This window comes from Micromonospora sp. SCSIO 07396 (genome assembly GCF_053667945.1).
Genome location: NZ_CM132210.1, coordinates 5,599,043 through 6,050,917, shown reverse-complemented (window position 1 = coordinate 6,050,917; position 451,875 = coordinate 5,599,043). Strand labels below are relative to the sequence as shown.

General features: G+C 72.2%; 456 protein-coding genes, 2 tRNA genes, 6 pseudogenes and 1 riboswitch (1 of these 465 running past the window's edge). Of the genes and pseudogenes, 212 read left to right on the top strand and 252 right to left on the bottom strand.

Features of this window, described 5'->3' with window-relative positions; all coding sequences use genetic code 11:
* Positions 1-225: 225 nt before the first annotated feature.
* Positions 226-429 carry a hypothetical protein gene (locus tag ACWCHM_RS26500; RefSeq protein ID WP_454220264.1) on the top strand — a complete coding sequence of 68 codons (204 nt, stop codon included), beginning with the start codon at positions 226-228 and terminating at the stop codon, positions 427-429.
* 254 nt (positions 430-683) lie between these two features.
* Here ACWCHM_RS26500 and ACWCHM_RS26495 read toward each other — a convergent pair whose 3' ends face one another.
* The gene (locus tag ACWCHM_RS26495) at positions 684-2,810 is read right to left on the bottom strand and encodes a PhoX family protein (protein ID WP_204958677.1); all 2,127 of its coding nucleotides are present in this window, start codon (positions 2,808-2,810) and stop codon (positions 684-686) included.
* Between the two features lie 237 nt (positions 2,811-3,047).
* Here ACWCHM_RS26495 and ACWCHM_RS26490 point away from each other — a divergent pair, with 237 nt between their 5' ends.
* Together ACWCHM_RS26490 and ACWCHM_RS26485 are read left to right on the top strand one after the other, a co-directional pair.
* The gene (locus ACWCHM_RS26490; protein ID WP_239485433.1) at positions 3,048-3,542 is read left to right on the top strand and encodes a sigma-70 family RNA polymerase sigma factor; all 495 of its coding nucleotides are present in this window, start codon (positions 3,048-3,050) and stop codon (positions 3,540-3,542) included.
* Positions 3,539-4,240 carry an anti-sigma factor family protein gene (locus tag ACWCHM_RS26485; RefSeq protein WP_454220262.1) on the top strand — a complete coding sequence of 234 codons (702 nt, stop codon included), beginning with the start codon at positions 3,539-3,541 and terminating at the stop codon, positions 4,238-4,240. Before ACWCHM_RS26490 ends, ACWCHM_RS26485 begins: the two co-directional genes overlap by 4 nt.
* A 23-nt stretch (positions 4,241-4,263) precedes the next feature.
* Here the strand turns inward: ACWCHM_RS26485 and rarD are convergent, their stop codons facing one another.
* Genes rarD through eccE form a run of 4 tightly spaced genes read right to left on the bottom strand, consistent with a single transcriptional unit; the run spans position 4,264 to position 7,741 of the window.
* Positions 4,264-5,187: an EamA family transporter RarD gene (rarD, locus tag ACWCHM_RS26480; protein WP_454220260.1), complete on the bottom strand. Its 924-nt coding sequence runs from the start codon at positions 5,185-5,187 to the stop codon at positions 4,264-4,266.
* Positions 5,188-5,239: 52 nt separating this feature from the next.
* On the bottom strand, positions 5,240-5,470 hold the full coding sequence (locus ACWCHM_RS26475) for a GNAT family N-acetyltransferase (RefSeq protein WP_454220259.1): 231 nt from the start codon (positions 5,468-5,470) through the stop codon (positions 5,240-5,242).
* A gap of 44 nt (positions 5,471-5,514) precedes the next feature.
* A complete protein-coding gene (locus tag ACWCHM_RS26470; RefSeq protein ID WP_363650169.1) occupies positions 5,515-5,901 on the bottom strand; it encodes a phage holin family protein in 387 nt (128 codons plus the stop codon).
* Between the two features lie 55 nt (positions 5,902-5,956).
* Entirely contained in the window at positions 5,957-7,741 is a 1,785-nt protein-coding gene (gene eccE / locus ACWCHM_RS26465; protein WP_454220258.1) for a type VII secretion protein EccE, read from the bottom strand.
* Positions 7,742-8,061: 320 nt separating this feature from the next.
* Between eccE and ACWCHM_RS26460 the strand changes: the two genes are divergently transcribed.
* Together ACWCHM_RS26460 and ACWCHM_RS26455 are read left to right on the top strand one after the other, a co-directional pair.
* On the top strand, positions 8,062-8,379 hold the full coding sequence (locus ACWCHM_RS26460) for a WXG100 family type VII secretion target (RefSeq protein ID WP_204958683.1): 318 nt from the start codon (positions 8,062-8,064) through the stop codon (positions 8,377-8,379).
* A 31-nt stretch (positions 8,380-8,410) separates the two neighbouring features.
* Entirely contained in the window at positions 8,411-8,704 is a 294-nt protein-coding gene (locus ACWCHM_RS26455) for a WXG100 family type VII secretion target (protein WP_454220257.1), read from the top strand.
* A gap of 137 nt (positions 8,705-8,841) precedes the next feature.
* On the opposite strand, the gene mycP is transcribed toward ACWCHM_RS26455, so the two are convergent.
* On the bottom strand, positions 8,842-10,062 hold the full coding sequence (mycP, locus tag ACWCHM_RS26450) for a type VII secretion-associated serine protease mycosin (protein ID WP_454220255.1): 1,221 nt from the start codon (positions 10,060-10,062) through the stop codon (positions 8,842-8,844).
* A 149-nt stretch (positions 10,063-10,211) separates the two neighbouring features.
* Between mycP and ACWCHM_RS26445 the strand changes: the two genes are divergently transcribed.
* Positions 10,212-13,571 (top strand): SseB family protein, encoded by a 3,360-nt coding sequence (locus ACWCHM_RS26445; protein ID WP_454220254.1) that lies wholly within the window; start codon positions 10,212-10,214, stop codon positions 13,569-13,571.
* Complete coding sequence (locus tag ACWCHM_RS26440; protein WP_204958686.1) at positions 13,568-13,933, top strand: hypothetical protein; 366 nt, start codon at positions 13,568-13,570, stop codon at positions 13,931-13,933. The genes ACWCHM_RS26445 and ACWCHM_RS26440 overlap by 4 nt, the downstream gene beginning before the upstream one ends.
* Positions 13,934-13,994: 61 nt before the next feature.
* On the opposite strand, the gene ACWCHM_RS26435 is transcribed toward ACWCHM_RS26440, so the two are convergent.
* From ACWCHM_RS26435 to acs, 5 genes are all read right to left on the bottom strand, one after another.
* Complete coding sequence (locus ACWCHM_RS26435; protein WP_454220253.1) at positions 13,995-14,927, bottom strand: alpha/beta fold hydrolase; 933 nt, start codon at positions 14,925-14,927, stop codon at positions 13,995-13,997.
* 97 nt (positions 14,928-15,024) lie between these two features.
* A complete protein-coding gene (locus ACWCHM_RS26430) occupies positions 15,025-15,516 on the bottom strand; it encodes a hypothetical protein (protein WP_454220252.1) in 492 nt (163 codons plus the stop codon).
* Between the two features lie 158 nt (positions 15,517-15,674).
* Complete coding sequence (locus ACWCHM_RS26425) at positions 15,675-18,068, bottom strand: immune inhibitor A domain-containing protein (protein ID WP_454223186.1); 2,394 nt, start codon at positions 18,066-18,068, stop codon at positions 15,675-15,677.
* A gap of 372 nt (positions 18,069-18,440) precedes the next feature.
* The gene (locus tag ACWCHM_RS26420; protein ID WP_454220251.1) at positions 18,441-21,236 is read right to left on the bottom strand and encodes an immune inhibitor A domain-containing protein; all 2,796 of its coding nucleotides are present in this window, start codon (positions 21,234-21,236) and stop codon (positions 18,441-18,443) included.
* Between the two features lie 226 nt (positions 21,237-21,462).
* Positions 21,463-23,427, bottom strand: coding sequence for an acetate--CoA ligase (acs, locus tag ACWCHM_RS26415; RefSeq protein WP_281901159.1), 1,965 nt, complete (start codon positions 23,425-23,427; stop codon positions 21,463-21,465).
* 214 nt (positions 23,428-23,641) lie between these two features.
* Here acs and ACWCHM_RS26410 point away from each other — a divergent pair, with 214 nt between their 5' ends.
* Positions 23,642-24,388, top strand: coding sequence for a Fic family protein (locus ACWCHM_RS26410; RefSeq protein ID WP_281901157.1), 747 nt, complete (start codon positions 23,642-23,644; stop codon positions 24,386-24,388).
* A gap of 16 nt (positions 24,389-24,404) precedes the next feature.
* Here ACWCHM_RS26410 and ACWCHM_RS26405 read toward each other — a convergent pair whose 3' ends face one another.
* The 17 genes from ACWCHM_RS26405 to ACWCHM_RS26325 form a co-directional block, all read right to left on the bottom strand.
* Positions 24,405-25,037: a TetR/AcrR family transcriptional regulator gene (locus tag ACWCHM_RS26405; protein WP_421489612.1), complete on the bottom strand. Its 633-nt coding sequence runs from the start codon at positions 25,035-25,037 to the stop codon at positions 24,405-24,407.
* Entirely contained in the window at positions 24,932-26,296 is a 1,365-nt protein-coding gene (locus ACWCHM_RS26400; protein WP_454220248.1) for a methyltransferase, read from the bottom strand. Before ACWCHM_RS26400 ends, ACWCHM_RS26405 begins: the two co-directional genes overlap by 106 nt.
* The gene (locus tag ACWCHM_RS26395; protein ID WP_281901152.1) at positions 26,293-27,186 is read right to left on the bottom strand and encodes a hypothetical protein; all 894 of its coding nucleotides are present in this window, start codon (positions 27,184-27,186) and stop codon (positions 26,293-26,295) included. The genes ACWCHM_RS26400 and ACWCHM_RS26395 overlap by 4 nt, the downstream gene beginning before the upstream one ends.
* Positions 27,187-27,470: 284 nt before the next feature.
* A complete protein-coding gene (locus ACWCHM_RS26390) occupies positions 27,471-28,283 on the bottom strand; it encodes an HAD family hydrolase (protein ID WP_194823264.1) in 813 nt (270 codons plus the stop codon).
* Positions 28,284-28,627: 344 nt separating this feature from the next.
* Entirely contained in the window at positions 28,628-29,899 is a 1,272-nt protein-coding gene (locus ACWCHM_RS26385) for a tyrosine-type recombinase/integrase (protein WP_454220245.1), read from the bottom strand.
* Positions 29,899-30,174, bottom strand: coding sequence for a helix-turn-helix domain-containing protein (locus ACWCHM_RS26380; protein ID WP_454220243.1), 276 nt, complete (start codon positions 30,172-30,174; stop codon positions 29,899-29,901). Before ACWCHM_RS26380 ends, ACWCHM_RS26385 begins: the two co-directional genes overlap by 1 nt.
* Positions 30,171-31,994, bottom strand: coding sequence for a replication initiator (locus tag ACWCHM_RS26375; protein WP_454220241.1), 1,824 nt, complete (start codon positions 31,992-31,994; stop codon positions 30,171-30,173). Before ACWCHM_RS26375 ends, ACWCHM_RS26380 begins: the two co-directional genes overlap by 4 nt.
* Complete coding sequence (locus ACWCHM_RS26370; RefSeq protein WP_454220239.1) at positions 31,994-32,260, bottom strand: hypothetical protein; 267 nt, start codon at positions 32,258-32,260, stop codon at positions 31,994-31,996. Before ACWCHM_RS26370 ends, ACWCHM_RS26375 begins: the two co-directional genes overlap by 1 nt.
* Positions 32,257-33,015 carry a hypothetical protein gene (locus tag ACWCHM_RS26365; protein ID WP_454220237.1) on the bottom strand — a complete coding sequence of 253 codons (759 nt, stop codon included), beginning with the start codon at positions 33,013-33,015 and terminating at the stop codon, positions 32,257-32,259. The genes ACWCHM_RS26370 and ACWCHM_RS26365 overlap by 4 nt, the downstream gene beginning before the upstream one ends.
* The gene (locus ACWCHM_RS26360) at positions 33,015-33,359 is read right to left on the bottom strand and encodes an RRQRL motif-containing zinc-binding protein (RefSeq protein ID WP_454220235.1); all 345 of its coding nucleotides are present in this window, start codon (positions 33,357-33,359) and stop codon (positions 33,015-33,017) included. The genes ACWCHM_RS26365 and ACWCHM_RS26360 overlap by 1 nt, the downstream gene beginning before the upstream one ends.
* A complete protein-coding gene (locus ACWCHM_RS26355; RefSeq protein ID WP_454220234.1) occupies positions 33,356-33,655 on the bottom strand; it encodes a hypothetical protein in 300 nt (99 codons plus the stop codon). Before ACWCHM_RS26355 ends, ACWCHM_RS26360 begins: the two co-directional genes overlap by 4 nt.
* Positions 33,652-34,092 (bottom strand): DUF6197 family protein, encoded by a 441-nt coding sequence (locus tag ACWCHM_RS26350; RefSeq protein ID WP_454220233.1) that lies wholly within the window; start codon positions 34,090-34,092, stop codon positions 33,652-33,654. The genes ACWCHM_RS26355 and ACWCHM_RS26350 overlap by 4 nt, the downstream gene beginning before the upstream one ends.
* 86 nt (positions 34,093-34,178) lie before the next feature.
* Complete coding sequence (locus tag ACWCHM_RS26345) at positions 34,179-34,388, bottom strand: hypothetical protein (RefSeq protein ID WP_449859736.1); 210 nt, start codon at positions 34,386-34,388, stop codon at positions 34,179-34,181.
* A 20-nt stretch (positions 34,389-34,408) separates the two neighbouring features.
* Positions 34,409-35,251 carry an FtsK/SpoIIIE domain-containing protein gene (locus tag ACWCHM_RS26340; protein ID WP_454220232.1) on the bottom strand — a complete coding sequence of 281 codons (843 nt, stop codon included), beginning with the start codon at positions 35,249-35,251 and terminating at the stop codon, positions 34,409-34,411.
* Between the two features lie 88 nt (positions 35,252-35,339).
* Positions 35,340-36,269: a hypothetical protein gene (locus ACWCHM_RS26335; protein ID WP_454220231.1), complete on the bottom strand. Its 930-nt coding sequence runs from the start codon at positions 36,267-36,269 to the stop codon at positions 35,340-35,342.
* Between the two features lie 90 nt (positions 36,270-36,359).
* On the bottom strand, positions 36,360-36,539 hold the full coding sequence (locus tag ACWCHM_RS26330; RefSeq protein WP_454220230.1) for a hypothetical protein: 180 nt from the start codon (positions 36,537-36,539) through the stop codon (positions 36,360-36,362).
* Positions 36,540-36,760: 221 nt separating this feature from the next.
* Positions 36,761-37,081, bottom strand: a complete 321-nt coding sequence (locus tag ACWCHM_RS26325; RefSeq protein WP_088643449.1) for a hypothetical protein — start codon at positions 37,079-37,081, stop codon at positions 36,761-36,763.
* Positions 37,082-37,260: 179 nt separating this feature from the next.
* Here ACWCHM_RS26325 and ACWCHM_RS26320 point away from each other — a divergent pair, with 179 nt between their 5' ends.
* Positions 37,261-38,019, top strand: a complete 759-nt coding sequence (locus ACWCHM_RS26320; protein WP_454220229.1) for an XRE family transcriptional regulator — start codon at positions 37,261-37,263, stop codon at positions 38,017-38,019.
* Positions 38,020-38,023: 4 nt separating this feature from the next.
* Complete coding sequence (locus ACWCHM_RS26315) at positions 38,024-38,494, top strand: NUDIX domain-containing protein (protein ID WP_454220228.1); 471 nt, start codon at positions 38,024-38,026, stop codon at positions 38,492-38,494.
* Here ACWCHM_RS26315 and ACWCHM_RS26310 read toward each other — a convergent pair.
* Both ACWCHM_RS26310 and ACWCHM_RS26305 read right to left on the bottom strand, forming a co-directional pair.
* Positions 38,482-39,048: an HD domain-containing protein gene (locus ACWCHM_RS26310; protein WP_454220227.1), complete on the bottom strand. Its 567-nt coding sequence runs from the start codon at positions 39,046-39,048 to the stop codon at positions 38,482-38,484. The genes ACWCHM_RS26315 and ACWCHM_RS26310 overlap by 13 nt on opposite strands.
* Before the next feature lie 638 nt (positions 39,049-39,686).
* A complete protein-coding gene (locus tag ACWCHM_RS26305) occupies positions 39,687-40,805 on the bottom strand; it encodes a hypothetical protein (protein WP_454220225.1) in 1,119 nt (372 codons plus the stop codon).
* A gap of 474 nt (positions 40,806-41,279) precedes the next feature.
* Between ACWCHM_RS26305 and ACWCHM_RS26300 the strand changes: the two genes are divergently transcribed.
* Together ACWCHM_RS26300 and ACWCHM_RS26295 are read left to right on the top strand one after the other, a co-directional pair.
* A complete protein-coding gene (locus ACWCHM_RS26300) occupies positions 41,280-41,810 on the top strand; it encodes a hypothetical protein (protein ID WP_454220224.1) in 531 nt (176 codons plus the stop codon).
* Positions 41,811-41,825: 15 nt separating this feature from the next.
* Entirely contained in the window at positions 41,826-41,990 is a 165-nt protein-coding gene (locus tag ACWCHM_RS26295) for a hypothetical protein (RefSeq protein ID WP_454220222.1), read from the top strand.
* Positions 41,991-42,670: 680 nt separating this feature from the next.
* Here the strand turns inward: ACWCHM_RS26295 and ACWCHM_RS26290 are convergent.
* Positions 42,671-43,519: a VHL beta domain-containing protein gene (locus ACWCHM_RS26290; protein ID WP_281901107.1), complete on the bottom strand. Its 849-nt coding sequence runs from the start codon at positions 43,517-43,519 to the stop codon at positions 42,671-42,673.
* A gap of 429 nt (positions 43,520-43,948) precedes the next feature.
* Between ACWCHM_RS26290 and ssd the strand changes: the two genes are divergently transcribed.
* Both ssd and ACWCHM_RS26280 read left to right on the top strand, forming a co-directional pair.
* On the top strand, positions 43,949-45,052 hold the full coding sequence (gene ssd, locus ACWCHM_RS26285; protein WP_454220221.1) for a septum site-determining protein Ssd: 1,104 nt from the start codon (positions 43,949-43,951) through the stop codon (positions 45,050-45,052).
* A gap of 41 nt (positions 45,053-45,093) precedes the next feature.
* Positions 45,094-45,273 (top strand): annotated as a pseudogene (locus ACWCHM_RS26280) (TadA family conjugal transfer-associated ATPase); the annotation flags it as partial.
* A gap of 25 nt (positions 45,274-45,298) precedes the next feature.
* Here ACWCHM_RS26280 and ACWCHM_RS26275 read toward each other — a convergent pair.
* Together ACWCHM_RS26275 and ACWCHM_RS26270 are read right to left on the bottom strand one after the other, a co-directional pair.
* Entirely contained in the window at positions 45,299-45,613 is a 315-nt protein-coding gene (locus ACWCHM_RS26275; RefSeq protein ID WP_454220220.1) for a hypothetical protein, read from the bottom strand.
* Between the two features lie 389 nt (positions 45,614-46,002).
* A complete protein-coding gene (locus ACWCHM_RS26270) occupies positions 46,003-46,413 on the bottom strand; it encodes a winged helix-turn-helix domain-containing protein (RefSeq protein WP_454220218.1) in 411 nt (136 codons plus the stop codon).
* Between the two features lie 108 nt (positions 46,414-46,521).
* On the opposite strand from ACWCHM_RS26270, the gene ACWCHM_RS26265 reads away from it, so the two are divergent.
* Both ACWCHM_RS26265 and ACWCHM_RS26260 read left to right on the top strand, forming a co-directional pair.
* Positions 46,522-46,692, top strand: a complete 171-nt coding sequence (locus ACWCHM_RS26265; RefSeq protein WP_454220217.1) for a hypothetical protein — start codon at positions 46,522-46,524, stop codon at positions 46,690-46,692.
* A gap of 5 nt (positions 46,693-46,697) precedes the next feature.
* On the top strand, positions 46,698-46,850 hold the full coding sequence (locus ACWCHM_RS26260) for a hypothetical protein (protein WP_454220215.1): 153 nt from the start codon (positions 46,698-46,700) through the stop codon (positions 46,848-46,850).
* Positions 46,851-46,902: 52 nt separating this feature from the next.
* Here the strand turns inward: ACWCHM_RS26260 and ACWCHM_RS26255 are convergent, their stop codons facing one another.
* Positions 46,903-47,115, bottom strand: coding sequence for a hypothetical protein (locus ACWCHM_RS26255; RefSeq protein ID WP_454220213.1), 213 nt, complete (start codon positions 47,113-47,115; stop codon positions 46,903-46,905).
* Between the two features lie 133 nt (positions 47,116-47,248).
* On the opposite strand from ACWCHM_RS26255, the gene ACWCHM_RS26250 reads away from it, so the two are divergent.
* From ACWCHM_RS26250 to ACWCHM_RS26225, 6 genes are all read left to right on the top strand, one after another.
* On the top strand, positions 47,249-48,625 hold the full coding sequence (locus tag ACWCHM_RS26250) for a hypothetical protein (RefSeq protein WP_454220211.1): 1,377 nt from the start codon (positions 47,249-47,251) through the stop codon (positions 48,623-48,625).
* Between the two features lies 1 nt (position 48,626).
* Positions 48,627-48,836: a hypothetical protein gene (locus ACWCHM_RS26245; RefSeq protein ID WP_454220210.1), complete on the top strand. Its 210-nt coding sequence runs from the start codon at positions 48,627-48,629 to the stop codon at positions 48,834-48,836.
* A gap of 81 nt (positions 48,837-48,917) precedes the next feature.
* Positions 48,918-49,262 carry a hypothetical protein gene (locus ACWCHM_RS26240; protein WP_454220209.1) on the top strand — a complete coding sequence of 115 codons (345 nt, stop codon included), beginning with the start codon at positions 48,918-48,920 and terminating at the stop codon, positions 49,260-49,262.
* A complete protein-coding gene (locus ACWCHM_RS26235; protein WP_454220208.1) occupies positions 49,259-49,471 on the top strand; it encodes a hypothetical protein in 213 nt (70 codons plus the stop codon). The genes ACWCHM_RS26240 and ACWCHM_RS26235 overlap by 4 nt, the downstream gene beginning before the upstream one ends.
* 1 nt (position 49,472) lies before the next feature.
* Entirely contained in the window at positions 49,473-50,300 is an 828-nt protein-coding gene (locus tag ACWCHM_RS26230; RefSeq protein WP_454220207.1) for a hypothetical protein, read from the top strand.
* A 76-nt stretch (positions 50,301-50,376) separates the two neighbouring features.
* The gene (locus tag ACWCHM_RS26225; RefSeq protein WP_454220206.1) at positions 50,377-52,350 is read left to right on the top strand and encodes a hypothetical protein; all 1,974 of its coding nucleotides are present in this window, start codon (positions 50,377-50,379) and stop codon (positions 52,348-52,350) included.
* Between the two features lie 151 nt (positions 52,351-52,501).
* On the opposite strand, the gene ACWCHM_RS26220 is transcribed toward ACWCHM_RS26225, so the two are convergent.
* Positions 52,502-52,885: a helix-turn-helix transcriptional regulator gene (locus tag ACWCHM_RS26220; protein WP_454220205.1), complete on the bottom strand. Its 384-nt coding sequence runs from the start codon at positions 52,883-52,885 to the stop codon at positions 52,502-52,504.
* 97 nt (positions 52,886-52,982) lie between these two features.
* Here ACWCHM_RS26220 and ACWCHM_RS26215 point away from each other — a divergent pair, with 97 nt between their 5' ends.
* The 3 genes from ACWCHM_RS26215 (at position 52,983) to ACWCHM_RS26205 (ending at position 54,032) form a co-directional block, all read left to right on the top strand.
* Positions 52,983-53,156: a hypothetical protein gene (locus tag ACWCHM_RS26215; protein ID WP_454220204.1), complete on the top strand. Its 174-nt coding sequence runs from the start codon at positions 52,983-52,985 to the stop codon at positions 53,154-53,156.
* Positions 53,157-53,218: 62 nt separating this feature from the next.
* Positions 53,219-53,518, top strand: coding sequence for a hypothetical protein (locus ACWCHM_RS26210; protein WP_454220202.1), 300 nt, complete (start codon positions 53,219-53,221; stop codon positions 53,516-53,518).
* 106 nt (positions 53,519-53,624) lie between these two features.
* Entirely contained in the window at positions 53,625-54,032 is a 408-nt protein-coding gene (locus ACWCHM_RS26205; protein WP_454220200.1) for a hypothetical protein, read from the top strand.
* A gap of 105 nt (positions 54,033-54,137) precedes the next feature.
* Here the strand turns inward: ACWCHM_RS26205 and ACWCHM_RS26200 are convergent, their stop codons facing one another.
* The 52 genes from ACWCHM_RS26200 to ACWCHM_RS25945 form a co-directional block, all read right to left on the bottom strand.
* Positions 54,138-54,380 carry a hypothetical protein gene (locus ACWCHM_RS26200; protein ID WP_454220199.1) on the bottom strand — a complete coding sequence of 81 codons (243 nt, stop codon included), beginning with the start codon at positions 54,378-54,380 and terminating at the stop codon, positions 54,138-54,140.
* A gap of 70 nt (positions 54,381-54,450) precedes the next feature.
* Positions 54,451-54,693: a hypothetical protein gene (locus tag ACWCHM_RS26195; RefSeq protein ID WP_454220197.1), complete on the bottom strand. Its 243-nt coding sequence runs from the start codon at positions 54,691-54,693 to the stop codon at positions 54,451-54,453.
* Positions 54,690-54,896, bottom strand: coding sequence for a hypothetical protein (locus ACWCHM_RS26190; protein WP_454220196.1), 207 nt, complete (start codon positions 54,894-54,896; stop codon positions 54,690-54,692). The genes ACWCHM_RS26195 and ACWCHM_RS26190 overlap by 4 nt, the downstream gene beginning before the upstream one ends.
* A 65-nt stretch (positions 54,897-54,961) precedes the next feature.
* A complete protein-coding gene (locus ACWCHM_RS26185; protein WP_454220195.1) occupies positions 54,962-55,837 on the bottom strand; it encodes a hypothetical protein in 876 nt (291 codons plus the stop codon).
* Positions 55,834-56,019: a hypothetical protein gene (locus ACWCHM_RS26180; protein ID WP_454220194.1), complete on the bottom strand. Its 186-nt coding sequence runs from the start codon at positions 56,017-56,019 to the stop codon at positions 55,834-55,836. Before ACWCHM_RS26180 ends, ACWCHM_RS26185 begins: the two co-directional genes overlap by 4 nt.
* 5 nt (positions 56,020-56,024) lie before the next feature.
* On the bottom strand, positions 56,025-57,677 hold the full coding sequence (locus ACWCHM_RS26175; protein ID WP_454220192.1) for a hypothetical protein: 1,653 nt from the start codon (positions 57,675-57,677) through the stop codon (positions 56,025-56,027).
* A complete protein-coding gene (locus ACWCHM_RS26170; protein ID WP_454220191.1) occupies positions 57,677-59,542 on the bottom strand; it encodes a carbohydrate binding domain-containing protein in 1,866 nt (621 codons plus the stop codon). The genes ACWCHM_RS26175 and ACWCHM_RS26170 overlap by 1 nt, the downstream gene beginning before the upstream one ends.
* Positions 59,543-59,546: 4 nt before the next feature.
* Positions 59,547-61,706, bottom strand: a complete 2,160-nt coding sequence (locus tag ACWCHM_RS26165; RefSeq protein ID WP_454220189.1) for a hypothetical protein — start codon at positions 61,704-61,706, stop codon at positions 59,547-59,549.
* A gap of 3 nt (positions 61,707-61,709) precedes the next feature.
* On the bottom strand, positions 61,710-61,874 hold the full coding sequence (locus ACWCHM_RS26160) for a hypothetical protein (protein WP_454220188.1): 165 nt from the start codon (positions 61,872-61,874) through the stop codon (positions 61,710-61,712).
* On the bottom strand, positions 61,871-62,227 hold the full coding sequence (locus ACWCHM_RS26155) for a hypothetical protein (RefSeq protein WP_454220186.1): 357 nt from the start codon (positions 62,225-62,227) through the stop codon (positions 61,871-61,873). The genes ACWCHM_RS26160 and ACWCHM_RS26155 overlap by 4 nt, the downstream gene beginning before the upstream one ends.
* Positions 62,228-62,229: 2 nt before the next feature.
* Complete coding sequence (locus ACWCHM_RS26150) at positions 62,230-62,745, bottom strand: hypothetical protein (protein WP_454220185.1); 516 nt, start codon at positions 62,743-62,745, stop codon at positions 62,230-62,232.
* On the bottom strand, positions 62,742-63,731 hold the full coding sequence (locus ACWCHM_RS26145) for a phage tail tube protein (RefSeq protein WP_454220184.1): 990 nt from the start codon (positions 63,729-63,731) through the stop codon (positions 62,742-62,744). The genes ACWCHM_RS26150 and ACWCHM_RS26145 overlap by 4 nt, the downstream gene beginning before the upstream one ends.
* Positions 63,731-63,931: a hypothetical protein gene (locus ACWCHM_RS26140; RefSeq protein ID WP_454220183.1), complete on the bottom strand. Its 201-nt coding sequence runs from the start codon at positions 63,929-63,931 to the stop codon at positions 63,731-63,733. The genes ACWCHM_RS26145 and ACWCHM_RS26140 overlap by 1 nt, the downstream gene beginning before the upstream one ends.
* Before the next feature lie 17 nt (positions 63,932-63,948).
* Complete coding sequence (locus ACWCHM_RS26135) at positions 63,949-64,419, bottom strand: hypothetical protein (protein ID WP_454220182.1); 471 nt, start codon at positions 64,417-64,419, stop codon at positions 63,949-63,951.
* Between the two features lie 3 nt (positions 64,420-64,422).
* Complete coding sequence (locus ACWCHM_RS26130; RefSeq protein ID WP_454220181.1) at positions 64,423-65,238, bottom strand: head-tail connector protein; 816 nt, start codon at positions 65,236-65,238, stop codon at positions 64,423-64,425.
* Between the two features lie 9 nt (positions 65,239-65,247).
* Complete coding sequence (locus tag ACWCHM_RS26125) at positions 65,248-65,484, bottom strand: hypothetical protein (RefSeq protein WP_454220180.1); 237 nt, start codon at positions 65,482-65,484, stop codon at positions 65,248-65,250.
* Position 65,485: 1 nt separating this feature from the next.
* Positions 65,486-65,935: a hypothetical protein gene (locus tag ACWCHM_RS26120; protein ID WP_454220179.1), complete on the bottom strand. Its 450-nt coding sequence runs from the start codon at positions 65,933-65,935 to the stop codon at positions 65,486-65,488.
* Between the two features lie 33 nt (positions 65,936-65,968).
* Positions 65,969-66,382: a hypothetical protein gene (locus tag ACWCHM_RS26115; RefSeq protein WP_454220178.1), complete on the bottom strand. Its 414-nt coding sequence runs from the start codon at positions 66,380-66,382 to the stop codon at positions 65,969-65,971.
* The gene (locus ACWCHM_RS26110) at positions 66,382-68,004 is read right to left on the bottom strand and encodes a phage major capsid protein (RefSeq protein ID WP_454220177.1); all 1,623 of its coding nucleotides are present in this window, start codon (positions 68,002-68,004) and stop codon (positions 66,382-66,384) included. Before ACWCHM_RS26110 ends, ACWCHM_RS26115 begins: the two co-directional genes overlap by 1 nt.
* A gap of 3 nt (positions 68,005-68,007) precedes the next feature.
* Positions 68,008-68,886, bottom strand: coding sequence for an HK97 family phage prohead protease (locus ACWCHM_RS26105; RefSeq protein WP_454220175.1), 879 nt, complete (start codon positions 68,884-68,886; stop codon positions 68,008-68,010).
* A 37-nt stretch (positions 68,887-68,923) separates the two neighbouring features.
* Positions 68,924-70,312 carry a phage portal protein gene (locus tag ACWCHM_RS26100; protein ID WP_454220174.1) on the bottom strand — a complete coding sequence of 463 codons (1,389 nt, stop codon included), beginning with the start codon at positions 70,310-70,312 and terminating at the stop codon, positions 68,924-68,926.
* A complete protein-coding gene (locus ACWCHM_RS26095; protein ID WP_454220172.1) occupies positions 70,299-70,514 on the bottom strand; it encodes a hypothetical protein in 216 nt (71 codons plus the stop codon). Before ACWCHM_RS26095 ends, ACWCHM_RS26100 begins: the two co-directional genes overlap by 14 nt.
* Positions 70,515-70,528: 14 nt before the next feature.
* Positions 70,529-72,079, bottom strand: coding sequence for a hypothetical protein (locus ACWCHM_RS26090; RefSeq protein WP_454220171.1), 1,551 nt, complete (start codon positions 72,077-72,079; stop codon positions 70,529-70,531).
* A complete protein-coding gene (locus ACWCHM_RS26085; protein WP_454220170.1) occupies positions 72,024-72,581 on the bottom strand; it encodes a hypothetical protein in 558 nt (185 codons plus the stop codon). The genes ACWCHM_RS26090 and ACWCHM_RS26085 overlap by 56 nt, the downstream gene beginning before the upstream one ends.
* A gap of 597 nt (positions 72,582-73,178) precedes the next feature.
* Positions 73,179-73,445, bottom strand: coding sequence for a hypothetical protein (locus tag ACWCHM_RS26080; RefSeq protein WP_454223184.1), 267 nt, complete (start codon positions 73,443-73,445; stop codon positions 73,179-73,181).
* Positions 73,446-73,516: 71 nt separating this feature from the next.
* On the bottom strand, positions 73,517-73,891 hold the full coding sequence (locus ACWCHM_RS26075; RefSeq protein ID WP_454220169.1) for a DUF6221 family protein: 375 nt from the start codon (positions 73,889-73,891) through the stop codon (positions 73,517-73,519).
* A gap of 14 nt (positions 73,892-73,905) precedes the next feature.
* Positions 73,906-74,889, bottom strand: a complete 984-nt coding sequence (locus tag ACWCHM_RS26070) for a tyrosine-type recombinase/integrase (protein ID WP_454220168.1) — start codon at positions 74,887-74,889, stop codon at positions 73,906-73,908.
* Between the two features lie 122 nt (positions 74,890-75,011).
* Positions 75,012-75,311: a hypothetical protein gene (locus ACWCHM_RS26065; RefSeq protein ID WP_454220166.1), complete on the bottom strand. Its 300-nt coding sequence runs from the start codon at positions 75,309-75,311 to the stop codon at positions 75,012-75,014.
* 56 nt (positions 75,312-75,367) lie between these two features.
* Complete coding sequence (locus ACWCHM_RS26060; protein WP_454220165.1) at positions 75,368-75,646, bottom strand: hypothetical protein; 279 nt, start codon at positions 75,644-75,646, stop codon at positions 75,368-75,370.
* Positions 75,647-75,672: 26 nt separating this feature from the next.
* Positions 75,673-76,281: a hypothetical protein gene (locus ACWCHM_RS26055; protein WP_454220164.1), complete on the bottom strand. Its 609-nt coding sequence runs from the start codon at positions 76,279-76,281 to the stop codon at positions 75,673-75,675.
* Between the two features lie 9 nt (positions 76,282-76,290).
* Entirely contained in the window at positions 76,291-76,512 is a 222-nt protein-coding gene (locus ACWCHM_RS26050) for a helix-turn-helix domain-containing protein (protein ID WP_454220163.1), read from the bottom strand.
* Entirely contained in the window at positions 76,509-76,691 is a 183-nt protein-coding gene (locus ACWCHM_RS26045) for a hypothetical protein (protein WP_454220162.1), read from the bottom strand. Before ACWCHM_RS26045 ends, ACWCHM_RS26050 begins: the two co-directional genes overlap by 4 nt.
* The gene (locus ACWCHM_RS26040; protein WP_454220161.1) at positions 76,688-77,449 is read right to left on the bottom strand and encodes a DNA cytosine methyltransferase; all 762 of its coding nucleotides are present in this window, start codon (positions 77,447-77,449) and stop codon (positions 76,688-76,690) included. Before ACWCHM_RS26040 ends, ACWCHM_RS26045 begins: the two co-directional genes overlap by 4 nt.
* A 3-nt stretch (positions 77,450-77,452) precedes the next feature.
* The gene (locus tag ACWCHM_RS26035; RefSeq protein ID WP_454220160.1) at positions 77,453-77,743 is read right to left on the bottom strand and encodes a hypothetical protein; all 291 of its coding nucleotides are present in this window, start codon (positions 77,741-77,743) and stop codon (positions 77,453-77,455) included.
* A gap of 3 nt (positions 77,744-77,746) precedes the next feature.
* On the bottom strand, positions 77,747-79,180 hold the full coding sequence (locus ACWCHM_RS26030) for a hypothetical protein (RefSeq protein WP_454220159.1): 1,434 nt from the start codon (positions 79,178-79,180) through the stop codon (positions 77,747-77,749).
* Positions 79,181-79,191: 11 nt separating this feature from the next.
* On the bottom strand, positions 79,192-79,569 hold the full coding sequence (locus ACWCHM_RS26025; protein ID WP_454220158.1) for a hypothetical protein: 378 nt from the start codon (positions 79,567-79,569) through the stop codon (positions 79,192-79,194).
* 9 nt (positions 79,570-79,578) lie between these two features.
* Positions 79,579-80,100, bottom strand: coding sequence for a helix-turn-helix domain-containing protein (locus ACWCHM_RS26020; protein ID WP_454220157.1), 522 nt, complete (start codon positions 80,098-80,100; stop codon positions 79,579-79,581).
* Positions 80,097-80,330, bottom strand: a complete 234-nt coding sequence (locus ACWCHM_RS26015; protein ID WP_454220156.1) for a hypothetical protein — start codon at positions 80,328-80,330, stop codon at positions 80,097-80,099. Before ACWCHM_RS26015 ends, ACWCHM_RS26020 begins: the two co-directional genes overlap by 4 nt.
* A complete protein-coding gene (locus ACWCHM_RS26010) occupies positions 80,324-81,064 on the bottom strand; it encodes an ATP-binding protein (RefSeq protein WP_454220155.1) in 741 nt (246 codons plus the stop codon). Before ACWCHM_RS26010 ends, ACWCHM_RS26015 begins: the two co-directional genes overlap by 7 nt.
* Entirely contained in the window at positions 81,061-81,888 is an 828-nt protein-coding gene (locus tag ACWCHM_RS26005) for a hypothetical protein (RefSeq protein WP_454220154.1), read from the bottom strand. The genes ACWCHM_RS26010 and ACWCHM_RS26005 overlap by 4 nt, the downstream gene beginning before the upstream one ends.
* Before the next feature lie 83 nt (positions 81,889-81,971).
* Positions 81,972-82,328: a hypothetical protein gene (locus tag ACWCHM_RS26000; RefSeq protein ID WP_454220153.1), complete on the bottom strand. Its 357-nt coding sequence runs from the start codon at positions 82,326-82,328 to the stop codon at positions 81,972-81,974.
* A gap of 193 nt (positions 82,329-82,521) precedes the next feature.
* Positions 82,522-82,746: a hypothetical protein gene (locus ACWCHM_RS25995; protein WP_454220152.1), complete on the bottom strand. Its 225-nt coding sequence runs from the start codon at positions 82,744-82,746 to the stop codon at positions 82,522-82,524.
* Entirely contained in the window at positions 82,743-83,051 is a 309-nt protein-coding gene (locus ACWCHM_RS25990) for a hypothetical protein (RefSeq protein ID WP_454220151.1), read from the bottom strand. The genes ACWCHM_RS25995 and ACWCHM_RS25990 overlap by 4 nt, the downstream gene beginning before the upstream one ends.
* A 56-nt stretch (positions 83,052-83,107) precedes the next feature.
* Positions 83,108-83,374: a hypothetical protein gene (locus tag ACWCHM_RS25985; RefSeq protein ID WP_454220150.1), complete on the bottom strand. Its 267-nt coding sequence runs from the start codon at positions 83,372-83,374 to the stop codon at positions 83,108-83,110.
* Positions 83,371-83,793 (bottom strand): hypothetical protein, encoded by a 423-nt coding sequence (locus ACWCHM_RS25980; RefSeq protein WP_454220148.1) that lies wholly within the window; start codon positions 83,791-83,793, stop codon positions 83,371-83,373. The genes ACWCHM_RS25985 and ACWCHM_RS25980 overlap by 4 nt, the downstream gene beginning before the upstream one ends.
* Positions 83,790-84,443 (bottom strand): hypothetical protein, encoded by a 654-nt coding sequence (locus tag ACWCHM_RS25975; protein ID WP_454220147.1) that lies wholly within the window; start codon positions 84,441-84,443, stop codon positions 83,790-83,792. The genes ACWCHM_RS25980 and ACWCHM_RS25975 overlap by 4 nt, the downstream gene beginning before the upstream one ends.
* On the bottom strand, positions 84,440-84,772 hold the full coding sequence (locus ACWCHM_RS25970; RefSeq protein ID WP_454220146.1) for a hypothetical protein: 333 nt from the start codon (positions 84,770-84,772) through the stop codon (positions 84,440-84,442). Before ACWCHM_RS25970 ends, ACWCHM_RS25975 begins: the two co-directional genes overlap by 4 nt.
* Complete coding sequence (locus ACWCHM_RS25965; protein WP_454220144.1) at positions 84,772-85,377, bottom strand: ParB/RepB/Spo0J family partition protein; 606 nt, start codon at positions 85,375-85,377, stop codon at positions 84,772-84,774. Before ACWCHM_RS25965 ends, ACWCHM_RS25970 begins: the two co-directional genes overlap by 1 nt.
* Complete coding sequence (locus ACWCHM_RS25960; protein ID WP_454220143.1) at positions 85,378-85,764, bottom strand: hypothetical protein; 387 nt, start codon at positions 85,762-85,764, stop codon at positions 85,378-85,380.
* A complete protein-coding gene (locus ACWCHM_RS25955; protein WP_454220142.1) occupies positions 85,761-86,222 on the bottom strand; it encodes a hypothetical protein in 462 nt (153 codons plus the stop codon). Before ACWCHM_RS25955 ends, ACWCHM_RS25960 begins: the two co-directional genes overlap by 4 nt.
* A 168-nt stretch (positions 86,223-86,390) precedes the next feature.
* The gene (locus tag ACWCHM_RS25950) at positions 86,391-86,573 is read right to left on the bottom strand and encodes a hypothetical protein (protein WP_454220141.1); all 183 of its coding nucleotides are present in this window, start codon (positions 86,571-86,573) and stop codon (positions 86,391-86,393) included.
* Positions 86,570-86,839: a hypothetical protein gene (locus ACWCHM_RS25945; protein WP_454220140.1), complete on the bottom strand. Its 270-nt coding sequence runs from the start codon at positions 86,837-86,839 to the stop codon at positions 86,570-86,572. The genes ACWCHM_RS25950 and ACWCHM_RS25945 overlap by 4 nt, the downstream gene beginning before the upstream one ends.
* Positions 86,840-87,113: 274 nt before the next feature.
* Here ACWCHM_RS25945 and ACWCHM_RS25940 point away from each other — a divergent pair, with 274 nt between their 5' ends.
* Together ACWCHM_RS25940 and ACWCHM_RS25935 are read left to right on the top strand one after the other, a co-directional pair.
* Complete coding sequence (locus ACWCHM_RS25940) at positions 87,114-87,506, top strand: helix-turn-helix domain-containing protein (protein WP_454220139.1); 393 nt, start codon at positions 87,114-87,116, stop codon at positions 87,504-87,506.
* The gene (locus ACWCHM_RS25935) at positions 87,506-88,963 is read left to right on the top strand and encodes a recombinase family protein (protein ID WP_454220138.1); all 1,458 of its coding nucleotides are present in this window, start codon (positions 87,506-87,508) and stop codon (positions 88,961-88,963) included. Before ACWCHM_RS25940 ends, ACWCHM_RS25935 begins: the two co-directional genes overlap by 1 nt.
* A gap of 64 nt (positions 88,964-89,027) precedes the next feature.
* On the opposite strand, the gene ACWCHM_RS25930 is transcribed toward ACWCHM_RS25935, so the two are convergent.
* Positions 89,028-89,342 (bottom strand): hypothetical protein, encoded by a 315-nt coding sequence (locus ACWCHM_RS25930; protein ID WP_454220220.1) that lies wholly within the window; start codon positions 89,340-89,342, stop codon positions 89,028-89,030.
* Positions 89,343-89,731: 389 nt separating this feature from the next.
* Positions 89,732-90,142, bottom strand: a complete 411-nt coding sequence (locus ACWCHM_RS25925; protein ID WP_454220218.1) for a winged helix-turn-helix domain-containing protein — start codon at positions 90,140-90,142, stop codon at positions 89,732-89,734.
* Positions 90,143-90,250: 108 nt separating this feature from the next.
* Here ACWCHM_RS25925 and ACWCHM_RS25920 point away from each other — a divergent pair, with 108 nt between their 5' ends.
* Both ACWCHM_RS25920 and ACWCHM_RS25915 read left to right on the top strand, forming a co-directional pair.
* A complete protein-coding gene (locus ACWCHM_RS25920) occupies positions 90,251-90,421 on the top strand; it encodes a hypothetical protein (protein WP_454220217.1) in 171 nt (56 codons plus the stop codon).
* Between the two features lie 5 nt (positions 90,422-90,426).
* Positions 90,427-90,579: a hypothetical protein gene (locus ACWCHM_RS25915; protein ID WP_454220215.1), complete on the top strand. Its 153-nt coding sequence runs from the start codon at positions 90,427-90,429 to the stop codon at positions 90,577-90,579.
* Positions 90,580-90,631: 52 nt separating this feature from the next.
* Here the strand turns inward: ACWCHM_RS25915 and ACWCHM_RS25910 are convergent, their stop codons facing one another.
* The gene (locus ACWCHM_RS25910) at positions 90,632-90,844 is read right to left on the bottom strand and encodes a hypothetical protein (RefSeq protein WP_454220213.1); all 213 of its coding nucleotides are present in this window, start codon (positions 90,842-90,844) and stop codon (positions 90,632-90,634) included.
* A 133-nt stretch (positions 90,845-90,977) separates the two neighbouring features.
* Here ACWCHM_RS25910 and ACWCHM_RS25905 point away from each other — a divergent pair, with 133 nt between their 5' ends.
* The 6 genes from ACWCHM_RS25905 (at position 90,978) to ACWCHM_RS25880 (ending at position 96,079) form a co-directional block, all read left to right on the top strand.
* A complete protein-coding gene (locus ACWCHM_RS25905; RefSeq protein ID WP_454220211.1) occupies positions 90,978-92,354 on the top strand; it encodes a hypothetical protein in 1,377 nt (458 codons plus the stop codon).
* Between the two features lies 1 nt (position 92,355).
* Complete coding sequence (locus ACWCHM_RS25900) at positions 92,356-92,565, top strand: hypothetical protein (RefSeq protein WP_454220210.1); 210 nt, start codon at positions 92,356-92,358, stop codon at positions 92,563-92,565.
* Positions 92,566-92,646: 81 nt separating this feature from the next.
* Complete coding sequence (locus ACWCHM_RS25895) at positions 92,647-92,991, top strand: hypothetical protein (RefSeq protein WP_454220209.1); 345 nt, start codon at positions 92,647-92,649, stop codon at positions 92,989-92,991.
* On the top strand, positions 92,988-93,200 hold the full coding sequence (locus tag ACWCHM_RS25890) for a hypothetical protein (RefSeq protein ID WP_454220208.1): 213 nt from the start codon (positions 92,988-92,990) through the stop codon (positions 93,198-93,200). The genes ACWCHM_RS25895 and ACWCHM_RS25890 overlap by 4 nt, the downstream gene beginning before the upstream one ends.
* 1 nt (position 93,201) lies before the next feature.
* On the top strand, positions 93,202-94,029 hold the full coding sequence (locus tag ACWCHM_RS25885; RefSeq protein ID WP_454220207.1) for a hypothetical protein: 828 nt from the start codon (positions 93,202-93,204) through the stop codon (positions 94,027-94,029).
* A gap of 76 nt (positions 94,030-94,105) precedes the next feature.
* Positions 94,106-96,079 carry a hypothetical protein gene (locus ACWCHM_RS25880; RefSeq protein ID WP_454220206.1) on the top strand — a complete coding sequence of 658 codons (1,974 nt, stop codon included), beginning with the start codon at positions 94,106-94,108 and terminating at the stop codon, positions 96,077-96,079.
* A 151-nt stretch (positions 96,080-96,230) separates the two neighbouring features.
* Here ACWCHM_RS25880 and ACWCHM_RS25875 read toward each other — a convergent pair whose 3' ends face one another.
* Complete coding sequence (locus ACWCHM_RS25875; RefSeq protein WP_454220205.1) at positions 96,231-96,614, bottom strand: helix-turn-helix transcriptional regulator; 384 nt, start codon at positions 96,612-96,614, stop codon at positions 96,231-96,233.
* Between the two features lie 97 nt (positions 96,615-96,711).
* On the opposite strand from ACWCHM_RS25875, the gene ACWCHM_RS25870 reads away from it, so the two are divergent.
* The 3 genes from ACWCHM_RS25870 to ACWCHM_RS25860 all read left to right on the top strand — a co-directional run bounded on the left by ACWCHM_RS25870 (position 96,712) and on the right by ACWCHM_RS25860 (position 97,761).
* Positions 96,712-96,885: a hypothetical protein gene (locus ACWCHM_RS25870; protein ID WP_454220204.1), complete on the top strand. Its 174-nt coding sequence runs from the start codon at positions 96,712-96,714 to the stop codon at positions 96,883-96,885.
* A 62-nt stretch (positions 96,886-96,947) separates the two neighbouring features.
* Positions 96,948-97,247 carry a hypothetical protein gene (locus ACWCHM_RS25865; protein WP_454220202.1) on the top strand — a complete coding sequence of 100 codons (300 nt, stop codon included), beginning with the start codon at positions 96,948-96,950 and terminating at the stop codon, positions 97,245-97,247.
* 106 nt (positions 97,248-97,353) lie between these two features.
* Complete coding sequence (locus tag ACWCHM_RS25860) at positions 97,354-97,761, top strand: hypothetical protein (RefSeq protein WP_454220200.1); 408 nt, start codon at positions 97,354-97,356, stop codon at positions 97,759-97,761.
* A gap of 105 nt (positions 97,762-97,866) precedes the next feature.
* On the opposite strand, the gene ACWCHM_RS25855 is transcribed toward ACWCHM_RS25860, so the two are convergent.
* The 52 genes from ACWCHM_RS25855 to ACWCHM_RS25600 all read right to left on the bottom strand — a co-directional run bounded on the left by ACWCHM_RS25855 (position 97,867) and on the right by ACWCHM_RS25600 (position 130,568).
* On the bottom strand, positions 97,867-98,109 hold the full coding sequence (locus ACWCHM_RS25855) for a hypothetical protein (RefSeq protein ID WP_454220199.1): 243 nt from the start codon (positions 98,107-98,109) through the stop codon (positions 97,867-97,869).
* Positions 98,110-98,179: 70 nt separating this feature from the next.
* Entirely contained in the window at positions 98,180-98,422 is a 243-nt protein-coding gene (locus ACWCHM_RS25850; RefSeq protein ID WP_454220197.1) for a hypothetical protein, read from the bottom strand.
* Positions 98,419-98,625 (bottom strand): hypothetical protein, encoded by a 207-nt coding sequence (locus ACWCHM_RS25845; RefSeq protein ID WP_454220196.1) that lies wholly within the window; start codon positions 98,623-98,625, stop codon positions 98,419-98,421. Before ACWCHM_RS25845 ends, ACWCHM_RS25850 begins: the two co-directional genes overlap by 4 nt.
* A gap of 65 nt (positions 98,626-98,690) precedes the next feature.
* On the bottom strand, positions 98,691-99,566 hold the full coding sequence (locus ACWCHM_RS25840) for a hypothetical protein (protein ID WP_454220195.1): 876 nt from the start codon (positions 99,564-99,566) through the stop codon (positions 98,691-98,693).
* A complete protein-coding gene (locus tag ACWCHM_RS25835; RefSeq protein ID WP_454220194.1) occupies positions 99,563-99,748 on the bottom strand; it encodes a hypothetical protein in 186 nt (61 codons plus the stop codon). The genes ACWCHM_RS25840 and ACWCHM_RS25835 overlap by 4 nt, the downstream gene beginning before the upstream one ends.
* A 5-nt stretch (positions 99,749-99,753) precedes the next feature.
* Positions 99,754-101,406 (bottom strand): hypothetical protein, encoded by a 1,653-nt coding sequence (locus ACWCHM_RS25830; protein ID WP_454220192.1) that lies wholly within the window; start codon positions 101,404-101,406, stop codon positions 99,754-99,756.
* Complete coding sequence (locus tag ACWCHM_RS25825) at positions 101,406-103,271, bottom strand: carbohydrate binding domain-containing protein (protein WP_454220191.1); 1,866 nt, start codon at positions 103,269-103,271, stop codon at positions 101,406-101,408. Before ACWCHM_RS25825 ends, ACWCHM_RS25830 begins: the two co-directional genes overlap by 1 nt.
* A gap of 4 nt (positions 103,272-103,275) precedes the next feature.
* Positions 103,276-105,435: a hypothetical protein gene (locus ACWCHM_RS25820; protein ID WP_454220189.1), complete on the bottom strand. Its 2,160-nt coding sequence runs from the start codon at positions 105,433-105,435 to the stop codon at positions 103,276-103,278.
* A 3-nt stretch (positions 105,436-105,438) separates the two neighbouring features.
* Positions 105,439-105,603, bottom strand: a complete 165-nt coding sequence (locus ACWCHM_RS25815) for a hypothetical protein (RefSeq protein ID WP_454220188.1) — start codon at positions 105,601-105,603, stop codon at positions 105,439-105,441.
* Positions 105,600-105,956, bottom strand: a complete 357-nt coding sequence (locus tag ACWCHM_RS25810; protein ID WP_454220186.1) for a hypothetical protein — start codon at positions 105,954-105,956, stop codon at positions 105,600-105,602. Before ACWCHM_RS25810 ends, ACWCHM_RS25815 begins: the two co-directional genes overlap by 4 nt.
* A 2-nt stretch (positions 105,957-105,958) precedes the next feature.
* Complete coding sequence (locus tag ACWCHM_RS25805) at positions 105,959-106,474, bottom strand: hypothetical protein (protein WP_454220185.1); 516 nt, start codon at positions 106,472-106,474, stop codon at positions 105,959-105,961.
* Entirely contained in the window at positions 106,471-107,460 is a 990-nt protein-coding gene (locus tag ACWCHM_RS25800; RefSeq protein ID WP_454220184.1) for a phage tail tube protein, read from the bottom strand. Before ACWCHM_RS25800 ends, ACWCHM_RS25805 begins: the two co-directional genes overlap by 4 nt.
* Positions 107,460-107,660: a hypothetical protein gene (locus ACWCHM_RS25795; protein WP_454220183.1), complete on the bottom strand. Its 201-nt coding sequence runs from the start codon at positions 107,658-107,660 to the stop codon at positions 107,460-107,462. The genes ACWCHM_RS25800 and ACWCHM_RS25795 overlap by 1 nt, the downstream gene beginning before the upstream one ends.
* A 17-nt stretch (positions 107,661-107,677) precedes the next feature.
* Positions 107,678-108,148, bottom strand: coding sequence for a hypothetical protein (locus tag ACWCHM_RS25790; RefSeq protein WP_454220182.1), 471 nt, complete (start codon positions 108,146-108,148; stop codon positions 107,678-107,680).
* Between the two features lie 3 nt (positions 108,149-108,151).
* A complete protein-coding gene (locus tag ACWCHM_RS25785) occupies positions 108,152-108,967 on the bottom strand; it encodes a head-tail connector protein (RefSeq protein ID WP_454220181.1) in 816 nt (271 codons plus the stop codon).
* A 9-nt stretch (positions 108,968-108,976) separates the two neighbouring features.
* On the bottom strand, positions 108,977-109,213 hold the full coding sequence (locus tag ACWCHM_RS25780; RefSeq protein ID WP_454220180.1) for a hypothetical protein: 237 nt from the start codon (positions 109,211-109,213) through the stop codon (positions 108,977-108,979).
* Position 109,214: 1 nt separating this feature from the next.
* The gene (locus ACWCHM_RS25775; RefSeq protein ID WP_454220179.1) at positions 109,215-109,664 is read right to left on the bottom strand and encodes a hypothetical protein; all 450 of its coding nucleotides are present in this window, start codon (positions 109,662-109,664) and stop codon (positions 109,215-109,217) included.
* A 33-nt stretch (positions 109,665-109,697) separates the two neighbouring features.
* The gene (locus ACWCHM_RS25770) at positions 109,698-110,111 is read right to left on the bottom strand and encodes a hypothetical protein (protein ID WP_454220178.1); all 414 of its coding nucleotides are present in this window, start codon (positions 110,109-110,111) and stop codon (positions 109,698-109,700) included.
* Positions 110,111-111,733, bottom strand: a complete 1,623-nt coding sequence (locus ACWCHM_RS25765; RefSeq protein ID WP_454220177.1) for a phage major capsid protein — start codon at positions 111,731-111,733, stop codon at positions 110,111-110,113. The genes ACWCHM_RS25770 and ACWCHM_RS25765 overlap by 1 nt, the downstream gene beginning before the upstream one ends.
* A 3-nt stretch (positions 111,734-111,736) precedes the next feature.
* The gene (locus tag ACWCHM_RS25760; RefSeq protein WP_454220175.1) at positions 111,737-112,615 is read right to left on the bottom strand and encodes an HK97 family phage prohead protease; all 879 of its coding nucleotides are present in this window, start codon (positions 112,613-112,615) and stop codon (positions 111,737-111,739) included.
* Between the two features lie 37 nt (positions 112,616-112,652).
* Entirely contained in the window at positions 112,653-114,041 is a 1,389-nt protein-coding gene (locus ACWCHM_RS25755) for a phage portal protein (RefSeq protein WP_454220174.1), read from the bottom strand.
* A complete protein-coding gene (locus tag ACWCHM_RS25750) occupies positions 114,028-114,243 on the bottom strand; it encodes a hypothetical protein (RefSeq protein ID WP_454220172.1) in 216 nt (71 codons plus the stop codon). The genes ACWCHM_RS25755 and ACWCHM_RS25750 overlap by 14 nt, the downstream gene beginning before the upstream one ends.
* 14 nt (positions 114,244-114,257) lie before the next feature.
* Positions 114,258-115,808, bottom strand: coding sequence for a hypothetical protein (locus tag ACWCHM_RS25745; protein ID WP_454220171.1), 1,551 nt, complete (start codon positions 115,806-115,808; stop codon positions 114,258-114,260).
* Positions 115,753-116,310 (bottom strand): hypothetical protein, encoded by a 558-nt coding sequence (locus ACWCHM_RS25740; protein ID WP_454220170.1) that lies wholly within the window; start codon positions 116,308-116,310, stop codon positions 115,753-115,755. The genes ACWCHM_RS25745 and ACWCHM_RS25740 overlap by 56 nt, the downstream gene beginning before the upstream one ends.
* A gap of 597 nt (positions 116,311-116,907) precedes the next feature.
* A complete protein-coding gene (locus tag ACWCHM_RS25735; RefSeq protein WP_454223184.1) occupies positions 116,908-117,174 on the bottom strand; it encodes a hypothetical protein in 267 nt (88 codons plus the stop codon).
* 71 nt (positions 117,175-117,245) lie between these two features.
* Positions 117,246-117,620, bottom strand: coding sequence for a DUF6221 family protein (locus ACWCHM_RS25730; RefSeq protein ID WP_454220169.1), 375 nt, complete (start codon positions 117,618-117,620; stop codon positions 117,246-117,248).
* Positions 117,621-117,634: 14 nt separating this feature from the next.
* A complete protein-coding gene (locus ACWCHM_RS25725; protein WP_454220168.1) occupies positions 117,635-118,618 on the bottom strand; it encodes a tyrosine-type recombinase/integrase in 984 nt (327 codons plus the stop codon).
* A 122-nt stretch (positions 118,619-118,740) separates the two neighbouring features.
* Positions 118,741-119,040 (bottom strand): hypothetical protein, encoded by a 300-nt coding sequence (locus ACWCHM_RS25720; protein WP_454220166.1) that lies wholly within the window; start codon positions 119,038-119,040, stop codon positions 118,741-118,743.
* Between the two features lie 56 nt (positions 119,041-119,096).
* Complete coding sequence (locus tag ACWCHM_RS25715) at positions 119,097-119,375, bottom strand: hypothetical protein (protein WP_454220165.1); 279 nt, start codon at positions 119,373-119,375, stop codon at positions 119,097-119,099.
* A gap of 26 nt (positions 119,376-119,401) precedes the next feature.
* Positions 119,402-120,010 carry a hypothetical protein gene (locus ACWCHM_RS25710; RefSeq protein WP_454220164.1) on the bottom strand — a complete coding sequence of 203 codons (609 nt, stop codon included), beginning with the start codon at positions 120,008-120,010 and terminating at the stop codon, positions 119,402-119,404.
* A 9-nt stretch (positions 120,011-120,019) separates the two neighbouring features.
* Positions 120,020-120,241: a helix-turn-helix domain-containing protein gene (locus ACWCHM_RS25705; protein WP_454220163.1), complete on the bottom strand. Its 222-nt coding sequence runs from the start codon at positions 120,239-120,241 to the stop codon at positions 120,020-120,022.
* Positions 120,238-120,420 carry a hypothetical protein gene (locus ACWCHM_RS25700; RefSeq protein WP_454220162.1) on the bottom strand — a complete coding sequence of 61 codons (183 nt, stop codon included), beginning with the start codon at positions 120,418-120,420 and terminating at the stop codon, positions 120,238-120,240. Before ACWCHM_RS25700 ends, ACWCHM_RS25705 begins: the two co-directional genes overlap by 4 nt.
* Positions 120,417-121,178: a DNA cytosine methyltransferase gene (locus ACWCHM_RS25695; RefSeq protein WP_454220161.1), complete on the bottom strand. Its 762-nt coding sequence runs from the start codon at positions 121,176-121,178 to the stop codon at positions 120,417-120,419. The genes ACWCHM_RS25700 and ACWCHM_RS25695 overlap by 4 nt, the downstream gene beginning before the upstream one ends.
* Before the next feature lie 3 nt (positions 121,179-121,181).
* Positions 121,182-121,472 carry a hypothetical protein gene (locus ACWCHM_RS25690; protein WP_454220160.1) on the bottom strand — a complete coding sequence of 97 codons (291 nt, stop codon included), beginning with the start codon at positions 121,470-121,472 and terminating at the stop codon, positions 121,182-121,184.
* A gap of 3 nt (positions 121,473-121,475) precedes the next feature.
* Entirely contained in the window at positions 121,476-122,909 is a 1,434-nt protein-coding gene (locus ACWCHM_RS25685) for a hypothetical protein (protein ID WP_454220159.1), read from the bottom strand.
* An 11-nt stretch (positions 122,910-122,920) separates the two neighbouring features.
* Positions 122,921-123,298 carry a hypothetical protein gene (locus ACWCHM_RS25680; protein WP_454220158.1) on the bottom strand — a complete coding sequence of 126 codons (378 nt, stop codon included), beginning with the start codon at positions 123,296-123,298 and terminating at the stop codon, positions 122,921-122,923.
* Positions 123,299-123,307: 9 nt separating this feature from the next.
* Positions 123,308-123,829, bottom strand: a complete 522-nt coding sequence (locus ACWCHM_RS25675; RefSeq protein ID WP_454220157.1) for a helix-turn-helix domain-containing protein — start codon at positions 123,827-123,829, stop codon at positions 123,308-123,310.
* A complete protein-coding gene (locus ACWCHM_RS25670) occupies positions 123,826-124,059 on the bottom strand; it encodes a hypothetical protein (RefSeq protein WP_454220156.1) in 234 nt (77 codons plus the stop codon). Before ACWCHM_RS25670 ends, ACWCHM_RS25675 begins: the two co-directional genes overlap by 4 nt.
* A complete protein-coding gene (locus tag ACWCHM_RS25665; RefSeq protein ID WP_454220155.1) occupies positions 124,053-124,793 on the bottom strand; it encodes an ATP-binding protein in 741 nt (246 codons plus the stop codon). Before ACWCHM_RS25665 ends, ACWCHM_RS25670 begins: the two co-directional genes overlap by 7 nt.
* Positions 124,790-125,617, bottom strand: coding sequence for a hypothetical protein (locus ACWCHM_RS25660; RefSeq protein ID WP_454220154.1), 828 nt, complete (start codon positions 125,615-125,617; stop codon positions 124,790-124,792). Before ACWCHM_RS25660 ends, ACWCHM_RS25665 begins: the two co-directional genes overlap by 4 nt.
* Positions 125,618-125,700: 83 nt before the next feature.
* Positions 125,701-126,057, bottom strand: coding sequence for a hypothetical protein (locus ACWCHM_RS25655; protein WP_454220153.1), 357 nt, complete (start codon positions 126,055-126,057; stop codon positions 125,701-125,703).
* Between the two features lie 193 nt (positions 126,058-126,250).
* Complete coding sequence (locus tag ACWCHM_RS25650; RefSeq protein WP_454220152.1) at positions 126,251-126,475, bottom strand: hypothetical protein; 225 nt, start codon at positions 126,473-126,475, stop codon at positions 126,251-126,253.
* Entirely contained in the window at positions 126,472-126,780 is a 309-nt protein-coding gene (locus tag ACWCHM_RS25645) for a hypothetical protein (protein ID WP_454220151.1), read from the bottom strand. Before ACWCHM_RS25645 ends, ACWCHM_RS25650 begins: the two co-directional genes overlap by 4 nt.
* A gap of 56 nt (positions 126,781-126,836) precedes the next feature.
* Positions 126,837-127,103, bottom strand: coding sequence for a hypothetical protein (locus ACWCHM_RS25640; RefSeq protein WP_454220150.1), 267 nt, complete (start codon positions 127,101-127,103; stop codon positions 126,837-126,839).
* Positions 127,100-127,522, bottom strand: coding sequence for a hypothetical protein (locus ACWCHM_RS25635; protein ID WP_454220148.1), 423 nt, complete (start codon positions 127,520-127,522; stop codon positions 127,100-127,102). Before ACWCHM_RS25635 ends, ACWCHM_RS25640 begins: the two co-directional genes overlap by 4 nt.
* The gene (locus ACWCHM_RS25630; protein WP_454220147.1) at positions 127,519-128,172 is read right to left on the bottom strand and encodes a hypothetical protein; all 654 of its coding nucleotides are present in this window, start codon (positions 128,170-128,172) and stop codon (positions 127,519-127,521) included. Before ACWCHM_RS25630 ends, ACWCHM_RS25635 begins: the two co-directional genes overlap by 4 nt.
* Complete coding sequence (locus ACWCHM_RS25625; protein ID WP_454220146.1) at positions 128,169-128,501, bottom strand: hypothetical protein; 333 nt, start codon at positions 128,499-128,501, stop codon at positions 128,169-128,171. The genes ACWCHM_RS25630 and ACWCHM_RS25625 overlap by 4 nt, the downstream gene beginning before the upstream one ends.
* Entirely contained in the window at positions 128,501-129,106 is a 606-nt protein-coding gene (locus ACWCHM_RS25620) for a ParB/RepB/Spo0J family partition protein (protein WP_454220144.1), read from the bottom strand. Before ACWCHM_RS25620 ends, ACWCHM_RS25625 begins: the two co-directional genes overlap by 1 nt.
* Positions 129,107-129,493, bottom strand: a complete 387-nt coding sequence (locus tag ACWCHM_RS25615) for a hypothetical protein (protein ID WP_454220143.1) — start codon at positions 129,491-129,493, stop codon at positions 129,107-129,109.
* Complete coding sequence (locus ACWCHM_RS25610) at positions 129,490-129,951, bottom strand: hypothetical protein (RefSeq protein ID WP_454220142.1); 462 nt, start codon at positions 129,949-129,951, stop codon at positions 129,490-129,492. The genes ACWCHM_RS25615 and ACWCHM_RS25610 overlap by 4 nt, the downstream gene beginning before the upstream one ends.
* Positions 129,952-130,119: 168 nt before the next feature.
* Positions 130,120-130,302, bottom strand: coding sequence for a hypothetical protein (locus ACWCHM_RS25605; RefSeq protein ID WP_454220141.1), 183 nt, complete (start codon positions 130,300-130,302; stop codon positions 130,120-130,122).
* A complete protein-coding gene (locus ACWCHM_RS25600; protein WP_454220140.1) occupies positions 130,299-130,568 on the bottom strand; it encodes a hypothetical protein in 270 nt (89 codons plus the stop codon). Before ACWCHM_RS25600 ends, ACWCHM_RS25605 begins: the two co-directional genes overlap by 4 nt.
* Positions 130,569-130,842: 274 nt before the next feature.
* Between ACWCHM_RS25600 and ACWCHM_RS25595 the strand changes: the two genes are divergently transcribed.
* The 8 genes and pseudogenes from ACWCHM_RS25595 (at position 130,843) to ACWCHM_RS25560 (ending at position 136,410) form a co-directional block, all read left to right on the top strand.
* Positions 130,843-131,235, top strand: coding sequence for a helix-turn-helix domain-containing protein (locus ACWCHM_RS25595; protein ID WP_454220139.1), 393 nt, complete (start codon positions 130,843-130,845; stop codon positions 131,233-131,235).
* Positions 131,235-132,692 (top strand): recombinase family protein, encoded by a 1,458-nt coding sequence (locus ACWCHM_RS25590; protein WP_454220138.1) that lies wholly within the window; start codon positions 131,235-131,237, stop codon positions 132,690-132,692. The genes ACWCHM_RS25595 and ACWCHM_RS25590 overlap by 1 nt, the downstream gene beginning before the upstream one ends.
* A gap of 30 nt (positions 132,693-132,722) precedes the next feature.
* Positions 132,723-133,712 (top strand): annotated as a pseudogene (locus tag ACWCHM_RS25585) (TadA family conjugal transfer-associated ATPase); the annotation flags it as partial.
* A complete protein-coding gene (locus ACWCHM_RS25580) occupies positions 133,709-134,524 on the top strand; it encodes a hypothetical protein (protein WP_204958705.1) in 816 nt (271 codons plus the stop codon). The pseudogene ACWCHM_RS25585 and the gene ACWCHM_RS25580, both read left to right, overlap by 4 nt.
* Positions 134,524-135,249 (top strand): type II secretion system F family protein, encoded by a 726-nt coding sequence (locus tag ACWCHM_RS25575; RefSeq protein WP_454220137.1) that lies wholly within the window; start codon positions 134,524-134,526, stop codon positions 135,247-135,249. Before ACWCHM_RS25580 ends, ACWCHM_RS25575 begins: the two co-directional genes overlap by 1 nt.
* 26 nt (positions 135,250-135,275) lie before the next feature.
* On the top strand, positions 135,276-135,443 hold the full coding sequence (locus tag ACWCHM_RS25570) for a DUF4244 domain-containing protein (protein WP_013283643.1): 168 nt from the start codon (positions 135,276-135,278) through the stop codon (positions 135,441-135,443).
* Positions 135,440-135,784: pseudogene (locus ACWCHM_RS25565) on the top strand (TadE family type IV pilus minor pilin); the annotation flags it as partial. The gene ACWCHM_RS25570 and the pseudogene ACWCHM_RS25565, both read left to right, overlap by 4 nt.
* 242 nt (positions 135,785-136,026) lie before the next feature.
* The gene (locus tag ACWCHM_RS25560; RefSeq protein ID WP_454220136.1) at positions 136,027-136,410 is read left to right on the top strand and encodes an Rv3654c family TadE-like protein; all 384 of its coding nucleotides are present in this window, start codon (positions 136,027-136,029) and stop codon (positions 136,408-136,410) included.
* 308 nt (positions 136,411-136,718) lie between these two features.
* On the opposite strand, the gene ACWCHM_RS25555 is transcribed toward ACWCHM_RS25560, so the two are convergent.
* The 3 genes from ACWCHM_RS25555 to ACWCHM_RS25545 form a co-directional block, all read right to left on the bottom strand.
* Positions 136,719-137,297: an LURP-one-related/scramblase family protein gene (locus tag ACWCHM_RS25555; protein WP_204958708.1), complete on the bottom strand. Its 579-nt coding sequence runs from the start codon at positions 137,295-137,297 to the stop codon at positions 136,719-136,721.
* Positions 137,298-137,509: 212 nt separating this feature from the next.
* Positions 137,510-137,713 carry a hypothetical protein gene (locus ACWCHM_RS25550; protein ID WP_088643464.1) on the bottom strand — a complete coding sequence of 68 codons (204 nt, stop codon included), beginning with the start codon at positions 137,711-137,713 and terminating at the stop codon, positions 137,510-137,512.
* Positions 137,714-137,880: 167 nt separating this feature from the next.
* The gene (locus tag ACWCHM_RS25545; protein ID WP_281901098.1) at positions 137,881-140,271 is read right to left on the bottom strand and encodes a DEAD/DEAH box helicase; all 2,391 of its coding nucleotides are present in this window, start codon (positions 140,269-140,271) and stop codon (positions 137,881-137,883) included.
* A 132-nt stretch (positions 140,272-140,403) separates the two neighbouring features.
* Here ACWCHM_RS25545 and ACWCHM_RS25540 point away from each other — a divergent pair, with 132 nt between their 5' ends.
* The 11 genes from ACWCHM_RS25540 (at position 140,404) to ACWCHM_RS25490 (ending at position 155,589) form a co-directional block, all read left to right on the top strand.
* A complete protein-coding gene (locus tag ACWCHM_RS25540) occupies positions 140,404-140,760 on the top strand; it encodes an STAS domain-containing protein (RefSeq protein ID WP_145917498.1) in 357 nt (118 codons plus the stop codon).
* On the top strand, positions 140,760-141,194 hold the full coding sequence (locus tag ACWCHM_RS25535) for an ATP-binding protein (protein WP_204925977.1): 435 nt from the start codon (positions 140,760-140,762) through the stop codon (positions 141,192-141,194). The genes ACWCHM_RS25540 and ACWCHM_RS25535 overlap by 1 nt, the downstream gene beginning before the upstream one ends.
* Before the next feature lie 315 nt (positions 141,195-141,509).
* Entirely contained in the window at positions 141,510-143,870 is a 2,361-nt protein-coding gene (locus ACWCHM_RS25530; protein ID WP_204958710.1) for a sodium-translocating pyrophosphatase, read from the top strand.
* Between the two features lie 95 nt (positions 143,871-143,965).
* On the top strand, positions 143,966-144,508 hold the full coding sequence (locus ACWCHM_RS25525; protein WP_204958711.1) for a hypothetical protein: 543 nt from the start codon (positions 143,966-143,968) through the stop codon (positions 144,506-144,508).
* A complete protein-coding gene (locus tag ACWCHM_RS25520; RefSeq protein ID WP_372445975.1) occupies positions 144,499-145,101 on the top strand; it encodes a hypothetical protein in 603 nt (200 codons plus the stop codon). Before ACWCHM_RS25525 ends, ACWCHM_RS25520 begins: the two co-directional genes overlap by 10 nt.
* 462 nt (positions 145,102-145,563) lie before the next feature.
* Positions 145,564-148,455, top strand: a complete 2,892-nt coding sequence (gene topA, locus ACWCHM_RS25515; protein ID WP_454220135.1) for a type I DNA topoisomerase — start codon at positions 145,564-145,566, stop codon at positions 148,453-148,455.
* A 50-nt stretch (positions 148,456-148,505) separates the two neighbouring features.
* On the top strand, positions 148,506-149,798 hold the full coding sequence (locus ACWCHM_RS25510) for a CapA family protein (RefSeq protein WP_307821205.1): 1,293 nt from the start codon (positions 148,506-148,508) through the stop codon (positions 149,796-149,798).
* 144 nt (positions 149,799-149,942) lie between these two features.
* Positions 149,943-152,210, top strand: coding sequence for a cache domain-containing protein (locus ACWCHM_RS25505; protein WP_454220134.1), 2,268 nt, complete (start codon positions 149,943-149,945; stop codon positions 152,208-152,210).
* 1 nt (position 152,211) lies between these two features.
* On the top strand, positions 152,212-154,050 hold the full coding sequence (gene pgsB / locus ACWCHM_RS25500) for a poly-gamma-glutamate synthase PgsB (protein ID WP_454220133.1): 1,839 nt from the start codon (positions 152,212-152,214) through the stop codon (positions 154,048-154,050).
* The gene (locus tag ACWCHM_RS25495) at positions 154,047-154,529 is read left to right on the top strand and encodes a poly-gamma-glutamate biosynthesis protein PgsC/CapC (RefSeq protein WP_204958716.1); all 483 of its coding nucleotides are present in this window, start codon (positions 154,047-154,049) and stop codon (positions 154,527-154,529) included. The genes pgsB and ACWCHM_RS25495 overlap by 4 nt, the downstream gene beginning before the upstream one ends.
* Before the next feature lie 28 nt (positions 154,530-154,557).
* Positions 154,558-155,589: an NlpC/P60 family protein gene (locus ACWCHM_RS25490; protein WP_281901082.1), complete on the top strand. Its 1,032-nt coding sequence runs from the start codon at positions 154,558-154,560 to the stop codon at positions 155,587-155,589.
* Between the two features lie 63 nt (positions 155,590-155,652).
* Here the strand turns inward: ACWCHM_RS25490 and ACWCHM_RS25485 are convergent, their stop codons facing one another.
* Together ACWCHM_RS25485 and ACWCHM_RS25480 are read right to left on the bottom strand one after the other, a co-directional pair.
* Positions 155,653-156,576, bottom strand: coding sequence for a hypothetical protein (locus tag ACWCHM_RS25485; protein WP_454220132.1), 924 nt, complete (start codon positions 156,574-156,576; stop codon positions 155,653-155,655).
* Between the two features lie 56 nt (positions 156,577-156,632).
* Complete coding sequence (locus ACWCHM_RS25480; RefSeq protein WP_454220131.1) at positions 156,633-157,940, bottom strand: D-arabinono-1,4-lactone oxidase; 1,308 nt, start codon at positions 157,938-157,940, stop codon at positions 156,633-156,635.
* Between the two features lie 225 nt (positions 157,941-158,165).
* Here ACWCHM_RS25480 and ACWCHM_RS25475 point away from each other — a divergent pair, with 225 nt between their 5' ends.
* Positions 158,166-158,741, top strand: coding sequence for a TetR/AcrR family transcriptional regulator (locus tag ACWCHM_RS25475; protein WP_204958720.1), 576 nt, complete (start codon positions 158,166-158,168; stop codon positions 158,739-158,741).
* A 69-nt stretch (positions 158,742-158,810) separates the two neighbouring features.
* Here ACWCHM_RS25475 and ACWCHM_RS25470 read toward each other — a convergent pair whose 3' ends face one another.
* The gene (locus ACWCHM_RS25470) at positions 158,811-160,019 is read right to left on the bottom strand and encodes an amino acid deaminase/aldolase (RefSeq protein ID WP_421489597.1); all 1,209 of its coding nucleotides are present in this window, start codon (positions 160,017-160,019) and stop codon (positions 158,811-158,813) included.
* Between the two features lie 277 nt (positions 160,020-160,296).
* Here ACWCHM_RS25470 and tmk point away from each other — a divergent pair, with 277 nt between their 5' ends.
* The 6 genes from tmk (at position 160,297) to ACWCHM_RS25440 (ending at position 166,040) form a co-directional block, all read left to right on the top strand.
* Positions 160,297-162,408, top strand: a complete 2,112-nt coding sequence (tmk, locus tag ACWCHM_RS25465) for a dTMP kinase (protein ID WP_372445984.1) — start codon at positions 160,297-160,299, stop codon at positions 162,406-162,408.
* A complete protein-coding gene (locus ACWCHM_RS25460) occupies positions 162,408-163,703 on the top strand; it encodes a DNA polymerase III subunit delta' (RefSeq protein WP_421489596.1) in 1,296 nt (431 codons plus the stop codon). Before tmk ends, ACWCHM_RS25460 begins: the two co-directional genes overlap by 1 nt.
* Positions 163,704-163,811: 108 nt before the next feature.
* The gene (locus ACWCHM_RS25455) at positions 163,812-164,141 is read left to right on the top strand and encodes a YbaB/EbfC family nucleoid-associated protein (RefSeq protein ID WP_088643476.1); all 330 of its coding nucleotides are present in this window, start codon (positions 163,812-163,814) and stop codon (positions 164,139-164,141) included.
* Position 164,142: 1 nt separating this feature from the next.
* Positions 164,143-164,448, top strand: coding sequence for a hypothetical protein (locus ACWCHM_RS25450; protein WP_204958723.1), 306 nt, complete (start codon positions 164,143-164,145; stop codon positions 164,446-164,448).
* Positions 164,448-165,104, top strand: coding sequence for a hypothetical protein (locus ACWCHM_RS25445; protein ID WP_204958724.1), 657 nt, complete (start codon positions 164,448-164,450; stop codon positions 165,102-165,104). The genes ACWCHM_RS25450 and ACWCHM_RS25445 overlap by 1 nt, the downstream gene beginning before the upstream one ends.
* 75 nt (positions 165,105-165,179) lie before the next feature.
* Entirely contained in the window at positions 165,180-166,040 is an 861-nt protein-coding gene (locus ACWCHM_RS25440; RefSeq protein WP_204958725.1) for a PSP1 domain-containing protein, read from the top strand.
* 28 nt (positions 166,041-166,068) lie between these two features.
* Here the strand turns inward: ACWCHM_RS25440 and ACWCHM_RS25435 are convergent, their stop codons facing one another.
* Complete coding sequence (locus tag ACWCHM_RS25435) at positions 166,069-166,437, bottom strand: VOC family protein (RefSeq protein ID WP_204958726.1); 369 nt, start codon at positions 166,435-166,437, stop codon at positions 166,069-166,071.
* A 60-nt stretch (positions 166,438-166,497) separates the two neighbouring features.
* Here ACWCHM_RS25435 and ACWCHM_RS25430 point away from each other — a divergent pair, with 60 nt between their 5' ends.
* Positions 166,498-166,977, top strand: coding sequence for a MarR family winged helix-turn-helix transcriptional regulator (locus ACWCHM_RS25430; protein ID WP_204958727.1), 480 nt, complete (start codon positions 166,498-166,500; stop codon positions 166,975-166,977).
* Between the two features lie 128 nt (positions 166,978-167,105).
* Here ACWCHM_RS25430 and ACWCHM_RS25425 read toward each other — a convergent pair whose 3' ends face one another.
* Entirely contained in the window at positions 167,106-168,827 is a 1,722-nt protein-coding gene (locus tag ACWCHM_RS25425) for a metallophosphoesterase family protein (protein WP_204958966.1), read from the bottom strand.
* A gap of 170 nt (positions 168,828-168,997) precedes the next feature.
* Between ACWCHM_RS25425 and ACWCHM_RS25420 the strand changes: the two genes are divergently transcribed.
* Positions 168,998-169,071: transfer RNA gene (locus ACWCHM_RS25420), tRNA-Thr, on the top strand.
* A gap of 111 nt (positions 169,072-169,182) precedes the next feature.
* Here the strand turns inward: ACWCHM_RS25420 and ACWCHM_RS25415 are convergent.
* Together ACWCHM_RS25415 and ACWCHM_RS25410 are read right to left on the bottom strand one after the other, a co-directional pair.
* Positions 169,183-169,545 carry a hypothetical protein gene (locus tag ACWCHM_RS25415; protein ID WP_454220130.1) on the bottom strand — a complete coding sequence of 121 codons (363 nt, stop codon included), beginning with the start codon at positions 169,543-169,545 and terminating at the stop codon, positions 169,183-169,185.
* Positions 169,546-169,591: 46 nt separating this feature from the next.
* Positions 169,592-170,137 carry an SRPBCC family protein gene (locus ACWCHM_RS25410; RefSeq protein ID WP_204958773.1) on the bottom strand — a complete coding sequence of 182 codons (546 nt, stop codon included), beginning with the start codon at positions 170,135-170,137 and terminating at the stop codon, positions 169,592-169,594.
* 130 nt (positions 170,138-170,267) lie between these two features.
* On the opposite strand from ACWCHM_RS25410, the gene ACWCHM_RS25405 reads away from it, so the two are divergent.
* The 3 genes from ACWCHM_RS25405 to ACWCHM_RS25395 all read left to right on the top strand — a co-directional run bounded on the left by ACWCHM_RS25405 (position 170,268) and on the right by ACWCHM_RS25395 (position 171,874).
* On the top strand, positions 170,268-170,912 hold the full coding sequence (locus ACWCHM_RS25405; protein WP_204958774.1) for a TetR/AcrR family transcriptional regulator: 645 nt from the start codon (positions 170,268-170,270) through the stop codon (positions 170,910-170,912).
* Positions 170,913-171,061: 149 nt separating this feature from the next.
* Positions 171,062-171,214, top strand: coding sequence for a hypothetical protein (locus ACWCHM_RS25400; RefSeq protein ID WP_204958775.1), 153 nt, complete (start codon positions 171,062-171,064; stop codon positions 171,212-171,214).
* 72 nt (positions 171,215-171,286) lie between these two features.
* A complete protein-coding gene (locus tag ACWCHM_RS25395; protein WP_454220129.1) occupies positions 171,287-171,874 on the top strand; it encodes an HAD family hydrolase in 588 nt (195 codons plus the stop codon).
* Positions 171,875-171,932: 58 nt separating this feature from the next.
* On the opposite strand, the gene ACWCHM_RS25390 is transcribed toward ACWCHM_RS25395, so the two are convergent.
* Positions 171,933-172,553 carry a pyridoxamine 5'-phosphate oxidase family protein gene (locus ACWCHM_RS25390; protein WP_204958776.1) on the bottom strand — a complete coding sequence of 207 codons (621 nt, stop codon included), beginning with the start codon at positions 172,551-172,553 and terminating at the stop codon, positions 171,933-171,935.
* A 149-nt stretch (positions 172,554-172,702) separates the two neighbouring features.
* Here ACWCHM_RS25390 and ACWCHM_RS25385 point away from each other — a divergent pair, with 149 nt between their 5' ends.
* Genes ACWCHM_RS25385 through ACWCHM_RS25375 form a run of 3 tightly spaced genes read left to right on the top strand, consistent with a single transcriptional unit; the run spans position 172,703 to position 174,874 of the window.
* Positions 172,703-173,209 (top strand): DUF2231 domain-containing protein, encoded by a 507-nt coding sequence (locus tag ACWCHM_RS25385; RefSeq protein ID WP_454220128.1) that lies wholly within the window; start codon positions 172,703-172,705, stop codon positions 173,207-173,209.
* The gene (locus ACWCHM_RS25380) at positions 173,206-173,739 is read left to right on the top strand and encodes an Hsp20/alpha crystallin family protein (RefSeq protein WP_454220127.1); all 534 of its coding nucleotides are present in this window, start codon (positions 173,206-173,208) and stop codon (positions 173,737-173,739) included. The genes ACWCHM_RS25385 and ACWCHM_RS25380 overlap by 4 nt, the downstream gene beginning before the upstream one ends.
* Positions 173,740-173,746: 7 nt before the next feature.
* A complete protein-coding gene (locus ACWCHM_RS25375; protein ID WP_204958779.1) occupies positions 173,747-174,874 on the top strand; it encodes a glycosyltransferase family 9 protein in 1,128 nt (375 codons plus the stop codon).
* 186 nt (positions 174,875-175,060) lie between these two features.
* Here the strand turns inward: ACWCHM_RS25375 and ACWCHM_RS25370 are convergent, their stop codons facing one another.
* On the bottom strand, positions 175,061-175,933 hold the full coding sequence (locus tag ACWCHM_RS25370; RefSeq protein WP_454220126.1) for a glycosyltransferase family 2 protein: 873 nt from the start codon (positions 175,931-175,933) through the stop codon (positions 175,061-175,063).
* Positions 175,930-177,816 carry a D-glycero-beta-D-manno-heptose 1-phosphate adenylyltransferase gene (rfaE2, locus tag ACWCHM_RS25365; protein WP_454220125.1) on the bottom strand — a complete coding sequence of 629 codons (1,887 nt, stop codon included), beginning with the start codon at positions 177,814-177,816 and terminating at the stop codon, positions 175,930-175,932. Before rfaE2 ends, ACWCHM_RS25370 begins: the two co-directional genes overlap by 4 nt.
* 122 nt (positions 177,817-177,938) lie before the next feature.
* Between rfaE2 and ACWCHM_RS25360 the strand changes: the two genes are divergently transcribed.
* Positions 177,939-178,487, top strand: a complete 549-nt coding sequence (locus tag ACWCHM_RS25360) for a type 1 glutamine amidotransferase domain-containing protein (RefSeq protein ID WP_204958782.1) — start codon at positions 177,939-177,941, stop codon at positions 178,485-178,487.
* Positions 178,488-178,596: 109 nt separating this feature from the next.
* Positions 178,597-180,270 (top strand): MDR family MFS transporter, encoded by a 1,674-nt coding sequence (locus ACWCHM_RS25355; protein ID WP_454220123.1) that lies wholly within the window; start codon positions 178,597-178,599, stop codon positions 180,268-180,270.
* A 239-nt stretch (positions 180,271-180,509) separates the two neighbouring features.
* On the opposite strand, the gene ACWCHM_RS25350 is transcribed toward ACWCHM_RS25355, so the two are convergent.
* Positions 180,510-181,001, bottom strand: coding sequence for an NUDIX domain-containing protein (locus ACWCHM_RS25350; RefSeq protein WP_364312357.1), 492 nt, complete (start codon positions 180,999-181,001; stop codon positions 180,510-180,512).
* A gap of 84 nt (positions 181,002-181,085) precedes the next feature.
* Here ACWCHM_RS25350 and ACWCHM_RS25345 point away from each other — a divergent pair, with 84 nt between their 5' ends.
* On the top strand, positions 181,086-182,735 hold the full coding sequence (locus ACWCHM_RS25345) for a fatty acid--CoA ligase (protein WP_454220122.1): 1,650 nt from the start codon (positions 181,086-181,088) through the stop codon (positions 182,733-182,735).
* Positions 182,736-182,937: 202 nt separating this feature from the next.
* Here the strand turns inward: ACWCHM_RS25345 and ACWCHM_RS25340 are convergent, their stop codons facing one another.
* The 3 genes from ACWCHM_RS25340 to ACWCHM_RS25330 are packed head-to-tail and all read right to left on the bottom strand — an operon-like array spanning position 182,938 to position 185,797.
* Positions 182,938-183,951 carry an NADPH:quinone reductase gene (locus ACWCHM_RS25340; protein WP_454220120.1) on the bottom strand — a complete coding sequence of 338 codons (1,014 nt, stop codon included), beginning with the start codon at positions 183,949-183,951 and terminating at the stop codon, positions 182,938-182,940.
* 10 nt (positions 183,952-183,961) lie between these two features.
* Entirely contained in the window at positions 183,962-185,098 is a 1,137-nt protein-coding gene (locus ACWCHM_RS25335; protein ID WP_454220119.1) for a glutathione-independent formaldehyde dehydrogenase, read from the bottom strand.
* A 42-nt stretch (positions 185,099-185,140) separates the two neighbouring features.
* Positions 185,141-185,797, bottom strand: a complete 657-nt coding sequence (locus ACWCHM_RS25330) for an HAD family hydrolase (protein ID WP_454220118.1) — start codon at positions 185,795-185,797, stop codon at positions 185,141-185,143.
* 343 nt (positions 185,798-186,140) lie between these two features.
* Between ACWCHM_RS25330 and ACWCHM_RS25325 the strand changes: the two are divergent.
* Positions 186,141-186,402 (top strand): annotated as a pseudogene (locus ACWCHM_RS25325) (hypothetical protein); the annotation flags it as partial.
* A 15-nt stretch (positions 186,403-186,417) separates the two neighbouring features.
* Here the strand turns inward: ACWCHM_RS25325 and ACWCHM_RS25320 are convergent.
* The 7 genes from ACWCHM_RS25320 to ACWCHM_RS25290 all read right to left on the bottom strand — a co-directional run bounded on the left by ACWCHM_RS25320 (position 186,418) and on the right by ACWCHM_RS25290 (position 198,292).
* Positions 186,418-188,205: an ABC transporter ATP-binding protein gene (locus tag ACWCHM_RS25320; protein ID WP_454220117.1), complete on the bottom strand. Its 1,788-nt coding sequence runs from the start codon at positions 188,203-188,205 to the stop codon at positions 186,418-186,420.
* Between the two features lie 3 nt (positions 188,206-188,208).
* Complete coding sequence (locus tag ACWCHM_RS25315) at positions 188,209-190,134, bottom strand: ABC transporter ATP-binding protein (RefSeq protein WP_454220116.1); 1,926 nt, start codon at positions 190,132-190,134, stop codon at positions 188,209-188,211.
* A 5-nt stretch (positions 190,135-190,139) separates the two neighbouring features.
* Positions 190,140-191,114, bottom strand: coding sequence for a hypothetical protein (locus tag ACWCHM_RS25310; protein ID WP_281901037.1), 975 nt, complete (start codon positions 191,112-191,114; stop codon positions 190,140-190,142).
* Positions 191,111-194,593 carry an AMP-binding protein gene (locus tag ACWCHM_RS25305; RefSeq protein ID WP_454220114.1) on the bottom strand — a complete coding sequence of 1,161 codons (3,483 nt, stop codon included), beginning with the start codon at positions 194,591-194,593 and terminating at the stop codon, positions 191,111-191,113. The genes ACWCHM_RS25310 and ACWCHM_RS25305 overlap by 4 nt, the downstream gene beginning before the upstream one ends.
* Positions 194,590-196,365 carry a hypothetical protein gene (locus tag ACWCHM_RS25300; protein WP_454220113.1) on the bottom strand — a complete coding sequence of 592 codons (1,776 nt, stop codon included), beginning with the start codon at positions 196,363-196,365 and terminating at the stop codon, positions 194,590-194,592. Before ACWCHM_RS25300 ends, ACWCHM_RS25305 begins: the two co-directional genes overlap by 4 nt.
* Before the next feature lie 314 nt (positions 196,366-196,679).
* Positions 196,680-197,504, bottom strand: a complete 825-nt coding sequence (locus tag ACWCHM_RS25295) for an SCO6745 family protein (RefSeq protein ID WP_204958973.1) — start codon at positions 197,502-197,504, stop codon at positions 196,680-196,682.
* Positions 197,505-197,644: 140 nt separating this feature from the next.
* Positions 197,645-198,292 (bottom strand): FKBP-type peptidyl-prolyl cis-trans isomerase, encoded by a 648-nt coding sequence (locus ACWCHM_RS25290; RefSeq protein WP_421489582.1) that lies wholly within the window; start codon positions 198,290-198,292, stop codon positions 197,645-197,647.
* Between the two features lie 189 nt (positions 198,293-198,481).
* On the opposite strand from ACWCHM_RS25290, the gene ACWCHM_RS25285 reads away from it, so the two are divergent.
* A complete protein-coding gene (locus ACWCHM_RS25285; RefSeq protein WP_204958795.1) occupies positions 198,482-198,874 on the top strand; it encodes a PPOX class F420-dependent oxidoreductase in 393 nt (130 codons plus the stop codon).
* A 60-nt stretch (positions 198,875-198,934) separates the two neighbouring features.
* Here the strand turns inward: ACWCHM_RS25285 and ku are convergent, their stop codons facing one another.
* On the bottom strand, positions 198,935-199,936 hold the full coding sequence (ku, locus tag ACWCHM_RS25280; protein WP_204958796.1) for a non-homologous end joining protein Ku: 1,002 nt from the start codon (positions 199,934-199,936) through the stop codon (positions 198,935-198,937).
* Positions 199,937-200,022: 86 nt separating this feature from the next.
* On the opposite strand from ku, the gene ligD (ACWCHM_RS25275) reads away from it, so the two are divergent.
* A complete protein-coding gene (ligD, locus tag ACWCHM_RS25275) occupies positions 200,023-200,961 on the top strand; it encodes a non-homologous end-joining DNA ligase (protein ID WP_281901021.1) in 939 nt (312 codons plus the stop codon).
* On the top strand, positions 200,954-201,865 hold the full coding sequence (ligD, locus tag ACWCHM_RS25270; RefSeq protein WP_454220111.1) for a non-homologous end-joining DNA ligase: 912 nt from the start codon (positions 200,954-200,956) through the stop codon (positions 201,863-201,865). Before ligD (ACWCHM_RS25275) ends, ligD (ACWCHM_RS25270) begins: the two co-directional genes overlap by 8 nt.
* A gap of 40 nt (positions 201,866-201,905) precedes the next feature.
* Here ligD (ACWCHM_RS25270) and ACWCHM_RS25265 read toward each other — a convergent pair whose 3' ends face one another.
* Positions 201,906-202,187: an SCO0607 family lipoprotein gene (locus ACWCHM_RS25265; protein WP_454220109.1), complete on the bottom strand. Its 282-nt coding sequence runs from the start codon at positions 202,185-202,187 to the stop codon at positions 201,906-201,908.
* A gap of 100 nt (positions 202,188-202,287) precedes the next feature.
* Between ACWCHM_RS25265 and ACWCHM_RS25260 the strand changes: the two genes are divergently transcribed.
* Complete coding sequence (locus ACWCHM_RS25260; protein ID WP_454220108.1) at positions 202,288-203,043, top strand: TIGR03089 family protein; 756 nt, start codon at positions 202,288-202,290, stop codon at positions 203,041-203,043.
* Between the two features lie 151 nt (positions 203,044-203,194).
* Here the strand turns inward: ACWCHM_RS25260 and ACWCHM_RS25255 are convergent, their stop codons facing one another.
* The gene (locus tag ACWCHM_RS25255; RefSeq protein WP_204925850.1) at positions 203,195-203,491 is read right to left on the bottom strand and encodes a hypothetical protein; all 297 of its coding nucleotides are present in this window, start codon (positions 203,489-203,491) and stop codon (positions 203,195-203,197) included.
* A gap of 310 nt (positions 203,492-203,801) precedes the next feature.
* Positions 203,802-205,481, bottom strand: a complete 1,680-nt coding sequence (locus tag ACWCHM_RS25250; RefSeq protein WP_454220107.1) for a DNA repair helicase XPB — start codon at positions 205,479-205,481, stop codon at positions 203,802-203,804.
* A gap of 171 nt (positions 205,482-205,652) precedes the next feature.
* Between ACWCHM_RS25250 and ACWCHM_RS25245 the strand changes: the two genes are divergently transcribed.
* Complete coding sequence (locus ACWCHM_RS25245; RefSeq protein WP_204958803.1) at positions 205,653-206,540, top strand: L,D-transpeptidase family protein; 888 nt, start codon at positions 205,653-205,655, stop codon at positions 206,538-206,540.
* A gap of 153 nt (positions 206,541-206,693) precedes the next feature.
* Complete coding sequence (locus ACWCHM_RS25240; protein WP_204958804.1) at positions 206,694-206,945, top strand: fatty acid desaturase family protein; 252 nt, start codon at positions 206,694-206,696, stop codon at positions 206,943-206,945.
* 30 nt (positions 206,946-206,975) lie between these two features.
* Here ACWCHM_RS25240 and ACWCHM_RS25235 read toward each other — a convergent pair whose 3' ends face one another.
* Positions 206,976-209,441, bottom strand: coding sequence for a helicase-associated domain-containing protein (locus tag ACWCHM_RS25235; RefSeq protein ID WP_454220106.1), 2,466 nt, complete (start codon positions 209,439-209,441; stop codon positions 206,976-206,978).
* Positions 209,442-209,524: 83 nt separating this feature from the next.
* Between ACWCHM_RS25235 and ACWCHM_RS25230 the strand changes: the two genes are divergently transcribed.
* A complete protein-coding gene (locus tag ACWCHM_RS25230; protein ID WP_281901001.1) occupies positions 209,525-210,148 on the top strand; it encodes an HAD family hydrolase in 624 nt (207 codons plus the stop codon).
* Between the two features lie 29 nt (positions 210,149-210,177).
* Positions 210,178-210,564, top strand: a complete 387-nt coding sequence (locus ACWCHM_RS25225) for a cold-shock protein (protein WP_088643517.1) — start codon at positions 210,178-210,180, stop codon at positions 210,562-210,564.
* Here ACWCHM_RS25225 and ACWCHM_RS25220 read toward each other — a convergent pair.
* On the bottom strand, positions 210,525-211,361 hold the full coding sequence (locus tag ACWCHM_RS25220) for a 1,4-dihydroxy-6-naphthoate synthase (RefSeq protein WP_281900997.1): 837 nt from the start codon (positions 211,359-211,361) through the stop codon (positions 210,525-210,527). The genes ACWCHM_RS25225 and ACWCHM_RS25220 overlap by 40 nt on opposite strands.
* Before the next feature lie 749 nt (positions 211,362-212,110).
* Between ACWCHM_RS25220 and ACWCHM_RS25215 the strand changes: the two genes are divergently transcribed.
* Positions 212,111-213,121, top strand: coding sequence for a GNAT family N-acetyltransferase (locus ACWCHM_RS25215; protein ID WP_454220104.1), 1,011 nt, complete (start codon positions 212,111-212,113; stop codon positions 213,119-213,121).
* A gap of 65 nt (positions 213,122-213,186) precedes the next feature.
* On the opposite strand, the gene ACWCHM_RS25210 is transcribed toward ACWCHM_RS25215, so the two are convergent.
* Both ACWCHM_RS25210 and ACWCHM_RS25205 read right to left on the bottom strand, forming a co-directional pair.
* Entirely contained in the window at positions 213,187-213,837 is a 651-nt protein-coding gene (locus ACWCHM_RS25210) for a futalosine hydrolase (RefSeq protein WP_454220102.1), read from the bottom strand.
* On the bottom strand, positions 213,834-215,531 hold the full coding sequence (locus ACWCHM_RS25205) for an MFS transporter (RefSeq protein ID WP_454220100.1): 1,698 nt from the start codon (positions 215,529-215,531) through the stop codon (positions 213,834-213,836). The genes ACWCHM_RS25210 and ACWCHM_RS25205 overlap by 4 nt, the downstream gene beginning before the upstream one ends.
* Before the next feature lie 85 nt (positions 215,532-215,616).
* On the opposite strand from ACWCHM_RS25205, the gene ACWCHM_RS25200 reads away from it, so the two are divergent.
* Positions 215,617-216,453 carry a DUF3027 domain-containing protein gene (locus ACWCHM_RS25200; protein WP_454220099.1) on the top strand — a complete coding sequence of 279 codons (837 nt, stop codon included), beginning with the start codon at positions 215,617-215,619 and terminating at the stop codon, positions 216,451-216,453.
* A 4-nt stretch (positions 216,454-216,457) separates the two neighbouring features.
* Here ACWCHM_RS25200 and ACWCHM_RS25195 read toward each other — a convergent pair whose 3' ends face one another.
* Positions 216,458-216,721, bottom strand: coding sequence for a DUF2530 domain-containing protein (locus ACWCHM_RS25195; RefSeq protein ID WP_204958811.1), 264 nt, complete (start codon positions 216,719-216,721; stop codon positions 216,458-216,460).
* Positions 216,722-216,810: 89 nt separating this feature from the next.
* Here ACWCHM_RS25195 and ACWCHM_RS25190 point away from each other — a divergent pair, with 89 nt between their 5' ends.
* The 5 genes from ACWCHM_RS25190 to thpR all read left to right on the top strand — a co-directional run bounded on the left by ACWCHM_RS25190 (position 216,811) and on the right by thpR (position 221,410).
* Complete coding sequence (locus ACWCHM_RS25190) at positions 216,811-218,289, top strand: NCS2 family permease (RefSeq protein WP_454220097.1); 1,479 nt, start codon at positions 216,811-216,813, stop codon at positions 218,287-218,289.
* Between the two features lie 126 nt (positions 218,290-218,415).
* Positions 218,416-218,865: a MarR family winged helix-turn-helix transcriptional regulator gene (locus ACWCHM_RS25185; RefSeq protein ID WP_204958813.1), complete on the top strand. Its 450-nt coding sequence runs from the start codon at positions 218,416-218,418 to the stop codon at positions 218,863-218,865.
* 65 nt (positions 218,866-218,930) lie between these two features.
* Positions 218,931-220,235 (top strand): MFS transporter, encoded by a 1,305-nt coding sequence (locus ACWCHM_RS25180; protein WP_204958814.1) that lies wholly within the window; start codon positions 218,931-218,933, stop codon positions 220,233-220,235.
* Positions 220,236-220,325: 90 nt separating this feature from the next.
* A complete protein-coding gene (locus ACWCHM_RS25175; RefSeq protein ID WP_372445978.1) occupies positions 220,326-220,841 on the top strand; it encodes a hypothetical protein in 516 nt (171 codons plus the stop codon).
* A complete protein-coding gene (gene thpR / locus ACWCHM_RS25170; RefSeq protein ID WP_281900987.1) occupies positions 220,838-221,410 on the top strand; it encodes an RNA 2',3'-cyclic phosphodiesterase in 573 nt (190 codons plus the stop codon). The genes ACWCHM_RS25175 and thpR overlap by 4 nt, the downstream gene beginning before the upstream one ends.
* A gap of 120 nt (positions 221,411-221,530) precedes the next feature.
* Here the strand turns inward: thpR and ACWCHM_RS25165 are convergent, their stop codons facing one another.
* The 4 genes from ACWCHM_RS25165 to ACWCHM_RS25150 all read right to left on the bottom strand — a co-directional run bounded on the left by ACWCHM_RS25165 (position 221,531) and on the right by ACWCHM_RS25150 (position 226,347).
* Positions 221,531-222,517 carry an aldo/keto reductase gene (locus tag ACWCHM_RS25165; protein ID WP_204958816.1) on the bottom strand — a complete coding sequence of 329 codons (987 nt, stop codon included), beginning with the start codon at positions 222,515-222,517 and terminating at the stop codon, positions 221,531-221,533.
* Positions 222,518-222,577: 60 nt separating this feature from the next.
* Positions 222,578-223,660: a septation protein SepH gene (gene sepH, locus ACWCHM_RS25160; RefSeq protein WP_454220095.1), complete on the bottom strand. Its 1,083-nt coding sequence runs from the start codon at positions 223,658-223,660 to the stop codon at positions 222,578-222,580.
* Positions 223,661-223,848: 188 nt separating this feature from the next.
* On the bottom strand, positions 223,849-224,976 hold the full coding sequence (gene serC / locus ACWCHM_RS25155) for a phosphoserine transaminase (protein ID WP_204958818.1): 1,128 nt from the start codon (positions 224,974-224,976) through the stop codon (positions 223,849-223,851).
* A 264-nt stretch (positions 224,977-225,240) separates the two neighbouring features.
* Positions 225,241-226,347 (bottom strand): citrate synthase 2, encoded by a 1,107-nt coding sequence (locus ACWCHM_RS25150; RefSeq protein ID WP_145917623.1) that lies wholly within the window; start codon positions 226,345-226,347, stop codon positions 225,241-225,243.
* Between the two features lie 271 nt (positions 226,348-226,618).
* Here ACWCHM_RS25150 and pdxH point away from each other — a divergent pair, with 271 nt between their 5' ends.
* From pdxH to ACWCHM_RS25115, 7 genes are all read left to right on the top strand, one after another.
* The gene (gene pdxH, locus ACWCHM_RS25145; protein WP_204958976.1) at positions 226,619-227,248 is read left to right on the top strand and encodes a pyridoxamine 5'-phosphate oxidase; all 630 of its coding nucleotides are present in this window, start codon (positions 226,619-226,621) and stop codon (positions 227,246-227,248) included.
* Positions 227,245-228,537 carry an MFS transporter gene (locus ACWCHM_RS25140; protein ID WP_421489572.1) on the top strand — a complete coding sequence of 431 codons (1,293 nt, stop codon included), beginning with the start codon at positions 227,245-227,247 and terminating at the stop codon, positions 228,535-228,537. The genes pdxH and ACWCHM_RS25140 overlap by 4 nt, the downstream gene beginning before the upstream one ends.
* A 68-nt stretch (positions 228,538-228,605) precedes the next feature.
* Complete coding sequence (locus ACWCHM_RS25135) at positions 228,606-229,535, top strand: aldose 1-epimerase family protein (RefSeq protein WP_454220093.1); 930 nt, start codon at positions 228,606-228,608, stop codon at positions 229,533-229,535.
* Between the two features lie 2 nt (positions 229,536-229,537).
* Complete coding sequence (locus ACWCHM_RS25130; RefSeq protein ID WP_204958822.1) at positions 229,538-230,140, top strand: nitroreductase family protein; 603 nt, start codon at positions 229,538-229,540, stop codon at positions 230,138-230,140.
* Positions 230,141-230,319: 179 nt separating this feature from the next.
* The gene (locus ACWCHM_RS25125; protein ID WP_145917627.1) at positions 230,320-230,625 is read left to right on the top strand and encodes a type II toxin-antitoxin system VapB family antitoxin; all 306 of its coding nucleotides are present in this window, start codon (positions 230,320-230,322) and stop codon (positions 230,623-230,625) included.
* Positions 230,626-230,657: 32 nt separating this feature from the next.
* Complete coding sequence (locus ACWCHM_RS25120; protein ID WP_204958823.1) at positions 230,658-231,821, top strand: acyl-CoA dehydrogenase family protein; 1,164 nt, start codon at positions 230,658-230,660, stop codon at positions 231,819-231,821.
* A gap of 101 nt (positions 231,822-231,922) precedes the next feature.
* Complete coding sequence (locus tag ACWCHM_RS25115; RefSeq protein WP_204958824.1) at positions 231,923-232,690, top strand: DUF4230 domain-containing protein; 768 nt, start codon at positions 231,923-231,925, stop codon at positions 232,688-232,690.
* A 123-nt stretch (positions 232,691-232,813) separates the two neighbouring features.
* On the opposite strand, the gene ACWCHM_RS25110 is transcribed toward ACWCHM_RS25115, so the two are convergent.
* Positions 232,814-233,020 carry a PspC domain-containing protein gene (locus ACWCHM_RS25110; protein ID WP_204958825.1) on the bottom strand — a complete coding sequence of 69 codons (207 nt, stop codon included), beginning with the start codon at positions 233,018-233,020 and terminating at the stop codon, positions 232,814-232,816.
* Between the two features lie 310 nt (positions 233,021-233,330).
* Here ACWCHM_RS25110 and ACWCHM_RS25105 point away from each other — a divergent pair, with 310 nt between their 5' ends.
* From ACWCHM_RS25105 to ACWCHM_RS25065, 9 genes are all read left to right on the top strand, one after another.
* Entirely contained in the window at positions 233,331-234,701 is a 1,371-nt protein-coding gene (locus ACWCHM_RS25105; protein ID WP_454220092.1) for an L-serine ammonia-lyase, read from the top strand.
* Positions 234,702-234,760: 59 nt separating this feature from the next.
* Positions 234,761-235,588 carry an ABC transporter permease gene (locus tag ACWCHM_RS25100; protein ID WP_204958827.1) on the top strand — a complete coding sequence of 276 codons (828 nt, stop codon included), beginning with the start codon at positions 234,761-234,763 and terminating at the stop codon, positions 235,586-235,588.
* Complete coding sequence (locus ACWCHM_RS25095) at positions 235,589-236,329, top strand: ABC transporter ATP-binding protein (RefSeq protein WP_204958828.1); 741 nt, start codon at positions 235,589-235,591, stop codon at positions 236,327-236,329. It abuts the gene before it with no gap.
* Positions 236,326-238,290 (top strand): DUF5941 domain-containing protein, encoded by a 1,965-nt coding sequence (locus tag ACWCHM_RS25090; protein WP_454220091.1) that lies wholly within the window; start codon positions 236,326-236,328, stop codon positions 238,288-238,290. The genes ACWCHM_RS25095 and ACWCHM_RS25090 overlap by 4 nt, the downstream gene beginning before the upstream one ends.
* A gap of 17 nt (positions 238,291-238,307) precedes the next feature.
* Positions 238,308-240,482, top strand: a complete 2,175-nt coding sequence (locus tag ACWCHM_RS25085; protein WP_454220090.1) for a bifunctional glycosyltransferase/CDP-glycerol:glycerophosphate glycerophosphotransferase — start codon at positions 238,308-238,310, stop codon at positions 240,480-240,482.
* Between the two features lie 134 nt (positions 240,483-240,616).
* Positions 240,617-241,921 carry an ABC transporter ATP-binding protein gene (locus tag ACWCHM_RS25080; protein WP_204958831.1) on the top strand — a complete coding sequence of 435 codons (1,305 nt, stop codon included), beginning with the start codon at positions 240,617-240,619 and terminating at the stop codon, positions 241,919-241,921.
* Positions 241,922-242,062: 141 nt separating this feature from the next.
* A complete protein-coding gene (locus ACWCHM_RS25075; RefSeq protein ID WP_204958832.1) occupies positions 242,063-242,530 on the top strand; it encodes a DUF4442 domain-containing protein in 468 nt (155 codons plus the stop codon).
* 48 nt (positions 242,531-242,578) lie between these two features.
* A complete protein-coding gene (locus tag ACWCHM_RS25070; protein WP_454220089.1) occupies positions 242,579-243,328 on the top strand; it encodes a beta-phosphoglucomutase family hydrolase in 750 nt (249 codons plus the stop codon).
* Positions 243,325-245,697, top strand: a complete 2,373-nt coding sequence (locus ACWCHM_RS25065; RefSeq protein ID WP_204958834.1) for a glycoside hydrolase family 65 protein — start codon at positions 243,325-243,327, stop codon at positions 245,695-245,697. Before ACWCHM_RS25070 ends, ACWCHM_RS25065 begins: the two co-directional genes overlap by 4 nt.
* 56 nt (positions 245,698-245,753) lie before the next feature.
* Here ACWCHM_RS25065 and ACWCHM_RS25060 read toward each other — a convergent pair whose 3' ends face one another.
* The 3 genes from ACWCHM_RS25060 to ACWCHM_RS25050 form a co-directional block, all read right to left on the bottom strand.
* Positions 245,754-245,933: a hypothetical protein gene (locus ACWCHM_RS25060; RefSeq protein ID WP_204958835.1), complete on the bottom strand. Its 180-nt coding sequence runs from the start codon at positions 245,931-245,933 to the stop codon at positions 245,754-245,756.
* 96 nt (positions 245,934-246,029) lie between these two features.
* Positions 246,030-246,377: a thioredoxin family protein gene (locus ACWCHM_RS25055; RefSeq protein WP_281900958.1), complete on the bottom strand. Its 348-nt coding sequence runs from the start codon at positions 246,375-246,377 to the stop codon at positions 246,030-246,032.
* A complete protein-coding gene (locus tag ACWCHM_RS25050) occupies positions 246,347-246,739 on the bottom strand; it encodes a MerR family transcriptional regulator (RefSeq protein ID WP_204958836.1) in 393 nt (130 codons plus the stop codon). The genes ACWCHM_RS25055 and ACWCHM_RS25050 overlap by 31 nt, the downstream gene beginning before the upstream one ends.
* A gap of 125 nt (positions 246,740-246,864) precedes the next feature.
* On the opposite strand from ACWCHM_RS25050, the gene ACWCHM_RS25045 reads away from it, so the two are divergent.
* Positions 246,865-247,521 (top strand): dienelactone hydrolase family protein, encoded by a 657-nt coding sequence (locus ACWCHM_RS25045; protein WP_454220088.1) that lies wholly within the window; start codon positions 246,865-246,867, stop codon positions 247,519-247,521.
* A gap of 124 nt (positions 247,522-247,645) precedes the next feature.
* Here the strand turns inward: ACWCHM_RS25045 and ACWCHM_RS25040 are convergent, their stop codons facing one another.
* Positions 247,646-248,812: an AI-2E family transporter gene (locus ACWCHM_RS25040; protein WP_454220087.1), complete on the bottom strand. Its 1,167-nt coding sequence runs from the start codon at positions 248,810-248,812 to the stop codon at positions 247,646-247,648.
* Between the two features lie 329 nt (positions 248,813-249,141).
* On the opposite strand from ACWCHM_RS25040, the gene ACWCHM_RS25035 reads away from it, so the two are divergent.
* Positions 249,142-250,350 carry a cytochrome P450 gene (locus ACWCHM_RS25035; protein ID WP_454220086.1) on the top strand — a complete coding sequence of 403 codons (1,209 nt, stop codon included), beginning with the start codon at positions 249,142-249,144 and terminating at the stop codon, positions 250,348-250,350.
* Between the two features lie 21 nt (positions 250,351-250,371).
* Positions 250,372-250,602, top strand: coding sequence for a ferredoxin (locus tag ACWCHM_RS25030; RefSeq protein ID WP_204958839.1), 231 nt, complete (start codon positions 250,372-250,374; stop codon positions 250,600-250,602).
* Positions 250,603-250,646: 44 nt separating this feature from the next.
* Here ACWCHM_RS25030 and ACWCHM_RS25025 read toward each other — a convergent pair whose 3' ends face one another.
* The 5 genes and pseudogenes from ACWCHM_RS25025 to ACWCHM_RS25005 form a co-directional block, all read right to left on the bottom strand.
* The gene (locus ACWCHM_RS25025; protein WP_454220084.1) at positions 250,647-251,249 is read right to left on the bottom strand and encodes a hemerythrin domain-containing protein; all 603 of its coding nucleotides are present in this window, start codon (positions 251,247-251,249) and stop codon (positions 250,647-250,649) included.
* A gap of 231 nt (positions 251,250-251,480) precedes the next feature.
* Positions 251,481-251,888 (bottom strand): annotated as a pseudogene (locus ACWCHM_RS25020) (TIGR03618 family F420-dependent PPOX class oxidoreductase); the annotation flags it as partial.
* A gap of 46 nt (positions 251,889-251,934) precedes the next feature.
* Positions 251,935-252,285, bottom strand: a complete 351-nt coding sequence (locus ACWCHM_RS25015) for a YkvA family protein (RefSeq protein ID WP_204958842.1) — start codon at positions 252,283-252,285, stop codon at positions 251,935-251,937.
* 82 nt (positions 252,286-252,367) lie between these two features.
* Positions 252,368-253,165: a hypothetical protein gene (locus tag ACWCHM_RS25010; RefSeq protein WP_454220083.1), complete on the bottom strand. Its 798-nt coding sequence runs from the start codon at positions 253,163-253,165 to the stop codon at positions 252,368-252,370.
* Positions 253,166-253,396: 231 nt separating this feature from the next.
* Positions 253,397-253,768: a hypothetical protein gene (locus ACWCHM_RS25005; RefSeq protein WP_454220081.1), complete on the bottom strand. Its 372-nt coding sequence runs from the start codon at positions 253,766-253,768 to the stop codon at positions 253,397-253,399.
* Between the two features lie 239 nt (positions 253,769-254,007).
* Here ACWCHM_RS25005 and ACWCHM_RS25000 point away from each other — a divergent pair, with 239 nt between their 5' ends.
* On the top strand, positions 254,008-254,610 hold the full coding sequence (locus ACWCHM_RS25000) for a lipocalin family protein (RefSeq protein WP_204958845.1): 603 nt from the start codon (positions 254,008-254,010) through the stop codon (positions 254,608-254,610).
* A 78-nt stretch (positions 254,611-254,688) separates the two neighbouring features.
* On the opposite strand, the gene ACWCHM_RS24995 is transcribed toward ACWCHM_RS25000, so the two are convergent.
* Positions 254,689-255,015, bottom strand: a complete 327-nt coding sequence (locus ACWCHM_RS24995) for a helix-turn-helix transcriptional regulator (protein WP_372444599.1) — start codon at positions 255,013-255,015, stop codon at positions 254,689-254,691.
* Positions 255,016-255,273: 258 nt separating this feature from the next.
* On the opposite strand from ACWCHM_RS24995, the gene ACWCHM_RS24990 reads away from it, so the two are divergent.
* A complete protein-coding gene (locus ACWCHM_RS24990; protein WP_204958846.1) occupies positions 255,274-255,948 on the top strand; it encodes a carbonic anhydrase in 675 nt (224 codons plus the stop codon).
* A gap of 131 nt (positions 255,949-256,079) precedes the next feature.
* On the opposite strand, the gene ACWCHM_RS24985 is transcribed toward ACWCHM_RS24990, so the two are convergent.
* The gene (locus tag ACWCHM_RS24985) at positions 256,080-257,105 is read right to left on the bottom strand and encodes a coiled-coil domain-containing protein (RefSeq protein ID WP_204958847.1); all 1,026 of its coding nucleotides are present in this window, start codon (positions 257,103-257,105) and stop codon (positions 256,080-256,082) included.
* Positions 257,106-257,108: 3 nt separating this feature from the next.
* Positions 257,109-257,240, bottom strand: a riboswitch (cyclic di-AMP (ydaO/yuaA leader).
* 166 nt (positions 257,241-257,406) lie between these two features.
* Positions 257,407-258,750, bottom strand: a complete 1,344-nt coding sequence (locus ACWCHM_RS24980) for a YibE/F family protein (protein WP_454220080.1) — start codon at positions 258,748-258,750, stop codon at positions 257,407-257,409.
* A gap of 220 nt (positions 258,751-258,970) precedes the next feature.
* On the opposite strand from ACWCHM_RS24980, the gene ACWCHM_RS24975 reads away from it, so the two are divergent.
* Together ACWCHM_RS24975 and ACWCHM_RS24970 are read left to right on the top strand one after the other, a co-directional pair.
* Positions 258,971-259,255: a hypothetical protein gene (locus tag ACWCHM_RS24975; protein WP_454220079.1), complete on the top strand. Its 285-nt coding sequence runs from the start codon at positions 258,971-258,973 to the stop codon at positions 259,253-259,255.
* Between the two features lie 69 nt (positions 259,256-259,324).
* Positions 259,325-259,945: a DUF305 domain-containing protein gene (locus ACWCHM_RS24970; RefSeq protein WP_454220077.1), complete on the top strand. Its 621-nt coding sequence runs from the start codon at positions 259,325-259,327 to the stop codon at positions 259,943-259,945.
* A 111-nt stretch (positions 259,946-260,056) separates the two neighbouring features.
* Here ACWCHM_RS24970 and ACWCHM_RS24965 read toward each other — a convergent pair whose 3' ends face one another.
* Positions 260,057-260,356, bottom strand: a complete 300-nt coding sequence (locus ACWCHM_RS24965; RefSeq protein WP_091244878.1) for a metal-sensitive transcriptional regulator — start codon at positions 260,354-260,356, stop codon at positions 260,057-260,059.
* A 94-nt stretch (positions 260,357-260,450) separates the two neighbouring features.
* Between ACWCHM_RS24965 and ACWCHM_RS24960 the strand changes: the two genes are divergently transcribed.
* From ACWCHM_RS24960 to ACWCHM_RS24940, 5 genes are all read left to right on the top strand, one after another.
* On the top strand, positions 260,451-260,657 hold the full coding sequence (locus ACWCHM_RS24960; protein WP_204958852.1) for a heavy-metal-associated domain-containing protein: 207 nt from the start codon (positions 260,451-260,453) through the stop codon (positions 260,655-260,657).
* A 16-nt stretch (positions 260,658-260,673) separates the two neighbouring features.
* Positions 260,674-260,883 (top strand): hypothetical protein, encoded by a 210-nt coding sequence (locus ACWCHM_RS24955; RefSeq protein ID WP_204958998.1) that lies wholly within the window; start codon positions 260,674-260,676, stop codon positions 260,881-260,883.
* 14 nt (positions 260,884-260,897) lie between these two features.
* Complete coding sequence (locus ACWCHM_RS24950) at positions 260,898-263,186, top strand: heavy metal translocating P-type ATPase (RefSeq protein WP_454220076.1); 2,289 nt, start codon at positions 260,898-260,900, stop codon at positions 263,184-263,186.
* A gap of 144 nt (positions 263,187-263,330) precedes the next feature.
* The gene (locus ACWCHM_RS24945; RefSeq protein ID WP_088643694.1) at positions 263,331-263,504 is read left to right on the top strand and encodes a CsbD family protein; all 174 of its coding nucleotides are present in this window, start codon (positions 263,331-263,333) and stop codon (positions 263,502-263,504) included.
* A gap of 133 nt (positions 263,505-263,637) precedes the next feature.
* Positions 263,638-264,147, top strand: coding sequence for a hypothetical protein (locus ACWCHM_RS24940; RefSeq protein ID WP_421489561.1), 510 nt, complete (start codon positions 263,638-263,640; stop codon positions 264,145-264,147).
* 26 nt (positions 264,148-264,173) lie between these two features.
* Here the strand turns inward: ACWCHM_RS24940 and ACWCHM_RS24935 are convergent, their stop codons facing one another.
* Positions 264,174-265,451 carry a DUF2786 domain-containing protein gene (locus tag ACWCHM_RS24935; protein WP_454220075.1) on the bottom strand — a complete coding sequence of 426 codons (1,278 nt, stop codon included), beginning with the start codon at positions 265,449-265,451 and terminating at the stop codon, positions 264,174-264,176.
* Between the two features lie 166 nt (positions 265,452-265,617).
* Between ACWCHM_RS24935 and ACWCHM_RS24930 the strand changes: the two genes are divergently transcribed.
* Positions 265,618-266,505 carry a DUF3152 domain-containing protein gene (locus tag ACWCHM_RS24930; protein ID WP_454220074.1) on the top strand — a complete coding sequence of 296 codons (888 nt, stop codon included), beginning with the start codon at positions 265,618-265,620 and terminating at the stop codon, positions 266,503-266,505.
* 125 nt (positions 266,506-266,630) lie between these two features.
* On the opposite strand, the gene ACWCHM_RS24925 is transcribed toward ACWCHM_RS24930, so the two are convergent.
* Positions 266,631-267,059 (bottom strand): ATP-binding protein, encoded by a 429-nt coding sequence (locus tag ACWCHM_RS24925; RefSeq protein ID WP_204958856.1) that lies wholly within the window; start codon positions 267,057-267,059, stop codon positions 266,631-266,633.
* A 359-nt stretch (positions 267,060-267,418) separates the two neighbouring features.
* On the opposite strand from ACWCHM_RS24925, the gene ACWCHM_RS24920 reads away from it, so the two are divergent.
* The 3 genes from ACWCHM_RS24920 to ACWCHM_RS24910 all read left to right on the top strand — a co-directional run bounded on the left by ACWCHM_RS24920 (position 267,419) and on the right by ACWCHM_RS24910 (position 272,309).
* Positions 267,419-268,954 (top strand): glycosyltransferase, encoded by a 1,536-nt coding sequence (locus ACWCHM_RS24920; RefSeq protein ID WP_454220073.1) that lies wholly within the window; start codon positions 267,419-267,421, stop codon positions 268,952-268,954.
* Positions 268,955-269,088: 134 nt separating this feature from the next.
* Complete coding sequence (locus ACWCHM_RS24915; protein ID WP_454220072.1) at positions 269,089-271,629, top strand: DUF4118 domain-containing protein; 2,541 nt, start codon at positions 269,089-269,091, stop codon at positions 271,627-271,629.
* On the top strand, positions 271,626-272,309 hold the full coding sequence (locus tag ACWCHM_RS24910; RefSeq protein ID WP_204958859.1) for a response regulator: 684 nt from the start codon (positions 271,626-271,628) through the stop codon (positions 272,307-272,309). Before ACWCHM_RS24915 ends, ACWCHM_RS24910 begins: the two co-directional genes overlap by 4 nt.
* A gap of 47 nt (positions 272,310-272,356) precedes the next feature.
* Here the strand turns inward: ACWCHM_RS24910 and ACWCHM_RS24905 are convergent, their stop codons facing one another.
* Positions 272,357-272,788, bottom strand: coding sequence for a DUF1304 domain-containing protein (locus ACWCHM_RS24905; RefSeq protein ID WP_281900911.1), 432 nt, complete (start codon positions 272,786-272,788; stop codon positions 272,357-272,359).
* 93 nt (positions 272,789-272,881) lie between these two features.
* On the opposite strand from ACWCHM_RS24905, the gene ACWCHM_RS24900 reads away from it, so the two are divergent.
* Positions 272,882-274,096 carry a PP2C family protein-serine/threonine phosphatase gene (locus ACWCHM_RS24900; protein ID WP_239485291.1) on the top strand — a complete coding sequence of 405 codons (1,215 nt, stop codon included), beginning with the start codon at positions 272,882-272,884 and terminating at the stop codon, positions 274,094-274,096.
* 42 nt (positions 274,097-274,138) lie between these two features.
* On the opposite strand, the gene ACWCHM_RS24895 is transcribed toward ACWCHM_RS24900, so the two are convergent.
* Positions 274,139-275,278: a hypothetical protein gene (locus tag ACWCHM_RS24895; RefSeq protein ID WP_454220071.1), complete on the bottom strand. Its 1,140-nt coding sequence runs from the start codon at positions 275,276-275,278 to the stop codon at positions 274,139-274,141.
* A 251-nt stretch (positions 275,279-275,529) separates the two neighbouring features.
* Entirely contained in the window at positions 275,530-278,526 is a 2,997-nt protein-coding gene (locus ACWCHM_RS24890; RefSeq protein WP_454220070.1) for a family 16 glycoside hydrolase, read from the bottom strand.
* Positions 278,527-278,786: 260 nt separating this feature from the next.
* Between ACWCHM_RS24890 and ACWCHM_RS24885 the strand changes: the two genes are divergently transcribed.
* On the top strand, positions 278,787-279,458 hold the full coding sequence (locus ACWCHM_RS24885) for a DUF305 domain-containing protein (protein ID WP_421489556.1): 672 nt from the start codon (positions 278,787-278,789) through the stop codon (positions 279,456-279,458).
* A gap of 210 nt (positions 279,459-279,668) precedes the next feature.
* Here ACWCHM_RS24885 and ACWCHM_RS24880 read toward each other — a convergent pair whose 3' ends face one another.
* Entirely contained in the window at positions 279,669-282,218 is a 2,550-nt protein-coding gene (locus tag ACWCHM_RS24880; RefSeq protein ID WP_454220068.1) for an FIMAH domain-containing protein, read from the bottom strand.
* A gap of 339 nt (positions 282,219-282,557) precedes the next feature.
* On the opposite strand from ACWCHM_RS24880, the gene ACWCHM_RS24875 reads away from it, so the two are divergent.
* Positions 282,558-282,905 (top strand): STAS domain-containing protein, encoded by a 348-nt coding sequence (locus tag ACWCHM_RS24875; protein WP_454220067.1) that lies wholly within the window; start codon positions 282,558-282,560, stop codon positions 282,903-282,905.
* Between the two features lie 7 nt (positions 282,906-282,912).
* On the opposite strand, the gene ACWCHM_RS24870 is transcribed toward ACWCHM_RS24875, so the two are convergent.
* The 3 genes from ACWCHM_RS24870 to ACWCHM_RS24860 form a co-directional block, all read right to left on the bottom strand.
* The gene (locus ACWCHM_RS24870; protein WP_454220065.1) at positions 282,913-284,160 is read right to left on the bottom strand and encodes a PP2C family protein-serine/threonine phosphatase; all 1,248 of its coding nucleotides are present in this window, start codon (positions 284,158-284,160) and stop codon (positions 282,913-282,915) included.
* Positions 284,161-284,273: 113 nt separating this feature from the next.
* Entirely contained in the window at positions 284,274-284,825 is a 552-nt protein-coding gene (locus ACWCHM_RS24865; RefSeq protein WP_281900894.1) for a hypothetical protein, read from the bottom strand.
* Positions 284,826-284,910: 85 nt separating this feature from the next.
* A complete protein-coding gene (locus ACWCHM_RS24860; RefSeq protein ID WP_454220064.1) occupies positions 284,911-285,477 on the bottom strand; it encodes a hypothetical protein in 567 nt (188 codons plus the stop codon).
* An 89-nt stretch (positions 285,478-285,566) separates the two neighbouring features.
* On the opposite strand from ACWCHM_RS24860, the gene ACWCHM_RS24855 reads away from it, so the two are divergent.
* From ACWCHM_RS24855 to ACWCHM_RS24780, 16 genes are all read left to right on the top strand, one after another.
* The gene (locus ACWCHM_RS24855; RefSeq protein ID WP_454220063.1) at positions 285,567-286,811 is read left to right on the top strand and encodes an efflux RND transporter periplasmic adaptor subunit; all 1,245 of its coding nucleotides are present in this window, start codon (positions 285,567-285,569) and stop codon (positions 286,809-286,811) included.
* Between the two features lie 26 nt (positions 286,812-286,837).
* Complete coding sequence (locus ACWCHM_RS24850) at positions 286,838-287,494, top strand: ABC transporter ATP-binding protein (protein ID WP_088643779.1); 657 nt, start codon at positions 286,838-286,840, stop codon at positions 287,492-287,494.
* The gene (locus ACWCHM_RS24845; RefSeq protein WP_454220062.1) at positions 287,491-288,750 is read left to right on the top strand and encodes an ABC transporter permease; all 1,260 of its coding nucleotides are present in this window, start codon (positions 287,491-287,493) and stop codon (positions 288,748-288,750) included. Before ACWCHM_RS24850 ends, ACWCHM_RS24845 begins: the two co-directional genes overlap by 4 nt.
* 658 nt (positions 288,751-289,408) lie before the next feature.
* Positions 289,409-289,714 (top strand): helix-turn-helix domain-containing protein, encoded by a 306-nt coding sequence (locus ACWCHM_RS24840; protein WP_454220060.1) that lies wholly within the window; start codon positions 289,409-289,411, stop codon positions 289,712-289,714.
* 699 nt (positions 289,715-290,413) lie between these two features.
* Positions 290,414-291,733, top strand: coding sequence for a cellulose binding domain-containing protein (locus ACWCHM_RS24835; RefSeq protein ID WP_454220058.1), 1,320 nt, complete (start codon positions 290,414-290,416; stop codon positions 291,731-291,733).
* Positions 291,734-291,959: 226 nt separating this feature from the next.
* Entirely contained in the window at positions 291,960-292,574 is a 615-nt protein-coding gene (locus ACWCHM_RS24830) for a superoxide dismutase (RefSeq protein ID WP_454220056.1), read from the top strand.
* A 5-nt stretch (positions 292,575-292,579) separates the two neighbouring features.
* Positions 292,580-292,840, top strand: a complete 261-nt coding sequence (locus tag ACWCHM_RS24825) for a superoxide dismutase (RefSeq protein ID WP_204958870.1) — start codon at positions 292,580-292,582, stop codon at positions 292,838-292,840.
* A gap of 77 nt (positions 292,841-292,917) precedes the next feature.
* Entirely contained in the window at positions 292,918-294,513 is a 1,596-nt protein-coding gene (locus ACWCHM_RS24820) for an ABC transporter substrate-binding protein (protein ID WP_454220055.1), read from the top strand.
* On the top strand, positions 294,510-295,511 hold the full coding sequence (locus ACWCHM_RS24815) for an ABC transporter permease (protein ID WP_454220054.1): 1,002 nt from the start codon (positions 294,510-294,512) through the stop codon (positions 295,509-295,511). Before ACWCHM_RS24820 ends, ACWCHM_RS24815 begins: the two co-directional genes overlap by 4 nt.
* Entirely contained in the window at positions 295,504-296,403 is a 900-nt protein-coding gene (locus tag ACWCHM_RS24810) for an ABC transporter permease (protein ID WP_454220053.1), read from the top strand. Before ACWCHM_RS24815 ends, ACWCHM_RS24810 begins: the two co-directional genes overlap by 8 nt.
* Positions 296,400-297,407, top strand: coding sequence for an ABC transporter ATP-binding protein (locus tag ACWCHM_RS24805; protein ID WP_454220052.1), 1,008 nt, complete (start codon positions 296,400-296,402; stop codon positions 297,405-297,407). The genes ACWCHM_RS24810 and ACWCHM_RS24805 overlap by 4 nt, the downstream gene beginning before the upstream one ends.
* The gene (locus tag ACWCHM_RS24800) at positions 297,404-298,111 is read left to right on the top strand and encodes an ABC transporter ATP-binding protein (RefSeq protein WP_454220051.1); all 708 of its coding nucleotides are present in this window, start codon (positions 297,404-297,406) and stop codon (positions 298,109-298,111) included. Before ACWCHM_RS24805 ends, ACWCHM_RS24800 begins: the two co-directional genes overlap by 4 nt.
* A gap of 144 nt (positions 298,112-298,255) precedes the next feature.
* Positions 298,256-298,789: a SigE family RNA polymerase sigma factor gene (locus ACWCHM_RS24795; RefSeq protein WP_204958876.1), complete on the top strand. Its 534-nt coding sequence runs from the start codon at positions 298,256-298,258 to the stop codon at positions 298,787-298,789.
* Entirely contained in the window at positions 298,776-300,017 is a 1,242-nt protein-coding gene (locus ACWCHM_RS24790) for a hypothetical protein (RefSeq protein WP_454220049.1), read from the top strand. Before ACWCHM_RS24795 ends, ACWCHM_RS24790 begins: the two co-directional genes overlap by 14 nt.
* Positions 300,018-300,141: 124 nt before the next feature.
* Positions 300,142-300,438, top strand: a complete 297-nt coding sequence (locus tag ACWCHM_RS24785; protein WP_454220047.1) for a hypothetical protein — start codon at positions 300,142-300,144, stop codon at positions 300,436-300,438.
* Positions 300,439-300,641: 203 nt separating this feature from the next.
* Positions 300,642-302,021 carry a glycoside hydrolase family 6 protein gene (locus ACWCHM_RS24780; RefSeq protein ID WP_454220046.1) on the top strand — a complete coding sequence of 460 codons (1,380 nt, stop codon included), beginning with the start codon at positions 300,642-300,644 and terminating at the stop codon, positions 302,019-302,021.
* A 192-nt stretch (positions 302,022-302,213) separates the two neighbouring features.
* On the opposite strand, the gene ACWCHM_RS24775 is transcribed toward ACWCHM_RS24780, so the two are convergent.
* From ACWCHM_RS24775 to ACWCHM_RS24765, 3 genes are all read right to left on the bottom strand, one after another.
* Entirely contained in the window at positions 302,214-302,951 is a 738-nt protein-coding gene (locus ACWCHM_RS24775) for a phosphotransferase family protein (protein WP_454220044.1), read from the bottom strand.
* 67 nt (positions 302,952-303,018) lie between these two features.
* Positions 303,019-303,957 (bottom strand): NADP-dependent oxidoreductase, encoded by a 939-nt coding sequence (locus ACWCHM_RS24770; protein WP_454220043.1) that lies wholly within the window; start codon positions 303,955-303,957, stop codon positions 303,019-303,021.
* Between the two features lie 175 nt (positions 303,958-304,132).
* On the bottom strand, positions 304,133-304,987 hold the full coding sequence (locus ACWCHM_RS24765) for a helix-turn-helix domain-containing protein (protein WP_204958880.1): 855 nt from the start codon (positions 304,985-304,987) through the stop codon (positions 304,133-304,135).
* Positions 304,988-305,160: 173 nt separating this feature from the next.
* Here ACWCHM_RS24765 and ACWCHM_RS24760 point away from each other — a divergent pair, with 173 nt between their 5' ends.
* Positions 305,161-306,492: an alpha/beta hydrolase family protein gene (locus ACWCHM_RS24760; protein ID WP_454220041.1), complete on the top strand. Its 1,332-nt coding sequence runs from the start codon at positions 305,161-305,163 to the stop codon at positions 306,490-306,492.
* A gap of 106 nt (positions 306,493-306,598) precedes the next feature.
* Here the strand turns inward: ACWCHM_RS24760 and ACWCHM_RS24755 are convergent, their stop codons facing one another.
* From ACWCHM_RS24755 to ACWCHM_RS24740, 4 genes are read right to left on the bottom strand one after another with little or no spacing between them, the layout of a single operon-like run.
* Positions 306,599-307,243, bottom strand: coding sequence for a response regulator transcription factor (locus ACWCHM_RS24755; RefSeq protein ID WP_454220040.1), 645 nt, complete (start codon positions 307,241-307,243; stop codon positions 306,599-306,601).
* 15 nt (positions 307,244-307,258) lie between these two features.
* Positions 307,259-308,683 carry a sensor domain-containing protein gene (locus ACWCHM_RS24750; protein ID WP_454220039.1) on the bottom strand — a complete coding sequence of 475 codons (1,425 nt, stop codon included), beginning with the start codon at positions 308,681-308,683 and terminating at the stop codon, positions 307,259-307,261.
* Entirely contained in the window at positions 308,676-309,446 is a 771-nt protein-coding gene (locus ACWCHM_RS24745; protein ID WP_454220038.1) for an ABC transporter permease subunit, read from the bottom strand. Before ACWCHM_RS24745 ends, ACWCHM_RS24750 begins: the two co-directional genes overlap by 8 nt.
* Positions 309,443-310,168 (bottom strand): ABC transporter ATP-binding protein, encoded by a 726-nt coding sequence (locus ACWCHM_RS24740; protein ID WP_454220036.1) that lies wholly within the window; start codon positions 310,166-310,168, stop codon positions 309,443-309,445. Before ACWCHM_RS24740 ends, ACWCHM_RS24745 begins: the two co-directional genes overlap by 4 nt.
* A 169-nt stretch (positions 310,169-310,337) precedes the next feature.
* On the opposite strand from ACWCHM_RS24740, the gene ACWCHM_RS24735 reads away from it, so the two are divergent.
* The 10 genes from ACWCHM_RS24735 (at position 310,338) to ACWCHM_RS24690 (ending at position 324,741) form a co-directional block, all read left to right on the top strand.
* Entirely contained in the window at positions 310,338-311,513 is a 1,176-nt protein-coding gene (locus ACWCHM_RS24735) for a metallophosphoesterase (RefSeq protein WP_454220035.1), read from the top strand.
* Positions 311,514-313,175: 1,662 nt separating this feature from the next.
* A complete protein-coding gene (locus ACWCHM_RS24730) occupies positions 313,176-314,729 on the top strand; it encodes an amino acid adenylation domain-containing protein (protein ID WP_454220034.1) in 1,554 nt (517 codons plus the stop codon).
* Positions 314,730-314,733: 4 nt separating this feature from the next.
* On the top strand, positions 314,734-314,955 hold the full coding sequence (locus tag ACWCHM_RS24725; protein ID WP_204958886.1) for an acyl carrier protein: 222 nt from the start codon (positions 314,734-314,736) through the stop codon (positions 314,953-314,955).
* Positions 314,952-316,271: a flavin monoamine oxidase family protein gene (locus ACWCHM_RS24720; protein ID WP_204958887.1), complete on the top strand. Its 1,320-nt coding sequence runs from the start codon at positions 314,952-314,954 to the stop codon at positions 316,269-316,271. Before ACWCHM_RS24725 ends, ACWCHM_RS24720 begins: the two co-directional genes overlap by 4 nt.
* A gap of 34 nt (positions 316,272-316,305) precedes the next feature.
* Positions 316,306-318,033, top strand: a complete 1,728-nt coding sequence (locus tag ACWCHM_RS24715) for a class I adenylate-forming enzyme family protein (protein ID WP_204958888.1) — start codon at positions 316,306-316,308, stop codon at positions 318,031-318,033.
* Between the two features lie 134 nt (positions 318,034-318,167).
* Positions 318,168-320,117 (top strand): FAD/NAD(P)-binding protein, encoded by a 1,950-nt coding sequence (locus ACWCHM_RS24710; RefSeq protein WP_454220033.1) that lies wholly within the window; start codon positions 318,168-318,170, stop codon positions 320,115-320,117.
* A gap of 24 nt (positions 320,118-320,141) precedes the next feature.
* Positions 320,142-321,587, top strand: a complete 1,446-nt coding sequence (pcaB, locus tag ACWCHM_RS24705) for a 3-carboxy-cis,cis-muconate cycloisomerase (RefSeq protein ID WP_454220032.1) — start codon at positions 320,142-320,144, stop codon at positions 321,585-321,587.
* Complete coding sequence (locus tag ACWCHM_RS24700) at positions 321,584-322,993, top strand: KamA family radical SAM protein (RefSeq protein WP_204958889.1); 1,410 nt, start codon at positions 321,584-321,586, stop codon at positions 322,991-322,993. The genes pcaB and ACWCHM_RS24700 overlap by 4 nt, the downstream gene beginning before the upstream one ends.
* Positions 322,994-323,014: 21 nt before the next feature.
* Positions 323,015-323,632, top strand: coding sequence for a TIGR03086 family metal-binding protein (locus ACWCHM_RS24695; RefSeq protein ID WP_454220030.1), 618 nt, complete (start codon positions 323,015-323,017; stop codon positions 323,630-323,632).
* Positions 323,633-323,634: 2 nt separating this feature from the next.
* Positions 323,635-324,741: a nitronate monooxygenase gene (locus ACWCHM_RS24690; RefSeq protein WP_454220029.1), complete on the top strand. Its 1,107-nt coding sequence runs from the start codon at positions 323,635-323,637 to the stop codon at positions 324,739-324,741.
* Here the strand turns inward: ACWCHM_RS24690 and paaI are convergent.
* Positions 324,689-325,201, bottom strand: coding sequence for a hydroxyphenylacetyl-CoA thioesterase PaaI (gene paaI, locus ACWCHM_RS24685; protein WP_204958891.1), 513 nt, complete (start codon positions 325,199-325,201; stop codon positions 324,689-324,691). The two genes, ACWCHM_RS24690 and paaI, sit on opposite strands and share 53 nt — an antisense overlap.
* A gap of 68 nt (positions 325,202-325,269) precedes the next feature.
* Positions 325,270-326,838 (bottom strand): MFS transporter, encoded by a 1,569-nt coding sequence (locus ACWCHM_RS24680; protein ID WP_454220028.1) that lies wholly within the window; start codon positions 326,836-326,838, stop codon positions 325,270-325,272.
* Between the two features lie 689 nt (positions 326,839-327,527).
* On the opposite strand from ACWCHM_RS24680, the gene ACWCHM_RS24675 reads away from it, so the two are divergent.
* From ACWCHM_RS24675 to ACWCHM_RS24655, 5 genes are all read left to right on the top strand, one after another.
* The gene (locus ACWCHM_RS24675) at positions 327,528-327,971 is read left to right on the top strand and encodes an acyl carrier protein (protein ID WP_239485297.1); all 444 of its coding nucleotides are present in this window, start codon (positions 327,528-327,530) and stop codon (positions 327,969-327,971) included.
* Positions 327,972-328,057: 86 nt separating this feature from the next.
* Positions 328,058-334,483 carry an SDR family NAD(P)-dependent oxidoreductase gene (locus tag ACWCHM_RS24670; protein ID WP_454220027.1) on the top strand — a complete coding sequence of 2,142 codons (6,426 nt, stop codon included), beginning with the start codon at positions 328,058-328,060 and terminating at the stop codon, positions 334,481-334,483.
* Positions 334,484-334,524: 41 nt separating this feature from the next.
* On the top strand, positions 334,525-336,789 hold the full coding sequence (locus tag ACWCHM_RS24665; RefSeq protein ID WP_454220025.1) for a beta-ketoacyl synthase N-terminal-like domain-containing protein: 2,265 nt from the start codon (positions 334,525-334,527) through the stop codon (positions 336,787-336,789).
* Between the two features lie 14 nt (positions 336,790-336,803).
* Positions 336,804-338,384, top strand: coding sequence for a fatty acid--CoA ligase (locus ACWCHM_RS24660; protein ID WP_454220023.1), 1,581 nt, complete (start codon positions 336,804-336,806; stop codon positions 338,382-338,384).
* Between the two features lie 12 nt (positions 338,385-338,396).
* Entirely contained in the window at positions 338,397-339,248 is an 852-nt protein-coding gene (locus ACWCHM_RS24655) for an alpha/beta fold hydrolase (protein WP_454220022.1), read from the top strand.
* 519 nt (positions 339,249-339,767) lie between these two features.
* Here the strand turns inward: ACWCHM_RS24655 and ACWCHM_RS24650 are convergent.
* Positions 339,768-341,030, bottom strand: coding sequence for an ATP-binding protein (locus ACWCHM_RS24650; RefSeq protein WP_454220021.1), 1,263 nt, complete (start codon positions 341,028-341,030; stop codon positions 339,768-339,770).
* A 795-nt stretch (positions 341,031-341,825) separates the two neighbouring features.
* On the opposite strand from ACWCHM_RS24650, the gene ACWCHM_RS24645 reads away from it, so the two are divergent.
* Together ACWCHM_RS24645 and ACWCHM_RS24640 are read left to right on the top strand one after the other, a co-directional pair.
* Positions 341,826-342,377 (top strand): integrase core domain-containing protein, encoded by a 552-nt coding sequence (locus tag ACWCHM_RS24645; RefSeq protein WP_454220020.1) that lies wholly within the window; start codon positions 341,826-341,828, stop codon positions 342,375-342,377.
* A 32-nt stretch (positions 342,378-342,409) separates the two neighbouring features.
* Positions 342,410-343,255: an IS5 family transposase gene (locus ACWCHM_RS24640; RefSeq protein ID WP_454220019.1), complete on the top strand. Its 846-nt coding sequence runs from the start codon at positions 342,410-342,412 to the stop codon at positions 343,253-343,255.
* Here the strand turns inward: ACWCHM_RS24640 and ACWCHM_RS24635 are convergent.
* Positions 343,155-346,214 (bottom strand): hypothetical protein, encoded by a 3,060-nt coding sequence (locus ACWCHM_RS24635; protein WP_454220017.1) that lies wholly within the window; start codon positions 346,212-346,214, stop codon positions 343,155-343,157. The two genes, ACWCHM_RS24640 and ACWCHM_RS24635, sit on opposite strands and share 101 nt — an antisense overlap.
* A 170-nt stretch (positions 346,215-346,384) precedes the next feature.
* Positions 346,385-347,034: pseudogene (locus ACWCHM_RS24630) on the bottom strand (IS5 family transposase).
* A gap of 477 nt (positions 347,035-347,511) precedes the next feature.
* On the opposite strand from ACWCHM_RS24630, the gene ACWCHM_RS24625 reads away from it, so the two are divergent.
* The gene (locus ACWCHM_RS24625; protein ID WP_454220016.1) at positions 347,512-348,735 is read left to right on the top strand and encodes a TIR domain-containing protein; all 1,224 of its coding nucleotides are present in this window, start codon (positions 347,512-347,514) and stop codon (positions 348,733-348,735) included.
* 14 nt (positions 348,736-348,749) lie between these two features.
* Entirely contained in the window at positions 348,750-349,595 is an 846-nt protein-coding gene (locus ACWCHM_RS24620; RefSeq protein WP_454220015.1) for a hypothetical protein, read from the top strand.
* A 255-nt stretch (positions 349,596-349,850) separates the two neighbouring features.
* Here ACWCHM_RS24620 and ACWCHM_RS24615 read toward each other — a convergent pair whose 3' ends face one another.
* Together ACWCHM_RS24615 and ACWCHM_RS24610 are read right to left on the bottom strand one after the other, a co-directional pair.
* The gene (locus ACWCHM_RS24615) at positions 349,851-350,534 is read right to left on the bottom strand and encodes a hypothetical protein (RefSeq protein ID WP_454220014.1); all 684 of its coding nucleotides are present in this window, start codon (positions 350,532-350,534) and stop codon (positions 349,851-349,853) included.
* Between the two features lie 1,520 nt (positions 350,535-352,054).
* Positions 352,055-352,591, bottom strand: a complete 537-nt coding sequence (locus ACWCHM_RS24610; RefSeq protein ID WP_454220012.1) for an IS1096 element passenger TnpR family protein — start codon at positions 352,589-352,591, stop codon at positions 352,055-352,057.
* Between the two features lie 249 nt (positions 352,592-352,840).
* Between ACWCHM_RS24610 and ACWCHM_RS24605 the strand changes: the two genes are divergently transcribed.
* The 5 genes from ACWCHM_RS24605 (at position 352,841) to ACWCHM_RS24585 (ending at position 357,423) form a co-directional block, all read left to right on the top strand.
* A complete protein-coding gene (locus ACWCHM_RS24605; RefSeq protein WP_454220011.1) occupies positions 352,841-353,065 on the top strand; it encodes a helix-turn-helix domain-containing protein in 225 nt (74 codons plus the stop codon).
* Positions 353,066-353,240: 175 nt separating this feature from the next.
* On the top strand, positions 353,241-354,701 hold the full coding sequence (locus tag ACWCHM_RS24600) for a tyrosine-type recombinase/integrase (protein WP_454220010.1): 1,461 nt from the start codon (positions 353,241-353,243) through the stop codon (positions 354,699-354,701).
* Positions 354,702-354,754: 53 nt separating this feature from the next.
* The gene (locus tag ACWCHM_RS24595; RefSeq protein WP_454220009.1) at positions 354,755-355,450 is read left to right on the top strand and encodes a pentapeptide repeat-containing protein; all 696 of its coding nucleotides are present in this window, start codon (positions 354,755-354,757) and stop codon (positions 355,448-355,450) included.
* 156 nt (positions 355,451-355,606) lie between these two features.
* Positions 355,607-356,308 (top strand): hypothetical protein, encoded by a 702-nt coding sequence (locus ACWCHM_RS24590; RefSeq protein ID WP_454220007.1) that lies wholly within the window; start codon positions 355,607-355,609, stop codon positions 356,306-356,308.
* On the top strand, positions 356,305-357,423 hold the full coding sequence (locus ACWCHM_RS24585) for an XRE family transcriptional regulator (RefSeq protein ID WP_454220005.1): 1,119 nt from the start codon (positions 356,305-356,307) through the stop codon (positions 357,421-357,423). Before ACWCHM_RS24590 ends, ACWCHM_RS24585 begins: the two co-directional genes overlap by 4 nt.
* A gap of 50 nt (positions 357,424-357,473) precedes the next feature.
* Here ACWCHM_RS24585 and ACWCHM_RS24580 read toward each other — a convergent pair whose 3' ends face one another.
* The gene (locus ACWCHM_RS24580; RefSeq protein WP_454220003.1) at positions 357,474-358,304 is read right to left on the bottom strand and encodes a hypothetical protein; all 831 of its coding nucleotides are present in this window, start codon (positions 358,302-358,304) and stop codon (positions 357,474-357,476) included.
* Between the two features lie 853 nt (positions 358,305-359,157).
* Between ACWCHM_RS24580 and ACWCHM_RS24575 the strand changes: the two genes are divergently transcribed.
* The gene (locus ACWCHM_RS24575; protein ID WP_454220002.1) at positions 359,158-360,543 is read left to right on the top strand and encodes a UDP-N-acetylmuramoyl-tripeptide--D-alanyl-D-alanine ligase; all 1,386 of its coding nucleotides are present in this window, start codon (positions 359,158-359,160) and stop codon (positions 360,541-360,543) included.
* 519 nt (positions 360,544-361,062) lie between these two features.
* Here the strand turns inward: ACWCHM_RS24575 and ACWCHM_RS24570 are convergent.
* From ACWCHM_RS24570 to ACWCHM_RS24560, 3 genes are read right to left on the bottom strand one after another with little or no spacing between them, the layout of a single operon-like run.
* Positions 361,063-361,740, bottom strand: coding sequence for a GOLPH3/VPS74 family protein (locus ACWCHM_RS24570; RefSeq protein ID WP_454220001.1), 678 nt, complete (start codon positions 361,738-361,740; stop codon positions 361,063-361,065).
* Positions 361,737-362,753, bottom strand: a complete 1,017-nt coding sequence (locus tag ACWCHM_RS24565) for an acetamidase/formamidase family protein (RefSeq protein WP_454223181.1) — start codon at positions 362,751-362,753, stop codon at positions 361,737-361,739. Before ACWCHM_RS24565 ends, ACWCHM_RS24570 begins: the two co-directional genes overlap by 4 nt.
* Positions 362,754-362,758: 5 nt before the next feature.
* Positions 362,759-364,165, bottom strand: coding sequence for an APC family permease (locus ACWCHM_RS24560; RefSeq protein WP_454219999.1), 1,407 nt, complete (start codon positions 364,163-364,165; stop codon positions 362,759-362,761).
* A gap of 351 nt (positions 364,166-364,516) precedes the next feature.
* Here ACWCHM_RS24560 and ACWCHM_RS24555 point away from each other — a divergent pair, with 351 nt between their 5' ends.
* Positions 364,517-366,349 carry a S9 family peptidase gene (locus ACWCHM_RS24555; RefSeq protein WP_454219998.1) on the top strand — a complete coding sequence of 611 codons (1,833 nt, stop codon included), beginning with the start codon at positions 364,517-364,519 and terminating at the stop codon, positions 366,347-366,349.
* Here ACWCHM_RS24555 and ACWCHM_RS24550 read toward each other — a convergent pair.
* The gene (locus tag ACWCHM_RS24550; RefSeq protein ID WP_454219996.1) at positions 366,329-367,702 is read right to left on the bottom strand and encodes a helix-turn-helix domain-containing protein; all 1,374 of its coding nucleotides are present in this window, start codon (positions 367,700-367,702) and stop codon (positions 366,329-366,331) included. The two genes, ACWCHM_RS24555 and ACWCHM_RS24550, sit on opposite strands and share 21 nt — an antisense overlap.
* A 455-nt stretch (positions 367,703-368,157) precedes the next feature.
* On the opposite strand from ACWCHM_RS24550, the gene fxlM reads away from it, so the two are divergent.
* The 11 genes from fxlM to ACWCHM_RS24495 all read left to right on the top strand — a co-directional run bounded on the left by fxlM (position 368,158) and on the right by ACWCHM_RS24495 (position 381,040).
* Positions 368,158-369,399, top strand: a complete 1,242-nt coding sequence (fxlM, locus tag ACWCHM_RS24545; protein WP_454223179.1) for a methyltransferase, FxLD system — start codon at positions 368,158-368,160, stop codon at positions 369,397-369,399.
* Positions 369,400-369,411: 12 nt separating this feature from the next.
* On the top strand, positions 369,412-369,567 hold the full coding sequence (gene fxlA, locus ACWCHM_RS24540; protein WP_088643751.1) for an FxLD family lanthipeptide: 156 nt from the start codon (positions 369,412-369,414) through the stop codon (positions 369,565-369,567).
* Between the two features lie 67 nt (positions 369,568-369,634).
* Positions 369,635-372,385: a lantibiotic dehydratase gene (locus ACWCHM_RS24535; protein WP_454219995.1), complete on the top strand. Its 2,751-nt coding sequence runs from the start codon at positions 369,635-369,637 to the stop codon at positions 372,383-372,385.
* Positions 372,382-373,452, top strand: a complete 1,071-nt coding sequence (locus ACWCHM_RS24530; protein ID WP_454219993.1) for a lanthionine synthetase C family protein — start codon at positions 372,382-372,384, stop codon at positions 373,450-373,452. The genes ACWCHM_RS24535 and ACWCHM_RS24530 overlap by 4 nt, the downstream gene beginning before the upstream one ends.
* Before the next feature lie 13 nt (positions 373,453-373,465).
* On the top strand, positions 373,466-374,248 hold the full coding sequence (locus tag ACWCHM_RS24525) for a thiopeptide-type bacteriocin biosynthesis protein (protein WP_454219991.1): 783 nt from the start codon (positions 373,466-373,468) through the stop codon (positions 374,246-374,248).
* A gap of 30 nt (positions 374,249-374,278) precedes the next feature.
* A complete protein-coding gene (locus ACWCHM_RS24520; RefSeq protein WP_454219990.1) occupies positions 374,279-374,713 on the top strand; it encodes an NUDIX hydrolase in 435 nt (144 codons plus the stop codon).
* Positions 374,714-374,747: 34 nt separating this feature from the next.
* Entirely contained in the window at positions 374,748-375,317 is a 570-nt protein-coding gene (locus ACWCHM_RS24515) for a nucleotidyltransferase family protein (protein ID WP_454219989.1), read from the top strand.
* 310 nt (positions 375,318-375,627) lie between these two features.
* Positions 375,628-376,563 (top strand): tetratricopeptide repeat protein, encoded by a 936-nt coding sequence (locus ACWCHM_RS24510; RefSeq protein WP_454219988.1) that lies wholly within the window; start codon positions 375,628-375,630, stop codon positions 376,561-376,563.
* Positions 376,564-376,703: 140 nt separating this feature from the next.
* The gene (locus ACWCHM_RS24505; protein WP_454219987.1) at positions 376,704-378,740 is read left to right on the top strand and encodes an ATP-dependent nuclease; all 2,037 of its coding nucleotides are present in this window, start codon (positions 376,704-376,706) and stop codon (positions 378,738-378,740) included.
* On the top strand, positions 378,737-380,599 hold the full coding sequence (locus ACWCHM_RS24500) for an ATP-dependent helicase (protein WP_454219986.1): 1,863 nt from the start codon (positions 378,737-378,739) through the stop codon (positions 380,597-380,599). The genes ACWCHM_RS24505 and ACWCHM_RS24500 overlap by 4 nt, the downstream gene beginning before the upstream one ends.
* Positions 380,600-380,967: 368 nt before the next feature.
* Positions 380,968-381,040, top strand: a tRNA-Arg gene (locus tag ACWCHM_RS24495).
* 225 nt (positions 381,041-381,265) lie between these two features.
* Here the strand turns inward: ACWCHM_RS24495 and ACWCHM_RS24490 are convergent.
* From ACWCHM_RS24490 to ACWCHM_RS24445, 10 genes are all read right to left on the bottom strand, one after another.
* Complete coding sequence (locus ACWCHM_RS24490) at positions 381,266-382,645, bottom strand: tyrosine-type recombinase/integrase (RefSeq protein ID WP_454219985.1); 1,380 nt, start codon at positions 382,643-382,645, stop codon at positions 381,266-381,268.
* On the bottom strand, positions 382,642-382,827 hold the full coding sequence (locus ACWCHM_RS24485; protein ID WP_454219983.1) for a helix-turn-helix transcriptional regulator: 186 nt from the start codon (positions 382,825-382,827) through the stop codon (positions 382,642-382,644). The genes ACWCHM_RS24490 and ACWCHM_RS24485 overlap by 4 nt, the downstream gene beginning before the upstream one ends.
* Positions 382,828-382,850: 23 nt before the next feature.
* On the bottom strand, positions 382,851-384,647 hold the full coding sequence (locus ACWCHM_RS24480; protein WP_454219982.1) for a replication initiator: 1,797 nt from the start codon (positions 384,645-384,647) through the stop codon (positions 382,851-382,853).
* Positions 384,644-385,261: a DUF2637 domain-containing protein gene (locus ACWCHM_RS24475; protein ID WP_454219980.1), complete on the bottom strand. Its 618-nt coding sequence runs from the start codon at positions 385,259-385,261 to the stop codon at positions 384,644-384,646. The genes ACWCHM_RS24480 and ACWCHM_RS24475 overlap by 4 nt, the downstream gene beginning before the upstream one ends.
* Entirely contained in the window at positions 385,258-386,682 is a 1,425-nt protein-coding gene (locus tag ACWCHM_RS24470; protein ID WP_454219979.1) for an FtsK/SpoIIIE domain-containing protein, read from the bottom strand. Before ACWCHM_RS24470 ends, ACWCHM_RS24475 begins: the two co-directional genes overlap by 4 nt.
* Positions 386,673-386,966: a hypothetical protein gene (locus ACWCHM_RS24465; RefSeq protein ID WP_454219977.1), complete on the bottom strand. Its 294-nt coding sequence runs from the start codon at positions 386,964-386,966 to the stop codon at positions 386,673-386,675. Before ACWCHM_RS24465 ends, ACWCHM_RS24470 begins: the two co-directional genes overlap by 10 nt.
* Before the next feature lie 97 nt (positions 386,967-387,063).
* Positions 387,064-387,492, bottom strand: a complete 429-nt coding sequence (locus ACWCHM_RS24460; protein ID WP_194823255.1) for a hypothetical protein — start codon at positions 387,490-387,492, stop codon at positions 387,064-387,066.
* Between the two features lie 114 nt (positions 387,493-387,606).
* Positions 387,607-388,338, bottom strand: coding sequence for a GntR family transcriptional regulator (locus tag ACWCHM_RS24455; RefSeq protein WP_454219975.1), 732 nt, complete (start codon positions 388,336-388,338; stop codon positions 387,607-387,609).
* 76 nt (positions 388,339-388,414) lie between these two features.
* The gene (locus ACWCHM_RS24450) at positions 388,415-388,630 is read right to left on the bottom strand and encodes a DivIVA domain-containing protein (protein ID WP_363656759.1); all 216 of its coding nucleotides are present in this window, start codon (positions 388,628-388,630) and stop codon (positions 388,415-388,417) included.
* 72 nt (positions 388,631-388,702) lie between these two features.
* On the bottom strand, positions 388,703-388,990 hold the full coding sequence (locus tag ACWCHM_RS24445; protein WP_454219974.1) for a hypothetical protein: 288 nt from the start codon (positions 388,988-388,990) through the stop codon (positions 388,703-388,705).
* 688 nt (positions 388,991-389,678) lie between these two features.
* On the opposite strand from ACWCHM_RS24445, the gene ACWCHM_RS24440 reads away from it, so the two are divergent.
* From ACWCHM_RS24440 to ACWCHM_RS24425, 4 genes are all read left to right on the top strand, one after another.
* A complete protein-coding gene (locus tag ACWCHM_RS24440) occupies positions 389,679-390,959 on the top strand; it encodes a hypothetical protein (protein ID WP_422753549.1) in 1,281 nt (426 codons plus the stop codon).
* Between the two features lie 14 nt (positions 390,960-390,973).
* Positions 390,974-391,519, top strand: coding sequence for a GNAT family N-acetyltransferase (locus tag ACWCHM_RS24435; protein WP_454219973.1), 546 nt, complete (start codon positions 390,974-390,976; stop codon positions 391,517-391,519).
* 53 nt (positions 391,520-391,572) lie between these two features.
* Complete coding sequence (locus tag ACWCHM_RS24430) at positions 391,573-391,941, top strand: hypothetical protein (protein WP_454219972.1); 369 nt, start codon at positions 391,573-391,575, stop codon at positions 391,939-391,941.
* A 414-nt stretch (positions 391,942-392,355) separates the two neighbouring features.
* Complete coding sequence (locus ACWCHM_RS24425; protein ID WP_454219971.1) at positions 392,356-393,960, top strand: pentapeptide repeat-containing protein; 1,605 nt, start codon at positions 392,356-392,358, stop codon at positions 393,958-393,960.
* A 683-nt stretch (positions 393,961-394,643) separates the two neighbouring features.
* Here the strand turns inward: ACWCHM_RS24425 and ACWCHM_RS24420 are convergent.
* Positions 394,644-396,125 carry a hypothetical protein gene (locus tag ACWCHM_RS24420; protein ID WP_454219970.1) on the bottom strand — a complete coding sequence of 494 codons (1,482 nt, stop codon included), beginning with the start codon at positions 396,123-396,125 and terminating at the stop codon, positions 394,644-394,646.
* A 1,022-nt stretch (positions 396,126-397,147) separates the two neighbouring features.
* Positions 397,148-397,681 (bottom strand): hypothetical protein, encoded by a 534-nt coding sequence (locus ACWCHM_RS24415; RefSeq protein WP_204962079.1) that lies wholly within the window; start codon positions 397,679-397,681, stop codon positions 397,148-397,150.
* Between the two features lie 180 nt (positions 397,682-397,861).
* On the opposite strand from ACWCHM_RS24415, the gene ACWCHM_RS24410 reads away from it, so the two are divergent.
* From ACWCHM_RS24410 to ACWCHM_RS24400, 3 genes are all read left to right on the top strand, one after another.
* Positions 397,862-399,160 carry a hypothetical protein gene (locus ACWCHM_RS24410; RefSeq protein ID WP_454219968.1) on the top strand — a complete coding sequence of 433 codons (1,299 nt, stop codon included), beginning with the start codon at positions 397,862-397,864 and terminating at the stop codon, positions 399,158-399,160.
* A 154-nt stretch (positions 399,161-399,314) separates the two neighbouring features.
* Positions 399,315-400,550, top strand: coding sequence for a hypothetical protein (locus tag ACWCHM_RS24405; RefSeq protein WP_204962077.1), 1,236 nt, complete (start codon positions 399,315-399,317; stop codon positions 400,548-400,550).
* A 112-nt stretch (positions 400,551-400,662) separates the two neighbouring features.
* Entirely contained in the window at positions 400,663-402,354 is a 1,692-nt protein-coding gene (locus ACWCHM_RS24400; RefSeq protein WP_421489419.1) for a choice-of-anchor D domain-containing protein, read from the top strand.
* A gap of 156 nt (positions 402,355-402,510) precedes the next feature.
* Here ACWCHM_RS24400 and ACWCHM_RS24395 read toward each other — a convergent pair whose 3' ends face one another.
* From ACWCHM_RS24395 to ACWCHM_RS24380, 4 genes are all read right to left on the bottom strand, one after another.
* Entirely contained in the window at positions 402,511-402,903 is a 393-nt protein-coding gene (locus ACWCHM_RS24395) for a PAAR domain-containing protein (RefSeq protein WP_204962075.1), read from the bottom strand.
* A 33-nt stretch (positions 402,904-402,936) separates the two neighbouring features.
* On the bottom strand, positions 402,937-403,707 hold the full coding sequence (locus tag ACWCHM_RS24390) for a helix-turn-helix transcriptional regulator (RefSeq protein WP_454219965.1): 771 nt from the start codon (positions 403,705-403,707) through the stop codon (positions 402,937-402,939).
* Positions 403,704-405,056, bottom strand: coding sequence for a COG1470 family protein (locus ACWCHM_RS24385; RefSeq protein ID WP_454219964.1), 1,353 nt, complete (start codon positions 405,054-405,056; stop codon positions 403,704-403,706). The genes ACWCHM_RS24390 and ACWCHM_RS24385 overlap by 4 nt, the downstream gene beginning before the upstream one ends.
* A 112-nt stretch (positions 405,057-405,168) precedes the next feature.
* Positions 405,169-405,789 carry a Pvc16 family protein gene (locus ACWCHM_RS24380; protein WP_204962072.1) on the bottom strand — a complete coding sequence of 207 codons (621 nt, stop codon included), beginning with the start codon at positions 405,787-405,789 and terminating at the stop codon, positions 405,169-405,171.
* A 179-nt stretch (positions 405,790-405,968) separates the two neighbouring features.
* Between ACWCHM_RS24380 and ACWCHM_RS24375 the strand changes: the two genes are divergently transcribed.
* The 15 genes from ACWCHM_RS24375 (at position 405,969) to ACWCHM_RS24305 (ending at position 425,599) form a co-directional block, all read left to right on the top strand.
* The gene (locus ACWCHM_RS24375; protein WP_454219963.1) at positions 405,969-407,534 is read left to right on the top strand and encodes a phage tail sheath family protein; all 1,566 of its coding nucleotides are present in this window, start codon (positions 405,969-405,971) and stop codon (positions 407,532-407,534) included.
* 56 nt (positions 407,535-407,590) lie between these two features.
* Entirely contained in the window at positions 407,591-408,073 is a 483-nt protein-coding gene (locus ACWCHM_RS24370) for a phage tail protein (protein ID WP_088643766.1), read from the top strand.
* Positions 408,060-408,476 (top strand): hypothetical protein, encoded by a 417-nt coding sequence (locus tag ACWCHM_RS24365; RefSeq protein WP_204962070.1) that lies wholly within the window; start codon positions 408,060-408,062, stop codon positions 408,474-408,476. The genes ACWCHM_RS24370 and ACWCHM_RS24365 overlap by 14 nt, the downstream gene beginning before the upstream one ends.
* 930 nt (positions 408,477-409,406) lie before the next feature.
* The gene (locus ACWCHM_RS24360; RefSeq protein ID WP_454219961.1) at positions 409,407-411,908 is read left to right on the top strand and encodes an eCIS core domain-containing protein; all 2,502 of its coding nucleotides are present in this window, start codon (positions 409,407-409,409) and stop codon (positions 411,906-411,908) included.
* Between the two features lie 101 nt (positions 411,909-412,009).
* Complete coding sequence (locus ACWCHM_RS24355; RefSeq protein ID WP_088643770.1) at positions 412,010-412,495, top strand: phage tail protein; 486 nt, start codon at positions 412,010-412,012, stop codon at positions 412,493-412,495.
* Entirely contained in the window at positions 412,495-413,625 is a 1,131-nt protein-coding gene (locus ACWCHM_RS24350) for a phage tail protein (protein WP_204962068.1), read from the top strand. The genes ACWCHM_RS24355 and ACWCHM_RS24350 overlap by 1 nt, the downstream gene beginning before the upstream one ends.
* 13 nt (positions 413,626-413,638) lie before the next feature.
* A complete protein-coding gene (locus ACWCHM_RS24345; protein ID WP_454219959.1) occupies positions 413,639-415,564 on the top strand; it encodes a phage baseplate assembly protein V in 1,926 nt (641 codons plus the stop codon).
* 8 nt (positions 415,565-415,572) lie between these two features.
* On the top strand, positions 415,573-416,001 hold the full coding sequence (locus ACWCHM_RS24340; RefSeq protein WP_204962066.1) for a GPW/gp25 family protein: 429 nt from the start codon (positions 415,573-415,575) through the stop codon (positions 415,999-416,001).
* Entirely contained in the window at positions 416,001-417,941 is a 1,941-nt protein-coding gene (locus ACWCHM_RS24335; protein WP_281900780.1) for a putative baseplate assembly protein, read from the top strand. Before ACWCHM_RS24340 ends, ACWCHM_RS24335 begins: the two co-directional genes overlap by 1 nt.
* Positions 417,941-418,489: a phage tail protein gene (locus tag ACWCHM_RS24330; RefSeq protein WP_204962064.1), complete on the top strand. Its 549-nt coding sequence runs from the start codon at positions 417,941-417,943 to the stop codon at positions 418,487-418,489. The genes ACWCHM_RS24335 and ACWCHM_RS24330 overlap by 1 nt, the downstream gene beginning before the upstream one ends.
* A 610-nt stretch (positions 418,490-419,099) precedes the next feature.
* Complete coding sequence (locus ACWCHM_RS24325; protein ID WP_454219958.1) at positions 419,100-420,416, top strand: NADase-type glycan-binding domain-containing protein; 1,317 nt, start codon at positions 419,100-419,102, stop codon at positions 420,414-420,416.
* Positions 420,417-420,526: 110 nt separating this feature from the next.
* The gene (locus ACWCHM_RS24320; protein ID WP_454219957.1) at positions 420,527-421,948 is read left to right on the top strand and encodes a hypothetical protein; all 1,422 of its coding nucleotides are present in this window, start codon (positions 420,527-420,529) and stop codon (positions 421,946-421,948) included.
* Between the two features lie 14 nt (positions 421,949-421,962).
* The gene (locus ACWCHM_RS24315) at positions 421,963-422,715 is read left to right on the top strand and encodes a hypothetical protein (RefSeq protein WP_454219955.1); all 753 of its coding nucleotides are present in this window, start codon (positions 421,963-421,965) and stop codon (positions 422,713-422,715) included.
* 126 nt (positions 422,716-422,841) lie between these two features.
* A complete protein-coding gene (locus ACWCHM_RS24310; RefSeq protein ID WP_454219954.1) occupies positions 422,842-424,167 on the top strand; it encodes a hypothetical protein in 1,326 nt (441 codons plus the stop codon).
* 10 nt (positions 424,168-424,177) lie between these two features.
* Complete coding sequence (locus ACWCHM_RS24305; RefSeq protein ID WP_454219953.1) at positions 424,178-425,599, top strand: hypothetical protein; 1,422 nt, start codon at positions 424,178-424,180, stop codon at positions 425,597-425,599.
* Here ACWCHM_RS24305 and ACWCHM_RS24300 read toward each other — a convergent pair.
* Positions 425,589-429,122, bottom strand: coding sequence for a BTAD domain-containing putative transcriptional regulator (locus tag ACWCHM_RS24300; RefSeq protein ID WP_454219952.1), 3,534 nt, complete (start codon positions 429,120-429,122; stop codon positions 425,589-425,591). The two genes, ACWCHM_RS24305 and ACWCHM_RS24300, sit on opposite strands and share 11 nt — an antisense overlap.
* A gap of 480 nt (positions 429,123-429,602) precedes the next feature.
* Here ACWCHM_RS24300 and ACWCHM_RS24295 point away from each other — a divergent pair, with 480 nt between their 5' ends.
* Positions 429,603-430,229 carry a helix-turn-helix transcriptional regulator gene (locus ACWCHM_RS24295; protein ID WP_088647552.1) on the top strand — a complete coding sequence of 209 codons (627 nt, stop codon included), beginning with the start codon at positions 429,603-429,605 and terminating at the stop codon, positions 430,227-430,229.
* Between the two features lie 73 nt (positions 430,230-430,302).
* Here ACWCHM_RS24295 and ACWCHM_RS24290 read toward each other — a convergent pair whose 3' ends face one another.
* The 7 genes from ACWCHM_RS24290 to ACWCHM_RS24260 form a co-directional block, all read right to left on the bottom strand.
* Positions 430,303-431,490, bottom strand: a complete 1,188-nt coding sequence (locus ACWCHM_RS24290) for a cytochrome P450 (RefSeq protein ID WP_454219951.1) — start codon at positions 431,488-431,490, stop codon at positions 430,303-430,305.
* A 119-nt stretch (positions 431,491-431,609) separates the two neighbouring features.
* The gene (locus ACWCHM_RS24285) at positions 431,610-432,611 is read right to left on the bottom strand and encodes a MupA/Atu3671 family FMN-dependent luciferase-like monooxygenase (protein ID WP_204962056.1); all 1,002 of its coding nucleotides are present in this window, start codon (positions 432,609-432,611) and stop codon (positions 431,610-431,612) included.
* Positions 432,602-433,897: a condensation domain-containing protein gene (locus ACWCHM_RS24280; protein WP_454219950.1), complete on the bottom strand. Its 1,296-nt coding sequence runs from the start codon at positions 433,895-433,897 to the stop codon at positions 432,602-432,604. The genes ACWCHM_RS24285 and ACWCHM_RS24280 overlap by 10 nt, the downstream gene beginning before the upstream one ends.
* The gene (locus tag ACWCHM_RS24275) at positions 433,894-435,600 is read right to left on the bottom strand and encodes an AMP-binding protein (RefSeq protein ID WP_454219948.1); all 1,707 of its coding nucleotides are present in this window, start codon (positions 435,598-435,600) and stop codon (positions 433,894-433,896) included. The genes ACWCHM_RS24280 and ACWCHM_RS24275 overlap by 4 nt, the downstream gene beginning before the upstream one ends.
* Positions 435,597-437,312, bottom strand: coding sequence for a non-ribosomal peptide synthetase (locus ACWCHM_RS24270; RefSeq protein ID WP_454219947.1), 1,716 nt, complete (start codon positions 437,310-437,312; stop codon positions 435,597-435,599). The genes ACWCHM_RS24275 and ACWCHM_RS24270 overlap by 4 nt, the downstream gene beginning before the upstream one ends.
* A 158-nt stretch (positions 437,313-437,470) precedes the next feature.
* Positions 437,471-438,067: an ATP-dependent Clp protease proteolytic subunit gene (locus ACWCHM_RS24265; protein ID WP_204962052.1), complete on the bottom strand. Its 597-nt coding sequence runs from the start codon at positions 438,065-438,067 to the stop codon at positions 437,471-437,473.
* A 137-nt stretch (positions 438,068-438,204) separates the two neighbouring features.
* Positions 438,205-438,732 (bottom strand): helix-turn-helix domain-containing protein, encoded by a 528-nt coding sequence (locus ACWCHM_RS24260; RefSeq protein ID WP_454219946.1) that lies wholly within the window; start codon positions 438,730-438,732, stop codon positions 438,205-438,207.
* A 271-nt stretch (positions 438,733-439,003) separates the two neighbouring features.
* Between ACWCHM_RS24260 and ACWCHM_RS24255 the strand changes: the two genes are divergently transcribed.
* A complete protein-coding gene (locus ACWCHM_RS24255) occupies positions 439,004-440,020 on the top strand; it encodes a potassium channel family protein (RefSeq protein WP_204962050.1) in 1,017 nt (338 codons plus the stop codon).
* A gap of 137 nt (positions 440,021-440,157) precedes the next feature.
* Here ACWCHM_RS24255 and ACWCHM_RS24250 read toward each other — a convergent pair whose 3' ends face one another.
* From ACWCHM_RS24250 to ACWCHM_RS24240, 3 genes are all read right to left on the bottom strand, one after another.
* Positions 440,158-441,192, bottom strand: a complete 1,035-nt coding sequence (locus tag ACWCHM_RS24250; protein WP_454219945.1) for a 2-oxoacid:ferredoxin oxidoreductase subunit beta — start codon at positions 441,190-441,192, stop codon at positions 440,158-440,160.
* A complete protein-coding gene (locus ACWCHM_RS24245) occupies positions 441,185-443,032 on the bottom strand; it encodes a 2-oxoacid:acceptor oxidoreductase subunit alpha (protein WP_454219943.1) in 1,848 nt (615 codons plus the stop codon). The genes ACWCHM_RS24250 and ACWCHM_RS24245 overlap by 8 nt, the downstream gene beginning before the upstream one ends.
* 307 nt (positions 443,033-443,339) lie before the next feature.
* Positions 443,340-444,725: a hypothetical protein gene (locus ACWCHM_RS24240; RefSeq protein WP_454219942.1), complete on the bottom strand. Its 1,386-nt coding sequence runs from the start codon at positions 444,723-444,725 to the stop codon at positions 443,340-443,342.
* 142 nt (positions 444,726-444,867) lie between these two features.
* Here ACWCHM_RS24240 and ndhC point away from each other — a divergent pair, with 142 nt between their 5' ends.
* A complete protein-coding gene (ndhC, locus tag ACWCHM_RS24235) occupies positions 444,868-445,245 on the top strand; it encodes an NADH-quinone oxidoreductase subunit A (protein WP_204961893.1) in 378 nt (125 codons plus the stop codon).
* A gap of 84 nt (positions 445,246-445,329) precedes the next feature.
* On the opposite strand, the gene folP is transcribed toward ndhC, so the two are convergent.
* A complete protein-coding gene (folP, locus tag ACWCHM_RS24230) occupies positions 445,330-446,199 on the bottom strand; it encodes a dihydropteroate synthase (RefSeq protein WP_454219941.1) in 870 nt (289 codons plus the stop codon).
* 189 nt (positions 446,200-446,388) lie between these two features.
* Here folP and ACWCHM_RS24225 point away from each other — a divergent pair, with 189 nt between their 5' ends.
* The 5 genes from ACWCHM_RS24225 (at position 446,389) to ACWCHM_RS24205 (ending at position 449,641) form a co-directional block, all read left to right on the top strand.
* Positions 446,389-446,994, top strand: a complete 606-nt coding sequence (locus ACWCHM_RS24225; RefSeq protein ID WP_454219940.1) for a DivIVA domain-containing protein — start codon at positions 446,389-446,391, stop codon at positions 446,992-446,994.
* The gene (locus ACWCHM_RS24220) at positions 446,991-447,509 is read left to right on the top strand and encodes an SRPBCC family protein (protein ID WP_454219939.1); all 519 of its coding nucleotides are present in this window, start codon (positions 446,991-446,993) and stop codon (positions 447,507-447,509) included. Before ACWCHM_RS24225 ends, ACWCHM_RS24220 begins: the two co-directional genes overlap by 4 nt.
* A 137-nt stretch (positions 447,510-447,646) precedes the next feature.
* On the top strand, positions 447,647-448,243 hold the full coding sequence (locus ACWCHM_RS24215) for a DNA-3-methyladenine glycosylase I (RefSeq protein ID WP_454219938.1): 597 nt from the start codon (positions 447,647-447,649) through the stop codon (positions 448,241-448,243).
* A complete protein-coding gene (locus tag ACWCHM_RS24210) occupies positions 448,240-448,824 on the top strand; it encodes a hypothetical protein (protein WP_454219936.1) in 585 nt (194 codons plus the stop codon). Before ACWCHM_RS24215 ends, ACWCHM_RS24210 begins: the two co-directional genes overlap by 4 nt.
* A 64-nt stretch (positions 448,825-448,888) precedes the next feature.
* Positions 448,889-449,641, top strand: a complete 753-nt coding sequence (locus ACWCHM_RS24205) for an SDR family NAD(P)-dependent oxidoreductase (RefSeq protein WP_422753491.1) — start codon at positions 448,889-448,891, stop codon at positions 449,639-449,641.
* A 35-nt stretch (positions 449,642-449,676) separates the two neighbouring features.
* On the opposite strand, the gene ACWCHM_RS24200 is transcribed toward ACWCHM_RS24205, so the two are convergent.
* Together ACWCHM_RS24200 and ACWCHM_RS24195 are read right to left on the bottom strand one after the other, a co-directional pair.
* Positions 449,677-450,468 carry an enoyl-CoA hydratase/isomerase family protein gene (locus ACWCHM_RS24200; protein WP_454219935.1) on the bottom strand — a complete coding sequence of 264 codons (792 nt, stop codon included), beginning with the start codon at positions 450,466-450,468 and terminating at the stop codon, positions 449,677-449,679.
* Positions 450,469-450,472: 4 nt separating this feature from the next.
* Complete coding sequence (locus ACWCHM_RS24195; RefSeq protein ID WP_204961903.1) at positions 450,473-451,291, bottom strand: PaaX family transcriptional regulator; 819 nt, start codon at positions 451,289-451,291, stop codon at positions 450,473-450,475.
* Between the two features lie 191 nt (positions 451,292-451,482).
* On the opposite strand from ACWCHM_RS24195, the gene ACWCHM_RS24190 reads away from it, so the two are divergent.
* Both ACWCHM_RS24190 and ACWCHM_RS24185 read left to right on the top strand, forming a co-directional pair.
* On the top strand, positions 451,483-451,650 hold the full coding sequence (locus ACWCHM_RS24190) for a DUF3117 domain-containing protein (protein WP_007455245.1): 168 nt from the start codon (positions 451,483-451,485) through the stop codon (positions 451,648-451,650).
* Between the two features lie 143 nt (positions 451,651-451,793).
* Positions 451,794-451,875, top strand: partial view of a leucyl aminopeptidase family protein gene (locus ACWCHM_RS24185; protein WP_281900730.1) — the start only. Its footprint extends 1,388 nt past the window's final position; only the first 82 of its 1,470 coding nucleotides appear in the window; its start codon is at positions 451,794-451,796; its stop codon lies beyond the right edge, outside the window.

Sequence of the window (451,875 nt, the reverse complement as noted above, 5' to 3'; positions counted from 1 at the left end):
GGCGGAAGCCCCGAATGGCTACCGAGAGTAGGGAGCATACACGCGCCTAACCCCCGTGAGCCGGGCAGACTCTGCACGATCGGGGGTGACACAGAGATACACGTGTACAGCCTATTGACACGATCCACGGGCGAATGGCATCTTGCGAAGCAAGGCGAAGAGCCGAGGGCTGGACACCGACACAGGTCTAAAAGGACCGTTGTGTCTAGTGGAGGTTCGCCCTCGATGGTTAACACTGTCGCCAACCGGGTCATGTTGCTGCTGATCGCCGTCCTGGCAGCCAGCCTCACCGGAACTATCGCCGGCTGGATCACGTCGGAGATCGAGCAGAGCCTCGGCAAGGCCCTGCTCGCCGGGGGTACCGCGTTCGGCGGGACCCTCGCACTCCTAATCGTGGCGTTCAACTTCTTGACGCGCAGCGACGCCTGACGCCCCGACGTCCGGGCGACCCTGGCGGGGTCGGGGTCGCCCGGGGCCGATCGGGGCGACCCGACATGAGGTTCCCCCCATATCAAAAATAACACCGTCCGGCGGCGCGCAGGCGGAGGCCCCGGCCCACAGGGGGCACCGTCCGGCGTGCGCAGGCTGAGGCAACGCCCGACGCGCGGGCGAAGGCCCCCTCCCGGACCGCAGCGGGAGAGGGCCTTCGCGGCCGGCCCGGCGGGGCCGACCCGGGACGGGCGTCAGCTGCCGATCGGGCCGCCGTCGAGCCGCCAGGTGACCACCACGCCCGGCTTGGCGTAGTCGCCGTCCGGCCAGGTCGACGCCGGCTTCTCCACCGACGCGCCGGTGATCTCACCGGGGTGCTGCACGGCGACGAACACCGACCGGTTGTCGCCGGTGATGAACGGCCCGCAGGTCTCCGCACCCAGCGGCACGGTGAGGAACTGCTTCAGGTGCCCCCGCTCCGGCCCCTCGACGGCGGTGGCGAACAGGCCGTCGTTGCTGCCCAACGCGTTGCCGTCGGTCGAGATCCAGAGGTTGCCGGTGGCGTCGAAGGCGACGTTGTCCGGGCAGGAGATCGGCGAGACCTTCGTCTTGTCGTACCCGGCGAAGTAGGTCGACGGGTCGGCCGGGTCACCGGCGACGATCGGCAGCGACCAGGTGAAGGACTCCGCCGTGTTGTCGCCCCGGTCCTCGACCAGCTCCAGGATCTGCCCGTGCTTGTTGAGGTTGCGCGGGTTGATCTCGTCGGCTGCCGGCTTGCCCGCCTTGCCCCGGTCGGAGTTGTTGGTCAGCGCCACGTACACCTTGCCGGTGAGCAGGCTCGGCTCGACGTCCTCCGGCCGGTCCATCTTCGTCGCGCCGACCTTGTCCCCGGCGAGCCGGGTGAAGGTGAGCACGTCGGCGGCGGTCATCCCGTCGACGAAACTGCGGTTGCCGCTGACCAGCCTGATCCACCGGCCGGTGCCGTTGAACGCGCCGTCGGCGGGTAGCTTGCCCGAGCCGTCGATCTCGGCGGCGCTGGTCTGGTTGAACTGCGCCACGTACAGGGTGCCCGACTCCAGCAGGGTCAGGTTGTTCTTGCGGGCCACCCAGGAGTCCCCGGGCATGAACTTCTTGTCGGAGACGAACTTGTAGAGGTAGTCGAAGCGCTCGTCGTCGCCCATGTACGCGACCACCCGCTTGTCGCGGGCCACGATCACGTTGGCGCCCTCGTGCTTGAACCGGCCCAGCGCGGTGTGCTTGCGTGGGCGGCTCTCCGGGTCGAACGGGTCGATCTCCACGATCCACCCGAACCGGTGCGCCTCGTTGGGGTGCTTCGCCAGATCGAACCGCTCGTCGGCCCGCTCCCACTTGCGGCTGCCGCTCGGGTAGCGGGCGGTGGTGGTGATGCCGTACCTGTCGAACTTCGGCTTCAGCTCGGCGGGCGCGGCGTCGGCCCCGACGAAGTACTGGTTGAAGTTCTCCTCGCCGGAGAGCACCGTCCCCCACGGGGTGACCCCGCCGGCGCAGTTGTTCAGGGTGCCGACCACCGTGCGCCCCTTCGGGTCGGCGGCGGTCCGCAGCCACGCCGAGCCGGCGGCCGGGCCGGTCAGCTCGAACTTCGTGGCCAGCGCGGTGACCCGCCGGTTGTACGGCCGCCGGCCCTGGCCCACCGCCCGCCACTGCCCGGTGCCGTCCACCCGCTCCAGCTCCACCACCGACATGCCGTGCGCGGCCATCGCGGTGCGCAGCTGCTCGACGGTGAGGTTGTCCAGGCCGGTGAAGCCGGGGAACATCAGGTCCTCGTTGGTGTACTCGTGGTTGACCACGAGCAGCGCCCGCCTGCCCCGCCGGTCCAGCGGCAGCACCCCGACGAAGTCGTTGTTGTAGCCGAACTGCTTGGCCTGGGCGGCAGCGGTCTGCCCGTGCAGGTCGAACCGGGGCGCACCGGGCAGCACCGGGTCGCCCCAGCGGATGACCACGTGGTGGTCGTACCCGTTGGGGACGACCAGGGTGTCGAGCTGGTTCGGCGGGATCGGCTTGAAGGTCAGCGCGCCGCTGCCGACGCCGCGCTGCGGCGCGGTCGGATCGGCCACCTCCGGCACCACCGGGGTGGCCGGTGCGGCACCGGCCGGGGCGGCCCCGGCCAGCGCACCGGCGGCGGCACCGCCGAAGCCGAGCACCAGCGCGCCCACCGCACCCGCCCGGACCACACCCCGCCGGGTCACCTCCCCCTCGACCAGGTCGCCGAAGTAGGTGTTGTCGGAGGTGTTGGGTACCGGGTGGTCACAGGCGTTGCCGCAGCGGTACAGGCAGGTCATCGCATCGCGGCTGCCGTGCCGGGTGGTGCCGAGCAGCGGGAGCAGCCGGGGACGGTCGCTCATGGAAGGGAGCCTCCTGGAAGCAGGTCGGTGGCACGCCGTTTTCACCTGCGCGACGTGCGTACCGGGCGGACGCTGCCAGGACGGGGTGAGCGGCCACCGGACGCGGTGTGAACCGGATGTGAACAGCAGTCACCGCTGAACCGATCGGGGTCACGGCGCGTAATAACCGGCGGACACGTTCGCCGGACCTGTCGGGCGGGAAGCGAGGGGATCACCATCAGCGACCACGACGCCCAACTGCTGCGCGCCCTGCACGACGAGCACGCCGAGGCGCTCTACGCGCACGCGCTGCGGCTGGTCAACGGGGACCGCACCCGGGCTGAGGACCTGGTGCAGGAGACCCTGCTGCGGGCCTGGCGGCATCCCGAGGCGCTGGACCCACGTCGCGGCTCGGTCCGCGCGTGGCTTTTCACCACCGCCCGTAACCTGGCGATCGACGCCTGGCGCCGCCGGTCGACCCGGGTCGGCGAGGTGTTCACCGACGACCTGCCCGAACCACCCGAGACGGTCGACGAGGCGGAGCGCGCGGTCGAGGCCTGGACCATCGCCGAGGCGCTGAACCGGCTCAGCCCCACCCACCGGGAGGTGCTGGTCGAGTGCTTCTACCAGGGCCGTTCGGTGGCCGAGGCGGCGGCCCGGCTGGGGGTGCCACCGGGAACGGTCAAGTCCCGCACCCACTACGCGCTGCGTTCACTACGGTTGGCGCTGGCCGAGATGGGGGTGACCGGATGACCCGCTGCGAGTTCGCACACGACGACGGCGCGTACGTGCTGGGTGCGCTCGCCCCCGCCGACCGGGCCGCCTACGAGCGGCACCTGGCCGGGTGCGCGGCGTGCCGGGACGCGGTGGCCGAGATCGCCGTGCTGCCGGGCCTGCTGGGCCGGCTCGACCCGACCACGCTGGAGGAGTTCCTCCCGCCACCGCCCGAGGTCAGTCGGGTGCCCGACCTGATCGCCACCGCCCGGGACCGCCGCCGCCGCGAGCGGACCCGCAACCGCCGCCGGTACGCGGTGACCGCCCTCGTCGCCGCCGGGTTCGCCCTGGTGCTGGGCGTCGCCGGGGCGTCCGCCCTGCGGCCGGCCCCGACGCCCACGCCGACCACCCAGGCGGTACGGATGGTGTCGATGGCACCGGTCGCGGCCAAGACCCCGGCGGTGCACGCCGAGATCGGGCTGAGCGGCACCAAGTGGGGCACCGAGGTCACCATGCACTGCGGGTACGACGCGACGGCCGGCTACGGCAAGGCGTACACGTTCCGGCTGGTGGCCCGGGGGCCGGACGACGCGACCGAGCAGATCGCCTCCTGGCTGGCCGCCCCCGGCGACGACGTGAACCTGCGCGGGGCGACCCGGTTCACCGACGCCGAACTGGTCCGCCTCGAACTGCTGCGCGCCGACGGGACCCTGGTGCTCAGCTACGACGTCCGCTGATCCCAGGGCGTCGGCCGGGTGGCTCAGTGGGCGGTGGCGGGCAGCGGATCGGCGGCGCGGGCGGCGGCCCGGGTGCGTCGGCCGTTGCGCAGCGCGTCCAGGGTGAAGATCACCAGGGCCAGCCAGACCAGGGTGAAACCGGCGAGCCGGGCCGGCGGCATCGGCTCGTGGAAGATCAGCACGCCGCAGCCGAGCTGGAGGACCGGGGCCACGTACTGGAGCATGCCGAGCGCGGTCAGTGGCAGCCGGTTGGCCGCGCCCGCGAACATCAGCAGCGGGACGGCCGTCACCGCCCCGGCCGCCACCAGCAGCGCGGTGTGTCCGGCCGAGACCCCGCCGAACGTCGACCCGCCCCGGCTGGCCAACCAGCCCAGGTAGCCCAGGGCGGGCAGGGCCAGCACCGCCGACTCGACGAACAGCCCCTCCGCCGCCGGCAGCCCGAGCCGCTTCTTGGCCAACCCGTAGCCGGCGAAGCTGGCCGCCAGGATCAACGCCAGGTAGGGCAGCCGGCCGTAGTCGACGGTGAGCACCGCGACCGCCGCCGCGCCCACCCCGAGCGCCACCCACTGGGCCGGGCGCAGCCGCTCCCGCAGCACCAGCACCCCGAGCAGCACCGACACCAGCGGGTTGATGAAGTAGCCGAGGGCGGTCTCCACCACCCGGTCGGAGTTCACCCCGTAGATGTAGGTGCCCCAGTTCACCGCGATCAGCGCCGCCGCGACGACGATCCCGGCCAGCGTCCGGGGGCGGCGGGCCAGCGACCGCAGGAAGCCGACGTTGCGCAGGGCGACGAGCAGCAGCGCGACGAACACCACCGACCAGAGGATCCGGTGGGCGAGGATCTCCATCGGCCCGGCCGGCCGGAGCAGCTTCAGGTAGATCGGGATGAAACCCCAGAGCAGGTACGCACCGAAGCCGTAGAGGTAGCCGAGACGCAGCGGAGTCACGACCCCACCGTAAGGGGTACAGCCGGATCAGGCTCCTTTCCGGTGAGCGGGGTCACCGCTCGTTCACCCACTCCATCCACCCGTCCGGGGGCGCGGGGGTGAAGCCCAGCTTCGCGTACACCCCGTGGGCGTCGGCGGTCGACAGCGCGATCCGGCGTACGCCGTACCCGGCGAGGTGGTCGCGGATCGAGCCGGCCAGCCAGGTGCCCAGGCCGCGCCCCCCCGCCTGCGGGGCGACGTAGAGGTCGCAGAGCCAGCCGACGGTGGCCCGGTCGGTGACCACCCGGGCCGGCCACCGCCCCGCTGGAGCGGTGGCCGGCGACCGGGTCAGTCGCGGTCGAGGATCGCCCCGAGGATCCAGGTCACGATGCCGACCAGGAGCGCGCCCAGCACCGCCTCGGGCCAGAACCCGTCCACGTGGAACGGCAGGTCCGCCTGGCCGGCGATCCAGCTGGTGAGCAGGAACAGCAGCCCGTTGACGACCAGGGCGATCAGCCCGAGGGTGAGCAGGTAGAAGCCGCAGCCGACGGTTTTGATGATCGGCTGGAGCACCGCGTTCACCACACCGAAGATCACCGACACCAGCACCAGGGTGACGATCGCCTCGCCGGCCGAGCCGGTGTCGAGCGTGATACCGGGGATGAGCAGCGTCGCCAGCCAGAAGGCGACCACCGTGGAACCCAGCCGGATCAGAAGGCCCTTCAGAAAATCCATGGCCGGGATCGTGTCACGTGCGGTCCAGCCAGGGAAACCACCGTGGCTCCTGCGGTCAGCGCCGGCCGGGCCGACCGACCAGATGCGACTCGATCGGGGTGGGCGAGAGCAGCGCCCACCGCAGCGCCCGACGGTTGACCACCGCGACCATGTCGTCCCGGATGCGGGTCAACCACTCCGCCGCGCCACCCAACCCCAGCGCGGTGCCGGCCAGGGCGGCCTCCGACGGGTCGAGGGGTTGCAGCACCGCCAGGTCGGCCCGGCCGAGGGTGTCGACGTCCGCCGGGGTCAACCCGTCCCGGACCACCAGGGTGGAGACCCATCCCGCCCCGGGTGGCGGTTCGCCGGCCGCCGTACCCGCGTCGGCCACCACCAGCAGCGGACGCAGCGGGGAACCGGTGACGCCGACCGCCCGCCCGGTGGGGACCACCACCACCCCGCCCTGCTGCCCGCCGACCCCGCGGACGAACGGCTCCCAGGCCCGTGGCCGGCCGGTCTGCACCAGTACCCCGGCCCCGAGCGCCAACGCCCGCAGCACCAGCAACTGGGCCGCCGCCAGCCCGCCGACCAGCACCAGCCGGGTGCCCTCGGCGCGGAACAGCCGGACGGTCACCGCACCGCCGTGCCGGTTGGCCCCCACCATCAGCCCCGCCCCGCCGAGGGTCAGCTCCGGCGGCTCGACAGCCGGCGTGACCACCCCGGGCACCGCCAACGGCAACGTGGCGGCCAGGCCGGGCAACTGCGCGCCGTCGAGCCGGTGCAGCTCACCACCGGCGTCGGCGACGATCCGGCACAACCCCTCGGCAGCGTGTTGCAGTGCGGCCGGTGTGGCGGCGGCCAACCGTACCGTCAGGCACGTCGGTGGTGCGGTGTCGCCGGCCTGCGGACCGGCCCCGAGTGAGACGGTGGTGGCGGTCGCCGGCAGGGCCAACAACCGGGACACCAACCGGCGACCCGGATCGACCCGGGCGTCCGGCCAACGGACCAGCCGGAAGGTGGCCTGGTGCTGGTCGCCGGCGCACACCGTCGACCAGCTCTCGCGCACCGGCCGGCCGGGGTCGTGGTGGGCGAGTTCGGCAAGCACCCGCAGCGCTGCCGGCCCGCCCAGCGGACGGGCCGGCAGCGGCCCCACCCGGCGGACGATCCGACGCACCGTGCCGGCCAGCGCCCGGCGCAGGTCCGCGTCGGACCAGCCGGACGCCCGCATCACCCGGACGGCGAGCAGGGCCCGCTCCTGGCCCGGCAGCCGTCCCTCGGTCAACTGGCGGTATGACGTGCCGGCCGCGCCGCCGACCTCCGCCGCCGGGGCCGGCACGACGTGCAGCAACACCTGCACCCGTACCGGTGGTTGCTCCGGTCCGGTCGGGGGCAGCAGCGTGCCGGGTGCCGGCAGCGGGTGGGACCGGTCGCCGAGCAGGTCGCCCGGATCGCCCAGGTCGAGCAGGACGGTCAGCCCGGTGGCGTCGTCGACCACCCCCGCCGGCCCGTCGGTCAACTCCACCCCGGCCAGCACGGCATCGGGAAGCAGCAGGTCCAGCAGGGCCTCCGGGGCGGTGTCGGCGGCCAGGCCGTGCCGGCGGGTGAGGAACCCGGCGGTGGTGCCCCACCAGTCGAACAGCCACCGCCCGCGCCAGCGCCCCCAGCCGAGACCGGCCAGCACCACCGCACCGATCGCGGCGAGCACCGCCGGCACCGGCCCGCGACCGTAGGCGGCCACCGGTAGCGCCAGCGCGACCTGCGTGGCGACGACCTGACCGGGGTGTACGGCGGTGCCGGTGCGGGGTCGGGGCGGGCCCTCGGTGGTCCGCCGGAGCGGGCGGTCGGTCGTGCTCGCCGTCACCACATCTCCTCCGTGTGCCCGCCGGGTCGGTCGTCCCGGCTGCGCCCGGGCGTCCCGCCGCGAGTGCCCGGCCGGGACCGGAACGCGACGGGGGTGTGACCCATCGTAGTGTTCCCGTCCGTGCGGTGGGGGCCTGCCGTTCCGGCGTCGGGGCACGTTGTCCACAGGGGAGGCGGACGGGGTAGCACATCGGCGACGGTGCGACTACCGTCAGCGACTGATTCGCCGACCAGGTCCGTCCGGTCCCCTGCCGACGGGCGGTCCGTCCGCACAGGACGGCCAACGGTCGGCCCCGACCGGGGAGACGAGGTGACGTCCGGGTGTCCCAGACCCAGGCAGAAGCGGCGGTGATGCACCACACCGCCACCAGGTTCGAGCAGGTGGACCAGTCGTTGCAGGCCATGCTGACCGGCCTGATGGCCGAGCTGGAGGTGTTGCAGCAGGCCTGGCGGGGCGCCGGTGGGCGTTCCTTCGAGCAGGTCAAGCAGCAGTGGGGGCGGGACCAGGCCGCGCTGCAACGGGCCCTGCGGGAAACCGCCACGGCCCTGCGTACCGCCGGCCGCCAGTACGACGTCTCGGACACCGAGGCCGCCGGCCGGGTCGCCGGCACCAGTCGCGGCATCCAACTGCCGCTCTAGCCACATCCACATCCCGGGGAGGAACGATCCGATGGACCATGGCGTGCTGGTCGTCAGCTTCGCCGCGCTGCACCAGGCCGGCGCGGACATCCAGAAGGCACTGAACACCCTCGACGCGCAGCTCGGCCAGCTGGAACGGGACGCCGCCCCACTGGTCGCCGGCTGGGACGGCGAGGCCCGCCGGGCGTACGAGCAGCGGCAGTCGCGGTGGCGCTCCGCGTCGCAGGATCTCCAGGCGATGCTGCGGGACATCAAACTCGCCGTGGACGACTCCGCAGCCGACTACCTCGACACCGAGAAGCGCAACACCGGCCTGTTCCACTGACCCGGCCGCCCGGCGGTTCTGCGGCGGCTTCGACGGCGGGCCGCGAAGCCCGGTCCGCCGGGCGGGCTCCCCGATGGTGACGCGGCCGGTGGTGCTCCGACGGCGACGCCCGGCCGGTCGACGGTCGGGCGTCGCCGTCAGGCCGGGCCGGCCGGGTGCCAGCGGCGGCGGACGCCCCGGGGGAGCACCACGGCCAACAGCACCGTCACCACCACCGTCCCGCCGACGGACGAGGCGACCAGCAGCGCCCGCTGCCGGGCCGCCGCCCGCCGGTGCGTCTGCGCCAGCAGCGCCGGGTCCGCCTGCGGCGTCGGCAGGACCGTCGTCGGGCGGGCGGCCGGCCGGGGAGCACCACCGGTCTCCACCACCGCCCGGTACGGGTTGAGCACGCCGGCACCGTAGCCGCCCTCCCGGCCACCCGGTGCCGGATCGGTGGTGCCGACGATCCGGCGGGCCACCCCGACGGCGTCGAGGTCCGGCCGGTACTGCCGCAGCAGGGCGGCGGTGCCCGCCACGAACGGGGCGGCGTAACTGGTGCCCTCGGCCCGCTGGTGACCCTGCCCCGGCGCGGCCATCAGCACCTCGCCGCCCGGCGCGACCAGGTCGACGTACGGGCCGACCTGGGAGAACGGGGCGCGCACGCCGGTCGGGGTGACCGCGCCGACGCCGAGCACCCCGTCGTACGCCGCCGGATAGGGCAGCGGGTCCCCGCCGTCGTGCAGGTTGCCGGCAGCGGCCACCACGACCACGTCCCGCCGCAGCGCGTAGTCGACCGCGTCGCGAACGGCCGGGTTGTCGGCGTACAGGACGACGGAGAGGTTGAGCACGTCGGCGTCGTGGTCCACCGCCCACCGGACGGCCTGGGCGAAACCGGCGGCGCTGACCGTACGCCCCGACTCCCGACCCTCGACGACCTGCTGTTCGCTGACCCGTACCGGCAGGATGCGGGCACCGGGTGCGAGCCCCCGGAAGGCCACCCCGCTGGCCTCCCCGGCGGCGATGATGCTGGCCACCCCGGTGCCGTGGCCGGCGCAGTCCCGGGTGCCGTCGCCGCCCGGGTCGAGGAAGTCCGCCCCGTCGAGCACCCGCCCCCGCAGTTGGGGGTGCCGCCTGTCGACACCGGAGTCGACCACCGCCACGACGACGCCGGCACCGGTGGCCAGCGGGGCGAGCCGCTGCGGGGCGTACCGTCGCTGGGGCCACGGGGTGGCGGCGACCGGTCGGGCCGGCGCGGGCGACGTGACGCAGGAGGGGGCGGCGCTGGCCGGGGTGACCGACGCCACGACGGCCGTCGGGGGTGCGGCGAGCAGGGCCGCTGCCAGAGTGACCAACGCTCGTCGGCTGCCCGATCGGGTCATCGACCGCCTCCGTATCGTGTCGACTCCGCAACGGGATGTTAGCGCCCGGTCCGCTCCCAGGCCGGCCGCTGACCGACTTATCGTGATCTTGTTTTCACCTTGTAGGTTGTACGCGACGCCTGTGGCCTGATCCGGGAGGAGAGGTGGCCGTGACCGACTGGGAGCCGGCTACCGAGGCCGAGACGGCGATGCGGGACGCGCTGCACGCCGGTGACCAGGAGCTCTACTTCCGCATCCTGGCTGGTACGGAGCTTTTCCTCCCGGTCTCCGGCCAGGCCCTCGCCGGTGCGACACCGATGGGCTGGGGCACCTGGACGACCGGTGGCCGCACCCACGTGCTGGCCTTCACCTCGGCCGCCGCGATGCACGCCTGCCTCGGGTCCTCCGCCGGCCCCTACCGGCGCAGCCGCTACGCCGACCTGGCCGTCGAGTGGCCCAACCATGAGTGGTGGCTGGCGGTGAACCCCGGTCTGCCGGTCGAGGGTTACCTGCCCGCCTGGTTCGTCTCGCAGCTCTCCCGGGGGGACGTCCGGCTGCCCGGCCGCGCCCCGGTGGTGCGGTCCCAGCGGGAGTCCGACCAACCTCCGGTCCGTGGCGTGCCCGGCGGACCGGCCGATGTCGAGCCGACCGCCGACCTCTCCGCCGGCTGGTCCCAGCCCCGGCCGGCGTCGTCCGTCACCGCTCCACCCGCCGGGGGTGGTATCCGCCCGGCGACGGGCACATCGCTGACCGACGAGCGGGGGCGTCCGGTCGTCCCGCCCGGTGGTGGCCCGTCCGGTGGTGGCCCGCGCACCACCACCGCCGGCCCACCCGAACAGGGCCGCCCCGCCTTCCCCGAGCCCGGCACCGTGCCGGCGGCGACCAATGGCGGCTGGCCGGCGGTTCCCCGTCGCCGGCTGCTGGGCGAGGAGTCCGCCGGCCCGGCCAACGGGCGTACCTCGTTCTTCGAGCCGTCCAGTGCCCGGGGTGCCACCCGGTCGCCCCGGGACAATCCGCTGCGTTCGGGTGAGCGGGCGGCCCCACCGACCCGACCCGGGATGGGTGGTCAGCCCTTCCCCCGCCGCCGCCCGGCACCCAACCAGCCGGGCGAGGACGAGGCCACCCGCGCGTTTCGGATGACCGATCCGCCGGCCCGGTCCGGCCCCGGCAACGGGGCGTCACCGGCAGGCCGTTCCCCGGACCCGCTGGCCGAGGAACCGACCCGGGCCTTCCGGGTGGAGCCGCCGAGTGGGGAGCCGACCCGGGCCTTCCACGTCGGCCCGGTGGCGGACGAGGCGACCCGGGCCTTCCGTACGCCACCACCGGCGGCGGAGGCCACCCAGGCGTTGCCCCGCCGGCAGCCCACCGCGGACGGCTCGCCCGGGGCACGCCAACCCCGCCCGCCGACCGACCCGTTCGCCGTCCCACCTGCCGCTCCGGCCGACCCGTTCGCCGTTCCACCTGCCGCGCCGACCGCTCCGGCCGGCCCCGCCCGGGGCGAGGCGGAGGAGGTGCCGCCCTCCGTCGCCGAGCCGGTCTCCGCGCCGCCGGTGTCCCGCCGGGGGTTCATGCCCATCGTGATAGAGGGTGTGATCCTGGAGTCCCGGGACCTCCCGGTCGCTCCCGCGCCCGCCCCGTCCGCCGCCCAGGGCTCGCTGTTCGTCCCCCCGGCGGCGTCCGTGCCCCCGGTCGTCCCGCCGCCGCCCGCCGCGCCGTTCGTTCCCCCCGCCGCCCCCGTGCCACCGCCGATGCCGCCGCCGCCCGCCGCGCCCACGGCGACCCCGGTGCCGCCGGCCGGGGGGCCGGGTGCCGGGGACACGGTCAACGTGAACGGGACCGGTGGTCCGTTCGGCGCTCCCGCCCGCCCGCCCGCATCCGGGCCGGTCCACCCGCCGCCCGCCAGCCCGTCGCCTGCCAGCCCGTCGCCTGCCGCCCGGCCCCGTCCCGCCCCGGATGACCTGTGGACCCCGGCCGCCGAGCGGGCCGCCTCGAAGGCCCGGCCGGAGGTCGCGGCGGCCCCACCGGACGTGGCCCCCCCGCCGGCCAGCGCGCCGACCGTCCACCCGCCCGCGCCGGCAGCGGACGCGCCGGTCACCCGGCCGGCTGGGGGAGCGCAGGCGTGGACCGCTCCGCCGGGTGACGCCGTACCGGCGGACAGCGCGCCCGCCGCCCCGACCCCGACCGGGGACGCTGCCCCTACCCCCACGGCCGGTGGCCCGGTCCGGACCGCCGCCGGGACGGCCCCGACGGCCACCGCGCCGGGAGCGGACCGTGCCGACCCACGTTCCACCCCGGTCGACCTGTGGACCCCCGCCGCCGAGCGGGCCGCGCAGACCTCCCCGGCGGCACCCGCCACCGAGCTGCCGACCACTACCGTGCCGGCCGCCACTGCGGGGCCGAGCGCCCCTACCGGGCCTACCGCCACCGCCGTGCCGACAGCTTCTGCCGTGCCGACCTCCCCGGCGGCACCGGGCCCGGCCGGCGATCCGGCTCCGTTCGGCAGCGCGCCGCCCGGGAGCCCGTCGTCGACCGCCGGTGCGGATGTCGCGCCGCCGGTCGACGAGGCGTTCCTGCCGGCCAACGAGGTCGAGGAGAACCTGCTGGACGCGGTCGGCGTCGGCAGCACCGACGGTTTCCTGTCCACCCTGCTGCTGGCCCGGGTGCTGCTTCCGGTCAACCCCGACTCGGTGGCCGGCAGCCGCCCCGGCGAGCCCGGTTTCCAGTGGCGTACCGGGACGACCGACGGTGAGACGTACGTCGTGGTCTACACCTCACCGGAGCGGCTGGCCGAGCACGACGTGCTGCCGGTCGAGACGATCGAGGTGCGCTTCGTACAGTTGATCCGGCGGTGGCCGGACCCGAGCTGGGCGTTCGCCGTCAACCCGGGCACCCCGGTCGGGGCAAAGCTGCCCGGTGAGCAGATCGTGGCCCTGGCCAGCTGGGCGGCCGAGGTCGGGCTCGGTGACGAGGCGGACGTGGAGCCGGTGGCCGCTGCCGAGGCACCCGCCGAACGCACCCGGTACGCCCCGCCGGTCACCGACCCGTCCCGTCCGGTGGTGATGCAGAAGGCGGTCGCCCCGAGCCAACTCGCCTACTACCTGGAACGCGGCTACGACCGGGTCTCCGGTTTCGTGCACCGGGCCGGCGAACTGGCCCACCTGACCACCCCGGCGGAACTGCACGACGCCCTGGGGCTGGGCTACCCGGACTCGCCGTTCGCCCGCGACGCCGAGGCCACCTACGTGCTGCGCTGGCCCGCGTACCGGCCGAGTCTCTACCGCATTCCGTACGGCGGGCAGAACGAGGCGGCGATGCGGGCCATGGAGGGCTGGGTGATCGAACGAGCGCCGTTCCGGGGCAACGGGTTCGCCCCCGGGGAGAGCAGCGACGTGGTGGCCGAGTTCAAGGTGGACAGCGCCCGGTTGCCGCACGGTGCACAGCTCTGGCGGATCGGCACGGAGGGCACCGAACGGGTGATCGCCATCCTGGACACCGACGCGCTGGTCTGGCGACAGGTGGGGCAGGAGTGATGCGCGACGGTTACGTGGCCCGCTGGCAGGGGCGCGAGTACCAGGTCAGCCCGGACGGCGACCACGTACGCATCTACCAGCCGGAACCCGCCGACGGCTTCGAGGAGGTACGCCCCGGCCGGTACGTGCGGGTCGTGCCGGCCGGTGAGGTCGAGGACCTCGCATACGTGCGGACCACCTGCACCTGGCAGGGGCAGCCGTTCATCGTGCTCGGCGAGCACGACGGGTGGCTGCGGGTCGAGTACACGGGTGGTCGCTGGCCGGTGGCGCAGGCGATGGGGCTGGAGGTCTTCGACTTCGGCGTCTACCAGGGTTGGGCACCTGCCGCCGAGGTCGCCGACCTGCGCGAACAGCGGGTCTGACCGCCGGCCACGGCACGGACGGGACAGCCGACGGGGGACCGTCGAGGCGGGCACGGGACGGTCAGGACTTGGTCCAGCGCAGGATCTCGCCGAGCACCAGGTCGCCGGCCTCCAGGTGGGGGAAGTGGCCCACCCCGTCGAGCAGCCGCCACTCGTAGGGGGCGCTGACGTACCGGCCGGAGCCCTGCGCGGTGCGCGGCAGGGACGCGACGTCGACCGCCCCGTGCAGCTGGAGGGTGGGGGTGACCAGGGGCTTCTGCATCAGCCGGACGAACCGGTAGCCGTGCAGCCGCAGCACCGAGCGGAAGGCCCACCGGTAGCCCTCCAGCGCGCAGAAGGCGGCCTGCGGGATGAGCATCGCCTCCCGGCAGCGTTGCGCGTACCCGGCGAAGTCGGGGCTGGCGACCCAGCGCGGGCCGCCCCAACGGCTCAGCATCTGCTGCACCTCGGCGGCGTCGTTGCGGGTGAGCACGTGCTCGTACCGGGGGAACTGGAACTTCAGCGCCGGGGTGGAGGCGGCGAACTGGCCGCGCGGGTCGGCGAAGATGGCCGCGCGCAACCGCAGCGGGTGGGGCGCGCCGAGCACCACCAGCCGGCGGACCAGGGTGGGGTGGAACGAGGCGGCTGTCCAGCCGATCAGCCCACCGGAGCCGGCACCGACCACGGTGGCCGAGCGTTCCCCGAGGGCACGGATCAGGCCGGCGACGTCGGCGGCGAGGGTGTAGCCGTCGTACCCCCGGGGTGGTTTGTCGCTGGCGCCGTAGCCGCGCAGGTCCACCGCGACGGCCCGGAAGCCGGCGTCGGCGATGGCGGGGAGCATCGTGTGCCAGGCCCACCAGTGCTCGGGGAAGCCGTGCAGGAAGAGCACCATCGGCCCGGTGCCCGCCTCGACGACGTGGAACCGGCTGCCGTTCGCGCCGACGAACCGGTGCGTCCACGGCCCCTCGGTGAGGACGCAGGACTCGTCGGTGGGCCCGCCACGCTGCTCGGTCATGGGCACAGCCTAGGACCTCGGTGCCTGTCGATCGCCCAGCCGACCCGGACCGGGCTGCGGCCCGCGACCCGGTCCGGTCCCGGCGGGCTGAGTGGACTCAGCGGACGACGCTGATCCGGACGACTCCGACCGGGGTGCCGGGGCCGCAGGCGGCGGGGGGCGCGGCCGGGTCGACGGTGACCACGACGGTGCTGCCGGCAGCGACGGTGCCGAGGCCGGGGCCGTGCAGCGCGTACTCGTGGCCGTCGTCGGTGACCAGGCCGTAGCACGGGCCGTCGCCGCCCCGGGTGATCCTTCCGGCGAGCCGGTCCGGCCGGCGTCGGTCGGTGGGGTGTCGTGGGGGCGCGGTGGGCCGGCGCAGGGTGGGCGGCGGGTCGGCGGAGAGCGGTGCCGTCGGCCGGTCGGCGGGCGGGCCTGGCGTCGCCACGCGGTCGGCGGGCGTCGCCGCGCGGCCGGCCGGCGGTCGGGGGCCGGCGGGCGTCGCCGCGCGGTCGGCGGGCGGTCGGGGGCCGGCGGGCGGTGTCGGCAGGTCGGCCGGGGACCGGTGGTCGGCCGGCGGGTCGGTGGTCGGGGTCCGGTCGTCGGTCACGGTCGCCTCCGCTCCCGGCGCACCCGCCACGGGTACGCGCAGAGCCAGCCTGCCACGGCGGCGGCGCAGCGGCATCCGGCCGGCCCCGGACGGGCCGATGCCCGGGCAGGAGTCCTGCCCGGGCATCGGGTACAGCAGGTGGTGCGCTGATCAGCGGATCAGGAGAAGCGGACCTTCAGCGAGGTGCCGTTCTGCTCCACAACCTTGATCTTGGTGCCGGTGGCCGGGAGCTTGACGCCGTGGTTCGGCAGCTCCGGGTACCAGTACTGCTTGGTGTCGTCGAACAGCGGCTGCGCGGCCTGGCCGCGGACGTACTGCGGCACGCTGTTGATGTGCAGCGTGAACGAGTCCGCCTTCTTCAGGCTGAACGGCGCGTCGTACACCTGGACGCGGGCCCGCCACGGGGCACCGGTCAGGTTGTACAGCGGCTCCGGGTGCGCGTCGATGATCATGTTCCGACCCTCGCCCGGGTGGTCGAAGGTGTCGTTGTCGGCCCACCGGAGGTTCCAGTAGGAGATCAGCAGACCCTCCTGGTACGCGTAGTGGTCCACGTAGTCCGGGCGGCTGTTCGCGTAACCGAAGTAGTACGGGCCGGTCTTGAGGTACTGGTCGTACGACACGTACGACCGGTTGCCGGCGATGTAGTAGTTGTCGAACTTGCGGATGTAGGTCTCGGCCACGATGCTGAACCCGTTCAGGGTCCAACCGGCGGCACCGGCCTCCGCACCGTCGGTGAGCACGGTCTGCCCGTCGGCGGTGATGGTGATCGCGTCACCGTAGAAGCCGCCCTCAGAGACACCACCGTCGGTCTGGTAACGCAGCCGGAACTGCACCACCTTGCCGGCCGCGGCGTTCATCGGGATGTTGACGTCGACCCACTGGCCGTTGCTGGAGCCGTCCAGGGCGAAGCGCCCGGGGGAGATCTCCTTGAGGGCCTTGCCGTTGGCGGTACCCGGCAGGGTGGACCAGGTCTGGCCGCCGTCGGTGCTGGCCTCGAAGAAGAGGTAGTCGTAGTCCGCCTCGATCGAGTAACGACCCTTCATGGTGAGCGCGGCGCTGGTCTTCCCGGTGAGGTCGATCGTCCGCGTCATCGTGGTGTTCAGGTCGTCGTCGTTGCCGGAGAAGAACTGCTTCGTCCCCTCGAACGGCTTGCCGTTCTGGAAGCTGTACTCCCGCTGCGGCAGCACGACCACGGCACCCTGCGCCTTGTCGGAGTTGTACTCCTGCGGGCCCAGGTTGAGGGTCTTCTGCTGACCGGCCACCACGACCTCGTAGTCGAGCCAGCCGAGCTGGAGCTTGTTCCACGCGCCGAGGTCGCCGCCGCGCTCGCCGATGCCACCGTCGTTCTTGGCACCGAGCCGGCTCTGGGCCATCAGGGTCCAGTGCTCGTTGTTGTTGTCACCGCTGTTGATGACGTTGTAGTCGTCCGGCAGACCGAGGTCGTGACCGTACTCGTGGTAGAAGACGCTCCGGCCACCGTTCTCCGGCTGGATCGTGTAGTCGCCGATCCAGACGCCGGTGTTGCCGATCTGGGTGCCGCCGGCCGGGAAGTTCGCCGGGCCGGTGTTGCCCTGGTCGCTGGCGAAGGCGTACCACCGGTGGCTCCAGATGGCGTCCTCACCCTGGATCGGGTCACCGTCGGCCTGGTCGCCGCCGGAGTGGACGATCTGGAAGTGGTCGATGTAGCCGTCCGGCTCGTTGAAGTCGCCGTCACCGTCGAAGTCGTACCGGTCCCACTGGTCCATCGACTTGACGTCGGCGGCGATCTGGGCGTCGGTGCGGCCGGCCGCCTTCTGGTCGGCGACCCACTGGTTGGCGGCGTCCCGGACCAGGGCCCAGGTGTTGTTGCAGACGTTCGAGGCGCACGGGTAGCCGTTGGAGCGGCCGTACCGGGCCTCGTTGTACTTCACCTTGACCCAGTCGGTGACCTCGCCGTCGACGCTGTAGCGACCCGAGGACTGGGCCTCGTAGTACTGCTTCAGCGACTCGTCGCCCTGCCCGGTGCCGAAGTACAGCTTCCGGTAGTAGTCGGCGTTGTAGTCGGCCTGCCAGACGGTGGAGTTGTCCACCGCCCGGTTGGGGGCCGGGATCTCGTTGTGCAGCGGCCCGTCGAACCGGGTCGGGCCGGGGACGGCCGGGGCCGTGTCCTGGTCCGGGTAGCTCGGGTGCCGCTCGTTGCCGAACTCCGCGAGGATCACAAAGATCTTGTCGGTCTGCTCGCGGCCGAGCTCGACGTACTGGTCCTGCGTCTGGGCGACGCCCGAGGCCGTCGTCCGGGCGTTGCTCCGCCCCGCAGCCTGGGTCTTGCCCACCTTGACGACCGTGCTGCCGTTGATCTTCTGCGCCTTCGCCTTGCCGGAAAGGACCTCGCTGAGGCCCTCCTGGCGCAGTGCCCGCCGCTTGGTTTCGAGCGGGTTGGGCAGATCGTGGTCCGCGTTGGCGGGCTCAGCGATCGACGGGGCGGCCGTCGGGAGCTTCGGCGTCGGCGCAGCGCTGGCGGACGTACCCGTCACCAGACCTGTCGCCGTCAGCGAGAGCCCGAGCAGACCCACTGCGACTTTGCGCACGTGGTACCTCCGGTGTGAGGGAACCGGCCCAACGGGGGTACGGGCCGGCATGGGACGTCCCACTAGTGGGACCCATGGTGAACATAGACACTGCCGGGACGGGTGGGAAGACGTGCGCGTCGATTTGTTGCAAGATTTTGATGGGAACGCTTTTCACCGTCACACACCGGATGTTCACCAACGGTCATGAGCAGCGCGGACGGCCCCGTCGAGAATCGTAGTGACGTATTTCGATTCCGTTGCCGAGATGCAGGAAACGGTGGGCCGCCGGCATGTCCGCCGACGGCCCACCGTTCCCCGAATCAGTCAGTTACTGACCCTTACCACCGCATCGCCGGGCGTACCCGACGCGTGACTTCAGTACTTCGCCGGAGTGATCCGGACAACCGCGTAGGAGTTGTCCGGCGCGGCCGACTCGATCTTGATGTTGACGCCGTTGCGGACCTTCGAGTCCGAGGGGTTGCCGGTGCCGAGCACGATCGCCCCACCGCCCAGCGTCACGCCGTAGAACTCGGTGGCCGGCGTGCCGTCCGGGTTCACCACCCGGGTGGTGTACGGCTTGTTGCCCCGCGACGGGACGACCACCGAGGCGTCGTTGTCCCGGGCGTACGGCGAACCGTCGCGCATCTCGATGCCCGGGTACCAGCCCTTGGCGTCACTGAAGCCCGACACCGGGTGCTGCCGCGGGAACTTGGTGCAGTACGCGCTGTACGGCTCGTCTGCCGCCTCCAGGCACTCGGTGAACGGGTACGTCGGGTTCAGCGAGAACGCCGCGTTCGCCGACTGCGGCCGGCTCGGCAGGTTGTCCAGCACCGACGGGTCCTTCGCCGCCGCCTCACCGGTACGCCGCAGCGGGTCGTAGTGCGAGTCCACAATCAGCAACCCGCCCTTGGCCCCGTAGCTGGGCAGCGCGGTCATCTGCCCGGTGACGTGGTTGACGTCGCCCAGCATCGTGTCCCGGTACCAGACCAGCATGCCCGGCGCGTTGTACGAGATCCGGTCGACCTTCCACGCCTCGTGCGAGTAGATGGTGTCGTAGGCGTACTTCAGGCCCATGTCGAAGCCGTCGAAGTTGCGCCACTCCGCCAGGTAGTACTGCGCCTTGACCTGGGTGCCCGGGTCGATGTGCCAGCCCGCGCCGGTGGTGTCGGTGAAGGTGCCGACGGTCTGCGTCCAGCCGTTCGTGCCGCTCTCCACGTTGTCGCTGAACGTGGTGGCCCCGCCGCCGGTGACCGAGAGGTCGTCGACGAACCAGCCCCGCTCCTGGAACGCCTCGTCGGTGGCGTACCGCAGCCGCACCTGCACGGTCGTCCCGGCGTACGCCGACAGGTCGACCCAGTCGTGCCGCCAACCGGCGGTGCTGCCGGTCAGGCCGTACTTCTTGTTGCCGAAGTCGACCATGCGGCCGTTCGGGTCGGCGTAACCGTCGTTGGTGGAGACCAGTGCGCCGGCCTCGTCGTAGACCTTCTGCTCGGTCCAGGTGGCCCCGCCGTCGGTGGAGACCTCGACGAAGCCGTAGTCCCAGTCGTCCTCGATGACGTAGTTGTTCCACATCCAGAACTTCGCGTCGGCGGCGGCCGGGACGGCCACCTGCCGGCTGAGCTTGACGTCCGCCCACGCCTGGTCGGCGCCGCTGTACCACATCCCGGTGCCGCTGTGCGGCTGGGCGAGGGTGACCACCTTGTCCGGCAGGTCGATCTTGATGCCGTCCTGGGTGCCCACCGGGGTCCGCGAGGTCTGCCCGAGCGTCGCCGTCCGGTTCCGGGTGCCAGGGGCGATGGTCAGCGGATCGGCCCAGCCCAGCACCCACTTGTCCCAGATGCCCATGTGGGTGGGCAGAGCCTGGAAGATCTCACCGGTGTGCGAGCCGGACGCCATCAGGTCCCAGAAGTCGACGTCCGAGTCGGCGTTGCCCGAGGTGTCGTAGAGGTCCGGCAGGCCCAGGTCGTGACCGAACTCGTGGGCGAAGACCCCGACCCCGGCGTCCTCCGGCTGCACGATGTAGTTGGACACCTTCAGGTTGGTGCCGGGGATGGTGTAGCCGCCGGCGACCGTGGAGGAGTGCGCCCAGACCGCGTACACACCCTGGTCGCCGCCGCCGCGGGACTTGCCCTGACCGGCGTGCACCAGGACCAGGTGGTCGATCACGCCGTCCGGCTCGTTGACGTTGCCGTCGCCGTCCCGGTCACCCTGGTCCTCGATGTCGTAGTCGGCCCACGGGAAGTCGGGGTCGCTCGCGGCCAGCGCGTCGATCGCGTCGGTGGCGAGCCGCCCCGCGCCCTGCGGGTTGTCCGGGTGGCCGTTCATCGCCTGCTGCCGGCCGGCGACCCAGGCGCCGGTCTCGTCCTGGAAGCAGCGCGAGGCCGCGTACCAGCCCTCCGAGTGCGGCACGGTGATCCACGGGCTGGCCTGCCCGTCCACCGTGTACGCGCCCTTGGACATCTCCAGGTACATGTTGTGCATGGTGCGGCCGGACAGGTCGATGCCCTTCTTGCCGTCCGGTCCCTTGAGGTCCTTACGGACCCGCTCGGTGATGCCCTGCTTGGTGTAGAGCATCTTGTCGAAGTGGGCCGGCGAGAAGTCCGGCACCCACATCGAGTTGTTGTCCTCGTGCGGCAGGGTCGCCGGGTTGGGGATGTTGTTGTGCTTCGGTCCGTTCTGGACGGTGCCGGGCACGCAGGTGCGGTCCTCGAACACCGTCTTGGGGACCATCACCCCGGTGAAGTCGTCGTTGGCCTGGTCGTTGAACTCGACCAGCAGGGTGAGCAGCTTGGCCGTCTGGGTGCTCTTGGCCTTCTTGAACGCGCGCGGGCTCTGCCCGGTCCGGATCGCCCGCGCCTCGTTACGGGCCAGTTCCCGGGCGGCCAGCGGGTTGCCGCCGGCGAACTTGCGGTCGTACGCGCGGGCCTCGTCCGCCGCCGGGGTGCGGATCCCGTCGGCGCCCCGGACCTCCTTACCCGCGGTGTCCGGCTGCACCTCCGGCTCGGCGTAGTTGAGGTAGTGCTCGTCGGCCCCGATCCGGGTCGGTGTGGCCGGCCCGGCAGGTTGGGCCGCCGCACTGCCGGTCACGGTCAGTGACGAGGCGACGAGAGCGAGGGCGGGCAACGCGACGAGGATTCGTCGACGTGCCCTGGTGGACGGGAGAATGTTCATGCCACTCCGTTTCTCGGGCATGGGAAAGGGATCGCCGGTGAGACCTCTGTCGAGCCCAGTCGATATCGCTGAACCTAAATGAGAAGGGTTCTCACCCGGAAGGGGGCGACGGTGCCTCTGCCCGTTCAGCCCGAGTCGGCTCGGCCTACCGACCGATTCGCACCCCTAAAAAGACGGTGGGTGCCGGCCCTCGCGGACCGGCACCCACCGTCGGGTACGGCTGTCGTCAGTCCTCGTCGGACTTCCCGCCGCTGAGCCCGGAGGAGATCAGCTCCATCACCGAGGAGTCCTGGAGCGTGGTGACGTCACCCAGCGACCGGTTCTCCGCCACGTCCCGCAGCAACCGGCGCATGATCTTGCCGGAGCGGGTCTTCGGCAGCTCCGGCACCAGCATGATCTGCCGGGGCTTGGCGATCGGGCCGAGCGTCTTCGCCACGTGGTTGCGCAGCTCGGCGATGAGCTGCTCACCTGCCTCGCCCGAGGTGTCGGCGGTGCCGCGCGGGATGGCGAACGCGACGATCGCCTGCCCGGTGGTCGGGTCGGTCGCGCCGACCACCGCCGCCTCGGCCACCGCCGGGTGCGACACCAGCGCCGACTCCACCTCGGTGGTGGAGATGTTGTGTCCGGACACCAGCATCACGTCGTCGACCCGGCCGAGCAGCCAGATGTGCCCGTCGTCGTCCTTCTTCGCCCCGTCACCGGCGAAGTACATCCCCTCGAACCGGGACCAGTACGTCTCGATGAACCGGTTGTCGTCGCCCCAGATGGTGCGCAGCATCGACGGCCACGGCTCGCGCAGCACCAGGTAGCCGCCCCCGCCGTTGGGCACCGACTGGCCCTGGTCGTCCACCACGTCGGCGACGACGCCGGGCAGCGGGGTCATCGCCGAACCCGGCTTGGCCGCGGTCACCCCGGGCAGCGGGGAGATCATGATCGCGCCGGTCTCGGTCTGCCACCAGGTGTCCACGATCGGCAGTTCGTCGCGGCCGACGTGCTGCCGGTACCACATCCACGCCTCCGGGTTGATCGGCTCGCCGACGCTGCCCAGCAGGCGCAGCGACGACAGGTCGAAGCCCGCCGGGATGTCCTCGCCCCACTTCATCATGGTGCGGATCAGCGTCGGCGCGGTGTAGAGGATGCTGACCTTGTACTTGTCGACGATCTCCCAGAACCGGCCCTTGTGCGGGGTGTCCGGGGTGCCCTCGTACATCACCTGGGTCGCGCCGTTGGCCAGCGGCCCGTACACGATGTAGGAGTGCCCGGTGACCCAGCCGATGTCGGCGGTGCACCAGTAGACGTCGGTCGCAGGCTTCAGGTCGAACACCGCGTGCGCCGTCCACGCGGCCTGAGTGAGGTAGCCGCCGGTGGTGTGCAGGATGCCCTTCGGGCGGGCCGTGGTGCCGCTGGTGTAGAGGATGAACAGCGGGTGCTCGGCGTCGAACGGCTGCGCGACGTGTTCCGCCGACGCCGTCTCGACCGTCTCGTGCCACCAGTGGTCCTTCGCCGACCAGGCGACCTCCTCGCCGGTGCGCCTGACCACCAGCACGTGCTCGATCGACGGGCAGTTCGCCACCGCCTCGTCCACGGTCGGCTTCAGCGCCGACGGCTTGCCCCGCCGGTAGCCGCCGTCGGCGGTGATCACCACCTTGGCGCTCGCGTCCTGGATCCGGTTGCTCAGCGCGTCGGCGGAGAAGCCGCCGAAGACCACGCTGTGGGTCGCGCCGATCCGGGCGCAGGCCAGCATCGCCACCGCCGCCTCGGGGATCATCGGGAGGTAGATCGCCACCCGGTCACCGGCGACCACGCCCAGGTCGGTCAGCGCATTCGCCGCCTGGCAGGTCAGCCGGTGCAGGTCGGCGTAGGTGAGGGTGCGGGTGTCGCCCGGCTCGCCCTCCCAGTGGATCGCCACCCGGTCGCCGTTGCCGGCCTCCAGGTGCCGGTCCAGGCAGTTGTACGCCACGTTGAGCTGGCCGCCGACGAACCACTTCGCGAACGGCGGGTTCGACCAGTCGAGCACCTCGTCCCACGGCCGGGCCCAGGCCAGCCGGCCGGCCTGCCGCTCCCAGAAGGCGAGCCGGTCCGCGCCGGCCTCGTCGTACGCGCCGGCGGTGACGTTGGCCTGGGCGGCGAGTGCGGCCGGCGGCGGGAACTGGCGCGTCTCGTTCAGCAGGTTGGCCAAGGCCTCGCTCATGCGGTGACTCCTTCGTCGGGTGACCTGCGTCTCTACCCGGCCGAGGTTAGTCCGGGCAACTCGGGACCGCGACACCCCCGATGCCGGCCGGCGCGCTCAGCGGCCGTCCCGGCGCGCTCGACGGCCCGCCCCTCCACCCTGATCAGGATCGGACCCGAGGCCGGCCCGGCGGGTGGCATCCGCCCCGGAGTCACCCGGTCGCTAGCGTGGCGGGGTGACCACCGATCCGCTCGCCCCGCTGCTCGCGCTCGCCGACATCGCCCCCGCCGTCGAGCGGGCCCGCGAGCGGGTCGACCAGGCGATGCGGCACCGCGCGCTGCGCCGCCACGGTGGCCAGGTCGCGGCCGAGGTCGGCCTGCGCAGCGCGGTGGCCAGCGCCGCCCTGGAGGGGTACGACCACGAGCGCGAGGCCGTCCGCGCCGGCACCGTCACCGAACCGGTGCTCCAGGGGGCGCTACGGGTGGCCGGGGCACTGCCCGGGTTGACCGAGCTGTGGCCGAAGGCCCCCCGGCAGGCGCTGGCCCGGTTGCACGTGCTCGCCGCCCGGGACGTCGTCGCCGAGGCGGAGCTGGGGCGGCCGGTCGCCGACCCGGTGGTGGCCGCCCGGCTCGACGGGCTGGCCGGGCTGGTCGCCGGCGGGACGACGGTCTCCCCGCTACTCCTCGCCGCCGTGGTGCACGGCGAGCTGCTCAACCTGCGGCCCTTCGCCGGCCCGTCCGGGGTGGTGGCCCGCGCCGCCGCCCGGCTGGTGCTGATGTCCCGGGGGTTCGACCCGCGCGGCCTGGTCGCCGTCGACGTCGGTCACCGGGAACGGCAACCCGAGTACGTCGGCGCGGCCGGGGCCTTCGCCACCGGCACCCCCGACGGCCTGCGCTCCTGGCTGCGGCACTACCTGAGCGCCGTCGAGGTGGGCGCGGACCAGCTCACCGTCGTCGGCGACGAGATCATCGCCGCCGCCTGACCGGTGCCGGGCGCGGTCAGTCCCGGCGGGTGGCCCGGTTCACCCGGGAACGCAGCGCCCGCCTGGCGATCGGCCCGAGGTCGTCGACGATCTCGATGAGCACGGCGAGCTGGTCGAGCGCCGCCATCGCCCGCTGCACGCCCGCCCGGTCCACCCCGTCATAGAGTTCCAGCCCGACGAACGCGGCGCAGACGGCCCGGGCCAGGCCGGGAACGTCGGCGATCTCGGCGAACGGGGAACCGGCGAGCAGCCGTCGCAGCACCGACTCGATCTCGTCCACCCAGAGTTGGAGCGCGGCGGCGGTGGGCGCGGCGAGCCGCTCGTCGGTCTGCGCCCCGGCCAGCATCTGGGCCAGGAAGGAGACGTTGCCCAGCTCGCGTTCCTGCTCGTGCAGCTCCTGCCCGACGGCGAGCAGTTCCCGTAGCGAGCCCACCCCGGCCAGCCGGGCCGACCAGTGCGCGAGCCGGTCGGCGGTGCTGGCCCGGCAGGCCGCCGTCAGCAGCTCGTCGACCGTGCCGAAGTGGTAGAAGACCAGCGCCTGGTTCACCCCGGCGGCGGCGGCGATGGTGCGGGCGGACACGCCGGCGATGCCGTGCGTACGGATGGCGGTGATGGCGCCGTCCAGGAGGCGCTGCTTGGTGCCGGACATCGTCCTCCTCGTGGGCCCGCCGGATGCGGTGGTGCGATCATCGCATCGGTCACCAGCTGCGCCAGCCAGCCGACCCCGGGCAGCCGCAGGGTCCAGCCGACCACCGCCCAGCCGAGGTGCAGGTGCCCGAGGGCGCGGGCGACGGCGGCCACCCCCCGTTCCGCCGGGCCGTCGCCGTCGACGTACGCCGCCCGCCACAACACCCCCTCGGCGTCGGCGGCGGGCCGGACCAGCAGCCCCACCGGGCGGCGACGGGCGATGAACCGCCAGGTCGCCGCGCACGGACCGCAGGCGTCGTCGAGGAACAGGACCGCCGGCGGCCCCGCGTGGTAGGGCCGCCGACGCGGCCACCAGTCCCTGACCTGCCTCCGGTACGCGTGCCACGCCCCGCCGTGCCGGTCGGCCAGGTCGTGTTCCTCGTGCGGTCGGGCCACCGCCACGCTGAAGGCGACCGCCACCACTGCCGCCAGCACCAGCGCGGAACTGCGGGTGAGCGCGGCGGTGAGCAGCAGCAGGGCCACGGCGGCGGCCTGCATCGGGTTGGCCAGGTAGGCGTACGGCCCGGTGGTGACCAGCCGCACGGGCGGGTCCCACGGGTACGGCGTGCCCCCGCCGTGGGTGACGAACTCGCGGACCGCGGCCAGCGCCGGGGCGGCCAGCACCAGCGCCACCTGGGCGAGGAGCAGCAGGACGGGCCGGGGCAGCCCGGTGACCGCCGCCCACGACCCGTCGCCGACCTCGAAGGCCAGGCCGGGGACCAGCCACAGCAGCAGGGCGGTGAAGACCCCGACCTGGAGCAGCGCGCGTGCCGCCAGGTGCCGCCGGTCGGCACACCAGCGACCGAGCAGTTGCGCCGGCAGGGCCACCACGAGCAGGCCGACCAACTCGCCGACCAGCCAGTGCGGGCCGAGCCGGACCAGTGGGTGCAGCGCCGGCATGGCCACCGCGTCGACCCAGAGCAGCAGGCCCAGCGCCAGCGGCACCGGGAGGGCCCGGCGCAGCAGCACGGGCAGCGGACCCCAGAGCACGGCCCAGCCGATCCACAGGTCGACAGGCATCCCCCGGTAGCTCCCCCGGACCGGGGCGAACGTGTACCAACCGGTACGCCGGGCCAGCTCGTCGAGGGCGGCGATGCCGATGCCGGCGGCCAGGAAGGCCAGCAGCGCCGCGGCCCGACCGGCGCGGCTCCGGTCGACCCGGGCGGCGGCGAGCACGGCCAGCAGCGGCACCGCCAGGCTGAGGTAACGGGCGGCGATCATCGCAGCGCCATCATGTCCAGCAGGTGTCCCGTCCCCGCCCCGAGCAGGACCTGCTGGATCGGCCCGAAGTACCAGGAGGGGTCGAGCCCCCGGGTGTAGTCCACCCGGATGCGCACCTCGGTGTGCCGCTGGTCGACGGCCCGCCAGCTCAGCGTGGCGTGCCGCCACCGGAACCAGCGCGCGGTGATCGAGCTGTCCTCGACGAACCGGAATCCGACCCGCTGCGCCCCCACCGTCTCCACCTCGGCGAGCAGGTGACCGCCGGGGCCGTGCGCGCTGCCGTGGTAGCCGAACATCCACCTGTCGCCCGGGTCGAGCCCGTCTCCGCTGACCTGGCCTGGGGTGGGCACGCCGAGTAGCCGCAGCGGCACCGAGCGCACCGGTACGGGGCGGGGGCCGGCGGCGAGCCGGGCGGCCACCTGGTCGGCCGGCAGCTCCACCACCCGGACCACCTGGACGGACTGGTCGGGTGCGATCCGGGGTGCCGGTCCGCTGCCCTCCAGTCCCGGCAGGAGCAGCAACGGCACCGCGATGACGGCGTACGGGCGGGAAGCGTCGCGCAGCGCGCGGATCAGGGCGGTGGTTCCGTGGGATACCGCGTAGACAAGGGGGGCGGCGAGGATGACGCAGATCGCCCCCTCGTGCAGCGCGACCGCCGCCAGCAGCAGGGCGACCGTGGTGATCACGAAGACCCGACCGTGCGCGGTGCGGCCGGGCAGCAGGGCGAGCGCGGCGGCGAGGGCCGTCGGGAGCAGCACGAAGAGCAGGGCGCTGTCGGCCCGCCCGTCGCGCACGGTGGCGATGAAGACCAGCAGCCCGAAGACCGAGATCAGGCCGGCGAGCACCCAGTTCGCGGCGGTCCGTCGGGGCGGTCGGTCCTGCTCGTTCATCCATGCCTCCCAGTTTTGAGCATCTGCTCAAAATCGAGCATAGGCGTGTTTGAGCGATCGCTCAATCGGGGGTAGGCAGGGAAAGTGCTGCGTGGTGGGTGCCGGTCGTCACTTCGGGTGCGACTGCCGTGCAGATGTTCCGGCGGTCGACCCGGCGGGCGGTGTGGTCGGCGACGGCGGGTGTGGTCGGCGACGATGGGACCGGCTGGTGTGCCTCGACGGTGAGGTGGGCTGTCCGGCCGGGGTCAGGTGGGGCCGGTCAGGTCGTCCGGTGGCCGGGTTCGTCAGGCGGCCTGTACGGCGCGGGTACGGCGGTGCCGCCCGTACCAGGCGATACCGATCGCCACCCCGACACCGACGCCCAGCGCCGCCGCGGCCACCGGGACGGCCGGCCGTTCCCGCAGCCGCCGGCCCAGCGGGATCGGATGCCGGAATTCCAGCACCGGCCAGGCGTTCTCCACCGCGAGCCGGCGCAGCGCCCGGTCCGGATTGACCACACTGGGATGCCCCACGCACTCCAGCAACGGCCGGTCACTGTACGAGTCGGAATAGGCGTACGAGTCGGCCAGGTCGTAGCCCCGGGCGGCGGCCAGCTCGTTGACCGCCTCGACCTTGCTCGGACCGGCCGCGTAGAACTCCACCTCGCCGCTGTAGCGGCCGTCCTGCACGCTCATCCGGGTGGCGATCACGTCGGTCACCCCGAGCAGCGCGCCTATCGGCCGGACCATCTCCTCGCCGGAGGCGGAGACCAGCACGACGTCCCGGCCGGCCGCCTGGTGCTCCTCGATCAGCGCGGCGGCCTCGGCGTACACGTAGGGGTTGATCAGCTCGTGGAGCGTCTCCGCGACGATCTGACGGACCTGTTCCACCCGCCAACCCTTGCAGAGTGCGGCGAGATAATCCCTGGTCCTGGCCATGGTCTGCTCGTCGGTGCCGCCCAGCCGAAACATCAGCTGCGCGTACGCCGACTTCACGACGTCCCGTCGTGTGATCAGCCCGTCCCGGTAGAACGGCCGACCGAATGCCAAGGCGCTCGACTTGGCGATGACGGTCTTGTCCAGATCGAAGAAAGCGGCACTTCGGCCCACGGCGCGCAAGTCTAGTCCGATGCGGTGGGGTCGGCGGGCACCCTGGGTCCATACGCCACTCGACCTGCGCGAGCACTCCGACCACGAATGCTCAACGTGATCGCAGTCACACGCTCCGAACATAATTTCGCAATGAGTGGGGTCGACAACACTCGACGTGAACAGTCCGCTCGGGCAGACTTGTCCTCACGACAACGATTCATGTGCCGGAAAGCTGAGAGACCCTCGGCGGTCGCACCCCCCGTGACCGCCGGGCCGGTTCGGCTCAACCCCCCCGGAGCCGAACCATTCGACGACCCCCGTCTCCCCCCGACGGGGGTCGTCCCTTTCCCATGGAAGCGCTCCCGGCCAGGTCACAGGTCGTCATCTTCCTTGTCGAGGCGGTGTGCCGATGGCGTTTCCTCGGCCGGAGGCAGCAAAAAGGCAGCGGAGCCGTCGAACGCCTCCAGGACCCGGTCCGCATAGTTGTCCGGGGTGTGGGTGTACCGGTTGAGCGTCGTCGACGCCTGTTCGTGCCCCATGACCCGCTGCACCAGATTGATCGGGACGCCGTCGGTGACCAGCCAGGTGGCGTAGGCGTGCCGCAGGTCGTGGAACCGCATCCCGCCAGCGGCCTTTGCCGCCACGCAGGCGACGGCTTCCCGCTCGGTGGTGAACTCGGCCGACCACTCGACGCCTTCCTGATCGGTCCAGACCGCGCGGTACCGGTGCGGGCCGGTGGCGACGACCTGGCCGAGCAGTCCGGCGCGGACCAACGACGGCAGCCAGACCCGACGCCGGAAGTTCGACCGCCGCAGCGGACGTCCCACCCGGTCACGAAAGACCAACGTGCGCGGGTCCGGGTCGTCGGTGGCGGCGTGCAGCTCGCGGAGCACGGCCAGCAGGAAGCCCGGTAGCGGTACGGTCCGGACCCCGGCGCGACTCTTCGGGTACGGGCGCAGCACGATCCCGCCGTGGGTCTCCTCGGCCACCTGGACCACACGCAGCGATGCCCGGTCGAGGTCGACCGACGACCACGTCAGCCCGGCGCACTCACCCCAGCGCAGCCCGGCCCCGGCGGCGGTGGAGACGATCGCCCGGTGGCGGGGTGGCACGGCGGGCAGTAGCCGACCGAGGAAGTCTTCCCGGCTGATCGTGACCGGCTTGACGTCGCGGGACCGGTCGCGTGGCAGCTTCACGCCCTCGGCCGGGTTGGTGGCGATCAGTCGGGCCTGAACCGCCGTCCGGAGGATCATCGAGAGGAGTTGGTAGCACTTGGCCACGGTGGTGGGGGCGAGATCCCGACCGAGGCCGCTCACCCACTCCTGCACCGACATGAAGTCGACTTTGCCGAGTGGCCAGTCACCCCACTTCGGCAGGACGTGCGTGCGGAGCATGGACACGGTCCGCTCGGTGGTGCGCGCCTCGACGGTCCGGGTGGCGAGCCACTGTTGGGCGAAGTCGCCGAAGCGGAGGCGGCCGGCATGCGGGTTGACGTAGGTCCCCCGGTTGAGGCTTCCCTCGACCTCGGTGAGGTAGACGTTGGCCTCCCGCTTGGTGCGGAAGCTCTTGGACTTCTGCCCGCCGGCAGGGTCGCGCCAGCAGGCGCGGTAGGTGCCGGCCGGAGTCTTGCGGACGAAGCCCATCAGCGCCTCCGCCCGTGCTCGGTGCCGGTGGCGGCGGCCGGTTCCTCGGTGACGCCGTCGAGCCAGGTGTGGAAGCGGGCACGGGGAATCAGCCAACGACCACCCAGGCGGGTCGCCGGGATCGAGCCGTCTCGGACGAGGGCGTACGTACTGCCCAGCGAGATGCCCAGCAGCTTGGCGACCTCCCGGACGGTGTAGGTGACCGGCCCGACGACGGTGGCCCCGGAGCGTGGGACGAGCCGGACGACGGGACTCGGGCGGGCGGTGGTGCTCATGACGGATGACCTCCCCAGGTCTGTTCGGATCGGGCGGCAGCCGGCGCGATGCCGGCCGGGGCGGTGCCGAGTTCGTGAGCGAGTTCCTCGCGGCCGGTGGCTTGTCGCTCCCGGGCCATGGCGGCGGCGGTGTTGGCGAGGAGGGCGTCTCCCGTGGTGTGCCAGCCGACCCCGGCGAAGGTGAGGGTGCCGACGATCAGCGTGGTGTCGTCGGGCTCCTCGACGAGCTGGCCGCCGGTCAGGTGCGCGTGGTCCTGGTCTTCGTGCTGCCGGTAGTGGCGGCGGGTGTCGCGCAGGAGTTGGAAGGTGACGGAGTACCGCCGGGCCTTGGTGAGGAAGTGGCCGCCGAAACCGAGCATGTGCGCCCAGCGGCGCAGCCGGGCGTAGGGGTTGGTCGTCGGTCTGTTGGCCGGTTTGGTGTCAAGGGCGGCTTGACGGTGGGCGACGCAGACGGGGCAGGCGGCGTATCGGGTGTGGGTGCCGCAGTCGGGGCACTCCCAGCGGTCGACGAAGCCGGGCCGGGGCCGGTGGTCGCGGGGCCGCTGGGACAGCGGGACGGGGGTGCCGGTGGGTCGGCCGAGTCGCCAGCAGGCGTCGATGAGGCGGGCGGTGTGGTCGCCGTCGGGGTCGGCGTGGTCGCCGATGGTGTCGGCGGTGAGCCTGACGGAGCGGTGCCCGGTTACCTCGGTGCTCTTGGTGGCGTACTTGGCAAGGTAGCCGGCAACCATGCTGTCGGTGACCTCGCCGTGCCCGTTCAGCGTGATGGGTCGGATGTCGAGCTGTTCGCCCCAGGCGATCGGCCAGCCGTCGGGCCGGTCGGGGTGGGTGGGGGTGGTGAACGCGACCTGCGCGGCGGCGTGGCGGAGCGCGTCGACGAGGTCGGCGGTGTTGAAGGCGGCCGGTGGTGGGACGACGGCGGCGGGGTCGTCGGGGTCGACGCCGTCGAGGCGGACGAGGGCGTGGAAGTGGACCGCTCCGCGTGCCTGGAACTCGGCGGCCTTGCCGTGGGACAGCCGGACCGGTGGGACGGTGCGGGTGTTGCCGGCGGCGGTGACGACTTGGACGCGGGGGATGCCGCGCCGTCGGGCGAGTTTGGCGAGGTGCCGTTCCGCAGCCTGCTTGGTGCGGTGCCACAGCTCGCCCGAGAAGAGGTTCCAGACGGTCTGGTGGTCGTGGTCGTAGCAGTCCAAGCACAGTGGTTGACCGAGTGCGGTGTCACCGGGTTCGTGCCTGGCCCAGCAGACGGCGGGGCGGCCGTGTGGGCAGCGGCCGGCGGTGGGGTCGGTGGCGCGGCGGGCGTGGCAGGGGTCGGGGCGGCAGTCGCAGCGCTTGCGGTTCCGGCAGGTGTGCTTGCGGACGGCCCGGACGTGGACCGGTCCGAACGACGGTGCGGTGAAGGTGGGGAACACCGCCGGATGCTGGGTGACGGTGTCGGGTACGCCCTTGCCGCCGACGAGGCCGGCACGCAGGAGCTGGTAGGCGTCGCGTTGGTAGGTGTGGGCGCAGGAGGGGCAGACGGTGGCGCGTCGGTTGCCGCAGGCGGTGTAGATGACCGAGTCGGGCATGGCGTCGGTGTGCCGCTGGTCGAGGACCCGACCGGTGGTGGGGTCGACGGTGAGGAGTTGGCCGGCGAGGCGGATGGGGCGGGTGCAGCCGGCGGCGGCGCGGGCGTGCTCGATCCAGCCGAAGTAGTCGGGTCGGGTGGCGCGTTCGAAGGCGGAGCCGGCGGCGGTGTAGTCGTAGATGGGCGGGATGGTGTCGGCGTTCGAGCCCACCCCCCGGGCCGAAGCGCGGGGGGTGAGGTCCAGCGTCGAGCCCATCAAGCCGCAGTCCCGTCGGGGGTGCGGGTGGTGATGGTGCGTTCGGTGACGATGACCCGGCAGGCGCCGCACTGGCGCTTGGTCGGTTCGTGCCGGTGGCAGGGGATGAGTGCGGTCGTCTGGCCGCAGCGGACGGTGACCGGTGTCCGGCAGGGTCCGCCCGGGATGACGTCGACGACGGTGCGCCGAATGTCGTACGGATGCCCTTCCGGGTAGACGGGGCAGGTGTGGGTGACGTGTTCGATGTCGACGATGACGATGGTCATCGGGCACCACCGGTCAGGGTGGTGAGGAGTTGCCCGGCGACGGCCGGGGTGACGTCGAGCCGGTCGGCCAGTTCGCCCGGGGTGATGGGTGCCCCGGTGTTCTGCTCGTGCTGAACGGCGGCGAAGCGGGCCATGGGCAGCAGATGGGTAGGGACATCGACCGGCTCCGGTGCCGGCGGGTTGACGGGTTGTGGCGCGACAGCCGAAACGGTGACGGGCTCCGGAGTGTTGGCCGGGAGGGGTTCCGGGTCGGTGGTGATGGCGGCCGGCGGTGCCGACTCGGTGGTGACCTGCTCAGCCACCTGGACGTGAATCGGCTCGGACGGCTTGGCGGCCGACGGAATGGCGTCGGTGCTGGCGGGTGCCGGGGCGAGGACGAGTTTCACCAGGGCCATGAAGGCCAGGGCGGGTACGGCGGACAGGAGCCACCCGGAGATGCCCGGTTTGGCGACCGCGAGTTGTGCGGCGAGGGAAAGGCCGGCGGCGGCGATGAGCAGGAACAGCGGGTAGCCGATGGAAGCGCCGAGCCGGCGGCGTCGGCGGATGGTCAGTAGGCAGGCGATGGGGACGAGTTCGGAGATGACGGCGTTGGCCCAGCCGAACCATTCGCCGGTGCCGGTGGGGGAGTTGGCGAGGGTCCAGTCCTTGACGTGGGTGAACGAGGCCGCTCCGGCGAAGCCGGCGACGGCGATGAGGATGAGGACCAGGACGACACCCTCCACACGGGTGTCGGCAGTCAGGGTCTTCGCGGGCATCAGTGGCCTCCGTGGCAGTCGAGGCAGCAGCCGTAGCGGCGGGGGATGTAGTAGGGCTGCACCAGGCCGCAGACGGCGCAGGTGCGGCGGGCGCGGAGCGCTTTGGCGATGGCCTCCCGCTGGGCGGGCGTGGCGGTCCGCTTCGGCTTGGCGAGGTCAAGGCGGTAGAGGTAGGCGACCCGCTTACCGCGACGCCAGAGGACCTGGCAGACGGGTTCCTGCCCGGCGGGCCGGAGGCCGGCGGCGCGCAGTTGCCGCCGGGTAGCAAGGCCGTCGGGGGCCATCCGGTACGGATAGGTGGGCATGCCGTAGCGGCTGCCGGTCGGGTCGTAGAAGACGGTCATGAGCGGTCTGCCCAACGCTGTTGGGTGGCCTGGCGGGAGATGCCGAGGCGGGAGCCGATCTCGGCCCAGGAGTAGCCGAAGGCCCGTAGGCCGATGACGGCGTCACCGATGGCCCGGTCGAGGTGGTCGGAGAGGGCGACGAGGTCGCGGAGTGCTTCGACGTCGCCGGTGGCGACGCGGCGGCCATGGGCGCGGATGATGCGGCGGGTGAAGGCGGCGAACTGGTCGTTCTCGACGACCTCCCGACGCTTCTGAGCCGGGACGGATGGCGTCAAGGACGCCTTGACGGTGCTCACCTGTTCTCACCTCCGGCGGTGTGGAGGCGGTCCCACTCGGTGGCGGCGGCCTCAAGGGCGGTGACGACCTGCTCGGCGGTGCGGGTCGGGTCGTCGTTCCAGGAGTAGGGGGAGGTGTGTTCGTCGAGGAGGTAGCCGTCCTCGTCGATGAAGAACACGGGCGCGGTGGCGTCGAGGTGGTCGACGAGCACGTCGAGAGCGGTGACGTAGTCGGCGATGGTGTCGCCGTCGAGCTGGGCGAACTGCTCGACTGGGCGACCGGTGCAGGCGATGCGGATAGCCCCGGCGGCGCAGGCCGGCGGGGTGGGGATGTCGGTGGTGGGGGCGTAGTAGGTGCCCTGGTGCCAGCCGTGCCGGCGCAGGTAGAGGGCAGCCATCCGGAGCAGGTCAGCAGGGGTGACCGTTCCGGTGGTGGGTGGGTTCTGGGTAGCCTTCACGGCAGCCACGTCCTTTCAGAAGGGCTTGGTGGGAGGTCGGCGGAACCGGTCTGCTTTCCAGGGCTTGAGCCGGTTCCGTCGGCCGTTCAGTTGGTGCGTAGCCGCAGGTGGCGGCGGAATCGGGTGGGGTCGTCGGGCAGCGGCACGGGCGCGGAGGCGAAGGCGAGAATCCCGTGGTCGGCGGCCAGCTTCAGGAGCGTGGCGAGTTCGGCGGGCGTGCCGACGACGAAGCGGTTGACGTATCGGGTGGTCGGTCGCGGGGTGCGACGTGCGTGGATGCGCTGGAGCAGGCTCATGCGGCGGTCTCCCAGTCGACTCAGGTTCCGGTGGGTGCGGATAGGCGGGTGGGGCGACGGGTCCAGGTGGCGTAGTCGGCGATGCCGGCGATCTGGGCGTCATCGAGGTAGGCCACCTTGATGCGGCGAGGGGTGCCGCCTTCGGCGATGAGGTAGGCCGCGCCCTGGTTGGTGGGGGCGATGTCGGTGGCGGTGTAGCCCTGCTCGGCCCAGCCGTGACCGAGGACGATGTTCGAGCTGTTGGGGGTGGTGCAGCGGAACGCGGCGCGGTAGCCGAACAGGTCCCGCAGGCTGGTGGGGATGATGTCGAAGGACGGCCGCTGCGTCGCGGCGATGACGGGGATGCCGGCGGCACGTCCCCGGGCGACCAGGTCGCGGAGCAGGGCGACGAACTCTTCCTGCTCCTGCTTGCTGCCGATGGTGGCGGAGTAGAAGGCGATCTCGTCGACCAGCACCGTGATGACGGAGAGTCCGTCGAGGGCGGTGACCTTGCGACGCCCGTGGGCGCGTAGCCAGGCGTAGCGGTTGTTCATCACCGTTTGCAGGCGTCGTAGGACGTCGAGGGCGGCGGTGATGTCGGGGCCGATGAACGCGTCGGCGCAGTCCTCCCACTGACCCAGCTCGACGAGCTTGCCGTCCAGTAGTACAAGGCGGGAGTCGACGGAGAGCGCGGCGTGAGCGGCGATGGTGTTGAGGAGGCCGGACTTGCCTCCACCGGGTTCACCCCCGGCGAGGAGGTTTCGGTAGGCCAGGGTGATGTAGACGTGCTGGCCGAACTCGTCGATGCCGATGAAGATCGGGTCGAACATCGACAGGCCAGGCCCCACCGGAATGCCGGCGGTCGGGGCGGATGCCGTAGCCATGGGTGCCCTCCTTGGGCGTTGGTGGGCGCGGGAAGCCATACGAAGGAGCCCGTAGGGCTCCCCGCGTCCGGGTCGGGAAGGGGTGGGATCAGAGCCAGTCGGAGAGGTCGTCGGCGTCCGACGACGGCGCGGGGGCCGGCTTGCTGCCGTTGGCCGACGTGGCGGCCTGCTTCTTGGGCTGGACGGGCAGGGTGATGGTGGGGGCCTGGACGTCGGGCAGGTCCAGGGCGGTGGGGATGACCGGCGTCGGCCGGTCGGTGGCCGGGGCGTCGGGGTCGATGACGTCGGCCAGGGGAGACGTGACGGTGGCGGTGAGCACCTCGCGGCGCTTGATGTCGAACCGCAGGTACGCGGCGTTGCCGTCCGAGGCCCGTTCGACCAGGACGGATGAGGCGTGGCAGGTCACGGCGATCTTGTCGAGGCGGCCTTCCAGGTCCGCCAGGGACAGGCCGGGCCGCAGGTAGACCCAGACCCGCTCACCGACCGGGGTCGGCGTGGCCCAGAGGATCAGCGGGAGGGAACCCGACTGGTTGGCGATGATGAACTGCGCGAAGCACACCCGCAGCCGGTGGCGCACGATCAGGCACCACACCCAGGCGACGACCTGACGGCGCAGAGCAGGAACAGCAGCGGGAACGCCGAGGACGACGGCGACGACGGCCAGGGTGACCGGGGTCGGAGTGTGGGTGGCGAGCTGCACCCAGCCGGTGAGCAGTAGCACGGCCAGGACGATTTCCGGGGTCCACCACCACAGCAGCCGCAGTACCGGCCAGATGCGGACCAGGAGCCAGGCCAGCGCGCCACACGGGACGCTGACGGCCGCGCCGATGAACAGCGCGATGATCGGGTGTACGTAGGCAGCGGCCACCACGGCAGCGAGGACGCCGATGATGACCGCAGTGAGGATGAACGCCATACGGGCGTTCCGGGCTGACGACCGGTGAACCTTGGCCTCGATGACCGTCACGGTCCCGATTGACTTCCGCCCGAACGAGCGGCGAGGGCTAGACTTGGACATGACACGTCCTCCCAAGCGATTGGGCTGGATGGGTTGGAGAGCACGGGGTCGGCAGGTGTAGGAGCCAGTACCGGCCCCGCGCTCGAAATTTCAGAAGCCGCGCAGCGACTTGGTGACGACTCGACGGCCCGGCAGATCCCGCTGGATCTGCTGCTTGGCCCAGAAGACATCGGTACGGCACACCATGAAGCTGTAGGTGGTGCCTTCCGCCTTGACTTCCTGTTCCGCGTTGAAGGCGCAGGCGGGGTGCTGGCACATCATCTGCATCATGATCGATTCCCCTTTCCCGAGGAATACGGGCAGGCGGGGTCGGCAGGCATAAGACCAGTACCGACCCCGCGCCACGATTTGTTGACGGCAACAGAGGGTTGCCAGGGCCGGGAGAGTAGGAGCCAGAAACGCTCCCGGACCAGATGGGATCAGGTCAGCGGACCGAAGGCCGCTTCATGCGAAGACACCAGAGGCTCACACAGCACGGTGAGCGAAGAACCTCACTTGGCCGCCGAGGCACCAGCCTTCGGCTTCAGCGAGATGGCACGGAACGCGACGCCGTTACGCCCGTTGGTCGCCCACGGAATGGCCTCCAACTGCTCGACAGCGACGAGCTGTCCCACCGTCACGCCCGGCTTCTCTCCCGCCGTGGTGATGGTGATGATCTCGCCACCGGTCTCGTCGAGCACGAAGACCTGGGTGGACCACATGAGCCGGCCAGTGTTCTTCTCCGACCGCTGGTTGCCGTTCTGGTCGTTCTTCGGCTCCGGGTCCCTCGTCACCTGAACCTGCTTGCTCTGGGTGTCCACGTACAGCTTCACAACAAACCTCCTGTGTCTCGGGCCAGGTAGTGAGCTTGTCCCCGGTGGACTTTCTGCTCTTGGCCTCTGCGGTCAAGACTCCCGGAAAGCGGGGGACAGCCCATCCGATGGGCTGGACGACTATGGGACGTCTCAGCTACCTTGTAGTCGTCCTAAAGTCGTCCCTTGAGGAGTGTCCGATGCCGAACGACCGGCTACGCGATGCCATCCTGCGCAACGGCCTCACTCCCGTCGCCGTAGCGGAGCGGATCGGGGTCGACGCGAAGACCGTAGAACGGTGGATCACCCAGAATCGGACGCCCTACCCGCGTCATCGACACGCCATCGCGGCGATGGTGCGCGAAGACGTCCCGTATCTCTGGCCGGAGGCAGTGACACCGGAACGGGCGTCGAAGATCGGGCAGAGCGAAATGGTCCAGCTCTACTCCCGGCGGTCCTCGGTGCCGAACGACCTGTGGCGTCGACTGATCGAACGGGCCGAGCAGCGCATCGACGTACTGGCCTACGCGGGCCTATTCCTCGTGGAGCAGGACCCGATGCTTGTCGACGTCCTGCGTCAAAAGGGCCTTGACGGCGTAACGGTGAACATCCTGCTCGGCGATCCGACCAGCGCCGCGATCGAGCGAAGGAGTGTCGAGGAGGGTGCGCCCGGCGTGATGGCCGCGAAGATCCGGCAGGTTCAGGGGTACTACAAGCGGCTTGACGATGCGCCCGGGGTGAACGTGCTCTACCACGACACGACCCTGTACAACTCGATCTACCGCTTCGATGACGAGATGTTGGTCAACATGCACGTCCTCGGTTTCCCGGCGCCCCACGCGCCCGTCATGCACCTGCGCAAGCTCAACGGCGGCGACCTGTTCCGCACCTACTCCGACAGCTTTGACCGGATCTTGGGCGTCTCGAAGCGCCGGCCCGGCGACGAGGTGGCAGCCTAGAGGCATGGCGAGAACCGAGCACTACCACGACCCGAACGCGCCGAAGGCCAACAGCATCGTCGTAGCCGTTTCCGTCTTCGTCCGGGACGAGCAGGCCCGGGTGCTGCTCATCCGGCGCACCGACAACGGTCTGTGGTCCCTGCCCGGCGGTGGTCAGGAGATCGGCGAATCGGTCGCCGAGACGGCAGTCCGGGAGACCCGCGAGGAGACCGGCATCAGCGTCGAGGTGGTCGGCATGGTCGGCGTCTACTCCGACCCCGGTCACGTCATCGAGTACTCAGACGGCGAGGTACGGCAGCAGTTCTCGCTCTGCTTCCGCGCCGTGCCGGTCAGCGGCATCCCGACCCCGAGCGACGAGTCACACGAAGTCCGGTGGGTTGCCCGCGACGAGCTGGCCGCGCTCGACATCCACCCGTCGACCCTGCTTCGCATCACCCACGGCTACGAGGAACGCCCCGAGCCCTACATCGGCTGAGCGACGCTGCCCGCAAGCCGGCGCTGAGTCCTTTGCACGGCGGCGACCATCTCCGGTTCCGCCCGACCGATGAACCGGGTCACCAGGTGCTCCGGTCCGTACCGCGACCGGATCTCCGCGAGCCGTTCCAACACCTCGAAGTCCTGGCCGTCCGGCCCGGTCGTCATGTCCGAGAAGCAGAGTCCGTCGGTCACTGCGGTCTCCTCCCGAGGGAACTCGGCGGCCAGGACGTCACCGAGCCCACGTTCCTCCGCTTCCAGCCATGCGCAGGAGTGATGAGCCACCAAGGCGGCAATGCGCTCGTTGAATCGCTCACGCCGCAACCAGCGGCCACCGTCGAGGGAGTGAAAGCCGGTGTCGACGAGGTCGGGGCTGTAGCCCACATCATGCAGCCACGCCGACGCCACGAGCACCGCGCGATCCTCGGCCGGGACTGCCGTGCTGATCCGGTCCGCCTTGGCGGCCACCGCCTGGACGTGACTCCACCGACGAGGCAACGGCGTCTCCAACAGGTGTCGCGCAACTTCCCGAGCGGTATCGACGAGGTCGGCCATCCCGCCAGGGTACGGAGCGACCCGGTCCCCGCACCATCCCGTGTCCAGTCACCGACGGCCGGGGCGGCCGGCTGCCGGCGATGTGGTTCAAACTTTCTGTACGTCTTCAAGGCGGCCCTGAACGGGCCGCACGCGCCGCCGCCTGGGCGCGCGTCCGTCGCTCCGCTGGCGCTCCGACTCCGGCCACGCAACACGCCCGGCGGCTGGCGCGGAAGCGGAAAGCCCAGGGGGCCGCCGCAGAACGACAGGCCGTTTGACCGGGTGGTGGGGGGCCGGTAGCCGGCCGGGCCGCGCGGCCACGAGCCCGCGCGGCGCAGGGAAGGGCACGTCGGCCGCGTCGGCGAACTGGCGGCGGTCGCGGGGTTGCGGTTACTGCGCCTCCGGCGGGGGCGCTCGGGCTCCGAGATGGTTGCAACCCCGTCGGCCTCTTGCGGTCCGTGGGTGGTTGCACGAGCCATCCCGTCTGCCGACGACCCGGGCAAGCCGAGCAGACCACCGCCCGACCCGCCAGCGTCCGAACGAGCGTCAAGGCCGTCTTGACGTGGCGGGCCGGGCGGTAGCCCGCTCCCCTAGAGGGCGGGTCGACGGCAGACGGGATGGCTTCTTCGTGATGGAGAGGTGGCCGCGAGACTTGCGCTCTAATTTGGTGATCCAGACGAGGCTTGACCGATTTGGCCTGGAAGCGAAAGGTCCACCTTGCGAGACTGGCTGACTTCCGTTCCCAGTCCGCGCTTCCGGCTCATGTCCTGGCATCTGAGGATCATCTCTATCATCGGCCAGTTTAGGCGTCGTTCGAAATCGTCAATGTCACAATCCTCAATCAATTTGTCGAGGAAAGATTCAATCCATCCATGCCGCCTATCGCCATTTCGGCCCAGGAGGAGGCGCCACTTAACCTTGGTGCTAACCGCTATATCCACCTGATAGGCAGATACCTCATCCAATCTTTTACCTAAAGTGTAGCTAAAATACGACGAGGGGAAGTTTGTCATAAATCCTCGCGCGTCCACTTCGATGGATATTTTGATGCCTTGATTTTCAATAACGAGGGAGTTCTTGTGCCTCTCGACTCGGCTTCTGCGTGGCAGTGTCAAGCGGAGTTGATGGTAGTAGAACTTGCCAAAAATTGATACGACTTCACGGTTCTGGGGTGTGTCGTCAAACCCCGGGCGATCCGCGACGTCCCTTGACAGCATTTCGAGTACGCGATTGCTTAGCAGGATGGCGGGAAGCTCTTGTCTGGTGAAGGTAGTCACCTCGTCATCTTGCTTGTCGTCATTGAAGTAGCTAGAGAGGTGTAGCCCCAGCCGTGTGAGTACGAAGTATTCGCCAAACTCCTTCAGTAGCCGTGTTCCAGCGGATTCACGCCAACGTGCGGTGCCAGGTGCGAGGTCAAAATCCCACGACTTGCTCGGCGGGTCATTGAGCCACTGCTTTTCAAGGGCGGCATTCTCGCGGAATGTCGCGCCCGCTATTTGACTAACCTCTTCGCCGAACTCGTAGCCCGGCGTGTAGAGCACCGCTAGCGATTCCTTATCAATTACGACGCCCGCTTCTATGGTAACGGTTTGTTGTTTGGTTGACAGCCGCGTGTACGTGACGAAGGCCAAGGGTATGGTCAGCGCAAGGGTCGCCACTCCAGATGCAGCAAGTGGGCTGAGATAGTCGTAAATGACAGAGCTGAATAGGTTTACGGCGATGGCTAGTGTGGTGGCGAGGAGGACAAGCTCAACAAGTTGGGCGCGACGCAGCCGCATGCCTGATATTGGGTTGCGGTCCGTGGAGGTATTCATACTCGCCCCTGGGGTGGTAAGCGTGGGAGTCCTGATCGTAGCCGTCTCGGCCAAGCAAGTGGACGCCGCAGTCTAACCCGTGGCCCAGGTCTGACGACGACACTTCGATCGCCGATCAACTCGCCCGCCCAGTGGGCGGTATCAGATGGCCGATCACAATAGACGTTGTGCCGCCAACAGAGGTACACCCCGAGCAGCCCTGTCGCTGCCGACAGCAGCGGTGACAGCAACAGGGCCGGACAGTGAGAGCCGCAGCCGTCCGGCGGCGGATCAACGCCCGACGTCAGAGATGTGCACGGATGGGGCTGGACGGAGCGCCCAGAACTTACAAGCGACAGGTCGACCTGGGTCGTCTCCGGGCCGTCTGGGCTGTCGCGGGGTCGGCGGATCTGCTCGCTCGCGAGGAAGGGGGTGGCGGGCCGCTGCCATGATGGCGCGGTGAAGCTTGACCGAACCACACGGAAGCTCCTGGTCGGCTGCCTCGTTGCCGGAGCTGGCGCGGTGGTTCTCTCCGTTGCTGCAATCGTCCTGGCGAAGAGCGTGTCTACGCCGGACCTGAAAGCCTCCGACTTCATCGCCCTGTTCGCCTTGCTGGTCAGCGCCGCCGCGCTCGGTCGTCCTTGGTGGAACGAACGCCTGGCATCGATCGAGGTCCGCAGCGAAGAGTACCGCCGGGTTCGTGGGGACCGGGTGTCCAGTGAGTATCGATACGTGGTGAAGAACCATGGCCCCGCCCAAGCCCGCTCAGTCGAGGTAACGTTCTTTCATGTCAACAAGCCGGTGGAAATGCATGTTGTGGGCTTCAACCATCGGACCAGCACGCCGCTTCTGCATCCCGGTGAAGAGATGCACATGAACATGGTCGTGACCTACGGCCAAGAGTTGCCCGACAAGGTGGTTGTGACGTGGATTGACCGCCGGGTTGGCCACCAGTCGCAGGAGTTCTACCCGAGCCTTCGTGACGTGTAGGCCGGAGGAGGCGGGATGGAGTACCCGATTTGCCAGAAATGCGGCGCGGCCATTGGTGACAAGAGACTGCATGACCGATGGCACACGGATCTTGAGCGGGAACTGAAAAACAAAATCGCCGAGGTTATGAAGGAGATTGACCGTCAGGTTGCGCGAGCGCGGCTTGGTCGTCCGCGGTGACCTCAGCGCCCCTCTTGGTGCGGCGGTACTCCAGTGGACAGATTCGGAACATGCGCGAATGATCAAGCGCATCGCAGGCGAGCCACCGGACGAATGACCTGCAAGGAGCAGGGCTTCCCCAGTAGGCGCTATACCCTTCCTAAACCGTGTGCGGCAGCAGCACCGACAGCAGCGCTGACAGCAACCGGCCGGGACGAGGCAGCCGCCAGCCGCCGAGCGCGGACAGTCGCCCGAGGTCGCAGACATGGACGGACCCTGCCGGACGCCCCGCACAGAGCTTGTAAGCGAGATGTCGGGCAGCGGCGAGGCAGCAGGAAGGCAGCGCGAGCGTCGATGCGGGTCGACCCCGGACGTGAACCGACGGCGCCCGACGCCTGTGTATTGACACCGACCGCCAACGCCTGACAGGAACCGACAGGTTGGGTCCGCATCCCCCCGACGGGGGTCGTCCCTTTCCCATGGAAGCGCTCCCGTTGCACACGGTCGAGTCGAATGCGGCGTCCGGTTGCAGCCGGGTGCCGCTGTGCTGTGGCGGCGCTGCGCCGATCGACCGTCAAGCATCCCGCGTGTGGCGTCATAGCACAGGCCCGCGATTTGTCCGTCGGGTCGCTGACAGATAGTCCACTAAGAGTGCCCTGCTCAATGGCCGTCCGCAGAAGATACGGAAGCGGATGACCGGACTACCGCACGACCGCCCGCATCGTCGTACGGGCGGGTAGGAAGCAGGCCAGGGCCCGGCCGTGCCGGTCGGTGACCACCCACGGGTGCCCCACGTACGTCTGCTGGCGGTAGGACCGGCCGGCGTCGAGCACCTTGTACTGCCGGCGCTGCCCCTGGTAGTCGAGCCAGTAGACGACGACCCGTGAACTGCGGGCGTTGACGAACTCGACGTACGTCGAGGGGCCGTTCGAACTGGACCGCAGCGAGTGTTCCTGCCAGCCCGGCAGCGCGGTCAACTCGGCCGGTCCGGGCGGGTTCGTCGGCGGCTTCGGCGTGGGGCGGGGCGGAGTGGTCGTCGGCGCCGGCCGGGGCGGCGTGGTGGTCGCGGCGGGGCGGGACGTCGTACCCGTAGCGGGTCGGTGGGGCTGGCGGGGCGGTGCCGGGGGTGGCGCGACCGGGGTCGCGGCACGGGTGGCCATCGAAGCCGGGGCGGGCGAGTAGTCGGCGACCGGCGTGGGGCTCTCCACGGCCGCGAGATCCGGGCGATCGGCGATCCAGGAGGGTGTCGCCGGGAGGGCGGCACCGTCGCGCTTGGGTCCGGACCACAACGGTGACAGGGCCAGGACAAGGCTGGTCACCAGGCCGAACGCCACGGTGGCCAACAGCAGCGTCCGTCCGATGCCGGCGGGTTCGACGGCGTGCACGGGGGACGGCAGCGGGTCGCTCGGTGACCCGGACGCCGGGATGTCGATCAGGTGCCGGCCGGTCGGGGGGACGAGGTACGGCGGCAGCGTCTGGCGGTACCGGGGTGCCGGAAGCCAGCCACCGATGCGCAGGGTGGGGGGTGTGTCGTCGGGTGAGTCGGCCATGGCCCCGTTTCCGAGAGCGGCGGATGCCACCTTCGCGGTGGCGGTCACGATTATCTGCGTACGAGGCGGTATGCCGTCAATCACTCGGGCGGGGTGAACAGGACGTTTTTTCGCGTTCTTCATCGGGACGGCACCGCTGCGGCCGGCGTCGTTCGGTCGTCCCGGCCCTCCGTGCGGTGTGCCGGAGATGCCCCGCTGCTGGTCAGTGCCCCCTACCGGGTCGACGGAGGCGTCGAAGGGCCGACCGGGAAGACCTTGACGGCCAGCCCGGTCGTGATCCCACCACCGAAGCGGCATAACAGATCACCGGCCGTGGCGGGGGTTGTCCACAGGTCGTCCCGTTGTCCACAGGGGCGGCGGCGCGGACGGCACGGACCGGACACGACGGCGCAGGGTCTGTCCCAGCAACCCCGAGCGCTGGAGGCCGTGATGCCACCCCGTACCTCCCTTCCGCCGTACCGACGACTGCCGCTGCTGGTCACCTCCGACGGCGACCTCCTCGACGAGTTGCTGCGGCTCGCCGCAGCGGGCGGCACCGAGGTGGAGGTGGCCGCCGATCCGGCCGCCGCCCGGTCCCGCTGGCTTCCCGCGCCCCTGGTCCTCGTCGGCAGTGACCAGGCCCAAGCCTGCCTGCGGGCCCGGTTGCCCAGGCGGCCCCGGACGGTGCTGGTCGGACGGTCGGGGGAACTCGACCCGAGCTGGGAGATCGCCGAGTTGATCGGGGCCGAGCACGTCGCCACCCTGCCCGCTGCCGAACCATGGCTGGTCGACCGGTTCGCCGCGTGCGCGCCCGGCGGCGAACCGGCGGCACCGGCCCGGACGGTCGCCGTGCTCGGCGGTCGGGGAGGGGCCGGGGCGAGCGTCCTCGCGGGTGGCCTGGCCGTCACCGCCGCCCGCGCCCACCTGCGCACCCTGCTGGTCGACGCGGACCCGCTCGGCGGCGGGCTCGACCTGGTGCTCGGCTGGGAGGACCTGGACGGGCTGCGCTGGCCGTCGCTCACCGACGCCGACGGCCGGGTCGACGCGCCCGCCCTGGTCCGCGCCCTGCCGCACCGGGGCGACCTGGTCGTCCTCTCCTGGGACCGGGGCGAGCCGCTGGCCCTGCCCGCCCCGGCGATGGCCGCCACCCTCGACGCCGCCCGCCGGGGCCGGGACTTCGTCGTCGTCGACCTGCCGCGCCAGCTCGACGACGCGGCCGTACTCGCCCTCCAGGCCGCCGACCAGGCGTACGTGGTGGTGCCCGCCGAACTGCGGGCGACCGCTGCGGCGGCCCGGGTGGTCGCGGCGACGGCTCCGCACTGCGCCGCACTGGGGGTGATCGTCCGGGGGCCCGCCCCGGGCCGGCTGCGCGCGGCCGAGGTGGCCCGTGCCCTCGGACTGCCGCTCGCCGGCACGCTACGCCCCGAACCTGCCCTGAGCCGGGGGCTGGAACGCGGTGAGGCACCGGCCGCCGCCGGCCGGGGACCGCTCGCCGCGCTCTGCCGGCAACTGGTCACCGACCTGACCGGGCTGCCCGTGCCGGGTGCGGCGTGACCGGGCGACCCGAGGAGTTCGCTGCCCGGGTCCGGCAGCGGATGGCCGACACCACCACGCCGGTCACCCCGGCGGCGATCGTCTCCGCCGTACGCGCCGAACCGTCCGCCGCCGTCCTCGGTGACACCGCCGTGCTGCGGATCGCCGACCGGGTGCACGACGACCTGGTGGGTGCCGGGCCGCTCGCCCCGCTGCTCGCTGATCCCGAGGTGACCGACGTGCCATGCGCCGAACGTGACCCAGGATTCAGCGGTGCAGGCCGCTGGCCAGGCGGCGGCGGATCCGCGACACGGCGTCGGCGGTCTCCGGGTCCATGCCCCGGGTGGGCAGCGGGTAGACGTTGGGTCCGTACGTGCGGGGGTCGGCGGCCTCCCGCGTACCGCCGACCTCCCCGGCGCGGAGGAGGTGGCTGGCGGTCATCCAGAGGACCAGGTCGCCGAGGGCGAGCACGATCAGTTCGGCGAGGGCCGGCCGGAGGGCGGTGAAGGCGTAGACGGTGAGGGCGGCGAAGAGGAGCAGGGCGGCGGCGGCGATGGTGACGCCGAGGCGGTGCATGAGCATCTCCGATCGGTGGTACGGGGAGGGTGATCGGAGGTCGGGTGCGGTCCGGCCTCCTGGCAGGTGGGTGGCACCTCCTGGTGGTCCGATGGCCGGGACTGCGGGGACGGGGTTGTCGCAGGTCCGGCTGTAGGGATCGGACTACTGTACGAGATCTTTCGTTCGTATGTGAGATGCCTGTGACGGGTGTTTGCATCGACGCACCGTGCAACTTGCACACGCTGTGCAGGGATGCCTGCCGCCCGTAATAACGCATAGACGCGCGCCTCTGGCATGTCGGGTGGTATGGGGCATGTCGGGCCGGGTGTGTCGGGTGCGCGACGGCGGGATCTGTGGATCGTGACGCCGGGGACGGGTCGGACAGCCGTTGTCAAGATCGCCGATCTTGACGTTTACTTGGCCACCAACTCCACCTGGTCCGCCCGATACCTACCCCGCTCCCGGCCGCCGACCGTCACCACGATCACCGCCGTCATCGCCCCCGGCGCGATCCCCAGCTCAACCCTGTCCGCCTCCGTCGGCATCCGCACACGCACCCGGCCGCCCCGCGGCACCGACACCACCGTCGGCTGATCCTGCTCGACCACCCGGGCACCGTAGCCGCGCTCTACGACAATCAGGCCCTCGTCGCGCAGCACCCGCAGGGCTCGGCGGACCGTCTCCCGGCCGAGGCCGTGCTCCTGGCCGATGCGCAGGGTTGACGGCAGCAGCTCTCCCGGCGGCGGCTGGCCGGCCGCGATCTGCTCGCGTAGGACGTCGGCGAGCTGCCGGTAGACGGCCCTCTCTGCCGCCGAGTTGATCACTAGTGGACGGTATGCCGTGCGACCCGCCGGTGATCCTAGGGGCCCAGGGGGCCCAGGGACCCTCGTAGAGTGCTGGGAACGGCACCCTCTGCGACGGCAGGAGGCACCATGACCGACCCGCACCAGCACACCTGGCCCGGCGGACGCTGCCCGGACGGCCGCGAGGTCCCCCAACCCGCCACCGCCCGGCCGGCCCCGGCGCGCTGGCCTGGCTGGGTCATCGCCGCCGTGGTCCTGGTTCTCACGGTGGCCGGCATCGCCGGGTGGTGGCAGCGGTGACCGGGATGGCGGACGACATCGGCCAGGGCGGCGACCCGGCCGTCGCATCGGTCATCGTCCAGGTGCACCAGCGGTGCCCGGCCTGCGCGGCGGGCCGGTGTGAGACGGGGCGGTGGGCGGCCGAGCTGCTCGCCCGGGTGCGGGCGGAGCGGGCCTGAGCACACGACAGCCCCCGACCAGCGCGGTCGGGGGCTGCTCTGCGTCAGGGGGTCAGGTGTCGGGCTGGCCGGCCTTGCGCAGGACAGCCGACCGGCGAAGCTGGTAGATGCCGCGCCGGGACAGCGGTTTGTACCGCCACCCGGTGCCCTCGTCGCCCCACTCTTCGGCGCGCTGCTCCTCGTCGGCCAGGGACCGCTGCACGGTGCGGGTCGACACCTCCAGGGCCGCAGCCGCCTCGGTGACGCTCATCCACTCGCCGCTCAACGCGCGCTCCCCGCTCCGGTGGTATCTGCCCACGGATGATCGCACGACTGACACGCCCGTCATAACCACAGCGACACGCTAACCGTGTCGCGACAGTTGCGCCAGAGGCGACAGACGCGCCATGATGTGCGGCATGCAGATCCCTGAGTCGATCCGACCCACGGTCGACGCCGTCCTCACCTGGCTGACCGGCTACGGCCAGCCCCTGCTCTTCGGTGCCGGTGCGGTGGGCGCGCTGCTCGCCCTGGGCCTGATCTGGAAGTTCCTCCGCACCGGCCAGGTGCACGAGCGCCTCGGCCTGGTCGCGGTCACCTTGGCCACGCTCTTCGCGATGGAGGGCATGTACGAGGTCGCCCACGGCCCCCTCGGCCTCGGCGACGCCGGCAGCCTCATGTTCTGCGCCACGTTCGAGGTGGTGATGCTCCACCAGGGCAGCCTCGCCGCCCACAAGCTCGCCGCCGCCATCGACGGCCAGACCCCCGACATCAGCCGGCACATGCGGTTCGTGTGGATCGTCGCCGCCGCCTCCGGCGTCATCGCCTCCACCGCCTCCAGCTCGCTGACCGAGGTGGTGCTCCGGCTCGTCACCCCGCCGCTGGCCGCCGGCATCTGGTACATGAGCCTCTACGCCGACGTCGAGCCCGCCGAGCGGCAGCCGTCCCGGTGGATCTGGACGCCGCAGCGCATCGGCGTGCGCCTCGGTCTGCTCAAGCCGGGCACCGTCGACGATCTGACCGAGGTGTTCGCGCAGCGGCGCATCGTCGCCCTGGTCGACGCAGGCATGGAGCTGTACGTCCAGCAGCAGGCCCTCCGACTGCGCGGCGACCAGCCGGCAGAGCCGGCGCGGTGGTGGCGTCGCCGGCAGGCTGACCCGCTCGCGGCGGCGCTGCGCCGGCTCCAGCAGCTCACCAAGGCGGCCGACGCCGAAACCGTCGCCGCTGCCCGCGAGCAGCTGCGCCGGGTGCTGTCGATCGAGACGGAGCTGTTCCGCGACGACACCCAGCCGACCGAGCGCGAGCGGGAACTGATGGACGAGTTGCGGCTCGTCATGCGGCAAGCCACCGACCGGCTCAGCGCCGAGCACCACAGGGCGTTCGGGGCGGACCGCGGTGAGCCTCTGGTGGAGCTGGGCGGGATCAGGATGCCGGCTCACATCGCGACCCAGATCGGCCCGCCGCCGGCTCACGTCCCGGCTCAGACGACCCCCGCCCGTGAGCCCGCCGCCGAGCCGGTCAGTGAGCCGGTCGCCCCGGCCCGTCGTGAGCCGGACAGTGGCTCACCGGTGAGCCCCGCAGCGGCTCACGCCCCGGCTCAGCGGCGGGTCACCGAGCGGCTCACCCGACCGGCTCAGACCGACAACGCGAAGCGGCTCACCCAGGCTCACGCCCGGCTCACCAAACGGCTCACGCGGGAGCCCACCAACGCCGAGTTGGTGGAGTCCACGGGGCTCAGCCTCGCGACCGTCAAGCGCTGGAAGACCCGCACCAACCCGACCATGAAGGAGAACTGAGATGGCCGACCGCAACGTCACCCGCCGGCTGGCCCGCGACCTGGGCGTCAACCGCGACGGCCTGCCCCAGGCCCTGGAGCGCGAGGAACGCGCACGAGCCGACCGGCAGGAGCAGCTCGACCGAGCCCGCGCGATCACCACCGCCCACGATGAGGGCCGCCACTGCGGCGCCGACTGCGGCATCTGCCGGCAGGCCGGCCGAACCCTCTGACCCAGCACCCGGGGCGCGGCTCACCGACTGGACATCGCGCCGCGCCCCGAGCCCACTCACCCGAAGGAGAGCACCAACATCATGACGACCACCTACTACGTGCGCGGCCAGGTCCCCCAGGACTCGCCGCTGCAGGCCCTCGCCGGCCGCACGGTGACCCTGCCGGCGGCCGGCCCGATCGAGGCGGCCGTGCGCGCCGCCGAGCTGGCCACCGTGCACGCCGACCCGGTGATCGTGCCGGCCCGGTACGTGCCGTGGACGCCGATTGCGCTCGGGCTGACCGGCGCGATCGTCGCGGCCCTGGCCGCCACCCTTACCGCCGCCAGCACCGGCCACGACCTGGCGTTCTGGGTCGCGGCCGGCACCGTGGCCGCGCTGGCCGCCGCCCTGGTGACCGTCCTCGTGCACCTGGAGATGGACCGATGAGCGCTGCGTTCGGATTCCTGGTCATCGCGGTAGCCGCGCTGCTGGCGTGGATCGCCCAGCTGAAGCACAAGCGGGCCACGGCCATCGGCCTGGTCGTGCTGGTCGGCATCCTGGTCGGTAACGCGCCGGGCACCATCGGCGACTGGTCGGAGAGCGCCGCCGACTTCGTGTACGAGCTGCCCAAGACGATCAGCTCGATGGTGGGCTGACGTGCGCACCATCGAGGCCGCCCTGCTGGGGGCGTCGGGGGCGGTGATTGCCCTGCGGTCCCCGACGGTCCGGCAGGCGGCGGCGCGTGGGGTGGTGCGGGCCGGCCGGGCTGCGGGCCCGGTAGCGGCGCGGGCGGCCGGCCGGGCCGGCCAGTCGGCGTCGCGCCGATACAGCACCGTGCGGGCGAGCTGGGCGGACCGCCGCCCGGCCCGACCGGTGCGGTGCCTGGACCCGGACTGCGTGTGGACACAGGCGCGGCCGTCGTCGGCGGAGTTGCTGGAGCACCTGCGCACCGCCCACCGGCCCGCCGGCGACTCCACCCCGGCCCCCACCGGCACCGGGCCGGGGTCGGCCCCGGCCGGCCCCGCCCGGCCGGCGGTGCCGGTGGACGACCGGCCGGCGGAGCGCATCACCGAGGTCGCGCCGGGCGTCCGGATCGGCCACCAGATCACCGAGGTAATCGACAAGATTGGATTGCATATGGATGAGTTCCGGACTGTGAGCAGGGCGCTTGCCCAGGCGGGCGAGATCGAGCCGAAGAGCCTGCTCGGCCTGCTCGACGCCTGCACCGGTCTGCTGACCAGCATCGCCGGTTTGTCCGCTCTGATCACCGACGTCGCCGAGCACGCCGACACCACGATGTGGGTCGACCTGCGCGCCGTCGGCCCGCTGTACGAGGCGGCGGCCGGGGTGATGGCCGAGGGCGAGGCCATCCGGCGGGCGATGAAGCGGATCAACGACCTGTACGCCGAGGAGATCGCCGTCGAGCACAAGCAGGACGACGGCAAGGTTCGCTCGCTCAACCCGCAGGTCGTCAACGCGGCCTGACCCGAACCCCTGCCCCGGGCGGCACTTCCCCGCCGCCCGGGGCAGGGGCTTCCGCCCGTAGAGAGGAGGGCCACCGGTGGCCCGACGTAACCCGAATCCCCGCTACATCCGCTCGGAGCCGATCCCGGCCGCCGAGCCCGCCCGCCAGCAGCGGACCGGGCAGGCCCCGCCGACCCGGTCGGCGATGCGCCGGTGGCTGCGCCGGCACCGCTGGCAGCTGGTCCCCGCCGAGGTGGCCGGCGGCGCGTACCTGGTGGCCGGGCTGGCCGACGTCGCGCCCACCTACGGGTACGGGACGCTGGCCGTGGCCGGTGCCGCAGGCCTCGCCCTGGCCCAGCGGCTCAGCCCCGCCGAGCAGCTCTACGGCCGGCTCGTCGTCGGCGGGGCCGCCGGCTGGGTGGTCCTGGCCGACCTGGCCGGCCCGTGGTCGCTCGGCGCGGCCGCGCTCTGGGCGGCCGGACTGTGGGCCGGCGGCACGCCGTGGTGGCGGTCGCACCGGGTCCGCGGTCGCATCCGCGTCGACGAGCTGGTCGAGGCGTGGCCGGACTGGTCGCACCGGGCCGGCCTCGGTGGCGTGCGCGTGGTCAGCGGGACCGCCGGCCGGGTGTACGACCGGCTGCGCCTGGAGGTCGTCCGGGGCCAGCAGCGAGCCCGGCACGTGGTCGACCACCTCGAAGACCTCGCGTGCGTGCGCGGCGTCCCGGTGTGGCGGCTGCGGATCGACCCGCAGGGCGGCGGCGAGGACCCCGGCCAGCTCGACCTGCTCATCACCCACACCGACCCGTGGCGCGACGAGCGCGGACAGCCGGTCCCGCTGCCGCACCCGGCCACCGAGGACCTCGCCGCGTGGTGCCGGCCGACCAGCATGGTCGACCCGATCCCCTGGGGCGTCTCCGCCGACGGGCCGGCCGCGTCGCTGGCGGTGCGCAACGACCGCGGCGGCCGGGCGGTGGCCATCGCCAGTAAGAAGGGCGGCGGGAAGACGGTGCTGCTGCACAACCTGCTCGCGGGCCTGTGCCGCATGGTCGACGTCGACATCGCGGTGATCGACTGCAAGGAACACGGCAAGGCGTCCCAGCCCTGGGCGCCGCGGCTGATCCGTCGGGCCACCAACCCGGCCGACGCCATCGCGCTGCTGCGGTGGGCCGCCGACGAGAACGACCGACGCGGCGCGGCCGCCCCGGACTCCGTGCTCAAGCCGACCGCGCGCCGTCGCGCCCTGGTCGTCGTCATCGACGAGTACGGGGCCCTGGTCCTGGCCGACGAGAACGCGAAGGAGTGGACCGAAGCCCTGGCCCGCAAGATCCGCTCGGCGTCGGGGGCGCTGATCATCGCCGACCAGCGCCCGGATCACAGCACGTGGACCGGGGCACTGCGCGGCCAGCTCGACGAAGTCGTGGTCGGGCTGCTGGAGAACCGCCGCGACGTGAAGGCCATCCTCCCCTCGACCGAAGGGGTGGACCCGACCGAGTTCACCCTGCCGGGGCAGATGGTCCAGCAGGCCGGCAAGCGCGGTCGGCAGATCGAGTCGCGCACCTGGCACCTGGAAGACCCGGCCGACATCGCGGCCATCGTGCAGGCGTGCCGGGACCGGTGGCCCGACGAGCAGGTCACGGACGCATCGCCCAACACCTCAAGATCAACTAGCGAGATGGAGCAGACCATGGAACTCCCCCGAGGAGCCGGAGCTGAGCAGGTCCGCGCCCAGATCCGCGACGCCCTGGACGCCATCGCCGGCCAGGACCACACCGGCGTCCCGGACCTGTCCGTCGACGAACTGCGCCGACGCGCCCAGGCCACCCCGCCCCCTCCCCCAACCGCCGAGGAGAACACCCTCGACGAGCGGATCATGGGGGCGCTGCGGGCCGCGCCCGCCGAGGGGATCGCCATGGCCGACCTGGTCGAGCAGGTGGGAGCACCCCGCAGCACGGTGCAGGTGCGATGCTCGGCCCTGCGCAGGAAGGGGAGGGCCTACGCCCAGCCAGCGCGCGGCGCACACGCCCGCTGGCACGTCACGCAGAGTACGCAGCCGGCAATGTCCAACGCCTAATGCCTAACACCTCAGCCCAGCCCAGAACGGGGAGGCGCGTGCGCGCAGGCGCGCGAGACATTGGGCGATAGGCATTACCCAGAGCGACAGCAGCGCCCCCGTCGGCCAGATGCCGAGCGGGGGCGCTGCGTCGTGCGGGGAGGGGGGAGGGCTAAGGGAGGTCGTCGTCCTCGGCCGGCGGCTCCACGGTCAGCACCGCACCGCTGTCGCCGACCGCGTACCGGCCAGGGGCCAGCACCTGGCCGCCGACGGACAGCGCCTCGCCGTCGAAGTGGATGTCGCCGGGTGGAAGCGGTGGAAGCGGGAGCGGCTCGTCGACGGGCGCGGGCTCTGCGGGGTCGGTGCTGGTGCCGCGCCAGCCGTGGCCGGGACGGCTGGCCTGCCAGGCGTCGATCGTGGCGGGCCGCCAGGCGGGCGAGCGGCCGATCATCCGGTCGGGCTCGGGCAGGTCGCCGCGGCTGCGCATGCGGTGGACGCTGGCGGTCTGGATGCCGAGGCGGGCGGCGAGTTCGGCGCTGTCGAGGTAGTCGGTCACGGCATCAACCTACGTTGTCTAGTTGAGCTTGACAAGCCCAGTGCATCCCACTAACGTTGTCCATGTCAGCAGGACAACGTTAGGCAGGGAGACGGACATGCAGACCACCATCCAGGACAGCGCCACCGACACCGACGTCCAGGACATCCGCACCGCCCGCCACCTCGCCGAGCAGCTCAAGAACATGCAGCCGGGCAGCATGGGCTACCGGGCCACCGTCCGGCGGTACCGGGCGATCGTCGACCGGCTCGGCTACGACCCCATCAGCTGACCCGCCCCGGGGGCCGGCCACCCAGCCGGCCCCACCCCACCCCCCAGCAGAGGAGCCCGACCGTGCCGACCATCGCCGCTGTCCGCTACGCCCACGCCCTCGCCGAGGACATCGCCGACGCCCTCCGCGCCGCCCCCCACGCCGCCGGCCGCATCAGCGTCCGCGAGGACGTCGACGCCGGCACCTGGGCCGTCCGCGTCACTGCCGGCCGCACCTACTACGACCTGCTGATGCCGGGCCCCGGCGCGGTGTACTCGCTGTGGCGGCGCGGCCGGTGGCTCGGCGGGATCGGCCTGACCACCGACGCGACCCCGGTCGACGTGGCCCTGACGCTGCTACGGCGCATCGAGCAGACCCTCTGACCCGGGACGCACTGCGGCCCCGCCCCCACGCGGGGAGCGGGGCCGCTGCCGTCAGATCCCCGACGATCACCCGCCACCGTGGCCGGCCGCCGGTACGGTGCCCGGCATGACGATCGACCCTCAGGCCGGCATGCCGGCAGAGCCGGGCCCGCACGCGACCACCGAGCCGATCACCCCGCCGCGCCGGGCCCGCCGCTGGCCGTGGATCGTCGGAGCGGTGGTCGTCGTCGCGGCCCTCGCTGGTGGGCTGACCTGGTGGCTGGTGCCGACGACCGAGGATGAGGCGATCGACCGGTGCCACGACGCGATCCGCGACAAGCTCTACGCCCCGTCGACGGCCGCGTTCGCCGACGAGGTGGAGCGGGACATCGAGGTCGGGATCTACCGGCTGAACGGCGAGCTGGACGCGCAGAACAAGCTCGGCGGGACGATCCGGGGCGAGTATTTCTGCGTGCTGCGGCACGAGGAAGACGGGAGCTGGGTGACGATGGAGGCTCGGGTCATCTCACGCTGATCCTGCTGACGACGAAGCGACCCCGCCCTCCCAGAGGAGAGCGGGGTCGCTGACGTTTGGTCGGCACCTCCCGGGACGTCACCGGGGAGCACCGCGCCGCCGATCTTACCGGCGGGACTGCATGAGCCGGGCGACGGTCGCCGGGGACCACACCCGGGACCGGCCGACCGCCATCACGACCAGCGGCGCGACGACGGCCACCACGCCGAGGATCGCGGTCTGCTGTTCGTCGGACACCGGCAGGCCGAATGCGGTCAGCAGCGCCAGCACGGCGGTGACCGCCGCGGTGACCACGCCGACGGTGACCAGCGGCTCGGTGGCCGACTCCGGCGAGGGGATCTGGGTCATGGGTACCTCCAGGTACGACGGAGCCCGGACCCCGCTGGTCCGGGCTGAGGGGTTGCGCTTTCCTGCCGGGTCAGGCCGGGCAGTCGTACGTCCGACGCAGGTCCGCGATCTGCGCCGCGATCTCCCGCCCCGCCGGAGTCTGCGGCGGGGCGGACCGGTACGCCGAGTCGAGGGCCACGACCACCCCGCAGCTTCGCTGCTGGGCCACCTCCGCAGCCCGCAGCGCCCGAGCGGCCACCAGCACCGCTACCGCCAGAGCCACCACGGCGGTCAGCAGCACCACCATCAGCACCCGCCAGCCGCGCTCCGTCACGGGTCAACCGCCCCGGACGACGCTGCCGGCGACGATGACGGCGACGGCGACGACGAGGGCGACGACGGAGAGCCAGATCCGTCCGAGGTCTCCGCGTCGCGTCGGAGCCCCCGGGCCCCGACCACCGCCGGGCCGGTGAGCAGGGTCAGCGCGGCGAGGATGAGCGCCTCGGACGGGGTCGGCGCGACCCACGTCTGCTGCACGATGATGCTCAGGCCAGCCAGGACGCAGCCGATATCCCGTAGACCCCTGGTGAGTGGCTCCAGCCTCACTCACGTGCCTGCCCCAGGCGGGCGCTCAGCTCGTCGACGACCTGCGCGGCGACGGTCGGCGGGATCGCCGCCGCGATCCGGGCCGGGTCGAGGTGTGCCAGCAGCGCCGGGGCGAGGTCGGCGGCGAGCTGCGCCTCGTCGACCAGGTCCCGGCCGGCCAAGGCGGCGAGGTCGGTACGCAGGGCGGCGACCTGCGCGCCGATGCCGGCCACCGCCTCGAAGAGCCGATTCGGCTCGACGCGACGCTTCGGCTCGCCCTCGATCTGGTAGTCGGCGGCGGTGCCCGCGAGCAGGGCCGCCGCCCGGTTGGTCGTCGCCCACGCGATCTTGTCCTGTGCCACGGGTGCCTCCACGGGTTTCGGGGCCTGGATGAGGCCGATGCTGATGAGGTAGCGCCGGAACAGCGAGGTGAGATCCCGCCCGGCCTTGATCGCGTCGCGGAAGAAGCTGAAGTGGGTGTGCCACAGGTGCGAGTCGTCGCCGGAGCTGCGCTTGCCCAGCCGGTCCCACCGCCGGACGACCTTGCCGTCGGGCGAGTAGATGATCTCCCTGATGTCCCGGGTGTCCGGAGCGCCGGCCTGGCACTGGGCATCGCACCAGGTGGAGAACGTCCGCAGGTTGTGGGTGACACCACCGACGCGGACGCTGAACGTGCCGACGTCCAGTCCGGCGGCGTAGAGGGTGAGGCCGGTCCGGTCGCGGGACGACTCCACCACCGAGTAGTCGCCGGACACCACCCGGTCGGAGCCACAGTGGTAGCCGCCCCGGTGGGCCGGATCACCGACGATCCCCACCGCGGCGGGATCGAGTCCCTTGATCGTGTCGAGCAGGAGCCGGCGGACCGCCAGCAGGTTGGCCGGAGCCGTTGTCATGACGCCTCCTTGACGGGCATGGGTTTGACGGGTACGAGGTCGAACGTCGTGTCACAGCCCGCGCAGTACAGCCGGCACGGCGACCCGTCGACCGGGGTCAGCCGGTGCTGTGTCACCGCGCATTGCCGGCGGCGTAGCTCGGCCTCGGCCTCGGCCAGGGTGTAGAGCGGCTCTTCGTCCATGCTGGTCACCTCCGGATCTGGCGCAGCTTGGTCTGGGCGGTGGCGAGCATCCGGGACGTCGAGGGCGCGTACGAGTCCAGCTCCAACGTCGCGGCCCCGTCCGACACCCGGTACTCGCTGGCCACGATCCGGAAGATGGTCACCCCGTCCCGGGTGCTGGCGTTGAGCGCGTCAGGGCGGGGCAGCACCCCGCGCACCCGGATCAGACCCGGCCGGATCTCCCACGGCTGCACCATCCGGCCCGTCTCCAGGTCCAGGATCGGCCGGGCGATGCGGAGCCGCCCCCCGTTGGGTGCCCACTTCCGGTCGGCGAGCCACTGGTCACCGGCGCGCTGGGCGGCCGAGGTGGACCCGACGTCCCCGCCGAGGTCGATGCTGCCCTGCCTGATCAGCGGCGGGGTGGCGTTGTCGAGCGCGGGCACGCTGCTGGTGCGGGTGGTGGTGCGCGGCCTCCCCTTGGAGTCCTTCCAGCGCACGGTGATCCGGTTGTAGAGACCATCCGCTGACCCCTGCGACTCGTACCCGTCCGTGACGTCGGCCTCGTACCGGACGGTCGTCGGAAGCGCCACCCATTCGAATCGGTACCGGCCGGCGGCGTTGCGCTCCCACGCGCGCCAGGTGTAGCCGGCCTCCATGCTCAGCAGGTCATCGAGCACCCGCGCCGGGTCGACGCCGTCGGGATAGGCGAGCTGGTCGATCTGGTACGTGGTCGTGGCGATGCGGGCATTCGCGCCGTCGAACGAGGTGAGCAGCCTCCCGAGCAGGTCGGCGACGATCTCGTGCGCCAGGACGTACGAGTTGCCGTACGGGGCGGCTGTGAGCTGCTCCGAGCCGGCCGCCGTCCACCTGGTCGACAGCACGATCAGGTTGCCGAAGGTCCCCCAGTGCAGATCGTTGCCGATCTTGCCGCCGACCCCGGTGTAGATGATCCGCCACTCGATGGTGTTCCGGCCCGCCGTCCAGTGGGTGACGATCACGCGCGGGGAACTACCGCCGCCGCTGGTCGACCAGTTGTTCGACCGGGCCACCTCGCCCGACGCGAGGCTGCCGTCCGTACGGGCCACCGCCTCCACCTGGTAGGCGGAATCCGTCCGGCCGGCGTCCCAGGTGTAGTCGATCCGGGCCAACTTCTGGCTGGCCCGCTGGAGCCCCAGGTACCGCGTCACGACCCTGCTGTTCGGCACCACGGTGAGGCCCTCGGGGAACTGGAGGATCAGCACCTGCTCCTGGCTCGCCGTGTTCGCCGGTGTGCTGCCGACCGAGTCGTCGCCCTTCGGCGTCGCGTTGTCGACCCTGTCGAGGTTCGACAGCACCTGCTGGTCGACGTAGATCAGCGGGACGGTGCGGTCGCGGGTGTGCGCCTGGCCGCCGACCGCCGCCAGGTCCCACACCTGGCCCTGCGCCCCGGCCGACCGGCCCGGATCCTCTAGCCGTCCATCCCAGACGACACCGCCATGCCGGCCGTCGTGGACCAGCAGGTTGCCGTAGTAGGCGACCTCGTCCGGCTGGAGAGTCAGCGGACGGTCCAGTGCGATCTGGCAGGACGCGTACCCGCCTGGGTCGGTCCACCGCATCACTAGGTCGCGGGTCTCCCGGGTGACGTTCCGCTCGCCCTTGCTGGTGACGAGCTTGATGCTCAGCGGAATGGGCAGGCTCATCACACCCCCCGGATGTGCAAGTACCTGGGCCAGTAGTACGGGGTCACCCGCACGTACGCGGTCGCGTCGTCGCCGTCGCTGTACTCGCTGCCCACATCGCGCAGCAGGTGCACGCGGTTGGTGACGCCGGGCGACACCATCGGCGTCAGGCCCGCCATCTCCGCGATGGCGGCCCGCACCTCACCGGCCGGGCTGGTGGCGTATACCGCCGTCGCCGACGAGTCCACGACGTACGACGTCGGCGACCCGAACTCCGGCCACCTGATGGTGCAGAGCCGGTCGTCGGCCGGCACCAGCATGATCGTGTCCGTGTCCAGGTTGCCCGAGCCGGACACACGCGCCGCGCTCAGGAAGATGGACACCCCCCACACCGGCAGCGGCGCACCCGACAGCCCGTCCGTGCCCGGGTCGTAGCCCAGCGGAATCTGCACCAGGCCGGCGTCCACCCACCGCCAGGTCGTACCCGACGGAACCGTCACCGTGTCCCCGGCGACGCTCGACGAGTCCATGACGTAGGCCAGCCGAACTTGCATCACGTCCGCACTGACCGAGTGACGCACCCGCACGAACGCGCGGTACGTGCCCCTGACGTCGACCGACGCGGCGGCAGGGTGCAGTGCGATCGTCGCCCGACTGGTCATGCCGGGAGTGCCGACGAACGAGGTGCGGGCGAACTGCCCATGACTGCCGCTGACCGCCGCCTGGAGCGTTGTGTCGGTCGTCAGGGACATGGACTCCACCGGCAGCACCACCGGCGCGGCCGACGGCGTCCCCCGGCGGCGGACCGCGATCAGCGACGTACGCCGGCCCGAACCCGGGCTGAAGCCGGCTGGGTCGGTGGTGACGTCCCTGCCCTGGATCGCCAGGTAGAGCGGTGTCTCCACGTCGCCTTTCGGGCTGGCCACGTCGAAGGCCATGCCGCCTGGCGCGGTCGCCGACACCAGCCGGATGCGCGCCTCGTCCACGTGCGTGGTGTGCCCAACCGGCGGGGTCGACCCGAGCGACGCGGGCACCAGCCGCGCCTGCGCTGCCCCGACCGGCGCGGTGGCGGTGAAGTCGACCAGCTGCCACAGGCCGGCGGTGACCGCCGCGACGCCGGTCGACGTCGACATGTAGGTGCCCGCGCCGTTATGCCAGTTGATGTTGCACGAGATGGAGCGGGTGGCCGCGCATCGCAGCCACGCCGACGCCCGGTACGTCTGCCCGGCCGTCACCGGCACCAGGGCGACCGCGCGGGCCTCCGCCGTCGCCGTCACCCCGTCCGGGGTCAGCAGCAGCGATGCGACACCCTCGTGGGCCTGGGCCGTCGACCGGGCGACCGAGCCGCCCTGCCCCACCCAGCCGGACGCGTCGACCTCGAAGTACGGGTTGGTGTTCAACTCGCTGGTCTCGGTCGGGTCGTTGCCCACGGTAACGCTGGCCAGGGTCTCGCGCAGGCCAACCGCGAACGGCTCCGCCTTGACCTGCACCTCCAGCGTGCGCAGCGCAGTGGGACCACCGCCCGGGTAATCGCGTACCCGCGTATCCGACGACCGGATCGTCCGGAAGAACACCGGTGCCGATGCCCCATCCGGCTGGTAGCGGACCACGTTCGTCGTCCGGTCCAGCTCCCGCCACAGCGCTTGCAGCGCGGTCGCCGAAGCATCCTGGCCGGCGATCACCTCCAGCGACAGCGTCAACGTGCGGTTGGCGTACGCGGCGGCCGTCATCCGCTCACCGTCGACCAGCAGCGTCGACGAGTAGGCCGACTTCAGCTGTGGCGGCGACAGGTCCACCCCCGTGCAGCCCCACGGGGCCTCATTGTTGAGGTCGAGCCGCACCGTCGGCGATCCCGAGACGCTGTCGACGAACTGGACTACGTCCACTCACTCACGCTCCCCGCGCCATCAGAGTCGCCGTCCGACCGGTCCGGTCGTCCAGCACCAACGTCACCCCCGACGACAGGACCCCCGCCAACGCGGACGCGATCCGCGCCTCATCGAGCTGGCCGGCACCGTCGCCCGAGCCGCTGCGGCGAGCAGCCCCCCCGGCGGTCGGGCGGGCCGGGGCGTCGCCACGGACCATCGCCCGCATCCGCTCCATCGCCGCGTGCCCGCCGGCCGCGTCGACCTCTTCGTCGGTCCACACGTGCTCGCCCGGGGCGAGCTTGCGCCACAGCGAGTCGACGCCCTTTGCCCCTGGGCCGACGACCGGGCCGCCCTCGGACATGCCGGTCGAGTAGCCGAACCCGGTGTGCGCGCCGCCGCCGAATCCGCCGGACGGCTCCGCGTAGACGTTGATGCGGGCCTTCATGTTGTTGATCCGGGCGACCAGTCGGTTCGCCGCGGCCATCGCCGGGGCGGTGTTCGCGGTGACCGTGACCTTCCGGTCCTTGATCCGAATCAGCTGGTTCGCCAGGTCACGGGCGGCCGACTCCGACAACCCCATCTTCCGGGCCAGCTCGATCATTTTCGCCCGGCCCCGGTCCGCAGCCGCGTTGGCCAGGTCCTGCGACCCGGTCTGCGCCATGACCGCGTCGTACGCGCCGTTGGCCTCCGCCGCGATCCGGTCCAGGGCTGCCGCGTTGGCGCGGCCCTTCGCCGTGTTGATGTCCAGGGCGGCACCGTGCTGGATCGCGGTCTGCCCGTTGGTCCGGACCGCAGCGGAGGCGGCGTCGATGGCCTCCTCCAGGTCGCGTTGCGCCTGCCGGGCGTCGAGGTTGTTGCTGGTCATCTCGTCCAGCGCGGCCCGCCACTCCCGCATGGCCGCCGCGGCGTCTTCCACCTTGGCGGGGGTGGTACCAAGGGACCGGTTTACCTCGTCGAGCTGCTGCCGGTAGGTGCCAGAGGCGTCGGCGGCGGCGATCTGCGCATCCGACATCCCGGCGGCCTTGAGCGTGGCGAAGTCCTGGGCCTCGGCGTTGCCGAGAGTGGCCTTCCGGTACGCCTCGGCCTCCTTCGTGCCCTTGCCGAAACCATCGGCCGTCAAATCGAGCCAGTCCTTGTAGTGCTCCATGTCCTCCAGCCAGTACCGGCCGCGGTCGATGGCGATGTCCAGTTCGTCCGACCAGCTCTTCACCGCCGCTCCGCCGTGCACCACCGCGGTGGTGGTGTCGATGAGCCGACCCATCGCCAGCGTCAGATCGTCGATGGCCGACGCCCCCTCGTCGGCATCGTCGGCGAGAGTGGACAGCATCTGGCCTGCGCTGTCGCCGACCTGGTCGATGGTGCGGCCCAGCGCGTCCACGACCGGGTCGGCCTGCTCGATCGCGTCGGCCAGGCCAGCCGCCAGCTTCTGGCCGCCCGTGATGCCCGACGCGACCAACGGTTCGATGAACCGCTGCGACTGGAAGATCTTGTCCAGGTCGGGGCCGAGGCTCTGCCAGCCGGCCCGGATGTCGGAGATGCCGTCGAGGACTGCTGGCACGAAGTCCGCCGACCGGCGCTCCAGGTCACCGAGGATGAACTGGCCGAGGTCCGCGCCGGCCGCCTTCACCGCCGGGTCGCGGGCGGCCAGACGGACACCGCCGATGACGCCACCGATGCCCGCGCCACCGACGATGGCGCCGGACATCGCCGACGCGAGGGTTGCCGCCGCACCCACGCCGAGAGCAGCCCCGATCGCCGCGCCCGCTGGATGCACGGGGGCGCTGGCCATCAGCGGGCCGAGTCGGGCCACGAATCGGCCGACGAACCCCTCGGCGGCCTCGTCGGCATCGTCGTCGCCGGGCAGCAGATCCTGGACCCTGGTCAGTTTGCGGATCTCCCGCCGCTGCCGGTCCAGATCCTTGACGAGGTCCAGATTCCCCGTCTTGTTGATCTCGGCGGCGAGGGCAGCCGCCGCCGCCTGCGCCTCGGCGATGTCGTGGGCCAGACCGCGGTACTGCTTGCCGGCGGCCTCGGCTTCGTCGCCGGCCTTGTCGGCGGCCCGCCCGGTGTCGTGGATCTTGTCGGCGGCCTTGTCAGCGGCGTCGCCGACGTCCTTGAACGCCTTCGACCCGCCGGCATCCTTGCCGACGATGTCGAACTCGACCCGCTCACGTCCCGCCACCGCTCACCCCCGCGCCCACTCGAACTCGACCGGCCCCCGGTGGGCCTCGTACCACAGCAGGTGCTCACGGATCTGACGCACGCTGAGCTGCCGCAGCCGGTCCGGGGGTAGGCCCGCCTCGAACGTGAATAGCGGCTCGATCGCGGCGAGGTACACGCCGACCCTCACGCCCCGGAGGAACCCTCCGAGGGTCCAGCCGGGGGGTTGCTGGTGGCCTCCCGGCTGAACTCCGCCCGCAGGAGACGCGGCTCGAACTCGGCGTACGGGACGGTCCGGCCGGCGTTGCGTACCGCCAGCCACGCCGCGACCCGCCGCAGCTGCGACACGTTCAGGGTCCACGACTCCATCGCGTCGACGAACACGGCGATGGGCATCGTCAGGTCCCGGTCGAGGGCCTCCAGCTCGCTGGCCGGCAGGTCCAGCAGCTGCTCGACGTCGACGGTCAGCTCTTCGGGCAGCGGCTCGCCGCCGCCGTACTGCTCGCGGTCGGCCTCGCACAGCCGCACCCGGATGATCGTCATGCTCAGCCCTCCGTGAGTTTCGCGAGGACCCGGTCGACGGCGCCCTCGATTTCCTTACGCACTGCGCCGACCTCAGCCAGCATCGGCTTCGTCACGAAGCCAGGCCGGACAACCTGGGTGACCCACGGGTTGGCTCGGGACGTCGCCCGGTGCTTGGCGTGGCGCTTCAGAGGGCGGGTCCGGCCGAACACCGGGTGCTTCAGCCGGCCCGCCTCGGCCGTCGCCACCTGCCTGGGGTTGCCCTTGGCTCCCTGGGCTGTCACCGAGAGCCGCACAGTCACCTGGTCGCCGGTCGTGGACGTCGTGGTCGTCATCCGCAGAGCCGGAACCAGCACCCCCGCGTAGCGGTCCGGCAGGTACGACGGGGCCGCCGACCGGACGGCATCCTTCAGTGTCGGCGTCGCGGCGGTGATGCCCTTGCGCAGCTCCTTGACGAGGTCCTTCCGGTCGGCGGCCGTGCGGAGGCGACGCGCCACCACCCGGAACCGGTCGGCACCGCGTACCTCGACCCCGCTCACAGCGTCGTGTCGGTCGAGACGTACTCGATCGTGATCGGCGGGTTCGTGCCGTCGTGCTGCCCGACGATCGGGAAGTTGGTGTTCACCACCCCGGGCCCGTCCGCCGTCGGGGTGTCCCCGTTGACGAAGAACTGCGGCACCCGGAACCGGATCGTCTCGTAGAACGTGCTGGCGATCAGGGGGCCCGTGAACTCCCACACCAGCGACGCCGGGGTGTCGGCCGCGTACCGATCCGCCCAGTCCGCCTTGGTCAGGAAGTCCGCGCCGACCGTGCCGGACACCCCAGACCAGTCGTTCAGGACGCCCTGCGACCGGAGGCCGGCGTTGCCCATGTACGGGCCGCCGTCGTGCCGGGGCCGTTCGATTCGCAGCGACATCGACCTCACCCCGTCGACCTGCGCCTCAGCCCCGTACGTGCCGACCTTGAGCGCCGCCTGGGCGAAGTGGAACTCGTTGACGACCGGGTAGCTGGGCGCGGCGAGAGTTTGCCCCTCGGACACGTCCCGCGCCTCGACCGTCCACTGCACGGTTAGCCCGCCGCCGACCTCGCAGCTGAACTCCGCCGCCATGATCTGGCAGCCGAGGAACGTGTACGGCCGCACGGTGCCGCCGAGGTCGGGCACTCCCGACTGCATTGTGTAGAACTTGCCGTACGGGTCGGCCATCGCGTGGGTTTGCAGGTACGCGGCGGTCGCACCCTGCTGCACCGGGGCGACGGTCCCACCCAGCAGCCCGTTTAGCAGCAGGCCCAGCCCCTTGGAGTAGACGCCCATGCTGACGGTGCCGTTCGCGCCCTTCGTGGTCACGTACCGGCGCCCACCCGGCTGCACGTACCGGCCGGCGGCCAGGCCACCACCCTGGTAGGTCTGCTTCCGCTTCCGCAGCTGCGCCGTCCCCTCCAGGAACCGCGTCGGCGCGACGTACGTCCCGTAGGTCACCTCCGGCGCCATACCGAAGCTGGAGCCGAGGCCCGATCCGATCGCCATCAGGACTCCCCACCGGTGCTGGCCTTGTCGAGCTTCTCGACGGCCTTCTTGGTCTCCTTGTCCTGGGCGGCCGACCAGCCGGCCTCCAGGTAGCTGGGCAGGTCCACGTCCGGGACCTCCACGATCTCGCCCGGGTCGACCTCACGGCCGATCCACGGCACCCACCGCCGCTCGTCGTACGGCTGCTTCACCCTTGCCACGCTGGCCTCCCTCCTGCTCACGCGGCCGATCGCGACCGGCACAGCACGTCGAAACTGATCTCACACACGCGGCCCTCGCCGGCCTGCTCCGCGTCGTTGGTCTGCCGCACCACCACGTTCGCCGCGATGGCCGTCCCTGACTTCAGCGCCCCACCGAGGTCGCGGTGCGTGCGCATGTGTGTGTCCAGAGCGTTGAGCAGCACGAACGCGGCATCCCGGGCGGCCTTCATCGCGTTACCGCCGGCTCGCCGCGCCCAGATGATGCAGGGGACGGTGAACTCCTCCCACTGCGTCTGCGCGCCGAGCTGGCCGTGCGTGACGCCGTTCTCGGTTGCCGCATCCTCCGGCGTCACCCCGATCACCAGCGCCGTCTCCGCCCGACCCTCCGGCCAGCCGTCGAACACCCGCACCGGCGACGCGCACTCCGGGAACGCGGTGGCCGTAGCGACGAGGTAGTCGATCGCCGCCGGTATCGCCGAGGTGGCCATAGGTCACGCCCCGTACGGTGCGAGTTCGGCGGTTTGTAGCCGCTGCCGAACGGTGTTCGGAATGAAGAAGCCCAGCCGGACCTCGCCCGCCGGAGCTGCTCCAGCGCCTGGGGAACTGTCGAACGGCGAGTAGTTGCCGCCCTGCTGCGGACGCCAGTTGATCCGGATCAGCTCCTTGGTGCCGTCGAGCACCGCCCAGGGCACCGCTGTCCGGCCTGCCACGTAGCCGACGCTCACGTTGTTGAACCCGTCCGGCCAGCGACCACCGACGCGGAACAGCACCCCGGCATCCGACAGGGAGTACGCGCCGACGCCCAGAACCGTGCCGCCCTCGCTCACCTCCGTGATTTCCAGGGCAGGGCGCTCGCGCAGCATGATCGCGGTCCGGCCTCGGCCCGAGTGGACCTCGGTGACGGGCCGGCGGGACACTGACCCGACGATGTCCTCCACCACGGCCGAGGCGCTGAGGATCGCGGCCCGTAGCTCATCGTCCTGGCTGGTGTCCGTCAGCGCTATGTTCAGGTGGCTCTTCGCTTCGTCCAGGCCCACGAACGCTGGCCAGGACGAGTCGGCGGCGCTGAACACGTCGACATGCGCGACGTCCGGCGTGGTGGCGACGGCCCGGATGCGGTGCAGACCGTGCTGAGTGATCGGGAAATCGTAGGTGTACCGGCCGATCGACGGGTGCGCCGGCACAACCGGCGCACCCGTGACGCCATCCGGCTCGGTGACCGTGATCTCGACGTCGGCCGCGTCAAGCAGGACACCGCCGGACCGGACCTCGAAGACGACCGGATAGGTGTCGCCAACGTCGTACACGGTCGCCTCCTACCGCCTGTCGCTGGGCTTCGATCGAGAGCGACGCTCGCCCGGCGCGGCCGTGGCCGTCTCCACCGACGCGGGCGTCGTACCGGCCGCCCGCTGGGCCGCCTCCTGCGCCGGCTCCAGGAATCGCTCCCGTCCGACCACACGCGGGTCGTCGTCCTCCAGGAGGGTGCCGACCCGCATCGTGACCGGTACCCCGTCGAGGTCGAAGCTGTGGGCTTCCTTGACGCGCCAGACCATGTCAGCCTGCCGTCGGGGAGCCCTTGGCGGCTTCCGCCTCGGTCAGCCCCTCGGTGCCGAAGGTGGTGGGGCCGTCGCGCAGGGACTCGTCGGACAGTCCGTGCGGGCCGGGGCTGAACATGCCCTTGCGCTCGACGGTGTCCTTGTCGCGGTCGCGGTCGGCGAGGACCCGTCGGGTGTGCTCGACCTGGCCCATGACGTCGGGGCCGTCGACCTGCTGCGGCTTCGCCGGCCACGACTCTACCGGCGGCCGGTCGTCGCCGGTCCGGTTGTCGAGGCGGGCGTCGACGTTCGGGGCGCCGGGCACGGTGACGCGCCGCTCGTGGTCGGCCTGGAGTTCGGCGGCGAGACCGCCGGCCGGGTTCGAACGCTGGCTGCTGGTCGCCTGCCGGGGCGTGGATGCCTTCGGTGTGGTGGTGGTTGACGGGGTGTTGCTCTTCTCGGTCGCCACGATGGCGGTCCCTTCTGATTGTTGCTGGTCTGGTCAGCGCTGCACGGGGACCTGGCCCGCGCCGCCGAGGATGACCACCGCTCCGAACACGCCACCGGTGGTGGCGCCCGAGGTCGCGACGGTGATCCGCAGGTAGCGGCGGGGGCCGGTGTATCCGACTTCGAACAGCCGGTCGTCGTCGGTGGAGGTGATCGTCGGCGGGGAACCCTGCAGGTGCTCCGCCGGGGCCGTCGACCACGACGACCCGTCGTCGGACACCTGCACGGTGACCGCGTGTGACCCGTCGGTGATGGTGCCGGCCAGCACGACCAGCAGGGCGCTGGTGGTGCTGTCGGTGCCGCCCGCCGGGTCGGTCCGGTCGATGGTGGTGCCTGTCGCGGTGCCGGCCAGCCGGGCCGCGACAGGTAGCGCGACCCGGCTGATCAGCTCGTCGTAGATCCGGCGCATCAGGTGACGTTCAGCATCCGGAAGGCACCGTCGTTGACCGAGTCCGCGCCGGTGCGGTAGTAGGCGAACCAGCCGCGCTGGCCGGTCGGCCGGCCGAATCCGGAGCCGGCGGTCGTCTGCTGGAACAGGTGCGGGATGAACTCGACCGTCATGCCGATCCGGTCGGCGATCACGTAGTTGCTGAAGTCGCCGAACACGGACATGTAGTTCTCGGCCGCCGCGGTGATCGTGGCGTCCATGTCCTCGGACTCGTAGATCGGCTTGCCGAGCAACTGCGCGGGCCGGTCGTCGCCGAGCTGCGCCCACAGGCTGGAGCCGCCCGCGGTGTCGAACTGCCGGGCCCGGTTGTAGAAGGCGTTCGTGGCCAGCCACGACGCCCGGGAACGGTACCGGGCCGGGAGGGCACCCTGCAGCGCGTACAGGTCGCCGACGGCGAGCGTGTCGGAGCCTGCGGAGGTGATGATCGAGCTGGTGCCGGTCAGCGCGGTGACGATACCCGTCGGCTGGCCGGAGCCGGAGCCGATCGCGAACGCCGACGCCTCCAGGATCTCGCGACCCTCGGCGAGGAGCCGGGCCACCTCACCGGCACCGTTGCTCATGTCCTGCAGCGCCTCGATCGACACCGGCACGAAACCGCGGGCGGTGTAGACCGGGATGGTTGGCTGCGCGAACGTCGGCGCGTCGTCGGACACCTGGCTGGCCTCGGCGTCCCAGGACCAGGACACGGCACCGGCGGAGACGCCGTTCCAGACGTCGCCGGTCGCGACGACCTGCCGAGCGATGCGCCGGATCTCGTTCAGGGAGCCGTTGGCGGTGACGATGACCGTCGGGTCGAGCTGGAACGGCACCAGGAATCCGCCGGCGGAGTCGGTCAGGCTCATCGCCCGGACGGCCTGCAGCGCCTGCTGCTCGACGGTGTCCAGCTCGTGCAGACGGTTCGTCGCCGCCTTGCTGAACGCCCGGATGTACGCGGGGCTGCTCGCCGCCAGCGCCAGCCGGGCCAGGGTCGCGTTCTTGTCGTCGAACCGCTCGACGATGTTGGTCGCGGCCTCCCGCACCTTGTCGGACGCCGACGGCATCTTCTCGATCGCCGCCAGGGCGCGCGAGCGCAGTTCGGCGTTGACCGACTCCCGGGAGCGTCCGAACGTCCGGACCTCCGACAGGTCCCACGGGTCGCGGAACCGCTGGTCCTCGATGCTGTCCGGCTCCAGGATCGCGTCCCGCTGACCCTGGTCGGCGGTGTTACCGGGGGTTCCGCGCGCCACCCGGTAGCCGCCGACGCCGCTGGCCGCCGACCGGACCGCCGCCAGGTCGGCGTCGCGCTCCAGCTTCTTGCGGTGCTTGTCGACGGAGGTGAACTCGTCGCGGAGCTCCCCGAAGTACGTCTCATCCTCCGGGGTCAGCTCGTCGAGTTCGCCGAGCCGCTCCAGTTCGCTGGTGATCTCCTTGAGCCGGTTCACCGACTGGGAGTGGGTGAGGGTGGGGGCCGTACGGTTCGACGCGTCGCGGGGGTCGGCCCCGACGACCGGGTAGATCGGACGGCCGTCCTTGCGGTAGCCGATTGGGGTGAGCGGGACACCGGCCATGATGAGCCGGCGGAACCGTCCCTGCTTGTCCGCCATCGTTCAGGTCCTTTCGTTGATCGAGAGCAGGTAGCCGCGGGCGTGTTGCGCGAACTCCCGGGCGGGGTTCGGCCGGCTGGCCGGCGGCGTGGCGGACGGGTGCTCACCGGACGACGACCGGTCGGCGGGCGGCGCGGCCGGAGTGGCCGGGTGCTCGCTGGGCTGGTCCTGGTTGGTGGGCGGCGCGTCGGTGGCGCTTCGCTCGGCCGCGTCGGCGAGGTACACCGCGCGGGCGAGGGTGCGCCGGGTGGCTGGGTCGCGGAGGCGGCCCAGGTCGATGGTGACGGTGGAGCGGACGCCGACGGAGGTCGTGTCGTAGGCCGGCCACACGACCGGCCCCACCTCGGAGATCTTGACCTCTTTGAGGGTGCGGCGTAGCGGCGTCGTGATCTCGTAGTCCAGGCCGGCCGGGTACCACAACGCCTTGGACACGTCGTCGGCCTTGATCAGTTTCCCGGTCGCGTCGCGCCACTCCTCCCGCACCACGGAGAAGCGGAAGGACATGCCGTCGATGGACTCCTCAGCGAGAGCATCACGGATCGGTTCGATCAGCCAGTTGTCATGCAGCCGGGCCAGGACGTGCAGGCCCTGGTCGTCTTCCCCGATCTCGGTGATCTTGCCGATAGGGATAGAGCCGATGAGTGGGTGATAGCCGTGGTCGAACTGCAGCTTCGGAGTCCGCTCCCGCAAGCTCTTGCGGAATGCCCCTCGGGCGATGACCTCCTCGAACTCACCCTCCCAGGAAGAGATCGTGGTGACGGTGTCGAACACCGCCCCGTAGCCGTCGAGGGTCAGGCCGTCGCCCGCCTCATCGTCGGCGTCCCGGACCGCGAACGGCGACTGCCGGCACAGGTCGTCGCGGTAAACGGTCCTCTCAGGCATGGCAACCCCCAACGGGGAGCCGTCCCGGCTTGATCATCTACTCCCCCTCGGCTTGCGCCGGCAGGGCCGGCTGCGTGTTCGCTGGCTGCAGCTGGACGCTGAACAGGCCTGTGTGCACCAGCAGGCCATCGTCCTCGGCGGCGACCGCCGCGACCGCCGACTCCGGGGTGAATCCGGCGTCGACGTACGTGCGAATCGTCTGGGCCTTCGTCTGCTGGATCTCGGCAGCGTCCTTGCGGTCCTCCCGCAGGAACGGCACGTCCCGGGCGTCGTACCAGAGCCGTGTCGCAGGCCCCGGCGGCGCTACCAGCTGCTCCAGGCTCCCGGCGGCGTTCTGCCACAGCGGGTGCATCGTCCCGTCCGCGAAGCGGCGCCTGGCCTGGCCGTAGTTCCCGGCGTTCAGCGAGCTGCCCTGCAGGCCTTCGGACAGGCCAACGATGACCGGGTGAACGCCGGCCGCCGCAGCGATCCGCGTCTCACCCCGACCCTGGACCGTGGCGAACTCGATCTGCTTCAGGTCCGCGCCGACGACTTTCGCGTCGGCGCCCGCCGCCAGGTATAGCGTCCGGTAGGCGTTCGCGACCCCGGCGTGGTTCGCCTCCAGCATGTCGATGATCGCGTCGAACTCGGTCTGGTTCGCCGCAGTGATGCCGGTGACGACCATGTTGGGGGTGGCGCCGTTCTCGAAGAACCGGCGCTTGTGCTGCACCATCAGCCCGTCGGCCTGGATTTCCCGGACCACCGGTGTCAGCCACGACATGCCCCGGAACGTCGCCAGCGGGTCAGGGATCGGCGCGAAGTGCGCGACTTCGTCCGGCAGCAGGATCACAGGCTCGGCACCGGAGCCCGTGCCGCCCTCGGTGTAGCGGTAGCCCATCCGTGTCCACCCGAGCTGTCCGCCCCGCAGCCGGCGCGGTGCCAGCACGATCTCAACCCAGTCGGGGCGCATCCGCACCAGCTCGCCGTCGTGCTCCGTCCAGAACGAGTTCCCGGCCAGGTCGGCGTCCTGGATCATCTGCGTGAGCAGATCCTGCGTGGTGCCGCCGGCCCACGGGCGTTCCAGCAGCTCCAGTTCCCGGCCGCCGAACATCACCGACGGCCGGCCTCGGTTGAACGCCTGGAACTGGAACCGGACAGCGGAGAAGACCAGCATCCGTACCGCCATGCAGGCGAACACCACGCCGTTCGCCTGGTACGCGGCCGTCGCATACCCCTCCAGGCTGTTCGGGATCCGCTCCGCCCGCTCCCCGGCCAGGGTCTGCTGGACGCCACCGCCAAGGGGGTACGTGTTGCCCTGGAACACGAACTCGTTCAGGGCGCCCAGGTAGTCGTCGACCGTGCTGATCGACCGGGCCGGCCGGCGGACCGCCGAGATCCGCTCCAACAGACCCGGCGGCCGGCGGACCAGGGCGTCACCCGGCCGCATCGGACCACCCGAGCCGTACCGCCGCCGCACACCACGTCGCCACGAACCACACTGCGGTGACCACCGTCCTGGCCGACCAGCCAAGGCCGTACAGCACCGAACCCACCACGAGCACCAGAACGCGGGCCGCCGCGGCCAACCACCGCAGCACGTCAGACTGCCGAGTTGCGACCGCGATCCGGTCAAGGGGCACGCTGGTCACCGGTCACACCTCTCTCACCGCCAGGCTGCGAAGAACAGCCGAACCTGCCGCTGCACCCGCGGCGTTGAATGCCCAAACAGCGCCAGCGACACCGCCGCGACGGTGGTGGTGTCGACCGTCAGGTCCCGGCGTGCCCACGCCCACGACCCGCCGATGTCGCGCTTCACCGCGCCCTTCACGGCGTCGGTCAACTCCCGCTGGCCGATGTGCTTGACCGCCCGCTCCGGATCATCGGCGGCTTCCGGACTGACGCCGTCGTAGAGCAGCTGGCACCCGGTCACCACGTCGCCGAGGGTGGCCCGGTGGACCACGAGCCCGGCCTTCTCGGCCTCCTCGGCGAGCGCCTTGTCGTCGATGACGAGCACCGACGGCTGGTGCACCTCCAGGGCCTGCAACCGTGCGACCACCCACGCGGTGCCTGGCCGGTAGTCGAGCACCACGCCGTCACCGGCGACCTCGACATGCCGGCCGCCGCCGACCCGGGCACCCGCCAGGCCGATCGCCGTGTACGACCGGTCTGGAGGCACTACCACCCCGATCGCCGGCCGGCCGTCCAGTTGTGACCCCGGATCGTGGGCCGATGTCCACGCCGCCTCGGAGATGACCTGCCACTCCGGCGCTTCGTCGCCGCCTACGAAGCGGGGCCAGATTCCGAGCCGTTCCCGCGCGAAGTCCTCGTCCGGCATCGACCGGCGCTCCCGCTGCACGTGCTCGACGCTGATCCGGATACCCAACGACGGGTTCGCCACAGCCCAGAGTTGCAGGTCGTCCAGGTCGATGCCGTCGAGGAATTCCAAGCTGCCGCCCAGCCCCCAGTCGCGGTACCCCAGTGCCGGGTCCGGCTCCCATGGTGGCTCGTCCGCCCCGCGCGGGACCGTCGGATCGCCCCGGCGCCGCAGCAGGTACATCACCTCGCCGGTATCCCCCGTCAGCGGCGGCGAAGACGTGTACACGATCTGTGGGTTCGGCCGGGCGCTCATGGTCGGCATCAGCGCCGACTGCTGCACGAACGTGTACGCGAACGTCTCGTCGACCAGGTTCACGTCACCGGAGAAGCCTCGGCCGGAGCCCTTCGACCGGGCGACAAACTTGATCCGGGCACCGGTGTCGAGGCGCTCGATGGATTCCTCGCCGTTGGTGTTGATGACCTTGAGGTGTACGCCGTCGACGTCGTACAGGTTGTCGGAGAGCTTCACGCCCAGCCGACCCACCAGCCAGATCACGCGTCGGAACGACTCCATCGCCGTCTTGTACTCGTGCGCCGACCACATGATCAGCCGCTCACCGATCAGCAGCAGCCCCGTCAGGGCCCGCGCCTCCAGCAGGCAGCCCTTGCCGTTCTGCCGGGACACCCACTCGCAGTATTCGAAGCACGCCCAGCGGCCGTCGTCCTTCACCGCGAGCATGGCGGTGATGGAGTCCTCCTGCCAGGCGTCCATCGGCATGCCGGCCCGGCGCATCAACTCGACAGCCTCCGGGCCGTACGAGTCGGTCGACTCGGGCTGGTTGTCAACCCGTGGGCTGCGCCCGCCGAGCAATCCGAGCGGTGAGGTCCGTGATGCCACCGCCGCCGACACCACCACCTCCCGATCCCGCAGTCGGAGCCTTCCGCCCGCCCGCCGGCTGCTTCCCGCCAGCGGAACGGCTCTGCCGCAGCTCCGCCAGCAACGTCTTCAGGGCGATCTGCTGCTGCCTCGCCTCAGCCAGCGCCTGGTTGAGCACCACCTTGACGATCGACCCGTCGTCGTTCGCCGAGTGCAGCCGCATCCACGCGTCCTCGTCACCGCGCAGGATCCGGTCGATGACGTCCAGCCGGTCGGCCACCCGGCACGCTTCCTCCAGCAGCACCCGCTCGCTCGGCTTCAGCTCGCCCGGCTCGGCCGCGACCTGCTGCCACAGCCGCAGGCCGCGCGATCCCAGCTCGGGAGCGTCCGTTACGGCGTTACCCGTAACGGCGGGTGCTGCGGCCAGAGGAGGTGTCGAGCCGCCTTTCGCCTGGTCGGCGCGCTGCTGTTCCCGTTTCCGCTCCCGGTAACGGCGCTGCCGCTCAGCGTTCGACAGGCCCACCGGGCAGCCCTCCAGATCCAGCGTGCGGGGGGAGAAACGCCTGACTAAAGAGCGTGGGGTCAGGAGGGCTCACTCTGCGTCGTCAGGGTGCCCCCCTACCCGCACCCTCGGTCACCATCTGCGCGAGTTGACCACTTCGGGCTGTGCACGTTGACGTCGGCGCTCCATCGCGATGGCTTGACCAGCTCGACGGTTGCAGGAGGAGTGGGTGAGGCGGCGGGTGCCTCTGCCCTGCCCACCGCCCAGGGCGAGGGGTGGGTAGTGGTCGAAGTCCAAGGACATGGACTTGGTCATGGGCTGACCGCACCAGCCGAAGGGGCAGGGTGTGCCTGGGCGGAGGGCGCGTAGTGCTGCGGCCCTGGCCTGCTGGTGCTCCCATCCGTAGCCACGCTCGGTGGTGGTGGCTGGGCTGCTCGGCATGGTCGCCTCCCCGTCGGGTGTGCGGGCCGGCCACCACCGCCAGCAGCCGGCCCGCTCTCCCCGCGCCCCGCATCCCGTCCCCGGACACGCAACAGCCCGGCGGACCCTGCTGGGTCAACGTCCGGGCTGTGGGCACACCTCGCCTACGAGGTGGATGTGACAACGATGATCGCGCGGTCAGGCAACTGGCGTCAACTCGCCGCGCTTGAGGCCGGTCGGGCTGGTGCTGGTGAGCATCTCCACCTGGGCGGCGTCGGCGTACCGGTACCAGGTGGTGCCCCTGCCTCGGCCGGGCAGGTGGTGGCCGGGGAGTTGCCCGGACAGCCGACCACGGGGCTGGCGGGAGCGGTAGGCCCAGCGGCGGACGAGGGCAGCGTCGACGTCCACGCCGAGGCGGTGGGCGATCTGCGCGGCGGTGCCGTACTCGTCGCCGTCGCGCTGGATGAGCGGGGTGTCGCCGGGGCAGTGGCCGGTGGGGCCGAGGACGGAGCCGCAATGGCCGCAGAGGCGGGTGCTCACGGTCGCCACTCCTCGCGATAGCCGGGCCGGTCGGCGTACTGCGAGGCAACGTCGCGGAGGTCAGGGCAGGGCCACGGCTCGTGGCAGTGGTCGCAGCGGCCGGTCCATGAGTACGCTCCGGGCCCGTCTTCCGTGTCAGCCGGGAAGTCGTATGAGGCGTGGCGGTCGAGGATGCGCCGATTGGCCTCCACCTCCCGCATCACCCTCCACGGTCCGTGGCGTTCGATGTGCGCGGCCTGAGCCGGGGTCGGCGAGGACTGGGCATCGGTGACGACGACTCGCCAGGCCGGATGGCCCGTCGCGCCGGTCCCGATCGCGGCTTGCTCATCGTCGTCGAGCTGGGCGCGAAGCCAGGTCACCAGGTCGTCCATGGTCCGATCCTCCCTCACTGGTCGAGCGGCTGGCTGGTGCGGCGGACACGGGCGGCGGCGAGCACGCCCATGAGGGCGTAGGCGGGGTGCTGGTCGGGGTTGAGGTGGGATCGGTCGTAGCCCTCGGTGGTGCTGGGGGTGGCGTGGCCGACGGCGTACTGGACGACCCGCAGGTCCTTGCCGGCGGCGAGGTTGAGGGTGACGAACGTGGCCCGGAGGACGTGCGGCCCCATCTTGGCGATGAGCGACTCGGGGAGCTTGGCCTCGGTGGCGAGGCGGACGAGCTGCCGGCGCAGGTTGCGCGGGTCGATGCGCTGCCCGGTGTCGGTGACGAGCAGCGGCCGGCGGGGTCGGGCGCCGACGCTCACCGTGGGGAGCCGGTCGACGTCGGCGCGGGTGGCGAGGTAGGCGGTGATGCGCTGGTGGGCGGCGGGGATGAGCAGGGCGGCCCGGCGGCGACGCCCCTTGCCCATGACCTGCAGGACGGTGTGGCCCTGGTCCTGGGTGAGGTCTTCGATGTCGGCGGCGAGCAGTTCGGCGACGCGCAGGCCGGTGGTGGCGAGGGTCCACACGATGGCGGCGGTGCGGGGGGTGTCGGTGTCGGCGGCGTCGAGGAGGGCGACGACCTGCTCGGCGGACAGGGCGGGGGTGGGTACGGGGTTGGCCTTGGGGCGGCCGACCTTGAACTTCGCCGGGTTCTTGCGGAACGGGACGTCCTGCTCGTCGAGCCATTCGTAGAACGAGCGGACGGCGGACAGTCGGTTGGCGCGGGTGCCGTCGCTGTAGCCGGCGTCGCGCAGGGCGGTGGACCAGAGCTGGCCGTGGGCGGGTACGGCGTCGAGAGGGTCGACGCGGTGGAACTGGCACCAGTCGAGCCACGAGTGCAGGCCGTACCCGTAGCTCTTCGCGGTGTGCGGGCTGGCGAGGCTGCGGAGGAAGACGGCGACCTGGTCGTGGAGTCGGTCGCGGGTGGTGGTGACGGGTACGAGGTCGGTCATCTCCGGGCCCTGTTCGTGTAGTGGATCTATCCGGGTAGTGGGGTGGTGTCGTGGTGGTGGGGGTGCTGATGGGGCCCGAATCCGAAGTGGATCTAACCCCTTAATGACGGGTATCGGGTCCGTCAGCGGCGGGCCCACTCGGCGAGAACCTTGCCGTCGAGGACGGCGCGGTGGCCGTCCGGGTGGTCTTGGGGCTCGGTGCAGCGGTAGGCCATTCGACCAGTTCCGGGTTTGACGGGCTGGAAGGCTCCGCAGGCCCAATCAGCCGAGTCGAGGGTGGTGTCGACGATGACGGGCTGCCCGTCGGGCCACCGGTCGGGGCCGTCGCCGTACTGGTCGGGGTGGATGACGCGCAGGTGGTCGAGGATGTCGTGGTCGTCCACGGTGTTGTCGTCGGGTGGGCAGAGGTGGCAGGTGGCCATGGTCGTCTCCTCGGGTCGGGTGGCCCGGGGCGCGCGTGCACCCCGGGCCGGACGGGTCAGGCGGTGACGGGTTCCAGCGGCCCGAACAGGCCTCGCCGCCGATGGGTGGCCAGGTGCTTGAGGTCGGCGTGGTGGTCGCGGGACAGCGCGTCGTACGCCTGCTGGGCGGCTGCCATCACGTCGGCCGGCACCTGGTGCAGGTAGACGCCGACCCGGACGCCGTTGCGGGATGCGCTGACGATGGGTTCGATGCCGGGGTTGTTGGCGTCGGACTCGCCCCAGTGCCAGCGGACGACAGTGCCGTCCATGAGGGTGGGGGTGACGGTGACGATCACGGTGCTCCTTCGGTCGGTAGGTCGGGTCAGTTGGTCGTCCCCGGCACGGCCCCCGCGACCGCGCCGAGCACGGACGCCCTGGGCCAGATGCCGTTGCAGGCGGCGCACACCACGGCCCGGTCCGTCTCCGGCCCGACAGTGGTCACCTCCAGCCGTCGCTGGCGGCAGTCGGGGCAGGGGTGCGGCCCGCTGAGCGCCACTCTGGCGGCTCCGATCCGGAGCACCCGGCGTGCGGACTGGTCGAGGTGTGCGAGGGCGTCAGCGGTGCGCTGGGCGGCGTGGGCGGACATCGCCGGGATGGCCCGACGGATGCGGGTCACCGGGTCCATGCCGGGCGCACCCGGGAGCGTGCCGGCGACGGGGTCCAGGGCGCGGAGGAGGTCGCCGAGTGCGGCGGCGGCCGGGTCGGGTCGGCCGGGGGCCCATGCGCCGGTGGCGAGGTCTGCGGTGGGGTCGCCGTACCCGCCGAGGCTGGTGCGGCGCCCGAACTGCTGGCTGGGGATGCCGATGTCGTACGCGCCTCGGTCGCCGTCGACGGCGTCGGCGATGGCCGCGCGGGCGGCGGTCTCCAGCCGGGCGAGGGCGTCCGCGAGGGACCAGGCGGCGGCGGTGGCGTGGAGGTGGTGCGGGGTCAACGGGGCTCCTCAGGCGCGGTTGAGGGGGTTGCGGATGAAGCGGTGGAGACGGTCGGCGGCGTAGTGCGGGCCGACGATGGCGGCGAGGACCGGGGCGGTCGGGTAGTAGACGCGCTGGTGGCCGAGGACGCGGTGGCTGGCGATGCCGTGTCGTCGGCACCAGCCGCGGACGGTCTCGGGGCTGATGCCGACGATGGCGGCGACCTGGGCGGTGGTGAGGAGCTCGATCACCGGGTCCTCCGGCGGAGCAGGTGCGGGATGGTGGAGCCGAGCCAGGCGGCGGCGACCGCGACGAGGACGGCGGCGCCGTCGTGGGTCCAGGCGTCGGCGGCTGCGGCGAGTGCGAGGGTGGCGGCCACCCCCGCCACCAGTGCGGTGGCGAGGGCGGCCAGCAGACGGCGGCGGGTCACGCGGGCGCTCCGGAGCAGGCATGCGCGGCGATCATGCGGCCGATGAACTCCCCGACGGCGGGGACGACGGCGTTGCCGAGTCCCTTGACGCGGGCCGGCTCCAGTTCGTCGGGAAGCCCATCAGCCACTCGACCGCTTCGCCGCTCGGCCTCCATGAGCCCGTCGATCGGATGAAGCCACGCACCCGCTCGTACGTCTCGCGGCGGTACCGCTGGCGGCCACTGCCAAGTCCCCAGCCCCGGCGTCCCATCGAGGCGGTTGGCGTGGGCCAGAACGAACAGTCGTTCCCGTGTGTGTGGGGCGCCCACGGCGCACGCGGATAGCACCGTCCAGTCCGCATCGAACCCGTCCTCGGCCGGGTCACCGAGCATCCATCCGAAGGCGTCGGCGTCGTCAAGGAGAGCTGCGACGTTCTCCACGAGGACGTAGTCGGGTCGTACTGCGCGCACCACGTTGCGGAACCAGGGCCAGCCCCAGCGGGGATCACCCGTACCGCGGCGCAGACCGGCCGTGGAGAAGGGCTGGCAGGGGAAGCCGCCGGCGACCAGTCGAACAGGGGGTCTTGGTCGAGTGGTCCACCAGTCGACGGCAGTGCGGACGTCGTCATGCTTGGGCACCTCCGGCCAGTGGCGGGTGAGTACGGAACGGCAGAACGGGTCGAGTTCGACTTGGCCGGCGCAGTGCCAACCGGCGCGGTCGAGGCCGAGGTCGAGGCCGCCGATTCCGGAGAACAGCGACAGGTAGGTCAGCGGCTGCACCGCTCAGCCCTCCCGCGTGTTGGCGGGGCGGCCTGGTGCGGCGTGGAGGACGGCGAGCACTCGGGCGGCGAGGCACCGAGCGTGCCCCGGCTCGTCGCCGTCGTGGGTGCAGTCGGGGTCGTCGCACGGGGTGTGGGTGGTGCCGTCGGGGCCGGCGGCGAGGGGCCAGACGAGGGTGCGGATCTGCTCGTGGGTGGCCCAGGCGCGGGCCAGTTCGTCGGCGAAGAGCTGCCCATCTTCGGCGGTGTGTTGGCCGGCGTCGTGGCGTCGCCAGGCGGCGGTGAGGGCATCCACCGGTCAGTCCTCCCGCGTGGTGGCCGGGTAGGCGGGCGTCATCTCGTCCCGGACGGTCCCGGCGAGCACGGCGTCCTGGTGCTGGGCGGCGTCGCGTTCGATCTGCGCCAGGGTGGCGTCCCGGCCGGCGCGGATGCCGTCGAGGACCGCGGTCACGGTGGGCCGGTGGGCGTCGAGGTCGGCGGGGTCCGGCTCGTCGAGGCCGGTCTGGTCCTCGGTGCTGCACGTCCAGCAGCGGGCGTCCTCGCCCGGGGGCAGGGTGCGCGGGTAGGTGGAGCCGCAGTCGGGGCAACGTCCGCCGGGGCCGACGAGGCCGGCGTCGATGATGGCGCGGACGGCGATCGCGGCGGCGCGGACTGCGGGGTGGACGAACGGGGGGGCTTGCAGTGCTTCGCGGACGGCGTCGATGGCCCGCTGCTCCCAGTCGGCGGGGCGGATCGGCTCCGGCGCGGCGGCGTACCCGGCGTCACCGGCGGCGATCACCGCCCGGCGGATCTCGGTCATCAGCGGCCAGATGCCCACCGGCACGGGCACACCGAGCCGGTCGAGCCAGGCGCGGACGTCCCGGTCGATGACGGGGATGCCGGCGGCGGCGATCCATCCGGCGGCCTGGGCGACCCGATCCGGCGAACCCTGCACGCGGGCCGGGCCGGAACCGGGGGACGGCGCGGGCACCTCCGGCTGGCTGTCTCCCGCGTCGGGCCCGTAGGTGTCGATGAGGCATTGGCGGCATTCGTCGTCGAGGCTGACGTCGTGTTCGCATCGGCCGACCTCGTCGTCCTCGTCGTCCTGCCCGTCGAGCCAGATGAGCATGGCGGTCTGGGTGGGCCCGTACTGGCGGTCGAGGGTGTCGCGGGTGCGGCGGCCGAAGGGGTGCCGGTGGTAGGTGGCGCCGTCGGGGGCGGGTCGCCAGATGCGGTCGCGATTGTCGACGAGGACGCTCTCGGCGTGCTCCAGGGCATCGGCGAGGCGCTCGCAGTCGTCCCGCTCGGCCGCGCCGTCGTCGTCCTGGTCGTCGGCCGGGGCCGGCTCGCCGACCGTGTCGTGGGCGGCCCATGCCCGGTCGGCCTGCTCGGCGAGGTCCCGCAGCCGGGCCAGCAGGGTGCCGTTGGCGCGGAGCTGCTCGCGGAGTCGGTCGGCAACGCTCTGGGCGTGGTCGAGGTCGGCTGTCACGTTGTCGAGCTGCTCCCGGGCCTGGTTGCGCTCGTCGAGGGCGGCGTCACGGTCGCGGACCATGGCGCGGGCCTCGCCCTCGGCGCGGTCGAGCTGGATGCGGAGGTCGCGGATCGTCTCCCGCGCCTGGGCGAGCTGGCCGGCGGTGGACAGCTCGGTCCGGAGCGGGATGCGGTCGGCGGGGCTGGGCGGGGTGGTCATGGCGGGGGCCTCCGTGGCGGTGAGGGTGGCGTCGATGGCGGCGAGAGTCCGGTCAGTGGGCACGGCGGGTCTCCTCAGGCGGTGGCGGGCTGGAGGGTGGGGTGGAGGTCGGCTCCGTCGAGCCAGGCGTCCACGTCGCCGACGAGGGCGTCGACGTTGGTCACCCAGCAGGAGGCGGGGGCGTACCGGGCGGCGTAGGCCATCTCGGCGCGGGTGGCCTCGCCGGGGCCGTCGGGGACGATCGCGAGGACCAGGTGGCTGGCGTCGATCGCGGCCAGGTGGCGTTCGGTGAGCCGGTTGAGCTGCTCGGCGGTGGGGGCCGGCTCGCCAGGCAGGGGCGGGCAGGGGGCGTGAACGAGGTGCCCGGCGAGGGCGAGGGCGCGGTGGACGCGGGCGAGGTCGTGGGCGTGGCGGCGGGTGCTGCCGCAGAGGGTGATGGTCAGGCGTCGCATCGGGTCTCCTCAGGCGATGTCGTTGGCGGGGAGGTGGACGTCGACCACGTCGCGGTCGAGGGGCGGCTCGTCGCGGTGCGGCCGACCCGGGGTGGTGTCGGCGGTCGTGTCGGCGGGCTGGCAGGCGGCCAGGTCGTAGTCGGCGGGGTAGGTGTCGGCGTCGAGGTCCGAGTCGGCGGCGGTGAGCTTGCTGAGGGCGGACCGGAGCGTCGGGTCGTCGCCCAGGTCGAGCCACCCCTCGACGCAGTCGGCGACAGCGCGGATCTCGGCGGGGGTGAGGGCGAGCAGCGGCAGGTGGTGTTCGGCGACGACGGCCAGGTGCCGGCCGACGACGGCGGCGAGGTCGATGAGGCTGCTGGTGAGGACGTCGCGGCTGGCCAGCTCGATGTACGTCACGGAGCACTGGCTGATGCCGATCATGTCGGCGGCTTGGCGTTGGGTGATGCCGAGAGCGTTGCGGCGGTCGCGGATCTGCTGGCCGAGGTGTTGGCGGGTGGGGTGGCTGCGGGCGGAGTTGGCGCGGCGGCTCATCGGGGTCGCGTCTCCTCGGTCTCGTGGCGGGTGTGTCGGGCGGTGGCGATGTGCTGGTCGACGGCGGCGGTGGTGCAGGCCCAGCAGTGCAGGCAGTCGGCCCAGGCGGCGGCGGTGCGGTCGTCGTCGAGCCGGTCGGTGCGGACCTGGATGCGGGCGGCGGTGGTGGTTACGGCGGCGACGGCGGGCCGGCCGCAGCCGGGCGTCGCGCAGGCGGGAGGCGTCACCATTCCGCGGTCACCCGCCGCACCGGCGGCCCGTCGAGCACCAGCAGCCCGCCGCCGTCGAGGAGCCGCTCGACCACCGGGTGTCCGTACCGCGCGGACAGCTCGTCGTAGACGGCTGCGGCGTTGGCGCCGGTGTTGGTGGTGACGACCATGCGGCGTTCGTGCGCGCACCGGTGGTCGACGATGCGCTGGAGCTGCTCCAGCCACCAGTCGGTGACCCGCTCCCGGCCAAGGTCGTCGAGGATCAGGAGGCCGCAGGTGGTGGCGTAGTCGTAGGCGAGGGGCTCGGCGCTGTCGGGCTTGAGGGCGGCGGACAGGTCGGCGGCGGTCCACACCATCACCCACTGCTCGCGGCCGTGGACGTCGTTGCCGATGGCGTAGGCGGCGGTGGTCTTGCCGGTGCGGGTGGGGCCGGCGAGGACGAGGGTGCGGGGGCCGGCGTCCCACCAGCGGGCGATCTTGCCGCCGGGGTTCTGGTCGGGCCGGAGCCGGTCGTAGCTGGCGGTGGCGTAGCGGGAGGGCCGGCGGCGGGTGTAGACGACGGCCCGGTTGGCGGCCTGCCGGGAGCGGATGGCGTTCATCTCGGCGCGGTCGGCGTCGAGGCGGATCTGCTCCAGGGTGGGGCCGTCGGTGGTCGGGGCGTGGCGGGCGATGCGGTTCCGCCAGTCGCCGAGGGTGCGGCCCTGGTGGTCGCGGGCGGTGAGGTTGAGGGCGTCGCGGATCGGGGCGGTCGTCATCGGAGGCTCCCGGCGGTCTGGCTGGCGTAGGTGGCGATGGCTTCGCCGGTGCGGAACGGGTTGTTGTCGGGGCGGTCGTCGGTGTGCCGGTTCGCACCGGTGGCGACCCCAGCCCCGCCCGGCCGGCCCCGCCGGTCGTCGGCGGCGCGGAGCATCCAGTTGCGCCAGGTGGCCGGCCAGTCGACCTTGGTGGCGTCCTTGCCGGACTTCGCGGTCCAGTAGTTGCAGAACTTCTCGGTCTCGCGGCGCCCGTCGACGCCGGGGCAGTTGGCGGCGAACCAGGTCTTCATCGCCTCGGTGACGGCGAAGTCGTCGGGGAGGCGGGTGCCGCGCTTGCGCGGGCTCTCCTGCTCCCTGTTCCTTGCTCCCTGCTCCCTGCTCCCTGCTCCCTGCTCAGGGGCGAGGGTTTCGGGAGGGCTCGCGAGCGTCTCCGGAGGCTCTCCGGAGACGGCGGGACTGGGGATGTTCTCGCTGGTCAAGGGCTCCGGCGGTCGCGGGTAGCGAGCCTTACTGGGGTGGGAGACGCGCTGGTGCTCGTCCCACCCGACGATGAACAGGTAGTGGCGTTCGGCGACCTCGTACCGGGCGATCAGACCGGCCGTGGAGAGGCTCGCGAGGTCTCCGGAGGTTCTCGCGAGAGCCTCGCGAGGGTCATCCTCAAGGGGCCAGAGGGCGGCGGTGATGAGTTTCGGGTTGTCGACGGTGACGCCGTTGTCATCGACGTGCGTCCACAGGCCGATGAAGGTAAGCCTGGCCGAGATCGGCACCGAGGCGACCACCTCGGAGGTGAAGAACTCCGGCTTGATGGAGCGGATGCGCGCCACGTCGTGCCTTCCTGATCTATGTCGTCGTGCTCGTGTGGTTCGGGTGGCCGCCCGGCCCCGGGGAAGTGGGGCCGGGCGGCCGGTCAGGCAGCTGCCGGCTGGCGGTCGCGGGCGAGGATGCTGCGCACCGTCGAGTGCGGCGTCCCCGTCGTCGCCGCGATCTGCCGCAGCGACCAGTGCAGGCCGGCGAGCCGCAGCACCACGACGTCCCGGTCGGCCAGGTCGGTGGTGTCCACCGCCTCATCGGGCAGCGGCACAGCCGGCGCTTCGCACAGCAACCGATCGCCAGCGACCGTCCAGACCGGCTGGCCGGTGATGCGGGCACCGTCGGTGCGGGCCATGGCGTCGAGGCCGGCAGACGCCTCGGTGATGAGCTCCGACCGGGTGCGGTCCAGGTCGGTGATGGGCCAGACGGCCCGGTAGATGTAGGTCATGGTCATCAGTCCTGGTCCTCTCCGATACGTCGAAGCTGCTCGGCGTGCTTGGCGGCGGCCTTCTCGACCGCTTCCTGGTCGTGCGCGGCGTTGCCTCTGGCTCGGCCGCAGATGCAGGGCCGATCTCCTCTGTGGTCTGCCGGGATCACGCTCGACGGGGTGTAGGGGTGCGCCCGGATCGGCCGACGCCTACGGGTGCTCACCGCCATCTCCCGTACACCTGGCGGGCCGTCAGCCGGCCCTCCATCACCGCCGGGGGCAGGTGCCCGATGTGCCAGTGCCCATCGACGCTGGTGCAGCGGTACTCGCGCATCGCGGCACCTTTGTGGTGTCGGCGGATCTCCTGACGGGCCTGCTTGCGCCCGGAGAACAGCCGCTTGCCGTGGTCGGAGCAGACACCGATGTGCCCGCGCGGCTCGGTCATCGGCTGCCCCCGACGGTGAGCTGGTGGATGCGGTCGAGCAGTTGCGGCACGTCCTCGGCGAGCGCGGCCTCCAGCAGCCGCGCCTTGGTCTCGTCCTGGCGGTAGCGCGCCTCGAGGAGATCGGTCCACCGATCAGCGACTGCGTCCAGGTCCAGCAGGTGGGGCGGCGGCCCGGCCGGCGCCACGCCACCCCGGGGGAACGGGATCACGTTGCTGGCCTCGTACGCCCGGCACCCGGTCGCCGGGCACCCGCCGCGCTGCCCGGCCCGAACGATGGTGTGCAGCGGCTCCAGGGCACCGCACACGCACCGGCCCGGCTCCACGGCGGTCGTGCCCCGGGCACCCCCCGGATCCCGGCGGCTCACTGGGCACGCCCGACGCTGAGCAACGGCCGGACCTCGCACCCGGGGTGCCGGTCGAACTCCGGCGTCCCGTCGTGGCCGAGCTGGGCGGCGGGGTCGAGCAGGCCGCCGCACACCGGGCACAGGGCGTTCGGCGGCGGCTCCCCGGCGGGCCGGCACCCCTGGCAGGCGGCACCGGTGAGGTAGGGGTGGACCCCGGTGGTGGACCGGCACGGCTGGCCGGCCCGCCACTGGGTGCACTCCGTGGAGAGCAGCGGGGTCGTCACGCCCGCCCCGCTCCCGGGTCGTTGGGGCTGGTCAGCTCGGCCCGCAGGTCGGCGAGCACCTCGGCGGTGCCGGCCGGTCCGGGCCACTCCGGCGGGGCGGGCCGTGCGACGTTGGGGACGTTGAGCACCCCGGTGGCGTCGTCCGGTCCGCCGGGGATGAGTCCGGTGTCGCGGGTGACGGCCTGGACGGCGGCCGGGGTCAGCAGGTAGCTGCGGTCGACGCGCTGCACCGTTTCGGGGTGGTGGCGGCCGACGGGGGTGTCGTCGAGGTCGGCGATGGGCGACCACGTCTCGTCGGCGTCCCGGTGCTCGACCACCCCGGCGGCCGGCTGCTTGCCGGTGAGCCAGGCGGTGATGCGGGTGCGCAGCGTCGGCCGGGTGGGCCAGGCGGTGACGTGGCCCGGGTCGGTGGTCGTCACCGGGCCACCGCCTCGGTGCGGGCGACCAGGTCGATCGACACGGGCTGCTCGTCGCCGCGCAGGGACACCGGCATCAGCGCCCCGATGAACCAGTCGCCGATCTCGACGCGGACCGGCTTCCGAGGACCATCGAAGGTCCACCGAGGCGAGTTGAACGGGTCCAACTCGGTGGCCTTCAGCAGCGGCCGGATGGCTCGGTGGGTCAGGCCAATCGGCGCGTGCAGTCCTTCCGCGTCGCGGGTGGGCAGCGCGGAGAGGATCTTTCCCAGGTCGGGGTAGTTGTTGACCCCCTCGGGCTGCCGGGAGTGCATGGTGAGGCCCCCGAAGGTGACCGTGAGGAACTCGCCATCTTGGGTGATGGTGGCCTTGTCGGCGACGGTTTCCCGGTCCTCGATGTAGGCGTCCAGCTCGCGGCGCAGCCGCTTGGCGTCCCACCGCGCCAGGTACAGGGGTCCGGTGGGCTGGCCGGTGGCGGGCTGGCGGGCGTGGCCGATGACGTACCGGTCGGTGGCGCTGGCGGCGAGGATGCCGTCAGCGGCGCGGAGCTGCACGGAGTTGAGGGCGGGCAGGGTGACGTCGCGGCTGGCGAAGGGGGTGACGGCCCCGAGGATCTGGGCGAGGCTGCCGGTGGTGGTGACGATCTGACTCATCGGGGCATCTCCCGGTCGGTCGTGGGCAGGGCGTGGATGTCAGCGGCCGTGGACCACCACGAGGGGTCCAGGGCGTCGGGGGTGAGGGGGGCCTGCGCGGTGAGCTGCCGGCGCAGCACGGCCGCCTCGTGGCGGGCGGTGGCAAGTTCGGCGTGCAGCACCCGCACGGCGTGGCGGGCGGTGTGGGCGGCGGTGACGGCCTCGTCACGGCGGGCCTCGGCGGTGTCGGCGGCCAGCCGGTTCGCGCGGGCCACCAGGGCGAACGCGCCGGCCACGATCACCAGGACCACGACGAGCACGGCCAGGGCGGCGGCGAGTGCGGCGGCCATCACGCCACCTCGCAGGTGCAGGTCGAGCAGTGCCGGCGGGTCCTGGCCCGCACCGTCGGTGCCGGTGCGCCGTCGCGGTCCTGCCGGCGCTGCCGCACCACCGCCTGCGCCTCACCCAGCGGCATGCCGCCCCGGGCGACGGCTGCCTGCTCCTGCTCGGTGAGCTGCAGCAGGCCGATGCGGTCCCGCACCCAGGCGGGGCTCTTGCCGATGAGTCGGGCGATCTGCTCCCGGCCCAGATTCAGGTCCCACATCAGGTGATGCAGGGCCTGCGCTTCGGCGATCGGGTCGAAGCTGCGGGCCTGGGCGTGCATGGCCAACTGGCGGATGACCCGCTCGGCGGGGCCGGGGTTGCGGCGCAGCACGGCGTCGACGGTGGGCAGGTCGGCGAGCTTCGCGGCGGACAGCCGCCGGTGCCCGTCGATGACCTGGTACCGGTCGGGGCCGATCCGTTCGACGATCAGCGGCACCTGCTGGCCGATGGCGGAGATGGAAACGGCCAGCTCGGACACGTTGCCGACCTCGCCGCGGGCGTTGGGGCCGGGGTGGACGTGCCGGGTGGGGATGCGCAGCAGTGCGCCGTCGAGCACGGTGGCGTGGTCCATCTACGCCACCGCCCGCAGGTGCCGGGCCGGCTCGTACTGGGCCAGGTCGGCGAGCTGCTGCTCGGTCATGCCGGCGATCAGCTCGGCGATGCGGGCCTGCGCGACGGCGGACTGCGAGCGGAGGCTGAGCACCATCGCCACCAGGTCGGCGTCGAGGCCGAGGTCGGCCAGGGTGGGCGGGGTGTAGCCGTCCAACGCCGGGTCGACGGCGGTCGGGAACAGGTCGTCGGCGAGGGTGAACGGCTCCGGGGTGGGGGTGCTCGCCGCTGCGGAGGCCGGCCAGCGCGGCGCGACGTCCGGGCCGGGTCGACCCTCCGTGCCCGGGATCGGGCCCAGCGGCGGCACCGGCGGCAGGTCCGGGAGCGGGGTCGGGTCCGGGGCGGTCACCGGGTGCCCCGGGCGGTGATCTGCTCGCCGGTGACCGCCTCGTACGCGGCGACCATCGCCGAGTACGCCTCGCCCTGGAGGCGGTCGACGTCGGTTCCGGTGCCGTCGTACTCCAGGTGCCCGGCGGCGATCACCGCGCGGACGGCGGCGAGCAGGCGGCCGGTCGGCTGCGGGTCGGCGGTCGGGGCGAGACCGGCGGCGTCCACCGCCGTGACCGCCTGGTCAATGGACAGGCCGGTGATGGTCAGCTCGGCCACCTGGCCGTCGCGGTCGACCAACGCCACCACCCGCCGACCCGTGCCGTGGTGCACGGCGTACTCGGTGCTGCCGACACCCATGGGGGTGACGGAGTCACCCTCCCAGCCAGCGGCGTACAACCGGCGGAGCAGGGCGGTCGCGGCGGTCAGGTCCTGGGCCGGCTCGGCCGGGAGGGTGGTCGGGGTAGTCTGCTGGTGCATCTGGACTCCTCGTTTGTCCGTTGCGTGGGGCCCCTGCCGTGGCTGCGGTAGGGGCTCTGTCGTGTCAGGGGCGGGGCGGGCCGGGCTGGATCGGCGCGGGCACGTGCGGCCCCGGGTGCGGCGACGTGGGCTGGGTCATGACGGACTCCTCGGTGGGTTGGGTGGGGGTCAGGCCGCGAGCTGCGCGGCCTTGCGCCGCTCGATCTCGATCTCGATCTCGGCGAGCACCTGCGACAGGTCGTCGGCGACGCGACGCCCCTCAGGGCTGTCGGGGTCGAGCGGAGCGACCTGGGGGACTCGGGGACCGGATGGAGGCGGCGGCGTGTGCGGTCCGCCCGGCGGGTGCGTCACGACGCCACCTCCGGCACCCGCTCGAACAGGGCTTCGACCGTGGTGCCCATGTCACTGGCCATACGCATCGCCAGCGGCAGGCCGGGCAGGTGTCGCCCAGAACGGATGTCGAACATGTGCTGGCGGCCGATGCCGTGAAGTCGGGCCTGAGCCACAACCTTCCGGACGTTCCGCTGGGCTGCGAGCGCGTCGTACACCTCAAGGCGGAGACGAATTTTCGCGTCGCTTCGAGAGGTCAAAGCGTCGTCATTCTGCGTCGCTTGCATGTCAGCACCGTAGACCGTCGCGATAGTGCGACGCAAGGATTGGGCGCAAGAAGGTGACGTTCTCGCCCGTCCGGCGGAGGTCTAGTCATCCGGACGATGCCTGCCGTATCGTCGCGTTGACGCGACATATGGAGGAGTGGACGTCATGCCGCAATGGGAAGTAGTCGCCGGAGTGCGACGGGTCAGGAGACGCTCTGGCCTGCTGCTGAGCGCCGCAAAAAAGCGACGCCCGTCAACCAACCAGGACCCGTTCGCCACCGCCTACCGTGGGCACATGAGCGACGGTCAGGAGATCCGGGAGAGCTGGGCGGAGTACCTACGCCGGATGACGGACCGCCCCGGCTGGAGCGTCGCAAAGCTGGCACGTGAGTCGAACATCCATCGGGGCACGATCTTCAAGTGGATGTCCGGCAAGGGCGGGGCCAACATGGCCAGCGTCCAGGCCATCGCCACCGCGCTCGGCGACGAGGTGGGCACTGCCCTGCGCGCGGCCAGCAACTCCGGTGCCATGGAAGACGAGTTCGACGAAGACCTCCGGATCATCGTCCGGCGGCTGAAGTCACCCGACGCCAGCGAGGCCGAACGAGCAACCATCAGGGCCACCCTGAAGTACCTGGCTGACCTGGCGGACCGCACCGAGCGCGACGAGGGTCGCGCCGCAAGCTGATGGCCCGTCGTCCCCTCGCCGCAGTACCCGACCGACCCACCCGCGTCGTTCTCTACGTCCGGGTGTCGGCGCTGATGGGCCGCGGCGGCGAGGACTTCCACAGCCCCGACGTCCAGACCTCCGCGATGCGTCGCGCCACCACCGGCATGAGGGAGATCGGCGTGGTGAGCGACATCGACGTCACCGGACGCCACTTCGTCCGCGACGGCATCGACCGCATCCGTGACATGGCCCGCGCCGGGCAGATCGACGCCATCGCCGTGTACGACGTCAGCCGCTTCGGTCGCGACGTCCTGGAGAGCCTCCTCGTCCTACGCGAGCTGTCCGAGTCCGGCGTCACCATCATCTCGGCCTGCGAGCACATCGACACCAGCACGCCCGCCGGCGAGATGATGCTCATCAACCTCCTCAACCTCGCCCAGTACCGGGCGCGCGAGATCGGGCGTGCCTGGTCGGCGACCATCGCCCGCCGCGCCGAGCAGGGACGCCACCACGGCCGGCCACCCACCGGGTACCGGCGTGGACCGGACGGGCGCCTGGAACCGGACCCGCTGCTCGCGCCGGTGATCACCGCGACCTTCCGCGACTACGCCGCCGGGACCAACCCTCGGGAGTTGCGCCGCCGTATCCAAGCGGCCACCGGAACGCACATCGCGGCAACCAGCCTCAAGCTGCTCCTCGCGAACCGCACCTACCTGGGGGTCGTGCACAGCCGAGGGCAGGCGGGCGTCGTGGAGACGCCGGGCGCCCACCCGCCGCTCACGGACGAGGAGACCTTCGCCCGCGTCCAGGCGCGAATCGAGGCAGACCGGCGGGTGCACCCCCGCCTCCAGGAAGCCCGCTACAGCATGTCGGGCATCGGCCGATGCGGAGTCTGCGGCGGGCACACGAACATCCGGCCCCGGGCCAGGCGGAAGGACGGGCCCGGCATCTACTGCCGAGGGCAGTTCGAGATGGTCAGCGCCTGCCGAGGTTGCGGCCAGCCGAACCTGGCGACGGTGGAGAGCGCCGTGCTGGAGCAGGTTCGGCAGCGAATCGAACGGCTGCGCGGGGACGTGACGGCACGACGGGCGCACCTGGCTCGGGCGACACGGGCCGGCATCGATGCAGAGGTCACCCAGCGGGAGATTGAGGCGACGCGGCGGGCGATGGCCAGGGCGACGCAGCGGTGGGCGCGCGAGCAGCTGGACGACCGCACCTACGAGGACACGATGGCCGAGCTGCGTGCCGCCGAGGCACAGCTCACGCAGAACCTGGCCGAGTCCAGGTCTGTCGTCGAGACGGCGGCACCTGAGCTGGTGGTGTCCGTCGGGGAGAAGCTGCTCGCCCTGTGGCCGGAGATGAGCGGCGCGGAACGGAATCGGGCGCTGCGGCAGGTGCTCGTCACCGTGACGCTGCAACCCGCGACGCGGTACCGCCAGCCGGTGGGGGAGCGGATCGAAGTGCAGTGGCGCTGACGGGAGTCTCGGTCACGTTCGGCGCATAGCACCGACGTGCCATGCGCCGAACGTGACCCAGGATTCAGCGGTGCAGGCCGCTGGCCAGGCGGCGGCGGATCCGCGACACGGCGTCGGCGGTCTCCGGGTCCATGCCCCGGGTGGGCAGCGGGTAGACGTTGGGTCCGTACGTGCGGGGGTCGGCGGCCTCCCGCGTACCGCCGACCTCCCCGGCGCGGAGGAGGTGGCTGGCGGTCATCCAGAGGACCAGGTCGCCGAGGGCGAGCACGATCAGTTCGGCGAGGGCCGGCCGGAGGGCGGTGAAGGCGTAGACGGTGAGGGCGGCGAAGAGGAGCAGGGCGGCGGCGGCGATGGTGACGCCGAGGCGGTGCATGAGCATCTCCGATCGGTGGTACGGGGAGGGTGATCGGAGGTCGGGTGCGGTCCGGCCTCCTGGCAGGTGGGTGGCACCTCCTGGTGGTCCGATGGCCGGGACTGCGGGGACGGGGTTGTCGCAGGTCCGGCTGTAGGGATCGGACTACTGTACGAGATCTTTCGTTCGTATGTGAGATGCCTGTGACGGGTGTTTGCATCGACGCACCGTGCAACTTGCACACGCTGTGCAGGGATGCCTGCCGCCCGTAATAACGCATAGACGCGCGCCTCTGGCATGTCGGGTGGTATGGGGCATGTCGGGCCGGGTGTGTCGGGTGCGCGACGGCGGGATCTGTGGATCGTGACGCCGGGGACGGGTCGGACAGCCGTTGTCAAGATCGCCGATCTTGACGTTTACTTGGCCACCAACTCCACCTGGTCCGCCCGATACCTACCCCGCTCCCGGCCGCCGACCGTCACCACGATCACCGCCGTCATCGCCCCCGGCGCGATCCCCAGCTCAACCCTGTCCGCCTCCGTCGGCATCCGCACACGCACCCGGCCGCCCCGCGGCACCGACACCACCGTCGGCTGATCCTGCTCGACCACCCGGGCACCGTAGCCGCGCTCTACGACAATCAGGCCCTCGTCGCGCAGCACCCGCAGGGCTCGGCGGACCGTCTCCCGGCCGAGGCCGTGCTCCTGGCCGATGCGCAGGGTTGACGGCAGCAGCTCTCCCGGCGGCGGCTGGCCGGCCGCGATCTGCTCGCGTAGGACGTCGGCGAGCTGCCGGTAGACGGCCCTCTCTGCCGCCGAGTTGATCACTAGTGGACGGTATGCCGTGCGACCCGCCGGTGATCCTAGGGGCCCAGGGGGCCCAGGGACCCTCGTAGAGTGCTGGGAACGGCACCCTCTGCGACGGCAGGAGGCACCATGACCGACCCGCACCAGCACACCTGGCCCGGCGGACGCTGCCCGGACGGCCGCGAGGTCCCCCAACCCGCCACCGCCCGGCCGGCCCCGGCGCGCTGGCCTGGCTGGGTCATCGCCGCCGTGGTCCTGGTTCTCACGGTGGCCGGCATCGCCGGGTGGTGGCAGCGGTGACCGGGATGGCGGACGACATCGGCCAGGGCGGCGACCCGGCCGTCGCATCGGTCATCGTCCAGGTGCACCAGCGGTGCCCGGCCTGCGCGGCGGGCCGGTGTGAGACGGGGCGGTGGGCGGCCGAGCTGCTCGCCCGGGTGCGGGCGGAGCGGGCCTGAGCACACGACAGCCCCCGACCAGCGCGGTCGGGGGCTGCTCTGCGTCAGGGGGTCAGGTGTCGGGCTGGCCGGCCTTGCGCAGGACAGCCGACCGGCGAAGCTGGTAGATGCCGCGCCGGGACAGCGGTTTGTACCGCCACCCGGTGCCCTCGTCGCCCCACTCTTCGGCGCGCTGCTCCTCGTCGGCCAGGGACCGCTGCACGGTGCGGGTCGACACCTCCAGGGCCGCAGCCGCCTCGGTGACGCTCATCCACTCGCCGCTCAACGCGCGCTCCCCGCTCCGGTGGTATCTGCCCACGGATGATCGCACGACTGACACGCCCGTCATAACCACAGCGACACGCTAACCGTGTCGCGACAGTTGCGCCAGAGGCGACAGACGCGCCATGATGTGCGGCATGCAGATCCCTGAGTCGATCCGACCCACGGTCGACGCCGTCCTCACCTGGCTGACCGGCTACGGCCAGCCCCTGCTCTTCGGTGCCGGTGCGGTGGGCGCGCTGCTCGCCCTGGGCCTGATCTGGAAGTTCCTCCGCACCGGCCAGGTGCACGAGCGCCTCGGCCTGGTCGCGGTCACCTTGGCCACGCTCTTCGCGATGGAGGGCATGTACGAGGTCGCCCACGGCCCCCTCGGCCTCGGCGACGCCGGCAGCCTCATGTTCTGCGCCACGTTCGAGGTGGTGATGCTCCACCAGGGCAGCCTCGCCGCCCACAAGCTCGCCGCCGCCATCGACGGCCAGACCCCCGACATCAGCCGGCACATGCGGTTCGTGTGGATCGTCGCCGCCGCCTCCGGCGTCATCGCCTCCACCGCCTCCAGCTCGCTGACCGAGGTGGTGCTCCGGCTCGTCACCCCGCCGCTGGCCGCCGGCATCTGGTACATGAGCCTCTACGCCGACGTCGAGCCCGCCGAGCGGCAGCCGTCCCGGTGGATCTGGACGCCGCAGCGCATCGGCGTGCGCCTCGGTCTGCTCAAGCCGGGCACCGTCGACGATCTGACCGAGGTGTTCGCGCAGCGGCGCATCGTCGCCCTGGTCGACGCAGGCATGGAGCTGTACGTCCAGCAGCAGGCCCTCCGACTGCGCGGCGACCAGCCGGCAGAGCCGGCGCGGTGGTGGCGTCGCCGGCAGGCTGACCCGCTCGCGGCGGCGCTGCGCCGGCTCCAGCAGCTCACCAAGGCGGCCGACGCCGAAACCGTCGCCGCTGCCCGCGAGCAGCTGCGCCGGGTGCTGTCGATCGAGACGGAGCTGTTCCGCGACGACACCCAGCCGACCGAGCGCGAGCGGGAACTGATGGACGAGTTGCGGCTCGTCATGCGGCAAGCCACCGACCGGCTCAGCGCCGAGCACCACAGGGCGTTCGGGGCGGACCGCGGTGAGCCTCTGGTGGAGCTGGGCGGGATCAGGATGCCGGCTCACATCGCGACCCAGATCGGCCCGCCGCCGGCTCACGTCCCGGCTCAGACGACCCCCGCCCGTGAGCCCGCCGCCGAGCCGGTCAGTGAGCCGGTCGCCCCGGCCCGTCGTGAGCCGGACAGTGGCTCACCGGTGAGCCCCGCAGCGGCTCACGCCCCGGCTCAGCGGCGGGTCACCGAGCGGCTCACCCGACCGGCTCAGACCGACAACGCGAAGCGGCTCACCCAGGCTCACGCCCGGCTCACCAAACGGCTCACGCGGGAGCCCACCAACGCCGAGTTGGTGGAGTCCACGGGGCTCAGCCTCGCGACCGTCAAGCGCTGGAAGACCCGCACCAACCCGACCATGAAGGAGAACTGAGATGGCCGACCGCAACGTCACCCGCCGGCTGGCCCGCGACCTGGGCGTCAACCGCGACGGCCTGCCCCAGGCCCTGGAGCGCGAGGAACGCGCACGAGCCGACCGGCAGGAGCAGCTCGACCGAGCCCGCGCGATCACCACCGCCCACGATGAGGGCCGCCACTGCGGCGCCGACTGCGGCATCTGCCGGCAGGCCGGCCGAACCCTCTGACCCAGCACCCGGGGCGCGGCTCACCGACTGGACATCGCGCCGCGCCCCGAGCCCACTCACCCGAAGGAGAGCACCAACATCATGACGACCACCTACTACGTGCGCGGCCAGGTCCCCCAGGACTCGCCGCTGCAGGCCCTCGCCGGCCGCACGGTGACCCTGCCGGCGGCCGGCCCGATCGAGGCGGCCGTGCGCGCCGCCGAGCTGGCCACCGTGCACGCCGACCCGGTGATCGTGCCGGCCCGGTACGTGCCGTGGACGCCGATTGCGCTCGGGCTGACCGGCGCGATCGTCGCGGCCCTGGCCGCCACCCTTACCGCCGCCAGCACCGGCCACGACCTGGCGTTCTGGGTCGCGGCCGGCACCGTGGCCGCGCTGGCCGCCGCCCTGGTGACCGTCCTCGTGCACCTGGAGATGGACCGATGAGCGCTGCGTTCGGATTCCTGGTCATCGCGGTAGCCGCGCTGCTGGCGTGGATCGCCCAGCTGAAGCACAAGCGGGCCACGGCCATCGGCCTGGTCGTGCTGGTCGGCATCCTGGTCGGTAACGCGCCGGGCACCATCGGCGACTGGTCGGAGAGCGCCGCCGACTTCGTGTACGAGCTGCCCAAGACGATCAGCTCGATGGTGGGCTGACGTGCGCACCATCGAGGCCGCCCTGCTGGGGGCGTCGGGGGCGGTGATTGCCCTGCGGTCCCCGACGGTCCGGCAGGCGGCGGCGCGTGGGGTGGTGCGGGCCGGCCGGGCTGCGGGCCCGGTAGCGGCGCGGGCGGCCGGCCGGGCCGGCCAGTCGGCGTCGCGCCGATACAGCACCGTGCGGGCGAGCTGGGCGGACCGCCGCCCGGCCCGACCGGTGCGGTGCCTGGACCCGGACTGCGTGTGGACACAGGCGCGGCCGTCGTCGGCGGAGTTGCTGGAGCACCTGCGCACCGCCCACCGGCCCGCCGGCGACTCCACCCCGGCCCCCACCGGCACCGGGCCGGGGTCGGCCCCGGCCGGCCCCGCCCGGCCGGCGGTGCCGGTGGACGACCGGCCGGCGGAGCGCATCACCGAGGTCGCGCCGGGCGTCCGGATCGGCCACCAGATCACCGAGGTAATCGACAAGATTGGATTGCATATGGATGAGTTCCGGACTGTGAGCAGGGCGCTTGCCCAGGCGGGCGAGATCGAGCCGAAGAGCCTGCTCGGCCTGCTCGACGCCTGCACCGGTCTGCTGACCAGCATCGCCGGTTTGTCCGCTCTGATCACCGACGTCGCCGAGCACGCCGACACCACGATGTGGGTCGACCTGCGCGCCGTCGGCCCGCTGTACGAGGCGGCGGCCGGGGTGATGGCCGAGGGCGAGGCCATCCGGCGGGCGATGAAGCGGATCAACGACCTGTACGCCGAGGAGATCGCCGTCGAGCACAAGCAGGACGACGGCAAGGTTCGCTCGCTCAACCCGCAGGTCGTCAACGCGGCCTGACCCGAACCCCTGCCCCGGGCGGCACTTCCCCGCCGCCCGGGGCAGGGGCTTCCGCCCGTAGAGAGGAGGGCCACCGGTGGCCCGACGTAACCCGAATCCCCGCTACATCCGCTCGGAGCCGATCCCGGCCGCCGAGCCCGCCCGCCAGCAGCGGACCGGGCAGGCCCCGCCGACCCGGTCGGCGATGCGCCGGTGGCTGCGCCGGCACCGCTGGCAGCTGGTCCCCGCCGAGGTGGCCGGCGGCGCGTACCTGGTGGCCGGGCTGGCCGACGTCGCGCCCACCTACGGGTACGGGACGCTGGCCGTGGCCGGTGCCGCAGGCCTCGCCCTGGCCCAGCGGCTCAGCCCCGCCGAGCAGCTCTACGGCCGGCTCGTCGTCGGCGGGGCCGCCGGCTGGGTGGTCCTGGCCGACCTGGCCGGCCCGTGGTCGCTCGGCGCGGCCGCGCTCTGGGCGGCCGGACTGTGGGCCGGCGGCACGCCGTGGTGGCGGTCGCACCGGGTCCGCGGTCGCATCCGCGTCGACGAGCTGGTCGAGGCGTGGCCGGACTGGTCGCACCGGGCCGGCCTCGGTGGCGTGCGCGTGGTCAGCGGGACCGCCGGCCGGGTGTACGACCGGCTGCGCCTGGAGGTCGTCCGGGGCCAGCAGCGAGCCCGGCACGTGGTCGACCACCTCGAAGACCTCGCGTGCGTGCGCGGCGTCCCGGTGTGGCGGCTGCGGATCGACCCGCAGGGCGGCGGCGAGGACCCCGGCCAGCTCGACCTGCTCATCACCCACACCGACCCGTGGCGCGACGAGCGCGGACAGCCGGTCCCGCTGCCGCACCCGGCCACCGAGGACCTCGCCGCGTGGTGCCGGCCGACCAGCATGGTCGACCCGATCCCCTGGGGCGTCTCCGCCGACGGGCCGGCCGCGTCGCTGGCGGTGCGCAACGACCGCGGCGGCCGGGCGGTGGCCATCGCCAGTAAGAAGGGCGGCGGGAAGACGGTGCTGCTGCACAACCTGCTCGCGGGCCTGTGCCGCATGGTCGACGTCGACATCGCGGTGATCGACTGCAAGGAACACGGCAAGGCGTCCCAGCCCTGGGCGCCGCGGCTGATCCGTCGGGCCACCAACCCGGCCGACGCCATCGCGCTGCTGCGGTGGGCCGCCGACGAGAACGACCGACGCGGCGCGGCCGCCCCGGACTCCGTGCTCAAGCCGACCGCGCGCCGTCGCGCCCTGGTCGTCGTCATCGACGAGTACGGGGCCCTGGTCCTGGCCGACGAGAACGCGAAGGAGTGGACCGAAGCCCTGGCCCGCAAGATCCGCTCGGCGTCGGGGGCGCTGATCATCGCCGACCAGCGCCCGGATCACAGCACGTGGACCGGGGCACTGCGCGGCCAGCTCGACGAAGTCGTGGTCGGGCTGCTGGAGAACCGCCGCGACGTGAAGGCCATCCTCCCCTCGACCGAAGGGGTGGACCCGACCGAGTTCACCCTGCCGGGGCAGATGGTCCAGCAGGCCGGCAAGCGCGGTCGGCAGATCGAGTCGCGCACCTGGCACCTGGAAGACCCGGCCGACATCGCGGCCATCGTGCAGGCGTGCCGGGACCGGTGGCCCGACGAGCAGGTCACGGACGCATCGCCCAACACCTCAAGATCAACTAGCGAGATGGAGCAGACCATGGAACTCCCCCGAGGAGCCGGAGCTGAGCAGGTCCGCGCCCAGATCCGCGACGCCCTGGACGCCATCGCCGGCCAGGACCACACCGGCGTCCCGGACCTGTCCGTCGACGAACTGCGCCGACGCGCCCAGGCCACCCCGCCCCCTCCCCCAACCGCCGAGGAGAACACCCTCGACGAGCGGATCATGGGGGCGCTGCGGGCCGCGCCCGCCGAGGGGATCGCCATGGCCGACCTGGTCGAGCAGGTGGGAGCACCCCGCAGCACGGTGCAGGTGCGATGCTCGGCCCTGCGCAGGAAGGGGAGGGCCTACGCCCAGCCAGCGCGCGGCGCACACGCCCGCTGGCACGTCACGCAGAGTACGCAGCCGGCAATGTCCAACGCCTAATGCCTAACACCTCAGCCCAGCCCAGAACGGGGAGGCGCGTGCGCGCAGGCGCGCGAGACATTGGGCGATAGGCATTACCCAGAGCGACAGCAGCGCCCCCGTCGGCCAGATGCCGAGCGGGGGCGCTGCGTCGTGCGGGGAGGGGGGAGGGCTAAGGGAGGTCGTCGTCCTCGGCCGGCGGCTCCACGGTCAGCACCGCACCGCTGTCGCCGACCGCGTACCGGCCAGGGGCCAGCACCTGGCCGCCGACGGACAGCGCCTCGCCGTCGAAGTGGATGTCGCCGGGTGGAAGCGGTGGAAGCGGGAGCGGCTCGTCGACGGGCGCGGGCTCTGCGGGGTCGGTGCTGGTGCCGCGCCAGCCGTGGCCGGGACGGCTGGCCTGCCAGGCGTCGATCGTGGCGGGCCGCCAGGCGGGCGAGCGGCCGATCATCCGGTCGGGCTCGGGCAGGTCGCCGCGGCTGCGCATGCGGTGGACGCTGGCGGTCTGGATGCCGAGGCGGGCGGCGAGTTCGGCGCTGTCGAGGTAGTCGGTCACGGCATCAACCTACGTTGTCTAGTTGAGCTTGACAAGCCCAGTGCATCCCACTAACGTTGTCCATGTCAGCAGGACAACGTTAGGCAGGGAGACGGACATGCAGACCACCATCCAGGACAGCGCCACCGACACCGACGTCCAGGACATCCGCACCGCCCGCCACCTCGCCGAGCAGCTCAAGAACATGCAGCCGGGCAGCATGGGCTACCGGGCCACCGTCCGGCGGTACCGGGCGATCGTCGACCGGCTCGGCTACGACCCCATCAGCTGACCCGCCCCGGGGGCCGGCCACCCAGCCGGCCCCACCCCACCCCCCAGCAGAGGAGCCCGACCGTGCCGACCATCGCCGCTGTCCGCTACGCCCACGCCCTCGCCGAGGACATCGCCGACGCCCTCCGCGCCGCCCCCCACGCCGCCGGCCGCATCAGCGTCCGCGAGGACGTCGACGCCGGCACCTGGGCCGTCCGCGTCACTGCCGGCCGCACCTACTACGACCTGCTGATGCCGGGCCCCGGCGCGGTGTACTCGCTGTGGCGGCGCGGCCGGTGGCTCGGCGGGATCGGCCTGACCACCGACGCGACCCCGGTCGACGTGGCCCTGACGCTGCTACGGCGCATCGAGCAGACCCTCTGACCCGGGACGCACTGCGGCCCCGCCCCCACGCGGGGAGCGGGGCCGCTGCCGTCAGATCCCCGACGATCACCCGCCACCGTGGCCGGCCGCCGGTACGGTGCCCGGCATGACGATCGACCCTCAGGCCGGCATGCCGGCAGAGCCGGGCCCGCACGCGACCACCGAGCCGATCACCCCGCCGCGCCGGGCCCGCCGCTGGCCGTGGATCGTCGGAGCGGTGGTCGTCGTCGCGGCCCTCGCTGGTGGGCTGACCTGGTGGCTGGTGCCGACGACCGAGGATGAGGCGATCGACCGGTGCCACGACGCGATCCGCGACAAGCTCTACGCCCCGTCGACGGCCGCGTTCGCCGACGAGGTGGAGCGGGACATCGAGGTCGGGATCTACCGGCTGAACGGCGAGCTGGACGCGCAGAACAAGCTCGGCGGGACGATCCGGGGCGAGTATTTCTGCGTGCTGCGGCACGAGGAAGACGGGAGCTGGGTGACGATGGAGGCTCGGGTCATCTCACGCTGATCCTGCTGACGACGAAGCGACCCCGCCCTCCCAGAGGAGAGCGGGGTCGCTGACGTTTGGTCGGCACCTCCCGGGACGTCACCGGGGAGCACCGCGCCGCCGATCTTACCGGCGGGACTGCATGAGCCGGGCGACGGTCGCCGGGGACCACACCCGGGACCGGCCGACCGCCATCACGACCAGCGGCGCGACGACGGCCACCACGCCGAGGATCGCGGTCTGCTGTTCGTCGGACACCGGCAGGCCGAATGCGGTCAGCAGCGCCAGCACGGCGGTGACCGCCGCGGTGACCACGCCGACGGTGACCAGCGGCTCGGTGGCCGACTCCGGCGAGGGGATCTGGGTCATGGGTACCTCCAGGTACGACGGAGCCCGGACCCCGCTGGTCCGGGCTGAGGGGTTGCGCTTTCCTGCCGGGTCAGGCCGGGCAGTCGTACGTCCGACGCAGGTCCGCGATCTGCGCCGCGATCTCCCGCCCCGCCGGAGTCTGCGGCGGGGCGGACCGGTACGCCGAGTCGAGGGCCACGACCACCCCGCAGCTTCGCTGCTGGGCCACCTCCGCAGCCCGCAGCGCCCGAGCGGCCACCAGCACCGCTACCGCCAGAGCCACCACGGCGGTCAGCAGCACCACCATCAGCACCCGCCAGCCGCGCTCCGTCACGGGTCAACCGCCCCGGACGACGCTGCCGGCGACGATGACGGCGACGGCGACGACGAGGGCGACGACGGAGAGCCAGATCCGTCCGAGGTCTCCGCGTCGCGTCGGAGCCCCCGGGCCCCGACCACCGCCGGGCCGGTGAGCAGGGTCAGCGCGGCGAGGATGAGCGCCTCGGACGGGGTCGGCGCGACCCACGTCTGCTGCACGATGATGCTCAGGCCAGCCAGGACGCAGCCGATATCCCGTAGACCCCTGGTGAGTGGCTCCAGCCTCACTCACGTGCCTGCCCCAGGCGGGCGCTCAGCTCGTCGACGACCTGCGCGGCGACGGTCGGCGGGATCGCCGCCGCGATCCGGGCCGGGTCGAGGTGTGCCAGCAGCGCCGGGGCGAGGTCGGCGGCGAGCTGCGCCTCGTCGACCAGGTCCCGGCCGGCCAAGGCGGCGAGGTCGGTACGCAGGGCGGCGACCTGCGCGCCGATGCCGGCCACCGCCTCGAAGAGCCGATTCGGCTCGACGCGACGCTTCGGCTCGCCCTCGATCTGGTAGTCGGCGGCGGTGCCCGCGAGCAGGGCCGCCGCCCGGTTGGTCGTCGCCCACGCGATCTTGTCCTGTGCCACGGGTGCCTCCACGGGTTTCGGGGCCTGGATGAGGCCGATGCTGATGAGGTAGCGCCGGAACAGCGAGGTGAGATCCCGCCCGGCCTTGATCGCGTCGCGGAAGAAGCTGAAGTGGGTGTGCCACAGGTGCGAGTCGTCGCCGGAGCTGCGCTTGCCCAGCCGGTCCCACCGCCGGACGACCTTGCCGTCGGGCGAGTAGATGATCTCCCTGATGTCCCGGGTGTCCGGAGCGCCGGCCTGGCACTGGGCATCGCACCAGGTGGAGAACGTCCGCAGGTTGTGGGTGACACCACCGACGCGGACGCTGAACGTGCCGACGTCCAGTCCGGCGGCGTAGAGGGTGAGGCCGGTCCGGTCGCGGGACGACTCCACCACCGAGTAGTCGCCGGACACCACCCGGTCGGAGCCACAGTGGTAGCCGCCCCGGTGGGCCGGATCACCGACGATCCCCACCGCGGCGGGATCGAGTCCCTTGATCGTGTCGAGCAGGAGCCGGCGGACCGCCAGCAGGTTGGCCGGAGCCGTTGTCATGACGCCTCCTTGACGGGCATGGGTTTGACGGGTACGAGGTCGAACGTCGTGTCACAGCCCGCGCAGTACAGCCGGCACGGCGACCCGTCGACCGGGGTCAGCCGGTGCTGTGTCACCGCGCATTGCCGGCGGCGTAGCTCGGCCTCGGCCTCGGCCAGGGTGTAGAGCGGCTCTTCGTCCATGCTGGTCACCTCCGGATCTGGCGCAGCTTGGTCTGGGCGGTGGCGAGCATCCGGGACGTCGAGGGCGCGTACGAGTCCAGCTCCAACGTCGCGGCCCCGTCCGACACCCGGTACTCGCTGGCCACGATCCGGAAGATGGTCACCCCGTCCCGGGTGCTGGCGTTGAGCGCGTCAGGGCGGGGCAGCACCCCGCGCACCCGGATCAGACCCGGCCGGATCTCCCACGGCTGCACCATCCGGCCCGTCTCCAGGTCCAGGATCGGCCGGGCGATGCGGAGCCGCCCCCCGTTGGGTGCCCACTTCCGGTCGGCGAGCCACTGGTCACCGGCGCGCTGGGCGGCCGAGGTGGACCCGACGTCCCCGCCGAGGTCGATGCTGCCCTGCCTGATCAGCGGCGGGGTGGCGTTGTCGAGCGCGGGCACGCTGCTGGTGCGGGTGGTGGTGCGCGGCCTCCCCTTGGAGTCCTTCCAGCGCACGGTGATCCGGTTGTAGAGACCATCCGCTGACCCCTGCGACTCGTACCCGTCCGTGACGTCGGCCTCGTACCGGACGGTCGTCGGAAGCGCCACCCATTCGAATCGGTACCGGCCGGCGGCGTTGCGCTCCCACGCGCGCCAGGTGTAGCCGGCCTCCATGCTCAGCAGGTCATCGAGCACCCGCGCCGGGTCGACGCCGTCGGGATAGGCGAGCTGGTCGATCTGGTACGTGGTCGTGGCGATGCGGGCATTCGCGCCGTCGAACGAGGTGAGCAGCCTCCCGAGCAGGTCGGCGACGATCTCGTGCGCCAGGACGTACGAGTTGCCGTACGGGGCGGCTGTGAGCTGCTCCGAGCCGGCCGCCGTCCACCTGGTCGACAGCACGATCAGGTTGCCGAAGGTCCCCCAGTGCAGATCGTTGCCGATCTTGCCGCCGACCCCGGTGTAGATGATCCGCCACTCGATGGTGTTCCGGCCCGCCGTCCAGTGGGTGACGATCACGCGCGGGGAACTACCGCCGCCGCTGGTCGACCAGTTGTTCGACCGGGCCACCTCGCCCGACGCGAGGCTGCCGTCCGTACGGGCCACCGCCTCCACCTGGTAGGCGGAATCCGTCCGGCCGGCGTCCCAGGTGTAGTCGATCCGGGCCAACTTCTGGCTGGCCCGCTGGAGCCCCAGGTACCGCGTCACGACCCTGCTGTTCGGCACCACGGTGAGGCCCTCGGGGAACTGGAGGATCAGCACCTGCTCCTGGCTCGCCGTGTTCGCCGGTGTGCTGCCGACCGAGTCGTCGCCCTTCGGCGTCGCGTTGTCGACCCTGTCGAGGTTCGACAGCACCTGCTGGTCGACGTAGATCAGCGGGACGGTGCGGTCGCGGGTGTGCGCCTGGCCGCCGACCGCCGCCAGGTCCCACACCTGGCCCTGCGCCCCGGCCGACCGGCCCGGATCCTCTAGCCGTCCATCCCAGACGACACCGCCATGCCGGCCGTCGTGGACCAGCAGGTTGCCGTAGTAGGCGACCTCGTCCGGCTGGAGAGTCAGCGGACGGTCCAGTGCGATCTGGCAGGACGCGTACCCGCCTGGGTCGGTCCACCGCATCACTAGGTCGCGGGTCTCCCGGGTGACGTTCCGCTCGCCCTTGCTGGTGACGAGCTTGATGCTCAGCGGAATGGGCAGGCTCATCACACCCCCCGGATGTGCAAGTACCTGGGCCAGTAGTACGGGGTCACCCGCACGTACGCGGTCGCGTCGTCGCCGTCGCTGTACTCGCTGCCCACATCGCGCAGCAGGTGCACGCGGTTGGTGACGCCGGGCGACACCATCGGCGTCAGGCCCGCCATCTCCGCGATGGCGGCCCGCACCTCACCGGCCGGGCTGGTGGCGTATACCGCCGTCGCCGACGAGTCCACGACGTACGACGTCGGCGACCCGAACTCCGGCCACCTGATGGTGCAGAGCCGGTCGTCGGCCGGCACCAGCATGATCGTGTCCGTGTCCAGGTTGCCCGAGCCGGACACACGCGCCGCGCTCAGGAAGATGGACACCCCCCACACCGGCAGCGGCGCACCCGACAGCCCGTCCGTGCCCGGGTCGTAGCCCAGCGGAATCTGCACCAGGCCGGCGTCCACCCACCGCCAGGTCGTACCCGACGGAACCGTCACCGTGTCCCCGGCGACGCTCGACGAGTCCATGACGTAGGCCAGCCGAACTTGCATCACGTCCGCACTGACCGAGTGACGCACCCGCACGAACGCGCGGTACGTGCCCCTGACGTCGACCGACGCGGCGGCAGGGTGCAGTGCGATCGTCGCCCGACTGGTCATGCCGGGAGTGCCGACGAACGAGGTGCGGGCGAACTGCCCATGACTGCCGCTGACCGCCGCCTGGAGCGTTGTGTCGGTCGTCAGGGACATGGACTCCACCGGCAGCACCACCGGCGCGGCCGACGGCGTCCCCCGGCGGCGGACCGCGATCAGCGACGTACGCCGGCCCGAACCCGGGCTGAAGCCGGCTGGGTCGGTGGTGACGTCCCTGCCCTGGATCGCCAGGTAGAGCGGTGTCTCCACGTCGCCTTTCGGGCTGGCCACGTCGAAGGCCATGCCGCCTGGCGCGGTCGCCGACACCAGCCGGATGCGCGCCTCGTCCACGTGCGTGGTGTGCCCAACCGGCGGGGTCGACCCGAGCGACGCGGGCACCAGCCGCGCCTGCGCTGCCCCGACCGGCGCGGTGGCGGTGAAGTCGACCAGCTGCCACAGGCCGGCGGTGACCGCCGCGACGCCGGTCGACGTCGACATGTAGGTGCCCGCGCCGTTATGCCAGTTGATGTTGCACGAGATGGAGCGGGTGGCCGCGCATCGCAGCCACGCCGACGCCCGGTACGTCTGCCCGGCCGTCACCGGCACCAGGGCGACCGCGCGGGCCTCCGCCGTCGCCGTCACCCCGTCCGGGGTCAGCAGCAGCGATGCGACACCCTCGTGGGCCTGGGCCGTCGACCGGGCGACCGAGCCGCCCTGCCCCACCCAGCCGGACGCGTCGACCTCGAAGTACGGGTTGGTGTTCAACTCGCTGGTCTCGGTCGGGTCGTTGCCCACGGTAACGCTGGCCAGGGTCTCGCGCAGGCCAACCGCGAACGGCTCCGCCTTGACCTGCACCTCCAGCGTGCGCAGCGCAGTGGGACCACCGCCCGGGTAATCGCGTACCCGCGTATCCGACGACCGGATCGTCCGGAAGAACACCGGTGCCGATGCCCCATCCGGCTGGTAGCGGACCACGTTCGTCGTCCGGTCCAGCTCCCGCCACAGCGCTTGCAGCGCGGTCGCCGAAGCATCCTGGCCGGCGATCACCTCCAGCGACAGCGTCAACGTGCGGTTGGCGTACGCGGCGGCCGTCATCCGCTCACCGTCGACCAGCAGCGTCGACGAGTAGGCCGACTTCAGCTGTGGCGGCGACAGGTCCACCCCCGTGCAGCCCCACGGGGCCTCATTGTTGAGGTCGAGCCGCACCGTCGGCGATCCCGAGACGCTGTCGACGAACTGGACTACGTCCACTCACTCACGCTCCCCGCGCCATCAGAGTCGCCGTCCGACCGGTCCGGTCGTCCAGCACCAACGTCACCCCCGACGACAGGACCCCCGCCAACGCGGACGCGATCCGCGCCTCATCGAGCTGGCCGGCACCGTCGCCCGAGCCGCTGCGGCGAGCAGCCCCCCCGGCGGTCGGGCGGGCCGGGGCGTCGCCACGGACCATCGCCCGCATCCGCTCCATCGCCGCGTGCCCGCCGGCCGCGTCGACCTCTTCGTCGGTCCACACGTGCTCGCCCGGGGCGAGCTTGCGCCACAGCGAGTCGACGCCCTTTGCCCCTGGGCCGACGACCGGGCCGCCCTCGGACATGCCGGTCGAGTAGCCGAACCCGGTGTGCGCGCCGCCGCCGAATCCGCCGGACGGCTCCGCGTAGACGTTGATGCGGGCCTTCATGTTGTTGATCCGGGCGACCAGTCGGTTCGCCGCGGCCATCGCCGGGGCGGTGTTCGCGGTGACCGTGACCTTCCGGTCCTTGATCCGAATCAGCTGGTTCGCCAGGTCACGGGCGGCCGACTCCGACAACCCCATCTTCCGGGCCAGCTCGATCATTTTCGCCCGGCCCCGGTCCGCAGCCGCGTTGGCCAGGTCCTGCGACCCGGTCTGCGCCATGACCGCGTCGTACGCGCCGTTGGCCTCCGCCGCGATCCGGTCCAGGGCTGCCGCGTTGGCGCGGCCCTTCGCCGTGTTGATGTCCAGGGCGGCACCGTGCTGGATCGCGGTCTGCCCGTTGGTCCGGACCGCAGCGGAGGCGGCGTCGATGGCCTCCTCCAGGTCGCGTTGCGCCTGCCGGGCGTCGAGGTTGTTGCTGGTCATCTCGTCCAGCGCGGCCCGCCACTCCCGCATGGCCGCCGCGGCGTCTTCCACCTTGGCGGGGGTGGTACCAAGGGACCGGTTTACCTCGTCGAGCTGCTGCCGGTAGGTGCCAGAGGCGTCGGCGGCGGCGATCTGCGCATCCGACATCCCGGCGGCCTTGAGCGTGGCGAAGTCCTGGGCCTCGGCGTTGCCGAGAGTGGCCTTCCGGTACGCCTCGGCCTCCTTCGTGCCCTTGCCGAAACCATCGGCCGTCAAATCGAGCCAGTCCTTGTAGTGCTCCATGTCCTCCAGCCAGTACCGGCCGCGGTCGATGGCGATGTCCAGTTCGTCCGACCAGCTCTTCACCGCCGCTCCGCCGTGCACCACCGCGGTGGTGGTGTCGATGAGCCGACCCATCGCCAGCGTCAGATCGTCGATGGCCGACGCCCCCTCGTCGGCATCGTCGGCGAGAGTGGACAGCATCTGGCCTGCGCTGTCGCCGACCTGGTCGATGGTGCGGCCCAGCGCGTCCACGACCGGGTCGGCCTGCTCGATCGCGTCGGCCAGGCCAGCCGCCAGCTTCTGGCCGCCCGTGATGCCCGACGCGACCAACGGTTCGATGAACCGCTGCGACTGGAAGATCTTGTCCAGGTCGGGGCCGAGGCTCTGCCAGCCGGCCCGGATGTCGGAGATGCCGTCGAGGACTGCTGGCACGAAGTCCGCCGACCGGCGCTCCAGGTCACCGAGGATGAACTGGCCGAGGTCCGCGCCGGCCGCCTTCACCGCCGGGTCGCGGGCGGCCAGACGGACACCGCCGATGACGCCACCGATGCCCGCGCCACCGACGATGGCGCCGGACATCGCCGACGCGAGGGTTGCCGCCGCACCCACGCCGAGAGCAGCCCCGATCGCCGCGCCCGCTGGATGCACGGGGGCGCTGGCCATCAGCGGGCCGAGTCGGGCCACGAATCGGCCGACGAACCCCTCGGCGGCCTCGTCGGCATCGTCGTCGCCGGGCAGCAGATCCTGGACCCTGGTCAGTTTGCGGATCTCCCGCCGCTGCCGGTCCAGATCCTTGACGAGGTCCAGATTCCCCGTCTTGTTGATCTCGGCGGCGAGGGCAGCCGCCGCCGCCTGCGCCTCGGCGATGTCGTGGGCCAGACCGCGGTACTGCTTGCCGGCGGCCTCGGCTTCGTCGCCGGCCTTGTCGGCGGCCCGCCCGGTGTCGTGGATCTTGTCGGCGGCCTTGTCAGCGGCGTCGCCGACGTCCTTGAACGCCTTCGACCCGCCGGCATCCTTGCCGACGATGTCGAACTCGACCCGCTCACGTCCCGCCACCGCTCACCCCCGCGCCCACTCGAACTCGACCGGCCCCCGGTGGGCCTCGTACCACAGCAGGTGCTCACGGATCTGACGCACGCTGAGCTGCCGCAGCCGGTCCGGGGGTAGGCCCGCCTCGAACGTGAATAGCGGCTCGATCGCGGCGAGGTACACGCCGACCCTCACGCCCCGGAGGAACCCTCCGAGGGTCCAGCCGGGGGGTTGCTGGTGGCCTCCCGGCTGAACTCCGCCCGCAGGAGACGCGGCTCGAACTCGGCGTACGGGACGGTCCGGCCGGCGTTGCGTACCGCCAGCCACGCCGCGACCCGCCGCAGCTGCGACACGTTCAGGGTCCACGACTCCATCGCGTCGACGAACACGGCGATGGGCATCGTCAGGTCCCGGTCGAGGGCCTCCAGCTCGCTGGCCGGCAGGTCCAGCAGCTGCTCGACGTCGACGGTCAGCTCTTCGGGCAGCGGCTCGCCGCCGCCGTACTGCTCGCGGTCGGCCTCGCACAGCCGCACCCGGATGATCGTCATGCTCAGCCCTCCGTGAGTTTCGCGAGGACCCGGTCGACGGCGCCCTCGATTTCCTTACGCACTGCGCCGACCTCAGCCAGCATCGGCTTCGTCACGAAGCCAGGCCGGACAACCTGGGTGACCCACGGGTTGGCTCGGGACGTCGCCCGGTGCTTGGCGTGGCGCTTCAGAGGGCGGGTCCGGCCGAACACCGGGTGCTTCAGCCGGCCCGCCTCGGCCGTCGCCACCTGCCTGGGGTTGCCCTTGGCTCCCTGGGCTGTCACCGAGAGCCGCACAGTCACCTGGTCGCCGGTCGTGGACGTCGTGGTCGTCATCCGCAGAGCCGGAACCAGCACCCCCGCGTAGCGGTCCGGCAGGTACGACGGGGCCGCCGACCGGACGGCATCCTTCAGTGTCGGCGTCGCGGCGGTGATGCCCTTGCGCAGCTCCTTGACGAGGTCCTTCCGGTCGGCGGCCGTGCGGAGGCGACGCGCCACCACCCGGAACCGGTCGGCACCGCGTACCTCGACCCCGCTCACAGCGTCGTGTCGGTCGAGACGTACTCGATCGTGATCGGCGGGTTCGTGCCGTCGTGCTGCCCGACGATCGGGAAGTTGGTGTTCACCACCCCGGGCCCGTCCGCCGTCGGGGTGTCCCCGTTGACGAAGAACTGCGGCACCCGGAACCGGATCGTCTCGTAGAACGTGCTGGCGATCAGGGGGCCCGTGAACTCCCACACCAGCGACGCCGGGGTGTCGGCCGCGTACCGATCCGCCCAGTCCGCCTTGGTCAGGAAGTCCGCGCCGACCGTGCCGGACACCCCAGACCAGTCGTTCAGGACGCCCTGCGACCGGAGGCCGGCGTTGCCCATGTACGGGCCGCCGTCGTGCCGGGGCCGTTCGATTCGCAGCGACATCGACCTCACCCCGTCGACCTGCGCCTCAGCCCCGTACGTGCCGACCTTGAGCGCCGCCTGGGCGAAGTGGAACTCGTTGACGACCGGGTAGCTGGGCGCGGCGAGAGTTTGCCCCTCGGACACGTCCCGCGCCTCGACCGTCCACTGCACGGTTAGCCCGCCGCCGACCTCGCAGCTGAACTCCGCCGCCATGATCTGGCAGCCGAGGAACGTGTACGGCCGCACGGTGCCGCCGAGGTCGGGCACTCCCGACTGCATTGTGTAGAACTTGCCGTACGGGTCGGCCATCGCGTGGGTTTGCAGGTACGCGGCGGTCGCACCCTGCTGCACCGGGGCGACGGTCCCACCCAGCAGCCCGTTTAGCAGCAGGCCCAGCCCCTTGGAGTAGACGCCCATGCTGACGGTGCCGTTCGCGCCCTTCGTGGTCACGTACCGGCGCCCACCCGGCTGCACGTACCGGCCGGCGGCCAGGCCACCACCCTGGTAGGTCTGCTTCCGCTTCCGCAGCTGCGCCGTCCCCTCCAGGAACCGCGTCGGCGCGACGTACGTCCCGTAGGTCACCTCCGGCGCCATACCGAAGCTGGAGCCGAGGCCCGATCCGATCGCCATCAGGACTCCCCACCGGTGCTGGCCTTGTCGAGCTTCTCGACGGCCTTCTTGGTCTCCTTGTCCTGGGCGGCCGACCAGCCGGCCTCCAGGTAGCTGGGCAGGTCCACGTCCGGGACCTCCACGATCTCGCCCGGGTCGACCTCACGGCCGATCCACGGCACCCACCGCCGCTCGTCGTACGGCTGCTTCACCCTTGCCACGCTGGCCTCCCTCCTGCTCACGCGGCCGATCGCGACCGGCACAGCACGTCGAAACTGATCTCACACACGCGGCCCTCGCCGGCCTGCTCCGCGTCGTTGGTCTGCCGCACCACCACGTTCGCCGCGATGGCCGTCCCTGACTTCAGCGCCCCACCGAGGTCGCGGTGCGTGCGCATGTGTGTGTCCAGAGCGTTGAGCAGCACGAACGCGGCATCCCGGGCGGCCTTCATCGCGTTACCGCCGGCTCGCCGCGCCCAGATGATGCAGGGGACGGTGAACTCCTCCCACTGCGTCTGCGCGCCGAGCTGGCCGTGCGTGACGCCGTTCTCGGTTGCCGCATCCTCCGGCGTCACCCCGATCACCAGCGCCGTCTCCGCCCGACCCTCCGGCCAGCCGTCGAACACCCGCACCGGCGACGCGCACTCCGGGAACGCGGTGGCCGTAGCGACGAGGTAGTCGATCGCCGCCGGTATCGCCGAGGTGGCCATAGGTCACGCCCCGTACGGTGCGAGTTCGGCGGTTTGTAGCCGCTGCCGAACGGTGTTCGGAATGAAGAAGCCCAGCCGGACCTCGCCCGCCGGAGCTGCTCCAGCGCCTGGGGAACTGTCGAACGGCGAGTAGTTGCCGCCCTGCTGCGGACGCCAGTTGATCCGGATCAGCTCCTTGGTGCCGTCGAGCACCGCCCAGGGCACCGCTGTCCGGCCTGCCACGTAGCCGACGCTCACGTTGTTGAACCCGTCCGGCCAGCGACCACCGACGCGGAACAGCACCCCGGCATCCGACAGGGAGTACGCGCCGACGCCCAGAACCGTGCCGCCCTCGCTCACCTCCGTGATTTCCAGGGCAGGGCGCTCGCGCAGCATGATCGCGGTCCGGCCTCGGCCCGAGTGGACCTCGGTGACGGGCCGGCGGGACACTGACCCGACGATGTCCTCCACCACGGCCGAGGCGCTGAGGATCGCGGCCCGTAGCTCATCGTCCTGGCTGGTGTCCGTCAGCGCTATGTTCAGGTGGCTCTTCGCTTCGTCCAGGCCCACGAACGCTGGCCAGGACGAGTCGGCGGCGCTGAACACGTCGACATGCGCGACGTCCGGCGTGGTGGCGACGGCCCGGATGCGGTGCAGACCGTGCTGAGTGATCGGGAAATCGTAGGTGTACCGGCCGATCGACGGGTGCGCCGGCACAACCGGCGCACCCGTGACGCCATCCGGCTCGGTGACCGTGATCTCGACGTCGGCCGCGTCAAGCAGGACACCGCCGGACCGGACCTCGAAGACGACCGGATAGGTGTCGCCAACGTCGTACACGGTCGCCTCCTACCGCCTGTCGCTGGGCTTCGATCGAGAGCGACGCTCGCCCGGCGCGGCCGTGGCCGTCTCCACCGACGCGGGCGTCGTACCGGCCGCCCGCTGGGCCGCCTCCTGCGCCGGCTCCAGGAATCGCTCCCGTCCGACCACACGCGGGTCGTCGTCCTCCAGGAGGGTGCCGACCCGCATCGTGACCGGTACCCCGTCGAGGTCGAAGCTGTGGGCTTCCTTGACGCGCCAGACCATGTCAGCCTGCCGTCGGGGAGCCCTTGGCGGCTTCCGCCTCGGTCAGCCCCTCGGTGCCGAAGGTGGTGGGGCCGTCGCGCAGGGACTCGTCGGACAGTCCGTGCGGGCCGGGGCTGAACATGCCCTTGCGCTCGACGGTGTCCTTGTCGCGGTCGCGGTCGGCGAGGACCCGTCGGGTGTGCTCGACCTGGCCCATGACGTCGGGGCCGTCGACCTGCTGCGGCTTCGCCGGCCACGACTCTACCGGCGGCCGGTCGTCGCCGGTCCGGTTGTCGAGGCGGGCGTCGACGTTCGGGGCGCCGGGCACGGTGACGCGCCGCTCGTGGTCGGCCTGGAGTTCGGCGGCGAGACCGCCGGCCGGGTTCGAACGCTGGCTGCTGGTCGCCTGCCGGGGCGTGGATGCCTTCGGTGTGGTGGTGGTTGACGGGGTGTTGCTCTTCTCGGTCGCCACGATGGCGGTCCCTTCTGATTGTTGCTGGTCTGGTCAGCGCTGCACGGGGACCTGGCCCGCGCCGCCGAGGATGACCACCGCTCCGAACACGCCACCGGTGGTGGCGCCCGAGGTCGCGACGGTGATCCGCAGGTAGCGGCGGGGGCCGGTGTATCCGACTTCGAACAGCCGGTCGTCGTCGGTGGAGGTGATCGTCGGCGGGGAACCCTGCAGGTGCTCCGCCGGGGCCGTCGACCACGACGACCCGTCGTCGGACACCTGCACGGTGACCGCGTGTGACCCGTCGGTGATGGTGCCGGCCAGCACGACCAGCAGGGCGCTGGTGGTGCTGTCGGTGCCGCCCGCCGGGTCGGTCCGGTCGATGGTGGTGCCTGTCGCGGTGCCGGCCAGCCGGGCCGCGACAGGTAGCGCGACCCGGCTGATCAGCTCGTCGTAGATCCGGCGCATCAGGTGACGTTCAGCATCCGGAAGGCACCGTCGTTGACCGAGTCCGCGCCGGTGCGGTAGTAGGCGAACCAGCCGCGCTGGCCGGTCGGCCGGCCGAATCCGGAGCCGGCGGTCGTCTGCTGGAACAGGTGCGGGATGAACTCGACCGTCATGCCGATCCGGTCGGCGATCACGTAGTTGCTGAAGTCGCCGAACACGGACATGTAGTTCTCGGCCGCCGCGGTGATCGTGGCGTCCATGTCCTCGGACTCGTAGATCGGCTTGCCGAGCAACTGCGCGGGCCGGTCGTCGCCGAGCTGCGCCCACAGGCTGGAGCCGCCCGCGGTGTCGAACTGCCGGGCCCGGTTGTAGAAGGCGTTCGTGGCCAGCCACGACGCCCGGGAACGGTACCGGGCCGGGAGGGCACCCTGCAGCGCGTACAGGTCGCCGACGGCGAGCGTGTCGGAGCCTGCGGAGGTGATGATCGAGCTGGTGCCGGTCAGCGCGGTGACGATACCCGTCGGCTGGCCGGAGCCGGAGCCGATCGCGAACGCCGACGCCTCCAGGATCTCGCGACCCTCGGCGAGGAGCCGGGCCACCTCACCGGCACCGTTGCTCATGTCCTGCAGCGCCTCGATCGACACCGGCACGAAACCGCGGGCGGTGTAGACCGGGATGGTTGGCTGCGCGAACGTCGGCGCGTCGTCGGACACCTGGCTGGCCTCGGCGTCCCAGGACCAGGACACGGCACCGGCGGAGACGCCGTTCCAGACGTCGCCGGTCGCGACGACCTGCCGAGCGATGCGCCGGATCTCGTTCAGGGAGCCGTTGGCGGTGACGATGACCGTCGGGTCGAGCTGGAACGGCACCAGGAATCCGCCGGCGGAGTCGGTCAGGCTCATCGCCCGGACGGCCTGCAGCGCCTGCTGCTCGACGGTGTCCAGCTCGTGCAGACGGTTCGTCGCCGCCTTGCTGAACGCCCGGATGTACGCGGGGCTGCTCGCCGCCAGCGCCAGCCGGGCCAGGGTCGCGTTCTTGTCGTCGAACCGCTCGACGATGTTGGTCGCGGCCTCCCGCACCTTGTCGGACGCCGACGGCATCTTCTCGATCGCCGCCAGGGCGCGCGAGCGCAGTTCGGCGTTGACCGACTCCCGGGAGCGTCCGAACGTCCGGACCTCCGACAGGTCCCACGGGTCGCGGAACCGCTGGTCCTCGATGCTGTCCGGCTCCAGGATCGCGTCCCGCTGACCCTGGTCGGCGGTGTTACCGGGGGTTCCGCGCGCCACCCGGTAGCCGCCGACGCCGCTGGCCGCCGACCGGACCGCCGCCAGGTCGGCGTCGCGCTCCAGCTTCTTGCGGTGCTTGTCGACGGAGGTGAACTCGTCGCGGAGCTCCCCGAAGTACGTCTCATCCTCCGGGGTCAGCTCGTCGAGTTCGCCGAGCCGCTCCAGTTCGCTGGTGATCTCCTTGAGCCGGTTCACCGACTGGGAGTGGGTGAGGGTGGGGGCCGTACGGTTCGACGCGTCGCGGGGGTCGGCCCCGACGACCGGGTAGATCGGACGGCCGTCCTTGCGGTAGCCGATTGGGGTGAGCGGGACACCGGCCATGATGAGCCGGCGGAACCGTCCCTGCTTGTCCGCCATCGTTCAGGTCCTTTCGTTGATCGAGAGCAGGTAGCCGCGGGCGTGTTGCGCGAACTCCCGGGCGGGGTTCGGCCGGCTGGCCGGCGGCGTGGCGGACGGGTGCTCACCGGACGACGACCGGTCGGCGGGCGGCGCGGCCGGAGTGGCCGGGTGCTCGCTGGGCTGGTCCTGGTTGGTGGGCGGCGCGTCGGTGGCGCTTCGCTCGGCCGCGTCGGCGAGGTACACCGCGCGGGCGAGGGTGCGCCGGGTGGCTGGGTCGCGGAGGCGGCCCAGGTCGATGGTGACGGTGGAGCGGACGCCGACGGAGGTCGTGTCGTAGGCCGGCCACACGACCGGCCCCACCTCGGAGATCTTGACCTCTTTGAGGGTGCGGCGTAGCGGCGTCGTGATCTCGTAGTCCAGGCCGGCCGGGTACCACAACGCCTTGGACACGTCGTCGGCCTTGATCAGTTTCCCGGTCGCGTCGCGCCACTCCTCCCGCACCACGGAGAAGCGGAAGGACATGCCGTCGATGGACTCCTCAGCGAGAGCATCACGGATCGGTTCGATCAGCCAGTTGTCATGCAGCCGGGCCAGGACGTGCAGGCCCTGGTCGTCTTCCCCGATCTCGGTGATCTTGCCGATAGGGATAGAGCCGATGAGTGGGTGATAGCCGTGGTCGAACTGCAGCTTCGGAGTCCGCTCCCGCAAGCTCTTGCGGAATGCCCCTCGGGCGATGACCTCCTCGAACTCACCCTCCCAGGAAGAGATCGTGGTGACGGTGTCGAACACCGCCCCGTAGCCGTCGAGGGTCAGGCCGTCGCCCGCCTCATCGTCGGCGTCCCGGACCGCGAACGGCGACTGCCGGCACAGGTCGTCGCGGTAAACGGTCCTCTCAGGCATGGCAACCCCCAACGGGGAGCCGTCCCGGCTTGATCATCTACTCCCCCTCGGCTTGCGCCGGCAGGGCCGGCTGCGTGTTCGCTGGCTGCAGCTGGACGCTGAACAGGCCTGTGTGCACCAGCAGGCCATCGTCCTCGGCGGCGACCGCCGCGACCGCCGACTCCGGGGTGAATCCGGCGTCGACGTACGTGCGAATCGTCTGGGCCTTCGTCTGCTGGATCTCGGCAGCGTCCTTGCGGTCCTCCCGCAGGAACGGCACGTCCCGGGCGTCGTACCAGAGCCGTGTCGCAGGCCCCGGCGGCGCTACCAGCTGCTCCAGGCTCCCGGCGGCGTTCTGCCACAGCGGGTGCATCGTCCCGTCCGCGAAGCGGCGCCTGGCCTGGCCGTAGTTCCCGGCGTTCAGCGAGCTGCCCTGCAGGCCTTCGGACAGGCCAACGATGACCGGGTGAACGCCGGCCGCCGCAGCGATCCGCGTCTCACCCCGACCCTGGACCGTGGCGAACTCGATCTGCTTCAGGTCCGCGCCGACGACTTTCGCGTCGGCGCCCGCCGCCAGGTATAGCGTCCGGTAGGCGTTCGCGACCCCGGCGTGGTTCGCCTCCAGCATGTCGATGATCGCGTCGAACTCGGTCTGGTTCGCCGCAGTGATGCCGGTGACGACCATGTTGGGGGTGGCGCCGTTCTCGAAGAACCGGCGCTTGTGCTGCACCATCAGCCCGTCGGCCTGGATTTCCCGGACCACCGGTGTCAGCCACGACATGCCCCGGAACGTCGCCAGCGGGTCAGGGATCGGCGCGAAGTGCGCGACTTCGTCCGGCAGCAGGATCACAGGCTCGGCACCGGAGCCCGTGCCGCCCTCGGTGTAGCGGTAGCCCATCCGTGTCCACCCGAGCTGTCCGCCCCGCAGCCGGCGCGGTGCCAGCACGATCTCAACCCAGTCGGGGCGCATCCGCACCAGCTCGCCGTCGTGCTCCGTCCAGAACGAGTTCCCGGCCAGGTCGGCGTCCTGGATCATCTGCGTGAGCAGATCCTGCGTGGTGCCGCCGGCCCACGGGCGTTCCAGCAGCTCCAGTTCCCGGCCGCCGAACATCACCGACGGCCGGCCTCGGTTGAACGCCTGGAACTGGAACCGGACAGCGGAGAAGACCAGCATCCGTACCGCCATGCAGGCGAACACCACGCCGTTCGCCTGGTACGCGGCCGTCGCATACCCCTCCAGGCTGTTCGGGATCCGCTCCGCCCGCTCCCCGGCCAGGGTCTGCTGGACGCCACCGCCAAGGGGGTACGTGTTGCCCTGGAACACGAACTCGTTCAGGGCGCCCAGGTAGTCGTCGACCGTGCTGATCGACCGGGCCGGCCGGCGGACCGCCGAGATCCGCTCCAACAGACCCGGCGGCCGGCGGACCAGGGCGTCACCCGGCCGCATCGGACCACCCGAGCCGTACCGCCGCCGCACACCACGTCGCCACGAACCACACTGCGGTGACCACCGTCCTGGCCGACCAGCCAAGGCCGTACAGCACCGAACCCACCACGAGCACCAGAACGCGGGCCGCCGCGGCCAACCACCGCAGCACGTCAGACTGCCGAGTTGCGACCGCGATCCGGTCAAGGGGCACGCTGGTCACCGGTCACACCTCTCTCACCGCCAGGCTGCGAAGAACAGCCGAACCTGCCGCTGCACCCGCGGCGTTGAATGCCCAAACAGCGCCAGCGACACCGCCGCGACGGTGGTGGTGTCGACCGTCAGGTCCCGGCGTGCCCACGCCCACGACCCGCCGATGTCGCGCTTCACCGCGCCCTTCACGGCGTCGGTCAACTCCCGCTGGCCGATGTGCTTGACCGCCCGCTCCGGATCATCGGCGGCTTCCGGACTGACGCCGTCGTAGAGCAGCTGGCACCCGGTCACCACGTCGCCGAGGGTGGCCCGGTGGACCACGAGCCCGGCCTTCTCGGCCTCCTCGGCGAGCGCCTTGTCGTCGATGACGAGCACCGACGGCTGGTGCACCTCCAGGGCCTGCAACCGTGCGACCACCCACGCGGTGCCTGGCCGGTAGTCGAGCACCACGCCGTCACCGGCGACCTCGACATGCCGGCCGCCGCCGACCCGGGCACCCGCCAGGCCGATCGCCGTGTACGACCGGTCTGGAGGCACTACCACCCCGATCGCCGGCCGGCCGTCCAGTTGTGACCCCGGATCGTGGGCCGATGTCCACGCCGCCTCGGAGATGACCTGCCACTCCGGCGCTTCGTCGCCGCCTACGAAGCGGGGCCAGATTCCGAGCCGTTCCCGCGCGAAGTCCTCGTCCGGCATCGACCGGCGCTCCCGCTGCACGTGCTCGACGCTGATCCGGATACCCAACGACGGGTTCGCCACAGCCCAGAGTTGCAGGTCGTCCAGGTCGATGCCGTCGAGGAATTCCAAGCTGCCGCCCAGCCCCCAGTCGCGGTACCCCAGTGCCGGGTCCGGCTCCCATGGTGGCTCGTCCGCCCCGCGCGGGACCGTCGGATCGCCCCGGCGCCGCAGCAGGTACATCACCTCGCCGGTATCCCCCGTCAGCGGCGGCGAAGACGTGTACACGATCTGTGGGTTCGGCCGGGCGCTCATGGTCGGCATCAGCGCCGACTGCTGCACGAACGTGTACGCGAACGTCTCGTCGACCAGGTTCACGTCACCGGAGAAGCCTCGGCCGGAGCCCTTCGACCGGGCGACAAACTTGATCCGGGCACCGGTGTCGAGGCGCTCGATGGATTCCTCGCCGTTGGTGTTGATGACCTTGAGGTGTACGCCGTCGACGTCGTACAGGTTGTCGGAGAGCTTCACGCCCAGCCGACCCACCAGCCAGATCACGCGTCGGAACGACTCCATCGCCGTCTTGTACTCGTGCGCCGACCACATGATCAGCCGCTCACCGATCAGCAGCAGCCCCGTCAGGGCCCGCGCCTCCAGCAGGCAGCCCTTGCCGTTCTGCCGGGACACCCACTCGCAGTATTCGAAGCACGCCCAGCGGCCGTCGTCCTTCACCGCGAGCATGGCGGTGATGGAGTCCTCCTGCCAGGCGTCCATCGGCATGCCGGCCCGGCGCATCAACTCGACAGCCTCCGGGCCGTACGAGTCGGTCGACTCGGGCTGGTTGTCAACCCGTGGGCTGCGCCCGCCGAGCAATCCGAGCGGTGAGGTCCGTGATGCCACCGCCGCCGACACCACCACCTCCCGATCCCGCAGTCGGAGCCTTCCGCCCGCCCGCCGGCTGCTTCCCGCCAGCGGAACGGCTCTGCCGCAGCTCCGCCAGCAACGTCTTCAGGGCGATCTGCTGCTGCCTCGCCTCAGCCAGCGCCTGGTTGAGCACCACCTTGACGATCGACCCGTCGTCGTTCGCCGAGTGCAGCCGCATCCACGCGTCCTCGTCACCGCGCAGGATCCGGTCGATGACGTCCAGCCGGTCGGCCACCCGGCACGCTTCCTCCAGCAGCACCCGCTCGCTCGGCTTCAGCTCGCCCGGCTCGGCCGCGACCTGCTGCCACAGCCGCAGGCCGCGCGATCCCAGCTCGGGAGCGTCCGTTACGGCGTTACCCGTAACGGCGGGTGCTGCGGCCAGAGGAGGTGTCGAGCCGCCTTTCGCCTGGTCGGCGCGCTGCTGTTCCCGTTTCCGCTCCCGGTAACGGCGCTGCCGCTCAGCGTTCGACAGGCCCACCGGGCAGCCCTCCAGATCCAGCGTGCGGGGGGAGAAACGCCTGACTAAAGAGCGTGGGGTCAGGAGGGCTCACTCTGCGTCGTCAGGGTGCCCCCCTACCCGCACCCTCGGTCACCATCTGCGCGAGTTGACCACTTCGGGCTGTGCACGTTGACGTCGGCGCTCCATCGCGATGGCTTGACCAGCTCGACGGTTGCAGGAGGAGTGGGTGAGGCGGCGGGTGCCTCTGCCCTGCCCACCGCCCAGGGCGAGGGGTGGGTAGTGGTCGAAGTCCAAGGACATGGACTTGGTCATGGGCTGACCGCACCAGCCGAAGGGGCAGGGTGTGCCTGGGCGGAGGGCGCGTAGTGCTGCGGCCCTGGCCTGCTGGTGCTCCCATCCGTAGCCACGCTCGGTGGTGGTGGCTGGGCTGCTCGGCATGGTCGCCTCCCCGTCGGGTGTGCGGGCCGGCCACCACCGCCAGCAGCCGGCCCGCTCTCCCCGCGCCCCGCATCCCGTCCCCGGACACGCAACAGCCCGGCGGACCCTGCTGGGTCAACGTCCGGGCTGTGGGCACACCTCGCCTACGAGGTGGATGTGACAACGATGATCGCGCGGTCAGGCAACTGGCGTCAACTCGCCGCGCTTGAGGCCGGTCGGGCTGGTGCTGGTGAGCATCTCCACCTGGGCGGCGTCGGCGTACCGGTACCAGGTGGTGCCCCTGCCTCGGCCGGGCAGGTGGTGGCCGGGGAGTTGCCCGGACAGCCGACCACGGGGCTGGCGGGAGCGGTAGGCCCAGCGGCGGACGAGGGCAGCGTCGACGTCCACGCCGAGGCGGTGGGCGATCTGCGCGGCGGTGCCGTACTCGTCGCCGTCGCGCTGGATGAGCGGGGTGTCGCCGGGGCAGTGGCCGGTGGGGCCGAGGACGGAGCCGCAATGGCCGCAGAGGCGGGTGCTCACGGTCGCCACTCCTCGCGATAGCCGGGCCGGTCGGCGTACTGCGAGGCAACGTCGCGGAGGTCAGGGCAGGGCCACGGCTCGTGGCAGTGGTCGCAGCGGCCGGTCCATGAGTACGCTCCGGGCCCGTCTTCCGTGTCAGCCGGGAAGTCGTATGAGGCGTGGCGGTCGAGGATGCGCCGATTGGCCTCCACCTCCCGCATCACCCTCCACGGTCCGTGGCGTTCGATGTGCGCGGCCTGAGCCGGGGTCGGCGAGGACTGGGCATCGGTGACGACGACTCGCCAGGCCGGATGGCCCGTCGCGCCGGTCCCGATCGCGGCTTGCTCATCGTCGTCGAGCTGGGCGCGAAGCCAGGTCACCAGGTCGTCCATGGTCCGATCCTCCCTCACTGGTCGAGCGGCTGGCTGGTGCGGCGGACACGGGCGGCGGCGAGCACGCCCATGAGGGCGTAGGCGGGGTGCTGGTCGGGGTTGAGGTGGGATCGGTCGTAGCCCTCGGTGGTGCTGGGGGTGGCGTGGCCGACGGCGTACTGGACGACCCGCAGGTCCTTGCCGGCGGCGAGGTTGAGGGTGACGAACGTGGCCCGGAGGACGTGCGGCCCCATCTTGGCGATGAGCGACTCGGGGAGCTTGGCCTCGGTGGCGAGGCGGACGAGCTGCCGGCGCAGGTTGCGCGGGTCGATGCGCTGCCCGGTGTCGGTGACGAGCAGCGGCCGGCGGGGTCGGGCGCCGACGCTCACCGTGGGGAGCCGGTCGACGTCGGCGCGGGTGGCGAGGTAGGCGGTGATGCGCTGGTGGGCGGCGGGGATGAGCAGGGCGGCCCGGCGGCGACGCCCCTTGCCCATGACCTGCAGGACGGTGTGGCCCTGGTCCTGGGTGAGGTCTTCGATGTCGGCGGCGAGCAGTTCGGCGACGCGCAGGCCGGTGGTGGCGAGGGTCCACACGATGGCGGCGGTGCGGGGGGTGTCGGTGTCGGCGGCGTCGAGGAGGGCGACGACCTGCTCGGCGGACAGGGCGGGGGTGGGTACGGGGTTGGCCTTGGGGCGGCCGACCTTGAACTTCGCCGGGTTCTTGCGGAACGGGACGTCCTGCTCGTCGAGCCATTCGTAGAACGAGCGGACGGCGGACAGTCGGTTGGCGCGGGTGCCGTCGCTGTAGCCGGCGTCGCGCAGGGCGGTGGACCAGAGCTGGCCGTGGGCGGGTACGGCGTCGAGAGGGTCGACGCGGTGGAACTGGCACCAGTCGAGCCACGAGTGCAGGCCGTACCCGTAGCTCTTCGCGGTGTGCGGGCTGGCGAGGCTGCGGAGGAAGACGGCGACCTGGTCGTGGAGTCGGTCGCGGGTGGTGGTGACGGGTACGAGGTCGGTCATCTCCGGGCCCTGTTCGTGTAGTGGATCTATCCGGGTAGTGGGGTGGTGTCGTGGTGGTGGGGGTGCTGATGGGGCCCGAATCCGAAGTGGATCTAACCCCTTAATGACGGGTATCGGGTCCGTCAGCGGCGGGCCCACTCGGCGAGAACCTTGCCGTCGAGGACGGCGCGGTGGCCGTCCGGGTGGTCTTGGGGCTCGGTGCAGCGGTAGGCCATTCGACCAGTTCCGGGTTTGACGGGCTGGAAGGCTCCGCAGGCCCAATCAGCCGAGTCGAGGGTGGTGTCGACGATGACGGGCTGCCCGTCGGGCCACCGGTCGGGGCCGTCGCCGTACTGGTCGGGGTGGATGACGCGCAGGTGGTCGAGGATGTCGTGGTCGTCCACGGTGTTGTCGTCGGGTGGGCAGAGGTGGCAGGTGGCCATGGTCGTCTCCTCGGGTCGGGTGGCCCGGGGCGCGCGTGCACCCCGGGCCGGACGGGTCAGGCGGTGACGGGTTCCAGCGGCCCGAACAGGCCTCGCCGCCGATGGGTGGCCAGGTGCTTGAGGTCGGCGTGGTGGTCGCGGGACAGCGCGTCGTACGCCTGCTGGGCGGCTGCCATCACGTCGGCCGGCACCTGGTGCAGGTAGACGCCGACCCGGACGCCGTTGCGGGATGCGCTGACGATGGGTTCGATGCCGGGGTTGTTGGCGTCGGACTCGCCCCAGTGCCAGCGGACGACAGTGCCGTCCATGAGGGTGGGGGTGACGGTGACGATCACGGTGCTCCTTCGGTCGGTAGGTCGGGTCAGTTGGTCGTCCCCGGCACGGCCCCCGCGACCGCGCCGAGCACGGACGCCCTGGGCCAGATGCCGTTGCAGGCGGCGCACACCACGGCCCGGTCCGTCTCCGGCCCGACAGTGGTCACCTCCAGCCGTCGCTGGCGGCAGTCGGGGCAGGGGTGCGGCCCGCTGAGCGCCACTCTGGCGGCTCCGATCCGGAGCACCCGGCGTGCGGACTGGTCGAGGTGTGCGAGGGCGTCAGCGGTGCGCTGGGCGGCGTGGGCGGACATCGCCGGGATGGCCCGACGGATGCGGGTCACCGGGTCCATGCCGGGCGCACCCGGGAGCGTGCCGGCGACGGGGTCCAGGGCGCGGAGGAGGTCGCCGAGTGCGGCGGCGGCCGGGTCGGGTCGGCCGGGGGCCCATGCGCCGGTGGCGAGGTCTGCGGTGGGGTCGCCGTACCCGCCGAGGCTGGTGCGGCGCCCGAACTGCTGGCTGGGGATGCCGATGTCGTACGCGCCTCGGTCGCCGTCGACGGCGTCGGCGATGGCCGCGCGGGCGGCGGTCTCCAGCCGGGCGAGGGCGTCCGCGAGGGACCAGGCGGCGGCGGTGGCGTGGAGGTGGTGCGGGGTCAACGGGGCTCCTCAGGCGCGGTTGAGGGGGTTGCGGATGAAGCGGTGGAGACGGTCGGCGGCGTAGTGCGGGCCGACGATGGCGGCGAGGACCGGGGCGGTCGGGTAGTAGACGCGCTGGTGGCCGAGGACGCGGTGGCTGGCGATGCCGTGTCGTCGGCACCAGCCGCGGACGGTCTCGGGGCTGATGCCGACGATGGCGGCGACCTGGGCGGTGGTGAGGAGCTCGATCACCGGGTCCTCCGGCGGAGCAGGTGCGGGATGGTGGAGCCGAGCCAGGCGGCGGCGACCGCGACGAGGACGGCGGCGCCGTCGTGGGTCCAGGCGTCGGCGGCTGCGGCGAGTGCGAGGGTGGCGGCCACCCCCGCCACCAGTGCGGTGGCGAGGGCGGCCAGCAGACGGCGGCGGGTCACGCGGGCGCTCCGGAGCAGGCATGCGCGGCGATCATGCGGCCGATGAACTCCCCGACGGCGGGGACGACGGCGTTGCCGAGTCCCTTGACGCGGGCCGGCTCCAGTTCGTCGGGAAGCCCATCAGCCACTCGACCGCTTCGCCGCTCGGCCTCCATGAGCCCGTCGATCGGATGAAGCCACGCACCCGCTCGTACGTCTCGCGGCGGTACCGCTGGCGGCCACTGCCAAGTCCCCAGCCCCGGCGTCCCATCGAGGCGGTTGGCGTGGGCCAGAACGAACAGTCGTTCCCGTGTGTGTGGGGCGCCCACGGCGCACGCGGATAGCACCGTCCAGTCCGCATCGAACCCGTCCTCGGCCGGGTCACCGAGCATCCATCCGAAGGCGTCGGCGTCGTCAAGGAGAGCTGCGACGTTCTCCACGAGGACGTAGTCGGGTCGTACTGCGCGCACCACGTTGCGGAACCAGGGCCAGCCCCAGCGGGGATCACCCGTACCGCGGCGCAGACCGGCCGTGGAGAAGGGCTGGCAGGGGAAGCCGCCGGCGACCAGTCGAACAGGGGGTCTTGGTCGAGTGGTCCACCAGTCGACGGCAGTGCGGACGTCGTCATGCTTGGGCACCTCCGGCCAGTGGCGGGTGAGTACGGAACGGCAGAACGGGTCGAGTTCGACTTGGCCGGCGCAGTGCCAACCGGCGCGGTCGAGGCCGAGGTCGAGGCCGCCGATTCCGGAGAACAGCGACAGGTAGGTCAGCGGCTGCACCGCTCAGCCCTCCCGCGTGTTGGCGGGGCGGCCTGGTGCGGCGTGGAGGACGGCGAGCACTCGGGCGGCGAGGCACCGAGCGTGCCCCGGCTCGTCGCCGTCGTGGGTGCAGTCGGGGTCGTCGCACGGGGTGTGGGTGGTGCCGTCGGGGCCGGCGGCGAGGGGCCAGACGAGGGTGCGGATCTGCTCGTGGGTGGCCCAGGCGCGGGCCAGTTCGTCGGCGAAGAGCTGCCCATCTTCGGCGGTGTGTTGGCCGGCGTCGTGGCGTCGCCAGGCGGCGGTGAGGGCATCCACCGGTCAGTCCTCCCGCGTGGTGGCCGGGTAGGCGGGCGTCATCTCGTCCCGGACGGTCCCGGCGAGCACGGCGTCCTGGTGCTGGGCGGCGTCGCGTTCGATCTGCGCCAGGGTGGCGTCCCGGCCGGCGCGGATGCCGTCGAGGACCGCGGTCACGGTGGGCCGGTGGGCGTCGAGGTCGGCGGGGTCCGGCTCGTCGAGGCCGGTCTGGTCCTCGGTGCTGCACGTCCAGCAGCGGGCGTCCTCGCCCGGGGGCAGGGTGCGCGGGTAGGTGGAGCCGCAGTCGGGGCAACGTCCGCCGGGGCCGACGAGGCCGGCGTCGATGATGGCGCGGACGGCGATCGCGGCGGCGCGGACTGCGGGGTGGACGAACGGGGGGGCTTGCAGTGCTTCGCGGACGGCGTCGATGGCCCGCTGCTCCCAGTCGGCGGGGCGGATCGGCTCCGGCGCGGCGGCGTACCCGGCGTCACCGGCGGCGATCACCGCCCGGCGGATCTCGGTCATCAGCGGCCAGATGCCCACCGGCACGGGCACACCGAGCCGGTCGAGCCAGGCGCGGACGTCCCGGTCGATGACGGGGATGCCGGCGGCGGCGATCCATCCGGCGGCCTGGGCGACCCGATCCGGCGAACCCTGCACGCGGGCCGGGCCGGAACCGGGGGACGGCGCGGGCACCTCCGGCTGGCTGTCTCCCGCGTCGGGCCCGTAGGTGTCGATGAGGCATTGGCGGCATTCGTCGTCGAGGCTGACGTCGTGTTCGCATCGGCCGACCTCGTCGTCCTCGTCGTCCTGCCCGTCGAGCCAGATGAGCATGGCGGTCTGGGTGGGCCCGTACTGGCGGTCGAGGGTGTCGCGGGTGCGGCGGCCGAAGGGGTGCCGGTGGTAGGTGGCGCCGTCGGGGGCGGGTCGCCAGATGCGGTCGCGATTGTCGACGAGGACGCTCTCGGCGTGCTCCAGGGCATCGGCGAGGCGCTCGCAGTCGTCCCGCTCGGCCGCGCCGTCGTCGTCCTGGTCGTCGGCCGGGGCCGGCTCGCCGACCGTGTCGTGGGCGGCCCATGCCCGGTCGGCCTGCTCGGCGAGGTCCCGCAGCCGGGCCAGCAGGGTGCCGTTGGCGCGGAGCTGCTCGCGGAGTCGGTCGGCAACGCTCTGGGCGTGGTCGAGGTCGGCTGTCACGTTGTCGAGCTGCTCCCGGGCCTGGTTGCGCTCGTCGAGGGCGGCGTCACGGTCGCGGACCATGGCGCGGGCCTCGCCCTCGGCGCGGTCGAGCTGGATGCGGAGGTCGCGGATCGTCTCCCGCGCCTGGGCGAGCTGGCCGGCGGTGGACAGCTCGGTCCGGAGCGGGATGCGGTCGGCGGGGCTGGGCGGGGTGGTCATGGCGGGGGCCTCCGTGGCGGTGAGGGTGGCGTCGATGGCGGCGAGAGTCCGGTCAGTGGGCACGGCGGGTCTCCTCAGGCGGTGGCGGGCTGGAGGGTGGGGTGGAGGTCGGCTCCGTCGAGCCAGGCGTCCACGTCGCCGACGAGGGCGTCGACGTTGGTCACCCAGCAGGAGGCGGGGGCGTACCGGGCGGCGTAGGCCATCTCGGCGCGGGTGGCCTCGCCGGGGCCGTCGGGGACGATCGCGAGGACCAGGTGGCTGGCGTCGATCGCGGCCAGGTGGCGTTCGGTGAGCCGGTTGAGCTGCTCGGCGGTGGGGGCCGGCTCGCCAGGCAGGGGCGGGCAGGGGGCGTGAACGAGGTGCCCGGCGAGGGCGAGGGCGCGGTGGACGCGGGCGAGGTCGTGGGCGTGGCGGCGGGTGCTGCCGCAGAGGGTGATGGTCAGGCGTCGCATCGGGTCTCCTCAGGCGATGTCGTTGGCGGGGAGGTGGACGTCGACCACGTCGCGGTCGAGGGGCGGCTCGTCGCGGTGCGGCCGACCCGGGGTGGTGTCGGCGGTCGTGTCGGCGGGCTGGCAGGCGGCCAGGTCGTAGTCGGCGGGGTAGGTGTCGGCGTCGAGGTCCGAGTCGGCGGCGGTGAGCTTGCTGAGGGCGGACCGGAGCGTCGGGTCGTCGCCCAGGTCGAGCCACCCCTCGACGCAGTCGGCGACAGCGCGGATCTCGGCGGGGGTGAGGGCGAGCAGCGGCAGGTGGTGTTCGGCGACGACGGCCAGGTGCCGGCCGACGACGGCGGCGAGGTCGATGAGGCTGCTGGTGAGGACGTCGCGGCTGGCCAGCTCGATGTACGTCACGGAGCACTGGCTGATGCCGATCATGTCGGCGGCTTGGCGTTGGGTGATGCCGAGAGCGTTGCGGCGGTCGCGGATCTGCTGGCCGAGGTGTTGGCGGGTGGGGTGGCTGCGGGCGGAGTTGGCGCGGCGGCTCATCGGGGTCGCGTCTCCTCGGTCTCGTGGCGGGTGTGTCGGGCGGTGGCGATGTGCTGGTCGACGGCGGCGGTGGTGCAGGCCCAGCAGTGCAGGCAGTCGGCCCAGGCGGCGGCGGTGCGGTCGTCGTCGAGCCGGTCGGTGCGGACCTGGATGCGGGCGGCGGTGGTGGTTACGGCGGCGACGGCGGGCCGGCCGCAGCCGGGCGTCGCGCAGGCGGGAGGCGTCACCATTCCGCGGTCACCCGCCGCACCGGCGGCCCGTCGAGCACCAGCAGCCCGCCGCCGTCGAGGAGCCGCTCGACCACCGGGTGTCCGTACCGCGCGGACAGCTCGTCGTAGACGGCTGCGGCGTTGGCGCCGGTGTTGGTGGTGACGACCATGCGGCGTTCGTGCGCGCACCGGTGGTCGACGATGCGCTGGAGCTGCTCCAGCCACCAGTCGGTGACCCGCTCCCGGCCAAGGTCGTCGAGGATCAGGAGGCCGCAGGTGGTGGCGTAGTCGTAGGCGAGGGGCTCGGCGCTGTCGGGCTTGAGGGCGGCGGACAGGTCGGCGGCGGTCCACACCATCACCCACTGCTCGCGGCCGTGGACGTCGTTGCCGATGGCGTAGGCGGCGGTGGTCTTGCCGGTGCGGGTGGGGCCGGCGAGGACGAGGGTGCGGGGGCCGGCGTCCCACCAGCGGGCGATCTTGCCGCCGGGGTTCTGGTCGGGCCGGAGCCGGTCGTAGCTGGCGGTGGCGTAGCGGGAGGGCCGGCGGCGGGTGTAGACGACGGCCCGGTTGGCGGCCTGCCGGGAGCGGATGGCGTTCATCTCGGCGCGGTCGGCGTCGAGGCGGATCTGCTCCAGGGTGGGGCCGTCGGTGGTCGGGGCGTGGCGGGCGATGCGGTTCCGCCAGTCGCCGAGGGTGCGGCCCTGGTGGTCGCGGGCGGTGAGGTTGAGGGCGTCGCGGATCGGGGCGGTCGTCATCGGAGGCTCCCGGCGGTCTGGCTGGCGTAGGTGGCGATGGCTTCGCCGGTGCGGAACGGGTTGTTGTCGGGGCGGTCGTCGGTGTGCCGGTTCGCACCGGTGGCGACCCCAGCCCCGCCCGGCCGGCCCCGCCGGTCGTCGGCGGCGCGGAGCATCCAGTTGCGCCAGGTGGCCGGCCAGTCGACCTTGGTGGCGTCCTTGCCGGACTTCGCGGTCCAGTAGTTGCAGAACTTCTCGGTCTCGCGGCGCCCGTCGACGCCGGGGCAGTTGGCGGCGAACCAGGTCTTCATCGCCTCGGTGACGGCGAAGTCGTCGGGGAGGCGGGTGCCGCGCTTGCGCGGGCTCTCCTGCTCCCTGTTCCTTGCTCCCTGCTCCCTGCTCCCTGCTCCCTGCTCAGGGGCGAGGGTTTCGGGAGGGCTCGCGAGCGTCTCCGGAGGCTCTCCGGAGACGGCGGGACTGGGGATGTTCTCGCTGGTCAAGGGCTCCGGCGGTCGCGGGTAGCGAGCCTTACTGGGGTGGGAGACGCGCTGGTGCTCGTCCCACCCGACGATGAACAGGTAGTGGCGTTCGGCGACCTCGTACCGGGCGATCAGACCGGCCGTGGAGAGGCTCGCGAGGTCTCCGGAGGTTCTCGCGAGAGCCTCGCGAGGGTCATCCTCAAGGGGCCAGAGGGCGGCGGTGATGAGTTTCGGGTTGTCGACGGTGACGCCGTTGTCATCGACGTGCGTCCACAGGCCGATGAAGGTAAGCCTGGCCGAGATCGGCACCGAGGCGACCACCTCGGAGGTGAAGAACTCCGGCTTGATGGAGCGGATGCGCGCCACGTCGTGCCTTCCTGATCTATGTCGTCGTGCTCGTGTGGTTCGGGTGGCCGCCCGGCCCCGGGGAAGTGGGGCCGGGCGGCCGGTCAGGCAGCTGCCGGCTGGCGGTCGCGGGCGAGGATGCTGCGCACCGTCGAGTGCGGCGTCCCCGTCGTCGCCGCGATCTGCCGCAGCGACCAGTGCAGGCCGGCGAGCCGCAGCACCACGACGTCCCGGTCGGCCAGGTCGGTGGTGTCCACCGCCTCATCGGGCAGCGGCACAGCCGGCGCTTCGCACAGCAACCGATCGCCAGCGACCGTCCAGACCGGCTGGCCGGTGATGCGGGCACCGTCGGTGCGGGCCATGGCGTCGAGGCCGGCAGACGCCTCGGTGATGAGCTCCGACCGGGTGCGGTCCAGGTCGGTGATGGGCCAGACGGCCCGGTAGATGTAGGTCATGGTCATCAGTCCTGGTCCTCTCCGATACGTCGAAGCTGCTCGGCGTGCTTGGCGGCGGCCTTCTCGACCGCTTCCTGGTCGTGCGCGGCGTTGCCTCTGGCTCGGCCGCAGATGCAGGGCCGATCTCCTCTGTGGTCTGCCGGGATCACGCTCGACGGGGTGTAGGGGTGCGCCCGGATCGGCCGACGCCTACGGGTGCTCACCGCCATCTCCCGTACACCTGGCGGGCCGTCAGCCGGCCCTCCATCACCGCCGGGGGCAGGTGCCCGATGTGCCAGTGCCCATCGACGCTGGTGCAGCGGTACTCGCGCATCGCGGCACCTTTGTGGTGTCGGCGGATCTCCTGACGGGCCTGCTTGCGCCCGGAGAACAGCCGCTTGCCGTGGTCGGAGCAGACACCGATGTGCCCGCGCGGCTCGGTCATCGGCTGCCCCCGACGGTGAGCTGGTGGATGCGGTCGAGCAGTTGCGGCACGTCCTCGGCGAGCGCGGCCTCCAGCAGCCGCGCCTTGGTCTCGTCCTGGCGGTAGCGCGCCTCGAGGAGATCGGTCCACCGATCAGCGACTGCGTCCAGGTCCAGCAGGTGGGGCGGCGGCCCGGCCGGCGCCACGCCACCCCGGGGGAACGGGATCACGTTGCTGGCCTCGTACGCCCGGCACCCGGTCGCCGGGCACCCGCCGCGCTGCCCGGCCCGAACGATGGTGTGCAGCGGCTCCAGGGCACCGCACACGCACCGGCCCGGCTCCACGGCGGTCGTGCCCCGGGCACCCCCCGGATCCCGGCGGCTCACTGGGCACGCCCGACGCTGAGCAACGGCCGGACCTCGCACCCGGGGTGCCGGTCGAACTCCGGCGTCCCGTCGTGGCCGAGCTGGGCGGCGGGGTCGAGCAGGCCGCCGCACACCGGGCACAGGGCGTTCGGCGGCGGCTCCCCGGCGGGCCGGCACCCCTGGCAGGCGGCACCGGTGAGGTAGGGGTGGACCCCGGTGGTGGACCGGCACGGCTGGCCGGCCCGCCACTGGGTGCACTCCGTGGAGAGCAGCGGGGTCGTCACGCCCGCCCCGCTCCCGGGTCGTTGGGGCTGGTCAGCTCGGCCCGCAGGTCGGCGAGCACCTCGGCGGTGCCGGCCGGTCCGGGCCACTCCGGCGGGGCGGGCCGTGCGACGTTGGGGACGTTGAGCACCCCGGTGGCGTCGTCCGGTCCGCCGGGGATGAGTCCGGTGTCGCGGGTGACGGCCTGGACGGCGGCCGGGGTCAGCAGGTAGCTGCGGTCGACGCGCTGCACCGTTTCGGGGTGGTGGCGGCCGACGGGGGTGTCGTCGAGGTCGGCGATGGGCGACCACGTCTCGTCGGCGTCCCGGTGCTCGACCACCCCGGCGGCCGGCTGCTTGCCGGTGAGCCAGGCGGTGATGCGGGTGCGCAGCGTCGGCCGGGTGGGCCAGGCGGTGACGTGGCCCGGGTCGGTGGTCGTCACCGGGCCACCGCCTCGGTGCGGGCGACCAGGTCGATCGACACGGGCTGCTCGTCGCCGCGCAGGGACACCGGCATCAGCGCCCCGATGAACCAGTCGCCGATCTCGACGCGGACCGGCTTCCGAGGACCATCGAAGGTCCACCGAGGCGAGTTGAACGGGTCCAACTCGGTGGCCTTCAGCAGCGGCCGGATGGCTCGGTGGGTCAGGCCAATCGGCGCGTGCAGTCCTTCCGCGTCGCGGGTGGGCAGCGCGGAGAGGATCTTTCCCAGGTCGGGGTAGTTGTTGACCCCCTCGGGCTGCCGGGAGTGCATGGTGAGGCCCCCGAAGGTGACCGTGAGGAACTCGCCATCTTGGGTGATGGTGGCCTTGTCGGCGACGGTTTCCCGGTCCTCGATGTAGGCGTCCAGCTCGCGGCGCAGCCGCTTGGCGTCCCACCGCGCCAGGTACAGGGGTCCGGTGGGCTGGCCGGTGGCGGGCTGGCGGGCGTGGCCGATGACGTACCGGTCGGTGGCGCTGGCGGCGAGGATGCCGTCAGCGGCGCGGAGCTGCACGGAGTTGAGGGCGGGCAGGGTGACGTCGCGGCTGGCGAAGGGGGTGACGGCCCCGAGGATCTGGGCGAGGCTGCCGGTGGTGGTGACGATCTGACTCATCGGGGCATCTCCCGGTCGGTCGTGGGCAGGGCGTGGATGTCAGCGGCCGTGGACCACCACGAGGGGTCCAGGGCGTCGGGGGTGAGGGGGGCCTGCGCGGTGAGCTGCCGGCGCAGCACGGCCGCCTCGTGGCGGGCGGTGGCAAGTTCGGCGTGCAGCACCCGCACGGCGTGGCGGGCGGTGTGGGCGGCGGTGACGGCCTCGTCACGGCGGGCCTCGGCGGTGTCGGCGGCCAGCCGGTTCGCGCGGGCCACCAGGGCGAACGCGCCGGCCACGATCACCAGGACCACGACGAGCACGGCCAGGGCGGCGGCGAGTGCGGCGGCCATCACGCCACCTCGCAGGTGCAGGTCGAGCAGTGCCGGCGGGTCCTGGCCCGCACCGTCGGTGCCGGTGCGCCGTCGCGGTCCTGCCGGCGCTGCCGCACCACCGCCTGCGCCTCACCCAGCGGCATGCCGCCCCGGGCGACGGCTGCCTGCTCCTGCTCGGTGAGCTGCAGCAGGCCGATGCGGTCCCGCACCCAGGCGGGGCTCTTGCCGATGAGTCGGGCGATCTGCTCCCGGCCCAGATTCAGGTCCCACATCAGGTGATGCAGGGCCTGCGCTTCGGCGATCGGGTCGAAGCTGCGGGCCTGGGCGTGCATGGCCAACTGGCGGATGACCCGCTCGGCGGGGCCGGGGTTGCGGCGCAGCACGGCGTCGACGGTGGGCAGGTCGGCGAGCTTCGCGGCGGACAGCCGCCGGTGCCCGTCGATGACCTGGTACCGGTCGGGGCCGATCCGTTCGACGATCAGCGGCACCTGCTGGCCGATGGCGGAGATGGAAACGGCCAGCTCGGACACGTTGCCGACCTCGCCGCGGGCGTTGGGGCCGGGGTGGACGTGCCGGGTGGGGATGCGCAGCAGTGCGCCGTCGAGCACGGTGGCGTGGTCCATCTACGCCACCGCCCGCAGGTGCCGGGCCGGCTCGTACTGGGCCAGGTCGGCGAGCTGCTGCTCGGTCATGCCGGCGATCAGCTCGGCGATGCGGGCCTGCGCGACGGCGGACTGCGAGCGGAGGCTGAGCACCATCGCCACCAGGTCGGCGTCGAGGCCGAGGTCGGCCAGGGTGGGCGGGGTGTAGCCGTCCAACGCCGGGTCGACGGCGGTCGGGAACAGGTCGTCGGCGAGGGTGAACGGCTCCGGGGTGGGGGTGCTCGCCGCTGCGGAGGCCGGCCAGCGCGGCGCGACGTCCGGGCCGGGTCGACCCTCCGTGCCCGGGATCGGGCCCAGCGGCGGCACCGGCGGCAGGTCCGGGAGCGGGGTCGGGTCCGGGGCGGTCACCGGGTGCCCCGGGCGGTGATCTGCTCGCCGGTGACCGCCTCGTACGCGGCGACCATCGCCGAGTACGCCTCGCCCTGGAGGCGGTCGACGTCGGTTCCGGTGCCGTCGTACTCCAGGTGCCCGGCGGCGATCACCGCGCGGACGGCGGCGAGCAGGCGGCCGGTCGGCTGCGGGTCGGCGGTCGGGGCGAGACCGGCGGCGTCCACCGCCGTGACCGCCTGGTCAATGGACAGGCCGGTGATGGTCAGCTCGGCCACCTGGCCGTCGCGGTCGACCAACGCCACCACCCGCCGACCCGTGCCGTGGTGCACGGCGTACTCGGTGCTGCCGACACCCATGGGGGTGACGGAGTCACCCTCCCAGCCAGCGGCGTACAACCGGCGGAGCAGGGCGGTCGCGGCGGTCAGGTCCTGGGCCGGCTCGGCCGGGAGGGTGGTCGGGGTAGTCTGCTGGTGCATCTGGACTCCTCGTTTGTCCGTTGCGTGGGGCCCCTGCCGTGGCTGCGGTAGGGGCTCTGTCGTGTCAGGGGCGGGGCGGGCCGGGCTGGATCGGCGCGGGCACGTGCGGCCCCGGGTGCGGCGACGTGGGCTGGGTCATGACGGACTCCTCGGTGGGTTGGGTGGGGGTCAGGCCGCGAGCTGCGCGGCCTTGCGCCGCTCGATCTCGATCTCGATCTCGGCGAGCACCTGCGACAGGTCGTCGGCGACGCGACGCCCCTCAGGGCTGTCGGGGTCGAGCGGAGCGACCTGGGGGACTCGGGGACCGGATGGAGGCGGCGGCGTGTGCGGTCCGCCCGGCGGGTGCGTCACGACGCCACCTCCGGCACCCGCTCGAACAGGGCTTCGACCGTGGTGCCCATGTCACTGGCCATACGCATCGCCAGCGGCAGGCCGGGCAGGTGTCGCCCAGAACGGATGTCGAACATGTGCTGGCGGCCGATGCCGTGAAGTCGGGCCTGAGCCACAACCTTCCGGACGTTCCGCTGGGCTGCGAGCGCGTCGTACACCTCAAGGCGGAGACGAATTTTCGCGTCGCTTCGAGAGGTCAAAGCGTCGTCATTCTGCGTCGCTTGCATGTCAGCACCGTAGACCGTCGCGATAGTGCGACGCAAGGATTGGGCGCAAGAAGGTGACGTTCTCGCCCGTCCGGCGGAGGTCTAGTCATCCGGACGATGCCTGCCGTATCGTCGCGTTGACGCGACATATGGAGGAGTGGACGTCATGCCGCAATGGGAAGTAGTCGCCGGAGTGCGACGGGTCAGGAGACGCTCTGGCCTGCTGCTGAGCGCCGCAAAAAAGCGACGCCCGTCAACCAACCAGGACCCGTTCGCCACCGCCTACCGTGGGCACATGAGCGACGGTCAGGAGATCCGGGAGAGCTGGGCGGAGTACCTACGCCGGATGACGGACCGCCCCGGCTGGAGCGTCGCAAAGCTGGCACGTGAGTCGAACATCCATCGGGGCACGATCTTCAAGTGGATGTCCGGCAAGGGCGGGGCCAACATGGCCAGCGTCCAGGCCATCGCCACCGCGCTCGGCGACGAGGTGGGCACTGCCCTGCGCGCGGCCAGCAACTCCGGTGCCATGGAAGACGAGTTCGACGAAGACCTCCGGATCATCGTCCGGCGGCTGAAGTCACCCGACGCCAGCGAGGCCGAACGAGCAACCATCAGGGCCACCCTGAAGTACCTGGCTGACCTGGCGGACCGCACCGAGCGCGACGAGGGTCGCGCCGCAAGCTGATGGCCCGTCGTCCCCTCGCCGCAGTACCCGACCGACCCACCCGCGTCGTTCTCTACGTCCGGGTGTCGGCGCTGATGGGCCGCGGCGGCGAGGACTTCCACAGCCCCGACGTCCAGACCTCCGCGATGCGTCGCGCCACCACCGGCATGAGGGAGATCGGCGTGGTGAGCGACATCGACGTCACCGGACGCCACTTCGTCCGCGACGGCATCGACCGCATCCGTGACATGGCCCGCGCCGGGCAGATCGACGCCATCGCCGTGTACGACGTCAGCCGCTTCGGTCGCGACGTCCTGGAGAGCCTCCTCGTCCTACGCGAGCTGTCCGAGTCCGGCGTCACCATCATCTCGGCCTGCGAGCACATCGACACCAGCACGCCCGCCGGCGAGATGATGCTCATCAACCTCCTCAACCTCGCCCAGTACCGGGCGCGCGAGATCGGGCGTGCCTGGTCGGCGACCATCGCCCGCCGCGCCGAGCAGGGACGCCACCACGGCCGGCCACCCACCGGGTACCGGCGTGGACCGGACGGGCGCCTGGAACCGGACCCGCTGCTCGCGCCGGTGATCACCGCGACCTTCCGCGACTACGCCGCCGGGACCAACCCTCGGGAGTTGCGCCGCCGTATCCAAGCGGCCACCGGAACGCACATCGCGGCAACCAGCCTCAAGCTGCTCCTCGCGAACCGCACCTACCTGGGGGTCGTGCACAGCCGAGGGCAGGCGGGCGTCGTGGAGACGCCGGGCGCCCACCCGCCGCTCACGGACGAGGAGACCTTCGCCCGCGTCCAGGCGCGAATCGAGGCAGACCGGCGGGTGCACCCCCGCCTCCAGGAAGCCCGCTACAGCATGTCGGGCATCGGCCGATGCGGAGTCTGCGGCGGGCACACGAACATCCGGCCCCGGGCCAGGCGGAAGGACGGGCCCGGCATCTACTGCCGAGGGCAGTTCGAGATGGTCAGCGCCTGCCGAGGTTGCGGCCAGCCGAACCTGGCGACGGTGGAGAGCGCCGTGCTGGAGCAGGTTCGGCAGCGAATCGAACGGCTGCGCGGGGACGTGACGGCACGACGGGCGCACCTGGCTCGGGCGACACGGGCCGGCATCGATGCAGAGGTCACCCAGCGGGAGATTGAGGCGACGCGGCGGGCGATGGCCAGGGCGACGCAGCGGTGGGCGCGCGAGCAGCTGGACGACCGCACCTACGAGGACACGATGGCCGAGCTGCGTGCCGCCGAGGCACAGCTCACGCAGAACCTGGCCGAGTCCAGGTCTGTCGTCGAGACGGCGGCACCTGAGCTGGTGGTGTCCGTCGGGGAGAAGCTGCTCGCCCTGTGGCCGGAGATGAGCGGCGCGGAACGGAATCGGGCGCTGCGGCAGGTGCTCGTCACCGTGACGCTGCAACCCGCGACGCGGTACCGCCAGCCGGTGGGGGAGCGGATCGAAGTGCAGTGGCGCTGACGGGAGTCTCGGTCACGTTCGGCGCATAGCACCGACGTGCTCGTGAACGGGCTGCGGGTCTGGGTCGACCGGGGCACCGGGCTGCACCAGGTGGCGGTGCCGCTCGGCACGGTCGACGACGTACGCCGGCTCGCCCAACGGCTCACCGCCGCCGCCGGTCGTCGGCTCGACGACGGCTCACCCTGCGCGGATGCCCGACTGCCCGACGGCACCCGGTTGCACGCCGTGCTGCCTCCGGTGGCGACCGACGGGCCCTACCTGTCGCTGCGCACCTTCCGGCACCGGCCGTTCACCCTCGACGAGCTGGTCCAGCAGGGCACCGTGCCGCAGTCGGTCGCCCCGGTGCTCGCCGCGGTGGTGGCCGCCCGTCTGGCCTACCTGGTCACCGGCGGCACCGGCTCGGGCAAGACGACCCTGCTCAACACGATGCTCGGCCTGGTGCCGACGACGGAACGCATCGTGCTGGTCGAGGACGCCGCCGAACTGCACCCGGTGCACCCGCACGTGGTCGGTCTCCAGGCCCGGACGGCCAACGTGGAGGGCGCGGGCGTGATCGGGCTGAGCGAACTGGTCCGGCAGGCGCTGCGGATGCGTCCCGACCGGCTGGTCGTCGGCGAGTGCCGGGGCGCCGAGGTGGTCGATCTGCTGGCCGCGCTCAACACCGGCCACGACGGAGGGGCGGGAACCCTGCACGCCAACACCCCGGCCGACGTGCCGGCTCGGCTGGAGGCGCTCGGGCTGCTCGGCGGCCTGCCCCGGGCGGCGCTGCACGCGCAGGTCACCGCCGCGCTCCAGGTGTTGGTCCAGGTACGTCGGAGCCCCGACGGCCGACTGGTGGAGTCGATCTGCCTGCTGCTGGCCGACGGCCCCGACCGGCTGGTGACGGTGGTGCCCGCCTGGGTACGTGGGCAGGGCGTCGGACCGGCCGGGCCCGGTCTCGCGATCCTGCTCCGCGACCGGGGAGTGCCGGTGCCGCCTCTGTTGCGGGCACCCCGACCCGGCGCGACGGGGCGGGCATGACGTCGCCGTTGTGGCTGGTCGCGGTCCTGCTGACCGGCGCGGCCCTGGCGGTCGCCTGGCCGGTACGCAGCAGTCGACGCCGACGCCGCAGCGTGCTCCCCGCACCGCCACGTCCCGGACCGGAACCCGGCGACCCCCACCGGTCGACGCCCGGTCGCCGGCTGGCGCGTCGGCTGGTGTCCGGCCCGCCGAGGCGGGTCCTGCTGTTGGCCGGTCTCGTCGGTGCCGGTACGGGTGGCCTCGCCGCCGGACCGGTTGCCGCACTCCTCCTGGCCGGCTACGGGATGCTCGGGGCGCGTGCCGTGCACCGGCGGCGGCTCGCCGGGCAGGTCGGCCGGGAACGTCGTCGCCACCTGGACCGGCTCGGGGCGCTCGCCGCCGACCTGCGGGCCGGTCTGCCCGTCCCCGCTGACGCCGCGCCGAACCAGGAACCCGGCGCAGCGCGACCGGGCGACGACCCGGCCGGAGTGGACCGGCTCGCCCGGCTGACCCGGTCGGCGGTCCGGCTCGCCGACCGGACCGGAGCGCCCCTGGCCGAACTCCTGGAACGCGTCGAGGCCGACGCGCGGGCGTTCGACCGGGGACTGGCCGGTGCCGCTGCCCAGGCGGCCGGGGCCAATGCCACCGCGCTGCTGCTTGCCGCGCTCCCGCTCGGCGGCATCGCCCTCGGCTACGGCATCGGCGTCGATCCGCTGGCGGTGCTGCTGCACACCCCGATCGGTGCCGGGTGTGCCCTCGCCGCGATGGGCCTTCAGGCCGGCGGGTTGCTCTGGGCCGAGCGGCTGGGCGTCGTGCCTGGCGGAGGTGGGTGATGTCCCCGGCGCAGTTGTCGGCCGGCTGCCTGGTCCTGGCCGCGCTGCTGGTCGCGGTGCGCGGCAACCGGGCCGGCCGGCGGTGGAACGTCCTGACCGGCCGGCGCGCGGGCCGGAGCCGACCGGGCTGGTGGCCGGACCGGACACGACTCGGGGCCGTCCTGGCGGGTGTGGCGGTCCTGCTGCTGGTGGGCGGTTGGCCCGGGGCGCTGGGCGGGGCGTTGACCGCCCCGGTGACGGACCGGTTACTGCGCCGGATCACCCCGCCTGCGGTACGGGAACGCCGGTTGCGGGAGGCCGCCGACCTGCCGCTCGCCGCTGACCTGCTGGCGGCGGCGATGCGGGCCGGCGCACCGGTGGACCGGTCGGTGCTCGCGGTGGCCGACGCGGTGGACGGCCCACTGGCCGCCCGACTCGCCCGGATCGGGCGGACGCTGCTGCTCGGCGGCGAGCCGTCGGAGGCGTGGGCCCACCTGGCACCGGTGCCCGGGGCGGACCGGGTGGTAGCCGCGGCACTGCGTTCGTCGCGCAGCGGGGCGGCGTTGGCCGGTGCCCTCGGCCGTGTCGCCGACGACCTGCGGGCCGACCGCTCCACGGCTGCGGAGGCGTCCGCCCGGCGGGCCGGCGTACTGATCGTGTTGCCGCTGGGCCTGTGTTTCCTACCGGCCTTCATTCTCGCCGGCCTGGTGCCGGTGATCGTCGCCGTCCTCGGCGACGTGCTGTGACCCAACATCGAGAAAGGGAACGAGCGATGCGCAAACTCCTCACCCGGCTGCGCGGGGACGCGGGGATGAACACCGCCGAGTACGCCGTGGGCACCCTCGCCGCAGTCGCCTTCGCCGGCATCCTGCTCAAGGTGCTCACCTCGGGCAACGTGCAGTCCGCGCTGACGGCCGTCATCGATCGGGCGTTGAAGTGAGACCGCGCCGGCCGGCCGGTCGGGATCGGGGCTCGTTCACCGCCGAACTGGCGACCGGCCTGCCGGCGCTGCTCCTGCTCCTGTTCGCCGGAATCACCGCCGTCGACGCGGTCACCACGAAGGCGGCCTGCCTGGACGCGGCCCGGGAGGCGGCGCTCGCTGCCTCCCGGGGCGAGGACGGGACCAGTGCGGGCACCCGGATCGCACCGGAGGCGGCGGTCGTGTCGATCGTGGTGGACGAGGGCCGGGTCATCGCGACGGTCCGCGCGCCCGTCCGAGCGCTCGGTGCCCGGCTGCCCCGACTCACCGTCGAGGCCGGCACGGTCGCCGCCGTCGAACCGGGCGCACCACAGCCGGGCACGCCGCAACCCGCACCGCAGCCAAGCGCACCGGAACTGGCCACACCGCAACCGGAGGCACCACAGCCAGACATGCGGCAACCTGGCGTACCGGAACCGGACGCACCAACCGTGGACGCACCAATGCCGGAGGCGTCCGCTGCGCGTGGACCCGGTGCGGACACGCCGGAAGGCCACTCGTGAGCTGCGGATGCCGACCCGAGCGCGCCACTCGCCGCGCCGGGGTGACGGGCCCCGGGAGGAAGGGGCGCGGTGACGTCGCCGAGCGGGGTGGGGCCACCGTGCTGTTGCTCGCCGTCGGTCTGGTCTTCGTGCTGGTCGGGCTGTTCGGGGCGGCGATCGGCGCGGCCCGGCTGGCGCGACACCAGGCCCGGGTCGCTGCCGACTTCGGTGCCCTGGCGGGGGCCGGTGCGGCGCGGCAGGGTGCCGGCGTGGCCTGTGCGACCGCCGACGGGTTCGTCCGTGCCAATGCCGCCCGGCTGGTCACCTGCCGCGCTGACGGGCTCGACGTGGTGGTGACGGTCGAGGTGGCGGTCACTCCGCTGCCGGGGCTGCGGCGGCACGCCACCGCCACCGCCCGCGCCGGCCCGGTCCGGGTCCGAGGCTGACCGATCCGGGGCCGACCGATCCGGGGCCGACCGATCCGGGGCTGACCGGTTCGGGGCTGACCGGTTCGGAGGTGACCGGTTCGGGGATGGCCGGTCCGGCGGTGACCGGTCCGGGGTCGACCCGCCGGAGCGCCGGCCCCGGACGGGACCGCCTGGAACAGGCAGGCCCGCCCTGGATCAAGGCCGGCCCATCCCGGAACAGGGCGGGCCGGCCCATCCCGGAACAGGGCGGGCCGGCCCACCCCGGAACAGGGCGGGCCGGCCCACCCCGGAACAGGGCGGGCCGGCCCGACCCCGAACCGGGTGGCTCAGCGGCCCTGGAGCGCGTCCAGGCCGATGGCCATGGCGATCACCAGTCGCCTGTCGATCTGCGGATGCGGCACCTCGACGACGTAGCGGTCCCGCAGGCCCCACTTCTTGATCACCGAGAACACCGGCTGACCACCGGCGGTGAAGTCGAAGTGGTACGGCAGCCAGGACAACGAGTCGACGAACCGGCGCAGCAGTGCCACCGGCATGCTGCGCTCCTGGCCGGTGACCGCCGGCAGGCCGGCCTGCTCGACGTGCCAGGTCGAGCGGAGCAGCGACTGGGCGAAGTCCTTGCGGAACAGCCCGATCGGTGTGCCGGCGTGGTCGGTCACGTCGTATGTGGCACCGAGGTCGAGCCGCTGCCGGGCCTTGAACCCGAGCAGCGGGTGCTGCTTGGAGTCGTCGGTGTAGATGGTGACCTGCTCCTTGAAGGCGAGTCGCTTCTGCTGCGCGAACGCCAGCAACTCGCCCTCGGTGCCGTCCGCCGCCACGGCCCGGACCTCGTACTGGTTGACCATCATCCGGATCCGCTGCCGGACGTGGAACTGGTGCTGTGCCTGCAAACTGTCCAACTGCATGAGAACTCCTCCGAAGGGTGCGCCGGAGTCTCGCACAACCCTCCGACCAGCGCCCGTCAGCGCCCGGCGGCCACCCCTGTCGATGCCCGCCGGCGGCCGGCGGCCAACTCGGTCAGCGCCCGCCGGCGGCCGGCGGCCAACTCGGTCAGCGCCCGCCGTCGGCCGGCGGCCGCCCCCCGTCGACGCCCGCCGTCGCCGGTCGGTCGCCGCCGTCAGCGTCCGTCGGCGGTCGCCTTGAGCGCCCAGGTGTTGAGCACCTGGTGGATGCCCCGCAGCCGCTCGTTGATCTGGTCCAGACGTTCCGCCTGGGCCAGGCTGGCCAGGGCGGCACCCAGCGCGATCAGCTGGTCGGGGGTGAGATTGTCCTGGTCGATCGTGTAGAGCAGGTCGACGGTCTCGGCGATGGTGTCGGCCACGGCTTCTCCTCCGGGTCGGCATGAACGGCGGGGTCGGCGCTGGCAGGGCACTTCCGATTATCGATGGAAGCGCTCCCATGCATCAATGCCCAGATGTCGTTCCGCTCAAGCGCGATCCCGGGAGTCAATGGCGACCACCCACGACACGACCGCCGGCCGGGTCCCCGTCACCGGTCGGCCGGGCCCGGCTGGGCGGGCGCGGCGGCGATGGCGGACAGGTTGGCCAGGACCACGTCGAGGACCCGGACCGCGCCCGACTTGGACAGCGGGTTGTTGCCGTTGCCGCACTTCGGGGACTGGACGCAGGACGGGCAGCCCGACTCGCAGCCGCACTCGACGACGGCGTCCCGGGTGGCACCCAGCCAGGCCGCCGCCGTCCGGTAGGCCCGCTCGGCGAAGCCGGCCCCGCCGGGGTGGCCGTCGTAGACGAACACGGTGGGTGCCTCGGTGTCCGGGTGCAGGGCGGTGGAGAGCCCGCCGATGTCCCACCTGTCGCAGGTGGCCATCAGCGGCAGCAACCCGATCGCGGCGTGCTCGGCGGCGTGCAGCGCCCCCGGCACGTCCGCCGGCTCGACCCCGGCCGCCGCCAGCGACTGCGGGGAGAGCGTGAACCAGACCGCGACGGTGCGCAGTTCCCGGGCCGGCAGGTCCAGCGGGCGGGTGTCGATCACCTCGCCGGAGGCGATCCGGCGACGCTGGTAGGAGACCACCTGACTGGTGACGTCCACCTCGCCGAGGAAGAGCCCGACCGGGCCGGCGTCCCGGTACGAGCGGACCGACACCACGGAGAGCGAGGTGACGTCCCGGGCGTGGGTGGACCAGTCCGGCTCCTCGGCGTGCACCAGCGCGCACCCGTCGTCGAGGTCCAGCGCGTCGACCACGTACGAGACGCCCTGGTGCAGGTAGACCGCCCCCGGGTGGACGAGGAAGTGCGCCGAGCCGCCGTCGACGGTGCCGAGCAGGCGTCCGGTGGACTCCTCCACCACGCAGACCGGCGCCCCGCCCTGGCCACGCAGATCGATCTCGGGGCGTTCCCGGTGCCGCCAGTACCACCCGGTGGGCCGCTGCCGCAGGTCACCGGCCTGCACCAGCTCGTCGACGGCCTCCTTCGCCCCGTCACCGAACAGCTCCAGGTCGGCCGGGGTGAGCGGGGACTCGGCGGCGGCGCAGGCGAGCTGCGGGGTGAGCACGTACGGGTTGGCCGGGTCGAGCACCGTCGCCTCGACCGGGCGGCCGAACAGCGCCTCCGGATGGTGCACCAGGTAGGTGTCGAGCGGGTCGTCCCGGGCCACCAGCACGGCGAGCGCCTCGTCGCCGGAGCGCCCGGCCCGGCCGGCCTGCTGCCACAGCGACGCCCGGGTGCCCGGCCAGCCGCAGATCAGCACCGCGTCCAGCCCGACCAGGTCGACGCCGAGTTCCAGCGCGTTGGTCGAGGCCAGCCCGAGCAGGTCGCCGTGGAGCAGGGCCCGTTCCAGTTTCCGGCGTTCCTCCTTCAGGTAACCGGCCCGGTAGGCGGCCACCCGTTCGCCGAGGCCGGGCACCGCCTCGTCCAGCGCCCGGCGGGCGTTCGCGGCGACCACCTCCGCGCCGCGCCGGGACCGGACGAAGGCGAGCGTGCGTACCCCCTCGGCGACGGTGTCGGCGAGCAGGTCGGCGGTCTCCCGCAGCGCCGACCGGCGGACCTGGATCAGGTCGTCGGCGACGGCCCCGACGTCGGCGGGCGGCGGCAGCAGCGGCGGTTCCCAGAGCGCGAAGGTGACCCCGCCGCGCGGCGAGGTGTCCTCGGTGACGGCGGTGACGGGCAGGCCGGTGAGCCGCCCGGCGGTCGCCGCCGGGTCACCCGACGTCGCCGACGCGAGCAGGAACACGGGGGTACGGCCGAACTGCGCGCACCGGCGGCGCAGCCGGCGCAGTACGTGCGCCACGTGCGAGCCGAACACGCCCCGGTAGGTGTGGCACTCGTCGACGACCACGTACGTCAGCCGGCGCAGGAACCCCGACCAGTGGGTGTGGCCGGGCAGCAGGCCGTGGTGCAGCATGTCCGGGTTGGTCAGCACGAACCGGGAGTGCCGGCGGATCCACTCCCGTTCGGCGCGCGGGGTGTCCCCGTCATAGGTGGCGGGGCGTACCCCGTCGAGGTCGAGGCCGGCGACGGCGCGCAGCTGGTCGGCGGCGAGGGCCTTGGTGGGGGCCAGGTAGAGCACCGTGGCCCGGGGGTCGGCCAGCAACGCGGCCAGGGTCGGGAGCTGGTACGCCAGGGACTTGCCGGACGCGGTGCCGGTGGCCACGACGACGTGCTGCCCGGCGTACGCCAGCTCGGCGGCCTGGGCCTGGTGCCGCCAGGGGGCGGTGACGCCGCGTCGGGCGAACGCCGCCCGGAGCTCCTCGGGGGCCCACTGCGGCCAGGGGGCCTGCTGCCCGGCGCGGGCCGGTACCCGCTCGACGTGGGTGACCGGGTCGACCGGATGGCGGGTCCGTAGCCGGTGCAGCAGCTCGGCCGGGCCCCGCCCGGTGCCGGGGCCTGCGGTCGCGGTGGCTGCGGGGTTCACGTCCTGCACTCTCGCACTGGTGTTCGGTGCTGAACAACCGGGCCGGTGGGTATGGAGGAGCCGCCGCCGGTGACCCCGCCGGGCCGTCCGGCGGGGATGGTTAGATGCCCAGGAGAGTTTACGGCTCTCGGAGGAGGACTGATGGAGCTGTCGCTGGCGACCCGCACCGTGGGGGAGCACACGGTGCTCGAGGTCGGCGGTGAGGTGGACGTCTACACCGCACCCCGACTGCGCGAACGGCTCCTGGAGTTGATCGACGGCGGGGCCCGGCGGGTGGTCGTCGACCTGGGGCGGGTGGACTTCCTCGACTCCACCGGCCTGGGGGTGCTGGTCGGCGCCCTGAAGCGGCTGCGGTCGGCCGGGGGTTCGTTCGCCCTGGTCTGTGACAAGGAGCCGCTGCTGAAGATCTTCCGGATCACCGCCCTGGACCAGGTCTTCCCCCTGCACCCGACGGTGGACGCGGCGATCGCCGCCGACCCCACCGGCTCCGGCGCGTGATGGCGACGGTCCGGCTCTCCTTCTCGCCGGCGCCGGTGCACGTGCGTACCGCCCGCCTGGTCGGTGTGGCGGTGGCCCGTCGGGCCGGGGTCCGGGAGGATCTGCTCGACGAGGTACGGCTGGCCATCGGTGAGGCGTGCACCCGGGCGGTCGCCCTGCACCACCAGTACGGGCTGGCGGACCCGGTGCTGGTGGAGATGTCCGACTCCGGAGCGTATTCGGTGCGGGTGGTGGACCGGGCGCCGATCGAGGCGGGGTTGGGCCTGGCCGCGTTGAACGCCGACGAGTTGGCCAACGAGGCGTTGACCGACGAGGCGCTGACCACGGGCGTGGGCTTCGCGCTGCTCGCCGGTTTCGTGGAGGACCTCCAGGTGCGGCCGGTGGCCGAGGGGATCGGGACCGAGGTCCGGATGGTGTGGCCGGTCGGTCGCTGATCGTCACTGTACGTATGTTAGGCCGTGACCCTTGGTGGGTCGCGGCCTCGCGGCGTCGATGGCCTCCTATATCAGATTTTTTCTCATAACACAGTTACAGAGATCATCCGGACACGGCGTCCCCCAGGTGTGACCTCCAACACTGGCCGGGGCTACAGTCTGTGGGTTGTCAGTACGTGATCGTTCCCGCAGCCAGCGGATATGGATGTTGATCATCTTCCGTGGCGGCGGGTCGGAGCACGTGCGCCACCGCATCCAGGCGTCGGTCATACGTCCACTGGCCGGCGCGACAGTGTTCGGTACAGGAGGACATAGATGTCCGGGACCTTGGCCGCCGAAGGCGGCGCGCTGTCCCTCACCGGAGAGAACGTGACGTACGTCGTCATCGCCGCGGTCATCGCGCTGGTGGCACTCGTCTTCGCCGCCGCCTTGACCAAGGCCGTGCTGGCAGCCGGTAAGGGCACCACCAACATGCAGGAGATCTCCGGCGCGGTGCAGGAGGGCGCCTCCGCCTATCTGCTCCGGCAGTTCAGGACGTTGGCGATCTTCGTGGTCGTCGCCGTCGTACTGCTCTTCCTGCTACCGGTGCACGACACCGACGGCAGCGAACTGGCGGTCAAGATCGGCCGGTCCGCGTTCTTCGTGGTCGGCGCCCTGTTCAGCGCGTTCATCGGCGGGGCCGGGATGTGGCTGGCCACCCGGGCCAACCTGCGGGTCGCCGCCGCGGCCCGGGAGGCGGCCGGTGGCCGGGAAGCCGCCATGAAGATCGCCTTCCGCACCGGCGGCGTGGTCGGCTTCCTCACCGTCGGCCTCGGCCTGTTCGGCGCGGCGCTCGTGGTCATGCTGTTCAAGGGCGACGCGCCGACCGTGCTGGAGGGCTTCGGCTTCGGTGCCGCCCTGCTCGCCATGTTCATGCGGGTCGGCGGCGGCATCTTCACCAAGGCCGCCGACGTCGGGGCCGACCTCGTCGGCAAGGTCGAGCAGGGTATCCCCGAGGACGACCCGCGCAACGCCGCCACCATCGCCGACAACGTGGGCGACAACGTCGGCGACTGCGCCGGCATGGCCGCCGACCTCTTCGAGTCGTACGCGGTGACGCTGGTCGCCGCGCTGATCCTCGGCCGCGCCGCGTTCGGCGAGGACGGGCTGGTCTTCCCGCTGATCATCTCCACCATCGGGGTGCTGATCGCCATCGTCGGCGTCTTCATCACCCGGCTGCGCCCCTCCGACCGCAACGGCCTGACCGCCATCAACCGGGCCTTCTACCTCTCCGCCGTCATCTCCGCGGTGCTGGTCGCGGTCGCCGCCTTCCTCTACCTGCCGGCCAGCTTCGGCGAGCTGGAGGGCGGGCTCACCGACGTCGACCAGAACCCCCGCGTGGTCGCCATCGGCGCGGTCGTCATCGGCATCGTGCTGGCCGCCGCCATCCAGGCGCTGACCGGCTACTTCACCGAGACCAACAGGCGTCCGGTGCAGGACATCGGCAAGAGTTCGCAGACCGGCCCGGCCACCGTCATCCTCGCCGGCATCAGCGTCGGCCTGGAGTCGGCGGTCTACTCGGCCCTGCTGATCGGTGCCGGGGTCTTCGGCGCGTTCCTGCTCGGCGGCAGCTCCATCACCCTGTCGCTGTTCGCGGTCGCGCTGGCCGGCACCGGCCTGCTCACCACCGTCGGCGTGATCGTCGCGATGGACACCTTCGGCCCGATCTCCGACAACGCACAGGGCGTGGCCGAGATGTCCGGCGACATCGACGAGAACGGCGCGCGGATCCTCACCGAACTCGACGCGGTCGGCAACACCACCAAGGCGATCACCAAGGGCATCGCGATCGCCACCGCCGTCCTCGCGGCCACCGCGCTGTTCGGCTCGTACACCGACACGCTGAGCACCGCGTACTCCGACGCGGGCGTCGGGGACGTCGCCAGCGAGATCCTCAACGCGCTCAACGTCGCCAACCCGCGCAACCTGGTCGGTCTGATCATCGGCGCGGCGGTGGTCTTCCTCTTCTCCGGGCTGGCCATCAACGCGGTGTCCCGCTCGGCCGGCGCGGTGGTGATGGAGGTCCGCCGGCAGTTCCGTGAGCTGCCCGGCATCATGGACCGCACCCAGCGCCCCGAGTACGGCAAGGTCGTCGACATCTGCACCCGGGACGCGCAGCGCGAGCTGATGACCCCCGGCCTGCTGGCCATCCTCGCCCCGATCGCGGTCGGCTTCGGCCTCGGCCCCGGCGCGCTGGCCTCCTACCTGGCCGGGGCGATCGGGGCGGGCACCCTGATGGCGGTCTTCCTGTCCAACTCCGGTGGCGCGTGGGACAACGCCAAGAAGCTCGTCGAGGACGGCTCCTACGGCGGCAAGGGTTCCGAGTCGCACTCGGCGACGGTCATCGGCGACACCGTCGGCGACCCGTTCAAGGACACCGCCGGCCCGGCGATCAACCCGCTGATCAAGGTGATGAACCTGGTCTCGCTGCTGATCGCGCCGGCCGTGGTGGCCTGGAGCGTCGGCGACGACCGGAACACCCCGCTGCGCCTGACGGTCGCGGTGGTCGCCACCCTGATCGTGGTCGCGGCGGTGGTGTTCAGCAAGCGCAAGGGCGTCGCCATGGACTCCACCCCGGACGGTGGCGGCACCGGCACGGGCAACGACCCGAAGCGGGTCGAAGCCGCCAACGCCTGAGTCACGACGCGGCGGGTCCCCGGTCCTGCGGGGGCCCGCTGCGCCGTGAAACCTGACCGCTGGCGCAATCGCCCGGAGGCCGTACGCTGCAACGCATGCGTACGTGTCGGGCGGGTGACGCCGGGAAGCTCACGGTGGTCCTCGTCGCGGTCGTACTCGTCGTGGCCGGGTGTGGTGGCGGGCCCAGCCCCCGGGCCTGGGCGGCGTCGGTCTGCGAGGCGCTCACCCCCTGGCGGGCCGAGATCAGCAAGCTCACCAGCAGCACCCACCAGCAGATGACCGCGCAGACCACCCCGGCGCAGGCGAAGGAGAACCTGGTGCGGCTCTTCGGCGGCGCCGAGCAGGCGAGCGAGACGGCCCGCCGCCGGATCGCCGACGCCGGCATCCCGGAGACCGACCACGGCGACGAGGTGTCGAAGGGGTTCCGCACCTCCCTGGCGAAGATCAGGGACGCCTACGGCCGCGCCGGGGACACCATCGACGCCCTGGACACCACCCGGGCCGCCGCCTTCTACGACGGCGTCCAGGCCGCGGTCGACACGCTCAACCAGGAGTACGACGCGAGCGCGCTGGACACCGGGCGACTCAACTCGACAGAGCTCAAACAGGCCTTCGACGAGGTTCCGGAGTGTCGCTGAGGCGTGCCGACCCGCCCGGGGAACCGGGGCGTCAGCTCTCGCTGTTCGGCACCGAGGCGGCCGATCCGTCCGTCGCCGACCTGGCCGGGCTGCTCGCCGGCCCGGGGGAGGTGCACCGGATGGGTCGTACCGCCCGGTTGTCCGTCGGGGTGGACGCGGCCTGGCGGGTGCACGTGCTCGTCGACGAGTTGGCCCGGCGGGGGCTCGCGGCGGGCTGGGAGTCGACCGGGGAGCAGCGCTATGTCGTGCGCACCCCGTACCTGACCACGTTGGCGCCGTTGGCGACGGCCTGGCTGCCCGGTGGGGTCAAGCGACCACCGCCCCGGTTCCACCTGCACGGGCGGCGGCTGCGGCTGTGGCTGGCCGCCGCCGGGGCGGCCGACGACGCCGGGCTGCTGCTGCGCCTCGACCGGCGGGACGAGCCGTGGTGGCCGGTGGTGCGGGCGGCGCTCGCGGTGGTGGGTCTGCCGGCGGCGCTGGTGGAGGTGGAGGCGGGTGGTCCGGCGTACCGGATCGGTGGGCGACGGCTGGCCCGGCTGGCCGAGCTGGTCGGCGACCGCCCGCCGGCCGCCCCCGCCGACCTCTGGCCGTGACCCCCCTGCCCGGGCCTCTGGCCGTGACCGTCCCGCCCGGGCCCGCCGCTGCCCACCGCGACCCGTGGGCCGGGTGGTGATCGACTCGACGGGGCCGCATTGCGGTATCGGAGCGACCGGATGCGGAGTCGATCAGTCGAGACGGGGCGGGGTGTCCGATCATGGACGGGATCGCGGACAGTATGCTGGTCGTCTCACTCCGTGAACACCGGGATTCGCCCAGGTCGGAGGGCCGACGTCGTCACCGTGGCCCACTTCGGGGCCTACCCACGGTGTACGGTGGCGCCGTCCGGTCACTGAGGCCGTGCGGCGTCGGCGGTGCCGCCGCGCGGACGCTGTTTGCCGCCCCCGGGACCCGGAACCTGGGCGGCGCGTTACGTTGGACATCCGGACCAACCGTGGTCCGGCGGGCGCAACACGGCCCGAAACGGGCCTGGAGCAGGAGCGAGGTCGGGGAGAGACGTGCCGAGCAGAGCTGGAACCACCCGTCTGGTCATCGTCGAGTCACCGGCGAAGGCCAAGACGATCTCGGGCTACCTCGGCCCGGGGTACGTCGTGGAGGCCAGCTTCGGCCACGTCCGGGACCTGCCCCGCAACGCCGCCGACGTGCCGGCCAAGTACAAGGGCGAGCCGTGGGCCCGCCTCGGGGTGGACGTCGACAACGGCTTCCACGCCCTCTACGTGGTCTCGGCCGACCGTAAGCAGCAGATCAGCAAGCTGGTGAAGCTGGCCAAGGAGGTCGACGAGATCTTCCTGGCCACGGACGAGGACCGCGAGGGCGAGGCGATCGCCTGGCACCTGGTGGAGACCCTCAAGCCCAAGGTGCCGGTCAAGCGGATGGTCTTCCACGAGATCACCAAGCCGGCCATCCAGGCCGCGGTGGCCAACCCCCGGGAGATCGACCGGGACCTGGTCGACGCCCAGGAGGCCCGCCGCATCCTCGACCGGCTCTACGGCTACGAGGTATCCCCGGTGCTGTGGAAGAAGGTCATGCCGAGGCTCTCGGCGGGCCGGGTGCAGTCCGTGGCGACCCGGATCGTGGTCGAGCGGGAACGCCAGCGGATGGCCTTCCGCACCGCGGAGTACTGGGACATCCTCGCCACCCTCGCGGTGGCGAAGCCGGGCGAGGGCCCGCGCACCTTCAACGCCACACTGGTCGCGCTCAACGGCGACCGGGTCGCCACCGGCAAGGACTTCGAGCCGACCACCGGCCGGGTGCGGCCCGGCGCGGGCGTGGTTCACCTCGACGAGAGCGGTGCCCGTGGGCTGGCGGCCCGGCTCGACGGGCGGCCGTTCACCGTCACCCGGGTCGAGGAGAAGCCCTACCGTCGTCGCCCCTACGCGCCGTTCATCACCTCCACCCTCCAGCAGGAGGCGGCCCGCAAACTGCGGTTCTCGTCGCAGCAGACGATGCGCACCGCGCAGCGGCTCTACGAGAACGGCTACATCACCTACATGCGTACCGACTCGGTGAACCTCTCCGAGACGGCCATCACGGCGGCCCGCCGGCAGATCGTCGAGCTGTACGGCGAGCGCAGCGTGCCACCGGAGCCGCGCCGCTACACCGGCAAGGTCAAGAACGCCCAGGAGGCGCACGAGGCGATCCGCCCGGCGGGGGACAACTTCCGCACCCCGGGCGACGTGGCCAAGGAGCTGTCCGGCGAGGAGTTCAAGCTCTACGAGCTGATCTGGCGGCGCACCATCGCCTCGCAGATGACTGACGCGGTCGGCTCCAGTGTCTCGGTGCGTATCCGGGCGGTCTCCGTCGCCCAGGAGGAGGCCGACTTCGGCGCCACCGGCAAGACCATCACCGACCCGGGCTTCCTGCGCGCGTATGTCGAGTCCAGCGACGACGAGAACGCCGAGGCCGAGGACGCCGAGCGCCGGCTGCCCACCCTGGTCAAGGACCAGCCGTTGACCGCCGACGAGTTGGCCGCGCAGGGCCACCACACCCAGCCGCCGTCGCGCTACACCGAGGCGTCGCTGGTGAAGGCGCTGGAGGAGCTGGGCATCGGGCGTCCCTCGACATACGCGTCGATCATGCAGACGATCCAGGACCGGGGCTACGTCACCAAGCGCGGCCAGGCGATGATCCCGACCTTCCTGGCGTTCGCGGTGATCGGGCTGATGGAACGGCACTACCCGCGCCTGATCGACTACGACTTCACCGCCAGCATGGAGAACGAGCTGGACGAGATCGCCGGGGGCGACCACGCCGCCGTCGACTTCCTCACCGCGTTCTACTTCGGCAGCAGCAACGGCACCGGTGACCAGGCCATCGCCCACGCGGGCGGGTTGAAGAAGCTGGTCACCGAGAACCTCAGCGAGATCGACGCGCGCAGCGTCAACTCGATCCCGTTGCACACCGACGACGAGGGGCGCGAGGTCGTCGTCCGGGTCGGCCGGTTCGGGCCGTACCTGCAACGGGCCCTGCCCGGCGAGCAGCCGGCACCGAAGGCCGACGGTGAGGAGGGCGGCGGCCAGGGCGACCGGGCGCCGATCCCGGAGGGGCTGGCCCCCGACGAGCTGACCCCGGAGAAGGTGCACGAGCTGTTCCTCGGCGGGGGCGGCGAACGCAAGCTCGGCGACGACCCGGCCACCGGGGAACCGATCCTGCTCAAGTCCGGCCGGTTCGGCCCGTACGTGGCCAGCGGCGAGCGCAAGTCGTCGCTGCTGCGCACGCAGACGCCCGACTCGCTCACCCTCGACGAGGCGTTGAAGCTGCTCAGCCTGCCCCGGGTGATCGGGGTCGCCCCGGATGGCGCGGAGGTCGTCGCCAACAACGGCCGCTACGGCCCGTACGTCAAGCGTGGTGACGAGTTCCGCTCGCTGGACTCGGAAGACAAGATGTTCACCGTCACCCTCGACGAGGCGCTGGCGCTGCTGGCCGCCCCGAAGACCCGTCAGCGTCGGGCCGCCGCGCCCCCGCTGCGCGAGATGGGTGTCGACCCGCTGACCGAGAAGCCACTGGTGATCAAGGACGGCCGGTTCGGGCCGTACGTCACCGACGGGGAGTTCAACGCGTCGCTGCGGCGCGGGCAGACCCCGGAGGAACTGACCATCGAGCAGGCGTCGGAGATGCTGGCCGAGAAGCGGGCGAAGGGCCCGGCCCCGAAGAAGGCGGCGGCGAAGAAGGCCCCGGCCAAGAAGGCGCCCGCCAAGAAGACGGCGGCGGCCAGGAAGACGACGGCGGCGGCCAAGGCCACCACGGCGAAGGCCACCGCGACCAAGGCCACCGCGACCAAGGCCACCGCGACCAAGGCCACCGCGACCAAGAAGGCCACGGCGGCCACGAAGACGCCGGCCCGCAAGGCTGCTCCCCGCAAGGCCACGGTGGCTGCCGACGGCGAGTGAGCCGCTGAAATGGGCCTCACGTTCGGTGCGCGATGGCCTACTCTGTCGCGGTGTCCAAATCGGAGAGTGCGGGTGGCGGCCGGCCGCTGAAGGTGGCGGGCATCGTCGCCCTCGTCGGCACGGTGCTGGCCGGAGCGGGGCTGATCGTCTGGCGTACCAGCGGGACGCGTGGCGATTCGCCGGCTGACCCGCCGGGCGTCGGCGTCGGTGCGCCGGTCGCCGAGGTCGGGCCGGTGACCACCCCGCCCGACCCGGCCGTACGCCAGGACTCCTCCGGCCGCCGGCTGTTCACCATCCTGGGTGCCGGCGACGTGCTGGTGCACCCCGAGCTGACCCATCAGGCAGGTCGGGACGCCAAGCGCGCAGGACGTCCCGGTGCGCTCGACTTCAACCCGTTGTTCCGGCACGCCCGCCCGGCGGTCGAGGGTGCGGACCTGGCGATCTGCCACCTGGAGACCCCGCTGGCCAAGCCGGACGGGCCGTTCGTCGGCTTCCCGAAGTTCAGCGTCCCCCCGCAGGTGGTGGACGCGATCCGGGGCACCGGCTTCGATGCCTGCTCGACGGCGTCCAACCACACCATCGACCAGGGCGAGGCGGGGGTCGTCCGCACCCTGGACGCGTTGGACGCCGCGAAGATCGGGCACACCGGCAGCGCACGGACCAAGAAGGAATCGCTCACCCCACGGATCTACACCAAGAACGGGGTGCGGGTCGGGCACCTGGCCTACAGCCTGCACTTCAACGGGCTGCGACGGCCGGCGGGCAAGGACTGGATCGCCAACCTCATCGAGCCACCCAGGATCCTCGCGGCGGCACGCAAGCTGCGTACGGCGGGCGCGGAGATCGTGGTGCTGAGCCTGCACTGGGGCACCGAGTACGAGAACCTGCCGGACGCCAGGCAGGAGGAGTGGTCGAAGGTGTTGATCGCGTCCCCGGACATCGATCTGATCCTGGGTCACCATGCGCACGTGGTGCAGCCGATGGAGAAGATCGGCCAGAAGTGGGTCGTCTACGGGATGGGCAACCAGGTCGCCCGGCACGCCGAGCCGATCCCCGCCAACCGGGAGGGGGTGATGGGGCGGTTCACCTTCACCGAGACGGCCAAGGGGAAGTGGCGGGTGACCCGGGCCGAGGCCATTCCCACCTGGATCAATCTGAATCCGGACATCCGGTTGGTGGACCTGTCCACCGCGCTGGCGGATCCGACGACCCCGGCGCACCGCCGGGAGGTCTACCGGGCTGCTGCCGCCCGCATCCGGGGCTACCTGTTGGCCCGTGGCGGAGCAGCGGATGGTCTTGAGGTTCTTGGCCCGCCCGGTAGTTCGGCCACGCCGAACGGGTAAATCACACGGTTGAATATCCGATTCGCTCGATAGTTGGCGAATCGCGCCATCCGGCGGGCGGTGAGCGCTGTTAGCCTCGCACGCCGGCTGGTCCACGGGGAGGAACGGTTTCATGGGTGAGGACTGTCTGCTGCGGGTGCGTGGATGAACCATCCGCCACCGCCGCCGCCGGGGCGGGCGGGACTCCACCACCCCGAGGACGGGCCGGGAGAGCTGGCCCGTTGGCGTCTGATCAGCCTGGAGAAGCAGCTTCCGCAGCCCCGTCTGCTGACCGGGGTCGGTACGCCGGCACTGGTGGCCGCCCTGCTGCTCACCCTGCTCGCCGTCTTCGCCTTCGGCTACCTGGGCCGCGACAACGAGACCGGCGTGCCCCGGGCCGTGACCGATTCGCAGCGGGACTTTGTCGGTGCGGTCGCCCGTGGCCTCGACAGCTCGGTCGCCCGTAGCCGGGAGGAGTTGACCCGTACGGCCGCCGCCTACGACGCGCGGCCGGCCGGGGCGGCCACCCAACTCGCCGCGCTCACCACGGACCAGCCGAAGTGGCGGGGCGTCGGCATCCTCGACGCGGGCGGAAAGTCCACTGTGGCCGCAGTCGGTCGACCGGTGACGCCGCCCCCCGGCGCTGCCACCGGCCGGATCGCCGTGCCGGTGGTCGAGGGCAACGACCCCCGGCTGCTCCTGGTCGAGCCGCTGTCCGATGGCCGGCTGCTCGTCGCCGAGCTGAACCTGCACATCCGCACCCTGCGGCTGGACCCGAAGGCGAGGCAGGCCGTGCTGATCGCCGTCCCCGGAGGGGGACGGTCCCTCGTCCAGGGGGCGCCCGTGCCGGCGGATCCCGCGCTGGACGCGCTGATCGCCGGGGCGGTGGGTGCGACGTCAGGCGTACCCACCGCCACCCGCACCGGCGTACCGGCCGCCGGCCCGGCCGACCGGGACCCGACCGTGCCGGTCGCCCCGGTGGCCACCGCCGACGCCGTCGGCAAGGTCGGTGTCGTGGTGGTCTCCCTGGTGTACGTCCCGGTCACCGCCGCTGCGGTCACCCGGGAGCCCCTGCTGGCCGCGCTCGCCCTGCTGGTGGGGGCGGGTGCGGTGCTGCTCACCCTCCAGTTCGGACTGGTCCGGCCGATGCGGCTGCTCCTCGTCCACGCCAAGGCGGTGGCCTCGGGCAACCCCGTGCAGGGGCGGCCGAGGACGGCGAACGCCCAGGTCAACCGGATCGCCTCGGCGTTCGGCAGGCTCGCCGCCCAGCAGCGGACAACCCCGGCGCAGCGCGGCCCGGACGATCCGGCAGGCGGTGTCCCGGCAGGTCTGGTCGTCGTCACGGCGGTCGTCGCGGTGCTGTTGGCCGCAGGCGGGATCCTGGCCACCCTCGCCCCCCACGAGGATGACCTCCCGGCCCAGGTGGTGCGGGACTCGGAGAACCAGGTCGCGGCCGTGGCCAGCGCGGTCGACGACACCCTGGACGGTGGCTACACCAAGCTCGCCCTGATCGGCGCGGACAACCGTACCGCCGGCACCGCCCAGCTGCGCCGGGTGCTCGACCGCCTGCTCGACGACAACCGCAGGTTCCGCAGCGGCTACCTCGCGTCGGCGAACGGCAGTGTGATCACCAGCGTGGGCCGGGCCCCACTGCGGCCCGGTGGTCCGTTGCCGGGCGAGGGCGGTGTGGTGCTGCACGACGTGCAGGGCCGACTGCCGATCGTCTACGCATACACGCAGTTGGCGGACGGGCGGTCGCTGGTCGCCGAGTTCGACGTGCGCTACCTGACCCGGCTGTTGGAACGGGTCGACGGGCGACTGCGGGTGGTCGACGTGGACCAGCGGGACATCCTGGATTCGGCCGGCTACCTCGCCTTCGAGCAGGTTTCCAGCGGGCAGGTGCGGACCGCGGCGGCGGAGGCGCTCAGCGGCAGGCCGTACGCCCGGGTGGCGGAGGTCGACGGTGACCGTGAGTTGTTGATCGCCGCGCCGGTCGCGCTGGAGGGTTCGGCGGCGCACCTGGAGTGGACGGTGGTGGCCGAGCGCCCGGTCACCGACTACGCGCTGCCCGGCAACGAGATGCGTCAGGGTGCGCTCCTGGTGGCGGTCGTCGCGGCGGGCATCGGTCTGCTGCTGTTCAGCTGGTACTACTTCTTCCAACTCCGGCCGTTGCGCAACCTGTCCCGGGAGGCGGCGACCCTCGCCGGCGGGGACAGCAGCCGGGTGATCTCACCGCGCTGGCACGACGACATCGGCGCGGTGGCGGTCTGCCTGGAGGTGTGTCGTCAGGCGGCGGTCCACGGCGAGCAGCGGCTCGGCGGTGCGGCGCGACTACGTGGCACCGAGGGCATGCCCACGGCGATCATGACGAAGATCCCGCCACGGCGGAAGGCGGGTAGCCGTGGTGTCCGGTCGTCCCGCAGGGGTGACTGAGATGCTCTTCCTCTATCTGGTGTTCCTCCTCGCGTGCCTCGGGCTGCTGGCCGGCGGCATCATCGAGCAGCGCAACCATCACCGCAGCCTGCACCGCATCCCGCAGCGGGTGCTCGTCAACGGCATCCGGGGCAAGAGTTCGATCACCCGGCTCACCGCCGGTGCGCTGCGCGGTGGCCGGTTGGTCGTGGTGGCCAAGACGACCGGCACGGCGGCCCGGTTCATCTTCCCGGACGCCAGCGAGGAACCGGTCTACCGCAAGTTCGGTATCGCCAACGTGGTGGAGCAGATCGGCATCGTCCGCCGGGCCGCCGCCTACTACCCGGACGCGCTGGTGATCGAGTGCATGGCGGTCATGCCACCGCTACAGGAGCTGAACCAGACCAAGCTGATCCAGTCGACCATCGGCATCCTCTGCAACGTCCGGGAGGACCATCTCGCCGAGATGGGGCCGACCCTGGACGACGTGGCCCGTTCGCTGAGCCGGTCCATGCCGGTGGGCGGGATCTGCGTCACCGCCGAGTCCGACCGGCTGCACATCCTGCAGGCGGAGGCGGACAAGCGGTCCTGCAAGCTGATCCCGGTCGACCCGGAGTCGGTCACCGACGACGAGATGGCGGGCTTCACCTGGACCACGTTCAAGGAGAACGTGGCCATCGCCCTCAAGGTGGCCGAACTGCTCGGGGTGTCCCGGCAGGCCGCCCTGACCGGAATGTGGACGGCGCCCCCCGATCCGGGGGTGCTCAGCGTCGAGGAGTACCGCCGGGGCGACACGTCGCTGCGGTTCGCGAACATCTTCGCCGCCAACGACCCCGAGTCGACGTTCATGAACATCAAGCAGTTGCAGGAACAGGGGTCGATCCCCCGACCGCTGCACGTGCTGATCAACTGCCGGCCGGACCGGGTGGAGCGGAACGGCCAGATGGGTGCGCTGGTCTCCCGGATCGACCCGGACAGGGTCATCCTGATCGGTGAGCCGACCCGGAGTGCCCGCCTCAAGATCGAGGAGAAGTGGCAGGACCGGGTGGTCGACCTGGGCGGCCGGATCGGGGCCGGGGAACTGCTCGACGGGGTGCTCGGCAGCATCGACGGGTTCGCCTCGGTGCTGGCGATCGGCAACATCCACGGTCAGGGCGAGATCCTGCTCGCGCAGCTGGGCCGTCTGGACCGCCCGGTATCCCAGGACCCGCCTGCTCGTGCCGTGCCGCCGGCTCCGCCTGCTCATGCCGTGCCGCCGGCTCCGGCTGTGCGTGCCGTGCCGCCGGCTCCGGCTGTGCGTGCTGTGCCGCCGGCTCCGCCTGCCCGTTCTGTGCCGGCTGGTCCGCCTGCCCGGCCTGTCGGCGGGGCAACTGTCGGTCGGAACGGCGTACCGGCAGGGCCGGGGCCGGCCTCCGGCGGCTCCCGGCGGCAGGCGACGACGTACGGCGACCCGCCCGTGCCCGCCGCGCCCCCGGCGGCGTGGCCCGGCACCCCGACACCCCGACCCCGGCCGTACGACGGGCCGGAACGCCCCGGCGTGCCCGCCCCCGGGCGTCCGGACCGGTACGCCGCGCTCGCCCCCGAGCAGCTGGACCGGTACGCCGCCCTCGCTCCCGAGCAGTTGGACCGGTACCACGCCGGGTCCCCGGGCCAGCCGGACCTGTTCGGCCCGGCGGAGCAGGAGCCGCCGGCCCGGCGCGGCCGAGCGGTGGGCGGGCTCCCGGAGCGGGCCCCGGTGGAGCCCGATCCGCACCGGGGCCGGATCCGCCGGTCGCCGGCCGACGGCACCGCGCCGACGCACCCCGATCCCGATCCGCAGTCGTCGCATCGGCGGCCGTCCGTCTACCGGAGTTCCTCATGATCAACGGAGAGCTGACGCCCGAGCTGTCCACGCTCTGCCTGGGCGTCGGGCTGGTGCTCGCGCTGGCCTGCTACCTCACCACCAATCTCTCCCCCGGCGGCATGATCACGCCGGGTTGGTTGGCACTGGCCCTGGTCGAGGAGTACCGCCAGGTGTTGGTGATCGTCGCGATGACCGGGGTGACCTGGGGGCTCACCCGGCTCATGCAGCGGGTGGTCATCCTCTACGGCAAGCGGCTGTTCGCGGCGATCGTGCTGCTCAGCGTGCTGCTCCAGACCACCCTCTTCCTGATCATCCAGCAGGACTTCCCACTGCTGTTCTCGCACCAGACCCTCGGCTTCGTGGCGCCCGGCCTGATCGCCTACCAGTTGGTCCGTCAACCACCGCTGGCGACGATCCTGGCCACCGGGGCGGTCTCCGTGGGTTCGTACCTGATCATCTTCAGTGGCATCCTGGCCGGCCTGGTGCCGGTGAGTTGAGCCGAGACTACGGAAGCAGGCATCCCCCGTGTCACAGAGCAGGAACGGGATCTGGGCGACGCTGGCCGTCGTCCTGATCGCCGCGGGTGTGATCGTCGTCGTGGCGCTCCGCCCCGACCGGTCCGCGTCGACCGCCCCGCCGGGCGGCGTGGCCGCCCCGGGCGCGGCGTCGGTCGGGTCCGCCGAGCTGACCTTCGCCCGGCTGGGCAAACCGTCACGGACCCAGGTCCGCGACGCGGCCGGGCGGGTGCTGGCGGTGTTCACCGACAAGGCCCGCACGGTACGCGTCTCCGGCCCGGAACGGACCTTCACCGAGCCCCGCTTCACCACGTCGTCGGTGACCACCGACGCCTGGATCCGGCTCGCCCCGACCCCGTGGAAGGCCGGTGAGGAGAAGGCGGCCTGGTTCCGGCCCTGGCTGGACAAGGCGGTCGGGGACGACAGCCCGGACGCCCTCGCCATCGCGATGGACTACCTGGACGACGCGCCCGCCCGCAAGGATGCCGAGGGCCGCCAGTTCGCCGGCGACGCCTCCTTCGGCCCGCTCTCGGCAGCCGACCCGGACGGTCGCGCCGAGAACTCCGACTTCTACGACTACCTCGGCGTGGAGTGGGACTTCCCGGACGGCAAGCACGAGCGGCCGGCCAAGGACCACTTCCGCAGTCTGGACTGCTCGGGTTTCATCCGGATGGTCTACGGCTACCGGATGAAGTACCCGTTGCGGGGCACCAACACCAAGGGCGCCGGACTGCCCCGCCGGGCGTACGCGATGGCCGGCTTCGGCCCGGGCGCGTTGCTGATCCCGAACACCGGCCGGGCGGCCCGGGACTACGGCGTGCTCCAGGAGGGCGACCTGGTCTTCTTCAACCACGGTGCGAACGCCGGCCCGAGCATCGAACACTCCGGCATCTATCTCGGCGTCGACGATGCCGGCCACCACCGGTTCTTCTCCAGCCGGGTCAAGGCGGACGGTCCGACGTTCGGTGACTTCGGCGGCGAGTCGCTGCTGGACGGGCCGGGCTACTGGTCGGGCCGGTTCCTGTCCGCGCGCCGGGTCTGACACCGGCCGGGGCGGCGACGCGCGGGTGCGTGGTCGGACGTCGGGACCGCTTGCCGGCCGGTGTCAGCGACCGGGAAGGTCGGCGGCCACCAGTGCCGCCACCAGTTCCGCCCGGCGGTCCTCGACCCGGCGCACCGTCCAGGTGACCTCCAGATGGACGAAGACCGCGTCCTGCCTGCGGGCCGCCTCGGCCTGGGTGTTGGTGGTGCCCTCCAACTCGCCGCACCTGCTGGTCCAGGCCCGGCAGGCGACGAAGCCGGCGGCGTCCAGCGCGTCGGCCGTGCGGCGCAGGGCGGGGGTGGAGCGCTTCTGCCCGTCGGAGACCACCATCTCCGCGCCGGGGAGGCTCTGCTCGGCGAAACCGTGCAGCTGGATCTGGTTGATCCGGTTGCGGGCGAACCGGTCGCTGGCCAGCTGGAACAGGCCCTGGGAGTTGTGCGCCGCGTCCGCCCGCCCGTCGCCGGCCCGGCGGTGTGCGCCGGCGACCAGCATGATGCTGCCCGGCGTCGCCCGGAACAGCCGTAGCCCGATGTCCTCCGTGTGCAGGTCCGAGTTGGGGTGGGGCACCTCGACGGCGAGTCGTACCGGCTGGGAGAGGTCCACCAGGATCAGGCCCCAGGGCCGTTCCGCGCCGGCCTCGGTGACGAACAGCGCGTAGTCGCGTCCGGTCTGCGGGTCCCGGCCCCTGCTCGCGGCGAAGCCCAGCCCGGCCAGCAGCCCGCTCGCCTCCGGCAGCCCCGAGTGGTCCCCGGTCACCAACAGGGTGACCGCCCGACGGGCCGTCTGCCGTTCCGTCGGATCCGGGTCGCGGTAGGGATCGGTCGGCTTGAGTCGGCTGACGAAGTCGGTCACCACCGTGTCCGGGGCCACCGGGGCGGGCGGGGCGGCGGTGGGCCCGTCGGGTGGCTCGCCGCACGCGAGGAGCCACAGCGACAGGGCCGCACAGCACGCCAGGAGACCGTTGCGGTGGGTGGAGGTTCGGGCCATCGCAGGCAGGCTACCGCGCCGTTCCCACCGTCGTCGTCACCCCGGCGGCGGGTGGGTCAGGGGCCGAGGATGTGGTCGAGGTGGGGGTTGGTGAGGACCCGGCCGGGGTCGAGGCGGGCCCGCAGGTCCTGGAAGTCGGCGAACTTCGGGTACGCGGTCGCCAGCGAGGCCGCGTCCCGGTAGTGCAGCTTGCCCCAGTGGGGTCGGCCGCCCAGCCCGGCAGCCACCTCCTCGAAGGCCCGGAAGTACGGCTCGTAGGGCATGCCGACGTACTGGTGGACGGCGAGGTAGGCGGAGTCGCGCCCGTAGCCGTGGGACAGCCAGATGTCGTCGGCGGCGGTGAACCGCACCTCGACCGGGAAGAGCACCTTGAACGGCAGCCGGTCGACGAGGCGGCGCAGTTCCGCCAGCGCCTGCGGGAGGGCGGCGCGTGGGATGCCGTACTCCATCTCCACGAAGCGGACCCGGCGCGGGGTGCAGAAGACGGTGTCGGAGCGGCCGGTGTAGGTGCGTTCGGTGAGCGCGCGGGCGGAGACCGCGCTGATCGTGGGCACCAGCGTCGGTACGGCCCGACCCAGCCGGCAGGCCCCGGCGAAGACGGTGTTGGCGAGGAGTTCGTCGTCCAGCCAGCCGCGCCAGCGGGGCAGCGGCCGGTCGTCGGCGGGCACCCGGTCGTTGGTCTTGAGCTGCACCCGGTCGGTGTACGGGAACCAGTAGAACTCGACGTGGTCGTGCCGGCCGATGAGGCCAAACAGGTCGCCCAGCACCTCGTCGAGCGGGGCGGGGCGTTCGTGTGCGCGCAGGGTGAACGCGTCGACGCAGCGCAGGGTGACCTCGACGAGCACGCCGAGCGCCCCCAGGCCGACCCGGGCGGCGGCGAAGATGTCCGGGTGTTCCTCGGCCGAGCAGTGCAGCACCTCGCCGGTGCCGGTGACCAGGGTGAGCGCCTCGACGAAGGTGGACAGGCAGCCGTAGGCGGCACCGGTGCCGTGGGTGCCGGTGGAGATCGCCCCGGCGATGGTCTGCGCGTCGATGTCGCCCAGGTTGGGCATGGCCAGGCCGTGCCCGGCGAGCAGCGCGTTGAGCGCCCGTAGGGTCGTCCCGGCGGGCACGGTGACCAGCCGGGCGTCCCGGTCGACCCGGACACCGGTGTCGAGGGCTGACAATTCCATCCGCCGGCCGTCCGCCAGGGCGATCGGGGTGAACGAGTGGCCGCTGCCGACCACCCTGATCCGCTGACCCGCGCCTGCCGCGTCCAGGACCGCCTCGGCTGTGTCCTCGACGGTGGTAGGGCGCAGGATGGCGGTGGCGACGCTGCGTTGGTTGCCCGCCCAGTTGGACCAAGCGGTGGTGGTACCGGCCATCGGCGCTCCTCGACATGAACGTGAACTGACTTCATATCAGGAACGTTGTGCCTGGTAAATACCGCAATCGAGGTCCGCTCGTTGTACCGGTAGTCACGGCCTCGTGACATGTGGATATGTTCTTCCGTCGAAGGGGGGTGGCGTCGAGTGTCCACACCAGCCGCCACGACCGGGCCGCTGCGCCGCGTTCCGGTGCAGGGTCGAAGTGTCGCGCGCGTCCAACGGATGTTGGACGCCTGTGCCGAGCTCGTCGACGAGGTGGGGTACGAGGGGTTGACCACCACGTTGCTCGCCGAGCGGGCCGAGGTGGCGATCGGGTCGGTCTACCAGTTCTTCCCGGACAAGCGGGCGATAGTGCAGGCGCTGACGCTGCGCACGATGGAGTCCTACCTCCAGCGGCTCGACGAACGCTTCGCCTCCGACGACCTGAGCCACTGGTGGGACGGCGTCGACGCGGGCATCGACGAGTACATCTCGATGCACCGGACGGTCCCGGGCTTCCGGACCCTGCACTTCGGCGACGTCGTCGACCTGCACCTGCTCGACGAGCAGCGGGACAACAACGGGGTGATCGCCGACCAGTTGGCCCGGGTGCTCACCGAGCGGTTCGGCATGGCCGACGAGCCGCGCCTGCGGTTCTGCCTGGAGATCGCCGTCGAGGCCGCCGACGCCCTGATCAAGCTGGCGTTCCGCCGCAAGCAGGAGGGCGACGAACGGGTCCTCGCCGAGGCCAAGGCGCTGATCAGGGAATACCTGCACCGCCACGTCGAGGCCCCGACCGAACCCGCCGCCCAACCCTGACCCGGCCGGCCCGCCCCGGAGCCGGCCGGCAGGCCCGCCCCGGAGCGCCCGCGCCTGTCGCCGGGTGAATCAGAGGAACGCGTGGCCCTCGCCCCGGTAGGTGGGCACCGTGGCGACCACGCTGTCCCCGTCGACCAGGTGCAGGTCGTTGACCCGCTCGCAGAGTTCGCCGGCCTTGGCGTGCCGGAACCACACCCGGTCGCCGATCCGCAGGGCGGCTGCGGCGGCACCGGTGAGCGGGGTCTGCACCTCGCCCGCGCCCTCGGTGCCGACGAGTTCCAGCCCGGCCGGCAGCCACGGCCGCGGCAGCCGGCTCGTCGCCGCCGGTCCGGAGGCGATCCAACCGCCGCCGAGCACGGTGGCGATCTCCGGTGTCGGGCGGCGGACCACCGAGCAGGCGAAGAACGCCGCCGGGGTCGGCCGCCAGGCGCGGTAGGCGTCGAACAGCGTCGGGCCGTACAGCCCCGAGCCGGCGGTGACCTCGGTGACCGAGGGGTCGGCGCTGGTGGCGGCCACGCTGCCGGTGCCACCGCCGTTGACGAACTCCAGGTCGGCGTGTTCGCGGACGGCGGCGACCGCCGCACCCCGGCGGGCCAGCAGTTCCCGGTACGACCCGCGCTGGGCGATCCGGATCGCGGCGCTGAGCGCGGCCTGTCCGGGTGGGGCGTCCCCGAGCCCGGCGATCTGTGCCTCGTACGACATCAGGCCGACCAGCCGGAAGCCGGCCCGGCGGGCGACGGCGGCGGCGAGCGCGCCGGCCGCCCGGGCGCTGTGCACCGGCGAGCGGCGGACCCCGACGTGCACCCGCCCGCGCAGGGGTCGCCAGGAGGCGTCGAGGTCGAGGCAGACCCGGATCTCGGGCCGGCGACCCGGGGCGCACACCGAGTCGATCAGGTCGAGCTGCTCGGTGCTGTCGATCATGAGGGTGACCGCCGCGGCGAGCTGCGGATCACCGGCCAGGGCGGCGAGCGCGCCCCGGTCGGCGGTGGGGTACGCCACCAGCGCGTCGTCTGTCGCGCCGGAGCGGACCAGCCAGTTCGCCTCGGTCAGGGTGAACGCCATCACGCCGGCCCAGCCGGCCTGGCCGAGCGCCCGGTCGAGCAGGTCGCGGGACCGGATCGACTTGCTGGCGGCGCGGACCGGCTTACCGCTGCTGCGGGCGGCCAGCGCGGCGGCGTTGGCGTCGAAGGCGGTGAGGTCCACCACGGCGTAGGGCGGGTCGAGGTGGGCGGTCGCCTTGTCGAGGCGTTCGCGCAGGGTGTCGCTGTCGATGGCCACGAATGCACGCTAACTGTCCGGACGGCAATGCGAAATACCCTCACGTCCTGCCGGGCTGCGGTCGGTGGCATCCGCGGCCTAGGCTCGGCGAACAGGAGAATGTCGCCGGTGGGGAGGCCCCCACCGGGTCTAGAGTGTTGCACCGGGACTGCCCAGTGTTGGGCCGGCGCGTGGAGGTACGGCCATCGAAAGCCAGCAGAACGGCGAGTCGTCCGGCGCGTCGTCGCCCGGGCCCGCCGGAGCCGCCGCCCAGACAGACCGGTCCGGAGCTGCGGCGATCCGGTCGGTACTACGCATCCGGCCGTTCCGGCGGCTCTGGATCGTGCTCGGCGCAGCCTCCTTCGGTGACTGGCTCGGCCTGCTCGCCACCTCCGTCTTCGCCGCCGCGCAGGTCTCCGGCAGCACCGCCCAGGGAGCGGTGTTCGGTGGCGTGATCGCGATCCGGCTGCTCCCGGCGCTGGTGCTCGGGCCGGTGGCCGGCGTGCTCGCCGACCGGTTCGACAGGCGCTGGACGATGGTCATCTGCGACCTGCTGCGGTTCCTGCTGTTCGCCTCGATCCCGCTGGTCGCGCTGCTGGGCGTCCGGGGCGGCGTGGTGGTCACCTGGGCTGCGGTCGCCACCTTCCTGATCGAGTCGATCACCCTGCTCTGGATCCCGGCCAAGGAGGCCGCGGTCCCCAACCTCATCCCGCGCGCCCGGCTGGAGACGGCCAACCAGCTCACCCTGATCACCACGTACGGCCTGACCCCGGTCGCCGCCGCGATCGCCCTGGCGGTGCTGGACCGCAGCGTGCGCGGGGTCACCGGCGGCGAGATGCCGAGCTGGGCCGAGCCCGCCCAGCTCGCCCTCTGGTTCAACGCCCTCTCCCGGCTGGCCACCGCGCTGGTGGTGGCCTTCGGCATCAAGGAGATCAGCCAGGCCCAGGCCCGGGAACGGGGCGAACGCGCCGAGCAGGGCATGTTCAGCCAGTTCACCGAGGGCTGGAAGTTCATCGGCCAGACCCCGCTGGTCCGGGGCCTGGTGCTGGGCATCTTCGGCGCGTTCGCCGGTGGCGGCATTGTGATCGGCACCGCCAAGTTCTTCGCCGCCTCGCTCGGTGCCGGCGACGCCGCGTTCTACATGCTGTTCGGCGCGATCTTCATCGGGCTGGCGGTCGGCATCGGGCTCGGCCCGATGATCGTGCGGGACATGTCCCGCCGCCGCTGGTTCGGCATGAGCATCGTGCTGGCCAGCGCCTCCGTGCTGGTGCTGGCGTTCGCCATCCACCTGTCGATGGCCATCCTCGGCGCGATCATGGTCGGCGCGGGTGCCGGCATGGCCTTCCTCGCCGGCACCACGCTGCTCGGCGGCGAGGTCGCCGACGAGGTACGCGGCCGGGTCTTCGCCGTCGTGCAGATCGGCACCCGGCTGGTGCTGATCCTGGCGATCGCGCTGAGCAGTCTGCTGGTCGGGGTCGGCGGTTCACGCCAGCTCACCATCGCCGACCTCGGTATCTCAGTCTCCTCCACCCGGCTGCTGCTGCTCGCCGCCGGCCTGGCCGGCATCTTCGCCGGGATCAGCGCGTTCGGGCAGATGGACGACAAGAAGGGCGTGCCGGTCCTGGCCGACCTCTGGGGCTCGATGCGCGGCCGGCCGCTGATGCCGGCCGAGCCGTTCGTCTCCAACGGTCTCTTCGTGGTCTTCGAGGGCGGCGAGGGGGCCGGCAAGTCCACCCAGTTGGAGCAGCTCGCCACCCGCCTGCGCGAGCAGGGCCGGGACGTGGTGGTGACCCGGGAACCGGGTGCCACGGCGGTGGGCGAGCGGATCCGGGCCCTGGTGCTTGAGGATTCCGGCGCGGACGCCCCCTCCCCACGCGCCGAGGCGCTGCTGTACGCCGCCGACCGGGCCCACCACGTCGCCACCGTGGTCCGCCCGGCGCTGATCCGGGGCGCGGTCGTGATCAGCGACAGGTACGTCGACTCGTCCCTGGCCTACCAGGGCGCCGGTCGTACGCTGCCGGTCGACGAGGTCTCCTGGCTCTCCTCCTGGGCCACCGGCGGGCTCAAGCCCGACCTGGTGGTGCTGCTCGACGTCGACCCGCGGACCGGCCTGTCCCGGGCCGCCGCCCGCAACCAGGGGGCCGACCGGCTGGAGGCCGAGTCCGTGGCCTTCCACGAGCGGGTCCGCTACGCCTTCCTCGACCTCGCGGCCAACGACCCCAAGCGTTACCTGGTGCTCGACGCGGCCCGCCCGGTCGACGAGATCGCCGGCCAGGTCGGCCGCCGGGTGCAGGAGTTCCTGGTGGACCCGGCCGGCATCGTGCACCCGCGCCCGGCACACGGGCCCGACACCTCGGTCCAGCCCGAGTTATCCGACACGGAGCTGGTGGGGATGGAGCACCGGACCTGATGCCGGACGTCTTCGCCGAACTGGTCGGCCAGGACGACGCGGTCGGCACCCTGCGCCGGGCCGCCGCGTCGGCCGCCGCCGTGCTGCGCGCCGCCCACCTTCCGGCACCCGCCGGCACCGTCGACGATCCGGACGACGACGACCTGGCCGCCCTGGCCGAGGCCGACGAGGATGCCGCCGCCGGGTCGACCGCCCCGGCCGTCGACCCGGGGGCCGGGATGACCCACGCCTGGATCTTCACCGGTCCGCCCGGTTCCGGCCGTTCGGTGGCCGCCCGCGCCTTCGCCGCCGCGCTCCAGTGCGTGCACGGCACCGGCTGCGGCACCTGCCCCGGCTGCCACACCACGCTCACCGGCACCCACGCCGACGTCCGGCTGGTGGCCCCCGAGGGGCTCTCCATCGGCGTCGGCGAGATGCGCGCCCTGGTGCTGCGGGCGGCGAGCACCCCGTCCGGCGGGCGCTGGCAGGTGGTGATCATCGAGGACGCCGACCGGCTCACCGAGGCCGCCGGCAACGCGCTGCTCAAGGCGGTCGAGGAGCCGCCACCGCGGACGGTCTTCCTGCTCTGCGCCCCGTCCACCCACCCGGAGGACGTGTCGGTGACGATCCGGTCGCGGTGTCGGGTCGTACCGCTGCGGCAGCCCTCGGCGGCGGCGGTCGCCGACGTGCTGGTCCGGCGGGACGGCATCGCGCCCGACGTGGCGCAGTGGGCGGCCGCCGCCGCGCAGGGGCACGTGGGCCGGGCCCGCCGGCTGGCCCGCGATCCTGAGGCGCGTCAGCGCCGGGACGCGGTGCTGGCGGTGCCGCGCCGGCTGACCGGGGTGGGCACCGCGCTGGACGCGGCGTCGGCGCTGATCGAGGCGGCCGAGGCGGAGGCGGCGGCCTCGGTCGCGGAGTCCGACGCGGCCGAGCGGGCCGCGTTGCAGACCGCGCTGGGCGCGGGCGGCACCGGCCGGGGCGCGGCGGGCGCGACGCGGGGCTCCGCCGGCCAGCTGAAGGACCTGGAGAAGCGGCAGAAGTCGCGGGCCACCCGGGCCCAGCGGGACGCCCTGGACCGGGCCCTGGTGGACCTGGCCGGTTTCTACCGGGACGCGCTCACCTCGGCGCTGCGCGCGCCGGTCGCCCCGGTACACACCGACACCGCCACGCTGGCCGAGGCGGGCGGGCAGAAGTGGGCCCCGGAGGGGGCGCTGCGCCGGCTGGAGGCGGTCCTGGAGTGTCGGGCCGCGATCGAGGCGAACGTCAAACCCCGCATCGCCGTGGAGGCGATGATGCTCTCCCTCTGGCGCGGCTGACCCCCGGTTGCCGCCCATCGACACGTGTTGACGGGGTGCGGTACGGTCCCGGTGGGCCGCGGTGATCGTGGTGGCACGCAGGGTGAGGTCGACCTGGGGGGAGATCGGATGCCGCGCGGCGAGATCGACGAGGCGTGGATCGAGGAGGCGGTGCGGCGGTACCGCCGGATCGAGTCCCTCCAGGCCGAGTTCGACCGGGCGGTGGAGACCGTCGAGGTGACCGTCCGCTCGCCCGACGGGCTGGTCGAGGTGGTGGTGACCGCCGGTGGGCGGATCACCGACGTGCGCTTCCTCGGGCCGCTGCACAACCGCCACCCGCGGGACGTGGCCGGCTCGGTGCAGGCCGCCGTCACGGCCGCCGCCGACGCCGCCCAGTGGGCCCGGGAGAAGCTGCACAACGAGACGTTCACCGCCTACCGTCCGCTCGCGGGGGCGTGAGATGGATCCCCTGCGTACCCTCGCCGACCGCCTCGACGAGGCCAGCGCCACCCTCGCCGCGCTGTCCCGCACGGTCACCGCCACCGACCCGCCGCACCCGGCGTTCGGCGCGCACGCCGCCGGCCGTCCCGGCGAGGTCGGCCGGGCCCTGCACCGGCAGTGGACGACCGCCACCGACGGGCGGGCCCGCGAGGCGGGTGCCGCCGCCGCCCGGCTGGCCGCCGCCGCGTCGGCCGTCCGCAGCGCCGCCGACCGCTACACCTCCACCGACGAGGCCGCCCGCCGCCGGCTGGCCGGGGAGGCGTGATGGACCCGCTGGACCGGCTCGCCGAACCGGGCCTGGACCTGCTCACCCGGGTCGACACGCTGCTCGCCGCCGGCGCACCCGAGGGGCACCCGGTCTGGCCGCTGCTGCGCCGGATGCAACTGCTGCCCGGCGAGGCCCTGCGCGCCTTCCTCGACCTGCATCCCGCGCCGCTGGCGACCGCCGGCCACGCCGTGCGCCGGCTCGTGCGGGGGTACGACGACGCGTGCGCCGCCCTCACCGACCCGGGTATCTGGTCGGGCCCGGCCGGGGCGTCCTACGACGAGGCCCGTACCGCCCTGCTGCGCCACCTGGACGAGGGCCCGGAGAGCCTGGTGGGCCGGCTGGAATCCACCGCCGGTTACGCCGACGCGCTGGCCGACTGGGTGGAGGGCAGCCGGCTGGCGGTGGCCCGGGTGCTGGCCGAGGTGCTCGGCTCCACCGAGGCGGTCCGGGTCCGGATGGTCGCCGGTGCGGGTGCCGGGCCCGTCGGGGCGGCTGCGGCGGCCGAGATCGCCACCCGGGTGCTCTCGGTGCTCGGGGTGGCCTACGACGGGGCGGAGACGCTGCTGCGCCAGTGGTCGCCCAGCCTCGCCGAGTCGACCTGGCGGCCGAGCGGCGGGCCGTCGTACCACGGCGGCCCGGTGCGGATCGGCTGATGGACGAGCCGACCCGGCGGGGGGCCCGCCCGTCGCACCCGGACCGGTTCCGTCGATCCGTCGTAGGCTGATGGCATGGGCATGCTCTGCGCGGTCAGCTTCAACCGGTACGGGCGGCTCTACTACCTCGACCCGGGGGAGTTCAGCCCGAAGGTCGGTGACCGGGTGCTCGTCCCCACCGACGACGGTCCCGAGGTGGCGGAGTGCGTCTGGGCGGCGCAGTGGGTCGCCGAGGAGACCGATGGTTTCCCGAAGCTGGCCGGGCTGGCCGACGACGACGACCTGCGCCGCGACGAGGTGCTGCGGCGGCGCAAGGCCGAGGCGAAGGTGGCGGCGAAGCGGCTGATCCGGGAGCACGGCCTGCCGATGAAGGTGGTCGCGGTGGATCATGTCCTGGCTGCCACCGAGGGCGCCGGGGACCGGACGACCGTCTATTTCACCGCCCCGCACCGGGTGGACTTCCGCTCCCTGGTGCGGGACCTGGGTGCCACCTTGCACTGCCGGGTGGAGCTGCGGCAGCTCTCCGCCCGGGATTCGGCCCGGGTGCAGGGCGGCATCGGTTCCTGCGGCCGGGACCTGTGCTGCGCCACCTTCCTCAACGACTTCGAGCCGGTGACCATCCGGATGGCCAAGGACCAGGACCTCCCGTTGAATCCGCTGCGGATCTCGGGCGCCTGCGGCCGGCTGATGTGCTGCCTCAAGTACGAGCACCCGTTGTACGCCAGGTTCACCGAGTCCGCCCCGGCGATCGGCAGCCGCGTCAGCACGCCCGAGGGGGACGGCCGGGTGGTCGGCCACAGCGTCCCGAGGGACGCGGTGACCGTCCGCCTGGATGCCGACGGCTCGCGCTCCATGTGCTCCCGCGCGGACGTCTGTGGCTCCCGCAGCGCCTACGAGAGCCGAGACCCGGCTGGCCCCGGAGGGGCCGCGCGCTGACCGACGCTTCCCGGTCGGGCACGGCCCGTCAGGCGCGGTCGTGCAGGGTGACCTGGTAGCCGTCGGGGTCGGCGAAGGTGAACGTCCGGCCGAAGGGCCCGTCGACCGGCGCGGAGACGATGGTGTGCCCGTCGGTGACGAGCGCGTCGTGGATGGCCTGCACGTCCGTGGCGTGAAGCCAGATCGCGGCACCGATGCCGGGCCGGGCGGCGGAGGCGAGATCGGTGCCGGGGACGACGTCGCGCAGGGCGAACGCGATCGGTGTGGTGGCGAAGACGACGGCGTGCGGTGGCCCGGCCGGCGAGCGGACGAGGCCGAGGTAGCGCTCGTAGAACGCCTGGGAGGCGGCGAGGTCGCGCGCCTGGAACGAGATGAAGTCGGGGCCGGTGACGGGCATGCGATACTCCTTCAGTCATGTCAGGTTCCTGACATCAGCAAGCTATGTCAGAATGCTGACATGAGTCAAGTTGATGCCGGCATCGACCTGGAGACGTCCCTGGGCTACCTGCTGAAGGAGGCGTCGAGCGCCCTCCGGGCGGCCATGGAGGAGGTGCTGCGACCACTCGGGATGGGCGTGACGCACTACGCCTGCCTCGAACTGCTGGCGCAGCGGCCGGGCATGTCGAACTCCGAACTCGCGCGGGGCGCGTTCGTGACCCGGCAGACGATGAACGTGCTGCTCCAGAATCTGGAACGGGAGGGCTACGTGACCAGGCCGGCGGCGGCACCCGTCGGCAAGGCGCTGCCCACGCGACTCACGCCGAGCGGTCGACGCAGCCTGGAGCGGGCGAGCGCGGCGGTCCGTTCCGTCGAGGTCAGAATGCTCTCCGGCATGACCGGCCCCGAGCGCTCAGCCGCGTTCCACGCCCTCAAATCGATGATCCACTCCCTGACCTCCCCGCCTGCGCCGCCGCCCCCCGCCGACGACCGGGGTTGATCAAGAGGTTTGCGTCATTGTGGGCACGGCGGGTGACGCGAACTTCTTGGTCAACTTCGCCGGGCGGCGGGCGGCGGGCGGTGGGTGGCGGGCGGTGGGTGGCGGGTGGTCCGGGTGGGGTCGGGAATTCAGGTGAGGGTTACCGGGGGTTCGGCGAGGCGGGGGGTCAGCGGGGTGCGGGGGGTCAGCCAGGAGGCGGTCGGGGACTGGTCGGGGTTGAGCTGCCAGTCGTGGCAGACCCGGTCGACGGCGATCGGATAGACGGTCAGCGTGCCGTCCGGGTCGATCCGCATCCGCAGGAACGACTTCGAGTCCTCGATGCCCTGCCCGGCGAACAGTTCGTTGACGTTGACCCCGAATGCCCCCGCGACCAGCAGGTACCCGGCCACGAGTTGGGTGGCGACCAGCCCGATCACCGGACCGTAGACCACGGCGGCGGCGACCGCCGGCAGCGGCCACGGCCAGTGGTAGAACGGCAGGTGCAGCCAGGCCCAGGTGCCGGCGACCGCGAGCCCCACGTGCGCCAGGCCGTGACCGATGCCGAGCAGCCAGTGCCGGACGTGCCGTTTCCCGCCGGCGCTGGGCGGCTGGGCGAAGAACGCCGCGCCGAGCAGCGTCACCCCCAACATGATCACCAGCGGGACGCTGAACAGCCGCTGCTCGGTGCCGGTCCGGTTGGCCGCGACCCCGGCCATGGCGAGCATCAGCAGCGTGTGCAGGGTGCCGAGCAGGGTGCCGAAGCCCGGGTTGCGCCGGGGGAGCCGGTGGAAGATCCCCCAGCCGTACCGGCGGGAGCGGGCCGCGTCCGGGAATCGGGCCACCAGGTCGTACGCGCGGGTGCGGCTGGCCCGGCGGGACAGGGTGTCCTTCGGCGGCACCTCGATCCGCTCGGGCAGGGTGTGCGTCGGATACAGGTACGCCCCGCCCCCGCCACAGGTGATCAACTGCCGTTCCGGGCCAGCGTACCTGGCGTAGTGGTGCAGGTCGCCGGAGACCAGCAGCCGCACGTGCGCCCCGGTGGGCGCGATGATCGTCCGGACGAAGTAGTCGATCGAGTCGTACGCGGTGGGATGGTCGACGGACTTCACCCAGGTCGGCGCCGGCACCGCCAGGATCACCCGGGACTCCGGGCCGAGCCGGCGGGCCACCTCGTCGAAGTACGACAGCTGCGGGTCGTCCAGGTAGGACCCCGACTGGTCGTCCAGGCCGAGCAGCCACCACCCGGCCGGCAGTTCCACCGCGAAGTACGACCGGGACTGGCCGGTGCCCCAGCCGCCGAAGTTGCGGTCCCGGGAGCGGACGAAGAGCCGCAGGAACGCGGTCAGCCCGTCGTACCAGTCGTGGTTGCCGGGCACGGCGAACAGCATCGGCCGCTGCGGCGGGGCCACCGGCAGCGCCGCCTGGTACGGCCCCTTGCACCGGTCCTCGTACGCCTCGTAGGCCGCCGACGGGTAGACCTGGTCGCCGCCCATCACCAGGGTCTGCGCCCGGGGCAGCCGGTGCCCGTCCACGGTCAGCTCCGGCTGGGCCAGCAGGTACGCCACCGAGTACGTGGCGTCGAAGCCGTCGCCCAGGTCGGCCACGTAGTCGAGCCAGAGACCCCCGTCCGGGCCGACCTGCGTGCCGATCCTGGCGTCGAGTGCGTTCTGCAACTCCCGCTTGTCCAGGTACGCCCCGAACAGCATCGCCAGCAGGGTACGGATGCCGGTGCTGATCAGCAGGAACGGCGCGAGCCAGGGGACCGGTTTGCGGGGCGTGAAACCCAGCTCCACCGGATCGGTGCCGCGTGGCCTGCGGACGGCCCGCTCACCGGGGGCGTGCTCGGCGTCCGGGTCCGTTACGGGGCCGATCGGGTCGGCGGGACGTCCGGAGGTGGCGGGGCGCTCGGGGGTGGCGGGGTCGTCGCTCACCCGGGCAGCCTAGCCGTCCCGCCCGACACGGATGTCCCTTGATGTCCGGTCCGCCGGCGGGGAACCCCCTCGGTCCCGCCGGGGGGCGTGCCGTACACTTGGCGGTCGTTGCCGCCTTAGCTCAGTCGGCTAGAGCGACGCACTCGTAATGCGTAGGTCGACGGTTCGATTCCGTCAGGCGGCTCGGTGAGAAAGCCCAGGTCAACCGACCTGGGCTTTCCTGTTTGTGACCCCTGACGAGCCACCCCGGGACGGCCTTTCCCCGTCGTTGCGGGCGCGACTCCGCCCGCCCCGGTCACCGGGTGCCGGGGCGCCCGCGTAGCGCGTGGTAGGCGACTGCGAGGGCGATGCCGAGGACGACGATGACGACCTCGTGTGCCAGGTGGAGGTTCTTCGACAGGCTGGGGGCGCGGTCCGGGCCGATCGCCCAGAGCGCCAGTCCCGCCCCGTAGGCCGCGCCGAGCGCGCCGGCCCACCACCGCAGCGGGCGCAGAGCATCGTGGCGGAACACGGTGACCAGCGTGATCGCCACCGGGACGACGGCCACCATGGCGAACTGGCCGGCGACGAGGGCGGCAGCTGCCCAGGCGCTGCTGACGAGGGGCCGCGAGCGGGGCAGCACGCCCGGGGGCGTGGGTGTCGTCGGTGCGGGGGGCATGGCGGTTCCTTCCGGTACGAGGGCGGCGGGTGGTCCCCGCCGGGATTCAGGGGCGGGCGGCCGGATCGGTGCGTTCGGCGGCGGCCTTGAGGTCGGCCAGCCACGCCTCCAGCCCGTAGCCGAGGTAGGCGGTGGAGGTCGCCACGTCGGCCTCCACCTGGGCGCCGGTCCAGGTCTCCTCGGTGCGGACCAGCACCCCGCCGGTGACCTCGGTGAAGGTCCAGACGTGAACGCCGTTGTCGATGTGCAGGCCGTCGCCGACTCCCGGGCCGGCCCAGCGGACGCACCGGTAGGGCGTCAGGTGCGTCACGGTCGAGGTGATGGTCAGCGTCGTGGCCGGGGTCATCGGGGTTTCCGGGACGGGCGTGGTCCACCGGAACGCCGACCCCGCGCGCAGTTCGCCGTCGTCGAGGCGGGTGACGGAGGTGACCGGCGCCTGCCAGGAGGGCCAGTTCCCGACGTCGGTCTGCAGGTGCCAGACGGTGTACAGCGACGCGTCGACGAGCGTCTCGGTGCGGTACCGGATCCGGGCCGCCGGGTCGACGCCCTGTCCGTCGCAGGTGATCACCGGCTGGTTCGCGGTCGTTGCCATTTGTCTCCACCTATCTCACTTCTGCGACCTGGTGTCGCTGTGGTTACAGGCTATAACCAACGTGAGCTTCGGTCAATAGCGATGGTGATAGCCTGTAACTAACGTGAGAGCAGCGGTGGAGGGGTGGTCCATGAGTGCCGACGTGACCGGTCCGCGTGAGCGGTACCGCGCCCAGGTGCGGGCGGAGATCAAGCAGCGGGCCTGGGAACAGCTCGCCACGACCGGGGTGTCGGCGCTGTCGCTCAAGGCGATCGCCGAGCAGCTGGGCATGAGCGGCCCGGCGCTCTACCGGTACTTCGCCAGTCGGGACGAGCTGATCACCGCTCTGATCCGCGACGCGTACCGAAGCCTCGCCGACGCGCTCCGGGCCGCCGCCGACGCCGGGGCGGACGTCGCCGGGCTGGCGAACACCGTCCGCGCCTGGGCCCTCGACGATCCGCAGCGCTACCTGCTGATCTGGGGTACGCCCGTGCCCGGCTACCACGCCCCCGACGACACCACCGCGATCTCGACCGAGATCATGGCGACCATCGTCGACGCCTACCGCAGCCGCGACGTCCCGCCCTCGGGGCGACGGATCGAGACCCACCTCGACGACCATCGCGGCTGGGTCACGGACCCGACCGTGCCGGCCGCGACGCTAAGGGAGGCGCTGGCCTTCTGGACGCGGGTGCACGGCGTCCTGTCGCTCGAACTCGCCGGCCACTTCGCCGGCATGGGGTTCGATCCGGCACTGCTGTTCGACGACGAGATCGACGACCTTCTCGGCCGCTGAGCACCGGGGACGGGACACGCCACCACCGCCACCGGCCGCCGGGACGGGACGCGGCGCCACCGCCGCAACGGCACCGGTCGATGCCCGTTGTCCGGTACGGCTAAGGTCAACAGTCGGCTACCGTACGCATGCGAGGATGGGACCCCTCGATGAGATGTGCCTTCTGCGGCCGGTGGTGGCCGCTGCCCTGGTCGTGCGGCCGGTGCCGGCGTGACCGTCGTCGGATGCGCCGCGACTATCTGCGCCGCGCCGCCCCGCAGGACGCGCTGCGCGACCTGACCCGCACCGACCCGGACCGCTGACCGGCCAGCACGCCGCCCGGCGGGAGCCGGCGCGGGCGAGGGGGCGGGTCCCGCCGTGACTATCCTGGGCCCGTGCTGCCCCTGCCGCCCGGTGACTTCCGGGCCTACCTGTTCGACTGCGACGGCACCATCGTCGACTCCATGCCGGTGCACCACCTGGCCTGGCGGGCGGCGCTCGACGAGTGGGGCTGCGACCTGCCGGAGGACCTGTTCTACGCCTGGGGTGGCCGGCCGGTGGCCGACATCGTCGTCGACCTCAACGAGCGGCACGGGCTGGCCATGCCCGTCGAGGTGGTGGCCCGTCGCCGGGAGGACGCCTACCAGAGTTTCCTGCCGCAGCTCACCGCCGTTCCCGGGGTGCTGGCGCACATCGAACGGGCACACCGGCGGGTACCGTTCGCGGTGGTCTCCGGCAGCACCCGGGAGTCGGTGACCGCCTCCCTGTCCGCGCTCGACCTGCTCGACCGGTTCGACGTGCTGGTGTGTGCGGAGGACTACACGCGGGCCAAGCCGGACCCGGAGTGCTACCTGATGGCGGCGCGGCTGCTCGACGTACCGCCGGAGCAGTGCCTGGTGTTCGAGGACACCGACCTGGGGGTCGCGGCGGCGACGGCGGCGGGCATGGCCTCGGTCCGGGTCCCGCCGCCCTGGCAGCGCTGAACCGGGGCCGGGGATCCGGCCCGGCGGCACCGGCTCACCGCCGGCCCGGGGGACGCCGTCACCCCCGGTAGAGCTTCTCCGCGTACGCCGGGCCGTAGTAGCGCTCCAGGTCGGCCAGGCTCTCGGACGGCGTCTCCACCTCCTTGACCAGCCGGGCCCGGGACGGCAGCGCGTCCGGCTGCCAGGTCTCCGGCTGCCACAGTTCGGAACGGAGGAACGCCTTCGCGCAGTGGTAGAAGATCTGCTCGACGGCCACCTCGACGGCGAGCACCGGCCGGTGCCCCTGGACCAGCATGTCGTCGAAGTAGGGCGCGTCGCGGACCAGCTTCGCCCGCCCGTTGATCCGCAGGGTGTCCGTCCGGCCGGGGATCAGGAAGATCAGCCCGACGTGCGGGTTGTCGAGGATGTTGCGGTAGCCGTCGGCCCGCCGGTTGCCGGGCCGCTCCGGGATGGCGATCGTCCGGTCGTCGAGCACCAGCGCGAAGCCGGCCGGGTCGCCCTTGGGGGAGACGTCGCAGCTGCCGTCCGCGCCGGCCGTGGCGACCAGGCAGAACGGCGACGCGGCCAGCCACTGCCGGTCCCGTTCGTGCAGCACCGTGCGTTCCTTGGCCGCCGCCCGGGGCATCGGTGCCCCCAGCAGCGCGCGTAGCTCCTCGTGTGAGGTGATCTCCGCCGTCACGTCCGCCTCCCCCGTCCGTTGGTCCCGGTGGCGGGCGGTGGAGCACCGGCCGCCGTACGTCAGCCTAGGCGGGCGTGGCGAGCCCGGTTTGTCCCCCATGGCGGCGGGTACCGGCGCACCCCGCCCCGACGACGCAGTGGAGGACCGCGATGGAGAGCCGACTGAAGGTGCTCGGGCACCCGGTGCACCCGATGCTGGTGATGTTCCCGGTCGCGTTGCTGGTCACCGGCACCCTCTTCGACGTCGTGGACACGGTCGGCGGGCCCGACTTCCTCGCCGAGGTCGCGTACTGGAACCTCACCGTCGGCCTGGTCGGTGGTCTGCTGGCCGCGGTGGCCGGCGCGTTCGACCTGCTGGCCATCCCGGCCGGCACCCGGGCCAAGCGGGTGGCGCTCACCCACGCGGCGGCGAACGTCGCGGTGATCCTGCTCTTCGCCGCCGTCTGGGCGGTCCGGTTGAATGCCGACTCCCGGGCGGCCGGCGGCGCGCTGATCGCCATCGAGGTGGTCGGCCTGGCCATCCTCGGTGTCAGCGCCTGGCTCGGCGGGGAACTGGTCGACCGGCTGGGGGTTGGTGTCGACTCCGACGCCGGCCTGGACGCCCCCAGCTCGCTGCGGCCCGCCGCGGCCAGCCGACCGGTGGGGGAGGTGCGGTGAGCGAGCAGCCGGGCCGGGGCAGCCCTCAGCCGGGCGGGGACCCGACCGGTGAACTCCAGGCGCTGCGCGCCGAGCTGAGCCGGCTGGTCGGCGGCCGGGGCGCGTCGCCCGACGTCGAGCTGACCGAGGTCGCCGACGGCTGGCAGGTGGTCGTCCGGCTGCCCGGGGTGGCGCCGGAGGAGGTCGCCGTCGAGCTGGACGACCGGGAACTATGCGTCCGGGCCCGGTCGGAGGCCGAGGTCAACGCCGACCAGGGCATTCCCGGAGGGGTGGAGACCCGGGGCTTCGAGTACCGGGTGGACCTGCCGTCCCGGGTCGACCCCGACGCCATCGACGCGGTGATGGACCACGGTCTGCTCCGGGTGCACCTGCCCCGGGCGGCGCGACCCGCGCCGCGCACCATCACCGTCGGCCGCTCCGGCTACCCGCCCGGCCCCACCCGCAGCGGTACGCCCACCGGCGTGGACCCGGCGGCGGACCGGGAACTACACCACCCGCACACCACCGTCGACCCGCTCGACCGGCCGTAGGGCCCCGGTGGACAGCCCGACCCTGGGTGGCCCGCTGGGCGAGCGGGTGCCCGACGTGGCCCGGATCGCCGTGCTGCGGGCCAACGCGCTCGGCGACCTCGTCTTCCTGCTGCCCGCCCTGGACTCGCTGCGGGCCGCGTACCCGACGGCGGAGATCGTGTTGTTCGGTGCGCCGTGGCACGCGGAGTTCTGGCGGGACCGACCCGGCCCGGTCGACCGGGTGCTGGTCGTTCCGTCGGCCCCCGGCATCCGTGAGCCAGGCCCCGACGAGCCGCCCGGTTCGCTCGACGACTTCCTGGCCGAGGCCGCCCGGGAGGGCTACGACCTGGCGTTGCAGGTGCACGGTGGCGGGGCCAACTCGAATCCGGTGATGAGCCGGTTGGGGGCCCGGGTCACCGCCGGGCTGCGCGCCGAGGACGCCCCGCCGCTGGACCGCTGGCTGCGCTACGTCTACTACCAGCCCGAGGTGATCCGCTACCTGGAGGTGGTGGGCCTGGTCGGGGCGGACGCGGTCACCGTCGTACCGAAGCTCGCGGTGACCGACGCGGACCGGGCGCAGGCACGGGCGGTGCTGGGCGAGCCGGACCGGCCCCGGGTGGCACTGCACCCCGGGGCGAGCGACACCCGGCGGCGCTGGCCCGCGCGGCGGTTCGCCGAGGTGGCCCGGGTGCTGCACGACGACGGGTACGAGGTGCTGGTCACCGGCACCCCCGCCGAGCGGGCGGTGGTGGACGAGGTGGTCGCGGCGGCCGGGGTGCCGGTCCGTCCCCAGGTCGGCACGCTCAGCCTCGGCGGGCTGGTCGGCGCGTACGCGGGCTGCGCGCTGGTGGTCTCCAACGACACCGGCCCGTTGCACCTGGCCGGCGCGGTCGGTACCCCGACGGTGGGCGTCTACTGGGTCGGCAACATGATCAACGGGGCGACGCCGTTGCGCGCCCGGCACCGCCCGATCGCCGCCTGGACGACGCGCTGCCCGGTCTGCGGGGTCGACTGCACCCCGGGCATCTATCCGCACCGGCCCGGCGACGGCAACTGCCCGCACCGGGACTCGTTCGTCGCCGACGTGCCGGTGGCCGAGGTGCTCGAAGCCGCCGCCGACCTGCTCCGCCCCGACCCGGGCAGCGCCGCCGGCTGACGGCCTCAGCCGGTGGTCACGCCGGTCCACGGCCCCGGGCGGTCACGCCGGTCCACGGCCCCGGGCGGTCACGCCGGTCCACGGCCCCGGGCGGTCACGCCGGTCCACGGCCCCGGCCGGGCAGGGCCGGTCGACGGCCCCGGGCCGGGACGACCCTGGCGGGTCGCCGGCCGGTGCCGGCAAGGCTCAGGCCGGCTGGGGGGAGTCGGCGGCGACGACCTCCCATGCCTCGACGTCGCGTTCGGTCACGGTGGTCGGTGACTCCAGGTGGTAGGCGCCGCTGGGCAGCACACCCGCGCCGCCGTACCGGGCCAGTACCGCGAGCTGGGCGGCGACGTCCTCGCCCTGGTGGTTCGCCGGCACCCGCCGCCAGAACTCGAAGCCGCCCGCGTCGACCAGTGCCGCCCGGTCGTAGAGCACACAACCGCCGATCCAGGAGACCTTGTACGCCCGCCACGCCCCCGCCGGCAGGCCCAGCTTCTGCTGGACGTGCAGCAGGTTCGCGGCCGGATGGATGGCGGCCCGCTGCCACTGCGGGGTGTCGGGGCGGACCCGTTCCGGCACCACCGGCCCGGCCCACTCCTCGTAGTGCCGGTGCGTCTCGGGGCGGACGTCGTCGGCGTACGACAGGCCGTGCACCGCGTTGCCGACGAACCCGCAGCCCAACTCCCCGATCGCGGTGACCAGCCGGCCGAGGGTGCCCGGTTCGAGCCAGACGTCGTCGTCGAGGCAGAGCACGTACCGGGCCACCGACCGGTCCAGCAGGTACGCCCGGTGTTCGGCCAGCCCGCGCCGGGGCAGCCGACGGGTCAGCAGCACCGGGTGCCCCCGGTGGCGCAACGCCCGCACCATCGTGGCCGCCGCCGGGTGCGCGTACGCCGGGTCGTGGTCGGACTGGTCGCTGACCACCACCCCGAAGTCGGGGACCTCGACCTGGGCGGCCAGCCCGGCCAGGGTGACCGCCAGTTCGGCGGGCCGGTTGCGGGTCGGGATCAGCACGTCGAGCCGACGGGGTCGGCGGAACCCCCCGGCCGAGCCGAGGTCGAGCGGTCGGCTCACGTGGACCTGCCCAGGTGTCCGGCGGTCGGGGTCGGGGCGACCGCTGTGGATTCCGGGCCGGGTGCCGCAGGCGTACCGGCGGCGGGTCGTACCCGGTCGGCCGGCGGGTCGGTGGCGGTGCCCAGGCTGCTGGCGGCCTGGGCGCGGATCCGGTCGATGATCGCCGAGGTGGACCGGTCCGGCACGTAGCCGAGGGTGCGTACCTGACCGCCGAGCCGGCGGACCAGTGGTGCCTCGGGGACCATCTCCGGCGGATAGTCGCCGCCCTTGACGTACACGTCGGGGCGGACCGCCTCGATCAGGTCGGCCGGCGAGTCCTCCTCGAAGACCACCACGTGGTCCACGCAGGACAACGCGGCGAGCAGGGCGATCCGGTCCTCCACCGGGTTGACCGGCCGGTCGGCACCCTTGAGCCGGCGGACGCTGGAGTCGGAGTTGACCGCCACCACCAGCAGGTCGCCGAGCGCGCGGGCCTGTTCCAGGTAACGCACGTGGCCGGGGTGCAGCACGTCGAAGCAGCCGTTGGTGAACACCACCGACCGGCCGGCCCGTCGGTGGTCGGCGACGATCGCGTCCAGTTCGCCGGTGCCGACCAGCGTCGGGTGGGCGGTGCCGTCGGGTGCGCCGCCGAGCGCGTCGAGCAGGTCCTCCCGGCGGCACACGCAGGTACCGGTGTCCGAGACGGTGATGGTCGCGGCGAGCTGGGCCAACTGGGCGGCGGTGGGCAGCGACGCCTCGGCGGCCAGCGCGAGGGTCATCGCCGCCAGGTAGGCGTCGCCCGCGCCGACGGCGTGACTGGCCGGGACGGGTGTGCTGTGGCTGCGCCGGGGTGCGCCGTCCGGGCCGCCGACGATGGCACCCTCGGTGTCCAGGGTCACCGCGACCACGTCCGCGCCGGTGTGCGCCCGCAGCTCGGCCAATCGCGCCTGGGCCAGCCCGGCCCGGTCGACCCCCTCGCCGACGGTGGCGTTGACGGTCACCCCGGCCCCGGTCACGCTCAACCCGTCCCCGGTCATCGCGACCCGCCCCTCACCCGGGGTCGGCTCCCCGGTCGGGCCGGTGGCCCGGCCGACCCCGCCGGGGGCGGTGCCCACGACCAGCTCCGACGGCCCGTCGGCCGGATCGTTGGGCGGGTGGTCCAGGTGCAGGCCGGTGCCGCCGGTACGGGTCGGGGCGGGCGGCGCGCCGAAGCCGGCGGCGGCACGGGCCAGCAGCCGGGTCGCCTCGGCGAAGCTGGGGGTGACCACCGTCGGGTTCAGCCCCCGCCAGTCGGCGAGGTCGTGGGCGTCCAGGGCGACGGTGGCGTACCGGTGCCGGTGGGCGACCAGCCAGGCGCGGACCGGGGCGGGCAGCGCGCCGAGACCGTAGTCGCAGACCACCAGCGTGGGCGCGACCCCGCCGGCCACCGCCCGCAGCTCCTCGGTGGCGCAGTTCAGGGCGGTGAGCAGCCGGCCGACGCCGTCGTCGTCGAGCGGGTCGTCCGGGTCACCGGAGTCCTCCCGGAGCAGGATCTGGTTGCCGGCGAGCATCCGGCGTTTCACCGGCGTCGGCCGGTGCGGTTCGCTGACCGTACGGTCCCACACGCCGGCCCGGTCCAGGCAGTCGTGCAGTTCGTCGCCGGCCACGTCCGCGCCGACCGGGGCGACGAGCAGGGCCCGCCCGCCGAGGGTGGCGATGTTGACCGCCGTGTTCGCGGCCCCGCCGGCGGCGGTGATCCGTCGGCGCAGGGTGAGGATCGGCGCGGGGGCCTCCCGGCACAGCCGCTCCGACTCGGCGAAGCGCCACTCGTCGAGCATGGCGTCGCCGACGACGAGGACGGCGCGTTCCCGCCAGCTCTCCACGACGGTGGCGAGCCGGCGCTGTTCCGCTGCTGCTCCTGCCATGCCCACCGGGGTCCCCCGCCCCGACCAGGCCAAACCCACCGCCCTGGCCGGCGACCGGGGTCACGTTTCGGGCCCCGAGCCCCGGGAACCGACCAGAGGTATCCGGAGAGGGGAAAACCGACATGGCAGCCACGACATTGCAGGGCAAGCGGATCGCGTTCCTCGCCACCGACGGCGTGGAGGAGGTCGAGTACGTGCAGCCGCGCGAGGCGGTCGAGAAGGCGGGTGCGACCGCCGAGCTGGTGTCGCTCAAGCCCGGCACCATCCAGGCCTTCAACCATCTCGACCAGGCCAAGACGTACGACGTGGCGGTGACGGCGGCCGACGCGGACGCCGACGGCTACGACGCGCTGGTGCTGCCCGGCGGGGTGGCCAACCCGGACTTCCTGCGGACCGACCCGGACGCGGTCCGGTTCGTGCAGGCATTCTTCACCGCCGGCAAGCCGGTCGGGGTGATCTGCCACGGCCCGTGGACGCTGGTCGAGGCGGGCGTGGTGGCGGGCCGCCGGATCACCAGCTGGCCGAGCCTGCGTACCGACCTGACCAACGCCGGCGCGACCTGGGTCGACGAACAGGTGGTGACCGACGGCAACCTGGTCAGCAGCCGCAAGCCCGACGACCTGCCGGCGTTCTGCGCCGCGATCGTCGACCGGTTCGCCGCCGGCGACTGAGCCGTCCCGCGACGGGCACGCGGGGTCCGCCCGCGTGCCCGTCGGTGGGTCCGGGGCAGGTTTCCCCGGCCCGCAGGCATGTTCGCGGGGGAGCGGGAAAGAAGGCGGGATGACCGCCCAGACCCACGGCCAGCCGGTGCTCCAGGCCCGCCAGCTCCGCCTGTTGATGTTCGGCCTGATGACCGGCATGCTGCTGGCCGCGCTGGACCAGACCATCGTCGGTACGGCGTTGCCCACCATCGTCGGCGAGCTGGGCGGGATCGACCACTACTCGTGGGTGGTGACCGCCTACCTGCTCGCCTCGACCGCCTCCACCCCGCTCTACGGCAAGATGGCCGACCTGTACGGCCGCCGCCCCGTCTTCCTCTTCTCGATCGGCACGTTCCTGCTCGGCTCGCTGCTGGCCGGGCTGTCGCAGGACATGACCCAGCTGATCGTCACCCGGGGTGTACAGGGCATCGGCGCGGGTGGCCTGATGACGCTGGCGTTCACCATCATCTCCGACGTGGTGTCACCCCGGGACCGTGGTCGTTACCAGGGGCTGTTCGGGGCGGTCTTCGGCGTCTCCTCGGTGGCCGGGCCGCTGGTCGGCGGCTACTTCGCCGAGACCAACTGGCGGTGGATCTTCTATCTGAACGTGCCGCTGGCGCTGCTGGCGATCGTGGTCTGCTACCACGTGCTGCGGCTGATCCCGTTCGAGCGGCGGGAGCACACCGTGGACTGGCTGGGCGCGGCGCTGCTGGTCGCCGGGGTGAGCGCGCTGCTGCTGGCGTTGAGCTGGGGCGGCAACTCGTACGCCTGGGGCTCGGCGACGATCGTCGGGCTGTTCGTGGCGGGCGCGGTGCTCGGGGTGGCGTTCGTGCTCCAGGAGGCCCGGGTCGCCGAGCCGATCCTGCCGCTGGGGTTGTTCCGCTCGGCGACGTTCGCGCTGGCCAACTCGGCCGGCTTCGTGCTCGGTCTGGTGATGTTCGGGTCGATCATCTTCATCCCGCTCTACCTGCAGATCGTCAAGGGCGCCTCGCCCACCCGCAGCGGTCTGCTGATGCTGCCGATGATGGCCGGCATCATCGTCACCTCGATCGTGACCGGCCGGGCGATGAGCCGGATCGGCAGGTACAAGTGGTTCCCGGTGGCCGGTTCGGTGGTGCTGGTCGTCGGCATGCTGCTGTTCACCAGGCTTCAGGTGGACAGCTCGCTCTGGGCGGCGTTCGGCTACATGGTGGTGATCGGCGTCGGGCTGGGCCTGTGCATGCAGTCGCTCATCCTCGGCGTGCAGAACGCGGTGGACGTCCGGAACCTGGGCGCGGCGACCTCCTCGGCGACGTTCTTCCGGTCGCTGGGCGGCTCGTTCGGGGTGGCCATCCTGGGCGCGGTGCTCTCCACCCGGCTCGCCAGCGGGCTCGCCGACCGGCTGCCCAGGGCGATCGCCCAGCTCCCGCCCGAGCAGCGGGCGGCGGTGGCGGGCAGCGGCACGAACATCTCGATCAACGACCCGGCGACGATCCTCGCCCTGCCCGGTCCGGTCCGGGCGGCCATCCAGGCGTCCTTCGTCGAGTCGCTGCACCTGGTGTTCCTGACCACCGGCCTGATCGCGCTGCTCGCCGTGCTGGTCACCCTGGCCCTGCCGAACGACCAGCTCCGGGGTGCCGGCCCGCAGGGCGCGACCGGTGGCACCGACCCGCTCGGCGGCACCGCCCCCGCCCCCGGCGGCAAGCCCCTGACCAGGGAGTCCAAGGAGGAAGCCGCCGCCGACCTCAACGCCAAATCCCAAACCATGCTCTGACCCGCCCCCGCCTGCCCCGTCCGCGCCCCGCCCTGCCCGCGCCCCGCCCGCCTCGCCCCGGTGATCAAGAGGTTTACGTCAAGAATCGCGGCCGTGTTGACGTAAACCTCTTGATCAACTGACGCAAACCTCTTGATCACCGGGAAGGCGGCGGGGCGGATGGGCCGGGCGGGGCGGGCGGGGCGGGGCCGGCGGGGCGGGCGGGCGGCGGGAGGAGAGCGGGGGCGGGCGGGAGGGGGTTACTTGAGGATCAGGCGGTTGGTCTGGGTGAAGACGTCGAGGTCGGCGAGGGTTTCCGGGACCGACAGGGAGAGCGGGGCGGGGAACTCGTGCGGGTGCAGGAAGGCGGCGTCGGTCGTCTCGTCGGTGACCCGGGCCAGCTCGCCGTCCCACTCGTCGACCCGGAACGCGGTGGTGAAGATCTGGTAGGTGTGGCCGTACATGTTGGTGTGGGTGCGGTCCGGGCCGGTGTAGAGGGCGAAGGCGCTGACCCGCAGGGCGCGTAATCCGGTCTCCTCGCGGACCTCACGCACCGCGCAGTCGGCGATCGACTCGCCGAGTTCCATTGCGCCCGCCGGCAGCGCCCACTGGCCGTTGTCCGACCGGCGGATCAACAGCACCCGCCCGGCGTCGTCGCGCACCACGGCCCGGGCGCCGACGAACATCAGCGTCCGGTCGCCGGCCAGGGCGCGTAGCTGTCCCACGTACGAGTCGGCCCAGGAGATACTCACCCGGACAATCTACGCAGCATCTCGGTAACGGTCGGACGTTCCGGGGGTTCCCAACGTGTGACCGGCGACACTAGCTTGTCACCCATGCGTAGCACGATGATGGACGCCCCGCTTCAGGTCGCCCGGATCCTCGAATACGGTGCCACCGTGCACGGCACGGCCGAGGTGGTCACCTGGACGGGGGCCGAGCCGCGCCGGATATCGTACGCCGAGGTGGGGCGGGCGGCGGCCCGGCTGGCCCACGCGTTGCGCGACGAGTGCGGGGTTACCGGCGACGAGCGCGTTGCCACCTTCATGTGGAACAACACCGAGCACCTGGTGGCGTACTTCGCTGTGCCGAGCATGGGCGCGGTGCTGCACACCCTGAACATCAGGCTCTTTCCCGGCCAGGTCGCCTACATCGCCAACCACGCGCAGGACCGGGTGGTACTCGTCGACTCGACGTTGATCCCGCTGCTGGCCCGGGTGCTCGGCGAGCTGACCACGGTGCGGCACGTGGTGGTGGTCGGCGGGGGTGACCCCGAGCCGCTGCGGGCGGTCGCCGGTGACCGGGTCACCTTCCACCACTGGGACGACCTGCTGGCCGGCCGGCCCGAGCACTACGACTGGCCGGAGGTCGACGAGCGGGACGCCGCCGCGCTCTGCTACACCTCCGGCACCATCGGGAACCCCAAGGGGGTCGCGTACTCGCACCGGTCGATCTATCTGCACTCGTTGCAGGTGTGCCTGCCGGAGGGGTTCGGGCTCGCGCCGGGCCACCGGGAGCTGGCCATCGTGCCGATGTTCCACGCGATGTCCTGGGGGTTGCCGTACGCGGCGTTCCTCTCCGGCGCGTCGCTGATCATGCCGGACCGGTTCCTCCAGGCCGCGCCGATCGCCGAGATGATCGCCGCCGAGCGGCCCACCCTGGCCGGTGCGGTGCCGACCATCTGGAACGACCTGCTGGCCTATCTGGATACCCACGACGTGGACACCTCGTCGCTGAAGGAGGTGATCGTCGGCGGTTCGGCGTGCCCGCCCACGCTGATGCGCGCGTTCTCCGAGCGGCACGGCATCGAGGTGATCCACGCCTGGGGGATGACCGAGACGTCCCCGTTGGGGTCGGTGTCCCGGGCCCCGGCCGGGGTGACCGGGGAGGACGCCTGGCGGTTCCGCTACACGCAGGGCCGGATTCCGGCCGGGGTGGCGGCCCGGATCGTCGGCCCGCTGGGTGAGCCGTTGCCCGCCGACGGGACGTCCGTGGGGGAGCTGGAGGTACGCGGCCCGTGGGTGACCGCCCGGTACTTCGGTGACGACGCCCCCGACCCGGAGAAGTTCCACGACGGCTGGCTGCGTACGGGTGACGTCGGCATGCTCTCGCCGGACGGGTTCCTCACCCTCACCGACCGGGCCAAGGACGTGATCAAGTCCGGTGGGGAGTGGATCTCCTCGGTGGAGCTGGAGAACGCGCTGATGGCCCACCCGGACGTGCAGGAGGCTTGCGTGGTGGGGGTGCCCGACCATCGGTGGGGTGAGCGTCCACTGGCCACCGTGGTGGTCCGTGAGGGCGCGTCGACCAGTGTGGAGCAGCTCCGTGCGTTCCTCGCCGGTTCGGTGGCACACTGGCAGCTGCCGGAACGGTGGGCGGTCATCGACGCGGTGCCCAGGACCAGCGTGGGCAAGTTCGACAAGAAGGTGGTGCGTTCGCGGTACGCCGCCGGCGACCTGGAGGTACGGGAGCTGGCGGGGCCGTAACACATTTCGGCGACTCGTCGCCGATGGGGTAGGGACGTCACTCCTGAAACATCCCTCCCCAGGGGCGGCCCCGGCGTTCGCACCGCGCCGGGGCCGCCCTTCCTTGCGGGGTGACCCGCCATGCCATTGTTGCGAGAATTACTCGCGTCTGTCCGGGTGATTGCGAAATGTCCTCAGATTCACCGGTCGGCGGTGTCCGGAACTACTGCCCGGCGGTGTCCAGCAGCACCTTCCCCACCACCGCGTCCTCCACCGCCCGGTGCGCGTCGGCGGCCTGCGCCAACGGGAAACGGTGCAACGGCAGGCCGGCCTCACCGCCCACCCGTACCGCCCCCTGGGCGACCGCCGCCGCCACGTCGGTCACCGCCTGCGCCTTGGCCGCCTTCGGCGCGGTGTAGACCAGCACGAACTGCCAGCGGGCGTTCGGCGCCATCAACGGCCGGATCGGCAGGGTCACCTCGCCACCACCGTCGTCGGCGTAGACGCAGACCGCCCCGCCGGCCCGGAGCACCTGTACGTCGACGGCGGCGTTGCGGGCGGCGGAGACCTCCACGATCGTGTGCACCCCGTCGGGCGAGATCTTGCGGACCTCGTCGACCACGTTCTGCTTCCGGTAGTTGATCACGAAGGAGGCTCCGGCCGCCGCCGCGAGCTGCGCCTTCTCCGGGCTGCTCACCGTCGCGATGACGCAGGCGTCGGCCCAGCGGGCCAACTGGATCGCCGCGTTGCCCACCGCGCCGGCCCCGCCCTGCACCAGCACCACGTGGTCACTGAGCGCCCCCGCGTGCAGGGTGTCCGGCATGTACTCCCCGACGGTCAGGCAGCGGTGCGCGGTGAGGAACGGGATGCCCAGGCAGGCACCCAGCTCGAAGGAGGCGTCCCCGAGCGGCACGACCTGCCGGACCGGTACCACCGTGTACTCGGCGGCCGTACCCCACGGGCGCTGCCAGGCGGCCTCCCAGACCCACACCCGTTCCCCGGCGAGCCCCTGGTCGACCCCCGCGCCGACCGCCTCCACCACGCCCGCCCCGTCCTGCCCCGGGGTCTGCCAGCCGACCGGCAGCGGCTGCTGCCGGCGGCTCTTCCAGTCGGTCGGGTTCACCCCGGCCACGGCCAGCCGGACCAGCACCTCCCCCGGGCCCGGCTCCGGCACCGGCCGGTCGACCAGCCGGAGCACCGACGGGTCACCGGTGCGTTCGTACACGATCGTCTGCATGCCGTCTCCCTCAGGCCGCCGGTTTGAGCACCACCTTCGAGTAGCCCGCCTCGCGGCGGTCGAAACGCTGGTACGCGTCCGGCGCCGCGTCCAACGGCAACTCCTTGCTCACCACGAAACTCGGCGTGGCCCGCCCCGCCATGATCAGGTTCCGCAGGTACTCGTTGTAGGTCTTCACGTTGGCCTGCCCGGTCCCCATCCGCAGGCCCTTCTCGAACAGCTTGCCCATCTTGAACAGCAGCTCACCCTTGCCGGAGTGCTCGTCCGGCGCACCCGGGTCGTTGGCCAGGTAGAGGCCGACCACGCCGATCGCGCCGGTCGCCCGGACCACCTCGACCAGGCTGTTCAGCACCGCCGCCGGCTGCTCCGTGCCACCGGACCCGGTGGCCTGGTAGCCGACCGCGTCCACCCCGTGGTCGGTGCCCACCCCGTCGGTCCGGTCGAGGATCTGGGCGACCGGGTCCCCGGCCGAGAAGTCGATCGGGGTCGCCCCGATCGACTCGGCCAGCCGCAGCCGGTCCGGCACCTTGTCCACCAGGAACACCTCGGCGGCACCCATCAGGACCGCCGAGTACGCGGCCATCAGCCCGACCGGCCCACCACCCATCACGGTGATGTTCTCGCCCGGCCGTAGCCCGGTCATCGCCACCCCGTGGTAGCCGGTGGGGAAGATGTCGGCGAGCATCGCGTAGTCGTTCTCGTGCTCGGTGCCGGGCGGGAGCTTCAGGCAGTTGAAGTCGGCGAACGGCACCCGCAGGTACTCCGCCTGCCCACCCCGGTACGGCCCCATCGCCACGTAACCGTACGCGCCACCGGCGAAGCCGGGGTTGACGGTGAGGCAGAAGCCGGTCTTCTGTTCCCGGCAGTTGCGGCAGAACCCGCACGCCACGTTGAACGGCATCGACACCCGGTCGCCGACCCTGATCCCGCGTACCCCGGTGCCGGCCTCGACCACCGTGCCCATGTTCTCGTGGCCGAAGACGATGCCCGGTTCGGCGAGCGTGCGCCCCTCGTACATGTGCAGGTCCGAGCCGCAGATCGCGGTCGTGGTGATCTGCACGACGACGTCGTCCGGGTGCTCGATGCGCGGGTCCTCGACGTCGTTGACCGCCACCTCGTGCGGCCCCTGGTACACCACAGCTCTCATGGTCCCGACGCTAGGCGGCCCGGCCGGGTCACGGGGGCGGTTTCAGTCGAGCCGGTCCACCACCTCCGGGGTGAGGTCGTGCACCGAGGAGAGCACCGTCGCGGCCAGCTCCGCCGCGTCCGGGTCCAGCGGGTACGACCCGTGCGGCACCGCGATCACCCGCATCCCGGCGGCGGCGGCCGAGCGGACCCCGTTGGAGGAGTCCTCCACGGCGGCACACCGGGCCGGGTCGACCCCGAGCCGCTCGGCGACGGCCAGGTACACGTCGGGCGCGGGCTTGCCCCGGGCGGTCCGCTCGGTCGACAGGGTCACCCGGAAGTCGGCGGTGAGGTCCGCGGCGGTCAGCGCCGCCGCGATCAGCCGGGTCGGCGAGGAACTGGCCAACCCCAGCGGCCACCGCGCGGCCAACCGGCGCACCACCAGGTCGGCGTCGTCGATCAGCGGTACGCGCACCGCGTACCGCCGGGCCATCTCCTCGACGACGTCCACGGCGACCTGCTCGGCGCTGCGGTCGACGCCCAGCTCACCGCTGAGGTACTCGGCCCACTCGCCGGTGCTCATCCCCATCAGCCGCCGCTGGGTGTCGGGCTGCCAGGTGCCGCCCCGCGCCGCCACGTACGCCCGGCGCACCTCCTCCCAGACCGGCTCCGAGTCCACGATCACGCCGTCCAGGTCGAACACCACCGCATCCACCGTCACCCCGCCATCCTCCCCGACCCCGCCCGACCCCGGTCGCCCGGTGTCGGCGTGTGGTGGCCCCGTCTGAGTCAGTCCTCGTCGGCGGGGCTGGGCCGGTTCGTGGCGATCCACGCTGTTCGTCAACCAGCGCTGCCTCGCCGATCATGGAGTTGTGGTGGGTGACAAAACGCCCGTAAAACCCCAAAATCGGCACCACAACTCCATGATCGCCAAGCGGGCCCACCCTTCCTGTCGCTGGTTGGCCAGCCGCTCATGGGGTTGGCGCAACGGTGTTGCGACGGCCCTCCGGTGTCCTCGCCCTCTATCTGGGTGGGGCGTGAGTCGTGACCGGGCAGCTGAGGACCTGCGATGGCCACACTCCGCGCGGGGTGACCTGGTCCAGGTGGGCCGGGCCGCCAGCGTGCAGTTCGTCAAGCCCATCCGGTGCCGGGTCATCCGGGTGCTGGACTGGATCACCTACGACGGCTGGTGCCGGCTCGACGTCTACCAACTGGACGACAGGCGACGCGGTGGCCCGACGGTCGATCTTCGTGCAGCTGGCGGGGTTGGTCGTCCACCGACGGACCGCCCCCGTTCGGTCGGGCAGCAGCGGTGGTCCGGCTCGACCGTGCGGCCCGAACTCAGCGGTAGGCGGCGGCCTGGGTGCCGTAGAGGGTGGCGTACACGCCGCCGAGGCGGATCAGCTCGTCGTGGGTGCCCACCTCGCGCACCCCGCCGTCGCCGATCACGATGATCAGGTCGGCGGTGCGGACCGTCGAGAAGCGGTGCGACACGAACACCGTCACCCCGCCGCTGTCGGCGGCGACCCGGGCCGCCCCGTCGGCGTACCTGGCGAACAACCGGTGCTCGGCCTCGGCGTCCAGCGCCGACGCCGGCTCGTCCAGCACCATCAGCAGCGGGGCGTCGCGCATCATCGCCCGGCCGAGCGCCAACTGCTGCCACTGCCCGCCGGAGGCGTCCACCCCGCCGTCGGCGTGGCTGCGCCCCAGCCGGGTGTCCAGCCTGTACGGCAGCTTGTCGGCGACCTCGCTGTGCGCGCGGGCCAGGCCGGTGCGGACCGCGTCGTCGTCGGTGGCCCGGGGCAGGTCCCCGATGCCGACCGCCAGCCGGGCGGTCAGCTCCGGCCGCGCGTAGTCCTGGAACGCGGCGGTGGTCCGCGCCCGCCAGCCGGCCAGGTCCAGGTGACGCAGGTCGACCCCGTCGACCAGGATCGCGCCCCGGTCGGGTTCGTAGAACCGGTTGAGCAGCTTGACCAGCGTGGTCTTGCCCGCGCCGTTCTCGCCCACGACCGCCACGGTGCTGCCGGCGGGCAGCAGCAGGTCGACGTCACGCAGCACCGGTTCCGCCGCGCCCGGGTAGGTGAAGGTGACCTGCCGCAGCCGGATGCCCTCCAGCAGGCGCGCGGGCGGGAGCAGCGGCGTGGCGGGCGCGTCGGGCGGGGTGACCGGCTGCGGCACCAGCTCACGCACCTCGTCCAGGCGTTGCAGGGACCGGCCGCTGCGCGCCAGCTGCTGCGTGATCGTCACGGCGGCGGCGACCTGATGGTTGAGCTGCGAGGCGAGCATGATCGCCAACACCACGTCGCCGACGTCCGCCCGGCCGCGTACGGCGTCGCGGACGACCAGGACCAGGGCGGCGACGTAGCCGAGGGCGAACACCGCCTGCCCGGCGGCGCGCCACAGGCCGGCGGCCAGCTCACCGCGCCACAGCCGGGCGGTGGCGCGCTGCCAGTGCGTGGCGTAGCGCTGCTGGAGATGCCCCACCAGGCCCAGCAGGCGCAGCTCCTTGGCCGAGGCCGCGGTGGTGGTCAGCTCGAACAGGTGCCGGGCCTGCCGGGTGTCGACGACGCTGTCCGCACGGGCCCTGTCGGCGGCGGCCTCGGCCCGGCGACCGGCCAGCACCGGCAGCGCGGCCAGCAGCGGCAGCAGCACCAGCGCCGGATGGGTCAGGGTGAGCAGCACGGTGGTCAGCAGCAGGCCGACCGCCAGCGACCCCCCGGTCAGCAGCGCCTGGAGGCCCTCCCCGATGCGTTGCAGCTCGTCCTGGGCCAACGCCATCCGGTCGGCGTGCTCGGGCCGCTCGTGGTGGTCGAGGTACGGGGTGCCGTTGCTGATCTCGATGAGCTGCTCGTCGGTGCTGAGCACGTTGAGCTCGGACACCTCGAAGTACCCGATGTGGGCGAAGTGCGCGCAGGTCAGTGCCGCGATCGCGGCCACCGCGACGGCCAGCCCCGCCCAGGCCGCCGCCCCGGCCCGGCCGGCCGCCGCCGCGTTGGTGAGGTGCTTGAGCGCCACCGCGCTCGCCGGCACCGCCACCGCGTTGCCCGCCATCAACGCCAGCGCCACGGCCATCTTGCGCCGGTCCTGCCGCCACGACAGCCGCAGCAGCCCGGTGATCGCTCGCAGCATCGCTCAGCCCACCCGCTGCGCCAGCGGACCGGCGCCCTCGTCGGTCTCCCGGTCGGCCCCGCCGGTGTCCCGGTCCGCGTCGTCCTCGGCGAACCGCTCCGCCTGGAGGGTGAACATCGCCGCGTACCGGCCGCCCGCCGCCATCAGCTCGTCGTGGCTGCCCTGCTCGACGACCCGCCCCCCGTCGAGCAGGACGATCCGGTCGGCCAGCCGGACGCTGGACAGCCGGTGCGAGATGAGCACCGTCGTGCGGCCCCGGGTCAGCTCGGCGAACCGGGCGAAGAACTCGGCCTCGGCCCGCACGTCCAGCGCCGCCGTGGGCTCGTCCAACACCAGCACGGTGCTCCCGTGGTAGAGCGCGAACAGGGCACGGGCGATGGCGATGCGCTGCCACTGCCCGCCGGACAGGTCGACCCCGCCGTCGTACGCGCGCGACAGCAGCGTGTCCAAGCCGTCCGGCAGCGCGTCGAGGGTGTCGAGCAGCCCCGCCGCCTCCGCCGCGCGGCGGATCCCGGCCCGGTCGTCGAGATGCTCCACCGCGCCGAACCCGATGTTGGCCGCCACCGACAGCTCGTAACGGACGAAGTCCTGGAACACCACGGCGATCCGCCGCTGCCAGTCCCGGGCCGGCAGATCGGCGAGGTCGACGCCGTCGGCGCGCACCGCACCGGCATCCGGCGAGTAGAGCCGGGCCAGCAGTTTCACCAGGGTCGTCTTGCCCGCGCCGTTCACCCCGACCAGGGCGGTGCAGCGTCCGGCGGGGATGTGCAGGTCCAGACCGTCGACCACCGGCGCGGTCGCGCCCGGGTAGCCGAAGCGCACCCCGGTGAAGTCGATGGCCGGGGCGGCGGTGGCGGGCGGCCCGGCGCGGCCCCGGTCGGCAGGTTCCGGGTAGCGGGCCATGGCCTGCTCGAACGCGGTGATGGCGGTCTCGGCGTTCATGCCGTACTGGGTCTGGGTGTCGGAGTCCGGGTAGAACTCGCCCAGCCGGATCAGGGCCAGCACCGCCTGCAACACCAGCGCCAGCGCGGCCAGGTCGTACGCCCCGTCGGCGGCACGCACCCCGGCCAGCGCCAGCACCGCCGCGACGCCGACCAGCCCCACCGCCGTGTACGCCAGGTAGGGCCGCAGGTAGATCCGGCGGCGCTCGGCCCAGACGGGAGCCAGGGCCCGGCGGTAGACCTGCCGGTAGCGTTCGGTCAGCCAGCCGGTGAGCCCGAAGACCCGCAGCTCCTTGGCGGCGGCCGGGCCCATCGCCAGCCCCCGCAGGTAGCGGCTCTCCCGGCGCAGGGCCGCCACGTCGCGGATGACCCGGGCGTAACGCCGCAACCCGCCACGCTGGCCGTGCCGGAACAGCAGCACCACCGCCAGCATGACCGCCGCCGCCCACGGCCCCAGCACCACCGCCACCACCACCGTGAACCCGGCGACCTGGGTGTACGGCCCGACGAGGGCGATCAACCCGGCGTACGCGGCACCCGGGGTGCGGAACGCGAACCGCAGCTCGTGCCCGGCCTCGCCCAGCTCGTCCAGCACCGCCGGGTCCTCCAGCGGGGTGATCTCCCGGGTCGACAGCGACGCCTGGATGAGCCGCCGGTACATGTGCCCGTCGACGCGGCGGCTGAGCTGCTCGGCGACGGCCTTCTGCGCCGCCTCCGCCAACTGCGCCACGATCAGCGCCGCTCCGGCGACCGCAAGCGGCCACCACACCCCGGCCGCCCCGGCGGTGCCGTGCAGCACCGGGCCGATCCGGCCGACGGTGGTGCTGACGGCGATCGCGAAGACGACCGGCAGCACCCCCCGGGTCACGCTGAGCGCCAGCGCGACGGCACTCCAACCGGCTCCGGCGGCGGGCCACTGCCGGGCGATGCGCAGCCGGGCGGCGACGGCCGCACGCCACGGCCCGACGCCGGAGGGGGAGGCGGTCATCACGGTCAGCCGAAGATCTCGTCCCGCAGGGGCGCGGGCAGGTCCAGCTCCTGCGCACAGGACCGCACCGAGACCTCGTACGACTCCACCACCTCGGCGCTGTCGGCCACGGCCAGCTCCGCGTCGGTCAGCACCGTCACCGACCGGGCCCGGAAGCGGTACTCGTCGGCGTTGCCGTGCAGACCGGGTACGACGTAGGGCTCCGGCTCCACCGGGTTGTGGATCTTTGACTGGTCGGAGTTGAGGTCACCGGCCGCACCCCAACCGGTGAGCATCTCCGGCCGGTACAGGTGACCGATGCCGAGGCGGTCGAACAACCGGGACACCGTCTCCTGCGGGGCGCGACTGCACTCGTACGGGAAGTGCGTCACCGCCAGCCCCTCGGCGGCGGCCCAGGCCCGCATCCGCGCGTAGTTGAGCGTGCTGAGCACGAAGTTCTCCACCACCCGCTCCCGCCCGATCTTGCCCTCCCACTTGGCCATCCACGAGTCGAGCGAGGCGCGCGGCTGCCGGTCCAGCACCAGCAGGCGCAGCCGGTCGACCGGCCAGCCGGCCTCGACGAGGCAGCGGGCCGGGTTGAACAGCGCCTCGAACGGCACGTACGGCCCGGCCATCTCCTTGGCGAACAACACCGGCTCGCCGTCGGGCAGCTTCCACGGCGAACCCTCGCCACCGGTGAGCACGAACCGGCCGATGGTCTTGACCGGCTGGTAGTAGGCCGCCGCCCGCGCCATGCCGAACAGGTTGGTCACGGCGGTCGAGCCGACCCGGCAGCGTCCCCAGCCGAGCACCAGCAGCGGAAAGTCGTCCGGGCTGCGACCGGCGAACCCGTCCCGCAGGGTGGCCACGATCCGGGCGGTCACCTCGTCGACGGTGGTGGTGACGACCTGGTAGCGGTCGTCGGGCGGCAGCGCGACGGTGGTGAGCGCGTCGTCGCCTGTGGCGGCCAGCCGGCGCAGCAGCGGATAGGGATCGGTCATCGGGACTCCCGGTGGTCGGAGGGGCGGGTGCGGCCGAGTTCGAGCAGCGCGGCGACGTCCCGCAGGGCCACCGGACGCAGCGCGGCCTCGCACAGCAGCGTCTCGACGCCCCGCAGCACCCGCTCGCAGACCGAGCCGGGCACCCGCCGGGTGTCGGCCAGCAACTGCAGCGCGCAGCCACCTGCCAGGTAGGGCATGGCCAGGAAGAAGGTCATGTCGTGCCGGGCCACGGCGGCGACCTGCCGCACGGTGGTCTGCGCCGCCAGGGCGGTCAGCGTGGCCCGGTCGGGCGGCCCCGCCGGCACGTCGAAGTCGCGACCCAGGCGGGCGTCGTTGAAGTACACCGACAGGTCGGCCTGCGCGCCCTCGGCCGCGATCAGCTCGTCCAGGGCGTCCGGCGGATAGGTGGCGTGGAAGTAGGACTCCGTCGAGTCGCGGTAGCAGCGCCGCACGGCGTCGTCGACGTCACCGTCGCCGATCTCGAAGACCAGCAGCGCGTTCTGGGCTATACCGGTGGCCAGTTGCCGCTGGCGGGGGGTGTTCCGGTTGCCGGCGATCAGCTTCACCACGGCCCGGTCCCGGCCGGTCAACGCCGCCTGGACCAGCAGCGCGGCGGTCAGCACCACGGTGGACGACGACGCACCCGTCCGCTCGGCCAGCGCGCCGGCCGCCGCCGCCACGGCGGTGGACTCCATCCGCCAGGTGACGACCGGCAGCGGGCCGGCGTCCTGCTCCGGCCCGTCGAAGATCCGCTGCGGCACCAGGGGCAGCCGCTCCCGCCAGTACGCCAGGGACCGGGCGGCCCGGCGCTGCCCGGCCGGCGACGCCTCGTAGCCGGCCTGATCCAGCGGCTGCCAGCCCGGCGCGGGCAGGGTCCGTTCGCCCTCGATCAGGGTGCGCAGTTCCGCCAACAGCAGCTCCAGCGACCAGCCGTCCAGCGACACGTGCGAGGCGGCCACGGCCACCGCCTCGACCAGCCCGTCGACGCGCAGCAGCGCCCACCGGACCGGCCAGTCCCGGTCCAGCCGGAACGCGGTGCCGGCCAGGTCGGCGGCGGCGGCGTCCGCCGCCTCCGGCAGGTCGGCGGCGGTGGTGTCCCGCACCAGTGGCGCGTACGACCCGTCGGCGAGCAGGTGCTGGCGGGGCCCGTCGGCGTCCTCGGTCATCAGGGTCCGCAGCACCTGGTGCCGCAGCGCCAGCGCCGACCAGGCCGTGGTGACCCGCTCGATGGTGACCGGGGCGGTCAGCCGCAGCACCCGCCGGATGTTGAAGTCCCGGCTGGCCTCGCCGAACCACTGCATCGGCCGGTACATGGCCAGCTGTCCCCAGGTCAGCGGCGCGGAACCGGTGGACCCCCCGGAGAACCGGGCCTGGACCGCCGCGTCCCCGACCGCCGGCTGGCCGGTGTCCGCGTGCGGGGACCGGCCCGGCTGTTCCCCGGCGGGCGTCGCCGTGGCCACGGGGGTCGGCAGTTGGTGGTCGGGCATCCCGGCGGCCAGGGCGCGCACCGTGCGCCTGTCGAACAGGTCGGCGATGCCCACCGGCAGGCCCAGCTCCTCGTCCAGCCGGGTGACGACCTCGACCACCTGCATGGAGTCGCCGCCGAGTTCGAAGAAGTCGTCGTCGACACCGAGCCGGTCCACCCGAAGCACCGCGCCGACCACTGCGGCCACCGCCGTCTCCAGCTCACCCGAGGGCGGGACGTACGTGGTGCTCAGCGCGGGTCGTACCGTCGGCGTGGTGGGCAGCCGACGTGTGTCGACCTTGCCGTTCGGGGTGAGCGGGTACTGCGCCACGTACAGGAACCGGCTCGGGACGGACGCCTCCGGCAGCAGACCGGCGGCGTGGGCGCGCAGCTGCGCCTCGGTCGGCCGGGGCTCCTCCTCAGACCGCAGGTAGGCGACCAGGTGCAGGTCGTGGCCGTCGGGTTCGGCGATCACCACCGCCTCGGCGACGCCGGGGCAACGGCGCAGCGCGTCCTCGACGGCGGGCGGTTCGACGCGCTGGCCCCGGATCTTCACCTGCCGGTCGGCGCGGCCGAGCACGTCCAGCACCCCGTCCGGGTCCAGCCGGCCCAGGTCCCCGGTGCGCAGCAGCCGCCGCCCGTCGCCACCCGGGTGCGGGATCCACCGCTGGGCGGTCAGCACCGGCTGGCCGTGGTAGCCCCGGCCGATCACCGCCCCGCCGAGGCAGATTTCGCCGGTCTGCCCCGGCGGCGCGGGCCGGCCCTGCTCGTCGAGGATGTGCACCTCGGCGTTGGGGATGGGGGCACCGACCGGCAGCCGCCGCCCGACCGTCCGGTTCGCGCCGATCCAGTACCAGGTCGCGCCGACGGTCTCGCTCATGCCGTAGTGGTTGCCGAAGCCCGACTTGGGGCTGCCGCTGATCCACGCGTCGAACTCGGGGGTCAGGTAGAGCGGCTCGCTGCCGATCATCACCTGGCGGGCGACGTCGTCGACGCCACCGAGCGCGGTCATCGCCCGCACGTGCGACGGGGTGAGCTTCAGGAACCCGCACGGGGCGGCGGCGGTCAACGCGATCAGGTCGTCGAACGCGACCGGCTCGGGCGCGACCTCCAGCTCCCAGTCCGCGACCAGCGCCGTGAACAGCGTCATCACCGACCCGACGAAGTACAGCGGGGCGTGCAGCACCGCCCGCTCCCCGGGCTGGAACGCGAACTCCCCGGCGCACCAGTGCACGTAGTTGACGAGCTGCCGGTGGGTGCCGAGCACCCCCTTGGGGGCGCCGCTGGTGCCGGAGGTGTACATGATGAACGCCAGGTTCTCGATCCGGCAGCCGCCGTCACCGTCGTCACCCACCGGCTCCGGCAGGTCGGTCACGTCGAGCACGGTCGACGGGTAGCCGGCGTCCACGAGGCCCCGGTGCTCCGGGCCGGTCAGCAGCACCGGATCGCCCGCGTCGGCGAGGATCCGGACCCGCCGGTCCGCCGGGTCGTGCACCGACAGCGGCAGGTACGCCGACCCGGCGGCCAGCACCGCGAGGATCGCCACCACCGCGTCCACCGAGCGGGGGAGCAGCACCGCGACCGGCGTCTCCGGCCCGGCCCCGTGGCCCCGCAGCACCCGGGCGGCGTGCCGGACCCGGGCCCGCAGCTCCCCGGCGGTGACCGCGACCCCGGCGCAGCGCACCGCGACGCGCTCCGGATCGGCGGCCAGCGCCCGGTCGACGAGGACGTGCAGCGGGGTGTCGCCGAACGGGCGGCGGGGGCCGGTGGCGACCGACGACGCAGCGTCCACCGTGGCCGGCCCGGTCCGGGCGGCGGGGCCGCCGTCGGCACCCCCGGGGGTACGCAGCGAGGCGGGCCGCAGGTCGGTCCAGTGTGCCGCGACGTGCTCCAGGCACGCCTCGACCGGCCCGGTGAAGACCGTCGTCCAGCCGCCCGGCAGCGGCCGGTCCGCCGGCCAGAGGGAGTACTGGTCCTCGCCGTTGACGACGACCTGGTGCGGGTCGACGCTCACGCGGGCCCCCCGACCGTCTGCCGTGCCGCGTCGAGCCGGTCGACGGGGTGCCGCCAGGCTTCCTTGGTGTACCAGTCGCCGCCGAACGAGTCGATCGTCGGGGTCCAGCCGTCGTGCGCGTCGGCGTAGCCGGCGACCTCCCGCCAGAACACGTCCACCAGCGCCGAGTACCGGCAGGCGGTCCGCAGGTCGGCCAGGGTGAACGGCGGCCCGTCCATGCGGACCAGGCGGATGTCGAACGCGCCCCGGTACTGCCGGCCGCCGACCGTGAACGGTTGCTTCCACATCGCCGCCCCGGGGGCCCGCAGGGTGTAGCGGACGCGGGAGGTGCTGTGTCCACCGTGGCGCAGGTCGCCCCACTCGGCGATGTCGGGCACCAGCGGCGGGAAGAAGTAGTGCCGCTGCCGGGGCACCTCGACCCGGTCGAAGTTGCCGGGCACGAAGTGCCAACGGTTGTACATCATCCGCTGGGCGACCTGCCACAGGATGTCGGTGACGGCGGGGGCGGGCAGGTCCGCTGCCATCTGAGGGCTGGGCAGCACGCAGCAGAAGAAGTCGGGCTTCTTCAGCCCCGCCACCTCCTCGTCGTACCGCCCGGCCGGACCGTCGAGGCGGGACAGGTCGCGGATGCCGCTGGACATGCCATAGTCGGCGCGGCTGTCGACGACCGCGCCCAGCACGATGCCCTCCAGGATGCCGGTCAGCTCGCGCTCGTCGCCGCCCGCGTGCACCCTGTGCAGGGCGGCGGCGGTGGCACGTCGTACCCAGGAGGCGGTGTCCTCGCCGTCGACAGGCGCGGTCAGGGCCCGCAGGGTCGGCGGCAGCTCGACCTGGCTGCGCTGCCCCTCCTGCCAGGGCAGCAGGTACTCGTCCTTGGCGTAGGTCAGGCCGTTGATCCGCCGGTAGCGGATGTGACCGCTGCCGTCGACGAGTTCGACCAGCTCACCGGCGAGCGTGGCCAACTCGGCCAGGGTCGCGGTGCTCAACTCCCCGGTGGTGTGCCCGTCGAGCGCGCGCAGGTACTCCGCACAGCGGGTGGTCAGCACCTTGCGGAGGCTGACCGCGTTGAGCTGGCGGCCGTTGAACTCCTCGAACCGGACCGCCCGGCCGGTGCGGAACAGCAACTGGATGGACGCGACGAAGAGCCGCTCCTCCGGGCTCCAGTCGGCCGGTGGGCGACCCCGCAACGCGGGCAGCACGCCGTCGCGGATGAGGGTGCTGGAGCCGGAGTCGGAGCGGGAGAACACCCGACGCTCGACGAAGATCAGGACGGTCTCGACCCGTTCGACCCAGTCGATGACCTCCTCCAGCCGCTCCGCCAGGCTGCCGTCGGCGTCCCAGGTGCGCAGCATCCGGTCGAGTTCGCGGCGCTGGTGCTCCTCCTCGGCCTGGGCCGGCAGCCACTCCTCGTCGATCATCTCGACCATCCACCCGGGCAGGGCGAGTTCGGCCACCACCTCCTCGACCGGCACGTCGCCGCGCGCCGGTTCGTGGATGGTCAGCTTGCCCAATGCCGAGTGGGCCAGCACGAACCCGGCGGGGGAGGCGTCGGCGTCCGGTGCGGTCAGCCGGAGGTGCTGCCGGCCGAGCAGGTGCCTGACGATCGCCTGTTCGCGCAGGGTCAGGCCGTCGAAGGCGGACCGGAAGGGCACCTTGCCCGCCATGGTGAGCAGTCGCAGCACGGCCGTCTGGGCGCTGCCGCCGAACAGTTCGACGGGATCACGCACGTCGCGCAGTTCCTGGCTCCACTGGTCGAATTTCGTACGTCGCACGGTCCCGCCTTTCTCGACCAGGGCAGGCTGCGGCGTTCGCACGATGCGGCTCGTACGACGACAGCCACCGCCGTGCGGTGACGACAGGGCATGCGGCGGCCGGCAGCCGACCTGGAGGGTGGAAGGCTCCCGTGGCAGTGCCACGGCGAGGAGGAGACGACACTCCACACCGGTGTGGGAGCGCTCCCGATCAGGAAGTCTCGCCGACGATGAAACATGTGTCAACAACGTGTGTCGGCCACCGATGACCTGCTAGGACGTGACTGCCCGGTGCGACACCGGTAGTCCGGATTCGGGTCGTCCGGGCCGGGCGGTCAGGAGGAGAGCGCGGGAAGCCCGATCGGGTTGTCCCGGGGGATGACCGTGTGGCAGGCACGCGCGACCGGAACCAGCAGCTCGCGGAGCCGTTGTGTGCCGTCCGGGCCGAGGGCCAGCCAGGGGCGGGCGGCGGCCAGGTCGGTCGCGTCCTCGACCGCCCGCAGGCCGGTGCGCCCCGCCTCGGTGGGGGCGCCCTCGTCGGTCAGCCACCCCCGGTCGACCAGCCGGGCCCGCGCCCGCGCCCACTCGTCCCCGGTCCAGCCCCGGCCGAGCAGGTATTCCTCCGGCAGGTTGACGGCGACCCGGAACGCCAACGTCTCGATCGGGTCCAGACCGGCGGCGACCAGCGCGGCCACATGCCCGTCCCCGCGGTGTTCGCGCAGCGTGGTGGCCGCCTGCCAGAGCCGGGCCAGCGGGTAGTCGCCGCGCGGCAGGGCGGCGTTGGCCGCGCCGAGCACCCGGCCGGCGGTGTCCGCCCCGACGGCCGCGGCCTCCAGCAGCGTGGCCGCCTCGGCCAGGTGCGCCTCGGGAAGTTCGTAGGTGAGCTCGGCGAGCGCCTGCACGGCCCCGGTGAGCCGGGCGCGCAACGCCTCCTCGGGGGCGGCGAGCTGCCACACCGCCGGCAGCGCCCGGCTCACCATCGGCGGGGCGAAGGTGAAGAAGGCGGCGGTCACCGGGGCGGCGTCGACCGGCCCCAGCGGGGCGGTCCGGCCCGCGAAGTAACCCCGCCAGTAGCCGCGCAGCCCGATCGCCTCGTAGGCGGCGCGGGCCCGGGGATGGAAGTAGGTGATCGCGTGCAGGGGTTCGACGTGCGTCCACATCAACCGGGCGGTCCGCCCGGGGTCGTCCAGCGGCGGCACGCGCACCTCCGGGTCGGTGGGGGTCACCGTGGCGCGGACCGGCCGCTCACGGTGACCCCGAACCTACTGCCGGTGGGTGCCGGCCGGAAGACCCGTGTGGTCTACTGCACCGCCAGCACGTCGACGATGAACCGCAGCGGGCCGGAAGGCGCGCCGGGACGCTGCGGCGTGTCGCCGTACGCCAGGTCGGCGGGGATGTCGAGCTGGACCCGGCTGCCCACGGTCTGACCCTGCATGCCCTGGTCCCAGCCGGGGATGACGTTGCCCTGGCCGAGGCCGAAGGTGAACGGCTCGGACCGCTTCCAGGAGGCGTCGAACTCCTCACCGGTCTTGTACGACACACCCACGTAGTTCACGGTGATCTGCTGGCCGGCCTGGGCGGCCGGGCCGGTGCCCCGGATCAGCGGGGTGGCCTTGAGCCCGGTGAGCTCGCCCTCGCCCTTGGTGGCCTGCGGCTTGGTGCACAGCGCCTGGTCGGCCCCGTCGGGCAGCTTGGGGAAGTCACCCGCGCAGCCGGCCGGTGCCGCCGCCGGCTTCGGGTCGTCCTTCTCGCCGTTGCGGACCACCACGAACACCCCGACGATCACCGCGATGACGGCCACGCCGGCGACGGCGCCCAGCCACGCCTGGCGGCGCTTGCGCTTCTCGGCGGCCTTCTGCGCCGCCAACTGGGCGGCGAGTCGCCGCTGTGCCTTCGTCTCCGGGGCCTGACCCTGGCCCGCCGAACGGTTCTCCGTACGCTCGCTCACGTCCTCGACTCCCTGCTGATGTGGGTGGCCGGCCCGGCGACCCGGTTCCGTGGCCAGCGCACACGGTACCCGGATCGATGCCGAGGGTGGGCCGTCGCCCGCCCGTGGTGTCCCCGAACGGGCCGGGTCGTGCCGGCACATGCCGTTCTTTCCGGGTGCCGGGAGCCGACCGGCGGTAGGTTCTCGACCATGGCGATCCTCACCGACGACGACAAGGCCCTGCTCGCCGAGCCGCAGCTCGCCCACGTGGCGACCATCGAGGCGGACGGCACCCCGCACGTCACCCCGGTCTGGGTGGACGTCGACGGCGAGCACATCCTGTTCAACACCGCCAAGGGGCGGCAGAAATACCACAACATCGCCCGCAACCCGGTGGTCGCGGTCTCCGTGGTCGACCGGGCCGACGACTTCCGCACCCTCTGGGTGAAGGGCACCGCCGAGTTCGTCACCGAGGGTGCCGACGCGCACATCGACCGGCTGGCGAAGAAGTACCTCGGGCAGGACACCTACCCGTTCCGGCAGCCCGACGAGGAGCGGGTGATCGTCCGGATCACCCCCACCGAGAAGCTCGGCCGGGGCTGACCACGCCCGACGCCCGGCGGACGGCCCACGGTCGCGCCGGGCGTCGGGCGGGTCCGCCGCTCAGGCGCTGCGGCGCGGAGCGGCCTTCTTCCCGGTGGTCTTCTTCGCAGGGGACTTGGTGGCCTTCTTCTCGGTGGCCTTCTTCGCGGCGGTCTTCTTCGCCGGCTCCGCCTTCGTGGCCGGGGTCTTCTTCGGGGTGGTCTTACCGGCGGTGGTCTTCTTCGCCGCCTGCTTGGCCGACCGGGCCGACGAGATCGGTGTCGGCTCGCCGGCCCCGGTCTCGCCCCGGGCCACCCGGGCCCGCTCCACGGACGCCTTCAGCGCCGCCATCAGGTCCACCGCGGCGGCCGGCGTCGCCTCCTCCTCCGCCGGTTGGACCACCTCACGGCCCTCCACCTTGGCGTCGATGACCTCCTGCAACGCCGCCCGGTAGTCGTCGGTGAAGGCGTCCGGCCGGAACTCCCCGGCCATCGAGTCGATCAGCGAGGCGGCCATCGCCAGCTCCGGCGGGCGGACCTTCAGGTCCTCGTCGAGGAAACCGAAGTCGGGGGTACGCACCTCGTCGGGCCAGAGCATCGTGTTGAGCAGCAGCACCCCGTCGCGGACCCGCAGGGTGGCCAACTGTTCCCGCTGGCGCAGCGCCACCTTGACGATCGCCACCCGCTCCGAGTCGGCCAGCGCGTCGCGCAACAGCACGTACGGCTTGGTGGCGGTCCCCTCCGGCTCCAGGAAGTACGCCTTGTTGTAGAGGATCGGGTCGACCTGCTCGGCCGGGACGAACTCCAGCACGTCGATCGCCCGGGAACTGGTCAGCGGCAGGTCGGCGAAGTCGGCGTCGGTGAGGATCACCAGCTCGCCGCCGCCCAGGTCGTAGCCCTTGGCGATGTCGTCGTAGCTCACCTCCTCGCCGCAGACCGAGCAGGTGCGCTTGTAGCGGATCCGGCCGCCGTCGTCGCGGTGCACCTGGTGGAACCGGATGTCCTTCTCCTCGGTGGCCGAGTAGAGCTTCACCCCGATCGAGACCAGCCCGAACGACACGGCTCCCTTCCAGATCGCCCGCATCCCGATGCTCCTCTCCCCGACCTGACCAGGATCGCAAACGATCGAAGCCCCCGCACGTGCTTCCGTGCGCAACTACAGTCGGACAGGTGCCCGGCGCTCCGTTGAAGCCGATGCTCGCGATGACCGGGCCGCTCCCGGTGGGTGCCGGCTGGGCGTACGAGTTCAAGTGGGACGGGGTCCGCGCGCTCGCCGACCTGACCGGCGGCCATCCGCACCTGTTCGCCCGCTCCGGTGTGGAGATCACCGCCGCGTACCCGGAACTGGTGACGCTGGCCGAGCAGGTCGACGACGCGTTGCTCGACGGTGAGGTGGTCCTGTTCGACCCGGCCGGGCAGCCCTCGTTCACCGCCCTCGCCGAGCGGATGCACGTGCGGGACCGGGCGAAGGCGGCCCGGCTGGCGGCCACCATCCCGGTCACGTACATGATCTTCGACGTGTTGCGGTTGCGGGGCGAGGATCTCACCGGGTGGCCGTACCACGAACGGCGGGCGGCGCTCGACGGCCTGGGGCTCGGCGCGGCCCGGTGGGCGGTGCCCCCCTGCTTCACCGACGGTGCCGCGACCTACCAGGCGGCCGGGGAACACGGCCTGGAGGGGGTGCTGGCCAAGCGGGCCGACTCGGTCTACCGGCCCGGGGTGCGTTCGCCGGACTGGGTCAAGGTCAAACTGGAGGTGACAGCTGACTTCGTGATCGGCGGCTGGCGGCCCGGCGCGCGCAGGATCGGTGGGCTGCTGGTCGGGGTGCCCGGCCCCGACGGGCGGCTCACCTACCGGGGGCGGGTCGGTGGCGGGATCGGCGCGGCCCTGGAACGGGACCTGCTGGGCCAGCTCGAACCGCTGCGCGCCGCCGGGTCGCCGTTCGCCGGGGACCTGCCGCGCGAGGACGCCCGGGGCGCGATCTGGGTGACCCCCCGGATCGTGGTGGAGGTCAGATACGGCCAGCGCACCCCGGACGGGCGGCTACGGTTCCCCCGGGTGCTGCGGCTGCGCCCCGACAAGCCGCCCGGGGAGGTGGAGGATGCCTGAGCGGGTGAAGGTGGAGGTGGACGGCCGGGCGTTGGAGCTGTCCAACCTGGACAAGGTGCTCTTTCCGGAGGCCGGCTTCACCAAGGGCGAGGTGATCGACTACTACACCCGGATCGCCCCGGTGCTGCTGCCGCACCTGGCCGACCGGGCGTTGACCAGGATCCGCTTCCCCAACGGCGTCACCGGCGGCTCGTTCTTCGAGAAGAACGCCCCGGCCGCCACCCCCGCCTGGGTACGCACCGAGACGCTGCCCGTGCCCGGGTCGAGCAAGGGTCGGGAGACCATCGACTACGTGGTCGCCGACGACCTGCCCACCCTGGTCTGGCTGGCGAATCTCGCCGCCCTCGAACTGCACACCCCGCAGTGGCGGATCGGCACCCACCCGGACCTGATGGTCGTCGACCTCGATCCCGGCCCGCCGGCGGGGTTGCCGCAGTGCTGCCGGGTGGCGGTCCTGCTGCGCGACCGGCTCGCCCTCGACGGGGTCACGGCGTACCCGAAGACCTCCGGCAAGAAGGGCATGCAGCTCTGCTGCCCGATCAGCGCCACCCAGGACGCCGACGTCGTCTCCGGCTACGCGAAGCGGATCGCCCAGGAGTTGGAGCAGGAACACCCGAAGCTGGTCGTGTCGCGGATGGCGAAGAACCTGCGGCCCGGGAAGGTCTTCATCGACTGGAGTCAGAACAACGCGGCGAAGACGACAGTCGCGCCGTACTCGCTGCGGGCGCAGGCGGTGCCGGCGGTGTCCACCCCGCTGACCTGGGACGAGGTCGAGTCGGGGGCGGCGGGGAAACGGCCCGCGGCGAAGCCGTACACCGCCGGGGAGGTGCTGCGGCGGGTCGAGAAGTCGGGCGACCTGCTCGCGCCGCTGCTCGACGGCGGCCCCGCGCTGCCGGTGGCATGAGCCGCGTCGTGTCACGCGCCACCATGCCCGGTCGAACCGGTCACCGCTCGATGACGGTGCCGTTCGCGTCGATGCCGTGGTCCCGCCAGTAGACGTCCCACTCGTCGTCGACGTGCTGCGGGACCTTGCCCTGCGGGTAGCGGACGTAGGGGGCGGTCGGCTCCTGGCCGTCGGGGAAGCAGGCGCTGCCGCCCTGCCCACCCACCGCGATCGCCGGGTACTCGCCGTCGCTGCAGATGCTCTCCCGATAGCCGCAGCCGCTGGTCAACAGCAGCCCGCTCAGGCCCACTCCGGCAAGGATGATCATGACCCTCGTTCGCATGGGTCGAGTCTTGTCGCGGCGGGCGACGCTGTCATGCGCACGCGTACTCAACTCTTCCCGGATCGGTAGGGTGGGGCGTTCCGTCCGGACAGGAGGACCGATGGCTGCCCACCTCGCCGTCACCCCGTCGACCGATGCGCCCGAACAGGTCGACCTGCCACTGCTGACCTACTACGACGACGCGACGGGCGAGCGAACCGCGCTGACCGCGAGTCAGCTCGGTGGCTGGGCGGCGCGCACCGCCGGTCTGCTGCGCGACGGGTGCGGGCTGGGGCCGGGCAGCCGGGTCGCGGTGCTGCTGCCGCCGCACTGGCGTACCGCTGCGGTGTTGCTCGGGGCCTGGTCGGTGGGCATGGCGGTGTCGTTCCGGCCGCGCGCCACCGCCGGCCTGCCGGTCCTCGAACCGGGCGGCGATCTGGCGTACGACGCGGTGTTCGTCACCCCGGAACGCCTCGACGACTGGCTGGAAGACGTGCCCGACGGGGTGCACCGCTACCTCGTCGGCACCCGCCCCGGGGCGTTGACCGACGTGCCGGTGGGGTGGCTCGACTGGTCCGCCGAGGCGCTGCGGCACACCGACACCCCGCCCGACTATGCGGCCGTCCACCCCGCCGCCCCGGCCACCCCCGACGGCACGAGCTACGCCGTCTGGGGACGCCTGGCGAAGGAGGTCGCCACCCAACTCGACCTGCGTCCCGGCGACCGCCTGCTGGTCGACGCCGCCGAACACGAGCAGCCGGTGAAGTGGCTGCTCGCCCCGCTGGCAGCCGGCGCCTCCGTGGTCATCTGCGCCAACCCCGACCCCACCAGGTCGGCTGCCCGCATCTCCACCGAACACATAACCCGCACCCTCTAACCCCGCCCGCACCCGCCGCCGACCCCGTTTCCCCCGGTGATCAAGAGGTTTGCGTCAACTTTGATCTTCAGATTGACGCAAACCTCTTGATCACCGGGCCTGGGTCGGCCGCTGTCCCGGGGTCGACCCAGGGGATTGCTCGGCGGTTCGGTCAGCAGGTGGTGTTGCCGGCGGGGACCCAGCCGTCCAGGGACGGGTCCTCGGCACCGTGGCCGTAGATCCAGGTGTCGTTGTCCTCGGACCAGCCCTGGCCGTGCCAGCGGAACCCACGCCCGGCGGTCAGGGTGCGCAACACCTGGCCGTGCGGTGCCGTGCGCAGCCAGGTGTTCTGGGTGAGGTTGCAGAGGAAACCGGGCGCGTCGCTGGCCGAGGCCGGGGCGGCGGCCACGGCGGTCCCCGGGACGGCGACGACCGCGATCGTCAGGACGTGCAGAATTCGGCGCTTCACTCGGATTCCCTTCGACGTGCCGGTGTCAACTGTCGACTGTGGACACCGTACCCGCCGGGGGAGACGACCGCCTGTCGGGCGGGACGAGCCCCGGCTGGGCGAGTCGCGGAAACGCCGGCCGAATCGCTGACGTCATCAGCTCTAAAGGACGCACGAGGGACCACCCACCCCCCCGCCGCACGCAGAACGAGAGGAGCGACGCAACCAGACCCGGGCGCGCGAGGGACCACCGCAGCCCGGACCGGCCGCAGCCGCCCCGCGCGTGGGGCACACCTGCCGCGACCGGCTGCCGGCACCCCGCCGGCGCAGGTCAGTCGACCGTGGGGAGCCTCGGGCCGAGGACGTCGTCGGCGTCCACGATCGTGTACGCGTACCCCTGCTCGGCGAGGAAGCGCTGCCGGTGGGCCGCGTACTCGGTGTCGATGGTGTCCCGGGAGACCACCGTGTAGAAGTGCGCCTGCCGGCCGTCGGCCTTCGGCCGGAGCACCCGGCCCAGCCGCTGCGCCTCCTCCTGCCGGGAGCCGAACGTGCCGGACACCTGGATCGCCACCGCCGCCTCCGGCAGGTCGATGGAGAAGTTGCCGACCTTCGAGATGACCAGCGTGCGCAGCTCACCCGAGCGGAACGCGTCGAACAGCCGCTCGCGCTCCTTGTTGGTGGTGGAACCCTGGATGATCGGCGCGTCCAGGTACTCCCCGAGCTGGTGCAACTGGTCGATGTACGCCCCGATCACCAGCACCTGGTCGTCGGGGTGCCGCTGCACGAGGGCGCGGACCACGGGCAGCTTCGTTCGGGCGGTCGCCGCCATCCGGTAACGCTCCTCGGCCTCCGCCGTCGCGTACGACATCCGCTCCGCGTCGGTCAGGGTGACCCTGACCTCGGTGCACTCGGCCGGGGCGATCCAACCCTGCGACTCGATGTCCTTCCACGGCGCGTCGTACCGCTTGGGGCCGATCAGGCTGAACACGTCACCCTCCCGGCCGTCCTCGCGGACCAGGGTGGCGGTCAGGCCCAACCGGCGGCGGGCCTGGAGGTCGGCGGTGAACCGGAAGATCGGCGCGGGCAGCAGGTGCACCTCGTCATAGACGACCAGGCCCCAGTCGCGGGCCCCGAAGAGGTCCAGGTGGGTGAACGCGCCGCCGCGCCGCGAGGTGAGCACCTGGTACGTGGCGATGGTGACCGGACGGATCTCCTTGCGCTCGCCGGAGTATTCCCCGATCTCCTCCTCGGTGAGCGAGGTACGGGCAATCAGCTCCCGCTTCCACTGCCGGCCGGCGACCGTGTTGGTGACCAGGATCAGCGTGGTCGCCTTCGCCTCGGCCATCGCCGCCGCGCCGACCATGGTCTTGCCCGCCCCGCACGGCAGCACCACCACCCCGGACCCGCCGGCCCAGAACGCCTCCGCCGCCTCCCGCTGGTACGACCGCAGCGTCCACGGCTTGCCGCCGTCCTTGCCGGCCTCGGTCAGCTCGATCGGGTGCGCCTCACCGTCGACGTACCCGGCCAGGTCCTCCGCCGGCCAGCCCAGCTTGAGCAGCGCCTGCTTGAGCCGACCCCGCTCCGACGGGTGCACCCGGATCGTGTCGTCGTCGATCCTGTCGCCGAGCATGCCGGCGAGCTTCTTGCTCTTGGCGACCTCGATCAGCACCATCCGGTCCAGCCCCCGCAGCACCAGGCCGTACGCCGGGTCGTTGGCGAGCTGGAGCCGGCCGTACCGGTCCATCGTGTCGGCCACGTCGACCAGCAGGGCGTGCGGCACCGGATAGCGGGAGAACTTCAGCAGCGCGTCGACCACGGCCTCGGCGTCGTGGCCGGCGGCGCGGGCGTTCCACAGCCCCAACGGGGTGAGCCGGTAGGTGTGCACGTGCTCCGGGGAACGCTCCAACTCGGCGAAGGGGGCGATCGCCATCCGGCAGGACTGCGCGTCCGGGTGGTCGATCTCCAGCAGCAGCGTCTTGTCGGACTGCACGATCAGTGGTCCACCGCTCACGCCAGGTCCCCTCCTCGGCCGGATTCCCCGACCGGCGGCGAATCCCGCCGCAGGTCGACCATCCAGTGTTGCACGGGGGTGGGAGACTGCCAGAAAATCTTCGCAATGGGTGCAACGTTTCCCAGAGCGCACGCGTCTACCAGTGGGACGACCAACCCGGGGAGGCACACGATGCAGGTCCGCCACAGAGCCCGGGTCGTCGCCCTGGCCATGGTCATGCTGGTCGGCGCCGGTGGGTGTGCGTCCGTGCCGCAGGCCGATCCGGGTGGCACAGGAGGAGGGCTCGCCCCGGTCGGCAGTGCGGAACAGGTAACGGGGGCGGGTGCCTCCTCCCTGCCCGACCAGCTGACCGGGTCCGACACGAAGCCCCGGCCCCGGAAGAAGCCACAACCGGAGGTCCGCGCCACCAAGACCCCGAAGGCGTCGACCGGGCACCGGCCGCGCGTCCCGCAGAAGTCCAACCTGACCCGCTGCCAGCAGGGTGAACACCAACGTGAGGTGGAGACGTACCTGGCCCGGCTGGGTGGGTTCGGCACCGTCACCGTGGACGGCCGGCAGACCGACGCCGACTGCGCCGCGATCAAGAAGTTCCAGCAGCGGTACGACATCCGCCCGGCCGAGGGTCGCGCCGGCCCGTTGACGCTCGACGTGGCGAAGCGACTGGCCACCACCGACGTCAAGCGCTGCTCCGCCGGCTCCGGCACCACCTTCTGTGTGGACCTGACCCGGCAGACCACCTGGGTGATGCGCGACGGCAAGGTCGTCGCCAAGCCCACCGTCACCCGGACCGGGATGGCCGGGTACGCCACCCCCGCCGGCACGTACAAGGTGAACCTGCGCAACCTGAAGGAATGGTCCAACCCGTACGAGGTGTGGCTGCCCTACTGGCAGCGCTTCAACGGCGGGATCGGCTTCCACGAGACCACCACCTACCTGCACAACGCGGGGATCGGCTCGCACGGTTGCGTCAACCTGCTGCACACCGACGCGGTGCGCTGGTGGGAACTGGGCAAGGTCGGCTCCCGGGTGGTCCTGGTCGGCCGCCGCCCCGGCACCTGAGCCGTCCGTCCCATCCGTCCCACCCTGCCCGTCTCGCCGTCGGCCCGTCGGTAGTTGTCCATAGGGGCCGGATCGGGGGTATTTCCCCCTGTCCGTCCTGGCGACCGGGTGCCACCCTGGAAGTCGGGGGCCGGACGGGGTGGGAGGGCTGGGATGACCGTCGATCACGAGATGATCGCCGAGGACGCGTCGAACGGCGACCGGGTGACACCGACCGACGAGGTGTCCACGGCCACCATGGTCGGGTACGCCGTCGCCGGGATCGCCGTCGTCGGCTGGTTCCTCTTCGGCTGGCTGGTGCAACGGCAGGGCTTCATCGACTCGGTCGGCGAGGCCGCCGGCACGGGGTTCGCCCTGCTGCTCATCGTCTCGGTCATCGGCACCGTACGCCGCAGCCGCCGCTGAGTCGCAACGACTGACGGGGCTGCCGAACGGTCACTCCTCCCGGACGGCCGCGGTGATCCGGTGCAGGGCGAAGGTGTGCAGCATCTCGGTCCGCTCGTCCTCGGCACGCAGGTAGCCGGCACCGATCGACACCGGGCGCAGCAGCCGGGACAGCGTCGCCCCGTGCGCGTCGACATAGCCGACCCAGACCAGCGCCTTGTCCCGGACCGCCTGCTGGAGCACCGCCAGCGCCTCGGCGTGACCGTGCGCGGGCAGCGGGCCGGCCGCCGCGCGGGCCGCACCGCCGCGGACCACTGCCGGGGCCCGCCGGGCCGCCCGCGCCGCCGCCTCGCCCCGCCGGATCTGCTCCGCCACACCGAGCAGCCGGGGCAGCGCCAACCGGGGCGTGGCCAGCGGGTCCACCGCCCGCCCGGTCAACGGCACCCGGGTCGGGGCCCGTCGCACCCGGGGCCGGGCCAGCACCGTCGTGCCGGTGGCGTCCTCCGGCACCGGGGCGTACCCGGCGTCACGCAGCGCGGTCAGCATCCGCCCCACCTGGTACGGGGTGCACAGCACCGTCGGGGCCAGCCGGCGGAACGCCAACGCCGTCAACCGCCGGTCGGCCAGCACCTCCGCGAGCAGCGCCTCGTCGTCGCTGCGCACGTACCCGCCGGCGGAGCCGACCCGCAACCCACCGTGCTGCCGGGCCACGTCGTCCACCAGGTAGGTCAGCCCCTGCGGGATCGGGGTCCGCGACCGCCGCCGGAACAGGTCGTGCAGGTCGTCGGCCGTGTAGCCGGAGTCCAGGGCCCGCCGGACGCTGGCCGTGGTGACCCGGTGCACGCTGGCCCCACCCGCCGACTCCGGCTCGGTCACCGTCTCCAGTTCGGCGGCCAACGTCGGATCGGGTGGGCCGGGCACCACCACGCTCAGGTCGGCCTGCACCAGGAAGTGGTCGACCGGGGCGGGGAGCAGGGCATCCAGCGCCCGGACCGTGCCCGACGAGTCACCACCGTCGGTGTCGGCACGCAACCCCAGCGGGTCGTCGCCACCCCGCTCGTCGGTGTCCGTCACGTCGGCGAGCAGCAGCCGCCCGTACGCGGTGAGCGCGCCGAGGCCGGTCACCCCCAGCCGGGCCGCCTCGGTCAGCACCTCCCGGTGCGCGGCCTCCCGACCCCGGCTGCGCCGGGGGGCCCGCCAGTCGAGCAGCGCCAGCACCTCCTCGGCGGTCGGGGCGGTGGCCGGTTCCAGCTCGGCCAGCACCCCGAGCACCGCCCGGCGGGCGGCCGGCGCACCGGCCCGCTCCGCCTCGGCGGAGAGCACGCTGATCGGCCGGTCCCGGTCGTCACGCTGCCCCACCAGACCTGCCTGCCGGCTCATCGTCAACCAGGCGCGGGCCAACTGCTCCCAGCGGTGGGCCAGCGACACCGCCCGCCACACCTCGTACGCGCCGGTGGGCAGCACCTGCTGTTCGCCGCCGTACCGGCTGGCGGCGGCGGGCAGGTCCAGCTCACCGAGGAGACCTGCCGCGTACGCCACCTCGACCAGCAGCGCGGTCGTCGACTCGTCCAGGGAGACCGTACGGGCCAGCCGGCGCAGGTCGCGTACCCCGATCCCGCCGGAACGCAGCACCGGTGCCGGCTCGGCGGTCAGCGCCTCCAGCAGCGCCTCGGTGTGCCGTACCACCTCCATGGTCTGCCCGACCCCGGCGGAGTCGACGGCTTTGGGCTCCCGGGGCGGTGCCGCGACCGGCGGCGGATCGATCCGCAGCGGCCCGAGCGGGCCGGTGTCCCGGCGCAGCAGCAGCCCCACCTCGCGGGGCAGCTCGACCGTCCCGGCGGAGACCGCCACCAGCAGCCGTGCCTCGACCAGCCAGCGCACCGGCGACCCGGTCGGTGCGCCACCGTTGGTCGGGTCGGGCGGCACGTCGTCCTCCGCGCCGAGCGCCGGCGCCTGCAGCGATCCGGGCGGCACGCTGCCGACCGGTGGACCGGCGGCGAGCCGGTCCAGGATCGCCCGCGCCGACGGGGGCGCGGCGAGCAGCGTACGGCGCAGTTTCGCGGCGTCCGCGCAGAGCGCCGCCGCCCGCAGGTCCAGCTCCTCGGCCGGCCGGCCCAGGCCCGCCGGGTACGGGGCGAGCTCGTCGACGCTGCCGGTGACCTGGAGCGCCTGCTCCGGGCCGTACAGCAGGAACCGGGCGCGGAGCCGGTCGAGCGCGCCACGGACCGTGGCCGGGGCGGGCGGGTGCGGCCCGGCGGCGGCCAGGGCGAGGACCGCCTCGGTGGAGGTGGTGCCGTCCGAGGCGTGCCGGGTCAACCGGGCGGCGTCGAGGATCTGGAGGGTGAACTGGTCCAGCCCGTCGAGGGCACGGGCGACCGACACCCGCGACTCGGCCCGCAGGGCGAGCGCGGAGACGTCGGCCGGCACCGGCACGACGAGGTCGGGCCGCAACTGGAGCAGTGCGGCGAGCGCCTCGTCGGGCAGCGCGCGCAGCTGGTCGGCGAGTGAGGTGGTCATCGTCGTTCCACGCTAGCCCGCTGCCGCCCGATCCCGCCGCCCGGACGTCCGGCTCGGGCGACCTGTCCGGGTACCTTCGCAGCATGTCCGCGCTGATGGTCGGGTTCGACCTCGACATGACCCTGATCGACTCCCGCCCCGGCATCGCCGCCGCCTACCGGGAGCTCACCGCCCGTACGGGGGTGCCGGTCGACGCGGAGCTGGCGGTGTCCCGGCTCGGCCCGCCGCTGCGCACCGAACTCGCCCACTGGTTCCCGGCCGAACGGGTCGAGGAGGCGGTGACGCTCTACCGGGAGCTGTACCCCGCGTACGCGATCACCCCGTCGGTACCGATGCCCGGCGCCCGGGAGGCGGTCGACGCGGTGCACGCGCACGGCGGCCGGGTGATGGTCGTCACCTCCAAGATCGGCCGGTTGGCCCGGCTGCACCTGGACCACCTCGGGCTGGCGGTCGACGAGTTGGCCGGCGACCTCTTCGCCGAGCAGAAGGCGACCTCGTTGCGGGAGCACGGGGCCGCGCTCTACGTCGGTGACCACGTGGCGGACATGGTGGCGGCCGGGGCGGCAGGCATCCCGGGCGTGGGCGTGGCCACCGGCCCCTGCCCGGCGGACGACCTGCGCGCGGCCGGTGCACAGGTGGTGCTCGACGACCTCACCGGATTCCCGGCGGCGCTCGACCGGATCATCGGGCTAGCCTTGGAGCAGTAGACGTATCGAGTGAAGCAGGGGTCTCCAAGGTGCCGACGGGGCGAGTGAAGTGGTATGACGCGGCCAAGGGATACGGGTTCGTCACCAGTGACGAGGGTGGCGACGTGTTCCTGCCGAAGGGCGCGCTGCCGGCAGGTGTCACCGACCTCAAGGGTGGGCAACGGGTCGACTTCAGCGTGGTGGACAGCCGGCGCGGCGCCCAGGCGATGGGGGTCAAGCTGCTGGACGCGCCGCCGTCCATGGCCGAGCTGCGCCGTCGGCCGGCCGAGGAACTGCACGGCCTGGTCGAAGACATGATCAAGGTGCTGGAGGCGAAGGTCCAGCCGGATCTGCGCCGGGGCCGGTTCCCCGACAAGAAGACCGCGCAGAAGATCGCTCAGCTGGTCCACGCGGTGGCCCGCGAACTGGAGGTCTGAGGCACCAGCCCGGCGTCGGCGGCCCGGCCCAGCAGCGCCTCCACGGCGGCGAACCCCGCGTCCCCCAGGTCTGCGGTGAACTCGTTGACGTAGAGGCCGATGTGCCGGTCCACCACGTCGGGCTCCATCTCCTGCGCGTGCGCGAGCACGTACTCCCGGCTGGCCGTAGGGTCCGCCCACGCCTGGCGTACCGACTCGCGGATCCAGCCGGCGGCGGCCACCGGGTCGACCGCGCCCTTGCGGGCCAGGATCGCCCCGAGCGGGATGGGCAGGCCCGTGTCGGACTCCCACCACTCACCCAGGTCCACCAGCGCGGTCAGCCCGTGCCGGTGGTAGGTGAACCGGGCCTCGTGGATCACCAGCCCGGCGTCGTACCGACCGGCTGCGACGCCCGGCATGATCTCGTGGAACGGCACGATTTCGATGCGGGCCGGCGGCTGCCCGGCCGACCAGAGCCGGAACAGCAGGTACGCAGTGGTCCGGTCACCGGGCACCGCCACCGTGGCCCCGCCCAGGTCGACCCGGTCGGCGTCGGCACGGGTGAGCACGAGGGGGCCGCAGCCACGGCCGAGCGCACCGCCGCAGGGCAGCAGGTGGTAGTCGTCGAGCAGCCAGGGGAGCGCGGCGTAGCTGACCTTCACCAGATCGAAGGCGCCGCGTTCGGCGGCGGTGTTGGTGACGTCGACATCGGCGAAGGTCACCTCGACCGGTGGCGCGCCCGGTACCCGGCCGTGCACCAGTGCGTCGAAGACGAACGTGTCGTTGGGGCAGGGCGAGATCGCCAGGGAGAGCGCCACGACCCCACGGTAACCCGGTCCCCGGCCTTCCTCCCGCCCCGCCCCGCTGTGACCTCGCCCCGCTGTGACCTCGCCCTCTGCCGACGACATCCACACCGTCTGCGGCTACCGTCGGCGCCGATCGGTGGCGGCCGGTGGTCTGTGCGGCCAGCGGCGGGCGGCGGGCGGCGGGCGGCGCACCGTGAGCGGCGGGCGGGAGGCGGTGAGCTGTGAGCGGGCCGCTTACTGTCTGCTCCGTCCCCTCCGCGAGTCGCCCGGGATCGAGATCCGGGCAGCCCCGGGCGGGCGAGGAGTACTTCTATGCGTCCTTTCGATCTGACGACGTCAGCGATTCAGAAGCCGACTCGCGCGTCTGGGCATCCGCCCCGTCGGGTGGTTGGCTTCCCGGTGGCCCGGTGGCCCGGTGGCCCGGTGGCCCGGTGGCCCGGTGGCCCGGTGGCCCGGTGGCCCGGTGGCCCGGTGGCCCGGTGGCCCGGTGGCCCGGTGGCCCGGTGGCCCGGTGGCCCGGTGGCCCGGTGGCCCGGTGGCCCGGTGGCCCGGTGGCCCGGTGGCCCGGTGGCCCGGTGGCCCGGTGGCCCGGTGGCCCGGTGGCCCGGTGGCCCGGTGGCCCGGGTGATTCGGTGAGGTCATCAGCTCGAAAGGACGCGACCTCGATAGTTTGTCCCCAGCTCCAGCAGGTTTCCACAGGGTTATCCACAGCCCAGGGTGGGGCGGTTGAAACCGCGTCGACGCAACGGGAGCATGGCGGGGTGACGACGGAGGATGCCTCGCTGGCCGACCTGGGCCGGACGGTTCGGGCACTGCGCCGCGAAGCCGACCTGAGCCAGCGGGAGCTGGCCCGGCGCTCAGGGGTGCCCCAGGCGACCATCGCCCGGATCGAGTCCGGCAGGGCGACCGACCCACGGTTCCACACGGTCGAGCGACTGGTGCGGGCGGTCGGCGGGACCCTGACGGTCGCACTGCCGGGCGGGCCGGCGTCGACGGCGGGCCCGACCGCCGCCCCGACCGCCGCCCCGAACGCTGCCTCAACCGCCGCCCCGAACGCTGCCTCAACCGCCGCCCCGACCGCCGCCCCGAACGCTGCCTCGACCGGAGTCCCGATCACGGCGTCGGCCACCGAGGTGACCTGCTCGCTCCCGCCGGTGCCGCACGATGATCTGCGGGACACCGCCGGGCGGCGCTATCCGGCCCACCTCGACGTCTGGCCGGTGCGGGAGCCGAAGGACTGGCCGGGTGCCTGGTGGGCGGACTGGTACAACCTGCCGCCCCCGCTCTGGCCGCTGCGGTTGCCGCCGGCGGCGTACGAACGGAACCGGGGGTACCGGGACCGGCGGCGGGCGGCGGAGCGGGTGCGTCGGGACACCAGGGTCCGGTGGGTGGAGGGTGACGGGCGGCCGGCGACGGCCTGGCGGTTCGTGGCCGAGTTGCCCGACGGCACCCTCCTGGGGGAGCTGCGCGCCCACGAGCGTGACCTGCGCCTGGCCCATGGGGACGACTGGGACTGGCCGCGTGAACTCGTACTCGACGGGGTGCTGGTCGCGGCCGGGCACCGCCGGATCGGCATCGGTGCCCGGCTGATGGTGGCCATGGCGCAGCGGATGGACGAGACGGGCATCGGCCTGGTCCACACGGTGGTCGAGAACCACATCGCCATCCGCTTCCTGTCGGCCTGCGGTTTCCGGGTCGCGTCCGCTCGTCCCCTCGCCATGACCCTGGAACGCCCGGCCGGCCCCGTGCCCCGGCCATCCCGTCCGCCATAGCCCGCCCCGTCGGCCATAGCCCGCCCCGACCGCCGTAGCCACCCGGCCGTCGCCCCGGGTGCGCCTCAGGACAGCGCGCGGGCCGCCTCGGTCAGGGCGGTGAACGCCTCCCGCATCCGCCACCCGTCGCGGTCCCGGGGACCGACCGGGTTCGAGACGGTACGCAGCTCGGCGAAGGGGAGGCCGGCCTGCGTGGCGGCGACCGCCACGGCGTACCCCTCCATGGCCTCGGCCACCGCGTCGGGGTGCCGGTCGGCGAGGATGGCGGTGCTCGCGGCGGTGCCGGTGACCGTGCTGACCGTCAGCACCGCCCCGACGACCGCCTGCGGGAGGGCGGAGCGCAACGCGTCCAGCAGCGCCGGGTCGACGTCGATGGTGGGGCCGCCGCCGAGCAGTTCCGGGGGCATGCCCAGTTCGTCGACGGGGATGAAGCCCGTCGGGGATTCGGCCCCGAGGTCAGCGGCGACGCTGCGGGAGGCGAGCACCGTGGCGCCGACCGGGGCGCGACCGGCGAAACCGCCGGCGATCCCGGCGCTGACCACGGCTCGGTACGGGCGGCCGGCGGCCTCGGCCAGAGCCAGCATCCGGGCGGTGGTGGCGCCGGCCACGGCGGGGCCGACGCCCAGCGCCCGGACGGTGACCGTCGGGTCGGTCAGCCCGGCCCGGACGGCCTCCGCCTCGGCCGGCACGGCGGTCAGCACCAGCAGACCCGTCACGGCACCGACCCCGGCGACTGCCGCCGCTCGTCGTCGACGCCGCTGCCCGGGACGGCTGACGACGGCCGGTAGATGTGGTAGCCGGGCGGGGCCAGCCCGTCGCCGGAACGCCCGGGGTCGCCCGCTCCGCTCGGTGCCGGTGAGGTCGGTGCGGCACGGGCCGCCGCCTCGGCCGCCGCGTCGTCGGCGGCCCCGTCCGTACCGTCGCCCGGGTCGGTCGGGTCGGCGGGGTCGCGGCGGGCGCGGCGGGCGCGACGGGCCGCGGTGGCGGCATCGTCGGCCTGGTCCTGGGCGGCCAGTTCCTCGTCGGTCAGCGGCCGGCCGAGCAGCCGCTGGGCGCGGAGCCGACCGGCGACGACGACCCCCCGGACGGCGGCGAGGACACCCACCCCGGCGGCGACCGCGATGCCGATCCGGCCCTCGAACGGGACGAGACCGAGCCCGCCTCCGGCGACGAAGGCGAGCATCAGGACGGTTTCCGAGTGGGCGAAGGAACTGGCCCGCAGCCGTTCGGGAATCCGTTCCTGGATCGAGGCGTCGACGGCCAGCTTGGCTATCCCGCTGGACAGGGCGGCGACCAGGCAGAACAGCGCCACCATGGGCAGTGAGAACTTCAACACGGTCAGGATGCCCACCCCGGCCACGATGATCATCGTGCTGGACTGGATCGCCGCCGGCCGGTGGATGCGCAGCCGGGTGCCGACCGCGGTGGCCAGGAAACCGCCGACCGCCAGCGCGCCACCGATCAGACCCAGCGCCGCCTGGTCGTTGAGCTCCCGGCCGAACAGGTCGTTGGTCAGGTCCCCCTTCTTCAGCGCGAACGCCAGGAAGAGCAGGAGGAAGCCGTAGAGCGCGCGGAGCCCTGCCGCCCCGATCAGGGTGGCGATCACCAGCCGGCCCGCCGGCCGCCCCCGGCCCAGCGGACGGTCGCCCTTGCGGCGCAGTGCCCGCAGCGGCCGGGGCACCCGCTCGGGCGGCTCCGAGTCCGCCCGGGGTGGCAGCCGCAGCGCGATCACCATGCCGACCAGGAAGATGACCGAGGCGACCCGCAGCGGCCACTGCGGCCCCAACCAGAACGCCGCCAGTCCCAGCGGGGCCACCAGTGCCCCGGCCACCGTGCCGTAGACGCTGGCCCGCGCCCCCACCTGGGACAACCCGAGCCCTTCGGGCAGCAACCGGGGTACGGCGGCGGAGCGGGCCACCCCGTAGGCCCGGGAGAGCGCCAGCACGCCGAACGCCGCCGGATAGAGCCCGAGGCTGCCGAGGTAGTCGGAGATCAGCCAGGCGAGGAAGGCCCGGCCGAGCATGGTGGTGGCGAGAGCGTACCGGCGGCCGTGCCGGAAGTGGTCGAGCAGCGGGCCGACCACGGGAGCCAGCATGGCGAACGGCACCATCGTGACCAGCAGGTAGAGCGCGACCTTGCTGCGGGCCTCGCCGAGCGGGACGTCGAAGAAGATGGTCCCGGCCAGCCCGATGGCGATCAACGTGTCGCCGGCGCAGGAGACGGCGTGCAGGTCGAACAGGCGGACCATGCCGGCCTCGCCGCCGGCACCCCGGGCGCGGGCCGAGCCGGCGCGGCGGGTCACCCAGCGTCCGCCGCTGACCGAGCCGCGCAGCAGCAGGCGGGTGGCACGGATGCCGGTGCCGACGGTCCGTCCCAGTACGGACGACCCGGAGCGGGAGAACAGCGGCATGTGCACCATCCTTGCCCATCTGCTCCAGGTACGCCGCACCACGGGGAAGACTCACTCGGGGAGTGCCTGTCGGTGCGCGGCGCGCATGGGGAACAATGGTCGGGTGACCAGGCCCGCTCCCGCCCGTGCCGCCCGCCTCGACCAGGTCTGCGCCGCCGCCGTCGAGGTGGCCCGCGACGCCATCACCGAGGTGGAGCCCACCGACGTCGGCGACCACCTGCGGGCCGTCGCCGAGGGCGACCGGGTCGTCACCCATTATTTCGAATGCCTGCTCGGTGGCTACCGGGGCTGGCGTTGGGCGGTGACGGTCACCCGGGTGCCGCGCAGCCGGCAGGTCACCGTCTGTGAGACGGTGCTGCTGCCCGGCTCCGACGCGCTGCTCGCGCCGGGCTGGCTGCCCTGGCAGGAACGGCTCCAGCCGGGTGACCTCGGCCCCGGTGACCTGCTGCCCACCCCGTCCGACGACGACCGGCTCGCCCCCGGCTACCTGCTCTCCGACGACCCGGCGGTCGAGGAGACCTCCTGGGAGCTGGGCCTGGGCCGCCCCCGGGTGCTGTCCCGGGAGGGCCGGGCCGAGGCGGCCCAACGCTGGTACGACGGCGACCATGGTCCGTCGGCGGCGATCTCCACCGCCGCCCCCGCGTCGGCCCGCTGCGGCACCTGCGGCTTCTACCTGCCGCTCGCCGGTGCGCTCCGGCTGGCGTTCGGGGCCTGCGGCAACTTCTACGCCCCGGACGACGGTCGGGTGGTCAGCGCCGACCACGGTTGCGGCGCGCACTCGGAGACCCTGGTGGAGACTCCCGAGCCGGCGATCGACGAGCTTCCGACGGTGTACGACGACAGCGCGGTCGAGTCGATGACGGTGGACGGCACGTCCCCGGCCGACGGGCCCCCGCCTGTGGAGTCGCCCGACCCCGCCTGACCAGCTACCGGTCAGCCCCGGGGGTGGATTGCCGTCGGCGGCGGCGGTGGGCGTCGTGCCGCATCATCGTGGCCAGACCGGGAAAGCCCCACAGGAACCCGGCCAGGCAGGTCCAGAGCCAGTCCTGGTGACCGTGTTCGGTGAGCCAGTCACGGAAGAAGACCAGCAGGAACAGGCCGGCAACCGCCCAGGCGATCAGCCCGGCCACCGCGAACGGGACCATCGGCGGGTCGAGGGGCTCGGGTCGGGGTGGTTGCTCCTGCGGCACGGGCAGAAGCGTACCGCGAAGTACTTTCCCGGCCCGCCGCTGATCTGGGACGATGCGCGCGACAACGGTAGATCATTAGCGAGGACCTGATGGCCATTGCGCCGCCGGACAACGGCATTCCCTCTGATCCCGCTCAACCCCGGAACGGTTTCGACCGGTTCTTCGAGGTCTCCGCCCGTGGCTCGACGATGAGCCGCGAGGTACGCGGTGGCCTGGCGACCTTCTTCACGATGGCGTACATCGTGGTGCTGAACCCGCTGATCCTGGGCGGGGCCACCGACGGTGACGACCAGAAGCTCTCGATTCCCGCCCTGGCCGCCGCGACCGCGCTGGTGGCGGGCCTGATGACGATCCTGATGGGGGTCGTCGGGCGGTTCCCGATGGCGTTGGCCGCCGGTCTGGGGGTGAACGCGCTCGTCGCGTTCGAGATCGCCCCGCAGATGACCTGGGCGGACGCGATGGGGCTGGTGGTGATCGAGGGTGTGCTCATTGCGATCCTCGTGCTCACCGGCCTGCGTACGGCGGTGTTCCGTTCGGTCCCGACGCAGCTCAAGACCGCGATCGGGGTCGGCATCGGGTTGTTCCTGACCATCATCGGCCTGGTCGACGCCGGTTTCGTCAGGCGGGTGCCGGACGCGGCGAACACCACCGTGCCGGTGGGGCTCGGCATCAACGGCAAGATCGTCAGCTGGCCGATGCTGGTCTTCGTGGTCGGCCTGCTGGTGACGCTGGTGCTGGTGGTGCGCCGGGTGCGCGGCGCGATCCTGATCGGCATCCTGGCCTCGACCGTGCTGGCGATCATCGTGGAGGCGGTCGCCAAGGTGGGTCCGTCGTTCGTCGACGGCAAGCCCAACCCGGACGGCTGGTCGTTGAACGTGCCGAAGCTGCCCGAGCGGATCGTGGACATCCCCGACCTGTCGTTGCTGGGCAACTTCAACGTGCTGGGATCGTGGAGCCGGGCGGGTTGGTTGATCCCGCTGATGTTCGTCTTCACCCTGTTGATCACGGACTTCTTCGACACGATGGGCACGATGGTCGCGATCGGCCAGGAGGGGGACATGCTCGACGAGCAGGGCACCCCGCCCCGGGCGAAGGAGATCCTGCTGGTCGACTCGATCGCCGCGGCGGCGGGTGGCGCGGCGAGCGTCTCCAGCAACACGTCGTACATCGAGAGTGCCTCGGGGGTCGCGGAGGGTGCCCGGACCGGGGTGGCCAACCTGGTCGCCGGCGCCCTGTTCCTGCTGGCGATGTTCCTGTCGCCGCTGGCGACGGTGGTGCCGTTCGAGGCGGCCTCGACGGCGCTGGTGGTGGTCGGGTTCCTGATGATGACCGCGGTGCGGACCATCGACTGGACCGACTACGAGATCGCGATCCCGGCGTTCCTCACCATCACCCTGATGCCGTTCACCTACTCGATCTCCAACGGCATCGGCGCGGGCATCATCAGCTACGTGGTGCTCAAGCTGGCCAGGGGGAAGGCGCGGGAGGTTCATCCGCTGCTCTACGCGGTGGCGGTGCTCTTCGTGCTCTACTTCCTGCGTGGACCGATCGAGTCCGCGGTGCTGTAGTCCCGGCGTCGGTCTCCGGGCCGGGTGACCCGTCGGGGTTGCCCGGCCCGGGGCGGCGGCATTCCCCCTCGTGAGCATGGTCATATGGCATGTCATTAGCCAGGCTCATTAGTTAGGCTAACGACTGTGACGGAGCGGACGGTGACGGCGAACCGCGTGCCACCGGCGCAGCTGGCACCCCAGCTGCGTGATGCGATCACCCGACTCAACCGGCGGGTCCGGCAGGCCCGCCCGGTCGGCGACCTGACGGTCACCCAGCTCTCCGCGCTCACCAGCCTCCGGCTGGCGGGCGCGCTGACGCCCCGGGAGCTGGCCGACGTCGAACGGGTCCAGCCACCGACGATGACCAAGATCGTCGCGAAGCTGGAGGAGCGCGGCCTGGTGCAGCGCACCCCCCACCCGACCGACGGCCGGCAGGTCATCCTGGCGGCCACCGAGTCAGGCCGGGCCGTGCTCGACCAGTTCGAACGGGCCCGCAACGAGTGGCTGGCCAGCCGGCTGGCCGCGCTCACGGAGGACGAACGCGACACGCTACGGCGGGCCGCCGAGATCCTCCAGCAGCTCGCCCGCGCCTGACGCCCACCGGGTCCGCGCCGTCCGCCGTCGATGACGCGTACGCGACCCGAGGAGGCGCACCAAGAGTGCAGGCGAAGCTGAGCACGATGTTCCAGTCCCTACGAGTCCGCAACTACCGACTCTTCGCCACCGGACAGCTGGTCAAACTGATCGGCGTCTGGATGATGTTCATCGCCCAGGACTGGCTCGTCCTTGAGCTTTCGGACAACTCGGCCACCGCGCTCGGCGTGGTGACCGCCCTGCAGTTCACCCCGGTGCTGCTGCTCACGCTGCTCTCCGGCCGCCTCGCCGACCGGTACGACAAGCGGATGCTGCTCTTCGTCGCCAACTCCGTCTGGACGGTGCTGGCGTTGGGGATGAGCCTCCTGGTGCTCACCGGCCTGGTCGAGCTGTGGCACGTCTTCGCGTTCGCCGCCCTGCTCGGCACCGCCAACGCGGTGGAGACCCCGGTCCGGCAGGCGTTCGTCAGCGAACTCGTCGGCACCACCCTGCTGCCCAACGCGCTCTCCCTCAACGCGGCCGTGTTCAACTCGGCCCGGATCATCGGCCCCGCCGTCGCCGGGCTGGCCATCGCCGCGTTCGACGTCGGCCCGGTCTTCCTGTTCACCGCCGTCAGCTCCATCGCCCCGCTGGCCAACGTGGTCCGGATGCGCCCGGCCGAGCTGTACCGCAAGGAACTTCCGCCGCTCGGCGAGCGGGACTCGGCGAAGGTCGTCGACGGGCTGCGCTACGTCCGTAGCCGCCCCGACCTGCTGCTGCCGATGGTGGTCATGTCGGTGATCGGGATGTCGCTGTTCAACTTCCAGCTCACCCTCGCCGCGCTGGCCAAGACGGTGTTCCACACCGGGGCCGCCTCGTTCGGCCTGTTCAGCACCGCACTGGCGGTCGGCGCGCTGGTCGGGGCGCTCGCCGGCACCGGCCGGCGCAGCCGTCCCTCGGTCTGGCTGGTGCTCGGCGCGGCCGTCGGCTGCGCGGCCTTCGGCACCCTGGTCGGCCTCGCCCCGGCGTACTGGCTGGTGGTGACCCTGCTTCTGCCGACCGGCTTCTTCATGGTCTTCTTCGCCCAGGCGGCCAACCAGCGGGTGCAGCTCGGCACCGACGCCGCCTTCCGGGGCCGGGTGATGGCGCTGTGGGTGCTGGTGTTCCTGGGCACCAACCCGGTCGGCGCGCCGATCATCGGCTGGGTCGCCGAGACCTTCGGCGCCGGGGCGAGCATCTGGATGGGTGGGCTCATCTCCCTGGCCACCGCCCTGCTCGCGCTCACCTGGCAGCTCCGCCGCTCCGGTGCCCGGCTGCGCTTCCGGGTGCTGCCGATGCCGCGTTTCTACGTGGTGCCCGGCCCCCGTCTGCTCACCCCCGGCGGGCGGTGAGCGGTGCCGCCGCCCGGTGGCGGACACGCACAGCGTTCAGATAGCAACAAAGCGGTGGCGCGCGGGCCCGCCGGGCCTTAGCGTCGAGGTGTGGCAGGCGGGAGCGCGCTGACGCTGGTAATGGCGTTCCTCGCCATGGCGTGCCTGCCGGCGGCGTTCGCCCTGGTCTTCTGCTATGACGAGATCCTCGACCGGGTGGCCTGCGGGTGGGCCGAGTGGCGGGAACGCCGCCGGGAACGCCGCACCATCGCCCGGCTCGACCGGGCCCTCGCCACCGATCCGGTCACCCGCGACCTCGACCTGACCGAGTTGGACCGGGCCGACCGCCGTCCCCTGGAACTCCTCGCCGCCGACCTGCGCCGGCTCGGCCGCCACCGGCTCGCCGCGGGCGGCCGTTCGGTGGTCTGGCACAGCTCGGTGATCGAGGCGTACGACGACCGGCTCCGCGCGGCCTGCCGGGCACTGGGGATCCCCGAGCACCTGGCCGAGCTGACCGGGGTCGACCGGGAGATCGAACGGGTCCGGGTCGAAGGGCTGCTCGCCGGGGCGGGCCTCGCGTTGCCGGCCACCCGCGCCGACCGCCGCCCCCGTGACCGGCGGGCGTGAGACTCTTCGTCGCGGTCTACCCGCCGCCGTCCGTCGTCGCCGACGTGACCGCCCGGGTGGCCCGGCTGCGGGTGGGTGCGGCCACCGCCGCCGGCCTCGACATACGCCTGGCGCAGCCGGCGCACCTGCACGTCACGCTGGCCTTCCTCGGTGAGGTGGCACCCGGTCGACTGCCCGAGGTCCAGGGTGCCCTGGCAGCGGCGGCCGGGACCGCCCGGGCCGGCTGGGACGGCCCGCCCCGGTTGCGGCTGGGCGGTGGGGGCTGCTTCGGCCAGGGCCGCTCCACGGTGCTCTGGGTGGACGTGCTGGGGGAGGTGTCGGCGCTGCGTACCCTGGCCCGGCTGATCCGCGCCGAGCTGGACCGGGCCGGCCTGCCGTACGACGGGAAGCCGTTCCGCCCGCACCTGACGGTGGCCCGCCCCGGGGACCGGCTCACCCCGTCCGAGGTGGAGGCCGACCGGCTCGCCCTCGACGCCCATCTCGGCCCGCCCTGGCCCGCCACCGACCTGGTGCTGGTCCACAGCCGCCCCGGCCCCCACCACACCCACCTGACCAGCTGGCCGCTCTGACCTGCCCGGACGCCCGCGCGCAACCGGGGGCGACACAGCGGTGTCCGAGTCACCCGGACCCCGGCACGCCGCCCCCGTTGAGTTGATCACGGGTCGGGCCGGCGGCCCGTCAGACCAGGGTCACCAGGCCCATGCCTCCGGGCCGGGGCCGCCGTTGCCGACCGGTGGGAACAGCTCGTCGAGCCGCTGCTCCGTCGCCTCGTCGATCTGCACCGAGAGCGCCCCCAGGGTGTTGTCGAGCTGCGCCACCGTACGCGGGCCGATGATCGGGGCGGTCACCCCGGGCCGGGAGAGCAGCCAGGCCAACGCCACGTCGGCCGGGTCCTGACCCAACTCCGCGCAGAACTTCTCGTACGCCTCGATGGCCGGCCGGTGCGCGGCGAGCCCGTCGGCGGCGCGGCCGGCGGTGCCCCGCGCGGCCCCGCCCTCGGCCATCTTGCGCAGCACTCCGGAGAGCAGCCCGCCGTGCAGCGGCGACCACGGGATGACCCCCAGCCCGTAGTGCTGCGCGGCCGGGATCACCTCCAGCTCGACGTGTCGGGTGAGCAGGTTGTAGATGGACTGCTCGGCGACCAGACCGAGGAAGTTGCGCTTCCCGGCGGCGGCCTGCGCCTGGGCGATGTGCCAACCGGCGAAGTTGGACGATCCGACGTAGATCACCTTGCCCTGCGCGACCAGGGTCTCCATCGCCTGCCAGATCTCCTCCCACGGGGTGCTCCGCGAGACGTGGTGCATCTGGTAGAGGTCGATCACGTCGGTCTGGAGCCGACGCAGCGAGTCCTCACAGGCCCGGACGATGTGCCGGGCGCTCAGGCCCTGGTCGTTGGGCCACTCGCTCATCTTGCCGTAGACCTTGGTGGCCAGGACGACCCGGTCCCGCCGGCCGCCGCCCTGGGCGAACCAGCGGCCGATGATCTGCTCGGTGATCCCCTCGCCGGTCTGCCAGCCGTACACGTTGGCGGTGTCGAAGAAGTTGATGCCGTGTTCGAGCGCCCGGTCCATGATGGCGAAACTGTCCGGCTCGGACGTCTGCGGCCCGAAGTTCATCGTGCCGAGGCAGAGCCGGCTCACCGACAGGCCGGTGCGTCCCAGATTCGTGTACTCCATGACCCCACCCTGACACGCGCGGCGGGACGCCGCCGGGCACTGCCAGGGTGGAGCCTCGGGTCAGGAGGACTCGCGGGCCGCCGGGCCGCTGCCGAAGAGGACGTCGTCCCAGCTCGGCAGGCGCTTACGCGGCTTGCCCGAGGCGTCCGTCGACTCGCCACCGGCGGCGGCTGCGGCCGTGCCGGTGCGACGCGGCCGGAGCACCGCCAGCGACGGCACGGCCGGGACCTCCTTCGGCGCGTCCGAATCGTCGTCGAAGGCGGAACCCTGCCCACCGCCGAGCAGCGCGGCGGCGCCACCGCCGACGGCCCGCTGCCGGGGGGCGTCGGCACCGGCCAGCGCGGCCGGGGACCGCGGGTCGAGACCCCGCCCCGAGGTGCCGCCGAGCGGACGGTCCAGCGAGGCCAGCAACGCGTCCCGGCCGGCCCGGATCGGGTCCCGGCCCGGTCGGGCCTGCTCGCTGGCGGCCGGCAGGCCGTGCCCGCCCCGGCTCGGCTCACCACGCGACGGGCCGGGCAGCGCGTGACCGCCCCGCTCCGGTGCCGGCTCCTGGCCGAGGATCGGCATGGGACGCTCGGCGCACAGGTACTGCGCCATGTCGTCGTACGGGGTGACGTTCTGCCGGAGCTTGTCGAGGTCCCAGACGGCCTGCGCGGTGGCCTTGCCCGACGGCCAGGTGGCGATGATCCGCCAGGTGCCGTCGTCGCGCCGGAAGGCGTCCCAGGAGATCTTCTCGGTGTCGATACCGTGCTGGGCCAGCCGGCCGTTGACCACCTCGGCCAGCGGGGTTGCCTTCTCGGCGCCCTTGAGCCGGGTGCGCCGGGCGTGCTGGGCGAGCATGGCCCGTTCCTGGAGCACCGGGCCGGCGTAGCGCAGCACCCGGTCGACGGGGACGCCGGCGATCCGGGCGACGTCCTCGGCGGACTCGCCGGAGCGGATGCGGGCCTGGATGTCGCGGGGGGACAGCGACGGGGTCGGGTCGGCCCCGACCGGGACGACGGCGAGCGGCGGCGTGCCGGGCTCGGCGTGCAGCACGGTCGCGATGCGTTCGTCGATGGGGAGGGCGAGCAGGCGCCCGACCTCGTCGGCGAGCACCAGCGCCTGGCCGTCCTCGGAGAGGGCGACGAAGCGTACTGGGCGCATGGCGTAGCCTCCGTCCCGCTTCGCTGGCCGTCACGCCACGAGCCGGCCACCCGGGCGTCCTCGCACCACCGTACGCCCATCTGCCCACAGGTGGGGGAGGTGAATCCGCATGTCGCGACTGAGCTGCGGCAATGATCACAGTGGGTGGCCGCAGCAGCCGCTGCGACCACCCACCGTGACGGGTGTGATCAGAGCCGCTCGACCACGTAGTCGATCGCGGCGGTGAGCGCCTCCACGTCGGACGGCTCCACCGCCGGGAAGAGGGCGACCCGCAGCTGGTTGCGGCCGAGCTTGCGGTACGGCTCGGTGTCGACGATCCCGTTGGCCCGCAGCACCTTGGCGATCGCGGCGGCGTCGACCCCGTCGGCGAAGTCGACGGTGGCGACCACGTTGGAGCGCAGCGTCGGATCGGTGACGAACGGGGTGGCGAACCCGGACCGCTCGGCCCAGCCGTAGACGATCCCGGCGCTCTCGGCGGTGCGCTTGGCCGCCCAGCTCAGGCCGCCCTGCGAGTTCATCCAGTCGGTCTGCTCGGCGGCCAGGAAGATGGTCGCCAGCGCCGGGGTGTTGTAGGTCTGCTCCAGCCGCGAGTTATCGATCGCGGTGACCAGGTCGAGGAAGGCCGGGATGTAGCGGCCCGAGCCCTTGATCTCGGCGGCCCGCTCCAGCGCGGCCGGCGACATCAGGGCCAGCCAGAGGCCGCCGTCGGAGCCGAAGCACTTCTGCGGGGCGAAGTAGTAGACGTCGGTCTCGCCGACGTTGACGTCCAGACCGCCGGCCCCGGAGGTGGCGTCGACCAGCAGCAGCGAGCCCGGGTCGGCGTCGGCGACCCGGCCGATCGGCACCGCGACACCGGTGGAGGTCTCGTTGTGCGGGGTGGCGTAGACGTCCACCCCGGCCTCGGCGACCAGGCTCGGCGCGCTGCCCGGCTCGGCCTTGCGCACGGTCGGCTCGCCGAGGAACGGCGCGTCCTTGACCGACTTCGCGAACTTCGCGCCGAACTCGCCGAAGCTGGCGAACTGGGCCCGGTCGCGGACCAGCCCGAACGTGGCGACCTCCCAGAAGGCGGTGGTGCCGCCGTTGCCGAGGACCACCTCGTAGCCCTCGGGGAGGGAGAAGAACTCGGCCAGGCCCCGGCGGAGCCGGGCGACCTCGGCCCGGACGGTCTGCTGCCGGTGCGAGGTGCCCAGGAAGGTGGTCGCCACGTCGGCGAGCGCGGAGACCGCCGCCGGACGTACCTTGGACGGCCCGCAGCCGAACCGCCCGTCGGCGGGCTTGATGTCGTCGGGAATCCGGATGGTCGGTGCGTCAGCCACGGTTTTCTCGATCCTTCCGCATGGGCGAGGGCGGGCCCTTCAACGGGCGCGGAGCCGCGCCGGACGTGCGCTGGCGCACGTCGTGGCCGGATCCGGGCCTGGTCCGGCGACACTGCCGGCCTTCATCCTCGCACCCGTGGCGGCCCGGATGCCGGCTGGTCCCAGGCCCGGGGCTGAGGCGTCGGACACACCGGGGGCGGGTGGCCGGCGACGCGTCAGGGGCGTCGACCGGCCGGTCGACGCCCCTGCGCGGAGCGGGTGTGCTCAGACGCCGTGCGGGATAGCGTCCCAGCCCTCGACCTGCTGCGGCTTGCGGGTGCCCGGCCCGACGTAGCGGGCCGACGGCCGGACGAGCCGCTGGAGCTTCTTCTGCTCCAGGATGTGCGCCGACCAGCCGCCCATCCGGGCGCAGGTGAACATCGAGGTGAACATGTGCGCCGGCACCTCGGCGAAGTCGAGCACCACGGCCGACCAGAACTCGACGTTGGTGGCGAGGACCCGGTCCGGGCGGCGGGCCTGTAGCTCGGCCAGGGCGGCCTTCTCCAGCGCCTCGGCCACCTCGAAACGGGGTGCGCCCAGCTCCCGGGCGGTGCGCCGGAGCACCCGGGCGCGCGGGTCCTCGGCCCGGTAGACCCGGTGACCGAAGCCCATCAGCCGCTCGCCCCGGTCGAGGACGCCCTTGACGTAACCCTCGGCGTCGCCGCTGCGCTCGACGGCCTCCAGCATGGTGAGCACCCGCGACGGTGCGCCGCCGTGCAGCGGGCCGGAGAGCGCGCCGATGCCCGAGGAGATGCAGGCCGCCGCGTCGGCCCCGGTGGAGGCGACGATCCGGGCGGTGAAGGTGGAGGCGTTCAGGCCGTGCTCGGCGGCCGAGATGAAGTACGCGTCGACGGCCTTGACGTGCCGCGGGTCGGGCTCGCCGCGCCAGCGCTTCATGAACCGCTCGACGATCGTCTCCGCCTTGTCGATCTCCTTCTGCGGCACCGCCGGCAGGCCCAGCCCACGGGCGGACTGGGCGACGAAGGACAGCGCGGTGACCGAGACCCGGGCCAGGTCGGCACGGGCCTGGGCGTCGGAGATGTCGAGCAGCTGACTGAGCCCCCAGTACGGCGCGAGCATGGCGACCGCGGACTGCACGTCGACGCGGATGTCGCCGGAGTGCACCGGCACCGGGAACGGCTCGGCGGGCGGTAGGCCGGGGCCGAAGCGGCCGTCGACCAGCAGGGCCCAGACGTTGCCGAAGGAGACCTGGCCGATCAGATCCTCGATGTCCACGCCCCGGTAGCGCAGCGCGCCACCCTCGCGGTCCGGTTCGGCGATCTCGGTCTCGAAGGCCACGACGCCTTCGAGGCCCGGTTTGAAGTCGGCCATGTCGTCTCCTGGCTTCTGGCTCGGTGCGCCCGTTACGGGCTTGGTCCGGCCCGGTACCTACGGCGACCCTCAGGGATGTCTTCTCGTCATCTTGCCTGGTGAGTAACCAAGCGCGCGACCCGCTGCGACTGTGCTGCACACGACATCCCCGCCGCTGGACGCCGGGGTCCGCTCCGTGAGACTGATCGGTGGGCCGACCGGCGTCGCCGGGACGCGGGACGGCCGGCATGAGGAGGACGACGTGACGGGCGACACACCCGCGCTGGCGGCCATGCGGCACGAATACGCCGCCGACCTGGGACTTTCCGAGCCGGATCTGGCCGCCGACTGGCCCACCCAGTTCGGCCGCTGGCTCGCCGACGCGGTCACCGCCGGCCTGCCCGAGCCGAACGCGATGGTCCTCGGCACCGCCGACGCCGCCGGCCGGCCCAGCGGCCGTACCGTGCTGCTCAAGGAGTACGACCCGCAGGGGTTCGTCTTCTTCACCAACCACGGCTCGCGCAAGGGCACCGAGCTGGCCGACAACCCGTGGGCCAGCCTGGTCTTCCCCTGGTTCGCGATGCAGCGGCAGGTGGTGGTGAGCGGTCGGGTGGAGCACGTCGACCGGCCCGGGACCGAGGCGTACTTCGCCTCCCGGCCGCGCGGCTCCCAGCTCGGGGCCTGGGCGAGCACCCAGTCGGCGGTGGTGCCGGACCGGGCCGCGCTCGAGGAGGCGTACCGGGAGGTGGCGGAGCGCTTCCCGGCCGGCACGCCGGTCCCGACGCCTCCGTACTGGGGTGGGTTCCGGGTCCGGCCGGAGACGGTGGAGTTCTGGCAGGGCCGGGCCGGGCGGCTGCACGACCGGCTGCGGTTCCGTCGGGCCGAGGGGGGCGACTGGGTCGTCGAGCGGCTGGCCCCGTGACCGCGGTCACACCGGCCCGGACGGGTCGGGCCCGCCGGCTGGCCATCGACCTGCGTCCGCTGCGGGTTCCCGCGTACCGCCGGATGTGGCTCGGCAACACGGTGGCGATGTTCGGGTTCCAGTTCACCGCGGTCGCCGTGCCGGTGGAGATGTACGCGCTGACCCGGGACTCGTTCTGGGTCGGGCTGCTCGGGGTGGCGGGTTTCCTGCCGCTGCTGGTCTTCGGCCTGTGGGGCGGGGCGGTGGCCGACGCCCGGGACCGGCGGCGGGTGCTGCTGGTCGGCTCGGCGCTGCTCTGGGTGTCGATGCTCGGCCTGCTCGGGCACGCGCTGTCCGGGATCGGCAGCCCGGTGCTGCTGCTGGCGCTGGTGACCGTGCACTCGATCGCGTTCGCGATCAGCTCGCCGGCCCGGTCGGCGATCCTGCCCCGGCTGCTCCCGCCCGAGCTGGTCCCGGCGGGCAGCACCCTGAACTACACCACCTTCACCGCCGCGTCGGTGGCCGGCCCGCTCGCCGCCGGCCTGGTCTTCGCCACCTTCGGCACCGACGCCGGGCTGCCGGTCGCCTACGCCGCCGACGCGCTGCTGTTCACCGCGCTGGTGGTGGCGACGGTACGGCTGCCCGCGATGCCCCCGGCCCCACCGACCGAGGGGGAGGTGCGCCGGGGTGGCCTGGCCGGCATCCTCGACGGGTTCCGCTACCTGGCCACCACGCCGGTGCTGCTCTCCTCGTTCGCCATCGACCTGATCGCGATGATCCTGGCCATGCCCCGGGCGCTCTTCCCCGAGGTGGCGCAGGAACGGTTCGGCGGCGGAGCGGCGGTGGGCTGGCTCTACAGCGCCATCGCGATCGGCGCGATGCTGGGCGGCCTGACCTCCGGCTGGATCGGCCGGCTGCGGCGGCAGGGGCTCGCCCTGGTGGTGGCGGTGGTCGGCTGGGGGCTGGCCATCGCGGCGGCCGGGCTGGCCCGGCAGCTCTGGCTGGTGGTGCTGCTGCTCGCGGTGGCCGGGGCGGCGGACCTGGTCAGCGCGGTGCTGCGGCAGTCGATGCTGCTGGTCTACGCGCCGGACCGGATGCGCGGCCGGCTCCAGGGGGTGAACACGGTGGTGGTGGCCGGCGGGCCCCGGCTGGGCGACCTGCGGGCCGGGGCGATGGCCGCCGGGTTCGGTGGCTCGGTCGCCTGGGTCGCCGGCGGGCTGCTCTCGGCCGGGTTGGCGGTGCTGCTGGTGGCGTGCTTCCCGGCCCTGCTGCGCTACCGGGCCGGCACGGTGACGGAGGACCGCAGCTGACCGCGCGCCCGGTGGGACGGGTGCGCCGGGTCCGGCGGGCCGGGCCGGGCACCGACTAAGGTCACGACATGGACAACACTGCGCACCGCCCGCCCTCGGGGACACAGTGGACCATCGCCGCCGACGGCCACGAGGCCGTCATCGTCGAGGTCGGCGGCGGGGTACGGACCTACCGGCGGGACGGGGTCGACTACCTCGACGGGTACGCCGAGGACGAGATCAGCCCCGGTAGCGCCGGGCACGTGCTGGCGCCCTGGCCGAACCGGATCAGGGACGGGCAATACTCCTTCGGCGGCCGGTCGTTGCAGCTGGACCTGACCGAGCCGGCCCGGGGGGTCGCCCTGCACGGCCTGGTCAACTGGGTGCGCTGGCAGCCGGTCGAGGAATCGGCCGACGCGGTGACCCTCGGTCACGATCTGCCGCCGACCCCCGGCTACCCGTGGTCGCTGCGGCTGCGGACCCGGTGGAGTGTGGGGGTGGACGGGTTGCGCGGCGAGCACGAGGTGACCAACACCGGGGCCGAAGCCGCACCGTTCGGGTTCTCGGTGCACCCGTACCTGCGGCTGGCCGGGGTGGCGGTGGACGACCTGACGATGCGGTTGCCGGCCCGTAGCCGGCTCCAGGTCGACGCCCGGCTGCTGCCGATCGGGGCGACCCCGGTGGCCGGCACCGAGTACGACTGGACCACCGCCCGGCCGATCGGCGACGCGCAGCTCGACCTCTGCTTCGGCGACGTGATCCGGGACGACGACGGTGGTTCGTCGGTGACCCTGACCGCCCCGGACGACGCGGACGGGGTGCGCCTGTGGGCCGACCACCAGTTCGGCTGGTGGCAGGTCTTCACCGGGGACGCGTTGACCGGCGAGCGGCACCGCCGGTCGGTGGCGGTGGAGCCGATGACCTGCCCGCCGGACGCGTTCCGGTCCGGCCGGGACGTCATCGCGCTGGCCCCGGGGGAGACCTGGCGGGGCACCTGGGGCATCCGGCCCGGGGTCTGAGCATGGAGTTCGGCGAGGTGGTCAGGCGTCGCCGGATGGTGCGCAACTACGACCCGGACCGTCCGGTCCCGCCGGAGGTGGTGCAGCGGCTGCTGGACCACGCGGTCCGGGCGCCGTCGGCCGGCTTCGCCCAGGGCTGGGGTTTCCTGGTGCTGGAGGAGCCGGCGGACCGGGAGCGGTTCTGGACGGCGGCCACGCCCGGCGGTGGGGGGCGGGACCGGTGGCTGGCCGGGATGCGCCGGGCCCCGCTGATCGTGGTGCCGCACGCCAACCGCTCGGCCTACCTGGAGCGCTACGCCGAGCCGGACAAGGGCTGGGTGGACCGCTCGGAGGACCGCTGGCCGGTGCCCTACTGGTACGTCGACACCGGCTTCGCCGCGCTGCTGATGCTGCTCACCGCCGTGGACGAGGGGCTGGGGGCGTGCTTCTTCGGCATTCCACCGGACCGGTTGCCGGCGTACCGGGAGGCGTTCGGGGTGCCGGGGGAGTACCACCCGATCGGCGCGGTCACGGTAGGTTATCGGGCAGTCGACCATCGGTCGCCGTCGCTGCGGCGCGGGCGTCGGCCGGTGGACGAGGTGGTCCGGCGCGGCCGGTGGAGTTGATGCCGGTTCGTACCATCCGCAGCGGGTGCCGGGCTTACGGAAACCGACAACGGGGAGCGGAACGCCGTGTGGCGGGGACGGATAGGCTGGCACCGTGATCGGTGCCGCACGGTGCGGCAGCTCGGCGTGACCCGGCACCACGCCGAGGGTCGGCCCGACCACGGGGAGGGGAGCGTGCCGTGATCTTCAAGGCGGTCCGGGACGGGCGTCCCTATCCGGAGCACAACCTGACGTTGAAGCAGTGGGCGGAGATCCCGCCCCGCCCGTTGCGGTTGGACCAGCTCATCACGACCAAGCGCGAGTTGGCGCTGGACAAGCTCCTCGCCGAGGACTCCACCTTCTACGGCGACCTGTTCCCGCACGTGGTGCAGTGGAACGGTGGCCTCTATCTGGAGGACGGCCTGCACCGGGCGTTGCGCGCGGCGTTGCAGCAGCGCAACCAGATCCACGCCCGGGTGCTGGTCTACAACGGCCAGCCCGAGTGACGCCCGCCTGAGCAGTCGTTAAGGTGGCGGCCATGGGCACCCCGCTGGACCTGCTGGACGTGGACGCCTCGCTCAGCGAGGAGGAACGTCAGATCCGGGCCGTCGTCCGCCGGCTCGTCGACGACCGGGTCCGCCCGCACGTCGCCGGCTGGTACGAGGACGGCGACGTCCCGGCCCGCGACCTGGCCCGCGAGTTCGGCCGCCTCGGCCTGCTCGGCATGCACCTGACCGGGTACGGCTGCGCCGGCGCCTCGATGGTCGCGTACGGGTTGGCCTGCCTGGAGCTGGAGGCCGGCGACTCCGGCGTCCGCTCCCTGGTGTCGGTGCAGGGTTCGCTGGCCATGTACGCCGTCTGGCGCTTCGGCGACGAGGAGCACAAGCAGCGCTGGCTGCCCGCGATGGCCGCCGGCGAGGCGATCGGCTGCTTCGGCCTGACCGAGCCCGACCACGGCTCCGACCCGGCCTCGATGACCACCCGGGCCCGCCGCGACGGCGACGACTGGATCCTCGACGGCGCGAAGATGTGGATCACCAATGCGCCGGTCGCCGACGTCGGGGTGATCTGGGCGCGCACCGACGAGGGGGTGCGGGGTTTCCTCGTACCGATGGACACCCCCGGGGTGACGGCGCGCGAGATCCGCCGCAAGATGTCGCTGCGGGCCTCGGTGACCGGCGAGATCGCCCTCGACGGGGTGCGGCTGCCGGCGGACGCCCTGCTGCCCGGCGCGGTCGGGCTCAAGGCGCCGCTGAGCTGCCTGACCGAGGCCCGGCAGGGCATCGTCTGGGGCGCGCTCGGCGCGGCCCGGGACTGTCTGGAGACGGCGCTGTCGTACGCCGGCACCCGGACCCAGTTCGGTCGGCCGCTGGCCGGCTTCCAGCTCACCCAGGCCAAGCTCGCCGACATGGCGGTGGAGTGGAACAAGGGCCTGCTGCTCGCCCTGCACCTGGGCCGGCTGGCCGACGCGGGCACGCTGCGACCGGACCAGGTCAGCGTGGGCAAGCTGAACAACGTGCGGGAGGCGCTGGCGATCGCCCGGCAGTGCCGGACGATCCTCGGCGCGAACGGGGTCTCCGGCGAGTACCCGGTGATGCGGCACGCCAACAACCTGGAGAGCGTGCTCACCTACGAGGGCACCTCCGAGATCCACCAGCTGGTCGTCGGGCAGCGGCTCACCGGCTTGTCCGCCTTCGGCTGACGTCCTCCCGTCACCCGTTCGGGTCGCTCGCCGCGCGCGCGTCGTACGGTGGCCGTACCGTCATCGACAGAAGCACGTGTCTGACGAGGACGGTGAGGGCGATGGCCCGCGACGGTGAAACCCCCCAGAGTGAGTTCCCCGGCTACCCGACCGCCGACACACTGCGCACCCGGTCGGGCGACCCGGTCGACCCCGACACCCCACCGGCCGACCCGCCCCGCACCGGTGGCGGCCCGGCCCGGGGCCTGCTCTGGGTGCTCGGCGCGGCGGCGTTGGTCGTGGTGGTGCTGCTCGGCACACAGGTGACCGGGATCTTCCCGGAGTTCCGCAACCCGTTCGCCAAGGAACAGACCGACCGCAGCCAGCCGCCGCTGCTCAAGTCGATCCAGGATCTGAGCCGTTACGTGGCGGCCGAGGGCAACTTCCAGGTCGTGGTCGACCTCCAGAACGACCGCGACAACGTGCCGGAGTTCCTGCTCAACCAGCGGACGCTGTTCGTCGGGGCGGGCAGCGTCGAGGCGTACGTCGACTTCGGCAAGATCGGCGAGGGCGCGGTGGTGCCGTCCGCCGACGGCAAGTCCGTCGAAATCAAGCTGCCCGCGCCGCAGCTCGGCGAGACCAACCTCGACATGGACAAGAGCTACGTCTTCGCCGAGGAGCGCGGCCTGTTCAACCGGATCGGCGACCTGGTCAAGGGCGACCCCAACCGGCAGCAGCAGGTCTACCGGATGGCCGAGGAGCGGATCACCGCGGCGGCCCGGGACAGCGGCCTGGCCAAGCGCGCCGAGGAGAACACCCGCAAGATGCTGGAGGGCCTGCTCCGCTCGCTCGGCTACGAGAAGATCACCATCACCTACACGGCCCCCTGACCCGAAGCGGGTTCGACCGCGGTCTTCGTGATCAAGAGGTTTGCGTCAGCGTTGATCTCCAAGTTGACGCAAACCTCTTGATCACCGGGCGCGATCCTGCCGGGCGCGATCCTGCCGGGGCGGTCAGTGGCTGGTGGTGGCGTAGCGGTCCTCGTTGGGCATCAGGATCCACAGCACCAGGTAGATGATCACCTGCGTGCCGGGCAGCAGCAGCGACAGCAGGAACAGCAGCCGGACCAGGGTGGCCGAGGTGTTGAACCGGCGGGCCAGGCCGGCACAGACACCGGCGAGCATGCGCCCCTCGCGGGGTCGGACCAGTTTGCGACTCATCGTCGTACTCCCACTCTGCGGCGATCCGCCGCGCTGCATTCCACGGTAGGAAGGGGCGGCCACCGTGCCCTCCGTCCCGAGGGTGATCCGGTGACCCGGTACCCGTAGGTGGTTACCCGAGTCGACCCCGGCCGACGCCTGCCGGCGCGACGACGGGGTGCGGACGACGGGGTGCGGTGGGCCGGGGCGGGTAGGCTCGCCGATCGACACCGCCCCCACCCCGGGCGGGATCAGCAGGTCACCGGGGACCCCGGCGGCCACGGACCCGGCCGGACCCGGCACCACCGGGCGGCGGCGAGGAAGCGCAGCGATGATCAGTGTCTTCGACCTCTTCAGTGTCGGCATCGGCCCGTCCAGCTCCCACACGGTGGGCCCGATGCGGGCCGGGCGCACCTTCGTCGCCGGGCTGAAGGCCGACGGGCTGCTGCACACCGTCACCCGGGTCGGGGCCGAACTGTTCGGCTCGCTGGGCGCGACCGGCCACGGCCACGGCAGCGACCGGGCGGTGCTGCTCGGGTTGGCCGGCGAGAGCCCGGAGACGGTGGACACCGACAGCGTCGGCCCCCGGGTCGCCGAGATCCGCGCCCGCCGCCGGCTCGCCCTGCTCGGCAGCCAGGACATCGACTTCGAACCGGACCGGGACCTGGTGCTGCACCGCCGCCGGTCGCTGCCGTACCACCCGAACGGGATGGTCTTCTCGGCCTGGGACGCGGCGGGCGCACAGCTGCGCACCCGGACGTACTACTCGGTCGGTGGCGGGTTCGTGGTGGACGAGGCGGCGGCCGGGGCGGACCGGATCACCGCCGACACCACCGCCGTGCGGCACCCCTTCTCGACCGGTGCCGAACTACTCGACGTCACCGCCGGCACCGGCCTGTCGATCAGCGGGGTGATGCTCGCCAACGAGCTGTCCTGGCGCAGCGAGGCGGACGTGCGGGCCGGGCTGCTGGACATCTGGCGGGTGATGCGGGAGTGCGTGGCCCGGGGCGGCACCCGCGACGGCGTACTGCCGGGCGGGTTGCGGGTCCGGCGGCGCGCCGCCGAGTTGCGCCGCAGCCTGGAGGCCGACGCGGGCGCGACCGACCCGCTGCGCGTGATGGACTGGGTGACCCTGTTCGCGCTCGCGGTCAACGAGGAGAACGCCGCCGGTGGCCGGGTGGTGACCGCCCCGACGAACGGTGCGGCCGGGATCATCCCGGCGGTGCTGCACTACTACACCCGGTTCGTGCCCGACGCCTCCGACGAGGGGGTGGTGCGGTTCCTGCTGGCCGCCGGGGCGATCGGGGTGCTGTTCAAGGAGAACGCCTCGATCTCCGGGGCCGAGGTGGGCTGCCAGGGCGAGGTCGGGTCGGCGTGCTCGATGGCCGCCGCCGGGCTGGCCGAGGCGCTCGGCGGCACCCCCGAGCAGGTGGAGAACGCCGCCGAGATCGGCATGGAGCACAACCTCGGGTTGACCTGCGACCCGGTCGGGGGGCTGGTGCAGATCCCCTGCATCGAACGCAACGCGGTGGCTAGCATCAAGGCGATCACGGCGGCCCGGCTCGCGCTGCGCGGCGACGGGGTGCACCACGTCTCGCTCGACAAGGTCATCAAGACCATGCGCGAGACCGGGGCGGACATGAAGGTCAAGTACAAGGAGACGGCACGCGGCGGCCTGGCCGTCAACGTGATCGAGTGCTGAGGGGCGTTCGTTCACCGGCTGCTAACCTGTCGTCCGTTGTTGTCAGGCGGGAGGCGACGGTGACCGCAGGCGTCACGGCGTTGTGGTCGCACCGCAACTCGCTGCGCATCCTGGTCAGACGCGACCTCGCGGTGAAGTACCAGCAATCCGTGCTCGGTTACCTCTGGTCGCTGATCGAGCCGCTGGGGATGGGCGCGATCTACTTCTTCGTCTTCGGGGTGCTCTATTCCGGGCCGACCAACAGGCACCTCGGCGAGGCCGCCGGGTCGTACCCGCTGTTTCTGGTCACCGGCATCTTCGCCTGGATGTGGACCAGCTCGGCGCTGAGCGAGGCGACCAACGCGCTGACCGGGCAGTCCCGCCTGATCACCACCATGAACGTGCCCCGGCAGGTCTTCCCGATCGGCCGGGTCACCGGCCGGTTCGCCGAGTACGTCGCCGGCCTGCCGATCCTGCTGGCCGTCGCCGTCGTCTACGCCGCCAACGGCCGGATCGAGCTGGGCTGGTCGCTGCTGAGTTTGCCGCTGGCCGTCGCCGTGCAGGGCACCCTGCTGATCGGGCTGGCCCTGCTGCTGTCCGCGGCGAACGTGCTGATGCGCGACGTGGAACGGCTCATGCGGCTGGTCATCCGGGTGCTGTTCTACGCCACCCCGATCATCTACCCGCTCAGCCTGGTCCGGGAGTCGGGCATGCCGGGCTGGGTGAAGGTGGCGTACGAGCTGAACCCGCTGGTCGGCATCTTCCAGCTCCAGCACGCCATCTGGTACCCGGACGAGTTCCCCGACGCCCGGCTGCTGACCACCACGATCGCCGGCAGCCTGCTGGTGCTGGCGGCCGGCTGGTGGGCGTTCCGCCGGCTCGAACCGGCCGTGCTGAAGGAACTGTAGGTGCCGCCGATCATCGAGGCGCAGGGTCTCGGCATCCGCTTCGTCCGCAACCGGCGTCGGCAGCTGCGGCTGCGTGAGCTGTTCATCCACCGGGGCGGCCGGGCCGCCTCCGGCCAGTTCTGGCCGCTGCGGGACGTCTCGTTCACCGTCGCGCCGGGTGACACGCTGGGCGTGATCGGGCGCAACGGCACCGGCAAGAGCACCCTGCTGCGGCTGATCGCCGGGGTGCTCATCCCCGACGAGGGGCGGATCACCGTCTCCGGTGACGTCGCGCCGCTGCTGGAACTGTCGGCCGGCTTCTCCAACGACCTGACCGGCCGGGAGAACCTCTACCTGGTCGGCGGGCTGCACGGGCTCTCCACCGGCTACCTGCGGCGGCACTTCGACGACATCGTCGGGTTCGCCGGTGAGCAGGTGGAACGGGCCATCGACACCTCGGTACGGCACTACTCGTCGGGGATGAAGGTGCGGCTCGGGTTCGCGATCATCTCGCACCTGCCGCACCCGATCCTGCTGATGGACGAGGTGACCGCGGTGGGCGACGCGGAGTTCCGCCAGAAGTGTTACTCGACGATCGACCGACTGCTCGCGGAGGGGCGCACCTTGGTGCTGGTGTCACACAACGAGAAGGACCTGACCCGGTTCTGCCGTCGGGGGCTCTATCTCGACGGCGGGCGGCTGACCGTGGACGGGACGGTCGCCGAGGCGCTCGACGCGTACCACGCCGCGGTGCCGCGATGACCGTGGCGATCGTGCTCGCCGCCGGTGCGTCGGCCGCGGGCCTGCCCACCGGCACGGGTGAACCGCTTGCCGACCGGCTCGCCGGGCAGTTGCACCGGGCCGGGGCACAGCGGGTGCACACCGTCGCCGACCTGCAGGCGCTTGCCGCCCTGGTGGACACCGTCACCGGCCCGGTCCTGGTCACCGGGGGCGACCTGGTCGCGCACACGGCCGTACTGCGGCACCTGGCGACCAGCCCGGTCGGCCCGACGGTGGCCCTGGTGCTCACCGACCCGCCGGCCGCCGGCGCGACGCTGGTGCGCGAGGAGCGCGGGCAGGTGGTCGACGCCGGCCCGGAGCTGCCCGACGCCACCGGCGTCTTCGGCGGCGCGCTGCGGGTCGGCGCGGACGACCTGCCGGCGCTGGCCGCCGCCGCCCGCTCGGCGGCCGTCGCCCCGGCGTCAGGCGTCGCCGTGGACCGGCTGTTCGCCGCGCTGGCCGACCTCGGCACCCTGACCTTCGCCCACCGGGTACGCCTGCTGGTGGCGCACCGGGTCGCCGATCCGGTCGGGCTGGCCGCCGCCGAGACGGCCCTGGCCGGGGTGGACGAGGACCGGGCGCAGCTGCGGCTGTCGGTGAAGGAACGCGACGACTTCTTCACCACCTACTTCGTCAGCACCTGGTCGCCGTACGTGACGAAGGCGTGTGCCCGGCTGGGCCTGACGCCGACCGGGGTCACCATGATCTCGGTGCTGTTCGCGGTGGTCGCGGCGGTGCTCTTCGGCGTCGGTGGCCGGCCCGCCCTGGTGGCCGGCGCGGTCCTGCTCTACCTGGGGTTCGTGCTGGACTGCGTGGACGGGCAGTTGGCCCGCTACACCAGGCACTTCAGCGCCTGGGGCGGCTGGCTGGACACGATGGCCGACCGGGCGAAGGAGTACCTGGTCTACGCCGGGTTGGGCTACGGCGCGACGCACGCCGGGTTCCGCTACGGCTGGGCGCTGGCCATCGCGGCGATGACCCTGCAGACCGTCAGGCACATGACCGACGCCTGGTACGGGGTGCTGCACGACGAGGCGGCCCGGCGTCCCCGCCCGGCCGGCCCGGCGGCCGGGGGGATCGGCGGGAAGCTGAACGCCGCCTCGACCCGGGTGCAGGCGGACACCGGCTCGGTGTCGTACTGGTTGAAGCGCACGGTGGTCTTCCCGATCGGTGAGCGGTGGGCGTTGATCGCGGTCACCGCCGCGCTGTTCGGGCCACTGGTCAGCCTGGTCTCGGTGCTGGTCTGGGGGGTGCTGGCCTTCGGCTACACGGGCGCGTTGCGGACCCTGCGGGCGCGCTGGATGTGGGTGCCGGTGCTGGACACCGTCGACGCGACGCTGCACCGCGACGACGGGCCGCTGGCGGCCCGGCTGCCGGTGGTCCGGCCGATGGGCCCGTTGACCCTGGCGGTACTCGGGGCGCTCGGGCCGGCGGTGCTGCTGGTGCTGGGGCTGCTGCGGGTGGCCGGTGACGGCGACCCGGGCGGGCTGCGCTGGTGGCTGCCGGTGGCGTTGGTGGTGCTGCTGGTCGCCGGGCTGGGTGCGGGCGCGGCGCACAACGGGCCGCTGGACTGGCTGGTGCCGGCGGCGCTGCGGGCCGGGGAGTACCTGTTCGCCGCCGTGGTCGGGGTGATCGGCGGGGTGCCGGCCTGGCTGGTCTTCGGGTACGTCTTCGTGCTGACCGTGCACCACTACGACCTGACCGCCCGGTTGGAGAAGCGGCAGGCGGCGCCACCGTTGCACGCCTGGACGCTGGGCTGGGAGGGGCGTTCGGCGCTGCTGGCGGTGGCGGCGATCGCCGGATTTGCTGCCCCTGCCATGGCTACAATCGGTACGTACCTTCTGGTGGTTTTCGTGGCGAGTGTCGTGCTGGCCTGGGTGGTCCTGCCGGCCCGCGCGGGCCGGGCGGCGGCCGTACCCGTGCGGGGTGCCTCGCCGGGCTGACGACGGGGGCGGGGCGGATGACGCTGATCAGCTTCGTCGTACCGGCCTTCCGGGTGCAGGGCTACCTGCGCGAGTGCCTGGACTCGCTGCTCGGGCAGCCGTACCGGGACATCGAGGTGATCGGGGTCGACGACGGGTCCCCGGACGCCTGCGGCGACATCCTCGACGAGTACGCCGCCCGTGACCCCCGGGTCCGCGCGGTACGCCTGCCGCGCAACGTCGGGCTCGGTCCGGCCCGCAACGCCGGGCTGGACCGGGCCACCGGCGAGTACGTCTGGTTCCTCGACGGCGACGACCGGCTCGCCCCCGACTGCCTGACCGAGGTCGCCGACCGGCTCACCGCCACCCGCCCCGACGTGCTGCTGGTCGACCACGTCCGGGTGCACTGGGACGAGCGCGCCACCCGCAGCGCCCTGCCGGAGGTCTTCGGCGACCCGCCGGGCGCGGCGACGTTCCGGCTGGCGGAGCGGCCCGAGACGCTGCGCCTGCTGCACACCGCCTGGAACCGGCTGGTCCGCCGGGAGTTCCTGACCGGCCTCGGGCTGCGCTTCGCCCCCGGCTGGTACGAGGACGTCGCGTTCAGCTACCCGGTGCTGCTGGCCGCCGGGCGGATCGGCGTGCTCGACCGGGTCTGCGTGCACTACCGGCAGCGTCGGGCGGGCGCGATCACCCGGACCCTCGACGACCGGCACTTCGAGGTCTTCGACCAGTGGCACCGGGTGTTCGCCTTCCTCGACGACCGGCCCGAGCTGGCGGGCCTGCGCCCGGCGGTGTTCGAGCGGATGATCTGGCACTACCTCACCGTGCTCGGCAACGGCGACCGGATCGCCCCCGCGCTGCGGCAGGCGTTCTTCCGGCGGATCACCGCCGACCACAGGCGCTTCCGCCCGCCCGGCGGCTACCCGGTGCCGGACGGCGGGGACGGGCTCAAGCACCGGCTGGTCGCCGCCGGCCGGTGGCACACCTTCAGCGCGTTGCGCGCCGTCAACCAGGCCCGGGAGACCGCGCGGGTGACCGGCCGGCGGGTCCGGCCGGTGGCCCGGCGGACCGCCCGGCTGACCCGGGACGCCCTGCTGCACGAGTACTACCGGGCCGAGCTGCGCCGGCCGATCGACCCGACGCTCGCCGTCTACGCCGCCTACTGGTACCGGGGCTACGCCTGCAACCCGGCGGCGGTGCACGCCGCCGCCCGCCGGCTCGCCCCGCAGGTACGGGGGGTGTGGATCGTGCGCCGGGACCGGGTCGACACCCTGCCGCCCGGCACCGAGTACGTCGTGGCCGGCACCCGCGACGCCCAGCGGGTGCTGGCGCGGGCCCGCTGGCTGGTCAACAACGTCAACTTCCCGGACTTCGTGCGCAAGCGTCCCGGCCAGGTGCACGTGCAGACCCACCACGGCACCCCGGTCAAGGTGATGGGCCTGGACCAGCAGCGGTACCCGCTCGGCGCGGTCGGAATGGACTTCGCCGGGCTGCTGCGGCGGGTGGACCGGTGGGACTACAGCATCACCTCCAACGCGTTCTCCACCCAGATGTGGGACCGCGCCTACCCGGCGGACTACGTCCGGCTGGAGGTGGGCTACCCGCGCAACGACCGGCTGGTCACCGCCACCGCCGAGGAGGTGCGCGCGGTCCGGGCCGGGCTCGGGATCGCCCCGGACGAGCGGGTGGTGCTCTACGCGCCGACCCACCGCGAGCACCTGCCCGGCTACCGGCCGCCGTTCGACCCGTACCGGCTGCTGGAGGTGCTCGGGCCGGCCGGTCGGTTGCTGGTGCGCAGCCACTACTTCCACGACCGGGAGGGCCGGGTCCGGCGGCGGGCCGGGGGGCGGGTGGTCGACGTCAGTGACGTCGGCACCGTCGAGGACCTCTACCTGGCCGCCGACGTGCTGGTCACCGACTACTCGTCGGCGATGTTCGACTACGCGGTGCTGGACCGGCCGATCGTGATCTACGCGCCGGACCGGGACGCCTACCGGCTGGCCCGGGGGGTGTACTTCGACGTGACCGCCGAGCCGCCGGGCGCGGTCGCGCTGACCTTCGACGAACTCCGGGAGGTCTTCCGTTCCGGCGCGGAGGCTGCTCCACCGGCCGAGCGGGCCCGGCGGGCGTTCCGGGAACGGTTCTGCGGCTGGGACGACGGACACGCGGCGGAACGGGTGGTCCGGCGGGTGTTCCTCGGTGAACCGGGGTGAGGATCCGGGCGGATCGCCGTACTGGCCCGTAATAGGGCTGTCATCAGCCGAACATGGCACGTTTACCCGATGTGCTAACCCGATGATGCTCGTCACAGTCAACCCGGGGTTCGGCCAAGCTGGGGGAGGAGACGGTGACCACCGTCGCGCTGAAGGACGTCACAAAGGTATTCCCGGACGGGACGATCGCCGTCGACAACGTCAGTCTCGACGTCGTCGACGGGGAGTTCATGGTGCTACTGGGCCCGTCCGGCTGCGGGAAGTCGACCGTGTTGCGGATGATCGCGGGCCTGGCCGAGCCGACCACCGGCGCGGTGATGCTCGACGGCGAGGTCGCCAACGACCTGCCGCCGCGTGACCGGAAGATCGCCATGGTCTTCCAGGACTTCGCGCTCTATCCGCACATGTCCGTCGGCGACAACATCGGCTTCCCGCTGAAGCTGTCCGGGGTCGAGCCGGTGCCCCGGGGCGAGCGGGTGCAGGACGTGGCGAGCGCGCTCGGCATCGGCGACGTGCTCGGCCGCAAACCGAGCCAGCTCTCCGGCGGCCAGCGGCAGCGGGTCGCGATGGGCCGGGCGATCGTCCGCCGGCCGGGGCTGTTCCTGATGGACGAGCCGCTGTCCAACCTGGACAGCGGCCTGCGGGCCGAGCTGCGCGCCGAGATCTCCGCGCTGACCCGCGAGCTGGGCGTCACCACCATCTACGTCACCCACGACCAGGCCGAGGCGCTGACCATGGCCGACCGGGTGGCCATCATGCGCAAGGGCGTGCTCCAGGACGTCGGCACCCCCACCCAGGTGTACGGCCGGCCGGCGACCCTCTACGTCGCGGCGTTCCTCGGCAGCCCCCGGATGAACCTGCTGGAGGCGTCGGTCTACGTCCACCTCGACCGGTACGTCACGCTCACCCTCGGCGACCAGGCGCTCTACCTGCCGTGGGACGACATCCGCAGCCGGGCGGTGGCGCACTACCACGGCGAACGGATCGTGGTCGGGATGCGGGCCGAGGCGCTCACCCCGGTCGCCCCGGACACCCCTGGCGACGTGCTCCAGGGCCGGGTGCGTTACCTGGAGCACCACGGGCACGAGTCGCTTGCCTTCCTCGACATCGGCGCCACCGCCATCATGGTCGACGAGATGAGCGCCCCCGCCGACGACGCCGCCCCCGGCCAGCGCGGGCTGCGCCGCTTCGGCCAGGTCATGTCCCGGCTCACCGGGCGGGCCACCGACCCGGAGGAGGTCGACCGGACGCCCGGCGGCAACCGCACCAGCGTGTTGAACGACCCCGGCCGCCACCACCGCCGCCCGGCCGAACTGGCGGTCCGGCTGGCCCCGTACCCGGCGATCGCGGCGGGACACCCGATGGCGGTCGCGGTCCGGATGGACGCCCTGCACTTCTTCGACGAGCGCGGCGACCGCATCGACGTCGGCTGGCGCTGACGGGCCGCCGCGGGCACGGTGTGGTCGCGCCATGCGCCGGGTCCGCTGGAACGGCGGTGTCCGCAGGTCCACCTGACGCAATGTCGGCGACAATCGCGCACGGTATTGGCGGGGTATTTACCCGCGGGTAACGTCAGGGTCATGACCGTTGACTCCCGCGAGGTGGCGGCCGGGGTGCTCCGGGCCGTCCCGTTCGCCCGCACGCTCGGCTTCGAGTTCGTCGAGGTCGCGCCCGAGGCCGAGGGTGGGGTCCGGGCCGTCGTCCGGCTGCCCGACTCGCCGGCCACCCACAACCACGTCGGCGGTCCGCACGCCGGCGCCCTGTTCACCCTCGGCGAGACCGCCTCCGGCGCGGTGGTGATGGCGGCGTTCGGGCAGATGCTCGACCGGGCCACGCCGCTGGCCGTACGGGCCGACATCGCGTACCGGCGGGTGGCGATGGGGGAGGTGCGGGCCACCGCGCGGCTCGGTCGTCCCCCGGCCGAGGTGCTCGCCGAACTGGACGCCGGGCAGCGCCCGGAGTTCCCGGTCGCGGTGGAGATCGGCACCCCCGACGGCACCGTCACCGCCACCATGACCGTCCAGTGGACGCTGCGCCCGAACCGCTGACCCGCGTGGCGGGGTTTGCCCGGTGGGGGTGCTGGATAGATTCGTAGCGTGCTGGGCCTACCTGCTCATGTGACCGCCTGCCTCTTCGACCTCGACGGCGTGCTGACGCCGACCGCCACGGTGCACAACGCCGCCTGGAAACAGACCTTCGACGAGCTGTTGCGCCGGCACGCCGAGGCCGACGGCGAACCGTTCCGGCCGTTCGACCCCGGCCCGGACTACCACCGTTACGTCGACGGGAGGCCGCGCGCCGACGGGGTGCGGTCCTTCCTCGCCTCCCGGGGCATCACCCTGCCCGAGGGCAGCCCCGACGACCCGCCCGACGCGGAGACCGTCAACGGGGTCGGCAACCGCAAGAACGTCGTCCTGCTGGACCGGATCCACCACGACGGCGTGCAGGCGTACCCCGGGTCGGTGGACTACCTGAAGGCGGCCGAACAGGCCGGGCTGCGCCGCGCGGTGGTCTCGGCCAGCGCCAACTGCCGCGACGTGGTCGCCGCCGCCGGCCTGGAACCGCTGCTGGAGGTGCGGGTCGACGGGCTGGTCGCCCGCGCCGAGGGGCTGCGCGGCAAACCGCACCCGGACACCTTCCTTGCCGCCGCCGAGCTGCTCGGGGTGGCCCCCGCCGAGGCCGCCGTGTTCGAGGACGCGCTGGCCGGGGTGGCCGCCGGCCGGGCCGGCGGCTTCGGCCACGTGATCGGCGTGGACCGGGTCGGCCAGGCCGACGAGCTGCGCGCCCACGGGGCCGACGTGGTGGTCACCGACCTCGCCGAGCTGCTGGGCGGGCCCACCGCATGATCCGGGAACGCGCCTACCCGGTCGAGCCGTGGCACATCCGGGAGACCCGCCTCGACATGGACGTGCTGGCCCAGTCCGAGTCGGTGTTCGCACTGTCCAACGGTCACATCGGGCTGCGCGGCAACCTCGACGAGGGCGAACCGCACGGCCTGCCCGGCACCTACCTCAACTCGTTCTACGAGCTGCGTCCGCTGCCGTACGCGGAGGCCGGGTTCGGCTTCCCCGAGTCGGGGCAGACCATCGTCAACGTCACCAACGGCAAGCTGATCCGGCTGCTCGTCGACGACGAACCGCTCGACCTGCGCTACGGCGAGCTGCTCAGCCACGAACGGGTCCTCGACCTGCGGGCCGGCACCCTGCAGCGGGAGATGCACTGGCGCTCACCCGCCGGCCGGGAGGTGAAGGTCCGCAGCACCCGGCTGGTCTCCTTCACCCAACGGTCGGTCGCCGCGATCCACTACGAGGTGGAGGCGGTCAGCGGCCCGCTGCGGCTGATCCTCCAGTCCGAGCTGGTCGCCAACGAGAACCTGCCGGCACAGAGCCGCGACCCCCGGGTCGCCGCCGTGCTGGAGTCGCCGTTGCAGGCCGAGGAGGAGCTGACCACGGGCGACGGCGGCCTGCTCATCCACCGCACCAAGGTCAGCGGGCTGCGGGTGGCCGCCGGGATGGGCCACGACGTGGAGGCCCCGGGCAAGACCACCCTGGAGTCCGAGGGGTACGAGGACTGGGTCCGGACCACCATCGGCTGCGTGCTCCAGCCCGGCGAGACGCTCCGCGTGGTCAAGTACCTGTCGTATGGCTGGTCCAGCCGGCGTTCCCTGCCGGCGCTGCGCGACCAGGTCGGCGCGGCGCTGGCCGCCGCCCGGCTGGCCGGCTGGGACGGGCTGCACCGGGAGCAGCGCAGCTACCTCGACGGATTCTGGGACGCCGCCGACGTCCGGGTCGAGGGCGACCCGGAGGTGCAGCAGGCCGTCAGGTTCGGACTGTTCCACGTGCTCCAGGCCGGGGCGCGGGCCGAACGGCGGCCGATCTCCGCCAAGGGACTGACCGGTCCCGGCTACGACGGACACGCGTTCTGGGACACCGAGATGTTCGTGCTGCCGGTGTTGACGTACACCCAGCCGGGCGCGGTCCGTGACGCCCTGTACTGGCGGCACGCCACCCTGGAGCAGGCCCGCGAACGGGCCCGGACGTTGAACCTGGCCGGCGCGGCTTTCCCGTGGCGCACCATCGAGGGGCCGGAGTCCTCGGCGTACTGGCCGGCCGGCACCGCCGCGTTCCACATCGCCGCCGACATCGCCGACGCGCTGCGCCGCTACGTCCTGGTCACCGGCGACGAGCAGCTGGAACGGGACATCGGCCTGGAACTGCTGGTGGAGACGGCCCGGCTGTGGCGTTCCCTGGGCCACCACGACCGGTACGGCCGGTTCCACCTCGACGGGGTGACCGGCCCCGACGAGTACACCGCCGTCAAGAACGACAACATCTACACCAACCTGATGGCGCAGCGGAACCTGCTCACCGCCGCCGACTGCGCGATGCGCCTGCGCGACGAGGCCCTCGACCTCGGGGTCTCCGAGGAGGAGGCGGCCGAGTGGCGCGACGCCGCCACCGCCATGCACATCCCGTACGACGAGGACCTCGACGTGCACGAGCAGGTGGAGGGGTTCACCCGGCTCCAGGAGTGGGACTTCGCGCACACCCCGCCCGAAAAATACCCGCTGCTGCTGCACTACCCGTACTTCGACCTGTACCGCAAGCAGGTGGTCAAGCAGGCCGACCTGGTGCTGGCCATGCACTGGCGGGGCGACGCGTTCACCGAGGCGCAGAAGCTGCGCAACTTCCTCTACTACGAGCGGCGTACCGTACGGGACTCGTCCCTGTCGGCGTGCACCCAGGCGGTGCTCGCCGCCGAGGTGGGCCACCCCGAGCTGGCGCACAGCTACCTGCGGGAAGCCGCGCTGATGGACCTGCACGACCTCAACGAGAACACCCGCGACGGCGTACACATGGCGTCGCTGGCGGGGGCCTGGATCGCGCTGGTGGCCGGGTTCGGCGGGCTGCGCGACCACGACGGCGAGCTGTCGTTCGCCCCCCGGCTGTCCAGCCGGTTGAGCCGGTTGGAGTTCTCGTTGCAGTGGCGGGGGATGCGGCTGCGGGTGGACGTCAGGCCGCACCAGACGACGTACTCGCTGCGCAACGGCGGCCCGGACACGGTGATGGAGCTGCGGCATCACGGTGAGACCGTCCGGGTGACCTCCGCCGCCCCGGTGACCGTGCCGGTGCCGCAGCGCCACGAGAGCGGCCCGGCGCCGGAGCAGCCGCCCGGCCGGGCCCCGCTGCTGCGCCTGCCCGAATCCCCCGGCTGAGGGGTCGCCGTCGCGGTCGCGACGGCGACCCTGCGCCCGTAGCTGACCGGCAGGGGTCAGAACTGGGGGCCGTCGGAGGGCCGGCCACCGGCGTCGCGCGGGGCCACCGCCCGCGGGTCCTCCGGGGTACGCGCCTGCGCCGCCTCGTCCGCCCAGTCGGGCTCGTGCCCGGCGTCCGGTTCGGGGCGGTCCTGTTCGATGGTCCGGGTCTGCTGACGTGCCTTCCGCTTGGCCATGGCGAACCTCGTGATCCGTGCGGGGCGCGGCTGCGCCGGTGTGCCGCGCGTCTTCCCGCCGGAAACCCCCGCAAACCGCCGCCGGGGGCGGGCCGGTCAGGTGTCGAGGTGGCGGGCGAAGGCGAGGCGCAGGTGGTTCTTGGGGCGGGCGCCGACGATCGAGCCGGCCACCTGCCCGCCGACGAGGACCAGCATGGTGGGCAGCGACATCACCCCGTACGCCCTGGTGGTTTCGGGGTTCGCGTCGGTGTCCAGGGTGACCACCCGCAGCCGGTCGCCGAACTCCTCGGCCAGCTCGGCGAGGTGCCGTGAGGTGCCCACGCAGGGCGGGCACCAGTCGGCCCAGAAGTCGACCACCACCGGCCGGTCGGCGGCCAGCACCGTGTCGGCGAAGGTGGCGTCGGTGACGGCGGTCAACCGGTGCGCTGCCGTGTCCTGAGGCATGTTTCCTCCCGTTGTGCAATGGCCTGGGTGAGCTGGTCGTGCAGCTGGCTGCGGACCGCGCCGAGCCGGTCGAGGTAGGCGTCCACCTCGGCCAGCTTGCGGCGCAGCACCGCCACCGAGTCGGGGCAGACGTCCCCGGAGGCGTGGCCGGCCCGCAGGCAGGCCACGAAGGGTCGGATGTCGTCGAGGCCGAAGCCGACCGCCAGCAGCGCCCGGATCTCGTGCACCACCCGCAGTTCGGCCTCGTCGTACACCCGGTAGCCGTTGGCCGAGCGGCGCGGCCGGACCAACCCGTGCGTCTCGTAGTACCGCAGCGTGCGGGTGCTCGTGCCGGCCCGTTGCGCCAGCTCGCCGATCAGCATCCCGACCTCCTCGCCGCAGTTCCCGGCGTCACGCTAGACCTTGCCGCCGGTGTCAAGGCAACGGGTGAGAGCGGCCCCCGGGCGGGTAACCGCCACCGGCCGGCGAGTGGGAAGGGGCAACCACCATGGGGGTACGTGCCGAGGCCACGGTGGCGCTGGGTGAGGTCAGGCTGCCGGCGGACGTCGACGGGCCGGACGACGCGACGGGGGTGGTGCTCTTCGCCCATGGCAGCGGCAGTTCCCGGCACAGCCCGCGCAACGTGGCGGTGGCCCGGGTGCTCCAGCGTCGCCGGCTGGTGACCGTGCTGGTGGACCTGCTCACCGCCGAGGAGGACGCGGTCGACGCCCGGACCGCGCAGTGGCGCTTCGACATCGACCTGCTGGCCGACCGGCTCACCGGCACCCTCGACTGGCTCGCCGCCGAACCCACGCTGGGCCGGCTGCCGGTCGGCCTGTTCGGGGCGAGCACCGGGGCCGCCGCCGCCCTGGTGGCCGCCGCGGCCCGCCCGCAGCGGGTCGCCGCCGTGGTGTCCCGGGGCGGCCGGCCGGATCTGGCCGGCCCCGCCCTGTCCGGGGTACGCGCGGCGACGCTGCTGCTGGTCGGTGGCCTCGACGATCAGGTGATCACGGTGAACGAGCAGGCCGCCGCGGTGCTCGCCGCCCCGCACGAGGTGCGTGTGGTGCCCGGTGCGGGTCACCTGTTCGAGGAGCCCGGCACGCTCGACCAGGTGGCCGACGCCGCCGCCGACTGGTTCACCCACCACCTCCCCGTCCCGGCCTGACCGGGTCGGCAGGGCGACGCGCAAGGGATGGGATGTTGCGGTATCCGAGCGCTCAGACACCGCAACATCGCCCCCCTTGCGACGGTCTCGGCGGACGGGCGGACGGGGCGGGGCGGGGCGGGCCTCAGGCTGGGGCGGCGGGGGGTTCGTCGCGGCGGTGGTGCGGGCGGTCGGCCGGCGGGGTCGGGGCGACCTGCTCCCGGTGCCGTTGGACGGTGTCGACCACCCGGTAGGCGACCGCCGCGATCGGCACCGAGACGAAGGCGCCGGCGATGCCGGCGATCAGCGTGCCCGCCGTGACCACCACCAGGATCACCGCCGGGTGCAACTGCACCTGCCGCTTCATGATCAACGGCTCCAGCAGGTTGCCCTCGACCTGCTGGACGGCGATCACCGCCGCCAGCACCAGCAGCGCCGTGGTCGGCCCGTTCGCGGCCAACGCCACCAGGACGGCGACCGCGCCGGCCACCGTCGCCCCGATGATCGGCACGAACCCGCCGAGGAAGGTGATCAGGGCCAGCGGCAGCGCCAACGGCACCCCGAGCAGCACCAGCGCCAGCCCGATCCCGATCGCGTCGATGGCTGCGATGATCATCGTGCCCCGGCTGTACGAGCCGAGGGTGCGCCAGCCGACCCGGCCCGCCTCGGCGGCCACCGTCCGGTTCGGCCCGGTCATCCGGCGCAGCACCCAGTGCCACATCGACCGGCCGTCCTTGAGCAGGAAGAACAGCAGCACCAGGGCGAGCAGGGCGGAGCCGAGCGCCTCGGCCGCCGTACGGGCCCCGCCGACCGGGTCGGGGGTGCTGCCGCCCAGCCCGTCGCGGACCTGCCCGATCAGCTTGTCGAGTTGGGCATCGCTGACCGGCAGCGTCTCGGTGACGAAGTCGCGGGAGCGTTGCAGGCCCTCGTCGAGCTGCTGGCTCAGCTCACCGAACTGGGCGGCCGTCAGGTTCCACACCAGCACCCCCACCCCGACCAGCACCCCGAGCAGCAGCAGGACGCTCAGCAACGCGGCGAGCGCGGCCGGCACCCGCAGCCGGCGCAGGATCAGCAGCACCGGGTCGAGCAGTGCGGTGAGGAAGAGGGTGACCGCCACCGCGATCGCCAGCGGCGCGAGCAGCACCGCCACCTGGCCCAGCAGATAGCAGCCGAACACCACGACCACCAGGCAGGCGCTCCACACCACAGCCGTGCGGACCAGCCAGGGCAACGCCCCCCAGGCCTGCCGCGGGCTGGGGCGGACGCCCGCAGCCGTCACCTCGGGCGTACGCCCGGCACCGTCCTCGGCCACGTCGGTTCCTCCTCGGTCTCGGCGGGGTCGATACCCGTCCGGGTCGACCGCGACACCCGGTGGCTCAACGCCGTCCCGGCCACCGGGTTCCGTTCAGGACGGTCGTTCCCGGACGGTGCCGCCGGCGGGACGACGCCCCGGCCCGCCCACTGCTGCCGTGCCGTGCGATGCCGCGGTGGTCCGGCAGTGTCATGTCAAAGGCCGATCACCTCTGGTAACCATCGAGGACTCTCGCTACTATCCGCATTCGGGGCATGACTCACCGTGGAGTCGTGTGGAGTGGGTCGGCGCGCGAGCCCGCGGGCCGTCGACGAGAGGGAGCATCCCCGGTGACCGAGACAACGCACGCCACGAAGGCCAGGTCGTATCCGTTCAGCGATCCGCACCGGCTCGACGTCGACCCCCGCTACGCCGAACTGCGCCGCGACGAACCGCTGATCCGGGTGCGACTCCCGTTCGGGGAACCGGCCTGGCTGGCCACCCGGCACGCGGACGTGCGGACCGTGCTGGGTGATCCCCGGTTCAGCCGGGCCGCCGCCGTCGGGCGCGACGAGCCCCGCAGCGTCCCCTACCAGCGGGAATCAGGCATCCTCGGGATGGACCCGCCCGAGCACAGCCGGCTGCGGCGGCTGGCGGCCAAGGCGTTCACCGCCCGGCGGGTCGAGGAACTGCGCCCGCGTACCCGGGAACTGACCGACGAACTCGTCGCCGGCATGACCGCCGCCGGCTCCCCGGCCGACCTGGTCGCCCACGTCGCCACCCCGCTGCCGATCCGGGTCATCTGCGACCTGCTCGGGGTGCCGGTCGCCGACCAGGACCGGTTCCACACCTGGTCCGAGGCGATCGTGTCGACCACCTCGCTGCGGCCGGAGGTGGCCGAGAGCTACCTCGACCAACTGCTGTCGTACATGGCGGGGCTGATCGCGAAGCGGCGGGTGACCCCCACCGACGACCTGATCGGGGCGATGGTCCGGGCCCGCGACGAGAACGCCGACCGGCTCACCGAGGACGAGATGGTGCGCCTGGCGGCGGGCCTGCTCGCCGCCGGCCACGAAACCACCGTGAACCAGATCCCCAACCTGGTCTACGTCCTGCTCACCGAGCCCGACGTCTGGCAGCGGCTGCTCGACGAGCCGTCCCTGGTGCCGTCCGCCGTGGAGGAACTGCTGCGGTTCATCCCGCTCGGCGCCACCTCCGCGTTCGCCAGGTACGCCCTGGAGGACGTCGAGCTCGGCGGGGTGCTGGTCCGCGCCGGTGAGCCGGTGCTGGTCTCCATCCCCTCGGCCAACCGGGACGAGACCGTCTTTCCCGACGCCGACCGGCTCGACCTCGACCGGGAGACGAACCCGCACCTCGCCTTCGGGCACGGTCCGCACCATTGCATCGGGGCCCAACTGGCCCGGATGGAACTCCAGGTGGTCCTGGAGACGCTGCTGACCCGTACCCCGGGCCTGCGGCTGGCGGTGCCCCCGGCGGCGCTGACCTGGAAGAGCGGCCTGCTGGTCCGGGGCCTGACGGCATTGCCCGTGAGCTGGTAAACGAAAGGAAGGGTGGGGCAGATGGGGGACAGCGGCTGGCGGGTGCACGTGGACCCGACCCGGTGCATCGGGGCGGGGATCTGCGCGAGCTACGCCCCGGCGCACTTCGTCCTGGTGGACGGGTTGTCCCGGCCGGTGGCCGAACGGATCGATCCGGCGGACGCGGTGCTGGACGCCGCTGAGTCCTGCCCGATGGAGGCGATCGTGGTGTCCGACGCGGCGGACGGCAGCCGGGTCGCCCCGGAGTCGTGACCGGACGCGGTGGTCACCTCCGGCGAGGTGACCACCGTCGACGGTCAGTCCTGCCCGTCGTGCAGCTCCGCCCGGGTGGTCGGCCGCCCGCTCAGCGTGTCCCTGATCCGGTCGACCAGCCCGGCACCGGGGTTGAGCAGCCGGTTCGCCGGTGGGTGGTCCGGTGTGCCGGGGTGCGGGCGGGTCGGCAGGTGCCCCTTCGCCGCCCGTACCCGGTCGGCCAGCTCCACCAGCTCCTCGTGGGCGACGGCCGCCCGCAGCCTGGGGAACAGCTCCGACTCCTCCTCCCGTACGTGCTGCCTGATGCTCTTTGCCAGGTGGCTGATCAACGGCTCGAAGCGGGCGTCGGACGGGTCCAGCGGCTCCAGTTCCTTCAACGTGCGCTCGGCGGCGGCGTGTTCGGCGATCTCGTGTTCGGCGAGCTGGTCACCGTCGGGCAGGGCCCGGCGGGCGGTCGGGTAGACGTACATCTCCTCGGCCACCGCGTGCCGGACCAGTTCGGCGATCAGCACGTCGGCCAGCCGGCGGCGGTGCCCGGCGGTGCCCTGCGGGTTCTCCAGCTCCACGAAGATCGCCTCGATCTCGTGATGGTCGGCGGTCAGGACGTCCACCACGTCCCGGCCCGTGGTGGCCTGTGGATCGCTCATCTCGGTGCCCCTTACCGGTTGCGGACGGATCGGCTCCTGGCGGGGCCTGTACCCACCGCCGGTCACCCGAACCCATCACCGTCGATGAGCCACCACCTGTCGACCCCGCCGGACGGCACGCCCGTCAGCGGGCGGCAGTCAGCGACCCGCCCCGCCGGCCGGTCCTGTCCTGTCGGCCGGTCCTGCCGCGTCGGCCTGGCCTACCGGCCCGTCCTGTGCGGACGCGAGCGGCGGGAGGGAGCCGAGCAGGCGGGTCACCCCGATCTCGATGACCACCCGTTCCGGGTTCGGGCGCGGCGGCCGGTAGCGCTCGGCGTACCGGCGCTCGGCATCGGCCACCGCGGCGGCGTCGGTCCGCAGCACCGCCCGGCCCTCGACGGTCAGCCACCAGCGGCCGTCGAGGTGGCACGCGGCCACCGGCACCCCCGCCGCACCGGCGGCGGCGACGTACCGGGCCTTCGCCGAACCGGCGGACGTGATCACCCGGGCCAGCCCGGCCGCCGGATCGTAGGTCAACCCGACCGGTACGACGTGCGGCGTGCCGTCGGGCCGCAGGGTGGTCAGCGTGGCCAGGTGCCGCTCGCGGCAGAACGTGAGGACCCGCTCGTCGTACGGGTCCAACCGATGCCTGCCGGCCATGTCCGTCCCCCGTCCCGGGGCCGGCGTGGCCCCGACCCGGCCCCGATCATGACACGATCTGGCGGGACTGGCCCGGGCCGGGCGGGACACCCGTCCGACCGGGTTGGCCGGGCAGGCTGCGACCGGCGGCCCGGCGGCGCTGGACCAGGCGGGTCAGGTAGATCAGCGCCCCGGCCAGCACGCCCATGTCGTCCAGGTAGATCGGGTCGGGCAGGAGGTCGACCGGGGAGATCGTGTAGATCAGCGCGCCGTAGAACGCCACCTTGCCGCTCACGCCGAGCGTGCCGAGCAGCCGGCGGGTGCGGACCACCCGCACCGCCAGCAGGACCGCGCCGACCAGCGTGGCCAGGGCCAGGATCGCACCGACGACGACGAGCGCCCACATCTGACGGGACATGCCCGCAACGCTAGTGCAGCGCAGCCCGTCGCGCCGCCGTCCGGGAGGCGCCGCGCCGCCGCCCGTCGCCGCGGCGGGAGGGTCAGTAGGCGGCGACGGCGGCCCGACCGCGCGCCACCACCGGGTTCTCCCGGGTGCTGTCCGCCGACGGGCGGGGGGCCTCCGGCATCGGCAGCACCGACTCGGCCCGCTCCGGGCGGCGCTCCCGCGCCGCGAACGCCTCGTCGCGCAGGCTGCGCGCCGCCGCCCCGGCCAGGTCGGCGGCCCGCCAGGCCGCCTGCTCCCGGGCCACCGCCGCCCGGTGCCGGGCCGCCAGGTGGTCCCGGATCGCGCGGCGCAGCACCAGTTCCTGCTCCACCGGGTGTCGGCGCGGGTCCCAGCCGGCCCGGTGGGCGAGGACGTCGGCGAGTTGTGCGTCCGACAGCTCCCCCCGCCGGTGGGCCTCGTCGGCGGCCCGGTGCAGCCAGCGTTCCCGGTCGGCGTACTCGGCGGGGGTCTGTCCGGTGTGCGGCAGGGGCATCGACGCGGCGGCGGCGAGCCGACGCAGGTGCGCCTCGGCCGCCTCCAGGGCCGTCCAGGCCGACTCGACCTCGTCCTGGACGGCGAGCCACTCGGCCCGCAGCCGGCTCGCCGTGGTGCCGGCCCGGTCGGCCGCCACGGCGACCTCCTCGGCGTACCGGGTGTGCTCCCGGTCCTGCTCGGCCCGGTCCGGGTCGTCGGGCAGGGCGGCGTCGCGGAACCGGCCGGCCACCGCCGGCCGGAGCCGGCCGGGCCGGACCACCAGGGCCGCGACGGCGACGGCGGCGAGGGCGAGCAGGATCAGCCAGATCGCGGCGGCGGCGGGGACATCGGGCAGGACGGCGGAGAAGACGGTCTGCATCACCAACACCTCACGGTGGACAACGATGTGGACGGACGGGGGCCCGGCAGTGGGCGGAAGCGGTGCGCGCGTCCCTGCGGCGGCCGGACCGGACCTACCTGGCCCAGTTCTGCCCGGATCGGGTCTGCCTGGACCGCTGTCGGACCGACAGTTGCCGGTCCGCGGTCGGCGGTGGCCCGGCCGTGGCGGTGGCCCGGTCGCGGCCGGACGGGCGCGCAGCTGCCGCGCGGCTCAGCTCCGGGGCGGGCCGCGCCGGCCGGTGGCGTCCCGGGCCGGGTCCGGCGTGGCCCCGGCGACCGGCGCGACGGGCCGGGTGGCGGCACCGTCGGCGGGCGTCGGCGGCTGGGGCGGCAGGGACCCGTCGGCGGGCCGCTCGTCGTCGGGCCGGGTGCCGGCCCGGTCGAGGGTCGGCCGGGCGTCGGCGGGCAGCGTCGCCACCCGCGAGGTCACCACGGACGGTCGGGCGGCAGCGGCGGCCGGGCCGCCGGTGACGGCGAGGAACCCGCCGAGGCCAGCCGCGAGCACCAGCGCGGTGACGGCCAGCCGGGTCAGATCGCGCAGCCTTGACACCCAGACGGGCGGGGCGGAAGCTACGCGGATCACCTGTCCAACCTATCCCCGATCGGCCGTCTGCGCAGGGTCGGTGGCCCGACCGGACGAGTGAGCCGGGCCACGGTGTGCCGTGTGGACGGACCGCTCCCACCAGGAATACGGCCACTGACCTGCGCCTGGATGCATCGACGGCGATGAGAATGCCGACAGTTTCCGGCCGGCGGGTCCGGGCAACTCTGCCGACGGCGCGACGCCCCGCCGCGCCGGACCGACAGACCGGAGGAGACACCATGGGAGTACGCCGTCAGGTCGTTGCGGCCGTCGCGGTCGCCACTGCGGCGGTGCTGGCCACCGCCGTACCCGCGCAGGCGGCGCCGACCGCCGTCGACACCGGACCGCTCACTCCGGTGGCCGACGTCGACGTCGAGCGCTACGTGGGCGACTGGTACCAGGTCGCCGCCATCCCGGCGATCTTCGAGATCCAGTGCTACAAGAACGTGACGGCGCGGTACGACGTCCAGCCCGACGGCACCATCGGGGTCCGCAACAGCTGCCGGACCATCGTGGGAACCACCAGCGCGGTCACCGGGCGGGCCCGCAGCGAGAACCCGCCGGCCGACTCGGCGTTGACCGTGTCCTTCCTCAAGCTCGGCGGTAAGTGGATCTACCTGGGTGGGCCGAACTACGTGGTGATCGGGCTCGACCCCGACTACCGCTGGGCGGTCGTCGGCGACCCGGACCGCAGCAGCGGTTTCGTCCTCTCCCGGGAGCCGGCGCTGACCGGGGCGCAGACGGCGGCGGCGAAGGCGGCGCTCACCGCCAACGGCTACGACCTGTGCGACTTCCGCACCACCCGGCAGGACGGTGGCGGCGGAGCCGGCAGCTTCTGCTGACCCTCCACCGTCGACGGCCCGTCCCCACCGGGGCGGGCCGTCGACGTGTGCCGGGCCGTCGCCCTCCGGGTCGGCGGCTCAGGACCCGGCGTCGGCCGGATCGGGGCTGAAGAGGGCGAGCAGGGCGCCGACCTGGCGGTCGGCCTCGGCGGGGTGCCGGAAGTGACCGCTCGGGTTGAGCGTGTACTCGTTGCGCCGGCCGACCCGGGTACGCCGCAGGTAGCCGCCGGCCTCCAGGTCGGCGACGATCGCCTGGGCGGCCCGTTCGGTCACCCCGACCTCGTCGGCGACGTCGCGGAGGCGGGCGGTGGGGTTACGGGCGATGGCGAGCAGCACATGACCATGGTTGGTGAGGAACGTCCAGTTCCGGGTGCTCCCGGTGCCGCCTGTCGCCATGCCGGTCATGGTATGGCCCGTACCTGGGAGACCCGTCGTCGGCCGCCCCGACGGTTGCCCCGCAGCGGCCGGTCGGCCCCCCCGGTGGGTCGCCCGTCGACCTCGGTGGGTGCCGGGTCCGACACGCCGTCGACACGGCTTCGACCGATGCCTGAAACGTGTATCACGAAATCTTGACGTACCTTTAGCTGCGTGTGACCGTGAGGACACGGCCGTCGTCGCCGCCGGCCGGCGTGACCAGGTGCGATTCCGGACCGAGGTGAGGCAATGGCCCCGATCACTCCGACCCAGGCGCTGGCCGAGTTGCAGGCCGGCAACAGGCGTTTCGTCGCCGGTGTGCCCCACCATCCCAACCAGGATGCCGGCCACCGCACCGCCGTCGCCGATGGCCAGCATCCCTTCGCGGTCATCGTCGGCTGCTCCGACTCCCGGCTCGCCGCCGAGATCATCTTCGACCGGGGTCTCGGTGACCTCTTCGTGGTCCGGACCGCCGGGCACACCGCCGGGCCCGAGGTGCTCGGCAGCGTCGAGTACGCGGTGACGGTGCTCGGCACCCCGCTGGTGGTGGTCCTCGGACACGACTCCTGTGGTGCCGTGCAGGCGGCCCGGGACGCGGCCCGGACCGGCACCCAGCCCCCGGGACACCTCTACTCGGTGGTCGCCGCCGTCGGGCCGAGCCTGCGTCGCGCGGCCCAGCAGGGGGTGCACGACATCGACGGGATCGTCGACATCCATATCGCGCAGACCGTCGAGGTGCTGCTCGGCAACTCCCCGGTGATCGCCGCCGAGGTGGCCGCCGGCCGGTGCGCGGTGGTCGGGATGTCCTACCGGCTCGCCGCCGGTGAGGTGCGCCAGGTGGCCCCCGAGCTGCCCGCGCCCGCCGCCGCGGTGCCGGCACCGGCCGTGCCGGCCGGTGCCGCGACGGCACCCGTCGCCTCCTGACCCGCACCGGTCACGATGAGGGCCGCCCGGCTAAGCCGGGCGGCCCTCATCGTGCGCCTCGATCAACTCATCGGGCCGGTGCTGCGGTGTCCGGAACGCCGGACACCGCAGCTTCGGCCCAGCTGCACCCGCTACAACAGCGACACGTGGACGTGGTCGGTGTGGTTGGACGGTCCCGAGTACGAACTCCAGCCGTTGGCCGGGAACCAGATCTGCCGGTTCCAGATCACGTAGTAGATGCCCAGCCGGTCCGAGTTGCGGATCAGGAACGCGGCGAGGTTGTTGCCGTACATCCGGGTGTCGTTGTTGTGCCACGGGCTGAACCCGCTCTTCTGCAACGACCAGTCGCACGCCTTGCCCTTGGGGTGCTCCCACGGCCCACCGGGGCGGTAGCAGCCGACGAACCGGTTGAATCCGGCCCGCTTGACCTCCTTGTACATGTGCAGCGTGCGCGGGGTGATGCACCCGGACGTGGTCGGGTCGTTCTCGCTGCACGACTCCCCGCGCCACTCGCCGTTGGCGGTCTGGCCGGGTGCGACGCGGGCCACCGGGGACGTCGCGTCGACCAGGCCGCCGGTGAAGCCCCGACCGCCGACCAGGGCCAGTGCCTTGTCGGCCTCGGTCTTCTTCTTGGCCATCAGGTTGGCCTGCTTCTGCTGCTCACGGACCTCGGCGTCGACGGCGAGCTTGGCCTGCTCGGCCCGGGTCTTGACCTTGTTGACCTCGGCCAGCTTGCCGGCGTTGACCATGTTCAGCTCGTCCAGGGCGGCGGCCCGCCGGACGAAGGCGTCCGGGGCGTCGCTCTCCAGCAGCGCGGCGACCGCGCCGACCCGACCCGTCCGGTACGACTGGGCGGCGATCTCGGTGACCTGCGGAGCCAACGCCGCCAGCTCCTGCTCCGCCTTCTCCACCTCGATGGCGTATTCGAGTTGGCGTTTCTTGGACTTCTCCAGTCGGGTCTTCGCCGCCGAGTACTCCCGGTTCGTCGCCTCGATGACGTCGGTGAGCAGCTTGGGCTCCTCGTCCTCCTCGTGCCCCGAGGGGGTGGGCGCGTTGGGTGCTGCCGCCGCGGGGGCGGCGGCCGGGCCGGCGACCAGCGCCAGAGCGGCGAGCACGGCCACCACCGGAGTCCACCAGTGGCGTAGGGGTGCCGTCACAGTTGTCCCTTCCGTCGACCGCCGACCGGGTTAGCTGACGGGTTCGGGACGGAAGTGGCCCCTACCGCTGGCGCGGATTCACCCCAGGTGCTCGGTTCCCCGGCTCGCCGTACGGCGATTGGGCGGTGGCACCGCTGGCTCCGGTGGGCGCCTTCGGCGGTGACCGGCAGCGAGGTTACCCGAGAGTCGTACCGGGGATCTACGCCCGCAACCCGACCAAATGAGTATTTTCCCGATAGCGAGTGGTAATCAGTGACGTGGCCGACAGCCGCGACCTCGCCTTCGGTCACGCAGCGCAGTGTCACCATGCGGTGTCCGTGCTCCTTTCCGGGTCCGGCCACCGTGCGGGGGCCGGGGTGGACGGTTCGCCGTGCCGGGGCGCGCTCAACGCCTCCCACGCCTCGGCACGGTCGGGGGCGGGACGTGGGGCGGGCGTCGGCCCGGCCGTACCGGCGTCGGCCGGCCCCCGTCCGGCGGTGACCACCAGCGCGGCCAACCCGGTGGTCAGCGGCACCGCCGCCACCAGGCCGAGGGTCGCCACCGCGCTGCGGACGATCTCCTGGGCCAGGAACTCGCTGGTGAGGATCTGGCTCACCGGGCGGCTGTCGGCGGTGAGCAGGAGCAGCAACGGCAGTGACGCACCCGCGTACGCCAGCACGATCGTGTTGACCGTGGACGCGATGTGCGCCCGGCCGACCCGGGCCGCCGCCCGGTAGAGCTGCAACCGGGACAGCCCCGGATTGGCGTGCGCCAGCTCGGTGACGGTGGCCGACTGGGTGACCGTGACGTCGTCCAGGACACCGAGCGACCCGATGATGATCCCGGCCAGCAGCAGGCCGTGCAGGTCGACGTCGCGTTGGTACATCGACAGCGTGGTGGCCTCCTCGCTGCCGTACCCGGTCAGGTGGGTGGCGGCGGCGGCCAGCGTGCCCAGGACGCCGGTCAGCACCAGACTGCCCAGCGTGCCCAGCACCGCCACCGAGGTCTGCGCGGTGATCCCGTGGGTCAGGTACAGCACCACGAACATGATCAACGCGGCGCCGGTGACCGCGATCGGCAGCGGCGCGCCCCCGGCGGAGATGCCCGGCACCACGAAGGTCAACAGGATGGCGAAGCTGGCCCCGAGCCCGGCCAGGGCGGCCAGCCCGCGCAGCCGGCCGAACGCCACGATCGCCGCCGCGAACAGGGCGACCAGCCAGAGCAGCGGCATGCCCCGCTGGTGCTCGGCGATGTGGTAGCTGCTCACCGACGGATCGGTGGGGTCGGCCAACGCGACGAGCACGACCTCGTCGCCGACGGCCACCGTCGGTGCCCCCGGCCCGGACGGGACGGGCGTCTCGACCTGCTCACCGCTGTCCGGCCCCTGCCCGACGGTGACGGTCACCGTCCCGCACGGCCCGTCGGCCACCCCCGACGGGCCGTCGGGCGTCTGCGGGGCGGGCGGGCACGGCTCGGTCACCACCCGGGTCACCGTGCCGTGGTAGCGGGGCACCTGCTCGCCCTGGTCGATCTTCGAGGTCTTCCCCGGCCAGAGCAGCAGCGTGGCGATCACCGTGACGACGATGAGTGGCACCACCGTCATGACGAGGATCCGTCGCACCCGGGGCGGGGTGGACGGAGCGGGGCGGGTGTGGTCGGCGCCCATGTCTGCGAGTTCTCCCAACGGTCCGGGACGGGATACGTGTCAGCCGACCTGCCGGTTCACCCACGGGCGGCGCGTCATCGTCGGACGATGGTAGCCAGCACCAGGTCGGGCCGCGCGGTTCACTGCTGGTGGCGGGCCCGCCACCGCTGCGCCGGGTACGCCTCGACGCCCGGTGACCCGTACCGGCCCGCCGGGCGACCGGGACGGCTAGCGTTGAGCCGTGCGGCGGGCGGGTACGGCGACGACGACCGGGCGGTGGCTGCGGCTGCTGCTGCTCGTCGGCACGCTGCTGGGGCTCTCCGCGATGCACACCCTCGGTCACGACGCACACCTGGCCGCCGCCGGTCATCCCGCCGACGGTCGTCCGGCCGGCCACGCCGCCTCGGCGGACCGGACCTCCGTCGGGCACGACACCCCGGCCGACCGCCCCCACCGGACGTCAGCCGCGCTGCCGGTGCTGGACCGGGGGGAGCCGACCGGTCCGGTGTCGGTACTGCGCAGATAGGACACCCGGCGCGGCTTTGCCGTGTCCACCGTCCGTCGCGTACGTGTCCGTCCACCGAAAGGTATGCCCGTGTCCACCCGTACCCTTGCCCGTCGCGTCGCCCTGGCCGGCGTCGCTCTCGCCGCCGCGTCCGCCCTGACCGCCTGCGGCGGCGGCCACTCCACCGCCGGCGGTCACGGCCGCCCGGCCGCCGGGGCCGGCCCTTCCTCGGCCGCCGCGGATCCGGCCGACGTGATGTTCGCCCAGATGATGATCCCGCACCACCAGCAGGCGGTACGCATGTCGGAGCTGGCCGGGAGCCGGGCCGCCGATCCGGAGGTCACCCGGCTGGCCGAACGGATCCGCGCCGCCCAGGCCCCGGAGATCGCCACCATGACCGGCTGGCTCGCCGCCTGGGGCCGGCCCGTCCCGTCCGACGGCCCGGCCGACGGCCATCTGCCAGGGATGGACCACGGGATGCCGGGGATGATGTCCGACGCCGACCTGGCCCGGCTGGAGGGGGCGACCGGTCGGGACTTCGACCGCCGGTTCCTCAGCATGATGATCGCCCACCACGAGGGGGCGATCACCATGGCCCGGCAGGAACTGGCGGACGGCCGGCACGCCGGGGCGCGGGCCATGGCGCAGCAGATCGTCACCACCCAGCAGGGCGAGATCGACACCATGCGGAAGATCCTCGCCCGGCTCTGACCGCCACCCGTGACGCGTCGCGGGGCCGGATCCCACCGGCCCCGCGACGTCGGTCTCCCGCCCGGTCCCGCCCGGCCGTTGCCCCGCCGGTCGCCGGACGGGTGGGTCGGGTCAGCCGCGTTTCATCAGGCGGCCGACGGCGGCCATCATCTCGGCGGCCATCTCGTCGGCGCGGCCCTCGGCGGCCCCCTCGTGCATGCAGTGCCGGGCGTGGCCGTCGAGCAGGCCGAGGGCGACCTTGTCCAGGGCGGCCTGCACGGCGGAGATCTGGGTGAGCACGTCGATGCAGTACCGGTCGTCGTCGACCATCTTCTCGATCCCCCGGACCTGCCCCTCCACCCGGCGCAGCCGCGCGAGCAGCTGGTCCTTGCTGGCGGTGTAACCCCGGACCGGGGTGCTCGGTGTGGTCATGGCGACCACGATAGCGTACCCCTGGGGGGTATGCTACGGTCGCGGGGTGACGTACCCCTGGGGGGTATGTTGGACGAGTGGAGGGGAGAGTCGCATGATCACGGACTACCAGGTGACGGGCATGACCTGCGGGCACTGCGTCAGCGCGGTCAGCGCCGAGGTGGGTGCCCTTGACGGCGTCACCGACGTCCAGGTCGACCTGGCCTCCGGCCGGGTCGCCGTCACCAGCGACCGCCCGCTGGACACCGCGTCCGTGCGGGCCGCCGTCGACGAGGCCGGCTACGACCTCGTCGAGGCGTGACGGTCCAGGGCGACCGATGAACACACCGACCAGGCTGGGCGGCTTCGCCCTGGTCCTCGCGGTGGTGTTCGGCGCGGCGTACGGGGTCGGCCAGCTGACCGGCCCCGGTACCCCGCCCGCCGAGACCCGCCACGACCCCACGCGACCCGTCCACCGCCCCGACCCTGCCACCGACCCGACGCCGACCGGCACCGGCACCGGCGGGGCCGGTCACACCCACGGTTGACCGGAGGTGCCGCGATGACCCCGACCACCCAGAACCTGCCCACCGCCCCCCACCTGATCGAGCTGGCCATCGGCGGAATGACCTGCGCCTCCTGCGCCGCCCGGATCGAGAAGAAGCTCAACCGGCTCGACGGCGTCGAGGCGAGCGTCAACTACGCCACCGAGAAGGCCACCGTCCGGTACCCCGACGGGGTCACCCCGGACGACCTGATCGCCACCGTCGAGAAGACCGGCTACACCGCCGTCGTGCCGCCCCCGCCCACCCCCGCCGGGACGGAACCGGCCGGTGCGCCGGTCGACGAGCTGGGTGCCCTGCGGACCCGGCTGCGGGTGTCGGCCGTGCTCACCGTGCCGGTGATCGTGCTGGCGATGGTCCCGGCCTGGCAGTTCACCTACTGGCAGTGGCTGTCGCTGACCCTGGCCGCCCCGGTGGTCGCGTACGGCGGGCTGCCGTTCCACCGGGCCGCCTGGACCAACCTGCGGCACGGCGCGGCGACCATGGACACCCTGGTGTCACTCGGCACCCTGGCCGCGTTCGGCTGGTCGCTCTGGGCGCTCTTCCTCGGCGACGCCGGGATGCCCGGGATGACCCACCCGTTCCGGCTGGACGTCGTCCGCACCGGCGGGGCCGGCAACATCTATCTGGAGACCGCCGCCGGGGTGACCGTGTTCCTGCTGGCCGGCCGCTACTTCGAGGCGCGCTCCAAGCGGACCGCCGGGGCGGCCCTGCGCGCCCTGCTCGAACTCGGCGCGCGGGACGTCGCCGTGCTGCGCGGCGGCACGGAGACCCGGGTCCCGGTCGACCGGCTCGTGGTGGGCGACCGGTTCGTGGTCCGGCCCGGCGAGAAGATCGCCACCGACGGGCGGGTCGAGGAGGGCACCTCGGCGGTCGACGCCAGCATGCTCACCGGCGAATCGGTGCCGGTCGAGGTCGGGCCCGGCGACCAGGTGGCCGGTGCCACCGTGAACGCGGGCGGCCGGCTGGTCGTCACCGCCACCCGGGTCGGCGCGGACACCCAGCTCGCCCAGATGGCCCGGCTGGTGGAGGCGGCACAGACCGGCAAGGCCGCCGTGCAGCGGCTCGCCGACCGGATCTCCGGGGTGTTCGTGCCGATCGTCATCGTGCTGGCCGTCGGCACGCTGGGCTGGTGGCTGGGGTCCGGGGCCGGCCCGACCGCCGCCTTCACCGCCGCGGTGGCCGTGCTGATCATCGCCTGTCCGTGTGCCCTCGGCCTGGCCACCCCGACCGCGCTGCTGGTCGGCACCGGGCGCGGCGCCCAGCTCGGCATCCTGATCAAGGGGCCGGAGGTGCTGGAGTCCACCCGGCAGGTCGACACGGTGGTGCTGGACAAGACCGGCACGGTCACCACCGGCCGGATGACCCTGGTCGACATCCGTCCCGTCGAGGGGCAGGACCGGGCCGAACTGCTCCGGCTCGCCGGGGCGGTCGAGGCCGGCTCGGAGCACCCGATCGCCCGCGCCGTGGCGGCAGGTGCCGCCGGGGCCGGTGAGCTGCCGTCGGTCACCCGGTTCGCCGCCGCCGAAGGGCTCGGCGTCACCGGCACCGTCGACGGCCACGACCTCGTCGTCGGGCGGCCACGGCTGCTCCGCGAGCGGGGTCTGGACGTACCGGAGGAGGTGGTCCGGGCGGTGGCCGAGGCGGAGGCCGCCGGGCGTACGGCGGTGGTGGCGGGCTGGTCCGGGCGGGCCCGGGGCGTCCTCGCGGTCGCCGACGTGGTCCGGCCCACCAGCCGGGCGGCGATCGCCGGCCTGCGCGCCCTGGGCCTGACCCCGGTGCTGCTCACCGGGGACAACGCGACAGTCGCGCAGGCGGTGGCCGCCGAGGTGGGCATCGACCAGGTGACCGCCGAGGTGCTGCCGGCCGACAAGGTCGACGTGGTCCGCCGGCTCCAGGCGCAGGGTCACACGGTCGCCATGGTCGGCGACGGGATCAACGACGCGCCGGCCCTGGCCCAGGCCGACCTGGGACTGGCCATGGGCACCGGCACCGACGTGGCGATCGAGGCGTCCGACCTGACCCTGGTCCGGGGCGACCTGACCGCCGCGGTGGACGCGATCCGGCTCTCCCGGCGCACCCTCGCGGTGATCAAGGGCAATCTGTTCTGGGCGTTCGCCTACAACGTGGCCGCCCTCCCGCTGGCCGCCGCCGGCCTGCTCAACCCGATGATCGCGGGCGCGGCGATGGCCTTCTCGTCGGTCTTCGTGGTGGCCAACAGCCTCCGCCTCCGCCGCTTCCCGACCACCCCGCACCCCGCACGAGCGCGATCCGGGCAGCCGGGTTGATCAAGAGGTGCGCGTCACCCGCCGGCTCGCTGGTGACGCAAACCTCTTGATCAACGGGCGGGGGCCGGTGGCGGTGCGTTTTGGGGACGAGGGGTGGGGGTATCTGGGTGTCGTTGGAAGAAATGCTTTATTCGGGAGGCTCTCATGGGGTTCGACGACAAGATCGGCAACACGACCGAGAACACCGCCGGCAAGATCAAGGAAGGCGTCGGCCGGGCGACCGACAACGAGCGCCTTGAGGCCGAGGGCCGCAACGACCAGGCCAAGTCCAGCCTCAAGCAGGCCGCCGAGAAGGTCAAGGACGCCTTCAAGAGCTGAACCGCACCACCGTCACGCCGGACCGACCCCGTCGGGCCGGCGTGACGCGTGTCCGGGTCCGCCGATTCGATTTCCCGCCGGGTCGTGCGGCATCGTGTCGCGGTACGGCCGTCACACCGAACGGGGAAAGTCGATGCATCGCCGCTCCACCACCGCACTCACCCTCGCCGTCCTCGCCGTCATCGCCGCCGGCTGCTCGGACGGCGGCACCGGCACCGACGCCGCACCCGGCCCGTCGGCCACCGCCACCACCGGGGAACCCACACCCCAGACGGCGACCACCACCGCCCCGGAGAGCACCGGACCGCCCGCCGGCACCGCCGCGAACACCGCCCAGGTCTGCCGCGCCGTCGACCAGCTGATCATCGACGGCAGCCGGCAGATCACCGCCGACTCGGCCGACGCCACCCGCGAGGAACTCACCCCGGAGCAGCTCAACGGCAAGCTCAAGGGGCGGCTGAGCCGGCTCGCCGACGACGTCCGCGCGCAGGCCCGCAAGGCCCGGGACGACCGGATCAGGAAGCTGGTGGAGGAGACCGCCACGAAGATCGACGCCGGGGCGTCGGCCAAGAGCCCGGCGAGCTGGATGGGCACCGACTTCGTCGACATCCCGCCCCGGCTCACCCGCGACTGCCACGTCTGAGCCGGCGCTACGGCTCAGGCGACAGCTCAGCGTCGACCGGTCAGCGGGCGGGACGGCGGCGCGCTACCGGCGAGCGAGGCCCGGTCGGCGGCGGAGGTGCCGGACTGCCAGCCCTCGGCGTCCCGGACGGTCAGCCGGGCCCGGGTGACCCCGGGGAAGAGGGTGTCCATCCGCTCCCGCACCGCGCCTGAGCGGGCCGCGAGCACCGGCAGCAGCCGGTCCGCCCCGGTGTCCTGCGCCGCCTGCCGGTCCGCCGATTCGGTCGCCGCCCGCAGCCGCTCACCGATGCGCAGCGCGAAGGCGTGCAGGAAAGCCTCGTCGTACGCCTTGGTCCGCCGGCCGCCGCCGCGTCGTTCCCGCCGGCCGCGCAGCATCGCGGCGGTGGCCTGCACCAGCAGCGAGGTATGCAGCAGTTCGACCGCCTCCAGATCGGCCGGGAAGCCGAGCACGGTGGCGAAACCGAGGTCGTCGGACCAGACCGACTCGCACCGGTTCGCCGTCGCCACCTCCTGCACCAGCAGCGCCTTCGCGCCCGCGTAGGGGGCGTCGGTGCCGATCCGCACCCCGCCGGGATGGTCCGGGTGGATCGCGGCCGACTCGACCAGCGCCCGTTCCAGGCTGTGCCGGGCGATCAGTTCCTGCGCCTTCCCGGTGAACGCCTCCGCCTCGGCGGGGAAGGTGGTGGACTCGGCCTTGGCCAGCAGCGCCCGTACCCGGTCCAGGACGCGGGAGCCGGACGGACCGCGCGGCCCGGTCACCGTCACGGCACCGTGGCCGCCGGGCGGTGGGCGCAGCACCGCGATCGGCGGCAGCCCGGCCAGCAGCGCCAGCACCTCGACGGCGTCCCGCAGGGCGGCGATCCGGTCCGTGCCCTCACGGACCGCCCACCCGCCCAGCCAGCCCGCGTCGCCGTCCCAGCGGACCCGGGCGTCCAGGTCGGCCAACTGGTCGTCCCACCACTGCGGCACCGGGCCGGGCTCGGCCGCCCGGTCGGCGGCGAGCGCGTCGACGACCAGCCGCCCGGGGCGCGCGCCGAGCCGGCGGGCCACGATCCGGGCCACGTCGACCGGCTGCCAGCCCCGTGGCCACAGCCGGTGCACCGCGGCGACGAGCCGGCGCAGCAGGGCGGCGTCCACCGCCGTCGGCCCGGCGGCCCCGTCGTCGGCACCCCGGCCGCCGTCGTCGCCGGGCCGCGCCGGGGCGCTGCCGACCACCAGCCGGTCCAGCTTCCGCTCCGCGTCGCGTACGTCGGTGCCGCGCACCGCCGTGACCGCGGCGGTGATCAGGGCGTCGGCGTCCGGCACGGGGGTCCTTCCTCGGGGGACGACGGCCGGACGGTGTCCGGATCGTCGGGAGTGTCTGCCCGGCAACGGTACCCGCACCCGGATTGCCCCTCCCCGGCACTCATCCGTTCGCCTCCCGGGTCCGTACTCCTGCCCGGAGTGGATCCGGGTGGACGGGAGGCGAACGGTGAGCACCCTGACGGTGAGCGAGTCCGTCGACCGTGGCCGGCACCGGGGGCGACGGCGGGGCGTGACCCCGGCCGGCGTCCTGACGGTGGTGCTGGTGGTGGCGGGACTGGCCGCCGGTGGCGCGGTGGTGGCCCAGCGGCAGGGCATCGACCTGGGTGCCCTCGTCGGCGACGTACGGCGGGAACCGCTGCGGTCGGCCAACGCGGCGGTGCCGCCGGTGCCCCCCGGGGCGCAGGCTCCCGCCCCGCTCTCCTCCGCCGTGCCTTCCGCCGCCGCGCCCGCTCCGGCGCTGCGCTATCCGCAACGGGGGACCGGCACCTGGCGGACGGCGACCGCGCAGGGGGCGGTGGCCGGGCGCGGCGGGCAGCTCCTGCGCTACCGGGTGGCGGTGGAGGGTGGCATCGACGACGTCGACCCGGAACGGTTCGGTCGGGAGGTGGCGGTGGTGCTCGCCGACCGCCGGGGCTGGACCGCCGACGGCAGGTGGCGGCTGCAACGGGTCGGCGGCGACACCCCGGCCGACTTCACCGTGATGCTGACCACCCCGGTCACCCGGGGCGAGTTGTGCGGGGACACCTCCGACCGGTACACCTCCTGCCGCAACGGCGACCGGGTGGTGGTCAACGTGGCGCGTTGGGCCCGGGGCGTGCCCGACTTCCGGGGCGACCTCGGCACCTACCGGGCGTACGTGCTCAACCACGAGGTGGGGCACCGGCTGGGCCGGGGGCACGAACGGTGTCCGGCCGCGGGCGGGCCGGCCCCGGTGATGCAGCAGCAGACCCTGGGCCTGCACGGCTGCCGGCCGAACGCCTGGCCGATGGTGGGCGGTGCCCTGCTCACCGGCCCGGCCGGCGAGTACGACGACCCGATCCCCTCCGACGACTGACCCCGGCCTGCGGGCGGGCGTTGACCTACCCGAGATGGGCGACGATGCGCTGCCCGGCCGGAGTGAAGGCGGATTGTCGGTCCCGTTGAGGTGACCAGTCGCGCGTCGCCCGTCGCGCTGCCCGGTCACCGGCGGGGGAAGGACGCCCAGATGTTCTTGGTGCGGTCGGTGGCGTACCAGCCGACCTTGAGCGAGACGGCCATGGCGATCTGGAGGCCCCGGCCCCCGGCCCCCATCGGGCGGGTGTCGGCCAACTCGGGGATGGTGCTGAGGTCGTGGTCGGCCACGTCGAGGATGAGCGAGTCGTCGACCGTCAGCAACCGGACAATGGTCGGTGGAATGCCATGTTTGAGGGCATTCGTGGCGAGTTCGGTGGCAACCAGGACGATCAACTCGGGAATCTCTTCCATCCGCTGACCGTCGAGGAGCTGCTCACCGGTGAGGGCCTCGTGCAGGGAGGCACGCAGGGCGCGCAGGTCGGCGGGATCGGCCAGTTCCCACCGGCGCAATTCGGTGGCCTGCGGCGGGGGCGGCGAGGTGAGAAGCTGTGCCATGATCCCGGTTTACCCTACGTAGCGGCCCACCATGCCATCCCGGCTGTCGGGGATTCGTCGCATGCCACCCGTCGTACCGGCCCCGCGCGCCGGCCCGTTCCCCGCCCCCGCGCAGTCCGGTCGGGTGTGCTTCGGGCCACTGTCCAGGGTGGTGTGCCAGGCCGGGACGGGTGGGGGTCCGCCGGCACGCCGGCAATCGCAGAAACCATCCGATTCGGGGCCTGCGTGAGCCCGTGCGGTCGCGTAAAGTCCGCAAACTGAACGGGCCATGTCGGCGACGGAACGCCCCGCTAACGGGTGCCCGTCCGCACGGTTGGGCGCATCCCCGCGCCGGCTCGCGGACCGCCTCAGGAAGAGCCATGACCGCCAGTACGAATACCCCCAAGGTGACCGTCGTGGTCCCGGCGTACAACTCCGGACCGCACATCGAGAAGCTCGTCACCTCGCTGCTGCGGCAGTCACTGCCGGCCAGCGAGTTCGAGGCGATGTTCGTCGACGACGGCTCGACCGACTCGACCGGTGCCCGGCTCGACGAACTGGCCGCCGCCCACCCGCACTTCCGGGTGCTGCACATCGACAACTCCGGCTGGCCGTCGCGGCCCCGCAACCTCGGTGTCGAGCACGCCCGGGGCGAGTACGTCTTCTTCGCCGACGACGACGACTGGTTCGGCGAGGAGGCCCTCGAACGCCTGTACGCCTGCGCGACCGCGCACGACGCGGACCTGGTGATCGGCAAGATGGCCGGACACCGCCGGTCGGTGCCGCGTGAGCTGTTCCGGCGCAACCGGTTCGACGCCACCCTGGAGAACGCTCCCCTGATCGACAGCCTCACCGCGCACAAGCTGTTCCGACGCTCCTTCCTCGTCGAGCACGGCCTGCGGTTCCCCGAGGGCAAGCGTCGGCTGGAGGACCACGTCTTCGTCACCCGGGCGTATTTCCTGTCCCGGCGCACCTGCGTGCTGGCCGACTACGTCTGCTACCACCACCAGCGGCGGGTCGACGCCGGCAACGTCACGGCCACCGCGCTGGAGCCGGCCGGCTACTTCGTCAACCTGCGCGAGGCGCTCGACATCGTCGACGAGCACACCGAGCCCGGCCCGCTGCGCGACCGGCTGCACCGGCGGTGGCTGCGCAACGAGATGGTGTCCCGGTTGCGCGGCCGACGACTGCTCGACGCGCCCGCCGACTGGGTGGACCAGTTGGTCGGCGAGGCGCAGCGGACGATCCGGGACCGGTTCGCCCCGGGCGTCGCCGCCGGCCTTCCGCCGCTGCAACGGATCATCACCAGGCTCATCGAGCAGGGGCGCACCCCGGACCTGCGCCGGCTCGCCGGGTGGGAGGCGGCCGTACGGGCCGCGCCCACCGTGCAGCGGGTCGAGCGGGACGCCACCACCCTGACCGTCAGGCTCACCGCCGAGCTGTTCTTCGGCGACCAGCCGCTCACCCTCACCGCCGACGGCGAGCAGCGGCTGCTGGTGGTGCCGGTGGACGACCTCCCGGCCGACCTGCGGGACGCCACCGCCCGGATCAAGCAGTCCAAGCTCGACGTGATCGCCAGGCGGCGGGACACCCGGGAGGAGTTCTTCGTACCGGTCACCGGCACCGTCGAGCTGGTCCCGGCGGCCGACGGCATGCTGCGGCTGGTCCAGCGGGGCACCGCCCGCCTCGACGTCGGGGCGCTCAACGGCGGCCGGAGCAGGGGCACCTGGGACCTCAAGGTCCGGGTCACCTGCTGCGGTTGGACCGAGGACGCCAGCCTCCCGGTGGCGTTCCGTTGCGCGACCGACGGGGCCCGGCCGGTCTCCGTGCCGTACCTGGGCAGCCTGCGTTTCCGGCTGCGACGGGCGGTGGCGCGTCGGGTGCCCGAGTCGATCCGGCGGGCCATCCGCCGCTGACGCAGTCCCCACGGTGAACGTGCTGGAACTCAACCTGGTCCTGGACCGCAGCCTGCCCACCCGCTGACCCCGACGCCGACACCTCCATCAGGCGGTCGCGCCCGGGGCGGCACGCACAGCGGGAGGATGGACGCGTGCTACGAGGTGAACTGCGCATCTACCTGGGCGCCGCCCCCGGGGTCGGCAAGACGTACGCGATGTTGGAGGAGGCCAGGCGGCGGGCCGAACGGGGCACCGACGTGGTGGTCGGCCTGGTGGAGACGCACGGCCGGCCGCAGACCGCCGCGATGATCGGCGACCTGGAGGTGCTGCCCCGCCGCCCGCTGCGCTACCGGGGCGTCGATTTCACCGAGCTGGACCTGGACGCCGTCCTTGAACGCCGGCCCGAGGTGGTGGTGGTCGACGAGTTGGCCCACACCAACGTGCCCGGCTCCCGGCACCAGAAACGCTGGCAGGACGTCCAGGAACTGCTTGACGCGGGCATCTCGGTGCTGTCGACGGTCAACGTGCAGCACCTGGAGTCGCTCAACGACGTCGTCACGCAGATCACCGGCACCACCCAGCGGGAGACCGTCCCGGACGCCGTGGTCCGCGCCGCCGAGCAGGTCGAACTGGTCGACATGACCCCGGAGGCGCTGCGCCGGCGGATGGCGCACGGCAATATTTACGGCCCCGACAAGATCGACGCGGCGCTGGGTAACTACTTCCGGGTCGGCAACCTCACCGCGCTGCGCGAGCTGGCCCTGCTCTGGCTGGCCGACAAGGTCGACGACCAGCTCGACCGGTACCGGGCCCAGCAGGGTATCTCCGACACCTGGGAGGCCCGGGAACGGGTCGTCGTCGCCCTCACCGGCGGCCCCGAGGGGGAGACGCTGATCCGTCGGGCCGCCCGGATCGCCGCCCGGAGCAAGGGTGCCGACCTGCTCGCCGTGCACGTGGCCCGCGACGACGGACTGGCCGGGGCGGACCCGGCCCAGCTCGCCCGGCAGCGGGTCCTGGTGGAGAGCCTCGGCGGCAGTTACCACCAGGTGCTCGGCGCGGACGTCCCGGCCGCCCTGCTCGACTTCGCCCGGGGGGTCAACGCCACCCAACTGGTGCTCGGGGCGAGCCGGCGCGGCCGGTTCGCCCAGCTGTTCGCCCGGGGCGTCGGCGTGACGACCACGGCCCGCTCCGGGGCGATCGACGTACACCTGGTCACCCATCCGGAGGCCGGTCGGGGTCGGCGCGGGCCGGGGGTGCCGGCGGCGCTGTCCCGGCGGCGTCGACTGCTCGGCTTCGCGCTCGCCGGGCTGGGCCTGCCGCTGCTCACCCTGCTGCTGTCGGTGCTGCCGGACCTCACCCTGACCAACGACATTCTGATCTTCCTGGCCGGGGTGGTCGGGGTGGCGCTGGTCGGTGGGCTGTGGCCGGCGCTGGTCGCTGCGCTCGGTGGGTCGCTGCTGTTGAACTGGTTCTTCACCCCGCCGTACCGCACGTTGACCATCGCCGAGGCGGACAATCTGCTCGCGTTGGGTGTCTTCGTGGCGGTGGCGGTCGCGGTGAGTGGGGTGGTGGATGTGGCGGCCCGGCGTACCCGGGAGGCGGCCCGTGCCGCCGCCGATGCGCAGACCCTGGCGGTGGTCGCCGGCAGCGTGCTGCGCGGCGAGCGGCCGTTGCCGGCGCTGTTGGACCGGTTGCGGGAGACCTTCGGGCTGCGCGCGGTCAGCGTGCTCGAACTCGCCCCCGAGGCGCAGGGGCGGCCCGGCCGGGCCCACGAGGAGGGCGTGTGGCGTCGGGTCGCCAGCGTCGGGGTGGACCCGGCCGGCAGCCCCGGCGCGGGGGAGACCACGGTGCCGGTCGACGAGCGGTTGACCGTGGTGCTCTCCGGTCGTCGGTTGGAAGCCGCGGATCGGCGCATCGTGGAGGCGTTCGCCGCGCAGGCCGCTGTCGCGCTGCGCCAGGAACGGCTCGCCGAGGAGGCCGCCACCGCCCGGCCGCTCGCCGAGGCCGACCGGTTGCGCACCGCGTTGCTCGCCGCCGTCAGCCATGACCTGCGTACGCCGTTGGCGTCGGCGAAGGCGGCGGTGAGCAGTCTGCGCAGCCCTGACGTCGAGTTCGACCCGGAGGACCGGGCCGAGTTGTTGGCCACCGCCGACGAGTCGTTGGACCGGCTGGGTCGGCTGGTGGCGAACCTGCTGGACATGAGCCGGTTGCAGGCCGGCGTGTTGGGCGTCGCCCGTACCGCGGTCGGGTTGGAGGATGCCGTACCGCTGGCCCTGGACGAGCTGGGGCCGGCCGCCGCCGGGGTGCGCACCGACATCCCGGCCGACCTGCCGGCGGTCGACGCCGACCCGGGCCTGCTGGAACGGGTGCTGGTCAACGTCGTGGCGAACGCCCTGCGGCACAGCCCGGCCGGCCGGCCGCCCACGATCACCGCCAGCGCCCACGCCGGGCAGGTGGAGCTACGGGTCATCGACACCGGGCCGGGTATCCCCGAGGACCGGTGGGAGCACGTCTTCCTGCCGTTCCAGCGGCTCGGCGACCGGGACAACCGGACCGGGGTGGGACTCGGGCTGGCCCTGTCCCGGGGCCTGGCCGAAGCGATGGGTGGCAGCATCACCCCGGAGACCACCCCCGGCGGAGGGCTGACCATGGTGCTGCGGCTACCCGCCGCCGACGAGAGGCCGGACCGGTGACCCGCATCCTGGTCGTCGACGACGAACCACAGATCCTGCGCGCGCTGCGGATCAACCTGCGCGCCCGCGGCTACGACGTCGAGGTCGCCGACACCGGCACGGCCGCGCTGAAGGCCGCCGCCGGCCACCCGCCGGACCTGGTGGTGCTCGACCTCGGCCTGCCCGACCTCGACGGTGTGGACGTCATCCGGGGCCTACGCGGCTGGACCACCGTGCCGATCATCGTGCTGTCCGGGCGAGCCGGCAGCGCCGACAAAGTCGCCGCCCTCGACGCCGGCGCCGACGACTACGTCACCAAACCGTTCGGGGTCGACGAACTGCTCGCCCGCATCCGCGCCGTCACCCGCCGCCTCACCGCCGCACCTGCCGACGCCACCGCCACGGCGCGGGTGGGACGACACACCGTCAACCTCGCCACCCACACCGTCACCAGCGACGACGGCACCGACACCCGGCTGACCCCCACCCAGTGGGCCGTGCTCGAACGACTGCTGCGCCACCCCGGCAAACTGATCAGCCAGCGGCAGCTCCTGCACGACGTGTGGGGCCCGGAATACCAGCAGGAGACCAACTACCTGCGGCAGTACCTGGCCCAGCTGCGACGCAAGCTCGAAGACGACCCCGCCCGCCCCCGGCACCTCATCACCGAACCCGGCATGGGCTACCGCTACCGCCCCTGACCGGCACGGTCCGACCGGGCGTCCGCGCCGGGTCGTGGCCCGCCAGCTCAGCCGAGGCTGAGGCCGATCGCCAGGGCGACGACGGCGAGCAGCGGGGGGACGAGCTGCTTGAGCGCGGCGCTCGCCTTCGACGGTGACGAGACCAGGAGCACCAGACCGGCGGCGACCATCGACCCGGCGCCGACGAAGACCAGCGTCGCGCCGACGGCGTGTGCGCCCACGGCGTACGCGACGATGCCGACGACGATCGCGACGGCCAGGAACAGGTTGTAGAAGCCCTGGTTGAAGGCGAGCTGCCGGGTCACCTCCGCCTCCTCCCGGCTGGTGCCGAAGACCGCGCGGGCGCGGGCGCTGGTCCAGACCACCGACTCCAGGTAGAAGATGTAGGCGTGGATGAGGCCGGCGATGCCGGCCAGGACGAGTCCCGCGACGACCACGCCGCTGCCTCCTTCGTTCGCGCGGACGGAGATGTCCGCCACCGTCATTCTCCCTGCCCGCCACGCTCGCCGAGTCGGGTGTTGGCTGTTTGCCGTCGGCCTCCTACGGTGGGGGAGACGTGGGGGAGGCTCAGGTTGTTCGACGCGGGTGACGCGGTGCGTTGGCTCCAGCTCGCCGCACCCCGGGGCGGGCCGGACGACCTGCCGCTACTGGTGAACCGGGTCGCGCCGGCCGTGGACGCCACCGAGATCGTGATCTACCTGGCGGACTACCAGCAGGCGAGCCTGGTGCCACTGCTCGGCGTCGGGCCGGTCCGGGAGAGCCTGTCGATCGAGACGACCCTCGCGGGCAGGGCGTTCACCGGTCTCGACGTGCAACGGGCAGCCGACAATCCGGACCGGATCTGGGTGCCGCTGCTGGTCGGGTGCGAGCGGATGGGCGTCCTGGAGATCGTCTCGCCGGCCGCCGGTGACCGCGCCCTGGACGGGCCCGCCCGGGAGCTGGCGACCTGCGTCGGTCAGCTGGTGGTGAACCGCCGGCCGTACGGTGACGTGGTCGAACGGCTGCGACGGCGGCTGCCCATGCAGGTCGCCGCCGAGATCCTCTGGGGGCTGCTGCCGCCGCTGACCTTCGCCACCGACGACATGGTGCTCACCACCATCCTCGAACCGTGCTACGACGTCGGCGGCGACGTCTTCGACTACGCGCTCAACGGCGACGTGCTCAGCGTCGGGCTCTTCGACACCTGCGGGCACGGCATCAAGGCGAGCACCCTGGCCTCACTCGCGGTCAGCGCCTACCGCAACGCCCGCCGCTGCGGCCTCGACCTGGTCGACACGGCCCTCAGCATCGACAAATGGATACGCTCCGAGCACCCGCACCTGTTCGCCACCGCGCTCCTCGTCGAGCTGGAGCCGAGCACCGGCCGGCTCCGGATGATCAACGCCGGCCACCCGGGCGCCCTGCTGTTGCGCGACGGCAAGGCGATCCGGGAACTGCCGGGCCCGACCGCGCTCCCGCTCGGCCTGGGCCACCTGGCGACCCAGCGCCCCGGGGTGTACGAGGAGGAGCTGCACCCCGGGGACCGCATCCTCGCCTACACCGACGGCATCACCGACGCGCGCGGCGTCGACGGGGAACGGTTCGGGTTGACGCGGCTCGTCGACTTCGTCAACCGGGCACTCAACGACCGGTTGGCCACCCCGGAGACGATGCGCCGGCTGGTGCGCGCGGTGGTGGCCTACCAGGAGGGGCAGCTCGACGACGACGCTACGGCGCTGCTGCTGGAGTGGCGTCCACCGCGTACCCACCTGCCCGACCTGCCCGGGGGCCCGACGCCGGGTCGCTGAGCGACCCGCGTGTGGGGCGGCCGGCGGTGCCGGGACGACGGGTCATCCGTTCGGGTCGGTGTCCCGGTGATCGGGGCGGGGCACCGGGACCGGGTCGGTCCGTGGGGGCCGGTCGGGCTCGGTGAGCTGGAGCAGGCGGTACATGGTGCGCCGCAGCAGCTCCGCGGCGTCGCCCGGGCGGGCGGTCAACGCGCCCAGCACCGCTGCCGGGTCGATCCGGCCGGTGAGAGCGAACTGGGGCAGCAGGGGCCGGTGCAGGTCCAGCCGGGGCGCGTGCAGGGCGAGCAGGTGTTGCGGCGTACCGGGGGCGGGTGCCGGTTCCGGGGCGGGGAGCACCAGGGTCGGACGTCCGACGGCGGCGGCGTAGGCGGTGACGGAGCCGTGGTCACCGATGACGTGGTCGGCGGCGACCACCGGGGCCCGCCAGTCCTCGGTCGGCTCGGGCAGCAGCAGCCCGGCGTCGAGGCAGTTCCGGAGCCAGGCGCGGATCTGGCGGTGCCCGTGAGCGGCCCAGATTGCCGGGTGTAGCAGCGCGGCGACCCGGTAGCGCTCGGCCGGGAGCTGTGCCATCACCTGCGGTAGCAGTTCGGGCCAACGTCCGAAGCTACCCTCCGGGCCCCAGGTGGAGGCGACCACCACGAGTTCCTGGTGTTCGCCCAGCCCCATGGCCCGTCGGTAGTCCGGGCGGCGGGGCAGGCTGGCGACGAGCCGGTCGACGCAGGGGTCGCCGACGACCACTGCCGTTGCGAGCGCGTCCGGGCACTGCCGTCGCAGCACCTCCACCTCGTATTCGTGGGAGAGGGCGAGAGCCGCCGGGAGCACCCGCCCGTCATGGGTGAGCCGTTGCGCGTCGAGACCGTAGACGGGGTGGTCGGCGGGTGCCGGTACGGCGCTCGGGCCGGAGCGGACCCGCTTGCTGCGTCCGGCTCCGTGGGCGAGCAGTAGCAGGGGCGCGTGGAGTTCATGCAGTCCGCCGTGGGCGGCGGCGAGGCCGAGATCGAAGCGTTCCCGAACGGCCTGCTGCCAGGGCAGGACGAGTGCGCCGAGCCCGTCGAGGAGTTGTTCCACCCGGTGGTTGAAGACGTCCGGGGCGATGGTGAAGACCACCTGCACCCGGGGGTCGCTCTCGACGTACCCGATGACGTCGAGCAACCGGTGGCAGCTCGCGAGGGTGTGGGTCACGACGAGCACGGTGTGGCAGCCCGACCGGGTCACCCAGCGGTCGGCATCGATGCCGATGGGGGCGGGTGGCCACGCCGACGTCATGGCTCGCCCCCCTCGACCGTCCCACTGTCCGATCAGGACGGTACCGCTGCTGCGGGACTCCCGTCAGCGGCGGGCGGTCCGCGCAACGGCGACGGCCGGCCGACCCAGAACGCGGAGCGGCCGGGACCGCCGTGGCGGCCCCGGCCGCATCCCGGCCGGCGGTGCGGTCACCCGTCCAGCGGTTTGATCCAGATGTTGCGGTACTGGACCGGGTTGCCGTGATCCTGGAGCCGGATGGCGCCGGCCGCCGGGCCCTCGGGCCGGCTGCCGCCGGTCGGGCCGAGGATCTCCACGTCGTCGTGCACGGTGACGCCGTTCCACACCACGGTGACCCGGGGGTTCGCCACCTTGACGCCGGCCGCGTCGTAGCGGGCCTGGCGGTACTCGATGACGTACGTCTGCCAGGTCTGCGGCGGGCGGGCCGCGTTCACGTCGGGCGCCTTCTGGGTGTAGATGGCGGCGGCGTCGTTGTTCTGCGGCGGGTCGATGCCGAACGAGTCGAGCACCTGGATCTCGTAGCGGTCCTGGAGGTAGACGCCGCTGTTGGCGCGCTGCTGGCCGGTCACCTCCGGTGGGTAGAGCGGCAGGTTGAACTCGACGTGCAGCCGGAAGTCGCCGAAGGCCTGCACGGTACGCAGGTCGCCGCCGCGTACGGTCATGGTGTTGCCGTCGAGCGTCCACTCCGGTTCGCGCCCGTCGGTGTGCTGCCACTCGGTGAGGTCACCGCCGTCGAACAGGGTGATCCGTTCCCCGCGTGGCCGGACGGCGAGCACGTCGAGGTTGACGTGGCCGGAGTCGGCGCTCTCCTTGCGGTACTCGACGATGTTGCGGCCCCGGCGCAGGTGCGCCTTGGTGGTGACGGTGCCCCACTCCTCCCAGGTGACGGTGGACGGGAAGACCGTCTGTCCGATCCGTTTGCCGTTGACGTACAGGCTGAGTTGCTTGGGGCCGGAGAACGGGTTGGGGCCGTTGCTGTAGCGCATCGCCAGGTCGTGGGTGCCGGCCTCGGCCACGTCGACGGAGATCCGGGTGGACGCGCCGTCGTCGGCGAACCCGGCGGCGAACCCGGCACCGGAGTAGGCGGCGTGGTCGGTGGCCATCCCGACGCCGACGGTGCGGCCCTCCTCGGCCTCGAAGAACGTCTGCGGCTGAGCCACCCGGCCGGGGATCTCGTTGAGCGTGTACCAGGCTTCGGTGTTCCACAGCTGCTCACCGTCGACGGCGGAGAACGGGCGCGGCGAGCGGACGTGCACCACCCGGTTCTCCTTGAGACCGGGGATGCGCAGCCGGACGGTCCGCCCGTTGGCCGCCAGCACCGCCCTGGTCACGGTGAGTTTCTCCAGGTCGAGCTTGGGACCGCCGTACTGGCTGGTCGCCCCGTAGCGCCACTGCGTCACCTGGTACGCCTCGGCGAGCCGGGCGGCGGTTTCGGCCGAGACCGGCTCGGTGTACTCCAGGTCGAACCCGTTGGCGGTGGCCCGCATCTGCTTGACCTCGAAGGTCGAGGTGCCGTTGGGGGTGAGCTTCTGGAGGCCGTAGCTGAGTTTGCCCTCCTGGCCCCAGTTGCCGCCGGCACCCACGCCGCCCACGTAGAGCGCGCCGTCGGGGCCGAGGGTGACCTCGTTGACGCCGGCCTCCAGGCCCTGCGTGTGCCGGAACACCGCCCCCTGGTACTGCCCCTCGACCTCGTCGAGGTACACCCGCTGCAGGCCGCCGTAGGTGACGTCGCCGACGACGACCTGCCCGGCGTACGGGCCCTGGGTCAACAGCACCGGGCTGGACGGGGAGTTGCCGATCTCGTTCTGCGGGAGCCAGGCGATCGGCCGGGTCACCGGTTTGTCGTCGTACGGCCCGTCGGGGCTGGTGTAGTGGTTGAAAAACGCCCCCTGCTGGATCTGGACCAGCTTGGACGCGGGCAGCCAGCCACCCTGGTTGTCGGTGACGAAAACCTCGCCGCGCGGCCCCCAGCCGATCCCGTTCGGGGTACGCAGCCCGCCGGCCACGTACGTGATCTTGCCGGTCCGGGCGTTGACCCTGATCGAGGTGCCCCGATTCGGTGCGGGCTGCGGCACGGTGGTGGCGCCGCCCTGGTTGATCGCGACCGACAGGTTGAGGTGGAAGAACCCGTCCCGGTAGAGCAGGCCGAACGCGAACTCGTGGAAGTTGCCGCCCCACGGCCAGGTGGCGACCGTACGCCGGTCGTCGGCGACGCCGTCGTCGTCGGTGTCGCGCAGCGCGGTCAGTTCGTGCTTCTGGCTGACGTAGACGGTGCCGTCGACCACGGCGACGCCCTGCGGCTCGCGTAGCCCGTCGGCGAACCGGCGGTACGTCACCTGGTCGGGGCCGGTCGCGCCGGTGACGCCCGTGGCCACCCAGATCTCGCCGGTGGCGTTGTCGGTGCCGCCCCAGGTGCTCAGCACCAGCGCGCCGTCGGGCCGGAACGCCATCCCGGTGACCTGCGGCCGGAACCCGTCGGGGCGCAGGTCGGTGAGGGTGTAGCCGGGGTGCACCCGGTCGAGCGGCAGGCCGTCGCCGGCCGAGTCGGTGGCCCCCTCGCAGTATTTCCAGCCGGGCGCGGTGACCCGGACCACCCCGGCGTCGGTGCTCAGCGCGGAGGTCGGGACGAGGGTGAAGTCGGCGCTGCCCGGTGGACGCCACTCCAGCCGGAGCACCTGGCCGCCGCCGTCGTCGAAGTGCTCGATGCGCAGCGGGTGCCGGCCGGCGGTGAGGGTGGCCGTCCCCTCCTTGGCGGTTTCCCCGTGCAGCCCGTCGTGGTCGACGACGACGGTGTCGCCGATGCTCAGCCGGGAGCCGTCGTCGCTGGTGAGGCGGAAGGCGTAGCTGCCGTCGACGGGGGCGGCCAGGTTGCCGGTGACGTGGCTGACGAACCGGTCGGCGAGTCCGAAGTCGTCGGTGCTACTCCAGTTGACCTGCGGCATCAGCTTGTCGACGTTCGGCGTCTGGGCGGGCTTGAGGGTGCACAGCGCCGACAGCGGGGTGCCCATGTCGTACGTGCGCAGGGTGACGCCGGGTTCCTGCGGCGGGAGGTCGGCGACGGGCGCGGCGGTGGCCGGGGTGACGGACCCGGTGGCGAGGACGGTCGCCAGGGCGGTGCCGGCGGCCACGAGCGCGGATCTGTGTCGCCGCCGGTGCGGGGTGGTCATGGTGCCTCCAGTGGTGGTGGGCCCGGCCGGGGGACCGCGCCACTTTCTCCCGATGGCGGTTCGGTATGGCACGCGTCACACCGAAGATTGATCGCAGACACTAGCACTTTGAATCGAATTGGGGAAACTTTTCGATGTTTGAACAAAAGTCGAGGTGTGCGGGTCGGATCCACCGGCTCGTGGGCTGGTGGGCGGGGTCGGGGGTGAGGCACTATGCCCATGGAATCCGCGCAGCTCAAGCCAGGACTGGTAGGTGAACCGTGCCGCTGCCCCGTCGCGTGGTCGTTTCCGGTGTGGTCGCCACGGCCGTCCTCGGCACGGCGGTGGGCGTCGCCGTCTGGGCCGGCCGGGACGATCCGGCGTACCAACCGCCGACGTCGCGGGTGGTGCAGCCCGGCGCACCCGGCCAACCGGGCCGGCAACTGTCCGGCACCGACCTGGCGCAGGTCTCACCGCCCGGGTTCACCGCCGCCGACAGTCGGTTCGTGCAGGGCATGATCCCGCACCACACCCAGGCCCTGGCGATGACCGCGCTGCTGGCCGGGCGCACCACCAGCCCGGACGTGACGCTGCTGGCCAAGCGGATCGAGGTGTCGCAGGGCGACGAGATCGCCCGGATGCGCACCTGGCTCGCCGAGCGCAACGTGCCGGCCGCCGGCCCGCACGACGGGGCGGCGCACGACGCGCTCATGCCGGGGATGCTCACCGCCGCCCAGTTCGAGCAGCTCAAGCAGGCACGCGGGACGGAGTTCGACAGGCTCTTCCTCACCGCGATGATCCGCCACCACCAGGGCGCACTGACCATGGTGGAGCAGCTGTACGCCGCCGGTGGTGGCCTGGAACCGGCGAGCGACCAGTTCGCCCGGGAGGTCAACGCCGACCAGGGCATCGAGATCCAGCGCATGCAGCAGATGCTGGCCAAGCTCGGCTGACCGGGTCGCCGACCGCGCCGGGTCGCCGACCGCGCCGGGTCGCCGACCGCGCCGGGTCGCCGACCGCGTCCGGTCGCCGGTGCAGGCCCGGTCGCTGGTCCAGGCCCGCAGGCCGGTGCCGGAGCGGCCGGGGAACGGCCGGGGCCTGCCCAGCATCACTGGGCAGGCCCCGGGTTCAGGCGGTCCGTCGGCCCGGTCGGACCGGGCGGGTCACCTGTCGAACTGGTCGATCAGCGCCTGGGCGTCGCGGACCAGCAGGTTGCGCGCCCCGATGGCGTTGAGCGCGCGGGCCTGGTCGAGGAAGGCGGTCAGGTGCCCGACCGCCTCCGTCGGCTGGCCTGCGGAGGCCGCCGCGGCGGCCTTGCCGAGGCTGGTGGTCAGCTTGTCGGCGTTGCCCGCGCTGACGGTGCCGGCGGACCGGTAACCGTTGACGAGGGCCTGCAGGTCGGCGATGGACGTCGTGGTGGTGAACGTGACGGACCGGTCGGTGGTGTTACCCGCCTTGTCCTTCGCGGTCACCGTCAGGGTGTGGCTGCCCAGCGGGAGGCCGGACAGGGTGACCGTGGCCCCCCGGGCGACCCGCTTGCCGTCCAGCAGCGCGCTGTCCGGGTTGATACCGGGCCCGGAGCCGGTGTCGGTGACCGTCCAGTCCACCGTCACCGTGCCGGAGTCGCCGTACGCGGTGCCCTCGGTCAGCCCGGACACCTGCACCTCGGGGGCGGTCCGGTCGATCTTGAGCCACTGGCTGCCCTGCCGGGAGGTGTTGCCGGCCGCGTCGACCGCCCGGTACCGCACCGACCCCTTGACCTCGGCACTGATCGTCGCGACGCCGCTGGCAGGAACGTCCACCCAGGTCACGCCGTCGTCGACGGAGTACTGGCCGGTCCACATGCCGGGGATCAGGCCGGCCAGGGTGAGCGTGACGGCATCGGTGTACCAGCCGTTGTTACCGGTCGGCTCGGCCGGGCCCACCGTGGCGGAGACCCGGGGGTTGAAGGTGTCCGCGAGGTCCACCACGGCCTGGCGGAGCGTCCCGTACGCTGCGCCGTCCAGCCGGTCGGCGAGCGTCCGCAGTTGGGTCTCGGCGGCGAACCGCCTGCCCTCGGCGGCGAACCCGCTGGCCCGGCCCAGGGTCGTGTCGACCTCCGCGCTCAACGCCGGGTCGATCGCGCCGGCCCGTACCCCCTGGTCGTGGTAGGCGCGGACGAGCGCGAAGCTCGGCGTCCAACTGATCTTCGGTTGCCCCTGTGCGTTGAACCCGGCGAGCTTGACCTGGGTGGCGGCCTCGATCTCGGCCGCCGACAGGTGGGCGCTGGGCTTCAGTGCGAACACGTCGAAGCCCCGGGCGATCTCGTTGCCGTACAGGTTGCCGTTGTACCAGTACGCCGACCAGAAACCACCCAGCACGAGCGCGTTCGGGTTGACCGGGCCCCGGTCGAAGTACGCGATCTCGTGCGGGTTCTTCGAGTCGGTGAAGTCGAACACCGAGATGCCACCCTGGTACCAGGCCTGCATCATGACGTCGCGGCCGGGCACCGGGATCAGCGAGCCGTTGTGCGCGACGCAGTTCTCCTGCAACGACTGCGGCACCGGCAGCTTGTAGTAGCTGGCGAAGGTCATCTTCCGGTCGACGATGTCGAAGATGGCGTTGGCGCCCCACTGCGGCAGGTCGGTGTCCCGGCAACGTGCGCCGCTGCCACCGCCCCACTCGTCGGTGAAGATCACCTTGGTGCCGTCGTTGTTGAACGTCGCCGAGTGCCAGTACGCGAAGTTCGGGTCGGCCACCTCGTCGATCCGCTTCGGGTTCGCCGGGTCCGAGATGTCGATCAGGATGCCGTTGCCCTGGCACGCGCCGGCCGCCAGCCCGATCTCCGGGTACGCGGTGATGTCGTGGCAGGCGTTGGTGTTCGGCGTCGGCGACCAGGTCGACCCGGACGGGTGCCGGGGCGTGACCGGGGCGTTCTGGAGGCCGTCGACCCGGCCGGTGACCGGGTCCTGGAACAGCCTCGGCTGGTTCACCACGGCGGCGTCCTGCGGCGCGGCCAGCGGCACCTTGATGACGTCGATCCGCCACCGCGACGGGTTCTCCCCGTCAGCCGCGTTGTTGTTGCAACCCTCCATCGTGGTCGCCGGCCGTACCGAGGTGGTGCCGGAGACGTACACGTAGATGTTGTCGGCGTCGCGGGGGTCGGTCACCACGGAGTGCGTGTGCGAGCCACGGCAGAGTTGGACGGCGGCCACCTGCACCGGGCTGCGGACGTCGCTGATGTCGAAGACCCGCACCCCCTGGAACCGGGTGCCGACGTTGGGGTTGGTGCCGCAGTCGACCCGGCCCCGGCTCTCCTCGACCGACATGAACAGCAGGTTGCCGTGCACGGAGAGGTCGCCCTGCCCGCCGGGGCACACCACGCTGGTGACCAGCGTCGGCTCGGCCGGGTCGGCGACGTCGGTGATGGTGAACCCGTTGTAGTTGCCCTGGAAGGCGTACCGGCCGCCGAAGGCGAGATCCGAGTTGTAGTACCCGCCGTTGCCCGGGTTCGTCGGGTCGACGAACCCGGCGGGCTTGTCGCGGTGCGCGACGTGTTCCAGGTTGCTGATCGCGGACTGCGCGTCGAGCCAGCCGCCGCCGAGGCCGACGCGCGGATCGGGCTCCGCCGCCGACGCGGTGCCGGGGAGCACGCCGGCCAGCAGCAGCCCCGCGGCTATCAGGCCGAGGGCCCGTCGACCCCGGCGTGCCCTGGTGGTTGGGGGAGTTGTCATGTGTCGCCTTCCGATCGAAGACCAGCCGCGACGTCCACATCGGGGGAAAACGCGCCGCGTGAGTAAGGACCGTACCGACGATCAAGTGCTGGTCAAGATGCCCATGTGAGTTATGTACATGTTTGCGCGCCAAGCCGTACGCAATTGCTCCCGGGCGGTCACGCAGCTCACGACAGTCGTAGGAGCAGCCGCCGCGCTCCCTGCGCCACTCGTCGAAACGCGCCCGCATCCCTCCGACACCGGCGGACGTCCCCGAGCGCCCCCGTTCGGAATCTGGCACCGTGGGTACGACGCATGGCGTCACCGGATGTCCGGTACGCCTTGACGAAGGGGGTTCAGGTGGAATTCACGCTGTCGACCCGCCGGGAGGGGGCCGGCACGGTGGTCGAAGTCGCTGGTGACCTCGATATGAGCACCACCCCCCAGCTGCGGGAACGGTTACGCGAAGTGGTCGAGGGCGGCGCCCGGGTGGTCGTGGTCGACCTGACCGGCGTCGGGTTCATGGACTCCAGCGGCCTCGGCGCGCTGGTGGTCGCCTACCGTGAGCTGCGGGAACGCAACGGCTGGCTGGGGTTGGCCGGGGTCCGCCGGTCGGTCCGCACGGTGTTGTCGATCACCTCGGTCGACCAGGTCATCGACATCTTCGACACGGTGCACGACGCCGAGGCGGCGGCCCGGGCGGCGTGAACGTCCTTCACCGGGACGGGGCGCTGGCCCGGTCGGTGTCCGCACCGGCGGTGCTGCGGCGCGGCCCGTGGTCGCCGTACCAGTCGATGATCATCAGCGTGGCGTCGTCGGCCAACTCGGTGCCGGCGGTGGCCAGCGCCGCGTCCGACAGCGCCCGGACCGCCTCGCGGGGGTGCAACGACGCGATGTCGTGCAGGGCGGCGGGCAGGTCGAGATCGGCGGCGTTGCGTTCGCGCATCCCGTCGGTGACCACGACCAGCCGGTCACCGGGCCGCAGGACGACCTCCCCGCTGCGGAAGCCCGCCTCGGGGAACATGCCCAGCGGAAAGTTGCCGGGCAGCTCCAGCATCGTGGTCCGGCCGTCGCGGACCAGCATCGGCGGGACGTGCCCGGCGTTGAGCAGTTCGCAGCGCCCGGTGGCCAGCTCGATGCGCCCCAGCACCGCCGTCACGTACGCGCCGCGGACGTTGGCGTGTGTCGCGATGGCGCGGTTGGCCTCCTCGGCCTGCTCGGTGAGGGCCAACCCCCGGCGACGGGTGTTGCGCAGGCTGCCCACCCCCAGGGTGGCGGTCAACGCGCTGGCGACCCCGTGGCCCATCGCGTCGGTGACGCTGAGGTGCAGCGCGTCCCGGGCCACGCTGTAGTCGAAGGTGTCCCCGCCCACGCTGGCTGCCGGCTCCAACCAGCCGGACAGGGCGAACGCCCCGGCCTCGCAGGTGAACGAGGCGGGCAGCAGCCGACGCTGGATCTCGGCGGAGAGGGTGAACGGGGTGCTGCGCTGCCCCCACTCGAACAGGTCGGTGTGCCGCCGGTTGGCGATCACCACGAACGCCAACGCGTGCGCCGTACGGGCGACCCGCTCGATCACCTCGGCGTCCGGCTCGTCGGGCAGGTCGATCTCCAGCAGGCCGATGGCCTCACCACGCTCGGTGACCGGGGCGAGCAGCGTCCACCGCCCGTCGCCGGCCAGCATCCGGGGGACCTGGTGGCGGACCGCCTGCTCGTAGGGGCCGCCGTCGAAGGGCAGCACCTCGGCGCGTTCCTCGCCCTGCAGGCGTCCGGGGCCGACGCTGCCCGGCTGGTGGGTCAGCCGGACCAGGGCCCGGCCGCTGAGATCGGCGATCAGTAGGGAGACACCGAGCGCGTTCAACGCCGTGGCGATCGCCCCGGTGACCGCCTCGACCGCCTCGACCGGCGCGGCGTCCTCGGCCGACTGCAGCATCTCGGCCAGCACGATCTGCTCGCTGTCCTCCATCTGTGGAGCATATGCACTCCCGATGCCGGCCGCCTCACGACGAGCGGCGCGGCGGCGGCCCCGCCCAGTCGTCGTCCGGGCCGTGGCCCGACCGCCGCGGCCGGACGGTCCGGTCAGCGGCGGTTCAGCGCGGACTCCAGCCGACGGATCAGCGTCTTGCGGTCCCTGCCCCGGCGTTCGGCCCGCAGGGCGGCCCGGAGCTGTGCGGTGTCGAGATCGCGGACGTGCTTCGTCGCCTCGGCGACGGTCAGCTCGGTCAGCGAGCCGCCCGAGGTGACGTTGCGGCGGGCGCGTCTGGCCGGGCCGGTGTTGGCCACGTACTGCCGGCCGGAGGTCGACGCCCGGCGCTTGCGCGCGTCGGTGGCCCGTTGCTGCTGCGGGGAGAGCTGCTTCCACGCCCTGTCGGGCAGGTACCTGTCGGTCTCACCGTCGTGCCGGGCCCGGGTGGTGCCCTGCCTGGTCCGCCACTTCTGGTCGCCCCAGCGGCGCAGGGACTGCTGCCGCTCGTCCCTCGGCCCCTGGTAGCCGCCGCCGCGCTGCTGGTACTCGCGGGTCAGCAGTTGCGACTTGCGGGCCGACCACTGCCCCGGTCGTCCGCCCCGGTCGCCGGCCCGGATCTCCTCCTTGAGCTGCTCGCGCAGCTCGGGTTTCGTGTAGCGCGCCATGGGCGCGGATTACCCGTGGCCGCCGGCCGTACTCACCCTCGCGGCGGCCCGGTCGCGCCGCGTGGCCGGCGACCGGCCGGGCGGGTCACCTGCTGAACGCCTCCCGCCGGCAGGCCGTCATCTTGGGCGACTGGAAGTCACCGTTCGGGCCGACCTCGGTGATGCCGAACTCGCCGTCCTCGTCGGGCGCGGTCAACCGGTAACCGGCCTTCTTGGCGCACTGGTACCACTCGCGCTGGTTGTCGCGGAACGCCGCGTTGTCCGTACGCTTCTGACGCTCCTCGAAGAACTCCGGCTCCGTCGACCGGCACGCCGCCCGTACCCGCTTCGCCTTCGGGTCGTTCTGGCTCTCCTTCCAGATCACCATCCGGCCGTCCTCGTAGCCGGGGCCGCCCTCCTTCGCCACACACCGCCCCCAGGCCGCGCGCAGGGCCTCGATCTCGTAGTTGGTGGCGTCGAGGGGGATCAGCGGACGCCGGTCCTCGACGTCGGCGGGACCGGCGGCGCGGGCGGTGGGGCTCTGCACCGAGGCCACCGGTGGGCGGTCGGCCCGGTCGTCGGTCGGGGCGGCGGAACAACCGACGAGCAGGCAACCGACCACCAGCGCCGGTGCGGCGAAGCGACGGGCCGTGGTGCGGAACGTGTGCGACATGCTGCCCACGATCGGGGCGCGATGTCAGGAACCCGTGTGGATTCCCCGGACCTGACAGGTTTCTGAAAAGCCGTCGCCATGCTCGCGGTGTGTCAACAGAACAGTCCCCAGCGCAGAGCCCACCGCGCCGTACCGGTCGCCGCGTCGTCGTCCCGGCGGTGCTGATCCTGGTGCTGGCGGTCGTCGTCAGCGGCGTCGTCTGGTCGGTCCACCGCGGCCCGGCCACGGCCGGCGGGGACCCGCCGGTCCCGGTACAGACCACCACCGTCGTGCGGACCGACCTCGCCAGCACCGTGTCGCTGACCGGCACCCTCGGGTACGGGCGGGCGGAGCCGGTGAAGGGCGGCCGGAGCGGGACGGTCACCTGGCTGCCGCCGGCCGGCGCGACGGTCACCCGGGGCGGGCAGCTCTACCGGATCGACGACCAGCCGGTGCCGCTGTTCTACGGCGGCCTGCCGCTCTACCGCGACCTGGCCGAACCCGGCACGGTCGGCCGCGACGTGCGGGTCGTCGCCACCAACCTCAAGGCGCTGGGGTACGAGATCGGCTACCAGCCGGTACCGGGGGAGAAGGTCTCCCGACCGGTGAAGGCCGCCGCCGCGTCGCCTGCCGGGCAGCAGAACGCGGCAGGGGAACCGGGCAGGGGTACGTCCGGGCAGGGCGCGGCGGCACCCACGCCGACGGCTTCCGCCCCGGCCCGGGTCGTCGTCCGCAAGGGCGAGGGGGTGCTGACCGGCTCGCTGATGCGGGCCATCAAGCGCTGGCAGCAGGACGCCGAACTGCCGGTGACCGGCCGGATCGCCGTCGGCGACGTGGCCGTGCTGCCCGGTGCGGTCCGGGTCGACGCCGTCACCGCGCTGCGCGGCGACCCTGCCGAGACGCCGCTGTTGACCGTCACGCCGACCGCGAAGGTGATCACCGTGCAGGCCGAGGTGGCCGAGGCCGGCACGATCCAGCGGGGCGACCGGGTGACGGTGACGCTGCCGGGCGACAAGACCGTCGACGGAACCGTATCGGCGGTCGCCACCGCCGTCACCCAGGACGACGCCGGCCCGACCGCCACGCCGAAGCGGGCCGTCACGGTGACCGTGGACGACGACCTGACCGGGATCGACGCCGCCGACGTGCAGGTCGACCTGGCCGGCGAGACCCGGGAGGGCGTCCTCGCCGTACCGGTTGGCGCGCTGGTGGCGCTCAGCGAGGGTGGCTACGCGCTGCAACTGGCCGACGGGGGACGGTTCGTCGCCGTCACCACCGGCATGTTCGCCAAGGGCATGGTCGAGGTCTCCGGCGACGGGATCACCGAGGATCTCGCGGTGGTGACCGCCTCGTGACCGTGCTGGCCGTACGCGACGCCGCCATGCGCTACCCGGGCGGGGTCACCGCCCTCGCCGGCGTCTCGCTCGACATCACCGAGGGTGAGATGCTGGCCATCGTCGGCCCGTCCGGTTCCGGCAAGTCGACCCTGCTGCACATCATGGGCACGCTGGACCGGCCGACCTCCGGCACGGTGCACCTCGGCGGCCTCGACGTCGCCGGGCTCTCCGACCGGCAGTTGTCCGCGCTGCGCGGGCGCTGGCTGGGCTTCGTCTTCCAGCAGTTCCACCTCACCGCCGGGCTCACCGCCGCCGAGAACGTCGCCACCGGCCTGCTCTATGCCGGGGTGCCCCGCCGGGACCGCCGGCCGCTGGCCCTCGCGGCGCTGGACCGGGTCGGCCTGGCGCACCGCGTCACCCACCTGCCGCACCAACTCTCCGGCGGGGAACGGCAGCGGGTGGCGATCGCCCGCGCCCTGGTCCACCAGCCCGCGCTGCTGCTCGCCGACGAACCCACCGGCGCGCTGGACACCCGTACCGGCCAGGCCGTCCTGGAGTTGCTGTACCGGCTGCACGCCGAGGGCACCACCATCGCCGTGATCACCCACGACCGGGACATCGCCGCCCGCCTGCCCCGCCGGGTGGAACTGCGCGACGGCCACCTGGTCGCCGACTCCGGCCGGGTGGTGACGCCCCGATGAACACACCCACCACCGGGGGTACGCCGCACCGGGCGCATCCGGGTACGGCCCGTGAGGCCGCCCGGCCGGTCCGGCTGGCCGTGACCGACCTGCTCGGTCTGGGGCTGCTCGGCATCCGTACCCGGCGCACCCGGGCCGCGCTGTCGGCGCTCGGCATCGCCATCGGGATCGCCACCATGATCGTGGTCACCGGCATCCCCGCCTCCAGCCAGGCCCAGCTGATGCGGGAACTCTCCGCGCTCGGCACGAACATGCTTGAGGTGCGGGCGCTGCCCGACCAGGACCCACCGGCGCTGCTGCCGACGGAGTCGACCGCCATGGTCCGGCGGGTGGGGCCGGTGACCAGCGTCAGCGCGGTCGCCAACACGCACCTGCTGGTCCGCCGCTCCGACCGTACCGACCCCGACGACGGCTCCGGTCTGACGGTGCTGGCCAGCCAACTCGACCTGCTCCCGATCATCAACGCCCGGGTACAGCACGGAAGCTGGCTCACCCCGGCGACGGCGCGTTTCCCCACCGTGGTGCTCGGCGCGGTCGCGGCGGCCCGGCTGGGCGTCCGCGACGTGCCCGCCGGGGGTGGCCCCGGCCAGCAGGTGATGATCGGCGACAGGTGGTTCACCGTGGTCGGCATCCTGGCCGCCGTACCGCTGCTGCCGGACATCGACCGGTCGGTGCTGGTCGGCTGGCCGGCCGCGCAGTCCGAGCTGGGCTTCGACGGGCATCCCACGGTGCTCTACGTCCGGTCGCTGGAGCCGGCGGTCGAGCAGGTGCGGGCGGTGCTACCCGAGACGGTCAACCCGCAGAGCCCGGCCGACGTGCTGGTCAGCCGCCCCTCCGACGCGCTGGCCGCGAAGCGCGCCACCGAGAACGCCTTCTCGTCGCTGTTTTTGGCCCTGGCCGCGGTGGCGCTGCTGGTCGGCGGAATCGGGGTGGCCAACACGATGGTCATCTCGGTGCTGGAACGACGGGCCGAGATCGGCCTGCGGCGTGCGCTGGGCGCGCACCGGGGGCAGATCCGTGGCCAGTTCCTCACTGAGTCGGTGGCCCTGGCGTCGTTGGGCGGGATCGTCGGGACGCTGCTCGGGCTGGCCGTGACCGCCGGCTACGCCGCGTACCACCAGTGGCCGGTGGTGATCCCGTTGGCCTCGACGCTGGCCGGGCTGGGGGGCGCGGCGGTGGTGGGGGTGGTGGCCGGCGTCTATCCGTCGATGCGGGCTGCCGCCCTGCCGCCGACGGAGGCGCTGGCCAGCGTCTGACCCCCCCGGCAGCGCACGACGCCGGTGCGGGTGGTGACCAGAAAGCTACCGGCGGTTGTCGAGGAAACTTGTGCGCGAAGCGCTAGATATTCTGGTTGGGCTCGGCTATTCTTCCTACCGTAGACAGCAGAGATCGTCGAGACGCCGACGACGTGACCGAGCTTCATCAAGGGTCGGGACCCATGTCGCGACCCGCTCGGCACACTGGTCGCAGTGATGTGACCATTGCACCAGGCACGGCAAGACCCTGATGTTCTTCCAGTTCAGGGCGGACGGGTGGGCTGAGGTTGGTTCGGGGCTCACCCGGCAGGACAGTCCGTCGTACGTGGACGGGGCCACGAAGTCGCGTGGGGCTCCGGCACCGGCGGACGGCACGACCGGTAACCGACAGATGAAGCAGAGGGAAAGGGAGGGCCGAACACCGTTGGATCGCCCGCCTCCAGGATGCACGGTGGTTCTGGAGCCGGACACCGCAGTTTCCATCGAACGAGAGGTGGTCTCCGGTCACGCTTATGCGATCCTCGCGCCCCCGTCCGCTGATGGCGGCGGGTGCGGATACGACAACCCGACGAACCTGTCGGTAGATGGTGTTTCAGACCCGTAAACCCCGGGCCCCGGCGCTTCCGCGCCGGGGCCCTCGTCACGCAGAGGTGTATGTATGGCCCAACCCGACGACATGTTCGATGACGAGGACTACCCCGCCTACACCATGGGCCGCGCCGCGGAGATGACCGGCGCCTCGCAGGATTTCCTACGTCGCCTCGACGAGGCGAAGTTGATCACCCCGGTCCGGTCCGCCGGTGGCCACCGCCGCTACTCCCGTCACCAGTTGCGCCTCGCCGTGCGTGCCCGGGAGATGGTCGACCAGGGCACCCCCCTGGAGGCCGCCTGCCGGATCATCATCCTCGAAGACCAGCTCGAAGAGGCCCTGCGGCGCAACGAACAGCATCCGCGTCCGAGTTGACGCGTCGCGTCGGCACCTCGGCACCCGCCGTCCCGACCGCCGGGCGTCGACACCTCCCGTGTTAGCGATCACATGCGTCGATGGGCCGGATCTGCAGAAAAGTTGCGGATCCCGCCACCGATAGTTTCGAGGGTCCGGTCGGCCGTCGGGTCCGGTGTGTGCCCCGCGCCCGGCCGCCGGGGCCGGTGCCGCGCCAGCGTCCACGGCCTGTGCCGAAGGGGTCGTCCGGCCTGCGAAAGGCGCTTCTGAGCAGGAAAAACCGTGTGGCGGTGCGGGCCGGTGCCCGCGCCGGGCCCGGGTGTGCCTGGCGGGTCCGCGTCGGGCGCGGACTCGGCTCGGGGGGTCGCCGGATCATCCGCCCCGACCGTCCCCGGGGTGCGACCGGTTGAGCATGTTATCGATAACCTGCTATCTTTCGGCCGGGAGCGAAGGGCACGCTTCCCGTCGTCCCAGTCCGTTGGCAGCGGCACCCGAGGGCACCCCTCGCGCCGCCCTGCCGGTCGACGACCAGATCCGGGCCGCTCCACCGAGCCGTTGTGCCGTCCGCGCCGAACGGGCGCGTCCGCCCACCCGAGTCGCCCTGCCCAGGCGGGAGACGGGGTGCGGGTCGTTCACCGCATCCTGCCGTCCACCGGCCATCGCCGGGTCGACTCCGCGTATCACCACCGGGACACCAGACCCATGGCAAGGAGCCAAGCAATGGTCAGACACAGACACCTACTCCCGACCATCGCCGCCGCAGCCGTCCTGCTCGCGGCGACCGTCGGCGGCGCGCTGAACGGCGGCCTCTCCGCGACGGCGGAGGCGGCGACGAACGGCACCCTCGCGGCGACGGCCGGCTGCGGCAAGGCCCCCACATTGAGCAACGGGACGCGCACGATCACCAGCAGCGGGCAGAACCGCAGCTACATCCTGCGGATTCCGGACGGCTACGACCGCAACCGCCAGTACCGGCTGGTCGTCGGCTTCCACTGGTTGAACGGCTCGGCGCAGAACGTCTCCTCGGCCGGCTACTACGGCCTGCTGCCGCTGTCCAACAACAGCACGATCTTCGTCGCCCCGCAGGGTATCGACGCCGGCTGGGCCAACACCAACGGCCGGGACCTGACCCTCTTCGACGACATCCTCCGGCAGGTCGAGAACGACCTGTGCGTGGACACCACCCAGCGTTTCGTGCTGGGCTGGAGCTACGGCGGCGCGATGAGCTACGCGGTGGCCTGTGCCCGGCCCACCGTCGTGCGCGCGGTCGCGGTGCTGTCCGGCGCCCAGCTCAGCGGCTGTAGCGGCGGAACCCAGCCGGTGCCGTACTTCGGCATCCACGGCACCCACGACAGCGTGCTCAACATCTCGATGGGCCGGTCGCTGCGTGACACGTTCGTCCGGAACAACGGGTGCACCGCACAGAGCCCGCGCGAGCCGGCCCTGAACAGCTTCACCCACATCACCACCACCTACTCGGGCTGCCGTTCCGGCTTCCCGGTGCAGTGGGCCGCGTTCGACGGTGACCACACCCCCAGCCCGGTCGACGGGTCGGGCACCCCCAACGACTCGCGGACCTGGACTTCGGGGGAGATCTGGCGCTTCTTCAGCCAGTTCCAGTCCACCACGCCGCCCACCACGCCCCCGCCGACCACCGCTCCGCCGACGACTCCGCCGCCCACCACCGCCCCGCCGACCACGCCGCCGCCGACCACCCCGCCGCCCACCAGCGGACCGGGCGGCTGCACCGCCACCTACAAGGCGGTCAACAGTTGGCCCGGCGGTTTCCAGGGTGAGGTCACCGTGGCCAACACCAGCTCCGGCGCGATCACCGGCTGGGCTGTGGGTCTGAGCCTGGGCAGCGGCCAGGCGCTCAGCAGCGTCTGGAACGGCGTCAACACCGGCACCACCGGCAACGTCACCGTCCGCAACGCCGCCTACAACGGCGCGCTGGCCCCCAACGGCTCGACCACGTTCGGGTTCACCGCCACCGGCAACGGCACCCCGCCGCCCGGCAACATCACCTGCGCCATCTCCTGATCACGGACGCCCTCAGGGCCCGGAGCCGCCCGGCTCCGGGCCCGCCGTCCGTTCCGGGCCCGGTCGGTGTCGCGGGTCTGCCGCCCGGGTGAGAGGTGGCGGGTCTTATTGCCAATAACTGGCAATTACGCGATAGTGGCAGCAGTGGCGGGTACCCGGGCCTGCGATGATCCGACCTGGCCCGAGTGCCCGCCCCGTTGTCGACCCACGATTCAAGGAGCTGCTGGTGGGCCTCTACTCGCTGCCCGACATGCCGTACGACTACGGTGCGCTGGAGCCGGCCATGTCCGGCGAGATCCTGGAGCTGCACCACAGCAAGCACCATGCGGCGTACGTCAAGGGCAGCAACGACGCCCTGGAGCAGCTCGCCGAGGCTCGGGACAAGGGCGACTTCGCGGCGTTGGTCGGGTTGGAGAAGACGTTCGCGTTCAACCTGTCCGGGCACGTGCTGCACTCGATCTTCTGGAACAACCTCTCCCCGGACGGCGGTGACCGTCCCGACGGGGAGTTGGCGGCGGCGATCGACGAGCACTTCGGCTCGTTCGACGGCTTCGCCGGGCAGCTGTCGGCGGCGACCAAGAGCGTGCAGGGCTCCGGCTGGGGCATCCTGGCCTGGGAACCGCTGGGGCAGCGGCTGATCGTGGAACAGGTCTACGACCACCACGGCAACGTCGGGCAGGGCTCCACGCCGCTGCTGGTGTTCGACGCCTGGGAGCACGCCTACTACCTGCAGTACCGCAACGTCCGTCCGGACTACGTCGACCGGCTGTGGAACCTCGTCGACTGGGCCGACGTGACCGCCCGCTTCGACGCCGCCCGCGCGACCGCCCCGAAGCTCTGACCGGCGTGACCGGCCCCGTTCCGGTCGCCGCCGACCTTGTCCAGCGTGCCGCCGGGGTCATCGCCGCCCGCCGTCGCGGTGACCTCGCCGGGGCGGAGGCGCTGCTGGCCTCGTTCGACACCGAGCAGGCCCGCACCCTCGGCTTCTACCTGCTCGCCGACCTCGCCCTCGGGCTGGTCCGCGCGCAGACCGGAGAGTCGCTGGACGACCTGGTCCGGCAGCTCACGCTGCTTGTGGCCGACACCTCTCCGCCGCCCGCCCCCTGATCCACCGGCCGCCTGGAGCACCGCCGCGTCGAGCGTCGACGCGGCGGTGCTCCACCGCGACATCTCAGGAGTACGTCATGGTCAAGCCCCGCTCCGTACGCGTGCCGGCATTGCTCGGCATCGTCCTGGCCGTCGTCGCCGGCTGCACGTCCCCGACGCCGTCGTCCACCGGCGGAGCCGCAGGCGGTCCGGTCGTGGTGGCCACGGCGGGTGAGCCGGAGACCCTCAACCCGGTGCTCAACTACGGCCCCGACGGCGCGTCGCTGATCTTCGACGGGCTGGTCGCCCGGGACGCCCGCAACCAGCTCGTGCCGGCCCTGGCCCGGGAACTGCCGACGGTGTCGGCGGACGGCCGGACGGTGACGGCGACGCTGCGCGAGGGGGTGCTGTTCCACGACGGCAGCCCGCTCACCGCCGGAGACGTCGTCTTCACCTACCAGGCGGTGCTGGACCCGAAGGTCGACTCGACGCTCCGCTCGGACCTCGACATGCTCGCCTCCGTCGCCGCCCCCGACCCGTCCACCGTGGTCTTCACCCTCAAGCACCCGTACGCGCCGTTCGTGCAGCGGCTGGCGCTGGGCATCGTGCCGGCGAAGGCGTTCGAGGGGCAGGACGTCAACAAGGCGGAGTTCAACCGCCTGCCGATCGGCACCGGGCCGTACCGGATGACGTCGTGGACGCCGGGGGACCGGCTGGTGCTGGCGGCGAACGAGCGGTACTGGGGCGGCAAACCGGCGAACCCGGGCGTGGTGGTGGCGTTCGTCGCCGACGACAACGTCCGCGCGCAGCGGATGCGGGCCGGCGAGTTCGACGCGGCCGAGCTGCCGCCGAAGCTGGCGACCGGATTCGACGGCCAGGCTGGTCAGCAGGTGCACAAGGTCCCCACCGCCGACTACCGGGGCGTGATGCTGCCCATGGGCAACCCCGTCCTGGGCGACCTGGCGGTCCGCCGGGCGCTGAGCACGGCGGTCGACCGGCAGGCCATGGTGACCGGCGTGCTCGGCGGGGCGGGGGAGCCGGCGTTCGGCCCGGTGCCGCCCACCTCCGAGTTCGCCGAGCCGTCGATCGCCGGCCGGGCCGCCGCCGACCGGGCCGCCGCCGCCGCGATCCTCGACGCCGCCGGCTGGACCCCCGGCCCGGACGGCATCCGCGCCAAGGCCGGCCGGCAGGCCGCGTTCACGCTGATGTACCCGGCCACCGACAGCCTGCGCAAGGAACTGGCCCTGGCGGTCACCGCCGACGCCAAGAAGATCGGCATCGCGGTCACCCCGCAGGGCCTCACCTGGGACGCGATCACCCCCCGGATGAAGACCGACGCGCTGATCATGGGGTACGGCACCCCGTACGACCCGGACTTCGTGTCGTTCAAGCTGTTCGGTTCCGCCTTCGCCGGACAGGGCTTCTTCAACCCCGGCTCCTACCGGTCCGCCACCGTCGACGCCGCCCTGCAGACCGGCCGGGACACCACCGACCCGGCCGCCCGACGGGCCGCGTACGCCACCTTCCAGCAGCAGCTCGCCGCCGACGTGCCGTGGGTGTTCCTCACCTACCTGCAACACACGTACGTGGTGCGCGACAGCGTGACCGGGGTGACCCCCCGGGTCGAGCCGCACGAGCACGACGTCGCCAACAGCCTCTGGTGGAACGTGCACACCTGGGAGAAGAAGGCGTGACGCCGCCCAGCCGACGTCGCCGGCTGGCCGGGGCCGGGGTCATGATCCGCCGCCGGCTGCTGGTCGCCGTACCGGTGCTCGCCGCGACCAGCATGGGCATGTTCGCCCTCGGGGCGGCCTCCCCGATCGACCCGGCCCAGCAGTACGCGGGCGCGGCGGCCTTCACCACCACCGAGGAGAACCTCGCGCAGCTCCGCGCGAACTGGGGCGTCGACGACCCGCTGCCGGTGCAGTACGCCCGCTGGGTGGGCAACCTGCTGCGCGGCGACCTCGGCTGGTCCACCAGCCGCCACGAGCCGGTCACCTCGGTGCTCGCCGCCCGCGCCGGCTGGACCCTGCTGCTGGTCGGCCTGGCCCTCGCCCTCGTCCTGGTGGCCAGCGTGCTGCTGGGCACCCTGGCCGCGTACCGGCGCGGTGGCGTCTTCGACCGCGCCCTGCGCACCGTCGCGTACGCCGTGCAGTCGATGCCGGTGTTCTGGATCGGGCTGGCCGCGATCGCCGTGTTCGCCCTCACCCTGGGCTGGCTGCCCGCCGGTGGGCTCACCGACCTCACCGCGACCGGCACCGACCCGGCCGACGTGGCCCGGCACCTGGTGCTGCCGGTGACCGTGCTGGCGATCTCCCAGGCCCCGTGGTTCGTGCTGTTCGTCCGGGACGCGGTCGCCGAGAGCCTGCGCGACGACCACGTGCTGGCCGCCCGCGCCCGGGGGCTGCCCGGCCGTACCGTCCTGTTCGGCCACGCGCTGCGGACGGCGCTGCTGCCCTTCCTCACCCTGGTCGGCACCCACCTGCCCGAACTCGTCGGCGGCGCGGTGCTGGTGGAGACCGTCTTCTCGCTGCCCGGCCTCGGCGCGGTCACCGTCGCGGCGGCGTTGGGCGCGGACTTCCCGCTGCTGGCCGCCACCACCCTGGCCACCACCGTCGTGGTGCTGGCCGCGAACCTGGCCACCGACCTCGGCTACGCCGCCGCCGACCCCCGGGTACGCCTCGATGACTGACCTCGCCCCACCACCGGCCGCCCCGCCCGCCCGACGCCTGCCGCCGCGCCGGCCGGCCACCCTGCTGCGGGGCGGACGGGCCGGCGCGGGGGTGGCCGCCGCCGTGCTCGTCGTCGCGGTCCTCGCCTGCCTGCTCGCACCACTACTGTGGCCGCTGGACCAGAGCGCGGTCGACCTCGCCCGGACCCGGCTCGCGCCCTCGCCCGAACACCTGGCCGGCACCGACGACCTGGGTCGGGACGTGGCCCTGCGCAGCCTCTACGGGCTGCGCGTCTCGCTGCTCGTCGGGGTGGTCGCCGCGCTCGTCGCCACCGTCATCGGTGGTCTCGTCGGCGCGGTCGCCGGCAGCGTCGGTGGGCGCGTCGACCGGGTGCTGATGCGGGTCGTCGACACCGTCGCCGCCCTGCCGCACCTGCTGCTGGGCATCTTCATCGTGGCGATGCTGCGGCCGAGCCTCGGCGCGGTCGTCGCCTCGATCGCGTTGACGCACTGGCTGTCCACCGCCCGGATCGTCCGCTCCGAACTGCTCAGCCTACGGTCCCGCCCGTTCGTCGACGCCGCGATCGCCGGCGGGGCGAGCCGGGCCCGGGTGCTCACCCGGCACCTGCTGCCGCACGTGCTGCCGCGGCTCGCGCTGGCGACCACGCTGATGGTGCCGCACGCCGTCTGGCACGAGACCGCGCTGTCCTTCCTCGGCCTGGGCCTGCCGCCGCACCTCGCCTCGATCGGCAACATGATCAACGACGGTCAGCGGTCCCTGCTCACCGGCGCGTGGTGGGCCAGCATCGTCCCCGGCCTGGCCCTGGTCGCCGTCACCCTCGCCCTGGCGGTGCTCACCGGCCGCTGGCGGGACCGCCTCGACCCCCGCGTACGGGCGGAGTTGCAGCTGTGACCGCGAGCGTAACCGGCACCGTGCCCACCGACGCCGGCCGCCGGCCGGCGCTGCTGACCGTCGACGGGCTGACCGTCCGGTTCCGGCTTCCCGACGCCGTCGTGCACGCCGTCACCGACCTGCGCCTCGACCTGCACCCCGGCGAACTGCTGGCCGTGGTCGGCGAGTCGGGCTGCGGCAAGTCCGTGCTCGCGCACGCCCTGCTCGGCCTGCTGCCCCGCAACGCCACCGTCACCGGGCACGCCCACCTGCACCCGGCGGACGGCACCCCGGTCGACCTGGTCGCGGCGGGTGAACGGCATCTCGCCCGGCACGTCCGGGGCCGGGTCGTCGGCCTCGTCCCGCAGAGCCCGGCCACCGCCCTGACCCCGGTGCGCACCGGCCGGCGGCTGCTGGAGGAGACCCTGCGCGCCCACGGCCACCCCCGCCGGGCCGCCGCCGACGCCGCCGAACGGGCCGCCGACGACGTCGGCCTGCACCCCGCCGACCTCGACAGGTATCCGCACGAGCTGTCCGGGGGGATGGCCCAGCGGCTGGCCACCGCCCTGGCGCTGGCCCCCGACCCGCCGCTGCTGCTCGCCGACGAACCCACCAGCGGCCTCGACCGGCCGCTGGTGGAGCACACCCTGGACCTGCTGCGCCGCCGCTGCGACGCCGGGGCCGCCGTCCTGCTCATCACCCACGACCTCGCCGCCGCCCGCCGCGTCGCCGACACCGTCGCCGTCATGTACGCCAGCCGCGTCGTCGAACACCGGCCCACCCCGGACCTGTTCGACCGCCCCGCCCACCCGTACACCGCCGGGCTGCTCGACGCCCTGCCCGACCGGGCGTTCACCCCGGTGCCCGGTCACCCGCCGATGCTCACCGACCTGCCCGCCGGCTGTGCGTTCGCTCCGCGCTGCCACCGGGCCACCGACACCTGCCGTACCCCGCCCCGCCCGACGGCCGACGGCACCGGGCAGGTCGCCTGCCACCACCCGCTCACCTCCGGAGCAGCGGCATGACGACCACGGCCGACCATCCGCCCGCCGGGCTCGCCGCGCACCAGGTCACCGTCCACTACGGCCGGCAGCGCGTGCTCGACCGGGTCGACCTGCACGTCGCACCCGGGGAGACGGTCGGCCTGCGCGGCCCCTCCGGCAGCGGCAAGTCCACCCTCGCCCGGGTGCTGGCCTTCCTGCACGCCCCGGACGGCGGCCGGATCACCCTCGACGGCGAACCCGTCGCCGGGGTCCGGCACCGGCTGCCCGCCGCCGTCCGGACCCGGGTGGCGATCCTGTTCCAGAGCCCCCGCGCCGCCAGTGACCCCCGGTTGAGCCTGGCCGACCTGATCGCCGAACCGATGCGTGCCACCGGGACGCCGGCCGGGCAGGTGGCCGCCCGGACGGCCGAGCTGGCCGACCTGGTCGGGCTCACCCCCGACCTGCTCACCCGGCGTCCGCACGCGGTCAGCGACGGGCAGTTGCAACGCGCATGCCTGGCCCGCGCCCTCGTGCACCGCCCCGACCACCTGCTCTGCGACGAGGCCACCGCCATGCTCGACGCCTCCACCCAGGCCCACGTGGCCGCCGTCGTGACCGACTACCAGCGCCGGCACCGGGCGGGCGTGCTGCTGATCACCCACGATCCGGCGCTGCTGGCCCGCTGGGCGACCCGGGTGGTGGACCTGCCGGGGCCGACGGCCGACCCACCCGCGCCGCCCCGCTGAGGAGGCGTCACCGGGTCGGGCCGACGGTGTCGCGGCCACCCCCGGGGTTGCCTACGCAGCGTGGCCCGACAACTACTTGACCGGGCCGTGCAACTCCCCGGGCCGGTGCCTCCGTTCTACCTCCGGCACAAGGAGGCAGCCGACGTGAGAGCCGAAGACGAACAGGCGTTCCGCGAGTTCGTGACGTCCCAGATGGCGTCGCTGCGCAAGCTGGCGTACATGACCTGCGGTGACTGGCACGCGGCCGAGGACGCCGTGGCCAACGCCCTGGTCAAGCTCTATCCCCGCTGGCGGAAGCTGGAACGGCCCGATCTCTACGTCAAGACCATGGTCTACCGGGCGGCGGTCGACGAGACCCGGCGGCCGTGGCGGCGGGAGCGGTCGTCCGGTGACGCCATGCCGGACGTCGCGCTGCGCGACCCGGCCGACGCCACCGACGAGCGGATGCGGCTGCGGGCCGCGCTCGACGCCGTACCGGCCCGGCAGCGGGCCGCCGTCGTGCTCCGGCACTACCTGGGCCTGAGCCTGGAGGACACGGCAGGCGTCCTCGACTGCACGGTGGGCACCGCCAAGAGCCAGGTATCCCGCGGTCTGGCCAAGCTGCGCGAGTCGCTCGCTGCCGAACGCATCAATCTCACCGGGAATTCGATCGAGGAGTTGACCAGTGCAGTTGCATGAATTGGTGGACGCGGTGACCGGTCAGGAGCCACCGATGACCCGTACCGCCGACGACATCGTCGCGGCGGGACGCCGGGCGCAGCGGCGACGCCGGGCCGGGTTCGCCTCGGCCGGCGCGGCCGGCCTGGTCGTGGTCGCGGTCGCCGGCGCGTTCGCGCTGCCGACCCTGGGCGCCGGGCGGGACACCACCGCCGCGCCGCCCCCGGTGGGTGCGGCGGCCGCCGCACCCACCGAGGCCCGCTGGGCCGACGCCCCGCCGTTCACCTTCACCTTCCAGGGGTACGACGCGGGCCCGCTGCACGTGCAGGACCCGATCGTCGCGTCGGTCGGTTACCAGATCGCCTCGGTCTACTCCGACGGCCACATCTCGAACGACAAGCCGGTCACCGCCGACGAGATCGAGGCGGGCGGCGACCCCATCGAGCAGAAGAAGCGGGCGGCCGGGGGCAAGCCCAGCCTGTGGGCGTACCTGACCGTCTACCGGCCGGGCGTCTTCGACCCGGCCGGGATCAAGAACGGCAGGAAGGTCACCGTGGCCGGGCACCGGGCCGTGCAGGCGACCCTGCCGGTCGGCCTCGACCCGAGCAAGCCGGTCGACGAGGGCAACAAGCTGCTTGCCTGGGAGTACGCGCCCAACGCGTGGGCGGCGGTGACGTCGATCTCCAGCTCCGTGGCCTCGCCCAGCTTCCAGGACCTCGGCGGCCTGGTCGGCGGTCTGAAGCCCAGCCGGCCGAAGCCGGCCACGGTGCCGTTCACCGTCGGCTACGTGCCGGCCGGCTACCGGCCGTTGCAGTCCGGCACGCACGCCATGCCCGGCCTCAGCGGCATCGCCGCGGCCCGCGCCGGTGACTTCGGCGGCGCGACGTACACCCGGCCGGCCGCGCCCACCTCGGGCCTGACCGCGCCCTACGACCAGGCCGAGGACGGCATCAAGGACGGCTTCCACATCTTCGTCACGCCGGCCGGCAGCTCGAACCAGTCCCCGGAGCCGGGTGTGACGAAGTGCTACCCCGGTTCGGACCGGCGGGCCCCGGGTGACGGTGCCGGAGGCGGCGGCTTCTGCAACATCTGGAACGCCGACGGCACGGTCGTCCTCCAGGTCAGCGGGATGGGCCTGGGCAACAGGCTGCCGCTGGCCGAGCTGGAGAAGGTCGCCAAGGGCATCAAGGTCGCCGACGTCAGGGACGAGTCGACCTGGACCCCGGCCGCGCAGGCCCTCCGGCCGTAACGGAACCTTCCCCTCCGGCGGGTCGGCCGGCGGCAGGGATCGGGACCGGCCGCCCCCTCCGGCGACCGATCGGGACCGGCCGCCACCGGCGACAGCGGCACCGCGCACGACGGCGGTGCCGCTGTTGCCGTGTGTGGGCGACGTCGCCCCGATCCCGCGCCGGAAGGTGGACACGGCACCGCCCAGGAAGTGGAATAGCCGACGCGACCCGCGGGTCGCCATCGGCGTCGCCGACCCCGCCGCCCCGGCCCGGTACTGGGCGCTGCGCGGCAGCGTGGTGGACATCTCCACCGCCGGTGCCCGCGAGCACATCGACGAGTTGTCCCGCAAGTACCTCGGTCGCCCCTATCCCGGTTTCGGCGGTGGTGGGCAGCAGCGGGTCCTGCTCACCGTGAAGGTCGATCGGGTGCACACACCGTGACCCGGTGAGCGGGGGCACCGCCTCCCTGTTCCGGTCGCCGTACCCCGCATCGGCGTTACGCTGCCGTCCGGCCCGCCCAGCCCGTGAAGTTGGTCGATGTCTCAATGGGCGGGCCGTACGTCTTGGCAGCGGCGCACGCCTCGGCTACCGTCGTGGGAACGCTCCCATGTAGAAACATCTATGTGATCAGGAGGCAACACGTCGTGGCTACCCTCTCCTCGCTCCGCCGCAGATCGGTGGCGGCCTTCAGCGTGGCGGCCGTCGCGGGCGTCACCGCCGCCGGCGTAGTCCTCGCCGGTGGCACCGCCTCCGCCGGGACGATATCCGGACCGCTCTACCGCGACCCGACGACCGCCGTCGTCCGCTGGGTCGCCGCCAACCCCGGCGACTCGCGGGTCGGCGTCATCCGTGACAAGATCGCCAGCCAGCCGCAGGCCAGGTGGTTCGCCAACTTCAACCCGTCAACCGCGCAGTCCGAGGCCGCGTCGTTCGTCGGCGCCGCCAACTCCGCGGGGCAGATCCCGGTGCTCTCGATCTACGAGATCACCAACCGGGACTGCGGCGGGGCCAGCGCCGGGGGCGCACCCGACCTCAACCAGTACCAGACCTGGGTGTCGAACTTCGCCCGGGGGCTGGGCAACCAGACGGTCATCATCATCCTGGAGACCGACTCGCTCGCCCTGCTGACCTGCCTGAACAGCAACGAGATCAACGCCCGCAACCAGGCGATCTCGACGGCCACCCGGACCCTCAAGGCGGCCAACCCCAACGCCAAGGTCTACCTCGACGGCGGCCACTCCACCTGGAACAGCGCCAACGAGACGGCCAACCGCCTGCGGGCGGCCGGCGTGCAGTACGCCGACGGCTTCTTCACCAACGTGTCGAACTTCAACCCCACCTCCAGTGAGGCGAACTTCGGCCGGAACGTCATCAACGCCCTCAACGGCATGGGCATCTCGGGCAAGCGCCAGGTCATCGACACCAGCCGCAACGGCGGAGCCAGCGGTGACTGGTGCGGCGACGACAACACCGACCGGCGTATCGGGCAGTACCCGACGACCAACACCGGCGACAACAACATCGACGCGTACCTCTGGGTGAAGCCGCCGGGTGAGGCCGACGGCTGCCGCTACACCGCCGGTTCCTTCCAGCCGGACCTGGCCTTCAGTCTGGCCAACGGCGCACCCAACCCGCCGGTGACGACCCCGCCGACCACCGCGCCGCCCACCACGGCCCCGCCGACGACCCCGCCCCCCACCACGGCGCCCCCCACCACGCCGCCGCCGGCCGGCAACGGCTGCACCGCGTCGGTGGTGGTCAACCAGTGGAACGGCGGCTTCACGGCGAGCGTTACGGTCACCGCCGGCGCCACCGCCCTCAACGGCTGGAACGTCAGCATCAGCCTGCCCGGCGGTGCCAGCGTCACCAGCACCTGGAGCGCACAGTCCAGCGGCACCAGCGGGACCGTCCGGTTCACCAACGTGAGCTACAACGGGCAGGTCGGTGCCGGGCAGTCGACCAACTTCGGCTTCCAGGGCAACGGCACCGGCCCCGGTGCCACGGCCACCTGCACGGCCAACTGACCGGTACGACGGCGAACGGCCCGGCGCGGAGCACCCTTTCGCGCCGGGCCGTCGTGCGTCCACCGTCCGCCTGCTCCGGCCCGGCCGCAGGCTAGACAGGAGAGTGGATCTCACACACCAGGAGATCTTCCAACGGTACGTCTACGCCGGCGCGGGTCACCCGCAGCGGAGGGAACACCGGCCCGGGTGGCCTCACCTCCGGGCGGTGAGCACGTCGATCTCGCAGCCCGGAGCGGCCGGGTCGAAGCCGTGCTCCGTCAGCCAGCGGATCGTCAGCAGGCTCCGCGCCGACCACCACGCCCGGATGACGTCGACGTCGACCTCGGTGCCGTAGCCGGCGACGACGTCACCCAGGCGCTCCTCGTGGCCGAGCGTCAGGATGGCGAGGTCATACAGGGCGTCGCCGGGGCCCGCCTCGGACCAGTCGAGCACGCCGGTGACCTCGTCGTGCTCGACGAACACGTGCGCGGTCTGCAGGTCGCCATGCATGAACACCGGGGTCCACGGCCGCAGCGCGGCCTCGGCGACCCGACGGTTACGGGCGACCAGATCGGCGGGGAGAACACCGTTCGTGACGAGCCACCGGCACTCCCCGTCGAGGCGTGCCGCCAGGTCGTCGAGGTGACGACCGGGCCAGGGCGGCAGCGGGGCGTCGTGCAGCCTGCGTACGGCGGCACCGGCCGCGGCCCACGCGGCGGGCGACGCGGTCGACGGTTCGCCGAGCTGGCCCAGTGGCCGCCCGGGAAGGGCGGCGAGCGCGAGCACGGGCGGCCTGTGCCATCGGATCTTCGGTGTGGGGACCGGTGCCAGCGCCATCGCCTCGACCTCGACGGCGGTGCGCGTCGGATCGGAGTCGATCTTGAGGAACAGGTCGCCGACGCGCAGGGTCGCGCGCTCCTGATGGGCGACGACCACCTCGACCCCTGCCACGCCGGTCAGTCTCGCGTAGACATCCGTCGACGTCACCTGGTTTGTGCCGCCGGCAGGACGGTCGCCCTCAGGCCGTGAGGACGACCGTCTTGCCGGGCAGCTCACCCGCGCCGGCCCGGGCATGCAGCGCGGGCAGCTCGGCAAGCGGCACCCGCTGGGCCACCTCGACGTGCAACTCGCCGGTGCCCACCCGCGCCGCCAGGTCGGCGAGCTGGTCGGCGTCGCTGCGGACGAACAGGTCGATGCCGCGTACGCCACGCGCCCCGTCGGAAGGGGCGGGCATCCAGACGGTGGTGTTGACCAGGGTTCCACCGTCACGGATCAGCGTGACCAGGGCGGCGAGCTGCTCCGGGGCGACCGGGGCGAGGTTGAGCACCAGGTCGACCGGCTCGGTCACCGCCGCCGTCACGTCGGTGCTGGTGTGGTCGACCACCTCGTCGGCCCCGGCGGCCCGGACCCGGTCGGCGCTGCGGGGGCTGGCCGTGGCGATCACCCGGGCACCGGCCTCCTTCGCCAACTGCACGGCGTATCCGCCGACCGCGCCGCCGGCCCCGTTGACCAGCACCCGCTGGCCGGCCGTCAGCCTGCCGTGGTCGAACAGCGCCTGCCACGCCGTCAGCCCCACCAGCGGAAGCGCCGCCGCATCGGCCAACGGGATGTTCCCCGGCGCCCCGGTCAGGATCTCCGCCGGCGCGATCACGTACTCCGCCGCCGCCCCGGTCCCCGTCATCGGCAGGAAGCCGATGACCCGGTCGCCGACCGCGACGTCGGTCACCTCGGGACCGACCGCGTCGACCGTGCCGGCGACGTCGAGGCCGGGAGTGTGGGGCAGCTCGACCGGGATCGGGCCCTGCATGAAGCCCGCGCGGATGTTGCCGTCGACGCCGTTGAACGACGTCGCGGCGACCCGGATGCGGACCTGACCGACACCGGGGACGGGCTGCTCGACGTCCTCGTAGCGGAGCACCTCGGGGCCGCCGAACTCGTGAAAACGCACTGCCTTCATTGCCTGACCTGCTTTCCTGGACGCCGTCGGTGAGCCTCGGGCGCGAAGCGGTGCCGTCGCGGCAGCGCCGCGCGGTGCGGAGGCATCCGGCCCGGTGTCACCAGGGTCGCCCGGAGGCAGCCGCCGGATCCGCGGTCGCCGGATACGTCACCCAATCTGGCAGGAACCGGCGCGGTCAGCCTGGGCCAGGTTGGCCCACCCTGATGACGGCCGGCTCACCGGCGTCGTCGACGATCTCGGCGAGCCGCGCCGCATCGGCCGAACGCGGTGCCGCGGTGAGCATCAGGGCCGCCAGATCGTCACCCGGGATGGTGACCAGGCTGCCGACGAGGGTGACGACACCGCCGTCCGGATGGACGAACGCGGCGCTGCTCTCGTAGGCCGTCACCGGACGCGGCTCCCGCCACAGGGTGTCGAACAGACCGCTGCGGCTGCGCATCTCGTCCACCAGCCCGGCGAGGGAGGCGTCGGCCGGGTAACGCAGCACCGCGCTGCGCAGCCGGGCGACGAGGACCGCCTCGTGATCGGTCGCCTCGGCCGCCGACTGCCGGAAACCACGGAACGGATCGCAGAACGTACGCCAGGCGACGTTCCACTGCCACGGGTCCCCGGTGAGTTCCCAGTGCCCCAGGGCCAGGAACGCGGTGTTCACGGCGACCAGGTTCATCGCCGCGTCGGAGACGAACATCGGGGTGTCGGTGAACCGCTCCAGCAGCCGCATCGCGCCCGGACCGATCTCGTCGGGCACCCGCCCGTCCGCGGCGGCGTACCCGGCCAGCGCGCAGAGCCGCTCGTACTCCGCCCGCCCGACCCGCAGCGCACGGGCGATGGCGTGCACCACCCCGGCCGACGGATGACTGCGCCCCTGCTCCAACCGGCGTACGTAGTCCGCCGACATGCCCGCCAGCTCGCCGAGTTCCTCCCGCCGCAACCCCTGCACCCGCCGCCGGCCGACCGGCAGCCCGACCGTCGCCGGCGTCGTGCTCTCCCGCAACTGGCGCACCGCGACGCCGAACTCGTGACGTTCCACGGTCCCAGTCTGCCCCGCCCCGGTCGGACCGCAGGTCGCGCGGGTGGTCCCGGGGGTTATCCCCGGTACGACGGCGGGTGGAAGCCGCCTTCTGTCGCCCCTGTCGCGCTCCTAGCGTGGGAACGACCGAGGGCGGCCGCAGGCGCAGCCCCGGTTTCCCGAGGAGCCCGTTCATGGCACGAAGAATCCGCACAGCCCTGTTCGCCGCGTTGGTCGCCGGCTGTCTGACCCTGACGAACGCGGCACCCACCTTCGCCGCCGGCCCCGTCGAGCCGTCCACCCGGCATCCAGGTGACGGGCCGACCTGGCGTCCGGGTGACGGCCCGGCCCGGCTGAGACTGCCGACGCCGACCGGGCCCTATCCGGTGGGCACCGTCGACCTGCACCTGGTCGACCGCTCCCGCACCGACCCGTGGGCGACCACCCCGGCCTCCCGCGAGCTGATGGTCAGCCTCTGGTACCCGGCCACCGACGTGGACCGCTTCCCCCGGGCACCCCACATGCTGCCCGGCGCGGCGGCCCACTTCGGCAGCGCCGACGGGGTCGGGACCAGCCTGTACGACATACCGGCGGGCGCGGTGGACTTCGCCGCCACCCGGACCAGCGGTCACCGGGGTGCGCCGATGGCGCGGCGCGCGCAACCGTTCCCTGTGGTGTTGTACTCCCCCGGAGCCGGCGACCCGCGGACCTGGAACACCACAGTGGTGCAGGACCTGGCCAGCCGGGGGTACGTGGTGGTGACCGTCGACCACACCTACGAGACGTCTGAGGTGGAGTTTCCCGACGGCCGGGTCCTCACCACCGTGTTGCCGCAGCTCTTCGAGCAGGCGCAGCAGCCCGATGACTTCCAGCGACTCGCGGCCCGGGTGTTCGACACCCGGGTCGCGGACATCCGCTTCGTGCTCGACCAGCTGGCGGCCCTGCACCGGGGTGGCAACCCGGACGCGGAGGGCCGGCCGCTGCCCCGGGGCGTGGCGGGCGGCCTGGACCTGCGCCGGGCGGGCATGTTCGGTGTCTCGGCGGGCGGGATCACCGCTCTGCAGGTGATGAGCGAGGACTCCCGGATCAGGGCCGCGATCGACATGGACGGCAGCATCGAGTCACCGATCGTCCCGGACGCCCTCCGGTTGTGGCCGGTGACCCGTACCGGTCTGGACCGGCCGTTCATGTTCGTCGGTGACGCCGGCACCGACCACCGGCAGACGCCGTCCTGGCGGATGCTGTGGGACAACAGCACCGGTTGGCGGGTCGACCTGCGGCTCGACGGGGCGCCCAGCGAGGACGCGTACAAGGACATCGTGCCGCTGCTTCCGCAGATCGCCAGGCAACTCGGCCTTCCCGACAGCTTCGTCACCGAGACCATCGGCACTCTCGACCCGGCCCGCGCCGTCCGCACCCAGGAGACCCTGGTCACCGCCTTCTTCGACAGGTGGTTGCGCGGCCGGGACGGGCACCTGCTGGACGGTCCGTCGCCACGACTGCCCGGCGTCACCTTCATCCCCTGACCCGCGAACCACCCCGCCGGCCGGTGGCCCTTCGGCTGCCGGCCGGCGTTCGTGTCGGTCGCCGGCCGACGGGCATGCACGCCGGCCGGCGTCGGACCGGGCACGGTCAGCCGCCGAGGTGGCGCAGGACGGCCAGCACCCGGCGGTTGTCGCCGTCCGAGGCCGGCAGCCCGAGCTTCGCGAAGATGTTCGCCACGTGCTTCTCCACCACCCCGGGGGTGATGGCGAGCGCCGCCGCGATGCCGGCGTTGGACCGGCCCTCGGCCATCGCCGAGAGCACCGCACGCTCGCGGGGGGTCAGCGACGCCAGCCCCGCCACGTCCCGCCCGGCCCGCATCAGGTGACCGACCACCTCCGGATCGAGCGCGGTGCCGCCGGCCGCCACCCGGGTCAGCGCCTCCACGAAGTCGGCGACGTCGGCTACCCGGTCCTTGAGCAGGTAGCCGACCCCGCTGGGCCGGTCGGTGAGCAGGCGGGTCGCGTAGCGGGTCTCGACGTACTGGGAGAACACCAGCACCCCGACCCCGGGATGGTCGCGGCGGATGTCGATCGCGGCACGCAGCCCCTCGTCGGTGTGCGTCGGCGGCATCCGGATGTCGACCACGGCCACGTCCGGCAGGGCGTCGGCGACGGCCGACCGTAACGAGTCCGCGTCGGCCACCGCCGCGCAGACCTCGAAGCCACGGTCGGTGAGCAGCCGGACCAACCCCTCGCGCATCATCGCGGCGTCCTCCGCGATCACCACCCGCATGCCGTCGCCTCCAATTCACACCTGTGTGGGTAGCTCGATCTCGACCCGGGTGGGCCCGCCGACCGGGCTGTGCACCATCATCCGGCCGTCCACGACGGTGATGCGGCGGGCCAGCCCGGTCAGGCCGGGGCCGGCCGGGTCCGCCCCGCCGGTGCCGTCGTCGGTGACACCGAGCGTCAGACTGCGGCCGGTGCCGACGACACCGAGCCGGATCCGGGTCGCGTTGCTGTGCTTCGCGGCGTTGGCGAGCAGTTCGGCCGCGCAGAAGTAGGCGATCGTCTCGATCGCGGGCGCCGGCCGGTCGGGCAGCTCGACCGTCACCGTGACCGGGAGCGCGCTGCTGGAGGCCAGCGTCGCCAGCGCGTCGCCGAGACCGTTGTCGAGCGCCGGTGGGTGGATGCCGCGCACCAGGTCGCGCAGGTCGGCGAGGGCGTCCTTCGCGCCCCGGTGGGCGAGGGCGACCAGCTCGCGGGCCTGCGCGAGGTCGGACGGTGGGCCGTCGACACCGAGCTTCTCGGTGGCCATACCGAGGTTCATGGCCAGCGTCGCCAGCCGGATCTGCGCGCCGTCGTGCAGGTCCCGTTCCAGCCGGCGCATCATCGTGGCCGCGTCGTCGATGGCCTGGGCCCGGCTGACCTGGAGCTGCCGCACCCGTTCGGCGAGCCGGCGCGGACCGAGCAGCCACCGCATCGCCGCCAGGTCGGCCGTCGTGCCGATCCGCATCAGCGTCGGTGCCACCAGGAGCATGGCCAGACCGGCCGCCGCGATGAGGAACGTGCCGGCGAGCGTGCGCGCGCCGATGGGGCCGAACGGGGTCAGCGCCAACACCGGCCCGAGGCGGGTGCCGGGCGGATGGTTGCGGAACAGCGGCCACCACAGCGGGTAGCTGAGGTTGACCGGCCCGAACACGTAACAGAACACGCCGTAGCCCTGCGGGACGGCCAGTGGCACCTTGAGCAGGGCGTACCCGCAGGCCCGCCAGCCCGGCCCGTCGGTGACCAGCGCACCGGGCCGCCGCGACGGCCGGGGTGGCGGAGCCTGCACGGGTACGCCGAGCAGCCGGGACGCGAGCCGGCGGTGCACCGCTCCCGTCGCGCGCCCGGCCGGGGCGGCCAACACGACCAGCAGCGCGACGGTGAGCGGGAACAGCACCAGGAACAGCGGCGCGACGGTGGGGGCGGGCTCACGGGACATGGCACCGGTCGCCCACAGGACGAGGGCACCCACGGCGGGCACGAGCATCGGTACGGCCAGGACCGCGACCGCGCTGAACACCCCGACCAGGCAGAACACGGCCTGACGCAGGACCGGTCCGCTGAACGGTGAGGGCAGCAGCGCGGTCATCGGCCCATTGTGGCCGATGACCGCGCTGCTGCCTGCTCCGTTGCGACCGGCCCGGTCGTGGTCGGCCCCGCTGTCGTCGGCCCGTGGGTCACGCATCCCGGGAACGGAGCAGGATGCCACCACACACGATCGCCACCGCCGCGTACCCGCACATCAGCAGCACGCTGACCCACCCGGTGAACAGCCCGGACCCGGGCGAGAGCACCGCCACCGAGTTGAGCAGCATCAGCAGCGGCATGAAGCGTCCGACGACGACGCCGTGCTCGCCGAACAGCCCGACCACGATCGTGGGGACGAACATCAGACCGAACAGCACGCCGATCGCGGCCCCCGAATGCCGCACCAACGCCCCGATACCCACCCCGATCAGCGCCGTGGCGGCCAGATAACCGCCGGTCAGCAGGACCGCCCGCAGGACCGCCGGGTCACCGAGGGAAGCGGTCGGGATGGCGGTACCACGGATCGCGAGCTGCCCGCCCAGATAGCCGGCGAACGTCCCGGCCATGCCGACGGTGAGAGCCGCGCCACCGCACACGGCGGCCTTCGCCGAAAGGACCGTCCGACGCCGCGGTACGGCGGCGAACGTCGAACGGATCTGCCCGGTGCCGTACTCGCCGGTCACCAGCAGGACGCCGAGCACGCCCAGGAACAGCTGGGCCAGCAGGGCGCCACTGAGACTGTTGTTCAGGATCTGGGCGGTGGTGGCGACCGGCGTGTGGGACCGGTAGCCGAGGCCCACCCCCACCCCGGTCACCGCCATCGACAGCACCGTCGCGGACGTCAGCCACCACGTCGACCGGACGCTGCTCAGCTTGATCCACTCCATCCGGGCCACCTGCCGGAATCCGTAGCCGTTCATGACACCTCCGTGCCGCGGTAGTCGGTGGACTGCGAGGTGAGCCGGAAGAACGCGTCCTCCAGCGTGTCGTGGCGGCCGGCAAGTTCGGCGACGGTGGTCTCCGCCAGCAGTTCGCCCCGGCCGATGACCACCAGCCGGTCCGCGGTCAACGCCATCTCGGCGATCAGGTGGCTGGACACGAACACCGTCCGACCCTCGGCGGCGAGTGCGCGCAGCAGGCTCCGGATCCAGCGGATGCCCTCCGGGTCCAGCCCGTTGACCGGCTCGTCGAGCAGCAGGACCCCCGGGTCGCCCAGCAGCGCCACCGCGACGCCGAGCCGCTGGCGCATGCCGAGCGAGTAGGTGCCGGTGCGCCGCTTCGCCGCATCGGACAGACCCACGAGGCGCAACACCTGATCGACGCGCGATCGGGGGATGTCGTTGCTGGCGGCGAGCGCGGCCAGGTGCGCGTAGCCGCTGCGACCGGGGTGGAACGCCCCGGCGTCGAGGAGTGCGCCGACCGACCTCAACGGCCACGTCAGCTTCGCGTACGGCACACCGCCGATCAGTGCCTCCCCATGGTCCGGGGCGTCCAGCCCGAGGATCATCCGCATCGTCGTCGACTTGCCGGACCCGTTCGGGCCGAGGAAGCCGGTCACCACCCCCGGCTGTACCCGGACGGTCAGCCCGTTCACGGCGACCCGGTCCCCGTACCTCTTGGTCAACTCCCGTAGTTCGATCACCAGATCGACGTTAGGCAACAGCGTCCGCGGTCAGAAGCCGGCAGGCACCTGGCTCCGCCTGGCGGTTTTCCCCCAGCTCCCGGTTTCGCCGGGCGTCCGGGTGTTTTCCGGCGTGGTCGATCCAGCCCGGACCGTGTCATGCTGCACGGGCCCCGACGGGAGGACGACGATGGCTGCTGGCGATGCCGTACAGGTGCGGCCGAGGCGAGGATCGCTGCGACCGCTGCTGTCCGGGGCGACGCTGGTCGCGGTCCTGGCGTTGCTGTTCGGGCTGCCGTGGTGGACGTTGACGGTGGCGGCGCGCTGGCCGACGCCCGTGCAGGCCGCCGGCACGACCCTGTTCGTGGTCGCGCTCGTCGCGTTCCCCGTACTGATGTATCTCGGGCACGGCCGCCGGCGGCTGGACGCGGCGGCCCGCGCCGGGGACACCCTGCTCGGCCTGGTGTGGATCCTGTTCGTCTGGGCGCTGATCGGCAACGTCGCCCGGCTCCCGCTGGCCGCGATGGGGGTCGCCGATCCGGCGCGGTCCCGGTTCGTGGCGGCCGGTGCGGCGGTCGTCGCGGTCGTCCTGGCCGTCTGGGGTTACGTCGAGGCGATGCGGGTGCCCCGGGTCCGGCGGGTGGAGGTCACCATCGACCGGCTGGGAGCCGGTCTCGACGGGGTCCGGGTGGTGCTGCTGACCGACACCCACTACGGCCCGATCGACCGGGCCCGCTGGTCCGCCCGGACGATCGAGGTGGTCAACGGCCTGGCCCCCGACATCGTCTGCCACACCGGCGACATCGCCGACGGCACCGTCGACCAGCGCCGGGCGCAGGCGGCGCCGCTGGGCACCGTGCAGGCCCGGCTGGCCCGGGTGTACGTGACGGGCAACCACGAGTACTACGGCCAGGCGCAGGGCTGGGTCGAGCACATGCGGGCACTCGGCTGGGAGCCCCTGCACAACCGGCACCTCGTGGTGGAGCGGGACGACGCCCGGCTCGTCGTCGCCGGGGTGGATGACCTGACCGCCGCCTCCTCCGGCGTCGCCGGGCACCGCGCCGACCACGCCGCGGCGCTCGCCGGCACCGACCCGCAGTTGCCGGTGCTGCTGCTGGCGCACCAGCCGAAGCAGATCGGCGACGCGGTCGCGGCCGGCGTGGATCTGCAACTGTCCGGGCACACCCACGGCGGCCAGATGTGGCCGTTCCACTACCTGGTCCGGCTCGACCAGCCGGTCGTCCAGGGCCTGAGCCGGCACGGCCGGACCCAGCTCTACACGAGCCGGGGGACCGGCTTCTGGGGCCCACCGTTCCGGATCTTCGCGCCGAGCGAGATCACCCTGCTCACCCTCCGGGCCGGGTAGTGCTCCAGCCACACCTGGCCGGATGGACGAGACCGCAGGTCTGATCCGGGTCGGCGAGCGCACCCTGTCCGAGGGCGACCTGGTGACGATCGACGGTACCGGCGGCGCGGTCATCACCGGGCGGCGCGGACCGGTCGACCCGGGTGGTCCCGGTCCGGGCGAGCGGTTTCGGCCGGGTCGCGCACCGCAGAATCAGCGCCGTGGTCGGTGGTCCCGCAAGGGACGACCACCGTCGTACGGCCGACCGGGGTGTTCTCACCATTCACTGCGAGTTGAGGAAATTCCGGTTGACAGGTCTCCGACAACTCGTCGGTCGGATCGGGCATTGTGTAAACACTTTGTTTCGCGGCACTTGGCGGACTCTGAGGTCGTGTCATCTGTGCAGTGGTAACGCCGCGGGCGGCGCGTCGATAAAGATCAACGTTTGGGTGTCCGCGCCCCGCCGATCACTGCGCACACCACCGCCGGGGTGGTGAACGGGCAGCCGGTCACCACCGGTGACCATGGCCGGGCGCAGCACGTTCGGGGGTCGGTGCGGCGGCGCGATCTCGGCAAGTGCTGACGGCATCAGCGGGTGCTGCTGAATGCCGGGCCCGGGTCGCCCGGGCGGCGGCCGGAAATCCTAATGGTCCGGCGGGTAGCTGCGGCGGCGACCCTGCGGGTGTCCTGAATATGGGAAAGTATGTGTATCGTAGCAGCTCAAATGGCATATGTGGGCGAATGGCCGGGCGGCGTCGGGGCATTGGTGGGCGCGGGTCGGTGGATACGTACGTGAATCTTGCCAAATGGGTGCGGGGCGGTGTGGGAGCGACGTTTTTCCCACTCGCATTTATCCGTTTTCGACACGCATCGCCCCATGGTCCCCGGTTCGTCGGAGGATAGGCCCGGCTGCTCCGGCCGGGGTGGCGCTCGGGCGTGGGTGTGGTCCGGGCGGGTGTGGCGGCAGGGGATGCCCCGGCTGGCCGCCGGGCGGTCCATCGGGGCCGAGTTTGCTCGCTGCGGTGCTGATCAGAGGCGGTATGGCCGCTGCTGGTCGGGCGTCGGCCGGCCGGCGTCCGGTCGAGGGGCTGGCCGCCCGGGCGGGATTCGGCGGTGGGTCCGGCCCGAGCGGGTGAGCGCTGTCGACCGGCACCGGTCCCGTCGTGGGGGTGCCAATGGCGCACCCGTATCGGTTGCCACCAGCGGATATTCGGAAGAACAGTGGCCGGCGGCCAGAGAAATTCGAGGATCGGTCGAGGGTGGCTCGGCGCCTCATCCTGCGCACCGTTTCGCGCAGAGCCCATTCGTGGCAATTTGCACCTACTGGCGCGTTAGATCTAACCTCATTGTGAAATCTGCTGTCAGAAAACGGTCAGTCCGACTCGCGGGCACCGCCGGGCGTGTCGGCGGCGTGGCCGCGGCTTCCTGGACATCGCCGCAGAACATCGGTCTATCTGCGGTTTGCTGTGCCCGCTTCTGTGTCCTTGGGAGCCGGTGAATCCTCTACCAGGGCTAAGGGAACCAGCAAAGCGAGTGATTTGCATGATTGGCTCATCCCATGCATGATGGGCGCGGAGCAAGCCGCCGTCCAACATTGGTCCAGCCACTTGGACTATTCGGGCCTGTTCGAATTGCGAAGGCACTCGGCCCAGGGTGGACCGTGTGGCGAGCACGGGGGGTTCCATGTCACAGCACGATGGAGAGGCTGCGGCCTCGGACGATTTACTTGATCATTTTCACCGGACCGCGCGCCGTCACCCGGAGTCACCGGCGATCAGCGAGAACGGTCGGGTGCTCAGCTACGCGCAGCTTGAACGGATGGTCCGGGAGACGGCCGCCGAGATCGGCCCGCAACCGGGTGTGGTCGGCGTGCGGACCGCACGATCAGCCGACACGATCGTCCGGCTGCTCGGCGTGCTCGATGCGGGTGGGACCTACTGCCCGATCGACCCGACCTTCCCGGTCTCCCGACAGCAGGAACTGGTGACGGCGAGCGGATCCACCCGGATACTGCCGGCGGCACCCGAGCCGTCCACGTCGGGAAGCCTCGTTGGCGGTCCCACCGACCCGTTCGCGGACAGCATGCACGAGGCGGTCGGCGATCCGGCGACCTTCGGCGCACCGGACCCCGACGACCCGGCGTACGTGCTGTTCACCTCGGGATCCACCGGGACGCCGAAGGCGGTGCTCACCCCGCGCCGGGCGATCACCGCCGCCACCCGCTCGCTCGCGGAGCTGTTCGACATCGGCCCCGGCGACCGGGTTCTCCAGTTCGCCTCGCTGAACTGGGACACCTGCTTCGAGGAGATCCTGCCGACCCTCACCAGCGGAGCGACCCTGGTCTTCAACAGCGAGGCCTACTCCGGATCGTTCCCCCGCTTCCTGCGGATGGTCGCGGCGGAGGGGGTGACCGTCCTGGACCTGCCGACCGCGTTCTGGCACGAACTCGTGCACTACCTGGTGGAGGACGAGGCCACGCTGCCCGCGTGCGTACGACTGATGATCATCGGTGGTGAGGCGGCCAGCCCGGCCCGACTGGCCGACTGGTGCGCCCGCGACACCGCGGCGATCCGCCTCGTCAACACCTACGGCTGCACCGAGACCACCCTGGTCACCCACGCCGTCGACCTGCACGGCCCGCGTACGCCGGGCGTCGGGTCCGGATGGGACCCGACCCGGCGGGTGCCGATCGGACGGGCGCTCCCGCACGTGCGGGAGCACATCAGCGACGAGGGTGAGCTGCTGATCGGCGGGGCGTCGGTGGCGTTGGGCTATCTCGGCCTGGCGGCCGAGACCGCCGCCCGGTTCGAACTGCTCGACCTCGGCGACGGGCCGCAGCGTTACTTCCACACCGGTGACCGGGTGAGCCGGGCCGTGGACGGCACGCTGATCCACGAGGGTCGGCTCGACAGCCAGATCAAGGTGCGCGGGTTCCGCGTCGACCCGGGTGAGGTCGAGGCCCAGATCTCGGGCCAACCGGACGTGGCCGCCACCGCGGTCGTGGGTGTCACCGTCGCCGACCACACCACCATGACCGCGTACGTGGTGCCCCGTCCCCGGGCCGACACCGAGGTGCTCGGCGCGGAGGTCCTAGCCTACCTGCGTACCAGGGTTCCCCGACATCTGGTGCCCAACCGGATCATCGTCGTTCCGGACCTCGTCTACACGTCAAGTGGCAAGGTCGACCGCGCCGGGTCGCATCGGCGGTACGCGTCCGACCACCTTTCAAGGAGCTGAGCCAATGAGCGCCGCCGGAGTGACCGACATCTTCCGCAGGGTTCTGCAGACCGACGACATCGCGATGAGCTCGGACTTCTTCGAGCTGGGCGGAGACTCCCTGCTCGCGACGCGGGTGCTGAGCGCAATCGCCCGCGAGTACGGCGTCGAGCTGTCCTTCGAGGACTTCCTCAACGGTCCGTCGCCCGACCATCTGTCCGAGAAGATCGCGAGCGTGGTCCAGTGAGCGTCATCGTTGTCGGTGGCGGTCTGGCCGGCCTGACCGCCGCGACGGAACTCGTCTCGGCCGGTGTCGAGGTGACCGTTCTGGAGGCACGCGACCGGGTCGGGGGGCGTACCCACGGCATCGAGGTCGCGCCGGGCAACTGGGTCGACGCGGGCGCGGCGTACCTGGGTGAGCGGCACACCAGCCTGCTGGCCCTGCTGGCCCGCACCGGCCTGAAGACCACGCCGACGACCATGGCGGGGGCCAGCACGTTCGCGCTCAACGACGGGCGGGACACCAGCCCGGGGCGGTTCCCGCCGCTCAACGCGGTCGCGTTGGGCGGGATGTTCGACCTGCTCGACGAACTGGTCGCGAGCGTACGGGTGGACGCGCCCTGGCTGACGCCGAACGCGGCCGAGTTGGATGCCATGACGGCGGCGCAGTGGGCGCGGCACAACCTGCCGCATCCGGACGCGCAACTGTTCTTCCCGCTCTTCCTCGGCGAGATGATGGCCGCCGACCCGGCGGACATCTCCGTCCTGCACATGGCGTTCTACCTGCGTTCCGGTGGCGGCGTCAGCTATCTCAACGCGTTCGAGGGCGGGGCGCAGGAGGAGCGGGTCGCCGGTGGCGCGCACCAGGTGTGCGAGGTGCTCGCCGCCGCGCTCGGCGACCGGGTCCGGCTCTCCGATCCGGTACGGGCGATCCACCAGGACGCCGACGGTGTCACGGTGTACGCGGCCAGCGGCGAGCTGCGCGCGGACCGGGTGATCGTCGCGCTGCCGCCGTTGCTGGCCGACGGCCTGGAGTACCACCCGGCGCTGCCGGCTCCGCGTGCCTCCGCGCAGACCGCTCCCGGATGTGCGGTCAAGCTGCACCTGGTCTATCCCCGCCCGCTGTGGCGCGAGCACGGGCTGTCGGGCTGGTCGGTCAGCGCCGACGGCCCGTTGCTGTCCACCGTCGACGACTCCCCGGAGGGCGGGGTCGGGGTGCTGACCGGGTTCGTCACCGGCAGCGAGGCCCGCCGGTTCGGCGCGCTCACCTACGCCGAGCAGCGCGCCGCGGCCTTCGCCCAGGCCCGTCAGCTCTTCCCGCAGCTACCGGACCCGGTGTCGTTCTTCGTGACCGACTGGGTCACGGCGGAGTACAGCCGTGGCTGCTACGCCGCGCTGTTCGGCCCGGGGGACTGGATGCGGCACGGCCCCCACCTCACCGAGCCGCACCAGCGGGTGCACTGGGCGGGCACCGAGACGAGCACCGAGTTCTTCGGCCTGATGGAGGGTGCGATCCGCTCCGGCCATCGAGTGGCCGCGGAAATCACCGCAGAGCAGCACTGAGCCACGCAGAGCACTGAGAGCCTAGGAGATCTCGATGAGCGCGATCAGCCCCATCGCCCCACTGTCGGTTCGGCGCGAGATGATGACCGACCCGACACTCGGCGCCGGCAACTTCCTCCAGCGTGCCCTTGAGCTGAACCCGAACCGCAACGTGCCGTACGCGTACAGCCACTCGACCGACCACCGGGGCGCCGTCGTCCTGCGTGGTCACAGCCTGGTGGATCTCGCCGCGCTGCGGGACCGGTACGCCAAGTGGTACTGGGCGAACGGCGTCCGTCCGGGTGACCCGGTGGGTGTCCTGGTCGCCGAAGGGCTTGAGCCGCTGCTCCACTACTTCGCGCTCACCTCGCTCGGGGCGATCCCCGCGATGGTGAACGACGCGATGCCGACGAACGGCGCCGTGCGGTACCTGGACCACGTGGGCGTGGTCGGCGTGGTCTCCGACGACCCGACCCGGCTGGTCGCGGCGTACCGGGCGAACCAGCGCAAGCCACGCTTCGTCGTGCCGACGGCAGAGATCCGGGCGTACGACCCGCAGCCCGGTGAGCTGCCCGAGTGGTTCCCGTACCAGCACAAGGACGACGAGGTGGTGGCGCTCATCCACTCCTCCGGCACCACCGGCACCCCGAAGTCCACCATGCTGGCCCACAAGCAGTTCTGGAACGGCAAGCAGCCCCGCATGGTGCGGTTCCCGGCGGAGTCGTACGACAAGCTCATGTCCCTGATGCCGCACACGCACGCCGGCGGCCTCAGCTACTTCCTGACCACGACGTTGCTCGGTGTACCGACGGTGGTGATGGGGAACTGGCGGCGCGAGGTCGTCGAGCCGGTGATGGAGGCGTTCCAGCCGACCATGATCGCATCGTTCCCGCGCACCTATGTGGAGCTGGCCACGGGTGACCTGCCGGTCCGGGGCGCGGCGAAGGTGCACAGCTGGTTCAACACCGGCGACGGCGCGCACTACGGCCACATCCGTCGACTGGTGACGCTGGGCGAGCGGCCGGCGGGGTTGATCAAGCCGTGGCTGCTGCCCGACGAGAAGGCCGAGCAGCCCGCGCTGCCGGGGTCGCAGTTCATCGACGGGCTGGGCTCCTCCGAGATGGGGATGGCGCTGTTCGGGCAGGTGACGACGCCCGAGTCGGCCCGCAACGACCGCTGCGTCGGCAAGCCGCTCGAGGTGGTCCACCGAGCCGCCGTCCTCGACGAGGAGGGTCGCGAGCTGCCCGACGGCACGGTGGGTCTGCTCGCCGTGCAGACCCCGTCGCGTACCCCGGGCTACTGGAACGACCCGGTGCTGACCCGCTCGTTCGAGCTCAACGGTTACTGGTTGACCGGTGACGTGGCGTACCGCGACAGCGAGGGCAACTTCTACCACCTCGACCGTACGGTCGACGTCATGGACACCGCGTCCGGGCCGGTGTACAGCCTGCCGATCGAGGAGGTCCTGCTGGCTGACTGCGCGGAGCTGTTCTGGGACTGCGCGGTGGTCGGTGTCCCGTCGGCCGATGGGGCCGGTCAGGTTCCGGTCGCCACGGTCCGGTTGCAGCAGGATGCCGGCGACCCGCCGCTGAGCGAGTTGCTGGAGCACGCCAACAAGGCCCTGACCGAGGCGAACCTGACGCCCCTGGCGGCGCTGCTGGTGGCCCGCACCGACGCGGACTACCCGACCGGCGTCACCGGGAAGTCACTCAAGCGTGAGCTCAGGACCCGCCTGTCCACCCTGCTCACGGATCCCGCGCGTCGGAGCGAGTACTCGGACTGACATCGACGAAGCCGCCGCTCTGTGCCCGATCAAGGGCACAGAGCCGGTCGGTCGCGTCCGGGTGGCCCAGGTTTGACCGCCCTTTGCTCGCACCGCTTCAGACCTTCAATTCAGACTCGGGGAGACGAAGAGCTGTGACGGAGAGCGACATCACCACGCTGTGTGTCATCGGAATGGGACCGCGCGGGTTGTCGGTGGCCGAGCGGGTCGCTGCCAACGCCTCCGTGACCGGACAACGCGTGGTGTTGCACGTCGTCGACCCGTACCTCGGTGCGGGCGGACGGGTGTGGCGGTCCACCCAGTCGCCGGTGCTGCTGATGAACACGGTCGCCTCCCAGGTGACCATGTTCACCGACGGGAGTGTGCAGTGCGACGGCCCGATCCGGCCCGGACCCAGCCTGCACGAGTGGGCCGGACTGGTCACCCTGATGGAGTCGGTGGACAGGTACCCGGAGGCGGTACGGGACGAGGCCAGGCGGTTGGGTCCGGACTCGTACCCGACCCGCGCGTTCTACGGGCACTATCTACAGTGGGTGCTCGACCACGTGGTGCGCACCGCCCCGGCCCACGTCTCGGTGCACCTGCACGCCGACACCGCAGTCGCCCTGGACGACGCGCCCGACGGTACCCAGTCGGTGACCCTCGCCGACGGGCAACGGCTCACCGGGATCGATTCGGTGGTGCTCACCCTCGGGCACGTCGACATGGCGCTGAGCGGTTCCGAGGAGGAACTGGTCGCCTACACCGAGGCCCAGCGGGTGACCTATCTGCGCACCGCGAATCCGGCCGAGGTGGACCTGGACGTGATCACGCCGGGGCAGCGGGTCGCGTTGCGCGGCATGGGGCTGAACTTCTTCGACTACATGGCGTTGCTCACCGTCGGGCGCGGCGGACGGTTCGTGCCCGGCGACGACGGGTTGACCTACCAGCCCTCCGGCAACGAGCCGCTGATGTTCGTCGGCTCACGCCGTGGTGTCCCGTACCACTCCCGGGGCGAAAACCAGAAGGGCGCCTTCGGCCGGCACATGCCGCTGTTCCTCACCGTCGAGGTGATAGGGGAGCTGCGGGACCGGCACGAGGGCGGCGACCCGGTGGAGTTCGTCGCCGACGTGTGGCCGTTGGTCGACCGGGAGGTCCGGGCCGTCTACTACCACGCGCTGATCGCTGCCCGGGACGGGCAGGAGGCGGCGGACTCCTTCCTGTGGGAGTTCTGCCAGTGGCAGACCACGACACCGTCGGTCGACGAGAAGCTGCTCCGGCACTCCGGGGTGCCCGAGTCGGACTGGTGGAACTGGGACCGCGTCGCCCGACCGTACGGTGATCAGGAGTTCCGTAGTAACCAGGAGTTCCAGGACTGGCTGCTCGGGTATCTGCGCCAGGATGTCGTGGAGGCACGGCTCGGTAACGTGCGGGGCCCGATGAAGGCCGCCCTGGACGTGATGCGGGACCTGCGCAACGAGATCCGGCTCGTGGTGGACCACGCCGGCATCACCGGCAGCTCGTACCGCAGCGAGTTGCAGTCGTGGTACACGCCGCTGAACGCGTTCGTGTCGATCGGACCGCCGCCGAGCCGGATCGAGGAGCTGATCGCGCTCATCGAGGCCGGCGTGGTCAACGTCATCGGGCCGGGGTTGACGGTCACCCCGACCCGGCACGGGACGGGGCTCGTGGTGAGCTCCAGCCAGATCCCGGACTCGACGGTGGAGGTGTCCGCGCTCATCGAGGCGCGACTGCCGGAGGTGGACATCCGGTCCACCGAGGACCGGTTGCTGCGCAGCCTGGTGGCCCGGGGACAGTGCCGCCCGTACCGGATACCGGACCCGGAGCGGGGGGAATACCAGACCGGGGCGATGGCGGTCACCCGTCGACCGTGCCGGCTGATCGACAGATCCGGCCGAATTCACCCGAACAGGTACGCCTTGAGCATACCGACTGAAACCGTGCACTGGGCGACCGCGGCGGGCATCCGACCGGGCGTGGACTCGGTCATCCTGGGTGACGCGGACGCCATCGCACGGGCCTGCCTGGCCATCCCGGCCGTTCCTCAGGCGCCGTCGACGATGTCGACACCCGTCGCATCCTGACCGGTCCGCCAGAGAGGAGCCGTCGTGACCACCAGCAACGACCGCAGCGTAGATCCGGGTGCCGACACCGGCCTGCTCAGCCCGATGTGGGCCGGTGCGGGCCTTGGGGGGCTGCTGTCCGACGAGGCGTGGGTGGCGGCGATGCTGCAGGTCGAGGTCGCGCTGGCGCGGGTGCAGGCCCGGCTCGGGGTGATCCCGCCGCCGGCCGCCGAGGTGATCGCGCGGGTGGCCGCCTCGGCCCGCCTCGACGTCGCCGACATCGCCCGCCGGGCCCGGGGTGCCGCCAACCCGGTGGTCCCCTTCGTGCAGGAACTCACCCGTGCCGTCGCCGAGGCCGACCCGGACGCCGCGGAGTACGTGCACCGGGGCAGCACCAGCCAGGACATCCTGGACTCGGCGAGCATGCTGCTCACCGCCCGGGTCCTGACCCGGATCGAGGGGGACCTGGCCCGGGTGGCGGACGCGCTGGCGAGCCTGGCCCGGGAACACCGGGCCACCCCGATGGCCGGTCGCACCCTCACCCAGCACGCGACGCCCATCACCTTCGGACTCAAAGCGGCCGGCTGGCTCACCCTGGTACTCGACGCGGTCGACCGGGTCCGGCAGGTCCGCGCCAGCCTGCCCGCACAGCTCGGCGGGGCGGCCGGAACGCTCGCCGCGTACGAGGAGTACGCCCGCTCGGCCGGGATCACCGGCACCCCCGGCGGCCCGGGACACGGCGTCGACCTGCTGGCCGGGTTCTCCGCCGAGTTGGGCCTGCGTGAGCCCGAGGCGCCGTGGCACGCCCAGCGCACCCCGCTCGCCGACATCGGATGGGCGCTGGTGGTGGTCACCGGCGCGCTCGGCAAGCTGGCGGTGGACGTACTGGGTATGTCACGGACCGAGGTCGCCGAGGTGGTGGAGCCGGCCGCGCAGGGCCGGGGGGTGTCGTCCGCGATGCCGCAGAAGCGCAATCCCGTACTGGCCACCGTCATCGTCGCGGCGGCCCGGCAGGTGCCCGGGTACGCACTCATGCTCGGGCAGAGCCTGCTCGCCGAGGACGAGCGGTCGGCCGGCGGCTGGCAGTCCGAGTGGCAGCCGTTGCGGGAGGCGCTGCGACTCGCCGCCGGTGCGGCCGGCAACGCGGTCGAGCTCACCGAGGGACTGACCGTGTTCCCGGAGCACCTGTCGCGCAACCTCGCGATCACTGGCGGGACCATCGTCTCGGAACGACTCAACGTGGCCCTCGCGCCGCAGCTCGGCAAGGTCGTCGCGAAGCAGTTGCTGGCCAGGATCTCGCTGGAGGCGGCGTCCGGGGGCGGGTCGTTCGACGACCTGTTGGCGGCGGCGCCCGAGCTGGCCGGGAGCTTCAGCGAGGACCGGGCAATACACGACCTGCTTGACCCCAGCAACTATCTCGGCGCCGCCGAGGACGTCGTCGCCCGCGTGTTGCGACGTCACTATGCTTCGTACGGCCAAGAGGACCGATGACTGCCACAGTGCACGAAGTACCGCACGAGGTGCGGAATCAGCAGCCCTACCAGTATGTACGGACTCCACTCGTCGAACCCGACTGGCGTCGCTTCCCTGGCTGGCGGGACGTCACCGCCGAGCAGTGGCGCGACGCCCAGTGGCAACGCGCGCACTGTGTGAAGAACGTCGGACAACTGAGCGCGGTGGTCGGCGATCTGCTCGACGACCACGTCTATGACGATCTCGCCGCCGACCAGAAGCACTTCGCCACCATGTCGATGCTGCTGCCACCGCAGATGCTGAACACGATGGCGCCGCACGACCGGACCGACCGCCGTGCCTACAGCGAGGCGTTCGTGGCCGACCCGGTCCGCCGGTACATGGTTCCGCTGCACAGCGACCGGGACCCCGACGGCCCGAGCCACCCGTACGCCGAGCGTGACTCGCTACACGAGGCGGAGATGTGGGTGGTGGAGGGCCTGACCCACCGGTACCCGACGAAGGTGCTCGCCGAGCTGGTCTCCACCTGCCCCCAGTACTGCGGCCACTGCACCCGGATGGACCTGGTCGGCAACTCGACCCCGCAGATCGAGAAGCTCCGGCTCACCCTCAAACCGGCGGACCGGCAGAGCCAGATGATCGACTTCCTGCGTCGTACGCCTGGCGTCCGTGACGTCGTGGTGTCCGGCGGCGACGTGGCCAACGTACCGTGGTCGCAGCTTGAGGCGTTCCTCATGCGGCTGCTGGAGATCGAGTCGATCCGCGACATCCGGTTGGCGACCAAGGCGCTTGTCGGTCTGCCGCAGCACTGGCTCCAGCCCAGCGTCCGGGAGGGGCTGGCCCGGGTGGCCGGTACCGCGGCACGCCGCGCGGTCAACCTGGCCATCCACACGCACGCGAACCACGTGCAGTCGGTGACCCCGCTGGTCGCCGAGGCGACCCGGGCCGCGTTGGACGCCGGTGTCCGGGACGTACGCAACCAGGGCGTGCTCATGCGGGGCGTCAACGCCACCGCGACCGACCTGCTCGACCTGTGCTTCGCGTTGCAGGGTGAGGCGAACATCCTGCCGTACTACTTCTACATGTGTGACATGATCCCGAACGCGGAGCACTGGCGGATCGCGGTGTGGGAGGCGCAGGAACTGCAACACGACATCATGGGCTACCTGCCCGGGTACGCGACGCCCCGGATCGTCTGCGACGTCCCGTACGTCGGTAAGCGTTGGGTACACCAGGTGAGTGAGTACGACCGCGAGCGCGGCGTCTCGTACTGGACGAAGAACTACCGGACCGGGATCGAGACGGCGGAATCCGGCGACCTGGAGCACGGGTTGGACCGTCGCTACGCCTACTACGACCCGATCTCCTCCCTGTCGGACTCCGGTCGGCGCTGGTGGCGGGAGCACGGCCAGTTCGAGGACTGACCGGGACGGGTAGGACGGCAGATGGAGCAGCGGGAAGCGGAAAGAGGGTTTGTGGTGGACATCCAGGAGCTGAACCGCCGGGCGGTGCGGCAGAGCGTGGAGATCGTCTCCAGTGCGCGGGAGGAGCAGTGGGATCGGCCCACCCCGTGCGCGCAGTGGAACCTGCGGCAGTTGCTGGCCCACATGACCGCCCAGAACAACGGCTTCGCGGCGGCGGCCGACGGCGAGACCGAGGACGACTCGGTCTGGCGGGAGCAGCCGACGGCCGACCCGGGCGGTGACTACCTCCGGTCGGCGGAACGGGTGATCAGCGCGTTCGACGGACCGGACGTCATGGGTCGGGAGTTCTGGCTGCCGGAGATCCGGCGGGTCGGCGGCTTCCCGGCCCGAATGGCGATCAGCTTCCACTTCCTCGACTACGTGGTGCACGGGTGGGATGTGGGCGCCGCGCTCGGTGCGCCGCCGAAGTTCGACGACGACATCGTCGAGGCGGCGTTGGAGGTCACCCGTCGGGCGGTACCCGTCGGTCCGTCCCGCAGCCTGCCGGGTTCACCGTTCGCGCCGCCGCTGCCGGAAGAGGGCTCGGACCAGGACCGTCTGCTGCGGCTGCTCGGTCGGTCCCCGGCCTGGCCGGCCTGACCGTGGGCGCGTCCACCCGGGACGTGCTCGGGCGGCTCAGGCACCCGATCGTCGCGGCGCCGATGGCCGGTGGCGCCTCGACCCCCGCGTTGGTCGGTGAGGTTTCGGCGGCCGGTGGCCTGGGTTTTCTGGCCGCCGGTTACCGGTCGCCGGCCGACCTGCGGGCCGACCTGGTGCAGGTGCGGGCCCGGACCGGGGCGCTGTTCGGCGTCAACGTGTTCGTGCCCGCCACGTCGGCCACCGATCCGGTGGCGCTGGACCGCTACCGCCTGGCACTCGCGGGCGAGGCACAGCGGTACGGCGTCACGCTCGGTGACCCGCCGGTCGGTGACACCGACGGCTGGGAGGAGAAGCTGGCGCTGCTGGTCGAGGAGCGGGTGCCGCTGGTGAGCTTCACCTTCGGCTGCCCGTCCCCGTCGGTGGTGGACCGGTTCCACGAGGTCGGCACCGCTGTGGTGGGGACGGTGACCAGTGCCGACGAGGCCAGGGTCTGCTCTCGGGCCGGTGTCGACGTGTTGGTCGTCCAGGGACCCGAGGCTGGCGGGCACCGCGCCTCGTTCACGCCCGAGCCGTCGCAGGGGAACGGCGTCGGCCTGTTACCCCTGCTCGCCGAGGTCCGCGACGCGGTGGACCTCGACCTGATCGCGGCCGGCGGCATCATGGACGGTGGTGCGGTCGCCGCCGTACTGGCGGCCGGGGCGGGTGCCGCGCAACTGGGCACGGCGTTCCTCCGTACCCCGGAGAGCGGCGCCCATCCCCGGCACCAGGCCGCCCTGGTGGACCCCCGGTTCAGCAGCACGTCGGTGACCCTCGCGTTCTCCGGGCGACCCGCGCGTGGCCTGACCAACCGCTTCATCCGGGAGTACGGGAACACCGCCCCGTCGGCCTACCCGCAGGTGCACCATCTGACCGTGCCGATCCGGAAGGCCGCCGCCGCGGCCGGCGATCCGGACGGGATGGCGTTGTGGGCCGGCCAGGGGCACCGGTTCACCAGGGATCTTCCCGCCCGGCGGCTCGTCGAGGTGCTGGCTGCGGAGGCCGCCGAGGCGGCCGTGCTCACGGCGGGCCGGCTGCGCCGGGTGCCCGGTCAGCCGGGGGAGTCCCGATGACCGGCCTGCCGGCGAGCATCTGACTCTGTCCGCGGAACTCGGCGATCACCACGCCGTCGGTACGGCGAACGGTGACGTCGTAGATCCCGGCACGCCCGAACCGGGTCCGCTCCACCGCCTCGGCCCGCAACTCGTCGTCCACCTCGGCCGGTCGGAGGAACGTCACCTGCGCGCTCTGGGCCACGGTGACCGGGCCGTGGGTGTTGCAGGCGAAGGCGAACGCCGCGTCGGCCAGGAGGAACAGATAGCCTCCGTGGGCCATCCCGTGTCCGTTGACCATTGTCGGGGCGACCCGCATCCGGACCTGCGCGTACCCTGGGCCGACCTGCTCAAGGTCGATGCCCAGCGTCTGGCAGGTGAGGTCGGTGGCGTAGAGCTCGCGGGCCCGGGCCTGCGCGGCGGCCCGGGCGTCCGCGCCGTTGTCCCCGGGCTTGTCCGGGGTGGTCGGGTCGTCCGTCAACGTCGGTGCTCCTACCGAGGTCGCCCGGCCCGCGCCGGGCGTCGTGTCCGTGGTGCCGGCCCGCGTGCTCACCGTGCCGGACCGGTGGTGGTCCGGCCCAGGAAGACCAGGATCGCCACGATGCCGAGGAACGACACCGCGCCGGCCACGATGCTTGTCGTGTGCATCGCCGTGATGAACGCGTCGTTGGCCTGGTCGACCAACTGGGGAAGGTGGAACGACTGGGCGGCGATCCGGGTGGCCTCGGCCGAGGCGCCCGCGGCCTCCTGGGCCTGCGGTGGCAGGACGTCCAGGCTGGGGGCGACCTCGTCCTGGTAGACACCCGACAGCACCGAACCGAGTACGGCGACGCCCAGGGCGCTGCCGACCTGACGCATCGAGTTGTTCGCGGCCGAGCCGGCACCGGTGCGCTCCGGGGGCAGCGTGGCCATGATCGCCTCCGTGGTGGGGGCCATCACCGCACCCATGCCGAGGCCCTGGACCACCATCAGCACGCAGAACCAGATGATCGGCGTCTCCAGCGTGAAGAAGACGAAGCCGAAGAACGTGCTGACGGCGAGGAGCATGGCCAGCGCGACGACCGGCCGGAGGCCGAACCGTCGCACCAGCCGGACCGAGAGCGGTGCTCCCAGCACCACTCCGATCGCGACCGGGGCGATCGCCGCGCCGCTCTCCAGGGGTGAGTACCCGCGTGCGCCCTGGAGATAGAAGTTCGAGTAGTACATCGCGCCGGCCAGTCCGAAGAAGGTGAGCATGACGGACACGCTCGCCCCGGTGAAGTGCCGGTTGCGGAACAGCCGTACGTCGAAGCAGGGGTTCGGCACCCGTAGTTCGACGAAGACGAACGCGGTGAGCAGGACGAGCCCACCGAGGATCGGGCCGATCACGTGCAGCTGCGTCCACTCGTTGCGGTGGCCACCCTCGATCACCCCGTAGACCAGGATGAAGATGCCCACGGTGGACAGCAGTACCCCGAGCGGGTCGAAGCGCTGCTGCCTGCTGCTCTCGGCCTTGGGTACCAGCCAGAGCGCGCCCACGATCGCGGCGACGGCGAAGGGTACGTTGATCAGGAAGATCGATCCCCACCAGAACTGCTCCAGCAGTGCCCCGCCGACCAGCGGACCGGCCGCCACCGCGAGCCCGCTGGCGGCGGAGAACACGCCGATGGCCACCGCCCGGTGTCCTCCGATGAAGACCCTCGCGACCAGCGCCAGGGTCGCCGGCATGATCAGGGCACTGCCGATGCCCATCACGCCCCTGGCCACGATGAGCTGGGTGGTGTCGGCGGAGTACGCCGCCCAGGCGGATGACACGCCGAACAAGGCCATGCCGAACAGGAACAGCCGTCGGTGACCGAACCGGTCGCCGAGCACTCCGCCGGTGAACAGCAGCCCGGCGAAGACCAGCGTGTACGAGCTGATCGACCACTGTAGCTGGCTGGTGGTCGCGCCGAGCCCCGCCACCGGATCGGCCAGCGTCTTGAGCGCCACGTTCAGGATCGTGTTGTCGAGCCAGGCGGTGAGCTGCGCGATCGTGAGCACGGCCAGCGTCAGCCACTGCCGTGTCGTCGGTGGCCGGACCGCCGTCGCGGTGGCGGGCGACCCGGACGGCGAGTCCGACTGTTTCTGCGCTGTCATGGAAATCCAATCTCGTTCGGTAGCGGAGCCACGGCACAGTGTAGGTGCAGGGGTGCCCGGTTTGCTCTCCCGATGAGCGTCCCCGCAGGGTGCGCCGACGTTGTTTGTGATACGTGGGTCGGACGCATCCGACGGCTGGAACAGGTGTCAAGCAGAAAATCGCCGCCGGCGTGACAGGTGCGGTTTACCGACAGTCTGTCTGCTCGCCGCCGTGCGGTCGAATGTCGATCGGCTAATGCTCCCCCCAGGGTGCTGCCGGGGTCCGTCCGCCGGGTGTCCCAGATGCTGGCCATGGTCATGTGTGAGTCGGGATGGCGACAGTTTCCCGTCGAGCGGGGTCGCTTTCCCGTACGTGGGTCGGGCGAATCAACCGGAGCCATGAAACAACCCGACACATCCGGCGTCGATGTGATGTTTATCACTCGCACGGGTATGCCTCCTCGGCCGCCCGGGCGGCACCTTGCCCCGGCCATTGAATCCCCTGTTCATCGGGTTGCGGAAGGGTTCCCGGTTCCCGCCCGGTGTGGCATCGACGGGTGTTTTGGTAGGGAAGTAGCTGAACTGACATGGGCTCTAAATTGTGAGTACATTCATGCGTCGGAACGGGTCACTTCCGTGGTGATCCTGCGTGGAGACGCTCGCTGCCAGTGCCGGCGACCTCAATCCCGACGTCCGTAGGGGGACCGATCTTGACTGTCAATCCGCCCTGGTACCAGCAGCTGGCTGACACCCCACTGTCCGAGCGCGCCAGCGCGCTCGAGACCCTCGTCGTGGCGGAGTTCAAGGTCTGGCTCCTGATGGGCGACGCGGACGTCTTCCCGCTCGACGAGAGCTACTTCGCGTTGGGGCTCAGCTCGCTCGGCGCGACCGAGATTCAGCAACGACTGGTGGCCGGGCTCGGTCGCCCGATCAACGCGGCGAGTTTGTTCAACAATCCGACAGCGGCCCATCTGCTCACCTACCTGCGCACCGAGGTGCTGGCGGATCTGTTTCCGCAGACCTCGTCGTCTTCTGGCAGTGCGACGGCCCCGGTCGAGAGAGATGTGGTGAAAGTGCCGGCTTCGTACAGTGACGGCCACACTTCACCGAAAGACCTACTCAATGACATGCTCAAAGACCTTTATTCTTCTTGACCGCGGGATTGACTGATCCATGGGGGATGACCATGACGGAGACGGCTTCGCAGATCCGGAATGACGACCTGGTCCGAAAGCTCTTGATGGAGAAGTACGAGCCGATCGCCATCGTGGGCATGGGTCTGCGGCTTCCCGGCAACAACGAGACCCCGGAGGAGTTCGCCGAGTTCCTGCGGGCCGGGCGATCGGGCACGGGTCCGATTCCCGACGATCGCTGGGACGTTCAGGGCCTGTACAGCGACGATGCGGCGGAGAAGGGCAAGGTCCTTACCGCCGGGGGCGGATTCATCAGCGGAATTGACCAGTTCGACCCCAAGTTCTTCAACATCTCGCCAAAGGAAGCGGCCTACGTCGACCCGCAGCACCGGTTGGTGCTCGAATGCGCGTGGAAGGCGCTGGAAGCGGCGAACATCGATCCGGCGACCCTGCGTGACAGCAACGGCGGCGTCTACATGGGCATCAGCTCGATGGACTACACCATCGAGGTGGACCGGCTGGACCCGACCGAGTTGACCTCCCACATCGCCGCCGGTACGGCACACAGCGCGATGTCGGGACGGTTGTCGTACTTCCTCGGCTGGCGCGGCCCGTGCATGAGCATCGACACCGCGTGCTCCTCCTCGCTGGTGGCCCTGCACCTGGCCGCCCAGGGACTACGGCGGGGCGAGTGTGACATCGCCCTGTTCGGCGGGGTGAACGCCGTCCACCACCCGCGTAACCACGTCGTGTTCTCCCAGGCCAACATGCTCGCCGCCGACGGCCGCTGCAAGACGTTCGACGACAGCGCGGACGGCTACAGCCGCAGCGAGGGCTGCGCGGTGATGGTCCTCAAGCGACTCTCCGACGCCAGGCGCGACGGTGACACCGTGCTCGCGCTGGTACGCGGTTCGTCGGTCCGGCAGGACGGCGAGAGCGGCGGCCTCACCGTACCCAACGGCACCGCCCAGGCCATCCTCATGCGCGAGGCGCTGGCCAGCGCGATGCTCGACCCCGGTGACGTGCAGTACGTCGAGGCGCACGGCACGGGGACGTCGCTCGGCGACCCGATCGAGATGGGTGCCATCGACGCCGTGCTCTCCGAGTCGCACGCGGACCGGCCGGTGGTGGTGGGCTCGGTCAAGACCAACATCGGGCACATGGAGGCCGCCGCGGGCGTCGGTGGCGTGGTGAAGACCGTCCTCCAGCTTCAGGAGGGGGTCATCTACCCGCACATCAACCTGGAGACCCCGTCGCGCCACATCCCCTGGGACCGCTACCGGGTGACCGTGCCGACGAAGCAGGTCACCTGGGAGGGCGCCCCGAGGCGGGCACTGGTCAACTCGTTCGGGTTCGCGGGCACCATCGCGTCGGTCGTCCTTGAGCAGGCGCCCCCGCCGCCGGCCTCCCCGACGTCCGCCGTCGCGCCCGACGAGGAGCTGCTCTTCACGCTCTCCGCGCGGGGCCAGTCGTCCCTGCGGGCGCAGGCCGAGCGGTACCGTCGCTTCCTGGACGAGCAGGCCGACATCGACGTGGCCGACCTCTGCTACACCAGCAACGTCGGTCGGACCCACTGGAACGCGCGGCTGGCCGGCACGGTGTCGTCGCGGGCCGACATCGAGGCGCTGCTGGACAACTACCTCGCCCGACCCGAGTCGGATTCCGGCGCGGAAGGCGACTTCCGTGGCGGGAACGTCGCGTTCCTGTTCACCGGTCAGGGCTCCCAGTACGCGGGCATGGGGCGCGCGCTCTATGCCCAGTACCCGGTCTTCCGAGCCCACCTGGACGAGTGCGACCGCCTCTTCACGCCGGCGCTCGGTCGGTCGATCAAGGAACTCGCCTTCGGTGAGGCGTCCGGCGACCCGCAGGAGATCGACCAGACCGTCTACACCCAGCCGGCCCTGTTCGCGCTCGAGTACGCCATCGCCCAGCTGTGGATCTCGTGGGGTGTGAAGCCGACCGTGCTGCTCGGGCACAGTGTCGGCGAGATCGTCGCGGCCACCATCGCCGGGCTGTTCAGCCTGCCGGACGCGGTCACCCTGGTCGCCGCGCGGGCCCGGCTGATGCAGTCGGTCACCACGCCGGGCGGCATGGTGGCGGTCCGGGCCGCCGCGGAGCAGGTGGCTCCGCTGCTGGCAGGGTACGCCGACGTCAGCTTCGGCGCGATCAACGCACCGCAGCAGTGCGTCGTCTCCGGCGGCACCGAGTCACTGGCGAAGATCACCGAGGAACTGCTGGCCCAGGGGATCATGGCGAAGCAGCTACCGGTGTCGCACGCCTTCCACTCGCCGCTGATGGTCGAGGTGTTCGACGCGTTCCGCGAGGCGATCAAGGACATCACGTTCAGCGAGCCCGAGCTGAGTTTCGTCTCCAACCTGACCGGTAAGGTCGCGAGCCTGGCCGACGTCGGCAACCCGGACTACTGGGTACGCCACATCGGCGAGCCGGTGAACTTCGCCGCCGGCATGCGCTTCGTCCAGACCCGGGGCCGGCACGTGTTCATCGAGGTCGGCCCGTCCGCCGCGCTGACCAACATGGGCAAGCGGTGCGGCGACCCGGCCCCGCACCTGTGGCTGTCCAGCCTGACCCCGACGGACCAGGACGGCTCGACCATCCGGGGCGCGCTGGCCCGCTGCTACACGTCCGGCCTGGCGATCTCCTGGTCCGGTTACCACGAGGGCCGGCACCGTCGCCGGATCACCCTGCCGACCTACGTGTTCGACAAGCGGCGCTACTGGTTGCCCGTGCCCAACCGCGGTGGCATCTTCGCCCCGGCCGGGACGCTGGCCACGGCGACCGACCGGCACCCGCTGCTGGGTACGGAGGTCTCGACCGACGCGCAGCGCGCGGCGGGAGAGCGTGAGTTCTCCACCCAGCTGCACCCGACGAGTCCGGCCCACCTCGCCGACCACATCGTCATGGGTCAGGTCGTCTTCCCCGGCGCGGGCTACGTCGAGGTTCTGCTCGCGTTGCAGGACGCGGTGTTCGGCGAGACCGGACGCCTGGTCCAGGACGTCCGCATCCTTGAGCCCCTGTTCCTGCCCGAGGAGTCCCCCACCGAGGTGCGTACTCGACTGCGGTCGGACGGGGACGGGCGGTGGCAGGCCGAGATCGTCAGCCGCATCGCCGCCCGCAACGGCGTCATCGAGCGTCGCCACGTCACCGCCACGCTCGGTGGCCCGCCGGAGAACGCGGTCACGCTGGCCGACGTCGTCAGCCGGCTGCGGTCGACCGAGCGGGCGTGCGACACCCCAATCGCCGTACACCGGGCCGACGACATCTACGCCGACTTCGTCGAGCTGGGGCTGCCGTACGGGCCGGAGTTCCGGCGCATCCGCACGGTGGCGCAGTACGCCGACGGGTTCGCGATCGGGGATCTGCGGGGCATCGACACGCCCGCGGTCGGGACCCTGCCCGCCTCGGTGCTGGACTGCGCCATGCAGACCCTGGCCGGGGTCGCCGAGCTGGGCGACACCTACCTTCCGGTCGGATTCGGCAGCGTCGAGCTGCTGAAGAAGCCCAAGGGTGACCTGCGTACCCTGCTCCAGCTGAACCTGCCAGGCGACGCCCAGGACGGGGTCGCCGGTTCGGAACTCACCGCCGACATCGTGGTGCTCGAAGGCGACCGTCCGGTGTTCGTCGTGCACGAGGTGCGGCTCAAGCGCGTCGCGAACACCTCGTCGGACGGTGGACGCACGCTGCTCCACGAACCCCGCTGGCTGCGGCGTTCGCTGGTCGCCGCGAAGGCGGGTGCCGAGGGCCGCGGTGACGTGCTCGTCCTGCACCGCACCGAGGAGGAGTTCGCGTCCGTGGCGCCGTCGTTGGCGGATGCGGGCGTACGGCTGCGGTTCGCCACCGACACCGGGCAGGTGCGCGAGACCCTCGCCGCCGAGCCCACCGTCACCGACGTGTACTGGTTCTGGCGTGCCGCGCCCGACCAGGTCGGTGCGGAGCGCCTGCGTACCGAGACCGAACGCAACTATCGGGACCTGCTCACGCTGGTCGGGCAGCTGGACGGCCTCGGGCTGGGCCGGGAACTGCGGGTCACGCTGGTGACGCAGGGCGCGCAGTGGCTGCCCGGCGACGTCGCCGACGACCGTACGGACGAGAGCCTGGTGGCCGCCTCGCTGTGGGGCTTCGGCCACGTCCTGCTCAACGAGTACCCGACGCTGCGGGCGACCCTGCTCGATCTGCCCCCGGTCAGCGCCGGGGTGGACTTCCAGCCGCTGGTCGACGAGCTGCTCGCCGGGGACACCGGCGGCGGCGAGTTCCAGGTGGCCTACCGGGGTGGCAGCCGGTTCGTGAAGCGGGTGCTTCCGCAGGCCGTCGACGCCGGCGACGACGACAACTTCGAGCTGTCAATCGTGGAGTACGGCCAGTTCGCGAACATCAAGCCGGTCCCCGTCCAGGACGTCGCGCCCACCGGTGACGAGATCGAGGTCCGGATCGAGGCCGCCGGTCTCAACTTCAAGGACGTGCTCAACGCGCTCGGCATGCTCAAGCAGTACGCGCTGGACAACGGGATCGAGTACAAGCCGCTGCCGCTGGGCTTCGAGGCCGCCGGCACCGTCGTCGCGGCCGGTCCGGACGCGGAGTTCGCGGTCGGTGAGGACGTCGTGCTCAGCCAGCTCGGCTGCATGCGCAGGCGGATGACCGTGTCCTCGGGAGTGGCGGTCCGCAAGCCGGCCGGGATCGGTTTCGCCGAGGCCGCCGGGCTCTCCGCCGCGTACGTCACCGCCTACTACGCCCTGCACAACCTCGCGAAGATCAAGTCCGGCGACCGGATCCTCATCCACGCCGCCGCCGGCGGGGTCGGCCAGGCGGCCGTGCAGCTCGCCCAGCTGGCGGGTGCCGAGGTCTACGCGACCGCCAGCCCGCGCAAGTGGCCGCTGCTGCGGTCGCAGGGCGTGCGGCACATCATGAACTCGCGCAACCTTGAGTTCTCCGACGAGATCCTGCGGATCACCGAGGGGCGCGGCGTCGACATCGTGCTCAACAGCCTGAACAAGGAGTACGTCCCGGCCGGGCTGCGCTGCCTCGGGCAGGACGGCCGGTTCGTCGAGCTCGGCAAGATCGGCATCTGGTCCACCGAGCAGGTACGGGCCGAGCGTCCGGACGTCGACTACCACAACTTCGACCTCAGCGAGTTCCCGCAGGACGAGCTCAACCGCCTCAACAAGCAGATCCTGCAGACGGTGGTGGATCTGGTGGAGTCGGGGCAGGTCGGCGCGCTGCCGACCGTCGCGTACTCGCTCGACGAGGTCGAGGAGGCGTTCGGGGTACTCAGCCGGGGCGCCAACACCGGCAAGCTGGTGCTCACCCTCGGCGACACCCGACCGGTCGAACGGCCGCTGACGATCAGCCCGGATGAGACGTACCTCATCACCGGTGGCCTGGGCGCCCTCGGCGTGGTCACCGCACGTCGGCTCGCCCAGGAGGGCGCCCGGCACGTGGCGATGGTCAGCCGGCGGCTCGTGGCTGACGAGGAGTTGGCCGCGCTGACCACGGCGATCGGTGCGGACGTGCGGGTCCGCGTGCACCAGGGCGACGTGTCCGACGCCGCCGACGTGGACCGGATCATGGCCGCGATCGCGGAGTCGGACGCCCCGCTCGGCGGGGTCATCCACGCCGCCGGTGTGCTCGCCGACGCGCCCATCGCCAACCAGAGCTGGGAGAGCTTCGAACGGGTGCTCAGCCCGAAGGTGTACGGGACGTGGCTGCTGCACCGGGCGGCGGCGGCCGTACCCACCGTGAGGTTCTTCGCGGCGTACTCCTCGATCGCGTCGATCATCGGTGCGGCCGGTCAGAGCAACTACGCCGCCGGCAACGCCTTCATGGACGGACTGATGCACTGGCGGGCCGCCCAGGGGCTGCCCGGGTTGAGCGTCAACTGGGGACCGTGGGCGGAGGTGGGTATGGCCGCCAACCTGACGTCCGGGCAGATCAAGAGCATCGAGGAGCGTGGCGTCAAGTTCGTCAAGCCCGCCGAGGCCACCCGGGCCCTGGTCAGGGCGATGGGCCGCACGGCGCCGCAGAGCATCATCTGCGAGTTCGACTGGGAGAAGTTCGTCGCCGGTCAGCCGGTGGCCAACGCGCTGTTCAAGCAGGTTCTGACGACCGAGGTGGGACCGGCGCAGACGATCGACCTCGACGAGTTGATGAGCCTGCCCCGCAGCGACCGGGACGCCGCGATCCGTTCGTTGCTGCGGGCGAAGGTCGCCGCGGTGCTGCACTTCGACTCCCTCGACGACATCGAGGCCGACGCCAGGTTCGTGGAACTGGGGCTCGACTCGCTGGCGGCGGTGGAGTTGAAGAACGCGCTCGAATCGGTGTTCCGGGTGCCGCTGCCGACGTCGATCCTGTTCGACTACCCGGCCGTCGGGACGCTGGCGGAGTTCATCGGCCAGCAACTGGCGTCGGTCGAGTCCGAGTCCGAGTCCGGGGCCGGGTCGGAGCCGGACCAGGCCGACGTCGAGGACCTCGACGACAGTGCGGCGGACGCGGAACTCGACGCCCTGCGCGAGTTCGTCTAGCAGCGACAGAACCAGGGCAGGCGCGACGTGGAGAACGGACTTTGACGAACTACATCGACTATCTTGAGTCGCTGTCCAAGAAGCAACTCATGGTGATGCTCGCCCGGCAGCGGCAGGACGAGACCCAGGGCATCGCGGTGGTCGGGCTCGGCTGCCGCCTCCCCGGGGGGATCGATGATCCGCGGAGTCTGTGGACCACGTTGCGGGAGGGACGGGTCGTGCCGACGGAGTCGGCCGGCCCGCCCACCGACAGCCTCGGTCGGGCGCGCTGGAACCTCGACGCGCCCGACCTGGCACCCATCGCCGACGTGCTCCGTTCCGGTGCTTACCTGAACGACGTCGACCTGTTCGATGCCGACTACTTCGGCATCACCGAGCAGGAGGCGGAGCGGATGGATCCGCAACAGCGCCTGCTGCTCGAGGTCACCGTGCAGGCGCTCGCCGACGCGAACCTGACCCGCGCCGACCTGCGCCGCCAGCGGGTCGGGATCTTCATCGGAGCGAGCACGGTGGAGTACCCGATAGCCTGGGTGCGAAACCGGGTGCCGGCCGACGACCTGTCCCCGCACATGGCGCTCGGCAACACCCTGAGCGCGACGTCGGGGCGGATCGGTTTCATGCTGGGCGTCAACGGCCCGGCGATGACCATCGAGACGTCGTCGTCCTCGGCGCTGACCGCGATGCACCTGGCCGCGCAGGCACTCCGGCGACGCGAGTGCGACGTCGCCCTGGTCGGTGCCTGCCAGTTGCTGCTCTCCCCGTTCACCACCGCGGTGCTGGGCAAGCCGGGCATGCTGTCGAGCGCCGGGCGCAGCCGCCCGTTCACCACCGAGGCCGACGGCCACGTCCGGGGCGAGGGCTGCGGCATCCTGGTCGTCAAACGGCATTCCGACGCGGTCGCCGACGGTGACCTGCCGTACGCGCTGCTGCGCGGCAGCGCGGTCCACTCCCACGGTGACCGCCCCTCGATGGCGGTGACCGCGGGCGCCGGGCAGAAGACGGTCATCGAGTTGGCGCTGCGCAGTGCTGGCGTCGAACCGCTCGACGTGCAGTATGTCGAGGCCCAGGCCAACGGGTCCCGGCTGGGCGGGATAATCGAGGCCGAGTCACTGGCCGAGGCGTACGAGCGTCGGTCACCGACGGCACCGCCGCTGTACCTGGGATCGTGCAAGGCCAACCTCGGCTACCTGGAGACCGCCTCCGGGGCGGTGGGCCTGATGAAGACGGTGCTCGCCCTCGCCCACGGCGAGGTGCCGCCGCAGGTCGGCACGGAGAACCTCGACCCCGGCGTCGCGTGGGACCGGACCGGTCTGCGGTTCGCGGACAAACCAACGGCGTGGCCGTCGGACGGCCGCCGCCTGGCCGGGGTGAGCTCGTTCGGCTTCACCGGGATCAACGCGCACGTCATCCTGGAGGGCGTCCCGGGCCGGCGGCGGCCGGAGGCGGCCCCCACGGCACCGGGTGTCCCCGCCCTGCTGGTCCTCTCGGCGCACAACGACGCGGCGCTGGCGGCGACCGCCGACCGGTTGCACCGGCACCTGGACCAGCGCGCGGAGTGGGACCACCACACGGTCTGCCGTACGTTGGCGCATGGTCGCGACCATCTCCCGGTCCGCTCCGCGGCCGTCGTCACCGGCCGGTCCGAACTCCTCGACGCACTGGCCGCCGGCCCGGTACAGCGGGCGCCCCGGGCGGATATCCACGTCGAGTTGCCCGAGCTTGACGACTCGCGGCTGAGGGCGGTGCTGACCACCAGCCTGGGTCCGGGGTTCGAGCCGCTCGCCGCCCGGCTACGCGGGTGCGCCGAGGCCATGGGCCTGCCCGCCCTGGACGGGTTGCTCACCGACGGTCAGGCACTGCCGGAGGGCACCTGGCTCGCCTGGGCGATGGGCTGGTGCGAGCTGCTGACGGCGGTGGGGCTGCGGGTGTCCGGCGGACGGTTCGGCGGTCGGTACCGCCACGTACTGTCCGATGTGGTGGCCGGGCGTACCGCAACGGCCGAGGTCGCCGCGCGGTGGCAGGCCGGTGCGCTGGGAGCCGTACCGCCGCGACCGGGCGCGGCGGACGTGACGGTCACCGGGAACGTGTGGGTGCTGGGTGCGGCGGCGACCGCCGAGGCCGTGCCGGTGCCGCTGGCCGAGCTGGACGCGGCCGGCTGGCTGCACCTGGTGGGGGAGCAGTACGCGGCTGGTGCCGAGATCGTCTTCACCGAGCTGTCGGCGCGGGCTGGGCAGGCACTGTGCCGCCTTCCCGGCCCGGTCCTGACCGGCAGACGGTACTGGCCCGAAGGCTATCAATGGTCCTGACGCGAGCTGATGGGATGCCACAGATGCACTACCCGAACCTCAAGACAGTCGTCGACACCGCGACCTTTCACGCCGAGCGGCATCCGGACCGTGTCGCCATCGAATGCGAGGGTCGCGAGGTCACCTTCGCGCAACTGCACCGGGGAAGCAACAGGTCGGCCCGCGCGATTCTCGCGGCCGGCGTGACACCCGGATCACGGGTCGGCTACCTGGGCAAGGAGTCGGAGTACTACTACGAGATCGTCTTCGCCTGCGCGAAGAGCGGGGCCGTGCTCGTGCCGATCAACTGGCGGCTGACGCCGACGGAGATCGAGCACATCCTGCGCGACTCGGGCACGGAGCTTCTCTTCACCGAACGCGAGTTCCGCGCCACCGCGCTCGACCTCCAGCGGGAGCAGAATCAGCTACGGCTCGTGGTCGACATGGACGGCGAGGGCGAGTTGGGTGCGGGTTTCCGGGCCTGGACCGCGGAGCACTCCGCCGACGACCTGGACACCTCGGTCCAGCCCGAGGACCCGATCGTGCAGCTCTACACCAGCGGCACCACGGGCCTTCCGAAGGGCGTCGTGCTGCCGCACCGCAGCTTCTTCCGGATCAACGACCTGTTGGTCGAGAACGACCTGGACTGGCTGGACTGGCGGTCGGACGACAAGAGCCTGATCGGCATCCCGGGTTTCCACGTCGCCGGCCTCTGGTGGGCGTTGCAGGCGCTCAACGCGGGCGTCACCAGCGTGGCCATGCGTCGCTTCCTGAGCACGGAGGCGGCCACCCTGATCCGCGAGTCGGGAATCACCACGACCCTGGTGGTTCCGGCGATGTTGCAGATGATCCTGGCTGAGCCCCGGGTCGGGTCGGACGACTTCGCCAGCCTGCGCAAGGTCGCCTACGGGGGCTCGCCGATCTCCGAGAGCCTGCTGCGGCAGAGCCTGGATGCGATGGGCTGTGAGTTCGTCCAGCTCTACGGTCTCACCGAGACCGGGAACTGCGCGGTGTGCCTGCCGGCGGCCGAGCATGTTCCGGGCAGCCCACGTATGCGGGCCGCCGGCCGCCCGATGCCCGGCGTCGACCTGAGGGTGGTCGACGCGGACGGTGTCGAGGTGCCGCAAGGCGAGGTGGGAGAGATCTGGCTGCGCACCCCGGCGATCATGATCGAGTACTGGGGCCTCAAGGAGGCGACCGACGAGGTCTTCGTGGACGGGTGGTTCCGCACCGGTGACGCCGGATACCTCGACCAGGACGGCTATCTCTACATTTCCGACCGGATCAAGGACACGATCATTGTGGCCGGGGAGAACGTCTACCCCGCCGAGGTCGAGAATGCGTTGTGCAAGCATCCCGCAGTCGCGGAGGCGGCGGTGATCGGCGTCCCCGACGAGCGCTGGGGTGAGGCGGTCCGGGCCTTTGTGGTACTACGCCCAGGTCAGCAGGCGACGCCGCGTGAGTTGATGTTGTCGTTGAAGGGGCTGATCTCCGACTTCAAGATTCCTGCCCAGTACGATATCATCGACAAAGTCCCCCGTAACCCCAGTGGCAAGATTCTGCGTCGGATCCTCCGGGACCAGTTCTGGGCGCATGTGGACCGCAACGTCAACTGAATTGAGATTCCTATGAGCATCGCCCTCTCCACGGTGAAGGCCGGGCTGCGGGTCGCCTCGGTGGTCGCACCGGGTCTCGCCGGGAAGTGGACGTTCGCACTGTTCTGCAAGCTCCGCACCCCGTCGCGGGTGCGCCCCAACGAGGCCGAGGTCCACGCCCAGGCCCAGGTGGAGAGCATCGAGTACAACGGTCGGCGGGTCGTCACCTACCAGTGGGGGGACGGCACCAAGCCCGTCCTGGTGGTCCACGGTTGGGAGTCCCGCGGCTCGCGGTACGCACCGCTGGTGGCGGAGCTGCTCGCCCGCGGATACAGCGCGGTCACCTTCGACGCACCCGGTAACGGCGACTCCGAGGGAAATCGCACCACGCTGCTGGAGTACGCGGACATCATCGAGAAACTGTACGAGCGGCATGGCCCCTTCCAGGCGGCCGTCGCCCACTCGTTCGGGTCGTTGGCGCTCTTCCACGCCATGCGCAAAGGGGTCAAGGTCGACCGCGTGGTGACGGTGAACGCCGTGTGCGACTTCGACTACCTGGTCCACCGGTTCAGCGAGGAACTCGGTTTGTCCGAGCGCCTGAGGAAGGATCTGAGCCGCCGGTTCGAGGGCCTGTTCCCGCAGGAGCAGGACATCTATCGCCGTTTCTCCGTCCCGTACGAGGCGGACCGGGTGACCGGTCCGGTGCTGGTGATCCACGACGAGGATGACCGTCGGATCGAGATGTCGCAGGCCAAGAAGATCGCCGCGGCCTTCCCCGGCCAGTCTCGGATGATCACCACTCAGGGCTTCGGACACAGCAAGATCCTCACCGACCCCAAGACGCTGACGGCCATCGCGGACTTCGTGTCAGAATCCACCGTCTGACCGCACCCGCCTGTCGTCCTCCCGGCTGGCGCGCGCCCGGCGGGTCTGTACCCGCCGGGGCGCGGTCAATCGTGACGATCGGGTACGGCTCCGGCCAACTACCTTGTGAGCGGCTCACGCAGTGCCGTGACGACCCGGTACTGCAACGGCAATTGTCAGGGATAACCGTGTCGTCGGTGGTGACAGGTCCGGGCCTGGCGTCGGCGGCGTCTGCGCCATGGCCGGGCGAACGGGGGTCCGGGTGACGTGGGTAGACGTGGGCCACTCCCTGCCACCCCGGGTGAACCCGCAGGTCGCTAGACTAGGCGCTCGCGCCCTCGTAGCTCAGGGGATAGAGCATCGGTTTCCTAAGACTGGCCTCCACCGGTGTCCGCAGGCCGATGACCTGCGGATTTCCTGTCGTCCCCGTTACGTGCCGGCCGCTTCGCGGGCTCGCTGCGATCGCTTGCCGAAGATCAGCTGACCAGCGCTTGGGTCGTCGGTGGCCAGAAACGGCTGAGGAGCAGCCTGGGAGCGAGGTCAGTCTGCTGTCGGGGCGGGAGCCTGCCACAGGGTACTGACCGGCATGGCGCGGAGCCTGTCGCCGAACGGCAGCGTGGCGGTGCCGGTATAGAGGACGATGCCGGCGATGAAGTCGTCGCCGAGGCGCTCGGCGAGCCGGCGTAGCCCGCGGAAGTCGTCGGGTCCGACGGTGCTGGCTGCCTTGACTTCGATCCCGACCACCTGACCAGCTCGGTTCTCGAGCACCGCGTCGACTTCGTACCTGCTCTGGTCGCGGTAGTGGGACAGGTCGACGGGCTGCTCGGACCAGGTGAGCTGGCGGGACAGTTCGGACAGGACGAATGATTCGAGCAGCGGGCCGAACGGTGCGCCCGGCCGGAGCAGCGCCCGGGCGTCGGTCGCGATCTCGTTGGCGGCGATACCCGAGTCGACGAAGATCAGTTTTGACGCGGCGGTGGCCCGGGTGCCCAGGTTGCGGGACCAGCCCGGGATCCGCTTGATCAGGAAGATCTCTTCCAGTGCCTGGAGGTAGCGAGCGATCGTCGGTCGACTGAGCCCGAGGGCTGATTCGAGGGAGTTGGCGGCGATGATGGTCGCGGACCTGGCCGCAAGCAGACGTACCAGTTTGCGTAGCTCGCCCTTGTGCTGGATGTCGGACAGTTGCCGGACGTCGCGGTCGATGAGCGCCTGGACGTAGGCGTCGAGGAACCGTTGGCGGCGGCGCGGGTCGGTACGGGTGGTGGCCTCGGGTAGGCCGCCGCGCACTATCCTGGCCGCGTAGTCGGCGCGGGTCACCTCCGACTCGTGTCGCAGGTCCTGACCGAGCGTGAAGACGGCGTCGATGAATCCGTCCGGCTCAGCGTCGAGTTCTCCCTGGGAGAACGGCCAGAGTTCCACGGTCTCCATCCGGCCGGGCAACGCGTCCGGGGCGGCAACCATGCCGAACAACCGTGACGAGCCGGTGAGCAGATACCGGCCCGGACGAGGGTCCTCGTCGACTGCTGCCTTGATGGCCAGCAGTAGTTCCGGAGCGCGTTGGATCTCGTCGATGACCAGGAGTTCGGAGGAGTCTACGAACCCGACCGGGTCGGCGATCGCCGCCGCCCGGTCCTGCGCCCGATCAAGATCGCGGCGCTCGGCCAGACGATCGCCGGCAACGAGGCGAACCAGGGTGCTCTTGCCTGCTTGGCGTGCTCCGCTGATCAAGACGACGCGGGTGTCCTCCAGGGCAGCGTCGACCTGCGCGGCGGCGCGGCGGGGGATCAGATGTGGTGTGGGCACGGCATCATCATAACGGCCGCGTTTTCGATCTGCGAGGATCTAGGCTTTCGATCTGCGGCACAAGGTGCGTTCGGTACGCGGTCATCTGGTGTTCGATCTGCGGGCCACGCGGTCGAGCCGGTTCGTGGAACGGTCCACGGCTACGTCGCGTTGTTGTGTGTCGCGGCGAGTTCGGGGAAGGCGTGCCCTCCGGTGGCGACGCCGAAGGCAGTTGTACAGACGGGGCGTCGTTGATCTTCGATGACGTGAGCGGCGTGTGCTCGCCAGCGGATGCCAACCCGGGTCATCCGGTGCCGACGCGGGCCACCGCAGCCGCTCGTGGTCGCGAACGGGGGTTCGTGTGCTCGGGCTGTGGTCCTGGGCTGGGCGAACGGGGGGTCCGGGTGCTGCGGGTGAGCCTGGACCACTCCCTGCCACCCCAGGTGAACCCGCAGGTCGCTAGACTAGGCGCTCGCGCCCTCGTAGCTCAGGGGATAGAGCATCGGTTTCCTAAGACGGTCGCCTATCTTTATCTGAAGCCCGCAGCCTGCAGGCATAGGTTATTTCGGCACGCTGCCAGGTCGCGAAAGTATGTTGCTGTGCTCGCTTGTCAAAGATCAGCAAAATCGGCGTACTTCCTTTTCTGGATGGTGCCCGCCCTGAATAAAATCCCGTTGCCGGCTTACCGGATGGTCAGCATCGTGCGAGGGGCCCAGGCGGCGGCCAGGGCCCGGCAAAGTCGGGGGTGCCGGGCTTGAGGTGGTTGGTTTAGACGCGCCCTTGCTGGTGGTAGGAGGGCGGGCACGACCGGTTCAGATGATCATTGAGGTTCCTACGCCTTATCGATCGTCCGAAGTGAGCTATGCCCGCTTTGCCATCATCGCTGATCTCGTCCGTGTTCGACGCACCGGCTGTCACCGTGCACGAAGCCGCTGCTGGGCTGCCCGCTGCGTTGACAGGTCTGCCGGATCCTCGCGACCGTCGCGTCGTCCGGCACCGGTTGACCGTGGTGGTGACCGCAGTGGTCTGTGCCGTGGTGGCCGGGCTGCTGGGTACAGCGAGGCCTGGTTCAAGACGTTGAAGTACGCGCCAGTCTTCCCGGACCGGTTCGCGTCCCTCGGCCAGGCGCGGACGTTCATGAACGACTTCGTGACCTGGTACAACTACGCCCACCGGCACTCCGGGATCGGCCTGCACACCTCCGCCGACGTCCACCACGGCCGTCACCACACCGTCCGCGCTGGCCGCGAGGACACCATCGCCGCAGCCCGCATGGCACACCCGGAACGGTTCGGCACCACCCGGCCCGTGCCCAAGATCCTCGACCTGCCCAAACAAGTCTGGATCAACAAGCCCGAACCGCACTGACAAGCCGCTTAAATCCCGTTGGCCTCAATCCCTTGACACGTTCCGGTCGGGCGGTCGTCGACGGCATCCTGTACGTGGTTCGTACCGGGTGCGAGTGGCGGTGCCTGCCGGTGGACTTCCCGCCCTGGCAGACCGCGTACTCCCACTTCCAGCGGTGGAACCGGCGGGGTGTGACCGATCGGATCCTCACCGAGCTGCGGGAGCAGGTCCGTCTGGCCCATGACCGGGCGGCCGAGCCGACAGCGGGGATCATCGACTCCCAGAGCGTGCGGGCTGCCGACACCGTGCACCGCGACACCCGTGGCTACGACGGCGGGAAGAAGGTCAACGGCCGCAAGCGGTTCATCGTCACCGACACCCTGGGCCTGCTGGTCACCGTATGGGTCCTGGCCGCCTCCTGGCAGGACCGCGACGGCGCGAAGGGCGCCCTGCTCGCCCCGTATGCGGCGACCCCGATCCGGCACGTGTTCGCCGACTCCGGGTTTGCCGGAGGTCTGGTCGACTGGGCCCGTGACATGCTGGGCACCACCCTGGAGATCGTGCGTAAGCTCGCCGACCAGCAAGGGTTCATCGTGCACCGTCGCCGCTGGGTGGTGGAGCGGACCCTGGCCTGGCTCACCGCCCACCGTCGGCTGGCCCGCGACTACGACCCCCCGCTCCAGGTGGAGACGATCAACGAAGCCACCCGGTACCTTTCTGCGGCTCAGACGCTATCTGATCTTGCGCACCCAAAGGGCGTCGACCTCTATCTTCCGAGTCATAAGGGTCAGGAAGGGATCACCTGGGAGTGTCCGACTCGACGGCGTCCGCCGACGTTGGCGTATCGCCGCCCTGTGCGCCGCGTGGGGACGGCGAGGTGCCGGCTGGTCCGGGGGTGACCGATGGTGCGGGCGAGGCGGGCCCTGTGCTGCCCGTTGTCGCGGGCCCCGACGATGGATCGCTGCCCGGGCATGTCTGTTGGTACGGCCATTCCGGCAGGTACTGCCGCCACTCCGATGCACTCAGGTTCCGACCGGCAAGGCGGCAGGCCCGGTCGAGAAGCTGTGCTGGCTCGACCGTGTACCGCGCGAAAGTACCGTCGGGAACGCCGACGAGTAGCAGACGTCCGGAGTCGGTCCAGGCGATATCGGGTAGGTCAGCACAACCGTTCTCGACGCTCTCCGTACCCGGGATAGTGGCCACGACCTGGAAGGTCGCCGAGTCGATGATGCCGGTCGGGCAGGACGAGGCGACAAAGGTCCGGCGGTCGGGCGCGGGATACCATCGCCCCTGGGCATTGCCGTAGAACGTCTCCCCGTCGGCGCGTAGGGTGGCGGGGTCGAGAAGGGTGGCAATCTGCTTGCTGTACAGGATCAGTTTGCTACCGTCGGGGGTGAACCCGAGCGCCCCGGACTCGTCCGTGGCCTGGCCGATCCGGGCAAGCAGAGTGAGGCTGTCGCCTGTGGCGAGGGTCGCGACGGCACCTGGCCCCTTGCGGTTGAAATCGTTGAAGGTCCGCAGCGCGAGCACGGTCCCGTCCGGATTCGTTGCCAGCACGCCGTCGAAGAGTTGGTCCGCGCCACCGCCCCGGAGGGTGAGCGGCGATGGGACCGTGACGAACCGGCCGGTGTCGAGCGTCACCATCACCAGATTGCCGCTCCTGGACCCTTTGCTCGCGTAGAACATGAGTGCCCCTGCCCGGGCGAAGACTGGTCGCACCTTCGCCGCGATCGGCGGTAGCGACCGATGCCGCACCTTACCGGTCGCCACGTCGACGATTCGGCCGTCCCAGGTAACGACGGTACGCCCGTCCGGGGTGAGGACGCCGCCCTCGCCGGAGGTCACGGTCCGGAGGCCGCCGCCCTTCGCGTCGGCGATCCCGAGACCATCGGAGGTGTGTACGAGTAGCCGCTCCCCCTCGACAGCGGCCGAGAGTGGATAGACGGGCTTGAGGTCTTGAGCGCCTGCGAACAGTACCTCGGCCTCTCCGCTCTCGGTCGCGACGAGCAGCTTCGCCCCGTCGGGGGCGGACCACAGTCCGGCGATGGTCGTCGGTGCCAGAAGGGGTGTACCGACATTGTCGCCTGGGCTGCCTTGGGAACGGGTGAACAGCTGACCGGGTGCCCCGTCGACACCACCACTGGTGGCCGCGACGATGTCGGTGCCGCCTGGCAGGAAGGCGGCTCCGCGCGGGACATAGTACTCGAACGTAGTGGCACGCCAGAGTGACCTGCCGCTGGCGGTTTCGACGACCTCGGCGATCTCGAGGTTCGGCTGCCCGTCCGAATCCTGCCGAGTGGGCGGTACCAGGATCAGTCGTGTGCCGTCGGGTGAGATGGCGGTGACCTGGCGACCCGCCAGTGCCCAGGAGCCGGTCGCACTGAGGGTTCGCGTGTCTACGACGGTTGCCCGGCCCCCAGACTGTACGATCGCGACTGGAGCGGCCGATGCGACCCGGACGGTACCGCCGCCGGTCGCCACCCGACCTTGCTGTTGCACCCCCCTGGCTGCGACGAGGGCCAGCCGGCCCTCCGCGTCCAGGCTCAACACGGTGCCCGGCCCGGCGGCCGCCACGGCGACGGTACGGCCACCATGGGGGTAGGCGCCGGGGAGGGCGGTGCCCGTCGTCGCGTCCACTGCCCGCAGCCCGCTCTGGGTGGATACGACGATAGTCGTGTCGTCGGCGAAGGCCACACCGGTGGCCGACGGGACCGCCACCGGCACGGGCGCGGTGCCCGGCAGCGCGGTCAGCCGCAGGGTCCCGCTACCGTCCAGCGTCGCCACTCGGTCGGCCGAGGAATTGAAGGCTGCTGCGGTGACTCCCCTGCGGTGCCCGACGATCCGCGCCTGGACATCCTTCTCCTGTGGGCCTCCGAGCACCTCGCCCGTCTGGGTCAACTCGAAGAGTGCACCGGTCGCTGCGGTGGTCGGCGACAGGTGGTATGCCTGCGCGGCCAGGAGATAGCGCAGCGAACCATCGGTGCCCTGATTGGTGCGGCTCAGGGCCGCCAGGCGCAAGCTGGTCGCGATCCGCGCCCGCTGCTCGGCTACGGCGCGCTGCTTCCGGGCCTCCCTCTCGTTCAGTCGGGCCTCCCTCGCGTTCAGCACGGCGAGCGTCGCCGCGATCGTCAAGAACACGGTTAGTACCGCCAGGGCGATGACGGCGGCGTTGCGCAGCCGCCGGGTCTTGCGTTCCTGCCGGACCGCCTCGCTGTCCAGGTCCTCCTTCGGCCGTCCGTGCAGCGGCGCGGCGAGTTCGAGTAGTTGCTCGCGGAACTGGGCCTGGGTGGTGAGGGTCTGTGGGGTGAGGTCCGGGAGTTTCTCGATCCAGCGCATGTCGATGAACCGGGGCTCGCTGCTGAACTTGCCCCTGAGTACCGGATGGGCGGCATTCCCGGCCGCTGTGACGTCGAGGTCGTCGAGCGCATTGTCCCAGCGCCACTCGCCGCCCGTGACCACGATCATTATTCGCTCGGGGCCTTTTGTCCGGAGCCACCGTTCCAGTTCCATGCCGACCCATCTGGACTCTGCTGAGCCGGGCGAGGCTAAATAAATTAACCAGTCGCAGTTATCCATGACAGCGCAGAGTCTGGGCCAGAGCAGTGGATTCGCGTCCAGGCTGCTCATGTCTCGGAAGATCTCCAGCGCACGTAGTTTGTTCCACGGTTTGGCCAAGCGCTGGAGTCCGCGCTCGATGGCGTGAGCGATAGGCCTGTCATGCTCGTCCACCCGATAAGAGATGAAGGCCGCATAGCGCTTTCCGAGCGCAACCTTCGCCGCTGCGCTACGGGTTTTAGCCTCAACTTCGGCCGGTGTGGGTAGCGAACTGGGCTTATCCACGGGTTCAATGTCAACCATCTACGGCCTACCGGATCGGGAGAGGGGAAGCAGTCCGGGACAGCAGGATGGGTCGGTCCGGCTGTCTCTTGCGGAGACTATCAACGGGTTTTCGGGAGATCCCCCAGCGTGCGCAAACCCGACAGTTTTCAGAGGACGTCTGATTCACGTATTTTGTGCGTGTTGTGGCTCTAGGGTTCTCGCCGGGTTGGAGTGTTTTCGGCGGTAAGGCGTTTGGTGAGGTTGCCGATCATGGTGGGGGTGATCATGCTGGCGGAGTTGTCGGGCCGGGTTTCGTAGTCGCGGACGAGTCGGCGGTGGTGCATGGGTGCGTTCGACGACCCATCGCCGTTTGACCACGCTGAAGCCCTTGATGTGGGGGTCTTTGGTGACGATCTCGACATCGACGCCGAGTTGGGCGCCGTGTTCGACGACGCGGGTTTGAATCCGGCGTCGGCCCAGGCCTTGGTCAGGGTGTGGGTAACTGGCAGTGGCGCGGTCGAGCAGGTCCACGCCGATGGCGTTTGTTGCTGGAGCTGGCGGCGGTGAGGAATAGGCCGAGGGTGTCGGTAGGGATGCCGCGTTTGCGGCCGAGGATTATCGCGGCGTCGGTGTCCTGTGTGGAAAACGGGACGTTGGTGGAGGTTTTCACGCTCCGGCTGTCCATGATGGAGGTTCTGGGTTTGGTGGTGCGGCCGTGGTGGTCGCGGAGGTCGTGGGTGGGGGCGCGGCCGTTGACGCCGTCGTCGGTGCGGGCCTGTCGCCAGGCGGTCAGGCGGGGCACGATCAGGGCCCGCCGGGCGTCGGGCAGGTCGGACGGATAGGGCCGCGGTTCGGTCATGATCCATGCGTACGGTGTTCGGGTGCTGCCTTGATGGACGTCATGTCCGCCGATGCCGACGAAAGTGAACCAGACATGATCGCGGGACGAAATGCTCCGATTCTGGTCGGTGGCGAGCCGGATGGAATGCGTCTATTGCAGAACAGGCCGGGCATCTCGTACTGCTGAGACCGAGGCGTAAATCGGTCACTACTGCCGCTGCGAAGCCCCTCCGTCGCTGCTCGCGTACGAGACGACGACGTTGACCTGGTCGAGCCCATTTACTCCGCCCCCGCCCGGTGGTCGAGGCACCCACGCTGCGCTCGATATGTCACGACCGTGCCACCGATCGGTGGGATGGGCGGAGCGTCATTCCCATGGCAGGGTCGATGTCAGGTCGGTCCGACGGTCGGCGCGGACCGACCGAACGGATCGATGATCCACGTGGACTGGCAGGATCATGTCTACATCGGATAAACAGGAGCAGTGCTGCCGCCCGTGCTCGAGATCTACGTCGTCTGGCACGACGGCGATATTGAGGGTGAGGAGATCGCCCGCCAAATCGTGGACCACTTCCAAGGCGACGCGTACACCGGATTGATCGGTGGTGCGGTGTCGGTCTTCGTCCGGTCGCAGGGCTGGCGCGGCGACGGCGACGCGCCTCGACCAATCCCGCTGACTGCCGATCCGGATCGGAAGGGTCCGGAACCGGCCGCCTTCGTCGCGGTGGTGCCCCTGCTCGGTCCGGCCCTGGCCCGAGCCTGCCAGGGCGCACACACGCCCTGGCACGAGTACCTGGAGACCGTGGTCGCCGGGCAGCGGGCCGCCCCCGCGCAGGTCGGCGTCTTCCCGGTGGTACTGGCCGAACATGCGGTCCGCCGTACCCGTCTCGGCGCGCTTCTCGACGGCCACCAGCGCCTCGACACCGCAGGCTTGCCCGGCGAGTCTCCGGCTGAGCGCCGCTGCCGGGACCTCAGCCAGGCTCTCGCCCAGTTGGTCCGCGGGGCCGGCGACCGGGCGCTGACAGTCTTCGTCAGCCACAGCCGCCACGGTGCTCCAGACGACGGGCAACGGGCGGCGAACCTCGTCCGGCGGGTCCGCGAGTTGATCGCCGACACGCGCCTCGACCAATTCTTCGACGCCCACAGCATCCAAGCCGGATCGGACTGGGCCCAGGTGCTGCGGGACAAGGCCCACCGCAGCGCCCTGCTGGCGGTACGCGGTGACCACTACTCGGCCCGCAAGTGGTGTCAGGAGGAGGTGCACCTGGCCAAGTGCGCCGGAGTGCCCATCGTCGTCCTCGACGACCTGCGGGTCAGCGACGACCGGGGCAGTTTCCTCATGGACCACGTGCCACGGGTTCGGGTCGCCCCCGAGCAGCCGGACGCCGGGATCCGGCGCGGCCTGTGCAAACTAATCGACGAGTGCCTTAGCAGCGCGCTGTGGCAGTGGCAGCGTCAGATCGCGGGGCGGCACTGGCCGGACCTGACGGTGGACTGGTGGGCACCCCGCTCGCCGGAGGCCGCTACGTTCGCCGACTGGCTACACCGCGCTCGCTCCGGCCGACCAGCGGCGGCCGGTGCTACCGTCCGGGTACTGCACCCGGAACCGCCGCTCGGGCCGCAGGAGAGCCTCGTCCTCGATCAGATGGCTCGGGCCGCAGGCTTCGACGGCGGGGTCGACCTGCTGACCCCGCGGATGCTCGACGCGCGGCGTGGCTGACGATGGAGGCTTCGATGACCAGCCTGTTGCCCAGGGACTCGCTGGCCGGCGTACGGGTCGGGCTCTCCTCGTCCGACAGCCCGGACCTGGGTCGGCTCGGCCTCCTGCCCAGCCACTTCCGCCTCGCGCTGGCCGAGATCGCCCGGACCGTGCTGATAGGCGGCGGCAGCCTCGCGTATGGCGGGCACCTCGACTCGGACGGGCACACCAGCTTCCTGCTGCGGGAGGTGCAGCGCTATGGGCCGCTCGACGAGCCGCCGCTGCTGATTTGCCTCGCCTGGCAGAACCACCGCCGGATGCCTCTGCCGGAGCTGCGGCGGTTGTGCCGCGACGCCGCCTTGTACGCCACCGTCGTCTGCCTTGACCCCAACGGCGAGGAGGTCGACCCGGCGCAAGGCCGTGGTGACGATCCCGCGCCGGTGGCCGAGTCCGAGCGGGCACCGGCGCTCACCGCCATGCGGGCCTGGTTAGCAGAGCGGGTCGACGGCCGGGTGATCATCGGTGGGAGGCGGGCCGGTTTTAGTGGACGGATGCCCGGCCTCTTTGAGGAGGCGCTACTTGCGGTGCGGTGCCGCACGCCGCTCTATCTGGTCGGCGGCTTTGGCGGTGCCACCTGGGACCTCGTCCGCACCTTCGGTCTCGGCGACCCAGACTTCATCCCGGTGGTGGCGTCGGCCGACGCCACCACCGACCCACGCTACCGCAACGCCCTCGACCTCCTCGGGGGCGGCTCCGCATCGGTGCCCGACAACGGCCTGAGTGTCGAGGAGAACCGGCGGCTAAGCGAGACGCATCGGCCGGGTGAGATTGCCGGTCTGGTCGGCCTAGGGCTCGGGCGGCTCAACGTCGGCCGCCGCTGAACGCCGAGCCCGAAGGACGCCTCGTGGCAGACGTCGGTGCCGCCATGGATGACTTCCTTCAGCCCCATCAGAGCAGATCGAAAGCCTCCGAGCGACCGGGGAACCTCAGTAGCCCGCATTGCCGGCGAACAGTTGTGCGCGGTCCTTACCGCGATGATCGAGATGGCTTGCATGGGGTACGTAGACGACGACCGCTGGCCCTCGCGCACGCCCGGGCGCGGTCGGCCCGCGTGCGACAGGTGGGCGGCAGGCCCGTCAGGCGTCTTCGTGCACCGCGCCGCCGAGCAGCGCCTCCGGCCGTGCCACCCCGGCCAGCTTGCCGAAGCTCTGCACGTATGCGGTTAGCCGCTGCTGGACCCGGGCCAGTTCGGCCCGGCATGCTGCGTCGTTGGGCCAGTCGCTCTCGTCGGCGTCCGGGTGGGCGAGCTCCCAGGCCCGTAGGGCGGGGTGCCAGCGGGACAGGAAGGGGCGCAGCTCCAAGTTGAGCATCGCGATGCCCAACTGCTCCACCGTCGGCTCCGGTCCGGTCTGCACACCCGGGTGAGCCTCCTTCAGCAGGTCCCGGGTGACGGCGAAGAGCCCGTACAACGAGGTGAGGGCCTCGCGCATCCGGCCGTCACCGGGACCGAGCGCCTGCGTGGAGACCCGGGTGGCCGTCTCCACGAACAGCTTCCACGCCACCTGCTGGCCGTCGCGGGTCACGGCGAAGCGCAGCTCACTGAACTGCGGGACGGTCACGGTGATCTCGGTCAGCCGGACACTACGGGCGTACGCGTGCACGACCAGCCCACCCACCAGCCCGGCTGTCGCGCCAACTAGTACAAACAGCTCCGGCCCCTTCAACCGGAGGCCTTGGTAGATCAGCCAGCCAGCAGCCGCGCCGGCCAGCAGGCCGGTGAAACCGCGCGTCCACCGGCTCCGTACCCAGCCCTCGCCCACGTCCCGGCTCTCCCTGCTTGCGTTGCGCCACGTCACACGCGTCCGGACCCGAGTATGGCACGCGATGGCTGTATGTCCTTTAAGGATGTAAGGGTTTGTTCGTCGTCGGCGGGGCTGAGGTAGCCGAGTGTGGAGTGGCGTCGTCGGTGGTTGTAGGAGGCGATCCACCGGAAGCGTCACGGCGGGCGTCGGTTTCGGTGGCCCACCGTCGTTGTTCGACGTCGAGTTCACGCTTGAGCGACGCGAAGAACCTTCGGCTGGGGCGTTGTCGAAGGCGAGCCGATCCGCCCCATCGAGCGTTGGATGCCGTGCCGTTGGCAGACATCGGCGAAGGTGAGCGACCAGGTTGGGTCACGTCCGCGCTGGTGGTGTAAGAGACGGCCATCGCGTGATCCGGTCTGATGCTGTGCGGCGATTGTGTCAACGGCCAATTAGATCTCGATTGAGGCCGCGTCGGTGTGGTCGGTGTCGTGCCGGCCTCTGTCAGAGTCCCTGTCGCGGCGCGGTGACATCTGTCAGCGTGGGCTCCGCCATGACGGCGGACCTCTGACAGAAGTCGACCCAGGAAGACATTGCGCCCCGACGAGCTGATAGACCTTTGACAATGAGGCTCCTGTGCCCGCCCTTGCTTTGCTGCGGGCTGGATGCTCTCGCCGAGGGGACCGACACACGTCAGCATTAGCAATGGTCATCGGACTGATCGCTGACAGAACGACCCTGAACTGCGAGTTGACACGCGGAGCTGCGGCACCCCCGCGAGCAGGTGATGCGTCGGTACCGATGGCTTGATCTTGGACATCGCGGATGGTTGAACGGCTATCTCCGTCGGCAGCTCCGACAACGTCTACTGCCAGGCGCTCGTCAGGCTCGTGAGCGTCCTTGCCAGAGCACGGAGAAGCGCTGTCAGGGCACCGGTCTCTGTCAGAGGCGGTGTCGCGGCGCGGTCACACCTGTCAGCGCGGGCTCTGCCAGGATGGCGGACCTCTGACAGAAGTCGACCCTGGATAACAAGTGACAGCTTCACGACGACTGTCATGAGCTACGCCGAGGGCTGGAGGGCTGACAGCCCGGCCAACCGGCGACCCCACCGGTCCTGAGCTCTGAGCGGCCGAGTGGCGGCGGGGTGTGGCGGTCGCTGGTCGGGCAGGCCGCAACACGGCGGGCCCAGTGGGCGGACTGTGAGCAGCACTGGCCAGCGTCTTTCGTCTGTTCTGTGAGGTCGCCGTGGCCTTTGTGAGCCGCTGTCAGAGGGCTGTGAGGCCGGAGAGTGTTCGCCAGAGCTGACAGAGCCCGGTTTGGGGGTGTGAGCGCATCATGGCCAGCGGTCAGCCGGTCGATGCGGATGACCTCAGCCCGCTTGGCCAGTCGCTGCAGCGATTCTCCCCTCGTCTCGCGCCGGGTTCCCATCGCTCTGTCAGGGGGCAGACAGTGGTGGGCCAGGTCTGCCGTCCGTCGGCGTCACCTACGACACGTGGCGCTGCGCGGACGTGGTGGCCGGCGACGAAGGTTGTCGGCTGTGGCTACTGCCGTCGGGGTCCCCACCAGGGCAGGATGGGCGGCAGGTCGGCCAGGGGATTGCTGGGTTGTCTCGGCGCGGCGGACCCGTCGTCGCCGTCCCAGCGGCGGTCGTACTGGTCCGGTAGGTCGCCCCAGCCCCGGTACGGGGTGGGCTGGGTGACCGCCAGGCCGAGTTCGTCGAGTGGGTCGATGCGGTGGTTGGCGACGGTGCACAGGTGGGCCCAGTCGTCGCCCATGTCGAACACGTAGGCGAACTGATCACCCGGGGCGAGTCGGTTCAGTGTGGTCCTGTCGCTGTCCACCGCGCCGTCCGGTGTGTCTTCCCAGGTTCGGAAGGAGCAGACCGGGGTCTGGTCGGCCAGGGTGAACAGCCGTAGGTGTGCGAGGTCCCAGCGGGCGAAGGCCAGGTCGATGGCCGTGCCCAGTTGCTCGAACGTGTGCGACCTGGCGGCGGCGATGATCCGGCCCGGCCGGGGCCAGTAGTCCTCGCCCCGCCCGGAGACGAGTTCGACCCGGATCGACAACCACGTCCTGGCCACCGTTCACCTCCCGCTGCCGCCGGCCGACCACGCTACCGCCGCGCAACGGCCCGTACCGCAGGACACGCCTCGCACCGTTCGGACCCGGCGTCCTTAGTCGCCAGGTCTATCACCATGCCACCGCGAGTTTCTTCATCAGGGAGACCGACCATGCGACCGCCACGACGAACCCGAACCGCTACATCCATCACCGGTGAGGCGTCCCGCCATGATGAGCGGCAGGCGTGGACCGCCGAGCGGATCCGCGCGTTGGGTCCGAGCACGGACCTCGCCACGGCCGCCGCCGTCCTGGGCATGTCCCGCTCGGCCGCCTACAAGCTGGCCCGCCGCGACGCGTTCCCCACGCCGCTGTACCGGGTCGGTGCCCACTACCGGGTACCGACCGCGCCGATCCTGGCCATGCTGCACCTGCCGCATCCGGCCGGTCCCGGGCCGGACGCAGGGGACGCCGACAGCGTCGGGGACCCGCCCTGACCGCCTCCGAACTGCCCTCCGGTCTCGCCGGGACCGGAGGGCGGACCCCGCCGGCCGCAGCGTCGACCCCGGCCCGGCCGGTGTCCGTCGATGACTTGATCGTCGCGGCGTGTCACGCGTGGATGTCGATCGACAAACCGATGCCGCACCACGAACCCGAGGAGCACCACAAGCTATGCCAGACGGGAGCATCTTCAAACGCTGCGGCTGCCGCCATCCCGATACCGGCAGGCCGCTGGGCAACGAGTGCCCGAAGCTGCGTCGCCCCAACCGGTCCTGGAGTTTCGAGCACGGTCACTGGACCTACCAGTTGGAACTGCCGCCGACGAGTGACGGTCGGCGTCGGCAGTTGCGCCGGTCCGGGTTGTCGACCCGCCGTGACGCCGCCGCCGAGTTGGACCACGCGCGGGCCCTGCTCGCCCTCGCGGTCCGGGACCGGGGCCGTCGTACCGAGATCGCCGACCTGTTGCAGAACTGCGTGCGGTCGGGCCGGCCGCTGCCCGAGGTGGACCGGATCCGGCAACGGCTGCGCGGTGACGGGTCGCTGGCTGACATGGTGACCGTCGGCGAGTACCTCACCGAGTGGCTCACCCACCTGACCGTCGATGACAACACCGCGTGTGGCTACGAGTCGCTCGTCCGGGTGCACCTGATCCCGCACCTCGGGGAGATCCCGCTGGACCGGCTGCGTACCGGCCACATCAGGGCCATGTTCGCCGCGATCGAACGCCGTAACCAGGAGATCCGTGCGGCGAGGGCCAGCGGCGACCCTGACGTGCGCGCGTCGGTCGTCGGTGTCCGGACCACGGGCGCGTCGACCCGGCAGCGTATCCGCGCCTGCCTGCGTAAGGCGATCAACGACGCTCTCGCCGAGGAGGTGATCGTCGGTTCCAACCCGGCCGCGCTGGTCAAGGTTCCCGGCGACCGGCCGGTACCGGTCGTGTGGGAGGCCGAACGCGTGGAGCGGTGGAGGGCCACCGGGCAGGTTCCCGGTCCGGTCATGGTGTGGACCGACGAGCAGATCGTCGCGTTCCTCGACCACGCCCGGGTGCACGCGCCCGACCTGTACCCGATGTGGCACCTCATGGCCTACCGGGGTCCCCGGCGCGGCGAGGCCTGCGGGCTGCTCGACGCCGAAGTCCGCCTCGACAGGCGTGAGCTGACGATCAACCAGCAGATCGCCACCCACGGCTACACCGCCGTACGCAAGAAGCCCAAGAGCAGGGCGGGCAACCGGGACCTCGCCCTCGACGCCGAGACGGTCAGGGTCCTCGCCGCCTACCGGGCCCGCCGCGCCCAGTGGCGCCTGGCCGCCGGTGAGACGTGGCCCGACACCGGCCTGTTCTTCGTCCGCCCCGACGGCCGGCCGTGGCATCCCAGCGGGGTCACCCAGCGGTTCCGCAGGCTCATACGCCAGGCCGGGCTCCCGCCGACCCGCCTGCACGACCTGCGGCACAGCGCGGCCACCATCGCCCTGGCCGCCGGGGTGGACATCAAGGTCGTCTCCGAACAGCTCGGCCACTCCACCACCACCCTGACCCGCGACACGTACCAGAGCGTCACCAGGGCGATGCACCACGACGCCGCCGACGCCGTCGCGGAGAAGATCCGCCGGAACCGGCCCAGAACCGCCTGACCGCCCGCGTGCCGCCGTCGGCGGTCTCCACCTACTGGGCTAGCGTGCGCGGCATGGTCGCCCGTTCGTCCGCTCGTGGTGCCGCCCAGTGGCGGGCTCCGGTGGCACCGAAACTGCCGGCGTCGCCGGACCTGACTCCCGCCGGGGACCTGACCATCGGCGACGAGGCGACGTTCGAGCGGCTGGGTCTGGGTGACCTCGACCTGTCCGGGCGGTCGGCGGACGGGGCCGAGTTCACCCGGTGCCGTCTCACCCGCACCGACCTGAGCGGTACCCGGCTGGAGGCGGCGCGGTTCACCGACTGCGTGTTCGAGGGTACGAACCTGGCGAACCTGCGGACGGACAGGTCGTCGATGCTCCGGGTACGGCTGTCCACGGCGCGGATGACGGGCCTGCAGTGGGTCAACGGGGCGCTGCGGGACGTCACGGTCTCGGACTGCCGACTCGACCTGTCGTCGTGGCGGTTCACCACCTTCGCGTACGTGGCGTTCGAGGGCTGCAACCTGACCCGGGCCGACTTCCAGCACGCGGACCTGCGCGGTGCCCGCTTCACCGACTGCGACCTGACCGGCGCGCAGTTCTCCCAGGCGGGCATGGACGGCACCCGTTTCGCCCGCTGCGACCTCACCGGGATCGGCGGCGTGACCAGCATGACCGGCGCGATCCTCGCCCACCAGGACCTCGTCGCCCTGTCCTACGCCCTCGCCGGGGCGCTCGGCGTCCGCATCGAGGACCCCGACGAGGAGTAGGCCTCTCGCACCCGAAGCCGCCTCGGAAAGGGCTGCCGGGCGTGTGTCTCTGGCGTCATCCGGTGAGGCCGCGCCGGCAGTGCCGTGTTCGACGTCGGGCGTGTCGGCTGCTTGATTTCCGCAACATCAACTGCGGTATGGACTAGATTCTGCGGCATGGGGTTGCTGGATGACGCGGTGGCGGTGCTGGACGGGCGGGGTGTGCTGGAGCCGCTGGGCGGGTTGATCCGGCAGGTGTACCGGCGGGCCGCGGACCGGCACGAGCCGGAGCTGGGTGACGACGCGATGAGTTTCGGCACGACGGTGTGGCGGAACCTGACGAACCTGGGCAAGGCGTCCTTCGACGGGGTCGACGGGGTACGGGTGCGGGTGGAGGACAACTCCCTGGAGATCCTCTGCGCCGGCTATGTGGTGCGGTTGTACTCGTTGCAGGGTGGGATCGAGTCGATCCGGTGGGAGGGCAGCGAGGCCCGCCTCGGCGGGGCGGTGGAGAACAGCCGCGACGGGCAGTTGGCCTTCGACGACGCCGAGCAGTTCCCGGAGGTCTTCGCCGGTGTCGTGCCCCCGAAGCGGCACCTGCGGGTCGCGCACACCAGTGACATCACCACGGGCGAGGCGACGGCCTATCTCGGGTTGCCCCGTGACAACCGTGAGGGTGGGTCGCCGTGGTTCGAGGTGACGCTGTGGTTCGGTGACGCCGTCACGGTGGGGACGCCGCTGCCGATCGTCGGTGACCCGGTCGGGGTGCCGGTGCAGCGCCACGACGAGCTGCCCGTGCCGGAGCTGCCGCTCGGGACTTTGCGGCCCGCTGGCGGCTCCGGTCGTACCCTCGGTGCTGTTGCCGGCCGACGGGCGTGACGGGCGGGGTTCGCCCGCCGGTGCCGGTCACCGTGGCCGTGGCGGGGTTCGAGCCGCATGCGCTGGGGTTGGCGCGTAGGTGGCGGCGGATGCGGAAGAACGAGTTGGCCCGGCAGGTCGGGGTGACGGCGGCGGCGGTCAGCCAGTACGAGTTGGGGCAGGCCCGCCCGTCGGCGGCGGTGCTGGCGCGGTTGGCGTTGGCGTTGGCGATGCCTGTGGAGTTCTTCGCCGCCGGTGTCCCGGCTCCGGCGTCGCCGGGGCGGGCGCACTTCCGTAGCCTGCGGGCCACCAGCCAGGCGGAGCGGGACCAGGCGGAGGCGTTCGGTGAGGTCGCCTGGCGGGTCGTCGAGGTCGTGGGTCGGCAGTTGCGGCTGCCGGAGTTGCGGCTGCCGCAGCTCGACTGGCCGGAACCGGCGCGGGCCGAGGACGTCCGCACGGTCGCCGCGGCGGCACGTGCGGAGTTCGGGCTCGACGACGGGCCGGTGCCGCACATGGTACGGCTGCTGGAGGCGCACGGCGTGATCGTGTTGTCCCTGCCGGACGCCTCCGAACGGGTCGACGCGTTCTCACACTGGTACGGCCAGCGGCCGTTCGTCTTCCTCAACCCGGCCAAGGACGACAAGGCCCGTTCCCGGATGGACGCCGCCCACGAACTCGGCCACCTCCTGCTGCACCACGACGCCGAGCCGGGCAGCCAACTCCTGGAACGGGAGGCCACCGCCTTCGCCTCCGAGTTCCTCGCCCCCAGCACCACCCTCGCCGCCGAGCTTCCCGTCCGGCTGGACTTCGACCGGCTGCACGAGCTGAAACGCCGCTGGGGCATCAGCCTGAAAGCCCTCGTCTACCGGGGACACGACCTCGGCGTCTACCGGGACCACACCTACCGACGCGGGATGAGCCTGCTCGCCCAGTGGGGCCACCCCGAACCCGGCGACCTCGGCCCCCGCGAACAACCCTCCCTCCTCGGCAAGGCCGTCGACCTCCTCAACCAGCAGCACACGACCATCGAGGACCTCGCCGCGCAGGCAGGCCTACCGGCAACCCTCGCCCGCACCGTGATCGACGCCGCCACCGAACACCTCCCCGAACTACGACTCACCCCGACCGGCCCCTGATCGGAGCCGGGACCCTCCCGGCCAGGGCGATCCCTCTCGGGGTGCATCGCTTACTCAGGCGGCGCTGGGTGTTCGACGTGGTGGCTGTCCCAGACCCACTGGTCGTCGCCGTGGTTCACCAGGGTGCTGCACCGGTAACGCAGCAGGTCCACGTCCGTGCTCCGGTCCGGGCCGCCGGGATGCGGAGGCGTCGGGTCCAGCGCCGCATCCGCGTTGTAGACGAGCCGGTCGGCCAGCCGGTAGTCACGGCGGAACCCCGTGCGCCACTGCGAGTTGCTGCCCCAACCGTGCGACGGGTCAGCCACCTGCCGGTACCGCCGCCGCCACGCCCAGTACAACGTCGAGGTCGCGGTGAGCGCGGGATCCAGGTGGTCGGCGCCGGCGCGGACGCTCACGCCGCCGCGCATGAGCAGCAGCGACCCGACGAGACAACCCGGCCACCACTGCCCGGCCAGCACCGGCGGCGCCTGCGGATCGTCCGCTGGCTCGACCTCGACGATCTCGTGCAGGAACGGATGGAACCCTTCCCCGGCTGGCGACGTGCCGCCGATCGCGGCGATGAACCGCCGGTACGCCGAAGCCGGAAGCCAGTCCGTGGGGTCGCCGGGATCGGTGGCGGGCGGCTGGCTGGGCAGGATCAGCAACTCCAGCACCCTGCTCACCGCGTACAACGTCCACAGGTCCTCGTGCGCCAACGCGACGGCGGCCATCCTCGGCTCACCGACCTGCCGCAACGCCGCCAGGATCGACGAGTGGGTGGCAACCCACGGGTCGAGGACGTCCCGATCCCATGCGCTGCCGCTGTAGTCGAGGGTCGGCTCGAACAGGCCGAACCTGACCTCCTGCCACGCGCCGTCCGGAAACACCATCTCGGCTCTCACGACCGCCAGTCTCCCGACCGCTCGGAAGCGCGTCGAGCGAGATCCGACCGCCCCACCTCCGCAGGCGGCCGAACCCGCCGACCGGGCTCGATAGAAACACCGGGTAGGGGGTGGACCGGATTCCCGGCTCGACGCATGGGTCCCCACATCAGCGGTCTTGGCGTCCTGGGCTCGATGGGCAAGCCGAGTGGCGGGAACAGGGAGTTGCGCGACGTTCCTCCTGGGCAGGAAGAGGTTCCCTCCCGATCGGGAGGGTGTCTGGACCGGGTGGGGACGGCACGGAGGGCCTGTCAGGGGGTGTGTGCAGCACTGACAGCCCTGGTCAGCACTGTGCCGGGCATGTCCGGCGGTCACGGCTGACGATCCCGGGAACGAGCCGGTGCGCGACCCGGTCGACGCCACCGCCTGACAGTGAGTCCTCAATGCCGCTCGATTCTCGGACGGGAGCGGCATTCGTCGGGCTGCGGCGGAGCTTCTCGACGAGGTCGCCGACGCCGCAGGGGCCCTGGCCCAACACCTCGCGTACGCCGTCATCAGGCGCACTGGACCGCTGACCTTGCTGCTCACCACGCCGAGTCCCCGCCGCCACGTTCATCGTCGCCGGTGGGCAGGCTGGCGGCATGCTGCCAGTCCGAACTGCGGCACGACCACACCAAGGGCAGTCAAGAGGTGCGTTGTCGGAGTTTGTCGGAGTCGAACTCCGACAAACTCCCAACGTCGTCGGTCCGCGAATCGCGAGACGCGGTGCCGGCCTCCCGAGCTGGTGTTTCGGGTGCCAGCTGCGGCCGGCGGCCTGTGTCCGGATCTGCGACTGGTCCATATCCTCGGGCGGTAGGTTCTCGGTGTGCTTGCGATGACTCTGGGAGAGATCGCCGCCGCCGTGGGCGGAACGGTGCGGGACGGGTCTGATGAGGTGACGGTCACGGCGCCTGTGGTGTTCGACAGCCGGCGGATCGAGCCGGGTGGGATGTTCGTCGCGCTGCCCGGTGAGCGGGTCGACGGCCATGACTACGCCGCGCGGGCGGTGGAGGCGGGCGCGGTGGCGGTCCTGGCGTCCCGGCAGGTGGGTGTCCCCGCTGTCGTCGTCGACGACGTGCCCACCGCGTACGGCCGGCTGGCCCGCACGGTCGTCGACCGCCTGCCGGACACGACGGTGATCGGGGTGACCGGGTCGGTGGGGAAGACGTCGACCAAGGACATTCTGGCGCAGGTGTTGTCGGCGTTCGGGGAGACGGTCGCGAACCGGGCGTCGAACAACAACGAGCTCGGCCTGCCGTACACGGTCACCCGCGCCACCGCCGACACCCGCTACCTGGTGCTGGAGATGGGCGCCCGGGGTGTCGGGCACGTGGCCTACCTGACCCGGCTCGCCCCGCCGTCGGTGAGTGTCGTGACGCGGGTCGGACACGCGCACCTGGGTGAGTTCGGGTCGGTGGAGAACATCGCGCTCGCCAAGGGCGAGATCGTGGAGGCGTTGCCGGGTGAGGGCGGGTTGGCGGTGCTCAACGGCGACGATCCGCTCGTGGCCGGCATGGCCACCCGCACCCGGGCGAGGGTCCTCACCTACGGCATCGACGGGCCGGCTGACGTACGGGCCGAGGACGTGACGGTCGACGAGCTGGGCCGCGCGGCGTTCCGGCTCGTCCACGAGGGGCAGGCCGCGCAGGTGCGGCTGCGCCTGTACGGGCTGCACCAGGCGTCCAACGCGCTGGCCGCCGCCACCGTCTCCCTGGGCCTCGGGCACCCGATCGGGGCGGTGGCCGAGGCGCTGTCGCGGGCCGAGGCGGTGTCACCGGGACGGATGCAGGTCACCACCCGCCCGGACGGGGTGACGATCATCAACGACGCCTACAACGCGGCACCGGATGCCATGCGGGCGGCACTACGGGCCCTGTCGACGATGACCGGTGGGGAGCGGCGGGCGGTCGCGGTGCTGGGTGAGATGGCCGAACTGGGTGAACACGCCGCCCAGGTGCACCGGGAGATCGGCCGGCAGGTCGTCGAGGTCGGCGCGGGTTGGCTGGTCGCGATCGGTGGGGCGGACGCCTCCCACTACGCCGCCGGTGCCGACGGTGGCGCGACGGTGGTCGACCGGGCGGCCGACGTGGCGGCGGCGTGGGAGTTGCTGCGTGACGGGCTGCGTCCGGGCGATGTCGTACTGGTCAAGGCCGCCAACAGCGCCGGGCTCCTGACGCTTGCCGACAAGCTGGTCGAGGAGCCCGGCGCTGTCACGGCGTGAGGGTCAGGCGGACAGCAGCACCTCGGACCGGCTGCCGAGGCTGTCCATGATCACCGATCCGTAGCCGGTCAGGTCGCCGAAGGCCAGTACCCGGGGTGACCGGACGGCGGGAACACCACGATCACCCGTCCGCTGACCAAGGCATGCAAAATTTCTGCCGGCGCGGGTGTGAATCGGCGCGCGGCCTGAAACACGTCCTGGGCCGGTTCGCCCCTGCTGATTGCTGCGACGGCACCGATGAGCACTCACAGCGAGACGATCAACACGGCCCTTCGACGTGGTTGTCCGAGGTCATCCGGCGGCCACCGTTGCGATGGCATCCACAGCCGGCGGGATCATGGCCGGCTGTGTGTGAGGGATGGGCTGGCTGACGGGGACGCGTGGGCGGCCAAGGCGGACCTCGGATCGGCGGGGGCGCTGGTGCGGCAGCCAGCGAGGAGGACGGTGCCGAGCAGGCCTACCGCCAGGTGAGCAGGGAGCCGGGGTGGCCATCACGGTAGCGGGGTTCCCTTCTGGTGGTTAGCGATAGGTGGCGGTGGCGAGGTCGCCGACTGCGGCGTCGACGGCGGCGGTGATGTCGCGGACAGGGCGCAGGTGTTGGTGGGCGATGGCGCGCAGGTGGGTGGTGAGGACGGTGGTGTTGTCCGGGAGGAAGAGGTGAGGGGTGAGGTGCAGGGCGACCACGAGTCCGGCGAGGGCGGCGGTGTGATTGTCGGGTTGTTCGCGGCCGTCGGCGAGGTAACGGAGTCGGGCGCGGGCGATGACGGGCCATCGGGTTTGGGTGGGCAGGTAGGTGTCGGCGCGGATGAGTCCGGCGAGTCGGCGGCGGCTGGTGTGTCGCAGGATCCCTGCGGCGTGCAGGCCGGCGCGGGTGCGTTCATAAAGGTCGTCGGCGAACCCGCGTAGCCAGTGGCGCAGGGGTGGGGCGGGTCGGGCGTGGCGGAGGCTGGTGAGGGCGGTGTCGGCGATGAGGTCGCCGACGGGCCGGTCGATGTGCATCTTGACCCTCTGCTCGCCAGCGAGGTGGTCGTCGTTGTCGAGGATGGTTCGGCCGGCGAGGACGAGGTCGATGAGGACAGCGCCAGCGAGGCCGAGGGCCAGGGCTTGGCGGTGGATGTGTGGTTGGCCGGTGTCGTCGTTGTGGGCGAGCAGGTACAGCTCGTCGCGTAGCGGCAGCCCGGGGACCGGAGTGGTCATGGCCGCTCCTGGGTGAGGTGGCGGAGCCGGGCATGGACGCCGTGGTAGGCGGGCTGGGGGCGGGGTAGGTGGGTTTTGTCGATGGCGGCCAAAATCGTGTAGTTGGGGTCGCAGACGTTGCCGATCGGTGCCCGGCCGGCCTGGGAGATGAGTTGGTAGGCGTCGAGCGTGTCCAGACGGCACAGGTCGGCGGTCCAGGTGGTGAGATCCTGGTGGGCGATGCGGTAGGCGTCTTCGAGCGGTCGGGCGCAGCCGACGGACATGAGGGCGGTGTCGGTTTCCAGCCGCGGCCAGGTGGTGGGCAGGTCACCCTTGATGACGTCGACGGCGAGGGTGGTGACGGTGGCGATCTCCACGGCGACGCCGCAGGCTTCGCCGTGTCCTTGGCGGGCGTGTCCGTCGCCCAGGGCGAGGAGAGCGCCGTGGACGTTGACGCCGAGGTAGAGGGTGGTGCCGGCGCGGAGTTCGGGGGTGTCGAGGTTCCCGCCGTGCTGGTCCGGGACGATCGTGGCCCGGGCTTCCATCGCGGCGGGGGCGACGCCGATCGTGCCGATCATCGGATCCAGCGGAAGGTCAACGCTGTGGTCGCTGGTGGTTGCCCGGTACCGCACGATCCCGGCCGACGGGTCGATGTCGTAGACCCATACGCGTTCGTCGAGGGGTGGTTGGAGGGTGGTGGTGTGCGGGGTCGAGGTCAGCGCCCCGAAGTAGGGGAACGTCGCGGACACGCCCCAGTCGCGGGCGGGTTCGATCGCGGCGATGTGGACGGCCAGGGTGTCACCGGGCTCGGCGTCCTCGATGAAGAACGGTCCCGACACCGGATTCAGGTACGGCATCGCGCACACCTGCGAAGGCAGATCCGCCGGTCCGCGTACCCGACCGCCGAAGCAGTCCTCGGTGTGCACGGTGAACACGTCACCGGAGCGCACGTGCGCCACCGGGATCCGGCCGCCGAAGGTGTAGGCCAGCTCGTCACGCGCCGGCCGATAGGTGAAGTGGCTGCGGTTAGACATCGTGCTCACACCCGCTCCAGGCTGTGGCCGGACGGCCGCGCCTCGGTCAGGCCCGACAGGGCGGGTCGGCGGCCGGTGGCGTAGAGGCCGGCGAGGACGAGGACGCCGAGGGCCAGCCACGCCAGGCCGAGACGCTGCGCGGCGATGTTGGCGTTCACCACCACCCACGCCAGGACCGCGAAGCCGACCGCAGGCATGAGCAGATGTGCCCACCAGTTCCCGCTGCGTCGGCGGATCAGATGGTGCACGACGACGGAGACGTGCAGGACCAGAAACGCGACCATCGCCCCGAAGTTGATCAGCGACGACAACAGGGCGATTCCGTCCGCCCGCGTCGCCATGTACAGGCCGAGGGCGAGGGACACCGCGCCGGTGAGCAAAGTGGCGTTGATCGGCACGCTGTGACGCACCGACACCTTCGCCAGGAACGTCGGCAGTTGCCGGTCGCGGGCCATCGCGTACAGCAGCCGGGACGTGGCGACCTGCGCGACCATCGAGTTCGGCAGGCCCCACGCGATCGCCGTCGCCACCGCGCACACCGTCGCCAGCCCACTCCCGCCGGCGACCGCGGCGGCGTCGTAGAACGCCGTGCCGTTCACGTCGCCATCCGCGAGCAGCGTGTCGGGACGGGGTACCAGCATCGCGGCCAGCCACGTCTGCGCGATGAACAACACCCCGGCCAGGACGAGGACGGCGGCCATGGCCCGGCCGATCTGCCGGGTGCCGTCACGCGTCTCCTCCGCCAGCATGCTGATGCCGTCGAAGCCCAGGAAGGACAACACCGCGATCGACACCGCACCCGCCACCAAGGACCAGGTGAACGTGTCGGGGTTGTAGAACGCGTCCCAACTGAACCGGCCCCTGCCCGAGGCGAGGGCCCAGCCGGCGACGGCCAGGAAGACCGCCAGGACGATCAGCTCGCCGACCAGCATCACCCTGGTCACCATCGCGGTCATCCGGATACCGACCGAGTTGACGACCGTGTTGACCCCGACGAACCCCAGCAGCCACAACCACACCGGCACCGCCGGCACCGTCGCGTGCATCGCCACCGACGCCACCAGATACAGCAACCCCGGCACGAGCACGTAGTCCAGCAGGATCACCCAACCGGCCAGGAAACCGACCGGCGTGCTGATCCCCCGACCCGCGTAGTTGTAGACGCTGCCGCTCATGGGGAACGCCTTCACCATCTGCGCGTACGAGAACGCGGTGAACACCAGAGCCACCACACCCACCGCATACGCCAGAGCCACCATCCCGCCCGAGCCGGCGTAGACGCTGCCGAAGATCGCCATCGGCGCGATCGGCACCATGTACACCAAGCCGTACGCGACCAGGTCCCGGAACCGCAGCCTCCGGGCCAACTCCTGGCGGTAGCCGTAGCGCGCCAATTCCTCCTGTAGCTGCATCGGGCCCTTCCAATGAGGTCGTAATGGGGGAACGGAACACTCATCACCGCACCACCCGTGAAGGCTTACCGCTCCGAATGGTGGCTCTCCTCGAATGGCCTGGTCGATACCGGATATGCGGACAAGGATTGTTGTCCGCATCGACTCTGCCCCGAGAGCGCGAAATAGGAGGGCGGGCAGTTCGCGAGGGGAGCATCCAGCGGCAGGGACAAGCCGTTCGGGCGTAGAGTCGGTCATCTGAGCGCTCGAGGTGCCTGCAGGTCCGAGACCAGCCACCGGCCTTGCCGCTGCCCGGACCGGTTGGCGAGCCGGCCGTAGTCCGGCCCGCTGGGAGTTGTTCGAGGAGGACACGTGAGGTTGGCGGACAGGACCGCTGAAGTGTCGGTCGACGACGCCGTCCGCGCCTCGGTGAGCTACGACCAGCTACGTGCCGGTGACGACGGCGTGTATTGGCTGGAGACCCGCCCTGACGCGGAGCAGGGGGCGACGGTGACGGGCTGGCGGGCAAGCGATGGCAAGCGTGACGTCAGTCCGAAGAGCTTCGATGTCGGCAGCGGAGTGCACGCGTACGGGGGCGGATCGTTCGTTGTCGCCGAGGGAACGTTGTGGTGCGTCGGCGGAGATCGCCTTTACCGGAGGCGCCGGGATGGCGACGAACTCGAATTGGTCGGTCACGGGTGCTTCGGTGATCTGACGATCGGTGACGGTGAGTTGCTGGCCGTGCGGGAGTCGGAGCAGGGTGACCAGCTCGTGGCGGTGCCCCTCACCGGCGCTCCGCGGATGCGGACTCTGGTCTCGTCCCCGGCGTTTCTCGGCGCACCTCGGCCAGGCCCGGGTCGGTTGGCTTGGACCGCTTGGAGCGAGCACGATATGCCGTGGGATGCCTGCGAGGTCTGGGCCGCTGCCTATTCGCCGCACGGTGAGGTCGAGAATCCGGTAAAGCTGGCCGGTGGTCCGGGGGAATCGGCGGTGGAGCCGCGATGGGGACCCGACGGAGCGTTGTACTTCGTGTCGGACCGCAGTGGTTGGTGGAACCTCTACCGGTGGGACGGTCTCACGGTGGAGGCGGTGGCACCGATCGCGGGTGAATGCGCTGCGGAGCCCTGGGAGTTGGGCTACGCGTCGTACGGCTTCCTCGACGACGGTCGAATCGTCGCGGTTGTGCAGGAGGGGCCGCGACACCGCCTTGTCGTCATCGAACCCGACGGCACTGTCCGTCCGGTCGACCTGCCGTACACGTCGATCAAGCCGTACCTCGCCCTCCGAGGGACGACGGTGGCGTTGATCGGTTCGTCGCCGACCGCAGCCCCGCAGGTCGCCCTCGTAGACCTGGCTGATATCGATCCCCCTCAGGTGGAGGTGCTCGCCAGCCCGGAGCATGCCGCGCTCGACGGCGTGCGGGTATCGACGCCGACGGAGCTCCGCGTACGGGTGGCCGGTGGCCGGGAGGTCTTTGCCCTGGTGTACGCGCCGACGAACTCGACTGCGGACTGGCTCGCACCAGTGATCGTTCGCGCGCATCCCGGGCCTACCGCCTCGTGTCTGCTGCGCCTGGACTGGCAGGCGCAGTTCTTCACCAGTCGTGGGTTCGCCGTCGTTGACGTCGACTACCTGGGTAGCACCGGGTACGGCCGGGCGTTCCGGGAATCGCTCTACGGACGGTGGGGCCTGGACGACGTCGACGACTGCGCTGCTGTGGCGGTTCACCTGCTATCGGCGGGGCGGGCGTTGCCGGGGCAGGTGTTCATCCGCGGTGCCAGCGCCGGCGGATACACGGCGTTGCACGCGGTGGCACAGGACGGCCCGTTCGCCGCCGCCACCTCCGTGTCGGCGATCGTGGATCCTGACCGGTGGGCGCGGACGGTGCCCCGGTTCCAGCGGGCGCACGCCATGCGGCTACGCGGGGGCGCCGGTGCGGTCCGTGCCGCCGAGATCCAACGCCCGGTGCTGCTCATTCACGGCACCGCCGACGAGGTGGCCGAAGCCGATGATGTGCAAAAACTCGCCGAGGAGCTGACGTCTCTCGGCATGGCGCCCAAGGTGTTACTTCTTCCTGATGTCGGCCACTACGTGGCGTCGTCCCGTCGAGCGGGCGCGGCGTTGGAGGCGGAGCTGGCCCACTACCGCTCCGTGCTGGCGGATGCCGCCAACGATCAACAGGGGTTACACAGCGGCCAGCGGTAGCCGGTGATGCACGTACTCGCCGAACTCGCGAACCTCCGGCTTGCACCGGTAGGGCTCAAGGTCGGCCTGCACCTCGACGATGCGCTGCAGGCAGCGGTGTGAGGTGGTTCGTGCGGCGTAGTCGACTGCCTCGCGTGCCGTGGCGCAGGCCTCGTCGAGGCGTCCGGCGGCGACCAGCGAAGAGGCCAGGAGAGCGGTGTCAATGGCGAGTCGTCGGACGTGAGTGGGGCTCAGAGCGGTGAGAGCGTCGCCCAGGTGCCGTTGGGTCTGCTGCGGTCGACCCAGGTCATGGAAGCAGTGGGCGATCTCGTCGGCGAGATACGCCGCATCGAAGTACCGGATCCAGGCCGGCTCGTCCTCGGGCTTGCTGCGGGCCAGCTGCTTCTCCGCGATGTCGAGGTGAAGCAGACAGTCGCCCTCGCGCCCGAGGCGGGCGTGCGTCCGCGCCACCACCGCGTGCAGCGTGGCTGTCACTGCGGGCGTCGCGTGCGTTTCGCTTCCTCTCACCGCCGTCAACGCCATCCTTCGTGCCGGTTCGGGGTGGCCGCAGTGCAGGGCGAGATGGCCGATGTTCACGGCGAGCAGGTAGCTGCCGTACAAGCGGTCGCCAGCGGCTTCCGTCAGACGAAGAGCACGAAGGTAGCGGCGCTGGGCGAGGCCATGGGCGCCGGTGTCGACCGCCTGGTACCCGCAGAGCTCGAAGAACCCCGCCGCCAGGGTGTAGAGGTGCCGACCGACCGCCTCCGAGGCCGGCGGGCCAGCCAGTAGCCGGTTCAGCTCGCGTTCGACGTACCGCTGCACCTGGGCGTGGACTCGTCCGGCACCGTGGGTGTGATCCAACTGGCGGAACATCGCCAGGGCGGCCTCGGCGGAGTCTAGATCCTCTTCGCAGACCTGATCAGGTGAGCCGGCTCGGCCGGCCACGGACAGACGGGGTCCCGCTGAGGCGTTCAGCCAGTCCAGCGCGGCGCGGTCGAGAACGCCGGGCTGGAAAGGGACACGGACGACCATGTCCCCCACCCCGGGCGTCTCCTCCCCTTGGGCGGCCAGCAGGGTGGCGGCGCGGGTAGGCCCGTTCGAAAAAGACGTCCGCACACGCTCTTCCTCAAGAAGCGGTAGCAGGCGGACCAACGCCCCACCGGCCGCCAATGCCCTGTCGCATGCTTCAACGAATTCCCGGGACGGGAAACGGTCCGCTGTCTCGACCCGACGCACGAGATCAGAGCTGAACCGGATCATCGCGCCGAGACGCGCCTGTGAGAGCTTGGCCTGCTCCCGTAGCCGACGCAGCTCGGCACCGAAGAAGTGGCGCTCAGACAGGGACGGCTGGAGCGTCCGCGGGGTCTGGCCCATAGCACCGCCTCCTCTGGCTGCTTGAACCACCATGGCGGTGAGCAGCATGGATATCGCGCACATAGGGTCACTCAGTGTTCAGCGCGGCGCAACCAAGAACACCGAGACGGGATAGATGCAGGAGTGGCGTACATGCGGACAACCGCGTCGTCCGCATGGTGGGCATTCACTCCACGGGCTCGACGCGCGAGTGTGGAGACAGGCCGCGCTACTCGTCAGGTCCGCCCCGACTCGAACGAGCACGGGATGTCGTAGGGGAGCAGGAAACCGTTCCGCCCGTGATCTTGATGCACCGCACCAGCAGGACGGAACCCTCGACCGGCACCGCATCGACTTCGGACTCCCCGGTGACTTGGCGAGTCCAGCGGCTTGACGCCCTGTTGAGCCCGACGAGAGCGGAACGGCGGGCCATCCCATCGGGAGGCCCTGATGGCAATGCGAAGGAGAACGCCCGGATGAGTGTCGACACGGCGAACGGCGAGGACCTGCACACCGCGATGGTCGATCAGCTCGTAGCTGATCATGCGGAGAAGGGACTGGTCATGCGGCCCGAGGTGGAGGCGGCGCTACGGTCCGTGCCCCGCCATCTCTTCACGCCGGGTGCCGCGCTGGCAGAGGCGTACCGCGCCGACCAGGCCGTGGTGACCAAGCGGATCGGTGACGAGGCGGTCAGTTCGGTGTCGGCGCCGTGGCTCATCGCGGAGATGCTCGGTCAGGCCGCAGACGCCGTCGACGGCGGGTTGGCCGGCCGGCACGTCCTGGAGATCGGCTCCGGCGGATACAACGCGGCGCTGCTGCGCGAGCTGGTCGGCCCGTCGGGATCGGTCACGACCGTTGACATCGATCGCGAGGTGACCGACCGGGCCACCGCCTGCCTCACCGCGGCGGGTTACGACGACGTGGTCGTGGTGTGCGCCGACGCCGAGCAACCGGTCAATCCGGGCCGCCGATACGACCTGATCATCGTCACGGTCGGCGCCTGGGACATCCCACCGGCCTGGACCGCGCAGCTCGCCGAGAACGGAACGCTGATCGTACCGCTACGGACTTTCGGGATGACCCGCTCGTGGGCGATGCGTCGGACCGGGGACCGGCTGGTCAGTCACAGCCAGCGGTTGTGCGGGTTCGTGTCGATGCAGGGCGCCGGGGCACATGAGGTGCGGTACGTCGACGTCGCTGACGGGGTTCACCTGCGGCTGGACGAGGACCAGCAGGTCGACCGCCATGCCGTCGGTGAGCTGTTGGCGCAGCCGCAAACGCAGGCATGGGCCGGGGTGAGCCTGCCCCCTCGTACCGTCCTGGCCGACCTCGATCTGTGGCTGGCGTCCCGCATCACCGATGCGGGACAGCAGTTCGTTGTTCTCACGGCTCAGCAGGAGGCCGTCGATGCGGGTGTCGTCGCCCCGGCATGGCGCTTCGGCACGCCGGCCGCCCTCGATCACGGCGCGTTCTGCTACCGCTCGACGCTGCGCTGGAACGACGACGACATGTTCGACCTCGGCGCCTGTGCACATGGGCCCGACGCCGCGTCGGCGACCGGTCGGATGGTCGGACAGATGCGCGCGTGGCTGGATTCGGGCAGCCCGTCACCGGTGCTGCACGTCCTGCCCGCTGGTACTCCCGACGGCGACCTGCCGGCCGGGACGGTGCTGGACAAGCGGCACAGCCGCTTCGTCCTCACCCTCACCCCCGCATAGAAGGGAACGCACATGAACGACACCGACACCTCGGAGTTCGCCCTGGACGTCAGCCTGGTTGACGCCGGCCCCACCGCGGGCGGCTACGCCACCGCCACCGACGACGGGTGCGGCTCCGGCAACACCGGCTCCAACGCCTGCACCACGAAGTGCGACGGCGGCAACTGACCCTTCCGTTCTCTCACGATCGGGCCCGGCGTCGCGTGCGCCGGGCCCCTCGATTCGGTGGTGCATCATGGTTCCCGCAGCTGGTGCGGCGCTGATCAGAGTCGCCGCCTACCCCGAGGGCCTCGTTCTGCCTCCCTGGCCCGACATCGTCCATGGTCATCCGGATCAGTGGCGCGGGTGGCTGGACAAGACGTGGGCGCTGCCCGGGTTCGCGGCAGCCGTCACCGGCGCGGCACCGCAGTTGGCCGACCAGATCCAGCGCGCGCTGAGCGGGGAGCCGGTGCCTCGGCAGCGGCTGCGACGCCTGGTGCAGTCAGCGGTGCGGTACCTGATGCGCTGGACCACCCGTGCGACCCCGTTCGGCACGTTCGCCGGCGTCGCCCCGGTCCAGTTCGGCGCTCGCGCGGCGGTCCGCCTGGGCGACGCCCACCGTGCGGTCTCCCGCCCCGACGGCCAGTTCATCGCCGAGCACACCGCGCGGGCCGAACAGGATCTGGCGACCCTGCGCACCGTCGCGGTGGTGACGAACTCGTTGGGATACCGGCGCGGCGACAGGTGGGTGCTGCCCTGCGCCCACGCCAGCGCCGATCGGCGGTGGGACGTCGAGATCCGCCTGACCAGCCCAATCCGGGCGGCGATCCAGGCGGCGCGGTCCCCGGTCAGGTTCGCCGACCTCGCCGAGACGATCGCTGTACCCGCCAGCATCGCCGACGCCGAGCGCCTGCTGGCCGACATGCTTCACACCGGGGTGCTGCTCTCGGCCCTACGCCCACCCATGACCGCCACCGACCCGGCCGCACACCTCACCCGCCATTACGCCATCCCGGAACCGGGCAACCGAGTCGCCCTCGATCTCCGCGCCGACATCGCCGTGACCCTGCCCCCGCCGGTCCTGCACGAGGCGGAGCGGGCCGCGTCGACCCTCGTGGCGGTAGCGCCACCACCTACCCCTGGATGGGCCGAGTACCACAGCGCGTTCATCGAGCGATGGGGTCCCGGAGCGGCTGTTCCCATCCGCGAGGTGCTGAACGTGCTGGGCTTTCCGGCCGGCTACCGGGGATCCACTCGCCGCGCCCCAGCGCTGTTCACCGCCCACGACCGGCTGCTCGGACAGCTCGCGCAGCAGGCCGCACTCGACGGCTGCGCCGAGGTGGTGCTCGACGACGCGCTGATCGACCGGCTCCGCTGCAATGACGACCGCCCGCCGATTCCGCACACCGAACTGCGGTTCGCCCTCGCCGCCGACACTCCGCGCGACCTGGACCGAGGTGCGTTCACCCTGACGGTACTCAGCGGGTCCCGCCACGCCGGGGTCGCTGCGGCCCGGTTCCTGGACCTGCTCACCCCAGTTGAACTCGCCGGATTTCAACAGGTCTACCGCCATCTGCCGACCGCCCTGCCCGGCGCGGCCCCGCTGCAACTGTCCGGACCACCCCTTGACGCCCGTCTCACCGCAGTCGCCCGGACGCCCGAGCTACTGCCCGTCCTTCCTGTCGGCGACTTTCACCCGGCACCGCCGTACACGATCGAAGACCTGGCGGTGACAGGCGACGGACGCCGGTTGTGGCTGGTGGCGGCGGCCACCGGCCAGCCCGTCGAACCGCTGCTGTTCAACAGCGTGCTGCTGCCCGCGCTGCAACAGCCGATAATGAGATTCCTGACCGAGATCTGGACCGCGTGGACGGCACCGTGCAGCCGGTTCGACTGGGGACACGCCAGCGGCCTGCCATTCCTACCTCGCCTGCGGCACGGGCGGACCATCGTGCACCCCGCCCGTTGGATCATCGACTCCAGTGCGCTTCACGCTCCGAGCACGCCTTGGCCGCAGTGGCGCGACGCCTGGCAGCGACACCGCCACCAGCGACACATCCCGCAGCAGGTCCTGGTCGGCGACGATGACATCCGCCTCCGCCTCGACCTGGAGAACCACACGCACCTGGCGGTCCTACGCGACCAGTTCGCCCGGCAATCCCGCACCGTGATCACGGAGGCTCCAGGGCCAGCGGGCTGGATCAACGACCGCCCCGCCGAACTCCTACTCACCCTCACCCACCCAGCGCCCGCCACCCAACCGGCCCGACCAGCCCGAACCGCAACCACTGTTCAGCACTGGCCAGGGCGGTCACGGTGGCTGGAGGCACACCTCCACGGTCGGCTCGACGACATCCTGACGGACCTTGCCAGCCGCTCCGCCGATCACCTCCCAGCCGGCTGGTGGTTCCTGAGGTATCCGCACCCCGAGCCGCACCTTCGGCTGCGCATCCCGCTTCCGGACACCGACGGGTTCGCCGACATCGCCCGCCATCTCGCCGGCTGGGTGCGGCACATGCACGATGACGCCCTGGTACACGACTACAGCCTGCACCCCTACCGCCCGGAAACCCGCCACGGCGCCGCGGCGACCCTCACCGCCGCCGAACGGGTGTTCGCCGCCGACTCACGCGCCACCCTGCACAGGCTCACCGGCGACCGGCAGGCCGTCACCGCCGCCGGAATGATCGCCATCGCCGACAGCTTCACCGGCGACGGCCCCCGCTGGCTCACCACCCACGTCCCCCACCGGACCGGACCCCGCCTCGACCCCGCCCAGCTCGAACATGCCCGACGCCCAGTGCATGACGAGCGTCTCGCGGCCGCGCTGGCCGCCTACCGGTCGATGGTCGTCAGTGACGGACTCGATGCCGCCGAGGTGCTGGGCGACCTGCTGCACCTGCACCACGCCCGCATGATCGGCGTCGACCCCGCCTCCGAACAGCACTGCCTGCGGCTGGCCCGAACCATCGCCCTCACCAGCATCCTCGGGGGGCGTAAACCGTGACCGCAGGGCAGTCCCTCGCCGACGGCGCGGCCGGCATCGCCCTGCTGCACCTGGAAACCGGCAACTGGCCCGCAGCGTACGGGGCCCTGCGCGACGCCACCGCCGGTGGTGTGAGCATCGCCGACGGGGCCAGCCTCTTCTACGGTGCTCCCGCGCTCGCGTTCGTCCTCGCCACCACAGACCATCCAGGGCTCACTCAGGCACGAGCGGCCACCGCCGACGGCACCGCCACGGTGACCCGCCGACGGCTCGACGCCGCCCACCGCCGCATCGACCGACACGAGCAGCCGCACTACGCCGAGTACGACTTCATCCGCGGACTGACCGGGCTCGGCGTCGTTCTACGCCGGCTCGGCGATCACGACCTGCTCCGCCAGGTCCTGGACTACCTCGTCCGGCTCACCGAACCGCGAGGCGAGCTACCCGGCTGGTGGTGCTGGAACGGGCCCGAACGCCGCCAGCCACCGCCCCCCGGCGGCCACGCGAACTTCGGCATGGCCCACGGCATCACCGGCCCACTGGCACTGCTCGCCCTCACCCTCCGCGACGGCATCACCGTCGCCGGCCACACCACAGCGATCAACCGCATCAGCCGATGGCTGGACACCTGGCAGCAGCACACCGACGGCACGATCTGGTGGCCGCAAACCATGACCCTCACCGACCTACACCGCGGCACACCGGCCCAGCGAACTCCGCTGCGGCCGTCTTGGTGCTACGGCATTCCCGGCATCGCCCGCGCCCAGCAACTCACCGCACACGCCCTGCACGACAGCACCCGCCAGCACCTCGCCGAGACCGCATTCACCACCTGCGTCACCGACCCCGAACAACTCCGGCGGCTCACAGACCGAGGCCTGTGCCACGGCACCGCCGGACTGCTGGCCACCGCCCGCCGCATCGCTTCCGACGCCCTCACCCCCATACCCCTCGATCTCGTCAACGATCTCCACCGGCAGGCCACCCCCACCACCAACGAGCCCGAAGGGTTGCTCGACGGGAAGGCAGGAGCCAACCTCGTCACCGCCGCCACCACCGGCTGGGACGCCTGTCTCCTGCTCGCCTGACGAAAGAGCCACCGTGGACCACACCCCCTGGCACCAGGTCAACATCAGCTACCCCGGCCACACCGCCCGCGAGCGCGAACAACAGGCGGTCACGCATCTCAGCCGAGTGCTCCCCGCCGCCGAGACCGCCGGCCTGATCACCTGCTGGTGGTTCATCCGCAAAGGCGCCTGGCGCATCCGCTACCTCCCCACACACAGCCCAAAAAGCGGAGACAATGCCCGCCGGCTACTCACTGAAGGAGCCACCTGGACCGGCGACATCTACGAACCCGAAACCCATGCCTTTGGCGGCCACGACGCCATGACCACCGCCCACATGCTGTTCCATCACGACAGCCGCCACCTCCTCACCTACCTCCACCAGCACCCCACCACCCGGCGCGAACACTCCCTGATCTTGTGCACCGCGCTGATGCGCGCAGCAGGGCTGGACCTCCACGAGCAAGGCGACGTATGGGCACAAGTCGTCGAGCACCGCGCAGCACACCTCAACCAGGCATCCACAACCGATGCCCGCAGGTGGGAGAGCTTCACCGGAGACGTTCGGAGCCTGCTGGTCGGCGCACCTCGCACCACCGGCGACTGGCACACTGCATTCGAGAAAGCCGGCGCAGCCCTACATCGCCATCGGGAAAGGGGCGCTCTCACCCGCGGCCTGCGGGCAGTAATCGCCTTGCACGTGATCTTTCACTGGAACAGGCTCGGCCTACCTGCCACCACCCAGGCCACCCTCGCCCGAGCGGCCCAGGACGCCATCTTCGGCCTGCCCGATCCGCACCTGCCAGACCCCGGGTAGACGCACCAGGAATGAGTGGAGGAAGGCGCCATGCCCGAGAAGGTGATCACCAATAAGGTTCTCTGCTATGTCGTGCGGGAAGGGCACTTGCTCGTCTTCCGGCACACCGACTTCAGCTACGAGGAGGTGGGCATCCAAGTGCCGGGCGGCAGCGTCCGCCCGGGTGAGGACCCAGCGGACGCAGCGCTGCGCGAGGCCCGCGAAGAGACCGGGCTGACGGGGTTCAGAGTCGTGCGCAAGCTGGGGGAGATCGAGTACGACATCAGCCCGCTCCGGTTCGAGATCCAGCGTCGTCACGTCTTCGAGCTGGCGCTGCACGGGGCGACGCCCGAACGGTGGGCGAGCCAGGAAGACCACGACGGCGAGCAGGAGCCCACCCGGTTCGAGTGCTTTTGGATACCGATACGGGTCGCGCATGTCCTGCAGTCCGGCCAAGGTGCCCTCGTGGGCCGGTTGTTCGACTGACCAGGAATCCCAATAGCGGCAACCGGGGGAACCGATGCGGGAAGACGAACTGCGGGGCCTGGTCCGGCGCAGCCCGTGGCCGGTGCGGGCGCTGGGCGTCGTTCGGGACTCCGGACTGCCGGACGCCTGGATCGGCGCGGGCACCATCCGCGACCTTGTCTGGAGCGAGCGGTACGGCGACGGATTCGACCCCTCGTTGGTGCGTGACGTCGACGTCGTCTTCCTCGACGCGGCAGACCTGAGCCGCGACAACGACGACCGGGCTACCGAGCGGCTGGTGGCGGCCTGGCCAGAGCCGCCGTGGGAGGCGAAGAACCAGGCCGCCGTGCACACCTGGTACCCGGCGAAGTTCGACGGCGGCCCGGTAGCCCCGCTGTGCACCATCGCTGACGCGGTCGCCACCTGGCCCGAGTACGCCACCGCCGTGGCAATCCGCCTCGACGCGGACGACCAGATCACGGTATGCGCGCCGCACGGCCTCGACGACCTGCTCGACGGGGTGTGGCGGCGCAACCCGACCAGGGTCAGCCCGGAGATCTCCCGGCAGCGACTTGCCCGCCACCGCCCCACCAAGCGCTGGCCCGGCGTCCACATCGTGACCTGAGCCGGCGTTCGAAGCCCGTGAAGGGTTGCCACTGAGGCCTGCGATCTTGGACCTGGAGCAATTCCTACCGAACCCGGTCCTCGTTCGTATCAACTCCGGCAGCGGCAAGACGACTGCCCGGGTGGACTGAGGCTCGCATCACACCATCATCGCGGCAAATGAGTGAACCCGATCATCGGGGGCTGCAGTCGTCGCGACAGTGCCGGGGCTTCTGGCGTAGCCGCCCTGCGCAGCGTTCGTCTGGCCTGGGCCTGCACCGCCCTTTGGCGGTGTACGGACCTCGTCGCCCGCGCTGCCGGCCGGCGCTAAAGTGTCGATCGTGTCGACGACAGGAGCGTTCGCCCTCGCCCAGGTGATGGCCCACTGCGGCGGCTCGCCCGCTGCGGCGACGAGCTTCATCGCGCGAGCGGTCGCCGCCGATCCGCGCGACCCGGAGCCGTACTCGGCGCTGGAGCACCTGCGGCGCGAGCTGCCCGCCGAGGTCACGGCCGTCGTCGCGGCGGCGAACACGATCGGACCGATGCTGGCCCGCGCCTACCTGTCCTTCGTCGACGGCGACATGGACGAGGCCGCGATGTCGCTTGGCGCGGTCACCGGCTACCAGCCGGACGTACCGTGGGCGTCCGCACCGTGGTTCGGCGACGACCGATTCCTCGGTGCCGTGACCCCGGCGGCCGTCGCCGAGGCTACGATGCGCATCAACGACTACGACCGCGACCTCGACACCGACGCCGTCCGCGAGTGCCTGGCCCCGTGGTTCCAGGCGATCGAGGCGGTCTGTGACCGGCATGCCGACCCTGACGCGATGGCCCGCATGGCGATCTTGCTGCGTGTGTGCGGCCGCACCGACGCGTCGTTCGCCCTGTGCGACCGGGCCGACGCCGTGCGGCGCGTCCCGTTTACCGAGGTCGTCCGCGCAGGCACCTGGCGCCACATCGGCAACCGTGCCGAGACGGCCGCGGCCTTCCGGCGCGCCCTGGCGCTCGATCCGGCCAACTGGTCGCTGCACCTCGACCTGGCCGATCTGGCCGCCGAGGAAGGCGACTTCGCCGAGGCCGCTGCGCTGGCCACTCGCGGCGAGGAACTCGAGCCGGACGACGTCACGATGCGGGCGGCCGCCGCCGCGTACCGTGCCCGCTCGACGGGATCGGTCGCTGACCTGAACACGCTCACCGAACTAACGCCGCAGGTGCCCGAACCCTACGGCCGGACGCTCATCGACTACGCCTACGCTCGCGGCACCTAGGATCGGTTGGCGATATCTTCCTACGTTTGCCCCGCTTTCGGTGTAGGCCAACCGACTGCGGCCAGGGCTGGCGCAACAAGCCTGGACGCTGCCGCACGCTACGCTCAGCGGCGGTGTGCGCCCAGCCCACGGAGGATCTTATGCATCTGAGAAGTCTTCGGATACGTGGCTTCCGGAATTTCGCCGACCTGGCGATAGATCCTTTTCCAACGCCGGCTGTCATCGTCGGCGAGAACGGCGCTGGCAAGACCAACCTGCTCTACGCGCTCCGCCTGGTTCTGGACCCCGGCCTTGCCGATCGCTACCGACAGCTCCAGGCCGACGACGTCCACAGCTGCGGCTCCACTCTGGCCCAAGGTGTCACCGTCACCATTCAGGTAGAGCTTGCCGGATTCGACGATGACCTCGACGCGCGCAGCGAGCTCGAGGGCGCGATCGTCAGCGCCGACGGCGACTCCATGGTGGCCAGGCTCACCTACCTGTTTCAGCCGAAGACCTCGCTCGGTGTTGTGCTCGGAACGCCGTTCGAGCGGGAACTCACACCGGACGACTACCTGTGGACGATCTACGGGGCAGACGACCCGGACAACGCGATGCCCGCTGCGAAGCGATACGCATCATTGTCCGTCCTGCAGGCGATGCGGGACGCCGAAAGCGATCTACAGCGAGGCGACCGAAATCCCCTGACGCAACTGCTCCGCGAACTGCCGCCCTCCGAAAAAAATCTTGCCCGCGCCCTAGAGGAGATGAGCCGCGCTCGCGAGAGGTTAGGGCGTGACCCCAACGTTCGAGAGATTGAGCGCCTGCTGCTAGATCGCCTCACCAAGATGGCTGGACCTCAGTTGGGCGTGCAGCCGTCCCTCGCCTTCGCCGGCCGCAAGGAGGATCTGCTTCGCAGCGTCCGACTGTTCGTTGACGCGAATGCCACTCGCGGCATCGACCGGACATCGACAGGCGCGGCGAACATTGTCTACATCGCTTTGCTGCTAGAGAAGCTGCAGGCGCGCCGCGAGGCCGACAGCGGGGAGGACACCATCCTGGCGGTCGAGGAGCCGGAGGCGCATCTGCATCCGACGCTCCAGCGGCATGTCTTCGCCCATCTGCTGAGCGAGTTCGATGACCTTATCCTGACCACGCACAGCCCACATATCGCGGCCGTCTCACCACTGCGTAGCTTTATCCTCATCGCCCGAATCGGTGACGCGAGCCAGGCCCACATAGTCCCATCAGGCACACTCACAGACCTTCAGACCCGAGACCTTGAGCGATATCTCAACGTAACCCGGGCCGAGATCCTCTTCGCTCGCCGGATCATCCTCGTTGAAGGGGCCGCCGACAGTTACCTCCTGCCGGCGTTGGCTCACTCGGCCGGCTTCAACCTCGATGCCCACGGCATCGTTGTCGCCTCGGTCGAGGGCGCCGACTTCATGCCGTACATCCGTCTGCTTGGCACCAAGGGGCTCAATCGGCCCGTCGTGGTCCTCACCGACGGTGACACGACCGACTCCAACAAGATCGACAAGGCGGAGTTTGGGCTCTCACGCGTCCGCGACCTGCTCGAACACCACGCCGTCGACATCTACCCCACCTTCAAGGCAAAGCTCGGCAAGATCACTCCGGGTAGGCTGCCGGACGGCGATCAACGCACCGGTCGCCCCCGCCTCGTCGAGTTGGCGGCAAAGCGAGGAATTTACGTCGGCCATCGCACCCTGGAAATCGATGTAGTGCCACTGCTGAAAGACGAGATATACGCGGCATTCGAAGACCTCTTTCCGGGCACGACAAAGCGAAAGAACATCAAAGCCGCCATTGATGCGGTGGTCGATGGGCAGGGCGGCCCGAGTACCGACGCGGGCGAGAAGCTGCTGTCCTACGTCGAAGAAGTCGGCAAGGGCCGGTTCGCCCAACGCTTGGCTGCCCATGTCCAGGAGATCGACGACCTACGAGATCGTGTCATCGAGCTTCTGGACTACGACGAGGAGGATGCTTTGGCGACGGCAGACTTGCTTGACGTGCCAGGTTGCGGACCGCTGCTAGCACTCCTGAACGACCTACGTGCTCAGGTGGAGGAAATGCCGCTGCTTCCGACCTGCAAGGAGTACCAGGACGCCATCGACGACGATGACGACACGCAGGACGAGGACGACCCCGACGATGACGATTGGGATGAGGCGTGACGAGTCCGACCGCGGAGATCATGCTGACGCCCGCGCTCGCTCGTGAGTTGCGCGCGTTGCATCCGCGCCAGCGCAGGGCCGTACTCCAGGACGGCAGTCTCGTCGTGCTCGCGGGCCCCGGCTCAGGGAAAACCCGCACCCTGGTCGCCCGCGTCGGATACCTGCTGGCGGTGACCAGCGAACACCGTGGTGTCGCCGCGATCACCTACACCGATGCCGCCGCGATGGAACTCGTCGCGAGGCTCAAGGGGCTGGGGTACGTCGGGAACCGCCGGCTGGCCAGCCGGACGGTGCACTCCTTTTGCCGGCAGCACATACTGCGCCCCTATGGCCACCTTGTTGGCGCTCCTCAGTTAGCCGACCTGGGGGTTCTTGGCCGGGCCGAGGTCGTCCGACTCTGGACCGATGCGATGGTCGCCGCCGGGCTGCCCGCTGAATACAACCGCGAGCAACACACTCTGGCGAAGATACGGCGTCTGCTCGCGGCGGAGCAGAGCGTTGCCGGGTACCAGGCTGGGCACATCAAAGCTGTGCACGGATACGAGAAGGCGTTGCGCCAGGCCAATGCCATCGACTTCGACGCCATGACTTCGTGGGCGCTGGTAATCATCCGTAAGAGCCAGACTGCCGGCGAACTGCTCGTCGCCCGGTTTCCCAACGTGGTCATCGACGAGTATCAGGACCTCGGGCCCGTGCTACACGCCCTGGTTCAGGAACTCATGTCGGCCGGCGCTAATATTACCGCTGTTGGTGATCCCGACCAGACGCTCTTCGGCTACCAGGGCGCGGACCCGAGCTACCTGCTCGAGCTGCCAAAGCTGATCGGCCGCGAGGCGATCCGGCTCGCGCTCAACTACCGCAGCGGCAGTGCCATCGTCGCCGCAGCGCGGGGCGCTCTCGGCGAGGACCGTGGGTACCATCACAACCCCGAACGCGCCGACCCCGGCATCATAGACATCCAGCCGGTTCAAGGAGGGCTCGACGCCCACGCCCGCCATACGGCGGAGGCCGCGGCCTCCCTGATCGCAAACGGGGTGCGCCCCGAAGGGATCGCGATTCTCTACCCTGGGCAAACCGAGCTTCACCGGCTCATCGAGGAGGAACTGACTCAGCAGGGCATCAACTTCGATGCCGAGCGTGGGCGGCGCGTCCCTGACTCGCCCGTTTCGGCCCTTGTTTGCGGCTGCGCCGCGCGACGACTGTCCGGTCCCCTGCCAGGACCAGCTCAAGACGACCACGGCGATCGCCGCCCAATCAGCACTGCCCGCGAACTCGCCGCGCAGCTCGGGCAACTACGCAGCACCCGGGGGCTCAGCACGCCCGAGGAGACAGTGCGTTCCCTTGCTCGGCTGCTCATCCCGGTCCTCGATGCTCCCGACCGCCCTAGCCGCGAAGACGCCTGCGGTCCTTTCCTTGGCGAACTGCTGCGCACGCTTGATGCGGCTGCGCTCACGGCCAATACCGACGACCAGCGTGACGTCGAGGCCTACCGAATCCTCACGGAGGAGGCGAGCTGCCGGATGAGCATGGCGGAACTCGCGGGCGGGAGAGCCCCAGGGCACGTCGCGCTCACCACCTACCACAGCGCGAAGGGACGCGAATTCGCCGCTGTCATCCTCCCCGGGCTAATCGACGGCCTGATCCCGTTCTACCGCAGGAACAGCCAGCCGACGACTACCGAGCTTGCCAACGCACGCCAGGCGTTCTACGTGGCCCTCACGCGCGCCGCCGACGCGGTTATCCTCCTGCCGGGGACCACCTTTCGCCACTACAACCAGGTACGCACGACGAGGTGGTCCCGTTTCATCGACGACATACGGGCCGAGCTGAACGCGGCGGCAGGCTTCGGGACAACCTGATCAACGTCCGGACATCGGCGATGAGCGGAGGCTCGGCGGAGGCCACGGTAGTCGGTATGACGGCGGGGCCCGAGCGACCCCCGGGGTGAGCGCTTCGTGGCCCTCCGGTGGCGACGCCGGAGGCGGTATATGGACGTACGTCGTTGATCTTCGATGATGTGCGCGGTGTGTGCTCTCCAGCGGATGCCAACCCGGGTGAATCGGTGCCAACGCGGGTCACCGCGGCCGACCACCGGTCGCAGACCGGGTTCCGTGTGCTCGGTGTGTGGTCCTGGGCTGGGAGAACGGCGGCGCGGGGAACGTGGGTGAACGCGGGCCACTCCCTGCCACCCCAGGTGAACCCGCAGGTCGCTAGACTAGGCGCTCGCGCCCTCGTAGCTCAGGGGATAGAGCATCGGTTTCCTAAACCGTGTGTCGCAGGTTCGAATCCTGCCGGGGGCACCTCGAAGATCAGCAGAAACGCTACCTGAGCAGCGGATACGCTCTCGCATCGATTGATCATCCTGTGCAGCCGGATGCCACTCTGAGCCGCCGTTTGTAGCCGTCCGTGCAGAGTGCGTGCAATGATCTTGACGGCTCTGGAGTGCCAGTTTCCGCAGGTCACAGCCGCGAACGGCGGAGAGGCCGCAGCGTCCGCCACGGCCTCTTCCACGCTACCGGAGATCATCAGCGCAACGCTGCCTCGATCCGCTCGTTCATCCGGCTGCGGTCCCCGTCGAGGCACTTGGCGTACACCTTGAGCAGGACGTCCACCGAGTGACCGGCCCGCTGCGCCACCTCCGGTGCCGGCAGCCCGGCGTTGAGCCAGAGCGACACCCCAGCGTGCCGCAGGTCGTACGGGCGACCGGCCAGGGGAGAGGCCACCCGGTCCGGCGGAAGGCTCAACCGCCGGGCCTCCTCCCAGACCCGCGAGTACGTCGACGACGCCACCACGTTGCCCCGGTCACTGCGGAACAGCCGCCCGTCGACGCCCACCCCGAACCGGTCGACGTGCTCCCGCAGGATCGTCACCAGCTCCGGCGGGATCGGCACCTCCCGCGCCTCTGCCTCGCCCCGGTGTTTCAACCCCCGGTCATCGTGGACCTCGCCGCTGTCGGTGTACCGCTTCCCCGCCGCCGGCCGGGACTTCTCCACCGTCAGCAGTCCCCAGCCCGTTGCCGGGAGGTGGCAGTCCCGCTCCCGCAGGCCCAGCGCCTCACTCGGCCGCAGCGCCGCGAAGTACAGGCAGGCGTAGAAGGCGACCAGGCGCTCACCACGCCGGCCGTTCTTCCCCCGCTGGCCGACGTACGTCACCCCGACCAGCAGCTCCCGCGCCTGGCGGATGTTCACCACGACGCGCCGGTCCACCTCGCCGGACATCTTCCGCCGGCTCGACCGCACCCGCAGCTTGTCGACCGGGTTGAACTCCAACAGCTCCAGCTCTACCGCGTACTGAAGGACGTTGTAGAAGACCGAGCGCCGCCGCCTGGTCGTCGATGCCGCCGCCGGCCGCCCGTCCAACGTCAGTCCGAGCGCGTCCAACGCCGGCCGCACGATCGCAGCTTCCGCCAACGCCGACAGCGGCAGCGAAGCCCGGTCCAACCAGCGCAGCGCCGCAGCGACATCGGCCGGCCGGTCGAGTTGCCGGGACGCGGGCGGGAACTCCCACTCCCGCAACGCCCGCCGCAACACGCTTGGATCAGGACGCCCGGCCACCTCGCCGACCAGCGCGGCCGTCACGGTCGCCAGCGCGTCCGTCGTACTCTCCCGGGACTTGGCCGCCGCGCCCGGCCACTTCATGTCGATGTAGCGGCGGACGAACCCGAGCCAGCTCACCGATTCCTTCGGTGCCATCATCGACTCCGGCAAACCGGAGCCGCTGTTGAACGCCTCGCCCCGGTTCGCCGCTTGCATCAGGTCAGACCGGAAGTTGTCCGCCAGCGCCCGGGTGGCGAACGTCCGCGACTTCGGCCCCGTCCCCACCACCCATCGGACGGTGTACGACTTCTTTCGGCCCGCCAGCGCGTTGACCTGAATGCCTCGAATCCGCACCTCGCGCGACTTCACGCCGCCTCCCGGTGCTGTTCCAGCCAGGCTCGCAGGTCCCGCCGCTCGATCCGCAACTCCCCGTTGGGCAGCTTGATGCACTCCGGGGCGATGCCCAGCTCACGCCAGCGGTAGAAGGTTCGCCGCGATACTCCGTTGAGCGCGGCGAGGACTTCCGGAACGGTCAACAACTCGCTTTCCATGAGGGGTGCCTTCCTCCAGATGATCAAGCGGCAGGGGAGAGAGGAGCTACCGTTGCCGGTGCGGCGGAGGCTGTTCGTATCCGGGCGGTGTCGAGGTCTGCGCGCCAGCGGATGCGTGCCGATATAGCGCGCAGGAGTCGGTGTTCCAGGGGTGGGACGTCGGGGTCTTCTGGTCGGGCGAGTTCGAACCGGTACCGCTTCGACCCGTCCGGGTCGTCGTCGGCCTGGTCGTGTTCTGCGGTGTCGGCCATGCCGCCGGCGAGGATGGCCCGTACCCAGGACCGGTTGTCGGCGCGGTGGTCGGCGAGGGTCTTGCCGGACCACTGGCGGGAGACGAGGACGCGGCGTCCGGTGAAGCCGAGGGTGGAGCGTTGGTGGACCTTCCCGGTACACCGGCCCGGGGTCAAGCCCGCCTTGACGCCGTCCGGCTGGACGCCGTAGAGCAGCCAGTTGGCGCACGTTGGGGAGCACGGCAACACGGACAGTTCCGCGTGCAGGCGGTCGAAGTGTGCCTTTTGCGCGTCGGAACGCGGCTTGGCCTGATCGGTCAGATCCTTGGTGACGTACTTCGTCACGTAGCGAATCGACCGCTCGGCGTCGCGGGTGCCCTGCTCGATGCCCCGGGCATCGATGCGCCCGAGACGGGCGACGTAGGCGGGTCGACTGTCGGGTTCCTCCAGGGCGTCGAGCGCTTCGCCCCAGGTGGGCAGCGGCTCGCGCGTCTTGGGGTCGACGTACGCCTGCCGGTTGACGTCCCACACCGGCGGCTTGTCGACCGGGTAGACGAGGTGGTCGAAGCGTGGCCACCACACCTGGTGGTACGTGCCTGCCGCGATCTGCTTGAGCAGCCGGCGGGGCAGCGTGCCCCGGATGGCGAAGTGGGCGTGTGGGGCGAGCCGTCGTTGCAGCTCCACCGCGCCCGCGTATTGGATGTTCCAGCCGGCGGCGCGGCGGACGTTCTGCCACCACCGGTCGAGAACCCGGGCGAAGTGGATCGAGTCGAGGCCTGCCCGGCGGTAGTCGTATCTGGCCGGATCGACGGGGGTCCCGAGCACATCGTCATGGGGGCCGTGTCGCTGCCCGCACTCGCACGGGGCGACGTAGGCCCCGCGTCGGAGGTGGGAGTGCACGGGTCCGTGTGAGCCGAGGGTCAGCGTGATCAGCATCGACGGCCGGTAGGTCTTGCCCGCCCTGCCCGAGTAGGCGCGGCCGACGGTGCGCGGGTCGACGGGCAGTCGGGGTAGGTCGGGGGTGTCCTGCCGCCGTCGGGTGGAGCGCTTGCGGCGGGGCCGCTCATCGCGATCTTTCGGAGTCAGGTGTCCGCGCAGGCTGGTTTCGCCGAGGGCTTCGTCCAGTTCCGCAATGGCCGCATCGATCTCGGCCACCTGAGCGGCCCGTTCCTCCGGGGTCATGGGCTGGTACTGGATGGCTTCGCGTTCGAACTCCAGATGCGCCCGGACCCGGACCAGGGCGAGCACGTCCTCACCCGGCTTGTCGGGGCGGACGGTGGGTTCGTCGGTGAGGTGCCAGCCCTCCCGGATTTGCTGGATGCGCAGCCGCCGGTTCCGTTCCGCGCACGGCTTGCACTTCGCGGCCAGGGTCGCCCCGCAGGGCACTTCCACCACTTCGGTCAGGCCGGTGGTGGTGTCGGTGCGGCGCAGTGCCAGGGGGCGGACGCAGACGCCGTGTTGTTCGGCGAGCTGCTTGAGGGCGTCTTTGGCGAGGGGTTTGCGCATCCGGTCGGCCCGCGACCCCGGCCGAGGCTGCTCGACCTTGGGCGGGACCGAAGACGTGGTGGGGAAGAGTTCCTGTTGGCTCACTGGTCACGCTCCGAGCCGTACAGGGTGCCGTTGCGTGGTGCGAACGCCGCCGCAGGAACGGGCACCAGCCCCGGCCGCTGCACCGGCACCGCCGGCGGTGGGACCGCTTCGACGGTTGCCGCCTGGTCGTCTTCGACGAGGCGCAGGGACGGCCGGTCCTCAGTTCCGGTGTCGTCGGGTGCCCACTGGCCCCAGTCGGGGACGTCGGCCGGCTGGTCGACGGGCACCGCCACGCCGGTGGAGAAGACGAGCTTGGACAGGCCGAGGAACGCCAGCGCCGGCACGGCCGACAGCAGCCAGCCCGAAAGACTCGGTTTCGCCACCGCGAGTTGCGCCGCCAGGGACAGCGCGACGGCGCAGACGAGCAGGAACAGCGGGTAGCCGACCGGCCCGCCGGTGCGGCGGCGACGGCGGATGGTCAGCAGCGCCGCCAAGGGGAGCAGTTCAGAGATTGCGGCGTTGGCCCAACCGAACCAGTCCCCCGTACCGGTGGGAGAGTTGGCCATGGTCCAGTCGTGGACGTGGGTGAACGACGCCGCGCCGGCCAGCCCGCCCACCGTGAGGACGATGAGCACCAGGACCACGCCCTCCACCCGGTCTGCGTTGCTCTTCACGAGGTCACCCCCTGATCGGTGTCGCCGAGGCGGCGGTAGTCGCGGCCGAGCTGCCGGATGTCGTCGTCGGTGAGGTAGGCGAAGCGGACGCGGAGGGGTTCGCGGACGCCGTCGAGGACGACGAACCCCATCCCGGGCGACGATTCGGGGATGCGGTCGCAGAGGGCTCCCCGGTCGCGAGCGCTGTCGCCGAGGACCATGTCCACCTGCTCGGGTTCGGTCAGGCGTAGGCCGATGCGGGTCGGGAACAGGTCCCGGAACGGCAGCACGTCCTTACGCGGGTCCTGCAACGCCGCCACCACATGCACCCCGACTGCCCGGCCCTGGGACAGGAGCAGGCCGAGGGATTCCTTGATCCGGTCGCGGACCTTCCGATCCGTGATGTACGCCGTCAACGCCGCCAGCTCGTCGACCACCAGGACGAGCAACGGATCCTCCACCGTTGGCACGTGCTGGCGGGTCACCCCGCGTAGTCGGGCCGCCCGCAGCCGCATCCGCTTCACCGCGTCGTCGAGGACGCCGGCCATGCTGTCGGGGTCGTCGTAGGCGAACCGGGCGAACAGCGGCACCCCCGCCGCCAACTCCATCCCGCCTTTCGGGTCGAACACCCACACCTCGACCAGGCCCGACCGGATACCGCCGGCCAGGGACCGGATCAGCGACCACAACACCGACCCCTTGCCCGACCCGGTCGCCCCGGCGATCAGCACATGCGACCCCGACAGACGCAGCCGATACGGCCGCCCGTCCTCGCCGATCCCGAGCGCGAGCCCGTCGAAGTCCGGTACGTCGGCCACCGGCAAGGGCCCCACGATTCCGGCGAGGGGGTCACGGCGCATGAGGCGCAGCACCACCCGATCCGGGCGTTCCGTCGATCGGGCTTGGCCGGTGCGCAGGCGGAAGGCGTAGGCGAGGCGTTCCGCGGCCTGCCCCCAGTCGTCCGGGATCTGCCCCGGCAACAACCGGACGGTCAACTCGTCGCCGTAGCGGTCGCAGCGCACCCGCAGCAGTTGCGGCACGTACCGCTCACCGGCGAACGCGGTCGCCAGGCCACAGGTGGCCATCACCGACGCCCACCGACGCCGGTAGATCACCAGCGCCCGAACCCGGGCGACCAGCGGATACCAGCCGAACCGCAGCCATGACGACGGATGCCACCGCCACCAGCCGAGACAGCCGCCGGCAACAGTCAGGGCGACGCCGGTCAGGACCAGGCCGCCGAACTCCGCCCGTACCCACAGAGCCAGCGCGGCTGGGCCGGTGAGCCACCAGTAGCGGACGGCGAGGACGGTGAGGCGGAACAGGCCCCGGGCGAGCCACCAGAACACCAGCAGCCAACCCGGAATCCGCCACGCCGGAAGGCGCACGTTCATCGGCGCCATGGGGACCTTGTCCCCGGGAATCACGTTGATCAGAGGCACAGGTCACCACCCCGGCCCGGACGCGCCAGCGTCGAGATGCACGAGCGGCAGGACATGCGGCGCAGGTCGAACCGTCGCGGCTTCACCCACCGGCAGCAGTACGGGCAGCGGATCGCACACACCCGCGCCGAAGCCGGCGGCAACCGCAACACCGACCGCAGAACGGCCTCCGTCTCCCGGTAGGCGTGCCGCAGCCCAGCCAGCCGGAAGCGGGTGAGGATGAGGGCCGCGCCGACGAGCAGGGGCGCGGCGATGATCAGGGCAGGGGGAACTACGGTGGGCATCACGCCCTCCTTCACCAGATGAGGGATGGGAGAGCGCGGGACGGGTCGGGACTCTTGGCGGGGAAACGACCCGCCCCGCGCGCACAACCAGGTGCGGTCAGGCCGCCACCGAGCCCGGCACCGCCGACGCCGGACGGATCGCCGTCGCCCGCAGCGAGTACGCCATCCGCGACCGGCAGTCACCCGACGACCGGCCCGGCTTGCACCGCTGCGAATCCACGTACGGGGTCAGGGTCAGGCCCTCGAACTCCACGGCCGGCGGGTACCCCGGCACCGTCGACGGTGGCGGCACCGGCTGCTGCGCCGCGACTACCTTGACCTTCGCCTCCGTCGACCGGCCGAACTTCCCGGCCTCCGGGTCCAGGTCCATCACCCGCACCACCCAGACCCGCTCCCCGGTCTCCTTGTCCCGCGCCTGGTTGTCCGCCTCACCCCGCCGCTCGAAATCAATCTGCGGCGACACGCCGAGGCAGAGCGCACCAGCGGGGAACACGTACTCGGACGGGACCGGCACCTTCAACGTCATCGGAACCACGACGAGACCTCCAGTTCCACAAGGCAACTCGACTAGTTGACTTGTTAAGTGAGATCGAAGGTAGAGAGTGCCAACTTGACTTGTCAAGTGGCTAATCCACTTTGGTCAGTCGAGCGGGTACACGTCTTCCAGGTCGTGCCGCGAGGCGGGAAGGAGCGCGTCCACCGCGAGCAGCGGCGCGGCGCTGCGGTCGCAGATGACCAGCAGCACCGTCAGCACCGGATCGCTCTTGCGCACCTGCAACAACTCGGCCTCTTCCACGCTGGGCAGCCGCGCCGAGATGCGTTCGGTCACGTGGTCAAACTTGAGCCGCTTGCGGGAGGCCACATGTCGAAGCAGCCCCTCGGGCATCGTGTCCTCGGAGCCCACGCCGGTTCCCTCGGCCAGCTCGACGGGCAGGAACGCCGTGCCCAGCTCCACCGGGCCGACTTCGTCAACGGTGATGAGCCGCCGACGTGCCACGACCGGTGTCCCCGGTTCCACGCCCAGGGCGACGGCCGCTCGCGGCGGGGCGGGCACGGTGCCAGCCGCCAGCAGCGTTGATTCGGCCCGTTCGTCGTCGTCGAGCAGGCCGTACCGGCGTGCCCCCGAGCGCTGCTCCGTGCCGCCCGGAGGGCCGAGTACGAAGCGGCCCTTGCCCTGGCGACTCTCGATCCAGCCGCCCTGTCGCAGCAGGTCCAGCGCCCGGACTACGACGGGCCGGGACGCGCGGAACTCGCGGATGAGTTCGGTTTCGCTGGGCAGCATCGCGCCTAGCGGGTAGGTGCCATCCTCGATGCGCTGTTGCACCGCGTTGACGATCACCACGTACTTCGGCGGCGCAACCTCGATCGGCACCGTTTCACCCCAGACGACAACTCGGCTTGTCAACAGGCTATCTGTGCTGCTGATCTCCTGTCCATGTGCTGTCGGCTCAGCGACCGGGCTTCGGCGTGAACTGGCTTTGCCATTCACGGAGAGTGTTCTTCAATCGGGCGTTCTCTTCCCGAAGGCTGGCCTCGACGGCGTCCCTCGCCATCAGCTCGTCAACGACGCGATGCAGGAAGGCATAGACGTGTTCCTCGGACAGCCCACGCCGGCCGAACCGGGTACGCCGGAAACGCAGGCGTCGTACCTGGTCGGGGATCATCGGAGCCATCCGTAAGGCCGATCGAACGATTGCCACTGCCATCGAGCCCTCCCATCGAGCCGCCGCATGTGCTCACCGCCGGAGTGCGTTCCTGGGCGCGGTACGAGCCGCTGGTTTGGGCTGCCGGACCAACGCTGGCGGTGTCGCCGCCTGCTGAAGGCCCGCCTGCCGGACGTAGATCTCTCGGCGAGCCAGAGCGTTGCCCTTCCGGTCGAGTACGTAGCCCGTGAGCCAGGCCCAGCCGTAGTAGGTGGGCCGATCACAAACCTTGATAACCCGGAAGATCAAAGCGCGGTCGCCGCTGAACTGCACCGACGCGTCCCGATTGACGTACAGCACGTCTCCCGGCTTCGGCACCATGAACGCCCGCCTCCCGTACGTCGAATGAGATGGCACCGGGACGGGCGGGCTCACGACCCCGGCCGACACCCCGCAGGTCTACCGGCACCCGTCCCGGGCCCTCTCGGGACGCAGCCGCGAGGCCACGTAGTAGTCAGAGGGCGGCGGCCGTCACCTCTAGGCGACGGCCGCCAGCCCCGCCCGCTGTCCCTGTGTGCCGGTGCCTGCACAGTCGGGGCAGTCGCGTCGTTGCAGCCGGTTCGGGTCACCGGGAGCCCGGAGCGAGCGCCGAGGACTGGCCAACTTCCAGCCCCGTCCCTCGCACGCGGGACACGCAATCGACGCGAATGGCGAGGACCGATGTGGACCCCGCTGCGGGCGCGTCCCATCCACACAGCGCACGACCCGAACCCCGGTTTGCTCAGCGCCCCTCCTCGCCGAGCACCCCTCCCGGTATTCACGCCGATACGGCTGCCCATGTGCATCAGCGGGATGCACATGCACAATTGCGGTGGGTGAGCCGTCCATGGAGGGAAGACTGCCCGGGGTCCACGGGACCGATCGAGGACCCGCAACTACACCTCTGGCGGACATAGAGCGGACACCACGAGGACCTTCATTGCCGCAAGGACCTCACCCGGGCGAGCGTGGAGACAGCCCATCAGGAAGGCGTAGACGGATGGCACGAGAACGCCGCGAACCTCGCACGATGCTGGAGCACCTGATCCAGCAGAGCGACCGCACGTACGAGGAACTTGCCGACGAGTTCTCCCGGATGGACGCCCGGGCGGCGATCAGCGCCCGGCACCTCGGGCGACTGGCACGGGGCGAACGCGACCTGGCCTCATCGACTCCCGCCACGCGGCGGGCACTACAGGCCATGTTCAACAAGTCCATCGACGAACTACAGCGCCCCTGGGCTACCCACCAGTTGACCCCTGCGCCGGAGCGACACCTTGTTGTCGACCCCACCGGTGCCGGCCCGGAAAGGAACCTCCTCGCCATGGCCGCACAACGCGCCCGCCAGTACGCCATGCTCGCCGCCGAGTCCACCAGCCCCGCCGCCATCGAACAGCTCGCCGAGGACGTGCAGCGCCTCGCCCTGGCCTACCCGCAGCGCCCCGTCAGCCATGTGCTGCCTGACCTGGTCGAGACCCAGGACACCCTGTTCACTCTCCTGGAGCGCCGCCAGGCCCCGAACCAGTCCAGGGACCTGCACTTCCTCGCCGGCATCACCAGTGGCCTGCTCGCCAAGGTCTCCCACGACATGGCCGACCCGCACTCGGCGATGCTCCAGGCCCGCACCGCCGTGCTCTGCGCCGAGCAGGCCGGACACCCCGGACTACAGGCGTGGCTGCGCGGCCTGCAATCCCTCGTCGCCTACTGGGCCGGCCGTCACGCCGAGGCGGTCCGCTACGCCGAAGCCGGCCGCCAGTACGCCGCCCAGGCCGGCGGTACTTCCGCCGTCTGGCTGCCCGCCAGCGCCGCCCGTGCCTACGCTGCCCTCGGTAACGCCGAGCAGGCCAAGGCCGCCATCACCGAGGCCGAGGACGCCTGGTCACGTGTCCGCCCCGACGAGATGGACGAGATGGGTGGCATCTGCACCTTCAACCAGCCCCGCACGCTGTACTACGCCAGCGACGCCCTCGCCTGGCTGCCCGGCGAGGCCGCCAACACCGAGCGATACGCCCTGCGCGCCGCCCAGGCGTACGCCGACCCCAACGATCCCGCATGGGCGTTCGGCGACCAGGCCGGCTCACACGCCAACCTGGCCATTGCCCGTGTGGCCAGCGGCGACCTGGACGCCGCAGCCGAGGCCCTGGCCCCGGTGCTCGACCTTCCCGCCGACCAGCGCATCAACGGCATCATCCACTCGGTGCGCCGCGTCCACCAGGCCATCACCCGCGCCGGCCACGCAGGCGACGCCCGCGACCTCATCGACGGCATCGAGCACTTCACCCACACCCCGGCCAACGCCCTACCTCGATGAGGCACCATCTGGTCATGGACCCGATCACCATCCCCGGCCGCGTCATCACTCTGCGCGACATGCGCTCCGATGACGCGGCCGACGCGTGGGCAATCGTCGGCGACGACCGCGTCACCCAATGGCTCTCCTTCGACAGCCGGGACCAGGCCGCCGCCGTCGCCATGGTCGAAGGCACGATCGAACGCGCCCGGCACACCCCCCGCACCGAGTACTACCTAGCCGTTGCCGACGCGGACGATCGTATGGTCGGTTTCGCGCGACTCGGCCTCACCGGCCATCAGGCCGCCAAGCTCGGGTACGCCATCAGTGCCGACCACTGGGGGAACGGCTACGCCACCGACGCCGCCCGCACGATGGTGGACTACGGCTTCCAGACGCTGAAGCTCCACCGCATCACCGCAGCCATCGGCCCCAACAACGCCGCCTCCATCACCGTTGCCGAAAGACTCGGCATGCAGTACGAGGGCCGGCTACGCGACCACGTCTTCACCAACGGTGGATGGCGAGACTCCCTGCTCTACTCCATCCTCGCTCAGGAGTGGGCCCCCGCCGCCGGCTGACGTGACGTCCGGGGCGTGGGGCTGCCCGACAGCGCGCCGGTACGATCGCCGCCATGCGCGACGCCGACACGCCGCCGCAAGATCCCGCCGACGACCGATCGCACCCCGCAGCACTCACACCCCAGCAGCGTGCCGACCTGATCCGCGCAGCCGCCGCCGAGGTGCGCGATCGCGTGCAGGCATGGCGCGACGACCCGAACTGGCGCAACACCCCGGCCAGCAGCCACCGCTACGAGACAACCGTTGGCGCGTTCGGTGTCCTCAGCGAGCTACCTGAGCCGGAAACCGAGGAAGCGCTAGCCAGCCTGGCGGATGCCCTCCGCCCGGTCGTCGTAGAGTGGCGTCCCAGCCGGCCAGGTCCTGAGCAGTCGATCTATGCAGCAGTGGAACGCCTCTGGCGGACGATCGACGCCAGCACGTAGGAGCCGATGTCATTGAAGGACACTCCACTGCCGGGACAACTGGTTCAACATGGCCCCCGGCGGGCCGGTTGTACCGGTTGACAGAGCGCGCGGCCAGTCGCTCCGCTTGTGCTCCACACTGGCCGCGCCCGGGGGCCCGTTGATGGCTACGACACGGGTTGCCTTGTACGGGCACGATTGCTCACTGTGACGAGACGGTTAAGTGCCGCCTTGATGGCGGGCGGCGGAGTGGTTCTGCTGTCGGGCGCTCTGATGCTGGTTCCCCGGCCGTGGTGGAAGGTCCTGGCTTCCGGTTGGCCAGTGCTGGTGCCGGTGGCGGTAGGCGTGGCGGCGCTGGTCGTGGGGGGCCTGTTGTGGCGGCGGGACAACGCAAAGCATGAGATGTCTGCTGCGCCGACGCCGCCGGATCGGCAGGTGCGGCCTCTGCGGTCGTGGGTGATCCCGGTCGGGGTGGTCCTGGTCGGAGTGGTCACCTGGGCCGCGGTCGCCTGGTTGCAGGGTTCGGTGCCGGCCGTGGGCGATCAGGTGGAACGGGCGAAGGTGCGCATCGAGTCCATCCGCACCGCATTGACCATCGGCGCGGCGGTCACCGGCGCGTTCGCGCTGCTGCTGGCCTTCCGCCGGCAGCAGTTGGCCGAGCGCACCCAGCAGGCCACCGAGTACGACGCCGGAGAGAAACGCGTCACCGAGCTGTACGTCAAGGCCGCCGACCAGCTCGGCTCCGACAAGGCCCCGGTCCGCCTCGCCGGCCTGTACGCCCTGGAACGCCTCGCTCAGGACAACCCCATCCACCGGCAGAGCATCGTCGAAGTGATCTGCGCTTACCTACGCATGCCCTACACCCCACCCGACGACCAACCCACCCCCACACCCACAACTCAACCTACGGACGCCCCCGATCCAACTGCCACTCCGACGGCCACCCCTGGTGACAGCGACAAGCCAGCCGTGGACCCCCGAGAAGAACGACAGGTCCGCCTCGCGGCCCAACGCATCCTCGCCCGCCACCTACGGCCAACAACCCCAGAAGGAGGACCCCACCCCTTGTACTGGGGGCCGAAGGTGACCCTCGACCTCACTGAGGCTGTCCTCATCGACCTCGAACTCACCGGCTGCCACCTCCACAACGTCACCTTCATCAAAACCCGCTTCAGCGGCGATGCCTGGTTCAGCGAGGCGACGTTCAGCGGCGTCGCCGGGTTCGGCGGGGCGAGGTTCAGCGGCGTCGCCGGGTTCGGCGGGGCGAGGTTCAGCGGCGTCGCCGGGTTCGGCGGGGCGACGTTCAATGGCGTCGCCGGGTTCGGCGGGGCGAGGTTCAGCGGCGACGCCTGGTTCGGCGGGGCGAGGTTCAGCGGCGTCGCCGGGTTCGGCGGGGCGACGTTCAATGGCGTCGCCGGGTTCGACGGGGCGACGTTCAGCGGCGACGCCGGGTTCGACGGGGCGACGTTCAGCGGCGACGCCTGGTTCGGCGATGCGACGTTCAGCGGCGACGCCGGGTTCGACGGGGCGACGTTCAGCGGCGACGCCGGGTTCGGCGATGCGACGTTCAGCGGCGACGCCTGGTTCGGCGTGGCGACGTTCTGCGGCATCGCCTGGTTCGGCGTGGCGACGTTCAGCGGCGACGCCGGGTTCGACGGGGCGACGTTCAGCGGCGACGCCTGGTTCGGCGTGGCGACGTTCAGCGGCGACGCCTGGTTCGGCGGGGCGACGTTCAATGGCGTCGCCGGGTTCGGCGATGCGACGTTCAATGGCGTCGCCGGGTTCAGCGGGGCGACGTTCAGCGGCGACGCCGGGTTCGGCGGGGCGACGTTCAGCGGCGACGCCGGGTTCGGCGATGCGACGTTCAGCGGCGTCGCCTGGTTCAGCGGGGCGACGTTCAGCGGCGACGCCAGGTTCGGCGATGCGACGTTCAGCGGTGACGCCGGGTTCGACAGGGCGAGGTTCAGCGGTACCACGAGCTTCGATGGGGCCACCCTCGACGGGGTGAGGTACGACGGACCGAGGCCAGTTGCCGAATAGCATTGCCGAATTGACCTCTACGGGATCAAGCGCGCTCCGCGCGGCGCGGGCCGGGCGCGGTAACCGGCTCCTGCGGAGCCGCCGCCCCGCTCGCCTTCGGCGGCGGGGCGGAAAGTCAGCCGGCCCGAAGCCCACGCCCGCCCCGCGCGTCACCCCCTGGTTCCGTGAAGGGAACCGGTGACGAGTCCCGGAGACGACCAGGACCAGGACGACAACCCCGATCCTCCCGGTGGTCTTCCACCACATGACGTCTCACCGCGGACCGGTCGACGGCCGGACGGGGCAAAGTTGCCGAACGGAATCCGTCAGGCCGCTCACGGGTCCGAGGTAGGGAAGGGGTGGAGGTTGGAGAGGGGCGGCGGGGTGGTGGCGGGGTTGGGGTTAGGGCTGTGCCTCCGGCGGGGGCCAGACGACTCCGGGATGGAGTTGCCGAACGTTGCGGTGGGTGGGTGGTGGGGGTGGGATGCCATCCCGCCAGCCACCGACCCAGGCAGAGCCGAGCGGATCAGGGCCAGGGTGACAAGGTCGTTCGTCCGGTAGGGCGCTCCACCTTGTCACCCTGGCCCTGATCCGCTCCACGGTGTGTGGGTCGGCGGCAGACGGGATGGCAGGCGGCATCAGTTGCGACCTCGGCTACAGCCGGTGCCCCGGTAGCATCTAATCCGCCGGGGCACCGGCCATTTTCATGCCGCCTCGTCCGTGCCGTGCAGATGGTCGCGAAGCTCCTGCGAAGGTCGAAGCTTGGAGGCTGAGGCCTTGTTTCTGGCGTCGATCACGATAGGCCGGATCTCGACCTTGTAGTGCTCGGTGGCGATACGTGCGGCTTTGTTGATCTTGTTGATCTGGCTTTCCATCATCTCCTCGTCGGTATAAGCGATTGCGACGAAGAACGCAACATCGACACCTTCGGAGATGGCATACTGCGGGGTCTGAGCGAGGATGCCGTCCCAGAACTTTGAGTTCGACATCAGCTTCATTTCGACGACGGTGCGGGCATTCCAACCCTGGGAAAAGTGGAAGTCCACCGGCCCGCGTCCAGCGTTGGCTTCGCCAGTGATGCTGATGTCATTCGCCTTGCAGTAATGCTTCGCGCAACTGCGGAAGAGAGCCTGTACCTTCTTTTCAGGGAGGGCGACGCCTTGGTACCAGAGCATCTGCCACTCGTCCTGGTGCTCGATACCGTGCCGGAACGCCTGAATGATGGCCTCGGCGAACTGAGGAAAGTCAGGCGGAGTCTGTGCGACGTAGCTGAGAGGCGAGCGAGAGGCCATCTGCCCTCCCAGCTCCCACCAGCGAGTGCGCAGCGCGGGATCGCGATCCACGGGGTAGGGCGAGTGCTCCTCTTGCTCCAGGGAGGTCAGGTAGGACGCGACGACCTCAGGATTCTGTCGAGCAAGCTTGGCCTTCTCCCACCGGTCCACGTTCCGCGCGATGTCGTAGTTGAAGTTCCCCCTCAGCTCTTCGCTGTGGTTTCTCCAGGCATACCGCCAGAAGCCATTCGCCGTAACCACGGGGATGTCCTTCAGAAAGCGCTTGGGAACCAGGAGCACGGGGCCGGGCTTCGAAAGGAAGGGGTTCGCCGGTAGCTCGACCTCCTTGGACTGCCAGCAAGCGAACCTCGCACTCCAAGAGGCGTTCCGAACTCGGAAAGACTCCATTGGCAGGTTGTGCTGCCGAGCCACCTTCTGGGTGTACCGAATGAAAAAGCTCTTGAGGACATTGCAAACCACATCACTCATGCGGTCGAGGCCCATCCCACCCTGGAAAAGCCCGAGCATTTCCATGTGTGGCACGTTCCCGAAGCCCAAGCCGAGAGCAGTGCGAACCCCCTCCAGCATCCCCTCCTGCAGCCCCGGTCCAGCACCCGAGCCGTTGGGGGTTCCACTCGCGAGGCCGAGGCAGAACTCGGCCGGTTCGGGAAACAGAAGGAGGTTCTTGGCCTGCTTGTAGGCGAGAGACTCTTCGTCCCCGCCGGACTCCCGCACGAGATCGAACACCAAACGGAAGAAGTCGAGGATGTGGTGGTGCGCATCGAACCAGTGCTCGTCATCGTCCGGGTAGATGAGGAAGGGATCGATGCACAGGGGCGTGTCAGCGGGCAGGTACGTGTCGAACCAGTGGTCTGACTCGTTGAGGATGATGCCGTTGTACTCGCTGAACCTCATAAGGCGTGCCTCCTTCGTGGCATGCCGGACGACCGTCGCCCGACAGCGCGCACGCTGACGCCCACCCAATGAGAAATCCCACTCCGGTACCTCCGGAGTCAAGATCCTCGACTAGAGTCCCAACTAGAGACCGCCAAATCTCGTGGGACCCTGGACGGGCGTGCGTAGACCTCGGAGTCGACGTGTCGCCCTCCGGGGTCTTTTGGCTACGTGCTGCCGGACACCGTACCAAACAAACCGTCACTTAGCGTGTGTCTGGATCGGTGCGGGCGGAAGTGTGAGTCCGGTCACCTCGGAGCACCACATCTAGTGATTTTCGTAGTGGGTACCCACTAGATGTTGGCTTGGCGAGATTGTCGGTACTCCCCGATATAATCGCGAACTTTCGTTGATCGAGTCACGCTCAGTAACGACAAATCGCCCTTATCGGAGTAGTGCGGCTACCTTGCGTCTACGCGGTGGCCACCTTCTGAGCAGGCCAGTAACACCAAGTGAAGGTTGTCGGCAAGCTCCCATGCGCTTGCGCTTCACCGGCCGACGAAGTTGCTGATCATGTCGGGAAGTGATGGCCAGCTATCCTGCTCGCCGGCCCGGGTTAGTGCTGGAGCGGTCAGTTCGATGTACAGCCATCCGTACAGCCAAGCCGGCCGACGGATACTGTCCGGGGTCGACGGTGGGCGACACGGCGAGCAGGCCAGCGGCAGTTACCGACGCTGGCCGACAGCAGTCTTGATCTTTGCAAGGCAGGGGTAGTCGCTGCGCTCGCGGCCTGCCCTGCGGGCGGCCTCCGGCCGTCCTCGGGCGTCCGCAGCGCCTCGTGCAGAATGCCTGCAATGATCTTGGCGCGTGGAGCCAGCGAGCAGCCGGCCCGCCCAGGTCAAGGCCACAGTGGCCCCACTGTCGCTGTCGCCTTCCTAAACCGTGTGTCGCAGGTTCGAATCCTGCCGGGGGCACCTCCAAGATCAGCACGCCGACATCCTTCGGTCACCCTGTGGCCCCAGCCCTGCGGCGCAGTCGCTGCTCTATCCGGGGCTGGGGACAGCATGGCGGTCGGCCCGCCGGACGATGTCCAGGAGCATGAGCAGCACCAGAGCCATCATGATGAACACCGCGAGGTAGAAGCCCCAGGCCACGTTCACCTCCCTGGCGGAGAGATGGTCACGGACGATGTCGCCGAGCCGGACCCCACCCGCGATCTCGTCCGCCGGGACGAAGCCGTACCCGCCCGGCGCGTCCACTGACGGGATCGCCAACCAGGAGACGGTCGCCACGAGCAGACCCGTCGTCCCGGTGAGCAGAAACAGCCAGCGCAGCCGTACCGACAGCGTCGGCCACCTGTTGGCGTAGACGCCACAGGTCACGTAACCGACCGCCGCGACGACGCCGAGGAGCACGGCCAGCGACCAGGCCGATGAGCTGTGCCACGCCGTGGCTGTGTTGACGTGGTGGGTCTGCTGTCCGCTGCCGTACCGGCTGACCGTCCAGCTCAACCGATACCAGGGGAGGAAGCTGTCGGCCAGCAGCAGCACGCCGAGCGCCGCGATGGACCGCTTCAACCACGGTGAGCGGAGACGGCCGTGAAGGTTGTGCCGGATACCGGGTCGCATGGACGAATGTTGGCCTGTCGCGACGTTCCCCGTTGTCCGGGGTGCAGACCCGGCTACGGCTGTCCGGCCCGACAGGCGGGGGGGCGACGAGGTCGGACGTCGTCTGGCGGTGCCGGATAGGGTGCTGCCGTGCTGACACTGCCGTGCGGGCATCCGGCGGATGCGGCCACCAGTCGGGTCTGCTCCCACCTGGTCGGCGTACCGGAGGACCGGGAGGTCTCGTGTTTCCGGCTGCTGACCGGGCGCGGGCTGGCGTTCGACCTGGTCTGCCGGGAGTGCGGCGAGGCCGGTGGGTCGCCCGCGCTGGTCGTGGTGTGCGAGGGGTGCGTCGACCGGCTCGTCGAGGACGGGGAGCTGCTGGGCTGGCGTGGCGAGCCGGAGATCCTGCAACGGCCGGAACCGCTCGACCCGATGGTGTCGGACTGGCCGCTGCCGGTGTCACTGGGGCAGGTGATCGATCTCGCCCCGGTCGACGACGCCGACGGCTCCCGCTGGCTGGTGCTCACCGCCGACGGCACGATCGTCGCGCTCGACCCGGACGACGACCGGGCCACCGTGCTGGCCACCGTCGAGTTGGTCGACGAGCCGGGGCAGCAGCCGTGGCTGGACCGTCGGCTACGACGCCGGCTGCACGTCTCCGGCTGTGGCCGCTTCGCCGCCGTGGTCAACGACTTCGGCCGGTACGGACGGGTGGTGGACCTCGGCCGGGGCGGTGTGGTGACGCTCGCCCTCGACGGCGGGGACTACCACGCGAACACGGTGCCGTTCGCGCTGGCCTTCGCCCGGGTCGACGGCCGACCGGTGGTGGTGCACCGCACCCGGTGGAACCGGCTCGACGTCAGCGACCCGGCCACCGGCGAACTGCTGACCGCACGTGAGCCGGAGACGACATCGGAGGGGGAGCGGCCGGCGCACCATCTCGACTACTTCCACGGCCGGTTGCTCTGCTCCCCGGGCGGTCGGGTCGTCGCCGACGACGGCTGGGTCTGGCATCCGGTCGGTGTGCCCTCGGTGTGGGCGTTACGCCCGTGGTTGGACGGCAACGTGTGGGAGTCCGAGGACGGGCCGACCCGCCGGACGCTGTGCCAGCGCGACTACTTCTGGAACGGGCCGCTCTGTTTCGTCGGTGACACGCTGCTGGCCGTCGGAGGGCTCGGCGACGACGACGAGACGATGCTGCCCGGCGTACGCCTGTTCGACGTGGCCTCGGGCCGCGAGCTGACCACCTTCGCCGGGCCCGCCGGGGCCTGGTTCTCCGACGGCCGGCGGCTCTACTCGGCGCATCCCGACGGCCTGCACGTCTGGGACCCCCTGACCGGGCACCGTACCGCGACGGTGCCCGACTTCGTGCCGACCTGCCGGCACCGGGGCACCGGGGAACTCGCCGCGGTCACCGACGGCGTGTTGCGCCGGTGCCGGCCGGCGTGAGCGGGCCACCGCACGCGCGGCACCGACCCACCACCGGGCTTGCCCGCCGGGGCAGGGTGGACTGCCCCTAAGACGGTCGGTGGCCGCGTACCGTGCCGGCCGGGTTCGGGGCAGGGTGGCCGGGTCGACTGTCGCCGATCCGAAAAGAGCGGTCATGACCTGGGAAGACAACTACTGGGAAGATGCCACGCAGAGCCCGGACTACTTCCAGCTTGTCGAGTTCGCCACCGTCCTCGACGCCGACTACGGCACCCGGATGTTCGGCAGGTGGATCGAGCAGATGCACCCGGACCGCCACGACCTGATCCGCAGCCTGGAGTACCTGCTGGTCACCTACCGGCACGGCGACGACGCGCGGGCGACGCTCGACACGTTCGAGCGTCAACTGCCCCGGCCGTGGGACGACTGGGCGATGACCACGGCGCTGACGGAGACCGCCCAACGGTTCCCGGACGTGCCTGTCGAACTCCGCAACGATGACGACTTCACCGCGCTGGCCGCGTTGCTGCTCGACGACGAGCAACTGTTCGCGTTCTGGCGGGAGGAGGTGCAGCAGGCCGCCGTCCAGGCGCTGTCCGTGCCCGAGGTGATGCCCGCCTTCGTGGCGTCCTGCCAGGCCCTCGCCGAGGAGGCGCTCCGGTACCAGGGCAGGGGCAAGGAGGAGGAGAGCGACGAGGAGAGCGAGGAGAGCTACGACTACTCCGGCTACGACCGGGCGTTCGGTCACATCGCGTCCGACGACGACCTGGTGGCGCCCCCCGCCCCGGCGAAGTCGGTCCGGTTCGCGGAACCGCTGGTGGAGGGGGAGGACGCGCCGGAGTGGCAGCACAACGAGTTCAAGATCGGGGTGGCCTTCACCCTGAACCCGGAGGCCAACTCGAACCTGCCCGGCCACTACTCCTGGGCGCAGACCCAGGCCCTGGTCAGCCCGTGGGGGGTGGACGTGGACGAACTCGCCACCATGATCGGTACGGCGATGAACCGGATGCCCCGCATGTATAGGGACGACCGGCTGACCATCCACGTCTTCCCGCAGCACATCTTCATCACGGTGACCATCGACTCGGCCCTCAACGCGCACAACACCGGGATCATCGCCACCCTCACCGACGACGGGGCGTACGCGCACTACGTGCAGTTCAAGGACCTGGTGATGTTCTACACCGACGAGAGCGACATGGACACCCCGATCTACAACGTGCTCAAGACGTTCGGGGACCCGTGGGCCGGTGGCACGGCCGAGAGCTACGTGGTGCGCCACGGCCGGGGCCGCAAGGCGTACTTCACCGTCGACCCGGTGCGGACCAGCCACGAGCAGAGCGTGGCGGCGGTCGTCCGGCGTTGTTCCGGCGGGCTGGACGTCCGGGTGCTGACGGCCCGCCCGCAGTAGGGTGACAGCCGGCCGGGGCACCGGGTCGGTGCCCGAACGGGCAGCCGGGACTGCCCGCAGGACTTCCCGCGCGGTCGCGGTCGACCCGGTCGGGCCGCGTTCACTGTCCACCATGGCAGCGTCAGCGTCCCGTTCCCTGCGCGCCGCGTCGGCGTTCGCTGTGGTGGCACTCCTGGTGGCCGGCGCACCGCCGGCCGCGTACGCCGAGTTCTTCACGGCACCGCGACCGGCCGGTGGGCCGGCGTTGCGGATCAGCGTGGGCGACGGCGTCGCCCCCCTGGTCGGCGAACCGGCCGGGACGACCCTCGGTCTGACCCCGGGTGGCTCGGCGGTGGTCACCCGTACGGTGACCACCGCGACCATCCCGCCCCGGCCCGACGTGGTGCTGCTCGCCGACACGACAGGCAGCATGCAGGCGGCGCTGAACGACGTCCGGGTCAACGCGAAGCGGATCGTCGACGACATCAGCGGCGTCCAGCCCGACGCCCGGTTCGCGGTCGCCGAGTTCCGGGACGAGGGCGACGAGTTCGTCTTCCGGCTCAACCGGGATCTGACCGCCGTGCCGTCCGAGGTGCAGGATGCGGTGAACGTCTGGACCGCCGACGGCGGTGGCGACGACCCGGAGGCCGGGCTGAACGCCCTGTACTCCGTGGCCACCGGAGCGGTGAGCTTGCGGGCCGAGAGCAGCCCGATCGTGGTGATCTTCGGGGACGCGCCGTCGCACGACCCGAGCGTCGGCCACGACCTCGCCGGCACCATCGGGGCGTTGACCGACCGGGGTGTCCGGGTGGTGGCCGTGGACGTCGGCAACCCGGGCAGCTACTCCCTCGACCAGACCGGACAGTTCACCGAGATCACCAGGCGGACCGGGGGCGTGCTGCTCAACGCCGCCGGCCCGTCCGAGGTCTCCAACGCCATCCTGGCCGGCGTCCGCGCCATCCAGAGCACCGTCGCCGCCCACGTCACCGACTGCGACCCGCAACTCACGGCGTCCGTCACCCCGGCCGAGCAGACCGTCGACAGCGGCGGCGCCGTCGACCTCACCGTCTCCGTCGCGGTCGACCCCGCGGCCCGCAACGGGGAGTACGCCTGCCGCCTCGACGTCTCCGTCGACGGCATCGTGCAGGGCGAGCCGGAGCGGCTGACCGTGACCGTCAGCGGCGCGGCACCTGACGTACCGGTGCTGCACTCCGACGCCGCCACGCTCGACCTCGGCGAGGCCCCGCTCGGGGTGCCCTCGGCGGCCCGGACGGTGACCCTCACCAACACCGGCGACTACCCGCTGACCGTGGCCGCCGCCCTCGCCGAACAACCCCTCCCGGCGGTCTTCGCGGTCACCGGCTCCACCTGCGCCGGGGTGCTGGCCGTCGCCCGGTCCTGCACGATGGCCCTCACCGCCACCCCCCGGGCGATCGGCGCGGCCACGTCGGTGCTCAGCCTCGCCAGCGCCACCGACACCGGTGGGGTCGCCGCCCAGTCGCTGGCCCTGAGCGTCTCGGGCCGCAGCCCGACGTTGCAGTTCAACCCGGGCGTCGGCCGTCCCGGCCAGGTGGTCACCGCGCTCGGCCAGGGCTTCCCGGCGGGTGCCGAGGTGCTGGTCGGCTGGGTCGACGGCACCGGCACGGTGCCGGCGGTCGCCGACGCGTCCGGCCGGTTCGCGGTGCCGATGGTGGTCTTCGGGGAGGGGCTCGCCGGCCCCCGGGCTGCGCTCGCCTCGGTGCCGGCGGTCGGCCAGGTGACCAGCGGCACGTTCCTGGTGCAGTCGGCGACCGCCCAGCCGGGGCCCTTCACCCGCCGCCGCTGACCGGCCCGTCTGCCTGACCGGCCCGTCTGCCTGACCGGCCCGTCTGCCTGACCGGCCCGGACCCGGGCCATGGCCGGAACGCACCGGGTCCATGGGTGGGCGCACCGGGACCCGGGCGACCCCCCGGTGGGGGTCGCCCGGGGCATGCGGCCCGGCTCAGCCGACCAGCACCTGGCCGGTGGCGATGATGCTGCCGGCCGGCAGCGGCGCGGGATCGTTGCAGGTGTTGACCTTGTCGCCGTGCCGGGCCGCCGGCTTGCCGTTGATCAGCACCAGCGGGCTGCCGGCGATGATCGTGCCCTGGTTGTTCGGTGGCGTCTGGAACGGCCCACCGGTCGGCACGTGCGGCGGGGCGTTCACCGCGACGCTACCGACGACGGCGGCCGGCTTGCCCTCGATCAGCACGTCGGTGCTGCACCCGTTGGCGATCGTCCCGGCGAAGGGCATCGGGGTGGGTGTCGGCACCGGCCCGGTCGGTGAGGGCACCATGATGATGTGCGTGTCGGTGCCGACCACCTTGTCACCGAGCTTCGCCGCAGGCACGCCCACGATGACAACCTCCCCTGAAACGACGGGACCGGATCAGATCAGCCCCTCGCGGATGGCGTGCGCGACCGCCTGGGTGCGGTTGCGGACACCGAGCTGGGTGGTGATCTCGTGCACGATGTTCTTGATGCTGCGTTCCGAGTAGGACAGCTCCCGGGCGATCGTCGCGATGTCCGCCCCGGCGGCGATCATGCGGAGCACGGCGAGCTGACGCGGGGACAGCGGCAGGATGGTCAACCCCCGGGGTGCCAACACCTGCCGCTGCGCCCGACCGACCCGGGTCAGCAGCGAGCTGAGCAGGTCGGTGGGGAGCCTCGCCTCGCCCCGGGCGGCGGCCCGGACCACCTCGCGCAGCAGGGTGGCGGTGCTCTCCGAACGGCGTACCAGGTTGAGGCCGCCCGCCTCGATCGCCTGGAGGCCGGCGGTGTCGTCGAGCTGCCCCACCACCAGCACCGGCCGGGGGGACGGCCGGCCGGTCAGGGCGTCGAGCTGGGCCAGCAGCCATCCGTCCACCGTGTCGGCGACGATCACCAGGATGTCCGGGTCGTCGTCGGCGCCGGCCACCACGACCGGCCGCGCCCCTGCGGGTTCCTCCGCCCCGACGGTACCGAGCTGGGCGGTCACCCCGGCCTGGGAGATCGGGTCGCGGGAGCGGACCGCCGCGCGGACCGGCGCGGGGTGGGCCCTGCCCGCCGGGTGATCGCCGTCGGCAGGATGGTCGACGTCGGCCGGGTCGTCGGTGCCCGCCGGGTGGGCGGTGTCGACCCGGCCGGCGGGGCGGGGGCCGGGGGCCTGCGGGTCGCTCATCGGCTGGGGGAGGGGCTCGGGGTGGGCGCGACCGGGACGAGCTGACCGGCGAAGTAGGCGGCCGGGGTGCACGCCGTGGTGCCCGGGTTCGCACACTTCACCGCGACGGTCACCGGCTGACCGGCGGAGAACCGCAGCGGCTGGACGAAGTGGTAGTCCAGATCCCGGAAGTTGTTCAGGCCGGTCTCCAGCAGCACCGTGTCGCCCCGCCGCACCTGGAGCAGGCCGGCGTCGCCGTGCGGGTTCTGCAACACGATGTCGGTCACCCAGAGCACCTTCTTCTCGGCCGGCCGGTAGGTGGAAAGCGTGAACTCGTTGGTGGTGGTCGGCGACGCGCTGGTCGCCACCCGGAAGTCGGCGGCGGTCTCCGGGTCGGCGTTGTCAAGCGTCCCGCCCTGGGCACCCGGCCCGTTGCCGTTGCCCTTTCCGGTTTCGGTCGTCGGGCTCGGGGCCGCGCTCGGCTTGGGGCTGACGCCGGCCGCGACGATGGCCACCTTCTCGGCCTGCTCGGCGGTCTCCGCCGCCTCGCTGGCCTGGGTCTTCACCTCGGCCACCTCCTGGGACAACTCCTTGGTCTCCACCTGGGCGGCCTCCTTGGCGGTGGACTGCACGGTGGGCTTGAGCACCGCGAACCACAGCCCCACCAGGGCCACCGCCACCGCCGCGGCCACCAGCACCACCCGGGGCGACCAGGCCGGCAGGACGGACCGCTGCACCAGCAGGCCGTCGCTGGTGATCGGTTCGGCGTCGGGACGGGTCACCGCCACCTGGAACGGCAGGTTGCGGTCCGGGCCGAGCAGGAACCGCTTGCGGGGACGTACCCGCAGCTTCACGAACGTGGCCGTGCCCGGCCGCAGCACCGGCGCGGCCGGCAGCACCCGGAACGTCAGCAACCGGTCCGGGTCGGCGGGCAGCACCTCGACCGTGGTCTCCACGTTGCCGGTGTTGTCGATCACCAGCTGGTGCCGGGCGGCGCGTCGTGCCTGCGAGGTACGCGGCACCAGCTCCGTCGCCAGCTCCACGAAGGGCTGCACGGTGACCGTGCCCTCCTCGACCACCGAACCCTCGGGGTCCTCCCGCCCCCGCACCCGTACCCCGAAGTCGACGCTGCCGGCCGGCACGGTCGCGGCACGCGGCGGCGTGAACGTCACCCGCGCCTCCTGCTCGGTGCCGGGCAGCAGGTTCATCGTCGCCGGCTCGACCTCGGCCCACGGTGCGGCGTCGCCGACCACGTCCAGGGTGAACTGGTCGACGACGGCGGCGGTGTTACGCACCCGGACGGTGCAGCTGACCGTGCCACCGGCGGCGACGGTGAGGTCGGTCTCGACAAGTCCCACAGCGACACTCATGCCGGCAGTCTCGCCGCGCGGGCGGGGCCGGCAGAACCACGAACGAGGAACACCAAGGGGCAGCCGTGGCTACCTGAACGGGCAGCGGAACGCCTGATCGGGCACCGGGACGTCACCGGGGCTCGCTGATCCCGCCCCGGGGCCGGCGGCCTGGCTGCCCGAGCCCCGGGCCGGCGGGCCGGCCGCCGCCGCTGTTGACGCTGACCTCGCGCGGCGGCGGCGCCAGGTCGGTCTGCGTCTCCGGCACGAACGGCACGAGCAGTTGCAGGTGCAACCCGGTCCGAGCGGTCCCGCCGTACCCCACCCAGGCGGAACCGGCGTCCCCCTCGCGCCGGGGCGCGCTGCGCACCACCACCGGCTGACCGGCGCGGGCCACCGCGCCGGTCAGGAACCCGGACGGCAGGGCGGTGCAGCTCGCGCAGCCCACCAGCAGGTCACCCAGCAGCCGGTGCTCCCGCTCGGTGTCGGCCGCCCAGGCGGTCAACAGGTAGTTGAACCGGTACCGGCGGCCCGGCGGTCGACGCCCGACGAGCTGGCCGTCGGCGTCGCGCAGCTCGTCCCAGGTCGCCGAGACGCCCGCCGAGTCCTCCTCGACGTCCAGCAGGAACGCCGAGACCAGGTCACCGTCGGCGCGCTGCGCGCACCGGTCCGGCGGGTCGAAGACGACAGGCACGTCCGCCGGCAGGTAGTGGCCCAACCAGGCCCGGACCGACAGGTCGACATCCCAGATCATCCGTCCACCCTGCCGGCTGCCCGGACGGGAGCGCGGCCGGCGACCGGGCAGGCCGTCGGGGCGGATCGGTTGCCCTTGGGGGCAGTGGTGGCTACCCCGGCGGCGTCCCGGCGGGCAGCCCTGACGGCCGGTCGACGTTGGCAGGCTCGGTCACATCACACCGTCGTACAGGAGGTTCGATGCCGACGTATCTGTCGCCGGGCGTCTACGTGGAGGAGGTTTCCTCCGGGTCGAGGCCGATCGAGGCGGTCGGGACGGCCGTCGCCGCGTTCGTCGGCTTCGCCGAGAAGGGGCCGGTCGACGAGCCCACGCTGATCACGAACTGGACGCAGTACACCCGCACCTTCGGTGGTTTCGTGGCGGGTAGTTTCCTGCCGCTGTCGGTCTACGGCTACTTCCTCAACGGGGGCGGCTCCGCGTACGTGGTCCGGGTGGGTGGTGGCGCCGGAGCGGACTCCGCCGCCGACGAAGCCGCCGGTGAGTCGTACGCGGCTGCGGCCGTACCGGCGGTCGGCGACAACGGCCGGCTCTCCTTCACCGTCCGGGCGGCGCTGCCCGGCCCGGCCGGCCAGGACCTCTCGGTCGAGGTCGCCGACGCCTCCGAGGGCGGCGACGACGCGTTCAAGCTCGTCGTCAAGCAGGCCGGCAAGCCGGTCGAGACGCTGGACAACCTGACCACCAAGCGGGGCGCGGGCAACGTGGTCACCGCCGTCCGCCAGCAGTCCAAGCTGATCCAGATCGAGGAGGCGAAGGGCGCGACCCTCGCCCCGCCCCGACGCGGCGCCGAGATCACCCTCGCCACGCCCGCGCTGCCGGCCACCACGACCGGCACCGGCGACCTGCGGGTACGCGCCGAGGACTACGTGGGCGACGTCAGCGACCGGACCGGCTTCGCCGGGCTGGAGGCGATCGAGGACATCACCATGCTCTGCGTCCCCGACCTGGCCGCCGCCCACCAGCAGGGTGCCATCGACGACGAGGCGTTCAAGGCCGTCCAGTTGGCGATGATCGCGCACTGCGAGCTGATGGGTGACCGGGTGGCCATCCTCGACCCGCCGCCCGGCCTGCACCCGCAGCGCCTCAAGGAGTGGCGGATGGACGTCGCCGGCTACGACTCCAAGTACGCGACCCTCTACTGGCCGTGGGTCAAGGTGATGGACCCGGCGCAGGGCCGGGCGGTCTTCATGCCGCCCAGCGGGCACGTCGCCGGGGTGTGGGCCCGCAACGACGACACCCGGGGCGTCCACAAGGCACCCGCCAACGAGATCATCCGGGGTGCGCTCGCCCTGGAGAGCGGGCTCACCAAGGGCGAACACGACCAGCTCAACCCGATCGGGGTCAACTGCATCCGGGCCTTCCCCGGGCAGGGCATCCGGATCTGGGGGGCGCGCACCCTGTCCAGCGACGCCGAGTGGCGTTACCTCAACGTCCGGCGGCTGTTCAACTGGATCGAGAAGTCGATCCTGCTCGGCACCAACTGGGTGGTCTTCGAGCCCAACGACCCCCGCCTCTGGGACGCGGTGCGCCGGGTCATCACGATGTTCCTGCGCCGGGTCTGGCGCAGCGGCGCGCTGATGGGCGACACCTGGTCCGAGGCGTTCTTCGTCAAGTGCGACGCCGAGAACAACCCGCCGGAGAACCTCGACGCCGGCATCCTCACCGTCGACATCGGCATCGCCCCGGTCAAGCCGGCCGAGTTCGTGGTGTTCCGACTCTCCCAGCTCTCCCAGGGCTCCGGCGACTGACCGGCCCCGGCGGCGAGCACCCGACCTGAGCGACGACGAGACCAGGAGAAACGAGCATGGCCGGTCAGGGTACCCAGGACCCGAAGCAGAACACCCAGATCATCAGTGCCGCCGTCTTCCGGCTGGAGGTGCCGGGCATGTCGGCGATCAACTTCGCCGAACTGGTCGGGATCAGCAGCGAGGTGGAGAACGCGGAGTATATGGCCGCCGGCACCACCGGGCCGATCTTCTCCCGGCACTTCGGTCGGACCAAGCCGCCGACGGTCACCCTCAAGCGGGGCCTCGACCTCAACGGCGACCTGTGGCTGTGGCACCAGAAGGTGCGCAACATGATGTACGACGCCTACCGGGACTGCGCGTTGAAGCTCTACGGCCCCGGTGACGACCTCAACGGTGACGCCCGGTTGACGTACATGATGACCAACGCCTGGCCGTCGCGGGTGGAGGTCAGCGGGGTCAAGGCCGGAGCCACCGACATCGTCTACCAGACGGTCACCCTGATGTGCGACGACCTGTTCGACTTCAATGCGCGGATCTAGCCTCGCCGAGCCCGCCGCCGGACCGGCGGCGGGCCTGCGGACCGAGTACCCGTTCGTGCTGCCGCGCGGGCTGGTCGACGACCGGGGCGGGGTGCACCGCGAGGGCACCATGCGGCTGGCCACCGCCCGCGACGAGATCACCCCCCAGGGCGATCCCCGGGTACGCCAGAATCCGGCGTTCCTCGCCGTGCTGCTGCTGGCCCGGACGGTCACCCGCATCGGTGGGGTGCAGGCCGTGGACGTCGACGTGATCCAGCACCTCTTCGCCTCCGACCTGGCCTTCCTCCAGGACCTCTACCGGCGGATCAACCAGCAGGGGCACACCGGGGCCGAGGTGGCCTGCCCCGGCTGCGGGGGGCGCTTCGCGGTGGACCTGGCCGGCGGTCGACCGGGCGACGCCTGACCCACCCGGCAGCTCGACGCCGCACACCCGTACCGGAACCCGAAGGAGGTGGGCATGTCCTGGTCGTTACGCCCCGGACAGCCGTTCTGGCCGCGTCGTCGCCGGCCGGTCGCGGCACCGCCGCCGGTTCCGGTCGCGCCATCCGTTCCGGTCGCCGCGCCGGTGCCCACCGACGGGTACCCGGTCCTCCGGGGTCTGCCGTTGCTGACCGTGACGCCCGCCTCGGCGATGGTGACCATCCCGCCGCCGGGGACGGCCACGGACGGCCCGGCACTGCCCCCGACCGCCGCTGCGCCGGCGCTCGTCGGCCCGGCCCCGGGAGCCGCCGCGCCGTCCGTCGGGCCGGTCGCGGCCACCGACCCGACCCCGGTCCGGTACGACACCGACCCGCCCCACCGCCCGCCGACCGCTCCGCCCGGATGGTCGCCTACCGCTCCCGCCGGATGGACGCCCACCGGTTCGGTCCGGCCGGTGGTGACCGGGCCGGATGACCCGTGGCCGGTCGGTCCGGTGGCGTACCGGATACCGCCGAGCGGGGACGACGCGTCGCGGTTTCCCCGGGCGGGCGGCCACCTTCCGGGCGTCCCGCAGTCGGCGACCGGGACGTCGTCGCCAAACGATCCGACCTGGTGGGGTGGCCCGCCGCCGGGGGCGGTCGAGCTCACCCCAGCGCACGTCGGGCCCCGGGCACCGGAGCCGACCGCGTTCCCGGCCCCGACCGACACCTACGGCCCGACCGGGGTGCAGGGTCCGGCACCGAACCACGGGCTGACGTCCGACCACGGTCCTACTCCCGGCCCGGGCCCGGCCATCGATCATGGCCTGCCCCCCGGCCACGGTTCGCCCCCCGGCCTTGACCTGGCTCCCGGGCCGGGCCCTGCCCCCGGTCACGGCCCGACCTCCGGCCACGGGCCGGCGCTGGTGCGGGGGGTGCTTCCGGGGTCGGCCGGGGACGGCGGCCCGGCGCTGGGCGCGGCTCCGAACGTCGCCGGTGCTCCCGACCAGGGCCCGACCGTGGAGCGTGGCCCGATCCGGGCGGCGGGCGGGCCCCGGGGAGAGGGCGCGGCTCCGACGGGTGGACCGTGGGAGCCGCAGGGACGAACGTCCACCGGGCGACCCGACGGTGCCGGGGCGGATGCCGCAACGGCCCGGACCGCAGCGCAGTTCGCCGCCGCCGGCCTGCCCACCGCACAGGTCTGGCCACCACCGGGATTCGAGGTCGCCTACCTGGCGGCGGAGGCCACCCGGGCCGCCGAGGAGGCCCGGGCGTCGGGCGGCGGCGGGCGTACCCGGTCGGCGCAGCCGGACACCGGCACCGGTCGGGGCGCGGTCGCCATGGCGGCGGGTCACGACGGTCGGAACGACCCGGAGGGGACCCCGCCGTCGGCCGTCGAGGTGCGTCCCGTCGAGGTGGCCTTCGCCGGACGTCGGGGTCGCGCCACCCGGCCGGCGACCGCCCGACCGGGCCCGGAGCCGACGTCCCCGGCCGACCAGGGACCGGATGGCACCACCGCCGCTGCCATGCGACAGCTCACCGGGGCCGCCGGCCCGGAAGCCGGGTCCGCCGCCCAGGACCAGGTCGGCCCGGGTAGCCGGGTCGGCCCGCAGGATGCCACCGGCGGCGACCGGGGTGTCCCCGCCGACAGTCGGCGGGACGGCCCGACGCCCGTCGGGCCGTCCCGGCCGGTGGACGACCGCCCGCAGGCGACCGGGCCGACGGACCACCGGCCCGACGGGGCCGTGGCCGGATCGGCCCCCGGACAGCTGACGCAGCCGGCCGGGTGGACCCCGGGCGGCGTGACCTCGCCGGCCACGGATGCCACGGCACCGACCCCGGTCGCGGACCTCGTCGGGCAGCCGACCCCGGAGAGCCGGCCGGTCACGGACCGCGTCGACCGACCGACCCCGGAGAGCCGACCAGGCCCGGCGGGACCCGGCAGCACGGACGACCTGCCGGGTTCGGCGGCGCGGGGCGACAGCGGAGACGACCTGCCGGGTTCGGCGGCGTGGGTGGACGATCTGCCGGGTTCGGCGGGGAGCCGCGACACCGGGGACGACCTGCCGGGCCCGGCGGCGGGGCGCGACACGTACCGCCCCGGGCCGGTGGCCCCGCCGTCGTCCTTCTTCCTCACCCGTCGTCCGGAGCAGCCGCCGCCGGCCGGGCCGCCGTCGGGAGTGGACCGGGAGCACGGCCGGGCCGGTCAGGGACCGCCGGGCCGGGGACACGCGGAAGTGGCCCCGCACCCGCCCGTACCGTCGGCGGAGCAGACCGGGTGGGTCGACCGGCCGCAGCCGCGGACGACGGCCGTGCCCACCGACGCGCACGTCCCGGCGTACCCGGTGGGGGGTGTGACCGCCGCGCCGGTGGTGGCGGACGGACGGCCCGGCCCGACACCGGCCACGCTGGAGGGGACCGTGCCGGCGGCGCACCGGGCGGCCCCGCCGACCGCGCCGGTGGGCGTCGGCGAGCTGCCGGAGCAGGTGCCGGCCGCGCTGGTGGACGGCTTCCGGCAACAGTACGGCGTGGATGTCGCGGCGGTGCCGGTGTGGCGGGGCGCGGCGGCCACCGCGGTGGTGCAGCAGGCCGGTGCGCGGGCGGCGACCCGGGGCGGTGAGGTGCTGCTGCCGGCATCGGCGGGGCCACTGGACGCGCCGCCGGCCCGCGCGCTGCTCGCCCACGAGTTGGCCCACGTGGTGCAGCAGCGGGCGTTCGGGGCAGCTCCGCCGGCCGAGTCGACAGGTGCGGGCCGGGACCTGGAGGCGCGGGCGCTCGCCGCCGAGCACGCCTTCGGCGGCGGGCCGGGCGTGGGCGGTCCGCTGCCACCCGTCGCGCCACCGGCCGGCGGGGGTGCCGCACCGACACCCCCGGGCACCGTCGGCACCTGGGGGACCACCCCCGGCGGCGGGCTGACCTGGCAGGCGAACCCCGGTGCGGGCGGCGTACCCCCGGCCCCGTCGACCGGTCCGCCGGCCGCCGCCCACCCGCTCCAGCGGGCGTCGATGGACACCCCGGCGGCCACCCTCGACGACCTGCGGGCGCTGGTACGTGGCGAACTCGACCAGCAGCAGGACCAGGCCGCCGACCCGCCGGCCGGGCCACCGCCGGACGCCCTGCGGGCCGAGGTGGCAGCCGCGACGGCGGCACCCGCGATCGACCGCAGCGCGGGCCGGATCGCCGAGGTACGCGACGCGGTGGAGCGGCTACGGGCGGAGCTGCGCACGGTGGCCGACCGGGGGCGGGCCACGGCGGCCCGGCTGGACCGGGACGCCGACCGGGTGCCGGACCGGTCACCGGGCCGGCCGGTCGACCTGGAGAACCCCGACGACCTGGAGGAACTGGCCGGCCGGCTCTACGGACGGTTACGCGGACGGCTGCGGCAGGAACTGCTGGTCGACCGGGAACGCAGCGGACGGCTGACCCAGTTCCGCTGAGCACGGCAGGCGGCACGACGCACGGCAGGCGGCACGACGCACGGCAGGTGGCACGACCGCACGGATGCGGGCCAGGACGAGGCGACGAGGAGGGCGAAACGATGGCAGGCGGTCTTTCCACCGCGGCCCGCTTGATGGGCGGCTTCTTCGAGGTCACCGGCGTCAACCACAGGTACCTCGTGGTCATCGACGACGAGCGGTACAACCTCGGCTCCTGGTCCCGGGTCTCCGGGCTGGGGGTGACCTGGCAGGTCTGCGAGTACCGGGCCGGGGACAGCAACGACGTCTTCACGTACGTGGGGGAGCCGACCTACAGCCGGATCCGGCTCAGCCGGGCGGTCTGCTTCGACTCGCAGGTCGTCCAGGAGTGGCTCTGCCAGCAGGCCAACCGGTACCGCCCGCTCAGCGGAACGATCCAACTCGTCGACAGCGTCGGCCTGAAGATCGTCGGCTGGGACCTGAAGCACTTCTTCCCGGTCGGCTGGTCGGTGTCGGAACTCGACCCGAGCCACAGCGGGGTGGCGGTCGAGACCCTGGAACTGGCGCACACCGGCTTCCTGCACGACGACGTGAAGTTCTCGCTCTGATGGCCGCGATCTCCGCAGGTCAGCTCGGCGGGATGCTGGGCGACCCGAGCCAGACCGCGCAGGGGCTCGCCGCAGGCGGCCTGCTCCAGATGTTCCGCGACGGGCCGGGGGTCAAGCGGACCCTCAAGCTCGGCCTGGCGATGCGGTTCCAGGTGACCATCGGTGACGTCCAGATCGGGCTGTGGCGTTCCTGCCGGGGCCTGCGGGCCGACTTCCGGCCCGAGGTGGTCCGGGTGACCGGCGACTACGTCGGCCAGTACCACCTGCCCGGCGAGGTCAGCTACGCCCCGGTCGTGCTGGAACGGGCGGTGCACCGGGAGAGTTCGGCGCAACTGCAACAGTGGCTGGTCGGGGTGCTGCGCTCGTGGCAGGACGGCACCGGCGACGACACCCGGACCACCGCCCGGATCACCCTGCTCGACGCCGACGGCGAACCGGTCACCAGTTGGCTGCTCTACGGCGTACGGCCGTCGTCGTGGACGGGCCCGGACCTCTCCTCGGACAGCAACCAGGTCGCGGTGGAACGGCTGGAGCTGGTGCACGAGGGGTTCTTCCCCGACCTACAGGCCAAGGCGGAGACGGCCACCCTGTCGTCGCCGACGCTCGGCCGGGTCGCGTTCTCCTACAACCCGGCCAAGATGGGCATCACCCGTTCCTCCCGGGCCTCCCAGCTCGTCGGCCGGGGCCGGGGCGTGGAACTCACCTCGGACACCGCCCTGCGGGTGATGGCCGGCGAGGTGCTGCTGGTCGGTGCCGGGGTGGCCCAGGACGTGCAGAAGCTGATCGCGTTCTCCGGCCCGCCGAGCGTCGACGAACAGAGCCGCAGCGCGTCCAGCATCGAGCTGCCCCGGTTGACGTTCACCTGGGGAAAGCTGTCGATGGCGGTCAACCTGAGCACGCTGAACGTCAACCTGACCCGGTTCGACGGGGAGGGGCAGCCGGTGCGGGCCCAGGCCACCCTGGACCTGATCGTCATCGAGGGGGAGATCTTCCCCAAGCGCGGCGGCCCGGTGCCGACCCGGTCGGTGCGGACCGACCCGGCGCAGTGGCGGCAGCGGGCGCTGGCCAGCGGCCTGGACGACCCGATGCGGGCGCAGGCCAGGGGCGCGTCCGTCGGGGCGCGGCGGTAGTGGGGGCGCGACGATGACCGCGATCGACCGGCACGGCCTGCTCTGGGGTACGGCGACCCTGCGCCCCCGGGTCACCGTCGGCACCGCCGGCCGGGCGCTGCCGGCCGCCGCCGCCGACCAACTGGTACGGGTGGTGGTGGACACCCAGGCCGCCCTGCCGGACATGTTCGAGCTGACCTTCGCCGACCTGGACGGCAGCGTGCTGCGTACGGCCGGGCTGGAGCTGGGCACCGCCGTGCAGGTCTTCGGGCCGACCGGGGACGGCTCGGCCGAGCACCGGCTGATCAGCGGCGAGGTGACCGCCGTGGAGGGGCACTTCGTGGACGTCAGCGCGCACGTGGTGGTGCGCGGCTACACCCACGACCACCGGCTGCACCGGGTACGGCGGACCCGTACCTTCCTCAACCAGTCGGACGCCGACGTCGCCCGGCAGGTGGCGACCGCCGCGAAACTGACTGTCGGCACGATCGATGCCACCACCGGGCGGCTGGCCCACCTGTCCCAGGTGGCCCAGACCGACTGGGAGTTCCTCAGCGCCCGGGCCCGGGAGATCGGCTACGAGATCGGCGCCGACGGGGACCGGTTCCACTTCCGGCGGGCGGCCACCGCCCGGCGGGCCGGCAGCCCGGTGCCGTTGACCTTCCGGGGCAACCTGCGCCGCTTCCTGCCCCGGGTCAGCGCCGGCAACCTCGCCCCCGAGGTCGAGGTGCGGGCCTGGGACCCGGTCGCCGCGACGGTCGTGGCGAGCCGTACCGCGACCACCGCCGACGGGGTGAGCCTGGCCGGCCGGACGCCGACCGCCGCCGCCGACACCTTCGTCCCCCGGGGTGCGCCGGCACCACCCCGGGCCGGCAACAGCGCGGTAGGTGACGTCGGCCCGGCCCCCGGACCCCGCGCGCACGTCCTGGTCGGCCGAGGGCTGCCCGTGCCCGGCCGGGCCGACGGCGCGGTCACCCAGGCCGCGAAGGGGCTCGCCGCCAGCGTCGGTGGCGGGTTCGCCGAGGCGGAGGGGGAGGCGCTGGGCGACGCCCGGCTGGTCGCCGGGAAAGCGGTCAAGGTCGACGGGGTGCCGGCACCGTTCGCCGGCACCTGGACGCTCAGCGCCGCCCGGCACGTCTTCGACGAGGCCGAGGAGGGCTACCGCACCGAGTTCACCATCGGCGGGACGCAGGACCGATCGCTACTCGGACTGGCGAACACCGGCGGCGGTGACCCGGGCGGTCAGGCCCGGATCGACGGGGTGGTCTGCGGGGTGGTCAGCAACGTCAAGGACCCGCAGAACCTGGGCCGGGTCACCCTGGCGCTGCCCTGGCTGTCGCCCGACCACGAAACCGACTGGGCACCGGTCGGGCAGCTCTTCGCCGGCCCGACCGGTGGCGCGTTCTTCGTGCCGGAGCCGGGTGACCAGGTGCTCGTCGCGTTCGAGTTCGGCGACGTCCGCCGCCCGTACGTGCTCGGCAGCCTGCCCAGCCGGCACACCGGGTACGGCCTGGACGGCGGCCAGTCGTCGTCGACGAAGCCGGGGGTGAGCGGGGTGAAGTCGGTGGGGCAGACCAGTTCGGTGATCCGGCGCGGCCTGCTGTCGCCGTCGGGCAGCCGGTTGGTCTTCCACGACGAGGTGCCGCCCGGCGGCAAGGGGCAGCCGACCGCCGCCGACGTGGTCCTCGGTACCAGGGGCGACAAGTTGTCGCTGGCGATGGACCAGGTGGCCGGCACGGTGACCCTGCGCTGCGCCCCCGACAAACCCGGCAAGTTGCTGATCGAGTGCACCGGACAGACCGCCGTCGAGATCAAGGCGGGGCCGAGCGGCAGCCTCACCCTCGACGGCGGCACCAGCCTGAAGCTCAAGGGCAAGACGGTCGACATCAGCGGTACGCAGGTCAACATCAGCGGCACCGCGTCGACCGCCATCAAGGGCAAACCCATCCAGCTCAACTGAGGAGTGCCATGCAGGCCGACGTCATCGGCACCGGGTGTGCCTTTCCGCTGCGGGTCCAGCCCAACGGCCGGCTCGCCACGATCAGCGGCACCGCCCTGCTGGAGCAGGCGATGTGCGTGATCCTGGCGACCTACCCGGGCGAGCGCCCGATGCGGCCGGAGTTCGGCTCCCGGCTGCGGGACTTCGTCTTCGAGCCGGTCACCGGGCAGACCCGGCGGGCGGTGGCGGTGGAGGTGCGCGCCGCGCTGGAACGCTGGGAGACCCGGGCCGAGATCGACGACGTCGCCGTCACCGAGGACCCGGCCGGCGGCGACGGGCTGCTGCACATCGAGATCCGCTACCGGGTACGCGACACCGACGAGCCCGGCACCCTCGGGCTCAACCTGCGGACCCTGCCCGGCGACCGGGAACTGACCGGTACGGGGGTGCTCGGCTGATGGCGCTGCCCGCCCCCGACCTCGACGACCGGGGCTTCGACGACCTGGTCGGTGACGCCCGCCGGTTGATCGCCGACCGTTGCCCGGAGTGGACGGACCTGCACCCGGCCGACCCGGGAATCACCCTGATCGAGACGTTCGCCTCCCTGACCGACCAGCTCATCTACCGGCTCAACCGGGTGCCCGACCGGCTCTACGTGAAGTTCCTGGAACTGATCGGGGTACGCCTGGTGCCGCCGACGGCCGCCCGGACCACGCTGACCTTCTGGCTGTCCACCCCGGCCCGCGCCACCCAGGTCGTGCCGGCGGGGACGCGGGCGGTGACCGTCGGCGACGGCGGGGACCCGCTGGTCTTCGCCACCCTCGCCGACCTCGCCGTGCCGCCCTGCGCGTTGACCCAGCTCCGGGTCCGGACCGCCGACGGGATCACCGACCAGACCGGCGCCCTGGAACTGGGCGGCCCGGTGGCCGCGTTCTCCCCGGTGCCGCAGCCCGGCGACGAACTGCTGATCGGGCTGGACCGGGCGGTCGGCGGCTGCGCGGTGCGGCTGGAGTTCGAGGGACGCGTCGACGGCGTCGGGGTCAACCCGCTGCACCCGCCGCTGCGCTGGGAGGCGCGCGGTGCCGACGGCTGGCTCGACTGCGAGGTCGGGCTGGACGAGACCGGCGCGTTGAACCGTCCCGGCGCGATCCTGCTGCACGTGCCCGCCGGGCACCAGGCCAGCCTGGTCGACGGGGTGCTGGCCGGCTGGCTGCGGGCCCGGGTGGTGACCCCGCAGGAGGGGCAGCCCGGCTACAGCGCCTCGCCGGTGGTCCTCGGGCTGGCCGCCAACACCGTCGGCGGCACCACCGACGCGGTGCACGCCGACCTGGTGGACGACGAGGAACTCGGCGACTCCGAGGGGGTGCCCGGTCAGCGGTTCGCGCTGACCCGCCGGCCGGTGCTGGCCGGCTTCGGTGACCCGGTGCTGGAGGTCAGTTCCGACGACGGCTGGCAGCGGTGGTCGCCGGTCGAGCACTTCGCCGGCAGCGGCCCCGAGGACCGGCACTTCCTGCTCGACGGGGTGGCCGGCGAGGTGGTCCTCGGCCCGGCGGTCCGGCAACCCGACGGTACGTTGCGCCGCTACGGCGCGGTGCCGCCCCGGGGCGGTCGGTTGCGGCTGCGCCGGTACGCGGTCGGCGGCGGCAGCCGGGGCAACGTCGGCGTCGGCGCGGTCACCGCGCTGCGGACCTCGATCCCGTACGTCGCCGGGGTGGAGAACCGGCACCCGGCCAGCGGCGGGGTGGACGGCGAGACGCTTGACGAGGCCCGCCGCCGGGGCCCGCTGACCCTGCGCAGCCGCAGTCGCGCGGTGACCGCCGAGGACCACGAGGTGCTGGCCCGGGAGGCCGCCCCGGAACTGGCCCGGGTCCGCTGCGTGCCGAGCAACGGCGACGGTCCGCCGGTGGCGCGGCTGCTGGTGGTGCCGGCGGCCCCCGCCGAGGACGGCCGGCTGCGGCTGGAGGACCTGATCCCGGCCGAGTCGAGCCTCGCCCGGGTGGCCGCGCGGCTGGACGCCACCCGGCTGATCGGCACCCGGGTGGTCGTCGAGCCGCCCCGCTACCGGGGGGTGACCGTGGTGGCCCGGGTCGTCGCCCGGCCCCGGGTCGTCGTCGAGCGGGTCCGCGAGGAGGGCCTGGCCGCCCTGTACGGCTTCCTCAGCCCGCTGACCGGCGGTGGCCCGGACGGTCGGGGCTGGCCGTTCGGGCGTCCGGTGCAGGCCGGGGAACTCTTCGCCGTGTTGCAGCGGGTACGCGGGGTGGAGCTGGTGGAGGACCTGCGGCTGTTCACCGCCAACCCGGTGACCGGCGAGCGGGGCACCGAGGCCGGCCGGATCGACCTGGAACCGGACAGCCTGGTCTTCTCCTTCGACCACCAGCTCCGGGTGGAGGAGCACTGATGCGGGGCCTGGTCGACGTGGCGATGCCGTACCCGATCGCCGGTTTCCTGCCCGCCCTGTTGCAGGAGGACGACCTGCTGGTGCGCTGGACCGAGGGGCTGGACGAGGTGCTCGCGCCGGTGGTGTCCACCCTCGACTGTCTCGACGCGTACCTGGACCCGGCACTGACCCCGCCGGACTTCCTGCTCTGGCTGGGCCACTGGGTCGGTGCGCAGCTCGACGAGAACTGGCCGGTCGAGCGGCAGCGCGCGATGGTGGCCGGCGCGGTCGCCGCGCACCGGCTGCGCGGGACGGTCGCCGGGCTGCGGATGGCCCTGGAGCTGGCCACCGGGGGCGAGGTGGAGGTCCTCGACTCGACCGGGGTGTCCTGGTCGACCCGGCCGGAGCCGCTGCCGGCCGTCCTGCCACCGCCCCGGGTGCACGTGCGGGTGTGGGTGGACGAGCCGGCGACGGTGGCCCGGCACGCCCTCGACGAGCTGTGCCGCGCGGTCGTACCGGCGCACGTGACGACGACCCTGGAGGTGCTCGACCGTGATCATCTGTCGTGAGTGCGGCAACCACAACGGTGACGCGGACACCTTCTGCGGGTCCTGCGGCAGCTTCCTGGAGTGGACCGGCGAGAAGACCGTGCCGAAGATCCCGGTCGAGACGGTCCAGGAGGCGGAGCAGGAGCTCCGGCAGAAGCCCACGCTGCTGCAACGTATCGCCGGGGTGATCGCGCCCGCGCCTGGCGGCTCGCCTGTCGACGAGGGTGTGGTGCGGGTCGGCAGCGGGACGGGCCGGGGAGCGTCCGGCCTGCCCGGCGGCCCACCGGGTTTGCGTCCCGGGCCGCCGGGGGCCGGTCCGGCGGGGGTCCGCCCGGGTCCGCCCGGGGTGGGTCCGCCGGGGACGCGGCCGGGTCCGCCCGGCCTGGGCCCGCCTGGTGCAACGCCGCCTGGTGCAATGCCGCCCGGTGCCGTGCCGCCCGGTGTGCGTTCCGGCCCGCCGGGGACGACGCCGCCTGGTGTCCGGTCCGGTCCGCCCGGGGCGCGGCCGGGTCCGCCGGGGTCCGGTCCGCCTGGTGTCCGGTCCGCACCGCCGGGGCTCGGCGCTCCCGGGGTACGGTCCGCGCCGCCCGGCACGTCGCCGACCGGGCCCTCCGCCGCCGGCGCGTCGACCGTGACGGCTGCGTCCGAGGGCGGCGCGGCGTCGGGGTCGACGCCGCCGCGCCGGCTGCCACCGCCGCCGCCGGGGGTGCCGGCGGCCCGGCTACCGGACCGGGCGGCCCGCACCGTGCCGCCCGCTGCCCGCCCCGACCCGTCCGAGGCGGACCCGGCGGCCGCCGCCGCGTCGTCGCCGACCGGCGGCCCCCCGGCCGGTGTGCCGGTCATCGCCCCGACCGGCGTCGCCGGGTCGCCGCGTCGGCTGCCGCCCCCGCCGCCGGGGGTGGCCGGGGCGAAGCTGCCGACCGCTCCGAGGAATCCGGCTTCCCCACCCCGGCGCGACACGCGTGCCGCGCCGCACACCAGCGCCCTGGTCGCCGCCGACGGGTCGGTCGACTCCGTGCTGCCCGGCGCGCCGGCCACCGGCGGACGGGTCGGCTCCCGGGCCACCGCCGCGACCGTCGAGCCCGAGGAGGTCAGCCCGCAGGCGGTCCGGCCCCGGGTGGCCACCGTCGGCGCGAAGGCACCCACCCGGCGACGGCAACCCGGTGACCTGATCTGCGGCGGATGCGGTGAGGGCAACGCGCCGACCCGTCGGTTCTGTAGCCGGTGCGGCGACTCGCTGCGGACCGCCGAGGTGGTGCGTCGGCGCTGGTGGCAGCGCCTGCTGCCACGCCGCGGCCCCCGGGTCACCGCGGCCGGGACCCGCCCCGGCGCGCCCGGCGGCGGCCGACCGGGTGGGGTCGGCGGTGTGTTGCACACCATCTACCAGCGGTCGAACGCGGTCGCCGCGGTGCTGCTCTTCGCGATCGGGGTGGCGTACCTGGTCTACCCGCCGCTGCGGGAACGGATCAACGGGGCGGTCTCCGGGCCGGTGACCGGGGCCCGGGACTGGGCCGACCGGAAGATCAACCCCCGGTTCGTGGCGGTCCGGCCGGTGGAGGTGACCGGCGGTGCGTCGGTCCGCGACCACGGTCCGGAGCTGAGCGTGGACCAGTACCGCAACACACACTGGCAGGTGCGTTGGGACAAGGAGAAGCCGCCGACGGTCACCCTACGCTTCGCGGCGAAGGTCGACCTGGAGCGGTTGATCGTGACCGCCGGTACGGCCGAGGACTACACCGCGACCCACCGGCCGATGACCCTGCACCTGGTCTACTCCACCAACCGGTCGGACACCCTCACCGTCGAGGACACCGGGGAGCCCCAGACCTTGAGCCTCGACGAAGCCGACGGGGTCACCAGCGTGCAGATCCAGGTCACCGACGTGCACCGGGCCGAGAAGGGCACCGACGTGACGGTCAGCGAGTTCGAGTTCTTCGCCCGGGAGTGAGTGTGCCGGGCAGTGGGTGACGTCGGGGCACCGGGCCCCGGCGGCGGCACCCGACAACCACCACCACCGTCGGCCGACCGGCCCGACGGTCCCACGTCGGAGGTGTATCCGTGACAGAAGTCGCCATCGCCCTGAACACCACCGCGAACATGATCGGGTTCGCGCAGGGGCAGGCCAAGGGTCTGACGGACGGGGTGTTCCAGGTCAACGGGTTCAGCAACGCCGGGTTCCGGACCGAGCTGCCGCTGAACCAGTTGATCTCACCGGTGCCGATCGCCCACGGCCAGCTCGTCATGGTCCAGGGCGGCCAGTCCCGGCAGCACGTCTACTGGCTGCGCTACCTGCGCCGGGGCATCGGGGTCACCGACAAGAAGCGGGTCTGCGTGGAGCTGCTGGTGCGCTTCACGACCTTCGACTACGTACCGAAGGACGGTGAGGGGGGCCCGACCGAGCAGGAGCTGGAGATCCTGCGCGACTACCCGCTCTGGGGGATCACCGACCTGAGCGTGTCGCTGATGGCGACCGGCCGGGGGCGGAACCCGTTCAACAAGTTCAACGAGTCCGGCAGCCTGACCTTCGAGGTGGCCGCCGTCAACGGCGGCATGCCCCACCTGCGGATCAACTACCGGGTGCAGCACCAGGCGAAGAACCTGCTCGGCGCGCCCCTCGGGTTGAGTCACAACGACGTCGGCGCGTTCCTGGTGCACAGCAACGGCAGCTTCGAGATCAATCCGGGGGAGGGGCGGACCGAGAAGCACTTCCGGATCACCCCGCTCAGCGGCAGCGTGCACGACCGCCCGACCCGCGTCGCTCCGGCTGACGAGGACGGCCAGCCGGTCACGACCGGCGTGCTCAGGGCCCAACGCATCGAGCTGGGTGGGATCGACCACGGTGGCCGGATGCTCGACCCGCACGAGCACAAGGGCATGAAGGTGATCGGCTTCGAGCGGATGGACGGCCCGAACACCATCACCGTCCTCAACGACGGTCAACCGCCGGTGGTCGCCTCGGCGGCGGACGACGAGGGGCACGAGACGTCGCTGCGGCTGGAGTACGTCCGTGACGGGGCCGTGCTGGGCCGGAAGGTCCGCACCAAGATCAAGGCGTTGCTGCTGCTGCGGTTCACCATGGTCCAGTACGTCACCGCGCCCGACGACGGCCACCGGCAGATGGTCTACGTGGGCGGGGTGCGCTACACCGCCTTCCGCAACGTGTCGCTGCGGGTGCTGGAGGTGGGACAGGGCGATCCGGTGGTGGTCGGCGAGAAGGGCCGGCAGTACGACGTCGACGCGGTCAAGAACCGGCACCACGAGGAGTCGACGCTGTTCTTCGGGCCGTACGTCGAGGAGGTGCCGGGGCAGGTCGGGGTGCAGCTGCGCATCGACTGGACGGCCGAGCACGCCGGTGCCGACGGGCGGAGCCGCCAGCACAGCAACAAGGGGCAGTTCCGCCTCGGGATCGACTCGTCAGGCAGCCCGGTGCTCCGCCTGCTCGACGCCGACAGCAACAAGTACTTCACCGTCACGGGCTGAGTGGGAGACGACCGATGAACTATCCGGAGACCTTCGACACGACCGGCCCGGCCGGCCTCGACGACGCGTACGCCTATCTGTGCTGGGCGGCGGTCAGCGCGCACGGAATCCTCGCCGAGCAGCCGGGGGCCGGCTGGGAGCTGGTGCCGGACCTGCTCGGGCAGGGCTGGGGCGACCCGGGCTGGTACCAGCGCAACGGCTGGCTGGCCGACTTCTACGACACCGTCTACCACCACGCCAGCGCCTTCCCGCCGGTGCAGATCTTCGCGGTCGACGAGCTGGGTGAGCCGGCGACGGAGATGGCCCGGGTGATCGACTCGGTGACCCAGAACTGGATCGCCGCCGCCCACCAGGCCGCCGACCAGGAAGCCTACGACCAGGCCGGCTACGACCAGGACGGCTACGAGCAGGCCGGGCAGTCCCACGACGGGCAGGGTTACGACCAGCACGGCTACGACCAGCAGGGCCACGACCAGCACGGCTACGGCCAGGACGGTTACGGGCAGGACGACGGGCCGGACGGGTCGGCGTACCCCGGCGGGGAACCGGAAGCGGCCGACCAGGTCGGGGCGGCCGACCAGGTCGAGCCGGTCGGGCCGACGCCGGAACCGCTCGCCGACCTCGACCCGCAGACCGCCCGGGAGGTGCTCGACCGGGTGGTCGACGACGAGGTGGACGACCTCTCCGTGGCCGACCAGCGGGTCCTGGCCACGGTGCTGACCGTCGAGAAGTTCCAGTACCTGGCCCGCGAGTACGACCTGGTGTGACCCGCCCGGTGGCGGGCCGGGACCGCGTCACCAGCGGTTCCCGGCCCGGCACCGGCGGGCCCGATGGACCGACCGGCCATCGTCGTGCCCGGCCCCCGTCGACCGGTCGAGCAGGGACGTCACCCCGTGACCAGCATCGAGTACGAGCCGGAGGAGCTGTCCGGCAACCGGTTCGCCGTGACCGGCTTCCGGGACGCCGGCCTGCCGGTCGGGGAGTTCCTCACCGACGACCTGTGGCCCGACCGGTTCGACGGCGCGGTGTGGCTGGACCGGGGCACCCGGACCCACCGGCACTGCTACTGGCTGCGCTACCGCCACCAGGGGCCGGACGGTCGCAAGCTGGTCGCGGCGGAGTTCCTGATCCGGTTCGTCACCTTCCCCTACCAGCCCCGCCCCGGCACCGACAGGTACTCGCCCCGTTCGACGGCACCGCCGCCGGGCCTGTGGGGAATCGAGGACCTGAGCATCACGCTGCGGGACACCGGTGCCGGCGGACGGAACCCGTTCAACAAGTTCAACGACCCGGGCCACCTCGTCTTCGAGCCGACGATGGTGTTCGCCCCCGCCGCCGGCACCGGGGTCCCGGTGCCGGCGATCCGGATCGGGTACCGGGTCCGGCACGCGGAGAACCCGGTGCTCGGCCCGGCGGTCGCCCCGGGCCACGAGGAGACCGGGGCGCTGACCGTGCACAGCGACGGCGGGATCACGCTGGAACCGGCGTCCGGGCCGTCGTCGTGGCGGCTGGTCCCGGTCAGCGGGGAGGTGCACGGGCGACCGCTGGTCGGGGCCGACCCGCCGCCCACCCGCAGCCTCACCGTCTACCAGGCCACCGGCGTCACCGTCCCGCCGCCGGTCACCGCGATGCGGGTGCTCACCGGGCGGGCCCGCCGGGGCGCGGTCGAGGTGCAGGGCTTCGAGCGGGTGGCCGGCCCGCCGCAGATCGAGGTGTGGCACGACGGGCATCCGCGCTGGCACCGCGCGTCGATGGGCGTCGACACCCGGGACGACGGCATGATCGTGGAGTACGCCCGGCCCGGCGACCCGGCCGAGGGGCCGCGAGCCGGCCGGGTCCGGGCCCGTCTCGCGTTGCGTCTGCTCACCTGCTCGTACCTGGTCGAGTCGAACGAGTTCGCCGACGCCGTGGTCTTCCACCACGGCCGCCGGCACCCCGGGTTCGCCGACGTGTCGCTGCGCCCGCTGCCCGACGACGCCGACCCCGCCCCGCCCGGGACGGTCGGCTCGCGGCTGCGGTTCGTTCCCGAGTGGTACGACGGCCCGGACGGCGACCTGCCGGGCCTGCTCGTCCGCTGGTCCGAGGTGGCGGTGGCCCCGGCCACGGGCCCCGGCACACCGCTTGGCGGCGCGTTCCTGATCACCGTGGACGCCTCCGGCGGGCCGCTGGTCCGCTTCGGCGACGAGCAGACCTACCAGTACCTGACCGTGACGAACTGAGGAGGACACCGTGCCGAGTCGGATGCGGCTGGTCGGCTACCGGACCGACCCGCCGGTGGGTGACGCCTTCACCGTGACCGGGTTCGGTGACGCCGGCTTTCCCGAGCAGGCGACGCTGCGGGACCTGGTCACCCCGGCGCAGCCCTACCTCGCCGGCACCGGGATGGTCCGGGGCGACCAGCAGCGGCGGCACTCGTACTGGCTGCGCTACCTGCGTCGGCGCGGCGGCCCGACCGGCCCGAAGCGGGTCTGCGTGGACCTGCTGGTCCGGTTCACCACCTTCGACTACGTGGCCGCCGACGTCGGGGCCGGCCCGGCGTCGTCCCGGCAGGCCGCGCTGGCGTCCTTCCCCTGCTGGGGCGTCGCCGACCTGAGCGTGACGCCGCACGCGGTCACGGCCGGGCGCAACCCGTTCAACAAGTTCAACGAGGTGGGCTCGCTGGTGTTCACCGCCCGGCTGGAGGCCGGCCACGGGACGATGCCGGCGGTCCGGGTCGGCTACCGGGTGCACCACGAGCGGACCACTGTCGACGGGGTGCTGCTGACCCCGGAACACGACGAGGTGGGGTCGTTCCTGGTGCACAGCGACGGGCTGTTCGAGGTGGCCGACCGGTCCCTGGCGACCCGGACCCACTTCCTCGTCACGCCGGTCGCCGCCGGGGTGCACGACCGGCCGCCGGTGGCCCCGGCCGCTGCCCGGCGATCCGACGCGGCCCGCCCGGTGTGGCACGCGACCGGGCTCACCGCCGCCCCGGAAGAGCTGGCCGGGCCCCGGCTGACCCCGTACGCCGACGACACGGTCGTGGTGACCGGCTTCGACGGGCTGGACGGGCCGCAGACGCTGACGGTCCGCGACGCGGCCGGGGAACAGCGGACGGCGATGCTGGACCAGGCGGCCCCGGAACCCGGCGCGTTGCTGCTGGCCTACCGGGCCGACCGGGGACCGGGGCGGGCCGGTGGCGTCCGGCTGCTGCTGGGGTTCCGGTTCACCATGCACCGCTACCTGGTCGCCCCGGCCGGGGTCGATCGTGGCACCGCCCACCAGCCCCCCGAGGACGGCGCGGACGTCGACGCCTACTACGGCGACGACCCGACGGCCAACCGGGAGGCGTGGCCGGTGTTGTGGCACCGGGGGCGGCGGCACACCGGCCTGCGGCAGGTGGCGCTGTCGGTGTCCGGCGTCGACGGCGGGCCCGGTCCGCAGGCCGTCCGCAACAGCACCGGAGCGTGGACGCGGCTGGTGCTCACTCCCGACTGGGAGCCGGGCGGCGACGACCGCGCGCCGCGACTCCGGATCGGCTGGCACGTCTCGCAGCAGGACGAGACGGCCCCGGTCGAGGGCCGGCTGGCGTTCGACGTGGACCCCACCGGCCGACCGACCCTGACCCCGCTGGACGACGAGAGCCGTCGCCGGTTCACCGTCACGGGCTGACCGGCACGTCCTCGTCCCGGGCGGGCCGCAGCCGCCGGGACAACTCGGCGATCTCCCGCCGGTACGTCGCCTGCTGGGCCGCGTCGACACCGCCGTCCGCGCCGAGCGCGACCAGCAACCGCAACGCGCGGACCTGGCCGAGCAGGTGCCCGGTCTCCCGGTGGGTCGCCAACGCCTCCTCGGCGGTCCGGGCGGCGGTCATCGGGCCGGTGGCCCGCAACGCCTCGGCCGCCACCATCAGCGCGTGCCCCTCCCAGACCCGGTAACCGGCGGCGCGGGCCACCGCGCGGGCCTGCCGGGCCAGCGCGAGCGCCTCCGTCGGATCGGTGTCCCGGTGCACCTCGGCCAGCCCGATGAGCGCCTCGACCTCCTCACCCCGGGCCCCACCGGCGCGGGCGAGTTCGAGCGCCCGCCGGTGTTCGGTGGTCGCGGCCGGATCACCGTTGCGCAGGTGGATCGCGCCCAGCACGTTACGGGCGGCGGCCTGCTGGGCGGTGTCGCCGATCAGGTCGGCGAGGGCCAGCGCGGCGTTGGCCAGTTCGGTCGCCGGGCCCAGGTCACCGGTCTGCGCACGCAGCGCCGCCAGCCGGCGCAGGCTCTCCGTCTCGGTCGGCCGGTAGCCGGTGCGCCGGCTCAGCTCCAGCGCCTCCCGCAGGTGGTCGAGGGCCTCGTCGTGCTGGCCCAGGGCATGCTGCACCTCACCCAGGTTGCTCAGGCTGATCCCGATGCTCATCCGCATCCCGGTGCTGCGGGTCAACGCCAACGCCTGCCGGAAGACCTCGGCGGCCTCGCGGAGCCGTCCCATGTCCCGGTAGATCACCCCGAGGTTGCCGAGGCTGGTGCTGAGCCGCTCCGGACCGCCGAGGCGTTCGTGGATGCTCACCGCGAGCCGGGTCAGTTCGGCCCCCTCGGCCAGCCGCCCGGCCCGCAGGTGCACCAGCCCGCAGGTGCCGTACGCCGCCGCCAGGCCCTCCGGCCAGGCCGCCCGGTGTGCCGCGTCGATCATCGCGGTGGCGTGCGACAGGCCCACCGCGTACTCGCCGCGACGCAGGTGCAGGCTTGCCAGCCCGAGCCGGCTCGCGGCCTCGCCGGCGTGGTCGCCGGACTGCTGCGCGGCGCGCAGCGCACTGGTCGCGGCGACCAGGCCGTCGCTGTGCGGGCGGAACTGGAAGTAGCCGCGCAGCGCGTCCGGGATCCGCCAGGCGGCCGGGCCGGCGTCGTCCTCGGCGGCCTGCGCGATCACCCGCATCAGGTTGGTGTGCTCCTCCTCCAGCCAGGCCATCGCCCCGGCGGGGGTGGGGAACGGCGGGGACCCGGCGACCGGTACGGTCCCGTCGGGCGGCAACCGCACCAGGTGCGGGTAGACGGCGACGGCGGCGGCCTCGGTGCGCTGCCGGTACCAGTCGTAGAGGCGGCGGGTGGCGGCCCGCAGCTCCGGCCCGGGGTCCTCGGCGGTGGCCCGTTCCCGGGCGTAGAGCCGCAGCAGGTCGTGGAAGGCGTACCGGCCGGGAGCCACCTGCCCGACGAGGTGCGCGGCGGCGAGCCGGTCCAGCTCGCGGGCGGCCGTCGGCTCGTCCATCCCGGCCAGCGCGGCGGCGGCGGCCACCGTGACGTCCGTCCCCGGGGCGGTGCCCAGCAGCCGGAACAGCCGCCGCGCCGGGGCGGGCAGGGCGGCGTACGACAGGTCGAACGCGGCCCGGACGGCCGCCTGGTCGTCGCCCTCGATGCGCAGGTCGGCGAGCTGGTTACCGGCGGTGAGCCGGCCGGTGTGCGCGCTGATCGACTGGTCGGGCTGGTCGATCAGGTTGGCGGCGGCGATCCGCAGGGCCAGCGGCAACCGGGCGCAGGCGGTCGCCAGCTCGGCGATCTCGGTGGCGTGGGCGACCCGTCCGGTCGGGATGATCCGGGTGAGCAGGGTGCCGGCCTCGTCGGCGGTGAGCACGTCGAGGTCGATGCGGCGTGCGCCGTCGACCGCGACGAGCCCGCTGAGCCGGTCCCGGCTGGTGATCAACGCCAGACAGCCGGCGCTGCCCGGCAGCAGCGGGCGTACCTGGTCGGCGCCGGCGGCGTTGTCCAGCACCACGAGCATCCGGCGACCGTCCAGCATGGTACGCAGCAGCGCGGCGGCCTGCCCGACGTCGACGGGCACCTGCTCGGCCGGCACCCCCAGCGCGTGCAGGAACCCGGCCAGGGCCTCCTCCCCGCGTACCGGGCTGGCCGTCGAGTAGCCGCGCAGGTTGACGTAGAGCTGCCCGTCCGGGAAGTGCCGGCGCACCCGGTGGGCCCAGTGCACCGCCAGGGCGGTCTTGCCGACCCCGGCCATCCCGGTGATGGCGGAGATGACCACCGGGCCCCGGGTCGCCGTCTCCCCGGTCAGCAGCGCGTCGAGCGCGGCCATCTCGGTGTCGCGCCCGGTGAAGAAGGCGACGTCGGGGGGCAGCTGTGCCGGTGGGCGGTGGCTGGGCGGGCGGGCCGGCGGTGACGCCTCGGGCCGGTGCGGCGCGACGCCGGGGCGTACGGCCGGGGCGTCACCGGCGGCCGGGCGGGCGACCACCCGGGGCAGGTCCTGACGCAGGATGCGCAGTTGCGCCTCGCGTAGTTCCGGGCCGGGTTCCACGCCGAGCTGCTCGGCGAGGCGGTCCCGCAGCTTACGGTGCAGGGTCAGCGCACGGGCCTGCTGGCCGCAGGCGGCCAGGGCGAGCATGAGCCGGGCGTGCACCTGTTCGTGCAGGGGTTCGTGGCGGGCCACGGCGTGCAGCTCCCGGACCGCCCGGTCGGGCAGTCCCAGGTCGACGGCGAGCGTCGCGTAGGTGACGGCGGTGGCGATGCGGCGTCGGTTCAGGGCGACGGCGGTCGGGTGCTGGGCCAGGCTCGGTGCCGCGTCGGCCAGGACCGGCCCGCGCCACAGCGCGAGCGCGCCGGCCAGCCGGTCCAGGCTGGCCAGGTCGCCCGCGACACTGCCCTCGGCGCGTTCGATCACGGTGGCGAACTCGCTCAGGTCGAGCTGGGTGGGGTCGACCCGGAGCCGGTAGCCGCCACCGACGTGGGTGATGGTGGTGCCGGCGTTGCCGGGCCGGTCCAGCACCCGGCGCAGCCGGGCGACATAGGTGTGGACGAGGTTCAGGCAGCTGTCCGGCGGGTCGTGACCCCACAGCACATCGACGATCTCGTGGCGGGACACGATCGTGTCCGGGTGCAGGGCGAGCAGGCCGAGCAGCATCCGTTGCCGGTTGGCGCCGAGCGCGACCGGTTCGGCCCCGATCTGGATGCGCAGCGGGCCGAGCACGTCGATGCGGAGGGTGGGTGCCGACGCGGCGGGTGGCGCGGGGCCGGGCGGATCGAGGTGGGGCAGCCCGACGGCGTCGGCGATGCGTCGGAGGGATTCGGCGCGCGGGTTGCGTACCCGGCCCTGTTCGATGTCGCGCACCGCCCGGACACTGATTCCTGCCCGTTCGGCCAACTGCTCCTGGGTCAACCCGGCACCCAGTCGTCGTCGTCGGATCTCACCACCGCCGTCGGCCATCAACCGGCCTCCCTGTCATGGCTGCGCGTCCTTCCCACCAGCGCGGCCAGCACATGATTCTGCCGGTTGGCCGGTCGGATGACCATGATCTTCGACACTCATTCACCGGGTGACACACCGGCGAAACCTGCCGATCGGGCACCAGTGGTCGCCCGTCGGGGCAACGGTTCTGCCGGTTCTGCCGGTGCTCCGGCGGCTCACTTCTGGACGGTCGGGCATTTGGGCAGCTCAAAACGTTGTCGCCTGGCAAGGATGTCGATTCGATGGCGTCCAGTCGGCCTCCAGTGCCCGGCCGACCGCCGTCTCTACCGTGGACGACGGACACGGCCACCACCCGTCGGCCGGTGTCCACCTCGGCGAAGCGACTTGCACCGGTCACGGAACCGCACGGCACCGGCCTCCGGACCACCGATCTGTCCCCCTGCTGAACGGCAGCCTGGCAGCTGACGCTCGACTCAGCCCGGAAGCTAAGGAACCGCCATGAACGGACGTGCCCAGACCTACATCCGTACCCCCGACCCGATCTCCACGGCCGGCATCACCGCAGCGCTGCGGGGCCGGGCCGAGATCGAGGTCGTGCCCGCGCAGATGATCACCGCCGAGACCGTCGGCGTGGTCGCCGCCGACACCCTCGACCACGGCACGCTCGACGTGCTGCGGGCCGTACGCCGGCTGGGCTGCCGGCGGTTCGTGCTGGTCGCCGCCGTCGAGTCGGACTCGGCGCTGATCCCCGCGGTGGAGCTGGGGGTACGCGCCCTCGCCTCGCGCACCGAGGCGACCGGCCACCGGCTGGCCCAGCTCGTGGTCAGCACCGCCTCCGGTGGCGCGGCGATGCCCCCGGAGGTGCTCGGGCTGCTGGTCAAGCAGGTGACCCGGCTCCAGCAGACGGTGCTCGCCCCGCGCGGCATCGACGTCAACGGGCTCTCGGTACGGGAGAGCGAGATCCTGCGGCTGGTGGCGGACGGGATGGACACCCGGGAGGTGGCGACCCGGCTGAGCTACTCGGAGCGGACCGTCAAGAACGTGCTGCACGACATCACCAGCCGGTTCCAGCTGCGTAACCGCACCCACGCGGTGGCGTACGCGGTCCGGGAGGGGCTGATCTGACGCTCGGGAGGGCGGGACGTGGCGGACGGACGGGCCGACGGGGGCGGGTGACCCACGCTGGCCTGGGCGCCCGCTACCAGCGCACCGGCAGCGTGGTGACCATCCCACCCACCTCCCGCTCCACGATGGGGAACGGCCCGTCGGCGGCCAGCCGCAGACCGGGCAACCGGGCCCGCAGCCGTGCCAGCCCCACGGCCAGGATTGCCCGGCCGAGCCGCCGACCCGGGCAGTAGTGGCGGCCCCCGCCGAACCCGACGAACTTCGGCCCGCGGCGGTGCGGCAGGAGCGCCTCCGGCTGGCGGTAGACCTGCGGGTCGTGCAGCGCGGAGATCCAGGCGAGGAGCACCGCCGTGCCCCGGGGCACCGTGCCGGAGGGCAGCGCCAGGTCGGTGGTCGCGGTCCGCAGGGCGGCCACGTTGCCGGCGTACACCAGACGGAGCAGTTCGTCGGCCATGGCCACGGGGTCGGTCCGCCGCCTGACGAACGCCCGCCAGTCGGTGGCGTCGTCCCCCAGTAGCCGCAGCATCGCCCGGCCGAGCACGGTCGCCGGGGCCTCCACCCCCGCCGACAACATCAGCCGGGTCAGGCTGACCAGTTCGTCGGTCGACAGCCGGGTGCCGGGGTCCGGTGGGTCGACCAGGTCGGCCAGCAGCGCGGTGTCGGACCCGCCGGTGACGACCCCACGCACGTACCCGCCGAACTCGTCGACGAGCCGGGCCCGTTCCTGCGGGGTGCCGGGATGCGAGTGGGTGTACGCCCCCGACCAGCGGCGGATCCGGTCGCAGTCGTCGTCCGGGATGCCGAGCAGCCGGGTGATCGACAGCAGCGGGAGCCGGTCGGTGTACCCGGTGACGAGGTCGCCCCCGCGCCGTCCGTCGGCGGTCATCGCGTCCACGAGGTCGTCGGCGACCTGCCTGACCACCGGCAGGTGGGTGGCGACCCGCTCGTGGTTCATCGCCCGGGTCGCGACCCGGTGCACCGCCGTGTGGGACCGCTCGGACTGGTTGATCAGCAGATCCGGGTCGTACAGGAAGTTGGGTTCGCCGCTGCGCCTGGGCGCGTCGGTGAGCAGGTGGTTGCGGGACAGCGCCGGGCTGGTGACGGCGGCGGCGACGTCCGCGTGCCGGACGAGCAGGATCGCGCTGTCGCCGCTGGGCAGGCGGACGCGGCCGAACGGGCACTGGTCGCGTCGCCGGGCGTAGTCGGCGGCGGGGGCGAGCCCCGCTGCGGGCGGCAGCGGGAAACCGGGGAGGTCGTCCATCAGCGCTCCTTCGATCGGCGGACGGCGGGTGTGGGCACCGGCCGGCGCGGAGGCGGCACCACCGGGCGGGCGGTGGCGCAGGCGCTGCCGGTGCGCGCGGGCCGGGGCCGGCGTCGGGGTCACCGCCCGACCAGCCGGGCCAGGTGGGTGAGGCCGGACCGGGTGGCCTCGGCCGGCACGCCGAAGTCGACCAGGCAGGCGACCTCGTCGACGCCTGCGTCGGCGAGCCGGCGCAGGGTACGGGCGCAGGTCGGCACCGAGCCGAAGAGCCCGCGTTCGATGAGGAACCGGTCGAGCACCCGGCCGATGAGGAAGTCCGCCTCGTCGTCGGTGACGGTGCTGTCGTGAAACGGGGAACCCGGCAGCATCCCCGCCACGAGGTCGAGCGAGGACCGCAGATACCTGGTCATCGGCTCCCGGGCCAGCGCGGCCACGCCCGGGTCGTCAGGTCCGACGAGGGTGTGCAGCATGAGGGTGACCTGGCCCCGCCCGGGGTGCAGCCGCCGGTACCGCGCGATCTTGGGACGTAGCTCGTCGAGGCTCTGGGTGAGCAGGTGGGTCAGGACGCCGACGCCGAGCCGCCCGGCGAGTTCGAAGGTGGCCAGGTCACCGGCGCTGGTGAGCCAGACCGGCAGGTCGGTCTGCACCGGCTTGGGGAACGCCTCGACGTCGACGAGACCGCCGGCCCCGTCGGGCCGGGACGTCGTGCCACCCCGCCACAGGGCGCGCACCTGGTCGATCAGCTCCGGCAGCGCCGCCCTGCGGTGCGGGTACCGGTCGGGGGCGAGGACGAAGTCGACGGCGTGCCAACCGGAGGCGAACGCGACCCCGGCCCGGCCGTGCGAGATCCGGTCCACCACCGCCCACTCCTCGGCCACCCGCAACGGGTCGTGCAGCGGGAGCACGACACTGCCGGCGCGTACCCCGACCCGCCTGGTGACCGCCGCGACGGCGGCACCGGTCACCGCCGGGTTCGGGTAGGGGCCGCCGAACTCGTGGAAATGCCGCTCCGGCGTCCAGACCGCGGTGAAGCCGTGCCGGTCGGCGAACCGTGCACTGTCGAGCAGCAGGTCGTGGGCGTCGCCGTCGCTGGCGGAGAAGAAGAACAGGCTCAGGTCCACGGGGGCGGCTCCTGCGGCGGCCGGACGACGGATGACTCCGGCGCGGCGAGGCTGCGGTCGAGCCTGGCCAGGACGTGGTCGATCAGGGTGCCGGCCCGGCGGCGTGCCCCGGTCGACGCCGGGAACTGGAACGTGACCCGGGTCTGCTCACCGTCGGCGATCATGACGTGCAGGGCGTTGCGGGCGACCCCGTTGAACGGTGACCAGTCCACGGTGGTGGTGAGGCCGGGGAAGACCGGGCCGGGGGCGATCCGCCGGTAGCTGACCGAGACGGCGGCGGTGGCCAGGAACGGCCGCGTCCCGGGCCGGCACATCGCCAACGGGACCGTACGGTGGGCGTAGAGCTGGCGCAGGCCGGCGCGGACGGTCGCCAGCGCCGCCGCGTACGGGCCGGCCGGTGGGGTGGGGAGGGTGAACGGAAGCTCGTTGACGTACATGCCGATCCGGCCCGCCTCGGCCGGCGTACGCGTCGACAGTTCGAGCGCGATCGAGGTGGGCCCGTCGGCGGGGGCGAGACAGCAGGCGAGCACGGTGAGCAGCAGCTCGAACCGGGTCGCGGCCAGGGCGACGGCCGCCGTGGCCAGCAGCGTACGGGTCCGGGGGGTGAGGGTCCGGACGACCCGGTCGCCGGGCCGCGCACCGCCGTCGCGGGGCAGCTCGACAGGTCGCGGAGGGTTCCGCCACCAGTATTCGGCGGCCGCGACGACCAGGTCCTCCGACGGCCGGTGCGCCCCGGGGCCGGCGGGCTCCCCGTGGTCACCGGGGTCGGTGGGCTCCCCGGGGTCGGTGGGCCCACCCGGCCCGGCGGGGTGCGCCGCCGTCGCCGGGGCGTCGTGGCCGTAACAGTCGGCCAGGTCCCGCAGCAGCACGTCCTTGGACCGGCCGTCGACGATCAGGTGGTGGGCGGCCAGGACGAGCACCCCCCGGTCGTGGGCGGGGGCGAACCACCAGACCCGGGCCAGCGGCCCGGCCGACAGGTCGAACCGGGTTCGGGTGGCCCGCTCGACCCGCCCCCGGAGGGTCCCGTCGGTGACCGGTTCGACGGTGAGAATCAGCGGGTGCTCGTCGACCGCCAGCCAGGGCAGGCCGTCGAGGTTGTGGCAGCCGGCGGTCAGCAGCGGATGTCGCGTGGCCAGCGCCGTGCAGGCCCGCGCCAGCCGGCCCACGTCGAGCGGGCCGCGCAGGTCGGCGGTGACCGCGACCGTGTACGCCGGCCCGAGGGCGGCCACCTGCTCGTTGAACCAGACGCCCCGTTGCAGCGGTGAGGTCGGCACGAGGTGCGTCACGGTGAGTCGGCGATCCGGTCGGCGATCCAGGCGGCCTGCTCGGCCAGGCCGGGCCGGGCGTACAGGGCCGACACCGGGGTGGGGACCGCGAACTGGTCGGCGACGAGGCGGGCCAGCCGCAACGCCGACATCGAGTTCCCGCCCAGGGCGAGGAAGTCGTCGTCACGGCCCACGGCGGCCACGCCGAGCACGGTGGCCCAGATGTCGGCCAGGTGCCGTTCGACCACGGTCTCCGGGGCGGCGGTGGCCGTCGACCCGACCGGCGGGAAGAGGTCGCGCAGCGCCCGTACCACCACCTTGCCGCCGTCGTTGCGCGGCAACGCGGCCACGCAGACGACCCGCTGCGGGATCTCCGCACCGGACAGCCGGCCGGCGAGAAAGGTCCGCAGGTCGGCAGGTACGGCACCGGTACGGGTCACCAGTACGGCGGCGGGCCGTTCGCCCAGCACCGGGTCGGCGAGGGCGGTCACCGCGCAGTCCCGGACGTCGGGGTGCTCGCGCAGCGCCTGTTCGACGGTGAACGGGGAGACCGTCGTCCCGCCGGTGTGGATGGTCGACGAGTCGCGGCCGGCGAGGTGCAGGTAGCCCTCGTCGTCGAGCCGGCCCCGGTCGCCGGTACGGGTCCAGCCGTCGCGGAACGTCCCGGTGTCACCGCCGTCGAGGTAGCGGCGCGGCGGCGCGGCGGACCCGATCCAGACGTGACCCACCTCGCCCGTGGGGACCTCCCGACCGGCGTCGTCGGTGATCCGTACCGGGCCCCGGCCGACGGCGTCCGGGCGTCGGCTGTCGAACACCATCGTCGTCCGGGCCGGTGCGGCCTCGGTCGAGCTGTAGGTGTTGACGATGGTGGCGTACGGCAGCGCCTCGGCGAGGGCCCGGGCGACGGACCCGGGCAGCACGTCGCCGGTGGTCCCCACGAGCACCACCGACGACAGGTCCCGACTGTGGAGTTCGCCGGAGTCCAGCAGTTCCCGGGCCATCGCCGGGACGAGGAACAGGGTGCCGACCTGGAACTCCTCGACGGCGGCACCGACTTCGGCGGCGTCGAACCGGGGCATGACGAGCGCGGCGGGTTCGGCGGTCAGGCCGGTGAGGAGCATGGTCTGGGCGGCGTTCGTGCCGAGCGGGAACGCGTGCAGGAAGTGACGGGAGTGGGCGAGCTGCCGCCGGCCGGGTGTGGCGTCGTGCCCGTGGGTGAGGTTGCCGTGGGTGGCGACGACCGGCCGGGCCGACCCTTCGGTTCCCGAGGTGAAGATGATCTGGGCCGGGCCGGCCGGGGTGGCCCGGTCGGGGACGGCGTCGGCGTTGGCATCGGCGTCGGCCGGCCCGCGCTGCCAACCGCCCAGCTCCGGGGGCACGGCGCAGCCCTCCCGGATGGTCCCGACCGCCCCGGCGACGGTGACCCGGTCGACGAGCTGCCCCGGCGGCAGCCGGGCCGACAGCGGCACCGCCACCCCACCGGCCCGGAGCACGCCGCAGAACGCGGTGGCGAACCCGAACCACTCCCGTTCGTCGAAGAGCAGCGCGACCCGCTGGCCGACCCGTAGCCCGTCGGCGGCGAGCGCGGCGGCGAGCGCGTCCGTCGACCGGTCCCACTGCCCGAAGGTCAGGGTCGAACCGTCCGGGTGGCACAGGGCGACGGCGTCCGGGGTGTCCGCCGCGCGCTGCCGCAACAGGCCGGGCACGGTCGACCTGCCGTTCATCGGGCGTCCGGCGTCCGACCGCCGGCCACCGCCGCGATCCGTCCCACGGTGCCGGCCCGCACGATCTCCTCGATGGTGAGCCGGATGCCCAGCCGCCGTTCGATCCGGAACGCGACCTGGGTGGTCAGCAGCGAGTGCCAGCCCACGTCGGTCAGGTCGTCGTCCAGGCCGACCCCGTCGACGCCGACCAGCTCCTCCACGATGGCGGTGATCGCGCGTTCGGTCGGGGTGTGTGGCGGTCGGGGTCGCGCCGGCACCGCGAGCTGCCGCCTGTCCACCTTGCCGGCGGCGGTGAGCGGCAGGGCGTCCACCACCACGACCACGTCCGGCACCAGGTGGGCGGGGACGGCACGGGCGAGGGCCGCCCGTAGCGCCGTGCCTGAGGGTCGGTAGCCTGGTGCCGGCACGACGTGCGCCACCAGCGACACCGGATCGGCGTCCGCCGGGACGGGGGAGACGGCCGCCGACCGGACCCCGGGCAGCCGGCGCAGCGCCGCCTCGACGCCCGCCGGTTCGACCCGGAAGCTGCGTACCTTCACCTGCGTGTCGAGCCGACCGAGCAGGTGGACCGTGCCGTCGGCGTCCCGGCGGGCCCGGTCCCCGGTGCGGTAGGAGCGGTGCCCGTCGAGCATGCGGAACCGTTCGGCGGTGAGGTCGGGGGCGTCGAGGTAACCGCGTGCGACGCCGGCACCGACGATGACGAGTTCACCGGGCCGGCCGTCGGCGACGACCTGCCCGTCGGGGTCGACGACGAGGACGTCGTACCCGGCGATCGGACGGCCGACGGGCACGTGTTCGCCGGTGGTGTCGGCGCGGGTGACCCGGTGCAGGGTGCTGGCCACGGTGGCCTCGGTGGGCCCGTAGCCGTTGACCAGCTCGCACCGGTCGACCCAGCGACGCGCCGTGGCCGGCGACAACGCGCTGCCGACGCTGAGCACCGTGCGGAGCCGGGGGAGGTCGTCCTCCGGCAGGGTGTCGAGCACGGCGGCGGGCAGGACGGCGTGGGTGACGGCCCGCTCCGCCAGCAGCCGCACCAGCGGCGCACCGACAAGCGACTCCGGGTCGGCGACCTCCAGCGGGCAGGCGGCGCCGAGACCGAGCAGGAGTTCGAAGATCCAGCCGTCCGCCGCCGGGCCGGAGTGGAGCAGGACGCGGGCGTCGTCGCCGAGTTCACCGAACCAGCGACGCTGGGCCGCCAGGAGGTTGGCGACCGCGTCGTGGCCGATCATGACCAGTTTCGGGGTGCCGGTCGTGCCGGCGGTGGGGATGACGTAGGCCAGCCCGGTCGGGTCGACGGTGGCCGGCAGGGCACCCGGTGGCGTCGGACCGGGCCGGGTCGGGTCCACCTGACGCATGCCCGGGGCCCGGTGGAGCGCGGACGTCGACACGACCACCGTGGCGTCCGCCGCCGTCGCGACCGCCTGGTTCCATGACGGCGGGCTGGCCGGGTCGAGCGGGAGCAGGACGCCGCCGCTGCGCCAGGTGGCGAGGGCCGCCGTGACGAGGGGGAGGCCGCGTTCCAGGACGACCGCGACCATGGTCGCCGGCCCGACTCCGGCTCCGGCCAGCGTCCCGGCGAGTCTGTCCACCCGCTGTTCCAGTTCGGCGTACGTGACCGTTGCGGTCCGGTCGGCCAGGGCCACCCGGTGCGGGAAGCGGCGGGCGAGGATGGAGACCCGGTCGCTCACCGGGGCGAAGTCCGTGTCGCTCAACGGCGACCCCCTCGTCGACCTACCGAGCCATGCACACCTATCTATGGGTGAGGCTGTCACGACGTTGTCGGCGGGTCAAGGCGCGACGGCCGGCGGCACCCGCCGCCGGCCGTCGGCACGTGCTCCCCCGGGCCGGCACCGTCCCGGGGCAGCCACGGTCAGCCGGGAAGCTGGTCGACCCGGGTGAGCACCTCGTCGATCAGGCCGTACTCCCGGGCCTGCTCGGCGGTGAACCAGCGGTCCCGGTCCCAGTCGGCCTGGATCTCGTCGAGGGTGCGCCCGCTGTGCCCGGCGATCAGCTCCTGCATGGTCCGCTTCACGTGCAGCATGTTCTCCGCCTGGATGGTGATGTCGGCGGCGGTGCCGCCCATCCCCCCGGACGGCTGGTGCATCATGATCCGCGCGTGCGGCAGGGCGAACCGCTTGCCGGCGGCCCCCGCGCAGAGCAGGAACTGCCCCATCGAGCCGGCCAGCCCCAACGCCAGGGTGGCCACGTCGTTGCGGACGTACCGCATGGTGTCGTAGACGGCCATGCCGGCGCTGACCGAACCACCCGGCGAGTTGATGTAGAGGTAGATGTCCCGCTTGCTGTCCTCGGCGGCGAGCAGCAGGATCTGCGCACAGATCTGGTTGGCGGAGGCGTCGGTGACCTCGGTGCCCAGGAAGATGATGCGTTCGCGCAGCAGCCGCTCGAAGACCTGGTCGCCGAAGGCCGGCTGCCCGCCGTCCAGCATGCGCACGTCGTACCCGATCATGGTGACCACCCTCCGCGTCGCCGGTGGGCGACCTCGCTCCGCCCCGGGAACCGGCGGGTCCAGCCTGCGCCGCCGGGCGGTCACCGGCCCAGCCTTTCTGCCCCCGGCAGATCCGCCGTCGGCAGAACCCGGCCGGCCTACCCGACCGGCAGCCGCCGCCGGCCCGTCCGGGCCCACCGCCGCGCCGGCACCCTGGCGGTACGCGCAGCGGGGCGGGCGGTCGACGCCACGGCGACCACCCGGACGGGCGTGGCGACCCTCGTCACCGCCAACCCGGCGCCCCCGACGGTCGACGGCACCCCGCCACCCGGACGGCCGGACCCGACGGTGGGCCGACCGATCGACAGGTGGGCGGTGGTGCCGTCGCGGCGGGCGGTCGGCACCCGGTCCAGCCGGGCCAGGCTGCCGCCCGGCGGCACGGGGACCCGACGCTCGACCCGGCGCAACTCGTCGCGGGCCTCTTCGAGCAGGTCGGACAGGTTGATCCCGAGCGCCCGGCAGATCGCCGCCAGCACCTCGGAGGAGGCCTCCTTACGCCCACGCTCGACCTCGGAGAGGTAGGGCAGGGACACCCCGGCGGCGGCGGCCACCTCGCGCAGGGTGCGGCCCTGACGCAGTCGTACCCGGCGCAGCACCCCGCCGATCACCCGACGCAGCAGCGACATGCGGGCCTCCTCGTGGCCGGTGTCCCGGGACCCTCCCATCATGCCCCGTCGGTGGCCCCGGCACCGGCCCGGCGGGGTCACGACAGGCCGACCGCATCGGCGGGCCCGGGGAGCCCGGCACCGGCGGTGGCCCGGCCGGTCACCTCACCCCGGCCGGTGCAAGGTGACGGGGTGCTCACCGTTGGTGCGGGTCGTCGGCCCGGCGGGTCGACCGGCCCGCCAACCGCTATGTTGTGCTCGTGCAGGCGACCCAGGGGGAGCAGGACCGACCGTGATCCATTTCCCGGCGCAGCGGCGGGGTCCGCTCAGCGCGTTGAGTCTCCGCCTGGCTGCCGCCCTGGGGCTGGTCCTGGTCACCGTCGCGGTGGTCTATCTGGACCGTGGCGGCTACCGCGACGTGGACGAGAACGGGCTGACCCTGCTCGACTGCTTCTACTACGCGGTGGTCACCCTCTCCACCACCGGGTACGGCGACATCACCCCGTTCGACCAGTCGGCCCGGCTGGTGAACGTCCTGTTCATCACCCCGGCTCGGGTGATCTTCCTGATCATCCTGGTCGGCACCACCCTGGAAGTCCTGACCGAGCAGTACCGGACCGGCCGTCGGCTGGGGCGGTGGAGGAGAACCGTGAAGGACCACGTCATCATCTGCGGCTACGGCACCAAGGGCCGCAGCGCGGTCTCCGCCCTGCTGGAGAACGGGTTGGACAAGTCCCGGATCGTGGTGGTGGAGCGCAACGGGACGGCGCTGCGGCAGGCCACCTCGGCCGGACTGGTCGCCATCGAGGGCTCTGCGACCCGCTCGTCAGTGCTGGAGGAGGCGCACGTCCGCAACGCCAAGGCGGTCATCATCGCCACCGACAGCGACGACGCCTCGGTGCTGGTGGCGCTGACCACCAGGCAGCTCACCGCCGGCCAGGTACGCATCATCGCCGCCGTACGGGAGGCCGAGAACGCCCCGCTGCTGCGGCAGAGCGGCGCGCACCACGTGATCGTGTCCTCGGCGACCGCTGGTCGGCTGCTCGGCCTCTCGACCTCCGCGCCGCCCCTGATCGACGTGGTGGAGGACCTGCTCACCCCCGGGCAGGGCATGGCGCTGGCGATGCGTTCCGCCGAGCGGCACGAGGTCGGTAAGTCCCCCCGCGAGCTGGAGTCCCTGGTCATCGCCCTGGTACGCCGCGGCAAGGTGGTCACCCTGGCGGACAAGGCCGGCGCGGTGATCGAGACCGGCGACATGCTGGTGCACGTGCGCGACGACCGCCCCACCGCCACCGCCACCGCCTCCTGAGCCCGGCCGGCCGGCCCCTGCTCTCCGGCTGGCCGCTCCTGACGCCGGCCGGTGCGCCTGACACCGCTGGTCTTCCCCACCGACGAGTGGCCGGCCCCCGACGCGGGGAACGGCCACTTCGACGTGTCGGCGGACGACTAGCTGATGGTCCAGGTGTCGCCGGTGTGGAGGAGGGTGGTGAGTTGTTGTTCGGGGGTGTCGGTGGTGGTGTTTTTGGCGGTGGTGATTTGGTGTTGGACGAGGGTGTCGTAGGTGGGGCGTTGGGTTTGGCGGAGGATGCCGATGGGGGTGTTGCGGTGGTCGGGTTGGGGGAGGCGGGTGAGGGCGAAGGCGTAGGCGGGGTCGGTGATGGTGGTGTCGTGGGTGACGATGTCTTGGGGTGGGGTGGTGGCGGTGTCGCGGATGTCGAGTCCGAAGCTGTGGGGTGGGTGGACGAGGCAGTGTTGTTTGTTGCGGCCGAAGGTGATGGGTTGGCCGTGTTCGAGGGGGATGAGGTAGTCGTCGCGGGTGTCGGGTTGTTTGAGTGGGTCGAAGGCGCCGTCGTTGAAGATGTTGCAGTTTTGGTAGATCTCGACGAAGGCGGTGCCGTGGTGTTGGGCGGCGGCGCGGAGGATGGTTTGGAGGTGTTTGCGGTCGGAGTCGATGGTGCGGGCGACGAAGGTGGCTTCGGCTCCGAGGGCGAGGGAGAGGGGGTTGAAGGGGGCGTCGGTGGAGCCGGCGGGGGTGGATTTGGTGATTTTGCCGGTTTCGCTGGTGGGGGAGTATTGGCCTTTGGTGAGGCCGTAGATGCGGTTGTTGAAGAGCAGGATTTTGAGGTTGACGTTGCGGCGTAGGGCGTGGATGAGGTGGTTGCCGCCGATGGACAGGGCGTCGCCGTCGCCGGTGACGACCCAGACGGACAGGTCGGGGCGGGTGACGGCGAGGCCGGTGGCGATGGCGGGGGCGCGGCCGTGGATGGAGTGCATCCCGTAGGTGTTCATGTAGTAGGGGAAGCGGGATGAGCAGCCGATGCCGGAGATGAAGACGGTGTTTTCGCGGGGGATGTTGAGTTCGGGCATGAATTGTTGGAGGGCGGCGAGGATGGCGTAGTCGCCGCAGCCGGGGCACCAGCGGACTTCCTGGTCGGATTTGAAGTCTTTGCCGGTGAGTTTCAGGGCGACGGGTTCAGGCATTTTTGCAGACCTCTTCCAGCATCGTCTCCAGTTCGGCGGCGGTGAAGGGTAGGCCGCGGACCTGGTTGTAGGTGATCGCGTCGGTCAGGTATCGGGCGCGGATGATCTGGGCGAGTTGGCCGAGGTTCATCTCGGGGATGACGACGCGGTCGTAGGCGGAAAGGACGTCGCCGAGGTTGGCGGGCAGGGGGTTGAGGTGGCGTAGGTGGGCTTGGGCGATGGGTTGGCCGTGGTGGCGCAGGGTGCGGCAGGCGGCGCCGATCGGGCCGTAGGTGGAGCCCCAGCCGAGCACGAGGGTCCGGGCGGTGCCGTCGGGGTCGTCGACGTCGAGGTCGGGCACGTCGATGGCTTCGATGCGGGCGGCGCGGGTGCGGACCATGTAGTCGTGGTTGGCCGGGTCGTAGGAGATGTCGCCGGTCTTGTCGGCTTTTTCCAGGCCACCGATGCGGTGTTGCAGGCCGGGGGTGCCGGGCACGGCCCAGGGACGGGCCAGGGTGTCCGGGTCGCGTAGGTAGGGTAGGAACGTGACGCCGTCGTCGCCGTTGGGGGCGGTGGCGAAGTCGACGCGCAGGTCGGGCAGGTCGTCGACGTCGGGTAGCAGCCAGGGTTCGGAGCCGTTGGCGACGTAGTTGTCCGACAGCAGGATCACCGGGGTGCGGTAGGTCAGGGCGATCCGGGCGGCCTCGAGGGCGGCGTGGAAACAGTCCGAGGGGGACTTCGCGGCGATCACCGCGACGGGGGCCTCACCGTGGCGGCCGTGCAGGGCCATGTTCAGGTCCGCCTGCTCGGTCTTCGTGGGCAGGCCGGTGGAGGGGCCGGCGCGTTGCACGTCCACGATGACCAGGGGGAGTTCCAGGGCGACGGCCAGGGAGATCGTCTCGGATTTCAGGGCGACACCGGGGCCGCTGGTGGTGGTCACTCCCAGGGCGCCGCCGTAGGAGGCGCCCAGAGCGGCGCCGACCGCGGCGATCTCGTCTTCGGCCTGCATGGTGACCACACCGAGCCGCTTGTGTTTCGACAACTCGTGCAGGATGTCCGACGCCGGGGTGATCGGATACGCGCCGAGGAACACCGGCAGACCCGACCGCACCCCCGCCGCGACCAACCCCAACGACAGAGCGGCGTTACCGGTGATGTTGCGGTAGGTGCCCGGCACCATCTTCGCGGGTTTCACCTCGTACCGCACCGAGAACGAATCCGTCGTCTCGCCGTAGTTCCAGCCCGCCTTGAACGCCGCGATGTTCGCCGCGACCAGATCCGGCCGCTTGGCGAACTTCCGCTCCAGAAACCGTAGGGTCGACTCGTACGGGCGGGAGTACATCCACGACAACAACCCCAGGGCGAACATGTTCTTCGCCCGCTCGGCGTCCTTCTTCGACACCGACAACTCCGCCAACGCACCCACCGTCATCGACGTCAACGCCACCGGATGCACCACAAACCCATCCAGAGTGTCGTCCTCCAACGGCGACACCGCATACCCGACCTTCGTCAGGTTCCGGCGGGTGAACTCATCGGTGTTCACGATGATGTCCGCACCCCGACGCAGATCACCCACATTCGCCTTCAACGCCGCCGGGTTCATCGCGACCAACACGTTCGGCGCGTCCCCCGGCGTCAAAATATCGTAATCAGCGAAATGCACCTGGAAACTCGACACCCCCGGCAACGTCCCCGCAGGCGCCCGAATCTCCGCCGGGAAATTCGGCAACGTCGAAATATCATTACCCAACTGCGCCGTCTCCGAGGTGAACCTGTCCCCCGTCAACTGCATCCCGTCACCCGAGTCACCAGCAAACCGGATCACCACCCGGTCCAACTGACGGATCTGCTTGGTCACGCCTGCACCTCGCTTCGCTCGGCCCCGCCGCGCGTGCGGCTGCACATGATGGTGACCCCGCCTTGCCCGGCCACGCGACCTCCCTGATGCGCCGCTGCGCCCGGTCCGCCCGTGGCGGGCCGGACCGCTGTCATCTCTCGCCTCCGAGCCTACGTCCCGGGCTTAGGGCATCCTTGGTGGAGGTCCGACACCTGGGAACCTGGTCGGCGAAATCTGTACGACTATGCGGCGATTTGTGGTGCCCGCCGTAATCGATATCACCGCGATCGTCCGGCTGGCCCCTGCGCCCGCCCCGACCGCCTGACGGTCAGTCCGGCCGTCCCGTCGGCGGCAGGTCCCCCGCGACCTCGGCCGAGCGCCGGCGCAGCGCAGCGGTCGCCAGCCCGAGGGCCAGCACCACCAGCAGGACGGAGGCCGTGATCAGCGCGAGCGCGGTCCGCCGGGCGGAGGACATCCCGCTCAGCGTGACCGTCCCGCCCTGCGCCGCGATCAGCCCCTGTGAACCGGTCGGCGCGGGCGTGGCCACCGGTGGGGTGGACAACGCGGCGGCGGCGGTGATCCGGAAGCTCATCTGGACCTGCCGGGCCGGCCCGCTCTCCGGGGTCAACCGGCCGGTCAGCGCCCCGGCCAGCGGGGCCTCGCGTTGGGCGTCCGGGGTGGCGGCGACGGTGAACCGGAGCAACTGCGTCCGCCCCGCCGGCAGCATGCCGAGGTCGCAGCGGGTACGCGTCGGAGCCAGCGGCGCACAGCCGTCCGGCGGGTCCAACACGCTGACCCCCTCCGGCAACGTCACCTCGACCCGCCCGGCGGCCGGCACCCGGCCGGTGTTGCCCAGCTGGGCCGTCAGCACGGTGGGCCCGCCGCTGATGTCGAAGGCCACCTCGTCGGCATCGAGCAGTATCCCGGGCACCGGCGGGCCGGCCGGGAAGAGCACCGCGAACCCCTCGTCGTCCTGTGCGGTGCCGCCGTCCGGGCCGGTCGCGGTGACCCGTACCGCGCCGCTGAGGGGCATCTGCCGCCAGGCGGTGCCGCTGACCCGTACCCGGATCATGCTGCTGAACTGGTCGCCTGGCGCGGTGGCCCACTCGCCGCAGTGCCATCCGTCGCCGGTGGCCCCGCACCCCGGCGTCCCGGCGTCGGTCAGCCCGGCCGGCAGCGTGTAGGCCAGCCGGAGCCGCGCCGGCACGGACCCGGTGTTGGTGACGGTGACCCGCAGGTCGGTGACGGTGCTGCCGGCCGCCCAGTAACCGTCGTCGAGGGTGACGTCCCCGGTGCCCACCTGGACCCCGAGCCGGCCGCCGTCCGGCTGGCCGGGGCGGGTGGGCCGGCCGGGCCGCGGCGGCCGGGCGGTCGGCGCGGTGGTGGCCGTGGGTGCGGGCGCGGTGGTCGGCGGCGGCGGGGTGCCTGTCGGTTCCGGCGCGGCGGTGGTCGGGTCCGGGTCCGGCGGCAGCGTCGGTGGGGCGCTGGTCGGGCCCGACCCGGTCGCCGTCGGCTCGACCGCAGGCGTGGTCGGGCCGCCGGGGGTCCCGGCGTCGGTCGGGTCGGTCACCGCCCTGGTCACGGTGGGTAGGGCCGCCAGGCCCGGCGTCACCCCGAGCGTGACCGCCAGCCCGGCCGCCAGGGTCACCACCGCCAGAGCGGGGGTACGCCGGGCGAGGAGCCGCCGGACGGCACGCGCGTCCACGCCGGGCATCTGACCTCCGTGACCCTGGGTGAGAGTTCATTATTCGGTAACAGTTGCGGCGGGGCACTAGTTCCGGTGGAAAATATTCGGTGACGGTCGGGCAGCCCTCGCCGCGTCCCGTACGGCCCGCCGACCGGTAGGCTCAGCCACCGTGACCGGTTACCTGGGCTCGTACGCGACGCTCGGGCTGCTGCTGCTCGCTGCGGTCCTCTTCTTCGTTACGGCGTTCTCGGCCAACCGGGTGTTACGTCCCGGCCGGCCGGCCGACCCGGTCGGCAAGCGGGCCGGCTACGAGTGCGGCCTCGATCCGGTGGGCGGCGACTGGGCGCAGATGCAGATCCGCTACTACGTGTACGCGTACCTCTACGTGCTGTTCGCCGTCGAGGCGGTCTTCCTGTTCCCCTGGGCGATGGTCTTCGACCGGCCCGGGTTCGGCGCGGTGACGGTCGCCGAGATGGGCGTCTTCGTGGCCGTGGTCGCCCTCGGCATCCTCTACGCCTGGCGCAAACGCATCCTGAACTGGACCTGACCGCCGCGCTGGCCGGGCCGGACCCGACCACCGCACCGGGCCCCGACCACCCGTGCCGGCCGGGCCGGGTCGCCCGGTGACCGGTCAGGCCAGGCCGCGCCGGCTGAGCGTCGGTGGGCGGTCGCCCCGGATCGAGGCCACCATGTCCAGCACCCGCCGGGTGGGCAGCACCTGGTGGGCGCGGAACACCCGTGCGCCGAGCCAGGCCGACACCGCCGTCGCGGCCAGGGTGCCCTCCAAGCGCTGCGGCACCGGCAGGTCGAGCGTCTCGCCGATGAAGTCCTTGTTCGACAGCGCCACCAGCAGCGGCCAGCCGGTGCCGGCCAGCTCGTCCAACCGGCGGGTGATCTCCAACGAGTGCCTGGTGTTCTTGCCGAAGTCGTGCGCCGGATCGATCAGGATGCCGTCGGGGCGTACCCCCAGGGACACCGCGCGCTCGGCGAGCCCGGTCACCGTCGCGACCACGTCGGCGACCACGTCGGTGAAGGCGGCCCGGTGCGGCCGGGTCCGGGGAGTCAGCCCACCGGCGTGCGAGCAGACCAGCCCGACGCCGGTCTCGGCGGCCACCCGGGCGAGCGCCGGATCGGCCCCGGACCAGGTGTCGTTGAGCAGGTCCGCGCCGGCCGCCACCGCCTCGACGGCCACCTCGGCCCGCCAGGTGTCGATCGAGATGACCACCTCGGGGAACGCGGCCCGGACGGCGGCGATGGTGTCCACCGTCCGGCGGATCTCCTCGGCCACGTCGACCTCGTCGCCCGGCCCGGCCTTCACCCCGCCGATGTCGATGATCTCCGCGCCCTCGGTGACCGCCCGTTCCACCGCGCGCAGGGCGCTGTCCTGGGCGAAGGTGGCGCCCCTGTCGAAGAACGAGTCCGGCGTCCGGTTGACGATCGCCATCACCACCGGCTCGCCCGGGGCGAAGCTCCGCTTCCCGAGTCGCAGCGCCCCGGCCAATTCCGCCTCCCGCAGGTCACCGGCCGGACGACCCGGCCGACGCCGACGCTATCCGGTCGCCCGACCCGCCTCCGGGGCGGTACGACCCCGACGACCCGGCCCGCCGCCGGGCCGTTCCGGCCAGAAGATCGGTGACGATGATGGTGGTTGGGGTCGCTCCGGAGGGTGTCCCCGTGCCACGATCTCCTCATGGGTCAGACTCTGCTCATTCTGGTCGTCGCGTTGACCGTGGCGGCGGTCGTGTTCGGCGTGACGGTGCTGATCTCGGGTCGGGACGGCCTCGCGCCCGCCGAGCCCGACGGCAGAGCCGTCCCGCTGCCGGGTGGCCGGCCGCTGCGGGAGTCGGACGTCGGCGCGCTGCGCTTCGACACCGCCCTGCGCGGCTACCGGATGGACCAGGTCGACCAGGCGGTGCGCCGGGCCGGCTACGACATCGGGTACAAGACCGAGCTGATCGGGGTGCTGGAGGCCGAGATCGCCGCGCTGCGGGAGGGCCGTACCGCCGACGCCGACGCGCTGCGCCGCACCCGGGAGGAGGCCGCCGGCACCGCGCCCGACGACTCCCCGACGCCGGCCGACCCCGATGTGCCCGCCGACCCCGACGGGCCGGCCACCGGGGCCGCGACGACGCAGCCACCGGCCGGTGCTGTCCGCCCGTCCACCGGGACGACCCACCCGACCGCCGACCCGCCGACCGAGGCGACCGCCACCGACGACCCGCCGGCCGACGACCGCCCTGGGGAGTCCGACGCCGACCGTCCCGGCGGCGCGGTGGTCCGCTCGGAGCCGGTGTGACAGGTCCCGGTCCGGCCGGCGGCGGGTTGGCCGACGACGCGGCCCAGCCCGGTGCCGGCGAGTTCACCGCCACGGTGATCGTCGACGCCCCCGCCGAACGGGTCTTCGCCGCGCTGACCGACTGGGAGGGGCAGTCCGACTGGATTCCGCTGACCCGGGTCCGGGTGGTCGAGGGCGACGGCGGCGAGGGCAGCCTGATCGAGGCGGTCACCGCGCTCGGCCCGGCGGCGCTGCGCGACGAGATGCGGGTGGTCCGGGTCGACGCGCCGTACGAGGTGGGCGTGGTGCACTGCGGCCGGCTCCTGCGCGGCCCGGGGGTGCTGCGCTGCACCCCGCTGGCCGACGACCGCACCCAGGTGGTCTGGCACGAGTGGTTCCACCTGCCCGGCGGCGCGGCCGGCCGGGTCGCCTGGCCGCTGCTCTGGCCGGGCTCCAAGGCCAGCCTGACGCTGGCCCTGAAGCGCTTCGCCCGGCTGGTCGAGTCCGGCCGGCTGCCCCGCCCGCCGACGCCCTGACGCCCCGGCGTGCGGCCGGCCGGCCGCCCGTCCGGCCACGCCCTGACGTGCCCCGGAACGAGGCCGGCGGGGGAACGCCGGGCCGTGCCACCCGGCCCCGACGCCGGGTGTCAGGCCCCTGGCCTAGCGTGTGACGGGTGACTGACCTGGTGATCGGCCCCGACGGCCTGCCCCGCTGCGCCTGGGGGGCGAGCACCCCGGACTACGCGATCTACCACGACACCGAGTGGGGCCGCCCGCTGCGCGGCGACGACGCCCTTTTTGAACGGCTTACCCTGGAGGCGTTCCAGTCCGGGCTGTCCTGGCTGACCATCCTGCGCAAACGCCAGGCGTTCCGGCTCGCCTTCGCCGACTTCCGGATCGAGCGGGTCGCCGCCCTCGGCGACGCGGACGTGACCCGGCTGCTCGCCGACGCGGGCATCGTCCGCAACCGCGCCAAGATCGAGGCGGCGATCGCCAACGCCCGCGCCGCGCTGACGCTGCCCGACGGGCTCTCCGCGCTGCTCTGGTCGTATGCGCCACCGCCCCGGCCGGCCCGGCCCGGGTCGTTCGCCGAGGTGCCGGCGTCGACCCCGGAGTCCGTCGCGCTGGCCAAGGCGCTGAAGAAGCAGGGCTTCCGCTTCGTCGGCCCCACCACGGCGTACGCGCTGATGCAGGCCACCGGCATGGTCGACGACCATCTCGCGGGCTGCCACGCCGGCACCGCCGTGGCCCGTGATCAGATGGGGTCATGACCGTGACCGATCACCGCAGCACCGGCCCGACCGACGTCGACGGCGGGCCGGACGGCGACGCCTGGGCGGTGCTGCTGCCGGCCGGGCGGCACGACGCCGAACGCCTCGTCCACCACGACACCCTGGAGCTGGCCGTCCCGGCCGGTGGGCCTGCCCCGCGTCCCGGTGACCCGGTGGCGGTGCTGGCCGACGGGCCGCCCCGGCTGGTGGCGTTGGGCCGGGTGGCCCGCCACGACGGGCGGGCGCTGCTGGTGACCTACACCCGGCGGTCGTTCGACGCGCCGGTGCCGGCCGGGCAGGTGTCCGTCGCCGGCCCGGTCACCCCGCTCGACCCGGGCACCTACCGCGACCTGGTCGACCGGCTCGGCCCGCCGCCGTCGCGCCGGACCTGGCTGGTCAGCCTCGACCTGCCGATCGAGGCCGAGTCGCGGGCCGAGGCGGTCCGGCTCTTCTGGTCGTACGTGCAGGAGCTGGGCCCGGCCGAGCTGCCCGCGTTCGTCTCGCCCAGCGGCGACGAGCTGGCCATGCAGGCGTTCGTGCTGGGCGTCGAGGCCAACCAGGCCCCGGAGGAGGACGACTAGCCGCCCACCCACCGGGTATGGCGCACCGGTGCCGACGCCCGGTCGGCCGGTCGAGGGAGGGCCGATGCGGTTCCAGGACAAGGTCGCATTCGTCACCGGTGGTGCCTCCGGGCTCGGCGAGGCCACCGCCCGGCGGTTCGCCGCCGAGGGCGCCCGGGTGGTGGTCGCCGACATCAACACCGAGGGTGCCGAACGGCTCGCCGCCGACCTGCCCGACGCCCTCGCGGTCACCGTCGACACCGGTGACGCCGACGCGGTGGAGCAGGGCGTCGCCGAAGCGGTGCGGCGCTACGGCCGGATCGACCTGATCTTCAACAACGCCGGAATCGACGGCCGGCAGCAGCCCCTGCACGAGATGGACGTCGAGAACTGGCAGAAGGTCCGCCGGATCAACGGCGACGGGGTCTTCCACGTGCTCAAGTACGGCATCGAGGCGATGCTGCGCGGCGGTGGCGGCGCGATCGTCAACACGTCGTCCACCACCGGCCTGGCGGCGCAGGAGAACATCTCCCCGTACACCTTCACCAAGGCCGGCATCGTCGGGCTGACCCGGTCGGCGGCGGTGGAGTACGCGGCCCGCGACATCCGGGTCAACGCGGTCGCCCCCACGGTGGTGATGACCCCGCTGGTGCAGCACTTCATCGACAGCGCGCCGGACCCGGCGGAGATGCGGGCCCGGATGGAGTCGTTCAACCCGAAACCCGGCATCCCCAGCCCGGACGACGTGGCCGGCGTGGTGCTGTTCCTCTGCTCCGACGACGCGGCCTGGATCACCGGCCACACGGTGCCCATCGACGGCGGGTACGTGGCGCGCTGACGGCCGGCATGTCGTCGCGCGCCCGGCCGGCCGGCTCAGTTGCCCTGGAAGACCGGCTTCTGCTTGTTGACGAAGGCGAGGGTGGCGGCCCGGTGATCGGCGGTGCCCCCGCAGATCGACTGGGCCTGCGCCTCGGCGGCGAGGGCGTCGGCGAGGGTGCCCGCGTCGGCGATGGAGAGCTGCCGCTTGATCGCCCCGTACGCGACGGTCGGGCCGGCGGCCAGCCGGGCGGCCAGCTCGTGCGCGGTGGGCAGCACCTGCTCGTCGTCGTCGACCAGCCGGGTGAGCAGGCCCAGCCGGGTCGCCTCGGCGGCGTCCACCGGCTCGGCGAGCATCAGCAGCTCGACGGCCTTGGCGTGGCCGACCAGCCGGGGCAGCGTCCAGGACGCCCCGGTGTCGGCGGCGAGACCCACCCCGGCGAAGGCCATCAGGAACTTCGTCTTCGGCCCGCCGATCCGGAAGTCGGCCAGGAACGCCAGCGAGGCGCCCGCCCCGGCGGCCATGCCCCGGACGGCGGCGACCACCGGCTTGGGCAGGTTGGCCAGCCGGGCGGCGATCGGGTTGTAGTGCGCCCGGACGGTGTCCAGCGGGTCGCGGCCCGGCGACTCCAGGATCTGCACGTGCTCGCGCAGGTTCTGGCCGGCGCTGAACGAGCCACCCGACCCGGCCAGCACCACCGCCCGGCAGGACCGGTCGGTCTCCAACGCGGCCAGCGCGTCCCGCAGCGCCTCCTTGAGCGCCACGTCGAGCGCGTTCATCGCGGTGGGGCGGTTCATGGTCAGGGTGACCACGCCATCGGTGCGGTCGACGAGCAGTGGCTCGGTCACGTCTCTAACGGCCCTTCTGTCGGGGGACCCGGTTGCCGGCGTCGAGGCACTGCTCGACGTACCGGTCGGCGGCCGGCCGGAGCCGGGCGGCGTGCCGGTCGAAGAAGCTGGCGGCGGCGGTGCCGGGCCAGCGTTCGGGAAGCAGTGCCGGAGGGAGTTGAGGGTCCTGGAACAGGAAGGTACGCCACGCGTGCACCAGCCGGAACCGGGCCGCGTACGCCTCCTCGTCACCACTGCGTACGGTCACCCCGGCGAGCTGGGCGCGCTGCTCGGCGACGAACCGTTCGTAGGCGTGCCCGATCTCGCCGAGGTCCCAGGCGCGACGGACCACGCCCATCGCGCCGGGGGTGCCGGCGGCGTGCGCGGCGGTGAACCGCTCGTAGCGCACCCCGGCCTCCTCCAGCAGCAGGTCGACGTCGTCGCTGGCCCGGGTGGCCACCCAGGTGTGCTCGTCGAGGGTGCCGTAGCCGAGGAAGCTGAGGTTGGCGGCGAGCCGCTGCCGGTCCCGCCGGGCGGTCGGGGTGGACAGGACGAGCAGGTCGAAACGCCCGTCCCAGGTGATCCGGCCGGTGCGGTAGATCCGGGCGGCGGCCTCGTCGAGCCGACGGACCGCCTTCGGTGTGATCGAATATCCGGGGCCGGAGGCGAGCCGCAGCGGCTCCAGCCAGCCCTGGCGCACCATCCGGGAGACGGCGGTCCGGACGGCCGGCGGGGCGACGCCGAGCGGGGCCAGCAACTTCACCAGGGCGGCGACCGGTGCGCGCCCACCCCGCGTGCGGAGATGGTCGCCGTACAGGTCGAAGAGTGCCGACCGTGCCTGCATGACCGCACATTGTGACAGGCCTTCTCAAGATAAGCTAGATGCTGTTACATCAATGCTGCTCCGGTTTGGGTCCGGCGGTGTTCATCAGGGAAAATCGTGGTCGACGCCCCCGTGCACCTTGCGGGTGGTCGATACGAAGTGGCTGTGGGGCAGTACACCGACCCTGATGTATAGGTCTGAGGGGAGACAACATGGCGGCGATGAAGCCGCGGACGGGCGACGGTCCGCTGGAAGTCACCAAGGAGGGTCGGGGCATCGTCATGCGGGTCCCGCTGGAGGGCGGTGGCCGGCTCGTCGTCGAGATGACTCCCGACGAGGCCAACGCGCTCGGTGACGCGCTGAAGGCGGCTGCCGGCTGATCGGCCGACACTCCGCGCGGTGCCGCGCGGAAGGTCCCTGGTCCCTGAGTCACCGGCACCGCCGGTGACTCAGGGACTTCGTCTGTCCCCAGCGGGTCGTCGAGGTCCCGCACCGCCAACTTCTTCCGGAGGTACGGTCCAGCGTGCTCGCCATCAGTCTCGCCGCCGCCCCCGACGGGTCGGACGTCCTCGTCCTGCCCGTCCGCGCCGCCACCGACCCGGACG

Coding starts and splice junctions, on each gene's coding strand:
- ACWCHM_RS26500 (WP_454220264.1), top strand. CDS start 226: ATGGTTAACACTGTCGCCAACCGGGTCATGTTGCTGCTGATCGCCGTC.
- ACWCHM_RS26495 (WP_204958677.1), bottom strand. CDS start 2,810: ATGAGCGACCGTCCCCGGCTGCTCCCGCTGCTCGGCACCACCCGGCAC.
- ACWCHM_RS26485 (WP_454220262.1), top strand. CDS start 3,539: ATGACCCGCTGCGAGTTCGCACACGACGACGGCGCGTACGTGCTGGGT.
- ACWCHM_RS26470 (WP_363650169.1), bottom strand. CDS start 5,901: ATGGATTTTCTGAAGGGCCTTCTGATCCGGCTGGGTTCCACGGTGGTC.
- ACWCHM_RS26455 (WP_454220257.1), top strand. CDS start 8,411: ATGGACCATGGCGTGCTGGTCGTCAGCTTCGCCGCGCTGCACCAGGCC.
- mycP (WP_454220255.1), bottom strand. CDS start 10,062: ATGACCCGATCGGGCAGCCGACGAGCGTTGGTCACTCTGGCAGCGGCC.
- ACWCHM_RS26435 (WP_454220253.1), bottom strand. CDS start 14,927: ATGACCGAGCAGCGTGGCGGGCCCACCGACGAGTCCTGCGTCCTCACC.
- ACWCHM_RS26420 (WP_454220251.1), bottom strand. CDS start 21,236: ATGAACATTCTCCCGTCCACCAGGGCACGTCGACGAATCCTCGTCGCG.
- acs (WP_281901159.1), bottom strand. CDS start 23,427: ATGAGCGAGGCCTTGGCCAACCTGCTGAACGAGACGCGCCAGTTCCCG.
- ACWCHM_RS26405 (WP_421489612.1), bottom strand. CDS start 25,037: ATGTCCGGCACCAAGCAGCGCCTCCTGGACGGCGCCATCACCGCCATC.
- ACWCHM_RS26400 (WP_454220248.1), bottom strand. CDS start 26,296: ATGATCGCCGCCCGTTACCTCAGCCTGGCGGTGCCGCTGCTGGCCGTG.
- ACWCHM_RS26395 (WP_281901152.1), bottom strand. CDS start 27,186: ATGAACGAGCAGGACCGACCGCCCCGACGGACCGCCGCGAACTGGGTG.
- ACWCHM_RS26385 (WP_454220245.1), bottom strand. CDS start 29,899: ATGGGCTTCGTCCGCAAGACTCCGGCCGGCACCTACCGCGCCTGCTGG.
- ACWCHM_RS26380 (WP_454220243.1), bottom strand. CDS start 30,174: ATGAGCACCACCGCCCGCCCGAGTCCCGTCGTCCGGCTCGTCCCACGC.
- ACWCHM_RS26375 (WP_454220241.1), bottom strand. CDS start 31,994: ATGGGCTCGACGCTGGACCTCACCCCCCGCGCTTCGGCCCGGGGGGTG.
- ACWCHM_RS26370 (WP_454220239.1), bottom strand. CDS start 32,260: ATGACCATCGTCATCGTCGACATCGAACACGTCACCCACACCTGCCCC.
- ACWCHM_RS26365 (WP_454220237.1), bottom strand. CDS start 33,015: ATGCCCGCGAAGACCCTGACTGCCGACACCCGTGTGGAGGGTGTCGTC.
- ACWCHM_RS26360 (WP_454220235.1), bottom strand. CDS start 33,359: ATGACCGTCTTCTACGACCCGACCGGCAGCCGCTACGGCATGCCCACC.
- ACWCHM_RS26345 (WP_449859736.1), bottom strand. CDS start 34,388: ATGAGCCTGCTCCAGCGCATCCACGCACGTCGCACCCCGCGACCGACC.
- ACWCHM_RS26340 (WP_454220232.1), bottom strand. CDS start 35,251: ATGGCTACGGCATCCGCCCCGACCGCCGGCATTCCGGTGGGGCCTGGC.
- ACWCHM_RS26335 (WP_454220231.1), bottom strand. CDS start 36,269: ATGTCCAAGTCTAGCCCTCGCCGCTCGTTCGGGCGGAAGTCAATCGGG.
- ACWCHM_RS26330 (WP_454220230.1), bottom strand. CDS start 36,539: ATGATGCAGATGATGTGCCAGCACCCCGCCTGCGCCTTCAACGCGGAA.
- ACWCHM_RS26320 (WP_454220229.1), top strand. CDS start 37,261: ATGCCGAACGACCGGCTACGCGATGCCATCCTGCGCAACGGCCTCACT.
- ACWCHM_RS26315 (WP_454220228.1), top strand. CDS start 38,024: ATGGCGAGAACCGAGCACTACCACGACCCGAACGCGCCGAAGGCCAAC.
- ACWCHM_RS26310 (WP_454220227.1), bottom strand. CDS start 39,048: ATGGCCGACCTCGTCGATACCGCTCGGGAAGTTGCGCGACACCTGTTG.
- ACWCHM_RS26305 (WP_454220225.1), bottom strand. CDS start 40,805: ATGCGGCTGCGTCGCGCCCAACTTGTTGAGCTTGTCCTCCTCGCCACC.
- ACWCHM_RS26295 (WP_454220222.1), top strand. CDS start 41,826: ATGGAGTACCCGATTTGCCAGAAATGCGGCGCGGCCATTGGTGACAAG.
- ACWCHM_RS26290 (WP_281901107.1), bottom strand. CDS start 43,519: ATGGCCGACTCACCCGACGACACACCCCCCACCCTGCGCATCGGTGGC.
- ssd (WP_454220221.1), top strand. CDS start 43,949: ATGCCACCCCGTACCTCCCTTCCGCCGTACCGACGACTGCCGCTGCTG.
- ACWCHM_RS26275 (WP_454220220.1), bottom strand. CDS start 45,613: ATGCTCATGCACCGCCTCGGCGTCACCATCGCCGCCGCCGCCCTGCTC.
- ACWCHM_RS26265 (WP_454220217.1), top strand. CDS start 46,522: ATGACCGACCCGCACCAGCACACCTGGCCCGGCGGACGCTGCCCGGAC.
- ACWCHM_RS26260 (WP_454220215.1), top strand. CDS start 46,698: ATGGCGGACGACATCGGCCAGGGCGGCGACCCGGCCGTCGCATCGGTC.
- ACWCHM_RS26250 (WP_454220211.1), top strand. CDS start 47,249: ATGCAGATCCCTGAGTCGATCCGACCCACGGTCGACGCCGTCCTCACC.
- ACWCHM_RS26245 (WP_454220210.1), top strand. CDS start 48,627: ATGGCCGACCGCAACGTCACCCGCCGGCTGGCCCGCGACCTGGGCGTC.
- ACWCHM_RS26240 (WP_454220209.1), top strand. CDS start 48,918: ATGACGACCACCTACTACGTGCGCGGCCAGGTCCCCCAGGACTCGCCG.
- ACWCHM_RS26235 (WP_454220208.1), top strand. CDS start 49,259: ATGAGCGCTGCGTTCGGATTCCTGGTCATCGCGGTAGCCGCGCTGCTG.
- ACWCHM_RS26215 (WP_454220204.1), top strand. CDS start 52,983: ATGCAGACCACCATCCAGGACAGCGCCACCGACACCGACGTCCAGGAC.
- ACWCHM_RS26205 (WP_454220200.1), top strand. CDS start 53,625: ATGACGATCGACCCTCAGGCCGGCATGCCGGCAGAGCCGGGCCCGCAC.
- ACWCHM_RS26200 (WP_454220199.1), bottom strand. CDS start 54,380: ATGACCCAGATCCCCTCGCCGGAGTCGGCCACCGAGCCGCTGGTCACC.
- ACWCHM_RS26185 (WP_454220195.1), bottom strand. CDS start 55,837: ATGACAACGGCTCCGGCCAACCTGCTGGCGGTCCGCCGGCTCCTGCTC.
- ACWCHM_RS26180 (WP_454220194.1), bottom strand. CDS start 56,019: ATGGACGAAGAGCCGCTCTACACCCTGGCCGAGGCCGAGGCCGAGCTA.
- ACWCHM_RS26175 (WP_454220192.1), bottom strand. CDS start 57,677: ATGAGCCTGCCCATTCCGCTGAGCATCAAGCTCGTCACCAGCAAGGGC.
- ACWCHM_RS26155 (WP_454220186.1), bottom strand. CDS start 62,227: ATGACGATCATCCGGGTGCGGCTGTGCGAGGCCGACCGCGAGCAGTAC.
- ACWCHM_RS26145 (WP_454220184.1), bottom strand. CDS start 63,731: ATGGCGATCGGATCGGGCCTCGGCTCCAGCTTCGGTATGGCGCCGGAG.
- ACWCHM_RS26135 (WP_454220182.1), bottom strand. CDS start 64,419: ATGGCCACCTCGGCGATACCGGCGGCGATCGACTACCTCGTCGCTACG.
- ACWCHM_RS26125 (WP_454220180.1), bottom strand. CDS start 65,484: ATGGTCTGGCGCGTCAAGGAAGCCCACAGCTTCGACCTCGACGGGGTA.
- ACWCHM_RS26115 (WP_454220178.1), bottom strand. CDS start 66,382: ATGCGCCGGATCTACGACGAGCTGATCAGCCGGGTCGCGCTACCTGTC.
- ACWCHM_RS26110 (WP_454220177.1), bottom strand. CDS start 68,004: ATGGCGGACAAGCAGGGACGGTTCCGCCGGCTCATCATGGCCGGTGTC.
- ACWCHM_RS26105 (WP_454220175.1), bottom strand. CDS start 68,886: ATGCCTGAGAGGACCGTTTACCGCGACGACCTGTGCCGGCAGTCGCCG.
- ACWCHM_RS26100 (WP_454220174.1), bottom strand. CDS start 70,312: ATGCGGCCGGGTGACGCCCTGGTCCGCCGGCCGCCGGGTCTGTTGGAG.
- ACWCHM_RS26075 (WP_454220169.1), bottom strand. CDS start 73,891: ATGGACGACCTGGTGACCTGGCTTCGCGCCCAGCTCGACGACGATGAG.
- ACWCHM_RS26070 (WP_454220168.1), bottom strand. CDS start 74,889: ATGACCGACCTCGTACCCGTCACCACCACCCGCGACCGACTCCACGAC.
- ACWCHM_RS26065 (WP_454220166.1), bottom strand. CDS start 75,311: ATGGCCACCTGCCACCTCTGCCCACCCGACGACAACACCGTGGACGAC.
- ACWCHM_RS26025 (WP_454220158.1), bottom strand. CDS start 79,569: ATGCGACGCCTGACCATCACCCTCTGCGGCAGCACCCGCCGCCACGCC.
- ACWCHM_RS26020 (WP_454220157.1), bottom strand. CDS start 80,100: ATGAGCCGCCGCGCCAACTCCGCCCGCAGCCACCCCACCCGCCAACAC.
- ACWCHM_RS26015 (WP_454220156.1), bottom strand. CDS start 80,330: ATGGTGACGCCTCCCGCCTGCGCGACGCCCGGCTGCGGCCGGCCCGCC.
- ACWCHM_RS26010 (WP_454220155.1), bottom strand. CDS start 81,064: ATGACGACCGCCCCGATCCGCGACGCCCTCAACCTCACCGCCCGCGAC.
- ACWCHM_RS26000 (WP_454220153.1), bottom strand. CDS start 82,328: ATGACCATGACCTACATCTACCGGGCCGTCTGGCCCATCACCGACCTG.
- ACWCHM_RS25995 (WP_454220152.1), bottom strand. CDS start 82,746: ATGACCGAGCCGCGCGGGCACATCGGTGTCTGCTCCGACCACGGCAAG.
- ACWCHM_RS25975 (WP_454220147.1), bottom strand. CDS start 84,443: ATGAGTCAGATCGTCACCACCACCGGCAGCCTCGCCCAGATCCTCGGG.
- ACWCHM_RS25970 (WP_454220146.1), bottom strand. CDS start 84,772: ATGGCCGCCGCACTCGCCGCCGCCCTGGCCGTGCTCGTCGTGGTCCTG.
- ACWCHM_RS25965 (WP_454220144.1), bottom strand. CDS start 85,377: ATGGACCACGCCACCGTGCTCGACGGCGCACTGCTGCGCATCCCCACC.
- ACWCHM_RS25955 (WP_454220142.1), bottom strand. CDS start 86,222: ATGCACCAGCAGACTACCCCGACCACCCTCCCGGCCGAGCCGGCCCAG.
- ACWCHM_RS25945 (WP_454220140.1), bottom strand. CDS start 86,839: ATGCAAGCGACGCAGAATGACGACGCTTTGACCTCTCGAAGCGACGCG.
- ACWCHM_RS25940 (WP_454220139.1), top strand. CDS start 87,114: ATGAGCGACGGTCAGGAGATCCGGGAGAGCTGGGCGGAGTACCTACGC.
- ACWCHM_RS25935 (WP_454220138.1), top strand. CDS start 87,506: ATGGCCCGTCGTCCCCTCGCCGCAGTACCCGACCGACCCACCCGCGTC.
- ACWCHM_RS25930 (WP_454220220.1), bottom strand. CDS start 89,342: ATGCTCATGCACCGCCTCGGCGTCACCATCGCCGCCGCCGCCCTGCTC.
- ACWCHM_RS25920 (WP_454220217.1), top strand. CDS start 90,251: ATGACCGACCCGCACCAGCACACCTGGCCCGGCGGACGCTGCCCGGAC.
- ACWCHM_RS25915 (WP_454220215.1), top strand. CDS start 90,427: ATGGCGGACGACATCGGCCAGGGCGGCGACCCGGCCGTCGCATCGGTC.
- ACWCHM_RS25905 (WP_454220211.1), top strand. CDS start 90,978: ATGCAGATCCCTGAGTCGATCCGACCCACGGTCGACGCCGTCCTCACC.
- ACWCHM_RS25900 (WP_454220210.1), top strand. CDS start 92,356: ATGGCCGACCGCAACGTCACCCGCCGGCTGGCCCGCGACCTGGGCGTC.
- ACWCHM_RS25895 (WP_454220209.1), top strand. CDS start 92,647: ATGACGACCACCTACTACGTGCGCGGCCAGGTCCCCCAGGACTCGCCG.
- ACWCHM_RS25890 (WP_454220208.1), top strand. CDS start 92,988: ATGAGCGCTGCGTTCGGATTCCTGGTCATCGCGGTAGCCGCGCTGCTG.
- ACWCHM_RS25870 (WP_454220204.1), top strand. CDS start 96,712: ATGCAGACCACCATCCAGGACAGCGCCACCGACACCGACGTCCAGGAC.
- ACWCHM_RS25860 (WP_454220200.1), top strand. CDS start 97,354: ATGACGATCGACCCTCAGGCCGGCATGCCGGCAGAGCCGGGCCCGCAC.
- ACWCHM_RS25855 (WP_454220199.1), bottom strand. CDS start 98,109: ATGACCCAGATCCCCTCGCCGGAGTCGGCCACCGAGCCGCTGGTCACC.
- ACWCHM_RS25840 (WP_454220195.1), bottom strand. CDS start 99,566: ATGACAACGGCTCCGGCCAACCTGCTGGCGGTCCGCCGGCTCCTGCTC.
- ACWCHM_RS25835 (WP_454220194.1), bottom strand. CDS start 99,748: ATGGACGAAGAGCCGCTCTACACCCTGGCCGAGGCCGAGGCCGAGCTA.
- ACWCHM_RS25830 (WP_454220192.1), bottom strand. CDS start 101,406: ATGAGCCTGCCCATTCCGCTGAGCATCAAGCTCGTCACCAGCAAGGGC.
- ACWCHM_RS25810 (WP_454220186.1), bottom strand. CDS start 105,956: ATGACGATCATCCGGGTGCGGCTGTGCGAGGCCGACCGCGAGCAGTAC.
- ACWCHM_RS25800 (WP_454220184.1), bottom strand. CDS start 107,460: ATGGCGATCGGATCGGGCCTCGGCTCCAGCTTCGGTATGGCGCCGGAG.
- ACWCHM_RS25790 (WP_454220182.1), bottom strand. CDS start 108,148: ATGGCCACCTCGGCGATACCGGCGGCGATCGACTACCTCGTCGCTACG.
- ACWCHM_RS25780 (WP_454220180.1), bottom strand. CDS start 109,213: ATGGTCTGGCGCGTCAAGGAAGCCCACAGCTTCGACCTCGACGGGGTA.
- ACWCHM_RS25770 (WP_454220178.1), bottom strand. CDS start 110,111: ATGCGCCGGATCTACGACGAGCTGATCAGCCGGGTCGCGCTACCTGTC.
- ACWCHM_RS25765 (WP_454220177.1), bottom strand. CDS start 111,733: ATGGCGGACAAGCAGGGACGGTTCCGCCGGCTCATCATGGCCGGTGTC.
- ACWCHM_RS25760 (WP_454220175.1), bottom strand. CDS start 112,615: ATGCCTGAGAGGACCGTTTACCGCGACGACCTGTGCCGGCAGTCGCCG.
- ACWCHM_RS25755 (WP_454220174.1), bottom strand. CDS start 114,041: ATGCGGCCGGGTGACGCCCTGGTCCGCCGGCCGCCGGGTCTGTTGGAG.
- ACWCHM_RS25730 (WP_454220169.1), bottom strand. CDS start 117,620: ATGGACGACCTGGTGACCTGGCTTCGCGCCCAGCTCGACGACGATGAG.
- ACWCHM_RS25725 (WP_454220168.1), bottom strand. CDS start 118,618: ATGACCGACCTCGTACCCGTCACCACCACCCGCGACCGACTCCACGAC.
- ACWCHM_RS25720 (WP_454220166.1), bottom strand. CDS start 119,040: ATGGCCACCTGCCACCTCTGCCCACCCGACGACAACACCGTGGACGAC.
- ACWCHM_RS25680 (WP_454220158.1), bottom strand. CDS start 123,298: ATGCGACGCCTGACCATCACCCTCTGCGGCAGCACCCGCCGCCACGCC.
- ACWCHM_RS25675 (WP_454220157.1), bottom strand. CDS start 123,829: ATGAGCCGCCGCGCCAACTCCGCCCGCAGCCACCCCACCCGCCAACAC.
- ACWCHM_RS25670 (WP_454220156.1), bottom strand. CDS start 124,059: ATGGTGACGCCTCCCGCCTGCGCGACGCCCGGCTGCGGCCGGCCCGCC.
- ACWCHM_RS25665 (WP_454220155.1), bottom strand. CDS start 124,793: ATGACGACCGCCCCGATCCGCGACGCCCTCAACCTCACCGCCCGCGAC.
- ACWCHM_RS25655 (WP_454220153.1), bottom strand. CDS start 126,057: ATGACCATGACCTACATCTACCGGGCCGTCTGGCCCATCACCGACCTG.
- ACWCHM_RS25650 (WP_454220152.1), bottom strand. CDS start 126,475: ATGACCGAGCCGCGCGGGCACATCGGTGTCTGCTCCGACCACGGCAAG.
- ACWCHM_RS25630 (WP_454220147.1), bottom strand. CDS start 128,172: ATGAGTCAGATCGTCACCACCACCGGCAGCCTCGCCCAGATCCTCGGG.
- ACWCHM_RS25625 (WP_454220146.1), bottom strand. CDS start 128,501: ATGGCCGCCGCACTCGCCGCCGCCCTGGCCGTGCTCGTCGTGGTCCTG.
- ACWCHM_RS25620 (WP_454220144.1), bottom strand. CDS start 129,106: ATGGACCACGCCACCGTGCTCGACGGCGCACTGCTGCGCATCCCCACC.
- ACWCHM_RS25610 (WP_454220142.1), bottom strand. CDS start 129,951: ATGCACCAGCAGACTACCCCGACCACCCTCCCGGCCGAGCCGGCCCAG.
- ACWCHM_RS25600 (WP_454220140.1), bottom strand. CDS start 130,568: ATGCAAGCGACGCAGAATGACGACGCTTTGACCTCTCGAAGCGACGCG.
- ACWCHM_RS25595 (WP_454220139.1), top strand. CDS start 130,843: ATGAGCGACGGTCAGGAGATCCGGGAGAGCTGGGCGGAGTACCTACGC.
- ACWCHM_RS25590 (WP_454220138.1), top strand. CDS start 131,235: ATGGCCCGTCGTCCCCTCGCCGCAGTACCCGACCGACCCACCCGCGTC.
- ACWCHM_RS25580 (WP_204958705.1), top strand. CDS start 133,709: ATGACGTCGCCGTTGTGGCTGGTCGCGGTCCTGCTGACCGGCGCGGCC.
- ACWCHM_RS25575 (WP_454220137.1), top strand. CDS start 134,524: ATGTCCCCGGCGCAGTTGTCGGCCGGCTGCCTGGTCCTGGCCGCGCTG.
- ACWCHM_RS25570 (WP_013283643.1), top strand. CDS start 135,276: ATGCGCAAACTCCTCACCCGGCTGCGCGGGGACGCGGGGATGAACACC.
- ACWCHM_RS25555 (WP_204958708.1), bottom strand. CDS start 137,297: ATGCAGTTGGACAGTTTGCAGGCACAGCACCAGTTCCACGTCCGGCAG.
- ACWCHM_RS25540 (WP_145917498.1), top strand. CDS start 140,404: ATGGAGCTGTCGCTGGCGACCCGCACCGTGGGGGAGCACACGGTGCTC.
- ACWCHM_RS25535 (WP_204925977.1), top strand. CDS start 140,760: ATGGCGACGGTCCGGCTCTCCTTCTCGCCGGCGCCGGTGCACGTGCGT.
- ACWCHM_RS25530 (WP_204958710.1), top strand. CDS start 141,510: ATGTCCGGGACCTTGGCCGCCGAAGGCGGCGCGCTGTCCCTCACCGGA.
- ACWCHM_RS25525 (WP_204958711.1), top strand. CDS start 143,966: ATGCGTACGTGTCGGGCGGGTGACGCCGGGAAGCTCACGGTGGTCCTC.
- ACWCHM_RS25505 (WP_454220134.1), top strand. CDS start 149,943: ATGAACCATCCGCCACCGCCGCCGCCGGGGCGGGCGGGACTCCACCAC.
- pgsB (WP_454220133.1), top strand. CDS start 152,212: ATGCTCTTCCTCTATCTGGTGTTCCTCCTCGCGTGCCTCGGGCTGCTG.
- ACWCHM_RS25495 (WP_204958716.1), top strand. CDS start 154,047: ATGATCAACGGAGAGCTGACGCCCGAGCTGTCCACGCTCTGCCTGGGC.
- ACWCHM_RS25485 (WP_454220132.1), bottom strand. CDS start 156,576: ATGGCCCGAACCTCCACCCACCGCAACGGTCTCCTGGCGTGCTGTGCG.
- ACWCHM_RS25480 (WP_454220131.1), bottom strand. CDS start 157,940: ATGGCCGGTACCACCACCGCTTGGTCCAACTGGGCGGGCAACCAACGC.
- ACWCHM_RS25475 (WP_204958720.1), top strand. CDS start 158,166: ATGTTGGACGCCTGTGCCGAGCTCGTCGACGAGGTGGGGTACGAGGGG.
- ACWCHM_RS25460 (WP_421489596.1), top strand. CDS start 162,408: ATGCCGGACGTCTTCGCCGAACTGGTCGGCCAGGACGACGCGGTCGGC.
- ACWCHM_RS25455 (WP_088643476.1), top strand. CDS start 163,812: ATGCCGCGCGGCGAGATCGACGAGGCGTGGATCGAGGAGGCGGTGCGG.
- ACWCHM_RS25450 (WP_204958723.1), top strand. CDS start 164,143: ATGGATCCCCTGCGTACCCTCGCCGACCGCCTCGACGAGGCCAGCGCC.
- ACWCHM_RS25445 (WP_204958724.1), top strand. CDS start 164,448: ATGGACCCGCTGGACCGGCTCGCCGAACCGGGCCTGGACCTGCTCACC.
- ACWCHM_RS25440 (WP_204958725.1), top strand. CDS start 165,180: ATGGGCATGCTCTGCGCGGTCAGCTTCAACCGGTACGGGCGGCTCTAC.
- ACWCHM_RS25435 (WP_204958726.1), bottom strand. CDS start 166,437: ATGCCCGTCACCGGCCCCGACTTCATCTCGTTCCAGGCGCGCGACCTC.
- ACWCHM_RS25430 (WP_204958727.1), top strand. CDS start 166,498: ATGAGTCAAGTTGATGCCGGCATCGACCTGGAGACGTCCCTGGGCTAC.
- ACWCHM_RS25415 (WP_454220130.1), bottom strand. CDS start 169,545: ATGCCCCCCGCACCGACGACACCCACGCCCCCGGGCGTGCTGCCCCGC.
- ACWCHM_RS25410 (WP_204958773.1), bottom strand. CDS start 170,137: ATGGCAACGACCGCGAACCAGCCGGTGATCACCTGCGACGGACAGGGC.
- ACWCHM_RS25405 (WP_204958774.1), top strand. CDS start 170,268: ATGAGTGCCGACGTGACCGGTCCGCGTGAGCGGTACCGCGCCCAGGTG.
- ACWCHM_RS25400 (WP_204958775.1), top strand. CDS start 171,062: ATGAGATGTGCCTTCTGCGGCCGGTGGTGGCCGCTGCCCTGGTCGTGC.
- ACWCHM_RS25385 (WP_454220128.1), top strand. CDS start 172,703: ATGGAGAGCCGACTGAAGGTGCTCGGGCACCCGGTGCACCCGATGCTG.
- rfaE2 (WP_454220125.1), bottom strand. CDS start 177,816: ATGGCAGGAGCAGCAGCGGAACAGCGCCGGCTCGCCACCGTCGTGGAG.
- ACWCHM_RS25360 (WP_204958782.1), top strand. CDS start 177,939: ATGGCAGCCACGACATTGCAGGGCAAGCGGATCGCGTTCCTCGCCACC.
- ACWCHM_RS25355 (WP_454220123.1), top strand. CDS start 178,597: ATGACCGCCCAGACCCACGGCCAGCCGGTGCTCCAGGCCCGCCAGCTC.
- ACWCHM_RS25345 (WP_454220122.1), top strand. CDS start 181,086: ATGCGTAGCACGATGATGGACGCCCCGCTTCAGGTCGCCCGGATCCTC.
- ACWCHM_RS25340 (WP_454220120.1), bottom strand. CDS start 183,951: ATGCAGACGATCGTGTACGAACGCACCGGTGACCCGTCGGTGCTCCGG.
- ACWCHM_RS25335 (WP_454220119.1), bottom strand. CDS start 185,098: ATGAGAGCTGTGGTGTACCAGGGGCCGCACGAGGTGGCGGTCAACGAC.
- ACWCHM_RS25320 (WP_454220117.1), bottom strand. CDS start 188,205: ATGCTGCGAGCGATCACCGGGCTGCTGCGGCTGTCGTGGCGGCAGGAC.
- ACWCHM_RS25315 (WP_454220116.1), bottom strand. CDS start 190,134: ATGACCGCCTCCCCCTCCGGCGTCGGGCCGTGGCGTGCGGCCGTCGCC.
- ACWCHM_RS25310 (WP_281901037.1), bottom strand. CDS start 191,114: ATGACCGATCCCTATCCGCTGCTGCGCCGGCTGGCCGCCACAGGCGAC.
- ACWCHM_RS25295 (WP_204958973.1), bottom strand. CDS start 197,504: ATGTGGACGCACGTCGAACCCCTGCACGCGATCACCTACTTCCATCCC.
- ACWCHM_RS25285 (WP_204958795.1), top strand. CDS start 198,482: ATGGCGATCCTCACCGACGACGACAAGGCCCTGCTCGCCGAGCCGCAG.
- ku (WP_204958796.1), bottom strand. CDS start 199,936: ATGCGGGCGATCTGGAAGGGAGCCGTGTCGTTCGGGCTGGTCTCGATC.
- ligD (WP_454220111.1), top strand. CDS start 200,954: ATGCCTGAGCGGGTGAAGGTGGAGGTGGACGGCCGGGCGTTGGAGCTG.
- ACWCHM_RS25265 (WP_454220109.1), bottom strand. CDS start 202,187: ATGCGAACGAGGGTCATGATCATCCTTGCCGGAGTGGGCCTGAGCGGG.
- ACWCHM_RS25260 (WP_454220108.1), top strand. CDS start 202,288: ATGGCTGCCCACCTCGCCGTCACCCCGTCGACCGATGCGCCCGAACAG.
- ACWCHM_RS25245 (WP_204958803.1), top strand. CDS start 205,653: ATGCAGGTCCGCCACAGAGCCCGGGTCGTCGCCCTGGCCATGGTCATG.
- ACWCHM_RS25240 (WP_204958804.1), top strand. CDS start 206,694: ATGACCGTCGATCACGAGATGATCGCCGAGGACGCGTCGAACGGCGAC.
- ACWCHM_RS25235 (WP_454220106.1), bottom strand. CDS start 209,441: ATGACCACCTCACTCGCCGACCAGCTGCGCGCGCTGCCCGACGAGGCG.
- ACWCHM_RS25230 (WP_281901001.1), top strand. CDS start 209,525: ATGTCCGCGCTGATGGTCGGGTTCGACCTCGACATGACCCTGATCGAC.
- ACWCHM_RS25205 (WP_454220100.1), bottom strand. CDS start 215,531: ATGCCGCTGTTCTCCCGCTCCGGGTCGTCCGTACTGGGACGGACCGTC.
- ACWCHM_RS25200 (WP_454220099.1), top strand. CDS start 215,617: ATGGGGAACAATGGTCGGGTGACCAGGCCCGCTCCCGCCCGTGCCGCC.
- ACWCHM_RS25190 (WP_454220097.1), top strand. CDS start 216,811: ATGGCCATTGCGCCGCCGGACAACGGCATTCCCTCTGATCCCGCTCAA.
- ACWCHM_RS25165 (WP_204958816.1), bottom strand. CDS start 222,517: ATGGAGTACACGAATCTGGGACGCACCGGCCTGTCGGTGAGCCGGCTC.
- sepH (WP_454220095.1), bottom strand. CDS start 223,660: ATGCGCCCAGTACGCTTCGTCGCCCTCTCCGAGGACGGCCAGGCGCTG.
- ACWCHM_RS25150 (WP_145917623.1), bottom strand. CDS start 226,347: ATGGCCGACTTCAAACCGGGCCTCGAAGGCGTCGTGGCCTTCGAGACC.
- pdxH (WP_204958976.1), top strand. CDS start 226,619: ATGCGGCACGAATACGCCGCCGACCTGGGACTTTCCGAGCCGGATCTG.
- ACWCHM_RS25135 (WP_454220093.1), top strand. CDS start 228,606: ATGGACAACACTGCGCACCGCCCGCCCTCGGGGACACAGTGGACCATC.
- ACWCHM_RS25130 (WP_204958822.1), top strand. CDS start 229,538: ATGGAGTTCGGCGAGGTGGTCAGGCGTCGCCGGATGGTGCGCAACTAC.
- ACWCHM_RS25120 (WP_204958823.1), top strand. CDS start 230,658: ATGGGCACCCCGCTGGACCTGCTGGACGTGGACGCCTCGCTCAGCGAG.
- ACWCHM_RS25115 (WP_204958824.1), top strand. CDS start 231,923: ATGGCCCGCGACGGTGAAACCCCCCAGAGTGAGTTCCCCGGCTACCCG.
- ACWCHM_RS25110 (WP_204958825.1), bottom strand. CDS start 233,020: ATGAGTCGCAAACTGGTCCGACCCCGCGAGGGGCGCATGCTCGCCGGT.
- ACWCHM_RS25105 (WP_454220092.1), top strand. CDS start 233,331: ATGATCAGTGTCTTCGACCTCTTCAGTGTCGGCATCGGCCCGTCCAGC.
- ACWCHM_RS25090 (WP_454220091.1), top strand. CDS start 236,326: ATGACCGTGGCGATCGTGCTCGCCGCCGGTGCGTCGGCCGCGGGCCTG.
- ACWCHM_RS25085 (WP_454220090.1), top strand. CDS start 238,308: ATGACGCTGATCAGCTTCGTCGTACCGGCCTTCCGGGTGCAGGGCTAC.
- ACWCHM_RS25075 (WP_204958832.1), top strand. CDS start 242,063: ATGACCGTTGACTCCCGCGAGGTGGCGGCCGGGGTGCTCCGGGCCGTC.
- ACWCHM_RS25065 (WP_204958834.1), top strand. CDS start 243,325: ATGATCCGGGAACGCGCCTACCCGGTCGAGCCGTGGCACATCCGGGAG.
- ACWCHM_RS25060 (WP_204958835.1), bottom strand. CDS start 245,933: ATGGCCAAGCGGAAGGCACGTCAGCAGACCCGGACCATCGAACAGGAC.
- ACWCHM_RS25055 (WP_281900958.1), bottom strand. CDS start 246,377: ATGCCTCAGGACACGGCAGCGCACCGGTTGACCGCCGTCACCGACGCC.
- ACWCHM_RS25050 (WP_204958836.1), bottom strand. CDS start 246,739: ATGCTGATCGGCGAGCTGGCGCAACGGGCCGGCACGAGCACCCGCACG.
- ACWCHM_RS25045 (WP_454220088.1), top strand. CDS start 246,865: ATGGGGGTACGTGCCGAGGCCACGGTGGCGCTGGGTGAGGTCAGGCTG.
- ACWCHM_RS25030 (WP_204958839.1), top strand. CDS start 250,372: ATGGGGGACAGCGGCTGGCGGGTGCACGTGGACCCGACCCGGTGCATC.
- ACWCHM_RS25025 (WP_454220084.1), bottom strand. CDS start 251,249: ATGAGCGATCCACAGGCCACCACGGGCCGGGACGTGGTGGACGTCCTG.
- ACWCHM_RS25015 (WP_204958842.1), bottom strand. CDS start 252,285: ATGTCCCGTCAGATGTGGGCGCTCGTCGTCGTCGGTGCGATCCTGGCC.
- ACWCHM_RS25010 (WP_454220083.1), bottom strand. CDS start 253,165: ATGCAGACCGTCTTCTCCGCCGTCCTGCCCGATGTCCCCGCCGCCGCC.
- ACWCHM_RS25000 (WP_204958845.1), top strand. CDS start 254,008: ATGGGAGTACGCCGTCAGGTCGTTGCGGCCGTCGCGGTCGCCACTGCG.
- ACWCHM_RS24995 (WP_372444599.1), bottom strand. CDS start 255,015: ATGACCGGCATGGCGACAGGCGGCACCGGGAGCACCCGGAACTGGACG.
- ACWCHM_RS24990 (WP_204958846.1), top strand. CDS start 255,274: ATGGCCCCGATCACTCCGACCCAGGCGCTGGCCGAGTTGCAGGCCGGC.
- ACWCHM_RS24980 (WP_454220080.1), bottom strand. CDS start 258,750: ATGGGCGCCGACCACACCCGCCCCGCTCCGTCCACCCCGCCCCGGGTG.
- ACWCHM_RS24965 (WP_091244878.1), bottom strand. CDS start 260,356: ATGACCACACCGAGCACCCCGGTCCGGGGTTACACCGCCAGCAAGGAC.
- ACWCHM_RS24960 (WP_204958852.1), top strand. CDS start 260,451: ATGATCACGGACTACCAGGTGACGGGCATGACCTGCGGGCACTGCGTC.
- ACWCHM_RS24955 (WP_204958998.1), top strand. CDS start 260,674: ATGAACACACCGACCAGGCTGGGCGGCTTCGCCCTGGTCCTCGCGGTG.
- ACWCHM_RS24950 (WP_454220076.1), top strand. CDS start 260,898: ATGACCCCGACCACCCAGAACCTGCCCACCGCCCCCCACCTGATCGAG.
- ACWCHM_RS24945 (WP_088643694.1), top strand. CDS start 263,331: ATGGGGTTCGACGACAAGATCGGCAACACGACCGAGAACACCGCCGGC.
- ACWCHM_RS24940 (WP_421489561.1), top strand. CDS start 263,638: ATGCATCGCCGCTCCACCACCGCACTCACCCTCGCCGTCCTCGCCGTC.
- ACWCHM_RS24925 (WP_204958856.1), bottom strand. CDS start 267,059: ATGGCACAGCTTCTCACCTCGCCGCCCCCGCCGCAGGCCACCGAATTG.
- ACWCHM_RS24920 (WP_454220073.1), top strand. CDS start 267,419: ATGACCGCCAGTACGAATACCCCCAAGGTGACCGTCGTGGTCCCGGCG.
- ACWCHM_RS24890 (WP_454220070.1), bottom strand. CDS start 278,526: ATGACCACCCCGCACCGGCGGCGACACAGATCCGCGCTCGTGGCCGCC.
- ACWCHM_RS24880 (WP_454220068.1), bottom strand. CDS start 282,218: ATGACAACTCCCCCAACCACCAGGGCACGCCGGGGTCGACGGGCCCTC.
- ACWCHM_RS24870 (WP_454220065.1), bottom strand. CDS start 284,160: ATGGAGGACAGCGAGCAGATCGTGCTGGCCGAGATGCTGCAGTCGGCC.
- ACWCHM_RS24865 (WP_281900894.1), bottom strand. CDS start 284,825: ATGGCGCGCTACACGAAACCCGAGCTGCGCGAGCAGCTCAAGGAGGAG.
- ACWCHM_RS24860 (WP_454220064.1), bottom strand. CDS start 285,477: ATGTCGCACACGTTCCGCACCACGGCCCGTCGCTTCGCCGCACCGGCG.
- ACWCHM_RS24850 (WP_088643779.1), top strand. CDS start 286,838: ATGCGCTACCCGGGCGGGGTCACCGCCCTCGCCGGCGTCTCGCTCGAC.
- ACWCHM_RS24845 (WP_454220062.1), top strand. CDS start 287,491: ATGAACACACCCACCACCGGGGGTACGCCGCACCGGGCGCATCCGGGT.
- ACWCHM_RS24840 (WP_454220060.1), top strand. CDS start 289,409: ATGGCCCAACCCGACGACATGTTCGATGACGAGGACTACCCCGCCTAC.
- ACWCHM_RS24835 (WP_454220058.1), top strand. CDS start 290,414: ATGGTCAGACACAGACACCTACTCCCGACCATCGCCGCCGCAGCCGTC.
- ACWCHM_RS24820 (WP_454220055.1), top strand. CDS start 292,918: ATGGTCAAGCCCCGCTCCGTACGCGTGCCGGCATTGCTCGGCATCGTC.
- ACWCHM_RS24810 (WP_454220053.1), top strand. CDS start 295,504: ATGACTGACCTCGCCCCACCACCGGCCGCCCCGCCCGCCCGACGCCTG.
- ACWCHM_RS24800 (WP_454220051.1), top strand. CDS start 297,404: ATGACGACCACGGCCGACCATCCGCCCGCCGGGCTCGCCGCGCACCAG.
- ACWCHM_RS24770 (WP_454220043.1), bottom strand. CDS start 303,957: ATGAAGGCAGTGCGTTTTCACGAGTTCGGCGGCCCCGAGGTGCTCCGC.
- ACWCHM_RS24760 (WP_454220041.1), top strand. CDS start 305,161: ATGGCACGAAGAATCCGCACAGCCCTGTTCGCCGCGTTGGTCGCCGGC.
- ACWCHM_RS24755 (WP_454220040.1), bottom strand. CDS start 307,243: ATGCGGGTGGTGATCGCGGAGGACGCCGCGATGATGCGCGAGGGGTTG.
- ACWCHM_RS24750 (WP_454220039.1), bottom strand. CDS start 308,683: ATGCGTGACCCACGGGCCGACGACAGCGGGGCCGACCACGACCGGGCC.
- ACWCHM_RS24745 (WP_454220038.1), bottom strand. CDS start 309,446: ATGAACGGCTACGGATTCCGGCAGGTGGCCCGGATGGAGTGGATCAAG.
- ACWCHM_RS24735 (WP_454220035.1), top strand. CDS start 310,338: ATGGCTGCTGGCGATGCCGTACAGGTGCGGCCGAGGCGAGGATCGCTG.
- ACWCHM_RS24730 (WP_454220034.1), top strand. CDS start 313,176: ATGTCACAGCACGATGGAGAGGCTGCGGCCTCGGACGATTTACTTGAT.
- ACWCHM_RS24725 (WP_204958886.1), top strand. CDS start 314,734: ATGAGCGCCGCCGGAGTGACCGACATCTTCCGCAGGGTTCTGCAGACC.
- ACWCHM_RS24715 (WP_204958888.1), top strand. CDS start 316,306: ATGAGCGCGATCAGCCCCATCGCCCCACTGTCGGTTCGGCGCGAGATG.
- ACWCHM_RS24700 (WP_204958889.1), top strand. CDS start 321,584: ATGACTGCCACAGTGCACGAAGTACCGCACGAGGTGCGGAATCAGCAG.
- ACWCHM_RS24695 (WP_454220030.1), top strand. CDS start 323,015: ATGGAGCAGCGGGAAGCGGAAAGAGGGTTTGTGGTGGACATCCAGGAG.
- ACWCHM_RS24680 (WP_454220028.1), bottom strand. CDS start 326,838: ATGACAGCGCAGAAACAGTCGGACTCGCCGTCCGGGTCGCCCGCCACC.
- ACWCHM_RS24670 (WP_454220027.1), top strand. CDS start 328,058: ATGGAGAAGTACGAGCCGATCGCCATCGTGGGCATGGGTCTGCGGCTT.
- ACWCHM_RS24660 (WP_454220023.1), top strand. CDS start 336,804: ATGCCACAGATGCACTACCCGAACCTCAAGACAGTCGTCGACACCGCG.
- ACWCHM_RS24655 (WP_454220022.1), top strand. CDS start 338,397: ATGAGCATCGCCCTCTCCACGGTGAAGGCCGGGCTGCGGGTCGCCTCG.
- ACWCHM_RS24645 (WP_454220020.1), top strand. CDS start 341,826: ATGATCATTGAGGTTCCTACGCCTTATCGATCGTCCGAAGTGAGCTAT.
- ACWCHM_RS24635 (WP_454220017.1), bottom strand. CDS start 346,214: ATGGTTGACATTGAACCCGTGGATAAGCCCAGTTCGCTACCCACACCG.
- ACWCHM_RS24620 (WP_454220015.1), top strand. CDS start 348,750: ATGACCAGCCTGTTGCCCAGGGACTCGCTGGCCGGCGTACGGGTCGGG.
- ACWCHM_RS24600 (WP_454220010.1), top strand. CDS start 353,241: ATGCCAGACGGGAGCATCTTCAAACGCTGCGGCTGCCGCCATCCCGAT.
- ACWCHM_RS24595 (WP_454220009.1), top strand. CDS start 354,755: ATGGTCGCCCGTTCGTCCGCTCGTGGTGCCGCCCAGTGGCGGGCTCCG.
- ACWCHM_RS24590 (WP_454220007.1), top strand. CDS start 355,607: ATGGGGTTGCTGGATGACGCGGTGGCGGTGCTGGACGGGCGGGGTGTG.
- ACWCHM_RS24575 (WP_454220002.1), top strand. CDS start 359,158: ATGACTCTGGGAGAGATCGCCGCCGCCGTGGGCGGAACGGTGCGGGAC.
- ACWCHM_RS24570 (WP_454220001.1), bottom strand. CDS start 361,740: ATGACCACTCCGGTCCCCGGGCTGCCGCTACGCGACGAGCTGTACCTG.
- ACWCHM_RS24565 (WP_454223181.1), bottom strand. CDS start 362,753: ATGTCTAACCGCAGCCACTTCACCTATCGGCCGGCGCGTGACGAGCTG.
- ACWCHM_RS24560 (WP_454219999.1), bottom strand. CDS start 364,165: ATGCAGCTACAGGAGGAATTGGCGCGCTACGGCTACCGCCAGGAGTTG.
- ACWCHM_RS24550 (WP_454219996.1), bottom strand. CDS start 367,702: ATGGGCCAGACCCCGCGGACGCTCCAGCCGTCCCTGTCTGAGCGCCAC.
- fxlM (WP_454223179.1), top strand. CDS start 368,158: ATGAGTGTCGACACGGCGAACGGCGAGGACCTGCACACCGCGATGGTC.
- fxlA (WP_088643751.1), top strand. CDS start 369,412: ATGAACGACACCGACACCTCGGAGTTCGCCCTGGACGTCAGCCTGGTT.
- ACWCHM_RS24535 (WP_454219995.1), top strand. CDS start 369,635: ATGGTTCCCGCAGCTGGTGCGGCGCTGATCAGAGTCGCCGCCTACCCC.
- ACWCHM_RS24520 (WP_454219990.1), top strand. CDS start 374,279: ATGCCCGAGAAGGTGATCACCAATAAGGTTCTCTGCTATGTCGTGCGG.
- ACWCHM_RS24515 (WP_454219989.1), top strand. CDS start 374,748: ATGCGGGAAGACGAACTGCGGGGCCTGGTCCGGCGCAGCCCGTGGCCG.
- ACWCHM_RS24505 (WP_454219987.1), top strand. CDS start 376,704: ATGCATCTGAGAAGTCTTCGGATACGTGGCTTCCGGAATTTCGCCGAC.
- ACWCHM_RS24485 (WP_454219983.1), bottom strand. CDS start 382,827: ATGGAAAGCGAGTTGTTGACCGTTCCGGAAGTCCTCGCCGCGCTCAAC.
- ACWCHM_RS24465 (WP_454219977.1), bottom strand. CDS start 386,966: ATGCCCACCGTAGTTCCCCCTGCCCTGATCATCGCCGCGCCCCTGCTC.
- ACWCHM_RS24460 (WP_194823255.1), bottom strand. CDS start 387,492: ATGACGTTGAAGGTGCCGGTCCCGTCCGAGTACGTGTTCCCCGCTGGT.
- ACWCHM_RS24450 (WP_363656759.1), bottom strand. CDS start 388,630: ATGATCCCCGACCAGGTACGACGCCTGCGTTTCCGGCGTACCCGGTTC.
- ACWCHM_RS24445 (WP_454219974.1), bottom strand. CDS start 388,990: ATGGTGCCGAAGCCGGGAGACGTGCTGTACGTCAATCGGGACGCGTCG.
- ACWCHM_RS24440 (WP_422753549.1), top strand. CDS start 389,679: ATGCTGGAGCACCTGATCCAGCAGAGCGACCGCACGTACGAGGAACTT.
- ACWCHM_RS24435 (WP_454219973.1), top strand. CDS start 390,974: ATGGACCCGATCACCATCCCCGGCCGCGTCATCACTCTGCGCGACATG.
- ACWCHM_RS24430 (WP_454219972.1), top strand. CDS start 391,573: ATGCGCGACGCCGACACGCCGCCGCAAGATCCCGCCGACGACCGATCG.
- ACWCHM_RS24420 (WP_454219970.1), bottom strand. CDS start 396,125: ATGAGGTTCAGCGAGTACAACGGCATCATCCTCAACGAGTCAGACCAC.
- ACWCHM_RS24405 (WP_204962077.1), top strand. CDS start 399,315: ATGACCTGGGAAGACAACTACTGGGAAGATGCCACGCAGAGCCCGGAC.
- ACWCHM_RS24400 (WP_421489419.1), top strand. CDS start 400,663: ATGGCAGCGTCAGCGTCCCGTTCCCTGCGCGCCGCGTCGGCGTTCGCT.
- ACWCHM_RS24390 (WP_454219965.1), bottom strand. CDS start 403,707: ATGAGCGACCCGCAGGCCCCCGGCCCCCGCCCCGCCGGCCGGGTCGAC.
- ACWCHM_RS24385 (WP_454219964.1), bottom strand. CDS start 405,056: ATGAGTGTCGCTGTGGGACTTGTCGAGACCGACCTCACCGTCGCCGCC.
- ACWCHM_RS24380 (WP_204962072.1), bottom strand. CDS start 405,789: ATGATCTGGGATGTCGACCTGTCGGTCCGGGCCTGGTTGGGCCACTAC.
- ACWCHM_RS24375 (WP_454219963.1), top strand. CDS start 405,969: ATGCCGACGTATCTGTCGCCGGGCGTCTACGTGGAGGAGGTTTCCTCC.
- ACWCHM_RS24370 (WP_088643766.1), top strand. CDS start 407,591: ATGGCCGGTCAGGGTACCCAGGACCCGAAGCAGAACACCCAGATCATC.
- ACWCHM_RS24365 (WP_204962070.1), top strand. CDS start 408,060: ATGCGCGGATCTAGCCTCGCCGAGCCCGCCGCCGGACCGGCGGCGGGC.
- ACWCHM_RS24355 (WP_088643770.1), top strand. CDS start 412,010: ATGGCAGGCGGTCTTTCCACCGCGGCCCGCTTGATGGGCGGCTTCTTC.
- ACWCHM_RS24350 (WP_204962068.1), top strand. CDS start 412,495: ATGGCCGCGATCTCCGCAGGTCAGCTCGGCGGGATGCTGGGCGACCCG.
- ACWCHM_RS24345 (WP_454219959.1), top strand. CDS start 413,639: ATGACCGCGATCGACCGGCACGGCCTGCTCTGGGGTACGGCGACCCTG.
- ACWCHM_RS24340 (WP_204962066.1), top strand. CDS start 415,573: ATGCAGGCCGACGTCATCGGCACCGGGTGTGCCTTTCCGCTGCGGGTC.
- ACWCHM_RS24335 (WP_281900780.1), top strand. CDS start 416,001: ATGGCGCTGCCCGCCCCCGACCTCGACGACCGGGGCTTCGACGACCTG.
- ACWCHM_RS24330 (WP_204962064.1), top strand. CDS start 417,941: ATGCGGGGCCTGGTCGACGTGGCGATGCCGTACCCGATCGCCGGTTTC.
- ACWCHM_RS24315 (WP_454219955.1), top strand. CDS start 421,963: ATGAACTATCCGGAGACCTTCGACACGACCGGCCCGGCCGGCCTCGAC.
- ACWCHM_RS24300 (WP_454219952.1), bottom strand. CDS start 429,122: ATGGCCGACGGCGGTGGTGAGATCCGACGACGACGACTGGGTGCCGGG.
- ACWCHM_RS24295 (WP_088647552.1), top strand. CDS start 429,603: ATGAACGGACGTGCCCAGACCTACATCCGTACCCCCGACCCGATCTCC.
- ACWCHM_RS24290 (WP_454219951.1), bottom strand. CDS start 431,490: ATGGACGACCTCCCCGGTTTCCCGCTGCCGCCCGCAGCGGGGCTCGCC.
- ACWCHM_RS24275 (WP_454219948.1), bottom strand. CDS start 435,600: ATGAACGGCAGGTCGACCGTGCCCGGCCTGTTGCGGCAGCGCGCGGCG.
- ACWCHM_RS24265 (WP_204962052.1), bottom strand. CDS start 438,067: ATGATCGGGTACGACGTGCGCATGCTGGACGGCGGGCAGCCGGCCTTC.
- ACWCHM_RS24260 (WP_454219946.1), bottom strand. CDS start 438,732: ATGTCGCTGCTGCGTCGGGTGATCGGCGGGGTGCTGCGCCGGGTACGA.
- ACWCHM_RS24250 (WP_454219945.1), bottom strand. CDS start 441,192: ATGCCTGAACCCGTCGCCCTGAAACTCACCGGCAAAGACTTCAAATCC.
- ACWCHM_RS24240 (WP_454219942.1), bottom strand. CDS start 444,725: ATGCCCGGCGTGGACGCGCGTGCCGTCCGGCGGCTCCTCGCCCGGCGT.
- ACWCHM_RS24225 (WP_454219940.1), top strand. CDS start 446,389: ATGGGTCAGACTCTGCTCATTCTGGTCGTCGCGTTGACCGTGGCGGCG.
- ACWCHM_RS24210 (WP_454219936.1), top strand. CDS start 448,240: ATGACCGTGACCGATCACCGCAGCACCGGCCCGACCGACGTCGACGGC.
- ACWCHM_RS24205 (WP_422753491.1), top strand. CDS start 448,889: ATGCGGTTCCAGGACAAGGTCGCATTCGTCACCGGTGGTGCCTCCGGG.
- ACWCHM_RS24195 (WP_204961903.1), bottom strand. CDS start 451,291: ATGCAGGCACGGTCGGCACTCTTCGACCTGTACGGCGACCATCTCCGC.
- ACWCHM_RS24190 (WP_007455245.1), top strand. CDS start 451,483: ATGGCGGCGATGAAGCCGCGGACGGGCGACGGTCCGCTGGAAGTCACC.